The sequence below is a fragment of the Brevibacterium sp. MGP-B1 genome, from assembly GCF_057766545.1.
The window spans coordinates 3,889,308-4,350,680 of the sequence record NZ_CM173407.1; the positions used below are offsets into that span (position 1 = coordinate 3,889,308).

386 protein-coding genes, 4 pseudogenes and 3 riboswitches (1 of these 393 cut by a window edge) are annotated in these 461,373 nt (G+C 64.3%); of the genes and pseudogenes, 232 read left to right on the forward strand and 158 right to left on the reverse strand.

All coding sequences use genetic code 11. The features are described 5' to 3' along the window. The 6 genes from AC3CD9_RS17710 to AC3CD9_RS17735 all read right to left on the reverse strand — a co-directional run. Nucleotides 1-619: the beginning of a purine-cytosine permease family protein gene (locus AC3CD9_RS17710; RefSeq protein WP_488365306.1), read on the reverse strand. It extends 860 nt beyond the left edge of the window; only the first 619 of its 1,479 coding nucleotides appear in the window; its start codon is at nt 617-619; its stop codon lies beyond the left edge, outside the window. 111 nt (nt 620-730) lie between these two features. Next, nucleotides 731-2,251 carry an aldehyde dehydrogenase family protein gene (locus tag AC3CD9_RS17715; RefSeq protein WP_488365307.1) on the reverse strand — a complete coding sequence of 507 codons (1,521 nt, stop codon included), beginning with the start codon at nt 2,249-2,251 and terminating at the stop codon, nt 731-733. A 51-nt stretch (nt 2,252-2,302) separates the two neighbouring features. Beyond that, nucleotides 2,303-3,706 carry an MFS transporter gene (locus AC3CD9_RS17720; RefSeq protein WP_488365308.1) on the reverse strand — a complete coding sequence of 468 codons (1,404 nt, stop codon included), beginning with the start codon at nt 3,704-3,706 and terminating at the stop codon, nt 2,303-2,305. A 59-nt stretch (nt 3,707-3,765) separates the two neighbouring features. Next, nucleotides 3,766-4,899 (reverse strand): M20 family metallopeptidase, encoded by a 1,134-nt coding sequence (locus AC3CD9_RS17725; protein ID WP_488365309.1) that lies wholly within the window; start codon nt 4,897-4,899, stop codon nt 3,766-3,768. Further along, nucleotides 4,896-5,579 (reverse strand): DUF1028 domain-containing protein, encoded by a 684-nt coding sequence (locus AC3CD9_RS17730; RefSeq protein WP_488365310.1) that lies wholly within the window; start codon nt 5,577-5,579, stop codon nt 4,896-4,898. The genes AC3CD9_RS17725 and AC3CD9_RS17730 overlap by 4 nt, the downstream gene beginning before the upstream one ends. Then, complete coding sequence (locus tag AC3CD9_RS17735; RefSeq protein ID WP_488365311.1) at nt 5,576-6,046, reverse strand: RidA family protein; 471 nt, start codon at nt 6,044-6,046, stop codon at nt 5,576-5,578. The genes AC3CD9_RS17730 and AC3CD9_RS17735 overlap by 4 nt, the downstream gene beginning before the upstream one ends. A gap of 130 nt (nt 6,047-6,176) precedes the next feature. Here AC3CD9_RS17735 and AC3CD9_RS17740 point away from each other — a divergent pair, with 130 nt between their 5' ends. The 5 genes from AC3CD9_RS17740 to AC3CD9_RS17760 all read left to right on the forward strand — a co-directional run bounded on the left by AC3CD9_RS17740 (nt 6,177) and on the right by AC3CD9_RS17760 (nt 11,457). After that, nucleotides 6,177-7,103, forward strand: coding sequence for a LysR substrate-binding domain-containing protein (locus tag AC3CD9_RS17740; RefSeq protein WP_488365312.1), 927 nt, complete (start codon nt 6,177-6,179; stop codon nt 7,101-7,103). A gap of 199 nt (nt 7,104-7,302) precedes the next feature. After that, nucleotides 7,303-8,595 (forward strand): flavin-containing monooxygenase, encoded by a 1,293-nt coding sequence (locus AC3CD9_RS17745; RefSeq protein WP_488365313.1) that lies wholly within the window; start codon nt 7,303-7,305, stop codon nt 8,593-8,595. An 88-nt stretch (nt 8,596-8,683) separates the two neighbouring features. After that, nucleotides 8,684-10,240: an aspartate ammonia-lyase gene (locus tag AC3CD9_RS17750; RefSeq protein WP_488365314.1), complete on the forward strand. Its 1,557-nt coding sequence runs from the start codon at nt 8,684-8,686 to the stop codon at nt 10,238-10,240. Nucleotides 10,241-10,421: 181 nt separating this feature from the next. Then, complete coding sequence (locus AC3CD9_RS17755) at nt 10,422-10,838, forward strand: VOC family protein (protein WP_488365316.1); 417 nt, start codon at nt 10,422-10,424, stop codon at nt 10,836-10,838. A gap of 16 nt (nt 10,839-10,854) precedes the next feature. Then, nucleotides 10,855-11,457 carry a YdeI/OmpD-associated family protein gene (locus AC3CD9_RS17760; RefSeq protein ID WP_488365317.1) on the forward strand — a complete coding sequence of 201 codons (603 nt, stop codon included), beginning with the start codon at nt 10,855-10,857 and terminating at the stop codon, nt 11,455-11,457. Between the two features lie 6 nt (nt 11,458-11,463). On the opposite strand, the gene AC3CD9_RS17765 is transcribed toward AC3CD9_RS17760, so the two are convergent. The 4 genes from AC3CD9_RS17765 to AC3CD9_RS17780 form a co-directional block, all read right to left on the reverse strand. Further along, nucleotides 11,464-12,228 carry an enoyl-CoA hydratase gene (locus AC3CD9_RS17765; RefSeq protein ID WP_488365318.1) on the reverse strand — a complete coding sequence of 255 codons (765 nt, stop codon included), beginning with the start codon at nt 12,226-12,228 and terminating at the stop codon, nt 11,464-11,466. Continuing rightward, nucleotides 12,225-13,454: a CaiB/BaiF CoA transferase family protein gene (locus AC3CD9_RS17770; protein ID WP_488365319.1), complete on the reverse strand. Its 1,230-nt coding sequence runs from the start codon at nt 13,452-13,454 to the stop codon at nt 12,225-12,227. The genes AC3CD9_RS17765 and AC3CD9_RS17770 overlap by 4 nt, the downstream gene beginning before the upstream one ends. A gap of 132 nt (nt 13,455-13,586) precedes the next feature. Next, complete coding sequence (locus tag AC3CD9_RS17775) at nt 13,587-16,541, reverse strand: FAD-binding and (Fe-S)-binding domain-containing protein (protein ID WP_488365320.1); 2,955 nt, start codon at nt 16,539-16,541, stop codon at nt 13,587-13,589. Between the two features lie 7 nt (nt 16,542-16,548). Continuing rightward, on the reverse strand, nt 16,549-17,712 hold the full coding sequence (locus AC3CD9_RS17780; RefSeq protein ID WP_488365321.1) for a pyridoxal-phosphate-dependent aminotransferase family protein: 1,164 nt from the start codon (nt 17,710-17,712) through the stop codon (nt 16,549-16,551). Between the two features lie 405 nt (nt 17,713-18,117). Between AC3CD9_RS17780 and AC3CD9_RS17785 the strand changes: the two genes are divergently transcribed. Further along, complete coding sequence (locus tag AC3CD9_RS17785; RefSeq protein WP_488365322.1) at nt 18,118-19,596, forward strand: SLC13 family permease; 1,479 nt, start codon at nt 18,118-18,120, stop codon at nt 19,594-19,596. Nucleotides 19,597-19,614: 18 nt separating this feature from the next. Here the strand turns inward: AC3CD9_RS17785 and AC3CD9_RS17790 are convergent, their stop codons facing one another. Beyond that, nucleotides 19,615-20,151 (reverse strand): STAS domain-containing protein, encoded by a 537-nt coding sequence (locus tag AC3CD9_RS17790; RefSeq protein WP_488365323.1) that lies wholly within the window; start codon nt 20,149-20,151, stop codon nt 19,615-19,617. 100 nt (nt 20,152-20,251) lie between these two features. Continuing rightward, nucleotides 20,252-20,671, reverse strand: a pseudogene (locus tag AC3CD9_RS17795) (glutaminase); the annotation flags it as partial. Between AC3CD9_RS17795 and AC3CD9_RS17800 the strand changes: the two are divergent. Beyond that, a complete protein-coding gene (locus AC3CD9_RS17800) occupies nt 20,571-21,242 on the forward strand; it encodes a hypothetical protein (protein ID WP_488367591.1) in 672 nt (223 codons plus the stop codon). The pseudogene AC3CD9_RS17795 and the gene AC3CD9_RS17800 sit on opposite strands and share 101 nt — an antisense overlap. Nucleotides 21,243-21,348: 106 nt before the next feature. On the opposite strand, the gene AC3CD9_RS17805 is transcribed toward AC3CD9_RS17800, so the two are convergent. Both AC3CD9_RS17805 and AC3CD9_RS17810 read right to left on the reverse strand, forming a co-directional pair. Beyond that, entirely contained in the window at nt 21,349-22,743 is a 1,395-nt protein-coding gene (locus AC3CD9_RS17805) for an MBL fold metallo-hydrolase (RefSeq protein ID WP_488365325.1), read from the reverse strand. A gap of 46 nt (nt 22,744-22,789) precedes the next feature. Further along, entirely contained in the window at nt 22,790-22,975 is a 186-nt protein-coding gene (locus AC3CD9_RS17810; protein WP_152345898.1) for a hypothetical protein, read from the reverse strand. A 190-nt stretch (nt 22,976-23,165) separates the two neighbouring features. Here AC3CD9_RS17810 and AC3CD9_RS17815 point away from each other — a divergent pair, with 190 nt between their 5' ends. Continuing rightward, the gene (locus AC3CD9_RS17815; protein WP_488367574.1) at nt 23,166-23,423 is read left to right on the forward strand and encodes a metal-sensitive transcriptional regulator; all 258 of its coding nucleotides are present in this window, start codon (nt 23,166-23,168) and stop codon (nt 23,421-23,423) included. Nucleotides 23,424-23,471: 48 nt separating this feature from the next. On the opposite strand, the gene AC3CD9_RS17820 is transcribed toward AC3CD9_RS17815, so the two are convergent. Then, nucleotides 23,472-26,498: a DEAD/DEAH box helicase gene (locus AC3CD9_RS17820; RefSeq protein ID WP_488365326.1), complete on the reverse strand. Its 3,027-nt coding sequence runs from the start codon at nt 26,496-26,498 to the stop codon at nt 23,472-23,474. A gap of 206 nt (nt 26,499-26,704) precedes the next feature. Between AC3CD9_RS17820 and AC3CD9_RS17825 the strand changes: the two genes are divergently transcribed. From AC3CD9_RS17825 to AC3CD9_RS17840, 4 genes are all read left to right on the forward strand, one after another. Then, on the forward strand, nt 26,705-27,766 hold the full coding sequence (locus AC3CD9_RS17825; protein WP_488367575.1) for an alcohol dehydrogenase catalytic domain-containing protein: 1,062 nt from the start codon (nt 26,705-26,707) through the stop codon (nt 27,764-27,766). A 121-nt stretch (nt 27,767-27,887) separates the two neighbouring features. Then, nucleotides 27,888-28,256, forward strand: coding sequence for a DUF6841 family protein (locus AC3CD9_RS17830; protein ID WP_488365327.1), 369 nt, complete (start codon nt 27,888-27,890; stop codon nt 28,254-28,256). A gap of 29 nt (nt 28,257-28,285) precedes the next feature. After that, nucleotides 28,286-28,591 (forward strand): VOC family protein, encoded by a 306-nt coding sequence (locus AC3CD9_RS17835; RefSeq protein WP_488365329.1) that lies wholly within the window; start codon nt 28,286-28,288, stop codon nt 28,589-28,591. Next, nucleotides 28,588-28,881 carry a biopolymer transporter Tol gene (locus AC3CD9_RS17840; protein ID WP_488365330.1) on the forward strand — a complete coding sequence of 98 codons (294 nt, stop codon included), beginning with the start codon at nt 28,588-28,590 and terminating at the stop codon, nt 28,879-28,881. The genes AC3CD9_RS17835 and AC3CD9_RS17840 overlap by 4 nt, the downstream gene beginning before the upstream one ends. A 67-nt stretch (nt 28,882-28,948) precedes the next feature. On the opposite strand, the gene AC3CD9_RS17845 is transcribed toward AC3CD9_RS17840, so the two are convergent. Further along, entirely contained in the window at nt 28,949-29,413 is a 465-nt protein-coding gene (locus AC3CD9_RS17845) for an SRPBCC family protein (protein ID WP_488365331.1), read from the reverse strand. Between the two features lie 237 nt (nt 29,414-29,650). Between AC3CD9_RS17845 and AC3CD9_RS17850 the strand changes: the two genes are divergently transcribed. Further along, nucleotides 29,651-30,931, forward strand: coding sequence for an ArgE/DapE family deacylase (locus tag AC3CD9_RS17850; protein WP_488365332.1), 1,281 nt, complete (start codon nt 29,651-29,653; stop codon nt 30,929-30,931). A gap of 54 nt (nt 30,932-30,985) precedes the next feature. Here the strand turns inward: AC3CD9_RS17850 and AC3CD9_RS17855 are convergent, their stop codons facing one another. Beyond that, nucleotides 30,986-31,708 carry a haloacid dehalogenase type II gene (locus tag AC3CD9_RS17855; protein WP_488365333.1) on the reverse strand — a complete coding sequence of 241 codons (723 nt, stop codon included), beginning with the start codon at nt 31,706-31,708 and terminating at the stop codon, nt 30,986-30,988. A 148-nt stretch (nt 31,709-31,856) separates the two neighbouring features. On the opposite strand from AC3CD9_RS17855, the gene AC3CD9_RS17860 reads away from it, so the two are divergent. The 4 genes from AC3CD9_RS17860 to AC3CD9_RS17875 all read left to right on the forward strand — a co-directional run bounded on the left by AC3CD9_RS17860 (nt 31,857) and on the right by AC3CD9_RS17875 (nt 34,703). Next, on the forward strand, nt 31,857-32,642 hold the full coding sequence (locus AC3CD9_RS17860) for a helix-turn-helix domain-containing protein (RefSeq protein ID WP_376904959.1): 786 nt from the start codon (nt 31,857-31,859) through the stop codon (nt 32,640-32,642). A gap of 190 nt (nt 32,643-32,832) precedes the next feature. Continuing rightward, nucleotides 32,833-33,495, forward strand: a complete 663-nt coding sequence (locus AC3CD9_RS17865) for a small multidrug efflux protein (protein ID WP_488365334.1) — start codon at nt 32,833-32,835, stop codon at nt 33,493-33,495. A 60-nt stretch (nt 33,496-33,555) separates the two neighbouring features. Beyond that, nucleotides 33,556-33,978 carry a hypothetical protein gene (locus AC3CD9_RS17870; protein ID WP_446656323.1) on the forward strand — a complete coding sequence of 141 codons (423 nt, stop codon included), beginning with the start codon at nt 33,556-33,558 and terminating at the stop codon, nt 33,976-33,978. Nucleotides 33,979-34,052: 74 nt separating this feature from the next. Then, on the forward strand, nt 34,053-34,703 hold the full coding sequence (locus AC3CD9_RS17875) for a homing endonuclease associated repeat-containing protein (protein WP_488365335.1): 651 nt from the start codon (nt 34,053-34,055) through the stop codon (nt 34,701-34,703). Between the two features lie 104 nt (nt 34,704-34,807). Here AC3CD9_RS17875 and AC3CD9_RS17880 read toward each other — a convergent pair whose 3' ends face one another. After that, entirely contained in the window at nt 34,808-35,998 is a 1,191-nt protein-coding gene (locus AC3CD9_RS17880; RefSeq protein ID WP_488365336.1) for a pyridoxal phosphate-dependent aminotransferase, read from the reverse strand. A gap of 170 nt (nt 35,999-36,168) precedes the next feature. Beyond that, nucleotides 36,169-37,623, reverse strand: a complete 1,455-nt coding sequence (locus tag AC3CD9_RS17885) for an NAD(P)/FAD-dependent oxidoreductase (protein ID WP_488365337.1) — start codon at nt 37,621-37,623, stop codon at nt 36,169-36,171. 333 nt (nt 37,624-37,956) lie between these two features. Between AC3CD9_RS17885 and AC3CD9_RS17890 the strand changes: the two genes are divergently transcribed. The 3 genes from AC3CD9_RS17890 (at nt 37,957) to AC3CD9_RS17900 (ending at nt 40,273) form a co-directional block, all read left to right on the forward strand. Beyond that, nucleotides 37,957-38,226 (forward strand): cupin domain-containing protein, encoded by a 270-nt coding sequence (locus AC3CD9_RS17890; protein WP_488365338.1) that lies wholly within the window; start codon nt 37,957-37,959, stop codon nt 38,224-38,226. A gap of 131 nt (nt 38,227-38,357) precedes the next feature. Continuing rightward, nucleotides 38,358-38,918 carry a hypothetical protein gene (locus tag AC3CD9_RS17895; protein ID WP_488365339.1) on the forward strand — a complete coding sequence of 187 codons (561 nt, stop codon included), beginning with the start codon at nt 38,358-38,360 and terminating at the stop codon, nt 38,916-38,918. A gap of 155 nt (nt 38,919-39,073) precedes the next feature. After that, entirely contained in the window at nt 39,074-40,273 is a 1,200-nt protein-coding gene (locus tag AC3CD9_RS17900) for a pyridoxal phosphate-dependent aminotransferase (protein WP_488365340.1), read from the forward strand. A gap of 147 nt (nt 40,274-40,420) precedes the next feature. Here AC3CD9_RS17900 and AC3CD9_RS17905 read toward each other — a convergent pair whose 3' ends face one another. From AC3CD9_RS17905 to AC3CD9_RS17920, 4 genes are all read right to left on the reverse strand, one after another. Beyond that, nucleotides 40,421-40,963, reverse strand: coding sequence for an acyl-CoA thioesterase (locus AC3CD9_RS17905; protein ID WP_488365341.1), 543 nt, complete (start codon nt 40,961-40,963; stop codon nt 40,421-40,423). A gap of 151 nt (nt 40,964-41,114) precedes the next feature. Then, on the reverse strand, nt 41,115-42,041 hold the full coding sequence (gene lgt, locus AC3CD9_RS17910) for a prolipoprotein diacylglyceryl transferase (protein WP_488365342.1): 927 nt from the start codon (nt 42,039-42,041) through the stop codon (nt 41,115-41,117). Between the two features lie 34 nt (nt 42,042-42,075). Further along, nucleotides 42,076-42,411 carry a hypothetical protein gene (locus AC3CD9_RS17915; RefSeq protein ID WP_488365344.1) on the reverse strand — a complete coding sequence of 112 codons (336 nt, stop codon included), beginning with the start codon at nt 42,409-42,411 and terminating at the stop codon, nt 42,076-42,078. After that, a complete protein-coding gene (locus tag AC3CD9_RS17920; protein ID WP_488365345.1) occupies nt 42,408-43,052 on the reverse strand; it encodes a maleylpyruvate isomerase family mycothiol-dependent enzyme in 645 nt (214 codons plus the stop codon). The genes AC3CD9_RS17915 and AC3CD9_RS17920 overlap by 4 nt, the downstream gene beginning before the upstream one ends. Nucleotides 43,053-43,399: 347 nt before the next feature. Between AC3CD9_RS17920 and AC3CD9_RS17925 the strand changes: the two genes are divergently transcribed. After that, nucleotides 43,400-43,807 carry a MarR family winged helix-turn-helix transcriptional regulator gene (locus AC3CD9_RS17925; RefSeq protein ID WP_488365346.1) on the forward strand — a complete coding sequence of 136 codons (408 nt, stop codon included), beginning with the start codon at nt 43,400-43,402 and terminating at the stop codon, nt 43,805-43,807. A 153-nt stretch (nt 43,808-43,960) separates the two neighbouring features. On the opposite strand, the gene AC3CD9_RS17930 is transcribed toward AC3CD9_RS17925, so the two are convergent. Next, on the reverse strand, nt 43,961-46,309 hold the full coding sequence (locus AC3CD9_RS17930; RefSeq protein WP_488365347.1) for a DUF222 domain-containing protein: 2,349 nt from the start codon (nt 46,307-46,309) through the stop codon (nt 43,961-43,963). Between the two features lie 423 nt (nt 46,310-46,732). Between AC3CD9_RS17930 and AC3CD9_RS17935 the strand changes: the two genes are divergently transcribed. The 6 genes from AC3CD9_RS17935 to AC3CD9_RS17960 all read left to right on the forward strand — a co-directional run bounded on the left by AC3CD9_RS17935 (nt 46,733) and on the right by AC3CD9_RS17960 (nt 54,130). Continuing rightward, nucleotides 46,733-47,653, forward strand: a complete 921-nt coding sequence (locus tag AC3CD9_RS17935; RefSeq protein WP_488365348.1) for a LysR family transcriptional regulator — start codon at nt 46,733-46,735, stop codon at nt 47,651-47,653. Nucleotides 47,654-47,953: 300 nt separating this feature from the next. Further along, complete coding sequence (locus AC3CD9_RS17940; RefSeq protein ID WP_488365349.1) at nt 47,954-49,279, forward strand: MFS transporter; 1,326 nt, start codon at nt 47,954-47,956, stop codon at nt 49,277-49,279. Between the two features lie 64 nt (nt 49,280-49,343). Continuing rightward, nucleotides 49,344-50,651, forward strand: coding sequence for a M20 family metallo-hydrolase (locus AC3CD9_RS17945; RefSeq protein ID WP_488365350.1), 1,308 nt, complete (start codon nt 49,344-49,346; stop codon nt 50,649-50,651). Beyond that, the gene (locus AC3CD9_RS17950; RefSeq protein ID WP_488365351.1) at nt 50,648-52,258 is read left to right on the forward strand and encodes an amidase; all 1,611 of its coding nucleotides are present in this window, start codon (nt 50,648-50,650) and stop codon (nt 52,256-52,258) included. Before AC3CD9_RS17945 ends, AC3CD9_RS17950 begins: the two co-directional genes overlap by 4 nt. Continuing rightward, a complete protein-coding gene (locus AC3CD9_RS17955; protein ID WP_488365352.1) occupies nt 52,251-53,468 on the forward strand; it encodes an amidase in 1,218 nt (405 codons plus the stop codon). Before AC3CD9_RS17950 ends, AC3CD9_RS17955 begins: the two co-directional genes overlap by 8 nt. 386 nt (nt 53,469-53,854) lie before the next feature. Continuing rightward, a complete protein-coding gene (locus AC3CD9_RS17960) occupies nt 53,855-54,130 on the forward strand; it encodes a hypothetical protein (protein ID WP_488365353.1) in 276 nt (91 codons plus the stop codon). 155 nt (nt 54,131-54,285) lie between these two features. Here the strand turns inward: AC3CD9_RS17960 and AC3CD9_RS17965 are convergent, their stop codons facing one another. Continuing rightward, on the reverse strand, nt 54,286-55,743 hold the full coding sequence (locus tag AC3CD9_RS17965) for a lipase family protein (RefSeq protein WP_488365354.1): 1,458 nt from the start codon (nt 55,741-55,743) through the stop codon (nt 54,286-54,288). Between the two features lie 318 nt (nt 55,744-56,061). Next, nucleotides 56,062-56,790: a sulfite exporter TauE/SafE family protein gene (locus tag AC3CD9_RS17970; protein ID WP_488365355.1), complete on the reverse strand. Its 729-nt coding sequence runs from the start codon at nt 56,788-56,790 to the stop codon at nt 56,062-56,064. A gap of 291 nt (nt 56,791-57,081) precedes the next feature. On the opposite strand from AC3CD9_RS17970, the gene AC3CD9_RS17975 reads away from it, so the two are divergent. Then, nucleotides 57,082-58,455 (forward strand): Nramp family divalent metal transporter, encoded by a 1,374-nt coding sequence (locus AC3CD9_RS17975; protein WP_488365356.1) that lies wholly within the window; start codon nt 57,082-57,084, stop codon nt 58,453-58,455. A gap of 128 nt (nt 58,456-58,583) precedes the next feature. Further along, nucleotides 58,584-59,753 (forward strand): sialidase family protein, encoded by a 1,170-nt coding sequence (locus tag AC3CD9_RS17980; protein ID WP_488365357.1) that lies wholly within the window; start codon nt 58,584-58,586, stop codon nt 59,751-59,753. Between the two features lie 31 nt (nt 59,754-59,784). Here AC3CD9_RS17980 and AC3CD9_RS17985 read toward each other — a convergent pair whose 3' ends face one another. Both AC3CD9_RS17985 and pdxA read right to left on the reverse strand, forming a co-directional pair. After that, complete coding sequence (locus AC3CD9_RS17985) at nt 59,785-60,570, reverse strand: DeoR/GlpR family DNA-binding transcription regulator (protein ID WP_488365358.1); 786 nt, start codon at nt 60,568-60,570, stop codon at nt 59,785-59,787. Between the two features lie 168 nt (nt 60,571-60,738). Further along, nucleotides 60,739-63,204: a 4-hydroxythreonine-4-phosphate dehydrogenase PdxA gene (pdxA, locus tag AC3CD9_RS17990; RefSeq protein ID WP_488365359.1), complete on the reverse strand. Its 2,466-nt coding sequence runs from the start codon at nt 63,202-63,204 to the stop codon at nt 60,739-60,741. Between the two features lie 140 nt (nt 63,205-63,344). Here pdxA and AC3CD9_RS17995 point away from each other — a divergent pair, with 140 nt between their 5' ends. From AC3CD9_RS17995 to AC3CD9_RS18020, 6 genes are all read left to right on the forward strand, one after another. After that, a complete protein-coding gene (locus AC3CD9_RS17995; protein WP_488365360.1) occupies nt 63,345-64,325 on the forward strand; it encodes an aldo/keto reductase in 981 nt (326 codons plus the stop codon). Between the two features lie 43 nt (nt 64,326-64,368). After that, on the forward strand, nt 64,369-65,262 hold the full coding sequence (locus AC3CD9_RS18000) for a dihydrodipicolinate synthase family protein (protein ID WP_488365361.1): 894 nt from the start codon (nt 64,369-64,371) through the stop codon (nt 65,260-65,262). 396 nt (nt 65,263-65,658) lie between these two features. Then, complete coding sequence (locus AC3CD9_RS18005; RefSeq protein WP_488365362.1) at nt 65,659-66,348, forward strand: GntR family transcriptional regulator; 690 nt, start codon at nt 65,659-65,661, stop codon at nt 66,346-66,348. A 223-nt stretch (nt 66,349-66,571) separates the two neighbouring features. Then, nucleotides 66,572-67,618: a 2-keto-3-deoxygluconate permease gene (locus AC3CD9_RS18010; protein ID WP_488365364.1), complete on the forward strand. Its 1,047-nt coding sequence runs from the start codon at nt 66,572-66,574 to the stop codon at nt 67,616-67,618. A 51-nt stretch (nt 67,619-67,669) separates the two neighbouring features. Next, nucleotides 67,670-70,327 carry a UxaA family hydrolase gene (locus AC3CD9_RS18015; protein WP_488365365.1) on the forward strand — a complete coding sequence of 886 codons (2,658 nt, stop codon included), beginning with the start codon at nt 67,670-67,672 and terminating at the stop codon, nt 70,325-70,327. Between the two features lie 60 nt (nt 70,328-70,387). Further along, nucleotides 70,388-71,239, forward strand: coding sequence for a fumarylacetoacetate hydrolase family protein (locus tag AC3CD9_RS18020; RefSeq protein ID WP_488365366.1), 852 nt, complete (start codon nt 70,388-70,390; stop codon nt 71,237-71,239). A gap of 121 nt (nt 71,240-71,360) precedes the next feature. On the opposite strand, the gene AC3CD9_RS18025 is transcribed toward AC3CD9_RS18020, so the two are convergent. From AC3CD9_RS18025 to AC3CD9_RS18055, 7 genes are all read right to left on the reverse strand, one after another. Beyond that, on the reverse strand, nt 71,361-72,305 hold the full coding sequence (locus tag AC3CD9_RS18025) for a phosphoglycerate dehydrogenase (protein WP_488365367.1): 945 nt from the start codon (nt 72,303-72,305) through the stop codon (nt 71,361-71,363). After that, nucleotides 72,305-73,738, reverse strand: a complete 1,434-nt coding sequence (locus AC3CD9_RS18030; protein WP_488365368.1) for an Nramp family divalent metal transporter — start codon at nt 73,736-73,738, stop codon at nt 72,305-72,307. Before AC3CD9_RS18030 ends, AC3CD9_RS18025 begins: the two co-directional genes overlap by 1 nt. A gap of 339 nt (nt 73,739-74,077) precedes the next feature. Continuing rightward, entirely contained in the window at nt 74,078-75,508 is a 1,431-nt protein-coding gene (locus AC3CD9_RS18035) for a purine-cytosine permease family protein (protein WP_172172557.1), read from the reverse strand. Nucleotides 75,509-75,749: 241 nt separating this feature from the next. Then, a complete protein-coding gene (locus AC3CD9_RS18040) occupies nt 75,750-76,889 on the reverse strand; it encodes an acyl-CoA dehydrogenase family protein (RefSeq protein ID WP_488365369.1) in 1,140 nt (379 codons plus the stop codon). A 141-nt stretch (nt 76,890-77,030) separates the two neighbouring features. After that, a complete protein-coding gene (locus AC3CD9_RS18045; protein ID WP_488365370.1) occupies nt 77,031-78,173 on the reverse strand; it encodes a CaiB/BaiF CoA transferase family protein in 1,143 nt (380 codons plus the stop codon). A gap of 326 nt (nt 78,174-78,499) precedes the next feature. Then, the gene (locus AC3CD9_RS18050) at nt 78,500-79,723 is read right to left on the reverse strand and encodes an acetyl-CoA C-acetyltransferase (protein ID WP_488365371.1); all 1,224 of its coding nucleotides are present in this window, start codon (nt 79,721-79,723) and stop codon (nt 78,500-78,502) included. Nucleotides 79,724-80,005: 282 nt separating this feature from the next. Beyond that, nucleotides 80,006-80,899 carry a LysR family transcriptional regulator gene (locus AC3CD9_RS18055; protein ID WP_181271317.1) on the reverse strand — a complete coding sequence of 298 codons (894 nt, stop codon included), beginning with the start codon at nt 80,897-80,899 and terminating at the stop codon, nt 80,006-80,008. A 110-nt stretch (nt 80,900-81,009) separates the two neighbouring features. Between AC3CD9_RS18055 and AC3CD9_RS18060 the strand changes: the two genes are divergently transcribed. From AC3CD9_RS18060 to AC3CD9_RS18070, 3 genes are all read left to right on the forward strand, one after another. Next, nucleotides 81,010-81,915 carry a CoA transferase subunit A gene (locus AC3CD9_RS18060; protein WP_488365373.1) on the forward strand — a complete coding sequence of 302 codons (906 nt, stop codon included), beginning with the start codon at nt 81,010-81,012 and terminating at the stop codon, nt 81,913-81,915. A 35-nt stretch (nt 81,916-81,950) separates the two neighbouring features. Continuing rightward, nucleotides 81,951-82,733, forward strand: coding sequence for a CoA-transferase subunit beta (locus tag AC3CD9_RS18065; protein ID WP_488365374.1), 783 nt, complete (start codon nt 81,951-81,953; stop codon nt 82,731-82,733). Nucleotides 82,734-83,222: 489 nt separating this feature from the next. Further along, nucleotides 83,223-84,401: a Cmx/CmrA family chloramphenicol efflux MFS transporter gene (locus AC3CD9_RS18070; RefSeq protein ID WP_488365375.1), complete on the forward strand. Its 1,179-nt coding sequence runs from the start codon at nt 83,223-83,225 to the stop codon at nt 84,399-84,401. A gap of 131 nt (nt 84,402-84,532) precedes the next feature. On the opposite strand, the gene AC3CD9_RS18075 is transcribed toward AC3CD9_RS18070, so the two are convergent. Both AC3CD9_RS18075 and AC3CD9_RS18080 read right to left on the reverse strand, forming a co-directional pair. Then, nucleotides 84,533-86,062: an MFS transporter gene (locus tag AC3CD9_RS18075; protein ID WP_488365376.1), complete on the reverse strand. Its 1,530-nt coding sequence runs from the start codon at nt 86,060-86,062 to the stop codon at nt 84,533-84,535. 399 nt (nt 86,063-86,461) lie between these two features. Continuing rightward, nucleotides 86,462-87,364, reverse strand: a complete 903-nt coding sequence (locus AC3CD9_RS18080) for a LysR family transcriptional regulator (protein ID WP_488365377.1) — start codon at nt 87,362-87,364, stop codon at nt 86,462-86,464. Between the two features lie 89 nt (nt 87,365-87,453). Here AC3CD9_RS18080 and AC3CD9_RS18085 point away from each other — a divergent pair, with 89 nt between their 5' ends. The 3 genes from AC3CD9_RS18085 (at nt 87,454) to hutU (ending at nt 92,470) form a co-directional block, all read left to right on the forward strand. Next, complete coding sequence (locus tag AC3CD9_RS18085) at nt 87,454-89,277, forward strand: acyl-CoA dehydrogenase family protein (RefSeq protein ID WP_488365378.1); 1,824 nt, start codon at nt 87,454-87,456, stop codon at nt 89,275-89,277. Continuing rightward, nucleotides 89,274-90,470: a CaiB/BaiF CoA transferase family protein gene (locus tag AC3CD9_RS18090; protein WP_488365379.1), complete on the forward strand. Its 1,197-nt coding sequence runs from the start codon at nt 89,274-89,276 to the stop codon at nt 90,468-90,470. The genes AC3CD9_RS18085 and AC3CD9_RS18090 overlap by 4 nt, the downstream gene beginning before the upstream one ends. A 278-nt stretch (nt 90,471-90,748) precedes the next feature. Beyond that, entirely contained in the window at nt 90,749-92,470 is a 1,722-nt protein-coding gene (hutU, locus tag AC3CD9_RS18095; RefSeq protein WP_488365380.1) for a urocanate hydratase, read from the forward strand. A 271-nt stretch (nt 92,471-92,741) separates the two neighbouring features. Here the strand turns inward: hutU and AC3CD9_RS18100 are convergent, their stop codons facing one another. Then, entirely contained in the window at nt 92,742-93,632 is an 891-nt protein-coding gene (locus tag AC3CD9_RS18100; RefSeq protein WP_488365381.1) for an SDR family oxidoreductase, read from the reverse strand. A gap of 300 nt (nt 93,633-93,932) precedes the next feature. Here AC3CD9_RS18100 and hutI point away from each other — a divergent pair, with 300 nt between their 5' ends. The 5 genes from hutI (at nt 93,933) to AC3CD9_RS18125 (ending at nt 100,614) form a co-directional block, all read left to right on the forward strand. Beyond that, nucleotides 93,933-95,204, forward strand: coding sequence for an imidazolonepropionase (hutI, locus tag AC3CD9_RS18105; RefSeq protein ID WP_488365382.1), 1,272 nt, complete (start codon nt 93,933-93,935; stop codon nt 95,202-95,204). A gap of 167 nt (nt 95,205-95,371) precedes the next feature. Then, on the forward strand, nt 95,372-97,048 hold the full coding sequence (gene hutH / locus AC3CD9_RS18110) for a histidine ammonia-lyase (protein WP_488365384.1): 1,677 nt from the start codon (nt 95,372-95,374) through the stop codon (nt 97,046-97,048). 120 nt (nt 97,049-97,168) lie between these two features. Next, the gene (locus AC3CD9_RS18115) at nt 97,169-98,437 is read left to right on the forward strand and encodes an allantoate amidohydrolase (RefSeq protein WP_488365385.1); all 1,269 of its coding nucleotides are present in this window, start codon (nt 97,169-97,171) and stop codon (nt 98,435-98,437) included. Further along, a complete protein-coding gene (locus AC3CD9_RS18120; protein ID WP_488365386.1) occupies nt 98,434-99,867 on the forward strand; it encodes an amidohydrolase family protein in 1,434 nt (477 codons plus the stop codon). Before AC3CD9_RS18115 ends, AC3CD9_RS18120 begins: the two co-directional genes overlap by 4 nt. A 3-nt stretch (nt 99,868-99,870) precedes the next feature. After that, nucleotides 99,871-100,614 carry an IclR family transcriptional regulator gene (locus AC3CD9_RS18125; RefSeq protein WP_488365387.1) on the forward strand — a complete coding sequence of 248 codons (744 nt, stop codon included), beginning with the start codon at nt 99,871-99,873 and terminating at the stop codon, nt 100,612-100,614. 43 nt (nt 100,615-100,657) lie between these two features. On the opposite strand, the gene AC3CD9_RS18130 is transcribed toward AC3CD9_RS18125, so the two are convergent. The 3 genes from AC3CD9_RS18130 to AC3CD9_RS18140 form a co-directional block, all read right to left on the reverse strand. Then, nucleotides 100,658-102,430: a BCCT family transporter gene (locus AC3CD9_RS18130; RefSeq protein WP_488365388.1), complete on the reverse strand. Its 1,773-nt coding sequence runs from the start codon at nt 102,428-102,430 to the stop codon at nt 100,658-100,660. A 175-nt stretch (nt 102,431-102,605) separates the two neighbouring features. Beyond that, nucleotides 102,606-102,986: a VOC family protein gene (locus AC3CD9_RS18135; RefSeq protein ID WP_488365389.1), complete on the reverse strand. Its 381-nt coding sequence runs from the start codon at nt 102,984-102,986 to the stop codon at nt 102,606-102,608. Between the two features lie 386 nt (nt 102,987-103,372). Then, the gene (locus AC3CD9_RS18140) at nt 103,373-104,545 is read right to left on the reverse strand and encodes a methyltransferase domain-containing protein (protein ID WP_488365390.1); all 1,173 of its coding nucleotides are present in this window, start codon (nt 104,543-104,545) and stop codon (nt 103,373-103,375) included. A 116-nt stretch (nt 104,546-104,661) separates the two neighbouring features. On the opposite strand from AC3CD9_RS18140, the gene AC3CD9_RS18145 reads away from it, so the two are divergent. The 3 genes from AC3CD9_RS18145 to AC3CD9_RS18155 all read left to right on the forward strand — a co-directional run bounded on the left by AC3CD9_RS18145 (nt 104,662) and on the right by AC3CD9_RS18155 (nt 108,302). After that, on the forward strand, nt 104,662-106,278 hold the full coding sequence (locus tag AC3CD9_RS18145; RefSeq protein WP_488365391.1) for an amidohydrolase family protein: 1,617 nt from the start codon (nt 104,662-104,664) through the stop codon (nt 106,276-106,278). Next, entirely contained in the window at nt 106,278-106,988 is a 711-nt protein-coding gene (locus tag AC3CD9_RS18150; RefSeq protein WP_172172529.1) for a sulfite exporter TauE/SafE family protein, read from the forward strand. The genes AC3CD9_RS18145 and AC3CD9_RS18150 overlap by 1 nt, the downstream gene beginning before the upstream one ends. 78 nt (nt 106,989-107,066) lie before the next feature. Continuing rightward, the gene (locus tag AC3CD9_RS18155) at nt 107,067-108,302 is read left to right on the forward strand and encodes a LacI family DNA-binding transcriptional regulator (RefSeq protein ID WP_488365392.1); all 1,236 of its coding nucleotides are present in this window, start codon (nt 107,067-107,069) and stop codon (nt 108,300-108,302) included. 64 nt (nt 108,303-108,366) lie between these two features. Here the strand turns inward: AC3CD9_RS18155 and AC3CD9_RS18160 are convergent, their stop codons facing one another. The 5 genes from AC3CD9_RS18160 to AC3CD9_RS18180 form a co-directional block, all read right to left on the reverse strand. Beyond that, nucleotides 108,367-109,857, reverse strand: coding sequence for a uracil-xanthine permease family protein (locus AC3CD9_RS18160; protein WP_488365393.1), 1,491 nt, complete (start codon nt 109,855-109,857; stop codon nt 108,367-108,369). 205 nt (nt 109,858-110,062) lie between these two features. Further along, on the reverse strand, nt 110,063-110,575 hold the full coding sequence (locus AC3CD9_RS18165; RefSeq protein ID WP_488365394.1) for a hypothetical protein: 513 nt from the start codon (nt 110,573-110,575) through the stop codon (nt 110,063-110,065). 171 nt (nt 110,576-110,746) lie between these two features. Then, the gene (locus AC3CD9_RS18170; RefSeq protein WP_488365395.1) at nt 110,747-111,562 is read right to left on the reverse strand and encodes a class I SAM-dependent methyltransferase; all 816 of its coding nucleotides are present in this window, start codon (nt 111,560-111,562) and stop codon (nt 110,747-110,749) included. A 188-nt stretch (nt 111,563-111,750) separates the two neighbouring features. After that, on the reverse strand, nt 111,751-112,089 hold the full coding sequence (locus tag AC3CD9_RS18175; protein WP_488367577.1) for a DoxX family protein: 339 nt from the start codon (nt 112,087-112,089) through the stop codon (nt 111,751-111,753). A gap of 26 nt (nt 112,090-112,115) precedes the next feature. Next, a complete protein-coding gene (locus AC3CD9_RS18180; protein WP_488365397.1) occupies nt 112,116-112,829 on the reverse strand; it encodes a TetR/AcrR family transcriptional regulator in 714 nt (237 codons plus the stop codon). Nucleotides 112,830-112,914: 85 nt separating this feature from the next. Between AC3CD9_RS18180 and AC3CD9_RS18185 the strand changes: the two genes are divergently transcribed. Next, nucleotides 112,915-114,186: an Nramp family divalent metal transporter gene (locus AC3CD9_RS18185; protein WP_488365399.1), complete on the forward strand. Its 1,272-nt coding sequence runs from the start codon at nt 112,915-112,917 to the stop codon at nt 114,184-114,186. Between the two features lie 3 nt (nt 114,187-114,189). On the opposite strand, the gene AC3CD9_RS18190 is transcribed toward AC3CD9_RS18185, so the two are convergent. The 8 genes from AC3CD9_RS18190 to AC3CD9_RS18225 all read right to left on the reverse strand — a co-directional run bounded on the left by AC3CD9_RS18190 (nt 114,190) and on the right by AC3CD9_RS18225 (nt 124,097). After that, nucleotides 114,190-115,104 carry a metal ABC transporter permease gene (locus AC3CD9_RS18190; RefSeq protein ID WP_488365401.1) on the reverse strand — a complete coding sequence of 305 codons (915 nt, stop codon included), beginning with the start codon at nt 115,102-115,104 and terminating at the stop codon, nt 114,190-114,192. Then, nucleotides 115,101-115,886 (reverse strand): metal ABC transporter ATP-binding protein, encoded by a 786-nt coding sequence (locus AC3CD9_RS18195; RefSeq protein WP_488367578.1) that lies wholly within the window; start codon nt 115,884-115,886, stop codon nt 115,101-115,103. The genes AC3CD9_RS18190 and AC3CD9_RS18195 overlap by 4 nt, the downstream gene beginning before the upstream one ends. Nucleotides 115,887-115,960: 74 nt before the next feature. Further along, the gene (locus AC3CD9_RS18200; RefSeq protein WP_488367579.1) at nt 115,961-116,884 is read right to left on the reverse strand and encodes a metal ABC transporter substrate-binding protein; all 924 of its coding nucleotides are present in this window, start codon (nt 116,882-116,884) and stop codon (nt 115,961-115,963) included. A 305-nt stretch (nt 116,885-117,189) separates the two neighbouring features. Then, nucleotides 117,190-118,248, reverse strand: coding sequence for a hypothetical protein (locus tag AC3CD9_RS18205; RefSeq protein ID WP_488365402.1), 1,059 nt, complete (start codon nt 118,246-118,248; stop codon nt 117,190-117,192). A gap of 33 nt (nt 118,249-118,281) precedes the next feature. Next, nucleotides 118,282-119,817 carry a lipase maturation factor family protein gene (locus AC3CD9_RS18210; RefSeq protein ID WP_488365403.1) on the reverse strand — a complete coding sequence of 512 codons (1,536 nt, stop codon included), beginning with the start codon at nt 119,815-119,817 and terminating at the stop codon, nt 118,282-118,284. A 3-nt stretch (nt 119,818-119,820) separates the two neighbouring features. Then, the gene (locus AC3CD9_RS18215) at nt 119,821-120,936 is read right to left on the reverse strand and encodes a hypothetical protein (RefSeq protein ID WP_488365404.1); all 1,116 of its coding nucleotides are present in this window, start codon (nt 120,934-120,936) and stop codon (nt 119,821-119,823) included. A 176-nt stretch (nt 120,937-121,112) separates the two neighbouring features. Further along, nucleotides 121,113-123,371, reverse strand: coding sequence for a choline BCCT transporter BetT (betT, locus tag AC3CD9_RS18220; RefSeq protein WP_488365405.1), 2,259 nt, complete (start codon nt 123,369-123,371; stop codon nt 121,113-121,115). Between the two features lie 180 nt (nt 123,372-123,551). After that, entirely contained in the window at nt 123,552-124,097 is a 546-nt protein-coding gene (locus tag AC3CD9_RS18225) for a hypothetical protein (RefSeq protein ID WP_488365406.1), read from the reverse strand. Nucleotides 124,098-124,227: 130 nt separating this feature from the next. On the opposite strand from AC3CD9_RS18225, the gene AC3CD9_RS18230 reads away from it, so the two are divergent. Together AC3CD9_RS18230 and AC3CD9_RS18235 are read left to right on the forward strand one after the other, a co-directional pair. Next, nucleotides 124,228-124,896, forward strand: a complete 669-nt coding sequence (locus AC3CD9_RS18230) for a metal-dependent transcriptional regulator (protein WP_488365407.1) — start codon at nt 124,228-124,230, stop codon at nt 124,894-124,896. Nucleotides 124,897-125,054: 158 nt separating this feature from the next. Beyond that, on the forward strand, nt 125,055-127,442 hold the full coding sequence (locus tag AC3CD9_RS18235) for a variant leucine-rich repeat-containing protein (RefSeq protein ID WP_488365408.1): 2,388 nt from the start codon (nt 125,055-125,057) through the stop codon (nt 127,440-127,442). Between the two features lie 21 nt (nt 127,443-127,463). Here AC3CD9_RS18235 and AC3CD9_RS18240 read toward each other — a convergent pair whose 3' ends face one another. The 8 genes and pseudogenes from AC3CD9_RS18240 to AC3CD9_RS18275 form a co-directional block, all read right to left on the reverse strand. Then, the gene (locus AC3CD9_RS18240; RefSeq protein ID WP_488365410.1) at nt 127,464-127,958 is read right to left on the reverse strand and encodes a hypothetical protein; all 495 of its coding nucleotides are present in this window, start codon (nt 127,956-127,958) and stop codon (nt 127,464-127,466) included. Nucleotides 127,959-127,990: 32 nt separating this feature from the next. Further along, a riboswitch (SAM riboswitch) is annotated at nt 127,991-128,101 on the reverse strand. A gap of 73 nt (nt 128,102-128,174) precedes the next feature. Then, nucleotides 128,175-128,384, reverse strand: coding sequence for a hypothetical protein (locus tag AC3CD9_RS18245; RefSeq protein WP_172172495.1), 210 nt, complete (start codon nt 128,382-128,384; stop codon nt 128,175-128,177). 445 nt (nt 128,385-128,829) lie between these two features. Continuing rightward, nucleotides 128,830-129,525 (reverse strand): annotated as a pseudogene (erm, locus tag AC3CD9_RS18250) (23S ribosomal RNA methyltransferase Erm); the annotation flags it as partial. A gap of 586 nt (nt 129,526-130,111) precedes the next feature. Continuing rightward, nucleotides 130,112-131,614: an inorganic phosphate transporter gene (locus AC3CD9_RS18255; RefSeq protein WP_488365411.1), complete on the reverse strand. Its 1,503-nt coding sequence runs from the start codon at nt 131,612-131,614 to the stop codon at nt 130,112-130,114. A 380-nt stretch (nt 131,615-131,994) separates the two neighbouring features. Continuing rightward, nucleotides 131,995-132,591 (reverse strand): HdeD family acid-resistance protein, encoded by a 597-nt coding sequence (locus tag AC3CD9_RS18260; protein WP_488365412.1) that lies wholly within the window; start codon nt 132,589-132,591, stop codon nt 131,995-131,997. Nucleotides 132,592-132,690: 99 nt separating this feature from the next. Beyond that, on the reverse strand, nt 132,691-133,737 hold the full coding sequence (locus tag AC3CD9_RS18265) for a slipin family protein (RefSeq protein WP_488365413.1): 1,047 nt from the start codon (nt 133,735-133,737) through the stop codon (nt 132,691-132,693). 96 nt (nt 133,738-133,833) lie between these two features. After that, on the reverse strand, nt 133,834-134,616 hold the full coding sequence (locus tag AC3CD9_RS18270) for a glutamate racemase (RefSeq protein WP_488365415.1): 783 nt from the start codon (nt 134,614-134,616) through the stop codon (nt 133,834-133,836). After that, nucleotides 134,613-135,290, reverse strand: coding sequence for an HAD domain-containing protein (locus AC3CD9_RS18275; RefSeq protein WP_488365416.1), 678 nt, complete (start codon nt 135,288-135,290; stop codon nt 134,613-134,615). The genes AC3CD9_RS18270 and AC3CD9_RS18275 overlap by 4 nt, the downstream gene beginning before the upstream one ends. Nucleotides 135,291-135,424: 134 nt before the next feature. On the opposite strand from AC3CD9_RS18275, the gene AC3CD9_RS18280 reads away from it, so the two are divergent. Next, complete coding sequence (locus AC3CD9_RS18280; protein ID WP_488365417.1) at nt 135,425-136,180, forward strand: helix-turn-helix domain-containing protein; 756 nt, start codon at nt 135,425-135,427, stop codon at nt 136,178-136,180. A 103-nt stretch (nt 136,181-136,283) separates the two neighbouring features. Here AC3CD9_RS18280 and AC3CD9_RS18285 read toward each other — a convergent pair whose 3' ends face one another. The 6 genes from AC3CD9_RS18285 to AC3CD9_RS18310 form a co-directional block, all read right to left on the reverse strand. Next, entirely contained in the window at nt 136,284-136,691 is a 408-nt protein-coding gene (locus tag AC3CD9_RS18285; RefSeq protein WP_488365418.1) for a VOC family protein, read from the reverse strand. 180 nt (nt 136,692-136,871) lie between these two features. Beyond that, nucleotides 136,872-137,267 (reverse strand): acyl-CoA thioesterase, encoded by a 396-nt coding sequence (locus AC3CD9_RS18290; protein ID WP_167193581.1) that lies wholly within the window; start codon nt 137,265-137,267, stop codon nt 136,872-136,874. Between the two features lie 137 nt (nt 137,268-137,404). Next, nucleotides 137,405-138,250, reverse strand: a complete 846-nt coding sequence (locus AC3CD9_RS18295; protein ID WP_488365420.1) for an electron transfer flavoprotein subunit alpha/FixB family protein — start codon at nt 138,248-138,250, stop codon at nt 137,405-137,407. 173 nt (nt 138,251-138,423) lie between these two features. Next, nucleotides 138,424-139,821 (reverse strand): integrase core domain-containing protein, encoded by a 1,398-nt coding sequence (locus AC3CD9_RS18300; protein WP_488365421.1) that lies wholly within the window; start codon nt 139,819-139,821, stop codon nt 138,424-138,426. A gap of 217 nt (nt 139,822-140,038) precedes the next feature. Then, complete coding sequence (locus AC3CD9_RS18305) at nt 140,039-140,869, reverse strand: electron transfer flavoprotein subunit beta/FixA family protein (protein ID WP_488365423.1); 831 nt, start codon at nt 140,867-140,869, stop codon at nt 140,039-140,041. Between the two features lie 2 nt (nt 140,870-140,871). After that, the gene (locus AC3CD9_RS18310; RefSeq protein ID WP_488365424.1) at nt 140,872-143,385 is read right to left on the reverse strand and encodes a GcvT family protein; all 2,514 of its coding nucleotides are present in this window, start codon (nt 143,383-143,385) and stop codon (nt 140,872-140,874) included. 337 nt (nt 143,386-143,722) lie between these two features. Here AC3CD9_RS18310 and AC3CD9_RS18315 point away from each other — a divergent pair, with 337 nt between their 5' ends. Then, complete coding sequence (locus AC3CD9_RS18315; RefSeq protein ID WP_488365425.1) at nt 143,723-144,316, forward strand: short chain dehydrogenase; 594 nt, start codon at nt 143,723-143,725, stop codon at nt 144,314-144,316. A 109-nt stretch (nt 144,317-144,425) separates the two neighbouring features. On the opposite strand, the gene AC3CD9_RS18320 is transcribed toward AC3CD9_RS18315, so the two are convergent. Next, nucleotides 144,426-145,202, reverse strand: a complete 777-nt coding sequence (locus AC3CD9_RS18320; protein ID WP_488365427.1) for an IclR family transcriptional regulator — start codon at nt 145,200-145,202, stop codon at nt 144,426-144,428. Between the two features lie 118 nt (nt 145,203-145,320). Here AC3CD9_RS18320 and AC3CD9_RS18325 point away from each other — a divergent pair, with 118 nt between their 5' ends. Next, the gene (locus tag AC3CD9_RS18325; RefSeq protein ID WP_139906728.1) at nt 145,321-146,070 is read left to right on the forward strand and encodes an IclR family transcriptional regulator; all 750 of its coding nucleotides are present in this window, start codon (nt 145,321-145,323) and stop codon (nt 146,068-146,070) included. 125 nt (nt 146,071-146,195) lie between these two features. Here AC3CD9_RS18325 and AC3CD9_RS18330 read toward each other — a convergent pair whose 3' ends face one another. Next, the gene (locus AC3CD9_RS18330) at nt 146,196-147,056 is read right to left on the reverse strand and encodes a methylenetetrahydrofolate reductase (RefSeq protein ID WP_488365428.1); all 861 of its coding nucleotides are present in this window, start codon (nt 147,054-147,056) and stop codon (nt 146,196-146,198) included. 164 nt (nt 147,057-147,220) lie between these two features. Here AC3CD9_RS18330 and AC3CD9_RS18335 point away from each other — a divergent pair, with 164 nt between their 5' ends. Continuing rightward, the gene (locus tag AC3CD9_RS18335) at nt 147,221-148,504 is read left to right on the forward strand and encodes a glycine cleavage T C-terminal barrel domain-containing protein (RefSeq protein WP_488365429.1); all 1,284 of its coding nucleotides are present in this window, start codon (nt 147,221-147,223) and stop codon (nt 148,502-148,504) included. 355 nt (nt 148,505-148,859) lie between these two features. On the opposite strand, the gene AC3CD9_RS18340 is transcribed toward AC3CD9_RS18335, so the two are convergent. After that, nucleotides 148,860-150,320: an APC family permease gene (locus tag AC3CD9_RS18340; protein ID WP_488365430.1), complete on the reverse strand. Its 1,461-nt coding sequence runs from the start codon at nt 150,318-150,320 to the stop codon at nt 148,860-148,862. A gap of 170 nt (nt 150,321-150,490) precedes the next feature. Here AC3CD9_RS18340 and AC3CD9_RS18345 point away from each other — a divergent pair, with 170 nt between their 5' ends. Together AC3CD9_RS18345 and AC3CD9_RS18350 are read left to right on the forward strand one after the other, a co-directional pair. Further along, nucleotides 150,491-151,825 (forward strand): TrkH family potassium uptake protein, encoded by a 1,335-nt coding sequence (locus AC3CD9_RS18345; protein WP_488365431.1) that lies wholly within the window; start codon nt 150,491-150,493, stop codon nt 151,823-151,825. Nucleotides 151,826-151,852: 27 nt separating this feature from the next. After that, nucleotides 151,853-152,590: a potassium channel family protein gene (locus tag AC3CD9_RS18350; protein WP_488365432.1), complete on the forward strand. Its 738-nt coding sequence runs from the start codon at nt 151,853-151,855 to the stop codon at nt 152,588-152,590. Between the two features lie 45 nt (nt 152,591-152,635). Here AC3CD9_RS18350 and AC3CD9_RS18355 read toward each other — a convergent pair whose 3' ends face one another. From AC3CD9_RS18355 to AC3CD9_RS18365, 3 genes are all read right to left on the reverse strand, one after another. Continuing rightward, nucleotides 152,636-152,932, reverse strand: a complete 297-nt coding sequence (locus AC3CD9_RS18355) for an antibiotic biosynthesis monooxygenase family protein (RefSeq protein ID WP_181271269.1) — start codon at nt 152,930-152,932, stop codon at nt 152,636-152,638. 131 nt (nt 152,933-153,063) lie between these two features. Then, a complete protein-coding gene (locus tag AC3CD9_RS18360) occupies nt 153,064-153,912 on the reverse strand; it encodes a hypothetical protein (protein WP_488365433.1) in 849 nt (282 codons plus the stop codon). Continuing rightward, nucleotides 153,909-154,871, reverse strand: a complete 963-nt coding sequence (locus AC3CD9_RS18365; protein ID WP_488365434.1) for an ABC transporter ATP-binding protein — start codon at nt 154,869-154,871, stop codon at nt 153,909-153,911. The genes AC3CD9_RS18360 and AC3CD9_RS18365 overlap by 4 nt, the downstream gene beginning before the upstream one ends. 43 nt (nt 154,872-154,914) lie before the next feature. On the opposite strand from AC3CD9_RS18365, the gene AC3CD9_RS18370 reads away from it, so the two are divergent. Then, nucleotides 154,915-155,589 carry a TetR/AcrR family transcriptional regulator gene (locus AC3CD9_RS18370; RefSeq protein WP_488365436.1) on the forward strand — a complete coding sequence of 225 codons (675 nt, stop codon included), beginning with the start codon at nt 154,915-154,917 and terminating at the stop codon, nt 155,587-155,589. A gap of 155 nt (nt 155,590-155,744) precedes the next feature. Here the strand turns inward: AC3CD9_RS18370 and AC3CD9_RS18375 are convergent, their stop codons facing one another. Next, nucleotides 155,745-157,070 (reverse strand): site-specific DNA-methyltransferase, encoded by a 1,326-nt coding sequence (locus tag AC3CD9_RS18375; protein WP_488365437.1) that lies wholly within the window; start codon nt 157,068-157,070, stop codon nt 155,745-155,747. Between the two features lie 37 nt (nt 157,071-157,107). Here AC3CD9_RS18375 and AC3CD9_RS18380 point away from each other — a divergent pair, with 37 nt between their 5' ends. The 3 genes from AC3CD9_RS18380 to AC3CD9_RS18390 all read left to right on the forward strand — a co-directional run bounded on the left by AC3CD9_RS18380 (nt 157,108) and on the right by AC3CD9_RS18390 (nt 161,204). Further along, on the forward strand, nt 157,108-158,763 hold the full coding sequence (locus tag AC3CD9_RS18380) for an FAD-dependent oxidoreductase (RefSeq protein WP_488365438.1): 1,656 nt from the start codon (nt 157,108-157,110) through the stop codon (nt 158,761-158,763). Between the two features lie 123 nt (nt 158,764-158,886). After that, a complete protein-coding gene (locus tag AC3CD9_RS18385) occupies nt 158,887-159,912 on the forward strand; it encodes an ABC transporter substrate-binding protein (protein WP_488367581.1) in 1,026 nt (341 codons plus the stop codon). Next, complete coding sequence (locus AC3CD9_RS18390) at nt 159,909-161,204, forward strand: alpha/beta hydrolase (RefSeq protein WP_488365439.1); 1,296 nt, start codon at nt 159,909-159,911, stop codon at nt 161,202-161,204. Before AC3CD9_RS18385 ends, AC3CD9_RS18390 begins: the two co-directional genes overlap by 4 nt. A 91-nt stretch (nt 161,205-161,295) precedes the next feature. On the opposite strand, the gene AC3CD9_RS18395 is transcribed toward AC3CD9_RS18390, so the two are convergent. Then, a complete protein-coding gene (locus tag AC3CD9_RS18395; RefSeq protein ID WP_488365441.1) occupies nt 161,296-162,747 on the reverse strand; it encodes a helix-turn-helix domain-containing protein in 1,452 nt (483 codons plus the stop codon). A 181-nt stretch (nt 162,748-162,928) separates the two neighbouring features. On the opposite strand from AC3CD9_RS18395, the gene aceA reads away from it, so the two are divergent. After that, the gene (gene aceA, locus AC3CD9_RS18400) at nt 162,929-164,239 is read left to right on the forward strand and encodes an isocitrate lyase (RefSeq protein ID WP_488365442.1); all 1,311 of its coding nucleotides are present in this window, start codon (nt 162,929-162,931) and stop codon (nt 164,237-164,239) included. Nucleotides 164,240-164,481: 242 nt separating this feature from the next. Continuing rightward, the gene (gene aceB, locus AC3CD9_RS18405; protein WP_488365443.1) at nt 164,482-166,089 is read left to right on the forward strand and encodes a malate synthase A; all 1,608 of its coding nucleotides are present in this window, start codon (nt 164,482-164,484) and stop codon (nt 166,087-166,089) included. A gap of 86 nt (nt 166,090-166,175) precedes the next feature. On the opposite strand, the gene AC3CD9_RS18410 is transcribed toward aceB, so the two are convergent. After that, nucleotides 166,176-166,778, reverse strand: coding sequence for a mycothiol transferase (locus tag AC3CD9_RS18410; protein ID WP_488365445.1), 603 nt, complete (start codon nt 166,776-166,778; stop codon nt 166,176-166,178). Nucleotides 166,779-166,843: 65 nt separating this feature from the next. Between AC3CD9_RS18410 and AC3CD9_RS18415 the strand changes: the two genes are divergently transcribed. Together AC3CD9_RS18415 and AC3CD9_RS18420 are read left to right on the forward strand one after the other, a co-directional pair. Further along, nucleotides 166,844-167,959 carry a helix-turn-helix transcriptional regulator gene (locus AC3CD9_RS18415; protein ID WP_488365446.1) on the forward strand — a complete coding sequence of 372 codons (1,116 nt, stop codon included), beginning with the start codon at nt 166,844-166,846 and terminating at the stop codon, nt 167,957-167,959. Nucleotides 167,960-168,094: 135 nt separating this feature from the next. Next, complete coding sequence (locus tag AC3CD9_RS18420; RefSeq protein WP_101546446.1) at nt 168,095-168,484, forward strand: universal stress protein; 390 nt, start codon at nt 168,095-168,097, stop codon at nt 168,482-168,484. 30 nt (nt 168,485-168,514) lie between these two features. Here AC3CD9_RS18420 and AC3CD9_RS18425 read toward each other — a convergent pair whose 3' ends face one another. After that, a complete protein-coding gene (locus AC3CD9_RS18425; RefSeq protein ID WP_488365447.1) occupies nt 168,515-171,598 on the reverse strand; it encodes an FAD-binding and (Fe-S)-binding domain-containing protein in 3,084 nt (1,027 codons plus the stop codon). A 326-nt stretch (nt 171,599-171,924) separates the two neighbouring features. Here AC3CD9_RS18425 and AC3CD9_RS18430 point away from each other — a divergent pair, with 326 nt between their 5' ends. From AC3CD9_RS18430 to AC3CD9_RS18460, 7 genes are all read left to right on the forward strand, one after another. After that, on the forward strand, nt 171,925-172,101 hold the full coding sequence (locus AC3CD9_RS18430) for a hypothetical protein (RefSeq protein WP_172172182.1): 177 nt from the start codon (nt 171,925-171,927) through the stop codon (nt 172,099-172,101). A 503-nt stretch (nt 172,102-172,604) separates the two neighbouring features. Further along, nucleotides 172,605-173,570 carry an inositol monophosphatase family protein gene (locus tag AC3CD9_RS18435; protein ID WP_488365449.1) on the forward strand — a complete coding sequence of 322 codons (966 nt, stop codon included), beginning with the start codon at nt 172,605-172,607 and terminating at the stop codon, nt 173,568-173,570. A 169-nt stretch (nt 173,571-173,739) separates the two neighbouring features. Beyond that, nucleotides 173,740-174,729, forward strand: a complete 990-nt coding sequence (locus AC3CD9_RS18440; protein WP_488365450.1) for a siderophore ABC transporter substrate-binding protein — start codon at nt 173,740-173,742, stop codon at nt 174,727-174,729. Continuing rightward, nucleotides 174,729-175,811: an ABC transporter permease gene (locus tag AC3CD9_RS18445; RefSeq protein WP_488365451.1), complete on the forward strand. Its 1,083-nt coding sequence runs from the start codon at nt 174,729-174,731 to the stop codon at nt 175,809-175,811. The genes AC3CD9_RS18440 and AC3CD9_RS18445 overlap by 1 nt, the downstream gene beginning before the upstream one ends. Nucleotides 175,812-175,817: 6 nt before the next feature. Further along, the gene (locus AC3CD9_RS18450; protein WP_488365452.1) at nt 175,818-176,993 is read left to right on the forward strand and encodes an iron chelate uptake ABC transporter family permease subunit; all 1,176 of its coding nucleotides are present in this window, start codon (nt 175,818-175,820) and stop codon (nt 176,991-176,993) included. Next, complete coding sequence (locus AC3CD9_RS18455) at nt 176,990-177,745, forward strand: iron ABC transporter ATP-binding protein (RefSeq protein ID WP_488365453.1); 756 nt, start codon at nt 176,990-176,992, stop codon at nt 177,743-177,745. The genes AC3CD9_RS18450 and AC3CD9_RS18455 overlap by 4 nt, the downstream gene beginning before the upstream one ends. Nucleotides 177,746-178,262: 517 nt before the next feature. After that, nucleotides 178,263-179,750, forward strand: a complete 1,488-nt coding sequence (locus AC3CD9_RS18460; protein ID WP_488365454.1) for an APC family permease — start codon at nt 178,263-178,265, stop codon at nt 179,748-179,750. 148 nt (nt 179,751-179,898) lie between these two features. Here AC3CD9_RS18460 and AC3CD9_RS18465 read toward each other — a convergent pair whose 3' ends face one another. The 4 genes from AC3CD9_RS18465 to AC3CD9_RS18480 all read right to left on the reverse strand — a co-directional run bounded on the left by AC3CD9_RS18465 (nt 179,899) and on the right by AC3CD9_RS18480 (nt 183,293). Continuing rightward, complete coding sequence (locus AC3CD9_RS18465) at nt 179,899-180,615, reverse strand: cache domain-containing protein (RefSeq protein WP_488365455.1); 717 nt, start codon at nt 180,613-180,615, stop codon at nt 179,899-179,901. An 11-nt stretch (nt 180,616-180,626) separates the two neighbouring features. Next, nucleotides 180,627-181,391, reverse strand: coding sequence for a FadR/GntR family transcriptional regulator (locus tag AC3CD9_RS18470; protein ID WP_488365456.1), 765 nt, complete (start codon nt 181,389-181,391; stop codon nt 180,627-180,629). Nucleotides 181,392-181,497: 106 nt separating this feature from the next. Further along, the gene (locus tag AC3CD9_RS18475; RefSeq protein WP_488365457.1) at nt 181,498-181,950 is read right to left on the reverse strand and encodes a flavodoxin domain-containing protein; all 453 of its coding nucleotides are present in this window, start codon (nt 181,948-181,950) and stop codon (nt 181,498-181,500) included. A gap of 2 nt (nt 181,951-181,952) precedes the next feature. Further along, entirely contained in the window at nt 181,953-183,293 is a 1,341-nt protein-coding gene (locus tag AC3CD9_RS18480) for an FAD-dependent oxidoreductase (RefSeq protein WP_488365458.1), read from the reverse strand. Nucleotides 183,294-183,704: 411 nt separating this feature from the next. Between AC3CD9_RS18480 and AC3CD9_RS18485 the strand changes: the two genes are divergently transcribed. The 16 genes from AC3CD9_RS18485 to AC3CD9_RS18560 all read left to right on the forward strand — a co-directional run bounded on the left by AC3CD9_RS18485 (nt 183,705) and on the right by AC3CD9_RS18560 (nt 199,473). Beyond that, on the forward strand, nt 183,705-184,913 hold the full coding sequence (locus tag AC3CD9_RS18485) for a cytochrome P450 (RefSeq protein WP_488367582.1): 1,209 nt from the start codon (nt 183,705-183,707) through the stop codon (nt 184,911-184,913). 147 nt (nt 184,914-185,060) lie between these two features. Further along, nucleotides 185,061-186,539, forward strand: a complete 1,479-nt coding sequence (locus tag AC3CD9_RS18490) for a glutamine synthetase family protein (RefSeq protein ID WP_488365459.1) — start codon at nt 185,061-185,063, stop codon at nt 186,537-186,539. Further along, on the forward strand, nt 186,536-187,294 hold the full coding sequence (locus tag AC3CD9_RS18495; protein WP_488365460.1) for a substrate-binding periplasmic protein: 759 nt from the start codon (nt 186,536-186,538) through the stop codon (nt 187,292-187,294). Before AC3CD9_RS18490 ends, AC3CD9_RS18495 begins: the two co-directional genes overlap by 4 nt. Next, nucleotides 187,291-188,010: a gamma-glutamyl-gamma-aminobutyrate hydrolase family protein gene (locus AC3CD9_RS18500; RefSeq protein WP_488365461.1), complete on the forward strand. Its 720-nt coding sequence runs from the start codon at nt 187,291-187,293 to the stop codon at nt 188,008-188,010. The genes AC3CD9_RS18495 and AC3CD9_RS18500 overlap by 4 nt, the downstream gene beginning before the upstream one ends. 80 nt (nt 188,011-188,090) lie before the next feature. Continuing rightward, on the forward strand, nt 188,091-188,891 hold the full coding sequence (locus AC3CD9_RS18505; RefSeq protein ID WP_488365462.1) for a gamma-glutamyl-gamma-aminobutyrate hydrolase family protein: 801 nt from the start codon (nt 188,091-188,093) through the stop codon (nt 188,889-188,891). Between the two features lie 305 nt (nt 188,892-189,196). After that, the gene (locus AC3CD9_RS18510; RefSeq protein WP_092009102.1) at nt 189,197-189,499 is read left to right on the forward strand and encodes an urease subunit gamma; all 303 of its coding nucleotides are present in this window, start codon (nt 189,197-189,199) and stop codon (nt 189,497-189,499) included. Beyond that, entirely contained in the window at nt 189,499-190,116 is a 618-nt protein-coding gene (locus tag AC3CD9_RS18515) for an urease subunit beta (protein ID WP_488365463.1), read from the forward strand. The genes AC3CD9_RS18510 and AC3CD9_RS18515 overlap by 1 nt, the downstream gene beginning before the upstream one ends. Continuing rightward, the gene (locus tag AC3CD9_RS18520) at nt 190,109-191,821 is read left to right on the forward strand and encodes an urease subunit alpha (RefSeq protein WP_488365464.1); all 1,713 of its coding nucleotides are present in this window, start codon (nt 190,109-190,111) and stop codon (nt 191,819-191,821) included. The genes AC3CD9_RS18515 and AC3CD9_RS18520 overlap by 8 nt, the downstream gene beginning before the upstream one ends. An 8-nt stretch (nt 191,822-191,829) precedes the next feature. Continuing rightward, nucleotides 191,830-192,603 carry an urease accessory protein UreF gene (locus AC3CD9_RS18525; RefSeq protein ID WP_488365465.1) on the forward strand — a complete coding sequence of 258 codons (774 nt, stop codon included), beginning with the start codon at nt 191,830-191,832 and terminating at the stop codon, nt 192,601-192,603. Continuing rightward, nucleotides 192,581-193,462, forward strand: a complete 882-nt coding sequence (locus AC3CD9_RS18530) for an urease accessory protein UreD (RefSeq protein ID WP_488365466.1) — start codon at nt 192,581-192,583, stop codon at nt 193,460-193,462. The genes AC3CD9_RS18525 and AC3CD9_RS18530 overlap by 23 nt, the downstream gene beginning before the upstream one ends. A 116-nt stretch (nt 193,463-193,578) precedes the next feature. Further along, nucleotides 193,579-194,316, forward strand: a complete 738-nt coding sequence (gene ureG / locus AC3CD9_RS18535; RefSeq protein ID WP_139906761.1) for an urease accessory protein UreG — start codon at nt 193,579-193,581, stop codon at nt 194,314-194,316. Nucleotides 194,317-194,393: 77 nt separating this feature from the next. Next, the gene (locus tag AC3CD9_RS18540) at nt 194,394-196,004 is read left to right on the forward strand and encodes an ABC transporter substrate-binding protein (RefSeq protein ID WP_488365467.1); all 1,611 of its coding nucleotides are present in this window, start codon (nt 194,394-194,396) and stop codon (nt 196,002-196,004) included. Continuing rightward, a complete protein-coding gene (locus tag AC3CD9_RS18545; protein ID WP_488365468.1) occupies nt 195,974-196,999 on the forward strand; it encodes an ABC transporter permease subunit in 1,026 nt (341 codons plus the stop codon). The genes AC3CD9_RS18540 and AC3CD9_RS18545 overlap by 31 nt, the downstream gene beginning before the upstream one ends. After that, the gene (locus tag AC3CD9_RS18550) at nt 196,996-197,778 is read left to right on the forward strand and encodes an ABC transporter permease (RefSeq protein ID WP_488365469.1); all 783 of its coding nucleotides are present in this window, start codon (nt 196,996-196,998) and stop codon (nt 197,776-197,778) included. The genes AC3CD9_RS18545 and AC3CD9_RS18550 overlap by 4 nt, the downstream gene beginning before the upstream one ends. Then, nucleotides 197,775-198,827 carry an ATP-binding cassette domain-containing protein gene (locus AC3CD9_RS18555; RefSeq protein WP_488365470.1) on the forward strand — a complete coding sequence of 351 codons (1,053 nt, stop codon included), beginning with the start codon at nt 197,775-197,777 and terminating at the stop codon, nt 198,825-198,827. The genes AC3CD9_RS18550 and AC3CD9_RS18555 overlap by 4 nt, the downstream gene beginning before the upstream one ends. Then, nucleotides 198,814-199,473 (forward strand): ATP-binding cassette domain-containing protein, encoded by a 660-nt coding sequence (locus AC3CD9_RS18560; RefSeq protein WP_488365471.1) that lies wholly within the window; start codon nt 198,814-198,816, stop codon nt 199,471-199,473. Before AC3CD9_RS18555 ends, AC3CD9_RS18560 begins: the two co-directional genes overlap by 14 nt. A 346-nt stretch (nt 199,474-199,819) precedes the next feature. Here AC3CD9_RS18560 and AC3CD9_RS18565 read toward each other — a convergent pair whose 3' ends face one another. Then, nucleotides 199,820-200,317: a hypothetical protein gene (locus AC3CD9_RS18565; RefSeq protein WP_488365472.1), complete on the reverse strand. Its 498-nt coding sequence runs from the start codon at nt 200,315-200,317 to the stop codon at nt 199,820-199,822. A gap of 181 nt (nt 200,318-200,498) precedes the next feature. On the opposite strand from AC3CD9_RS18565, the gene AC3CD9_RS18570 reads away from it, so the two are divergent. Then, nucleotides 200,499-202,373, forward strand: coding sequence for an amidohydrolase (locus AC3CD9_RS18570; RefSeq protein ID WP_488365473.1), 1,875 nt, complete (start codon nt 200,499-200,501; stop codon nt 202,371-202,373). 131 nt (nt 202,374-202,504) lie between these two features. Further along, nucleotides 202,505-203,818 carry an acyltransferase family protein gene (locus AC3CD9_RS18575; protein WP_488365474.1) on the forward strand — a complete coding sequence of 438 codons (1,314 nt, stop codon included), beginning with the start codon at nt 202,505-202,507 and terminating at the stop codon, nt 203,816-203,818. Between the two features lie 242 nt (nt 203,819-204,060). On the opposite strand, the gene fabG is transcribed toward AC3CD9_RS18575, so the two are convergent. Genes fabG through AC3CD9_RS18590 form a run of 3 tightly spaced genes read right to left on the reverse strand, consistent with a single transcriptional unit; the run spans nt 204,061 to nt 207,349 of the window. After that, a complete protein-coding gene (gene fabG, locus AC3CD9_RS18580; protein ID WP_488365475.1) occupies nt 204,061-204,870 on the reverse strand; it encodes a 3-oxoacyl-ACP reductase FabG in 810 nt (269 codons plus the stop codon). A 30-nt stretch (nt 204,871-204,900) separates the two neighbouring features. After that, nucleotides 204,901-206,064 carry an acyl-CoA dehydrogenase family protein gene (locus AC3CD9_RS18585; RefSeq protein ID WP_488365477.1) on the reverse strand — a complete coding sequence of 388 codons (1,164 nt, stop codon included), beginning with the start codon at nt 206,062-206,064 and terminating at the stop codon, nt 204,901-204,903. Nucleotides 206,065-206,095: 31 nt separating this feature from the next. Next, a complete protein-coding gene (locus tag AC3CD9_RS18590) occupies nt 206,096-207,349 on the reverse strand; it encodes a CaiB/BaiF CoA transferase family protein (protein ID WP_488365478.1) in 1,254 nt (417 codons plus the stop codon). 217 nt (nt 207,350-207,566) lie between these two features. On the opposite strand from AC3CD9_RS18590, the gene AC3CD9_RS18595 reads away from it, so the two are divergent. After that, entirely contained in the window at nt 207,567-208,463 is an 897-nt protein-coding gene (locus AC3CD9_RS18595) for a LysR substrate-binding domain-containing protein (protein ID WP_488365479.1), read from the forward strand. A 119-nt stretch (nt 208,464-208,582) separates the two neighbouring features. Here AC3CD9_RS18595 and AC3CD9_RS18600 read toward each other — a convergent pair whose 3' ends face one another. After that, on the reverse strand, nt 208,583-209,881 hold the full coding sequence (locus AC3CD9_RS18600; RefSeq protein WP_488365480.1) for a DUF1990 family protein: 1,299 nt from the start codon (nt 209,879-209,881) through the stop codon (nt 208,583-208,585). 252 nt (nt 209,882-210,133) lie between these two features. Here AC3CD9_RS18600 and AC3CD9_RS18605 point away from each other — a divergent pair, with 252 nt between their 5' ends. Then, nucleotides 210,134-210,952: an SDR family oxidoreductase gene (locus AC3CD9_RS18605; RefSeq protein WP_488365482.1), complete on the forward strand. Its 819-nt coding sequence runs from the start codon at nt 210,134-210,136 to the stop codon at nt 210,950-210,952. A 418-nt stretch (nt 210,953-211,370) separates the two neighbouring features. On the opposite strand, the gene AC3CD9_RS18610 is transcribed toward AC3CD9_RS18605, so the two are convergent. Next, nucleotides 211,371-211,985: a TetR/AcrR family transcriptional regulator gene (locus AC3CD9_RS18610; RefSeq protein ID WP_488365483.1), complete on the reverse strand. Its 615-nt coding sequence runs from the start codon at nt 211,983-211,985 to the stop codon at nt 211,371-211,373. 280 nt (nt 211,986-212,265) lie between these two features. On the opposite strand from AC3CD9_RS18610, the gene AC3CD9_RS18615 reads away from it, so the two are divergent. From AC3CD9_RS18615 to thpD, 14 genes and pseudogenes are all read left to right on the forward strand, one after another. Beyond that, the gene (locus AC3CD9_RS18615; protein ID WP_488365485.1) at nt 212,266-214,011 is read left to right on the forward strand and encodes a class I adenylate-forming enzyme family protein; all 1,746 of its coding nucleotides are present in this window, start codon (nt 212,266-212,268) and stop codon (nt 214,009-214,011) included. 38 nt (nt 214,012-214,049) lie between these two features. Beyond that, a complete protein-coding gene (locus AC3CD9_RS18620) occupies nt 214,050-214,829 on the forward strand; it encodes an SDR family oxidoreductase (protein ID WP_488365486.1) in 780 nt (259 codons plus the stop codon). Continuing rightward, nucleotides 214,826-216,085 (forward strand): acyl-CoA dehydrogenase family protein, encoded by a 1,260-nt coding sequence (locus AC3CD9_RS18625; protein WP_488365487.1) that lies wholly within the window; start codon nt 214,826-214,828, stop codon nt 216,083-216,085. The genes AC3CD9_RS18620 and AC3CD9_RS18625 overlap by 4 nt, the downstream gene beginning before the upstream one ends. After that, on the forward strand, nt 216,082-217,164 hold the full coding sequence (locus AC3CD9_RS18630) for a phosphotransferase family protein (protein ID WP_488365488.1): 1,083 nt from the start codon (nt 216,082-216,084) through the stop codon (nt 217,162-217,164). The genes AC3CD9_RS18625 and AC3CD9_RS18630 overlap by 4 nt, the downstream gene beginning before the upstream one ends. Before the next feature lie 88 nt (nt 217,165-217,252). Then, nucleotides 217,253-218,542: an MFS transporter gene (locus AC3CD9_RS18635; protein ID WP_488365489.1), complete on the forward strand. Its 1,290-nt coding sequence runs from the start codon at nt 217,253-217,255 to the stop codon at nt 218,540-218,542. A 325-nt stretch (nt 218,543-218,867) separates the two neighbouring features. Further along, nucleotides 218,868-218,983: riboswitch (glycine riboswitch) on the forward strand. Between the two features lie 128 nt (nt 218,984-219,111). After that, nucleotides 219,112-222,045 carry an aminomethyl-transferring glycine dehydrogenase gene (gene gcvP / locus AC3CD9_RS18640; protein WP_488365490.1) on the forward strand — a complete coding sequence of 978 codons (2,934 nt, stop codon included), beginning with the start codon at nt 219,112-219,114 and terminating at the stop codon, nt 222,043-222,045. Further along, nucleotides 222,045-223,307, forward strand: coding sequence for a glycine cleavage system aminomethyltransferase GcvT (locus tag AC3CD9_RS18645; protein WP_488365491.1), 1,263 nt, complete (start codon nt 222,045-222,047; stop codon nt 223,305-223,307). Before gcvP ends, AC3CD9_RS18645 begins: the two co-directional genes overlap by 1 nt. A gap of 112 nt (nt 223,308-223,419) precedes the next feature. Beyond that, a pseudogene (gene gcvH, locus AC3CD9_RS18650) lies at nt 223,420-223,819 on the forward strand (glycine cleavage system protein GcvH). A 150-nt stretch (nt 223,820-223,969) separates the two neighbouring features. Then, entirely contained in the window at nt 223,970-225,535 is a 1,566-nt protein-coding gene (locus AC3CD9_RS18655; protein WP_488365493.1) for an L-serine ammonia-lyase, read from the forward strand. A gap of 703 nt (nt 225,536-226,238) precedes the next feature. Beyond that, the gene (ectA, locus tag AC3CD9_RS18660) at nt 226,239-226,634 is read left to right on the forward strand and encodes a diaminobutyrate acetyltransferase (protein ID WP_488365494.1); all 396 of its coding nucleotides are present in this window, start codon (nt 226,239-226,241) and stop codon (nt 226,632-226,634) included. A gap of 163 nt (nt 226,635-226,797) precedes the next feature. After that, a complete protein-coding gene (gene ectB, locus AC3CD9_RS18665) occupies nt 226,798-228,102 on the forward strand; it encodes a diaminobutyrate--2-oxoglutarate transaminase (RefSeq protein WP_488365495.1) in 1,305 nt (434 codons plus the stop codon). 172 nt (nt 228,103-228,274) lie between these two features. After that, complete coding sequence (locus AC3CD9_RS18670; RefSeq protein WP_488365496.1) at nt 228,275-228,682, forward strand: ectoine synthase; 408 nt, start codon at nt 228,275-228,277, stop codon at nt 228,680-228,682. Between the two features lie 273 nt (nt 228,683-228,955). After that, complete coding sequence (locus AC3CD9_RS18675; protein WP_488365497.1) at nt 228,956-229,669, forward strand: hypothetical protein; 714 nt, start codon at nt 228,956-228,958, stop codon at nt 229,667-229,669. 201 nt (nt 229,670-229,870) lie between these two features. Beyond that, the gene (gene thpD, locus AC3CD9_RS18680; RefSeq protein WP_488365498.1) at nt 229,871-230,779 is read left to right on the forward strand and encodes an ectoine hydroxylase; all 909 of its coding nucleotides are present in this window, start codon (nt 229,871-229,873) and stop codon (nt 230,777-230,779) included. A gap of 563 nt (nt 230,780-231,342) precedes the next feature. On the opposite strand, the gene AC3CD9_RS18685 is transcribed toward thpD, so the two are convergent. Next, nucleotides 231,343-232,836, reverse strand: a complete 1,494-nt coding sequence (locus AC3CD9_RS18685) for an alanine/glycine:cation symporter family protein (protein ID WP_488365500.1) — start codon at nt 232,834-232,836, stop codon at nt 231,343-231,345. Nucleotides 232,837-233,174: 338 nt separating this feature from the next. Here AC3CD9_RS18685 and AC3CD9_RS18690 point away from each other — a divergent pair, with 338 nt between their 5' ends. Then, on the forward strand, nt 233,175-234,035 hold the full coding sequence (locus AC3CD9_RS18690) for a glycerophosphodiester phosphodiesterase (RefSeq protein WP_488365502.1): 861 nt from the start codon (nt 233,175-233,177) through the stop codon (nt 234,033-234,035). 27 nt (nt 234,036-234,062) lie between these two features. Here AC3CD9_RS18690 and AC3CD9_RS18695 read toward each other — a convergent pair whose 3' ends face one another. Together AC3CD9_RS18695 and AC3CD9_RS18700 are read right to left on the reverse strand one after the other, a co-directional pair. After that, on the reverse strand, nt 234,063-234,914 hold the full coding sequence (locus AC3CD9_RS18695; RefSeq protein ID WP_488365504.1) for a hypothetical protein: 852 nt from the start codon (nt 234,912-234,914) through the stop codon (nt 234,063-234,065). 95 nt (nt 234,915-235,009) lie between these two features. Then, nucleotides 235,010-236,032, reverse strand: coding sequence for a hypothetical protein (locus tag AC3CD9_RS18700; protein ID WP_488365505.1), 1,023 nt, complete (start codon nt 236,030-236,032; stop codon nt 235,010-235,012). Nucleotides 236,033-236,144: 112 nt separating this feature from the next. On the opposite strand from AC3CD9_RS18700, the gene AC3CD9_RS18705 reads away from it, so the two are divergent. After that, the gene (locus tag AC3CD9_RS18705; protein ID WP_488365506.1) at nt 236,145-238,586 is read left to right on the forward strand and encodes a thioredoxin domain-containing protein; all 2,442 of its coding nucleotides are present in this window, start codon (nt 236,145-236,147) and stop codon (nt 238,584-238,586) included. 33 nt (nt 238,587-238,619) lie between these two features. Here the strand turns inward: AC3CD9_RS18705 and AC3CD9_RS18710 are convergent, their stop codons facing one another. Both AC3CD9_RS18710 and AC3CD9_RS18715 read right to left on the reverse strand, forming a co-directional pair. Beyond that, a complete protein-coding gene (locus tag AC3CD9_RS18710) occupies nt 238,620-240,386 on the reverse strand; it encodes an ABC-ATPase domain-containing protein (protein WP_488365507.1) in 1,767 nt (588 codons plus the stop codon). Between the two features lie 31 nt (nt 240,387-240,417). Then, nucleotides 240,418-241,209 (reverse strand): amidohydrolase family protein, encoded by a 792-nt coding sequence (locus AC3CD9_RS18715; protein WP_488365508.1) that lies wholly within the window; start codon nt 241,207-241,209, stop codon nt 240,418-240,420. A gap of 305 nt (nt 241,210-241,514) precedes the next feature. Between AC3CD9_RS18715 and AC3CD9_RS18720 the strand changes: the two genes are divergently transcribed. Together AC3CD9_RS18720 and AC3CD9_RS18725 are read left to right on the forward strand one after the other, a co-directional pair. Next, nucleotides 241,515-243,869 carry a TRAP transporter permease gene (locus AC3CD9_RS18720; protein ID WP_488365509.1) on the forward strand — a complete coding sequence of 785 codons (2,355 nt, stop codon included), beginning with the start codon at nt 241,515-241,517 and terminating at the stop codon, nt 243,867-243,869. Nucleotides 243,870-243,885: 16 nt separating this feature from the next. Further along, nucleotides 243,886-244,878 (forward strand): TAXI family TRAP transporter solute-binding subunit, encoded by a 993-nt coding sequence (locus AC3CD9_RS18725; protein ID WP_488365511.1) that lies wholly within the window; start codon nt 243,886-243,888, stop codon nt 244,876-244,878. A gap of 212 nt (nt 244,879-245,090) precedes the next feature. Here AC3CD9_RS18725 and thiC read toward each other — a convergent pair whose 3' ends face one another. Next, nucleotides 245,091-246,899 (reverse strand): phosphomethylpyrimidine synthase ThiC, encoded by a 1,809-nt coding sequence (gene thiC / locus AC3CD9_RS18730; protein WP_488365513.1) that lies wholly within the window; start codon nt 246,897-246,899, stop codon nt 245,091-245,093. Next, nucleotides 246,895-247,003: riboswitch (TPP riboswitch) on the reverse strand. (Overlaps the previous gene by 5 nt.) A 62-nt stretch (nt 247,004-247,065) precedes the next feature. Beyond that, nucleotides 247,066-248,370 (reverse strand): M18 family aminopeptidase, encoded by a 1,305-nt coding sequence (locus tag AC3CD9_RS18735; RefSeq protein WP_488365514.1) that lies wholly within the window; start codon nt 248,368-248,370, stop codon nt 247,066-247,068. A gap of 135 nt (nt 248,371-248,505) precedes the next feature. On the opposite strand from AC3CD9_RS18735, the gene AC3CD9_RS18740 reads away from it, so the two are divergent. Continuing rightward, nucleotides 248,506-250,146 carry a DUF1684 domain-containing protein gene (locus AC3CD9_RS18740; RefSeq protein ID WP_488365516.1) on the forward strand — a complete coding sequence of 547 codons (1,641 nt, stop codon included), beginning with the start codon at nt 248,506-248,508 and terminating at the stop codon, nt 250,144-250,146. 103 nt (nt 250,147-250,249) lie between these two features. Here the strand turns inward: AC3CD9_RS18740 and AC3CD9_RS18745 are convergent, their stop codons facing one another. Further along, nucleotides 250,250-252,220, reverse strand: coding sequence for a M13 family metallopeptidase (locus tag AC3CD9_RS18745; RefSeq protein ID WP_488365518.1), 1,971 nt, complete (start codon nt 252,218-252,220; stop codon nt 250,250-250,252). A gap of 53 nt (nt 252,221-252,273) precedes the next feature. Between AC3CD9_RS18745 and AC3CD9_RS18750 the strand changes: the two genes are divergently transcribed. Together AC3CD9_RS18750 and AC3CD9_RS18755 are read left to right on the forward strand one after the other, a co-directional pair. Further along, nucleotides 252,274-252,789, forward strand: coding sequence for a low molecular weight protein-tyrosine-phosphatase (locus AC3CD9_RS18750; protein ID WP_488365519.1), 516 nt, complete (start codon nt 252,274-252,276; stop codon nt 252,787-252,789). 65 nt (nt 252,790-252,854) lie between these two features. Continuing rightward, nucleotides 252,855-253,502, forward strand: coding sequence for a copper resistance CopC family protein (locus tag AC3CD9_RS18755; RefSeq protein ID WP_244195315.1), 648 nt, complete (start codon nt 252,855-252,857; stop codon nt 253,500-253,502). A 193-nt stretch (nt 253,503-253,695) separates the two neighbouring features. On the opposite strand, the gene AC3CD9_RS18760 is transcribed toward AC3CD9_RS18755, so the two are convergent. Continuing rightward, on the reverse strand, nt 253,696-254,877 hold the full coding sequence (locus tag AC3CD9_RS18760; protein WP_488365520.1) for a PQQ-dependent sugar dehydrogenase: 1,182 nt from the start codon (nt 254,875-254,877) through the stop codon (nt 253,696-253,698). Nucleotides 254,878-255,070: 193 nt separating this feature from the next. Between AC3CD9_RS18760 and AC3CD9_RS18765 the strand changes: the two genes are divergently transcribed. Both AC3CD9_RS18765 and AC3CD9_RS18770 read left to right on the forward strand, forming a co-directional pair. Then, nucleotides 255,071-256,057, forward strand: coding sequence for an LLM class flavin-dependent oxidoreductase (locus tag AC3CD9_RS18765; RefSeq protein WP_488365521.1), 987 nt, complete (start codon nt 255,071-255,073; stop codon nt 256,055-256,057). 119 nt (nt 256,058-256,176) lie between these two features. After that, the gene (locus AC3CD9_RS18770; protein ID WP_488367583.1) at nt 256,177-256,746 is read left to right on the forward strand and encodes a GNAT family N-acetyltransferase; all 570 of its coding nucleotides are present in this window, start codon (nt 256,177-256,179) and stop codon (nt 256,744-256,746) included. Nucleotides 256,747-256,775: 29 nt separating this feature from the next. On the opposite strand, the gene AC3CD9_RS18775 is transcribed toward AC3CD9_RS18770, so the two are convergent. Continuing rightward, nucleotides 256,776-257,729: a LysR family transcriptional regulator gene (locus AC3CD9_RS18775; RefSeq protein WP_488365522.1), complete on the reverse strand. Its 954-nt coding sequence runs from the start codon at nt 257,727-257,729 to the stop codon at nt 256,776-256,778. Between the two features lie 103 nt (nt 257,730-257,832). Between AC3CD9_RS18775 and AC3CD9_RS18780 the strand changes: the two genes are divergently transcribed. Both AC3CD9_RS18780 and hchA read left to right on the forward strand, forming a co-directional pair. Further along, nucleotides 257,833-259,590 (forward strand): FAD-binding protein, encoded by a 1,758-nt coding sequence (locus AC3CD9_RS18780; protein ID WP_488365524.1) that lies wholly within the window; start codon nt 257,833-257,835, stop codon nt 259,588-259,590. 215 nt (nt 259,591-259,805) lie between these two features. Then, complete coding sequence (gene hchA, locus AC3CD9_RS18785; RefSeq protein WP_446656218.1) at nt 259,806-260,672, forward strand: glyoxalase III HchA; 867 nt, start codon at nt 259,806-259,808, stop codon at nt 260,670-260,672. 178 nt (nt 260,673-260,850) lie between these two features. Here the strand turns inward: hchA and AC3CD9_RS18790 are convergent, their stop codons facing one another. Beyond that, a complete protein-coding gene (locus tag AC3CD9_RS18790; protein WP_488365526.1) occupies nt 260,851-262,170 on the reverse strand; it encodes an FAD-binding oxidoreductase in 1,320 nt (439 codons plus the stop codon). A 106-nt stretch (nt 262,171-262,276) separates the two neighbouring features. Here AC3CD9_RS18790 and AC3CD9_RS18795 point away from each other — a divergent pair, with 106 nt between their 5' ends. From AC3CD9_RS18795 to AC3CD9_RS18825, 7 genes are all read left to right on the forward strand, one after another. Further along, a complete protein-coding gene (locus AC3CD9_RS18795) occupies nt 262,277-263,251 on the forward strand; it encodes a sigma-70 family RNA polymerase sigma factor (RefSeq protein WP_488365527.1) in 975 nt (324 codons plus the stop codon). 263 nt (nt 263,252-263,514) lie between these two features. Continuing rightward, nucleotides 263,515-265,275, forward strand: a complete 1,761-nt coding sequence (gene kdpA / locus AC3CD9_RS18800; protein ID WP_488365528.1) for a potassium-transporting ATPase subunit KdpA — start codon at nt 263,515-263,517, stop codon at nt 265,273-265,275. Nucleotide 265,276: 1 nt separating this feature from the next. Then, nucleotides 265,277-267,454: a potassium-transporting ATPase subunit KdpB gene (gene kdpB / locus AC3CD9_RS18805; RefSeq protein ID WP_488365529.1), complete on the forward strand. Its 2,178-nt coding sequence runs from the start codon at nt 265,277-265,279 to the stop codon at nt 267,452-267,454. A gap of 87 nt (nt 267,455-267,541) precedes the next feature. Continuing rightward, the gene (locus AC3CD9_RS18810; RefSeq protein WP_488365530.1) at nt 267,542-268,114 is read left to right on the forward strand and encodes a potassium-transporting ATPase subunit C; all 573 of its coding nucleotides are present in this window, start codon (nt 267,542-267,544) and stop codon (nt 268,112-268,114) included. Next, complete coding sequence (locus AC3CD9_RS18815; protein ID WP_488365531.1) at nt 268,114-270,924, forward strand: DUF4118 domain-containing protein; 2,811 nt, start codon at nt 268,114-268,116, stop codon at nt 270,922-270,924. The genes AC3CD9_RS18810 and AC3CD9_RS18815 overlap by 1 nt, the downstream gene beginning before the upstream one ends. Then, nucleotides 270,921-271,601 carry a response regulator gene (locus AC3CD9_RS18820; RefSeq protein WP_139470444.1) on the forward strand — a complete coding sequence of 227 codons (681 nt, stop codon included), beginning with the start codon at nt 270,921-270,923 and terminating at the stop codon, nt 271,599-271,601. Before AC3CD9_RS18815 ends, AC3CD9_RS18820 begins: the two co-directional genes overlap by 4 nt. Before the next feature lie 10 nt (nt 271,602-271,611). Further along, nucleotides 271,612-272,067 (forward strand): NUDIX hydrolase, encoded by a 456-nt coding sequence (locus AC3CD9_RS18825; RefSeq protein WP_488365532.1) that lies wholly within the window; start codon nt 271,612-271,614, stop codon nt 272,065-272,067. Between the two features lie 265 nt (nt 272,068-272,332). On the opposite strand, the gene AC3CD9_RS18830 is transcribed toward AC3CD9_RS18825, so the two are convergent. Genes AC3CD9_RS18830 through AC3CD9_RS18840 form a run of 3 tightly spaced genes read right to left on the reverse strand, consistent with a single transcriptional unit; the run spans nt 272,333 to nt 275,223 of the window. After that, the gene (locus AC3CD9_RS18830; RefSeq protein ID WP_139470442.1) at nt 272,333-273,001 is read right to left on the reverse strand and encodes a response regulator; all 669 of its coding nucleotides are present in this window, start codon (nt 272,999-273,001) and stop codon (nt 272,333-272,335) included. Continuing rightward, nucleotides 272,998-274,230 carry a sensor histidine kinase gene (locus AC3CD9_RS18835; protein WP_181272298.1) on the reverse strand — a complete coding sequence of 411 codons (1,233 nt, stop codon included), beginning with the start codon at nt 274,228-274,230 and terminating at the stop codon, nt 272,998-273,000. The genes AC3CD9_RS18830 and AC3CD9_RS18835 overlap by 4 nt, the downstream gene beginning before the upstream one ends. Nucleotides 274,231-274,281: 51 nt before the next feature. Next, complete coding sequence (locus AC3CD9_RS18840) at nt 274,282-275,223, reverse strand: CPBP family intramembrane glutamic endopeptidase (RefSeq protein ID WP_139470440.1); 942 nt, start codon at nt 275,221-275,223, stop codon at nt 274,282-274,284. A 128-nt stretch (nt 275,224-275,351) separates the two neighbouring features. Between AC3CD9_RS18840 and AC3CD9_RS18845 the strand changes: the two genes are divergently transcribed. Further along, nucleotides 275,352-275,909, forward strand: a complete 558-nt coding sequence (locus tag AC3CD9_RS18845; protein ID WP_488365533.1) for a hypothetical protein — start codon at nt 275,352-275,354, stop codon at nt 275,907-275,909. Nucleotides 275,910-275,945: 36 nt separating this feature from the next. On the opposite strand, the gene AC3CD9_RS18850 is transcribed toward AC3CD9_RS18845, so the two are convergent. Further along, complete coding sequence (locus tag AC3CD9_RS18850) at nt 275,946-276,683, reverse strand: MerR family transcriptional regulator (protein WP_488365534.1); 738 nt, start codon at nt 276,681-276,683, stop codon at nt 275,946-275,948. A gap of 141 nt (nt 276,684-276,824) precedes the next feature. Here AC3CD9_RS18850 and AC3CD9_RS18855 point away from each other — a divergent pair, with 141 nt between their 5' ends. The 8 genes from AC3CD9_RS18855 (at nt 276,825) to dld (ending at nt 286,098) form a co-directional block, all read left to right on the forward strand. Then, on the forward strand, nt 276,825-277,862 hold the full coding sequence (locus AC3CD9_RS18855) for a hypothetical protein (protein ID WP_139470437.1): 1,038 nt from the start codon (nt 276,825-276,827) through the stop codon (nt 277,860-277,862). A 103-nt stretch (nt 277,863-277,965) separates the two neighbouring features. Continuing rightward, nucleotides 277,966-278,604, forward strand: a complete 639-nt coding sequence (locus tag AC3CD9_RS18860; protein WP_139470436.1) for a TetR/AcrR family transcriptional regulator — start codon at nt 277,966-277,968, stop codon at nt 278,602-278,604. After that, nucleotides 278,601-279,437: an NAD(P)H-dependent oxidoreductase gene (locus AC3CD9_RS18865; protein ID WP_488365535.1), complete on the forward strand. Its 837-nt coding sequence runs from the start codon at nt 278,601-278,603 to the stop codon at nt 279,435-279,437. The genes AC3CD9_RS18860 and AC3CD9_RS18865 overlap by 4 nt, the downstream gene beginning before the upstream one ends. Before the next feature lie 245 nt (nt 279,438-279,682). Then, entirely contained in the window at nt 279,683-281,083 is a 1,401-nt protein-coding gene (locus tag AC3CD9_RS18870) for a hemolysin family protein (RefSeq protein ID WP_488365536.1), read from the forward strand. Further along, the gene (locus tag AC3CD9_RS18875) at nt 281,080-282,102 is read left to right on the forward strand and encodes a CNNM domain-containing protein (protein WP_488365537.1); all 1,023 of its coding nucleotides are present in this window, start codon (nt 281,080-281,082) and stop codon (nt 282,100-282,102) included. Before AC3CD9_RS18870 ends, AC3CD9_RS18875 begins: the two co-directional genes overlap by 4 nt. 114 nt (nt 282,103-282,216) lie before the next feature. Beyond that, nucleotides 282,217-282,888: a GntR family transcriptional regulator gene (locus AC3CD9_RS18880; protein ID WP_167193705.1), complete on the forward strand. Its 672-nt coding sequence runs from the start codon at nt 282,217-282,219 to the stop codon at nt 282,886-282,888. A gap of 8 nt (nt 282,889-282,896) precedes the next feature. Further along, nucleotides 282,897-284,255, forward strand: a complete 1,359-nt coding sequence (locus AC3CD9_RS18885; protein WP_488365538.1) for an MFS transporter — start codon at nt 282,897-282,899, stop codon at nt 284,253-284,255. Between the two features lie 136 nt (nt 284,256-284,391). Further along, nucleotides 284,392-286,098: a D-lactate dehydrogenase gene (gene dld, locus AC3CD9_RS18890; RefSeq protein WP_488365539.1), complete on the forward strand. Its 1,707-nt coding sequence runs from the start codon at nt 284,392-284,394 to the stop codon at nt 286,096-286,098. A 250-nt stretch (nt 286,099-286,348) separates the two neighbouring features. Here dld and AC3CD9_RS18895 read toward each other — a convergent pair whose 3' ends face one another. The 3 genes from AC3CD9_RS18895 to AC3CD9_RS18905 form a co-directional block, all read right to left on the reverse strand. Then, complete coding sequence (locus AC3CD9_RS18895; protein ID WP_488365540.1) at nt 286,349-286,921, reverse strand: hypothetical protein; 573 nt, start codon at nt 286,919-286,921, stop codon at nt 286,349-286,351. Then, on the reverse strand, nt 286,918-287,130 hold the full coding sequence (locus tag AC3CD9_RS18900; protein WP_488365541.1) for a helix-turn-helix transcriptional regulator: 213 nt from the start codon (nt 287,128-287,130) through the stop codon (nt 286,918-286,920). Before AC3CD9_RS18900 ends, AC3CD9_RS18895 begins: the two co-directional genes overlap by 4 nt. A 417-nt stretch (nt 287,131-287,547) precedes the next feature. Beyond that, nucleotides 287,548-288,789: an MFS transporter gene (locus AC3CD9_RS18905; RefSeq protein ID WP_488365542.1), complete on the reverse strand. Its 1,242-nt coding sequence runs from the start codon at nt 288,787-288,789 to the stop codon at nt 287,548-287,550. A 323-nt stretch (nt 288,790-289,112) separates the two neighbouring features. On the opposite strand from AC3CD9_RS18905, the gene AC3CD9_RS18910 reads away from it, so the two are divergent. Further along, a complete protein-coding gene (locus tag AC3CD9_RS18910; protein ID WP_488365543.1) occupies nt 289,113-290,153 on the forward strand; it encodes an LCP family protein in 1,041 nt (346 codons plus the stop codon). A 207-nt stretch (nt 290,154-290,360) separates the two neighbouring features. Here the strand turns inward: AC3CD9_RS18910 and AC3CD9_RS18915 are convergent, their stop codons facing one another. The 3 genes from AC3CD9_RS18915 to AC3CD9_RS18925 all read right to left on the reverse strand — a co-directional run bounded on the left by AC3CD9_RS18915 (nt 290,361) and on the right by AC3CD9_RS18925 (nt 293,351). Beyond that, nucleotides 290,361-290,831 (reverse strand): hypothetical protein, encoded by a 471-nt coding sequence (locus tag AC3CD9_RS18915; protein WP_488365544.1) that lies wholly within the window; start codon nt 290,829-290,831, stop codon nt 290,361-290,363. Between the two features lie 463 nt (nt 290,832-291,294). Continuing rightward, nucleotides 291,295-292,935, reverse strand: coding sequence for a phosphoglucomutase (alpha-D-glucose-1,6-bisphosphate-dependent) (gene pgm / locus AC3CD9_RS18920; protein WP_488365545.1), 1,641 nt, complete (start codon nt 292,933-292,935; stop codon nt 291,295-291,297). Between the two features lie 119 nt (nt 292,936-293,054). Further along, nucleotides 293,055-293,351, reverse strand: a complete 297-nt coding sequence (locus AC3CD9_RS18925) for a hypothetical protein (RefSeq protein WP_488365546.1) — start codon at nt 293,349-293,351, stop codon at nt 293,055-293,057. Nucleotides 293,352-293,598: 247 nt separating this feature from the next. On the opposite strand from AC3CD9_RS18925, the gene glsA reads away from it, so the two are divergent. Together glsA and AC3CD9_RS18935 are read left to right on the forward strand one after the other, a co-directional pair. Next, a complete protein-coding gene (gene glsA, locus AC3CD9_RS18930; protein ID WP_488365547.1) occupies nt 293,599-294,615 on the forward strand; it encodes a glutaminase A in 1,017 nt (338 codons plus the stop codon). Further along, nucleotides 294,615-296,279 (forward strand): MFS transporter, encoded by a 1,665-nt coding sequence (locus AC3CD9_RS18935; protein ID WP_488365548.1) that lies wholly within the window; start codon nt 294,615-294,617, stop codon nt 296,277-296,279. The genes glsA and AC3CD9_RS18935 overlap by 1 nt, the downstream gene beginning before the upstream one ends. A 2-nt stretch (nt 296,280-296,281) precedes the next feature. Here the strand turns inward: AC3CD9_RS18935 and AC3CD9_RS18940 are convergent, their stop codons facing one another. The 3 genes from AC3CD9_RS18940 to AC3CD9_RS18950 form a co-directional block, all read right to left on the reverse strand. Then, a complete protein-coding gene (locus tag AC3CD9_RS18940; protein WP_488365549.1) occupies nt 296,282-297,049 on the reverse strand; it encodes a hypothetical protein in 768 nt (255 codons plus the stop codon). A 91-nt stretch (nt 297,050-297,140) separates the two neighbouring features. Further along, on the reverse strand, nt 297,141-297,524 hold the full coding sequence (locus AC3CD9_RS18945) for a hypothetical protein (protein WP_488365550.1): 384 nt from the start codon (nt 297,522-297,524) through the stop codon (nt 297,141-297,143). Nucleotides 297,525-297,570: 46 nt separating this feature from the next. Beyond that, nucleotides 297,571-297,900: a rhodanese-like domain-containing protein gene (locus AC3CD9_RS18950; RefSeq protein ID WP_488365551.1), complete on the reverse strand. Its 330-nt coding sequence runs from the start codon at nt 297,898-297,900 to the stop codon at nt 297,571-297,573. A 287-nt stretch (nt 297,901-298,187) separates the two neighbouring features. Here AC3CD9_RS18950 and AC3CD9_RS18955 point away from each other — a divergent pair, with 287 nt between their 5' ends. The 7 genes from AC3CD9_RS18955 (at nt 298,188) to AC3CD9_RS18985 (ending at nt 303,644) form a co-directional block, all read left to right on the forward strand. Further along, entirely contained in the window at nt 298,188-299,312 is a 1,125-nt protein-coding gene (locus AC3CD9_RS18955) for a pyridoxamine 5'-phosphate oxidase family protein (RefSeq protein ID WP_488365552.1), read from the forward strand. 189 nt (nt 299,313-299,501) lie between these two features. Continuing rightward, on the forward strand, nt 299,502-299,792 hold the full coding sequence (locus tag AC3CD9_RS18960; RefSeq protein WP_488367585.1) for a DUF4287 domain-containing protein: 291 nt from the start codon (nt 299,502-299,504) through the stop codon (nt 299,790-299,792). After that, a complete protein-coding gene (locus tag AC3CD9_RS18965; protein ID WP_488365553.1) occupies nt 299,789-300,133 on the forward strand; it encodes a cupin domain-containing protein in 345 nt (114 codons plus the stop codon). The genes AC3CD9_RS18960 and AC3CD9_RS18965 overlap by 4 nt, the downstream gene beginning before the upstream one ends. 62 nt (nt 300,134-300,195) lie before the next feature. Continuing rightward, on the forward strand, nt 300,196-301,509 hold the full coding sequence (locus AC3CD9_RS18970; protein WP_488365554.1) for an FAD-dependent oxidoreductase: 1,314 nt from the start codon (nt 300,196-300,198) through the stop codon (nt 301,507-301,509). A 71-nt stretch (nt 301,510-301,580) separates the two neighbouring features. Then, nucleotides 301,581-302,438: an ABC transporter permease gene (locus AC3CD9_RS18975; RefSeq protein ID WP_092009006.1), complete on the forward strand. Its 858-nt coding sequence runs from the start codon at nt 301,581-301,583 to the stop codon at nt 302,436-302,438. Continuing rightward, nucleotides 302,431-303,249 carry an ABC transporter ATP-binding protein gene (locus AC3CD9_RS18980; RefSeq protein ID WP_488365555.1) on the forward strand — a complete coding sequence of 273 codons (819 nt, stop codon included), beginning with the start codon at nt 302,431-302,433 and terminating at the stop codon, nt 303,247-303,249. Before AC3CD9_RS18975 ends, AC3CD9_RS18980 begins: the two co-directional genes overlap by 8 nt. 50 nt (nt 303,250-303,299) lie before the next feature. Then, nucleotides 303,300-303,644, forward strand: a complete 345-nt coding sequence (locus AC3CD9_RS18985) for a hypothetical protein (RefSeq protein WP_488365556.1) — start codon at nt 303,300-303,302, stop codon at nt 303,642-303,644. Nucleotides 303,645-303,695: 51 nt separating this feature from the next. Here the strand turns inward: AC3CD9_RS18985 and AC3CD9_RS18990 are convergent, their stop codons facing one another. After that, nucleotides 303,696-306,224, reverse strand: coding sequence for an excinuclease ABC subunit UvrA (locus AC3CD9_RS18990; protein WP_488365557.1), 2,529 nt, complete (start codon nt 306,222-306,224; stop codon nt 303,696-303,698). A 257-nt stretch (nt 306,225-306,481) separates the two neighbouring features. On the opposite strand from AC3CD9_RS18990, the gene AC3CD9_RS18995 reads away from it, so the two are divergent. After that, complete coding sequence (locus AC3CD9_RS18995; RefSeq protein WP_488365558.1) at nt 306,482-307,753, forward strand: MFS transporter; 1,272 nt, start codon at nt 306,482-306,484, stop codon at nt 307,751-307,753. A 302-nt stretch (nt 307,754-308,055) separates the two neighbouring features. Here the strand turns inward: AC3CD9_RS18995 and AC3CD9_RS19000 are convergent, their stop codons facing one another. After that, nucleotides 308,056-308,964 (reverse strand): sulfite exporter TauE/SafE family protein, encoded by a 909-nt coding sequence (locus AC3CD9_RS19000; protein WP_488365559.1) that lies wholly within the window; start codon nt 308,962-308,964, stop codon nt 308,056-308,058. 396 nt (nt 308,965-309,360) lie between these two features. On the opposite strand from AC3CD9_RS19000, the gene AC3CD9_RS19005 reads away from it, so the two are divergent. From AC3CD9_RS19005 to AC3CD9_RS19050, 10 genes are all read left to right on the forward strand, one after another. Next, nucleotides 309,361-310,236 (forward strand): sirohydrochlorin chelatase, encoded by an 876-nt coding sequence (locus AC3CD9_RS19005; protein ID WP_488365560.1) that lies wholly within the window; start codon nt 309,361-309,363, stop codon nt 310,234-310,236. A 128-nt stretch (nt 310,237-310,364) separates the two neighbouring features. Then, the gene (locus tag AC3CD9_RS19010; RefSeq protein ID WP_488365561.1) at nt 310,365-312,092 is read left to right on the forward strand and encodes a nitrite/sulfite reductase; all 1,728 of its coding nucleotides are present in this window, start codon (nt 310,365-310,367) and stop codon (nt 312,090-312,092) included. Next, nucleotides 312,089-312,898 (forward strand): phosphoadenylyl-sulfate reductase, encoded by an 810-nt coding sequence (locus tag AC3CD9_RS19015; RefSeq protein ID WP_488365563.1) that lies wholly within the window; start codon nt 312,089-312,091, stop codon nt 312,896-312,898. The genes AC3CD9_RS19010 and AC3CD9_RS19015 overlap by 4 nt, the downstream gene beginning before the upstream one ends. Next, the gene (gene cysD / locus AC3CD9_RS19020) at nt 312,895-313,857 is read left to right on the forward strand and encodes a sulfate adenylyltransferase subunit CysD (protein ID WP_488365564.1); all 963 of its coding nucleotides are present in this window, start codon (nt 312,895-312,897) and stop codon (nt 313,855-313,857) included. Before AC3CD9_RS19015 ends, cysD begins: the two co-directional genes overlap by 4 nt. Continuing rightward, nucleotides 313,857-315,236, forward strand: a complete 1,380-nt coding sequence (locus tag AC3CD9_RS19025; protein WP_488365565.1) for a sulfate adenylyltransferase subunit 1 — start codon at nt 313,857-313,859, stop codon at nt 315,234-315,236. Before cysD ends, AC3CD9_RS19025 begins: the two co-directional genes overlap by 1 nt. After that, complete coding sequence (gene cobA, locus AC3CD9_RS19030) at nt 315,233-316,045, forward strand: uroporphyrinogen-III C-methyltransferase (RefSeq protein ID WP_488365566.1); 813 nt, start codon at nt 315,233-315,235, stop codon at nt 316,043-316,045. Before AC3CD9_RS19025 ends, cobA begins: the two co-directional genes overlap by 4 nt. After that, a complete protein-coding gene (gene fdxA, locus AC3CD9_RS19035; protein WP_446656203.1) occupies nt 316,042-316,368 on the forward strand; it encodes a ferredoxin in 327 nt (108 codons plus the stop codon). The genes cobA and fdxA overlap by 4 nt, the downstream gene beginning before the upstream one ends. Nucleotides 316,369-316,380: 12 nt before the next feature. Continuing rightward, the gene (locus AC3CD9_RS19040; RefSeq protein WP_488365567.1) at nt 316,381-317,790 is read left to right on the forward strand and encodes an FAD-dependent oxidoreductase; all 1,410 of its coding nucleotides are present in this window, start codon (nt 316,381-316,383) and stop codon (nt 317,788-317,790) included. 214 nt (nt 317,791-318,004) lie between these two features. Next, on the forward strand, nt 318,005-319,675 hold the full coding sequence (locus AC3CD9_RS19045; RefSeq protein WP_488365568.1) for an APC family permease: 1,671 nt from the start codon (nt 318,005-318,007) through the stop codon (nt 319,673-319,675). 379 nt (nt 319,676-320,054) lie between these two features. After that, entirely contained in the window at nt 320,055-321,368 is a 1,314-nt protein-coding gene (locus tag AC3CD9_RS19050; RefSeq protein ID WP_488365570.1) for an ApeA N-terminal domain 1-containing protein, read from the forward strand. Between the two features lie 121 nt (nt 321,369-321,489). On the opposite strand, the gene AC3CD9_RS19055 is transcribed toward AC3CD9_RS19050, so the two are convergent. Further along, nucleotides 321,490-321,873 (reverse strand): AMP-binding enzyme, encoded by a 384-nt coding sequence (locus AC3CD9_RS19055; protein ID WP_488365572.1) that lies wholly within the window; start codon nt 321,871-321,873, stop codon nt 321,490-321,492. A gap of 543 nt (nt 321,874-322,416) precedes the next feature. Between AC3CD9_RS19055 and AC3CD9_RS19060 the strand changes: the two genes are divergently transcribed. After that, nucleotides 322,417-323,154, forward strand: a complete 738-nt coding sequence (locus AC3CD9_RS19060; RefSeq protein WP_488365573.1) for an OBAP family protein — start codon at nt 322,417-322,419, stop codon at nt 323,152-323,154. A 100-nt stretch (nt 323,155-323,254) separates the two neighbouring features. On the opposite strand, the gene AC3CD9_RS19065 is transcribed toward AC3CD9_RS19060, so the two are convergent. Further along, a complete protein-coding gene (locus AC3CD9_RS19065) occupies nt 323,255-325,243 on the reverse strand; it encodes an acetoacetate--CoA ligase (protein ID WP_488365575.1) in 1,989 nt (662 codons plus the stop codon). Nucleotides 325,244-325,437: 194 nt separating this feature from the next. Further along, nucleotides 325,438-326,697: a UDP-N-acetyl-D-mannosamine dehydrogenase gene (wecC, locus tag AC3CD9_RS19070; protein ID WP_488365577.1), complete on the reverse strand. Its 1,260-nt coding sequence runs from the start codon at nt 326,695-326,697 to the stop codon at nt 325,438-325,440. A gap of 373 nt (nt 326,698-327,070) precedes the next feature. On the opposite strand from wecC, the gene wecB reads away from it, so the two are divergent. Further along, nucleotides 327,071-328,189: a non-hydrolyzing UDP-N-acetylglucosamine 2-epimerase gene (gene wecB / locus AC3CD9_RS19075; RefSeq protein ID WP_488367587.1), complete on the forward strand. Its 1,119-nt coding sequence runs from the start codon at nt 327,071-327,073 to the stop codon at nt 328,187-328,189. Nucleotides 328,190-328,197: 8 nt separating this feature from the next. Here wecB and AC3CD9_RS19080 read toward each other — a convergent pair whose 3' ends face one another. Then, the gene (locus tag AC3CD9_RS19080; protein ID WP_488365578.1) at nt 328,198-330,057 is read right to left on the reverse strand and encodes a glycosyltransferase family protein; all 1,860 of its coding nucleotides are present in this window, start codon (nt 330,055-330,057) and stop codon (nt 328,198-328,200) included. A gap of 370 nt (nt 330,058-330,427) precedes the next feature. Here AC3CD9_RS19080 and AC3CD9_RS19085 point away from each other — a divergent pair, with 370 nt between their 5' ends. From AC3CD9_RS19085 to AC3CD9_RS19140, 12 genes are all read left to right on the forward strand, one after another. Further along, nucleotides 330,428-332,344, forward strand: a complete 1,917-nt coding sequence (locus AC3CD9_RS19085; protein ID WP_488365579.1) for a polysaccharide biosynthesis protein — start codon at nt 330,428-330,430, stop codon at nt 332,342-332,344. Beyond that, nucleotides 332,344-333,381: an MraY family glycosyltransferase gene (locus AC3CD9_RS19090; protein ID WP_488365581.1), complete on the forward strand. Its 1,038-nt coding sequence runs from the start codon at nt 332,344-332,346 to the stop codon at nt 333,379-333,381. The genes AC3CD9_RS19085 and AC3CD9_RS19090 overlap by 1 nt, the downstream gene beginning before the upstream one ends. After that, nucleotides 333,378-334,739, forward strand: a complete 1,362-nt coding sequence (locus tag AC3CD9_RS19095; protein ID WP_488365582.1) for a glycosyltransferase family 4 protein — start codon at nt 333,378-333,380, stop codon at nt 334,737-334,739. The genes AC3CD9_RS19090 and AC3CD9_RS19095 overlap by 4 nt, the downstream gene beginning before the upstream one ends. Then, nucleotides 334,736-336,481: a glycosyltransferase family 4 protein gene (locus AC3CD9_RS19100; protein WP_488365583.1), complete on the forward strand. Its 1,746-nt coding sequence runs from the start codon at nt 334,736-334,738 to the stop codon at nt 336,479-336,481. Before AC3CD9_RS19095 ends, AC3CD9_RS19100 begins: the two co-directional genes overlap by 4 nt. Continuing rightward, the gene (locus AC3CD9_RS19105; protein ID WP_488365585.1) at nt 336,478-337,359 is read left to right on the forward strand and encodes an ABC transporter permease; all 882 of its coding nucleotides are present in this window, start codon (nt 336,478-336,480) and stop codon (nt 337,357-337,359) included. Before AC3CD9_RS19100 ends, AC3CD9_RS19105 begins: the two co-directional genes overlap by 4 nt. Further along, nucleotides 337,346-338,653 carry an ABC transporter ATP-binding protein gene (locus tag AC3CD9_RS19110; RefSeq protein ID WP_488365586.1) on the forward strand — a complete coding sequence of 436 codons (1,308 nt, stop codon included), beginning with the start codon at nt 337,346-337,348 and terminating at the stop codon, nt 338,651-338,653. The genes AC3CD9_RS19105 and AC3CD9_RS19110 overlap by 14 nt, the downstream gene beginning before the upstream one ends. Further along, nucleotides 338,650-339,537 (forward strand): DUF6270 domain-containing protein, encoded by an 888-nt coding sequence (locus AC3CD9_RS19115; RefSeq protein ID WP_488365587.1) that lies wholly within the window; start codon nt 338,650-338,652, stop codon nt 339,535-339,537. The genes AC3CD9_RS19110 and AC3CD9_RS19115 overlap by 4 nt, the downstream gene beginning before the upstream one ends. 54 nt (nt 339,538-339,591) lie before the next feature. Beyond that, complete coding sequence (locus AC3CD9_RS19120) at nt 339,592-341,262, forward strand: glycosyltransferase family 4 protein (protein ID WP_488365588.1); 1,671 nt, start codon at nt 339,592-339,594, stop codon at nt 341,260-341,262. After that, entirely contained in the window at nt 341,255-341,635 is a 381-nt protein-coding gene (locus AC3CD9_RS19125) for a hypothetical protein (protein ID WP_488365589.1), read from the forward strand. Before AC3CD9_RS19120 ends, AC3CD9_RS19125 begins: the two co-directional genes overlap by 8 nt. Nucleotides 341,636-341,639: 4 nt before the next feature. After that, entirely contained in the window at nt 341,640-343,298 is a 1,659-nt protein-coding gene (locus AC3CD9_RS19130) for a hypothetical protein (protein WP_488365590.1), read from the forward strand. Nucleotides 343,299-343,480: 182 nt separating this feature from the next. Continuing rightward, nucleotides 343,481-345,301: a hypothetical protein gene (locus AC3CD9_RS19135; protein ID WP_488365591.1), complete on the forward strand. Its 1,821-nt coding sequence runs from the start codon at nt 343,481-343,483 to the stop codon at nt 345,299-345,301. 1,230 nt (nt 345,302-346,531) lie between these two features. Continuing rightward, nucleotides 346,532-346,894 (forward strand): hypothetical protein, encoded by a 363-nt coding sequence (locus AC3CD9_RS19140; RefSeq protein ID WP_488365592.1) that lies wholly within the window; start codon nt 346,532-346,534, stop codon nt 346,892-346,894. A gap of 107 nt (nt 346,895-347,001) precedes the next feature. Here the strand turns inward: AC3CD9_RS19140 and AC3CD9_RS19145 are convergent, their stop codons facing one another. The 5 genes from AC3CD9_RS19145 to AC3CD9_RS19165 all read right to left on the reverse strand — a co-directional run bounded on the left by AC3CD9_RS19145 (nt 347,002) and on the right by AC3CD9_RS19165 (nt 353,911). Continuing rightward, nucleotides 347,002-347,925, reverse strand: a complete 924-nt coding sequence (locus AC3CD9_RS19145; protein ID WP_488365593.1) for an LCP family protein — start codon at nt 347,923-347,925, stop codon at nt 347,002-347,004. Nucleotides 347,926-348,063: 138 nt separating this feature from the next. Then, the gene (locus tag AC3CD9_RS19150; RefSeq protein WP_488365595.1) at nt 348,064-349,029 is read right to left on the reverse strand and encodes a YceI family protein; all 966 of its coding nucleotides are present in this window, start codon (nt 349,027-349,029) and stop codon (nt 348,064-348,066) included. 193 nt (nt 349,030-349,222) lie between these two features. Beyond that, nucleotides 349,223-351,007 (reverse strand): sodium:solute symporter family protein, encoded by a 1,785-nt coding sequence (locus tag AC3CD9_RS19155; protein ID WP_488365597.1) that lies wholly within the window; start codon nt 351,005-351,007, stop codon nt 349,223-349,225. A gap of 265 nt (nt 351,008-351,272) precedes the next feature. Then, nucleotides 351,273-351,923, reverse strand: coding sequence for a TetR/AcrR family transcriptional regulator (locus AC3CD9_RS19160; protein ID WP_488365599.1), 651 nt, complete (start codon nt 351,921-351,923; stop codon nt 351,273-351,275). Continuing rightward, nucleotides 351,923-353,911, reverse strand: a complete 1,989-nt coding sequence (locus tag AC3CD9_RS19165; RefSeq protein ID WP_488365601.1) for an oxidoreductase — start codon at nt 353,909-353,911, stop codon at nt 351,923-351,925. Before AC3CD9_RS19165 ends, AC3CD9_RS19160 begins: the two co-directional genes overlap by 1 nt. A 220-nt stretch (nt 353,912-354,131) precedes the next feature. Here AC3CD9_RS19165 and AC3CD9_RS19170 point away from each other — a divergent pair, with 220 nt between their 5' ends. After that, nucleotides 354,132-355,382: an AlbA family DNA-binding domain-containing protein gene (locus AC3CD9_RS19170; protein ID WP_488365602.1), complete on the forward strand. Its 1,251-nt coding sequence runs from the start codon at nt 354,132-354,134 to the stop codon at nt 355,380-355,382. A 227-nt stretch (nt 355,383-355,609) separates the two neighbouring features. Here the strand turns inward: AC3CD9_RS19170 and AC3CD9_RS19175 are convergent, their stop codons facing one another. After that, entirely contained in the window at nt 355,610-356,797 is a 1,188-nt protein-coding gene (locus AC3CD9_RS19175; RefSeq protein WP_488365603.1) for a YbfB/YjiJ family MFS transporter, read from the reverse strand. A gap of 272 nt (nt 356,798-357,069) precedes the next feature. Here AC3CD9_RS19175 and AC3CD9_RS19180 point away from each other — a divergent pair, with 272 nt between their 5' ends. Then, complete coding sequence (locus AC3CD9_RS19180; RefSeq protein WP_488365605.1) at nt 357,070-358,512, forward strand: hypothetical protein; 1,443 nt, start codon at nt 357,070-357,072, stop codon at nt 358,510-358,512. 123 nt (nt 358,513-358,635) lie between these two features. Here the strand turns inward: AC3CD9_RS19180 and AC3CD9_RS19185 are convergent, their stop codons facing one another. From AC3CD9_RS19185 to AC3CD9_RS19195, 3 genes are all read right to left on the reverse strand, one after another. Beyond that, complete coding sequence (locus AC3CD9_RS19185) at nt 358,636-359,754, reverse strand: NAD(P)/FAD-dependent oxidoreductase (protein ID WP_488365606.1); 1,119 nt, start codon at nt 359,752-359,754, stop codon at nt 358,636-358,638. Between the two features lie 68 nt (nt 359,755-359,822). Further along, nucleotides 359,823-361,103, reverse strand: a complete 1,281-nt coding sequence (locus AC3CD9_RS19190) for a DUF3500 domain-containing protein (RefSeq protein WP_488365607.1) — start codon at nt 361,101-361,103, stop codon at nt 359,823-359,825. Nucleotides 361,104-361,123: 20 nt separating this feature from the next. Next, the gene (locus AC3CD9_RS19195; protein WP_488365608.1) at nt 361,124-361,855 is read right to left on the reverse strand and encodes a FadR/GntR family transcriptional regulator; all 732 of its coding nucleotides are present in this window, start codon (nt 361,853-361,855) and stop codon (nt 361,124-361,126) included. A gap of 62 nt (nt 361,856-361,917) precedes the next feature. Here AC3CD9_RS19195 and AC3CD9_RS19200 point away from each other — a divergent pair, with 62 nt between their 5' ends. The 9 genes and pseudogenes from AC3CD9_RS19200 (at nt 361,918) to AC3CD9_RS19240 (ending at nt 369,965) form a co-directional block, all read left to right on the forward strand. Then, entirely contained in the window at nt 361,918-362,772 is an 855-nt protein-coding gene (locus AC3CD9_RS19200) for a fumarylacetoacetate hydrolase family protein (protein WP_488365610.1), read from the forward strand. 57 nt (nt 362,773-362,829) lie between these two features. Beyond that, on the forward strand, nt 362,830-364,077 hold the full coding sequence (locus tag AC3CD9_RS19205) for an MFS transporter (protein ID WP_488365611.1): 1,248 nt from the start codon (nt 362,830-362,832) through the stop codon (nt 364,075-364,077). Beyond that, nucleotides 364,074-365,858, forward strand: a complete 1,785-nt coding sequence (locus tag AC3CD9_RS19210; RefSeq protein WP_488365612.1) for an FAD-dependent monooxygenase — start codon at nt 364,074-364,076, stop codon at nt 365,856-365,858. Before AC3CD9_RS19205 ends, AC3CD9_RS19210 begins: the two co-directional genes overlap by 4 nt. Beyond that, on the forward strand, nt 365,855-366,841 hold the full coding sequence (locus AC3CD9_RS19215) for an alpha/beta hydrolase fold domain-containing protein (RefSeq protein ID WP_488365613.1): 987 nt from the start codon (nt 365,855-365,857) through the stop codon (nt 366,839-366,841). The genes AC3CD9_RS19210 and AC3CD9_RS19215 overlap by 4 nt, the downstream gene beginning before the upstream one ends. Nucleotides 366,842-366,889: 48 nt before the next feature. After that, on the forward strand, nt 366,890-367,984 hold the full coding sequence (locus AC3CD9_RS19220; protein ID WP_488365614.1) for a cupin domain-containing protein: 1,095 nt from the start codon (nt 366,890-366,892) through the stop codon (nt 367,982-367,984). Nucleotides 367,985-368,097: 113 nt separating this feature from the next. After that, nucleotides 368,098-368,691, forward strand: a complete 594-nt coding sequence (locus tag AC3CD9_RS19225) for a hypothetical protein (protein ID WP_488365615.1) — start codon at nt 368,098-368,100, stop codon at nt 368,689-368,691. A gap of 212 nt (nt 368,692-368,903) precedes the next feature. Beyond that, nucleotides 368,904-369,332, forward strand: a complete 429-nt coding sequence (locus AC3CD9_RS19230) for an RES domain-containing protein (RefSeq protein WP_488365616.1) — start codon at nt 368,904-368,906, stop codon at nt 369,330-369,332. 169 nt (nt 369,333-369,501) lie between these two features. After that, nucleotides 369,502-369,711, forward strand: a pseudogene (locus AC3CD9_RS19235) (dihydrofolate reductase family protein); the annotation flags it as partial. A gap of 17 nt (nt 369,712-369,728) precedes the next feature. After that, a complete protein-coding gene (locus AC3CD9_RS19240; protein ID WP_488367589.1) occupies nt 369,729-369,965 on the forward strand; it encodes a dihydrofolate reductase family protein in 237 nt (78 codons plus the stop codon). A gap of 83 nt (nt 369,966-370,048) precedes the next feature. Here AC3CD9_RS19240 and AC3CD9_RS19245 read toward each other — a convergent pair whose 3' ends face one another. Next, nucleotides 370,049-370,309 (reverse strand): hypothetical protein, encoded by a 261-nt coding sequence (locus AC3CD9_RS19245; RefSeq protein ID WP_488367593.1) that lies wholly within the window; start codon nt 370,307-370,309, stop codon nt 370,049-370,051. 297 nt (nt 370,310-370,606) lie between these two features. On the opposite strand from AC3CD9_RS19245, the gene AC3CD9_RS19250 reads away from it, so the two are divergent. Both AC3CD9_RS19250 and AC3CD9_RS19255 read left to right on the forward strand, forming a co-directional pair. Continuing rightward, nucleotides 370,607-371,131, forward strand: a complete 525-nt coding sequence (locus AC3CD9_RS19250; RefSeq protein WP_488365617.1) for a hypothetical protein — start codon at nt 370,607-370,609, stop codon at nt 371,129-371,131. A gap of 14 nt (nt 371,132-371,145) precedes the next feature. Then, nucleotides 371,146-371,778 (forward strand): RES family NAD+ phosphorylase, encoded by a 633-nt coding sequence (locus tag AC3CD9_RS19255; protein ID WP_488365618.1) that lies wholly within the window; start codon nt 371,146-371,148, stop codon nt 371,776-371,778. Between the two features lie 168 nt (nt 371,779-371,946). On the opposite strand, the gene AC3CD9_RS19260 is transcribed toward AC3CD9_RS19255, so the two are convergent. From AC3CD9_RS19260 to AC3CD9_RS19275, 4 genes are all read right to left on the reverse strand, one after another. Further along, entirely contained in the window at nt 371,947-373,329 is a 1,383-nt protein-coding gene (locus AC3CD9_RS19260) for a cation:dicarboxylate symporter family transporter (protein ID WP_488365619.1), read from the reverse strand. Between the two features lie 200 nt (nt 373,330-373,529). Then, nucleotides 373,530-373,835 (reverse strand): hypothetical protein, encoded by a 306-nt coding sequence (locus AC3CD9_RS19265; RefSeq protein ID WP_488365620.1) that lies wholly within the window; start codon nt 373,833-373,835, stop codon nt 373,530-373,532. A gap of 38 nt (nt 373,836-373,873) precedes the next feature. Next, complete coding sequence (locus AC3CD9_RS19270; protein ID WP_488365621.1) at nt 373,874-375,265, reverse strand: alpha,alpha-trehalose-phosphate synthase (UDP-forming); 1,392 nt, start codon at nt 375,263-375,265, stop codon at nt 373,874-373,876. Nucleotides 375,266-375,387: 122 nt separating this feature from the next. Further along, nucleotides 375,388-375,603 carry a CsbD family protein gene (locus AC3CD9_RS19275; protein ID WP_488365622.1) on the reverse strand — a complete coding sequence of 72 codons (216 nt, stop codon included), beginning with the start codon at nt 375,601-375,603 and terminating at the stop codon, nt 375,388-375,390. A gap of 338 nt (nt 375,604-375,941) precedes the next feature. Here AC3CD9_RS19275 and AC3CD9_RS19280 point away from each other — a divergent pair, with 338 nt between their 5' ends. The 5 genes from AC3CD9_RS19280 (at nt 375,942) to AC3CD9_RS19300 (ending at nt 382,274) form a co-directional block, all read left to right on the forward strand. Then, nucleotides 375,942-376,598: a TetR/AcrR family transcriptional regulator gene (locus AC3CD9_RS19280; protein WP_488365623.1), complete on the forward strand. Its 657-nt coding sequence runs from the start codon at nt 375,942-375,944 to the stop codon at nt 376,596-376,598. A 102-nt stretch (nt 376,599-376,700) separates the two neighbouring features. Continuing rightward, nucleotides 376,701-377,129, forward strand: coding sequence for a hypothetical protein (locus AC3CD9_RS19285; protein ID WP_488365624.1), 429 nt, complete (start codon nt 376,701-376,703; stop codon nt 377,127-377,129). Beyond that, nucleotides 377,129-378,862, forward strand: coding sequence for a sensor histidine kinase (locus AC3CD9_RS19290; RefSeq protein WP_488365625.1), 1,734 nt, complete (start codon nt 377,129-377,131; stop codon nt 378,860-378,862). The genes AC3CD9_RS19285 and AC3CD9_RS19290 overlap by 1 nt, the downstream gene beginning before the upstream one ends. Beyond that, nucleotides 378,810-379,553, forward strand: a complete 744-nt coding sequence (locus tag AC3CD9_RS19295) for a response regulator (protein ID WP_488365626.1) — start codon at nt 378,810-378,812, stop codon at nt 379,551-379,553. The genes AC3CD9_RS19290 and AC3CD9_RS19295 overlap by 53 nt, the downstream gene beginning before the upstream one ends. 429 nt (nt 379,554-379,982) lie before the next feature. Then, complete coding sequence (locus AC3CD9_RS19300) at nt 379,983-382,274, forward strand: helix-turn-helix transcriptional regulator (RefSeq protein ID WP_488365627.1); 2,292 nt, start codon at nt 379,983-379,985, stop codon at nt 382,272-382,274. Between the two features lie 110 nt (nt 382,275-382,384). On the opposite strand, the gene AC3CD9_RS19305 is transcribed toward AC3CD9_RS19300, so the two are convergent. Beyond that, a complete protein-coding gene (locus AC3CD9_RS19305) occupies nt 382,385-384,169 on the reverse strand; it encodes a sigma-70 family RNA polymerase sigma factor (protein ID WP_488365628.1) in 1,785 nt (594 codons plus the stop codon). A 519-nt stretch (nt 384,170-384,688) separates the two neighbouring features. Here AC3CD9_RS19305 and AC3CD9_RS19310 point away from each other — a divergent pair. Further along, nucleotides 384,689-386,818 carry a SpaA isopeptide-forming pilin-related protein gene (locus AC3CD9_RS19310; RefSeq protein WP_488365629.1) on the forward strand — a complete coding sequence of 710 codons (2,130 nt, stop codon included), beginning with the start codon at nt 384,689-384,691 and terminating at the stop codon, nt 386,816-386,818. Nucleotides 386,819-386,879: 61 nt separating this feature from the next. Here AC3CD9_RS19310 and AC3CD9_RS19315 read toward each other — a convergent pair whose 3' ends face one another. After that, nucleotides 386,880-387,659, reverse strand: a complete 780-nt coding sequence (locus tag AC3CD9_RS19315) for an AraC family transcriptional regulator (protein WP_488365630.1) — start codon at nt 387,657-387,659, stop codon at nt 386,880-386,882. 49 nt (nt 387,660-387,708) lie between these two features. On the opposite strand from AC3CD9_RS19315, the gene AC3CD9_RS19320 reads away from it, so the two are divergent. Further along, nucleotides 387,709-388,242, forward strand: coding sequence for a DUF2000 family protein (locus AC3CD9_RS19320; RefSeq protein ID WP_488365631.1), 534 nt, complete (start codon nt 387,709-387,711; stop codon nt 388,240-388,242). Nucleotides 388,243-388,332: 90 nt separating this feature from the next. Here AC3CD9_RS19320 and AC3CD9_RS19325 read toward each other — a convergent pair whose 3' ends face one another. Beyond that, nucleotides 388,333-388,986, reverse strand: coding sequence for a histidine phosphatase family protein (locus tag AC3CD9_RS19325; RefSeq protein ID WP_488365632.1), 654 nt, complete (start codon nt 388,984-388,986; stop codon nt 388,333-388,335). 64 nt (nt 388,987-389,050) lie between these two features. Next, the gene (locus AC3CD9_RS19330) at nt 389,051-389,950 is read right to left on the reverse strand and encodes a LysR substrate-binding domain-containing protein (protein ID WP_488365633.1); all 900 of its coding nucleotides are present in this window, start codon (nt 389,948-389,950) and stop codon (nt 389,051-389,053) included. 162 nt (nt 389,951-390,112) lie between these two features. Between AC3CD9_RS19330 and AC3CD9_RS19335 the strand changes: the two genes are divergently transcribed. The 3 genes from AC3CD9_RS19335 to AC3CD9_RS19345 all read left to right on the forward strand — a co-directional run bounded on the left by AC3CD9_RS19335 (nt 390,113) and on the right by AC3CD9_RS19345 (nt 393,367). Beyond that, nucleotides 390,113-391,027, forward strand: coding sequence for a CoA transferase subunit A (locus tag AC3CD9_RS19335; protein ID WP_488365634.1), 915 nt, complete (start codon nt 390,113-390,115; stop codon nt 391,025-391,027). Beyond that, complete coding sequence (locus AC3CD9_RS19340) at nt 391,024-391,872, forward strand: CoA-transferase subunit beta (protein WP_488365635.1); 849 nt, start codon at nt 391,024-391,026, stop codon at nt 391,870-391,872. Before AC3CD9_RS19335 ends, AC3CD9_RS19340 begins: the two co-directional genes overlap by 4 nt. Nucleotides 391,873-392,035: 163 nt before the next feature. Further along, entirely contained in the window at nt 392,036-393,367 is a 1,332-nt protein-coding gene (locus AC3CD9_RS19345; protein ID WP_488365636.1) for an MFS transporter, read from the forward strand. A gap of 260 nt (nt 393,368-393,627) precedes the next feature. On the opposite strand, the gene AC3CD9_RS19350 is transcribed toward AC3CD9_RS19345, so the two are convergent. After that, nucleotides 393,628-396,147: an HNH endonuclease signature motif containing protein gene (locus AC3CD9_RS19350; protein ID WP_488365637.1), complete on the reverse strand. Its 2,520-nt coding sequence runs from the start codon at nt 396,145-396,147 to the stop codon at nt 393,628-393,630. Between the two features lie 651 nt (nt 396,148-396,798). On the opposite strand from AC3CD9_RS19350, the gene AC3CD9_RS19355 reads away from it, so the two are divergent. Continuing rightward, nucleotides 396,799-398,004 carry an NAD(P)-dependent malic enzyme gene (locus AC3CD9_RS19355; protein WP_488365638.1) on the forward strand — a complete coding sequence of 402 codons (1,206 nt, stop codon included), beginning with the start codon at nt 396,799-396,801 and terminating at the stop codon, nt 398,002-398,004. Between the two features lie 183 nt (nt 398,005-398,187). On the opposite strand, the gene AC3CD9_RS19360 is transcribed toward AC3CD9_RS19355, so the two are convergent. The 3 genes from AC3CD9_RS19360 to AC3CD9_RS19370 all read right to left on the reverse strand — a co-directional run bounded on the left by AC3CD9_RS19360 (nt 398,188) and on the right by AC3CD9_RS19370 (nt 400,537). Continuing rightward, on the reverse strand, nt 398,188-398,610 hold the full coding sequence (locus AC3CD9_RS19360; RefSeq protein WP_259358799.1) for an organic hydroperoxide resistance protein: 423 nt from the start codon (nt 398,608-398,610) through the stop codon (nt 398,188-398,190). 71 nt (nt 398,611-398,681) lie between these two features. After that, entirely contained in the window at nt 398,682-399,137 is a 456-nt protein-coding gene (locus AC3CD9_RS19365; RefSeq protein WP_488365639.1) for a MarR family winged helix-turn-helix transcriptional regulator, read from the reverse strand. A gap of 233 nt (nt 399,138-399,370) precedes the next feature. Next, entirely contained in the window at nt 399,371-400,537 is a 1,167-nt protein-coding gene (locus AC3CD9_RS19370; protein ID WP_488365640.1) for an SPFH domain-containing protein, read from the reverse strand. A gap of 344 nt (nt 400,538-400,881) precedes the next feature. Between AC3CD9_RS19370 and AC3CD9_RS19375 the strand changes: the two genes are divergently transcribed. Together AC3CD9_RS19375 and nagB are read left to right on the forward strand one after the other, a co-directional pair. Further along, entirely contained in the window at nt 400,882-401,580 is a 699-nt protein-coding gene (locus tag AC3CD9_RS19375) for a FadR/GntR family transcriptional regulator (protein ID WP_488365641.1), read from the forward strand. 76 nt (nt 401,581-401,656) lie between these two features. Next, entirely contained in the window at nt 401,657-402,439 is a 783-nt protein-coding gene (nagB, locus tag AC3CD9_RS19380) for a glucosamine-6-phosphate deaminase (protein WP_488365642.1), read from the forward strand. Between the two features lie 98 nt (nt 402,440-402,537). Here the strand turns inward: nagB and AC3CD9_RS19385 are convergent, their stop codons facing one another. The 4 genes from AC3CD9_RS19385 to AC3CD9_RS19400 form a co-directional block, all read right to left on the reverse strand. Beyond that, nucleotides 402,538-403,224: an N-acetylmannosamine-6-phosphate 2-epimerase gene (locus tag AC3CD9_RS19385; RefSeq protein WP_488365643.1), complete on the reverse strand. Its 687-nt coding sequence runs from the start codon at nt 403,222-403,224 to the stop codon at nt 402,538-402,540. Between the two features lie 100 nt (nt 403,225-403,324). Continuing rightward, nucleotides 403,325-404,413: an ROK family protein gene (locus AC3CD9_RS19390; RefSeq protein ID WP_488365644.1), complete on the reverse strand. Its 1,089-nt coding sequence runs from the start codon at nt 404,411-404,413 to the stop codon at nt 403,325-403,327. Next, a complete protein-coding gene (locus AC3CD9_RS19395; protein ID WP_488365646.1) occupies nt 404,410-405,327 on the reverse strand; it encodes a dihydrodipicolinate synthase family protein in 918 nt (305 codons plus the stop codon). Before AC3CD9_RS19395 ends, AC3CD9_RS19390 begins: the two co-directional genes overlap by 4 nt. Before the next feature lie 10 nt (nt 405,328-405,337). After that, entirely contained in the window at nt 405,338-407,002 is a 1,665-nt protein-coding gene (locus AC3CD9_RS19400; RefSeq protein WP_488365647.1) for a sodium:solute symporter family protein, read from the reverse strand. A gap of 320 nt (nt 407,003-407,322) precedes the next feature. Here AC3CD9_RS19400 and AC3CD9_RS19405 point away from each other — a divergent pair, with 320 nt between their 5' ends. Beyond that, on the forward strand, nt 407,323-408,153 hold the full coding sequence (locus tag AC3CD9_RS19405) for a CoA transferase (protein ID WP_488365648.1): 831 nt from the start codon (nt 407,323-407,325) through the stop codon (nt 408,151-408,153). Between the two features lie 355 nt (nt 408,154-408,508). On the opposite strand, the gene AC3CD9_RS19410 is transcribed toward AC3CD9_RS19405, so the two are convergent. Further along, nucleotides 408,509-409,699: an AAA family ATPase gene (locus tag AC3CD9_RS19410; protein ID WP_488365649.1), complete on the reverse strand. Its 1,191-nt coding sequence runs from the start codon at nt 409,697-409,699 to the stop codon at nt 408,509-408,511. A gap of 308 nt (nt 409,700-410,007) precedes the next feature. On the opposite strand from AC3CD9_RS19410, the gene AC3CD9_RS19415 reads away from it, so the two are divergent. From AC3CD9_RS19415 to AC3CD9_RS19430, 4 genes are all read left to right on the forward strand, one after another. Further along, nucleotides 410,008-411,087: a glycosyltransferase family 2 protein gene (locus tag AC3CD9_RS19415; protein ID WP_488365650.1), complete on the forward strand. Its 1,080-nt coding sequence runs from the start codon at nt 410,008-410,010 to the stop codon at nt 411,085-411,087. Continuing rightward, on the forward strand, nt 411,084-412,001 hold the full coding sequence (locus tag AC3CD9_RS19420; RefSeq protein WP_488365651.1) for a hypothetical protein: 918 nt from the start codon (nt 411,084-411,086) through the stop codon (nt 411,999-412,001). The genes AC3CD9_RS19415 and AC3CD9_RS19420 overlap by 4 nt, the downstream gene beginning before the upstream one ends. A gap of 89 nt (nt 412,002-412,090) precedes the next feature. Continuing rightward, on the forward strand, nt 412,091-412,552 hold the full coding sequence (locus AC3CD9_RS19425) for a DUF3151 domain-containing protein (RefSeq protein ID WP_139469889.1): 462 nt from the start codon (nt 412,091-412,093) through the stop codon (nt 412,550-412,552). Nucleotides 412,553-412,655: 103 nt separating this feature from the next. Continuing rightward, nucleotides 412,656-414,125: an MFS transporter gene (locus AC3CD9_RS19430; RefSeq protein WP_488365652.1), complete on the forward strand. Its 1,470-nt coding sequence runs from the start codon at nt 412,656-412,658 to the stop codon at nt 414,123-414,125. A gap of 225 nt (nt 414,126-414,350) precedes the next feature. Here AC3CD9_RS19430 and AC3CD9_RS19435 read toward each other — a convergent pair whose 3' ends face one another. Further along, entirely contained in the window at nt 414,351-414,662 is a 312-nt protein-coding gene (locus AC3CD9_RS19435; RefSeq protein ID WP_488365653.1) for an ArsR/SmtB family transcription factor, read from the reverse strand. Between the two features lie 191 nt (nt 414,663-414,853). Here AC3CD9_RS19435 and AC3CD9_RS19440 point away from each other — a divergent pair, with 191 nt between their 5' ends. Then, the gene (locus tag AC3CD9_RS19440; protein WP_488365654.1) at nt 414,854-415,930 is read left to right on the forward strand and encodes an NADH:flavin oxidoreductase/NADH oxidase; all 1,077 of its coding nucleotides are present in this window, start codon (nt 414,854-414,856) and stop codon (nt 415,928-415,930) included. Nucleotides 415,931-416,113: 183 nt separating this feature from the next. On the opposite strand, the gene crcB is transcribed toward AC3CD9_RS19440, so the two are convergent. The 3 genes from crcB to AC3CD9_RS19455 are packed head-to-tail and all read right to left on the reverse strand — an operon-like array spanning nt 416,114 to nt 417,767. Then, the gene (gene crcB, locus AC3CD9_RS19445; protein WP_488365655.1) at nt 416,114-416,491 is read right to left on the reverse strand and encodes a fluoride efflux transporter CrcB; all 378 of its coding nucleotides are present in this window, start codon (nt 416,489-416,491) and stop codon (nt 416,114-416,116) included. Continuing rightward, a complete protein-coding gene (locus AC3CD9_RS19450; RefSeq protein WP_488365656.1) occupies nt 416,488-417,030 on the reverse strand; it encodes a fluoride efflux transporter FluC in 543 nt (180 codons plus the stop codon). Before AC3CD9_RS19450 ends, crcB begins: the two co-directional genes overlap by 4 nt. After that, entirely contained in the window at nt 417,027-417,767 is a 741-nt protein-coding gene (locus AC3CD9_RS19455) for a universal stress protein (protein ID WP_488365657.1), read from the reverse strand. Before AC3CD9_RS19455 ends, AC3CD9_RS19450 begins: the two co-directional genes overlap by 4 nt. Before the next feature lie 167 nt (nt 417,768-417,934). Here AC3CD9_RS19455 and AC3CD9_RS19460 point away from each other — a divergent pair, with 167 nt between their 5' ends. The 8 genes from AC3CD9_RS19460 (at nt 417,935) to AC3CD9_RS19495 (ending at nt 426,504) form a co-directional block, all read left to right on the forward strand. Further along, the gene (locus AC3CD9_RS19460; protein WP_488365658.1) at nt 417,935-418,429 is read left to right on the forward strand and encodes a MarR family winged helix-turn-helix transcriptional regulator; all 495 of its coding nucleotides are present in this window, start codon (nt 417,935-417,937) and stop codon (nt 418,427-418,429) included. A 120-nt stretch (nt 418,430-418,549) separates the two neighbouring features. Continuing rightward, complete coding sequence (locus tag AC3CD9_RS19465) at nt 418,550-419,980, forward strand: MFS transporter (protein WP_488365659.1); 1,431 nt, start codon at nt 418,550-418,552, stop codon at nt 419,978-419,980. An 87-nt stretch (nt 419,981-420,067) separates the two neighbouring features. Further along, nucleotides 420,068-421,000: a hydroxymethylglutaryl-CoA lyase gene (locus tag AC3CD9_RS19470; RefSeq protein ID WP_488365660.1), complete on the forward strand. Its 933-nt coding sequence runs from the start codon at nt 420,068-420,070 to the stop codon at nt 420,998-421,000. Beyond that, on the forward strand, nt 420,997-421,728 hold the full coding sequence (locus tag AC3CD9_RS19475) for an enoyl-CoA hydratase/isomerase family protein (RefSeq protein ID WP_488365661.1): 732 nt from the start codon (nt 420,997-420,999) through the stop codon (nt 421,726-421,728). The genes AC3CD9_RS19470 and AC3CD9_RS19475 overlap by 4 nt, the downstream gene beginning before the upstream one ends. Continuing rightward, nucleotides 421,652-422,926: a CaiB/BaiF CoA transferase family protein gene (locus AC3CD9_RS19480; RefSeq protein ID WP_488365662.1), complete on the forward strand. Its 1,275-nt coding sequence runs from the start codon at nt 421,652-421,654 to the stop codon at nt 422,924-422,926. Before AC3CD9_RS19475 ends, AC3CD9_RS19480 begins: the two co-directional genes overlap by 77 nt. Then, nucleotides 422,923-423,747 carry an enoyl-CoA hydratase/isomerase family protein gene (locus AC3CD9_RS19485; RefSeq protein WP_488365663.1) on the forward strand — a complete coding sequence of 275 codons (825 nt, stop codon included), beginning with the start codon at nt 422,923-422,925 and terminating at the stop codon, nt 423,745-423,747. Before AC3CD9_RS19480 ends, AC3CD9_RS19485 begins: the two co-directional genes overlap by 4 nt. After that, nucleotides 423,744-425,489 (forward strand): class I adenylate-forming enzyme family protein, encoded by a 1,746-nt coding sequence (locus AC3CD9_RS19490; RefSeq protein ID WP_488365664.1) that lies wholly within the window; start codon nt 423,744-423,746, stop codon nt 425,487-425,489. Before AC3CD9_RS19485 ends, AC3CD9_RS19490 begins: the two co-directional genes overlap by 4 nt. A gap of 1 nt (nt 425,490) precedes the next feature. Next, entirely contained in the window at nt 425,491-426,504 is a 1,014-nt protein-coding gene (locus AC3CD9_RS19495) for an NAD(P)H-dependent flavin oxidoreductase (protein WP_488365665.1), read from the forward strand. Between the two features lie 181 nt (nt 426,505-426,685). On the opposite strand, the gene AC3CD9_RS19500 is transcribed toward AC3CD9_RS19495, so the two are convergent. Both AC3CD9_RS19500 and AC3CD9_RS19505 read right to left on the reverse strand, forming a co-directional pair. Continuing rightward, entirely contained in the window at nt 426,686-427,015 is a 330-nt protein-coding gene (locus tag AC3CD9_RS19500; protein WP_488365666.1) for a nuclear transport factor 2 family protein, read from the reverse strand. Nucleotides 427,016-427,085: 70 nt separating this feature from the next. Beyond that, entirely contained in the window at nt 427,086-427,841 is a 756-nt protein-coding gene (locus tag AC3CD9_RS19505; RefSeq protein WP_488365667.1) for an SDR family oxidoreductase, read from the reverse strand. Between the two features lie 63 nt (nt 427,842-427,904). Between AC3CD9_RS19505 and AC3CD9_RS19510 the strand changes: the two genes are divergently transcribed. Beyond that, nucleotides 427,905-428,591, forward strand: a complete 687-nt coding sequence (locus AC3CD9_RS19510) for a TetR/AcrR family transcriptional regulator (RefSeq protein ID WP_488365668.1) — start codon at nt 427,905-427,907, stop codon at nt 428,589-428,591. Nucleotides 428,592-428,718: 127 nt separating this feature from the next. On the opposite strand, the gene AC3CD9_RS19515 is transcribed toward AC3CD9_RS19510, so the two are convergent. Then, on the reverse strand, nt 428,719-429,999 hold the full coding sequence (locus AC3CD9_RS19515; RefSeq protein WP_488365670.1) for an aminotransferase-like domain-containing protein: 1,281 nt from the start codon (nt 429,997-429,999) through the stop codon (nt 428,719-428,721). 204 nt (nt 430,000-430,203) lie between these two features. On the opposite strand from AC3CD9_RS19515, the gene AC3CD9_RS19520 reads away from it, so the two are divergent. The 9 genes from AC3CD9_RS19520 (at nt 430,204) to AC3CD9_RS19560 (ending at nt 441,856) form a co-directional block, all read left to right on the forward strand. Continuing rightward, nucleotides 430,204-430,755, forward strand: a complete 552-nt coding sequence (locus tag AC3CD9_RS19520; RefSeq protein ID WP_488365671.1) for a DinB family protein — start codon at nt 430,204-430,206, stop codon at nt 430,753-430,755. 171 nt (nt 430,756-430,926) lie between these two features. Next, a complete protein-coding gene (locus AC3CD9_RS19525) occupies nt 430,927-432,579 on the forward strand; it encodes a sensor histidine kinase (protein ID WP_488365672.1) in 1,653 nt (550 codons plus the stop codon). Beyond that, a complete protein-coding gene (locus AC3CD9_RS19530) occupies nt 432,576-433,499 on the forward strand; it encodes a response regulator transcription factor (RefSeq protein ID WP_488365673.1) in 924 nt (307 codons plus the stop codon). Before AC3CD9_RS19525 ends, AC3CD9_RS19530 begins: the two co-directional genes overlap by 4 nt. A gap of 191 nt (nt 433,500-433,690) precedes the next feature. Next, complete coding sequence (locus AC3CD9_RS19535) at nt 433,691-434,599, forward strand: ABC transporter ATP-binding protein (RefSeq protein WP_488365674.1); 909 nt, start codon at nt 433,691-433,693, stop codon at nt 434,597-434,599. Then, nucleotides 434,596-437,148: an ABC transporter permease gene (locus AC3CD9_RS19540; protein ID WP_488365675.1), complete on the forward strand. Its 2,553-nt coding sequence runs from the start codon at nt 434,596-434,598 to the stop codon at nt 437,146-437,148. Before AC3CD9_RS19535 ends, AC3CD9_RS19540 begins: the two co-directional genes overlap by 4 nt. 161 nt (nt 437,149-437,309) lie before the next feature. Further along, on the forward strand, nt 437,310-438,596 hold the full coding sequence (locus tag AC3CD9_RS19545; RefSeq protein ID WP_488365676.1) for an adenylosuccinate synthase: 1,287 nt from the start codon (nt 437,310-437,312) through the stop codon (nt 438,594-438,596). A gap of 163 nt (nt 438,597-438,759) precedes the next feature. Further along, nucleotides 438,760-439,797, forward strand: a complete 1,038-nt coding sequence (locus AC3CD9_RS19550) for a Bug family tripartite tricarboxylate transporter substrate binding protein (RefSeq protein ID WP_488365677.1) — start codon at nt 438,760-438,762, stop codon at nt 439,795-439,797. Between the two features lie 77 nt (nt 439,798-439,874). Continuing rightward, the gene (locus AC3CD9_RS19555) at nt 439,875-440,348 is read left to right on the forward strand and encodes a tripartite tricarboxylate transporter TctB family protein (protein ID WP_488365678.1); all 474 of its coding nucleotides are present in this window, start codon (nt 439,875-439,877) and stop codon (nt 440,346-440,348) included. Continuing rightward, entirely contained in the window at nt 440,345-441,856 is a 1,512-nt protein-coding gene (locus tag AC3CD9_RS19560; protein WP_488365679.1) for a tripartite tricarboxylate transporter permease, read from the forward strand. The genes AC3CD9_RS19555 and AC3CD9_RS19560 overlap by 4 nt, the downstream gene beginning before the upstream one ends. A 20-nt stretch (nt 441,857-441,876) precedes the next feature. Here AC3CD9_RS19560 and AC3CD9_RS19565 read toward each other — a convergent pair whose 3' ends face one another. Beyond that, complete coding sequence (locus AC3CD9_RS19565) at nt 441,877-442,155, reverse strand: hypothetical protein (RefSeq protein ID WP_488365681.1); 279 nt, start codon at nt 442,153-442,155, stop codon at nt 441,877-441,879. Between the two features lie 169 nt (nt 442,156-442,324). Between AC3CD9_RS19565 and AC3CD9_RS19570 the strand changes: the two genes are divergently transcribed. The 4 genes from AC3CD9_RS19570 (at nt 442,325) to AC3CD9_RS19585 (ending at nt 446,365) form a co-directional block, all read left to right on the forward strand. Then, complete coding sequence (locus AC3CD9_RS19570; RefSeq protein ID WP_488365682.1) at nt 442,325-443,164, forward strand: urea carboxylase-associated family protein; 840 nt, start codon at nt 442,325-442,327, stop codon at nt 443,162-443,164. Nucleotides 443,165-443,192: 28 nt separating this feature from the next. Continuing rightward, on the forward strand, nt 443,193-444,107 hold the full coding sequence (locus AC3CD9_RS19575) for an arylamine N-acetyltransferase family protein (protein ID WP_488365683.1): 915 nt from the start codon (nt 443,193-443,195) through the stop codon (nt 444,105-444,107). 131 nt (nt 444,108-444,238) lie between these two features. Further along, nucleotides 444,239-445,630, forward strand: a complete 1,392-nt coding sequence (locus tag AC3CD9_RS19580; RefSeq protein WP_488365685.1) for a purine-cytosine permease family protein — start codon at nt 444,239-444,241, stop codon at nt 445,628-445,630. Nucleotides 445,631-445,708: 78 nt separating this feature from the next. Continuing rightward, nucleotides 445,709-446,365 (forward strand): flavin reductase family protein, encoded by a 657-nt coding sequence (locus AC3CD9_RS19585; protein WP_488365686.1) that lies wholly within the window; start codon nt 445,709-445,711, stop codon nt 446,363-446,365. A gap of 79 nt (nt 446,366-446,444) precedes the next feature. Here AC3CD9_RS19585 and AC3CD9_RS19590 read toward each other — a convergent pair whose 3' ends face one another. Further along, nucleotides 446,445-447,077 carry a GntR family transcriptional regulator gene (locus AC3CD9_RS19590; RefSeq protein ID WP_488365687.1) on the reverse strand — a complete coding sequence of 211 codons (633 nt, stop codon included), beginning with the start codon at nt 447,075-447,077 and terminating at the stop codon, nt 446,445-446,447. 297 nt (nt 447,078-447,374) lie between these two features. Here AC3CD9_RS19590 and AC3CD9_RS19595 point away from each other — a divergent pair, with 297 nt between their 5' ends. From AC3CD9_RS19595 to AC3CD9_RS19610, 4 genes are all read left to right on the forward strand, one after another. Continuing rightward, entirely contained in the window at nt 447,375-448,817 is a 1,443-nt protein-coding gene (locus tag AC3CD9_RS19595) for a purine-cytosine permease family protein (protein ID WP_488365688.1), read from the forward strand. Continuing rightward, nucleotides 448,807-450,204, forward strand: a complete 1,398-nt coding sequence (locus tag AC3CD9_RS19600) for an amidase (RefSeq protein ID WP_488365689.1) — start codon at nt 448,807-448,809, stop codon at nt 450,202-450,204. Before AC3CD9_RS19595 ends, AC3CD9_RS19600 begins: the two co-directional genes overlap by 11 nt. 16 nt (nt 450,205-450,220) lie before the next feature. Further along, nucleotides 450,221-451,072 (forward strand): helix-turn-helix domain-containing protein, encoded by an 852-nt coding sequence (locus AC3CD9_RS19605; RefSeq protein WP_488365690.1) that lies wholly within the window; start codon nt 450,221-450,223, stop codon nt 451,070-451,072. An 82-nt stretch (nt 451,073-451,154) separates the two neighbouring features. Then, a complete protein-coding gene (locus AC3CD9_RS19610) occupies nt 451,155-451,577 on the forward strand; it encodes a VOC family protein (RefSeq protein ID WP_488365691.1) in 423 nt (140 codons plus the stop codon). A 436-nt stretch (nt 451,578-452,013) separates the two neighbouring features. On the opposite strand, the gene AC3CD9_RS19615 is transcribed toward AC3CD9_RS19610, so the two are convergent. Further along, nucleotides 452,014-452,691: a hypothetical protein gene (locus AC3CD9_RS19615; protein ID WP_488365692.1), complete on the reverse strand. Its 678-nt coding sequence runs from the start codon at nt 452,689-452,691 to the stop codon at nt 452,014-452,016. Beyond that, nucleotides 452,688-453,563, reverse strand: a complete 876-nt coding sequence (locus AC3CD9_RS19620; protein WP_488365693.1) for a CPBP family intramembrane glutamic endopeptidase — start codon at nt 453,561-453,563, stop codon at nt 452,688-452,690. The genes AC3CD9_RS19615 and AC3CD9_RS19620 overlap by 4 nt, the downstream gene beginning before the upstream one ends. A 230-nt stretch (nt 453,564-453,793) precedes the next feature. On the opposite strand from AC3CD9_RS19620, the gene AC3CD9_RS19625 reads away from it, so the two are divergent. Together AC3CD9_RS19625 and AC3CD9_RS19630 are read left to right on the forward strand one after the other, a co-directional pair. Next, nucleotides 453,794-454,414 (forward strand): TetR family transcriptional regulator, encoded by a 621-nt coding sequence (locus AC3CD9_RS19625; RefSeq protein ID WP_488365694.1) that lies wholly within the window; start codon nt 453,794-453,796, stop codon nt 454,412-454,414. A gap of 341 nt (nt 454,415-454,755) precedes the next feature. Continuing rightward, complete coding sequence (locus AC3CD9_RS19630) at nt 454,756-454,956, forward strand: VOC family protein (RefSeq protein ID WP_488365696.1); 201 nt, start codon at nt 454,756-454,758, stop codon at nt 454,954-454,956. A gap of 28 nt (nt 454,957-454,984) precedes the next feature. Here AC3CD9_RS19630 and AC3CD9_RS19635 read toward each other — a convergent pair whose 3' ends face one another. Then, the gene (locus AC3CD9_RS19635; RefSeq protein WP_488365697.1) at nt 454,985-456,145 is read right to left on the reverse strand and encodes a GAF domain-containing protein; all 1,161 of its coding nucleotides are present in this window, start codon (nt 456,143-456,145) and stop codon (nt 454,985-454,987) included. A gap of 156 nt (nt 456,146-456,301) precedes the next feature. Here AC3CD9_RS19635 and AC3CD9_RS19640 point away from each other — a divergent pair, with 156 nt between their 5' ends. Then, nucleotides 456,302-458,122, forward strand: a complete 1,821-nt coding sequence (locus tag AC3CD9_RS19640) for an NAD(P)/FAD-dependent oxidoreductase (RefSeq protein WP_488365698.1) — start codon at nt 456,302-456,304, stop codon at nt 458,120-458,122. Nucleotides 458,123-458,315: 193 nt separating this feature from the next. On the opposite strand, the gene AC3CD9_RS19645 is transcribed toward AC3CD9_RS19640, so the two are convergent. Next, entirely contained in the window at nt 458,316-458,837 is a 522-nt protein-coding gene (locus AC3CD9_RS19645; protein ID WP_259358756.1) for a TetR/AcrR family transcriptional regulator, read from the reverse strand. 189 nt (nt 458,838-459,026) lie between these two features. On the opposite strand from AC3CD9_RS19645, the gene AC3CD9_RS19650 reads away from it, so the two are divergent. Beyond that, nucleotides 459,027-460,586 (forward strand): MFS transporter, encoded by a 1,560-nt coding sequence (locus tag AC3CD9_RS19650; protein WP_488365699.1) that lies wholly within the window; start codon nt 459,027-459,029, stop codon nt 460,584-460,586. Next, on the forward strand, nt 460,583-461,266 hold the full coding sequence (locus AC3CD9_RS19655) for a DUF4166 domain-containing protein (RefSeq protein WP_488365700.1): 684 nt from the start codon (nt 460,583-460,585) through the stop codon (nt 461,264-461,266). Before AC3CD9_RS19650 ends, AC3CD9_RS19655 begins: the two co-directional genes overlap by 4 nt. The last annotated feature ends 107 nt before the right edge of the window (nt 461,267-461,373 follow it).

Genomic DNA, 461,373 nt, shown 5'->3' on the forward strand with positions numbered 1-461,373 from the left:
GCCAGGTTGCTGTGGCAGCAATGAGCAGGAGGAACGCGGTGCCGTTGAAATTGCCGGCATTCCAAGAGCCTGACGGAAGACCGTGCTGTATCACCACTACCGTCACAGCCAGGAACCCTGCTCCGAGAATGATGGCGAACCAGCGTTCGATCTTGTGAATGAGGTCGTGACCGTAGAAGGTGATTACGAGAATCACCAGGCCTGAGATGACGATGCCCCAATTCGTTCCTATTGGTGTTCCCGCGTCGATGGCGTCTCCAGCAATAACTGAATTGCTTGCGAAATAGCCGATGTACATGATGAGTACTGCGAACAAAGGAATGGCTGCGCCGAAGACTCCGAACTGCGCGCGGCTCTGAATCATCTGGGGGATTCCGAGAACCGGGCCCTGTACAGAGTGACCGGCGACAAAGAAGGCACCAAGGAAATTGCCGCAAATGATTGCGACGATGCTCCAGAACATGTTGAGTCCAGAGAGAACCCCAATACCTCCAGTCAGGGTGGTCAACACCATCATGTTGACGCTGAACCAGAGGGGAAACTGGCTGGCGGGATGTCCATGCCGCTCGTTGTGTGGAACAAATTCGACTGATCGGAGTTCCGGGACTTTTGCACTCATGCTCTGCTCACTTCTTTGTGGTCTCTGTTGAGAATGCTTATGGAGCTGTCTGTCCGCGTTTCACCTTTCGCGTATACGGGAAAGATGAGACGCGGAGGGCCAAGTGGGGCATCACCCCCACTGCAGCCAGGTCGTCTTGAAGTCCGAGTAGTTCTCCAGGGCGTGGACGGACAGGTCGCGGCCGAAGCCGGACTGCTTGAACCCGCCGAAGGGCGTGGTGAAGCCCAGTGCGTCGACGGTGTTGACCGAGACAGTGCCGGCCACCAGGCGCGCGGACACGCGATGTGCCCGGGCCATGCTTCCCGTCCACAAGGCCGCGGCCAGTCCGTACGGGGTCTCATTCGCCTTCGCGATCGCCTCTTCCTCGGTGTCGAAGGGAGTGACGAGCGCGACGGGGCCGAAGATCTCATGGCTGTGCAGTCGGTGATCGGCCGGCAGGTCGGTCACGATCGTGGGCTCGACGAAGGTGCGGCGGCCGTTGATCGGCGGACGGTTGCCGCCCTGGACGATGGTGCCGTCCGCGCGGGCCTGCTCGATGCATTCCCACACCTCATCCGCGTGCTTCTCGGACACGACGCAGCCGATCGCGCTCTCGGGATCGAGTGGGTCTCCGGGCTGGAAGTCCTCTGCGGCGTCCTCGAGCAGATGGACGAACTCCTCGTAGACGGGGCGTTCGACGAAGATCCGCGAGGTGGCCGAGCAGACCTCGCCCTGGTTGTAGAAGATGCCGAACGCAGCCTTCTGGGCCGCGGCAGCGAGGTCATCGGTGTCGGCGAAGATGACGTTTGCGCTCTTGCCCCCGGCCTCGAGTGCCAAACGCTTCATATTCGACTCCCCGGCGTAGACCTGGAGCTGCTTGGCGACCTCGGTGGACCCGGTGAAGCCGAGCATGTCCACATCCATGTGCCGGCCCAGTGCCGTACCGACGACCGAGCCGCGACCGGGCACGACATTGAGGATGCCCGCGGGCAGCCCCGCCTCGGCGGCGATCTCGGCCAGCAGCAGGACCGAATGCGAGGCCTCGACCGGCGGTTTGACGACGAGGGCATTGCCGGCCGCCAGCGCGGGAGCGATCTTCCACGTCGCGATCTCCAGCGGATAGTTCCACGGCACGATGACCCCGATGACTCCCAGCGGTTCGCGGGTGACGAGCGCCGTCGACCCGGCCGGGGTCACCGGGATCTCGTCACTGAGTTTCTCGATAGCCTCACCGTAGAAGCGGAACAGGGCTGCGGCCCCCGGGGCGTCGATCGTCGAGGACTCACCGATCGGCTTGCCCATGTCGAGCGTGTCGAGGAGGGCGAATTCGTCCGACCGCGCTTCGATGAGCTCGGCCAGGCGCAGCAGCACCTCGCGCCGATGCGTCGCCGAGGCGCGCGACCACTCGCCGCCATCGAACGCGGCGCGGGCGCTCGCCACCGCCGCATCGACATCGGATCCGTCACCGAGGTGGAGCTGCGAGATCACCTCACCGGTGGCGGGGTTCGTCTTCGGATGAGTCTGCCCCGAGCGTGCATCGACCCGTTGCCCGTTGATGACTGGGCGTCCGTCGATGCTCAGAGCCGCTGCTGCGGCCCGCCACTCGGCCAGGGTCGCCGGTCGGGTCGTGGTGTCGGTCAGAGTCGCGGTCATGGAAGGTCTCCTTCGAATGTGGTGCGGAAAGCGAGTGGGCAGTGACAGCGGTCAGCGGTCGCCGGAGGGTTCGACGGGTGAGGGGCTGGGGCCTTCGGCCTGGGCGGCCGCCTCGGCGACCGGGGTTGTCGATGACTCCTCGAGGTCGTCGGAGCGCAGCAGGTCGATGCCGCGGGTCTCGGGCAGCGAGGCGACGGTGACGATGCCGATGACGCCGACCACGGCGAGGAACCAGCCGGGGCTGAGCGTGCTGCCGGTGGTGTCGATGAGCCAGGTGAGGATGTACGGCGCAGTGCCGGCGAAGAGTGCGGCGGTCAGCGCATAGGCGATGGACAGTCCCGTCTGCCTCGTTCGGGTCGGGAAGAGCTCGACGACGGTGGCGGCGTGGGTGCCGAGGATGATCGCGAGGATGAAAGCCAGGCCGAAGGTCGAGACGAACGACGCCCATGGGTAGTCGGCGCCCATGAGGAGGAACAGCGGAACCGAGAGCACCGTGAGTGCGATCGCCGCGGTCATGAGCACAGGCTTGCGTCCGAACCTGTCCGAGGCGAGGCCCGCCAGCGGGACGATGACGAGGCCGAGTGCCGAGGCCAGGGTCGACAGCAGCGCCGACCGTCCGGGTTCGATGCCGACAGCGGTCTCCTGATAGGTGAGCAGGTAGACGAGGACGACGTAGAAGGTGACGTTCATGAACGTCTCCATCCCGCAGGTCTGGAGGAACTGCTTGGGATTGCGTTTGAACACCTCACGCAGGGGTGCCTCGGCGACGGTCTCCATCTTCTGCAGGGCAGAGAACTCCGGGGTGTCCTCGATCTTCCGACGGATGTAGAGGCCGATGAAGCCCAGGGGCACGGTGATGAGGAACGGGATCCTCCAGCCCCAGGCGCTCACCTGGTCGGGCGTCAGCGCCTGGTTGAGGAGGAAGACGACGAAGGAGGCCAAGAGGAATCCGGCCAGGGAGCCCACCTCCAGCCAGCTGCAGCCGAAGCCTCGGCGCTTCGGCGGTGAGAATTCGCCGAGGAAGGCCGCCGCGCTGCCGAATTCGCCACCGGCGGCCAGCCCCTGCACGATGCGGGTGACGATGAGGAGGATCGGAGCGAGCACACCGATGGCCCCGTAGGTCGGCAGCACTCCGAGCGCGAGCGTCGACAGGGCCATGGCGAGGATGACCAGCGACAGGGTGTGCTTGCGTCCGAGCTTGTCGCCGAGGCGGCCGAAGAGGATCGCGCCGATCGGCCGGACGAGGAAGGAGACGGCGAAGACCGCGAAGGTGGCGAGCAAACCTGCGGTGCTGTCCTCCTCGGGGAAGAAGATCGCTGCGATCGTCGTGGCCATATAGGCATAGACGGCCCAGTCGAACCAGTGGACGAGGACGCCGATGGAGCCGGCGACCACGCTCTTGCGCAGACCTTTCTGATAGGCCAGCCCCTCGGCAGCCTGGGTGTCACCTGACATGTCCGAATCCTCCTTTGGAATCGTGGTCGCCAGCGCTGTGCTGGCGGTGCGGCCGTCGGTCAGCCGCGCTGAACGCTCACGTCGGCGGCCGTCCAGGCCAGCGCGGTGGCGCCGTCGATGAGCGTGCTCTCGGCCCTCTCTCCGACGCAGGACTCGGCGAAGGCGGCCTGATGATTGCTCGCCTCGCCGCCGACCCCGATATAGGGGTGGATGGCGTCGACGATCTGGGAGACGTTGCCCATGTCCGTCGACGCGCGGTTCATCGTCGCTGCGACGGGGTCGACGTCGAAGTCTCGGCCGAGTGCGAGAGCATTGGCCCGGTAGGCTTCGAGCGCGGCCTCATCGGTGCGCATCTCCGAGTAGCGGCGGCTCTCCGGTGTGAGCGACAGCTGCGCACCGGTGGCCAGGGCTCCGGCCTCGAAGCAGTTGATGACCTTCTGCTCGAGGGCGAGCAGCTCCTCCGTCGTCTCGGCACGTACGTACCAGCGGCCCTCAGTCTTCTCGGGAATCGCGTTGGGAGCCTCGCCGCCGTTCGTCGTCACCCCGTGGACTCGTACGGTCTTCGGCAGCTGCTGGCGCAGCAGACCGAGGGCCACCTGGGCGATGAGGAACGCGTCGTTGGCATTGATTCCGCGTTCCGGGTATGCGGCGGCATGGGCGGCGCGACCGGTGTATTCGACGTGCCAGTGGGTGACGGCGAATGGTTCGGCCTCGGCGACGTCGACCGGTGCGGGATGGGCCATGAGCGCGAAGTCGAGTTCGGTGAACGCACCGCGGTCGAGCAGTTCGATCTTGCCGCCTCCGCCCTCTTCGGCCGGTGTGCCGATGACCTCGACGGTGATGCCGAGCTCCCCGGCCGCCTCGGCGAGGCCGATCGCCCCACCGACGCTCATCGCGGCGATGAGGTTGTGGCCGCAGGCATGCCCGAGGCCCGGCAGGGCGTCGTACTCGGCGAGGAAGCCGACGGTGAAGTCACCGGTTCCGAACGTGGCTCGGAAGGCGGTCTCGAGTTCGAGATAGGGCTGCTCGACGGTGAAGCCGTGGTCGGCGAGGACTGCGGCGACTGCGGCCGAGGAGCGGAACTCTTGCCAGCCGAGTTCGGGGTCGTCATGGAGGGCATTCGACAGGTCGACGAGGCGGTCGCGCACCTCGGCGACCCGGGCGGCGATGCGGTCCTTGAGTGCGCTGGTCATCGATCGTCACCGGGCACGCCGTAGGACGGAGAGGCGGCCGGATCGAGACCGCGCGTGATGTAGTCGTCCCGCTGGGGCATCCAGATCTCGAGGAGGCGGCCGAGCTGCCCGATCGGATCCTCATCGGCCCAATCGACGCGCAGGTCAGTGACCCGCCAGCCGGAGCCGTTGACCACGGACAGGCCGGCCGAATGGACGGGACCGGCTTCGCCGCCGGCGGCCATCGCTGCTTCGAAGGCTGCGAAGAGGCGCTCCTCGAGACGTCCGGCGGCCGACAGTGCGGTTTCGACGAAGGCGTCGAGGACTGTCAGGTCCGCGAGCATATTGCCGCCGGCGACCGCGTTGGTCTCGGTGCGGGCACCGAAGATGCCGAGTGCCTGTGCGCCCGAGTGCGCGGCGGTGTTCCCGGCCGCGTCGATGACGAGCAGCTGCCGAAAGTCGATAGCGGTGGGATCGGCAGCGGCGACGACCGCATCGAGTGCCGACTGCGCGTCCTTGCCGGAGCTCATCTCGTCGATGACGGCCGGGCCGAGCCGTGGGTCGGTGATGTTCTGGGAGTTCACCCCGCCGATCCCGTCGGTCAGACTGATGCAGCGTGCGGCGACGGCCGGTGAGGATGAGGAGATCGCGGAGCCGAACTCCCCGGTCTCGGGATCGTGGAGGAGGAGCGAGAAGGTCACTGGGCCACCTCGGTCCGTCCCGCCTCGGTGCCGGTGTTCGCAGCGGAGTTCTCGCTGATGACGGCGGTGGCGTCGATCTCGACGAGCCATTCGGGGCGCGCCAGGGCCTGGACGACGATGCCGGTCGAGACGGGGTAGACGCCCTTGAGCCACTTGCCCACCGTGCGGTAGACGTCCTCGCGGTAGCGGGGGTCGATGATGTAGATGGTGACCTTGACGATGTCGGCGAGGCTGCTGCCGGCCTCCTCGAGGAGCATTGCGATGTTCGACATCGCCTTCTCGGCCTGCGCCGTGACGTCGCCGATGCCCACCGACTCGCGGGTCTCGAGGTCCTGGCCGATCTGCCCGCGGAGGTAGACGACGCCGCCGGCGACCACGGCCTGGCAGAGATCGTTGTCGAGATTCTGCTCCGGATAGGTGTCCTTGGTGTTGAACATTCTCAGTCGTGTGTGCGTCGGCTGGGCCATGATGCGTCTCCTCGTCGAGTGAAGCGGTTGGGTATCTGCCCCTATTCTCGATTCATTCCATTTATCTGTGAAATAGTTATAATTTAGTCAGAGCATCTACAAAACAGATTCTTCATCGCAGGGAGCCGCAATGGTGCAGAGATTCGCGATCACGCTCACCCAGCTGTCCTACTTCGCTGAATGCGCGAAGACGCTCAATATGACCGAGGCCAGCCAGGAGCTGCACATCGCCCAGTCGGCTGTGTCGACGGCGATCAACCAGCTGGAGAAGGCCCTCGGTGCTCCGCTGTTCGTCCGTCAGCACTCGAAGGGCCTCGTCCTCACCTCGGCCGGTGAGAGCCTGCTCCACGAGACCCGGGAAATTTTCGGGCGGATCACCGACGCCGTCGACTCGATCCAGGCCGGTCAGCGTGAGGTACGCGGAACCATCGTCATCGCCTGCTTCCAAACGATCGCACCGTTCCTGCTTCCGCAGCTGCTCCAGCGATTGGGCGAGCGTCACCCCGACCTGACCGTCGAAGTCGTCGAGGGAGACCACGAGGAGAGCATGGATGCCCTGCGCAGCGGTCGGGTCGAACTCGCGCTCAACTACGACCTCACCGAATCCGACGGCATCCGCGCCGAGATCGTCGGTGAGGCTAGGCCGCACGTCATCGTCGGCACCGACCATCGTCTCGCCCGTCGGAAGAAGGTCTCTCTGAGCGAGCTCGCCGAGGATGACTTCGTCGTCCTCGACTTGCCCGACAGCCGCGAGTACTTCCTCAACATGCTGCGCCTGGCCGGCATCACCCCGCATGTGCGCTACCGGAGCTCGAGCTACGAGACCGTGCGCTCGATGGTCGCCATGGGCCTCGGATTCTCCATCCTCAACCAGCGACCGCGCATCCGGCAGACCTACACGGGAGAGCGGACGACGATCCTCGAGATCTCCGATCCCGTCCCCACCCTGCACGTGGCCGTGTCCACCCTGGCTCGATCCGGGCAGACGGCGAAGGCCGCTGCCGTGTCCGACGTCGTCCGCGAGATCCTCGCCGAGGTGGCCCCCGAGTCAGGCTGAGGGCGTTTCCGTTAGATACCCCTAAGTGATCGACGAATGGTCAGTGCATCTATTCATAAGATGCAGTGGACCGTGAAGAACTATTGGCATTGCCGCTTCCACCTGCGGTTTGCTGGAAGGCGTCAGGGCAACATCGAAGTTGTGCCCGCCAGCAACGAAGCAGATGCCGCCGCAGCGCGGCACCGACGGAAGGGTGTCCATGTCGAACACAGCCGCAGAAACCACCGAGGTCGTCGTCATCGGCGGCGGCCAGGCCGGGATCGCGATGAGCGAGCATCTCAGCGAGCGGGGAGTGGCCCATGTCGTCCTCGAGCGCGACCGGGTCGCCGAAGCCTGGCGCTCACGCCGCTGGGACTCCCTCGTCGCCAACGGGCCCGCCTGGCACGATCGCTTCCCCACACGGGAGTTCGCGGACACCGATCCCGACGGTTTCGCCACGAAGGGGCAGGTCGCCGAATACTTCCAGACCCTCGTCGAGGCCAAGGACCTGCCGGTGCGCACCGGGGTCAGCGCCACCTCGGTGACGGAGAACGCGGGATCCCGCGGATTCCGTGTGACCACCGACGCCGGAGTCATCGACGCCGACTACATCGTCGCCGCCACAGGTCCGTTCCAGACCCCGCGGATCCCCGAGATCATCCCCGCCGAGGCAGGACTGACACAGATCCACTCGAACGACTACAAGAACCCCGAACAGCTCGACGACGGGGGAGTCCTCGTCGTCGGCGCCGGGTCGTCCGGTGTGCAGATCGCCGCCGAGATCCAGCGCTCGGGGCGACCGGTCCACCTCGCCGTCGGTCCCCACGACCGTCCGCCGCGCGCCTACCGCAGCCGCGATTTCTGCTGGTGGCTCGGCGTGCTGGGCAAATGGGACATGGCCACACCGCCGGCCGGAGCCGAACATGTCACGATCGCCGTCAGCGGAGCCCAGGGCGGGCACACCGTCGACTTCCGTGATCTCGCGAATTCGGGCATCACCCTGCTCGGCCGAGCGAACTCCTATGCCGACGGCATCCTGCACATCGGTGACGACCTGCAGCGCAATATCGCCCGCGGCGACGAGAACTACCTGTCGCTGCTGCGCGAGGCCGATGAGTACATCGAACGCTACGGCCTCGACCTGCCGCCCGAGCCCGAGGCGCACATCCTCGGACCGGACCCGGACAGCGTCAGCGACCCGATCCGCGAACTCGACCTTGCCGCAGCGGGGATCCGCACCGTAATCTGGGCGACCGGCTTCGGAGTCGACTACTCCTGGCTGAGCGTCGACGGCGTCCTCGACGAAAGCGGATACCCAGTGCAGAAGCGCGGTGTCAGCCCTGTCCCCGGCATGTACTTCCTCGGGCTGCCTTGGCTGTCCCGACGCGGGTCGAGCTTCATCTGGGGAGTGTGGCACGACGCGAAGTACCTCGCCGACCAGATCGGCATCCAGCGGATGTACCGTGACTATGCGCCATCGACCACCGATGCTTTCGCAGAGGCTGCGTCGTGACGGCCCTGATCGCGAGGCACCACTTCGTTCCGCCCTCGTTCTCTCGGCTCTTCGGCCGACAGGCGAAATGTGAGAGTCTGAAGACACTATGACTGAGTCGACTTCATCCTCACCGCAGACCGCTTCGATTCCCCTGACCTCGCAGAACCCGCAGACCGTGCCGACCCGCACCGAGACCGACTCGATCGGCAGCATGGAGATCCCCGACACCGCCTATTGGGGCGTGCACACTGCCCGGGCGAACGAGAACTTCCCGATCACCCGACGCCCGATCAACGTCTACCCCGATTTCATCCGCGCTTTCGCCTGCGTCAAGCAGGCCGCGGCCCGGGCGAATGCGGAGATCGGGGCGCTCGACGAGCAGCGGGCGAACCTCATCGACTCCGCCTGTGAAGAGATCAAGGCCGGTAAGCTCCACGATCAGTTCACCGTCGGCGTCGTCCAGGGCGGAGCCGGCACGTCGACGAATATGAACGCCAACGAGGTCATCACCAACCGCGCCCTCGAGATCGCCGGCCGGCCCAAGGGCGACTACGCCTTCCTCAACCCGAACGACCACACGAACCACAGTCAGTCGACGAACGACACCTACCCGACCGCCATCAAGATCGCACTGGCGTTCTCACTGCAGAACCTCCTCGGCGAGCTCACCCTGCTCGCCGACGCCTTCGCGGCCAAGGGGCGGGAATTCGCTCACATCGTCAAGGTCGGGCGCACTCAGCTGCAGGATGCGGTGCCGATGACGCTCGGCCAGGAGTTCACCGCGTTCGCGGTGACTCTGCGTGAGGACGTTCAGCGGCTCGAAGAGGCAGTCGCCCTCCTCGGCGAGGTGAACATGGGAGCCACGGCGATCGGAACCTCGATCAACGCGCCGGTCGGCTACAAGGAAGCGGTCATCGAACACCTGCGGAAGATCACCGGTCTCGACCTCGTCACGGCCGGCGACCTGGTCGAATCCACCTCCGACACCGGAGTCTTCATCACCTTCTCCGGTGCGCTCAAGCGCAGTGCTCTGAAGTTGTCGAAGATCGCCAACGACCTGCGCCTGCTGTCCTCGGGACCCCAGGCCGGCCTCGGCGAGATCAACCTGCCCGCCCGTCAGGCGGGGTCGTCGATCATGCCCGGCAAGGTCAATCCGGTCATCCCCGAGGCGGTCTCTCAGGTCGCGTACTCCGTGGCCGGGGCCGACGTCACCGTGTCCATGGCCGTCGAAGCTGGACAGCTGCAGCTCAACGCCTTCGAACCGATCGTCGCCCACTCGCTGTTCCAGTCGATCACATGGCTCGAACGGGCCTGCCAGACATTCCGGGTCAACTGCGTCACCGGAATCACTGCCAACGAAGACCGGCTGAACGATATCGTCGACCGCTCCGTCACCGTCATCACCGCGCTCGCCCCGGTCATCGGCTATGCCTCGGCGGCGAAGTTGGCCAAGGAGGCACTGGCGAGGAACGAATCGATCTCGGACCTCGTCGTCGAACACGGTCTGCTCGAGCGAGATCAGCTCGGTGAGATCCTCAGCCCCGAACGGCTGACCGGAATGCCGGCCGACGACAGCGTGGACAATTCGGCCGACAGCGCCGAGGCGGTTCCTCGGGACGAGATGACGGGGGAGCTTCCTGTCATCCCTGATACGGAGGGCTGAGCGGCTCGGTTGTCCGCCACCAAGCGCGCGGGCTGCTGCTTCGTCGCTCGATGGTCGCAGTCCGCCCAAGGCATCGCCGGACTGCACATGTCGTGTGCCCGCGCGCGTAACCTTGCAGGAGCACTGTGCATGTGGAACCACTGATTCTCCGACCGATGGCAGCTCCGAGAGGTGACGCACGATGTCGATTGATGCCTATATCTTCTTCAGCGACGGACAATGCGCTGAAGCGTTCAACCACTACCAGGAGATCTTCGGCGGCGAGCTGACGATCATGCCGATGAAAGACGTTCCCGAAGACCAGCGGATGCCCGGTTCGACCGACGAGACGGTCATGCATGCCGCGCTGAAATTCGGGGATACCCTGCTGATGGGATCGGATGACACCACGGGTGATGGAGGTCCGAGGCGGGGGATCGCTCTGTCGTACACGGCCTCCGACCTCGAGGCTGCCGGCACGGTGTTCGCCGGACTATCTGACGGAGGCGAGGTTCAGATGCCTCTGGGGCCGACGTTCTGGTCCGAAGGGTTCGGCATGTGCCTCGATAAGTACGGAGTGCCGTGGATCGTCGATACCGCCGAGTTGTCTGACGGTTGATGGCGCAGCGCATCCCGTGACAGCTGACGACGACCACCCCCTGGTCGAGAACTCGCCCACATCCCCACTGGTCCTCGCCGACCTAGACGCTTGGCGCGAGTGGCTGATCGCCAACGAGCACACCTCAATGGGTGTGTGGGTACTCATGGCGAAGAAAAACGTCACCACACCGACCTCACTGAACTACCAAGACGCCCTCGAGGAAGCACTTTGCGGAGGCTGGATCGACGGACAGCGCCGCAGCTTCGATGCGACGACGTTCGTCCAGCGCTTCACCCCGAGACGTCCGCGCTCGAACTGGTCGAAGCGCAATGTCGAGATCATCGGCAGTCTCGAGGTCGACGGTCGTCTGCGGGATCGCGGCCGTGCCGAGGTGCGGCTGGCCCAGGACGATGGCCGCTGGGAGAACGCCTACCCCAGGCAGTCGGAGGCCACCGTCCCCGATGACCTGCGTGATGCCCTCGCCGAGGCGCCCGCCGCTCAATCCGCATTCGATGCCCTTAACCGCGCGGAGCGATTCACGGCCATGCTGCCGATCCTCACCGCCCGCACCGAGGCTACCAGAGCCAGGATCATCGCCCGACTCGTCGACCGCCTCGGCGAGGGGAGTAGGGACTGAACCGACTTACTCCCCGGTCCACTCCACTGGGGTCTTGGTGAGGAATCCTTCGACGGCGTTCGCGAAGTCCTGACTGCCGTAGACTTTCGCGATGACATCCGCATCGTCGACAGGTCCGCCGGCAGCCAGCCGGCGGAGGTTCTCCTTGATCGCCCACTGCGTCAGCGGTGCCCCGGACACGACCCGCTCGATGAGAGCTTCGGCTTCGGCGTCGAGATCCTCGGCGACCGCGGTGAGGAACCCCGAGTCCAGCGCTTCCTGCGCGTCGACCTTCCGAGCGGTGATGAGCATCGACGCGGTCCGCGGTTCCCCGAACGCCCGGGCCAGCCGGCGCAGGGTGTTCGCTGAGAGTGTGTTGCCCAAGGTGCGGGCGATGGGGACGGAGAACGCCGAGGCGGTCGATCCGATCCGCACATCCGCGCAGCACGCGATCCCCAGACCTCCACCCACGCAGTGGCCGTCGATGACGGCGATGACCGGTTTGTCGACCGCAGCCAGAGCACCGAGCACCTCGTCGATGCGCTGCTCGTACGCGACCCCGTCCTCACCGGTGAACCCACGGAACTGCGCGATATCCGTGCCGGCGACGAAGGCCCGACCCCCGGCTCCACGGAGGACGAGGGCGCGCAGATCAGGATCCGCGTCGACCTGGGCGGCCGCCTCGGCGAGCTTCTGGTACATCTCGAACGTCATCGCGTTGCGCGCCTCGGGACGGTTGAACGTCACGCGCAGACTGCGCCCGACCACCTCGGTGATCACTTGATCGCTCATGACCGGGCCTCCTCGGTGATGGTGTCGGTTCCGGCAGGGGCGGAGTCCGAGTCGGACCCGGCCGTCCCGGTACTGCCCGCGAACTCCGCGAGCACCCGGTCGGTGTCCGCGCCGAGCGACGGTCCGGCCGGACCATGGGTGAGCGGCGAACGGGAGAAGCGCATCGGATTGCCCAATTGCGTCACCTCGCCGAGGCGGGGGTGCTGGGAGGACCAGAAGAAGTTCCGCTGCTGCAGATGGTCGTCGGTGAAGACCTGTTCGTAGTCGTTGATCGGGGCGGCCGGGACACCGACGCGATTCATCTCTTCGACCACCTCGGCGATGGTGCGGTTGCGCAGCCGATCCTCGATGACGGCGATGAGGGCCTCTCGGTTGGCGAACCGGAGTGCTGGCTCGGCGTACTTCGGGTGGTGCTCGAGGTCGGCGAGGTCGAATGCCGAGCAGAACCGCGTCCACGTGGCCGGGGTGTTCGCGCCGATAGTGACGAATCCGTCGCCGACCTCGATCGCCTGATACGGTGCCTGCGCTTGATGTGCCGAACCGTTCGGCCGACTCACGGTCCCGGCGCCGAAGTACCCGCCGGCCTCCCACACCGCCAGGGATACGGCGGATTCGAAGAGGGAGACATCGAGGTACTGCCCCTGCCCGGAATCGCGCCGTTCATAGAGGGCGGAGACGATGCCGAGCGCGACGTAGAGAGCGGTCGAGAGATCGGAGATCGGCACCCCGACCTTCGCCGGCGGCTGATCGGGGAATCCGGTGATGCTCATCAGTCCCGACCGGGCCTGCGCCATGATGTCGAGGCCGGCCAGGGGAGCCAGCGGCCCGTCCTGACCCCAGCCCGAGGCGGAGGCGTAGATGAGACCAGGATGGTCCTCGCGCAGATCGTCGTATCCGAAGCCCATCTTTGTCAGCGCCCCGGGACGCATGTTCTCGACGAGGACGTCCGCCTCGGCGAGCAGGGAGTGCAGGCCGGCTCTTCCTGCGTCGGATTTGAGGTTGAGGACGATCGATTCCTTGTTGCGGTTGAGCCGGATGAACGGGCTCGATTCGCCGTCGACGAAGGGCCCCGAAGCGCGCATCGGATCTCCGCTGGGCGGTTCGATCTTGATGACGCGCGCGCCCAAATCGGCCAGCTGCATCGTCGCGTATGGCCCGGCGATGAACACGCCGAGCTCGAGCACGGTCACCCCCGACAGCGGTCCTGGTGCTGAGTCGTCACTCATTGCGTCCTCTCTGACTGCATTCTCACTGGTCGGTCGGTTCGGCGGTGTCGGTTCGGCGGTATCTACGTCGGTTCGAAGTGCCGAGCGGTCCATGCATCGGCGGATTCGGGCGGGTCCATCCCCTCGGTGCCATCACGCCTCGACAGCTTCGGGCAGGCGGGAGGCGCGGGCCGAATGCCCGGGCTTCGAGGCCGCGCCGGTGAGCAGCTGCGGCAGTGTCATGCCGTTCACGTTCGCGAGGTCCGCCGCCTGCGTCCGGCAGGAGAACCCGTCGGCCAAGAAGATCGAATCCGCCGGGGCGTCGCGCAGGGCCGGCAACAGAGCGTTCTCGGCCACCGCCACCGAAGTCTCGTAATGGCCGGCCTCCATGCCGAAGTTCCCGGCCAAGCCGCAGCAGCCGGCGAGTTCTCGCACCGTTGCGCCCGTGCGTTTAAGGAGCGCCCGGTCGGCGGCGAAGCCCATGACCGAATGCTGGTGGCAGTGCGGTTGGACGACGACGGTGCGTCCCGTGAGATTGGGAACGTCGAGCTCCGTGTCGACGAGGACCTCGGCCAGCGTCGAGGTGGCCGCCGAGATCCGTCGGGCCCGTTCGTCATCGGGGAAGAGATCGCCGAGGTCGCTGCGCAGCACCGCGGTGCAGCTCGGTTCGATGCCGACGATCGGAATGCCCTTCCGGGCGTAGGGATCGAGGATCTCCATCGTCGATTCGAGCTTCCGCTTCGCCGCGTCGAGCTGTCCGGTGGAAATGAGCGTGAGCCCGCAGCAGGCTTGCTGCTCCGGCAGGAGGATTTCGAACCCGGCTGATTCCAGCAGGTCGACGGCCGTCCTGGCCCCGGCATCGGAGAGGTATTCGGTGAACGAATCCGCCCAAAGCAGGACCTGTCTCTTGCTCGCCGAGGTAGTGCTCACGTATTCGTCGGCGATGAGAGCGTCGCGATCCGCAGCTGAGGCATCGCGCGCCTCGGCGGGGGAGATGCGGGACTTCGCCCAGCGGGAGAACCGGCGATCATTGAACCGGACCATCTTCCGGCGGGGGTCCATCCCGCCGCCGGACAAGACGAGTTTGGCCAGGGGACGGAACCCCAGCGCCGCGTTCGCCACGGCGCTGACCCCGGGCACCGCCGTGAGCAGGCGGCCCCAGGTGGGCAGCCAGCCGAGCGAATAGTGCGCGAGGGGACGGAGCCTGCCGCGATAGGTGCGGTGGAGGACCTCGGATTTGTACTGGGCCATGTCGACCCCGGCGGGACAGTCGGACGAACAGGCCTTGCAGCTCAGGCACAAGTCGAGGGACTCGGCCACCTCGGCGCTGTCGAATGCTTTGATCAGGCCTCCGTTGGTCACCTCTTGGAGGACCCGGGCGCGACCGCGGGTGGAGTCCTTCTCATCTTTCGTCGCGAGGTAGGACGGGCACATGAAGCCGCCGGACCCGGAGGTGTCGGCACGGCATTTGCCGACGCCCACGCAACGGTGGACGGCGTTCGTGAAGCTGCCTTTGTCGTGCGCGAAGGCGAAGCCGCCGGCCGTACCGATCGAGATCGACTGCGGCCGGCGCAGATCGGCGGTGATCGGCAGCGGGTCGACGATGATGCCCGGATTGAGCAGGCTGTTCGGGTCGAAGAGCCGTTTGACCTCGCCGAGGGCGGCGATCGCCTCGTCCGAGTGCTGGAGGCCGAGGAGTTCGGACCTGGCTCGTCCATCGCCGTGTTCGCCGGATGCGGATCCGCCGTATTTCGTGACGAGTCGCCCGGCCTCCATGACGAAGTCGTGGAAGACCTCAATGCCGTCGGGGCGGTCGAAGGGGAAGTCGGTGCGCATGTGTACGCAGCCGTCGCCGAAGTGGCCGTAGGGCAGACCGCGGATTCCGTAGGAGGCCATCAGCTCGTCCTGGTCCCGCAGGTAGTCGCCGAGCACCTCGGGTGGAACCGCGGCGTCCTCCCATCCGGTCCAGGCGGGGTCGCCGTCTTCGGTGCGTCCGGCCAGTCCGCCGGCATCGGCGCGGATGCCCCACAGGGTGCTCGCCTCTTTTCCGGCGGGCAGGATGCGGAAGTGGTCGGTGCCGGCATCGGCGGCGATGACCTGGGCGTTCGCGACAGCTTCGTCCGCGGTGGCGCCGGCGACCTCGATGAGCAGCCAGCCCTTGCCCGCCGGCAGCTCGGGCACGGCGGCCTTGCCCTTGTGATTGCGGACCATGTCCATGAGCCGCGAGTCGATGCCTTCGACGGCGAGCGGGCCGTGGGGCAGGACCCGGGGGACGGCATCGGCGGCCTCGAACATGTCCGGGTAGCCGAGGACGAGCACCGTGGGTGAGTTCGGAAGCTCGCCGAGGCTGACGACCGCCTCGGTGATCGTCGTCAGGGTCCCTTCGCTGCCGACGAGGAACTTCGCGAGGTTCGGTCCGTTCTCCGGGAGCAGATGTTCCATCGCATACGCCGAGGCCTGGCGGCTGAACCGGCCGAACTCGGTGCGGATGGCGCCGAGGTGACGGCCGGCCACCTCGGCGAGTCCGGGAATGGGATCGAGCCCGGCGCCGGCGAGGAACGAGCGGCCGGTGCCGTCGATGGCCGTCATCTCGACGATGTTGTCGACGGTGCGCCCGGCCGAGATCGCGTGCGGTCCGCAGGAGTTGTTGCCGATCATGCCCGCGATCGTGGCCCGATTCTTCGTCGAAGGATCGGGTCCGAAGGTCAGCCCGTGCGGTTTCCCGGCCTTCTGCAGCTCACTCATGAGCACACCTGGTTCGACCCGGGCGGTCTTCGCCACCGGGTCGATGTCGAGGATGCAGTTGAGGTGGCGGGAGAAGTCGATGACGATCCCGGTCCCGATCGAGTTGCCTGCCTGTGAGGTGCCGCCGCCGCGGGAGGTGATGGGCATCCTGTGTGACCTGGCCACGTCGAGAATCGAGACGACGTCGGCCGTCAATTTCGGGAAGGCCACGACCTGTGGGACCACCCTGTAGTTCGAGGCGTCGACGGCGTATTCGGCCAGCCGGCGGGCCGAGGTGTCGACGGCGCCTTCGATGCTGCGGGTGAGATCGGTGACGACGTCGGTCATGGCGGTGGTCGTGTCAGCAGTCGTGTCAGCGCTCATGGTGAGCTCAGCTCTCGCGGAGGATGTCGAGGGCGGCTCCGAGGCCGGCCGGGTCGATCTTCACTCCCGCCAGCTGCAGTCCCATCTGGACGCCCGCGAGCGTTCCGGCGAGGGTGAGATCGTTGAGATCGCCGAGGTGGCCGATCCGGAAGACCGTCCCCTGGAGTTTGGATAGGCCCGCCCCCAGAGACATGTCGAAGCGGTCGAGGATGAGCCTTCTCAACTCGTCGGCGTCGTGCCCTTCGGGCATGACGACGGCGGTGAGGACGGGGGAGTATTCGCTCTCGTTCGTGCACAGCACTTCGAGGCCCCAGGCTTCAACTGCGGCTCGGGTCGCTTCGCCGAAGCGGATGTGTCGGGCGAAGACGTTGTCGAGTCCTTCCTCGTTCAGCAGTCGCAGGGATTCCTTGAGGCCGTAGAGAATGTTCGTGTTCGGGGTGTAGGGAGTCATCCCGTTTCTGCCGGCGGCGAGCATCTCCGTCCAGTTCCACACCGACTTCGGCAGGGTCGAGGACTGGTGGGCTTCCAGAGCCTTGTCGCTCACGGCGTTGAAGGACAGTCCCGGTGGGAGCATGAGGCCCTTCTGCGAACCGGAGACGGTGACATCGACGCGCCACTCGTCGTGACGGTAGTCGACGGAACCGAGTGAAGAGATCGTGTCGACCATGAACAGGGCCGGGTGGTCTGCGGCATCGATGGCAGCGCGGATCTCGGGGATGCGGCTCGTGACGCCGGTCGAGGTTTCGTTGTGGACGACGCATACGGCTTTGAAGCGGTGGTCGGTGTCGGCAGCGAGGGCCTCACCGATCTTCTGCGGATCGGCGCCGGTGCGCCAGTCACCGGCGATGACTGTGGGTTTGAGTCCCCATTTCTCGGCCATCGTCTTCCACAGTGAAGAGAAATGCCCGGTTTCGAAGCAGAGGATCTCATCGCCGGGGTTAAGGGTGTTGACCAGTGCGGCTTCCCACGCTCCGGTTCCCGTGGCCGGGTAGATGACGACCTGATTGGCGGTTCCGAAGATGTCGGCCATGCCTGTGAGCACATGGCTGAAGAGTTCTTTGAATGCCGGTCCACGATGGTCGATGGTGGGCATGGAGATGGCGTGGAGAACGCTGTCCGGAACATTGCTGGGCCCCGGGATCTGAAGGAAATGCCGTCCGCTGATTGTCATTGAAGAATCCTCTCTGATTCCACGATGCGGTACATCACTTTCATTTGACGCTACCACAATGGTTTCGATAGAAAAATGCCCTTTCCATGATTCGGAACGCAGAATTGTGGCATTCTGCTAGTCGGTCGAGTTGAGCCTTTTCTGACCGGTTCTGATTGCGGTATTCCATTTTTTGAGCTGCTGACGTGCAGTTCTGTACTGTTCCTTGCCGAATGGAGTTCTGTGAAAACCACGAGTTGGTATACATGCTCCTGTTATTCGGGAAAGTGAAGTCGAGGTCTTGACGGTTCGGAATTCCTCGGGGCAGACTTTCATAAAGTAGCAGCAAGATTTCCACATCGTGGAATGTCGGTTGCGGCAATGGGGTCGTTTCCGACTGATCAACACATCGCATAGGAGCGAATTGTGTCTTTGGAAATTGCTTCGATACTCGTCCTGGTGGCTTTATTCGTCATCGCCACCTTTGTTTCGGTCCATATGGGTGCGCTCGCGCTCATGGCGACCTTCCTGTTCGGGACATTTGCTCTGGGTGAGGACGTCGACACTCTGCTGTCTGGCTTCCCGGCGGATCTGTTCCTCATCCTTGTCGGCGTCACCTATCTGTTCGCGTTGGCGAAGGACAATGGCACGGTCGACTGGATCGTCCATATTCTCGTCAAAGCTGTCGGCGGCCGAATAGCGCTGATCCCGTGGGTGTTCTTCGTCGTCACGGCGCTCCTCTCCGGCTTCGGCTCGGTGGTGCCGGCGGCCATCGCGATCATCGCGCCGATGGGAATGGGCTTCTCGCGTCGGTACGGCATTCGGCCGCTGCTCATGGGGCTGATGGTCATCAACGGTGCGACAGCCGGCGGTTTCTCGCCGTTGAGCATCTTCGGCACGATCACCAACCAGGTCGTCGAGCGCAATGACCTGCCGGGCAGCCCTCTGCTGCTCTTCCTTGCCTCCTTCGTCTTCAACGTCGTCCTCGGCTTCGTCTGCTTCTTCCTCTTCGGCGGGCGGGAGCTGCTGGGCAAGCGCGACCTCGGGCATGGGCTCGAGGACAAGGACGGGGAACTGGTCAACGTGGGAACCTCCGGCGGGGGCGACGGTGCCGATTCCGGCAGCGGCACCAGTGGCAGCGGTAACTCGGGCACGTCTGGCTCGAACGGTGCCGGGGTGGACGGTTCTGGCCGCGGATCGGGCGGCTCGCCCGCGCCGTATCACGATCCCGAGCGGAGGGCGGCTCGACGGTCGGTCCAGACGACGATGGTCAAAGACACCGACGAGGATGTCGAAGTCACCACCCTCGATCTCAATCGCATCGTCACGCTTGTCGGACTCATCGTTCTCGCGGTCATGGTCGTGCCCCCGCTCAATCAGGACGTCGGCTTCACCGCGATCAGCATCGCCGTGATCATTTCGTTCTTCTCTCCCCGCATCAGCAAGGGCGCGGTGAGCAAGATTGCGTGGCCGACTGTCCTCCTCATCTGCGGCATCGTCACCTATGTCGAGCTCATGGAGCGACTGGGCACGATCGATTGGCTCGGCGGTCAGGTCGCCGGCATGGGAGCTCCGCTGTTCGCGGCACTGATCATCTGCTTCATCGGCGCAGTCGTCTCTGCATTCGCGTCGACGACGGGCATCCTCGGCGCCCTCATTCCCTTGGCTGTGCCGTTCCTGCTCACGGGCAGCGTCGGCGAGATCGGGCTGATCATTGCTCTGGCGATCTCGTCTTCGGTGGTCGACTCCTCACCGTTCTCCACCTCGGGGGCTCTTGTCGTCGCGAACTCGCCAGAGGATCAGCGGGACAGAGTGTTCAAGCAACTCATGGTGTGGGGCTTCTCGATGGTCGTCATTGCACCGATCGTCACCTGGTTGATCTTTGTGGTTCCCGGGTGGGGGTGAGCCGCGTCGGCGTCGGGCTCAGCCATTCGGGGCGAACGGAAAGGTCCCATCGCCGAGGTCGGGCTCGGGTAGGACGCCATCCGGATCCTTGAGTCCGACAGCGAGTCCGTCGAGGCTCAGGCGCCGCATGGCTTCGAGGACCATGCGGCGACCGACGTCGGTGAAGCTGTCGACCCTGGAGAGGTCGATGATGACCTTCGGTGTCGTCGGGGTGGAGCGGTCGAGTCGGTCGAGGACCACTTCGGCGCCGGTGAAGTCGATGACTCCCTGCAGGGCAACGGTCGTCGTATCTCCACTGATCGTGATGCTGCGCGGTTCACGTGAACCGAGCGCCTCGGCGTCCATGAGGTGGAGCCCCATATCCGCGGACAGGCGACGGAAGACTCTCTGACCTCGGACGCTGTTGCCGTGGTCATCGAGACGTGGGGAGAGCGTGCCGATGCCCACCTGCCCCGGAAGAGCGCCGTGAAGGCCGCCTGCCACTCCGCTCTTCGCCGGAATTCCGACATCGGTGAACCAGGAACCCGCGGCATCGTACATGCCTGCAGAGGCCATGATCGACAGGGTCCGACGGGCGATGGGGCGGGCGACGACCGCGGTGCCGGTGACGGGGGTGGATTCCGCCGTTGGCCAGTGTCGCCGTCATCATCGCGATGTCGCGCACCGTCACTGAGATCGAGCATGGTGCGGTGTATCCGGCGACGACTTCGTGCGGGTCGTCCTCGACGATGCCGTAGTTGCGCAGCATGTGGGCGATGGCGAGGTTGCGGTCGGCGGCTTCGAGCTCGGATTCGAAGATCCGCTCATCGATGTGCAGCGTGCGGCCGGCGAGTTCGGAGAAGAATTCGCGGGCGCGGTCGACCCGAGCCTGTCGGCTGGTGCGGGAATCGACGAGGAGGTGGTGAGTCGTGATTGCGCCCGCATTGATCATCGGGTTCTTCGGTCGGTGACTCCCGGTCTCCAGGGAGAGCTCGTTGAAGGCCTCGCCGGAAGGTTCGACTCCGACGCGCGAGCTCACGAACTGCTCGCCTCGGTCGGCCAGTGCGGCAGAAGAACTGAAGTACGTAGGAGCCATCAAGAGAGAAATTGCCGGGCAGTTCAAGGAGCCGGATGAGGCGTTCGTGCGCCTCTTCACCAGCCGTGTCTACGACGGTCGATTTACGCAGGACGCCAAAGCGCAGTTCACTCAGCTCGTATCCAAAGCGGCGAAACAGTTCCTCAACGAAAGAGTGAACGATCGCCTGAAGACAGCGTTGGGGGTTTCCGAGGTAGCAACCCCAGTACATGTTTCGACCGACGAAGCTGTCACCAGCGCGGAAGTCGCCGAATCGGATCTGGACCGAGATACGGAAATTGAGACGACCCTAGAGGAACTTGAGGGGTACCAGATCGTGAAGGCCATCAGTTGCAGCGAGGTGAAGCCCGAGCGCGTTGCGCAGCGTGATGCCAAGTCCTACTTTGCTGTGCTTTTGGACGACAACAATCGGAAGCCGATTGCACGGCTCCACTTCAACGGTAAGAAGCAGAAGTATCTCGGCATCTTTGATGCCGACAAGAACGAGTCCCGGCATCCCATCGACGGTCTTGACGAAATCTATCTGCACGCAGATGCGATCCGAGAAACGGTGAAGGGCTACATAGCATAGGAACAAGACCGCGGGAGTATTTACTTTAGAAGCTCTAAAGTAAATGTTCCCGTGGGATCTGTGAGGTTAGAAGCCGTCGTTCCCCCTCGAGTGGGCCTGTGCCGGTTCAGGAATCGAGCGCCCGCCATGCGTCATATGAGCCGGTGAGCTCCGCGACCCGGTATCCGGCGCGGCGCAGGGCGCTGGCGGTGATGCTGCTGCGGGTTCCGCTCTGGCAATAGGTGACGATGCGGCCCTGGTTCGGCAGGCGGTCGAGTTCCCACAGGGCGCGGCCGCCGCTGAGTTGGGTTGCGCCGGGGATGTGGCCCCCAGCGTGCTCGTTCTTCGAACGGACATCGACGAGGCGGATGTCGGTGGAATCTGCGAGGTTCGCCGGGTCGACCAGGTCGACCGGATGCAGTTCCATCCCGGCAAGTGAGGTCACGTAGCCGGTGACCGTGTCGATGCCGACCCTGATGAGATGGTCCCGGAACTCCGCCGCCTGTTCTGCGTCGTCGGCGAGGACGACGATCGGCGTCGACTCTGCAGCCGGGTCGAAGACCCAGGCACCGAAGCTCGCTGCTTTCCCGGTGCCCGGGATGTGCAGGGCACCGGTCGGGGTTCCGGCGTGGACGTCCTCGGTCGGCCGGGTGTCGATGAGTACCGCCGAACCGTCCTCGATCCTCTCCTGCAGGCGATCGGCGTCGACTTCCTCGAGTCCGGCGAGTTCGCCGAGGAGTGACGGCCCCTCTCGGTTCTCGGTCTTCATCCGGGCGAAGTAGGCGTGAGCGTCGGGCTGCCCGGACAGCAGTTCGTCGACGAAACCCTGCTCATCGCCGCGTTCGAGGTACGGAGACCACCAGGCGAAGGCACGCTCATAGCCGACCGTTGTCGTCGGAACTGCGCCCAGGGCTTTGCCGCAGGCGCTTCCCGCGCCGTGGGCCGGCAGGATCTGCACGTAGTCGGGAAGGGTGAGCAGGCGATCGCGAAGACTGGCGAAGAGGTCCCGGGCGCCGGCGAAGCGAGTGTCGGAACCGCCTGCCGCCTCGTCGAGGAGGTCCGGGCGTCCAATGTCTCCGACGAAGACGAAGTCGCCGGTGAGCATGAACCCCGGTGCATCGGCCTGGGCGCCGTCGGTGACGAGGAAGGACAGGTGCTCAGGCGTGTGGCCGGGAGTGTGCGAGGCGCGGAGGGTGATGTTGCCGAGGGCGATCTCATCACCATCGCGCAGGCGCACGGCCTCGTCGAAACCCTTCCCGTAAGTCCACTCGGGACCTCCCTCGTCGGAGACAAACATCGTCGCGCCGGTGGCTGCGGCGAGCTCGCGGGTGCCGGAGAGGTAGTCCGCGTGGATGTGAGTCTCGGTGACCGCGGTGATCGTCAATCCGTGGTGGTCGGCGAATTCGCGATAGACCGCGATGTCCCTGCGGGGATCGACGACGATCGCCTCCTTGCCGGCCTGGCAGGCGATGACGTAACTGGCGTGGGCGAGATCGGCGTCGAAGATGCGTTCGAGGAGCATGAGAGCCTTCTTTCCGTGGTCGAGGCGTGTCTGGTCTGTCGTGGGATCAGCGGCCGAAGAGTCGGGCGAGGAAGCCGGGCTTGGCCGCTCGGGCTGCGTCCTCTTCGGCTGGGGTGTGTTTGCCGTTGCACCACTGACCGGCCGGAACCGTGCTCTTCACCGACTGGACGTGCTGTCCGCATCCTGCCCACGTGGTCTTTCCGCACACTCGGCACGTCGCTGCTCGACACATTTCTAACTCCTTCTTCGGCCATTGCCGGCCTGGATATTGCTCGTTTTAAATACCCTAGGGGGTATGCAAATCAATATACCCATAGGGGTATAGTCAATGTCAACATCGAGAACGTGAAAGGACGACGATGAGCGAACGCGACACGTCCCCGACCGAGCCGTCGGGTGCTGAAGGCGACCCAGGTGAGCGGATGCTCGCCGACCCCGCCGCACGGAAGAAGGTCCTCAATCGGCTGCGCCGGGCGCAGGGGCAGCTCGGCGCGGTGATCGCCGCGGTCGAGGACGGAAGCCACTGCCGCGATGTCATCCATCAGCTCTCGGCGGTGTCGAAGGCCCTCGACCGGGCCGGATTCCTCATCATCTCGACGGCGCTGCGGGAATGCCTCGAGGATGACGAGGACGATGTGCGCACCGAAGAGCTTGAGAAGCTCTTCCTCTCAATGGCCTGATGGGGAAGGAGGGGTGTGCCGCGGCACGTGCCTATGTCGTGGAGTCTCCTACCCCTCGAACAGCCCCTTGATGTCGGCGGCTGTGACTGTCTGGCTGAAGGCCTGACCGTCCGGACCGCGGCCCTGATACGTGCCGGAATCGGACATGAGCTCGTCGAAGAGTTCGGCCTTGCGCTTCTGCAGGGCGAGCACTTTCTCCTCGATCGTGCCCTCGGCGACATAGCGGTAGACCATGACATTCTTCGTCTGCCCGATCCTGTGCGCCCGGTCGATAGCCTGATTCTCCGAGGCGGGATTCCACCACGGATCCATGAGGAAGACGTAGTCCGCCTCGGTGAGGTTGAGCCCGAACCCACCGGCCTTGAGGCTGATGAGGAACACCGGGGCCTCACCTGACCGGAACGCATCGACGACCTCCCCGCGGTTGCGCGTCGACCCGTCGAGGACGACATAGGGAATCCCACGAGCATCGAGCTCTGCGGCGACATTGGTCAGGAACGACGTGAACTGGCTGAACACGATCGACCGATGCCCCTCGGCGATGACATCGTTGAGGCGTTCCGAGAGCGCAGCCAACTTCGACGACGGCACCTCAGTATGCTCGGCATCGACGATCGACGGATCGAGCGCGAGCATCCGCAGCAGCGTCAGCGACCGGAAGACGATGAACCGCTGCTTGTCGTATTCGCTGTCGATGAAGCCGAGGATCTTCTTCCGTTCCTTCTGCAGAATCCGATCGTAGAGTCTGCGGTGCGCGGCATTGAGCTCGACCGAGATGACCTGTTCCTGCTTCTCCGGCAGGTCTGCGGCCACCAAGTCCTTCGTCCGACGCATCATGAACGGTCGGATCCGCTTCTGCAGACGCTGCATCCGTCCCGGATTCTCGCCCGACTCGATCGGACGCACGTACTCTTCCTCGAACCGGTGAGGACTCGGGAACAGTCCGGGAGCCGTGATCGAAAACAGTGACCACACGTCCTTGAGCGAGTTCTCCAAAGGAGTCCCGGTCAGCGCGAGCCGGAACGGTGCCCGCACCTCCTTCGCCGCCAGGTGGGTTTGTGCGGTGGAGTTCTTCACGAACTGCGCCTCGTCGAGGATGAGCCCCGCCCAGTCCATCCGCGAGATCGGAGTCTCCTCCAACCGGAGCATCGCATACGACATGACGACGACATCGGCACCTCGAGCCACCTCGGCGAGGGAGATGCCACGCGCTCGCGTCGACTCGGCCACGACACGAACATCGAGGTCAGGGGTGAAGGACGTCGCCTCCTTCACCCAATTCGGGACGACCGATGTCGGTGCCACGACGAGGAAGGGAGCATCAGCCTTCGCGTGCTTGATGAGTGCGAGCGTCTGCAGGGTTTTGCCCAGGCCCATGTCGTCGGCGAGGATCCCGCCGAGGCGGCACCGGTAAAGCAGTGCCAACCACCGGAATCCCTGCACCTGATACGGGCGCAGCTTCGCACCGTTCAGGTCGGGGACCTCGGTCGCGGGCAGGTGTTCGAGGTCGGCCAATGCGCGCACGGAATCACGCCAGGTCACGGCCGGTTCGGACTCGTCGGCGAGGTCCTCGAAATCCGACCACAGACCCACATGCATGCGGGAGATCTTCGGCGCTCCGGGCTCCCATTCGGGGATGAGGTCCGCCTCGGCGAGGAGGGCTTTGAGCTTGTCGAAGATCGGCTTGTTCAGCGACAGGAATGAATCGTCGGAGAGCTTGATCTTCTTCGTCCCGGCGGCTAACGCCTTGTACAGCTTGACGAAGGGGACCGGGCGGCCGTCGATGCTGATCTGGAAGCCGAGGTCGAACCAGTCGTTCTTGTCCGACTCGACCGAGGTGATCTTCACGTTCGGCTCCCCGCCGAGCTCACGGTACGGCTGCTTCTTCCCGCGCGTGATGACCTTGACGTGCTCGATCTCCTCGAGCCCGGGCAGGACGTTGACGACGAAATCCGCGGTGTCCGCGTCGTCGAGTTCGACATCCTTGATGCCCGGCAGGGCGGAGCCGGTTTCGTGGGTGTCGGCGAGGAGTTTGTCGACCTCGGTGACGACGGCATCTTCGAAGTCGAGTTCGCGTTGCCCCGCATATTCCTTCGCTGAGGCGGCGCTGAGCTTCGCCCGATCGATGACGGGGAAGGTGCGGCGGGGTCCCTGGTATTCCCAGTACCAGCTTAAGGAGAGTTTGTCGCCGGCGCCGAAAGCGGCGAAGACGACGAGGCGGGGGCGGCCGTACTGCGGGAAGGCGACGGTGGCGTCGCTGCTGATGACCTCGGCGCTGGAGCGCAGCTGCGGGTAGTACTCCTCGAAGAACTCTTCGGCCTCGGCCTCTGGGATCGTGATCGGCCCGGGCGACTGGAGCACGGGCAGCGCGGATTCCTTTGTCGGGGTCTCCGCGGGGGCCAGGGTGACGGTAAAACCGCTGGTGACGTCGACGCCGAAGAAACCGTGCGTCCAGATCGGCTTGATCAGACCGGGAACATATTCGCGTTCGTCGATGGTCGCCCGCGTCTGCACCTGCAGGCGGTTCTGGCTGCGGCGGATGTCGATGGCGGCGCGGGCGGTGTGCCCGATGCGGACGGTCATATCCGGATTGATGCCGACGAATTCGATGCCAAGCTTCTTCCCCTGCGTGAAGTGATCCCACAGCAGGGGAGTGCGGAAATCGCCGAGGTGGTACGGCGCCCCGTCGGGCGTGAAGTCCGTCTTCCCGCGGGTGCGCAGCCCCGCGAGCTGGGTGAACCATTCCTGGTGGACCGGGTCGATGTCGAACTGCCGGGCCATGCGGTCGATGGTGCGCCAGGTCAGGGACTTCTTCACCCAGTTGCCGGACTCGCTGAGCATGAGCGGGCGGATCGCGAGGCTCGGATTCGCGCCCGGGGTGACGTCGTCCTTGTCGAGTAGGACGGAGTGCTGAGCTTCGAACCAAGTGCGGGGGATGACCTGGACGAGCTCGAATCCCAAGGCCACGGGCGTGTGTGAGTGCGGAGCCGCCTCGGCGAGTGGGGCGAAGGCATCACGCCAGTCGGCGGGGATGGCGGCACCGGTCGTGGCGGCGGACGGTCGGGTCTCAGGCACGATGCCATCTTCTCATTGGAGGGTGACATGGGGTGTGGCAGTGGTCCGGGCGGGGTTCATCGGCATCGTCGGGGCGTCGTTGTCTCGTTGCTCACCTTCGCCGGGAATTCATTGCCGACGATACGGGCCGGGGGTACGGTCGGAAATGAACGGTCGATCGGAACATTCCGGCTCCGACCGACCTCGAGTCGAAGGAGTGTGCAGTGATGAAAGCAGTCCGTTATTACGGCAAAGAGGATCTGCGAGTCGAGGAGATCGACGAGCCCCAGACCCGCCCGGGAACCGTGAAGATCGCCCCCGCTTACAACGGAATCTGCGGCAGCGACCTGCATCTGTACCATGATGGTCCGATTCCGCCCGCGCCCACCACCGAGGAAGCCCATCCGCTGTCGGGAGAGACCCTCCCCGTGGTGCTCGGCCACGAATTCTCCGGTGTCGTCGAAGAGTTGGGCGAAGGTGTCGAAGGTCTGTCGGTCGGTGACTCGGTGGTCGTCGAACCGCTGATGGTCGACGGCACGTGCCCGGCGTGCCAGCGCGGTGCGTACAACCTCTGCGAGCAGATGGGCTTCATCGGCATCTCCGGCCTCGGCGGCGGTCTGAGCGAGCACATCGTCGTCGAATCCCGCTGGGTCCACCCGGTGGGTGATATTCCGCTGGACCAGGCGGCGATGATCGAGCCCCTCGCTGTGGCACTCCACGGAGTCAAGCAGACGACGGCCGCCGAGGGACAGGTCGGAGTAGTCGGCGGAGCCGGGCCGATCGGCCTCCTCGTCGCCGCCGTACTCAAGGCCAAGGGACTGAAGACGATCATCAGCGAGGTCTCGCAGATCCGTCGCGAGAAGGCGCAGAGTTCAGGCGTCGCCGATGTCGTCGTCGACCCGACGAGCGAAGACCTCAAGGCGATCGTGTCGGAGCAGACCTCGGGTGCGATGGCCGACGTCGCATTCGACGCCGCTGGTGCCGCTCCCGTCGTCGGTCAGCTGCTCGACGTGCTCGGCGCCACCGGTCGCCTGCAGGTCATCGCCATCCATGGCAAACCGGTCGAGGTCGATCTCACCGGCCAACTGATGATGCAGGATCGGACCCTCGGCGCCAGCGTCGGCTATGCCGATGACCACGCCGAGGCGATCGAACTCGTCCGTTCGGGCAAGGTCGATCTGGCTCCGTTCATCACCTCGAAGATCCTCGCCGACGATATCGTCAGCGACGGATTCGAGCGCCTGACGAAGAGCCTCGACGAGGTGAAGATCCTCGTCTCGATGAGTTGAGTCAGAAACTCTCGATTAGCCGAGACAGTCACATCGGGACGCGCACCGAAACGGTGCGCGTCCCTTGGCTGTACCTCCGAGGCTCGGTCTCTACGTCAGGGGCGAGCGGTACAGTCGCCGCATGAATGAGAACAAAGAGGTTCACAGGCAGTTCTTCGACACCTATACCCGTGCGCTCATCGATCGGGACGCCGCAGCAATCGCCGATCATTACGCGGTTCCGGCGCTCATCGAATTCCCGGGGCAGCGGATCCTCGTCACTGATGCCGTTCAGACGGAGAGCTTCTTCGCGAGTGCTTTCGGGCAGTACTCGGGCGTCACCGAGGTGAACGCCGAGGTCGCGGTGGCGGCATCGACCGACCACAGCATCTGGGCCGACGTCACGTGGAAATATCAGGGAGGTGCCCCCGACGAGCGGAACATGTATCAGCTGGTGCGTACTGATGCGGGTTGGAAGATCGCGGTGCTCACGCCGTTGGAGCTCGAATGACGGGGCAATCGGGTGAGAGGGGGTCGCAAGTGACATGCGAGACGGGCGAGGTCGACGAAAAGGAGTGGCTGGTGCTCACAGACTCGCTGGGCCACCGGAAGCTGGCGTTTCAGAAAGTCGAGCACCTCGAACCGACGACTTGGCCCACGACGCACGTCCCCATGCAGATGCATCTCGACCTCACAGTGCCGAACAGGACCATGCTGGAACGACAGCTGCAGCGTGCCGAAGACCTGGGTGCCGAACTGCGCGTCGATCGTACCGACGATGAGGACGAAGCGCTGTATGTCTTCACCGATCCCTCCGGCCATCCGTTTTGCATATTCGTCGCATGAGCGAGAACAGCGATGGCGATCGGTGGCTGATAGTCAAGGGACGCCGGTGGCGACGAACCGACCCAGCACTGGAACCGAGCGTGATCGAGGAACTCAAGAGCCACCTCGGCGCTGCGAGGAACGCCGTCAAGCAGGCGAAGAGGCGGGGCGCTGAGAATGATCTCGCGGAGGCGAGACGGAGGGTGGATGTCGCGAAGCACGGCCTCGGCGAACGCGGTGAATATTGGTGGGAGATGTCGCTCGAAGACCGCCGTCGGCGCGCGGAGACGGCCCTGAACGAACTTCGCTGAGCTCGGACAGGGCCGTCAGGGTGCTGTCAGGCGTGAGGAACCCGCGCCTGCGCGCTGCTGCGCGGCGTCAGACTCCGGACACCGCTGCTGCCAGATTGCCGAGGGACGATTCGAGGTCCTCTTCGCTGACGGCCGGGAAGTCGACCTGCTTGAGCACCTCCTTGTCGGTGACCGCGCTCCAGTCATAGGTCACGGAGACCTCGGTCGAGTCATGGCTGCGGGACGTGAGCTCCCAGACCCACTCCCAACCCGGTGGCTCCTCACCGGCTGGTGCCGTCTTCCAGGCGAGAAGCTTATTCTCCTGATAGCCGTTGACGTAGTTGTCGGTCTTGTAGTCACCGCCCATCTTGTCCCAGTGCATATTCATCGAGAATTTCTGGCCGGTCTCGGTGATGCGATCGGTCTTGTCATCCGACTGGACCATTCCCGAGCCGTCGATCTCGGCATGACGCTCTGGATTGGAGAGGACGTGGAAGATGTCCTCTACGGGGGCATCGATCGTGCGGGAAGCGCTGATGCTCGTCTCACTCATGCTTGTCACCTTTCGTCAGATGGTGGCTGGAGTACGGGTCGGTCGACCCGTCCCTGTCGGCCACGCTATACGCTCGATCCAAGTGACGGGAGGGGGCGCGCAATCAATCACAGCAAATGCGGTCACTCTTCCGGATCCTCGTTGAGGAATGCAGAATAGCCGACAGAGGTACGTGCCATCCGCGTCTCCGGGGCCCGGACCGTCAACCATCAACACGAGAACACAGAAGAGCACAGCATGAATCGAGAAGTCGCCCAGGCCATTACCGACGCCGTCGACAACGCGTTCGATCGTCAGCTCGAGTTCACCGAAGATCTCATCCGCTGTCCTTCTGTACGCGGAAGTGAGGCGGCGATCCAGGACCGCTTGGAACAGGAATTCTCCGCCAGAGGACTGGAGATCGACCGCTGGCGCATTGACGAAGAGGACATCGAGGATCACGTGGGCTTCGGGCCTATGACCGTGCCCTACGACGAAGACTTCAACATCGTAGGCAGCTATCGGCCGGCCGTCTCGCAAGGCCGATCCCTGATCCTGCAAGGTCATGTGGATGTCGTTCCAACCGGACCCGTGGAGAATTGGACTACACCGCCCTTCGAGCCACGAGTCGAGCACGGCTGGTTGTACGGACGTGGCGCCGGGGACATGAAAGCCGGGCTCGCTGCCAACCTCTTCGCCTTCGACGCGATCACCGCTGCCGGATTCTCTCCTACAGCCCCGATCCATCTCCAATCCGTGGTGGAGGAGGAGAGCACCGGCAACGGAGCGCTTTCGGCACTTCTGCGCGGCTACACCGGCGACGCCGTGCTCATCCCGGAACCAGAAGAGAATGCTCTGGTTCGAACCAACGTCGGAGTCATCTGGTTCACCGTTCGTGTCGAGGGGAAACCGAGTCATGTCCGGGAGATGAGCAAGGGCTTCAACGCCTTCGATGCGACAAATGACGTGATCGCCGACCTGCGCACACTCGAGGCGGATTGGAATGGCCAGAAGGACCGGTACCCGGGCTTCGAGGATGTCGATCATCCCATCAACTTCAACGTCGGAGAGATCTCAGGTGGAGACTGGCCCTCCAGCGTCCCGTCATGGTGTGAGATCTCCGTGCGTGCCGCCATCTATCCGGGGATCGACCCGGAACAGGCGTGGGAAGAGATCCAGGAGCACGTCCGGCACGCGAGCATCGCCCGGCGCGGTCAGGACAGTCGCCTGCCACACCTGGAGCGAACCGGCTTCTTCGCCGCAGGATATCGGCTCGAAGAAGGCGGAGAAGCTGAGGCCGTCCTCGGCTCGGCCCACCGGGATGTGTTCGGCCAGCCCCTGCAGTCGTTCACCACGCCGGGCTACCTCGACGGCCGGGTGTACACGAACTACGGATCGATGCCGACTCTGACCTACGGTCCCCGATCCCTCGACATCCATGCCTTCGACGAGCGCGTCCACATCGAGTCCGTCCGCAACATCACGAAGACCATCGCTCTCTTCATCGCCGAGTGGTGTGGGTTGGAGCCGTTGAAATAGTCACTTTGGCGTTCTGCAGGGACTGCTGGCCCAGCACCCGTTCGAAACGATGCGTCAGCCGATCTGATCGGCCAGGTCCTCGAAGTCCTCGGCAATGATGTCCCATTCGCCCGTGGGTTCGAGATCGATGGTCTGATCGGGTCCATGCTCGGTGGGTCGCCGAACGAAAGCCGTGCGGAGCCCGAGGGACTGCGCCGCGGCCAGATCGCTGTTGTGCGCGGCGACCATGGCGACTTGATGCGGTTCGAGACCGAGGATGTCGGCGGTCCGCAGATACGCGTCGGGGTCCGGCTTATAGGCTGCCGCCACCTCGGCGCCGAGGATCGCATCCCAGGCAAGACCAGCACGTTTGGCGACGTCGAGAGCCAACCGAACGTTCGCATTCGATAACGGGGCGATGATGAAACGCCTCTTGAGCCTGGTCAGTCCGGGAACGGCATCCGGCCACGGATCGAGCCGGTGCCACGCAAGATTGGTCTCGTCGAGGACCGGCGCGGGAATCGAGTCCGGATCGACGCCGAGACCTCTGAGCACGGTCTGGAGATTCTCCCGGTGGAGCACATCCAAACGAACGAACTCCCGGTCACCGTTGCGCACCCGCTCCATCGACGGCTGATATTCGGCGCGCCAGGCATCGGCGAACTCAAGTGGAACGAGATCGGGAACATGATTGCGCAATTGCACGGCCACCTCGGCGGCTACACTGCTGCGCCAGTCGACGACGGTGCCGAACATGTCGAAGACGAGGGCCTCGACCGAATCGAATCCTGCTGTCATGGTTACACGGTAGTCCGCGCACATCAGACCGTCCACGTCGGTTCTCCCGCTCACCATGTCAGTCCGTCCGCTTAGACTGAGCGGTGTTGGGAGTCGACGAGGACCTCATCGACACTGAACTACACGGCATCGGCGGAAGGACCTGACCGTGGGATGGAGCACGAGCGAATTGGCGCGGCTGACCGGCACCACGGTCAACACGATTCGGCATTATCACAAGCTCGGGCTGCTCACCGAGCCCGAACGGATGAGCAACGGATACAAACAGTACGGGGCCTCCCACCTGCTGCGACTCCATCAGATCCGGCGGATGCGCGAACTCGGGATCCCGTTGTCGGATATCGGTTCGGTCGACGACGATCACGAACAGCAGCAGCTCGCCCTCAAACAGCTTGAGGTCGATCTCGGTGAGCAGATCGCGGCTCTGGAGAAAGCACGCACCGAGGTGTCCCAGCTCCTCGAACACGGAGCGCCGATCGATACTGCTTCAGGCTTCATCGACATCGCCGCCCGGATGTCGAATTCCGATCGCGCACTGATGAACATCTATTCGACCCTGTACGAGGAATCGGCGCTCGCGGAGATGCGGTCCATCATGTCCGAGACCACCCCGTACGACCAGGAAGTCGATGAGCTCGCCGAGGATGCCGACGACGCCACCCGCGAACGCTTGGCAGAGCAGATCGCTCCGAGCATGAAGCGACAACTCGAAGCGAAACCCTGGCTCCTCGCGCCGACCGAGCGGATGACCGGGGACGTGAAGATGGGGCAGGCTGCGATCATCGGCTCACTCAGAGAGCTCTACAACGACGCGCAGATCGACGTCATCCAGCGTGCCTTCATCTCTGTCTTCCCGACTCTCGAGATTCCGGACGAAGATCGCGAGCGGTTCATCGCTTTCATCAAGCACGTGGCCGCAGAGGAAGAGGGCTGAGAAAGAGGGCTGAAGAAGGCCGACGAGGAGGAGAGCTGAAGACAGTGACTGGGGAAGATAGCTGAGGATTCGCTGAGTTCGACGATGAGGGCTTGACCCTGTTCTGAGAACACAGTCTGTACTGAACGTATCAACCATCAGATCCGGTTCATCCGAGCCGGGATCTGCCGATCACGTTCAGGAGGACACCATGAACCCCATCATCGAATTCTTCCAAGGTCTCGCCGCTCAGGTTCCGGATCTGCTTCAGCCGTTCATTATCGCCGCGGCCGGGGCGATCCCCTTCATCGAGGGTGAGATCTCCTCGATCATCGGCGTGTGGGCCGGGATGAACCCCGTGCTCGCCGGAGTCGCCGGAGCCATCGGCAACTTCACCTGCGTCACCGTCATCGTGCTCCTCGGAGCTCGGGCGCGCCGCGCCGTCGTGAATCGTCAGAGCGAAAAGCGTGAGCTCGCGGCCGTAGGGGTCGGCGCAAGTGTCGGCTCCGGATCGGTTGATGGCGCTGCGCCCGAGGCAAGTGCCTCGCGGAATGGATCCGCCGACGTTCTCTCCCCGGATTCAGCGGCCGACGGCAATGCCGGTGACACGGCGACGGAGGGTCACCTCGGTGAAGGAGGGAAGCCCGAGTCCAAGGGACGGGTCAAGTTCAAGAAGTTCCTCACCCGCTTCGGTGTTCCCGGTGCCAGCCTGCTCGGACCGTTGGCGATTCCCACCCAGATCACCTCGACGATCCTCGTCAGTGCTGGTGTGAAGACCTCGTGGATCCTGCTGTGGCAGGGCATCGCGATCATTGCCTGGACGACCCTGACCACGCTCATCGCCACCGGATCGCTTGCCCTGTTGGCCGGCTGAAGTCGCTGGATCGCGGCTCACAGGGCTCAGACTCAACATCGCAAGAAGAAAGGACGAATCATGCGCTCGCTGTATCGCCACCGGCTGGTCCTCACCCTCACTGGTCCGATCCTCATCGCTTTGGGACTGCCCCTGGTCGTCCCGTTCGCCGCGACCCTGCTGGGCGAGACGATGCACCTGCAGATGCGATTGAGTCTGCCCGAATCGCTGCTCGCGACCTTGGGCATCCTCGTTGCTTGGTTCGTCATCTCACGGACGATCGACGTCGTCCTCAGCGGAAGCGACATCGGCGGCAAGATGACCGGGCGTCTGGTGTCGGCTGGTGCATCGGTACTCGTGCTCGGCGGAGGCTACCTGCTGATCACCGGCTCGATTCCGTTGGCCGCGATCACCGCGGTCGTGATCAGCGGTCTGTTCTTCGCACTGAACACGATGCTCGATGTTCGGGCGATGAAACCGACAGGATTCCGACGATCCAGCTGACCCAGCCCAGGTGCTGATCTCCACGGTGGCGGTGATCCTGAGCAGGGAACCATCTGAAACGTACAATGGACTGGATGTCTGATACCGGGAGAACCCACACCTCGTCGCTGGCCGTGCTCGGTGCGCTGCTGTTCATCACCGCCCGCAGCCTCGATTCCACCGGCGCGCCGGGGACCCCCGCGAGTGCCGACCCTGCCAAGCTCAGCCCCACCGACCGAGAGACCCTCGCCGAGGTGGAGTCCGCACTGACCGTCCAACTCGAGAACTCGGGGACGTCCGTGACGTCCACTCTCGCCGAGGTGGCTGCGGCGGTTGCGTACGTCCGTGGCCGGGCGGAGGTCCCGAGTCTGACCGCCAGCAGGTACGACAAGCTGCGCAAGTCGGTGCTCGACGGCCTCGGAGCGACCTCGGCGCAGGGGGCGACGATCTGGCCGCCGACCAGTCAGACCGCGGTGCAGAGGTTCGGGTCCTGGAACGAAGCGCTCAAGGCGGCGGGTCTGGCGACGAACAAAATCGGCCGAGCCAAGGGGCAGCTGCGCTTCGACTCGAATGCCTATGCGAAGGCGATTGCCGAATTCCTCGCCGACTGCGAATCACGTGGGACCGCCGTGACCTACAAGGCTTACACCGAATATGCCGCCGAGCATAAGGGGGAGGTTCCCTCGGCAGCGGCTGTCCGAAAGTTCTACGGAAGTTGGAATTCAGCGCTCGCCGCGGTGGAGTGAGGTGCGGATCAGCGACCGTGCATCTTCCCGCCGATCGCTCACGCTATGCGGAACTCGCTACAGCGACGGCAACTTGAGCGGTCGGTGGCCCAACACTCTCGGCATCACCGGTTAGCGGCGTACGCCTCCAGCCGGTCGCAAGCGGTGTTGATGGTCTCGTCCGACACTGCAAAAGTCAGGCGCAGGTAGCCCTCACCGGCCGGGCCGAAAGCCGAACCTGGAATCGTCGCGAGGTTGTGCTTCTCAAGCAGCTGGGTCGCCAGCTCCCAGGAGTCCAGCCCCCACTCGGACACGTTCACCCAGGCATAGAACGTTGCCGCCGGGCGCAGCAGGCTCAAGCCCTCGATAGCATTGATGCGCTCGACCATGAGCTCGCGTCGCCTGGCGTACGAGGCGACCATCTCATCGACCGCGGTCTGCGGTCCCTCGATCGCTGCGACCGCTGCCTCCTGGACGAACCCGGGCAGACTCGAGGTCAGGCCCTCCTGCAGCAGTGCCATCGGCGCGATGAAATCCTGCGAACCGATGACGAAACCGCACCGCCAGCCGGTCATGGCATAGGTCTTCGAGAAGCTGCCGATGGCCAGGAACCGATCGAACTCAGCTCCCACCTCGGCGGTGGATGGTTTCACCTCGGCGATAGAGGTGAAGACGGCATCGTCGAAGACCATCTCGTCATAGACCTCATCGGATATGACGGTGAACCCATGCTCATCGGCCAGCGCAGCGATCTGCTCGAGGTCGGCCCGATCCATGACCGAACCCAAAGGGTTCGACGGACTGTTGATGATCACGGCCGCGGTCTTGTCCGTGATCGCAGCGCGGACATCCTCGGCGCGGAGCTTGAAATCATTGTCCTCGGTGACAGGAACGGATACCGCAATCCCGCCGAGGCGGTGCACCTGACCCATGTAATTGGGGAAGCTCGGGTCGGGGATGATGACCTCATCCCCTGGGGTGACAGTGACGTCGAGGGCGAAGGTGAGCGCCTCCATCGCGCCGAAGGAGACCATGACGTTCTCGGGCGCGATGCTGCGATTCCACCGAGCCGAGTACTTCCCGGCGATCGCCTGCCGCAGTTCGGGGATGCCCGCGTTGGCGACGTAGCGGGTGTTGTCGTTCTCGATCGCGCGGATGCCGGCGGCCTTGATGTGTTCCGGAGTGGTGAAGTCCGGTTCGCCGACGGTGAGTTTCACAGCATCGGGGAAGTCGAGGGCGAGGTTGAACATCTTGCGGATGCTCGACGCCGGGTAGGAAGCGGCCATGGGGGAGATGCGACTGTGCGAACTCGTCATGGATTCAGTCTGCCTCTGATCCTGCGGGAGCGGCAGAGGAGGGCCACAGCGTAAGACCGGGACGGTCCCCGGCAGCTGGGCTTCAGCTTGGTGAATCTGAGCTGGCTTGGTCTGTGCGCCGAGCTGGTGCAGGTTCACCAAGCTGGTGGTGCATGCCAGCCCCGACCTGCCTACTCGTGCAACCCGGCCAAGCGGGACCCGAATCGGGCGAGCAGGCTCGTCTTCTTCGCCCCGGTCGCGGTCTCCCACGAGTCGGCGAGGCCGAAGATCTTGTACATCGTCCGGATGCCCAACCATCGAATCGGTTCGGGCTCCCATTGGCCCGAGAAGTGGTCGTTCCACGGCAGCGCGGTCAAGGGCGTCGAGGCCCCGGCGGCCCGATCGAGCAGGGTCTTCGCCGCCAGATGAGTCGCCGTCACCCCGTGCCCGGCATAGCCGCGGGCCACTCCGATGCGTTGCGTCGGGTCGAAGAAGATGCCGGCGCACCAGTCTCTGGTCACCCCGAGTGCACCGCGCCAGGCATGCGCAACCTCGAACTCGAGGTCCGGGAAGAGCGAGGACAGGCGCCCGGCCAACAGGTCGACCACCTCGGCGGGGACCTCACCGTCACCGGGCAGACCCGACCGGAAAGCATAGGGCGCCCCACGGCCGCCGAGCGCGATCCGACCGTCGGCCGTGCGCTGGGCATAGATGAACGTGTGCGCCGTGTCGCCGAGGCATTCGCGCCCCTCCCAGCCGATCGACGCCCACGCCTCGTCGGACAGCGGCTCGGTCGCGATCATCGACGAGAACACCGGGATGACCTGTCGTCCCTGCAACCCCGGCAGGTCGCCGCCGACCGTGTCCGAATATCCCTCGAGACACACGAAGATCGTGTTCGCACGCACCGGCCCGCCGTCCGTGGCGACCGAATCCTTGCGGATATGCCTCGCCGAGGTGGCCTCGCAGATGGTTACACCCTGTTCCCTGAGCACGTGGCCGAGTCCCCGGGTGAGCAGTGCGGGATCGATGGCGGCGGTACCGGGGAAGTAGAGGCTGCCGAGCGCCCCGTCGACGTTGATGCGGCCACACGTCGCGTCGGCGTCGAGGAACTGCATATCTTCAGGCCCGTATCCGAACTGCTCGTTGCCGGCCTCAAGGTCGCGCAGCCGGGACAGGCCGGCCTCCGTTTGAGCGATGTCGATATGCCCGCCGCGCACTTGGTGGGCATCGATGCCCTCGGTCTCGCAGACGTCGAGGACCTCGTCGATGGAGTCGAAGAGCGCGGACTGGAAGGCGCTGACGCTGGCCACGCCGTCGAGTCCTGCCGAACCGATCGGCCCGGTGGGGTCGTTCTTCCGGGCACGGTCGACCGCCTCGGCGAACTTGGTGCGATTGCCCGGCAGCAGGGTCGAGAGCCATCCGCCGTTGCGGCCGGAGGCGCCGTAGCCGATGTGTCGGGCCTCGATGATGGTGATCGCCCAATCGGGGTGGGCCTGCCGGGCGTAATAAGCCGACCACAGGCCGGTCAGTCCGCCGCCGACGATGACGAGATCTTGTTTCTCGCGCGGCAGCGGGACGGGGTCGACGTCGTCGGCGGGGGAGGCCGCCAGCCAGTGTGAGGCTTCACCATTGAAGTAGGACACGGATCATCTCCTGAACTCGAGGCGGACCATGTGGTCCCCTACGAAAACAGTTTTATCTCACGCTCAAGGTGAAGTAAATAGTTGCGGCGATTTGTATTGAGTGCTGAAACAATCGCGACAACCTACTGATTTCTTCGTCACGGCGGTACATGAGCGGGCTGGCTGATTACACTGTTCGCATGAGCGCAATGGAGCCGATCAATACCCACGAATTCCCACTCAGCCACGAACTGATCGAGGACTGGCAGGCAATTCCGGCCACCTCGGCGGGAGGGTCCGACGCGGTTGGATCGGTGGGGCTGGAAGAGGCGGCCGCCTCGGTGAGGGGCGCCTGTGACGACGGGATTCGTCGAACTCGGCACCATCGGCGGCACCGAATTCGGGCTGTGGGAGATGAATGCCGGAGCGATGCGCGATATCGAAGGCGACGAGGTCTTCCTCGTCATCTCCGGGACCGGGCGCATCGAATTCGACGAACCCCGCCGCGAGCCCGTCGAACTGGTGCCGGGATCGCTGGTTCGCCTCGATGATGGGATGAAGACGCGCTGGTACATCGACGGGACGCCGCTGCGGAAGCTGTTCATCGCGCCCAGCGAAGGGTGAGCTCCACGCTCGGGTGGGCAGGGGTCAGCGGGTAACGGACTACGACGCCGAGAGAGTCGGGAAAACGTCATGGGCGCGGATCCTCCTCGTTGAGTAGTGTCGAAGACAGCCCGCTCGGACGAAAGGGATCGATGATGATCGACTTGGCCCACCCGCGCGACCTCGTCATGATCGGCGCGATCTTCGGACTCGCCGCGTTCATCTGGTCAGGCTGGGCGCAGGAAGCGCCGCCCAAAGCACTGGTGTGGCGACTCGTGCTCGCCGGGCTCGGACTCGCGGGACTCGCACTCGCAGTGCCGAGCATTCTCACCGCCATCGGCAACTGGTCGGAACCCAGCGCCTTCACCACCGGGACCTCCGCATTCACGCTCTACCTCATCGTGTTCTGGGCCGAGGTCATCATCGGCGCGGTGGCGAGCTTCTTCCTCATCCGCACCGGCCAGACCGAGAACATCGCTCCGCTCATCCTCGCGATCGTCGGAATCCACTTCTTCGCGCTCGCCGTCGTCTTCGGCCAGCCCGTCCTCCACGTGGCGGGGCTGCTGCTGACCATCGTCGCGGTGGTCGCATTCATCTTGCCGCGCGAGACCGCGGCGCCGAGTTTCTGGTGCGGCATCCTCGGCGCTCCGAGCTTCCTCAGTATCGGTCTGTGGTGTCTGCTCGCCGGGCGCAGCGCGCTCGCCGCCGGATGAAACTCGGACACCGCTGACAATCCCTGGTCAGGTGCTCTATCGTGAGTGAACCGGTGTGCAATGTGCCCGGAGACGGTTTCGACCCACCTGGCGCAGCACCCACGGACACCCCAGCATTGCCCTTGAAGAGATGGACCCCGAAGAAGGAGCCGACGATGAAGACTGCTCGCCGCTTGGACAACCTCGGCACCGAGACCGCTTTCCGCGTGGCCCAGGCCGCCGCCGACTGGAAAGCGAAGGGCAACGAGGTCTTCCCGTTTCACCTCGGCGATCTGAACTTCCCCTTGGCCGGGCATATCGTCGAGGCGATGGAGCAGGCCATCCGCGACGGCAAGACCGGCTACTGCCCGGGGCCGGGGATCCCCGAGCTGCGAGAGGCGCTCGCCGATGACATCGGCTCGCGACGCGGAATGACGATCGACCCCGCCGAGGTGGTCGTGACCACCGGAGGCAAGCCCGTGATCACGAAATTCCTCCAAGCCGTGATGAACCCCGGTGAAGGAGTGCTCTACCCGAATCCGGGATTCCCGATCTATGAATCCCAGATCGAATATCTCGGCGGTACCGCCCTGCCCTACCGATATGTTCCGACCTCCGACGGTTTCGCCATCGACCTCGACCACCTGCGGGCATCGATCGACGAGAACACCACTGCCATCATCTACAACGACCTGCAGAACCCGATCTCCGCGGAGTCCACCCCGGGCGAACGCGAGGCCATCGCCGCGATCGCGCAGGAATTCGACCTGTGGGTGCTCTCCGACGAGGCGTACTTCGAGATGCGCTATCGCGGGAAGTCGCAGTCGATCGCCGCACTGCCGGGAATGCGGGAGCGCACCGTCATCCTCTACACGTTCTCGAAGAAGTACGCGATGACAGGTTCGCGGCTCGGCTGTGCGGTGGCACCGAAGGAGGTCGCCGAGGCGATCTCGCTGATGAACACGAACGACGAATCCTGCACGAACCAGTATGTGCAGTGGGCGGGGATCGCTGCGCTGCGCGGACCGCAGGGGCCGGTCGGGCAGATGCTGGAGGTGCTGCGAAAGCGACGTGATGCCACCTGCCGGCTCATCAACGAGATTCCCGGCATGTCCGTGGCGACCCCGGGCTCGACGTTCTACGTCTTCCCCGATGTCACCGAGGCGATGGAGGTGAAGGGAATCGCGACTCTGGCGGACTTCACCACCGAGGCGCTGCATGCCACTGGCGTCTCATTCTGCACTCGCGAGCACTTCGGGTCACCGCAGCCCGGTGAGGACCGGACGTACATTCGACTGGCCTATTCGGGAATCGACGAAACTGCGATCACGACCGGGCTCGGCCGCCTCAAGGAGTGGATCGAAGTGGGGCGGTAGTCCGTTTGGCGGGGTTGCTTGCAGGGGTGCCGAGCTGCGGCGCTGTCGCGACCACGGCTCTGTCCGGACCGCGGCGCCGTGCCGACCGCAACTCGGCGCGGACTACGGTGCCGTGCCGACCACAGCTCGGTCCGGATGACGGCTCAGTTATGTCCAGCTGCTCCAGGCGGGCCGGCGGGTGCTCGGAAGTGCATTGTCACGGCGCCAACCGTGGATCCACTCCGGCAGTTCAGGTTCGTTCTCCGGCATCCCGAACGCCTCGATGAGGTCGTTCCTGGTGAGCGGCCGGTCCTCGGAGATCAGGCGAGTGGCGACGTAGGCGCGGGCGAAGATCTCGCCGTCGACAACCATGCGCTGTTCGAAGAACACGGTGCGCTCATCGATTCCGCAGACCTTGGTCTCGAGGTTGTAGCGCTGCCAGAGTTTCAGTGACTTGCGGAAGCTGATGGTCTCGGCGCTGACGACGCCGGTCCATCCGCGCTCACGCATCGCCTGCCATGCTCCGCTGCGCACCATCATGTCGAGTCGTCCCAGGTCCATGATCGAGAGGTACTTGCCGTTGTTGAGATGCATGAATATGTCGATCTCGCCCAGGTGGACGCGCATGGGGAGGGAGTAGGTGTCCCAGATTTCGCGCGCGGAACGACGCTTGGATCTGAGCAGGTGCAGGATCATGCGGAAGAAGTGCATAGTCACTATGTTACTTGACAGTAGTTTGCAGGGCGACCATAACCCTGCCAGGTGAACGTGGATCTGACTGATGAACGTGGACTCAAAGGTGAATGTGATCAGGTGAGAGCGCGCATCCGCGGACCCGGGGAGCCGCCTCGGTGAGGGTGTGTCAGTCCTTCGCGGGTTCGGGTTCGCGGCCGGGGATGAACGGTGATTCCTCGGGCTCGGGGTGGCGCTTCCATTGGATGAGCATGATCGCCACACCGAGAGCGACGGCGCCGATCGCGCCCCACACGTTGGTGCGCAGGCCGAGGATGACGAAGCTCGGGTCGAGGCGGATGGACTCCCAGACGATGCGGCCGGCGCCGTACCACATGAGGTAGACGGCGAAGAGTCGTCCCCACTGGAAGAAGACCTTGCGGCCGAGGTAGAGCAGGACGAGAGCGCCGAGGCTGTTCCAGATGACCTCGTAGAGGAACGTCGGGTGGAAGAGGGTGCCAGGGGGAGTGCCCAGCGGGATTGCCGGGTTGCCGGGGTCGATCTCGAGGCCCCAGGGCAGGGTGGTGGGCAGGCCGAAGAGTTCCTGGTTGAACCAGTTGCCGAAGCGCCCGCAGGCCTGGGCGAGGATGAGGCCCGGTGCCAGGGCGTCGAGCAGGGTGGTGAGTTTGAGGCCGAGGCGGCGGCACATGATCCATGCACCCAGCGTGCCGCCGATGAGTGAACCGAAGATCGCAATGCCGCCCTCCCAGATCGCCCACACGGATCCGGGTTCGAACGGATTCCAGGGGTTGCGGCCTGGGCCGAAGTAATCGGTGTAATGCGTGATGACGTGATAGATGCGGGCGAAGACGATGGCCATCGGCACGGCCAGAGTCGCGAAGTCGAGCACCTGCCAGTCCTCGACACCGCGCTTGGTCAGGCGACGGTTCGTCAGCACGATGGCAATGATGATGCCCACGAGGATGCACAGCGCATAGAAGTGGATCGTCAGCGGTCCGAGTTGGAAGCTCGAGACGGACGGGCTGGGAATCGCCGCCGAGATGTCGTGCGGAAGGGTGGTCTCGGCGAGGAGTGCACTCGTGGGAACTGCAGGCATGAGGCCAGTCTATTTGCACCCGTCTGAGAATCCCTTATGCGACGGCCACCCCGCCGCCGGTCGTTCCCTCCGCACGGATGCTCCGGCGGTGGCGCAGCCGGGTCCGCAGCCGGTGACCGGCTTCGACCAGGGCGAAGCCGATGATGAGGATCCCGAGGGTGACCAGCCCGTATTCCAATGGGAACGATCCAGGGTCGAAGGCCGGGTCGTTGACTTCATCGAAACTGGCCAGAAGAAGATACAGGGTCTGGAAGACGAATGCCCACAGGTAGGCGACGGCATAGCTCAGGTGGGCGGCCAGCCTCGAGCGGAGGAGGTAGCCGAGCCAGAAGGCTCCGAGCACGGTGATGATGGCGACCATGATGATCATTTCCTTGGGATAGGCGGTGAACTGAGCAGAGAGATTCCCGGCCCGTACAGGTGGGGCAGCGCAGCCTCGGTGCGACCGGTGATGAGCAGGAGCAGATCGCCGAGGCGGCCCTCGACCGGTTCGCCCGACCCGACGGTGCGGTTCGCATCGGTGGCAGTGAGCCGGATGCCGCGCAGTCGTCGCTGCGCGCGGAAGGGCCAGCCCATCGACCAGGCGCGGTCGAAGGCGGCGAGGCCCGCGTCGGTGGGAATCGTGCGATCGATTCCAAGTGGCCGTGTGATGTCCTGACCATGGACGATGATGTCGAGGAGGGCGTTGTCCGGGTTGGTCAGGGGCGGCAGGTGTCGGGAAGCGGCGGTACGACGGAGTTCGGCAACGATCTCACCGGTCGGTCGTTGGGCGTAGGCGCGGGCGATGTCGCGTCCGAACGCCCAGAGATCGCCGTGTGAGCGCAGGGTGCCGACGATGATCTGACCCAAAGTGGGTGCGGTTGGAGTCATCGCCAAATGCGCCGCCACCTCTTGCACGCTCCATTCGGAGCACAGGGACTGAGTGGCCCATTGTTCGGGTGTGAGTGAGTCGAGCGTATCGGCCAGGCTGAGACGCTCGGCTTCGACAGTGGACCACAGTGCATCGTCCATGATGCCTTCTCCTCTGTGTAGGGCGCTTCTTCTGTTCTTCTGCGCGGGGTGGCCAGTCTGTGTGCGATGGCCAGTCTGTGTGGGGGCGGCCGGTCTGTGTGGGGACGGCGCGGTTGCGTGAGATTGCGCGTCTGCGCGGGAAGGCCCATTTTAGGGTTCGAGTAGTCAGTAGTGATTGGTGAGGGCGGTGGAATGAACAATAATAGTCAGATAGTCTGACTATTATAGGAGTCGCGACGAAGCGGCACAAGAGCTATTTCGAGCGATGGGGAATGCTGATGGGTGGACAGAGTGTGCAAGCGGGTTCAAGTGGGCTGTCGCGTCCGAGCGGACAGCCGAGCCTCGGGATGCTCGCTTTCCTCGCCTACCGGCAGGTGGAGATGCGGTCGATGGCTGCTGTCGAAGCCGCCGGGCACACGATCACCCTGTCGCAGGCGAGGTTGTTCGAGCGAGTGAACCCAGAAGGTTCACGACTGACCGAACTCGCCGAGTCTGGTCAACTGACGAAGCAGAGTGCTGCTTACCTCGTCGATGAGCTCATTGCGGCAGGCTACCTGCGGCGTTCGCGTGACCCCGAGGACGGCCGCGCCAAGCTCATCACCATCACCGATAGAGGATATGAGGTCATCGCTGTCGCCCGCCGGTCGGAGGCCGAGGTTGAGGATGAATGGTCGAACCACCTCGGGGACGAATCATTCGACACCCTGCGTCGGCTGCTCATCGAACTGCGCGAAGTCACGGATCCGTTTCGCTGAGGGTGATCGTGACGCTGCCTTTCGCGCTCGAAGCGGGGTGAAGGCAGTCGTGACAGGGCCATTCGCGCTCGCGGCGGGGTGAAGGCGCGGCGGCGTCCTTCGCGCTCACATCGGGATGAAGGCACAGTGGTGCGCTTGCATGCCTGAGCAGGGCTACGTGCCGAAGAGGCCGTCGATGATGTCGTCGGTGACGAACCTTGAGTGCAAGATCGGGGTGCGAGCGGGGTCGATGCTTTCGGGCGGTCGCCATGCCGGCCGTCCGTCGCCGAGCATGAAGACTTCCCAGTCGGAGCGGTCCATGAGGTGGTGGTGGAAGGAGCACAGCTGGCACATGTTGTTGATGTCGGTCTTGCCGCCCAGGGCGTGCGGCACAACATGGTTCACGTCGCACCATCCAGCTGGCGCGTCGCAGCCCGGGAACACGCATCCGCGATCCCTGGCGGTGACGATTGCGGTCTGCTTCTTGTTGGCGAAGCGCTGTTCCGTACAGACTTCCACCGTGCGGGCAGTTTCGTCCATCAGGTGGAAGAAAACGGTGCCATCGAGGCCGCGTCGAGCGACGTCGCCCATCGGGAAGCGGTCGCCGGAGCCTGTGGTGGCTTCGCCGATGCCGTTGGCGATGTCGGACGCTTTAGCTGTGACGACCAGGGCGTAGGGCGACCCCTTGGCGGCTTCCTTCATGCTGATGCGGGAAATGAGAGTGGCGAAACGTTCGTAGATCCAGGCCTTCGCACTGGGTTGCTCGCTCATGAGATTGACGGTCGAGCCATCGGCGCGGACCCCGTGACCGGCAGGAACGGGACGGTTGCCAGCGGGATCCGCGGATTCGGGCTCGGGATCATCTGAAGCCTCTGGGCCACCGGTGGACTCGATGCCACTGGTGGACTCGGGATCGTTGACGGTGTGGGAGTCCCGGGTGCTATTGGCATCATCGGCGGTTGCGGTGCCTCCGGTGGCCTCGATGACGGCCCATGGAGGTGCATCGAAACGATCTCCGGTAAGGACGGCATCGAGAGGTTCGAACCGTTGCTCATCGAAGGTCTGGCCGAGGCCCCCACGGTCGAGGCCGCCACCGTCGGGAGTCTGGTCTGGCCCGGCGTTCGGGGCGAGTGGGGGAGCGTCTTCGCGCTCGGCTTCGGCCACCTCGGTGTCGGTGGGTTCTGCGGTGGTCGACGTGTTGTCTTTCGCGGATTGGATCCGCGAGGTCAGCAGTCCGTGCAGTTCGGATCCCGCCACGGGATCGAGGACGCCTTCCAGCCTCCAGTCTCCATTGCGCTTGGGCCGGGCGGTGATGAAGTAGGCGGAACGGTCGCTGGGGTCGAGCGGTTCGGCGCCGTCGGGGTCGATGAGGGCGAGCATCTGACGGAAGATGTCGCGGAGCTCGCTGACAGACACCGACTTCGCGTACTTCACGAGGTCGGTTTCCACACGGGACTTCGTCTCGTGGTCCACCCACGCGGGCAGTGCCTTGAGGCAGTCTTCGATGACGGTGAGGTGCTCCGCGGGCAGGGTGCCGAGGTGAAGCTGCTCGGCGACGAGCGGGTGTTCGGGCTCAAGCGGTTGGCCGTCGAGTGCGACTCGTCCGCCGAGATTCTCTGCGAGCTTTGCCCTGCGGTTCGCTTCTCTCCCCGAGAGGTTGAGGCGTTCCTGAATGAGCGCCTTGGTCGACTTAGCGCCACTGTCTTTAGGCGTGCCGACGCGTTCGTAGACGGCCAGCGCCAGGGTGGACAGAGATTCACTGAGTCGACGCAGAGCCTCTGCCCCATCGATGACCTGCAGTGCCTCGTTCGGTCCCATCGGCCGGTCGAATGCACGAAGACCTCCGACCAGTTCGGTCAGGGAGGCGATCGAGTCGGTGATTTCGGGAGCGCTCGCGGCAAGGTCGCTCCACGCTGCGTCGGTGAGGATCGGGTGCATCGAAGTCGGGCGTTGAGTATCGTCTCCGCCTTGTGGCTGTGTCGCGTGGCGATCTGCGGTGTTGTTACTTGCCGCGGCCCGTTCTGCCGACTGGACCGGTGCAGGTTGTGTGGTCGTCCTGTCCTGCTCATCCGTTCCGGGTTGCACAGTCGATTCTGCCGGTGCGGTCGAAGTGAGCTCTGTTGAGTCCGCTGATTCGACGGTTTCGCGTGGTTGGTCGGAATCGGCAATTCCAACTGCATTGCTTGGTTCCTCGATGTCGGCGATCGACGTATCGTCGTTCGGTTCGTCATCGTCGGTCGAAACCGGGTCAAGGGCCTCGAACACCTCGGCGAAGTGGTGGCCGCTGAGGTCGAGCCCGGCCGCCTTGAGCTGTTCGGCCAGTGTTGCGGGGTCCGATGTTTCTTCGGGTTGTGCTTGCGCGGTGTCCTCGGGCGCGTGGGCATTCTGAGAAGTGGTGCCCACGAGGTCTGCTGGTGTGGTGTTCGTTGGCGGTCTTCTGCTCGCCCCGCCGCGCGAGTCAGCGGCAGCGCGGCGGTCGCGCTTTCCTGACTTGCGTCGCTTGCGGTCGGGGGTGAAGGTCATCGCTGTTGAGTTCCGTTCGTCATTGAAGGTCTCTTAGCTCAATTGTAGGCAGTCAGAGAATAGAAGACAATAGAATCTTCGAAAAAAATTCGACTGGAAATGACATTCTAAATGTGAAGGCCGCTTTTGAGTGGTTTATTGGGATGTGAGTCAGTTCGAGGACACTTTACTCATCGACACTGACTCGGGATCGGTCACGATTGAAGTGTCGGGAGGATTCTCGGAACTGGGTCCGACGCGGTAGAGGTGGGTGATCTGTGCGATGCCTGCCGTCCGGGAAGGGTTGGAGCCTGCCGTCCGGGAAGGGACGGACGGCAGTGCTCGGACAGAGCCGCCTCGATGAGGGTTGGGTCTGAACGCAGAGCCGCCTCGGCGAGGATGAATCTGCACGCATCGCCATTGTCGGTGGGATGATGGGGAGCTATGGCCCTTGATTTCACCCTGGTTCAGCTGCGCTACTTCCAGGAGGTCGCCAGGCGGGAGAACATGACCGAGGCGGCGAAGCAGCTCAACGTCACCCAGTCGGCGATCTCGACGGCGATGGCCCAGCTTGAGCGGTCCATCGGCCTCGACCTTTTCATCAGGCAGAAGAACCGATCGGTTGTGCTCTCTCCGGCAGGAAAGCGATTTCTCGCGGAAGTCACTAGCTTCCTCGAAGCCTCCGATGCGCTCGGAGAAACTGCGCAAGGGCTGTCCCGGTCTTTGAATGGGAGTCTGACGGTCGGCGTGTTCTCGCCGATCGCGCCGACCCGACTGCCGCTGATCCACGATGAGTTCGCGAAGCGCTATCCGGACGTGCAGGTGACGTACTTTGAGGCCGACCTGGAGGAGCTGCAGAGGGCCGTCACGGCAGGCGACTGCGATCTGGCGGTGACGTACATGCTCGGTCCGACGGGTCGATTCGACACCTTCCTTCTTGACGTCGTCGAGCCTCACGTTCTGGTCTCTCACGATCATCGCCTTGCCGGGGGTGGGCGGCCGAAACCGGTGCGCCTGAGTGAACTCGCCGACGAAGACTACATTCAGCTCGATCTGCCGTTCACCAGGCAGTACTACGACGAACTGTTCCGCATCGCAGGGATTGTGCCGAAGACTCGGCATTCGTTCTCCGGCTACGAGACTCTGCGTTCGTTCGTGGCGATGGGACACGGATACTCGCTGCTGAGTCAGAGCGTGTCATCGGGTACCTATATCGGGCTGCAGACCATCGATGTTCCCCTGCTCGATGACTTTCCGAGCATCGACCTGGCAGCGATCTGGCCCAGCGGCGTGCGCTTGAGCCGGCGCGGGATGGCATTCTGCGAAGTCAGCAGAGAGGTTTTGGGTGCTGCCGTGAAAAAGTGACGTTCCGGATCTGGCATGTATGCGCCGAAGGGCCGCGGCGGGCGCGGAAGATCGGCGGTGATCGCGACACCGCGACACCGCGACACCGCGAGACAGCGGACGGGCAAAGGCCGCCGACCCGGTCTGTTCTCATTGATTCAATTGATGACAACGTTCAAAAGTATCTGTTGGACTGATTCCGATTCGCTCATCACAATAAATGGCAGGCATCACACGGGCAGACGGTGATGCTTCCGCCCCATCAGGGTGACAGGCCCATCATGGGTCAGGCCCGTCATGGGACAGAGCAAAGGAGCTTTGATGTCCACTCCCACCACCGACCAGGAGCACACGCCCACAGCCGGCGGCCGCGGCCGGTCGACGACAATGCAGCGGAAGGTGCTCCTCGGCGGCAGCATCGGCCAGTTCGTCGAGTTCTACGACTTCACGCTCTACGGACTCTCCGCGGTCATCCTGTCCGAGTACTTCTTCCCCGACGGCGACCGGATCACCGGTCTGCTGGTCATCTTCGCGACCTTCGGAGTCGCGTTCGTCATGCGCCCCCTCGGCGGACTGTTCTTCGGAGCTCTCGGCGACAAGGTCGGCAGGCGGCAGACCCTGACCATCACGATCTTCCTCGTCGGAGCCTGCACAGCCCTCATCGGCATCCTCCCCGGCTTCGACACGATCGGGTGGTTCGCGCCGATCCTGCTCATCCTCGCCCGACTCGGCCAGGGCTTCTCTGCCGGCGGCGAATCCGTCGGCGGCCCCTCGTTCGTCTACGAGCACGCTCCGGTGTCCAAACGCGGACTGTGGATCAACATCACCCTGGCCGCGACGGCTCTGCCCTCGGTGTTCGCCGGCGGCCTCATCCTCCTGCTGTCGACGATGATGAGCGACGCCTCATTCGACTCATGGGGTTGGCGCGTTCCGTTCCTCCTGGCGCTGCCGTTGTCGGCTGTCGGACTGTGGATCCGGTCGAAGACCGACGAATCCGAGCTGTTCAAGAAGACCGCCGCCGAACGGCCCAAAGAGTTCAGCCCGATCCGCGATTCCTTCCGCGAGAACTGGGTCGGAATGCTCCAGGTCTTCTTCGTCCTCGGCGTCACCGCGCTCGGCTTCTACATGCTCTCGGCGTACTTCGTCACCTACATCCAGACAACCGGCGACCTCAGCCGCGAACAGTCGCTGCTGACAAACGCGATCGCCATGGCCAGCTACACGATCTTCCTGCCCATCGCCGGCCACCTCGGTGATCGATTCGGACGTCGGCCCATGCTCATCGCGGGTGCGATCCTGCTCGCGGTCACCTCGGTGCCGGCATTCGGGCTGGTCACCAGCGGACACATGGGGCTGGCATTCCTCGGGCAGACGATCTTCGTCCTCGCGCTCTGCTGCTACGGCGGCGGCTGCTACACCTTCTTCTGCGAGCGCTTCTCGACGAAGACGCGGTTCACCTCGGCGGCCATCAGCTACAACATCTCCTACGCGGCGCTCGGCGGAACCGCTCCGTTCGTGGGCACGTGGCTCGTCGACATCACCGGCGTCAACACCGCACCCGGGTATTACATGGCCGCCGCGGCCGCCGTGTGCCTCGTCCTCATCTTCGTCACGCGCCTCCCCGAGACCCGCGGACGGCTGGGGTAGGTGCGCCAACCCTGCCACAGACCCGCGCAAACCACACCCACCCACAAGAAAGCAGCGATCAGCAATGAACCATCAGGCACCCCCATCCTCCGACGCGGCCTTCCTCGCAGACTTCCACTTCGTCGCCACCATCGGTGCCACCGACAACAACGGCGTCGACCGGCAGGCGCTGACGGCCGAAGATAAGCAGACGCGTGACTGGATGCGCGGCTGGGCGACGGACAAAGGCTTCGACGTGCGCGTCGATGCGATCGGGAACATGTTCGCGTGCCTCGAATTCGTCCCCGATGCCCCGTACGTCCTCATCGGCTCCCACCTCGACTCGCAGCCGCTCGGCGGCCGCTTCGACGGAGCCTACGGAGTCATCGCCGCCCTCTTCGCGGCCCTGCGCGTCAAAGAGGAGCTCGCCGAATCTGGCCTGCAGCCCACCTTCAACCTCGCCGTCGTCAACTGGTTCAACGAAGAAGGCGGTCGCTTCGCCCCATCGATCATGGGCAGCTCCGTCTACGCCGGGCTCTTCGACCTCGATGAGATGCTCGCCGTCGCCGACCTCGAAGGCACCACCGTCGCCGAAGCCCTCAACTCCATCGGCTATGCCGGCACCGATACCCCGCCCGAGGCGATCACCTACGCCGAGATCCACATCGAACAGGGCCGCATCCTCGAACGCGAAGCCACGGACATCGGCGTCGTCGAGTCCAGCTGGTACACGCAGAAACTCGACATCGACGTCCTCGGCGAACAATCCCACACCGGAGCCACAGCCATGGCCGACCGCCACGACGCGCTCGTCGCCGCGGCCAAGGTCGTCCTCGCCGTCGCCGAGGTGGTCGACGAGTTCGAGGAAGAAGCCCTCGTCTCCTCGGTCGGCCAGCACGTCGTCGAACCGAACTCGCCGATCGTCGTTCCCCGCCGCGTCCACATGGTCGCCGACCTCCGCTCCTCCGATCCGGCCATCGTCCAAGCCGCCCGCAACTCACTGAAGACACAGATCGCCGAGATCGCCCGTGCCCACGACATCACCATCAACGCCCGCGACTTCGACATCCGCGACAAGCGCCACTTCCCGACCGAAGGCGTCGAACTCGCCGAGAAGGCTGTCGCCAATGAAGGTCTGAGCATCCGCCGGTTGGAGACGATGGCCGGCCACGATTCCGTGGCGATGAATCACCGCGTGCCCGCCGTGATGATGTTCGTTCCCAGCGTCGACGGCGTCTCCCACTGCGAACGCGAGTTCACCACCGATGAGGACATGCTCCGCGGCGTCCGTGTCCTCACCTCCGTGGCGGGCGAACTCGTGCGCGGTGAGCTCGCCGATGTCCGTGACGGTGCCGTCTGGGTCGGTTCGTCCGTCGCCGAGGCGCGCGCATGAGCAACGCCGATCCGCGCCCCAGCGCCGCCGCCTCGGCCGCAGTCCCGACCAGCTCGACGACCGAACCCTGGACCCTGTCCGCCGCCGAGGCGCTCGCCGCCTTCCGGTCCAAGGATCTGTCCCCAATCGACTACCTGACCTCCTTCATCGGCCGCATCACCGCCGAAGACGAGCGCATCAATGCGGTCACCGAAGTCGTCGAGGAGGCGGTCACCTCGGCGCGGGAAGCGGAGACGTTCTACGTCAATGCGACCGCTGATGACCTCGCCGAGGCGGCCGCCACCCGGCCCTTGCTCGGACTTCCCGTGATCGCCAAGGAGAAGCACACGCTCGCCGGCCGCGGCCTCACTCAAGGGCTGCTGCACGAACGCGACACCGTCGCCGACCATGATGCCGCGATCATCGCCCGCATCCGCGCCGCCGGCGGATTCGTCCACGCCCGAGCGACCTCTCCGGAGTTCAGCTGCGCGACGATCACGCACTCGCCGATGTGGGGCGTGACCCGCAATCCGTGGAACCCGGACCTCTCTCCGGGCGGGTCCTCCGGCGGGTCCGGTGCTGCGCTGGCAGCCGGGTTTGCGCCCCTAGCCACGGCCTCGGACATCGCCGGATCGACGAGGCTGCCCGCCGCCTTCACCGGCACCGTCGGCTACAAGGCTCCGTACGGTCGGATCCCCGGTGCCCAGCCTCTGGCCGCGGACTGGTACCGCGGGGACGGGCCGATGGCGCGCACCGTCGCCGACGCCGCACTGCTCGCCAAGGTCATGGTCGGGGTCGATCCGAGCGATCATGCGACCATCGCCTCGCCCGGGTTCCTCGATGACTTCGACCCCGCCGAGGCGGCCGATCGGCTCCGCGGACGCAGGGTCGCGCTGTGCGTGCGCTTGGGGGACTTCCCCGTCGGGAAGGACATCGAAGCGAATACCCGCGCGGTCGCCTCGGCGCTGGAATCGGCCGGGGCACACGTCGAGGAGATCGAACTGCCGTGGACGGCCGAGCGGATCTTCGAGACCGCGTTCACGCACTTCGGGAATCTCCTCGCCCCCGCCATGCGCGCCGCCACCCGCGGCCACGAGGACACCCTGGCCGAATACACGCTGCGGTTCATGGCCGACGCCGAGGCGGTCGCCTCCCGTCGTTCCTTCTATGACGGTCTCGCCATGGAAGCGCAGATCCAGGCGGAGCTCGCCGCAGCGATGGACGGGTTCGATGTGCTCTTGGCCCCCACCTCGGCGGTGGCGGGATTGGAGGCCGGGGCCAGCTACCTCGACGGGATCACGATCGGTGCCGACGGCGTCGGTCGCGAAGGGGAACACGCTTCCGGGCCGGACGGGACCGGCGGCGCGCGAACCGGGGGCAGCGCCGACGGCGTTCGCCTCGACCACTACTGGCAGGCGCATATGACGATGCCATTCAATATCTGCAACCGCGTGCCGATCGTCAACGTCCCCTCCGGCATGGCTGACTGCGGCATCCCCACCGGCGTCCAAGTCATCGCTCACCCCTATGACGACACCCGCGCCTTCGACGTCGCCGCCGCCATCGAAGCGCTGTGCCCATGGACCGGACTGGTGCCGACGGTTCAGATAGGCTCATCGGATGGATGAGCACACCCTCGCCGAGGTGGAGCGAGCCGGATCGCTGTTCAACGCCGTCACAGCGATGACCGTCGACCGCGCGAATGTCCTCACCGCGGAATCCGTCGGACGTCGCGACTCCGGTCAGCCGCCTCGGCGATTGGAAGGGATTCCCTTCGCGATCAAAGACGTCATCGACCTCGTCGGATACCCGACTACGATGGGATCGAATATGCGCAGCGATGCCCCGGCTGCTACCTCGGCGCCGGTCGTCGACCGACTCGAAGCGGCGGGCGCGATCCCTGTGGCGAAGACGAACTGCCAGGAGTACTCCTACGGAATCCTCGGCGACGAATCCGCCTTCGGCCGCGTCGTCAATCCCGTCGATGCGGCACTGTGCACCGCCGGGTCGAGCTCCGGATCGGCCGCACTCGTTGCCGCCGGGGTGGTGCCGTTGGCTTTGGGTACCGACACGGCCGGATCTGTGCGGGTGCCGGCGGCCTGCCAGGGCGTGCTCGGATTCAAACCGACCTTCGGCGTCGTGCCCGTCGACGGAGTCTTCCCGCTCTCGCAGAGCTTCGACACCGTCGGACTCTTCGCCTCCGACCTCGGCCTGCTGACCACGGCTTTCGACGTGATCGCGGGAGCCGGTGCGGGTGATGACCGGGGGAACAGTGCACACACCATCGATGTCAGTCTCTTCGCCGATGACGATGACCGGGCGAAAGACATGCTCATGTCGGTGCCCGACCTCACGATCACCTCGGCGAATGGGTCGGCCCTGGACGAACTCCTCGACGACCTCGCACCGATCTACGATTACATCCGCCTCTATGAGGCATTCGAGGTCCACAGAGACCTCTTCGCCGAGCGTGCCGCCGACTACCAACCGGGTGTGGCCACGAAGATCGAAGCCGGCCGAGGCCTCTGCGAGGCCGAATACCGAAAGCAGCTGGACGCGCTCGCCGAACTGCGGGAACGGTCGCTCGCGGCCTTCGGTGGCACTGACTTCCTGCTCACTCCGGCCATCGACGGACCCGTGGTCCGCTGGGATGAGATCGACTCCGGCACGGCGGCGAAGTTCATGCGCTATTCGATGCCATTCAACGTGCTCGGCTGGCCGGCCTTGACGATCCCGCTGCCCAGGGCCGGGGCCGGAGATGGACCGCAGGCGGTGCAGCTGGTCGGCCGCCCCGGCGGCGACCGCGACCTGCTCGCCTTCGCCTCTCAGCTGGTCTGACTAGACCCTTGGCCGGTCTGACTTGGGGATCAGTCCGATTACATCGGGGATCGCCTGATCTGACTCGGTGCCACCGGTCCGATTCGGAGATCGGCCGAGTCGAGCCCACCCTCGACCAGGCTGAACTCGAACAGCCGCCGCGTCGAACGAACCGGAGCCGGGCCGACGAGACCGAGCTCATCGTCCATTCCCGGTGGTCAGTGGCGAACCGCCGACGGTGGTGGTCGCGGTGGTTCGGGATGGGCGGAGCAGTGTCCTGGGCGACCATGGCTGCTTTCCTTGCATTCATCTTCAACATCTTCCTCGTCACCTCTGACTCGAGCGCCAGCATCGTCGTCTCTGCAGCGCTCGGCATCGCGAATGTCATCGCCTCGTGAGCGGTGCTCGTGTATTCGTTCGCACTCGAGTTCATGCGTCTCGACCTCAGCCGCGGCGGCAGCCCGGGGGAACGGCAACTCGAATTCGAGATGGAAGGTCCACGCGAGTTCGGCGACTACCTGACCTTCTCCGTGCTGTCATCGACGATGACGGCCGCGCTCCCCGGCCGAGCAATGTCGCGGAAGGCCTGGCGAATGGTGCGCACGAACGTCATCATCACCTTCGCCTTCAACTCCGTCGTCGTCGCGACCCTCGTCTCGATGATCCTCTCCTACGTCATGTGACAGTCACCGGAACAGCCCAACCTGATGCATATCGCCGAGGCGGTCCACCCCGTTCAGGGTGGACCGCCTCGGGCGTATGGGCTCCTCGACTGGGCGGGCCACCTCGGTGAGGACAGAATCCTCAGCTGGGTGGGCCACCTCGGCGAGATGGGAGGTCACAGCCTCCAGCAGCTGTCGAGCGGAGCCTTGCCCGCGAAGGTGCGGGTGGTGAAGGTTTCGATGCGCGGCAGCGCGGCGACGTAGCCGCCGATGTGCGTGGGTCCGAGGTTGTCCTCGAACGCCACCTTGTGGCCGGCTCGGCACCACGTCGAGGCGAGTTCCTTGCCCTGATCGAACGAGATGACGTCGTCGAGGCGGCTGTGGTTGACCAGGAGCGGAACATCCGGCACCTCGGCCTTGCCCAACCGCTGCCGGTCAACGATGTCCGTGAAGTTCTCGTCGATGATGTCGGTGAATGACTCGCCGTTCTTCGTCAGCGACTTCCCATCTGTGAAGGCTGTCGAGAGCAGGGCTTCGACGGTGCACTTGTCGGCTGTTTCGGCCAGTATCTTCTGCCCCTTCTCGTTGAGGAAGTCGCTTGTATCGATGTCGGCCTGCTCGGCGAACCCTACGACACCGTAGAGCGCGAATGCCGTGTAGACGCTCGAGAGCCCGGACACGGTCTTGTGCAGATCGACCGGCACTGCGCCGGCCGAAGCCGAGGCGATGTTGAGCTCGGGTGCCCACTCCTTCTGGAGTTCCAGTGCAGCCGTCGTGGCATGACCGCCCTGCGAGTAGCCGCGCAGCTGGAGCTTGGTGTCCTCGTCGATCTCGCTGCCATCGACCTGCTGGACGGCACGTGCCGCATCGAGGACCGACCGCCCCTCTTCGACGCGATCGACGAAGTGGTGAGTGCCCTCGGTGCCGAGTCCCATGTAGTCGACGACGACGACAGGATGCTTCGCGGCCAGGGCTGAGGCGACGGAGATCCCCTCGTACTCGGTTCCCATGCCCAGCTGACGGCTGGGAGCGCACTTGTCGGCGACGCCCTGAGTGCCCGGCGAGATGACGACGGCATCGTCGGCATGGCCGCTCGCGCCGTTCGGCGTGAGCAGGGTGGCGGTCGCGGCTCGGGCCTGGCCCTTCTCATCAGTGGTCTTGTACATGAAGACCTTCGATTTTGCGTCATGCTTGATGAGTTTCACCGGATCGAGGTAGAACTCCGAGTCGGCCTGCTTGAGCACTGTGCCGTCCTCGCTCGGCAGCGAGTCCGGGGTCTGATAGAAGTCTCCGGGGACTCCTGATGCCGGCAGGTCTTCCTGCGCAGCGGCGTATTCGACGTCGGCGGGCGTGAGTTCGTCGGTCTTCTCGACGGCTTTCTTCGCCTGTTCGACGCTGATGCCCTCGGGGACGGATTCGCGATTGAGTGTGCTCGGATCCTCTGCCGCACGGTCGTCGAGGAACTGTTCGGCCTCGGCATCGGTCTGCGGAACGAGTTCGGTGGCCCGGGCTGGTGCGGTGGCCGTGCACAAAGTGAGTGCGAGGCCGACGACGGCTGCGGCGCTCAGGGCCTGGAGGCGACGACGGGGCCCGTGTGAGGAGGTGGTCGGCAGTGCTGTGGTTGGCGTGCTCATAGGCGGTGGTCCTGTTCTGCCATGTCTCTCGGCATTGAGAAGGTGCGGGACAGTAGTGCCGGTGCAGATCGCGGTGGAGTGCACCGTGACGGTGAAGTCGGTGTGATGACGGGGTGCCGTCGGCCAGAGTGTTCACCGTTGGACGCCCTGATTGTGACGGGCACCACAAACATTACTTGATAGTAGAACTGAGTGGTAGTTAAGTGGCAGATTCGGTCTGTTGTCTGGTCGGGTCGGGTCTGGTCGTGCAGGGTCAGGATTGGTCAGGACTGGTCAGGTCGGGTCAGGTCGTGCCGGGTCAGAGCTGGTCGGGTCTGATCAGGCGAGGTGGGTGCGAACGACTTCGACGATGACGAGGAGCGCGCCGACGATCGAGGCACCGACGGCGAGGCGGTAGAGGAGTCGGCGGTCGGCGCGTCGGATGACGAAGTTCGACAGCCACAGTCCGATGAGCATGAACGGCAGCAGGACCGCCGCTGCGATGAGGTGTCTGGTGCCGACTTCGCCGCCGATGGTCAGTCCCGTCAGAGACAGGATGCTGCCGAGGGTGAAGTAGGCGCTCATCGTCGAGCGCATCGATGACGGATCGAGCGAGCGCATGATGAGGCTGATCGGGGGTCCGCCGATGCTCGTGGCCGTGCCGAAGATCCCCGAGACCGACGACGCGAAGAACATATTGCGGTGCGAGGCCGCCGGTGACCAGCCGACCAGGCTGAATGCGGCACCGGCGAGAACTGTGATCGCGAGCATCAGAGACAGCCCGGAATCCGGCAGCAGCACCACGGCGGCGGTGCCGATAGCGATTCCGGGCAGTCGTCCGAGGGCGCCCCAGCCGACGAGCTTCCAATCGACGTCCTGACGCTCACGGGCGAATGCCGTGAATGAGGTGAGGGTGGCCAGCAGCAGAAGGGCGGACGGCAGCAAGTCGGGGCGCAGGAGGGCGAGCACGGGTGCGGTGATCATGCCGAGGCCGAATCCGATGGAGCCCTGCAGGCAGGCTGAACCCAGCACCACGATCCCGATGATCAGGTACTGGACGATCTCCATCGATTCCTCATTCCTCCGCTGTGGGTGCCGCGGTCAGACATCTGCGGGCCTCCGGTCAGACGGCACTCGCCGCTCACGACAATGGGCCGTGCGGCGCAGATTGCGCGTTCTGAGCACCTATTCTATGCGCAGAACGAACAATTCAGCATCTTCTTTGCGAAATAGCTTGCGCACAATGCGCATGTGTGGGATATTCTTTACGAAGATTGCGCACGGTGATGACGCGGACCAATCCTTGCATCATTCATCGGGCAATCGCTCAGATGTCCATCTACACATGGGAGTGCAGCCATGGCCGCCGACGTCCATAGCGTGAAACGCAGCTCTGTCTCTTCGATGCCCGCGCAGAATCCGCTGCCGCGCGGTCTCGGTCTCGTCACCTCGGTTGGGCCCGGCCTCGTGCTGGCCATGTCCTTCCTGGGCACCGGCGACCTCGTCAGTTCCTCCGTCTCCGGCGCCTCCTACGGGTATGCGCTGCTGTGGACGCTCATCCTCTCGCTCGTCGCCCGCACGTTCATCATCTCGTCCATCGCGAAGTACACGCTGATGAACAAGCACGGGGACACGCAGATCCTCGACGGATTCGCCCGCCTGTCACCGGCGCTGCCGGGGATTATGGCCGCGGTCGTCCTCATCGCCGGCTTCATCACCCAGGCCACCTTCCTCCTCGCCGCGGCCGTCGGGCTCCACGAACTCACCGGCGGTGAGTGGGGAGGCAGCTGGGGACGGTTCTTCTGCGCGATTATCATCGTCGCTCTCACCCTGTCGCTGGTCATGCTGCGCAAGCAGTTCGTCGTCCTCGAATACTTCGCCCGCTTCGCCTCGGTCGCGATGATCATCGCCTTCGTCTACGCGCTCATCAAGATCGGGACCTTCGACATCGCCGGCTTCGTCCAGGGCATGGCCTTCGAGATCCCGAAGGAGCAGAACACCTCGGCATTCGCCCCCATCGTCATCGCCTCGGCGACCATCGGCACGATCGCCGGCAACATGCCCAACCTCCTCTACTCGGGCTTCATGCGCGACAAGGGCTGGGTCGGCCCGAAGTATCGCAAGATCCAGCAGTTCGACCTCATCGCCGGCATGGCCCCGCTGCTCATCATCAACCTCCTGTTCTGGATCGTCGCCGCCGAATTCAGCGCCGCACACCCCGGATTCTCCATCGCCGACGAATTCGACCTCTCCCACATGCTCTCGGTCGCCGTCGGTCCGATCGGCCCGTCCCTGCTGTGGATGTGCATCTTCTTCGCCGCGATGACGAGCTTCCCGCCGCAGTCGCGCGGCTTCTCCCAGCTGGTCATCAACGGCATCAACCACACCGTGCCGTCGATGCGGAAGTTCCTCGGCCGCGACGAGGAGAACCCCGCATTCCGGTGGATCCAGGCGATCGTCTTCATCATCCTGCCTCTGGCCTCGACGATCCCCGGCGCCCCGGACCTCATCTCGCTCAACATCGTCGGCACCGCGATCTCCACCGTGCTCAGCCTCCCGATCATCGTCGTGTGCATCCTGCTGCTGACATCGCGGAAGAAGCACATGCACTCCTACGCGGTCAATCGGAAATGGCAGACCGGACTGCTGCTTCTCCTCGGCATCATCGCCATCGTCGTCGGCGTCCAGATCGCCATGCAGATCCCCGCGATGTTCCAGACCGCGTTCGGATGATGAGTTCGGACCGTCGGTTCGGGGATTCCCTCGCCGAGGCGGCCCGCGGCTGCCGTGCGAACGATACCGCCGAGGCGGCGCACTCTTACGTACCCTGATTCCGTTGCCAAGACATGGAGGAGACACCCATGACACTGCTGTCCCAGCCTGCCCTCGAACGAGTTCCCGCACCGTCGGCTGACGGCCGGCTCCGCTTCTTCGAGGACGACGGTTCCGCGGCCGCGGTGATCCCGACCGATCGGCGCTCGAACCACGCGCCGTCGATCCTGCCCCTGCCCGGCGGAGGACTCCTGGCCGCCTGGTTCGGCGGCAGCGATGAGGGAAACAAGGACATCGACATCCTGGTCTCCCGGTTCGACGTCGATACGGGACGGTGGACCGCCTCGGCGGCGGTGACCCACGATGAGATCCGATCTGATCAGAACCCAGGTCTCTTCGCCTCCCCCGACGGGGATATCCGGCTCGTCTATACTTCCCAGCTGTCGCGGCAGTCCGGGGTCCCCGAGACCTTCAACCTCCAGCACACCTCCGTGGTCAAAGTGATCCGTTCGACCGACGATGGAGTGAGCTGGAGCGAACCGGAGACGCTTTTCGACCGGGAGGGGACGTTCTGCCGGCAGCCCATCCAGGTCCTTGAGGACGGGACGTGGGTGCACACTCAGTGGCTGTGCTTCGACGACGATTCGAAGAACGGCTCCGACCAACCGGTCGTCCAGATCTCCACGGATCAGGGATCGACCTGGAGACAGGTCGAGTTCCCCGACGCCGCAGGCCGGGTCCACCCGAACGTCGTCGAGCTCGAACCGGGACGCCTCGTCAGCCTCTTCCGCTCACGCTTCGCCGACTGGGTCTACCTCAGCCGCTCCGAAGACGGAGGAGAGACCTGGTCGGTGCCCGAGGCCACCGAGGTGCCGAACAACAATGCCGGTATCAGCGCCTTCCGTCTGCCCTCGGGCATGCTCGCTCTCGTCTCGAACGAGCACCAGGTCGCCACGGAACCAGGCGAGGTGGTCTGGCCGTACGAACGGATGCGGATCGTCATCGCAGTGTCGAACGATGAGGGCCGCACCTGGCCCGTGCGTCGAGTCATCGAACCCGGTGACGGGTTCTCCGGTGACGGCAACCTACGCAGCAATCGTCGGCAGGAGTACCCGCACGGCATCGTCGACGCCGACGGTCTCATCCACGTTGTCTACGCCTTTAGCTCCCGCCGGGCGATCAGACACGTCGTCTTCGACGAGGAATGGATCTCCGGAGTCGAGGATCAGGTCCACACCGACTGCAAACTCTGGGGCTGAGTCGCCGGGGCTTCTGTATGCTCGCGTGCCGTCAGCTCTGCCCGGCGTTGCCCATCTGGTCGACACGGACGACGCCGATTCCGCGGTCTTCGAACGGTGTGATCTGCGCCGGATCGGCCGAATCGTCGGTGACGAGCGTCCAGCCGCTGCCGAGGTCGGCCCAGGCATGGAAGGGCCGCTGGCCGAGCTTCTCCGCATGGGCGAGAACGAAGACGTGGGTGGCGCGGCGGCTCATCAGCTCTTTGAGGCGGACCTGTTCGGGCAGGGCCTCGCACACGCCGTCCTCGGCGGTGACGGCATCGGCGCCGAGGAAGGCGAAGTCGAAGGTGAATTTCTCCAGCCCCGCCTCGGTGATGGGACCGATGAATCCCTGGCTGACGGGGCGGTAGCGGCCCCCGAGGAGGGTGAATTCGACGTCCTCGAGGTCGGCCATCTGCTGCAGTGATGTCAGGCCGGAGGACACCACGGACAGAGGAGCGGTATCCCGGAGCGCACGGGCGACCTGCGCGGTCGTCGTGCCGGCGTCGAGGAGCACATGCGAGCCGGCAGGGACCTGCCTGGCGCACCAGGAGCCGATGGCCCGTTTCACCTCGGGGGCTTCGTGGGAGCGTTCGGCCAGCGTGGTCTCGGACTCGGTGGGCACAGCGATGACACCGCCGTAGGTGCGGGCCAATTCGCCGGAATCGGTGAGCTTCGCCAGGTCCCGGCGGATCGTCGACGCGGTGACTCCGAGCATCTCCGACAGAGTCTCGACACTCATCTCACCTTGGGTGCGCGCCAGCTGAAGGATCTCCTCGCGACGTTCGCCTGCGTTCATGTCTCTCCTGTCGGATTGCCGTTGATCGCCACTGTATCGCGAATTCTCGCGCGGACTGCGCAGAACTCAGACAGCGGTGACGCGCGGATCGCACCACCGCCTCGGCGCTGGCATGGTGCTCCGTTGTGCGGACCGAACCTCGCCTTTCCGCCGGATGACCTTCCGAACTCAGACGACGGCGAGAGCCGCGGCCTGACGCATCGCCTCGCTCATCGACTCGGTGTCGACCTTGCCGGTGCCGGCGATGTCGAAGGCGGTGCCGTGATCGACCGAGGTGCGGATGACGGGAAGGCCGACGGTGATGTTGACGCCGGCATCGATGCCGAGGACCTTGATGGGGCCGTGCCCCTGGTCGTGGTACATCGCGACGATGAGGTCGTAGTCGCCGCGGCCGGCGAGGAAGAATGCGGTGTCGGCAGACAGCGGTCCGACGGCGTCGATGCCGTCGGCCTGGAGCTTCGTGATCGCCGGAGTGATCTTCTCCTCCTCTTCGCCGTAGCCGAAGAGCCCGTTCTCACCGGCGTGCGGGTTGATCGCGCAGACGCCGATGTGCGGTCGTTCCAGTCCGGCCCGGACGAGTGCATCGTGGCCGCGGCGGACGGTGCGTTCGACGAGGCCGGGCTCGATCTTCGCCACGGCATCGATGAGTCCGATGTGGGTGGTCACGTGGATGACGCGCAGCTTGGGGGAGGAGAGCATCATCGAGACCTCTTCGGTGCCCGTGAGCGAGGCGAGCATCTCGGTGTGCCCGGGGTACTTGTGCCCAGCGGAGTGGAGGGCCTCCTTGTTGAGCGGCGCCGTGCAGATCGCCTGCACCTCACCGGACATCGCCAGCTGCGAGGCGCGTTCGATATATCGGAACGCCGCATCTCCCGCGACGGGGGAGAGTTCGCCCCAGGGCAGATCGCCTGGGAGGAGGGCGAGGTCGATGACGTTGATGACTCCGGGCACGTGTTCGGCCTCGGCGGGGGAATCGACGCGGCGGACCTCGACCGCGGTGCCGAGCACCTGTGCGGCCTGCTCGAGCCGTGCGGCATCCCCGATGACGACGGGGGCGGCGACCGCGAGCACCGAGGGGTCGAGGCAGGCGGCGATGCAGATCTCGGGGCCGACGCCGGCCCCGTCGCCCATGGTCACTGCGACTGTGGGAAGCGCGTTCATTGACTCTCCTTCGTGGTTCGCGACGGTGGCCGCGGTGGTCGTGGTGGGCTCACCGGTGGTCAGAGCCGCGTGGATGAGGGTGAGGGAATCGGGTCCGCCCTGGCCGCCGGGCCGGGTGACGACGGCGGCGAGGTCGACGTCGTCGGCAATGCTCGCCGAGGCGGTCCTGACCGTGGACAGCACTGCCCCGGGGTGGATTTCGCGGATCGTTTCGATCCGGTGCACGCCGAGGCGGTCGAACACGGCTCGTGCCGTCTCGCCGCCGGCGGCGGCGAGGGCGACGGGTCCGAATCCGGACAGTGCGCGGGTGGCGAGTTCGGCGAGGAGTCTCGGCAGCGGCCGAGGGTCGACGGAGGCTCCCGTATCGGTGAGTCGGACGACGAGGTGGGACTCGGTCAGGGCCTCGCGTACGCGTGCGGCGGAATCGTCGAGACGGTGGGGGTCGTCGGCCCATGCGGCCACCTCGGCGGCGGGCAGTTCGAGCACTTGCGTGTCCGAGTGGTCACACAGGTGAGCGATCTGCGCCTCGATCCGCTCCGCTGCGGTGCCGAGGAGAGTGAGGACCCGTGCGGGCGTGCGCGGAAATGATGAGGGGTCGGGTCGTACAGTTGGTGCGTCACCCGCATCTGCCAGGGCAGATGCGTCGCTTGGCGCAGTGAGTTCACGTCGTCGACGCTCGGCCAAGGCGCGCGCGAGCGCGGAAGTGCCGACGAGGATGGCTGAGGTCGCCTCGGCGAGAGCGACGATACGGGTGAGATCCTCCATCGACTCTGCATCGGCGGTGATGAGGCGCTCGCCACCGAAGCCGACATCCGAGGCGTCGACACTGGCATCCGAACTGACAGCGGCGCCGCGGCTGTCAGCGGCGTCGTCGAAGACGTCGGCAGCATCGGTGCCGGGCAGCGACCGCAGTTCGTCGAGGCCCAAATGGCGGGCGGGGACGGGGCACAGATCCGAAAGCGTCTCCGGTGCGCTGCCGTCCTCGAGGCTCCAGGCGCGGGTGCTGCTCAGCCGGATTCCGTTGTCGAAGGGCACTCCGTCGACGACCGTGCGGCTCTGCTGCGGAAGCGCCGGAGCGAAGACCACGGGTCCGCTCGCGTGGTCGATGGCTGCAGTGAGCGCGGCGCGGATGTTGCCGCGCAGCAGGGAATCGATTTTGATGAGTGTGGCGCGGGGCGAGCCGAAGTCACGAAGCGCAACCGAAGTGCGGGCGCCGGCCGATTCGGCCGGCAGATAACGGCAGTCGAGATCGACGACGAGGTCCCGGGGATCTGTATCGGCCGCCTCGGCGATGGGTCGATCGGATTCTGCGCCGGCGTTCGCCTCGGCGATGGTGTCATCTGAGCCGGTCGCGGACTCTGCACTCGACGAGGTGAGAACGATCGGGGTGCCCGGATTGAGCGTGGCGGCGACCTCGGCAGCGCCGCTGAGATCGTCCGCGATGACCAGGACACCGGATTCGCCTGCTGACATGGCACTCCTTTGCGTCCGGTCCGGCTGAACACCTTCTACACTGACATGTGTGCGCGAAATGCGCAAGTTGTTGCACGATCCACGCACAGATGGGAAGATCGGTGTATCGACGATCTGCCCCACTCAACGAGGAGACTCCCTTGACCACAGACCCGACCATCACGCTCGACGGAGTCTCCGTCCCCCTGTCCCGGCTGGTGCTCGGCACGATGACCTTCGGCGATACGGTGACCGAAGCGGCAGCGCACGAGGTCTTCGAAGCGGCCGTTGCGGCCGGGATCACCGGCATCGACACCGCCAACGGATATGCGAAGTCGACGACCGAAAGCCTCATCTCGCCGCTGGTGAAGAAGCATCGGGACCGGATCGTGCTCGCGACGAAGGCAGGAATGCCCCACGCCGACGCCGGCGAGCATTCGCCGCTGTCCGCAGCCGGCCTGCGCGCGAGCGTCGAAGGATCGCTGCGACGCCTCGACGTCGAATCGATCGACCTCTTCTATCTCCACCAGCCCGACCGTGCGGCCTCGCTCGACGAGACGCTCGAGACCATCGCCGCCCTGCGCGCCGAAGGCAAGATCACCGCGCTGGGCATCTCGAACTTCGCCGCCTGGCAGGCAGTCGACGTCATCGCCGCCGCCGAGCGCGCGGGCGCTCCGGGCCCCGTCGTGGCGCAGAACGTCTACAGCGTCCTGGCCCGCCGGATCGAGGACGAATGGCTCGAATGCGGACAGTCCCACGGCATCGCAACGATGGCCTACAACCCGCTGGCCGGGGGCCTGCTCGCCCGCCGCCCGTCGACCGACGGAACGGGGGACCGTTTCTCGGGATCCGTGCTGGCAGCGATGTACTCGCAGCGCTACCTCTCCGACTCCGTCCTCGCCTCGGTCGAGGCCTTCGCCGCCGTCGCTACCGATTCCGGGATCCCGCAGGCCGAACTCGCCCTGCGCTGGGTTGCCGAGGCGCCCGGAATCTCCGCCCTGCTGCTCGGAGCCAGCCGAGTCTCCCAGCTCGAGGGCAATATCGCCGCGATCGCCAAAGGCCCGCTGCCGACCGATGTGCTCACCGCAGTCGACGAGGCGACCGCAGCGATCCGAGGGTCTCAGCCGAAGTACAACCGCTGACCCGTCGCCGATCAACCACTCCACCACCTGAGAGGGAACCACCATGACAGCCATCCGAGGCATCCTCGCCGCCACCGCCACTCCGTTCGACGACGACGAGAACATCGCCGAGGCGGCCCTGCGCGCCCATGTCCGCCGTCAGCTCACCGCCGGTGTCCACGGCATCTTCGCCCTCGGCACGAACGGTGAGTTCTATGCTCAGTCCGCGGCCGAGCGCGCCGAAGCCGCGCGGATCGTCATCGACGAGGTGGCCGGCGCCGTCCCCGTCGTCATCGGTGCCGGTGCCGCAACGACCCAGGAGACCATCGCGATCGCCGCCGATGCCGCTGCGGCCGGTGCCGACGCGCTGTCGATCATCACCCCGTACTTCGCGGCGGCTTCGCAGGTCGAGATCGAGAATCACTTCCGGGCCGTGGCCGACTCCGTCGACGTTCCAATCATCGTCTACAACATTCCTGCGCGGACCGGCAATGCCGTAGCACCGGCGACGCTCGAAAAGCTCGCAGCCGTGGACAACATCACCGCGGTCAAGGACTCGAGCGGGAACTTCGACACGATCCTGCAGTACCTCGAGCGCACCGATCGCGAGACCTTCGACGTCATCTCCGGCAATGACTCCCTCATCCTCTGGACCCTGCTGGCCGGCGGTGCCGGAGGGATCAGCGGCATTGCGAACATCTACCCGGAAACCATGGCCTCGATCTTTGACCTGTTCGTCGCCGGGGACATCGATGCTGCGCGCTCCGCACAGGACAGCATCCGCCCGATCCGCAACTGCCTGGCACTCGGCAACCCGAACACGGTCGTCAAGGCGGCCGCGAACGAACGCGGATTCGGACTCGGCCCGGCCCGGGCACCGTTCAATGCGCTCTCGGACGAGGCGAAGAAGCAGGTCGCCGCGACGGTCGCCGCCGATGTGGAGCGCGGCCTGGCCTGAACGTGGCGATCATAATCGCCTCAATTGGTCAGATCGACCCTTATGGCGATTATGACCGCCAAGAAAATCGGGCCGGCAACCAGCGGTGGTCGGGCGTGGCTCGAATCGAAGCACCACGCCCGCTAGAGGCAAGCACCTAGGAGTTGCACCAATAGATGTGTTCCCCGGGAGCTATTGGGTAGATGGATGATATCCCAGCGCTTTCCAAAAGTGTATGCACTCCAGTCGCTCGGTGACTCGTTACCTGGCCTCAGTTTCACTAAATCAGCAAAAAGTCGCGGTTCATTCTTCCGATCTGCCACGTAACTGTATACAGTTGGAGGGGATAAGCAGTTCTTGAATAGAAGGGACGCGACGATGCCGCGAGATCTGAAAGCACCGGGCGAGAGTCGAAGATTGGTTGAGTACGCCCATGCGCGCCTCAGGGATGAGATCATCACGAACCGTATACCTGCGAATTCCTCGATCAGCCAAGTGAAACTCGCTGACGAGCTTGGTGTGAGTAGGACACCACTTCGGGAGGCGCTCCGGTTGCTTCAGCATGAGGGGCTTGCGAAAGTCGAGGCGAACAAGAGAGTTACGATCTCGCAAGTTGATCCCAGTGATTTGGATGCGCTTTATGCGATGCGTATACAGCAAGAATCGCTTGCAGTATTCCATGCCACCAAACGAGTCTCGGACAAAGACCTGCAGCGCACCCAGCAGGATCTTGAAAGGATGTTCGAGGCAATTCAGTCCGATGATATTGACGCTTGGAGTACAGCCCATCGAAGCTTTCATCTTTCGATGGCTCAAGGCCTTCACGAGCGATACGACACGAGCATTTCTCGGCATTTCGATCACGCAGAGAGATACCGACACATCTATCTGACTGACTCTGACATGAACTGGTCGCAGAGCTCAAAAGATCACAGTGAGATCTTCGAGTCGTACAGAGCTGGGGATGCTGCACGTGCAGCCGAACGAGTTGCGGAACATTATGGGCGAACTGCAAAGTCAGTCATGCACAGTATCGACCCTGACTATGTGCCGGCACTGGTCCCATCGGCGATCACCATGGCTCTCAGCCTCCGTTTCATGTCCTGAATAACCAGTCGCCATTTGATTGAGGCGACGACTGACCCTACCTGTACCGAATAGAGAACGCATCTGCTGACGCACGTTCTCTGCCCGCACACATTGGACCTCTGCGGGCGAATTCGCCAACTCATCTCGATTTCACGGTATGGGCAATGGCATACGTCCTCAGGATTCGAACCTAAGCCAAACCAAGCATTGTTCGACCCCTTCACATGTCAAAGGAGACACGATGAATATCTTGAAGTACGCGAGTAAAGTTCCAGGCGGTTTGATGATCATTCCGTTGCTCCTCGGAGCAACGATCAATACCTTGTTTCCGCACGTTCTTGAAATCGGAGGGTTCACTCAAGCGGCATTCAAAGACGGCGCAAATGCGGTGATCGGCGTCTATCTCTTCATTATGGGATCGCAGTTGACTGTGAAGTCGACAGGTCCGGTCCTGCAGAAGGGATTCGCGATTCTTCTCGGCAAACTTGCGGCGGGTGTGGCAGTGGGATTGTTGGTCGGATTCTTCGCGCCAGATGGCACGCTCTGGACCCTTACTCCGCTTGCAATTATTGCGGCGATGATCAATTCCAATGGTGGGCTCTTTGCTGCTCTGACGACCCAGTTCGGAAACAAGACTGATCGTGGTACATTCCCGATCATTGCGCTCAACGATGGTCCGTTCTTTACCCTCGTCGTATTGGGTGCTGCAGGAATGGCAGACGTACCGCTGGTTGCTTTGGTCTCGGTGATCGTCCCGATACTTCTCGGATTCTTACTGGGGAATCTCGATTTGCGAATCCGAGAGTTTCTTAAGCCCGGTGAAAGCCTGCTCATACCGTTCTTTGCGTTTCCGCTCGGTGCCGGTATCGACTTCAAAGACATCGTGTCCGCGGGTCCACCTGGCGTCCTTTTGGGAGTTCTCACTGTGATTCTCTCCGGAGGCGGAGCGATGTTGTTCCTGCACATCATTCACCGTGTTAAGCGGACCCCGAAAGGGAGAAGGAACCTCATCGCCGGAGCTGCCGAGTCGTCTACCGCCGGTAATGCTGTGGCAACCCCCGCGGTCGTGGCGACGGTCGATCCGAGTTATGCGGATATTGCCGCAATCGCGACTACACAGGTGGCTGGAGCCATGGTGACAACTGCGATCCTCACTCCGATCCTGACGACTCTTGTGTACAAGTGGCAGATGAAGCGTGGAATCGATCCGAGGAACGAATATCCGGAGGACAACCCAATCAGAGAAGGGTCTCCTGACATCGAATCGGTGGACTCGGATCAAACCTAGTTCGCCGAGAACGACCAAAGCAAGAGCAGAACGTACGAGAGGAGAACGCACGTGAAAATCAGGTATCTACTTCCAGATAAGTCCGACAATGTGGCGATCACGACGGAGAAGATTCGCGCAGGAGAAACGATCGATGTCGGTGGACAAGATGTGACGATCTCCACCACGATTCCAAAAGGGCATCGTTTCGCTGTCCAACCTATTGCAGAGGGATCTGCAGTGAACTCTTGGACTTACGCTTTCGGTTTTGCTACTCGTGACATAGCTGTCGGGGACTATCTGTGCAACGCGAAGATGCGGGAAGTGCTGGAGCTTCGTGATCCGCAGGATTACACCGATGGTCTGACGGTCAATTTCACTGACCGCGATACTACGATTGAGCAGTTCATTCCAGAGCCAGATACGTATTTTCCAACGCGGGATGGCGTTTCAAATCCGCCGACGTTCTCCGGGTATTTTCGGAGCAGCAGCAGAGGCTGGGGGACGAGGAACTACGTAGCTCTTATAGGAGTAAGCTCGCTATTCAGAAACCTCGTCCTCTCTGCGACGCAGGTCATCAACGATGATCTTGAAACGACTGACGATTTCCACGGCCTCGTCCCGGTTGTACACACCGAAGGTGGGGCGTCTACTCCCATAAACAATCGTGCCCTTCTTTTGCGTACATTGGCGGGATTTGCAGTCAACTCGAATCTTGCCTCGACAATCTTCGTCAATACAGAGGACTCCGCTATTCGGAGCGAAGAATTGCTGGCGGAGCTCCAAAAAATGGGGCCTCGATACTTGTCAAGCAGCATCCGTTTCTTCAACGCAGGGGTCGATGAAGAGTCTGACATTGCCGCGTTGCAGAGGATTGCGGAGCCACTGGTGGACCGTGCACGTCGGATTAAGCCCGGGAGGGCGCCGATGTCGGCGCTCAAACTGGGGCTACAGTGTGGCGGTTCAGACGCATTTTCTGGAGTCACTGCGAATCCGCTCCTTGGTGGAGCTGTGGAAAGAATTCTGCAGGAAGGAGGAACAGCGAATCTCGCTGAGACTGACGAGCTGATCGGTGCCGAGCAGCACGTCCTTGCAAAAGTGAGTGACGACTCTGTCATTGGATCATTTCTCGGAAAACAGAACGCCTTCAAGTCTTATGCTCGTCGGCACGGGCAGACTGCTGAAGGAAACGTATCTGGAGGCAATATCTATCGCGGTCTTTACAACATCACGTTGAAGTCATTGGGCGCTGGCCGTAAGAAGGACCACGAAACCACACTCGACTACGTTATCGGATACGGCGAACCAATGGATCGAGCAGGCTACTGCTTCATGGATAGTCCCGGGAATGACCTCGAGAGCATTGCCGGACAAGTCGCGTCCGGAGCCAATCTGATTCTGTTCACAACGGGAAACGGGTCGATCACAAACTTCCCATTTGTGCCCACTATCAAGATTGTCACAACCACAGAGCGGTTTGAACTTCTCGAGAGCGATATGGATTTCAACGCTGGTGCATTAATGGATGGAAAGCCGTTCCAAGCAGCCGCAGACGAGCTGTACGAGCTCACTATGAGAGTGGCCTTCGGGGCTCGAAGCAAGGGAGAACAGACCGGCCAGTCTCAGGTGCAGATTTGGCGCGATTGGCATCTATCAGACAAGACTGCCGGGCGTCGACCGGTGCAGGCAGTCAGGACGGGCCCCGCGATTGCGGGTCGGGAAGCAGATTCTGAGGGATTGCCGAACGGGGTACGTGGCCAGCGCAGGATTGCAATCCTGCCAACGAGTCTGTGCTCTGGTCAAGTCGCTGAACAAATCGCTAGCATGGCAAACTCCGGAGATGCATTCAGCACGTGGGAGGTCTTTGCGCTTCCGCATACCGAAGGATGCGGAGTATCGGGTGGTGAAGCCGAGGACCTCTATGCAAGAACGATGGTCGGATATGCCGACCACAGTGACATCGACTACGCGGTATTCCTTGAGCACGGGTGCGAGAAGACCCATAACGATTTTTTCTCCGCACAGTTGCAGAATCGAGGCATAGATTCTTCTCGATTCGGATGGGCTAGTATTCAGCGATCGGGGGGCATCGACGCGGTGACAAACATCGTTCGGTCTCTTATCGACGCACGCATTGGAAACAGTGAACGACCGGCTGTTTGCGATTCACCAGAAGGCACGCAAGGATCCGGACTCACGACTACCGGAGTCGGGAGTTCCAGCGCTGGTTTGACGGACCACGCAGCCCGAACCATTGCGAAAACAGTGGAAATAATGGTTGCCCAAGGGATGACGATAATTGTCGCCGAATCAGATGCATTGCTTACGCACCCAAAGTTCCTCGAACCGCTTGGACTGGTAGACGTTAGACCGACTCTCGAGTACGGGACGCGGCCCGAGTCCTCAGGGCTTCACATTATGCAGACGAGTACCGACGATTGGGCCGAGGCATCAACAGGCATGGGCGCGGCTGGTGCTCAAGTGTTCATCGTTCTGGCCAATTTGCGTCCGCTGCAACCTCATCGTTTTCTGCCGACCCTGCAATTCTCGGACCAGTCAAGCCAAGATTCGCTGTTCGACCACATTTTCACTGGTAACCTCGGCCGCGATTCAGAGGCGATCATCGAACGGAGCGTTGGTGCGTATACCGGTAGCTATTCGTGTGTGACGAAGAGCCGGCCAGGTACAGGCTTCCAACTCTCGCGGGGCTTCAGTGGAGTTTCCCTCTGACCAGCATCATAGCCGAGTTGGAAAGTCGACTTGGCTCATTGCACTATGAAAGGAACACCTTTGAAAATTGCACGAATAGATTGCAAAGCCCATCTCATCGATGACACCGGAGACGAACTGCGCGCTGCTGATATTGCGGCGCTATCACGCGGCGAACTACCCTCCGATGTGAAACTGTTGCTCTCCGAACTCGATGAATTACGAGTGTGGTCGGAGAACTCCGATTGGAGGGCGCAGGCGGAAACGGTCGATCTCTCACAGTTGCAGACCCCATTGCCAGACCCCACGCAGATTCTGGCTATTGGAATGAACTACCAAGATCATGCTGACGAAGTGAACATCTCAGTACCCGAGTCGCCGGCAATCTTTACCAAGTTCAGTTCGTCGCTGACAGGTGCATCAAGCAAAGTTCAATTGCCTTCATCGATGGTCGATTGGGAGGTGGAACTCGTCGCGGTCATTGGGCAAGGCGGTCGCAATATTGAGAAGCAAAACGCGTGGGGGCACATTGCAGGCTACGCCGTAGGACAGGACTTGTCGTGCCGCGAGCTTCAGTTCGCCGCCTCCAACTCGCCTCAGTTTTCACTAGGTAAGTCGTACGAGGGTTTCACCCCAGTGGGTCCTTGGATTACTACGGCAGACGAGATCGACGTCGCCTCCGGTGTCATGATGGACTGTAGACGTGGTGACCAGATACTTCAGCAAGGTTCGACCGAGCACCTCATCTTCGACATTCCCGCCCTCATCGAACACATCTCCTCAGTCATCGAGCTCAGAACTGGAGACCTGATCTTCACCGGTACTCCTGACGGTGTCGGTTTCGGCCGAGACCCGAAAGAGTTCCTATCCCCCGGCGAGACATTGACCAGCTCTATTGCAGGGCTGGGCACTATAGTCCAAATTTTCGCCTGATCCTTTCAAGGGGAAAGCTCGGGCCTCGAAGAACCCAGCTCGGAATAAGGCAGGTGTCGAAGGGGCTGCACCGATCGGTGCAGCCCCACAGCTGTGCGTGGCAATGTTGGTACTTCGCGTATCAGACCACTGAGAAGCGCGGCTCCTCGCCCTGCAGCACCCGGACGACGTCTTCGACGGCCCAGGTTCCCATGTTCGCGTTCGCAATATCCGAGTAGGCGCCGATGTGCGGGGTGGCGATGAGTTTCGGCGCGGATAGCAGCGGATCGTCCGCCGCCGGCGGTTCCGTGGCGAAGGCGTCCAGGGCGGCGAATGACAGCCGCCCGGACTCAAGAGCCGTGGCCAGAGCTGCCTCGTCGACGAGCCCGCCACGGGCCGCGTTGATGAGCCCGGCACCCTTGGGCATCGTGGCGAGAAGCTCGGCATCGAGCAGCGGCTCGTCGCCACCGGGCAGGTGGAGGGTGAGGAAATCGGACCCTGCGACCACCTCGGCGAGGTTCTGGGGCTCGGCCCCCGCCTCGGCGATGGCCTCATCGGGGACGTACGGATCGTATGCGGCGATGCTCAGGCCGAATCCTGCGGCACGCTTCGCGACCTCCCGCCCGATGCGGCCGAAGCCGAGGATGCCGAGGCGTTTGCCGCTCAGCTGCGAACCGAAGAATACGCCCCACTCGCCGGTGCGCAGCGAATCCTCGGCGGCGCGAATCCGGCGGGCGCCCATGATGAGGAGCCCGAGCGTGAGGTCGGCGACGGACTCGGCATTCGCTCCGGGAGTGTTGACGACCCTTACTCCGGCGGCAGCCGCGGCGTCCAAGTCGATGTTGTCGACTCCGGCTCCGTGCTTCGCGACGACCTTGAGGTCGGGACAGGCGGCGAGCACCTCGGCGTTGATCCGATCGAGACCGACGAGGACCGCCTCGGCGCCGGAGATCGCCTCGATGAGGTCTTGCCCGGATTTGGGATGATTCTCGGTCCGGTAGCCAAGGTCGAGGCCGAGTTGCGCGGATCGTGCACTCGGTCGCTGCGAATACTTGCCGAAAGACGGGGTGAGGACGGTGAGGCGCATCAGGCTCCGATCTCGATTCCGAAGGTCTCGAACACGGTGTAGATGCCCAGCAGGCCGATCGCCAGGGAGGCGAAGACGAGCATCACCGTGAAGAAGTGGTTGGACTTGAACTCGGCTGGCACCTCTCGGGAGCGAAGGTACCAGACGGCGATGACGACGGCGACGAGGAAGACGCCGCTGGCCACACCGCCGATCTGGACCATGATCACCGGGGACTGGATGATGAGGTAGCTCAGTGCCCAGATGATCGGGAAGACCACGGTGAGCACACGGATGATGCGGCCACGGGTGAGGGTGTTCTCCCAATCGAAGACGCCGAGGATGGACACCGTGTTCGTCCACAGCCGGGGCACGCTCGCGGTCGAGGCGATGAAGGTCGAGAAGAGGACGGCGAAGGCGCCGATGAGGAAGATCCAGTGTCCGGCTTCACCCATCGTCGAGGAGTACATCGACGACAGCGTGGTGATCATGTCGTTGCCCTCGGGCACGAGGTTCTGCGGGTGGAGGATGGCCGCGCCGATGACGTAGAAGGACATCGTGCACACGGTCGAGACGATCCAGGAGACGAGCACGTCCGTGCGCATCACCGAGATCCAGCCGCGGGCGCGGCGGGCGCGTTCCGCGGTGCCGTCGTTCGGACCGGTGTAGCGGGCGTAGCCCTTTTCGAGGCACCAGTAGGTGTAGGTCGTCATCTCGTCGGCGCCGACGCCGGTGATGCCGAACATCGCGACCGCGAAGCCCAGGGTGCCGGCGGGAATGGCGAAGGTCAGTCCACTCATGACGTCTGCCGATGTGTAGGCGAAGTCGGTGAAGGGCAGCGATACTGCGAGTCCGACGGTGGAGACCGTGAAGATGATGACCGCGCCGACGGAGAACTTCTCGACGATGCTGTACCTGTTCGTCACGAGCAGGGCGATGACGACCGCGAGCGAGACGACCGTCCAGAAGACGAGAGACGGAGTCGAGAGCGGCTCGCCGAAGACGGGCAGCATGATGCTCAGTGCAGCGACGGCACCGCCGATGATGCCGCCGCGCTGGAGGACCTTCGCGAAGTCCATGAGGATCCACAGCAGGTTGATCCATCCGGCACGCCCGATGAGGCGGGGACCGACGTGGCCGTAGCCTTCGAGCGCGGGCTTGCCGGAGAGGATGGTCCACTGCGCGAGCTCGAGCTGGACCCAGACCTTGACCGCGGTGGAGATGATGACGAGCCAGAGGAGGACGAATCCGGCCTTGGCACCGAGTGCCGTGGTGGTGATGAGTTCGCCGGAGCCGATGACTGCGGCCGAGATGACAAGACCGGGACCGAGGTACTTGAGCTTGCCCGCAAAGGTCGTGGGCGGTTCGAGCACGTCCTTGGGGTCGAGGTGGTAGGGGTCGACGGCGGCGTCGGCGCCTGTGCGGTCGTCCCGGTCGATGTTCTGCGCGGTCATACTCGGCTTCCTTGCACGAAGGTGGATCTGTCCATTGATCGAGCCGTTGCCTCGGGCGAATCGGAGCACGATGGCCCCGTCGGCACGGCTCATGCAAGTGTGCCACCGAATGCGTGATTTGCGCAACAAGAATGCATGAACCGCGCATATGAGGTGGTTCGGCGATGATGGAGTGCTCGTTGTGAGCGAGGTGTGGCGATTTGACCGGAGTGAGCTATCGGCGACGGCCGCCGGTCGGCAGCGAAGCACGCTGCCGACCGACGGCCGTTGGAGGAGCGGAACCACCCCGCCGAGGTCAGCTGCCCGGTTGGGTCGGCGCCGCCTCGGTGAGGGTGGGGCTCACTTGCGCTCGAGTTCCTCGAGGCTGGGGTAGATCGTCTCCTTCGGGGCGACTCCGTGGTTGCGGATGAGCACGAAGTAGAGGACGAAGGTGACGACGATGCCCACGAGCCACGAGATGTCCGCGCCGCCGAGCTTCGCGACTAGCGGTCCGGTGTAGAAGGACTGAGCGAGGAACGGAATCTGGATGACGACGCCGATCCCGTATGCGACCAGCGCACGCCAGTTCCAGTTGCCGTAGCGACCGTGCCGGTCGTAGAAGGCGGGGATGTCGAAGCGGTCCTTCGAGATGAGGTAGTAGTCGGTGAGGTTGATGACGCTCCAGGGCGTGAAGACCATGAGCAGCGCGAGCACGAAGTTCTTGAAGTTCGCGAGGAAGTCAGCTGACGCCAGCAGCGCCACGAGCACGGTGAGGGTGACGATGCCGATGACGAAGACCGCGCGGGTCCAGCGGCGGATCGTCGCCTTGTTGCCGAAGGAGGTGAGGATCGTCAGCGTGCACATGAACGCACCGTAGGCGTTGAGTGTGTTGACGGTGAGCTTGCCCAGCAGGATGACGATGAAGATGAGGAGCGCGAAGACGCCGCCGCCGACGATGTCACCGACGTAGGCGACCTGGTTCTCGACGAATTCGTTGCCGGATTCCGTCATGGCGGCGGCCCCGATGAGCGCGCCGAGGGTCATCGACCACTGCGATCCGATGACCGATCCGCCGAAGGTGAACCAGAAGGTCTTCGACGACGGGGTCGACCGCGGCAGGTATCGCGAATAGTCGGCGACGTAGGGGCCGTAGGTCAGCTGCCAGCCCACGGACAGGGCGATCGCGGAGAGGAAGGCGGGGAAGGCGAACGACGAACCCGAGATCAGTCCGGGGACATCGACCTGCGTGAGCACGCAGTAGGTGATGAAGAGGAAGCCGAGCAGGCCCGTCACCGAGGAGATCCGCCCGAGCACGTGGATGTACTTGTATCCCAGCAGGGCCACCAGGGCGGTGAGCGCGCCGAAGATGACGATGCCGATCCACGGAGTCTGCACGCCGATGATGAGGTTTACTGCCTGGCCGGACAGGACCGCGCCGGTCGAGGCGAAGCCGATGTACATGAGCACGACGAGCACGAGCGGGATGATCGCGCCGATGATGCCGAACTGAGCCCGCGAGGAGATCATCTGCGGCAGTCCCAGCTGCGGGCCCTGCGCCGAGTGCAGCGCCATGACGATTCCGCCGATGATGTTGCCGATGAGCAGGCCGATGATGGCCCACAGCGCGTCGGCACCGAAGACGACGGCCAGAGCCCCGTCGACGATCGCGGTGATCTGAGTGTTGGCGCCGAACCACAGAGTGAACTGGGAACGTGGCGTTCCGTGACGCTCGGCGTCAGGCACCATCTCGATGGACCGCTTCTCGATCCCCGAATTGGTCGTACTAGCCATGATTGTCTCCTTTGAACTGATGGACCTGGTTCAGTGTGGCACCACCGGTTCGCGTCGCACGAGATCCGAATCACAGGTTTCGTCCGAAATATCGGAAAATCTCGCCGAGGCGGTCCGGAACGTCCGGGCATCGGAACCGGGATCCGAGGAGCAGTCGACTCGCCCTCAGACACCGTGCCGATCGTAGACTTCGACACGTTTCGGTGCTGTTTCGCGCCCGGTCTCCCGGACGCACCGGCCGCTACTTCGACAGAGAGCGCGCGATGATCGTGCGTTGGATCTCCGAAGATCCTTCGTAGATGCGGTAGATCCGCGCGTCACGAACGTAGCGTTCGAGCGGGAAGTCCCGGGTGAAGCCGTAGCCGCCGTGGATCTGCAGGGCTTCGTCGGCGATGAAGGCGGCCGCCTCGGAGGCGGCGAGTTTCGCAGTTGCCGAGGAGCGAGTGAAGTCGACCCCTGAATCGCGCTGTTCGGCGGCGTCCATCGTCAGCAGCCACGCCGACCGGTACTTCGTGTACATGTCCGCGAGCTTGAATGCGATCCCCTGAAGCCGATTGAGCGGCTTGCCGTTGATCTGGCGCTCGCCCGCCCACTCCACGGCGGCGTCGAGTGCGGCCTTGCCGATTCCCAGGCTCATCGCCGCGACCTCGATGCGACCCCGGTCGAGCACCCGCATGGCTGTGGTGAAGCCTTCGCCTGCGTTCCCGAGGAGGGCATCCTCGGGGACGACCGTGTCGATGACGAATTCGAAGACCGGGCTGCCGCGCAGGCCCATCGTCTTCTCCGGGGGATTGAAATCCAGCCCCGCCGAGGCGGCCGCGGTGTCGACGATGAATGCGCTGATTCCCTTGTGGCCGGCATCGACGTCGGTCTTCGCGTAGACCACGATGAAGTCCGCGAACCCGGCGTTCGTGATGAAGCACTTCGTGCCCTTGAGATGCCAACCGCCGTCGACCCGTGTGGCCTTCGTCGACATCTCCGCCGGGTTCGAGCCGGCACCCGGCTCGGTGAGCCCGAAGGCGCCGATGACCTCGCCGGCAGCGGCACGTGGCAGCCACGCTTCGCGTTGGGCATCGGTGCCGCCGAGGAGGATCGAATCGGTGGCGAGGAACTGCGCGGTGACGATCGACGCCGTCGACGCGCACGCCTCGGTGATGGCGGCGACCATCTGGCTCATTGCCACCGAACCGACTCCGGGCCCGCCGAATTCCTCGGGCAGGTTGAGCCCCATGACCCCCACCTCGGCGAGGGTCTTCAGGGTTTGGTCGGAGACGCGTTCATTCGCGTCGGCGGCCGCGGCCTGTGGGGCGAGGACGTCCTTGCTGATCGTGACGACGGCGTCGACGAGTTCCTGTTCATCGGCGGTGATGTCGAAGGCCATGAGAGTGCTCCTTTGCAGTGGGGATCGGTTCGATGGAATTGGACGGGGTCCCGATCGGGAATATCGGGGAATCCCGACGGAGAGGCCAGGGGATTCGTGCGGAGTGCGCCGCCTCGGCGAGATCGGCGCCAGCCGGTCAGGTCAGGGTGAGTCGGTGGGGGCGGCGAAGTCGGCATTGTGTTCGCCGAGGCGGGGCGCCGGAAGCGTGGACGCGGGGCGGGTGCCGTCGACGAGGAGCGGGTGGCCGAGGAAGGTGTGCCCGGCCCGGGGATCGGTGGCGGTCAGGTCACGGTCCGCGCCGATGGGGCCGGTGACCGCCTCGGCGAAATCGAGGACGGGAGAGTTCGGGATTCCGGCGGCATCGAAGATCCCGCACAGCTCGGTCACGGTGCGCCCGGTGGTGAATTCTTCGATCTCGATGCGCAGAGCCTCGTCGTTGTCCGATCGATGGCCGTCGGTGGCGAAGCGCGGATCGGTGGCCAGCTCCGGCTTGCCGAGGGTCTGGGCGAGAGTGCCGAAGAGTCGGTCGTTGGCCACGGCGATGACGAGGAGTCCGTCGGCGGCGCGATAGGTGTCGAACGGTGCCGAAACGGGGTGGCGGTTGCCGACCCGGGTGGGGGCGGATCCGGCGGAGTGGAGGGAGGCGTTCGTCGGCTGCATGGCGAGCATGACGTCGAGCATCGGAATGTCGATATGGGCTCCCTCGCCGGTCGTCTGGCGATGGAAGAGAGCCGAGGAGATGCCGAAGGCGGCGAAGACTCCGGCGGAGACATCGGCGATGGATTCGCCGACTCGGGTGGGGGAGCCGTCGGGGAAGCCGGTCGAGGCCATGAGGCCGCTCAGGGCCTGGATGACGGTGTCGTAGGCGGGGCGTTTGGCTTGGGCGCCGTGCTGTCCGAAGCCGGAGATCGACGCGTAGACGATATCGGGCTTGACGGCCTTGAGGTCCTCATAGGACAGGCCGAGCTTCGCGGCGACGCCAGGGCGGAAGTTCTCCACGACGACATCGCAGCTCGTGATGAGATCGAGCAGGCGAGCGTGGTCTTTCGGGTCCTTGAGATCGGCCTCGATCGAGCGCTTTCCGCGGTTGAGTCCGGTGAAGTAAGTCGACCCGGATTCGGTGAAGGGTCCGAGATGTCGGGAGTCGTCCCCGTGGCCGGGCATCTCGATCTTGATGACCTCGGCGCCCTGATCGGCGAGCATCGCCGTGGCGTAGGGACCGGCGAGGACTCGGGAGAAATCGGCGACCCGAACCCCGGTCAGCAGCTGCTTCGTTGCGTTCATGATCCTCATCCTCGGCGCTGACCAGGGCGAAGACAACGGGGCCTCCGCGGAATTCGTCCGAGGCGTCGGACGCGGCGAGTGTGCTGACGGGCGGTCTGTCGCAGGGGCGGTTTCAGACGGTCGAGGCTAGTGGGCGGTCTCGTGCTGGGAGGGCGGCACTGGGGCGCCGAAGTGGTCGAAATGGTCCCGCTCCGGGCGCGAGAATGTGACCATTTGAACCACTGAAGAGGGCGGGTTGAGTCGGCATGAAGGGCCGCCCGCGACAGATGCGGACGGCCCTTCACTCGGCCTGGGGTGAGCTGTGGGCCTCGGGCGAGGCCGTCCTGTCAGGCGACGCGTTCGAAGACGGCGGCCATGCCCTGACCGCCGCCGATGCACATGGTCTCGAGGCCGTAGCGCGATTCGCGGCGATCCATCTCGCGCAGCAGGGTGGCGAGGATGCGCCCACCGGTCGCGCCGACCGGGTGGCCGAGTGAGATGCCCGAGCCGTTGACGTTGAGACGCTCGGCGAAGTCGGATTCGGACAGCTTCCATTCGGTCGTACAGGCGAGCACCTGCGCCGCGAATGCCTCGTTGAGTTCGATGAGGTCGATATCGCCGAGTTCGAGACCCGCACGCTGCAGTGCCTTCGCGGTCGCGGGGACCGGGCCGATGCCCATCGTCTTCGGCGGCACTCCGGCCACTGCCCAGCTGCGCATGCGGGCGAAGACCCGCAGACCCAGCTCGGCGGCCTTGGCTGCGGTGGTGACGATGCACAGAGCGGCACCATCGTTCTGGCCCGAAGCATTGCCGGCGGTCACCGTGGCCTCATCGTCGGACTTCCCGAGCATCGGCTTGAGCTTCGCGAGCTTCTCGACCGTCGATCCGGGACGGATGTGCTCGTCGGTCGTGATGACCTGTTCGGGGGTCTTCCTGGTGGCAGGCAGCGTGATCGGCACGATCTCGTCGGCGAACTTCCCTTCTTCCGTCGCCGAGGCGGCCCGGCGATGCGATTCCACGGCGTAGACGTCCTGGTCCTCCCGCGAGATCTTGTACTCCCGACGCAGGTTCTCCGCGGTTTCGATCATTCCTCCGGGCACCGGGTAATCGTTGCCGCCGGCGGTGAGGCGGCCGCGGACGAGACCGTCCTTGAGTTCGATGTTGCCGCCCTTGACGCCCCACCGGATCTCCTCGTTGAAGAACGGTGCGCGGCTCATCGACTCGACGCCGCCGGCAACGACGAGGTCGGCGAAACCGGCTGAGATCATCGCGTGGGCGTCGGCGATCGCCTGCAGGCCGGAGCCGCAGCGACGGTCGACCTGGCGGCCGGGAACGGTGATCGGCAGTCCCGCATTGAGGGCGACGACGCGTCCGATCGCCGGAGTCTCCATGTGCGGATAGCAGTTGCCGAGGACGACATCCTCAATGGCCTCGCCCGGCAGGTTGGTCTTCTCCAGCAGGGCTGTGAGGACCTGTCGGCCGAGCTCCTCATGCGGAACGTCCTTGAACTGTCCGCCGAATCCGCCCACGGGGGAACGGAGAGGTTCGCAGATGACGATGTCTTCGGACACAGAGTCTCCCTTTGGGTTGTGATCGAGCCGTCCTGCCGCGGCGATGGGGCATCGATCCCTTCGGCATCACTACCGAAGCTGATATCAATACATTCTGATTTATGAACATATCCGAATAGATCGCGAGAGACAAGAGGTCGTCTCAATGAATGGGCATCCGACGCGCAACTGCTGGTCGGAGGACGCGCCGTCGGCGGACGCGTGCGCGGTGAATGGTGGTGGGGTCGGTCGCGCGGGCGACGGACGTGGAGGTTTTCCGAACGGCGGTGAGACCGGCCGAGCTCAGCGGACTGTCGGCAGGACCGCCTCGGCGACATCGAGGACCGTGCTCAGGGCTGCGTCCTGTTGGTCGAGGCGGTATGCGAGGTGAAGCTGGGTAGCTTCGTTCGGGAGGTCGAGCGGTACGGCGGTGATCCGCGAGTCGTAGCCGGCGGCGACGGAGTCGAACGTGATCGTCACGCCCATTCCGGCGGCCACGAGCGCAGAGATCGACTGCGAGTCGGGGGCCTCCTGGACCGTGCGCGGGCTGAACCCGGCATCGAGGCACAGGCGCATGGCGGTCTCGCGCAGGTTCGAATTCGGCCGCGCGGGCAGGAGGACGAAAGGCTCATCGGCGAGCTCTGCGACGTCGATCTTCTTCCGATTCGCCAGGCGATGTGAACTCGGCAAGGCGACACATGGGCGCTCGATCGCCACGGGGCGACCCGCGATGAGCGGAGGTCGCCGACGCCAGCGGACCAGCGCGAGGTCGAGAGTGCCGTCCATGATCCTCTCGAGGCCTTCGTCGGCATAGACCGTCGACTCGAGGTGGAAGGCGATGCCCGGATTGCGTTCGTGCGAGGCCGCTACGAGAGTGGCGGCGAGGTCCCGGGAGGATGGGTGCGAGTACCCGAAGCGCACGCGTCCGACCTCGCCGCTGGAGGAGCGGTGGACGGATTCGATGGCGGCCTGCTGGGTGGCGAGCATGTGTTTGGCCGGTTCGAGCAGAGCCTCACCGGCGGGGGAGAGGCTGACCGAGCGGGTCGTGCGTTGGAACAGCGAGGCGCCGAGCTCGGTCTCCAGAGAGCGGATGGTGCGGCTCAGCGGGGGCTGGGCCATGCCGAGGCGTTCGGCGGCGCGGCCGAAGTGAAGTTCCTCGGCGACGGCGACGAAGGCGCGGATCTGCTGCAGCTCCACTGTGTTCTCCTGTGTCAGGCGGTCCGGGCGAATGCCATCATTATTGCATGAATATGCAATAATCTCAGAGATATTTTGCGGAATTCGGTAATTGCTATAGCCTGCGAACCATGCACAGTGACACAGTCGTCAGTCTGCCTGAGGCCATCGAACGCTACGTCGAGGACGGGGCCACGGTGGCGCTCGAGGGGTTCTCCCACCTTATCCCGTTCGCCGCCGGACACGAGATCATCCGACAGGGAATCTCCGGACTCACCTTCTGCCGGCTCACCCCCGATCTGCTCAGCGACATGATGATCGCCGCCGACTGCGTCGATCGCCTCGTCTGCTCATTCTTCGCCTCCGGTTCGGCCGGCAGCCTCTACGAGGTGCGGCGCCGCATCGAATCGGCTGACCCGCGGCCGCTCGCGGTCGAAGAGTACTCACACCACGCGATGACCCTGCGCTATCACGCCGGAGCCGCTCGCCTGCCGTTTGCTCCGATCGGCTCCTTCGTCGGCTCCGACATCCCCGGGATCAACCCGGGCATCCGCTCCGTCGTCGACCCGTATTCGGGCAAGAGGACGTACGTCGTGCCGCCGCTCAACCCCGATGTCACGATCATCCACGCCCAGCGCGCCGACCGTCACGGCAACGTTCAGATCTGGGGCATCACCGGCACCCAACAGGAAGCTGTCTACGCGGCCGATCATGTCATCGTCACCGTCGAGGAGATCGTCGACGACGAGGTCGTCCGCTCCGACCCGAACCGCACTCTCATCCCGGCCCATGCCGTCGACGCGGTGTGCGAAGTGCGAACCGGGGCGCACCCGTCCTATGTGCAGGGCTCCTACGATCGCGACAATGCCTTCTATCGCGAATGGACACCGATCTCGAAGGATCCCGCCCGGCTGCAGGAGTGGATCGACGTCCATGTGCGCGGGGCCCGCGACCATGCCGAATACCTCGAATCGATCGGTCACGATCGTCTCCGCGGTCTGCTCGTGGATCCGCGCCCTTCGGGCGTGGTCGATTAGGGACGCCGTATGCAACCGAGCGAAGGGAGCCTGAAGTGAGCACCGCCTCGGCGAAGGACTTCACCGAAACCGAACTCATCGTCTGCGCGGCTGCGAAGATGCTCGCCCGCAGCCGCACCGTCTTCGCCGGCGTCGGGCTGCCCACGCTGGCCGTCGACCTCGCCCACCGCACGGTGAATCCGAGCATCCAGCTCATCTACGAATCCGGGGTCGCCGGCGCGCACCCCGAATCGATGGCCGAAGGCATCGCGGACTCAGTCGTCGTCTCCGGCGCCGAGGCGGTCGTCAACATGCATGCCCTCTTCGGCTACGTCCTCCAAGGTGGGAACGTCGATGTGGGATTCCTCGGTGCGGCGCAGGTGGACCGGTTCGGTTCGCTCAACACCACCGTCATCGGCGACTGGGATTCTCCGAGAGTGCGCCTGCCCGGTTCGGGCGGCGCCGCCGACATCATGGCCAACGCAGGGGAGGTCTTCGTCGTCCTCCGCCGCCATGACCCGGCCGCTTTCCCCGCCGAACTCGACTTCGTCACCTCGGCCTCGCCTGTGCGCGCGGCCGAACAGCCGGACTTCATCCAACCGCGCGGATTCGGCGTCTCCACAGTCATCACCCCGCTGGGGATACTGCGGCGGCGTGAGCGCTTCGGCGAGCTCGAACTCAGCGAGGTCCACCCGGGAGTGACCGTCGGGCAGGTGCAGGAAGCGACCGGCTGGGATCTCGCCGTCGCCGAGGATGTCACGCAGACCCAGGCGCCGACGGCCGAAGAAGTGCGCCTGCTCCGCGACGAGATCGACACGGTCCGCCTCTACCTGCGGTGAGGCGGGGGCGGGTGCGGGAGTCGGCAGAGGTTGGTCGGCCGGCCCCAGCCCCGCTGCGCCAGCCCGAGGGCACCAGCGCCACGGCACTGTCTACGACGAATAGCACTGGTTGCAACCCGTGCTATTCGTCGTAGACAGTGCCGTCAGCTGTTGGCTGCGGGAGTGGAATGTCGAGACGGCACACCTTTCTCTGAATTGCTCACCGAGGAACGTGAGCAGTTCAGAGAAGACAGTATCTCAACGTTGCTGGCCATGAAGTTGTTGACGTTTCTTGGGAGGTGCGGTGCAGACCGGTACGATGAGCCGTATGTCGAGCCCCGAATCGGACACTCAAGGGCTGTCGGTCACGCCGTCAGCCCCTCACCTTCGCTGAACCCCTATCGCTGCTGCCCAGTGCTGCACGCAGCTCGATTCTCGGATGATTCTTTGGGCGCTGACCGTGGTGACGAGACGTTCTCTTGTTCGTACTCTCGCTTCGGAGCTAACTCGATGCCTTTCGTTCTCTATCTTCTTGCCCTGGTGGTCTTCACCATGGGTACTTCCGAATTCATGCTTGCGGGCCTCGTGCCCGACATCTCGACCAACTTCGGTGTTTCCGTAGGAACCGCCGGTCTCCTGACATCGGCGTTCGCCGTAGGGATGGTGATCGGCGCACCGCTCACCCGTCGCCTCCCAGTGAAAGCGACGCTCGTGGGCTGCGTAGTCGTGTTCGCGCTGTCCCATGCCGTCGGAGCACTCACGCCGGACTTCACCGTTCTGTTCATTACGCGCGTGATCGCCGCGGTCGTCAATGCTGGCTTCTTGGCTGTCGCACTGGTCGCAGCGGCGAAACTCGTAGCGCCCGATGCCAAAGGTCGGGCCGTGGCGATTCTGCTGGCGGGGACCACCGTCGCGACCGTCGCCGGCGTACCTGCGGGGGCTCTGCTCGGTACGGCACTCGGTTGTCAGTCGACGTTCTGGGCGATCGCCTTTCTCTGCGTCCCCGCTGCCGTCGGCATTGCCGCGGGCTTCACTGCTCAAACTGACCACTCGTCAAAGGAGGAGCCGTCCTCGATTTCGCTGCGGGCGGAGCTGTCGCAGCTTGCCTCCCCGCGCTTCGTCTTGACGATGCTGCTTGCTGCCCTGGTGAATGCCGGAACCTTTTCCACGCTGACTTTCCTGGCGCCGATCGTTACTGATACCGCCGACCTGAACCAGTGGTGGGTGTCGGTGGCTCTTGTGCTCTTCGGTGTTGGCTCCTTCATCGGCGTCACAGTTGCAGGACGGTTCTCAGACTCCCGACCCCGAATCGTCATCGTGGGCGGTGGAAGCGTTCTTGTGCTCGGGTGGATCTCGTTCGCAATATTCGCGACGAACCCCGTCGCTCTGCTCGGGCTCATCTTCGCTCAGGGAGTGCTGGGGTTCGCTGTTGGGAGCACGCTGATCACGCGAGTGCTCTATGCGGCGGCGGGTGCGCCCACCATGGCGGGGGCGTATGCGACAGCGGCACTCAACATGGGCGCAGCCGTCGGTCCCGTCCTTGCCGCTGTGGCACTCAGCGTCATGCCAGGTGCTCTCGGACCTGTTTGGGTTGCCGTCATCGCGACCGCAGCGGCATTGCTGGTCGCAGTTCCACTTCTACGGCTGATTGCCCCCGTCGATAGCGTCCTGACCTCTGACACCCAGTAGACCGCGCAAAGCCATGCGGTCCCGAGTCCATCAGGGGACTCGGGACCGCATGGCTATCGAGGCAGGGGCCGCATCGTTGTTGAGGCTATCGTTATCGAGGCCGGGGCCTCAACGTCGTCGAGGCCAAGTCCTCAGGGAGTGACGGGAGCGCGCGCCGGTGCAGGTTCGGAGCCCGCTCCTGTGGCGTCGGCGGCCGGAGCGGAATGGCTCGTGCCGACCGCGTCCGCGTCCGCGTCCGCGGAACCGGCGGCCGGCGCGGAACTGGTCGCGCCAGTTGCGCCCGCCGAGTCAGCGTCGCGCTCGGTCTGCTCGGCGGCGAGAGCTGCGGCGAACTCCTCCTCGTCGGCGGCCTCGGCCTTCGAGTTCTCGCTGGCCGTCCAGCCGGTCTTGTTGAGCAGGATGAGCGTGCAGACGAGGGAGACGAGTGCATAGCCGGCGCTGAGGATCGCCACCGGAATGATGGATCCCGAGCTCGTGTACATCCACTGTGCTGCCGCAGCGGTGCCGCCTCCTACGGTCATCGAACACAGCTGGTAGGCCAGCGAGATGCCCGTGTACCGGACCCGCGTGGGGAACGTCCGGGCGATGATGCCGCCGATGCCGGCGTAGAACAGCGAGTGCGGAACGGTCGCAGCGGCCATGGCTGCCAGCGCGATGCCGGGATGGCCCAGTTCGATCGCGAAGAACATGAGCGGCATGAGGACGAACTCCGGCAGGATGATCCAGAAGATCGCTTTGCGCATGTCCTTGACCCGGTCGAGGATGATCGCGCCGAAGGGCTGGACGATGAACTGCACGACGAGCGCGAGCGTGACGACGGCGAGGAACGTCGACGAGCTGTACGCCCAAGAGTGAGAGGTGTCCGTGGCCCAGGCCGTGGCGAACGTCGTCTTGAGGTAGGTGACCTGGATGAGCGGCAGTGCACCGGCACCGAGGAGGATGAGCACCCAGTGCTTCTTGATCGCCTCGAAGGCGGGAACCTTGGCGACAGCGTCCTTCTTCTTCACGACCTTCATGTTCTCCGGCTCTTCGAGCTTCAGCCGGATGACGAGGCCGATGACGATGAGGAAGATCGAGGCGAGGAACGCGATCCTCCAGCCGTAGAGGAGAAACTGCGGGGTCGGCAGGAGCGCGAGGAGGAAGAACATGCCCGAGGAGATGAGATTTCCTGCCGGTGATCCCTGCTGGGCGAAGGCCGAGTAGAGGACTCCCTTGCCCTTCGGGGCGTTCTCGCTGGCGATGAGCACGGATCCGCCCCATTCGCCGCCGACCGCGATGCCCTGCAGGATGCGCAGACAGGTGAGGATGATCGGAGCGGCGATGCCGATGGTCGCATATCCGGGCAGCAGTCCGACGAGGAACGATGCCGCGCCCATGAGCACGAGCGTGACGACGAGGGTCTTCTTCCGGCCGTACTTGTCACCGAAGTGACCGAAGATGATGCCGCCGAGCGGACGCGCGAGGAAGCCCGCCCACAGAGTGACGAAGGAGAGCAGAGTGCCGACGCCGGCAGGCAGGGTGTCGGGGAAGAAGACATGCCCGAAGACCAGCGCCGAGGCGGTGCCGTAGATGTAGAAGTCGTACCACTCGATGGTGGTTCCGATGAATGATGCGATTCCGGCTTTGCGAGCGCGTTTCGCGGTGTTGACCGAATCAGACATGCGATTCCTCTCAGGTGGAGCGTCATTGCGCCGACCGATGCCAGGCGTCGCTGACGTGGCATGGGTGCTCGTTCACCGTAAGTTGCCCTTGTGGGCCGCGCAAACACTTTCTAGTTATATCGTCATAACTTGAAGTGATGTTATAGCCGGATTCCCTTATGTTCTGCGGCTTACCGGGCCGTAGGAGGCGAGGAGAGAATTTCTGCTGATACTGGCACCGGTAGTCGAGTAAAGGATTGTTGCGCGATGTGTATCAGAGTGCGGCCATGCCCTCGCCGAGGCGGCTGTGCCCATACGTCAAGCGAAGCAGATGCGCTCGCTCGCCGTTGCGGTGCCGGGCGGGGCGAGGCCGCCCGGTTCCAGCCGGGCCGGAGTGTCCGTGCGGCGGGGCTCGGTTCCTCAGTCGGCGACCGGGTCGGCGAGTGACTCCGAGGCGATGACGAGGTCGAGGGCGAGGTCGCCGATGAGCGTCGACTGATCCTCCCGGCGGACGGTGATCCACGCCTGCGGGGCATTCGGGCGAGTGCCGACCCGAGTGAAGATCAGTCGCTCATCGCCGTGGTAGCTGCGGGCCACCGGTGAGGGGACAAGCGAGACGCCGAGTCCGTGTGCGACCATCTCGACGGCGGCCGACCAGCTGGCCGTCCGATGGTGGATCTGCGGTTCGAAGCCGTGCGTGCGGCAGATGCCGACGACGGTGTCGTGATAGATCGGGGACGCGCTCTTGCGGAAGATGACGAACGGGGAATCGACCGCCTCGGCGATGGAGGTGATCGGTGAGCCGGCCGGAGCACACAGCCAGAACGACTCCCGGGCAGCCGGGGTGCAGACGACGCCGGGATGTTGGAGGGGCATGTGTCCGCAGGCGATGTCGATGTCGTGGCCGAGCAGCATGTCCGACTGCGCCGCCGAGGTGGCCTCCTCGGTGGTGACGAGGATGTCCGGGTGCGCTGCGGAGAAGTCCGTGATCGTCTGCGGCAGGCCCCGATGGAGGAAGGTGGCCACTGTGCCGATCGAGATCGACCTCGGCGCCCCCGTGTTCACTGCCGCCGCATATTCGTTGAAACGGTGGGCGGCTCCGACGGCGGACTTCGCATAGGGCAGCAGCGCCTCTCCGGCGGCGGTCAGCTTCGTCACGGGACTGCGGTGGAACAACGGTTTGCCGACGAAGTCCTCGAGTCTCTTGAGTTCGGCGCTCAGCGCCGGCTGTGAGATGTTCACCGCGTCGGCGGCGAGCTGGAACTTGCCGTGCTCTGCCAGGGCGATGAAGTACTGGAGGCGCTTGAGACTCGGTTCAGCCATAACCGAAGGTTATCAGGGATAAGAGAAATGTCTTTGTCAGCCCCAGGTTCTCGGGCATACGGTCGAAGAAACCATCAAAGGAGATTATCTTGCGTGAGACTGCTTCGTCGCCCGATACGACCATGACCCCCGTGCCGGACAGCTACGGCATCGACCGCTTCGCCGACGACCGGTCGCTGAAGGACCTCCTGCCGCTCTACCTCGACGAGAAGCTGCTCGCGCACCTCCGGCCGGTGTTCGAGGACCTCGGGCCCCGCCTCGGCGGAGAGCTCGAGGACCTCGCTCACGATGCCGACGTCAATCCTCCGGTTCTCAAGCACCGCACCCGCAACGGCGCCGATCAGCAGTCGATCGAGATCCACCCGGCCTACCGTCGCCTGCAGGAAGTCGCCTTCGGCGAACTCGGGCTGGCCGCGATGAGCCACCGGCCCGGTGTCCTCGATTGGGACGAACCGATGCCGCCGATCGTCAAATACCTCCTCGTCTACCTGTTCACGCAGGCGGAATTCGGACTGCTGTGCCCGGTGAACATGACCGACTCGCTCACCCGCACCCTGCGCAAGTACGGTTCACCCGAACTCGTCGAGCGCTTCATCGGCGGACTGACGAGCACCGATGTCGACACCCTGACCCAGGGCGCGATGTTCATGACCGAACAGGACGCCGGCTCCGACGTCGGTCGTGCGACCACCACGGCCGTCGACAACGGCGACGGCACCTGGGCGCTGACCGGTGAGAAGTGGTTCTGCTCGAACGCCGACGCCGAGCTCGCCATGGTCCTCGCCCGCCCCGAGGGTGCACAGCCCGGAATCAAGGGCATCGGACTCTTCCTCTTACCGCGTACTCTTGAGGACGGTTCGCCGAACTCCATGCGCATCGTCCGTCTCAAGGACAAGCTCGGCACCCGGTCGATGCCCAGCGGTGAGACGAGCCTGCAGGGAGCGACCGCCTACCTCGTCGGCGATATCGGACGCGGATTCGTGCAGATGGCCGATATGGTCAACTCCTCCCGCCTGTCCAACGCCGTGCGCGCGGCCGGCCTCATGCGTCGGGCCTTCGGCGAGTCGAAGTTCATCTGCCGCAATCGCGAAGCCTTCGGTTCGACGTTGAGCAAGCTGCCCCTGCAGCGTCGCCAGCTCGCGAAGATCATGACGACTACGGAACAGGCGCTGTCGATCTCCCTGCACACGGCGGACGTCTTCGCCCGCGCCGATGCCGGTGACGTCGAAGCCGCCTCGGTGCTGCGCATCCTCACTCCGCTCATCAAGTTCCGCGCCACCCGCGACGCCCGCAAGGTCACCGCGGACGCGATGGAGATCCGCGGCGGAGTCGGCTATATCGAGGAGTATGGTGACGCCCGCGTCTTCCGCGACTCCCAGCTCGGATCGATCTGGGAGGGCACCTCGAACATCGTCGCTCTCGACGTCATCCGCGCCGCCCACAGGGCGGGAACGCTCAAACCGCTGTTCCTGCACCTGGAGACGCTCATCGCCGAGGCGGCCGACCTCCCGACCGCGTTCCGCAACCAGATCCAGTCGCTGAGTTCGACGCTGCTGCACGCGCTCGAATCCACGCCCGAAGGAGTTGAGCAGGCGCGGGTGCGTCAGCTCGCGACCGCGACCTACAACCTCGTGTGCGCGTCCATCATGGCCTCGGAAGGTGCGCGGATCGGAGACAGCCGCGGCGACTGGTCGCGCATCGTCATCGCCGCACTGGTGCTGCGCCACAAGCTGATGCCGCAGAACCCGCTCGTCCCGGTTGTCGAAGACGACGCCGTGCTCGACGCCCTCATCGACGGTGTCGGCATGGGCCGGGACGAAGCGTTCGCGGCTGTCGAGGACATCCTCGGCGAGGGCGGAGCAGCTCAGTCCGCCGAGGATGGAACTGCGCGTTCCGGAGGGAGCGGACAGTGAGCGCGGGAGCACTCGCCGGGATCACGGTCGTCGATCTCTCGCGCATCCTCGGCGGGCCCTACTGTACGCAGATCCTGGCCGATCACGGTGCCGAGGTCATCAAGGTCGAACCGCCGGCCGGCGATGATACGCGCAGCTGGGGGCCGCCGTTCGTGGCGCCCGAGGTGTCGAGCTACTTCGCTGGGATCAACCGGAACAAGCAGATGATGACCCTCGACCTGCGCATCGAGGAGGGACAGGAGGCGCTGCACGGGCTGTTGGCCGGGGCCGATGTGCTCGTCGAGAATTTCAAGACCGGGACCCTGGCGAAGTGGGGGCTCGACCCGGTGTCGGACATTCCGGACCGCTACCCGCATCTCGTACACGCTTCCATCACCGGTTTCGGCGATGACGGACCGCTGGGCGGGCGGCCCGGTTATGACGCGATCATCCAGGCGATGTCGGGCCTGATGTCGGTCAACGGCGACGAGTCGACCGGGCCGATGCGCATCGGCATGCCCGCCGTCGACATGGTCACCGGGCTCAACGCGGCCATCGGCGTGCTCATGGCGCTGCAGGAACGGGTGACCAGCGGACGCGGTCAGCGGGTCGAGACGACGCTCTTCGACTGCGGAATCTCCGTCATGCATCCGCATCTTCCGAACTTCTTCGGCGGTGGGGTCGTGCCGAAGCTGTCCGGCAATGATCATCCGAACATCGCCCCGTATTCGGCGTTTGCGACAGGGGCCGGGCAGGTATTCATCACCGCTGGTAACGACGGACAGTTCGCCAAGCTCGTCGACCACCTCGGTGCTCCTGGGCTCGCCCGGGACCCGCGGTTCGTCGACAATGCCGCGCGACTGGGCAATAGAGATGCGCTGCGGGTCGAACTCGAAGCGTTGATGGTTTCGGCTACGGCAGAGAAGCTGTCCGAGGAGCTGATGAGCATCGGCGTGCCCGCCGGTCCGATCCTCGATGCCGCCGAGGTGGTCGAGCATCCGCATACCGCGCACCGCGAGATGGTCGTGGAGATGGGCGACGGCTACCGCGGAGTGGCCTCGCCGATCAAGCTCGCCCGGACTCCGGCCAGCTACCGGATCTCTCCGGTGCAGCCGGTGGCGGAGGTCTCCGGCGGGGAAGATGCCGAGGGCCGGCAAGGCGCGGAAGTCGACGGTCGGGTGTACGCAGCTGTCGAGGAGTCGGCGAGGATCTGAACGAAACTGCCGGGGCTGCCTCGGTGGGAAATCTGTGTGGGTGGCGCGTGGAATCGACCAGTGCTGCGTAAGTCTCGGGGAACGGCGAACCCGACGTCGATTCATTTATGTCCGAAATGTCGGACGGAACTTGAGCTGGGCCACTTCCGCATTCTGCTCCAGTCGTCAGAATGGATGGTGTAGTCAGAGCCGACAGCGCAGGGGGCCCACACCTCGGCGCGACGGCGAAGCGGCAGCCAAGCATCCGCCTCGTCGGACACAGCGACAAGGAGAATCCCATGACCACCAAGCCGTCGTTCACCCAGCACGACCCGTCCCGCGTCATCCGCGCCGACCGCGGAACTGAGATCACCGCGAAGTCCTGGCAGACCGAAGCGCCCAAGCGAATGCTTATGAACAACCTCGACCCCGAGGTTGCCGAGCGTCCCGAAGACCTCGTCGTCTACGGCGGCACCGGCCGCGCCGCCCGCTCATGGGAAGCATATGACGCAATCGTGCGCACCCTCGACGACCTCGAGGACGACGAGACCCTGCTCATCCAGTCCGGCAAGCCCGTCGGCGTCATGCGCACCCACGAATGGGCCCCGCGCGTTCTCATCGCCAACTCCAACCTCGTCGGAGACTGGGCCAATTGGGAGCACTTCCGCGAACTCGAGGCCGAGGGCCTGATGATGTACGGCCAGATGACCGCCGGGTCCTGGATCTACATCGCCACCCAGGGCATCCTCCAGGGCACCTACGAGACCTTCGGCGCCATCGCCCGCAAGCGCTTCGACGGCACCCTCGCCGGAACCCTGACCATCACCGCCGGCTGCGGCGGAATGGGCGGAGCCCAGCCGCTGTCCGTGACGCTCAACGGCGGCGCCTGCCTCATCATCGACGTCGACAAGACCCGCCTCGATCGCCGCAAGGGCAAGCGCTACCTCGACGAGGTCGAAACCGACCTCGACACCGCACTGGCCAAGGTCATCGAAGCGAAGAAGAACAAGCAGGCCCTGTCCGTCGGACTCGTCGGCAACGCCGCCGAGATCCTCCCGCTCATCCTCGACCGCCCCGAGGCAGCCGAAGTCGACATCGTCACCGACCAGACCTCGGCCCACGACCCGCTGTCCTACCTGCCGGTGGGCGTGAGCGTCGACGACTGGCACGAAGAGGCCGAGCAGGATGCCGAGAAGTTCACCATCCGCGCCGAAGAATCCATGGCCAAGCACGTGAAGGCCATGGTCGAATTCCAGGACCGCGGCGCCGAGGTCTTCGACTACGGCAACTCGATCCGCGACGAAGCCCGCAAGGCCGGCTATGACCGTGCCTTCGAATTCCCCGGCTTCGTCCCCGCCTATATCCGCCCCCTCTTCTGCGAAGGCCTCGGACCCTTCCGGTGGGTCGCGCTGTCCGGCGACCCGAAGGACATCGAGGTCACCGACCAGGCTCTGAAGGAACTCTTCCCGGAGAACGAACACCTCCACACCTGGCTCGACGCCGCCAACGAATACGTCGAGTTCGAAGGCCTGCCGGCACGCATCTGCTGGCTTGGTTACAAAGAACGCCACCAGGCCGGTCTGCTTTTCAACAAGCTCGTCGCGGAAGGCAAGATCTCGGCCCCGATCGTCATCGGCCGTGACCACCTCGACTCCGGTTCAGTCGCCAGCCCCTACCGCGAAACCGAATCCATGCTCGACGGTACGGACGCCGTGGCCGACTGGCCGCTGCTCAATGCCCTGGTCAACACCTCCTCGGGCGCGACCTGGGTGTCGATCCACCACGGCGGCGGCGTCGGCATCGGCCGCTCCATCCACGCCGGACAGGTCTCCGTGGCCGACGGCACCGAGCTGGCCGCTCAGAAACTGGCACGCTTGCTCACGAACGACCCGGGCATGGGCGTCATCCGCCACGTCGATGCCGGTTACGAGCGCGCCTCCGAGGTGGCCGAGGAACGCGGTCAGCGCGTGCCGATGATCCCCGAGCTCGACAAGCGCGACGAGGAATCCGCCGCACAGTGAGCAGCCAGCGGCGCAGCTGCGTACACGGGCGCTGCGTCGACGGGCGCGCTCGCGAATAAAGCGGCCTCTTAGGTACACATTGTTCTGAATTGCTCACGTTCCTCGGTGGGCAATTCAGAGCAAGGTGTACCAAACGTGGAATCCGCCGCACAGTGAGCAGCTGCTGAATAGCTCGTAAAAAGTCGAGCAGCACTGATTTGAAACAGTGCTGCTCGACTTTCTGTGTGCCGCGGGGAGTTGCCGGCAGCGAGCAGTCGGGTGCGCCGCGCCCCTACTCGTCGAGGAAGAGGTCGAGTTCGAGGTCGTCGGGGCCGTGACCGATGGACCCGACTCGCGACGGATCGTGGGCGTAGACGGAGAAGTCCGTGACGCCGGCGTCGCTGAGCACCTCGTCGTCGATGAAGAAGTTACCGGTGACCTCGCGGGGGTCGCTGGTGAGGATCACCCATGCCGCCTCGGCCATGATCTCGGGCTTGCGGCTGCGGGCCATGAGCTGTTCGCCGCCGAGGAGGTTGTTCACAGCGGCCGTCGCGATCGTCGTCCGCGGCCACAGGCTGTTCGCCGCGACTCCGGCCTCGCGCTGCTCCTCGGCCAGCCCGAGCGTGACCAGCGACATCCCGTATTTCGCCATCGTGTAGCCCAAGTGCCTGCCCGCCCACGCAGGGTTGAGGTTGAGCGGCGGAGAGAGGGTGAGCACATGAGCGGCGTCAGAGGCCTGGAGGTGCGGCAGAGCAGTCTTGGCCAGGAGGTAGGAGCCGCGCGAGTTGATCGAGTTCATGAGGTCGAACTTCTTCATCGGCAGGTCCTCGACCGGGGACAGGTTGATGGCGCTGGCGTTGTTGACGACGAAGTCGATCCCGCCGAAGGTGTCCACGGTCTGAGCGACCGCCTCGGCGACGGATTCCTCACTGCGCACATCTCCGATGATCGGCAGGGCCTTGCCGCCGGCCGATTCGATCTGCTCGGCCGCCGTGTAGATCGTGCCCTCGAGCTTCGGATGCGGTTCCGCGGTCTTCGCCAGCAGCGCGACATTCGCCCCGTCCTCGGCCGCGCGCAGAGCGATCGCCAGGCCGATGCCACGGCTGCCGCCGCTCATGAGAATCGTCCGACCGGCTAGTGAACGACCGGATTCTCCCTCGCCGAGGATGCTGTCAGTGCTCATCGTCCGTCTCCTTCGTCCGTGGTTCGATGATCGTGTCCGTGGTTCGATGGTCGAGGTGGGTAGGACGCCAGGCTACCCGTCGGCTGCCCGCGTGCCCAGGGCGTGGAGTCAGTTATCGGAACCGGAGGGCCGGCCCTCCGGGTGACCGGCGAAGCCGCTGCGCAAGCCAGCCGAGTCATGAGCACCACATCACCCTGTGTCCGAAATGTCGGACGAATATCTGCGGGAGAGGTTCTGCCCCGCCATCGTGCGGTCCATACTGAGAGGGAATCATTCTCGATCGGAAAGGCCCGACTCGCCATGCAGCTCATCACCGGCATCAGCGAACTCGTCGTCAACGACCTCGACACCCTCGGCGAGCTGGGCGTCATCGACGATGCCGCGCTGCTCATCGACGACGGTCGGATCATCTGGTCGGGACCGTCCGCTGAGGCGGACACCGCAGTGTCGAACCACCTCGGTGAGAGCGTCGGAAAAGGCCTGAACGACGATGACATCGCAAACGGGGAAGTCACCTCGGCGAATGATCTCGGTGGACTCGAAACGATCGACCTCGGCGGCAAAGCCGTCATCCCCGGCTTCGTCGACAGCCACAACCACCTCATTTTCGCCGGCGATCGGTCAGAGGAATTCGCAGCCCGCATGGCCGGGCAGAAGTACTCGGCCGGGGGCATCGCCACCACCGTGGCCGCCACTCGCGCCGCCACCGAAAGCGAACTCGAGGCCAACCTCGTCCACCTGCTCGAGCAGGCGAAGCGGCAGGGAACGACGACGTTCGAGATCAAGTCCGGCTACGGGCTGACCGTGCCCGACGAGATCCAGGCCCTCGACATCATCAACCGGCACACCGAGGAATCGACCCTCATCGCCGCGCACGTCGTCCCGCCGGAGTTCAAAGACGAGCCGGAACGCTACGTCGACCTCGTCATCGACGAGATCATCCCGGCCGCCGAAGGCAAGGCGAAGTGGATCGACGTGTTCTGCGAAACCGGTGCCTTCACCGAGGTCCAAACCCGGCGGATCATCGAAGCCGGCAAGGCCGTCGGCATGAAACCGCGGCTGCACGCCAATCAGCTCACCGAAGGCGGGGCGCTCAAGCTCGGTGCGGAACTCGGCTGCGTGTCCGTCGACCATGCCACCTTCGCCTCCGATGAGGACCTCGCCATCCTCGCCGAGGCAGGCACCGTCGTCACCCTGCTGCCGAGCATCGAATTCTCCACCCGCCAGCCCTACCCCGACGCCCGCCGCTACGTCGATGCGGGAGTGTCACTGGCGATCGCCAGCGACTGCAACCCCGGCTCTGGGTTCTCCAACAGCATGCCGTTCGTCATCGCCATCGGCGTCCGAGACATGCACTTCACCGTCGAACAGGCGGTGTGGGCAGCGACCGCGGGCGGGGCCAACGCCCTGCTGCGCACCGATGTCGGCCACCTCGGAGCGGGGGCCCGCGCCGACCTGGCCATCCTCGACGCACCCAGCTACCGGCACCTGGCTTACCGGCCCGGTGTGCAGCTGGTCGAGAGGGTCTATTCCGGCGGTGAGCTCATCGTCGACAACCGACGCCGCGACTGAGCGGCCGCGCGGTCGAAACTGACCGCGCGAACGCACCACCCGGCACGACTGAACCACCTACGCACGAGCACTGTGCGTCGACGGCGAGGAACCACCTCGGTGCCGGCGTATGAGAACTTCATCCACGACTCAGACATCACACTGACGCACTCACAGAAAGGCACACGATGACCACATTCATCGATCTCGACCCCGATACGCTGACCTTCGCCGAGGTGGTCGACGTCGCCCGCAACGACGCGAAGGTCTCCCTGTCCGAAGCCACACTGGCTCGGGTGAACAAGTACCGCGAGGCCATTGATGCGCTCGCTCAGGCGGAGAAGCCCGTCTACGGTGTCTCGACCGGATTCGGTGCGCTCGCCCAGCGCCACATCCCCGCCGAACTGCGCACCCAGCTGCAGAAATCCCTCATCCGCTCCCACGCCGCCGGCGTCGGCGAACCCGTCGAACGCGAGGTCGTGCGCGCCCTCATGCTGCTGCGCGCCCGCACCCTGGCCACCGGTCGGGCCGGCGTCCGCGCCGAAGTCCTCCAGACCTACGTCGACCTGCTCAACGCCGGAATCACCCCGGTCGTCCACGAGTACGGATCACTCGGCTGCTCCGGTGACCTCGCACCACTGTCGGCATGCGCCCTCGTCGTCATGGGCGAAGGCGTGGCCGAAGGACCCGACGGAGTGGCAGGGTCTGCCGATGAGATCCTCGCGAAGGCCGGAATCACCCCGGTCACTCTGGCCGAGAAGGAAGGCCTGGCGCTGGTCAACGGCACCGACGGCATGCTGGGCATGCTCATCATGGCCCTGACCGACCTGGAGAACCTGCTCACCGCCGTCGATGTGTCCGCGGCCATGAGCATCGAAGGACTCTTCGGCACCGACGCCGTCTTTGCTCCTGAACTCCATTACGCGCTGCGTCCGCACGACGGCCAGGCCGCCTCGGCCGCGAACATGCTCGCCTCGCTCGCCGACTCCGGCATCACGGCCAGCCACCGCGACTCCACTCACCTCGTCCAGGACGCGTACTCGATGCGCTGCGCCCCGCAGGTCAACGGTGCCGCCCGCGACGCCGTCGCCTTCGCCACCGGGGTGGCCGAACGCGAACTGCGCGCCGCCATCGACAACCCGGTCGTGCTCACCAATGGAATGGTGTCCTCGAACGGCAACTTCCACGGCGCACCGCTGGCCCATGCCCTGGACTTCCTCGCCATCGTCGCCGCCGACGTCGCCTCGATGTCCGAACGCCGCACCGACCGGATGATGGATGTCGCCCGCAACCAGAACCTCACCCCGTTCCTCGCCGATGACGCCGGCGTCGACTCCGGACTGATGATCGCCCACTACACGCAGGCGGCCATGGTCTCCGAGGCCAAACGCGGCGCGACCCCGGCTTCGGTCGACTCGATCCCGTCTTCGGCGATGCAGGAAGACCACGTGTCCATGGGCTGGTCGGCCGCACGCAAGCTGCGCAAGGTCGTCGACAACCTCGCCTCCGTCGTCGGCATCGAACTCTATGCCGCCTCCCGTGCCTGCGATATGCGCGACGCCGCACCGGCACCGGTGACCGGAGCCGTGATCGCGGCGATCCGTGAGACCGTGCCCGGACCCGGACCCGACCGGTTCCTCTCGCCCGAACTCGCCGAGACCATCGCGAAGGTCAAGAACGGTTCGCTCGTCGCCGCCGCCGAGTCGGTCGCACCGCTGACCCACACCGTCACTGCCGCTGCCGGAACCTGGCAGCCGGAAGACGGCGGACCGGCCGTCAGCGATCCCGAATTCACGGCGCTGGGCAACCTCGAAGCCGCCGCCGAGGCCTCGGGCACGGACGCGGCCACCACCCACCAGGACTGACACTGGGCAGGGGCCGGTCGCCGACCGGGCCCGACCGTCGGGCCTCTGATGCCAGGGCCGGCCGACCACGGTACCGACATATCACCGGACCCGACCGATTTCGAACGGAGTGAACTGACAATGAGCGATGTCGTCTCGCTGCTGAGCCAGATCGAGGACACCGGCCGCGACACCCGCGGGCCGGGCTACCAGCGGCCCGGATTCTCGGCCACTGAACGGGACTTGCGCGAGTGGTTCCTCGCGGAGGCGGACCGCCGCGGCCTCGACACGGAGATCGACGCCAACGGAATCACGTGGGCATGGGCCACCGAACCCGGCGAGAACGCCGTCGTCACCGGTTCCCACCTCGACTCCGTGCCCGGCGGCGGCGAGTTCGACGGCCCCCTCGGCGTCGCCTCGGCGCTGGCGGCCTTCGATGTGCTCAAGGCCTCCGGCACACTCGACCAGTCCACCCGGCCTTTCGCGCTAGCAGTGTTTCCCGAAGAGGAAGGCTCACGCTTCGGTGTCGCCTGTCTCGGCTCGCGGCTGCTCACCGGCGCCATCGACGCTGACCGCGCGCTCGGCCTCAAGGACGCCGCCGGTGACACCTTCGCCGACGTCGCCCGTGGCTATGGCCTCGACCCGGATCGGGTCGGGCGTGACCAGTCTCGGCTGGCCGGAATCGGTTCCTTCATCGAACTCCATGTCGAACAGGGCGTCGGTCTGATCAACACCGATCAGGCCGTCGCCATCGGCTCCTCGATCATCGGTCACGGGCGCTGGCACTTCGCCTTCTCCGGTCAGGGCAACCATGCCGGCACGACTCCGATGAGCCATCGCGCCGACCCGGTGGTCGCGGCCTCCCGTGTGATCGGGGATATCCCGACCCTAGCGGCCGCCACTGACGCGAGCGCCGTGGCGACCGTGGGCCGTACCCTCATCCATCCGGGCGGGACGAACGTCATCGCTTCGACCATGAGCTTCTGGCTCGACATCCGCCACCCTGACGATGCCGTCGTCAAGCAGGTGCTCGAGGCGATCAGCCGTCGTGCCCAGGACCACGGCGCCGATTCCGGTGTCGAGGTGACCATCTCGCAGGAGTCCTACTCGCCGACGACCCACTTCACCGCCGACCTCAACTCGCGCCTGACCTCGGTGCTGCCGGACGCTCCGCTGCTGCCCTCGGGCGCCGGACATGATGCCGGAATCCTCGCACCCCATGTGCCGTCGGCGATGCTCTACGTCCGCAACCCGACCGGTGTCTCCCACGCTCCCGAAGAGGCCTGCGAGGTCGATGACCAGAGGGCCGGAGTCGACGCGCTCGTCAAGGTGCTCGCCCGCGAACTCGGCATCGAACACGCGCTTGCCGACAGCAGTACCGGAGGCCCAACGGCAGGAGGTGCACGATGAGCACTCGTTACTGGTGCGAATCCGCTTGGGTTGACGGAGCCGTCGCCCACGGGGTGCTGTTGACCGCCGATGACACCGGAACGCTCACCGCGGTCGAGACCGGAATCGACGCCGCCCCCTTCGATGCCGAGGCGGTGCACGGGTTCATCCTGCCCGGCGGAGTCAACGCGCACTCGCATGCCTTCCACCGGATGCTGCGCGGTCGCACCCACGGCGACGGCGGCACCTTCTGGACCTGGCGCGAAGTCATGTACTCCGTCGCCGCGAAACTCGACCCCCAGTCCTACGAGACCGTGGCCCGCGCTGTCTTCGCAGAGATGCTCGCCGGCGGCTACACCTCGGTGGGGGAGTTCCACTACGTCCACCACGCTCAGGACGGAACGCCTTACGGCGCTGAGCGTCCCCGCGTGGACGCGAATGACGCTGAGCGTCCCGGTGGGGACGCGAACGACGCGAACGACGATGACGAACGGCGCGCCCACGCGATGGAACGGGCGCTGGCAAGGGCGGCCGCCTCGGCGGGGATCCGCATCCGACTGCTCGACACCTGCTATCTCACCGGCGCCATCGACTCCGAACTCTCGGCCGAACAGGCCCGTTTCGGCGACGGCACAATCGACGGGTACATGGACCGGCACGCCGGCCTGATCGACACGTTCGCCGCTGAATTCCCCGTCAACGCTCCAGGTGAGAGCTTCGTCCATGTGGGTGCGGCGATCCATTCGATCCGCGCGGTCCCAGCCGCAAACCTGCCTCGCTTCACCGAACTGTCCGGCCCCGTGCACGTGCACCTGTCCGAACAGCCGGCCGAGAACGACGCCTCGCAGGCGGCGTACGGGGCCAGCCCCACCGAGGTGCTCGCGCGCTCGGGCGTCGTCGATGACCGGCTCTCGGCCGTGCATGCCACCCACCTAAGCGAGAAGGACATCGCGCTCCTCGGCAGATCCCGGTCGACGATCGTCATGTGCCCCTGCACCGAGGCGGACCTCGCTGACGGCATCGGGCCGGCCCGTGAACTCGCCGACGCCGGAGCCGTGATCTCGCTCGGTTCCGACCAGCACGTCGTCCTCGACGCCCTGCGCGAGACCCAGGGGCTCGAAGCGGGCGAGCGGCTGCGCTCGGGGCAGCGCGGACGATTCTCTCCAGCCGAACTCATCACGGCACTCACCGAAGGCGGGGCACGCAGCCTCGACCTTCCGGTCGGCGCACTCGAAGTCGGCAAGGCGTGCGACTTCGTTGCCCTGCGCACCGACAGCATGCGCACCATGGGATCCCTGGACGAACAGATCATCCTCACGGCCACCTCGGCGGACGTGCATCTGACCGTCAGCGGCGGCCAGGTCCGCGTGCGCGACGGAGTGCACACCGAACTCGGCGACATCGCCGAGCTCTACTCTCAGGCCTTCGCGGTCTTGGAGATGGAGGTTTGAGTCGTGGCTGAGGTTCCGGCACTGCGGCGGGCGATCGCGATCCTGCGGCATATGGCCTCGTCGAATCGGTCGATCACGGCCGGTGCCCTGGTCAGGTCGCTGGAGATCCCGCGGTCGAGTGCGTATGACATCCTCGCCGTGCTCGAGGAGCTCGGGCTCGTGGCGCGCACCGAATCCGGGTATGTGCTCGGAGCCGGTGTGCACGAGCTCGGGGCGTCCTACCTGCGGACGAACCCCCTGCAGCGGTTGGCGCAGCCGATCGTCCGTCAGCTCGCCGAGGATACCGCCACGACCGCGCAGCTGGCCGTTATCCGCGGCTGGGAGACGGAGTACGTGCTCAAGGAGCAGTCGCTCAAATCCGTCGCGGTCATCACCGCCACCGGTGTGCGCATGCCGAGCTACCTCACGGCGACCGGGCGGGCGATCCTCGCTCAGCTGCCCAAGTCCGAGGTGCTGGCGATGCTGCAGTCCGAAACCGAGTTCGTCACGCGCACTGGCAAGGGCCCGACCTCGGTGAAGGCGCTCAACGCAGTGCTCGCCCAGGAGCGGCGGACCGGCAGCGCGATCGAACACGGCGAAGTCACGCCGGGGATCTCGACGCTCGCGGCACCGGTGTTCGATGTCTTGGGCCGCCCGATCGCGGCCATCGGCCTCTCATTCGTCACCGAGACCCTGCCCGAGGACACCGGTCCTGTGCTCGACCGGGTCAAGGCTGCCGCCGCCGAGGTGACCGCCAAGCTGCGGTGAGGGTGGACGGTAACGTGAGCGGTCGGTGTGATCGGATGGAGTGTCAGAGGCCGAGCACTCGTCGCTCGCGCGCGACCTCTTCGACGATCTGGTGATCGCTGCGCAGCTCCTTGATCAGGGCGATGCCGAGGACGACGACGATGACGGTGAACGGCACCGCCGAGAGCATCGCCGCCTGCTGCAGGGCCTGCAGCCCGCCGACGAGGAGCAGGACCACCGCGCAGCCTCCGGTGAGGAATCCCCAGGTCGCGATGACCGGACGCCGGGGCGCGAACGACCCCTGCGACGACAGCGAGCTGAGGACGAAGGTGTTCGAGTCTGCCGAGGAGACGAAGAACAGGATGACCATGACGATCGTGAAGACCGAAGCGAGCATGGACAGCGGCAGCTGGTCGAGGAGGCTGAAGAATGCGGTGTCGAGGTTGTTCTGAGTGGCCTCACCGATCCCAGCCCCATCGATGTCGAACTTGATCGCCGAACCGCCCATGACGGTGAACCAGACGAAGAACACGGCGCTGGGCACGAGCAGGACACCGGCGACGAACTCCCGAATGGTCCGGCCCTTCGAGATCTTGGCCAGGAAGATGCCGACGAAGGCGCTCCAGGACAGCCACCACGCCATCATGAAATAGGTCCAGCCGAGCATCCATTCGCTGTCCTCGGCACTGGTCGGGGTCATGAAGCTGAGTTCGACGAAGTCTCCGGCGAAGGCGCCGATGGAGCGGACGAACAGGTTGGAGACGAAGCCGCTGGGTCCGGTGATGAAGACGAAGAGTCCGAGCAGAGACGCCATGGTCAGCGTGATCTGGGAGATGTACTTGATGCCGCGGCTCACTCCGGTCAGTGCCGAACCGGTGAAGAGGAGGGTGAGCACGGTGATGACGATGATCTGGCCGATGATGGTGGAGTCGATGCCGAGGACGGTGTTGAGGCCCTCGCCGATCTGCGAGGCACCGAGTCCCAGGGACGTCGTCGTGCCGAAGAGCGTGGCGATGATGGTGAGGATGTCGATGAAGCTGCCGACCCAGCCGTCGACGAAGCGGCCGAGGACGGGGCGCAGCATCGTGGACACGAGTGCTGGCCGGCCCTTTCGGTGCGTGGAATAGCCGATGGCCAATCCGAAGACCCCGAAGATCGCCCAGGCTTGGAAGCCCCAGTCGAGGTAGGAGAACTGCATCGCGCGAATCGCCGCGTCCATGGTCTCCGGTTCCGCCAGTCCGTGGGGCGGGGTCATGAAGTGCGACATCGGCTCGGCCACTCCGTAGCTGACCAGGCCGATCCCCATCACGGCAGCGAGGATCATCGCCAGCCAGGTGATCGTGCGGTATTCGGGACGGGAATCGGATGAGCCGAGGCGGAGGCGACCGAAGCGGCTGGCTGCGAACCACACCAGCATTGCGATCGCGGCGAATGGGACGACGAGGTAGATCCAGCCGAATCCGGTGGACACCGTCGTCATTGCCCGCGTCATGATGTCCGACAGGGCATCGGGTGCGATCGTCGCCCACACCATGAAGGCGATGACGGCGATGACCGAGCATATGAAGACTGTCCCGACCCGGTTGGAATGTGGGGCCGCAGCGGATGCGGTATGCGTGGTGCCCGGAGCAGGCTCGGACTCTGTCCCTGCCTCGGGTCCGGCTCCGGCGGCAGGGCCGGCCCCGGGGGCAGGGGGAGGGTCGTCCGACCCGCCCGAGGAGGCGGACGCAGTGGAGCGGTCGGAACCGCCTGCAGTGCTGCTGGCTGGTTCGGGGGAGGGTGAGTTCAGCATCGTCATCGTGGTCTCCGCGCTCGTGGCCGCCTCGGCGGCAGGCATGAGCGATCGTCGGGTCGGTCGGGATAGGCAGATTACACAACAGGCCCCGCGAACTGGGTCGTTCGTGGGGCCGTGCGACTGACGAGTCTATGCGCTCGTCGCCGAATCACCGCATGTGTGAGGGCAGAAAAGGCAGAGTGTGAGTCTTCTCGCGGTCGGTGAGCGCCGGGAGCAGTCAGAGGTAGGGGCGAGTGATGAGCTCGAGATACATTCCCGACGGGTCGAGGAAATACACTCCGCGACTCCCGTGCTCGGTGTTCGTCTCCTGCGGGCGAGTGCGCTGCGGATCTGCCCAGAAATCGAGACCGCGCTGTTTGAGCAGGTCAACGGCTCGGTCGAAGTGGTCGTCCGTGCAGAGGAAGGCCATGTGCACGGGCAGAATGTCGTACTCCGGCGGGGGAGTGGCGAATTGGAGCATGACTCCGCCGGAGAGCATGATGTTGGCGAATGGCCCCCATGACTGGGTGTGTTCGGCCTCGAAGATATCGACATAGAACTGCGCTGAGGCGGCCGGATCCGCTGCGGCGACGATGGTGTGGTTGAACAGAGCTGACATGATGAAGTCCTTTTCGGATGAATGATGGTTCGCTGATCGCCCGAAGCGTTTTCGGGCAGGGAGAACTGACAATTGGGAAAATGGCTTCGTCATGGGGAGGGCCGCGAGCAGAGCGCTCGTGACCTCCGCGGCTCAACTGTCGACCGGTTTACCGATCCGTGAGCGGCTGTTCGCCTGTTCGGTCATCGCCACCGAGCATACAATCCTAGGGGTCGAAGCGGAACAGCTTTCGCGAGCGTCCGACGTCGCCGACCGCTCGAATTACGGTCGCTGTATCGAGCTATGCGGCGTGCGCTGGGCGGTATGTCGAGCGGTGGGCGAGTGCAGGCCGAGTCAAGGCGAGCGGTCGGCGGCAACCTGCGCGGTCGGCGCGGACGAGGGGTTGTTCACTGTCGCTGGAGCAGGACCGCGACCTCGAGGTGCTTCGTGTGCGGGAACATGTCGAAGATCCGGGCCTGGGCCACCTCGTAGGCGGGCATCCGCGCGAGATCCTTCGCCAGCGACATGGGATTGCAGCTCGAGTAGACGATGTGCTCGACACCGGAGTTCTCCAACGCTGCCGACAGTCGTGCACCGATCCCCCGCCGAGGCGGATTGACGATCACGCAGTCCGGCCGTTCGTCCGTGCTCAGGTTCTCCTCGGCGAATTCCGTGGCATCGCCGGCGAGGAACCGCGCCTCGACGCCGAGCTCGGAGGCGCTGACTTTCGCTGACTCGATCGCCTGCTCGCTCACCTCGACCCCGGTGACCCGCCGCGCGGGAGAAGCACAGTAGAGCGCGAACCCTCCGACGCCGCAGTACAGATCCCACAGGCTCGAAGCCTCGACAGCGTCCACCCACTCGGCCACTTGGTTGTAGAGTCCGATGGCGACAGCGGTGTTCGTCTGGAAGAAACTCTGCGGCCGCAGATGGAGGTCGACCCGATCGAGGTTCATCCTCAGCGATTCGCCGCGGAACATCTCCTCGCGGCTGCCCTCGAGCACGGCCTTGTGCTCCGGCAGCAGATTCACCGACACCACGGACGCATCGGGGACGAGGCCAAAGAACGCGTCCTTCCGCGACCGCAGTACGTCCAGCCCATGCTGAGTGCGCACGACGAAACGAATCATCAGCTCATCCGACGGCGCCGCCGTGACATGGACGAACTTCACCTCCCCTCGGCGCGCAGCAACATCATAAGGCTCGAGTCCGGTGGCATCGAGGAAGTCCGCAAGCACCGGGACCACCGCCCGGATCGCCGGGGACTGAATCCCACAATCACGCAGATCGACGCCATGGAACTCCTGATCAAGAATGCCCAAGGTGACGTTTCCAGACGATCCTCCGATGGCGAGCTTCGCCCGATTCCTGAAGTCCCGAACCCCGCTGGCGAACGTCGGCAGCCAAACTCGCGGAGCCGCCTCGGCGAGGGCCTCGCGGCACCAAGCTTCCTTGTCCGTGATCTGCTGCCCATAGGGAGTTTCGATGAGCGCACAGGAACGGCACTCCCCACGCTCGAAATACCCGCAGTGCAGGTGCTCATGATCCGCCGGGGCAGGGGTGAGCGGCAAGGTCGTCATCCCCTCATTCTAATCGGCGATGGACCCCGGAAAATCGTTGACCCAGCCCGCCCGACAACCGTAGACTGAACGTAGCCAAATCGATTTGGCCCTGCCCTAGAAGCGCGAAGGACCCCATGACTCAGCTGCGCAGTCTGCACCAAGCCCCGACTCTGCTCGTCCCGGAGAAAGTCCTCCTGCCCGAAGGCGCGCAGACCGGCCACGCGGTGCTCGTCGACGACGGCCGGATCCTCGCTGTCGGCCCCCTCGCCGAGGTGGACGCCCAGGCCCGATCGCTGCTGACCGACGCGAACGCCGCCGACCCGATTCCCGGTGCCACCGCGAATCCCGCGGACCCGAGTCCGAGTGCCGACCGGACGCCCGCCGAACCTGTCCGCATCGATCTGCCCGGACGCCTGCTCATGCCCGGCTTCATCGATGCCCACCACCACCTCACCCAGACCTTCGGCAAGTCCCTCGTCTTCGGCGAACCCTCCGAGATCTTCCAACGCGTCTGGGTGCCCATGGAGTCGAACATGGACGCCGAAGCCATCGACGTCGCCACCCGCCTGGCCGCCTGGGAATCCCTGCGCGGCGGCTTCACCACCGTCACCGACGCCGGCACCCGCTCGAGCGTCGACGTCTCCGCGATCTCCGACGTCACCATCGACGTCGGCCTGCGCTGCGTACTCGGGGTCATCTGCAACGACCTCGGCGGGGGAGTGCGCACCTCGACTGTCGCCGAGGTGGTCGCCGCCGCAGAACGCCATCTGAGCAGGTGGGACGCCGAGTCCCTGGTCCACCCGTCCCTGGCCGTGTCCATCCCTGAGGTGGCCTCCGACGAGGCGCTCGTGGCGATCACACGCCTTGCCCGGGAGGCTGGTGTGCCGTTCCAAACCCACCTCAACGAACACATCGTCGCCGTCGAACGCTCCCTCATCTCCGGCGGTGAGCGTCCGCTCGAACGACTGGCCCGCCTCGGTGCGCTGGGTCCCGAGCTGCTCGCCGCACACGCCACTCTCCTGACCCCGCGGGAGATCCGACTGCTCCGCGACTCCGGTGGCGCAATCGCCTACAACCCGGTCGCCAGCTCCTGGAAAGGCAACGCAGTGGCACCCGCACTGCTCATGCACGAACTCGGGATGCGTATCGGACTCGGCACCGACGGTACCCGCTCGGATGCCTTCCGCCTCCTCGACGCCGCCGAGACTGCGCAACGACTCACCGGCGGAATGGACGTCATCGACTCGTCGACCGGCGGCGGCTGGACCTGGCTCGAACAGGGTCTGCGCGGCGGCGCCGACGCGGTTGGACTCGGCGGTCAGATCGGGGAGATCTCACCCGGTGCCCGTGCCGACCTGATCGTGCTCAATATCGACACTCCGGAGTTCGTGCCCTCCTGGGATGTGCCCTGGGAACTCGTCCGTCTGGCCAACCGCGACCAGATCGAAGCGGTCATCGTCGACGGCAAGCTGCGCCTCGAGGGCGGTTGGCCCGTCGACTGGGACGGCCGCGACTTCCTCGAGCGTGCGAAAGACGTCTCCCGGCGGGTGGTGGAGAACTCCCCGATCACCCGCATCGACCCGAACGCGGCCGACCACCGGGCACGGTGGATGGCCGAGCACGGGAACACCCCGGTCAACACGTCGCGGAACGGTGGGACCGCCTCGGTGAACGCACCGTGGAACGGCGGCGCCGCCTCGGCGAGCACGCCGCGGGTCGGTGGGGCCGCCTCGGCGAGGGATGACTTCTGATGTCGATGCTCGCTTTTGCGATCATCGCCGCGGTCGTCCTCGTCTCTGCGTTCGTGCAGGGGTCGACGGGGATGGGGTTCGCGATGATCCTCGCGCCCGTCGTGACGTTCATCGACCCGAGCCTCATCCCGGTGATGCTGCTCGTGCTGATGATTCCGCTCAATCTCTACATCGCCGCGCGCGAGCGTGAGCATATCGACTGGACCGGCGTGAAATGGATCAGCGTCGGACGGTTCGCGGGCACATTCGCGGGTCTGTGGATCCTCGTCATCGTCAACCTGCACCAGCTCGCGCTGCTCATCGGCTGGTCGACGCTCATCGCCGCGGTCGTCGCGCTGCTGGCGCCGAAGTTCACTCCGAACAAGCCGGTGCTCGCGACGGTCGGGCTCGTCACCGGAGTCACGGAGACCTCGACGGGCATCGGCGGCCCGCCCTATGCGCTGGCCTACCAGCACAGTCCCGGCCCGGAGCTGCGTTCGACGGTGGCGGTGTGCTTCCTCGTCGGGGAGATCATCTCCCTCATCGTGCTCGCCTTCAGCGGGCAGGTCTCGGCGGACACAATGGTCACGACCGCGTGGATGCTGCCGTTCCTCGCGGTCGGTTCGTTCCTCTCTCGCTACGTTCACCACCGCCTCGACGGACCGGTGCTGCGCTATATCGTCCTCGGCTTCGCGATCGTCTCCGGCATCATCGTCATCGTTCAGGCGTGAGGTTCCGGGCAGGGCAGGGCGAATCATGGGCAGGTCTGAAGCCCCACCTCCCATGCCCGTGTGAAGTAGGCTGATTCCATGCCCGACTTCCCGCGCGCGCACCGCGTCACGATCGCCGATGTGGCGCGTGAGGCCGGAGTGTCGCGGACGACTGTGTCCCATGCACTCAGCGGTCAGGGCAAGGTCAACGCCGCCACCCGGGCCAAGGTCAAAGAGGTCGCCGAGCGGCTGAACTACCGGCCCAGCGCCCGTGCCCGCAGCCTGCGCTCGGGCAAGTCGCAGACCCTCGCCCTGCTGTCCTCGATGCCCGCGGCAGTATCCGCCGGGTCGTCTCAGCTGGGCTTCTTCACCGAACTGGCCATGGGATGTGCGCGGACCGCTCTGCTCGAAGGCTACGTCTTCGTCCTCGCCCCACCCACCGAGGCGGCTGACCCCGTCGATCTGCTCGACATCGATGGTGCGATCCTCCTGGAGCCCACCGTCGATGATCCCCTCGCCAAGGCGCTGCGTGACCGTGCCATCCCCTACGTCACGATCGACGGACCTAGTTCGAGAGCTGGCGACGACGCCCTGACCTCTGACGAGGCAGAGCCGGCGCGTTCATCGACAGCTTCGACCGGAGCCGACAGCAAGTGGAGTATCGACCTCCACCACCGTGCGATTGCTCAGCTGCTGCTCAATCATCTCCTCGCCCAGGGAGCCACGCAGCCGGCGCTGCTGGTCAGCCGCAGCTTGCGCGGAGCGCAGATCGCGGCCCGTGAGGTCTATGCCGAGGCCGCAGCCGCCCGCGGTTTCGCACCGCTGATCGCCGAGGCGGACGAAACCTCCGGAGAAGACGGAGCCTTCGCCGCCGCCGAGGAGCTGTTGGCCGAGCACCCGGACATCGACGCGGTGCTCGCGCCCATCGACACCTTCGCCACCGGCGCGGTGCGTGCGGCGCAGGAGGCCGGTCGAACGGTCGGCGAGGACCTGCTCGTCGCCACCCGCTACGACGGCTTGCGCGCACGCACGAGCACACCACCGCTGACCGCGGTCGACCTCGGCCTCGAGGCGATCTCGAGTGCGGCGGTCGAGATGCTCGTGACCGTTCTCGACGGGGATCACTCATCGAATGCGGCTGCTGGCCTGGACGGCGACACGGAACCTGCCGCCCTGAACGGAGGCGACGCGGAATCCGCCGCCCTGGACGGCGGCGACGCGAATCCCGCCGCTGCGGACAATTCTGGGCCGACCGCCTCGGCGGGTTCGATGGGCCCTGTCCTCGTTGTCAGGGAATCGACGGCCGGCCGATCGCCGGACCGGAGCGGATACTGAGCCGGATGCTCAGGCGGGGAATCCGGCCCGCCGGCGAATCTCAGATCCGACTCCGGGTCGAACCTCAGATTCGGTAGTCAGCAGGTCTCTGGTCGAGCTTGCTCGGATCGGCGATCGGAGTCCGGGCCTTCGGGTGACGGTTGCGCTTGCCGGTGTGGTGGAAGAGCAGGTTGAGCAGCACCGAGACGAACGCGGCCATTGCGACACCGCTTCCCAGCAGGGACGATGCCGTCTGCGGCAGCTTCGAGTACATTCCGGGTAGGAGCACCGGCATGAGGCCCGCGGCCAGGCCGACGGTCGCGGTGATGAGGTTGCCCGTCTGGTTGAAATCGATCTTCGCGAGCATCTGGATGCCGAGGACGGCGATGATCGCGAAGACGACCACGGCGGTGCCGCCGACGACGGCCGAAGGCACGCCGTTGAGGATGCGGGCGACGGGGCTGAGTCCGATGAGGATGAGGAGGATTCCGGCGATCGCGGTGACGTAGCGGCTGCGCACACCGGAGGCGCGCACGATTCCGACGTTCTCGCCGCTGGTGACCATCGCCGGGGTGCCGAAAAGGCCGCCGAGGATGGTGATGATGCCGTCGGAGCGGATGAGGCGGGGGACCGCGCGGTGGGGTTCGACCTTCTTGCCGACGATCTCACCGTTGATGATCGTCTGTCCGGTCGCCTCGGCCATCGATGCGAGCGCCCATAGCAACATGGGGATCGCGGCGATGAGATCGAACTTCGGCGAACCGAAGGGAAAGAGGGTCGGCACGGCGAACAGCGGGCCGTCGGTCTGACCGGAGAAGTCGGTGGCGCCCATGAACGCGCCGACGATGGTGCCGCCGACGAGCCCGACCGCCACGGAGAGTTTGCCGAGCATCCCGCGGAAGAACCGGAAGCACACGATGGTGATGAGGATGGTGATGAGGCCGAGCAGCAGGTTCTGCGGGTCGCCGAAGTCCGGTGAGTCCGGTTCGCCGACCATGAGTTTGCCGGTGACCTGAACGAGGTTGATGCCGATGACGATGACCATGATCCCGATGACCAGCGGCGGGAAGAACTTGAGCACCTTGACGAACAGCGTCACCGCGAGGATGTAGAAGACTCCCGTGAGCAGAACTGCGCCGACCGCGGTCTCGACATCGGTGCCCTGCGCGATCGTGATGAACAGGATCGTCGCAGCCCCGCCCGGGAGCATGACGAACGGCAGCCGCACACCGATCTTCCACGCGCCCACCGACTGCAGGATCGACCCGAGACCTGAGAAGACGAAGACCGCCGACAGCACTGCCGAGGTGGTCTGCGCATCCAGTCCCAGTGCGGTGGCGATGAGGAACACCGACGAGATCGGGGTCGCCACCATGACGAGGACGTGCTGAATGGCGAACGGGACGAGATTGCGGATCGGCCGCAGCTGATCGACGGGGTGGACCGCCTTGCCGGATGTGGTGGTGTCCGTGGATGGCATTGTATTGGTGTTGGTGTTGGTGTTGGTGTCGACGGCGGCGTCGGCGTCGTTGCCGACTGTGCTGCCGGTGTGGTCCGGATCGGGTGTTGCGGGCATGGCACTGCTCCTCGATGCACATCGTGATCGGCCTGAAATACAGCGGCCAAATCGATTTGTTCAATCGTGCATCGAGGGAGCGTTGGTGTCAATAAACGATTCGGATTTCGGACAGATCGCCGAAAAACGGGCTGAGCGTCGAGAAACGCATGTACGCACCCGTTTCTCGACACTCAGCCCGTTTTTCGACGGAGGAGGGGGAGGCTCAGGCGGCGATGAAGCTGAGGACGACGAAGGTGCCGAAAGAGACGAACGGGGCGATCGCTGCGACTGCGATGGCGATGACGCCGGGTGTTCGCCCCCGCCCGGTGACCGCGGCCGTGATGCCGAGGATGATGGCTGTGATTCCCGCGCAGGTGCAGAGGCCCTGGACTCCGACGAGCACGGTCGCCAGGGTCTGATACCAGTCCGGTGTGTCGGTGAAGTAATAACCGGATGCCGCCTCGGAGGGGCCGACGGTGGCGCCCAGGATCACCGAGGCGGCCAGGCTGAGGACCATAGCCACGATCGAGAACGCCACGGCCACCTTGCCCAGCGTCGGCGACTTCGCCGAGGCGGCACCGTCCACTCGGGCCGAAGCCGAGTCATGAACATCGGCCAGATCGTCGGGGTTCGGGGAGGCGTAGATGGGTTGAGCGGGAGGAGTCGGGACTCGAGGCTGCTGTGCCGCGAGCTCATCATCGGTGGGCTGAGGGTACGAGAAGTCCGTCGAAGTCATGCTTCGACGCTATCGACGCGGACCGGCAGCGCCCCATCCTGCTATCCCACGAGCGAGGTCGGGAAAACCTCCCTGCGGGTATGGCCCGACCAGCTGCCGCGAATTTAGGTCGCCAACGGATACTTTCCGCGCGGGCGCGAAGAACCTCCGTTTGTGACCTGAGTTTGCGGTTCAGGGCTTGCGAGCGACGATGAGGAACCGCTTCTGTGTGACCGTGATCGGCTCACTCGACTCGGCCAAGCGTCTGAGGACATCGAGGTTGGACCTGACAGTGAACCCGGGGACATCCCACGGAATATAGGCGAGGTACTCGATGACCGCCTCGACGTCGGTGAAGCGCATCGTTCCCTGCCATTTGCGGGCCGCCTCGATCGCCAGTCCATCACTCTCGACGTCGCTGATGCGCGGTTCGAGCTGCTGTCGCAGATCGCCCACCCCGCCGCCGAAGAGGTCGCGGAACTCCTGCGCCTCCGTACCGTCGACCTGTTGGGTGAGGAACAGTCCGCCCGGGGAAAGGACACGGGCAACCTCGGCGAGGTCATAGCTTTCGTGACGGTTCATCACGAGGTCGAACTCACCGTCGTCCCACGGCATCTCCGGGTGGTGATCGCTGTCATACCGGGTGACTTCGACGCCGTAGTCCTCCAGCATCGAGGCGGCCAAGGGGACGTTGGGCTCCCACCCCTCGGTCGCGGAGATCGTCGGCGAAGGTTCGCCGGGAGGCCGGGCGTCATCAAGACGATCGATGAGTTCGCTGAGGCGCTCGCCGCCTCCCGTGCCCATGTCGAGGCAGCTGCTCGACTCGGCCATTGCGTCGAGGCAGATCTGGTCGAAATCCCACGGCGGATCATCGGCGACGAGGCGGCCGGCCAACGGAGAGAAATTCCAACCGGTCATCGAAGCCGTCTCGTGGATCCAGGCCCATCGCTCGTGGCGTTCGTGGGGAGTCTCGTCGCGCGTGCGACTGCTGTCGGCATATTCGGGCATGTCCACACTCCTCTGCCGGGTGGCTCGGCACCATCACCGAGCAGTTCTGCAACTCTGCCGGACGGCTCAGCGCCGCGGTGGCGCCAGTGCCGTACTTCGACTCTAGGCCAAAACAGGATCGAGGTGCGGGAAGTGGCGAAGAATTCTCCGGACTGAGACATGGACTCCGGCGTGAAGTAAGCGGGCGCCTATGCGACGAAGCAGAAGATGAACACGGCGAGGCTGACGACGAGCATGCCCAGGCAATTCAGCCAGAAATCCCGGCCGATATAGCCGGCCCGCAGATGAGCGGCCCCGGCGCAGAGGAAGTAGACGACGAGGCCCGCCGCGGCCGCCGCGCCGAACCCGGGAATCCAGATCCCCGCCACCAGGCCGGCCGCAGCGAGGAACTTCACCACCGCGAGCACCCACCACCACTCCCGTGGGAAGCCGACGCCGTCGAGGCAGGCGGCGATCGCTCGCGGTGGACGGAAGGTGAGCAGGCCGTCGCCGAAGACGATGACCGCGAGGACGACGGTCGGCCAGATCGGGCAGCAGGATCATCGTGAACCTCTCACAGCGAGCCCCGGACGCGAGTGTGGAAGACGATGCTGGCCAGCATCGCTTCGACGGCGTCATCGAGGCTCATCGTCGTCGCCGCCCACCGGAAGAGGATGCCCAGGTACGAGTCGTAGAGTGCTGCGGCGCTGGCCCGCGCATGGTCCTCCTTGATCCCGATCGAGACCAGCGATCCGCTCAGTCGGCTCTGCAGATCCGCAGCGAGGGTGTTGAACACCTCGGGCTCGCCCTTGACCCGCATCATCGCCGCAGCGTAGTCCCGTGACAGGTCCTCGTGTTCGGCGAAGAACTCGAGGAAGGGCAGGAAGAGCTCGAGCAGATGACGCTGCACCGCCGAGGATGGTCGTGACGGACCCGTGTCCCTGGGGCTTGCCCCAGCGCCGGCTCTCACCCCGACCGAACCTTCGGCCGTCGAGCTCCCGCGCTCCGAGAGACTCCCGCGCTCCCACAGGCTCGCTCGCCGAGGTGGTGGTGTGTAGGTCCCGTCCTGCAGCTGCCCGATCCACCGATCGAAGCACCGGACGAGGATCGCGTCCTTGTCGCCGACCGCCATCACTCGGCCCACCGACACCTCCGCGGCCTTGGCGATCGCCCGAATGGTTGTGGCCTTGAAGCCGCGGTCGAGGAACAGCTCGGCTGCGGCACCGATGATCCGATCCTCGGTCTGTCGGCGCTTGCCGGACCTCAGCTGAACGTGTTCACTGGCCATGCTCGAACCTTAAGTCCTTCCGTGTTCACTTTCCAGACCACGTGTCGTGTTGCCCTCAACAGGAAAGTTTATGTACCTTAACTTTATGAACGTCGATCCCTCTGCATCGGTGCGCACCCGTGAGCGTGGGCGGAAGAAGCACGGCCGGAAGAAGATCTCCACCGCAGTGCTCCTCGGCCCGGCCTTCGTCGCCGCCATCGCGTATGTCGATCCGGGCAACGTCGCGGCCAACCTCACCGCCGGTGCGGAGTACGGGTACCTCCTCGTCTGGGTGCTCGTGGCCGCGAACCTCATCGCCGTTCTCGTCCAATACCTGTCCTCGAAGCTCGGACTCGTCTCCGGGCAGTCGCTGTCGAGCCTCCTCGGTGATCGACTTCGGAAGAGGTCCCGCCTCGCATATTGGGGGCAGGCCGAGGTCGTCGCCATCGCCACCGACCTCGCCGAAGTCATCGGCGGTGCGATCGCACTGAAGATCCTCTTCGACTTGCCGCTCCTGCTCGGCGGCGTCATCGTGGGCGTGGTGTCGCTGTTCCTGCTGTCGATCCAATCCACCCGCGGTCAGCGTCCCTTCGAATTCGTCATCATCGGATTCCTGGTCATCATCGCCATCGGTTTTCTAGCAGGCCTGTTCGTCGGGGACGTGAATTGGGGGCAAGCCGCAGGTGGAATCGTGCCGCGGCTCGAAGGCACGAACTCCGTGGTGCTGGCCGCGAGCATGCTCGGCGCCACCGTCATGCCCCACGCGATCTACCTCCATTCGGCACTGTCGGTCGATCGTCATCGTGACAATGCGACCGCCTCGACCGGGCAGCTGCTGCGCGCCAGCCGCTGGGACGTCGTGCTCTCCCTCGTCGTCGCCGGTTCCGTGAACATCGCGATGCTGCTGCTGGCCGCCGCAGCGCTGCGCGGCCAGACCGGCACCGACACCATCGAAGGTGCCCACGCAGTCGTCACGGCCAACCTCGGCGAGGTCGTCGGCCTCTTCTTCGGCATCGGACTCCTCGCCTCGGGGCTGGCCTCGAGCGCCGTCGGATCCTATGCAGGCGCTTCGATCATGCAGGGCCTGCTGCGGGTGAACATCCCGATCGTGTGGCAGCGCGCGTTCACGATGATCCCCGCGCTCATCGTTCTCGCCATCGGCGTCGACCCGACGTGGGCGCTCGTGCTCAGCCAGGTCGTGCTCAGCCTCGGCATCCCGTTCGCGATGATCCCCCTGGTCAGGCTCACGAGCAGCAGCCGCGTGATGGGCGAATTCGCGAACGCGCGCTGGATCACGCTCATCGCCGTGGCCGCCTCGGCGCTCATCATCGCCCTCAACGTCGTGCTCATCGTTCTGCTGGCTCTCGGCGTGGACTGACACTCACCGAGGCGGGGCGGGGCGGCCGGCTTGGGGCGATGCGGATCGGACTCGTGTATTCGCGCGCTTACGGCGCATCGCTGCCAAGCGACGACCGATGAGCCCGTGTCGAGGAGCGAAGAGATAGACGAGCGCGAAGATCGCGCCCTGCGAAAGCACCACCATCCCTCCGGATGCGGTGTCGAGGTAGTAGCTCGAATAGAGACCGATCACTGCGCACAGAATCGAGATCACCGGGGCGATGAGCAACATCCGCTGGAACCTGTCCGTGAGCAGGTATGCGGTCGCACCGGGCACGATGAGCATTGCCACGACGAGCACGACCCCGACCGCCTGCAGTGCGACCACGGAGGTCAGGGCGAGCAGCCCGAGCAGGGCAGCGCCGAGGAGGCGCGGATTGATCCCCAGCGCATGTGCATGAGTCGGGTCGAAGGCGTAGAGCGTGAAATCGCGGTTCTTGGCTGCGAGCACAAGCAGGGTGATCACCCCGAGGATGGCCACCTGGACCAGTTCGGAACGCGAGACGCCGAGGAGGTTGCCGAAGATGATGTGGTTGAGGTCGACGTGCGAAGGGGTGACGGAGATGAGGACGAGGCCCAAGGCGAAGAGAGAGGTGAAGACGATGCCGATCGCCGCATCCTCCTTGATTCGGCTGGTATCGCGGACGGCTCCGATGAGTCCGACTGCGAGGAATCCGAAGATCACCGCACCGAGGGCGAACGGCGCGCCGACGACATAGGCGAGAACGACTCCGGGCAGTACTGCATGCGAAACGGCATCGCCCATGAGCGACCAGCCGATGAGCACCAGCCAACAGGAGAGAACGGCGCACACGACCGAAGCGATCAGAGTCGTCGCCAAGGCGCGGAGCATGAAGTCGAAACCGAAGGGCTCGAGCAGGAAATCGATGAGAGTCATGCCGTCTCTCCTTCGATGCGGTCGGCTCGGTCGGAGTTGGGACGCTCACCGTCCCGGGGTGTCTCGCTCGCACCGGACGGGTCGAGGCCGAAGGCCAGGGCGAGATTCTCCGGTCGGAGCACCTCGGCGGGAGAGCCGTGGAGGAGGACGCGGCGCATCAGGAGGATCGCCTCGTCGGCGAGTGCGGGCAGCGCGTTGAGGTCGTGAGTGGACACGAGCACCGTCGCCCCCGCCTCGGCGAGTTCCTTCAGCAGGCCGGTGATCGTCGCCTCGCTGCGTTTGTCGACGCCGGCGAAAGGCTCATCGAGGAGCAGGATCGTCGCCCCCTGCGCGAGTCCGCGGGCGACGAAGGCCCGTTTCTTCTGCCCGCCCGAGAGCTGACCGATCTGCCGGTCGGCGAACTCGGTGAGTTCGACGCGGGCCAGAGCGCTCTCGACGGCCTCGCGATCGGCTCTCCGGCTCATCCGGAGTGGGCCCATGCGGCCATAGCGACCCATCATCACCACATCGCGGACCGAGAGTGGGAAATCCCAGTCGACGTCCTCGCTCTGAGGGACATAGCCGAGTGCTCCGGACCTGCGGGCCCGCCGTGTCGGGCCGCCGTCGATGCTCACCCGCCCGGAGTCGGGGTCGACGATGCCCATGATCGTTTTGAACAGGGTCGACTTGCCCGAGCCGTTCATCCCGATCAGTCCGCAGATGCGTCCCCGCTCGAGCGTCAGGGAGGCGCGATCGAGAGCGAGCGTGTCCCCGTAGTGGACGGTCACCTCGTCGACGGTGATCGCCGGTGGTGCATCGCCGACCGGCCCGACCGTGGAGCCCGTCTGTTCGGTCACGGACGCGGGAGCTGCAGAACTCACGATTCGCTCCCGGTCAGTGCCTCGGCGATGACCTGCGCGTTGTGGCGGATGAGGTCGAGGTAAGTGGGCACGGGGCCATCGGCCTCCGACAGCGCATCGACGTAGAGCGTGCCGCCGAATTCGGCCTCGGTGGCTTCGACGACCCGATCCATCGGCGCCTGGGAGACCGTGGATTCGCAGAAGACTGCGGGCACATCGTTGTCCTCGACGAAATCGATCGCCGAGGTGATCTGGCCCGGTGTCGCCTGCGATTCGGCATTGACCGGCCAGATGTACTTCTCCCTCAGTCCGGCATCGCGTGCGAGGTAGGAGAACGCTCCTTCGCAGGTGACCAGCGCCCGTTGGGACTTCGGCAGCGTGGAGAGGTCCTCGACGAGGTCGTCCTGCACCGTCTGCAGCTGTTCGCTGTAGTCCTTCGCGTTGGCAGTGAAGTCATCGGCGTGGTCCGGGTCGAGGTCGGCGAAGGCGCGGGCCATGTTCTCGGCGTAGATCTGGACGTTGAGCGGGCTCATCCAGGCGTGCGGGTTGGGTTTGCCTGCGTAGGCGTCCTCGGTGATCGAGAGCTCGTCGACCCCCTCGCTGACGACGGTATGAGGGACGTCGACCTCGTCGACGAACTGGGAGAACCACTGCTCGAGGTTGAGCCCGTTGTCGAGCACGAGATCGGCCTTCGCAGCCTTGCGGATGTCACCTGGGGTGGGTTCGTAGCCGTGGATCTCGGCCCCGACCTTCGTGATCGACTCGACCTCGAGGTGCTCGCCCGCGACATTGTCCGCAATGTCGGCGAGCACCGTGAAGGTCGTGAGCACGACCGGTTTGTCGCCGGCGTCCTCGGCCGTCGCGGCGCTGCCGCAGGCGGCCAGACCGAGGGGGAGGGCCGCGGCCAGGGCGGCAGTGAGTCCGCGACGAGAGCGGGGAATCGGGTGCCCGGTGGGGGCGTTTCCGGGTGCGGATGGGGCATCGGCGGCGGTGGTGGAATTGCTGTGCTCAGACACGAGGGGCTCCTTGTCGTCGGGGGTCCCGAATAAAAGTTAAGGTACGTTAACTTTATGCCCTGAGCTGAGGAAAGCCAAGTCGTAAAGGCCCCGCCGGAACGGCGGTCCATTCCGCTGACGGAGGAGTGTAGCGGGTGGTGTGGCGATGGACCTTCGCCGAGGCGGCTCTCAGTTCCGAGGTCACCGACGTGTCCTTGTGGAATGGGGAATCACGTCGCCGAGGGGGCGCCTCAGTCGGGGAGGATCCCCGACCGGGCGAGGACGGTGAGCCTGCGCGCGAATTCGGCGGCCTCCTCGGGGTCGGTGCCGTGCAGGCGGAAAGCCGGTCGGTCCCGGAACTGCACGACGGCGGTTGCCTGCCCGTGATCGGCTCGAGTGCTCGCCCCGACCAGTTGTTTCGGTGCCGCCTCGTCGATGATCTCCGTGCTTCCTGAGGAAGTCGGGCGGGTGTGGACCAGTCGGGAAGGTGTGACGAGGAGGAACTCGGCACCGCGCGGATTGCGGTTGCCGATCTTCAGCCACACGGACTCATCTCGGTCGAGGGCGTCATAGGGCGGCGGGGTCGGCCCACGGCGACGGGCTCGCGCGGAGAGCTTCTCCTCGCCGGCGCTGGCGACGGCCATCCGGCGGGCTCCGAGCAGAACGACGACGGAGACCACCGCAAGCGGGATGGTGATGGTCGCGGCGATGACCGTGTTCGCGAAGGAGAGCCAGGCGAACAGGGCCCCGGCGCCCATTCCGAGGATGACGTTGCCGGCCACGAGCCAGAGCGCCAGGCCGGTGCGGCTGCGCACCGCCACTGTGACTCCGGCCATTGCCAGACCGAAGTTCGTCGAGGCGACGGCTGCGGCGCACAGAACGAAGAATGGGAGGGGCGAATTCGTGAAGTCACCCCATACGGTTCCGGGAGCACCGGGTGCGGATGCGAACGTGTGCCACAGCAGTGCTGCGAGGCTGAAGCACAGCCCGAACAGCGGCCCGATGCCGGTGACGGCGATGAGCGGATCCCTGGTGAAGAGGGTGAGCGATCCGCGTGGGGCTCCGCTCAGCTCGGATTCGGGTCCTTCGCCGCGGTCGGATCCTGTGAAGAAGATGATAGAGACGAAGGTGATCAGTCCGATGAAAGCGAATGTGAACGGAGCGGCGGCCTCGGCATCCATGAGGTTATCGGAGGTGGGAGATACGCGAGCCAGGCCGGTGTTGACGACGAAGAACACCACAGTCGCCACGGCGCTGAGGGCGAAAGCGCCGGTCAGTCCGTGGGACAGCGCTCGGTTTCGGGTGCTCATGGATGGTCAGCTCTTCAGTGCGCGCATAGTCGGTCAGCCCTTGCGCAGGTCGGTCGGTCGGATGAGGATGCGCGGGTCCGAACGCACCCACCACGGCTTCGGTTCTCCGGCTGCGGCGGCCGCTCGGCGCTCGGCGCGGGTGGCATAGCGGTAGGTGAAGACGCGGACGCGGATGAGGTCCGGGGCAGCACCGTCGAAGGGGTCGCGGCCCATCAGTCTGCGGATCTGCACATCGCCGGAGCCGATCGCGCGCAGCAGTGCGGTGAACCAGGTCTGTCGGTAGTCACCGAGCGCGGCGAACCACATGAGCCAGTCGAGCCTGAGGTGATAGGGCGCGACGACAGGCCCGCGACGAAGAACGTCGCCGGGTTTGCCCTTGAATGGATACTCGCGCCAGCTCTCGCCGTCCCACCCTTCGATGATGATCTCGTTGCGGGTCTCGGTCATCGATCCGAAAGCGCCGTAGGCATTGCCGAGGCCGAGCCGATTGAAGCTCGCGTTCATCAGCTGTTTCGGTGAGAAGAGGTTGCGCAGCGCCGGCACGTTCAGCCAGGCCTGCCACGCGACGAAGACGAGGACGATGATCAGCCACCAGACCGGCAGGGTCGCGACCGGATCGGGGACAGCGACGAAGTCGGCCGCCTCGGTGGTGGTGGTGGGATCGGTGAATATTCCGATGACGGAATTCCACCCCCATTCGGGGAACGGGCCGCCGACGATCCAGCGGAAGAAGGTGTCGCTGATGCCGGAGCAGGCGAGCAGGATCGTCGCCCAGTTCAGCCACGCATAGTTGCCGCTGACGATGAGCGCGAGCTGGGTGAGGATGATGGCGACAGCTGCGAAGGAGGCGATCGGCTGGGGCAGGAACAGCAGCCACGGTGCGGCGAGCTGGACGATATGGCTGCCCAAGGTCTCACTCTTGTGCCACCAGCCGGGCATGAGGTGGGTGCGCCGGGAGAGAGGATTCGGCATCGGCTGGGTCTGGTGGTGGTAGTCCATCGCGGTGAGGTCGCGCCAGGACGAATCCCCACGCATTTTGATCATTCCGGCCCCGAACTCGACGCGGATGACGAACCAGCGCAGCAGCAGGATCATCGGCAGAGTCGGGGCCACCTCGTGAGAGCCGAGGAACCCGATGAGGAACCCGGCTTCGAGCAGCAGCGATTCCCAACCGAAGCCGTAGAAGCGCTGCCCGATCGAGACGATCGAGAAGTACAGCGCCCACATCGCCAGGAATACCGGAATGGGCACCCATGCGGGGCCGGCTTGGGGCAGACCGATGATCGCCGAGGCAGCCAGGACCATTCCGATCACGCAGACGAGGCGCAGTCGCCGGTCCGAATACGCAAACCGCTTCCAGCGGAAGATCGTCGGCGCCTGTCGGGCCGAGGTCAGCGCGATGAAGCGCGGAGCCGGTGTGAGCCCCCGTTCGCCGAGGAGAGCAGGGAACTGGTTGAACGCGGAGGCGAAGGCGATGAGGAAGAGCACACCGAAGCCGCGTTGGATGATCTCGCGGGAGATTGTGTAGTCGCCGGCGGTGAGGAGGGCGACCACCTGGCTGAGGTCCATGGCTTAAGTATCCTCCTCCTGCGGAAGACGGCCGGTCGTGGCCAGAGAGGTCAGTGCCTCGGCGAACGTGTCTGCCTCGCTCGGGTCCCCGCCGATGAGTTCCATGTCCGGGCGGTCCCGGAAGTGCACCGAGGTGGTGTGACCGGCCGGGCGGAATGCTGTGCTGGCTCCGCGCAGCTGTCCCGGATGTGCCTGGTCGAGGATGCGGACCTGCCCCGGTCGTGTGGGTCCGGTTCCGGTGCTGGTGGGTGCGGCCAGGAGGAGCCGCTGGTTCGTGGCGGCGAGGATCTGTCCGGCCGGGTTCTCACGGTCGGCGAAGTGGAGCATCAGGTGCTCGCCCGGGGCGAGGCCCATCAGCAGAGCCTGCAGACGAGCTTCGTGGGCAGCATCGATCCGGGTGGTGACGCGTGCTCGGGCGACGGCGAACAGGCGGGCCGGGATCAGGGCGGCTGTGGTGACGATGAGGCAGATCGCCGTCATCGTCAGCGCCACCGGAGTTGACAGGGTGAGAATGTTCGAGGCCACGACGCCGATGGTGATGGCCAGAATCGCGATGACAACCGAGACGATGAGGAAGATCGCCCAGAGCGTGCGGTGGAAGGCATCGGCGACCGCGCCGAGGGTGAGGCTGAGGTTGACGGTGGCCCACAGTCCGAACAGCAGGGCGAAGGCCGGCAGCGGGGATGATGTCAGGTCGCCCCAGACGGTGCCGGGAATACCGGAGTCCTTGGCGAAGGCATGCCAGATGAAGATGACGATGACTCCGCAGACGGCCCACACCGGTCCGACAGCGAACACCCGATGCCAGGGACTGCGGACAAAGGCGGTGGGCGGCTGTCTGCGTTTCACTCCATGGGGATCCTCGGCCAGTTGCGCACGGGCGCGGCTGCTCCCTGCCGGCGGTTTGTCCTCGTAGAAGGCGAAAGCGGCGAGGGCTGAGAGCAGGAACAGCGCTGCCGCACCGATGCTCGGCGCCCGATCTGGGTCGATTTCCCAAAGCAGAGTGTTGCGCAGCGGGTTGAGACCGGCATTGGCGAGGAAGAACGGAACCGAGGCGAAGACGGCGAACCCGATCCCGAATACGAGCGCACTGCCCTTGGAGCGTCTGTCCCTTGTCATGCCTCTATCCTCGCAGGAACTCTGTGAACCCGGGGCGCTGAGATGTTCCGGATCCGTTGCGTGGCAGCGAATAAGTAAGGAGCGGTGACCGTGTCGGTCACCGCTCCTTCTGGACGCATCCGTCACCGAGGCGGCTGTGCACGGGTGGGCACGGCCGCCTCGGCGAGGGGCTCAGTTCAGTGCTTCGGCTCTTCGAGCTCCTCGACATCATCGGCCGAGGTGGGCACGGCCGGAATCGAATCCGTGGTCGGCGGGCTCGGCGGAGTGACGACCGACTGGAACGAATGCTCGTGCGAGTAGGCGAGGAACGACAGATGGTTCTCATACCGGTCGAGCACGTCATCGATGATCTGCTGCGAGCTCAGACCCATGAGGTCGTAACCTTCCGAACCGGTCTGCGTGAAGACCTCGATGCGGAAGTACTTGTCATCGCCGCGTGGGGCGTTGCGGGCACCGAACGACGGCACATTCGCCTCGATGGCTGCGGCCTCGTAGTGGAAGTCGCGCTGATCGCCCATGTCGACATTGAGCGTGTTCGTCGGGATCTCGGTGTCCTCGTCGAGGGTCTGGATGTGCTCGACGGTGTAGCCGAGCTCCCGGAATTCCTTGGCCACGGCTTCCAGAGACGGTCCGACCACCTCGGCGACGAAACGTTCGACGGACTTCTTCGTCGGGTAGGACCGCAGGGTCGCCAGACGCTGACGCCAGGTCTTCTCCGGAGCGCGTCCGCCGTGGGCGGCCGTGGTGCGCCGGCGACGGATCCGGCCCTCGCGTTCGGCGCGCTCCATGCGCAGCACCTTCGAGAACGAAGCCATGACGAGGTAGGCGATGATCGTCACCGGCAGGGCGAAGATCAGCGTCGCGTACTCCATCGTCGTCACGCCGCCGGCGACGAGCATGGCGATTGTGAGCACTGCCGTGACCAAGGCCCAGAAGATGCGCAGCCACTTGGCTCCGTCCTCTTCCGGATTCGGAATCGAGGAGGAGAAGTTCGACATCACCATGGCGCCGGAGTTCGCACTCGTGAGGTAGAAGAGCAGCCCGGACAGAGTGGCCAGGCCGATGAGGAACGTCGCTCCCGGGAACATCTCGAGCAGGTCGTACCAGCCCTGTTCCGGGGAGGCGATGGCCGTCTTCGCGAACTCGTCATTGCCGTTGAAGACCTCGGACAGGGCCGAGTTGCCGAAGATCGTGACGATGATGAAGTCGCAGATCACAGGGGCGGTGATCGCAGCGATGACGAACTCACGCAGCGTGCGGCCGCGGGAGATGCGGGCGAGGAACAGCCCGACGAAGGGACCCCAGGCGAGCCAGAAGGCCCAGAAGAACAGGGTCCAGCCGCCCATCCATTCGGAGCCGCCGTCGACATAGGCGAACGTCGACAGCGTGCGTTCGGGCAGGGTGAAGATGAAGCGGCCGATGTTCTCGACCATGGCGTTGAGCAGGAAAGCAGTCTTGCCGGTGACGAGGATGTAGAGCATCATCGCCGCACACGACCAGAGGTTGAGCTCGGAGACGAGGCGGATGCCCTTATCCACGCCCGAGGTGCAGGCGGCGACGGTCATGACGACGGCCACGATGACGAGCGCGATCTGCAGGGCCAGCCCGGTTTCGAGACCGAAGAGGGTGGCGAACCCGACGTTGAGCAGAACGACGCCGATGCCCATCGAGGTGGCCACGCCGAAGACGGTGCCGACGAGGGCGAAGATGTCGATGACATCACCGGTGGTTCCGCGCACGCGCTTGCCCAGCAGCGGGTAGAGGACCGCACGGATCGACAGGGGCATGCCCCAGCGGTAGGCGAAGTAGCCCATCGCCATGCCGAGCAGCGAGTACATCGACCAGCCGGCGATGCCGTAGTGGAACATCGTCCACACGACGGCGTCCTGGGCGGCTGCCGCCGATTCGGGGGAGGCGTTGACGGGGTGGAGGTACTGGGTGATCGGTCCAGTCACCGAGTAGAAGAGCATGTCGATGCCGACGCCTGCGGCGAAGAGCATCGCGACCCATGTGAAGAGGTTGTACTGCGGACGAGAGTGGTCCGGGCCGAGCCTGACGCCGCCTTCCTTGGACAGTGCCACCCAGAGGACGAAGCCGATGACGACGGTGACGGTGACGACATAGAACCAGCCGAGGTTCTCTGCGATCCAGTCCACAGCCGTCTTCATCGTGGACTGAGCCGAGTCGGGCATCATCATCGCCCACACGGAGAACGCGAGGATGATGAGGGAGGCGACGATGAAGACTCGCCAATTGACCCGGGAGCCGCGTTCGTCGGAGAGCTCCTCCGGGCCCTTGCTCATCTCCGTGCTGTCGATCGGAGCGCGCTTCTCGGGGTCGACGTCCCTGCTGATTCTCGTTGCTCGGTCGGTACCGCCGAATCGCTCACGCTCGACGACTGGGCGCTTCAACTTCTCTTCGTTCGGATCCTGCACGCATCGACCTCCGGTAGACAAAAGTGGACTGGGCCCGAAAATGGGCCCGATCTATTCTACGGTTGGAGGATTTTCACAAAGACAGCACCCCCTCTTTTCAGGAAGTTGACTAAGCTGCAGGGGCGTCCAGTCGGGCCCGGCACGGGAGCCGGTTCGAACGGGCCCGAAGGGTGGAAGGGATCATGCCCGGGAGCGGGCGGCCACCTCGGTGACGGTGTCGACGAAACGCTGCGCCTCGGTGGGGATGGTCTCCTCCAGCCGCATCGACGATCCGACGTGCAGCTCCACGGTCACGGTCGCGCGTCCGCGGAAATCCTCTGCTCGAACGGCGCCGACCTGCCGAGCGGCCGCCTCGGAGAGTTGGGCGACGGAGCCTTGAGCATCCGTGCGCACCCGCATGATCCGCAGGTTGGTGAGGATGAGCAGATCGGTGTCGAACGGCGGCAGGCTCCGCAGCCGCGCGTACTCGATCTCGCCGGGGCGGAACAGGCCGGTTGCGTTGATCCTCTCTGATCGTGCTCGCGGGTTGTCCGGGGTAGTCGGCCCTCGCTGTGCGGTTGGTCGGGACGCGGGCTTTCGGGCCTTCGCCCAGCGGCGGAGCGCACGGAACGGGGGCCAACCGTCTGTGGGGGAGGGGTCTCCGGGGATGGCGGGCGGAACCGACCCTGTTCGGTCGGCGTTGTCGGTTGGGCGAACCGAGTCGGAGGGGAGGGGATGGGAGGTCATGAATGTGATTCTGGCAGGGCCGCCTCGGCGATGGGGTGGGTCGGTCGTAATCGTTTGGGAACATCTGTGTCCGATCGTCCACTTCGGGTGAAGTGGAGGAGCGGTGACGCGTCCATGGGATACTGGGGGCATGCGTGCAGGTGAAGTCTCCGAGGTCAGTCAGGACTACCTCAAGGCCATCTGGTCGGCTCAGGAATGGGGCGGCGACCCGATGACGGCCACCGAACTTGCGAACCGATTCGGAACGACGAAGGCCAATGTCACCGAGGTGCTCAAGCGTCTTGACGAACTCGGTCTCATCACTCGAGTCCCATATAAGCCGCCGGTGCTCACCGAGCAGGGCAGGGTGATCGCCCTGTCGATGGTGCGCAGGCATCGGCTCATCGAGACCTTTCTTGTGAAGTCGCTCGGTTACGGCTGGGACGAGGTCCACGACGAAGCCGAGATCCTCGAGCATGCCGCCTCAGATCGGCTCATCGACCGCATCGACGCGTTCCTCGGCCACCCGACGTCCGACCCGCACGGCGATCCGATCCCGGGACCGGACGGGCGCGTGGATTCCCATACTCCTACCCTGCTCTCCGGGGCGGCTCCCGGTCGTTATCAGGTGCTGCGGGTCTCCGATGCCGATCCTGTTGTTCTCGGCAAGCTCGCCGAGGCGGGAGTGCTGCCCGATGTCGCGCTCGACGTCGTCGATCGCGCCGATGAAGCCGTGACCGTGGACATCGGAGGGAAGCGGGAGGCGATCGCCTCCGCCCTCGCCGCGGCCGTGTATCTGGACGCGGCCGCGGCAGGCTGAGGTTTCGCGAGTCGGAACTCGGCGAGGGCTGCGGTGTCGGGTCCCTCGGAAGAGTTGAATAGGCCTGACTGAACATCGCGAGCAAAGCATTCTCGCGTTGATGAAGTATTGCGGCAAAGCTGGATTCCCTGATTGTTTCCGTTGATAACATCTGTCGTATGGGAAAGAGTTTCGGTCTCGGGAAAGACCCCGACCTCGCCATCATTCGCTCCGCAGATGCCTCTGGCTCTGAACTCCAGCGGATCGCGGCGACTCGGCCGGACCTGCTCGCTGACATCGCTGCCCATCCGAATGCCTATCCGGACCTGCTCGACTGGCTTGCCGCCAATCCGGATCCGACCGTCCAGGAAGCGCTCGCGCGACGAGGCTGGACCTCAGGCTGGCAGCAGAAACCAGCACATCAGCCCGCCTACCACCATGGATCTGCTGTACCTGCGGGAGCCTCACCCTCGCCGCAGGCGGGGAGTCGCAGCAAACGGAAATGGCTGCTGGGAATCGGTGCAGGACTCGTCCTCGTCCTCGCGGTGACCGGCGGATTCTTCGGAGCGCAGTTCCTTTCCGGCTCCGACTTCGACAAAGCGCCCAGTCAGAAGGCGGCCGTCGATCTCGCCGATGTCGGCCGCAATGCGCAGCTGACCCGATTGCAGGCAGGCGATGACGCAGATGCTGATCAGCAGCTCGTCCGCGTCGTCGGACCTCGACAGTCGGTGATTATGGCTCTCCACGAGGAGACTCTGCAGCCGACGTGGATGGCGCCGGTTCCGCACACCGAGGTGAAGGCACCAGAAGCCGACGACGGCACCAGCAACGGAGAGGGGGCTGAGGACGATTCTGCAGATGATGACGCGAAGAGTTCCGGCCCGAAGCTTGAGGGCACTCCCGTGGACTGCCAGTGGTCGGCAGACTCTGTGACCTGCGGGGACCGCTCAATCAGGTTGAAAGACGGAGAAGTCACTCTCAGCCCGGGCGACGGCGCGAATGGTTCGAAGTCAGACGGTTCTTCAGGCGACTCGGAAGACGGCGACGACTCCGCCGAGGTGAAGGACCCGGCGACGGAGGCCGTGCCGATCACCGTCAACGACGACGGAAGCTTCAGAACACCGTATGGTGGCACGTATTCCGACGTCAGCGTCGATGCAGAGGCGACCGTGCGGATGGTCGGTGCCGGCGACGACGGGCCCTGGGTGGTTTCGGACGGTCAGACGGTCATCGCAGTCGATGCCGACTCGGTGCTGTGGAAGTCCGAGCTGAGCGAGTCAGCGGCGACAGCGTCCGGCCTCGGCGAGCCGCGGCTGCGACCGAACTGGACGGTTGCGGACGATGTGATCGTCATCGCTGACGATGCCGGTGTGCACGGTCTCGCCGTTGACTCGGGTCAGGAACTGTGGCGAGTCGATGTCGAACTCGACAGCTTCACTGTCTCCGGTGACCATCTGCTGGTCATGTCCGACGGCGTTCTCGAGGTCTTCGACTTCACCGATTCCAGCGACGTCGACACCGTCAAGGCCGACCCGGGCTACAACGGCGGTTCCGATGGCGACGCGATTGCGCAGTTCCCGGGTGCGGACGCGTTCAAGAACGCGAAGCTGTCGACGCCTCCGGGTTGCGTGGAATTCGGTCTCGCCTACGACGACTACTATCTTGGTGACGGCCCGCTGGATCCGAAACCCGAGCACGAGGTGGAATTCTCCGACGGTGAGGCCAGCGCCGATGATGGACATTATTCTGGTATCACTATGGAAGGGTTCACGACGTCTCGTATGGGGGACAAGGCCCTGACCGCTGTCGAGTTCAGCTGCAACGGCGGCGGCACGTATATCTACCCGTCGATCGGGATCTACGATGAGGATCTCAACCTGCTCGACTCCATCGAACTCTGGGATGACGTCGACGATCGCGGCAACGCGGCCGATATCTCCGGATATGTGCCCAAGCCGTACTTCAACTCGGTCAGCCCGATGGGGCAGTATCTGGGGATCGACGTCGGCGGCATCGGCGTCTACGGTGACGAGGGATGCACCGCATGCGAGAAGTCGGCGAGTGCCGATATCCTCTACCGCTGGGATGGCAAGTCCTTCGCCCATCAGGACACCGTCTATCACGTGCCATCCGGTGACGTTCGTACGCCGGCTGTGGAACAGGTGCAGACATTCGCCGAGGCGGTCGCCGCCGGAGACGACGCAGAAGCGGGACGTTCGGCGACCACCGAAATGATGTCATCACTCGATGACATCCTCGGTGACGGTCAGACGTCGAACCCGCCGACGGTCCGATCCGAGCACTTCCCCAAAGGAGTGAAGGTCGACACCTGCGAGCTCATTCAGCCGTATGACGATGCTGACTACGGTGGCGGAGAGTATTACTTCGCGAACGGCAAGTCGATGTCGTATCTGTCTTCTCAAGAAGAGATCCGGCCAGGTGACACTGTCTGCGGCGTGACTACGCCGCAGACAGGAAGCGGCGATCAGTATTACTTCTATCTGCTTCTCAGAGGGACCCCGGATGGCAGCGTCACGGTCTACGAGGCGGGTCGGCAATTCGGTTGAGCGACGTCGATGACCCTCTGCTTAGTTGTTGCTTCGCGGCCGCGGGAACTTCGGTTCGGCGCGCAGCAGCGTCAGGGCCGTGGCAGTTCGGGCGTCGAATCCGTCGGTGAGGAAGAGCTTCGGCCAGTCGCTCCACAGTTCTGATTCATACGGGGTGCCGGGTAGGTAAGTCTTGAACGTCGCCTGCCGGTGTCCCGGGTGTGATCGGAAAGCCGACTTCGGAATGGTGCGCAGGCTTTCGAAGAGTGTCTGGTAGAGAACCGGATTGAAGCCGTCGGTGCGTGCGGAATCGGCGGTGCGCACCCAATCGGGCCCGGCGATAGGAATGCCGCGGGCGATCGCCGAACTCATCTGAGCTTTGATGGCGGCGCGTTGCGGGTCTGGGGAGTGGTGCAGGAGGACCTTCGACCAATGCAGTGCCTCCGCTGGGTCGAAGCCCGGCCACTGTTCGGCGGCCCTGCCGCTTTTGTCGGAGTTGTTGTGGAAGTCGGCGGAGTCGTCGAAGTCTGCGGACATGGCAAACCGTCCTTCTCGGGCCCAGCGGCCCGGATCGAAGCTTGCCCGAGCGGTCGGCGCGGGCCCGTTCTTCCCCTGGGGCACCCGGTCGATGACGGGTTGCCGTGTGGCCGGCCAGGTACCGATGGCCACAGCTCGCGAACGTGATTTCAGTGTAGACGGAGGGTCTGACACGACCTTTGCGTTGGTGATCTCCGTGGCCGGCCGAGGAGGAATCTAGACGAGTCCTTCTTCATCGGCGTCGGCGGCCGATGACCAGAATCGAGGATCGTGGTCCTCGACGGTTTCCCCACAGTCGACACAGGTGCGGAATTCGATGGTTCCGTCGGAATTGAGTCGACCCGGTGTCAGGCTGCTGCTCTCTTCGCAGCCAGGACACCACCCATTGATGAAGCGTCTGATGTGAGTGCCGTGTTCATTGTCCATTCCGGCTGACCTCTCGACCGAATGCGCAGTGCGTGGACCTGCTGTTTTCAGTCTACGAGCGCCGGCAGTCGGCGAAGATGAACTTCCGGAGAAGATGATGGCGCCCCGGTCCGACGGGGAAACGTCGGACCGGGGCGCTGGAGACTCACCTGCGCGGCAGGTTCCACCTCGGCTGGGGCTGCTGCGGTTTCTGATGCTGATTCATGAAACCACGCTCGGCCTGCAGATGACCCTTGTCATGGCTCTTCGCTTTGGGATCGGTGGCCGGGATGGAGGCCTGCAGCTTTTCGGTCGCCGGTTTGGCGCCGACGATGGGCATCTCCCCGGTGATCAACGGTGTCTGCGGGGCCGCCTCGGTGATGGGGTTCTGTTTGGGTGCTTTGCTGTTTCGCATGGTCTTTCCCTTCTTCGCATTCTTCTGATCTGTTTCGGTGACCAGTTCGGTGAACAGTCCGGTCCACTGGTCGGGGGTGAGATCTTTGGGCAAGGTGTCTCCTCTGATGTCGTTGCGGTCCATGGTCGATTGCAGAGTGCGATGATCGGTGATGCTCATCTTCGAGAGGATTCCTTTCATTCCTCGCCCGCGACCGGTGAAGACCGAACGGACGAACTGTTGATATTCGGATCGAGCATTGTCTGGGATCGATCCGGTGGGACAGCGATCGATGGTGAGGATGCCGCCATCGACGCTGGGCTTCGGGGTGAACGCGTCGGCGGGGACGCGGGTGACGAGGCGGAAATCGAACCACGGGGTCCATTGCGCGGTCATCATGGTCGATCCGCCGATGCCGGCGCGTTTGCGGGCCACCTCCCATTGGGTGAGCAGGATCGCCCGCTGCCAGCGCCCGGAACGCAGCAGTTTGCGGAGGATGGGAGTGGTGAGGTGGAACGGCAGATTGCCGACGATGACCGGCCGGTCGAGCCGGGTGGTCAGGATGTCGGCGTGCCGGACCTCGGCCCGCGGGTACGTGTCTTCAAGGTGATCCAACCTCGTTTCGTCGAGTTCGACGAGTGTGAGTTTTCGACCGAGCCGGTAGAGCTCGGCAGTGACTGCCCCATCCCCGGGACCGATCTCCATGATCGGTCCGGAGGTGGAACGAGCCAGGCTCGCAATCGTGTCGATGATGGTAGGTGAGCGCAGAAAATTCTGGCCGAGTTCATGCCGCCCGCCGTGCTGTGACCGCGGGGCCGAGCGCGAGGCCGAGCGCGAACGGGACTGACTGCGTGTCGAACGGTGTCGTGACGTGTGGGGTCGCAATGGGATGTGCTCCAAAAGGAAGATGGAGGCACCCGAGGCAGCGCAATGAAGGTGAGTCTGATCGATTCGTATAGACCCGGTCGATCATGATGATCGAAGTGGTCAGTGAATCGGAAAGGGATCAGCCGATTGTCGCATCGCCCGGATGCCGATGGCTCTCCGGGAGGACAACGCGCTTGCAGAGCAGATCAGGGTGACCGTCGTCGGTCAGCCGATCGCAGAAGAATTCGTCAGGCGCGCTGTCAGGCGCTGCGGTGACGAATGTAGAAGCAAGGCGCAGTCATTGCGCTGCTGTTCAATGTTCCCATGCGGAACAAGATAGCACAGGGAGCTTTGCCGAGACCAGGGTCCGGACGAAAATCGCCCTGCCGACTTCGTGTGGAAGTCGGCAGGGCGGAGGTGCGGATCCGTTCGAAGCCATGTGTCGAACGGAGTCCGGCGAACGCGTGTGAGCGTCCGTGTCAGTGTGTCAGCCCATCATGGTGCGCAGGGCGATGACACCGACCGAACCGATGACCGCGGCGGCCGGAAGCGTGATGATCCACGCCAGTGCGATCGGCTTCATGAGCTTCCAGTTCGCCGAACGGTTGACCAGGCCGACGCCGATGATGGCGCCGATGAGGATGTGCGTCGACGACACCGGCAGACCGCTCACCGAGGCGGCCATGACGATTCCTGCGGCAGCGAGCTCGGCGGCGAATCCGGAGGCCGGGTGGATCTCGGTGAGGTTCGTGCCGACCGTTGCGATGACCTTGCGGCCGATGAACCAGAGACCGACGATGAGGGCGATGCCGCAGGTGAGCATGGCTGCGAACGGCACGGTCGCCTCGCCGCTGATGCTGTCGGTGCGGAGCACATCGAGGACGGCGGCGAAGGGGCCGACGGCGTTGGCGATGTCGTTCGAACCATGACTGAAGGCGAAGGCGGAGGCCGTGAAGACCTGCATCCAAGAGAACAGGATGTAGGTCGCCCGGGGAACCGTCTGCTTGCGCAGGGTCTTGGCGAAGACGAACACTGCCAGCCACACAGCCGCGCCGATCATCGCCATGATGAGCAGACCGCCGACTGTGGTCACGCTCATGTCGAGGTTCTTCAAGCCCTTGAACAGCAGCATCGCGGTGATGATGACCGCGCCGGCGGCGGCGATGAGGGGAACCCAGCGCTGCAGGGCCGAGTGCGTGCCGATCGATCCTCCTTCGGCGGGGGCATCCTCGGCGGCGGCGTCGATCTGCGCGTCGACGGATCCCTCGGCTGCGGAGACCGGGGCGAGCATATGCGGCTTCAGAGTGTGCGACAGCGACTTGCCGAGCACGTACTTCTTGATCAGCCCGTAGATGACGAACGCGGCGAGTCCGCCGAGGGCGGGAGACAGCACCCAGGAGATCGCGATCTGACCGACCTCGGACCACTGCACCATGGCGAATCCGCCGGTGCCGGTGACGAAACCGATCGTCAGTGACGCACCGATGATGCCGCCGATGATGGCATGCGTCGTCGACACCGGCCAGCCCATCCGCGTCGCCAGGAGGAGCCACACTGCCGCGCCGAGGAGGGCCGCCATCATGATGAACGCGAAGTCCATCGGGTCGATCGCCACCCCGCTGAGGTCGACGATTCCGCTCTTGATCGTATCGGTGACGTCACCGCCGGCCAGAAGCGCGCCGCTGACCTCGAAGACCGCGGCGATGAGCAGTGCCTGCTTCATCGTCAGGGTGCCGGCGCCGACGGAGGTGCCGAAGGCGTTGGCGACATCGTTGCCGCCGATGTTGAAGGCCATGAAAGCGCCGAAGATGACCGTGGTGATGAGCACCATGCGGGGTGCGTCCCGGCCCACGAAGTCAAGCGACCACAGGGTGAAGGCGATGAGGGTGATCGCCATCAGGCCGCCGAAGGCCAGATGCCAGAGGCGGTCGTTGCTGCGGCCGACGGCAGGTGGCGGAGTGTGGCGCTCCGGTGCCAGGACCTGGGTCATTCGTTCTCCTCGCGAGTTTCAGTCGATGTGGCAGTGGCTTTCTGCCTCCATGATTCGCAGGTCGGATGACCGCCAGGTTACGGAGAAGATGAATGCACGGTTAACTCCGATTCCGAGGCGCACGAAATGCTCATGCACACTCGGTAGTTTTCGCCTTCCGTTCACGCAATGTTCCAGGTCAGATGCTATTTGGGCGGGTCGTTGCGGGAGGCGGGCGCTTGGGTGTGGCGGAGACGGAAAGTCATGTTGTGACAATGACCACTTCGGGCCGACTTTGGTGCGTGCATCGGTGAGCCGTGGGCGCGTGACAGAGCCCGGACCCGCAGATGTGCGGATCCGGGCTCTGTCGAAAGGGGAAAAGCTCGCCGAGGCGGCTGGAATCAGTCGATGATCTCCCCGCGGATGACATCGCCGCCGCCGTCATCGGGGCGATTGCGGTGTGGGTCGGATTTCATCTGCCTGTCGACCTTGCGCAGTCGACGGCCGAGGGCGATGAGGGCGATGCCGACGAGGATGATGAATCCGGCGAGGGTGAAGATCAGCGCGGTCACTCCGGCGCCCGGTGCGAAGAGGAAGAAGCCGCCGAGGATGATGCCGAGGACGCCGATGACGGTGAGCGCCCACCAGGTCCTGACTCCCATCCGACGGATGAAGAAGGACATGGTGAGCGCGAGGAAGCTGAAGAAGATGATGGCGAATCCGGTCAGCACCGTGACCATGGACGCGAACAGCATCGGGGTGAAGAAGATGAGCGCACCGAGGAGGATGAGCAGGACCGCGCGTGTGACCATGCTGCCGGTGCGGCCTCCCTGCGGTGCGAAGACGAGGGAGGAGATGGCGATGACGGCGAGCCAGCAGGCGAAGATCCGCACGACCACCTCGGCGGAGGTGCCTGGCCAGACCATCATCAGCGCACCCATCACGAGGGCGATGACGCCGTTGACGATGACTGTTCTTCCAGTGCGCTTGAGGTCCATGCCCACAGCCTAGTCCTCCGGTTTGGACAGACGCTGAAGACGGCGCCGGGGGCGGTCGGTGGGCGGATCCAGGGCGGTCGCCGGCCGGGGTGCGACGGTTCAGGCGTGCCCGAGGTGCTCCTCCTGATCGTTGGAGTCGGACCGTGCGGTCGAATCCGAGGTGGTCCGCTCCTGCTCCGGCATGTCCGAGGTGACACGCTCCTGCTCGGGCATCAGCCCGGTGAGCTTGAGCGATTCGGACATGGCTTGAACGATGGCGTCGAGGTCAGCCGGGGCACTCGACGTCGTGTCCGATCCGGACCGGTCGGCCGCCTCGGCGGGGGCGTCCGTGGTGGGTGTGACTCCTGCTTCCGTGGTCGACTTCGCGCCCGCCTCGGTGGTGGGAGGAGCAGTCGGGGTGTTGTTCTCGAGGAAGCGCAGGAGCTCGACGGGGAAGGGCAGGACCAGGGTTGAGTTCCGTTCGGCGGCCACCTCGACGATGGTCTGGAGCAGGCGCAGCTGCAGGGCGGACGGGGTGTGGGCCATGGCCTCGGAGGCCTTGGCGAGCTTGTTCGAGGCCTGCAGCTCTCCATCGGCGATGATGACGCGGGATCGGCGTTCGCGTTCGGCTTCGGCCTGGCGCGACATGGATCGTTTCATCGTCTCCGGCAGGGCAACGTCCTTGATCTCGACGCGATCGATGTGGACGCCCCAGTCGACGGCGGGGCTGTCGATCATGATCGCCAGGCCCTGGTTGAGGCGCTCGCGGTTGGTGAGCAGGTCGTCGAGTTCGCTCTGGCCGATGATCGAACGCAGCGAGGTCTGTGCGACCTGACCGACGGCGAGCTGGTAGTCCTCGACGTCGACGACGGCCTTGCGCGGGTCGACGACCTTGAAATAGATGACGGCGTCGACGCGGACGGTGACGTTGTCGCGGGTGATGCCCTCCTGCGCGGGGATCGGCATGGTCACGATCTGGAGGTTGACCTTCTCGAGTTTGTCGACGAAGGGGACGATCGCGGTCATTCCGGGCGGGCGGGGCTCGGCATTGACTCTGCCGAGGCGGTAGACCACCCCGCGCTCATACTGCTTGACGATCTTCAGGCTGTTTCCCAGCGTGATTGCTCCGAGTGCGACAAGTGCGGCGAGGATACTGAGCGCCAACATGTCGAATCGCCTCCTTTGACGATTGACTGTATGGTCTATTCTACGCCTGTGCGGCGCGGAAAGACCCGGCTCGGAGGGAACGCGGAGGGGAGGTGCTCAGGCCTCGCGGGCGAGCAGCCGTTTGCCGGCCGGGTAGGCGTCCAGGGCCCGTGGGAGGCTGACGCGTCGGCCGGACGCGAAGGTTGCGAGCACGCGACCGGTGCCGGGCTGATCCTCGCCGACTCCGGCGGGTTCGAGGCCGATGCGGCGCAGCGTCTGTTTGGCGACCGGCATGGGGGAGTCGAAGACGGTGAGGGCTCCGGCTCGGGCGGCCATGATTCGGTCGGCGACGAGTCCGTAGTGGGTGCAGCCGAGCACCACGGTCTCCATTCCTGGTCCCATCTGGGTGAAGGCATCCTCGATGGTGGTGTCGATCTTGTCCAGATCGGCGGCGTTGATGGCCTCGGCCAGTCCGGGACAGGCGATCTTGGCCACCTGCAGGTCCGCGGCGAAGGAGTCGATGAGGTTCTGCTGATACTCGCTGCCCGTGGTCGCGGGCGTCGCCCAGATCGCGAAATCCTGCCCGGTGCCGGCGGCCATCTTCACGGCGGGCACGGTGCCGATGACGGGGATGGCCGGTTCGTAGCGGGCGCGGACGGCCTCGAGTGCCTGTACCGAGGCGGTGTTGCAGGCGATGACGATGGCGTCGGGCTCCCATTCGGCGAGCACACCGGCCGAATGCAGGGCCCGCTGTTCGAGGGTCTCGGTGCTCAGGCTGCCGTACGGGGTGAAGTCCGGGTCCATGGCGAGGACGAGGTCAGCGTCGGGGGCGAGGTTGAACAGCGCGTCGGCGGTGCCGAGGAGTCCGAGTCCGGAATCGAGCAGGCCGATGCGCGTCATGAAGTTCCCTTCGGTTCGGATGTCGTCGGATCGCTGGTCTTGGCTTCGCTGGTCTTCGGATTGTCGGCGTTCGGGCCGTCGGGCTTGGCTTCGTCGGTCTTTTGACTGCTGGCCTTCGGGTAGGCGAACTCCCGGATCTCCTTGAGATGGGCCTTCGTCAGGCCGTGGGCGAAGTCCGGGGCGATGAGTTTGAGGCGGTTGGGCGAGTAGTGCTTGAGGAAGTATTCGCGGGTGGCCGGCCAGGCCAGATCGTCGTCGATCCAGATCGCACGCCCGTGTTCGTGGGTGGCCAGCCAGTCCTCCATGGCACGGGCCTTCCACCACTGCTGCGGATCGTGAGCGAAGCGGTTGTGCGTCTCATCGGGCATTTCGATGACGTCGAAGGAGTTGCGCAGACCGAATTTCGGTTCGAGCTCGGACTTGCATCGCTGCGACCAGGTCGACAGCCAGACGACGTCGACCTCATGGGTCTCGACGATGCGGTCGAAGAATTCGACGACGGACGGCCGGTAGTGGAGTTCGTAGTGCCACGCGTGCAGCTTCTTTCGCCCCTCGGCCATGCCACGCAGCTTGGGCACCGGGTAGGAGTTGAGGACGCCATCGACATCGAGGAAGACAGTGACATGGCGAGCCTGCCTGCGCGCCGATACCGGCGCCGAGGATGCTGCAGCCATCATTCCTTCCCGTGAGCTCAGTCGTGCGGCCCTCTGTTGGGGCCATTCGCGCGCTATTCTGGGGGCAGATCGCGCCGCCCGCACCAGATGAACACAGATGAGTTTACCGCCGAGAGCGTCAGGAGGCCGAGTCCGTGTATCGCGAAACCCGGATCCCACGCCTGCGGGCGAGCCTGTGGGTCTCCGTTCCCGACAAGGCCGATTCCCTCACCGAGGCGGCCGATCCCGACCGTCGGATTCCCGCCTTCGAACTGTCTGCTGCGCCTGCGCCCGCTCCATCTCCATCGCTCATCGTTCCCGACGGGTGCATGGATCTCATCGTCATCGATTCGCAGATCCTTATCGCCGGCGCCGATTCCACGGCACGGAACTTCCACGGTTCGGCCGCACCGACGGTGGGCCTGCGCTTCGACTCCGGCGTGCTTCCGCAGCTGCTGACCACCTCGGCGGGGGAACTGGCCGATCGGGTGACGCCCCTCGACGCTGTCGTCGGAGGCAGCCATACCAGTGGCCGGAAAGTCGGTGAGGGCGGGGCCACTTCGGTGACGGGAGCTGCCCGGGTGCTGCTCGATACGGCCGGCGGCCTGACGGGCCGAGCTCCGATGGACCCGCGTCCGATGGTCTTGGCTCGGGCCCTGGATGTGCGCTCGAATTCGCCGGCCCAGACCGTCACCGAGGCGGCCGCGGAGTTCGCGTATTCACCGCGGCAGCTGCGCCGGCTGAGTGCGGAATGGTTCGGCTACGGACCCAAGCACCTGGCGAAGATCCTGCGCTGGCAGGCCGCACGAGACCTCATCGATGCGGGGCGGTCGCGGACCGCGGCCGCGGCCGAGGTCGGGTATGCCGACGCAGCTCACCTGCGGCGGGACGAGCGCTCGCTCATCGGGTGAGGGCGCTCTTGACGTTCGTTCCTTAAGTTCGTCCCCACCCAGAACTACCCGACGGCGGCCCAGCAACCTCGCGCCAGGTTGCTGGGCCGCCGTCGGGTAGCAATTAGGAGTTGAGGGCGGCGAAGAGGTCGATCGTGTTGCCGTCGGGGTCGGAGACCACGGCGTAGCGCTGTCCCCAGAACGCGTCCCAGGGTTCGTGGACGATTCCGGCCACGGGATCGCTTCCCCCGTCGCCGCGCCCGGTGAGCTTGGCGAATGTCGCATCGACCGCCTCGGCGGTGGAGCAGTCGAAGGCCAAGGACATCTTGTTTCCGCCGGTCGGGCGGGTCCATTCGGGATCGATGCCGAGGACGACCGCCTCGGTGTCGAGGAGGATCCGCAGGGATCCGGAGGAGAACTCGGTGTGTGGGGCGTCCGGGCCGCCGTCGGCGAGCTCGAGGCCGAGCGCGGAGTAGAAGGTGATGGCGGCGGACATGTCCGAGGTGATGATCGAGATCGCATCGAGTTTCATGACTTCAGACTATGCGGACGGGTGCGGTGCCGGCTTGAACGAATCGGCCATAATCGCGCGTCCCTCGGGAGGTACTCGCTGCTGTTGGGCGGGAGATACGCTCACACTGGGTGGGTAAATGGTGACGCCCGCCTCGGTTTTGCGTGACTGTCTCTCCCACCTAAGTCAGCGGTTCGGTCCTCAACCCTGCAGGTAGGGTTCGAAGACTGCGCGCAGCTCGGGCGTCAGCGGAGTGGGCTTCTGCGAATCCCGATCGATGTGGACGAGCACGCAATCGTGGTCGAAGACCTGACGTCCGTCCTGGTCACCTCGGGTGTTGACCGTGAACGAGGAGTTGCCGAGCTTCTTCACCGTCACCGTCATCTTCAGCTCCGGGCCGTACATGACGGGCACGAGGTAGTCGATGGTCTGGCGTGCGACGAGCAGCCCGCCGCCGGTGATGTGTCCGGCCCGGATCTCGTGCATCCAGCGCACGCGGCATTCTTCGATGAGGGTGATCATCCGTGCGTTGTTGACGTGGCCGAGCAGGTCCTGATCCGACCAGCGCACTTCGGGTGAGAGTTCGAAAGTGGCCATGACTGCCTCCAGGAGCTGATTGGGAACGAGGTCTGAACGATCGTTCCATAGTTAATCAGGTGGTCAGCGCCAACGGAAATTCTCAGTGCATTGGTACTGTCCGGAGTGGCCTTGGCGGAGCCCGGCCCCAATTGCGATCAGCCGCGACGGCGGACGATCTCCTCGTTGACGGCTCCGACCACCTCGTGGAGGTCGCCGATGATCGCATAGTCCGCCCGTTGGACCATCGTCGATTCTTCATCGGTGTTGATGGCCACGAGCGTCTTCGCCCCCTCGATTCCGGCCATGTGCTGGATTGCTCCCGAGATGCCGCAGGCGATGTAGATGTCGGGGGAGATGCGGCTGCCGGTCTGGCCGACCTGTTCGGCGTGCGGGCGCCAGCCGAGGCCCGTGACCACACGAGAGACGCCCAGGGCCCCGCCGAGGTGGTCGACGAGTTCGAGGACTTCGGCGAATCCGTTCTCCGAACCGACTCCGCGACCGGCCCCGACCACGGCCCTGGCCGAGGTCAGTCCGGACGCATCATCGGCGGCCTCGACCTCGGTGCGCTGGACACGGGTGGCAAGGTCCGCCTCGGCGACGGTGAGGTCATAAGCGATGATCTCCGGGGTTACCGGGGTCGTCTCTTCGGGAGTGCAGGCGTGGCCGGCGATCGTGAGCACCTGCAGATCCCCGTCGAGGCGGAGGCGTTCGAAGGCGGTGCCGCCGTGGACCTGACGCAGCAGACCATCCTTGTCGGCGGCGATGACATTGGCAGCCATGCGGGCGCCGGTGCGGACCGCGGCGTGGGCCATGAGCTCCATGCCACGCGGGGTGCCCGAGGCCAGCAGCGTGCCGGACTCCGGAGCGACGTCGACGATCGCCTGCGCCCACGCCGGTGCAGAATACTCCGCGAGATCCGGATGGTCGAGATGATGGATGACGCCGACCCCGAGCCGCCCCAGCGACTCAACCGCAGCATCACTGAGCGGGCCGATCGCCACCCCCTCCGTGCTACCTGACGGCGGCCCAGATACCTCGTGTGGAAACTCGCGACCTTGTTGACAACCTCACTCAATACGTTGCTGACAACCTCGCTCACTAGGTTGTGAACGACCTGACTCCATAGGTTGCTCACACCAAACGAACGAGGTTGTCAGCGGCATTTCGTGACAGTTCAATCAGGCGGGGCCTCGCCGGGGAAGTGCATGAGCATGTAGTCCCGTTGCTTCTTCAACCACACATCCGTGGCTCCACGGATCCTGGCGCCGACGACTCTCCACAGCGGATATCGTCTCTGTGTTTCCGCGGTGCGGATCGGAAGCGGGAAGTACACCACTTCCTCACCAGTGGTGGGATCGAAGAGTGCGTAGAAGTCGTCAGTGACGACTGATTGATAGGTGCCGGCCAATGATCTCGGTACTCCGAGTCCAACTGCTTGAAAATAGATCTGCGCATTGCCAGAAGCGATGACGACACGGTCTGGCACCGAGTCAGCCGCGGTCTGGAGAGGTTCACCGACTGACTTCTCGTCGACGCGTGGCTCGTTCATCGCGGCTTGGGCGCGTCGTCGTTGAGCGTATTCACGTGCGATCGCTTCGACTTCAGTATGCGGGATCGGCGTACCGTCCGAAGGGGTGTGGATTGCTGCCTGCCAGGCCTGATGAGGATTCATATCGCCTGGCAGTGACTGATGCCGGCGATGATAGTTGTAGCGGTCGCGGAACATCGCGACCACTTTCCGCGCTTCAGCGAGGCTGCGGGGTCTGTGGGCCCTGAGGACATTCAGCAGTGTTTGGTGGCCACGTTCGTTCTTCCCCTGGGTTTGTGGGTGTCCGGGCCTGCCAGAGATTCCTCGGCACCCATAGTCAGCGAGGAAGAGCTGAGTGGCCACGACCCAACCCTGACGGTTGCCATTGAAGGCGTTACCGTTATCGGTCAGCATCTCTTGAGGCACCCCATAGTTGGCGATGGCGTCAGAGATCGTCTTGATCGCATGATTGCCGTTTTCCACGCCGTGGAAGGCTTGTGTGCCGACGTCGAAGCGGGTGGAATCGTCGAGGAGCTGATACACCGTGATCTTGGTGTCACTGCCGGTGAGTGGGAATTCGAAAGCGTCGAGTTGCCACAGTTCCATGGCGTTGGCGCGGACGAATCGGATCAATGATGATCGGGGACGTTTCTTCGGGTTCGCCTTCACTCGCCCGGAGTTGGAAAGAATCCGTCCGATCGTGGCCACCGATGGGATGGGTTCGCTGAATTGTCCGGTATCGACGCCGTGATACCAGATCGATTTCGGTCCGGCATCCCACCCGGTGGACTCGAGTTCGGTGCGGATCTTCAACACGAGATCGGTGGTGGCCCGGTCGTAGATTCGCACGGTGTTCTTCGGTGCCGATGAACGAGCGTGGAGTGCCTGTAGTCCCTCGGTTTTGTAGCGTTTGCGGATTGCGTAGAACGACGCTCGAGTAATGCCGTGTTGGCGACAGAACTCGGTGATCGATGGTGAGTCTGGTGCGTTGGGGTCGAAGTCGATGATCGCGCGGCGTTTGGCTAGTGAAAGGGCTTCAGGCATGGCCCGAAGTGTGTCAACAACGTATTGAGACATACTGTCAGCAACGTCATGAGTCAGGTTGTCAGCAACGTCATGAGACAACACAGCCCAGATACCTCGCGCGAGGTTGCTGCGCCCCCGTCAGGTAGTAATTGGGGGTTTTTGCGGGCGAAGGTGATGGCTTCGGCGGAGGTGAGTGTGACCTCACCTGCCGGGTCCGTTTCGACGAAGACCATAGTCATGGCCGGATCACTCCGATCTCCTCGAGCACATCGACCAGGGCGGGAGCCGCTTCGGGGCCCTCGCCGAGGATGGTCACCGAACTCGCCTTCACTTCGGGCAGTTCGAGCCGGAGTCGGGGGCTGCCCGTCCCCGGTTCGGGGGCGTCGTATTCGACGACCTGCGCCTTCTTCGCCTTCATCCGCCCGGTGATCGAGGGGTAGCGCGGATCGACCCCGCCCTCATGGACTGCGACGACCGCGGGCAGATCGAGGGAGAAGGTCTCCGTTCCCGCCGGCCCGATCCCGCGCGCCTCGATCCGCCCGGCGCCGCGCCCGCCGTCTCCGCTGTTCTCGGCACTGGCGCCGCCACCCCCATCCGCCCCGCCGACACTGATCGTCTGGATATTCGTGAGCACCGGGTACTCGAGGTCGTAAGCCAGGCGGATCCCGACCTGGAAATCGCCGGTGTCGGCGGCATCGTCACCGGTGAGGACGAGGTCGAAGGTCTGCCCCGCCTCGGCGCGATCACGGATGACATCACCGATGACCTGCGCAATATCCTCGGGTGCGAACACGGACGGGTCGGCCGCCTCGACGAGGATGCCGTCGTTCGCGCCCACCGCCACGGCCGCACGCAGCTGCTCGACCGCCTCGGCGGGACCGAGAGTGAGCACGGTGACGGTCCCACCGGCCTGGGCCGCGGTCTGAATCGCGAGCTCGACAGCGCACTCCTCGTGCGAGGACATGGTGTGGCCGAGCCCGGATTCGTCGATCCCGGTGCCGGTGGCATCAAGGGTGACGGAACCGGCGATATCGGGGACACGTTTGATGCAGACGAGGATGTTCACGGCTACCTCCGGATGCACTCGTTGTCAGGGTCGAACAGCGGCGTCGAATCGACCGATGCCACCGTCACCGGATAGAACTCCTCCATGTACACGACCTGCAGACGGTTGCCCAGCACCGCCTCGGCGGGTGGGAGGAACGCCATGAGCACGTGTTTGCCCAGGCTGGGGGCCGATCCCGCCGAGGTGACATAGGCGTGGCGACCGTGCCCGTCGACCAGCGGATCGCCGTCCGCGGAGACGATGGGTTCCCCACCGAGCATGTACCGCTTCTCCCCGTCGGCACTCGTGTGATCGTCGACGGTGAGCGAGCACAGCACCGTATTCGGCTCCTCCTCGCGGTGGCGCAGATGCGCGACCCTGCCGACGAAGTCCTGGGACTTCACCTTCGGTCGGGCCATCCCGACCTCGACGACGCTGCGTTCGGAATCGAGCTCAGTCCCGAATGCGCGGTAGCCCTTCTCGATCCGGCCCGTGGTGCCGTAGACGCCGAGTCCGACGGGGAGCAGTCCGTGCGCGTGGCCGGCGTCAATGAGCGCATCCCAGAGCTTCAGCCCCGATTCCATCGGCACGTAGAGCTCCCAACCGAGCTCACCGACATAGGAGATGCGGGAGGCGAGCACCTCGAGCGAACCGATCTCAATCGTCCGGGCGGTGCCGAACTTGAATGCCTCATGGGAGACATCGGCGCTGGTGAGCTCGCCGAGGATGTCGCGGGCTCGCGGTCCCCACAACCCGATCGTCGTCCACGAACTCGTGAGATCGGCGATCTGCGCCCCCGTATCTGGCAGTCGGTCGGCGAACCATTTCAGATCGACCATTCCGTGGGCTGCACCCGTGACGACGCGGAACCGGTCGTGCGCCAGTCGCATGATCGTCAGGTCGGAACGGAACCCGCCGTTCTCATCGAGGATCGGGGTGTAGACGACCCGACCGATGGCGACATCCATCTGAGCCAGGGCGATGTGCTGGACGGCGTCGAGGGCTGCGGGACCGAACACATCGAAGATGACGAAGCTCGAGAGGTCGACGAGCCCGGCACGCTGCCGCATGGCGAGGTGTTCGGCGTTGATGATCGGGGACCACCAGCGGGAGTCCCATTCGGCGCTGCGGTCCATGACTGCGTCACCGAACTCTTCGAGCAGGCCGGCATTCGACTCGTACCACTGCGGCCGCTCCCACCCGCCGGCTTCGAAGAACACGGCCCCGAGATCGGCCTCGCGCTGCCACATCGGGGAGCGGCGGACGTCACGGTCGGAACTCCACTGCTCGCCGGGGTGGACGATTCCATAGGTCTTGTTGAATGCCTCAGACGTTCGGGCTCTGACGTGGGCACGGGTGCGCTGATGGGAATGGAAGCGAGCGATGTCGGCACCCTGCACGTCGATCTCAGGCAGTCCGTTCGTCATCCATTCGGCCACCGCCCGACCGACGCCAGGACCTTCTTTCACCCATACGGCCGCCGCCGACCACAAGCCCTTCACCTGGGGTGATTCGCCGAGGATGGGCGCCCCGTCCGGAGTCAGCGAGAGCAGTCCGTTGATCGCGTAGCGGATCTCGACGTCGGGATTCGATAGCACCTCGGGCATGAGTTCGACGGCCTGTTCGAGCTGCGGGTCGAAGTCATCCTCGGTGAACGGCATCTCCGTGGGGGAGAGCTTCGCCGCCTCGATCGAGGGGATCTCATCGGGGTCGTGGAGGATCGGCCGGTGGGCGTAGGAGCCGATCTCCATGTCCGAGCCGTGCTGACGTTCGTAGCAGAAGGTGTCCATGTCCCGCACGATCGGAAACGAGATCTCGCCGGGACGTTCGGCCAGCTGCGGGACGGGCCCGACGCTGATCATCTGGTGGACCGCCGGAGTCAGCGGGATGGCCGCACCGGCCATGGCGGCGATCCGCGGGGACCAGACACCGCAGGCGATGAGGATGCGGTTCGTCGCGATCTCGCCCTTCGTCGTGTGCACGGCGGCGATCTGGCCGTTCTCGACATCGATGCCGGTCACCTCGGTGTTGGGCGAGACCGTGAGCGCACCTTTCGCTTCCGCGGATTCGCGCATCATCGTGCCCGCTCGGACCGAATCGACGACTCCGACGGTCGGTGTCCAGAACGCGCCGAGGATGACCTCGGGGTCGAGGAACGGCACCTTCTCGGCGACCTCGGCGGGGGTGACGAGGGAGGATTTGATGCCCCACGCGCGTGCCGAGGCCATGCGCCGCCGCAGCTCCTCCATGCGCTCTTCGGTGCGGGCGACCTCGAAGCCGCCGGACTCGGTGAAGACCCCGAGTTCCTTGTACTGGCGCATGCTGTCGAGGGTGAGGTCGGTGATCTCACGCGAGTGATCGACGGGGAAGATGAAGTTCGAGGCGTGCCCGGTCGAGCCGCCCGGGTTCGGCAGCGGGCCCTTGTCGACCTGGACGATATCGGTCCAGCCGAGCTCGGCAAGATGATGAACGAGACTGTTGCCGACGATGCCGGCGCCGACAACGACGACGCTGGCCTGGGCGGGGACGGAAGCCATAAGCAGGCTCCTCTCTGAAGGCATCTTCGCCTTCACCGGCATAGTTGCGAATTATGCAACGATGCGCGCTATGTGGAACTGCGTACGATGATCGTCCTCCGCCGAGGCGGGAGTGTCAAGAGGCCGTCTGCGCGGTCATTGCGCGGTCGGAAGATGTGGTCGAACGACAGCGTCAGGGCTGAGCGGCCAGCTCTCGATTCTCCAGAGCCCTTTGGAAAATCTGAAGACGATTTCATACGTCCCAGGCATGAATATCCGCGCGCAGGTATTTCTCTTCGCCTTCGACTGTGCCTAGGCTCGCAGCAGACCAACACACCAACGAGACGAGGGAGACACCATGAAGGTACTCATCATCGGAGCCACAGGACACGTCGGAACCGCGGCCGCCCGAGCGCTCGAAGGCAGGCACGAACTCATTCAGGTCGGACGGAGCACGAGTCCGGCGGTCGATCTCGACGATCCTGCGACGATTGAGGCGCTGCTGAACGAGGTCGGTGACGTCGATGCCATCGTGTGCACGGCCGGACACGTTCCGTTCAAACCCGTCACCGAACTGACCAGGGAGGACTTCGAATCGGGGTTCTACGGCAAGACGCTCTCCCAGCTGGATCTGGTGCGCATCGGCCTGCCCCATGTCAGGGACGGCGGATCGATCACCCTGACGACCGGAGTGACGGCCCGCGCCGCGATCCCCACCGGATCGGCGGCCGCGATGGCCAGCGGAGCCATCGAATCATTCGTCATGGCCGCCGCCGGTGAGATGCCGCGCGGCATCCGCATCAATGTCGCCAGCCCCACCGTCCTGGAGTCGGCCACGCACTTCCACGACTTCTTCCCCGGATTCCCTCCAGCCTCCGATGAGGCAGTGGGCAATCTCTACCGCCGCGCCGTCGAGAGCATCGACACCGGCACCACGTACGTTCTCGACTGACCACCTCACCGAGGAGGATGATCACACCCACGCCGAGGCGGGACCCCAAGAGCGCGCCCGTGCCGATTTCGTGGGGTACCGAATTCGTGGGGTACCGACGTGGCGTGGTTCAGTGTTCGCGCCACCCGAGGCGGGCGGAGATGTCGGCGGCGGCCTGAGTGAGCAGGTCTCTGGCCGAGGTGACCTTGTCCGCGGTGAAGCGGAAGCTCGGTCCCGATGCCGAGATCGACGCGATGACGTCCCCGTGGGCGTTGCGGACGGGAGCGGACACTGCAGTTAACCCGACCTCGAGCTCATCGATGACGAGCGAGAATCCGGTGGCGGCCACCTCGGCGACCTGGGTGAGCAGCTGCGGAACCGAGGTCACGGTGTGCGGGGTGTAGCGAGTCAGCTTCGCACCCAGGGTCTCCCGGATGCCTGCCTCGCTGAGGCCGGAGAGCAGGACCTTGCCGTTGGAGGTTGCGTGCAGCGGAATGCGCTGCCCGACCCAGTTGTGGCTCTGCACCGAGGACGTCGACGAAGCTTGGTCGAGGTAAAGGGCGGCGCCGTCGGAGAGGACGGCGACGTTGATCGTCTCGCCGGTCGCCTCGGCGAGCATCTTGGTGATCGGGCGGGCTTCCTGGACGATGTCGAGGCGCGCGGTCGTTGCTCCGGCGAGACGGAGGATGGACAAGCCCAGGCGATATCTGCCGCGGTGATGGTCCTGTTCGACGAGTCCGCGGGCTTCGAGAGTGGAGACGATGCGCGAAGCCGTCGACTTGTGCACGCCGAGTTCACCGGCGATCTCGGTGATTCCGGCGAGCCCCGTGCGGGCGATGATCTCGAGGATCGTCACGGCCCGATCCACGGATTGGACGCCGCCCGAGCCCGCATCTTTGTTGCTCATTTCGAAACTGTAACTCACGACGCGCAACCCGGCCAGAGTCTGAGGGCGTGGGGTAGGGTGAGTGCGGTCGGTGGGCCTCGATTCCGCCGACCCCCTTTCCCCGACGGAGCTGAGCACGATGAGCAATGGGACCCAGTCGATCGACCGGGCGGCAGAGATTCTGTCGTTGGTCGTGAGGTCCGACGACCCGATCTCCTACACCGAGGTGGTCGAAGAGACCGCATTGGCTCGGTCGACGGTCTCGCGCCTGCTCTCCGCCCTCGAACGCAACGGACTGGTCGAACGCGACGGTGACGGCCTCTACCGCGGCGGATCGCTGTTCGCGACCTATGCTTCCCGCTTCGACCGGGTGGAGAACCTCGTCGCCGCGGCCGATCCGACCCTGCAGCGACTCAGTGAGGAGACCGGTGAGACCGTCAACCTCGCCATGCCGGGACCCAAAGGAGTCGTCCAGGTTGCTCAGGTCGATTCGACGTTCGTCCTCGGCGCCACGAACTGGGCCGATGTCGAGGTGCCGCCGCACTGCTCGGCTCTCGGCAAGGTCATGTTCGCCTACGACGTCATCCCGCTGCCGACCGGCAGGCTCGAGCGGCGCACCGAGAAGACCTTGGGCTCACGCAAGGAGCTCACAGACGACCTCGACACGGTGCGCAAGCGCGGATTCGCCATCGTCCACGAAGAGTTCGAGATCGGCCTCGACGCTCTGGCCGCACCGGTATTCGGCATCGACGGAGACGTCGTCGCAGCCGTGGGAATCTCCGGGCCGACGATGCGTATCGCCGAACACCACGATCGTCTCGGTGCGCTGCTCGTCGATGAGGCGGGGCTGCTCTCGCGCAGCCTCAGACGCAAGGTCACCCACCGGTAGACGAGCCGAAAATAGGTCGCTATCCGATACTTTTCGGCGCTGAAAGTATCCGATGGTGACCTGGATTCGTGTGGCCGTGTCCGATGGTGACCTGAACTCTGCTGGACGAAGGCGACTCGGTCCGCTCACGTCAGATTCGAGACCTCTTCGGCACCGCCGAGGGCCGCGAGCTGCTTGCGGCGCCAGACCTCGGTGTCCTTGATCTGATTGAACGTATAGATGTGCAGACCGGCTACGCCCATGTCCCGGTCGTCGAGGACCGGGCCGATCTTGTCGAGGAACTTCCGCGGGTTGTATCCGCCGGGCTTGGCCAACCGCGTGAACGTCGCCGTGTTCTTCCGCAGGAACCGCGTGGATTCTCCCACCCCGATCTTCGTCGCGACCCGGGCGAGCTTCGCCAGCTCCACCTTCCCGGCAATGCCGAGGACCAGCGGCAGTTCGACGCCCCGTGCGCGAACCCTGGGCACCCAGGACGCGATGACGGACGGGTCGAAGCACAGGTTCGAGACCAGGTGTGTGGCGTAGTCACGTTTGTCCCACATCGCCTGGATCGTCACATCATCGGGGATGATCGGGTGCGATTCCGGATAGGCGCTGACGCCGATGTGTTGGAACGGTGCGGCCATAGATGAGAGATCGACGAGGAGGTCGTGCGCACCGGCGTACCCGCCGGCCGGGGGAGTGGCGTCCCCCGCGGGGACGAAGATCCGGTCCACAGCCGCCTCGGCGAGGCGATCGACGATCTCTGTGAGCTCGGGTCTGCCATGGATCATCCGCGCCGCGAGGTGGGGCACGGCGCGGAAGCCCAGGGCCTGGAGCTGTGCTGCCGTGGACAGCGTCGCCTCGAGGGTCAGCCCCGTCGACGCAGTCACCGTGATCTCGCGGCCGGGCGCCACGTACTCTTCGATGCGTTCGACGATTCCGGCCGTGGGCAGAACCTCGTAGCGGGCGGTGGTCAGGAGCGTGCGCAGCGTTGACTGTGACATCCTCGTCTCCTTCTCGGAGGTCGATTCATGAAACTCGGAGTTCGAGTCCCTTGCGTCCCGGTGTGTCCGATCCTACACTCATTATACCCATGATATGGGAATCAAGTTCCATAATATAAAACTGTGCAAGCAGGGGGAACACCATGGACAACAATGTCCCGTCAGTGGACCAAAGCGACAGAGAAGTCCCGATCAACCTTCGTCAATCCGGCCCCACCCCGGTGGAAATGCTCATCGACACCCGCGTCCGTAAGTCGCCCTATTGGGAGCTGTCCATGCAGCAGGGCTGTTGGCGGGCGTCGATCTACAACCGGATGTATCACCCGCGCGGCTACATTCCCCGCGACGAGGGCGGGATGATGGCCGAGTACCAGCCCCTCGTCAACGATGTGACCCTGTGGAACGTCGCCGTCGAACGGCAGATCCAGGTCAAGGGCCCCGACGCCGAGGCGTTCGTCAACTTCGTCATCACCCGTGACGCGACGAAGATCCCGGTGATGCGCGCCCGCTACGTCATCCTGTGCAACGAAGCCGGCGGCATCCTCAACGATCCGATCCTGCTGCGGGTCGGCATCGACGAATTCTGGTTCAGCCTCTCCGACACCGACCTCATGCTCTGGCTGCAGGGAGTCAACGTCGGCGGCCGGTTCGACGTCACGATCAGCGAGATCGACGTCGCACCCGTACAGGTCCAGGGCCCGAAGTCCGTCGACGTCATCGCCGACCTCGTCGGGGAGGAGGGACGCACGCTGCCGAGCTACGGACTCATGGAAGCTCGGGTCGGCGGCCGCGACGTCATCATCTCCCAGACCGGATTCACCGGAGAGAAGGGCTACGAGATCTATCTCAAGGATGCGACGAAGTACGCCGAGGATATGTGGAACGCCGTCCTGGAAGCCGGCGAGCCGTACAACATCAAGGTCGTCGCCCCCAGCCACCACCGCAGGATCGCCGCCGGCATCCTCTCGTGGGGGCAGGACATGGACTTCGAAACGCTCCCGTTCCAGGTCAACCTGTCGTACCAGGTGCCTCGGAAGAAGGAGGCCGACTATATCGGCAAGTCCAGACTCGAGGAGGTGCGCGGGCTGATCGAGGCCGGAACTCCGCCGTATCGCACGCAGCTGGTGGGTCTGCTGGTCGGCGGCAAACCGATCACGGACTATGCGCCGGACTTCTGGCTCGTCTCCGCTGCCGCTGACGGTGAGGCGGTCGGGTACGTGACCTCGCCGTGGTACTCGCCGGAGCTCGAAGCGAATATCGCGATGGCCCATGTGCCGGTGTCGGCAACCGAGCTCGGCACCGAATACTGGGTGCATCTGCCGGAGCCGTTCGCAGATGATCCCGGAGTCCCGGTTCGCGCCGAGGTGGTCGAGATGCCGTTCCGTCCGAGCGTGAATCCCAACCAGCGTGAGCGTCTGAAGATGCGCGGCCTCGACGCCGCAGTCTGAGCCGACTCCCGCTCCCCGAGGCCGAGCGCGGTCGCCGTTGCGCAAAGCCGGCGGCCGCGTTCGCATGTCCGGATGCGCCCGGATATTCGGGCACGATAGTCGGCGCAGAGCAGCGGCATCACGCACCGTTGGTGCCGAATCCTCCCGTTGGCAATGCCGGCCTCCCTCACCCGGAGTGGCTTCTCCTACAGGTAGCAATGCACCCCTCACCCGCAGCGACAAACCACCCCGGTGCAGAGGGGTGATATGTCGCTGAAGGTAAGGGGTGCCAGTACCGGTGCGGATTGCGACTAACGGTGCGGTGTGCCACTCACGGTGAGGGGCGCGTGAACCCGCTGCGCGTCCCGCGCCGCGATCACTTTCCGCGGAGGGTCTTGACCTTCGCGAGGAGTTCGTTCTCCGCATTGGGGCCGGCCTTGATGCCGGTGGGCAGCTTGATCATGAACCAGATGCCGACGAGCAGCCACACCGCGAAGCCGACCCACGACTGCCATGCCAGCTGCGCGGAGACCGGGGTGATCGGAATGTAGAGGATGAAGAGGATGAACGTGAGCACCGATGAGATCACGCCGATGACCACTCCGCCGTTGCGATCTCCGCCGATGCGCAGCGGGCGCTCCATGTCCGGTTCGCGCTTGCGCAGGACGAGGAAGCCGACGCTGACGAGGAAGTAGGCGATGACGATGGCGGGCGAACCCGCGTCGACGATCCAGCCGAGCGCCGCAGTGCCGAAGAAGGGAGCGATCGCTGAGAGGATGCCGATGAAGATGATGGCATTCGACGGAGTGCGGTACTTCGGGTGGAGCTTGCCGAACCACTTCGGGATCATTCCGGCCGCGGCCATCGCCCACATGAGACGGGACGAACCCATGAGGAAGGCGTTCCACGACGTGATGATGCCCGCGAGTCCACCAGCGATGACGATCTTGCCCCAGATGTCCGAGTCGAACATGATCGACAGCGCGTCTGCTGTGACGAGGTCATGAGTGCCCAGCTCGTCGGCGGGCATCGCCATCGAGGTGGTGCCGATGATGATGATGTAGAAGACGATGGCCATGATGACGGAGAGGACGACGAGCTTGCCGATCTTCGCCGGTGGCAGCTTGACCTCCTCGGCGGACTGTGGGATGACGTCGAAGCCGACGAAGAGGAACGGCACGACCGCCATGACGCCGATGAATCCGGCACCGCCGCCGGTGAACAGCGGTTCGGTGTTCTCGAGGCTGCCACCGACGAACCCGCCGGTGAGCAGCATGAGACCGACGATGATGAGGAACCACACGACGAAGGTCTGGACCATCGAAGCGACCTTGACTCCGCGGATGTTGACGAAGGCGATGATGATGGCGGTGATCGTGCCGACGAGTGCCCAGGTGAGGTACACGTCGAAGCCGGCGACGTTCCAGAGCTTGATCTGCTCGAGGTTCGGGAACAGGTAGACGGCGGTCTTCGGTACCGATACCGCCTCGAACATGACGACGCTGATGTAGCCGCCGGTGATCGCCCACGATCCGAACAGCGAGACGCGGGGGCCCATTGCCCGGATGAGATAGTTGTGCTCCCCGCCGGCATGCGGCATCGCTGCCACCATCTCCGAGTACACGGTGCCGACGAAGCACATGATGATGCCGCCGACGGCGAAGGCGATGATGGCGCCGAGCGTGCCTGCACCATTGAGCCACTCCCCGGTGAGGACGACCCAGCCGAAGCCGATCATGGCACCAAATCCGATGAAGAGTGCGTCGACCGTGCCGAGAGCTCGGACGAAGCCGTGGCCTCGATCTCCGGTGACGGTCTGGGTTTCAGATTGACTCATGAGATTCCTCGACACTTCTCTGTGGTTGGGCGAACACGTGCTGGGCCGTGCCGCGGGCAGAAGCCGAATCACGGCAGTTCCGATAAGGCAGATTAACAGGATTCTGACCGTTACCGGTGAGTTGTCTGCGCCCCGGTCCACTCGGGGCCAGTGGTGCTACATTTCGTCAGGTGCACAGCTCACATCGCTCAGCGATCGTCCGCGTCATCGCGGGCTACATGGCAGCATTGGTCACCGGAACCACTCTGCTCATGACCCCGGCGGCCACCGTCGCCGACGGCGGCATCTCACTGCTCAAAGCCCTCTTCACGGCCACCTCGGCGCTCAGCGTCACCGGACTGGTCGTCCTCGACACCGGTCAGGACTTCACGCTCTTCGGTCAGATCGTCATCATCTGCCTCATCCAGGCCGGCGGTCTCGGCGTGCTCCTGCTCACCGCACTGCTCGCCCTGCTGCTGGCCGGAAAGGCCGGACTCAGGCTCCGCCAATCCGTGGCCTCGGAGACGAAGAGCGACGCGATCGGCGGCGTCAAGCCGCTCGTCCTGCGCATCACGGCGCTGACCTTCGGCACGGAACTCGTGGTCGCCTCGGCGCTGTTCCTCCGATTCTTCCTCCACTACGACGAACCCGTCACGGCCGCGATCTGGGATGCGATCTTCCATGCGATCTCGGCGTTCAACAATGCCGGATTCGGGCTCCGTCAGGACAACCTCGTCGACTACGCGGCCGACCCCTTCATCTGCGGTCCGATCGGACTGGCGGTCATCCTCGGCGGGCTCGGCTATCCCGTCCTCATCGAACTCGTCCGGCGGTACCGAACCCCGCTGAAGTGGGGTCTGACCACGCGGATCATGGTCGTGCTGACCCCGGTTCTGCTCATCGGCGGCACCGTCTTCATCGCCGTCATCGAGTGGAACAATGCGGCGACGATGGGCCACCTCGACGCGTGGGGGAAGATCCAAGCGGCGACCTTCCAATCGACGATCACGCGCACGGCCGGGTTCAACTCGATCGACATCAGCCAGATGCACACGGTGACCTGGTTCGGGATGGACGTCCTCATGTTCATCGGCGGCGGACCGGCTGGCACGGCAGGCGGGGTGAAGATCACGACGATGGCGGTGCTCGCGGCGACGACGTGGACGGAGATCAGCGGCGGACGATCCGTGACCCTGTTCGGTCGCCGCATCTCCCGTGATGTGCACAGACAGGCGACGACGGTCATCGTCCTCGCGCTCGGCTGGGTGCTGCTGGCGACGATGGTCATCCTGCTCTGTGACCCGAGATTCGGCCTCAGCCGGGTCCTCTTCGAGGTCATCTCCGGATTCGGCACGGTCGGTCTGTCGACCGGGATCACCGCGGACCTGTCCGCGCCCAGCCAGATCGTCCTCATCCTCACCATGGCGCTCGGCAGGCTGGGACCGGTGACCGTGGCATCCGGCCTGGCCCTGCGCGAGCGCCTCATCCGCTACGAACTGCCGAAGGAACGGCCGCTGATCGGCTGAGATCGCCGGCCCAGAAAGGACAAGACCATGAACGAGAAGAAGAACTGGATGGCGCGGTCCGCGTCGTTCTTCACCGGCGATCCCTCGCCGCTGGCGAAGGACGGAGCGGTGGCCGTGATCGGGCTCGGCCGCTTCGGCGGGTCCCTGGCGCGGGAACTCGCCGAACACGGGGTCGAGGTCATCGGCGTCGACCGTGACGAGTCCGTCGTGGCCGAGTTCGCCGACGTCCTCGCCCATGCCTCCCGCGCCGATGCCACCGACGAGGTGGTGCTGCGACAGTTGGGCATCGACGAGGTCTCCCGCGTCGTGATCGCCATCGGCAGCGACCTCGAAGCGAGCATCCTCGTGGCCTCGCGGATCCTCAAGCTCGGCAATCGGCACATCTGGGCAAAGGCGATCAGCGAAACCCACGCCGAGATCCTCCATCAGCTGGGCATCGGCAACGTCATCAGCCCCGAGAACGACATGGGCAGGCGTCTGGCCCACCTGATCAGGGGGCATATCTCGGACTTCCTGCCCATCGACGAGGACTTCGTCCTGGCGCGGACCACTCCGCCGGTGCGCACGACCGACGTGCCCTTGGCCTCGCTGGGGCTGCGCACGAGGTACGACGTCACGATTGTCGCGTTCAAGCGCCGCGGCGGCACCCGCTGGGACATCGCCGATCGGGATGTCACCCTCTACGCCGATGACGAGATCCTCGTGGCCGGCAGCCCGAAGAAGGTCGAAGCGTTCAGTGAATTGGACAAGGACGCCGACGCATAGGTCGACGTCCTTGGGGCCGTGTTGCCGCGGTTGGGCTGGCCACCGTCACTCGCCGAGGTCGACGACCTCGAACTCGAGGAGGTTCGCCTGCTCGGAGACCGGAGCCTTGCCTGTCGATTCGTGGGAGGACGTCCGGTTGGCCTTCCAGTTCTCGAAGTCCTCCTTCGTCGCCCACTGGGTGTAGACGAAGTACTGGTCCCCGCCGGCCACCGGGCGCAGCAGCTGGAAGCCTTCGAAACCGGGCGCCCCATCGACAGAATGCTTGCGCTGCGCGAACCGCTTTTCGAGTTCCGCCCGAGCGGGTTCGGGGACGGTGAGGGCGTTGATGGCGACGACTGACATGATTGCTCCTTTTCGGGTTGGCAGCGGAGTCACCTCGACCCTACGTCGTTGACCCGAGCGCTGTCTGAAGAGTCCGATTGTTCGCCCGCAGAGTCTCAGATCCGATCTCAGGGCTGGTCTCGGAATCTGCTTCAGAAGTCCTGTCTGCGCAGCCGCCACGTCGCCAGAACTGCTCCGCCTACCACCCAGGCAACGAGGACGAGGAGGGCCGGGAGGGCACCGATGTACTCGGTCCCTCCCGCCTCGGCGACCCCGCTGATGTTGTGCACGGCGCCCAAGGGGAGGAGCGGTCGGAGGACGGACGCGAGAGCGTCCGGCAGCCAGCCGGCGAGCATGGACCCGACCAGCAGGGTCAACGGGGTGAGAACTCCGCCGGTGACCGAGCGGAAGACGACCGCACCGAAGACGGCGAGAAGTGAATAGATGACGGGCAGAAGGGTGCTGCCGAAGGCCAGTCGCAGATGCCCTGAGCCGACAGCTACGGCAAGGACCTCCGACCAGTCGGCCCCGGCGAGCGTGGCCGCGAGGAGGGCGCCGCTGATCGTGACGGCTACGGCCGTGGCGATGGCGGCGACCGTGGAGGCCGCGCCGATGACGACGGCCTTCGCTGCGACGATGCCTGATCGTCTGCGGGCGCGCAGCAGGGTCTCGGTGATCGCGCCGGTGCGGAACTCGACCCCGGCGAACCATGCCGCGAGGACGACGAGCACGGCCGCGGCTGCATCGACGCCGAGGACGCTGGCCGAGAGCACATCCTCGGTGCTCGTCTCCGACAGCGGGGCACCGCGGGTGGCGGGAATGGTGAGCACGAGCAGCACGGCCGAGACCGCGCCCGCGATGAGGGTGATGATGAGCAGCTGACGCGACCGTCGCAGGTCACGGAACTTCACCCATTCGGCGCGTATCCAGCTGGGTCGAGCGGTGATCGGTGCGGCCGATGCTCGCGGAGGGACCGGGATGGTCGGTGGTGTCGTGGTCATGCCGTCGCTCCCTGTATCGGATGTCGAAGTGTGTGTCTGCGCCGATCGTCGCCGGAGTCCGTGAGACCGAGGAACGTGTCTTCGAGGCCGCGCTCGTCGGTCGCGAGTCCCGTGAGTTCGACTCCGAGGCGAACACAGAGCCTGAAGATCTCGCCGGGCTCGAGTCCGGCGATCGTGGCGTGAGTGCCCGATCCGTCGGGGTCGACCGAGATGCCCTCGGCCCGCAGGTGATCGAGCAGCGGTGCGAGGTTCGTCCCTTGCACCTGCACCCGGCTTGAGGGTTCCCCCCGCAGCTCGTCGAGGGGACGGTCTGCAATGAGTGCGCCGTCGCGGATGATGATGACGTGATGGGCGATGAGCTCCATCTCCCGCAGCAGATGGCTCGACAGAAGCACCGCTTTGCCTGTGCTCGCGAAATCCGTGAGGAGTGATCGCAGCCACGTGATTCCGGCGGGGTCGAGCCCGTTGAGCGGTTCGTCGAGGATGAGCACCTCGGGGTCGGTGAGGAGGGCGGCGGCGATGCCGAGCCGCTGACGCATGCCCAGTGACAGCTGTGAGACGCGGCGGGAACGAGCGCGGGTGAGGTCGACGAGGTCGAGCATCTCGTCGATCCGGGCGGGTGCGGTTCCCGTCGCCGCGGTGATCCAGTCGAGATGTCCTCCCGCGGTGAGCCCCGGCAGCATGTGTTCTGCGCCGAGGAACGCCCCGGCGATGCGTGCGGGTTCCGTGTGCTCGGGCAGGGGGCGGCCGTGGACGGCTGCGCTGCCGGAGTCCGGTGAGGTGAGGCCGAGGATCATCTGCAGCGTCGTTGATTTGCCCGCGCCGTTGGGACCGAGGAACCCCGTCACCTGGCCAGGTGCGACGTCGAAGCTGAGATCGTCGACGACGCGGTGTCCGCCGTAGCTCTTCGTCAGACCGCGGACCGAGATGCCTTCATCGACCGATGGCAATACATTCATACTGCAATAATGATGCAAGTTGAACGTATTGTAAAGTGGGAGGATGCCGAAGATCGTCGACCATGCCCAGCGCCGCACCGAGATCGTCCATGCCCTGTGGCAGGTCATCTATCTCAAAGGGATCGACGGGGTGTCGTTCCGTTCCGTCGCCGAGGCGGCCGGAATCTCCATCGGTCGCGTGCAGCACTACTTCCCCTCGCGCAGTGAGCTCATCCTCGAGGGGTGCCGACAGATCGTCGACAGCGCCGAGGCGGCAGATCCGGAAGGTGCCGATGCGTCGTCCGGCCCCGGTTTCGCCGAAGCGGTGAGTGCGCTCCGTGAGTTCTGTTTCGCATTCATTCCCGCTGGTGAGGCGATGCGCATCGGCGCATCCGTGTGGTACACCTACGTCGCCCGGGCGGTGATGGACGAGCAGATCGCCGACATCATCCGTGCCAGCGATCGTGCGACTCTCGAGCTCGGAATCCGCCTCTATCGGGCGGTCGTCGGGGGCGATGGGGCTGCTGACGCCGATGACTCCGGCGGCACTGATGGCATCGATGACGCCGATGGCTCCGGCGGCACCGGTGGCGCCGGTGGCGAGGTTGCAGCTGCGTGGGCGATGCGGATGATCGCCTTGGGCAAGGGGCTGGCTCAGGAGGTCATGCTCGATGAGCGCAGCGCCGCCTCGGCGAAGGCGATCCTCGAAGCGGAACTGGCACCACTGGTCGCACGCTGACCTCAAATTCCGGGAATGGTCCAGGGCCGCACCGCCGGAGGGTTTGCCGGGGCGATTGTTGGGTCGATCCACGGTGTTCTGGAGGTCGAAAACACCGTGGATCGACCCAGCAATTCAGTCGGAAGGTACGACGGGGCGGTCTTCGGCGACGGGTGCTATTCGCCGTCGACGACCTCGAGCTGGGTGAAGATCAGTCCGGGGGAGTGGAAGTCGGCGGCGCGACGGATGCGTTCGGCGGTGAGTTCGCTGATCGTCGGGAACTCGGCGTCGCCGGCAGCGGCCGCACCGTCTGTGCCTTCCGCGCCTTCTGCTGCCCGACCGTTTGCTCCGGCCCCGCCGGTCCGCTCGGCTCCGCCACCAGCTGCCGTCACCACGGCCCGGGCCGTCTTCGACCGCAGCGGCTCCGGCGTCTGGACCAGCACGAATGACCGCGACCCCTCATCCCGTTCGTTCGCGGCCATCACGGCCTGCGCAGTGGTCCCGGACCCGGCGAAGAAGTCGAGGACGATGGCATCGGAGTCGAAGAACGTCTGTGAGGCCACGAGCGCCTTGACCAGCTCGACCGGCTTCGGATAGCTGAATACGCCCGCCAGGCCCAGCGGCTCCAGATCGTTCTGCCCACCGAGCGCCTTGATGATCGAGTACAGCTTCGAACTCGCCTTCTCCGCCGGGGTCACCCGCACCACCGCATGCTTGCCCTCTGTGCCCCAGGGTCGCAGGATGTACTCGCCCGATGCCAGCTTCGCATCCACCTCGGCGAGTTTCCCCTCACCCTTGACGGCGACGATGTCCTCGTACATCAGCCGCCGCTCGGACCCGCGCGCATATCGGCCGAAGCCGGCGCGCAGCACATCGGTCTCCACGAGCATCCGCCTGCCGTCGATGACCTCGAGCTTCGCCGGTGACTTCTTCTCTGTGAGGAACGGCCCGACCCGGCTCGCATCGCGGGCCCACACGTGCACATAGTCGTGCCCGCGCACGAAGGAGCGCGCATTGCCTCCGCCCTTCGCGCGCTGATGGATGAGCGTGCCCAGCGAATTGTCCTCACCGAATATCTCGTGCCCGAGCAGCTGAGCCCACGCGCTCTCCTTGTCGTCGAGGTGGAGGAACAGGACCCCGTCCTCACGCATGAGCTCACGTGCGAGCAGCAGTCGAGGAGTCATGAATGACAGCCAGCTGGCGTGATCGTGCCCGTGATCTTTGTAGGTGTGCGCGTTGCCCGTGTTGTACGGCGGATCGATGTAGACGACCTTGACCTGCCGTCGGTGCGTGGCCAGCAGGGCGGTCAGCGCGGGCAGATTGTCCCCGACGACGAGCAGATTCTCGTGTGGATCGAGAACGTGGGCGGTACCGTCGACGTCCCGCAGATGCGGACGACCATCACCGAGGCGGCCCTCCCGTCCGGGTTCGGCATCGGCGATGAGGCGGCGACCGAGGGCGAAGGCGGCGGCCTTGCCGGTCCACTCCAAGACGGTCGTCATCCTTCTCCTTCATCCCGAACGGTGCCAAGATTGCTGTATGAGTATTTCACGAGTGGCCGTGGTCGGTGCCGGTATCCTCGGTGTCGCCGCCGCCCGCGAAGTCACCACGAGGTTCCCCGACGCCGAGATCACCGTCTTCGACAAAGCCGAGACCGTCGCTGCACATCAGAGCGGCCACACCTCCGGAATCGTCGACTCCGGACTCGATCAGACACCCGGCTCGGCGGAGGCAAAGCTCACCCGGCGGGGCCTCGAGCTGCTCATCCCCTATATGGCTGAGGCCGGCGTTCCCTACCGGGAATGCGGGCAGCTGCTCATCGCTCAGAACACCGATGAGGCCGAACGCCTCGAAGAGATCTTCGCCCGCGCCAAAGACAATGAGATCCCCGGCGCGCGACTGCTCGAGCGCCACGAGATCGGTGCCGTCGAACCGGCCGTCAGAGGAGTCCTCGGGCTCTTCTCACCCCATGCGGCCATCGCCGACTTCTCGGCGCTCACCGCAGCGCTCGCCTCCGATGTGCGCGCCGCCGGAGGGACATTCCGCTTCGGCACCGAGGTCACCGGATTCGACACCATGAGCAACGAAGTCCGACTGCGTGGGCGCCCGGTTCCGGCAGAAGACTCGCCGGCGGGGGATGGGACCGCAGCCGCAGAGTCAGACGTAGACGACCGCGGTGCGAACACGGCCGGCGAACAGGGCGGCTCGCGCGAAGGCGCCGTCGACGACCGTGACAGTCGCGACGACCAGGTCCATGACCGTGACAGCCGCAACGACCAGGCCCACGACCGCGACCAACGCGACGATCAGGTCCATGACCGTCCGCGGACATATCGCGGAGAAGAGAGCCGCGAACCCGTCATCGGCATTGCAGACGAGCTGCGCGACCGTTTCGGACAGCAGGACTGGTTCAAGCAGGCCGAATCGACGCTCGGCGAGTGGACGCAGAAGGTCTCCGACGCGTGGGCGAACCGCGACGGCTCACGCATCGGCGACACCGACTCGCGCGCCGGTGACGCTCCCCGCGGCAGGTCGCGCAGCGAGGCACCAGCCGAGGAAGTGCTCGGCACATTCGACATCGTCATCGTCTGCGCCGGTCTCCAAACCGATCGCCTCGCGGTCGCTGCGGGACTCGACGCCGAACCGAGGATCGTGCCCTTCACCAGCGACTTCTACCGGATCCCCGCTACCGACACCGAGGTGGTCCGCGGCATCATCGGGTCCGTTCCCGACCCGCAGGCCCCGTTCGCCGAAACCTCGATTGTCCGGGGACTCGACGACGGACTCATCCTCGGACCGAACACCTTCGTCGCCCTCGGCCGTGAAGCCTACGATCGGCACGGATTCGACCTCGCCGACATCACATCGACCGCCCGGTCCAAGGGGTTCTGGAAGTTCGCCGCACAGACTGCGAAGACAGCGGCCCGCGGAGTCAAACCCCTGGTGAGCAGGACCGCTTTCGTCGACGGAATCCGCCGCTTCGTTCCCGAGCTCGACCAGAACGACGTGGCGCCCGGGGCCCGCGGTGTCCGAGCTCAGGCGATGACGGCCGAAGGCGAACTCATCGACGAACTCACCATGACCAGGCGCGGCAGGCTGACCGTGGTCAGGTCCGTGCCGAAGTGGGCGGCCACCTCGGCGCTGGCGATTGCCGAAACGATCGTCGATCGGGCCTTCGAGAACGCGGCCCGCTGAGATCGCCCCGCCGCGGACCGTGCCGCGCTGACGTTCCCAGCTGACCTGCACCGCCGCTCTGGGACGCAGACAGCTCCTATGGTAATTTAGCTTAGGCTAACCAAACTATGAGCGAAAGTGACGATGCCCGTGCCCGCGATTCGACCCGCCTCCACCCCGACGATGCCGGTCCGCCGGCGCCGATTGCCGGCCCTGACCTTCGCGTTCGCCCTCGCGCTCACCGGGTGCGGGGGAGGCTCCGCTGACGGGACCGATGCAGAACGGGCGCGTGCAGGCAGCGTCGACGACGCCTTCGGCTCCGTTGACATCGGGAAGGCCGAACGCGTGGTCGCTCTCTCCGTCTCCGATGCGGACGCTGCTCTTTCCGTAGGTGTGGTCCCCGTGGCGATGACCGAAGCTCCGGTCGAGCCCGTGATGCCGTGGGCGGAGGAGACGATCGATGAGCTCGGCGGCGACGATCCGGAGTTCTTCCACTGGTCGACCGAAGACACGATCCCCTTCGAGGACATCGCGGCGTGGGAGCCCGATCTGATCCTGGCGACCGGGACCATCATCGGCAAGGAAACACACGACCAGCTCAGCGAGATCGCGCCGACCCTGGGCACGGCCGAGGAGAATACCCCCGACAGCTGGCAGTCACAGGCCGAGCGGGTCTCGACCGTTCTCGATGCGAAAGACGAAGGGGAGGAAGCGATCGAAGCGGCGCAGACAGCGATCGACGATGCGGCAAAGGACCACCCGGACCTCACCGACAGGTCCTTCCTCGTCGCGCTCTTCCACAGCCCCGACGAGGTGGGAGTGCTGACCGATCGGGACTCGGCCACCGTCCAATTCTTCAGCGAACTCGGGCTGACGCTCGACCCCGTGGCTGACAAGATGGCCGACGGGTCGGTCCCCGACAGCCTGTCCCTGGAGAAGCTCGACGTCCTGCAGAGCGATATCCTCGTCGGTTACTTCCCCGATCCGGAGTTGCGGAAGAAGTACGACGGAGTCCCCACGTTCTCGAGCCTGCCAGCCGTTGAAGGCGGCCACTTCTACCAGCCGACCGATGAGGAATGGCGCGGGCTGCGCTCCGTCTCCGCGCTCGCGCTGCCCGAGATCGTCGGCCCCATCGCAGAGAAGCTCGACACGGCGGCGGTCGGATCATGACCGGGACCAGCGCGATCAATTCGTCGGCGGAGCAGACCGGTTCGGCCTCTGCCCTGTGCACCTGGACAGAGATCGGCCCGGACGAGAGCTGGAGGCTGCAGGTGGAACTTCCGGCCACAGCCATCCCCGCCGAGGCGGCTCCCGGAGACGAGCAGGAGATCTTCGTCGACCTCAACGGAGTCACCGGCCGACGGAATGTGCCCGGCGGGATCATGACCCGGCGCCCTGCCCGGGACGAGGGCGGCGACAGTGCCGACGGTGCCGACGGTGCCGACGCGACGAGGTATTCGATCGAGCTGCCGGTTCCGCGAGGGTATCGCGGGGCGCTTCGCTTCCTGCCCGTGCCACGAGGACTCCAAGTTGCCGACCGTCCGACCTGGCTCGATGTCCTCGAACGGGGGTTCGTCCCCGCCGGTGACCATGATCTGCTCACGAACACGGACATGCGCAGGAAACAGGTCCTCGAGCTCGCCGCACCCGATGCCCGGCCCCTGATCTGGACCGGTGGGGACCGGCCGGCGACCGACTCCCGCAGCGGGGCAGGCGAAGGTCGGCCCGACGTCGACGAACAGGTCATCACCCTCGGTTCCGCGCCGAGGCGGATCTGGACCCACCGACCGCAGCGAGGTCCCGCCTCGGCGCCGGTGCTCGTCGTCTTCGACGGGGAGAGGTTCATCCGCGGGGGACTGCTCGCAGCGATCGACGAGCTTGTGTCTCCTCCGTCAGCGGTCATCGCCATCGACCATGCACCCGTCGGGGCCGACGGCCCCGACGAGAACGCGGCCGTCGGCCAGCGCGCCGACGACCTCGTGATGAATTCTCGGTTCTGCGACGACGTGCTCGCACTCGTTCGTCAGACGGCGCCGGAGGTCTCGGCCCGCACGATCGTCGCGGGCGCCTCCTACGGCGGACTGGCCGCGGCGTACTTCTCCCTGCGGCACCCGGAAGCATTCCGCGGGATCTGCCTTTCGCCGTCGTTCTGGGAATCCGACGATCAGGGGCGCAGGATCTGGGATCTCGCGCCGAGCCGAGCGGACGGTGAGGCGGGCGGACGCGCAGGGGCGCCGGAGTCTCGGACGGTGGAAACCCGGCCGGCGACCGCCGCACATCCGACGTTCAGTGTCGACCACGGGATCCTCGAGACTGTCATTGCGGACTCTGTCGCCGAGGCGACCGAGGAGTTCGCTGCTCGCGGCATCGACTTCGTGCCCCGACCGTTCGTGGGCGGGCACGAGTATCTGTGGTGGCGCGAACTCATGCTCATCCGCCTGGCCGAAGTCCTGGCGGAATGACCCGAACGCCAGTCAGCGGCGGTCGGGGAGCACCCGAAGTGGGGGAGCCGCCTCGGCGAGGGTCTTCTGCGCCGTCGATCGGAGCCGTCGATCAGTCGGAATGGCGTTCGAGGAACTCGTAGACCTCGGTGTCGTCGACGCCGGGCACCGCACCGGGCGGGACCGCGGCGAGCAGGGAGGCGTGCATGCGGGCCGACGGCAGCGCCTGATCCTCCCATTTCTCGGCCAGGTCATCCGGGGCTTGTCGGCAGCAGGACGGGTCCGGGCATCCGGACTGCGAGCGGATCGGTGACTCCCGTCCTTCGAACCAGCGGACGTGGGAGAACGGGACGCCGACGCTGATGGCGAAGTCGCCGCCGGGCAGCACGCGTGCGGTGCACCAGAACGATCCGTGCGGGGTATCGGTGTACTGGTAGTAGGGGCTGAAGCGGTCGGCGACGCGGAAGACGGTGCGCGATGTGAAGCGTTTGCACGCGAACTGTCCCTCGATCGCGCCGAGCGGATCGGTGGGGAACGGCAGCCCGTCGTTCGAGTACGCCTTGTGGATCGTGCCGGAATTGTGGACCTTCATGAAGTGCACGGGCAGCCCGAGGTGCTCGGTGGCGAGGTTCGTGAACCGGTGGGCGGCCATCTCGTAGCCGACGCCGAACATATCGCGCAGATGCTCGACGGAGAGCACCCGCTTTTTCTTCTCCTCCTCGAGCATCGGTACGGCCGCCGACTCGGGCAGCAGGATCGCGGCCGCCAGATAGTTCGCCTCGACGCGCTGCTGGAGGAATTCGTGGAAGTCCTTCGGGGAGTCATAGCCGAGCACATGCGGAGCCAGGCTCATGAGCAGGTGGGACCGCGGATCGAACGCAGCGTCGGCGTTGGGCAGATACAGCCGCTTGTTCGCGGTGTCCGAGATCGACCGGGTCGATTCGGGCAGGTCGGAGACGTAGTGGAGGCTGAAGCCGAGCTTCTCGGCGATGAGTGCCGTCTGCCGCTGTGACACCGTTCCGGATTCGTAGCCGACGAGGTCGAGCAGCTCAGCGGCAGTGGCCTCGAGGTCGGCGAAGTAGTTGTTCTTCTCCTTCATCCGATCCCGCAGCTCCCGGTTGGCCCGCCTGGCCTCCTCCGGGGTGGCCGCACGCCGTTCCAGGGCCTCGCCGAGCTGGCGTTGAAGCCCCACGATCGCCTCGAGGGCATCGGCCGGCAGCGACTTGATCCGCACCTGCGGCAGGCCGAGAGCGGAGTACATGGGGGAGGCCTGATTGCGTTCGGCCTCGAGCTCGAGGGCCTGTCGTTCGTCGATCGGAGCGGGGTCGATGAGCTCGGAGACATCCGTCTTCAGCGCCTTCGCAATCGCGGCCAGGAGCATGACAGAAGTTTCTCGCTTGCCGTTCTCGATCGTCGAGATCTGCGAGGCTGCGCGCCCCACTTCCTGCCCCAGCTCGTTGAGGGTCAAACCGCGCTTCTTGCGAAAAAAGCGGATTCTTCTGCCGATGCTGAGCGGGTCGGTCTGCTGCTCTTCGCTCTCAACTTCCGCTCCAACGCTGTTCAAGGCGCCTCCCTCGGTTTCTGTGTGCTGGTTCACATGGGTGAAAAACAGTATGACAGAACCGCGAAATTTCTGAAACCGGAAATATCGAGATTATTCATCCAAAAAATCAGTGCGAGAGCCCTTGCTGCCCCCGCAGACTGGATACATCAACAACCCCGAGAGATCGAGAAAGAGAAGGACAATGACTGAGAACACCACGCAGAACAGCTTGCACGATGCTGAAGCCATCCGCCGCGACTGGGCGACCAACGCCCGCTGGTCGGGAATCGCTCGCGACTACGAGCCCGAGGATGTCGTCAAACTGCGCGGTTCGCTGATCGAGGAGCACACGCTGGCCCGTCACGGAGCCGAGCGCCTCTGGAACCAGATCACCGCCGGCGACATCCACTCCGGTGACTACGTCAACGCCCTCGGTGCGCTGACCGGCAACCAGGCAGTCGAGCAGGTCAAGGCCGGCCTCAACGCCATCTACCTCTCCGGTTGGCAGGTCGCCGCCGACGCGAACGCCGCCGGCCAGACCTACCCCGACCAGTCGATCTACCCGGCCAACTCGGTGCCGCAGGTCGTCCGCCGCATCAACAACGCTCTGATGCGCGCCGACCAGATCGAGACCTCGGAAGGCAACAAGCAGGTCGATGACTGGTTCGCTCCGATCGTCGCTGACGCGGAAGCAGGCTTCGGCGGCACGATCAACGTCTACGAGCTCATGCGCTCGATGATCGCTGCCGGCGCAGCCGGTGTGCACTTCGAGGATCAGCTCGGATCCGAGAAGAAGTGCGGTCACCTCGGCGGCAAGGTCCTCGTTCCGACCTCGCAGCACATCCGCACCCTCAACGCCGCCCGCCTCGCGGCCGACGTCGAGAACGTGCCCAGCCTCGTCATCGCCCGCACCGACGCCGAGGCAGCCACGCTGATGACCTCGGACATCGACGAGCGCGACCAGCAGTTCGTCACCGGTGAGCGCACCGCCGAAGGCTTCTACAAGATCACGAACGGACTCGAAGCCGGCATCGCCCGCGGACTGTCCTACGCTCCGTACGCGGATCTGCTGTGGATGGAGACCTCGACTCCCGACCTCGAAGCTGCGAAGAAGTTCGCCGAGGCGATCCACGCCGAGTACCCGGACCAGATGCTGTCGTACAATTGCTCGCCGTCGTTCAACTGGCGCAAGCACCTCGACGATGCGACCATCGCGAAGTTCCAGCGCGAGCTCGGAGCCATGGGCTACAAGTTCCAGTTCATCACACTGGCCGGCTTCCACGCTCTCAACTACTCGATGTTCGATCTGGCTCACGGCTACGCCCGCGAACAGATGAAGGCATACGTCGACCTGCAGGAACGCGAGTTCGCAGCCGAAGAACGCGGATACACCGCGACCCGCCACCAGCGCGAGGTCGGCACCGGATACTTCGACCTGGTTTCGACTGCGGTCAACCCGGAGTCCTCGACCACCGCACTGGCCGACTCCACCGAAACCGCTCAGTTCCACTGAGCCGCACCGGGTTCACACCCCGCTGATCAGCGGGGATGAACCCTCCGAGAGCCCGGGGCGGATCGGCAGTGTTTTCACGGGGTTTACATTGTCGATCCGCTCCGTCACACCACAGACGAATCGAAACCCCGCCACGATCCCACGGGAACGCTCACGCTCACGGCAGAGCCGCCTCGGCGAGGATCACCCACAGAACCAGCCACACATTCCAGGCACACACTACGACGGGTGAGGAGAAGCCCATGTCTTACATCAAGATCAACGCGCCGCTCGAAACCGGCTTCGGCACCGTCCTTTCGGAGCCTGCTCTGACGTTCATCGCCAAGCTCCACGACGAGTTCGCCGGCACCATCTGCGACGTGCTGCGCACGCGCCGGGCCCGCGCGGCCGAGATGAACGGCGGAACCCTCCCCCGTTTCAAGCCCGAGACCGCACGCATCCGCGCCGACCGCTCCTGGTCGGTCGCCGGATCCGCCGGCGCCCCCGGCCTCGAAGACCGCCGCGTGGAACTCACCGGCCCGGTCACCGAGGATGAGGTCGTGGCGGCGCTGAACTCGCAGGCGAAGGTGTGGCTAGCCGATCTCGAAGACGCCACGAGCCCCACCTGGGCCAATGTCATCGGCGGACAGGTCAACCTCTTCCGTGCCATCCGCGGACAGCTGCCCGGCGTCAACAACGACAACCAGCCGACCATCGGACTGCGCCCCCGCGGTTGGCACCTGCCCGAGAAGCACCTGATCTACGTCGATGACAACGGCCAGGAGTTCTCGACCTCCGGTGCTCTCGTCGACTTCGGTCTGTACTTCTTCCACAACGCCCGCCACCTCATCGACAACGGCTCGGGCCCGTACTTCTACCTGCCGAAGCTCGAGTCCTCGCAGGAAGCACGCCTGTGGAACAAGGTATTCGTCCTGGCGCAGAACATGCTGGGCATCCCGCACGGCACCATCCGGGCCACCGCGCACATCGAGACGATCACTGCGGTGTTCCAGATGGAAGAGATCCTCTTCGAGCTGCGCGAGCACTGCGCAGGTCTCGAGGCCGCCGGTTGGGACTACCTGTTCTCCGTGGTGAAGAACCTGCGCAACACCACCGACTACGTTCTGCCCGACCGCGAACGTCTGACGATGGACCTGCCGCTGATGAAGGCCTTCACCGACCGGCTCGTGGCCACCTGCCACCGTCGCGGCGCACACGCGATCGGCACGATGTCCAACCTCATGGCCGATCACCCGGATCAGGAGTTCGTGGCCGCCGAGTTCGAGCGCATGCGTGAGGACAAGGCCCGCGAGGCCTGGCAGGGCTTCGACGGCACCTGGGTGGCCGACCCGGCTCTGGTTCCGGCGGCTCTGGCCGTGTTCGACGCCGCCCTGGGATCGCAGCCGCACCAGCTGGAGAACAAGCGCCCAGATGTGCAGGTGACCAGCGAGAACATTCTCGACATCGCCGGTCTCGAGCCGGTCGTGACCGAAGAGGGTGTGCGGGTGAACATCCGCGTGGCCATCGGGTACATGAACGAATGGCTCGGCGGCAACGGGCACGTGGCTCTGGAGAACCAGCTCGAAGACGTGTCGACGGCTGAGATCTGCCGCTCGCAGATCTGGCAGTGGATCCGCCACGAGGTGACTCTGGACAACGGGCAGCAGCTGACCTCGCGTCTGGTGGAGCGCTACCTCGGCGAGGAGCTGGCTCTGATGCAGCGCTCCGCCGACGATCACTTCGATGAGGCCGTGGAGATCTTCCGCGAGACGGCAATGGGCGAGGAGTTCGCCGAGTTCCTCACCATGCCGGCCTACACCGACCACCTGGTCGACCGGGTGTCCAAGGCCAGCGAAGCCTTCGTCGCCTAACAATTGCTACCCGACGGCGGCCCAGCAACCTCGCGCGAGGTTGCTGGGCCGCCGTCAGGTAGTTTTAGGCGGGATCGTGTGGGGACTCAGCTCCAGTCCGTACCCTCGGGCGGCCACGGTTCGCCGTCTGCCTGAGCGTTGAGCTGGTAGGCGATCGCGCCGTCGATCGATTCGCGGATGATGTCAGCGTGGCCGGCGTGGCGGGCGATCTCGGTGGCCAGGTGCCACAGGATCCAGCGCACCGTCATAGTGAAATCGTTGGGCATCCACGGGTTGTACGGCATCGGAACTTCGGTGCCGAGGTCGGTCCCCGCGTCGTCGACTGCGGCCCTCGCGTCCTCGATCCCGTCGATGACCTTGTCGAAGATTGCGACCGCCTCGGTGATGTCGAGGTCGGGGAGAGCGGACCCGTCGAATATCGCTGTCAGCCCCAACTTCTCGTTGACCGTCCGGTAGTCATCCTCGCCGGCCTCTCTCGTCGGTTCCTTGACTTGAATGAGCCAGTTATTGACCACCTGGGCTCCGTGGACGATGAGGCCGGCGATACTCAAACCACTGGCCGTCGGCGTGTTGCGGGCCTGCTCATCGGTCAGGCCCTGCGCCGTGAGCTTGAGCTGGGTGCATTGCTGGGTGAGGTAGGTGAACGCGGCGTCGGCTTCGCTCGTGACGGAAGGGGTGAAGAACGGCATGGTCTCTCCTTTGCGATGTCCGCCGCGGCCGGATGGCTGAAGCGGTGATCCTATCGTCAGGTGTGATGCGGACATATACTGTCCGCATCAATCAGCCCGGCGAAACTTTCTCATTCGGAGGCGGAATGCGGTCGGAGACGCGACTCTTGAGTCTGCTCGGTCTGTTCGCATCCGGCAGGAGCTTCACTGCCGTCGAGCTCGCCGCCCGCTTCGGCGTCACTTCACGAACCATCCGTCGAGATATCGCCGAATTGCGCGATCTCGGCTACATCATCTCCTCGGCACCGGGCCTGACCGGGGGCTATCGCGCCGAATCACGGACGGTGCTGCCGCCTCTGCAGCTCGAGGCTGGGGAGGCGTTGGCCACCGCGGTCGGTCTGGCACTCCTGCGCGGAGCGGGCCTGGACACCGAACACGCGGAATCGGCGACGACGAAGCTGCAGACGATGCTCCCGGCGGCGATGCGCGCGACCGTCGCCGATATCTCGACGGCTGTGTCTGTGTCCGAAGGCCACGCACCCGGAGTCGACATCAGCGCGGTCATCACGCTCGCCTCGGCGATCAATGCGTCGACGATCGCGACCTTCGACTACCGGAAGATGCAACGCCCTGAGGTCGACGACCCCACCGTCACGGGCCCGGCCGGCGCCCTGACTGCCGACGCGACCAGCACCCAGACTGCCGAACTGTCCCCCGGCCCGACCGGCGACCACCCCTCGACGCCCCGCCGCGTTGAACCGATCCGTCTCGTCGTCTTCGGCGCGCACTGGTACCTCTTCGCCTTCGACCTCGACCGTGATGACCATCGGGTCTTCCGACTCGACCGGATGAGCTGGGTTCACGCGACGACATTGAGCATCACCCCGCGTGAGCACCCCGACGCCGAGGCGGCTGTGTCCGCAGCCGTGACGACCACCGCGTATCCGCACACCGTCGTTCTGCGCACGGCCGCCTCGGCGCGGGAAGCGAAGGAATGGTTCCCCACCCGGAGCGCCACCGTCACCGAGGCGGCCGATGGCGTGCGCATCACCTGCGGATTCTGGGACCTCAGATGGGTTGCGGCCACCCTGGCGGCCATCCCCGCCGAGATCGAGGTGCTCCACCCACCCGAGCTCATCGATGCGCTGCGCGACCATGCAGAGAGAGCGCAGGCAGTCGTCGACGCGTCCAGAACTACCTGACGGCGGCCCTGCAACCTCGCGCGAGGTTGCAGGGCCGCCGTCAGGTAGTAATTGGGGCAATGGGGGTTGCGGGTTGCTGACCGAAGCGTGATCCCGAAGTGAACGAATCATGGATGAGTCCATATACTGGGGGCCATGACGATTCTCATTGGCTACCTACCCGCTCCCGAGGGTGAGGCTGCTCTGCGCGCGGGATTCGCAGAGGCCAAACTGCGGTCGAGCGCTGCCGTCGTGATCAATTCACAGCGACGAGGTGCCAGTGGAGCTCCGACCGAGATCGGTGAGGACGAGATCAAGCGGATCGTCGACCTCGGCAAGGAATCGGACGTCGACGTCGAGGTGCTCCAGCCCGATCACGAAGACGATCTGCCCGGCACGCTCAACGACCTCGCCGAGGAGTACGAAGCCCAGCTCATCGTCATCGGCCTGCGCAAACGCTCGGCGATCGGGAAGTTCATTCTCGGCTCGCAGGCACAGCGCATCCTCCTCGAGGCCGAGGTCCCGGTGCTGACGGCCAAGGCCTGAAATCTCGCCGAGGCGGCCCCGACCTCGGGATCATCGCCGCGGTTGCAGCCCCCATCCCCAGGCGAGGAGCTCGGCCAACGACACGCCCTCGGCGTCACTGAGATCCGTGATCTGAGTGCGGCACGAATACCCGTCGGCAAGAACGACCTGCAGCCGGGCGCCTGCACCTGAACGCGTCGCGCGATTCGGCGACGCATCTGTGCCGGACCCTGTCGCACCGGTCGGCGAAGCATCGACTCCTGAACCAGTTCCAGACCCCACACCGGCGGCCCGTCCCCGCTTGCGCAGCGCCGGCAGCAGGGCCACCTCGGCGACGGCGACCGAGGTTTCGAAATGGCCGTCTTCGACGCCGAAGTTCCCGGCCAGTCCGCAGCATCCGCCGAGGAACTCGGTATTCGCTCCAGCCCTGGCCAACAGCTCCTTATCTGCCGCGTTGCCGAAGATCGCCGACTGGTGACAATGCGGCTGCACGAGCGCTTCGATCCCGTACAGGTCCGGCAGTTCGGCACCGATGCTCAGCAGATACTGGGCGAGAGTCTGCACCCGGTCGGCCACTCGGCGCGAGGCCTCATCGGCGACGAGTTTGAGCGAATCATCCTTGAGCGTCGCCAGGCACGAAGGCTCGACGCCGATGATCGGCACCACCCCGGTGGCATCGAGAGCCGTGATCGTCTCCGAGAGATTCGCCTTCGCGGCATCGAGCTGACCGGTGGAGATGAGCGGCAGCCCGCAGCACACGGTCTGGTCGATCACCCGCACGCGCACACCGGCCCGTTCGAGCACAGCGACGGCCGCGGCGAGGATGCGCGGAGCGAAATGGTTCGACCAGGAGTCGGCGAACAGCACGACCTCAGCGTTCGGGCGCAACGAGTTCGAGGCCGGCGACGACGCCTTGGTCGGGGACTCAGCCTTCGAGCGGGACTCGGCAATCGTGCGCGACCCCGGTGCCGCCTCGGCGGCGGTGGTGGTCCACCATTTCCTGAACGTCATGGAAGCGAACTGCGGGATCGAGCGACGAACGTCGATGCCGGCCATCTTCCTCGCCAGGGTCGTCAGCCCCGGCAGCCCCGACACCCGGTTGACGACCGGCGCGAGCGGGGTGATCAGGCGGGCGAGCTGCGGAAGGAACCCGAGCGAATAGTGCTTTATCGGCCGCAGCCGTCCCTGATAGGTCTGGTGCAGGACCTCGGCCTTGTACGTGGACATGTCCGTGCCGGTCGGGCACTCGGTCCCGCAGGCCTTGCACGACAGGCACAGGTCGAGGGCTTCGTGCACCTCGGGGGAGTCCCAGCGAGGCTCGAGCAGATCCCCGGACACCATCTCCTGCAGCACGCGTGCCCGACCCCGCGTCGAATGCCGCTCGTCCCGGGTGGCCTGATACGACGGGCACATGATGCCGCCGCCGGCCGCCGAATCCGCGCGGCATTTGCCGACTCCGGTGCATCGGTGGACCGCCGAGGCGAAACCTGCGGATTCGCCTTCGTAGGCCATCGCCAGAGTGCCGGGCAGCTCCTGGCGAAGCGGCAGCTGAGTCAGGCGGATCGATTCGTCGAGAGCGTCGGGGGCGACGATGACACCCGGATTGAGCAGATGCTGGGGATCGAAGAGGCGTTTGACCTGGGCAAACAGATCGAGCGCCGCCGGGGTGTACATGAGTCGCAGCAGCTCGGAGCGCGCCCGACCGTCCCCGTGCTCCCCGGAGACCGACCCGCCGTAGCGGGCGACGAGCTTCGTGGCCGCGACCATGAAATCGCGCATCACCTGCCCGCCGTTCGGATCCTCGAGCGGGAAGTCCACGCGCATGTGCAGGCAGCCGTCACCGAAGTGCCCATAGGGAATGGCCCACAGCCCGTGCTCCTCGAGCAGCTCCATGAGATCGTGCAGATAATCGCCGAGGTGGTCCACCGGAACCGCCGAATCCTCCCATCCCGCGTGGGCGTCGCGACCATCGGGTGTACGTGAGACCAAGCCGGCGCCATCGGCGCGGATCGCCCACACCTCGGCGGCCGCCCGAGCATCGAGGACCGCGGAGTCAAGTGACTTCGACTCGGAGATGAGGCGCTGAGTCTCGGCCTCGAGCTCGGACTCGTCCTCGCCGGTGAGCTCGACGACGAGCCAGCCCCCACCTTCCGGCAGCGGAGGGACCGCCTCGGCGCCCTTGGTGTCGATGACCCGGTCGAGCATGCGCGAGTCGAGACCCTCGCAGGCGGCGACGGGGAAATCCTTCAGCAGCGGCGCCTCGTGGGCGGCGGCGACCATGTCCGCGTAGCCGAGGACGACCGCCGAGGTGAAGCTCGGATCCTTGACCAGGCGCATCTTCGCCGCGAGGATGACACCCCAGGTGCCCTCGGTGCCGGCGAAGGCGCGGCGGACGTCGAAGCCGTTCTCCGGGAGGAGGGATTCGAGCCCGTACCCGGAGACCTGGCGGGAGAATGTGCCGAAGTTCGTGCGGATGGTGCTGAGGTTCTGTGCCACGAGTTCGTGCAGCCGCGGGAACGTCGTCGAGGCGTCCGAGTCATCGAGGGTGACGACGGTGCCGTCGATGAGCATGATCTTCAGTGCCAGGATATTGTCGCCCGTGCGGCCGTAGCCCAAAGCTCGCGGGCCGCAGGCATTGTTGCCGATCATCCCGCCGATCGTGCAGCGGGTGTGGGTGGACGGGTCCGGGCCGAAGCGCAGACCGTGTGGTTTGGCCTGTTTCTGGAGATGAGCGTGGACGCAGCCGGACTGCACCCAGGCCGACTGTTCCTCCGGGTCGAGGTCGAGAACCGCGTTCATATGGAGAGAGAAGTCGAGGACGATGCCGCGGCCGATGGCATTGCCGGCGATCGATGTGCCGGCGCCACGGCTGGTGATCGGCACACCGAGGCGGCGGGCAACGGAGAGGACACGTGCCACCTCTGCCTCATTGTGAGGGAAGACGATTGCGGCAGGGACGAGCCGGAAGAGCGAAGCGTCTGAGGAGTACGCGGCGCGGTCGGTGTCGTCGATGCTGAAATCACGGATGCCCGCGGCGCGGAACTGCTCGGCGAGTGCGGTGGGAAGCGCTGTCTGGGACTCGTCTTCGTCGACGGTCGCCCGATTCGCTCCGGTGGGATGGGCCATAGTCGTCATGTCCGCATTGTGCCACTTGGGTTGCTGGAACATCGATACCTTCCACGGCGGGGAGTGGCGAGCGAGAGTCATCGTTCCGCCCCAGGGAACGTTATGCGTTCGTTATCTCACGTGCTCAGAACGGTGCTACTCAGTAGCCTGAGTTCCTATATCCGGGAATTCTTGGCGTCTTGCCATATTCATGGTATCTAATGGGACTACACCAATTCGTGGCAACGGGCCACTACATGAATGCAAGGGAAGAAACCATGTCTCGTCGAGCTCGTGAATTGACAGTCGACCAAGCCGCATTAGTCGGGGCGGTCCGAAAGGTCGCGCGGCAGCGATTGAAAATCAACACCGACTATGTGATGGCGATTCTGCGCGCCCGCGAAGAAGGCGCGACCTTCGGTGCGATCGCCGAGGCGGCCGGCACCTCCTCGCAAGCAGTTCAGGAGATCGTGCGCAGGCACGGTCCGGTCAAGCGCAGTGAGCCGAAGGCCGGAGTCGCCGACCCCGCCTGATCCCAGACAACACAGGGACAGAACGGCATTCGCCGGTCACTTTTGTGCTCGCACTTCCCTCGCAGAGACCAGGGCGGTGATCCATACTCGATATGGATCACCGCCCTTGTGCGATCCATGGACGTTCTCTGACGATTTCGTGACCGAATCTTCGTCGGCGCCGGAAGCAGGAATTCCTCGAACGGAGACAACTGGGCTGATGAGAGATGAAAGCCTTCAGGAGAATTCTGCTTCACGTGCGGAAATCGCTTCAAGATTCGACTCTTCGGCTGTTTGTGAAATGTCAGATGCTGAAGTGCCCTGCCGACAACCTCAGGTGCGTTTCCAGCTCGGTGGAAAAGCCGTGCAACCGGAGTTCCCGACCTCCTGGGACGGCTTAGATACAAGAAGTACATATTCGTCGGTGTATTGCAGTCTTGTTACACACGGCGCGGATCTGGGCGGCTCCCGGCCGCCTGCGGACACTCGGGCGAGATGCGGAGAGGGTTGTCTAGAGTGGCGGTATGAACTCCGAGCTCGAATCGCTGCCCGCTGAGATCGTCGACTATCCACTGATCCGCATCGCCTCAGACCTCTCTCTCATGGCGTGGGAGCAGATGCTCGCCTGGAGGCCCCTGCTCGGCGCGAGCCTCGACGCCAGTGTCGTCGACACGAAGACCTCACCGAACGACCTTGTCACTCGTGCCGACGCGCAGATCGAGGCGCTTGTGCGCGGCTACCTCAACCGAGTCAGGCCCCACGACCTCATGGTCGGCGAAGAGGGTTCGGAAGCCCTCGACCCCGTCGAATTCTTCCCGGTGGACTTCCTGTTCAAACTCCACGCCTTCGATCCGGAGACCGGTGCACTCAACGAGGCTGCTGACGACGGTCCGCGTCTGGAATGGCATGTCGACCCGATCGACGGCACCGTCAACTATGTCCGCAACATCGAACACCACGCGTTCTCCGTCGGAGTCTGCGCGGCCGCAGATGAGGCAGCTGCCGGCCGCGGACTCGGCGACTGGCAGATCGGACTCGTCGCCTCGCCGGGGTTGGATGCCACATGGCTGGCGGCTGCCGGTCGCGGTGCCTTTCGGGTCGACGGGCGCTTGGCCGACCACCGCGAGGCCGGCTCCGCCATTCCGGCGCGACGACTGCACGGGACTCCGCCCGGGCTGTCCGGCAGGCTCCTGGCCACCGGATTCGCCTATGCTCTGAGGAACCGCGGGGCCCAACTGGCCAAGCTCGACGACCTCATGACCGGCTACGACGATATCCGCCGCTGCGGATCGGCGGCACTCGACCTGTGCATGGTCGCCGAAGGTCGGGTCAACGGCTACGCCGAACGCGGACTGGGCATCTACGACTACGCCGGTGGGGCTGTCATCGTCGAAGAGGCCGGACTCAAGGTCAGTCGCGGAGGATCCGGCGGGCCGACCGCCGCGGCAGATACTGAAGAAGAGGTCGACCGCCTCATCGCCGCTATCTGATCTGAGGCCCACCACGCATCCACCCCACCGCGCGCCCATCTGCTCTCACTTCAGATGTGATGCAGATAACGTCATACTTTTTTGACTTTATTTTCAAAGCATAGGCTAAGCTTACTTTCAGTGTGCGCACACGTTTTTCTCATACGTACATTCCTGAAAGTGGGACCCCATGGTTTCGACTCGCCTTCAATTGAGCGCCCTGGCAGGCGTTGTCGCTCTGACTCTGGCCGGCTGCGGCTCGGCAGACTCCGATTCGGCTCAGGCCGAAGACTCCGGATCCACGATCGAGGTGGAGGACAACAACGGCAAGCAGACCGTCGCCTCCCCGCCGAAGTCCGTTGTCGCCACCGACAACCGCACGTTCCAGACGCTCAGCGACTGGGGCATCGAACTCAGCGGCGGCGCCGTCTCCCTGATGAGCGACGACCTCGGCTACACGCAGGATGATTCCATCCTCGACCTCGGCAGCCACCGCGAACCCGACCTCGAGAAGGTCGTCGAGGCCAAGCCCGATCTCATCGTCAACGGTCAGCGATTCGCCCAGTTCCATGACGACCTGGCCAAGCTGGCCCCCGAAGCAACCGTGCTCGAACTCGATCCCCGCGACGAAGAGGACTTCGATGCCGAGCTGCGCCGCCAGACCGAGGTCCTCGGCGAGGTCTTCGGAAAGCAGGATGAAGCGAAGAAACTCGTCGACGACTTCGACGCCTCCATCGAGCGCGCCCAGAAGGCCTACGACGACAACGACAAGGCCATGGGCCTGATCACCTCGGCCGGCGACATCGGCTATGCTGCACCGTCGGTCGGCCGCACCGTCGGCCCTGTCTTCGACATCCTCGACCTCGACCCGGCCCTCGAGGTCGAAGAGGGCAGCGAAGACCACCAGGGCGACGACGTCTCCGTCGAAGCCATCGCGAAGTCGAGCCCCGACCTCATGATCGTCCTCGATCGCGACGCCTCCTTCGCGCCTGAAGAACGCGACGAAGGCTCGGCCCCGGCCGCCGAAGTCCTCGAAGACTCCGAAGCACTCAAGGACGTTCCTGCGATCAAGGATGACAAGATCGTCTACTTCCCCGAGGACACCTATCTCAACGAAGGCATCCAGACGTACACCGAGTTCTTCAACGACTTCGCCGACAAGCTCGAAGCTCAGAAGTGATGACCCTCGCCGAGGCGGCCCGACGTCGGAACGAAGCCCGACGCAACCGGACGGCTGAGTCCCCGCAGGGAACGGTTGATCCGTCCCCCAGCGGGACGGCAGTTTCGTCCGCACGTGGGGCCGCCTCGGCGAAGGCACCTCTGTTCGGATGGCCCCTGCTGTTGGGCATCGTCGGGGTCGCCATCCTCCTCGCGCTCTCGCTGCTCACCGGCGTCTACGACATCTTCGGCGGTGACGGCGGGGCCGAGATGTTCCAGATCACGCGGATCCCACGCACGATCGCCCTCGTCCTGGCGGGCGCCGCCATGGCGATGTGCGGATTGGTCATGCAGCTGCTGACCCAGAACCGCTTCGTCGAGCCGACGACGACCGGCACCACCGAATGGGCGGGGCTCGGCCTCATGCTCACCGTCATCGTCTATCCCGATGCCTCGATCGTGGCGCGAATGGTCGGCGCGATCATCGCTGCGTTCGTCGGCACCCTCGTCTTCTTCGTCTTCCTGCGCCGTGTGTCCCTGAAATCCTCGCTCATCGTGCCCATCGTCGGCATCATGCTCGGCGCCGTCGTCGGCGCCGTCTCGACATTCATCGCGGTGCAGACGGATATGCTGCAGTCGCTGGGCATCTGGTTCGCCGGCAGCTTCACGTCGATCCTGCGCGGCCAGTACGAGACTCTGTGGCTCGTCGCGGCCGTCGTCGTCGCCATCTTCATCCTCGCCGACCGCTTCACCGTGGCAGGGCTCGGCAAGGAGATCGCCACCAACGTCGGTCTCAACTACAACCAGGTCCTGCTGCTGGGCACCGTGTTCGTGGCGATTGCGACCGGTGTGGTCACCGTCGTCGTCGGCAACCTGCCGTTCCTCGGCCTCATCGTGCCGAACATCGTCTCGCTCATCCGCGGCGACGACCTGCGCTCGAACCTGCCCTGGGTATGCCTGCTCGGCATCGCGATCGTCACCATCTGCGACCTCATCGGCAGGATCATCGTCATGCCCTTCGAAGTCCCCGTCTCCCTCATCCTCGGCGTCGTCGGCGCGGCCGTGTTCGTCGCCCTGCTGCTGCGTCAGCGAAAGGTCGGGTGAGTTCCGATGCGCGCGAAGGACGAATCCCCGGTCGACACCGGCACCGAGGCGGCCGATCCGGCCGCGGCCACCGACGTTCCCGGTGAGGATCGTCTGAGCTCCGCGAACGAAGCCAGCGGGGAGCGGTCCGGTACAGGCGCACGGGACGGTGGGCTGCCTCGGCGAGGGTCTGCCTCTGTCCGCAGGTCGTCGGGCCCGCTTCCGACGGCGAAGTCGGCGCGTCGCTACTGGATGATGATCATCGTTCTCGCGGTCGCCTCGGCGGGGATCGCTCTGGGCATCCTGGCCTGGGACAACCCGATGCCGATCACGGACCCGGGGTTCTGGCTGATCGCGGAGCTGCGGCTGACGAACCTCGTCGTCATCGCCATGGTGGCGCTGTGCCAGTCGTTCGGCACGGTCGCCTTCCAGACGGTGACGAACAACCGGATCATCACGCCCTCGATCATGGGATTCGAATCCCTCTACGTGGCGATCCAGACCTCGGCGATGTACTTCTTCGGGGTCACGGCGATCGTCGAACTCAAGGGACTCGTGCCCTTCGTCGTCCAACTCGTGCTCATGGTCGGGCTGTCGCTGGCGCTCTACGGGTGGCTGCTGTCGGGGCGGCATTCCTCGGTGGCGCTCATGCTGCTCATCGGCGTCGTCATCGGCGGCGGCCTCGGATCGGTGGCGACATTCATGCAGCGGACGCTGACGCCGAGCGAGTTCGACGTCCTCTCGGCCCGCTTGTTCGGGTCGATCTCGAATTCGGATTCGAGCTACCTTCCGGTGTCGATCCCGCTGTGCGTGCTGGCCTGCCTCGGGCTCTACCTCTGTTCCTCACGCCTGAATGTGATGGCGCTGGGCCGCGACATGACGAGCAATCTGGGGCTCGACTACAAGGGCGAGCTGCTCAAGGTCCTCTTCTTCGTCTCCATCCTCATGGCGGTGTCCGTGTCGATGATCGGACCGATGGTCTTCCTCGGGTTCCTCGTCGCGATGCTCGCCTACCAGTTCGCCGACACCTATGACCACAAGCGCCTCTTCCCGATGGCAGCCCTCCTCGGCTTCGTGGTTCTGGGTGGGGCGTACTTCGTCATGAAGAACATCTTCTACGCCGAGGGGGTCGTGTCGATCATCATCGAGATCATCGGCGGCGGCGCCTTCCTGCTCGTCATTCTGAGAAAGGGGCGCCTGTGATCACGCTCGAATCGGTCCGCAAATCCTACGACGACGAAGTCTCGATTGGGCCCGTCGATCTGCAGATCCCTGCCGGGGGAGTCACCGCTCTGGTCGGGCCGAACGGCGCAGGGAAGTCGACTCTGCTGACGATGATCGGGCGGCTGCTCGGGATGGATTCCGGTGCGATCTCGGTCGCCGGTTATGACGTCGGCTCGACGAAGTCGAAGGATCTCGCGAAGATCGTGTCCATCCTGCGGCAGGAGAATCACTTCATCACCCGACTGACGATCAGGCAGCTCGTCGGCTTCGGGCGTTTCCCCCATTCGAAGGGGCGATTGACGACCGCCGATGAGGAGATGATCTCGCAGGCGATCGACTTCCTCGAGCTCGGTGAGCTGGAGAATCGGTTCATCGACGAGCTCTCCGGCGGGCAGCGGCAGCGGGCGTATGTGGCGATGGTGTTGGCGCAGGACACCGACTACGTGCTGCTCGACGAACCGCTCAACAACCTCGACATGAAGCGATCGGTGCAGATGATGCAGCACCTGCGCCGGGCCGCCGCCGAGATGGGGAGGACCATCGTCATCGTCCTCCACGACATCAACTTCGCCGGTCACTACGCCGACCACATCTGCGCGGTCAAAGACGGCGCCGTCATCGAATTCGGTGCGCCCGAGGAGATCATGACCGGCGAGGTGCTGTCTCGGGTGTTCGACACCCCCGTCGACGTCATCGACGGACCCCGCGGTCCCTTGGCGGTGTACTTCTGAGGCTTCTGGCTGTGTGCTTCTGAGTCCGGTCCGGGTGCCGGGGGCGGCCGGTCGTGTGTGAGGTCTGCCCGTGCGGTGGCTGGCTTGGCCCGCGTTCCGATGCCATCGGCGGTCCGTGTCGAATGTGCGGTTGACCGCAGTAGTGGAGACCTGTGTCACAATTGTTGCCGAGAATCCCTTGCTTAAACATCTAGAGTTGATAGTATTCTGATGACCCGCAGGGCAGATCACCGAAGAACTGCCTCTTCATAGAAACCTCGAAGCCGCGACATTTCAAGGGGGAGGCGTTCAACTTCAGGCTTTTCGGGGCGCATATCATCGGCTTGTGGTCCGATCTGTTCGGATTCCGGGCCGTTTAAAGAAACACATTCATAGGTTTTAGTTCAGCGAACCTTGTCGTGCCAGTACTTCGTTCCCGCCGGGAACGTCCACGTCCCATACGTGGTTCGAGGAGACCGTTGTCGGACCGAAGGCACAGTGCAGGGTGAGCTTCGACTCCAAAGAAGGAATCGGGAGCATGGACACTCAATCATCACTCGACCCCGTTGCGGGCAGCACTGCTCACGACGAGGGCGGAGATTTCAAACGGGATATGGGATTCTGGGGCAATCTCGCCCTCGGATTCACCTATCTGTCCCCAGTAGTCGGCGTGTATGCGACCTTCGCCGCTTCGATGGCGCTGGCCGGCCCGCCGGCATTCTGGATGCTCATCCTCGCCGGAGCCGGGCAGCTCCTCGTCGCGACTGTCTTCGGCGAGGTGGTCTCCCAGTATCCGATCGCCGGAGGGATCTATCCCTGGAACAAACATCTGTGGGGGAAGAAATGGGGGTGGATGAGCGGGTGGATCTACATGATCGCCATCAACGTCACCATCGCCTCTGTCGCCTACGGTGCCGGACCTTTCCTCGGCGCGCTCCTGGGCATCGAGATGTCACCGATCGCCAACGTCCTGTTGGCGCTGTTCATCATCTTCCTCGCCACCATCGCCAACCTGTGCGGGACGAAGTTCTTGGCCAATGTCGCGTTCGTCGGCTTCGTCGTCGAGATCTTCGCGACGGCGGCGATCGGCGTCTGGCTGCTGCTCACGGTGCGCAAACATGACCTGTCGGTTCTGTTCCAGGACTTCCGCCCGGCCGACCTGCAGGACCAGACTCCGTTCGCACTCGCCTTCATCGGCGCTGCGATCATGGGCATCTACCTCTACTACGGATTCGAAGCCAATGGCGACGTCGCCGAGGAGGTGCGCAATCCCGGTCGAGTCATCCCCACGGCTATGCGGATGACGATCTACGTCGGCGGTCTCGCCTCGATGTTCATCGCTCTCGGCCTGATCCTGGCCGTCGGCAGCTTCGAAGACATCATCAACGGAACGATTCCGGACCCGATCACCGTCATCTTCATGGAAGCCTTCGGCCCGGTCGGCTTCAAGCTGGTGATGGCTGTCGTCCTCGTGTCGTTCCTGTCCTGCACGATCTCACTGCAGGCTGCCGCATCCCGACTGATGTACTCGATGGGGCGAGACAATCAGCTTCCGTTCTCGCATCTGCTCGCGAAGTTCAGTCGGACTCGTGCGGTTCCTCCGTACGCACTCATCGTGGCCGGTGCGATCCCGTCGGCCGTCATCCTCATCTCACTGCTGAGCGAGAATGCGCTGCTGGCCATCATCTCCTTCGCTTCCTTCGGCATCTACCTGGCCTTCGCCTCGGTGGTGTTCGCCTCCATCAGGGCGCGAGTGAAGGGCTGGAAGCCCAGCGGCGAGTTCACCATGGGCAAGTGGGGATGGCTGATCTCGATTTCAGCGTTGGTCTATCAGATCTTCGCCATGGTCATCGTCGTGTGGCCGGTGCCGGATGTGCCTTGGTACGACGCTTGGATCGTGGGGCTCATGTCGTTGGCCGTCGTCGGAATCGGCGCACTGTATCTGTTCATGTCCCACCCCGAGCGCCGTGGGCGAGAAGGCGGGGATGCTGCCTCGTTCGCGCAGGCCGTGCCCGAACTGACGTAGCTCGACTGATTCCGGGTTCTGCTGGGCGGCTCCACCGCCTCGCAGATGAATGAGAGCGGCTCCTGTCGATATCGACAGGAGCCGCTCTGGTAGGTCGAGGCGCCGGCAGCTGTTCGACTCAGCTTTCGCCGACTGAGCTTCTGCCGACTCAGCTTTCGCCATCGCGGTAGAGCAGGCTGAGGTCCACACCGCTCACATCGAGAGGCACGCGCGAGTATCCCGGCGGCATCACAGCGATGCGCACACCGGTGCTCAGCTCTCCCGAGTTTCCGACGAGCACCTGATTGTGCCGGCTGAGCAGAGCTGCGCCGTGCCCGAGCGGAGCGAGCATCCGAAGCAGTTGCGACTCGACGTCATTCATGAGAATGTCCATTCCGGCGACGCCGACTCTGCGGTCGTTGACATGGCACGGCACGGTGAGAGTGAGAATGTAGTCATCGACGCCGAGGTGGTCGATATAGGGGCCGGCCAAAGTCCGGCTCCCGGCGTTGAAACCGCCTTCGAACCATTCGAGGTATTCGTAGTCGTAGAACCGATCCGAGCTGCGATCGAGGATGAAGTCCCGCCGTGCCACGCCGTCGCCGTCGGTGATCCACCACTCCAAGCGGGCGGTCGACGGTTCGAGGAGGTCGAGCTTGAAGATGAGTCCGGCTCCATCGAATCCGGGATGGGCGCTGAGGAAATCAGAGACAGCCGCTCCCAAACCGGCACGAGCAGTCGGACCGACTTCGAACGGAGGCCCCCCGGCGAAGTCAGTCGTGAGATGAGTGCTGAGCGTCCGTTCGAGCTCTTCCAGATCGGCGAACAGTCCGTCTGCCCACGCAGAGAGTTTCTGCACAACGCCACGCACCGATGGATCGGTCATGTCGCTCCTCCTTACTGCACCGTCGCCTGGTTCGCGTCGTGCGACTCGATGGTCAGCTTGACGTCGATGAGACTGTAGACAGTCTTCCTGATATTCGCTTCGACCGCACGCTCGGCCCGGTCGATGTCCTGAGCGGCGACAGCTTCGACGATCTCGGCATTGTCGGCGAGGACCTCGTGCTTCTGGGCAGCTGCCCCGGCAGGAGACCATTTCAGGGCCAGGATCTCGCTCTGCAGGCGCATGGATGCGCGCAGCAGCCTCGGCGATTGTGAGACGACCCCGAGCTGTGTGTGGAAGCGGGAGTCAGCGGCCGAGCATTCTGCCAGTGTCATCGCGTCCTCGAGCCTCTGTGCGGCATGGCGGAGTTCGCCGACGGCCTGGGAATGAGCGCGCTGACAGGCCAGGCGGACGATGCCGGTGGCGACGGCGGTGTGCTCATCGCCGTAGTCGCGGTAGGCCACGATGGACAGGCTGGCGAGGTAGGTGCTGATCTGTTCGTCGGAGGGGAAGGGGACTTTGACGATGAAGGTTCCGCCGCCTCGACCCCGACGGGTTTCGACGATTCCTTTGTCTCGCAGCAGCGCAAGACTCTTGCGCAGCGTCGCCACGGCGACATTGAATTCCGCGGCCAGCTCGACCTCGGCAGGCAGGCGCTCGCCGACAGAGATCGATCCCAGAGAGATCGCAGACACGATCTGATCGGCAAGGGCGTCGCCATAGCCGAACGGTCCGCTCGATCCGTGAGAAGCAAGCACGTACCTGAATGCCTGGCTCAACAGTCCTGCACCTCCTGAGGTTGCATCGCTTGGCTCGATCCTACCGTCTGGACGGAACCGGCCCGGCGACTTCGGCGAGTGCTCCAGGAGCGGGGCGGCCGAGAGCTCAGACGTGCGCGGCGGAGACGACCGAGGGCAGCCACTCGAGCGCGACATCGCTCGGCAGATCCCAGGAAGACGCGTCGTGGCGGCCGTACTCCCCGACTCGTTCTGCGCCGAGTTCGGTGAAGCGGCGATCGATGTGCTCGCTGCCCTGCGAGTAGGTCTCTTCGTAGAAACTGTCACCGAGACCGAACATCGCATAGCGGACGCCGGTGAGATCGCCCTCGAACTCGGAGAACTTGGCGAAGAAGTCCTGGGCGGTGTTGGGCAGCTCTCCGTCGCCGTGTGTTGAACACACGACGATGTAGAAGTTCTCTGCCGTGATGGACTCCGGTTCGAAGTCCTGCAGATCCGAGACTTCGGCAGAGCCGCCGTCGGCAGTGATCTTGTCGGAGAGGTCCTGAGCGATGAGCTCGGAGTTTCCTGACTCGGTTCCATAGAGGACGACGATGTTCATGACTATCCTTTCACCAGAGGTCGTGAGGGGGCGGTATGAGTGTCGGCGGCAGTGCCGTTCGCTCGGAGTTCCGCGACGGTGTCGAGCATCTCGGCATGAGTGCGGAACTTCGTCCGGACTCGGGAGGGTTGGGCGTTGGCCACTTCCGCGGCATCGATGTTCTGCCAGTCAGCGAAGCTCACTGCCTGGCTGCGGAGCGTCTCGGGAAGCGACTCGAATCCGCCGGGGTCGTCTCCGATCGGGCACCTGCCCGACTCGACGTCGGCGATGATCTCCTTCGCGACCTGATGGGCGTCGGCACGGTTGGCAGGAATGGCTCCGACCGGGCCGCGCTTGAGCCAGCCAGCGCGGTAGAGACCACATTCGAGTCGGCCCGGTCCGTCGGACGGGGCGAAGTCGTATTCTTCGGCATAGTGCCAGTGGCCGGGCGCATTGACGTCGAAGCCGATCGCCGAGATGACAGTGTCGGCCTCGATGACGCCGGCCACTCCGGCAGGCGCCTCTGCGAGGTGGACCGACTCGACACGGTCGCCGCCCCGGATGCGTGATGGGGCGGCGCCGAAGACGAAGCGGACTTCCGCGCGAGTCCGCGTGGGTTCGAGGGCTGCGAGATCCGCGAAGGCCGCTTCTCGTTTGCGGCCGAGAGTGTTGTCCTCGGCGGCTGCGGACGAATTGTCGACCGTGAAGGCGACGCCGGGGATCTTGCCGAGCTCGCGGACCATGGCGACATCGGCTTTGGCCGAAGCGATCGGCGAGCGGCTGAGCACCGTAATTTCGCGTGCAGGCCGCGCCAAATAGGCATCGAGGGCCTCTGGGCTGATATCGCTGTCGACGTAGTCGGACGCGGTCTTGATGAGGAACCGCACCATATCGAGAGCGACGTTGCCTGCTCCCACGACCACGACCCGTTCGCCGATGTCAGGCATCGGCAGGTTCGGTCGGGGGACCGTGTTGAGGGCATTGACGATGTCGCCGGCGACGAGCACTCCGTCCAGATGCGATCCCGGAACCGTGAGCGCACGATCGCGCCAGCGCCCCGTGGCGAGGACGACGATGTCGAAGGCGTCGCGCAGCTCGGCCAGGTCGATGTCGCGGCCGACCTCGACGTTTCCGGCGAAGCGGAAGTCCTCCGAGCCGAAGTTGCGATCGAACTGCCGGGTCACGGCCTTCGTGTGCTGGTGGTCGGCGGCAACACCATAGCGGATGAGTCCGTAGGGTGCGGCGAGACGATCGAAAATCGTGATCTCTGCATCTTTCCAGTGACGTCTCAGCGCCTGCGCCGTGAAGCAGCCGCCCGGCCCGCTGCCGATGACAGCAATGCGGCGAGGTGTCTGGGCATTCATTGTTCGGCCTCCATCGGTCGACGATTTCTCCATTGAACTCCGGTGATCGTCCACCAGTCGTCATGATCGCCGGGCCCGTCTGTGACGGCAGATTCGGGACGTCTGTCAGCGATCGGGGACAGAAATCAATAACATCTGTTTGTCAATCATTGCGGATCGGTGTGGATTCGGCAACCCCTCGCTGCCGGATCTTCTGCGGATGCCGGGCGCCTGCTGTCCCGAAGAGGGCGATTGAATGCTTGGTACTAGGGATTGACTGGTGTCGGTGCATCTGCTCCCGCAGCATGGAAATTGCCGTTGAGGCCTTGCAGGACCGCGGGGACTGTGATTTGATTCATAAAGATCATTCATTCATAAGTGAATGTTTAGTTCAGGCGTAGATCAACGAGGATTCGCGGGAGTGTGAACACGATGACCACCACGGTCGATACAGCAGAGATTCCGTATCTCGACATCTCAGACCCGGCGTTCGCCATGGCCTCAGAGCAGGTCAGGGACGCACGGGAGCAGTCATGGATCGCCAAGACCAACTACGGCTTCGCAGTGCTGCGCTATGACGAGGTCGCCGCCCTCCTCAAGGATCAGAAGCTCTCACAGGGCAGCGCGCGGTGGCCCGATCATCACGGCGTCCACTCGGGCGCCTTCCACGAATGGTGGAGGCGGAATCTGCTCGTCCTCGAAAGCGATGAGCACCACCGCATCCGCCGACTCCTCAACCCTGCATTCTCGCCGTCGATGGCGCGCAAGCTCGAACCGGAATTCGCAGAGATCGCCAAAGAGCTCATCGCCGCCTTCGTCGACAAAGGCGAATGCGACTTCGTGCGCGACTTCGCCGAACCGTTCGCAACGCGTGCGCTGTGCGCGATGATGGGCCTCGACCACAAGCATTGGCCATTCATCGCCTCTCGTGCGAACACCGTGGGCTACGCGCTGTCGGTCGAGGTCAAGGAGAAGATCGACGAAGTCGACGAGGCGGTGAGAGAGCTGTACGCCTTCGTCGAAGACCTCATCGAGGAACGACGGGCCGAACCCGGTCAGGATGTCGTGTCCCGCCTCGTCCACTTCAGCGAATCGGGAGACAAGCTGGACGCCGAGGAACTGCGCAACGCCCTCGTGCTCATGCTCTTCGGCGGGATGGACACCACCCGCAACCAGCTCGGTCTGGCCATCCAGACATTCATCCGGAACCCCGATCAGTGGGAGATCCTCGCACAGCGACCCGAGCTGGCCAAGCAGGCGCTGGAAGAAGTGCTGCGCGTCAATCCGACGACGCGGTGGGTGACCCGGGAAGTCATCGAGGATTTCGACTTCCAAGGCGTGCACTTCGAAGCCGGTACAACGGTCCATCTGTTCACCCATAGTTCCGGTACCGATGAGCGCGCCTACCCCGATCCCGATATCGACATCACGGCCGAGGACAGAAGGCCCCACTTCACTTTCGGCGGCGGAATCCATCACTGCCTGGGCCACTACATCGCGAGAGCCGATATGAGCCAGGCACTGCCGCTGCTGGCCGCCACGATCACCAATCTCGCCTGCCCCGGAGGCGACAGCTGGCTGCCGGACTCGGGGAACACCGGACCGATCAGGCTGCCGCTGACGTTCGACGTCCGGAGCTGAGAAGCGAAAGCCCGGCACGCTGGCAACTCAGAACGATAAGAGTCCACCAGCCCGGCGAAACGCCCGACTCACCACCGACCGCACACAACTTCGGCACCCGCCGAACACAGAAACCGGCATCGTCGCCGGTCCGCGAGAAGAGGAATGATGACCATCACGACCCCGCCCACCACTGAAGATCCGTGCCTGCAGGAGATCCTGCGCCGGAGAGATTCGGCCGACACGAACCTCGCCGAGGCCTTCAAGACCTCGATCCAGGACGATCTCCTCGACAACAGCGCCCTCGAACGCCACCATTCGGCGAATATGGACAATGACACCGTCGAGGAGATCAAAGAGAAGATCGAGCGTTCGGGCGTCGAATACCTCTACTACATGGTGCCGACGCTGCGGTCGCGCACCGTGGCGAAGATGGTGCCGGCCAAGCACATCGTGCGCAACCTCGACAAGGGCGTGAACTTCACTCGAAACGCCCTCATGGACTTCCAGAACGATGTATTCGGCAACCCCATCGGTGCCGACATCCGGTCGAAGGAATTCGTCGCGATGCCCGAACCGGAGTCTTTCAACCAGCTCCCCTGGGACAAATCGATCGGCCGGATCTTCTGCTCGACCTACGAACCGGACCACCTCGGCGAGATTGCCGGCCGACCCAACTTCCATGATTCCCGCGCTCATATGAAGCGCACACACCAGCTTCTCAAAGATCACTTCGGACTGACCATGAAGTCGGGAACCGAACCCGAGATGGTGTGGGTCGGAGAGTCGATCAAGCCGAAGACGATTCCGGGCTACAACCCCGCCTACCAGGTCGAATACCTCGAAGGCATGCGCCCCATCTACAAACGCGTCCACGAATACGCGAATGCTCTGGGCTTCGACATGATCGAAGGCGACTACGAGGACAAGGGGCAGATCGAGCTCAACTGGAATTTCGACGAGATCGAGCGGACCGCGGACCGCCTGGTCACCTATCGCCAGATCTGCTCCCAGGTCGCCCGCGAGTTCGACGTCGAAGCCTCCTTCATGCCCAAGCCGTTCATCGGCGAGATGGGCGCAGGATGCCACCACAACATCTCCCTGTGGGACGAAAGCGGCCGCAACACCTTCGAGGATGAGGGAGTCAAAGACCTGCACCTCTCGCAGATCGGACGCTGGGTGGTCGGGGGCATCATCAAGAACGCCCCCGCGATGATGCTCATCTTCGCCTCTACCGTGAACTCGTACAAGCGCTTCTGGGACCCGGGCCAGTTCGCTCCTGCTACCGCGGACTGGGGTCTTGACGATCGTGCCTCGATGATCCGCATCTCCTCGAACGGCCGCGCAGAAGTCCGGGTCCCCGATGCCTCGGTCAATCCCTACCTCTCCCACGCGCTGCTGGCTGCGGCTGCCGCTGATGGAATCGGAAACCAGGTCGAACCACCGGAAGCGGGAGCGAAGGGCGTCGACTTGCCGCGGACACTCGGTGACGCCGTCGAAGCGTTCCGCGACAACGAGTTCATCCGCACCGCGCTGCCTCCTCAGCTCGCAGACACCTATCTCGAAATGAAGGAGAACGAATGGGCACAGTACTGCGGTGCGCTCACGCAGTGGGAATTCGACCAGTACTGGCAGGCAATCCCGTGAGCGGCGTCCTGCGCCTGGCATGCATCGACTCGGCCGCCGCACCGCTGTTCGACAAATCGACCGACGGCGGAGTGACCCGCACCGGCTACGAACCCGAGGCAGCTGCGCTGGTCGCCGATGCTCTCGGCCTCAGCCTCGAATGGCACGTGGTGGCCTGGGACGACATGATTCCGTCGGTCCAGCGCGGCGAAGCCGACGGCGTGTGGTGCGGGCAGGGAATCATTCCCTCCCGCGTGGCACAGCTCGACTTCACCCGCCCCTATGCCGTGTTCAACGAGTCCGTGCTGGTGCGTGCCGGCGATCCGGCCCGCGGTCCGGAGGACCTCAACGGCTACAGGGTCGCAGCGATCGAGGGCAGCGCGAACATGGCACTGGCCGAAACGTTCGCCGGAGCCGAACTCGTTGCGTTCGGCCCCACCGATGATGTCTTCGGCGACATGATCCAAGCAGTCCGCGACCACACCGTCGACGCGATGGTCGACGACGATGTGGTCACCGTTCCCCTCGGCGATGAACCGGAGTTCGATCTCGCCTTCACGGCCCAGACCCGGAACCCCTGGGGCGTCGGAGTGTCGAAGGAACGACCGGACCTGCTGGCGCGGCTCGATGCAGGGATTCGGCAGGTCATCGACGACGGCTCACTCGAACGCGTGTGGACGGAATGGATGCCGCATCTCCCGTTCCCCGCAGAGACTCTCGAAGCGGGACAGGCGACGACCTCTGCCGCCGTCGATTCCCAAGGAGCCTCGGCGTGAGTGAGAAGCCGCTCATCGGCGTCCCCGCGATGTCCTCGGCGAAGGTGAATGGACTGCGCCATTCCGGCAGCGTCGTGGCGGATGCCGTGCTCCGTGCCATCGCTCAGGCCGGGGGAGAACCGGTCATCATTCCACCGGTCGTGACCAGCGGACTGCTGTCCCATGTCGACGGCATCGTGCTGCCCGGCGGTTCGGACATCGATCCCAGGCGCTATGGGCAGGAACCGGATCAGACGTACGCGGGCACGGACTTCGCCGACCAAGACCAGGCCGATGCGAAAGCCATAGCGGCCGCTGAAGAACAGGGCATTCCCACCCTCCTCATCTGCCGCGGACTCCAGCTGTGGAACGTCGAACGCGGAGGCAGCCTCTACCAGCATTGGCCCGAGGCCGGAGTCGGCCACGTCGGAGCCGTCCATGCGGTCGAGGTGACGGAGGGATCGAGACTGGCCGATGCTCTCGGCCTGGCCGGTGCGGTCGATGTCTCCAGCTATCACCATCAGGCCATCGACCGCCTCGGCGAGGGTCTGCTGGTCACTGCCCGCGCCGCGGACGGCTGCATCGAAGCCGTCGAAGATCCGAACCATGCGATCGTGGCGGTGCAATGGCATCCCGAGGATCGCGCGGAGACCGAGCCCGTCGACAGTGCACTCTTTCACTGGGTGGTCGCTCAGGCGAGAGATCGCAGGCACAGTCGCATCGGGGCCGCCGTCTGAACCGTCATGGCGGCCGGGAGCCTCGGCGCACGGTATCAGCCACACTGTCGATGGATGAATCCACCAGTCCAAGGAGCGAAGTGAATCCGAACGTCCTCACCCACGACGAGGTGCTGAGGTCCGCACCCGCTGAGACAGCGGATGTCGAGATCGCGGTGGTCGTGCAGCTGAATATGCCCGGTCAGACCGAGGATTCGGTCTCCCTGCAGCGGGACCTCACCGTCACGGCCGTCGATGACCTGCACCGCCTCGGTGCTCGGGTCGTCATCCACGACGTCGGGGGTGAGAGCGCACCGGACGCGGATGTCGTCGCTCGAGCCGACGGCATTCTCGTGCTCGGTGGAGGCGATGTCGATTCCCAGCTGTACGGGCACGCCGGGCCGGTGCCGAACGAATACGGCAAGGACCGGCGGGCCGATGATCGGGAGATCGCGATCATCCGGACGGCGATCGCCGAGGATGCCACTCTGCTTGCGCTCTGCCGGGGCTCGCAGCTGCTCAACGTCGCCTGTGGGGGATCGCTCATCCCCGACCTCGACCCCTTCGACCTGCATAAAGGTGCTCCGGGGCAGCCGCTGTTCATCGATGAGACCGTGGCGCTGATTCCCGGGACCATCATCCACGACCTCTACGGGCAGGACGAACTCACGGTGCGCAATGGCCATCACCAGGCCGTCGACCGAGTGGGGGAGGGTCTGTGCGTGGCCGCACGAGCCGCCGACGGCGTCGTCGAAGCCACCGAGCGGATCGAGAACTCCTGGATCCTCGGAGTGCAGTGGCACCCCGAGGAGAACGGCGCCGATGTTCGTGACCGCCAGGTCCTCTTCACCGCTTTCCTCAATCAGGTGAGGGAGCGGAAAGCGGCGGCACTTACGGTCTGAGTTCGGCGCCTCCCGAACCCGATGGACCCGCCCCGCGTCGGCGTCTCCCGGACCCGACGGGCCCGTCCCGGGTCGGCGTTCCGGTGGTGTTCGTCACCGACCGGAACCGGCGCGTACATTGGGCTTGACTGCCCCCGACCGATGGGTAGAGTAGCGAGCATGAGCGCATTCTCGCGGGTGAGAGGCCGAAATCCGGCATAGGAGATGTCGGTTGCGAATCGGGTCCGAACCACCCGGTGCGACGCAGGCATTCCACTTCATCCGAGCGAATCGACGCTGTCCAGCCGACGTCACCGGGAGTAGCAGTGTTTCTCAGTCTGTATGAACAAGAGCGGTTGATGATCTACACCGCCGGAAAGCTTGCGCTCGAGCGCAAAGAGCGCGGCCTCAAACTCAACCTGCCCGAGGCGACCGCGATCATCACCTCGTACTTGCTCGAAGGAGCGCGCGACGGCAAGTCCGTCGCCGACCTCATGGAATCTGGCCGCCATGTGCTGGCCAAGGAAGATGTCATGGAAGGGGTTCCCGAAATGCTCACACAGGTTCAGGTAGAGGCGACGTTCCCCGACGGAACGAAGCTCGTGACGGTGACGGGGCCGCTGCAATGATGAGCAACGAGAACGCTCCCGGCGAGCAGAACGAGGACACGCCGCCCCGCGACGACAACCCCTTCGAGAACGACGAGCTCCAGCCCGAGGAACGCGACGTCGAGCCCGAACACGCCACCGACGACCCCGGCCGAGAATACGACGAGGCCGAGACCACCGTCATCGACGAACCAGGCATCGACGACGACCGCGAACGCCACCCCTCCTCCGGCGAGAGCAGCCCGTCGAGCCCCCGCCGTCCCGGTTCCGGCACACGTCAGGCGCCCCGGCAGGAACACGACGCTCCGGTCACCTCGGCCGATCGCGTCATCCCCGGGGAGATCTTCCTCAAGGACGAACCGGTCGAGATCAACGCCGGATTGGCCGTGACGTCTCTGCGCGTGGCCAACACCTCGGACCGTCCGATCCAGATCGGATCCCACTTCCATTTCGCCGAGGTCAACCCCGGCCTCGAGTTCGACCGTGCCCGCGCCTGGGGCAAACGCCTCAACGTGCTGTCCGGCGGCGCCATGCGCTTCGAACCCGGAGCCGATGAGGAAGTCGAACTGATCCCGATCCAGGGTGCGCGCATCGCACTGGGATTCCGCGGAGAATGCAGAGGAGAGTTGGATGGCTGAGATTTCGCGTTCGGAATACGTCGCGTCGTTCGGACCGACGGTCGGTGACCGGGTGCGCCTGGCCGATACCGACATCGTCATCGAGATCGAGAAGGACTACTGCGCAGGCGGCGACGAGGTCGTCTTCGGCGGCGGCAAGTCCGCCCGCGAATCGATGGCGCAGTCCTCGCGCACCCGCGCCGAGGGCACCCCCGACCTCATCATCACGGGAGCGATCATCCTCGATCACTGGGGCGTCGTGAAGGCCGATGTCGGCATCCGCGACGGCAAATTCGTCGCCATCGGCAAGTCCGGCAACCCGGACACGATGAATGGCGTCCACCCGGACCTCGTCGTCGGTCCCAACACCGAGGTGGCCAGCGGCAATGGTCTGATCATGACCCCTGGCACCATCGACACCCACATCCACTTCGTCGGCCCCGACCAGTTCGAGGTCGGCCTCATGGCCGGAACCACGACGATGGTCGGCGGCGGCACCGGACCCACCGAGGGTTCGAAGGCCACCCTGGCCACGCCCGGCCCCTGGTGGCTGGCCCGGATGTTCGAGTCGATGGACCCGTGGCCGGTCAACGTCCTCTTCCTCGGCCGCGGCAACACGATGAACGAAGAGGCCCTGTACGAGCAGCTGCGCGGCGGAGCCGCCGGCTTCAAGATCCACGAAGACTGGGGCGCGACCCCGGCCGTCATCGACAAGGCCCTGTCCGTGGCCGATGACACCGGAGTCCAGGTCGCCATCCACTCGGACACGCTCAACGAAGCCGGATTCGTCGAAGACATGCTCAAAGCGGTCGCCGGCCGGACGTTCCACTCCTTCCACACCGAGGGAGCCGGCGGCGGTCACGCCCCCGACATCATCAAGATCGCCTCGGAGCTCAACGTGCTCCCGGCCTCGACGAACCCGACCCGCCCGTTCACGGTCAACACCGTCGACGAGCACCTCGACATGGTCATGGTCGCCCACCACCTCAACCCGCAGGTGCCCAACGACCTCGCCTTCGCCGAGTCTCGCGTCCGCGCCGGCACCATCGAGGCCGAGGACGTGCTCCAGGACCTCGGTGCCCTGTCGATCATGTCCTCGGACGCGCAGGCGATGGGCCGCATCGGTGAGGTCGCCATGCGCACCTGGCAGACAGCGCACCAGATGAAGAAGCTCCGCGGCCCCCTGCCCGGCGACGACCGGGCCGACAACAACCGGGCCCGCCGCTATATCGCGAAGTACACGGTCAACCCGGCCATCGCCCACGGCATCGACTCCTATGTCGGTTCGATCGAGCCGGGCAAACTCGCCGATTTCGTGCTCTGGCAGCCCTCGATGTTCGCCGTCCGCCCGCACACCGTGTTCAAGGGCGGAATGGCCGCCGTCGCCGCTCTCGGCGACCCGAACGCCTCGATCCCGACCCCGCAGCCGGTGTCCGAACGTCTCGGATTCAACTATCGGACCGCCTCGGCGGCGGCCACGAGCCTCGCGTTCGTGTCCGAGCAGGCCATCGACGACGACATCGCGGACAAGCTCGATCGCGTCCAGCGCGACTTCGTGCCGATCACCTCGACGCGCAAGGTCACGAAGGACGACATGATCGGCAACTCCGCCCGCCCCGACATCGAGGTCAACACGGACACCTACGCGGTCAAGATCGACGGGGAACTCGTCGAACACCGGCCGGCCGACTTCGTGCCCATGGCCCAGCGCTACTTCCTGTTCTGAGGCAGCGCTTGAGATCTCGTTCCGCACTGCTCGTCCTCGCCGACGGGCGCCTGCCGTCCGGCGGGTACGCCCACTCGGCGGGGCTCGAGCAGGCCATCCGTCAAGGCTGGGTCACCGATATCGCCGGGCTGCGCGACTTCCTGCGCGGTCGCCTGCACACGACGGGGCTGATGAACGCGGCCTTCGCCGTCGCCGCCTGGAATGCCGTGGACGAGTCCATCCTCGCCGAGGCGGCCCCCACCCGATCGTCGGACGCCGAGGCGGCCCCCGCCCGATCATCGAACGTGGAGTCGGCCTCCGGCACGGCATCGACGACTTCCACTGCAGAGGCCCTGCTCGATCTCAACGCCGAACTCATCGCGCGCACCCCGTCCCCGGCCCTGCGCCGGATCGGGGCCTGGCTGGGCACACTCATGCTGCGGTCGTTGCGCAGCATCCACCCGCACCCGCTGCTGGAGACCCTGCCCAAGGACCTGCAGCAGCCGCTCGTCTACGGTGCGGTCGGCCGGGTGCTGGGCCTGTCCGATGCCGATACGGCCGCGACCATCCTCCACGAGGCGGTCACGGGACCGGCGACGGCAGCGGTCAAGCTCATGCACATCGACCCGTTCCAGGCTCATGGCGCGATCATCGACCTCGCCGCCGACCTCGACGACGCAGCCGACCGTGCCACCGACTTCGGCCGCGGCGACCCGGCCGAGATCCCGGCACTGAGCGCACCGCTGTCGGACTTCGCCGCCGAACTGCACGAGGGGGACAATGTTCGACTCTTCGCTTCCTGAGACCTGGGCGCTCAACCCGAAGGGCTCGGCCAGCGGCATGACCTGCCGGGCCTCGGTCGCCACATCCACGGACGGCATCGGCTCGAGTGGTCGCACCCGCTCCCGCATCGACGGACTGCGACGCCAAGCCCCGCTCGTACCGCGCCCCACCGGAGCCAGCGGATTCGAACCCTTTGTCGACGGCGATCCGGACATCGCCAGGGTGGCACTGACGACCGCGGCAGCCGGCCCCCTCGGCGGCGATCATTACATCTTCGACGTCCACGTCGGCGCAGGCTCGACCCTGCTGCTGCGCGAGGTCTCGGCGACCCTGGTCCTGCCCGGAGCTCATGGCGACCCCTCGCTCATGCACTGCCGCGTCACGGTCGAATCCGGCGGCACCCTCATCTGGGTGCCCGAACCCGTCATCGCCGCCCAGGGCTGCCACCACACGCACCGTGTCGACATCGACCTCGCCGAGGATGCCCGCCTGTTCTACCGCGAAGAGCTGCTGCTCGGCCGCCACGGTGAAGAACCGGGAAGCCTGAGTTCCCGACTCAATGTTCGCCGAGGCGGCCGAGCCTTGAGCATCCAACGCTTCGATCTCGGCCCCGCCGGGAAGGGCTTCGACACCCCGTCCGTGGTCGGAGGAGCACTCGGCGTCGGTTCGGTCGTCATCGTCGAACCCGACGGGGGACTGCCGGATGCGACCGTGATCGCCGACCCGAAATCGGCTCTGCTGCCCATCGACGACACCTGCGTGCAGGTCAACTCGCTCGGCGATGACGGGCTGGCCCTGCGCAAACGCCTCGATGCGGCACTCGCCGCTCTCGGCGAACCCTGGGGCAGGGAGACCGGCTGGTCCGCGGTGCCCCGGTGAACGGGCGCCGAAATGAGAGCCCACCGGCCGCCCACCTGGGCGAACACGGAATCGCCGGGGCCGCCTCGGCGAGGCGATGAGATTTTCTGAACGCACACGACAACCAGGAGGAGAACATGAGCAACGGAAAGCGCGCACTGCGCCTGGGAATCGCCGGACCCGTCGGGACCGGCAAATCCTCGTCGATCGCGAACATCTGCACGGCCCTGGCCGACGAGTTCCGCATCGGCGTCATCACCAACGACATCTACACCGACGAGGACGCCCGCTTCCTCAAGGCCGCAGGAGTCCTGCCCGAAGAGCGCATCCGCGCCGTCGAAACCGGCGCCTGCCCGCACACCGCGATCCGCGATGACGTGAGCATGAACCTGCTCGCCGTCGAGGGACTCGAAGAGGACTTCGACCCGCTCGACATCGTCCTCGTCGAATCCGGCGGCGACAACCTCACCGCGACCTTCTCCCCGGCACTCGTCGACGCCCAGCTCTTCGTCCTCGACGTCGCCGGCGGCGGCGACGTGGCCCGTAAGGGCGGACCGGGAATCGGCCGCGCCGACCTGCTCGTGATCAACAAGATCGACCTCGGCGAGCACGTCGACGTCGACGTCGAGCAGATGCTCGCCGATGCCCGTGAGGCGCGCGAAGGCCACCCCGTCCTCGGTGTCTCCCGGAAGATCCCCGAGACCGTCGAAGCCCTGGCCGACTGGGTTCGCGAGGTCCACGCCCGCTTCGTCAAGGGCGACCACACTCCCGTCGATCCGGGCCCGATGGCTCCGCATTTCCACGCCGACGAGGATGCCGAGGGCGGCGGATACATGCATACCCACGACGAGGGCGAAGCCGCGCACAGCCACTGATGACACCAGCGTCGAGGTGGGGGTCGGGTCCCGGCCCCCACCTCGGTGCGTCGATACGAACAGGAAGGACGGCCGCCGTGGTGGCCGGTGAACGGATGAAGATGCGGAAGGCGATGGTCTGGACGGTCGGTGCGGGAGCACTTGCGCTCCTGCTCAGTGGGTGTGAAGCTCCCAGTGGGGGAGACTCCGAACTGGTCATCGGCACGGAGAACCTCGGCGGGTACAACCCCGTCAACGGCTACTCCGTCGACGGCAACTCGCCCTTCTACGACGGCCTGCTGCGCCTGCAGGAGGACTCCGGGTCCGGGGAGATGCCCGAACTCGCACCGGCACTGGCGGCAGAGGATCCGCAGCCGAACGACGATTCGACGAAGTGGACGGTGAAGCTGCGCGACGATGTCACCTTCTCCGACGGATCGGACTTCGACGCGAAGGACGTCGCCGCCACCTATGAGGCCATCGTCGATCCCGAGGTGGCATCCGAATCCGTCGACGCCTTCCGCATGATCAAGACGGTGAAGATCCCTGACGACCACACGGTCGTCTTCGAACTCGACGAACCGACCCCCACCTTCACCTCGCGCCTGGCCGTCGGCATCCTGCCCTCCGAAGCCATCGAAGAGGGCACCCCGGCCGCGGACTGGAAGGTCAACTCAGAACCCGTCGGCACCGGTGCCTACACTCTCGACTCGCTCACCGAGGACACCGCGGTGCTCAAGGCCCGCGACGACTACTGGCGGACGACTCCGGAGTTGAAATCCGTGACCCTGCAGACCTATGCCGATACCTCCGCCCTGGCCGCCGCGGTCAAGGACGGCAAGGTCTCCGGCGCTGCCGTGCCGCCGCGCTCGGTCGACCAGATCAAGGGAGAGGGGCAGGAGATCTATACCGCCCGCACCGCGGACTGGCGCGGACTCACCCTGCCCAGCGACAACCCATTCACGAAGGACGCGACGGTCCGCAAGGCCCTCAATCTCGCGATCGACCGGGAGAAGCTCGTCGACGAGGTGCTTGCCGGTCACGGCACACCCGCCTCGACCCCGATCGGCGAATTCTACGGCGACGCCTATGACCCTGGTGCCGAGTTCGATTTCGACCTCGATGAGGCGAAGAAGCTGCTCGACGAGGCCGGGTGGAAGGCCGGCTCGAATGGAGTGCGAGCCAAGGGCGGGAAGAAAGCCGTCATCGATGTCACTTACCCGGCCGGAGACACGGTGCGCGGTGACATCGCCGCCGAGATCTCCGCCCAGCTGGAGCAGCTGGGCGTGAAGCTCGAGATCAAGGGTCAGGAGTGGGACGAGATCGAAAAGGACCTCGCCGGTCAGGCCATCGTCTACGCCGGTGGCGAGCAGCCCTTCAATATCGACCACCAGATCAGAGCCGCACTGCGCACACATACGAAGACCTCCGGAGTCTTCGACAACCCCGCGAACATGGCCGTCCCAGGCGGGGACGAGCTGCTCGACCACGCCGCCGTCGAAACCGACGAGGCGAAGGCCGATGCCGACTACCGTGAGGTGCAGTCGAAGTACATGGACGCGCCGAGCTACCTCATCGTCGCCTTCCTCGAACACACCTACGTCGCCGACACCGAAGGCTGGAACATTCCCGACACGACGTTCGAACCGCACGTCCACGGCTCCGATTGGGGACCGTGGTGGAACCTGGCCGACTGGAAGAAGAACTGACGTCGCACCCGACCGGATCCGGGTCATCCCGGTTCCGGCACCTCCTTCGCCGAGGCGGCATCGTCCTCGGCGGGATGATCCTTGCCGGATTGGCCGGCGGGGCAGGGGTGTTCGCCCTGTCTGCGGCGTCCCCGTCCAATCCCTTGGCCCACACCGTCGCCGGCTGGGAGTTCGCATCCGCCGAGGCTCGGGAGAATCTTGCCGCCGCTTATGACACCGGCGGTTGGCTGGGTGCGTGGTGGCAGTGGCTGCTGACGTCCGTGACCACGGGAGACCTCGGCTATTCGCGGCTGCTGCACACCTCCGTCGCCGAGGTGGTGCTCGGCAGAGGTCTCAACACCGTGGCCGCCACCCTGTGTGCCGTGGTGATCACCGCGGTCATCGTGGGCATCACCTCTGTGCTTTTGGCGAGGTTCCCCGGCCTCGCTCACAATTCGGCGACTTCCGGGCTCATCGGTGCCTGGCTGGCCGTTCCTTCGTTCCTCATCGCGCTCATCATCGTCGTCCTCTTCGGCCGGCAGCTGCCGAACCCGGCCACGAGCGCCCCGATCACTCTCATTCCCCCTGTGGCGGTGACGATCGCTCTGGCGTGGTCGGCGATGCTCATCGCCGCCGCGCGGTCCGCGGCCGCCGAGGTGTGGTCGACGCCGTGGGCGCGGGCACTCATCGGCCGCGGATTCTCCCCGATGGCCCGGGTGCGCACCGTGCTGCCGTCGATCGTGGCGGCCGTGCGCGCACCGGCGGTCATCTACGTGCCGGTGGTCATCCTCGGTGAAGCCGCCGTTGAAGCGGTCCTGTCCTATCCGGGACTCGGCAATGCCCTCGTCGAGGCGGCTGCCGGCGCCGATCTGCCGCTGCTGGCCACGGTCACGGCGATCGCCGCGGCGGTGACGACCGGGCTGGTGCTCGGTGTGCGGTCGTTCGGGGCCGGCGGTGATGACCGGCTCCTGACCGTCGGGGCCAGTACCGGCGTGCTCGGAAAGGGGTACGCATGAACCGGCGGGTGTGGGGTGCCGTCATCCTCGGAGTCGTGCTCGTCCTGCTCATCTGCGGACGATTCCTGCCCGGCGAGGGCACCGACTTCTCACGTGCGCTTCTGCCTCCTGGCGCCGGCGGTCTGCTCGGGACCGACCATTTCGGTCGCAGCGTGGCCGTGACGGTCTGGGATGCCGCGGGCGGTTCGGCCTTGGCCGCGCTCATCACCGCGGTCGCGACCACCGCGATCGGAGCCGGGATCGGCGTGGTCTCGACTTTGTCGAACGCGCTGTCGAAGGTGTCGACGGGACTGCTCATCGCGACCTTGGTCGTGCCCTCGATGCTGTTCACCTTCATCGTGGTCGGCATCCTCGGTGGTGGTCGCACGGCGATCATGGTGACCGTCGCGCTCACGCATTGGCCGTTGGCGGCTCAGCTCATCGGGCCGAAGGTGCGGGAGGAATGGGACTCCGGGTGGGTGCGGTTCGACCGCCGCCTCGGCGCGGGTCGGTGGCAGATCCTCAAGTGGCATGTGCTGCCGGCGGCCGGGGGGCGCGTAGCGGCGGCGATGGCTGTGATCTTCCCGTCGGCAGTCGTGCATGAGGCGACGACGGCGTTTTTGGGGATCGGCGTCGATCCGGCCGCGGTGTCGTTGGGGCCGCTCATCGCCTGGGGGCAGTCGGATATGACGGTCGGGGCGTGGTGGACGTTGGTCGTGCCGACGTGTGCGCTCATGGTGCTGCTCCTGCCGCCGACGATCCTCGCCCGCCGCCTCGGAGAGAGGCCCAGATCGCTGTGACTGCTCTTCATCTCCGTGACATCACGCTGAGTCTGCCAGGCACCGGCGAGGTGCTGTCCGCCCTCGACCTCGAGATGCGCGTCGGCGGCATCACCTGGCTCGTCGGCGAATCGGGGGCCGGGAAGTCCACGCTGTGCAATCTGCTCGCCGGCCTCAGCCCAGTCGATGCGAAGGTCCGCGGAGTGCTGGATCTCAGTGAGATCGTCGGGGTCCCAGACGGGCGGGGTGCCCATGCGAAGCGCGACGTCGCCGAGGCGGCTGTCCCCGGGGACGGTCGCATCGACCTCGGTACCGGGTCGGGTCGTCGGGCGATGGCGACGATGCGTCGTACCGGTGTGATCGCCTGGGCTCCGCAGAACGCCATGGACACGTTCCCGCCGGCGATGCGTCTGACTGACTGGTTCGCTCGAGCGGGGATAGAGAGTCCCGACCTGGCGGCGTACGGCTTGGAGAACTCGATTCTGCGCAGGCGGCCTCACGAGGTCTCGGGAGGACAGATCTCCCGCATCTCCTTGGCCGCAGCCGTGGCGAAGTCCCCGCGGCTGCTCGTCTGCGATGAGCCGACCGCCGGGCTCGACCCCGAACAGTCCGACGCCGTGGTGGGCGTGCTCAATGAGCAGGCATCGACCGGCGGTCGCGCGGTGCTCGCGGTGACGCATGACCTGTCAGGTCTGCAGCGCAATGCCCGGCCCGACGATCGTGTGGCGGTGATCTTCAACGGGCATATCGTCGAAGACTGTTCGGCTGAGGACTTCTTCGCCGGGCTCGCCGTGAATGCCTATGCGCAGGCGCTGGCAGCGGCCGCACCGGCAGCCGGTGCGCATCCGCTGCCGCTGGCCGTTGGGACTCGACCGACGCCCTGGACGTACCGGGGCGGGGACGAGCTGCGCCGCCTCGGCGAAGGTGCGGTCGGGGCAGGCGGACGGATCCAGCCGGGTGGCCGGACCTTGCCGGGTGGCGGGGCTGAGCCGGGGGCCGGACCCTACCGGAGGCCGGGGCGGGACGGAACCGAATCGTCGACGGGGGAGTGCCGGAATGAAGCTGACTGATGTGGTGATCGACTACGCCTCGTCCCGCATCGGCCCGGTTGACGCGGACGTGCCCGCGGGGACGGTGACGGTGCTGCAAGGTCCGTCGGGCAGCGGGAAGACCAGTCTGTGTCTGGCCATGACGGGTTTCCTGACCCCGAGCAGCGGGCAGGTCGACGGCGACCTCGGGGTGATCGTTCCGCAGAACCCGCGCGAATGGCTCAACCCGCGGCACACTGTCGCCGAGGTCATCGAACACACGTGGGCCGTGCGTGATGCCGGGGGTGCGAGTGGTGGCGGCGCGGGCGGTGCCGGGGGTGCGATTGGTGCCGAGCGCGGGCGTGATGCTGCCGGAACTGCCGGGGACGATCGTCGCCTGGAAGCTCTGCTCGACCGCGCGCTGCTCGGCCCGGAGCTGGCTCGCCGACGGTGCGGCGAACTCTCGGGCGGTCAGGCGGCACGCGTCTGCATCGCCCGTGCGCTGGCCAGCGGCATCGACACCATCGTCTGCGACGAGCCGACGGCCGCCCTCGACTCGTCGAATGCCGCACGCATCGCCTGGCTCATCAACGACCTCGCCGAGGCGGGGAAGACTATCGTCTGGGCGACCCACGACCGCGACCTCGTCGCAGCCACCGACGCCGGCTACTCCTACATCACGCTCTGAGTCCGCAGTTGACGCCGGGAGCGACCACATGTCGTCCAGCGCATCAGGATGCGAACAGAGGTGTCGGACGACATGTGATTCGCACCTGCACCATATGTGATGCGGTGTGCTCCGATTGTGGTTCGTCAGCCTCCAGCCGCAGGTTCGTCATCGAGTTCTGATCAGGGCATCGAGTTAGATTCCGATGACTGGCGCAAATGCCGATGAGTGATGGGACGAAACCCGATGACAGTGTCGTTGCCGCCTGATCAGCTGGCGAATCTGCGCCCACAACCGGGCGAACAGTCACTCAGCCGGTCGGATCGTCACCCAGCCGAGGAACCGGTTCCGATTGCCGGGCGAACAGTCACTCAGTCGAGGAGCCTGCACCGACGGCCGGTCGGAACGTCACCCAACGGCGCACTGCCAGCACGAGTGCACCAACCAGCCCCACGATGAGCAGTCCGTCGGCAGCGATGTAGAGCAGATGCAGGGATGACCCTCCGTCATCGACTCCCGCGAGAACCGCATCCGTGCGCTGATTGAGCAGCGGTCGAATGACGACGACCTTGATGATGAGCACTCCGATGAGCCCGCAGGCCACGCTGCGGTAGACGCGATCGACACCCGACTTCAGCAGCGCCCACAGCAGGATCACGGCGATGACGAGCTCGACCCAGTTCATCACTCCGAACACCAGCCGACCGATGCCCAGCCCCAGCGGGATCGTGATGCCGGGGGCTGTGAACTTCAGCGGCGCCTCGATGAGCGAGATGCCGATGATGAGCCCGAGCCAGACGGCGGGCAAGATGATCCGAGCGCTCGCCGCCAGCCGCGAGTCATCGGTGCTGAAGAAGTGAGTCATGCCTTCGATTCTACTCCTCGTAGAAAACTGTCTGCCGCGCCCTCGCCTCCGACCCCCAATTACTACCTGACGGCGGCGCAGCAACCTCGCGCGAGGTATCTGGGCCGCCGTCAGGTAGCACGGAAGGGGTGGTGATCGGCCCACTCAGCGACTTCGCCGCACCCGCTCTAGACTGGTGTCCATGCGTCTGTTCTCCAACGCCGTGGTGCGCACTTTCGCACCCCAAGCCGCCTCGAGCACCCCCGCCCCGATCACCCCTGCGTCGATCGCATCCGACCCGAGCGGATCGAACGCAGACACGGCCCTCCACCCGACCCCCACCCCGACCGTCGACCTCACGCAGGCGGCCCCGGATGCGATCCTCGTCGATGGGGAGACCATCGTAGCCATCGGCACCCGGGCCGAACTTCTCGACATCGCCGCCGCAGAATCGTCGACGACGGCGGCGCTCGCCTCCGCGGGCGGGGTCGGTGCCACTACGGTCGTCCCCGGCCTCGAGATCGATGAGATCGACTGCAGCGGGCAGGTCATCCTGCCCGGATTCGTCGACGGACACATCCACTCGATCCTCTACGCCGACTCCCTGACCGACCTCGACCTGTCCCAGACGAAATCGCTGCCCGAGGCGGTCGCCGCCATCCGTGAACGCGCCGATTCCCTCCCGGTGGGCACCTGGGTGGTCGGCTCCGGATGGGACCTCAACAAGTGGGAGGACCCGAGCTACCCTGACCGGGAACTCCTCGACGCCGAGGTCCCCGACCACCCGGTGGCGATGTGGTCACTTGATCTGCACACCTTGTGGGTCAACGCCCACGCCCTCGAGATCGCCGGCATCGACGAGGCGACCCCCGACCCCTCGGGCGGCAGCTTCGTCCGCGACGATGACGGGCAGTTCACCGGTCTGGTGCGCGAAGACGCCACCGATCTCGTCGCCCGCTTCATCCCCGAACCCAGCCGCGAGGACCAGGTCGAACGCCTCGCCACCACCCAGGAGCTCTTCCTATCCCAGGGGCTGACCGGGATCCATGACTTCGACGGCATCGCCTCGACCTTGGGCTGGAATGACCTGCACGCGTCCGGTCGGCAGGACATGCGCGTGACCCTGTTCCTGCGTTCACCCGAAGTGCCGTGGGCGATCGAAACCGCTTGGCACACCGGTGACGGGGATGATTGGCTGCAGTGCGGCGGGCTGAAGCTGTTCTCGGACGGGGCGCTCGGCTCGCATACCTCGCACATGTCCTCAGCATTTCCCGCGATCGACGGTGAGGACGAGAACTTCGGTGTCGTACAGATGACCGAAGACGAACTGTTCGACCAGGCACACATCGCCACCGAGGCGGGAATCTCCGTGGCCATCCACGCCATCGGCGATCAGGCGAACCACCATGTGCTCGCTGTCTACGACCGCCTGCGGGAAACGACGAAGGCCGCGGAAGAGAAGTTCGGCCGACCCCTGCGTCACCGCGTCGAACACGCCCAGTTCATCCAGCCGGCCGACGTCGCCCGGTTCGCCGAGCTCGGGGTGGTCGCGTCGATGCAGCCGCGCCACTGCATCTCCGACCTGCACCTGCTCCACCTCATCGACGAGTCCGCGCAGCTGGCCGCCTATGCCTGGCCCGACCTGCTCGACGCCGGGGCGCACGTGGTCTTCGGCTCCGACGGTCCGGTCGAGCATGCGAACCCCTTCGCCGCGATCTATGCGGCGATGACCAGGGCGAACATCTCCGGTGCAGCGTCGACGACCTTCCAGCCGCACCGTCGCCTGAGTGCCGTCGAGGCCATCCGCCTGCACACTCTGGGACCGGCCTTCGCCGCCGGTCTCGAGGACCGGCGCGGATATCTGGCGCCGGGCATGGACGCCGACTTCATCGTCGTCGACACCGATCCGTGCGCGGCCGAAGGGCTCAACGTTGACCACTCGAGTGTCGGCGCGGCAGAGCGCGACGGCCTCCTCGGCTACGATTCCGAAGAGGCCCTGTTCGCCCACGCCGAGGCGATCCGCGACACCCGAGTCGCGCTCACCGTCGTCGGCGGCGAGGTGAAATACCGGGCCTGAATCGCCGAGGTGCACGACCGCCTCGGCGATGCGCGGGACCCGCACTGCCCGCTCCCTCGACCAATCGTTTCCTCGATCAACTGCTCCCTCGATCAACTGCTCCCTCGACCAACTGACAAGGACGTCCCCGCATGCCCCGCTCGTTTCTGGCCCAGGCCCGTAAGGTCGATGAGGCGACTCCGGACTCTCGCAGCCGCGAGGTCGACTTCCTGCGCGCCGCGGCGATCACCGTCGTCGTGCTCGGCCACTGGACGATCATCGCCGTCAGCGCCACCGGCGGCATCGAACCTCACGGCCTGCTCGACCAGGCCAGATGGACGCACCCTCTGACCTGGGTGTTCCAGGTGATGCCGATCTTCTTCCTCGTCGGCGGCTACTCCAACGCACTGTCCTGGCGTTCGGCCAGGCGGCGTCAGACCGGCTACGCCGAATGGCTGCGGGCGCGCCTGCGCCGCCTCGGCCTTCCGCTCATCCCGCTGCTGCTCGTCTGGCTGGCCACCTGCGTCATCGCCCTGGCCACCGGCGCCGAACCCGCCTCCGTCCAGCTGGCCTCCCAGATGGCGCTCGTGCCGACGTGGTTCCTCGCCGCCTACCTGCTCGTCGTGATCGTTGCTCCGCCGTGTCTGATCCTGTGGGAGAAGTGGGGTTGGTGGTCGATCATCGCAGGCATCGGCTTGGCCGGCGTCGTCGACGCCATCAGCATCGCCGCCGACAGCAAGCTCCTCGGCTACCCGAACTACCTGCTTGTCTGGGCGAGCTTCCATCAGTTCGGCTATGCGTGGCTCGACGGCCGACTATCCAGCATCAGACGCTGCCTGCTGCTCTTCGTCATCGGCGCCGTCGGGCTCGGGCTCCTCGTCGGCTTCGGCCCTTATCCGATGTCGATGATCACCGCAGGCACCGACACGATCTCGAATTCCGCCCCGACCCGTGTGACCATGGCCTTCCTCGGCATGGCCCAGGCCGGAATCGTGCTCCTGCTCCAGCGCCCACTGGCGAAACTGCTGCGCAGCCCCGGACTGTGGTTCCTCACGGTGCTCGTCAACCAGCGCATCATGACCTGGTTCCTCTGGCATCTGACCGCGCTGACGGCCCTGGCCAACGTCCTCATCGGCCTCGACGCCGATGCCCTGCTGCCGACCCCGCTGACCGGGATCTGGTGGGCAACTCGCCCGCTGTGGGCACTCGTTCTGCTGGCGATCACCGGGGTGCTCGTGGCGATCTTCGGCCGGTTCGAAACCCCCGCTCCCGACGATCGTCCCGCCCCTCCCATGTGGATGCCGATCGCCGCCTCAGTGGCCATCTGCGCGGGACTGGCCATCATGGCGGACACCGGAATGGTCAACGACAAGGGTGTGACCTGGATCTGGCCGGTGCTGCCGCTCATCGGCATGGTCGCCTTCGGCGTCGTCCGCCTGCCCGGTCGGCGATCCGCCAAGACCTGATCCTCGCCGAGGAGGTCCGACCGTCACGCTGAAGCGTCCCGGCGGGGAAGCGGAACGCCAGGTGGGACACCCCACAGAAGGTCGAACCCACCGAACGACAACGGCCCGACTTCCCCGCGGGGACGTCGGGCCGTTGCTCACGGTGTTCGGGAGGTCCACCTCGGCGAATGTGCGACGGGAACGTCGGGCCGCCTCGGCAAAGGTGCGACGCAGACGTCGCCCCGCCTCGGCGAGGGGATTGATCAGATGTTGCGGCCGCCGGAGATCTCGGTGACGGTGCCGGTGAGGTAGCTCGACAGTCCAGACGCGAGGAACAGCACGACGGAGGCGACCTCTTCTGGTTCGCCCGGACGACCGAGCGGGATTTCGGCGAGCTTCGAATCGATCGCGTGCTGCGGCATGGCCGCGGTCATGGCGGTGTTGATGAAACCGGGCTGGATCGCGTTGATGCGGATGTTCTTGAACGCGACCTCCTTGGCCACGGCCTTCGTCATGCCGACGATGCCCGCCTTCGCTGCGGAGTAGTTCGACTGTCCGGGGTTGCCGACCTTGCCGCTGATCGAGGACACGTTGATGATCGAGCCGCCGCGGTCCTGCTCGCGCATGAGCGCGGTGGCGACCTTGAGGCCGTTCCATGTGCCGCGCAGGTGCACGGAGATGACGTCGTCGAACTGCTGCTCGGTCATCTTCCGGATCGTCGCATCGCGGGTGATGCCGGCGTTGTTGACCCAGATGTCGACACCGCCGAATGCGGTCGTGGCCGCCTCGGCGAGCTTTTCGACGGCCTCGAGGTCGGACACATTGCACACCGCGCCCGTGGCGACGGCGTCTCCACCGAGTTCGGTCACAGCCGCCTGCAGACTCACCTCATTCATATCGGCGAGAACGACCTTCGCGCCGGAGTCGACGAGGCTGCGCGCCATCGCCAGGCCGAGGCCCTGCCCGCCGCCGGTGACGACGGCGACCTTGCCGCTCAGGAGGCCGGGGACGGCGGTGACTCCGCCGGTTTCGGTGACAGTGATGCCGGAGTTCGCGGTTGTGGATTCAGTCATGGGATGCCTTTCGTGCGTGGTCGGTTGTTCTCAGAGGTTGAACTGCGGTTTGTGCGCGCCACCCAGCAACTGCTTGGCGACGACGACGCGCTGGACCTCGGAGGTGCCTTCGTAGATGCGGAAGAGGCGTGCGTGGCGGTAGAAGCGTTCGACCGCGGACTCGCGCATGTAGCCCATGCCGCCCTGGATCTGCACGCCCTTGTCGGCGATGCGAGCGAGTGCTTCAGAGGCGAAGAGCTTCGCCGAGGAGGGGCCGAGCTTGCGATCGGTCTCGGCGTCCCAGCGCTGTGCGGCCGAGAGGACGAGGGCCTTGGCGGCGGCGACGTCGGTGTAGATATCGGCGAGCATCGCCTGGACGAGCTGGAACCGGGCGATCGGTTCCCCGCCCTGCTTCGCCTCGGCGGCGAAGCGCACGGATTCGTCGAGGATGCGGATCGACTGACCGACGCAGATCGCGGCGATGTGCAGGCGTCCCTTGTTGAGTGAGGCCATGGCCGCGTAGAAGCCCTTCTCCTCCTCGCCGCCGATGAGATTGGCGGCAGGCACGCGCACGTCGTCGAAGAAGATCTCCGAGGTCCAGGCGCCGGCCTGACCCATCTTGTGATCGTGCGGGCCGACGGTCACGCCTTCGGACTGCGTGGGCACGAGGAAGACAGAGATGCCCTTGGACCCCGTGGCGTTCGGGTCGGTGCGGGCGAAGACCATGAGGACGTCGGATGCCTCGGCGTTGGTGATGAACCGCTTGGAGCCGTTGATGACGTAGTCATCGCCGTCGCGGGTGGCCTTGGTCCGCAGGCCCGAGGGGTCGGAGCCGGCCTCGGATTCGGTGAGGGCGAAGGAGGCGACGACCTCTCCGGAGGCCAGGCGGGGCAGCCATTCGGACTTCTGCTCGTCGGTGCCGTAGTTGACGAGCACCTGTCCGGCGATGCCGTTGTTCGTACCGAACAGCGAGCGGAAGGACGGGGTGGTGTAGCCGAGTTCCATGGCCAGGAGTGCGTCCTGTTCGGCGTTGAGGCCGAGGCCGCCGTACTCCTCGGGCAGTGCCCAGCCGAAGAGTCCCATTTCGGCGGATTCCTTGATGATGGCTTCGGGGAAAGCATCCTCGTCCTCGACCTGGGTCTCGAGGGGGACGACCTTCTCGCGGACGAATTCTCGGACGGCAGACAGGATGTCGTCGAGTTCCGTGTTGTCCATTGTTGGATCTCCTTCGTCTGTGGTGAATGGTTCAGAGGCTGTCGAGCCAGGCGCGGACCTGGTCGGAGTCGGCTCCGAGTTCTGGGGGAGCGAGGTCGTAGGAGACCTGCGACCTCGACAGGGTGATCGGGTTGCGGACCGTCGGGATGACGCGTTCGCCGGTGCCGGTGTCCACGACCGGTTCCAAGCCGAGGCTTTTGGCGTGTTCGACGCCTTCGGCGATCGTGTTGATCGGGGCGCAGGGCAGGCCCGCGGCCGAGAGTTTGTCGAACCATTCCTGTGCCGTGTGGGCCTGGAGGGCCTCGAGCAGTTCGGGTTCGAGGGCGTCGCGGTTGGCGTTGCGGTTCTTCGCCTGGGCGAATCGTTCGTCGGCGCACCAATCGGGGCGTCCGACCACCTCGGCGAGGATCCGGAACTGGCCGTCATTGGCCGCGGCGATGATGATCTCGCCGGACTTTGCGGCCATCGGCTGATAGGGGTAGAGGCTCGGGTGGGCGTTGCCCATCCGCGTCGGATTCACGCCTGCGGCCGCGTAGGCACCGGACTGGTTGGCCAGGCCGGACATCGCCGAGGACATGAGGTTGGTTTCGACGAGCTGGCCCTCGCCGGTGAGTGTGCGGTGTTGGATCGCGGCGAGGACGCCGATCGTCGTGTGCAGACCGGTCATGACGTCGAAGACGGCGACGCCGGCGCGGTACGGCGAGCCGTCGGGGCTGCCGGTGACCGACATGAAACCGGACAGCGCCTGCATGAGGAGGTCGTATCCGGGCAGCGGGTTCTGCGGCCCGAAGCCGGTCACCGAAGCATAGATGACCGTCGGGTTGGCAGCGGAGACGCTGTCGTAGTCGAGCCCGTACTTCGCCAGCCCGCCCGGCTTGAAGTTCTCGACGACGATATCGGCTTCGGCCGCGAGCTTCTGCGCGGTGGCGAGGTCGTCGGGGTCGGTGAAGTCGAGGACGATGTCGTATTTGTTGCGATTGATCGAGAGATAGTAGGTGGCATCCTCGTCGCGCACCGGTGGTGCCCAGTGCCGGGTGTCATCGCCTTTGGGTCCTTCGATCTTGATGACGGTGGCGCCGAGGTCGGCGAGCATCATCGTCGAGTACGGTCCGGCCAGCACGCGGGAGAAGTCGACGACGATCTGTCCCGACAGGGGGCCTGAGCCGGCGCGGGGGAGGAACTCCGCGAGGCGATCGTGGGCAGGTGACCGATGGTGGACAGGTGACCGATGGTGATCGCGTCCGGAGCCGCTGTCGTGGTGCTCAGAAGTGGTCGACTGCTTCATCGTCGAATGTCTTCCTCTCGTCGGGCCGGCGGCGGTGCTGTGTGCTGCCGAGTTCGGCATTCTGGGCGCGTGCTTCGGTAGCGGGCGCGTGGTCCGTCCCACTATATAACGGTATCGGCAATAATGTACATGGATTATTATCGGAACAGGTATTGGATGGGGTCTCGGCCGGGGTAACGGCAGGGCCTCCAACAGGGATTCGAAAGAGAAGCAGTCGATGGAGATTCAGCAGGTCAAAGCGTTCCTCGCAGTCGCCGAAGAACTGCACTTCGGCCGTGCGGCCGAACGGCTCGGAATGCTGCAGCCGCCGCTCAGCCGTACGATCCGCGCGCTCGAGGACCACCTCGGCGTCGATCTGTTCCGACGCACGACCCGCAATGTGGCGCTGACCGCGGCGGGGGAGGCGCTGGTGGAGCCGGCGCGGAAGATGATCGAGTACCGAACCGTGGCCGCCGAGGCGGTGCGCCGGGCCGCCGATGGGCAGACCGGGTACATCGAATTCGGATTCGCCCACTCGTCATCGCGCAGACTGGCCGCGGCGCTCGTGACTGCATCGACCGCGCACAGGCCGGGGGTCAGCTTCGGGCTCCACTCCGATGTCTACGCCGAGGAGGGGATCACCCGCCTCGTCGACGGCTCGCTCGACCTCGCGCTCGTGAGGTGGGCGAAGCAGCCGCCCGGAGTCACGGGTCGGCCGGTGATGGTCGAGCGTCTCTCGGCGGCCTTACCGGTGGGTCATCGTCTGGCGGGGCGCGCCTCGGTGCGGCTGGGCGAGCTTGCCGACGAGGATTTCATCGCTCTGCCCGAGCATCCTTCCTCGACGTTGCGGGAGGCGACGCTGCGCCTGTGCCACGAGGCGGGATTCGCACCGCGCGTAGTCCAGAGCGCACCGGATTCGCAGACGATCGGAGCCCTGGTCGCGGCCGGACTCGGCATCTCGATCACCTTCGATTCGGTGTCCGCCGCCGCCCGTGAGGTCGGCACCGTGGCCGTGCCCCTCGACATTCCCGATGAGCCCACGAAGCTCTACCTCGCCCATTGCACCGACCACGGCAAGGCCTCCGTGGAAGCGGTGCTCACCCTCGCCGAGGCGGTCCTGCCGACCGTGGAATGAGGCCCTGGCCAACCCCGTCGTTCGGCGGGGCTGACGGCCGGTTCACAGCCGGATGAATGTGTGGTCAGTTCCTCTCATCGGTGGACGAGTGCGAGGTCAGTTCCGCCGTCTGCTGTGGCTCACAGCTGCGCGTTCCACGTGTCGAGGCGGTGGCGGAGATCCTCGGCGGTCATGTCGACGAGGCCGATCCCGTGGTAGTTCGGCAGCCAGGTCTCGACGCGATCATGGGCACGTGCCGCAGCTTGGACGTCCCATGCGCGGATGTCATGGATGCGGCGGCCGAGGAGTCGTTCGTACTCGTCGAGAAAGTCAGCGGCCGCCTCGGGGGAGCCGAGCAGCACGAGATCCTGACGGCACCAAGCGAGATCGACTCCGCGAGGTCCACGGCTCGCGCCCGACCAGTCGACGACTCCGGTGAGGCGCCCGTCGGCCCACAAGGCATTGCCTGCCCAGAAATCCGTGTGCGTGAGGACCTCTTCGTCGCGGTCGAGGTTCGCCCACTCCCGCTGGGCGCGAATCGCGATGGCAGAGTCTCCTGACGGCGGGGACTGCGGAGTCAGAGGCAGACCGGTGCCATCGAGTTCGTGGATGCGGATCAGGGCTGCCGCCATTTCTCGGGCGATGGTGGTCAGAGGTGTCGCCGGATCCGGTGGTGAGCCCGGGACACGGGTTGTGACGATGGCTGGATCGTTGGTGTCGGCACTGTGGGCGATGAGGCGGGGGACGAGTTCACCGAGCGGGCTCAGCCGGTCCAGCACCTCGGCCTCTTTGATCGCCGCATCATGGCCGGCGGGGAATGCGCGGACGACGAGCTCCGCGTCTCCGTCGTGGACCGCCATGGTCAGCGCGTGCTGACCGCCGGCAAGGGTCTCTTTGCAGCTCAGCTCTCGGCCGATCAGCGCCGAGGCTGTCGTGAGGGCGCGTGCGCGGCGGCTTCGCTCGGCCGTCCTGAGCTGTCTCTTCAGCCCTTCGGCATAGCGCCGGGCCATCAACTCCTGGGCCGCCACGGTCACCGGAGCGCCCAGACGGAGGAGAGGGTGTGCTGGGACGGAATCGGCGCTGATGGTCACGCCGAGGCGGCCGTCAGTGCCGATGGATACGAGGAAGGTCTCCTCACCGTTCTCGAGGTGGCCCGGCAGGGTGCGATAGGTGAAACCGGCGCGATCCTTCTCATCGAACACCCGTGTGACGACGCACGAACCCACGGGCACGAGCAGATCGCGACCGCGCAGCCGCCTCGGCGAGGTCGGCCAAACTGGATTGAGTCCCAGGCTGACGATCTGACCTTCGGCCGCTCGGCGAGCTGGGCGGACGACGACGCCGGCGAGTTCCTGCAGCGTCCAGGAGAAGATCGCGTCCCGCGCGAGCGGGAACTGGTCGGCGGAGCCGAGGTCGAGATGGAATTCGAGATGATTCATGACTCCATTCTCATCCAGCCCGGTCGAGCGTAGGTCGATCGCGACCGGCCCGTGGGTGGAATGCCTCCGGTCTGCGGGGCGATTGTGCCGGCCTCTCGCGGTGATATGTTCCGCCTGATGAAGTAGTCCTTGTCTTCTTCTGACGGCTATGCCTACGATGAGAACTGATCGCTGAACGAACGCTCGCTTCAGGGTGATTCGCCAGGTCAGCGCCGAATGACCATGTCAGAGCACGAACACTGGAGTTCATCTATGTCAGACAGCACCTCAGCCACTCAGTCGGCAGCCACCTCGGCGGCCCCGAAATCCGGTCGCCGTTTCGAAGGGCAGGTTGCCGTCATCACCGGTGCCAGCCGTGGAATCGGACTCGGAATCGCTCGGCGGCTCAACGCGGAGGGCGCCACCGTCGTCCTCACGGCGCGCAAGCCCGAAGCGCTGGGTGAGGCGGTCGCCGAGTTCCCCGAAGGCACGGCGCTTGCCATTGCCGGCAAGGCCGACGACCCGGCTCACAGGGCAGAGGTGTTCGACGCGGTCGCTGAGAAGTTCGGTCGCCTCGATGTGCTCGTGGCCAACGCCGGAATCAACCCGGTCTACGGCCCGCTCGTCGACATGGAACTCGATGCCGCGCGGAAGATCTTCGACGTCAACGTCCTCGGCACGCTGGCCTGGGTACAGGACGCCGTCCACCATGAGGGCCTGAACTTCCGTGAGAACAAGGGCCGCGTCGTCACCTTGTCGTCGGTCGCCGGCCAGATCCCGAGCGAAGGCATCGGCTTCTACGGCATTTCGAAGGCGGCGGTCTCGCATCTGACGAAGACCCTCGCCGTGGAGCTCGGGCCCGATATCCGCGTCAACGCTGTGGCTCCGGCAGTGGTCAAGACGAAGTTCGCCACCGCGCTCTACGAAGGCAGGGAAGAGGAGGTCGCCTCCGCGTACCCGGTCAAGCGCCTCGGCACTCCTGAGGACATTGCCGGTGCCGTCGCCTATCTGGCGTCGGAGGACGCCGACTGGATCACCGCGCAGGTGCTCACCGCCGATGGGGGAGTCGTCACCGCCGGCGGCAGCGCCTGAAACTGAGGCTGAGCCTGCGACTGAACGTCTGTTGCCGGTAGCCGGCAGCCCGAAATCAGGTCGCCATCGGACATCTGCACCTGAATCTAGGTCGCCATCGGATACTTCTCTTGACGGAAAGTATCCGATGGCGACCTAAATTTTTCTGTGGTGCCGTTCTGAGTCGCATTGTTGGGTCGATCCACGGTGTGTCAGGCGCGGAAACCACCGTGGATCGACCCAACAATCCAATGTGGGCAGGGTTCGCGGAACGTTTCGCGAGCACCGGGCCGCTATTTCGCAGGCTGCTTGTGGCCAGGCGGTCGCCACTTCATCGGGAACCAGGCGACCGTTACTTCATCGGGAGGCCAGGCGCCACCCCTGCTTCACCGGGTCGCCAGGCGCCACCCCTACTTCACCGGGTCGCCAGGCGCCACCCCTACTTCACCGGGAGGCCGGCGGCGTGCGCACAGATCTCGCCGTAGCGTTCGGCCACGCCAGCAGGATCAAGCTCACCGCCGGCCCGATACCACTGCGATACGCCCGTGCAGATCGTCGTGATCGCTCGCGAGGCGTCCCGCGGGAACTCCGTGGTGAAGCTGCCGTCGGCAACGCACTCCTCGACCACCGCGTCGAGGAGTTTCTGCTGCCGGTCACGAGCGGCGATATGAGCATCCCGGTGCTGATCCTTCAGCGCTCGGATCTCGCTGAATGCGATGAAGGCGAGATCGGACTGGTGCGCGTGGAAGAGCAGCAGGCATTCGATGAGTCGGTCGAAGCGTGCGGTCGGCTCCTGCCCGCCGTCGGCGAGTGCCGCGATGCTGCGCTGCCACAGGTCCTCCATCGCCAGACGGTCGATCTCGGCGAGGATCGCATGCTTCGACGCGAAGTGGTGATAGAGGCCGGGCACTGACAGTCCGGCCGCGCCAGCCAGCTGGCGGATACTCGTGCCGTGGAATCCGCCCGTGACGAAACTGTCGAGCGCGGACTGAAGGATCGGCGACAGCAGCGGGGCGTCGTAGTCCCGCCAGTTCGTCATGGTTGCATTACTCACGAGTTGTCCCTGCCTGCTCCGTCTCACTGTCTTCTCATCCCTAATCTACGGCCATTCGGACCCCGCGGTTCCATTCGCCCCCGGCGGTTTTATTCGACCCCCGAAACGTCCCTCCATCTCTGAGCCCGATCGCTTTGCTGCTCGAACGGTCGACAGTCATGCCCGGCCGCCCTTGCGCCCGATCATCGTGTGACCTACGATACAGAACTAACCGAGCGAGCGCTCGGTCGGGCCGTGACGGAGATGTTCCGGTCCCGACACGATGAAGGGCGACAGTCAGATGGCAGCCGACAGCACTTCCAGCACCACGCGGCATGTGTGGACGCGGCTCTACCCCGCCGGAGCCGGTGAGACGCCGGAGATCCACGACGCATCCACGGCCCATGCGTGGAACGCCCGTGTCGAGGAGGCCCCCAGTCAGATCGCCGTGACCTACCGTGGACGCAGGTTCACCGCCGCCGACATCGACCGTGAAGCCGAGGCGCTCGCCGCTGGGTTCCTCTCCCGCGGCCTGCAGAAGTCGAACATCGTCGGCATCTACCTCCAGAACGTCCCGCAGTTCGCCGTGGCACTGCTTGCGGCCTGGAAGATCGGCGTCGTCCCCCTCGTCCTCAACCCCATGTACCGCGGCCGCGAACTGCGCGCGCTCATCGACGATTCGGCCGCCTCGGCGCTCATCTGCGACGAAGCAGACCTCGGCCAGGTTCGTGAGACCCTCACCGGCGGCTCCCTGACCTGGGTGCTCATCACCGATGACGACGAATACGATCGGGACCCCTCCGACCTCACCGGCGACGCCCAGACCGCAGCTGTCCGTGAGTCAGAAACCACTCCCGCCGAGGCGACCCCCGCCGAGTCCGGGATCGCCGTTGATTCGTGGGGTCCCTTCCTCGCCTCCCAGCGCACCGACGCGCCCGATCACCGCACCGAACTGCTGCCGGGCCTCGACGACGCCGCCCTGCTCACCTACACATCGGGCACGACCGGGCCGGCCAAAGGCGCCGTCGGCACCCACCGCAATGTTCTCGCCGTGGCCCGGTCGTACGGAGATTGGCTGAACCTCGACGAAGGCGACGTCATGCTCGCCATCGCCCCGCTCTTCCACATCACCGGAGCCGTCGCCTGCGCGGCGACCTCGCTGATCTTCCCGATCACGCTCGACTTCATCGGCCGCGTGAACGCGGACAAGATCGTCGCCGCCATCCGTGATGACAAGGTCACCGTGACCATCGGCTCAATCACCGTCTACAACGCACTGCTCGAACACGAGTCCGCCACAGCCGAGGACCTGCGGAGCATCCGCTACCTCTATTCCGGTGGAGCCCCCGTGCCGCCGGCCACGGTCGAGCGTTTCCGGAACCGGTTCGGCCACTACATCCACAACATATACGGGATGACCGAAACCGCCTCCGCGGTCATCGGAGTCCCGCCGAACACGGAGGCGCCCGTCGACCCGGCCACGGACACCCTGGCCATCGGCGTGCCGTTCCCCGGACTCGAAGCCCGCATCGTCGACATCGCCGACGGGACCGTCGTCACCGATTCCAGCGCCGGCGAACTCGAGTTGCGCGGGCCTCAGATCACGCCCGGCTACCTCGGCAAACCCGAGGCAAACAAGGCAGCCTTCGACGAGGGCTGGTTGCGCACCGGCGACGTCGGCGTCATGGACGATGCCGGGTGGATCTATCTCGTCGATCGGATCAAGGACCAGATCAACGCGTCCGGCTACAAGGTGTGGCCGCGCGAGGTCGAAGACGTCCTCTATGAACACCCGGCCGTGCTCGAAGCGGCCGTCGTCGGCCAGCCCGACGACTACCGCGGCGAGACCGTCGTCGCCTACGTCTCCCTGCGCACCGGCCAAGACGTCAGTGCCGAGGAGCTCATCGCCTTCGCGAAAGAACGCCTCGCAGCGTACAAGTACCCGCGCACCGTCCACGTCATGTCAGACCTGCCGAAGACGCACACCGGAAAGATCCAACGCCGGGTGCTGCGAGACTCCGGAAGAGAAACAGCGTCAGATAGATAGGCACCACTGACCGACAACCATTCAAGACAGGAGAGACATTGAGCGAATCAACGATCGGACGCCGTTTCGAAGGGCAGGTCGCCCTCGTGACGGGATCGAGTCGCGGTATCGGACTCGGCATCGCCAAGCGGCTGCAGGTCGAAGGGGCGACCGTCGTCCTCACCGCCCGCAAGCCCGAACCGCTTGCCGAGACTGTCGCAGAATTCCCTGAAGGCACCGTGATCGGCATCGCGGGCAAGGCCGATGACCCGGCCCACCGGACTGAGGTCTTCGACACTATCGCGAAGAAGTACGGCCGCCTCGACGTCCTCGTCACGAACGTCGGCATCAACCCGGTCTACGGTGACACTGTCGACATCGAGCTCGATGCCGCCCGCAAGATCCTCGAAGTAAACGTCCTCGGCACTCTGGCCTGGATCCAGGGGGCCGTCCATCACGAGGGACTGAAGTTCCGGGAGAACAAGGGTCGGATCCTATCCATCTCCTCGGTCGCCGGCCAGAATCCGAGCAAGGGCATCGGCCTCTACGGCGTCTCGAAGGCCGCCGTGGCCCACCTCGTGAAGACCCTTGCCGTCGAACTCGGACCCGATATCCGCGTCAACGGAATCGCCCCTGCCGTCGTCAAGACCCGCTTCGCCACCGCGCTCTACGAAGGCAGAGAAGCCGAAGTCACCGCCGCCTATCCGGCCGGCCGGCTCGGCACTCCCGAGGACATCGGCGCAGCTGCGGCCTACCTCACGTCGTCCGACTCCGACTGGATCACCGCCCAGATCCTCACCGCCGACGGCGGACTCATCACAGCAGGAGGCACAGCATGAGCCACATTCCAGCAGACGTCGAAGAGCTGCGCCAGCGCACCCGCACCTTCATCCGCGACGTCATTATGCCCGCCGAGCCCCATCCGGGGGACTACCTCGACGAAGCGGTCCTGACCGACCTCAAGGCCAAAGCCAAGGAGGCCGGAGTCTTCGCTCCACACGTGCCCACCGAGTGGGGCGGCCAGGGCGTGCCGATCGAATTCTGGTCCCCGGTGTTCCAGGAGGCAGGATACTCGCCGATCGGGCCCGCCGTTCTCAACTGCATGGCACCCGATGAGGGCAATATGCACATGCTCGCCCAGATCGCCACGCAGGAGCAGAAGGAGCGGTTCCTCGCCCCGCTGGCCGCCGGCGACGTCCGCTCCTCCTTCGCCATGACCGAACCACATCCAGGCACCGGCTCCGACCCGTCGGCGCTGGCGACCCGCGCGGTCAAGGACGGCGACGAGTGGGTCATCACCGGTGACAAGCGCTTCATCTTCGGAGCTGAGCTGTGCAGCTTCTTCATCGTCATGGCCGCCACCGACGCCGAGGACTCGGCTGCGACGACCGAGGGCTCGGGTTCCGCGCAGGCGAAGAAGGGCCAGGCGGCCACGATGTTCCTCGTGCCCAAGGACACCCCGGGTGTCAGCGTCGGACGGCCGATCCACACCGTCGACCGCACGATCGCCGGCGGCCATCCCTACGTCCACTTCGACGATGTTCGCGTCCCCGCCTCGGCCATCCTCGGCGAATCCGGCAAGGGCTTCGCCTACGCCCAGGTACGCCTGGCGCCGGCCCGTCTCACGCACTGCATGCGGTGGCTGGGACTGGCCCGCCGGGCGCTGGACACAGCTCTCGACCGTGCCGACCACCGCGAGGCATTCGGCGACGTCCTCGCACGTCAGGGTCTCGCGCAGGAGCTCATCGCGCAGTCGGTCATCGACATCGAAACCTCTGACGCGATGATCACGAAGACCTCCGAAGTGCTCGCCACCGATGCGAAGGAAGCGAACTCGCGGTCCTCGATCGCGAAGGTCTACTGCTCCGAAGCCGTCTACCGTGTCATCGATCGGGCCATCCAGCTCACCGGCGGCGACGGCGTCTCCGACCAGCTGCCACTCGTCCAGTACCTCAACGACGTCCGTCCGTTCCGCATCTACGACGGCGCCACCGAGACGCACAAGTTCGCGATCTCCCGTCGCGCCTCATCGAAGCGGCGCAAGGAAGTCGCAGCGGGAGCTCCCCGACTCGACATCGTGAGGGGGGCGCGTTGACCGAGAAGCTCATCGACGTCGTCGACACCGCCGCCGAGGCGCAGGCACTGTCCGCACCGCCCCTGCTCATCGTCGACATCCTCAGCGACTACCTCGACACGCACGGCTTCGGGTCCGGCCCCGTCCGCTGGGATCGCATCGGCGAGGGCCAGTCGAACGTCACCTTCCGGATCCGGCGTGATGACCTCGATGTGGTGCTGCGCCGCGGACCGCGCCCGCCGATCCCGAAATCGACCCACGATATGGTTCGCGAAGCAAAGATCCAGAAGGTCCTCGGTGCTCAGGGAATGGCCGTGCCCACGATCCTCCACGTCTGCGAGGACGAATCGGTCCTCGGCGTCCCGTTCTACATCATGGATTTCGTGTCAGGAACCGTGGTCACCGAGACCCTGCCCGATTTCCTCGCCGAGGCGGCCGACCGTCGAGCTCTCAGCGAAGCCCTCGTCGACCGCCTCGTCGACCTCCACTCGGTCGACGTCGCCGTTCCCGAGGTGGCCGCGCTCGGTCGTCCGGACAGGTACCTGGAGCGCCAGGTGAAGTTGTTCGCCTCCCTCTGGGGGAAGAACACTCAGCGGTCGCTGCCCCAGGTCAGCCGCCTCGGTGACTGGTTGGCTGCGAGCATTCCGGCCACTCAGCGGCACGCGGTCGTCCATGGCGACTACCGTGCCGGAAACGCGATGATCGCGTCCTCGACGCCGGTCGAGGTCGCAGCGATCCTCGACTGGGAGATGTCGACCCTCGGCGATCCGCTCGCCGACCTCGGCTACTTCCTCGTCACCTACACCGACCGCGAGAATCCGCGCACGGTCATGGACCTCACCCCGGTCACTGCGGGGGAGGGGTTCCTCACCCGTTCTGAACTCGCCGAGCGCTACCAGCAGAAGACTGGCCTCGACCTGTCCGTATTGCCTTGGTACGAGGCCTTCGCGCTGTGGAAGGCCGCGATCTTCAGCGAAGCCATCTACACCAGATGGCTCAACGGAGAGGCGCCGCCGGCCGGTAACTTCACCGGCAGCCTCGAGACCGGGGTCCCCGAACTCATCGCAGCCGCCGAAGCCATCGCCTCCACCGTCGTGTAACGACGAGCGAGATAGGAGTATCCGCACCACCGAGCACCACCACAGATATATACAGCACCACCTCCAATGAAGCAGTGGAAAGGAAGCCATGACCGATACGATCGCAGGGACAAAGGTGCCTCTGCAGCTGAAACGGCGATCCGTCGTCGCGAGCACCATCGGTAATATCCTCGAATGGTACGAGTGGAGCGCTTACGCGGTGTTCACGCCCTTCATCGCCGCCGCGATGTTCAACAGCGAGGACAAAGTCTCCTCCGTCCTCGCGACCCTCGGTGTCTTCGCCGTCGGGTTCCTCATGAGACCTCTGGGCGGGATCGTGTTCGGCAAGATCGCCGATGTAAAGGGTCGCAAGTTCGTCCTCATCGTCACGATGCTCATCATGGCAGGCGGTTCGTTCCTCATCGCCGTCCTGCCGACCTACGGTCAGATCGGCGTCTTCGCCTCACTGATCCTCCTCCTCATCCGAGTCGCGCAGGGCTTCGCCCACGGCGGCGAGTCGGCAACGGCGAACTCATATATCGCCGAGATTGCTCCGGCCCACAAGCGCGGTTTCTGGGGCTCCATCGTCTTCGTCGCCATCTTCGGCGGTTCGGTCGTTGCCTACACCATCGGGGGCGTAATCACGAACGTCTTCTCCGAAGCGGCGGTTTCCGACTGGGCATGGAGGATTCCGTTCGCGCTCGGCGGTCTGCTCGCGCTCGTTGCGCTGTGGATGCGGCGCGGAATGGTCGAAAGCGATGTCTTCGAAGCCGATGAAGCCGAAGAGACCGTCGCCCCGACTCCTCTCGACCGCGGCCGTGTGGCTCGTGCGATCGTCCTCGTCGTGCTCATGACCTCGGGAATCACTGCGGCTCACTACACCTGGACGTCGTACGCGTCGACCTTGGCGATCACCGAGCGCGGTATGGATGCGCAGACCGCTTACTGGGCGACCGTCGGTGCGCAGATCATCGCACTCGCGTCGCTGCCCTTCTGGGGATTCCTCTCCGACCGGATCGGTCGTCGGCCGGTGCTCATCGGCTTCGGAGTGCTCATGGCGATCCTGCAGTATCCGCTCATGGGCATGATCACGGACACTGGCTGGACGTTGTTCGTTGCGTCGACGCTGGCACTGCTCGTGGTCTCGATGGCAGGAGCCTTGCTGTCGGCAGTCCTGTCCGAGGCCTTCCCGACGAAGGTCCGCACCCAGGGAATCGGCTTCGCCTACTCGGTCTCCGTGGCTGTGTTCGGCGGAACAGCACCGTATCTCAATGGACTGTTCAACTCGCTCGACCTCAGCTGGCTCTCCAGCGGCTGGGTGGTCCTGCTCTGCCTGGCAACGATCGTCGCCGTGGTCAAGCTGCCCGAGACCAAGGGCAAGGACCTCAACGCGATCTGAACATCGCGGCGGGACCGTAGCGCCGCCTCGGCGAATTTGGGTCGCTATCGGATCTCGGCGCCCGAATCTAGGTCGCTATCGGATACTTCTGAGCAGGAAACTATCCGATAGCGACCTATTTCTGCATCGGAGGTAGAGAGGAGCTGTCGCGGGGAGCTGGTCTTCGCGGCGGTTGGAAGAGTGGTCATAGTAAGGGGACCAGCAGGGGGTTTGTCGGGGATGATTTCATTCACTAGAATCGGAGGCGCAGTCTCAGCCGGAGGCTTCAGAAGCCCATCTGCTTCAGAAGCCCATCTGGTTCTGCGCACAACTTCATACGCCGCTAAGACAAGACGTGGGAGAGCTGCCGCAGTCAGGCCGAATCGAGCCGGACTTCCGGGCAGCGCCGTAGGTGCAATTCCCTCCCCGGGAAACTCTCAGGCCCAGTACCACCGATTGCAGGCATATCTGAAGGACGCGAGTTCGCCGCACACCTGCGGTGCGACCACGCATCCGACAGATCGGGGAGGACACTCAGCGATCGCTGCGTCCTCCCATCGGTGGACGCAACACCGACCCTAGGACGGCAATTGACCAGTTCACTCGCCCATACGACGCAGGCAACAGGGGACACCGCACGCCCCTTCTCCGACCGCCACATCGGCCCCCGCGCCGACGACGTAACGGCCATGCTCGCCGAACTCGGCTATGACTCTCTGGAAGCGCTCTCCGCCGCTGCCGTCCCGGAATCCATCCAGAACGACGAGCTCAACCTGCCCGCAGGACGCTCCGAGTTCGACGTTCTGAACGACTTGCGCGACCTCGCCGACCAGAACGTCATGCGCACCCAGCTCATCGGTCAGGGCTACTACGACACGATCACCCCGGCTGTCATCCGCCGCAATCTGGTCGAGAACCCCGCCTGGTACACCGCCTACACCCCGTACCAGCCCGAGATCTCCCAGGGCCGGCTCGAAGCGCTGCTGAACTTCCAGCAGGTCGTCCAGGACCTCACCGGCCTCGACATCGCCAATGCCTCCCTCCTCGATGAGGCCACCGCCGTCGCCGAGGCGGTCCTGCTCATGCGTCGAGCCGTGAAGAAGGGGACAACCGTCGTCCTCGACTCCGAACTCCACCCGCAGACCATCGCCGTCGTCCGCGCCCGGGCGAAGGCCATGGACTTCCGCGTCACCGTCGCCGACCTCGCCGAGGGCCTCGTCGGCGAAGACATCTTCGGCATCGTCTGCGCCCAGCCCGGCACCACCGGCGCCATCCGCGACTTCACCGAAGCCGTCGACGGAGCGCACGACCGCGGAGCACTCGTGACCTTCGACGCCGATCTGCTGGCCCTGACCCTGCTCAAGGACTGCGCCTCCCAGGGCGCGGACATCGCCGTCGGCTCCGCCCAGCGCTTCGGTGTGCCCCTGTTCTTCGGCGGCCCCCACGCTGGTTTCATGGCTGTGAAGTCCGGACTCCAGCGCCAGCTGCCCGGCCGCCTCGTCGGCGTGTCCAAGGACTCCCAGGGCAAGCCCGGCTACCGCCTGGCCCTGCAGACCCGCGAACAGCACATCCGCCGCCAGAAGGCGACGTCGAACATCTGCACCGCGCAGGCACTGCTCGCCAACGTCGCCTCCATGTACGCCGTCTACCACGGTCCCGTCGGCCTGACCCGCATCGCCTCCCGCGTCCACCGCCTCGCTCACGCGTTCGCTGGTGCCGCGGACACCGCCCCGGGAGCCGAGGTGGTCACCAGGGAATTCTTCGACACCGTGGCACTGCGCGTCGCCGATGCCGAAGCGGCCCGCTTCGTCGCCGACCAGGCCGGTTACAACATCCGCGTCATCGACGACTCGACCGTCGGCGTCTCCTTCGGCGAACCCCACACGGTCGCCGACGCAAACGGTCTGCTCGAAGCCCTCGGCATCTATGCCCGGATCGACGCGGACGACTTCGAAGCCGCCTCGGCGGGGACCTTCGGAGCCAACGCCGTGCCGGAGCCCGCCTTCGATGCGAAGTTCCACCGCGACACCGAATTCCTCACCCACCCCGTCTTCAGCGCGCATGGCTCCGAGACCTCGATGATGCGCTACCTGCGCACCCTGGCCGACCGGGACCTCGCGCTGGACCGGACGATGATTCCGCTTGGCTCGTGCACGATGAAGCTCAACGCCGCCGCCGAGATGGAACCCATCACCTGGCCGGAATTCGCCTCCATCCACCCCTTCGCCCCGGCCGAGCAGACCGAGGGCTGGCGTGCACTCATCGGTCGCCTCGAGGACTCGCTCGTCGAGGTCACCGGCTACGACCGCGTGTCCCTGCAGCCCAACGCCGGCTCGCAGGGTGAGCTGGCCGGACTGCTCGCCATCCGCGCTTACCATGTGGCGGGCGGCGACGATGCCCGCACCGTCGTGCTCATCCCGCAGTCCGCGCACGGCACGAACGCCGCCTCCGCGGTGCTCGCCGGACTCGAGGTCCAGGTCGTGGCGACGGCCGATGACGGCTCCGTGGACATGGACGACCTCGATGCGAAGATCGTCAAGCACGAAGGCAAGATCGCCGGCATCATGATCACCTACCCGTCGACCCACGGTGTCTTCGAACCGCAGATCCGCGAGGTCTGCGACAAGGTCCATGCCGCCGGCGGCCAGGTCTACGTCGACGGTGCGAACCTCAACGCCATGGTCGGACTCGCCAAGCCCGGCGAATTCGGCGGTGACGTCTCCCACCTCAACCTGCACAAGACCTTCTGCATCCCCCACGGAGGAGGCGGCCCCGGAGTCGGCCCCGTGGCGGTGCGCGAACACCTCGCTCCGTACCTGCCCGGCGATGCCACGCTGCCGGAGCTCGTCGCCGGTGACCCGGACGCCAAGGAGCTGCCGATCTCCGCATCGATGTTCGGCTCCGCTGGAGTCCTGCCCATCAGCTTCGCCTACCTCGAACTCATGGGCGCCGAGGGACTGCGCGAGGCCTCGCGCGCGGCTCTGCTCGGTGCGAACTACCTGGCGAAGAAGCTCGGCGACGTCTACCCGATCCTCTACTCGGGTGAGAACGGACTCGTCGGCCACGAAACGATCCTCGACCTCCGTGCGATCACCTCGGCGACGGGAGTCACCGCCGAGGATGTCTGCAAGCGCCTCGTCGACTTCGGCTTCCATGCCCCGACCCTGGCCTTCCCGGTGCCCGGCACCCTCATGGTCGAGCCCACCGAATCCGAGGACAAGGACGAGCTCGACCGCTTCATCGAGGCCATGCGCACCATCCGCGCCGAGATCGACGAGATCGGCAAGTCGTATACCTACGAAGAGTCGCCGCTGGCGCTTGCGCCGCATCCGGCGACCGTGGTGATGGACGACTGGGACGGCAAGTACAGCCGCGAGACCGCGGTGTTCCCCGTTCCCGGACTGCGCCACACGAAGTACTTCCCGCCGGTCAGCCGCATCGACGGAGCCTACGGCGACCGCAACCTGGTGTGCTCCTGCCCGCCGCCAGAGGCCTTCGAAGAGTTCGAGGAAGAGGACAAGTGATGACCGATACGACCGCGAACACACCCAGAGAGACCCCGCTGCACAGCATCCACGCCGAGCTCGGTGCGTCGTTCACCGACTTCGGCGGCTGGGACATGCCGCTGAAGTACGGTTCGGAACTCGCCGAACACCGTGCCGTCCGTGAAGCCGCGGGCCTCTTCGACCTCTCCCACATGGGTGAGGTGCGCATCTCCGGAGCCGACGCCGCAGCCTTCCTCGACTACGCGCTCGTCGCGAAGTATTCGAAGATGAAGATCGGCAAGGCCAAGTACGGAGTCATCGTCAACGAGTCAGGCGGCCTTCTCGACGACCTCATCACCTACCGCATCGGCGACGAAGAGTTCCTCATCGTCCCCAACGCCTCGAACACGCCCACCGTGGTCGCCGCGCTCAAGGACCGCGTGCACCAGTTCGTCCAGACCGTCGCACCCGGCTCCGATGTGCACCTGACCGACGAATCCGATGCCACCGCGCTCATCGCCGTGCAGGGCCCGAACTCCGAGGCGATCATCCTGCGCGCCCTCGACGAGTCCGGCCACGGCGAATTCGGACCCCGCACCGGCGCCGGGGACCAGGCGAAGGCCCAGGTCACCGACGATGCCAACGGGGGAGCCACCTCGGCGGGGGATGCGAAGATCACCATCGGTCAGGCGGTGCGCGAACTGGGGTACTACGCGTGGATGCCGCTGACGATCGCCGGGATCGACCTCATGCTCGCCCGCACCGGATACACCGGTGAGGATGGGTTCGAGCTCTACGCGCCGAACATCGGCGCCACCCGCCTGTGGAACACGCTCGTGACTTCGGGCGCGGACTACGGACTCGTTCCCTGCGGACTGGCCGCACGCGATTCGCTGCGCCTCGAAGCCGGCATGCCGCTCTACGGCAACGAGCTCGATCAGAACACCACCCCGTACGACGCAGGGCTGGGCCGGATGATCGGGTTCAAGACGAAGGACGACTTCTTCGCCCGCGAAGCCCTTGCGAAGCTCGGAGAGACCGAACCGCCGCGCGTGCTCGTCGGCCTGAGTTCGGAAGGACGCCGTGCCGCCCGTTCGGGAGCCGCCGTGTCGATCGACGGCGCTGAGGTCGGCACCGTCACCTCCGGTCAGCCCTCGCCGACGCTCGGCCACCCGATCGCCCTGGCGTACATCGATCGGGACCGCGCCGAGGTGGGCACCGCCGTGACCGTGGACATCCGCGGCAAGGCACACGACTTCACCGTCACGCAGCTGCCGTTCTACAAGCGCCAGGCCGACTGAAGCTCTCACCCACAAATCATCCTGGCGGGACCGGTGACTCGTAGACTGGTCCCACCTGGCACAACAACGTCGTGACCGCCCCTTCCGGCGGCAGTCACAGTAAGGAAGACACATGGCACAGCTGCCCCCGCTCCCACAGAACTTCACCTACTCCGCCGAACACGAATGGGTCGACGGCGCTGCTGATGAGCTCGTCGGCAAGACCGTCAAGGTCGGCATCACCGCCGTCGCCGCCGATGCCCTCGGCGAGGTCGTCTACGTCGACCTGCCCGCGGTCGGCGACACCGTCACCGCAGGTGAGACCTGTGGTGAGGTTGAAATCCACGAAGTCCGTGTCCGACCTCTACACCCCGGTGACCGGCGAGGTCGTCACCATCAACGAGGCGGCCGTGGACTCACCCGGACTGCTCAACTCCGACCCCTACGGCGAGGGCTGGCTGTTCGAGGTCGCCGTGACCGAGGTCGGCGAAGTCATGGACGCCGCCGGCTACGCCGAGGCGAACTCCCTCTGAGCCTCATCCTCCGGGCGGAGGATATCAACCCTGAAGCGGGGTCGGTCGAGGTCGGTGCCGACACATCGTCGGCATCGGCTCGCCATGCACGTAAGTGCACGGCTGTTCGGTCGGCCCCGTCGTCATCTCATCAGAAACGAAGTGATTGCCATGCCATTGAGTGTCTTCGACCTCTTCACGGTCGGCATCGGACCGTCGAGCTCCCACACCGTCGGACCGATGCGTGCCGGCGCGAGCTTCATCGACCTCCTCGGCGAAACGCTGAGATCCGTGGCGGATCTGCGCGTCGACGTGTTCGGTTCCCTGGCCGCCACCGGCGCCGGTCACGGGACCTTCGACGCCATCCTCATCGGCCTCGAGGGCTGCCGCCCTGATCTCATCGAAGCCAACGAACTCACCGCCCGGCGGACGCGGATGTCCGAGACCGGGACGATCATCCTCGGCGACTCGACCGGCAACGGCGTCGAACTCAAGTTCACCGAGGATGACATGGTTAAAAGACCGCTGACCGTCCTCCCGCGCCATACGAACGCCATGACTGTGACCGCCTATGATGCTGCCGGGGAGACCCTCGCCGAGGAGACCTACTACTCCGTCGGCGGCGGATTCGTGACCTCGGAGACCGAATTCCTCGAGAAAGAGAAGACCGCCGAGGATGGTGCAGCTGCCGATGACGGCGGCGACGGTGCGGCTGGTGCCGACGGCGGCGACGTTGCGGCCGGCGACGCTCGCGACGTTGCGTCCGGCGACGGCGGCGGTGCAGGCGCGGGCGTCGAGTTCGCGGTCGCGGATTCTGTCGTCGATGCCGAACTCGAGTCCTACGACGAAGAGCTGCCCTACCCCTTCCACTCCGGAGTCGAGCTGCTTCAGCGCTGCCGCGAGAACGATCTGTCCATCGCCGAGATCATGCACGCCAACGAACTGTCGATGCGCGACGAGGACGAGATCCGGCACGGACTGCTCCACATCTACTCGGTGATGGAGGAATGCGCTTCGGCGTCCCTGGACCGCTCCGGTTATCTGCCCGGAGGGCTCAAGGTCCGCCGCCGCGCACACGACTGGTACCTCAAACTCAAGGCCGAAGACCCCGACCGGAATCCCGGCTACTACCTCGAATGGGTCAACCTCATCGCGATGGCCGTGAACGAGGAGAACGCCTCGGGAGGCCGCGTCGTCACCGCGCCGACGAATGGGGCGGCCGGCATCATCCCCGCCGTGCTGCACTATGCGCTCAACTACGTTCCCGCGGTGATGGAAGGCGGCGAGTCCGCGAAGCACCGGGCCACCGTCGACTTCCTGCTCACTGCGGCGGCCATCGGAGTCCTCTATAAGGAGCGGGCCTCGATCTCCGGCGCCGAGGTGGGCTGTCAGGGAGAGGTCGGATCCGCCTCGTCGATGGCCGCCGGGGGACTCGCCGCCGTCATGGGCGGGACGCCCGAACAGGTGGAGAACGCCGCCGAGATCGCGATGGAGCACAACCTCGGCCTGACCTGCGACCCGATCTCCGGACTCGTGCAGGTGCCCTGCATCGAACGCAATGCGATCGCCGCCGGCAAAGCCATCAACTCCTCCCGCATGGCGCTGTGGGGTGATGGCCAGCACCGGGTCAGCCTCGACGAGGTGATCGAGACGATGCGCCAGACCGGCGCGGACATGTCCTCGAAGTACAAGGAGACAGCGATGGGTGGCCTCGCCGTCAACGTCGTCGAGTGCTGAGGCAGGACGGGTCGTCGAGTGCTGAGGTCAGTGCGTCTGAGGTTCGGAGCCAGTCAAGCGGCGCTCACCTGAGTCGCGGCCTCTCGAGCCGGCTTTGCGCACTCATCTACTTCCGTACCTCTGCAGCGGCCTGAAGCAGCGGGGAGAAAGAGTTAAGTGTGCGAAGAATGCCGAAAATCGGCCTCTCAGCGACATTCTTCGCACACTTAACTCGTGTCGGCGGCGGCAGGCGCGCAGCATCCGGCTGATGGCGGCGCTGCGCGAACACCTTCGCGCCTGCGCGAACTACCTCGCAGCCGCCGCGAACCCGCTCGCAGAGCCTCAGACGGCAACCTCGGGCAACAGGCCCCCTTGCTATCCAAATTCAAGTGAAGTGACATGGAACACGTGGAACCCTTGTTCCAACTGCGTTCAAATGTAACGAAACGATAACGAACCTCTGGCGCGGTATGAGCGCGAAGGAGCGCCCCGTCACATCCCAGAGATGCCATGGGCAAGGCCGGGTCTGTTACATGTCGGTAGCTCGGGGCGATCATTGCGGAAGTGTCCCGGAATCGGCACTTTCGAGGTTGACGCTCGATCTCAGCCCGTTAGGTTTGTTGGCGTGATTAACGCACTCGCTGAACCGAAGACGCAAATCGACGTCCGGACTCCAGAACTGGAGGACGGACAACATCTATGGCGGCTCGCGAAAGACACAGCCGTGCTCGACCTGAACTCCTCGTACTCGTACCTGCTGTGGTGCCGCGACTTCGCGGACACCTCGGTGATCGCACGAATCGACGGAGAGCCCGCCGGCTTCGTCACCGGGTACACCCGTCCGGAGAATCCGGACACCCTGATGATCTGGCAGGTCGCCGTCAACGAGAACTTCCGTGGGCACGGGCTCGCATCGACCATGCTCCATGAACTGGCCGACCGGACCGGTGCTCTCCGCATGGAGACGACGATCACCGACGACAACGCGGCGTCCAACCGCCTGTTCCAGGCGTTCGCTGAGAAGCGAGGGGCCGGATTCAACCGTCGCCCGCTGTTCACCCCGGACCTCTACCCGGACGGCCACGACACCGAGTACCTCTACGAGATTGCACCCCTGTAACGAGCCTCATCCCGGCGCCGCGCGGCCCCCTGTTCCAAGGGCGTGGTCGCGCCAGGTGCCAGGAGGCGGAAGAGATCGCCCGCAGTGAGCGGCAGCGGCCACCGCCTCGGCGACTGCATCCGATGCAGACGCAGAACTTAAAGAAGTCGAAAGGACTCAAGTCATGACTGAAAGCGCTAAGCCCACACCCACTGACAAGCCCGACATCTTCGAAACTCGCGAGTCTGCCGTGCGCAGCTACTGCCGTTCCTGGCCCGCGACCTTCGCCCGTTCGCAGGGCGCAAAGCAGTGGGACGAGGACGGCAACGAGTACCTCGACTTCTTCTCCGGAGCCGGTGCCCTCAACTACGGCCACAACAACCCGGCCGTGATGGGCCCGCTCATCGAGTACCTGCAGTCGGGCGCCGTGCTGCACTCGATGGATATGAAGACCCCGGCCAAGCGTGAGTTCCTGCAGACCTTCCAGGACCTCATCCTCAAGCCGCGCGGACTCGACTACTCCGTCATGTTCCCTGGACCGACGGGAACCAACACCGTCGAGGCGGCTCTCAAGCTCGCTCGCAAGGTGACCGGCCGCCAGCACATGCTCTCGTTCACCAACGCGTTCCACGGCATGACGCTGGGATCGCTGTCGGTGACCGGCAACTCGATGAAGCGCGAAGGCGCAGGCATCCCGCTGACCAACAGCTCGAAGATCCCGTACGACGACTACTTCGACGGAGAGGTCCCGGACTTCCTGTGGCTGGAGAAGGTCCTCGAGGACTCCGGCTCGGGCGTCGATAAGCCCGCCGCTGTCATCGTCGAGACCGTGCAGGGCGAGGGCGGACTGCGTGCCGCTCGCGCCGAATGGCTGCGCGCACTGTCCGACCTGTGCAAGAAGCATGACATCCTCCTCATCGTCGATGACGTGCAGGCAGGCTGCGGCCGTACCGGTTCATTCTTCAGCTTCGAAGAGGCCGGCATCGAGCCCGACATCGTCTGCCTGTCGAAGTCGATCTCCGGTTCGGGTCTGCCGCTGGCGCTGACACTGTTCCGTCCCGAACTCGACGTCTGGGAGCCCGGTGAGCACAACGGGACTTTCCGGGGCAACAACCCCGCATTCGTCACCGCGACGGCCGCCATCAAGACCTTCTGGGCCGACAACGAGTTCCAGAACCAGCTTGCGGACACCATCGCCGCTCTGCACCAGCGTCTCGACGGAATCGTCGAGAAGGCTGAAGGTGCTTCGGTCCGCGGACGCGGCCTGCTGGCCGGCCTCTGCTTCGAAGACCTCGAGGTGGCGGAGAAGGTTGCCGCCTACGCCTTCGAGAACGGCCTCCTGCTCGAGACCTCGGGCGCCGATGACGAAGTCATCAAGATCATGCCGCCGCTGACGATCGACTCGCGCGATCTGCAGGCGGGCCTGGATATCATCGAGGCCGGAGTGGCCAAGTTCGCTCCCGCCGCTGCCGAGGCCGCACTGGCCTGACCCACCTCTGCCCGGGCCGGCGTCGCAGCAGTGGCGCCGGCCTGAGCTTTGGGCCGAACCGAGCTCACCGGCTCCGCGGTCCATTCGGGTCAGCGGACTCCGTCGGTGCACGACAGGAGTTCGCGGCCCACCCCCTGAATACTTTCACCGACCTTCTGCGAAAGGACCACAGATGTACGTAGTCAACCGAGATGACCTCAACGACACCGACCGCGATATCAAGTCCGAGACCTGGCGCTCGCGCCGCATGGTGCTCGGCAAGGAGCGCGTCGGCTTCTCGTTCCACGACACCGTGATCTACGCCGGAACCACCTCGACGTTCCACTACCAGAACCATGTCGAAGCCGTGTATTGCGTGCAGGGCAAGGGAACGCTGACCGATCTGGAGACCGGTAAGGAATACCCGCTCCACGATGGCGTCATGTACCTCCTCGACGGACACGAGAAGCACACCGTCGTGGCCGAGGAAGAGCTGCGCATGGCCTGCGTGTTCAACCCGCCGGTCACCGGTCGTGAGGTCCACGACGAGAACGGCGTGTACCCGCTCATCCTCGAGGATGATGCGGCACCCGCGAACTGATACGGCTTCTGATTGCTGAGTCGGTGGACACCGGCTGAGCTTCACTCGCCGAGGCGGCCCGAGCATTGCGCTCGGGCCGCCTTTTTCGTGTGGTTGAGTTGAGCGCTTGAGAGGCACGATTGAGCGGTGCAGTTGAGCTGGCGCCGGGTGGACTTCAGGTGTGATAATCTTCGGTCATACAATTTTCAAGTTTCGTGACTTCTCGTTGCCGACTGCGCATTCGTTGACTCCCACTCAGGCATCCCCTTCCATCCATCTTCAGTTGGAGTCTCCATGAAGTTCCTCAAGCGCGCCCTTGTGGCGTCCGTTTCCGCTCTTGCTCTCGCCATCGGTCCTGCCGTATCCGCCGAGGCAGCCAGCACCTCGTTCGACGTTACAAAGCTCTGGGGAGACAGCGTCGTTGTGTCCGACTGGAACTGCAAGTACATGAACATATACATGAAGCACAAGAAGTCTCGGGTTGAGGACTGGGACGTAACGGTTGAGGTAAGAGGGCGTCACGGTTACGACGATTCAGCATGGTTCTCGTCGTACGGCGGTTCTTCGAAAGATAGATACATGGTCTGCCCGTCGTCGTCAGGTTTGGGCAAATATACTTTGGGCCCCTCGGAAGTGAGTGCGTTCTACTACGGCGATTACAACGACTACGAATACGGATCGGTTGAACGCACTGACTACACCAAGGGCTCTTTCTACGTCCGCGGCAAGTCCTACGCGTCGCTTTCTGCAAAGCGCAAAGGCAGCACGGTCACTCTGACCTCGTCGACGAAGGTCTATAACCCCGAGCACTACAGCAAGGTCAACTACAACCCGAAGGTGAAGTTCCAGGTCAAGTCCGGCAGCAAGTGGAAGACTCTGAAGACAGTCACCGCGAAGAAGGGCAAGGCCGTCTACAAGGTGAAGTCGAAGAGCAAGCGGTACTACCGCGTCACCTTCAGCCAGGTCAGTTGGGCGACCGGTGCCACCTCGAAGTCGGTCAAGCGCTGATTGTCGCATGAATGACCGGCACTTTCGGGGTGATCCGTCTCAGATGAATCGCCTCGAACGCGCCGGTCTCTCTCCGACTCTAACCGGGGTACCGAGGACGATGTCCCCCTGTTACGGTGGCCGCACAACCCGATCTGCGGGGGCGATGAGCAGTCACGCCACCGCCCCGGCAGACGGCACATAGCGAAGGAAGGAGAAATGATGACATCAGTGTCAGCTGCGACCGCAACCACAGATCTCTATCCGACTCGCTCCGGTGAGACCACTGAGGTTCTCCCGCGCACGGGTCCGATCGTCTTCGGCTCCTCCGAAGATGGCCCCCTCGCGGCGGCGGAGCTCAAGCACTTCGAGGACACGGGCTATCTGACGATCGATCAGCTCATCACATCCGAAGAGCTGAAACTCTTCACTGACGAGCTCCAGAGGCTTTCGCGCGACCCGGAGGTGAAGGCCGATGAGCGCACCGTCGTCGAAGCCGAGTCCGATGAGGTCCGGTCGATATTCGACATCCATCGCACCAATGAGATCTTCAGAAAGATCGCGAACGATCCGCGCCTCGTCGACCGCGCACGGCAGATACTCGGAACCGATGTCTATATCCATCAGAGCCGGATCAACTACAAGCCGGGATTCGTGGGCAAAGAGTTCTCCTGGCATTCGGACTTCGAGACCTGGCATGCTGAGGACGGGATGCCCGCTCCGCGCGCGGTGAGTCTTTCGCTGTCGCTGACGGACAACTACTCATTCAACGGTCCGCTGATGATCATGCCCGGCTCGCACAAGCGCTGCATCAGCTGTGTGGGAGGCACTCCCGAGGACAACTATCGGAAGTCCCTCATCATGCAGGGTGCAGGCACCCCGGATCGTCAGACTCTCAGTGACTTCGGCGACGAGTATGGCATCGACGTGCTCGAAGGAGCGGCCGGCGGGGCGATCATGTTCGACTCCAACTGCATGCATGCGTCGAACGGCAATGTCACTCCGTTCTCGCGCTCGAATATCTTCATCGTGTACAACTCGGTGGAGAACACCTGTGTGGAACCCTTCGCAGCGCCGAAGCCGCGTCCGGAGTTCGTCGGCAGCACTGACTTCACTCCTGCCGGTCGGTGAGGCCTCATACGCAATGAATTCGGTCGCTGATGCCCTGCACCCGCCTGGCACTCCCTGCGGAGTGAACGCATCAGCACAGAAAGGGTCCGGTGCCGCAGTCGCGTCGCCGGACCCCTTCTGCCTCCCCGCAGACCTCGACAGGTCGCGACTACTCGATGATCCTCAGGTCTGTCCCACGCATCACCCCGCGGGACCCTTCGAACGGGTCCAAGGCTTCCATGAGCGGAAGCCACAAGACGCCTAAATCGGCAGTCCTCTTGCCTCCGTAACCCTTGGGCACGGCGATTCTCGTTGTCGCGGAGGTCCCCGATCTCGGAATCGGTGACAGTCCAGATGACCACCTGTGGTGGATCATCATTCGTGAACGTCACACGGCGGGAATCGGCCGTGACCGACCATCCGGTCGCCTCGGCGAGGGCAGTTGCCAACTCAGCGCGATCGATACTCAACGGGACCTCCTGAGGGTCAGGGGACTGCTTGCGGACCTTGGGGAATGAAAACACATCGGGCGCCCCTGAGAAGGTAGCGCCCGATGTGTCTGCGAAATCAGAATGATCGCAGCATCACTCGTTGTCGGAGCGAACCTTCTTCCCGCGGTCATGCCAGAACTTCGTTGTGGTCACCTCGTCGGTGCCGTCCCAGGCGTCGACCTCGGTGTTGATGCGCTTGAACGTCGGCAGATCGCCGCGGCGGAAGACCGGTTCGAAGCCGGCCTTGCGCTGCTGCTGGTAGTTCTTCAGCAGCGAGAACACCAGTGGAGAGAGCATCAGCAGTGCGAAGAGGTTGATGAGTGCCATGATCGCCATGAAGATATCTGCCGCGGTCCACACCAGGTCGAGGGCCGCGATCGCACCGATGAACACCGAGACCATGACGATGACCTGATACACGCGCAAAGCGACGCGGTTCGTCGTCAGATGCTCGATATTCGCCTCGCCGTAGTAGTAGTTGCCGAGGATCGACGAGAACGCGAAGAGGAAGATCGCCAGCGTGAGGAAGTGGATCGCCCACTGCCCGAGCTGACCGCTCAGCGCCGTCTGCGTGAGCTGGATGCCCTCGGCGGAGCTGCCGTACTCCGGGTTCGACAGCAGAATGATGAACGCGGTGATCGAGCAGACGAGGATCGTATCGAAGTACACACCGAGCGCCTGCACGAAGCCCTGTTTGGCCGGATGCGACGCCGAGGCGGTCGCCGCCGCGTTCGGCACCGAACCGATACCGGCCTCATTGGAGAACAGACCGCGCTGGACACCGATGAGCATGATCGATCCCAACGTACCGCCGGCGATCGAATCCATGCTGAACGCGTCGGTGACGATCGTGGCGATCATCGACGGCACGGCACCGATGTTCATCACCACGACGATGACGCCGACGATGAGGTAGAGACCGGCCATGATCGGCACCAGGTACGCCGAGATGTTCGAGATGCGCTTGGCCCCGCCGGCGAAGATCGCGAAGGCGGCGACGGCGATGATCGCCCCGGCCACGGCAGCGAAGACGCCGTCTGAACTCTCGACTCCGAAGGATGCGCCGACGGCGTCGACGATGGAATTCGACTGCACCGAATTGAACACGATGCCGTAGGTGATGGCGACAATCACGGCGAAGACCAGTCCGAGCCACTTCATGTTCAGCCCGTGCTTGATGTAGTACGCGGGACCGCCGCGGAAGTTCGGGCCGTCCTTGAGCTTGTACAGCTGTCCGAGAGCCGATTCGGCGAAGGCCGTGGCGCCGCCGACGATGGCCGTCAGCCACATCCAGAACATCGCACCAGGGCCACCGAGCGAGATCGCCAAAGCGACACCGGCGATGTTCGCCGTTCCCACCCGCGAGGCCGCGGAGATCGAGAATGCGCGGAACGGCGAGATGTTCCGGTTGCCCTCGGAATCCCGTCCGCCCGGCTCCACCAGGGTGCGGAACATCTCGGGCAGCAGGCGGACCTGAACGATGCCCGTACGGATGGTGAAATACAGACCAGTGGGGATAAGAACAGCCACGAGGATGTACGACGATACGGTGCTGACACTGTCGAAAGCACTCTGGAGCATCTCCATCGAACTGCGCCTCCTTCGGCAATTGTGCTGGAGAGGATCGGAGGTGCGGAACGCGAGGACTCCGTCCGTGGTTACTCCCAGTCTGCCACCTCCGGTTCCGCAGCTGTGGCAGTGGCCCCTGCTTGAAGGTCACCATCAGCCCGCAGCCGAGTCAGCGTCGGCCGAGGCGAAGGCCAGTGTCGACACCGGCAGGATTCATGTTCCGTCCACTCGCGCATCATCCGGAACTTGCTCGGGACCCCTAATCTGGGCGGCCTAGTACTCAACGTTCGGCCACCGCGCAGCAGTTGGATCCGGTGCCCGAACGCCACCCGCAGTCTCCGTGGAGGAGTTCTGAAATGCCCATCACCCTCGCCACCCCCACCTCCGATCACTCGCCCCGCGACCTCAGCACCGGTGCCGCCGACACCGTGATCGATCCCGCCCGCGTTCGGGTCCCGCCCCTGGTCATCGCACACCGAGGTGCGTCCGCCGACTGGCCGGAGAACACGATCCCCGCGTTCATCGCCGGCATCGACCAGGGCGCAGACATGATCGAGACCGACGTCCACATGAGCGCCGACGGTGAGCTCGTGATCATGCACGACACCACCGTCGATCGCACCACCGACGCCCGCACCCTGTACCCGAATCGACAAGACCGCAGCATCGCCGGCATGAACGCCGCCCAGATTGCCACGCTCGATGCCGGAAGCTGGAAGGGCGAGGAATTCGCCGGTGTCCGTGTGCCCCGCCTCGCCGAGGTGCTCACCCTCGCCCACGACACCCGCACCGGCCTGCTGCTCGAGGTCAAGCATCCCGAGCTCTATCCCGGAATCGCCGAGGCGGTCCTGTCCGCCCTGCGCACCGTACCGAACTACCTCGACCGGGCTTTGGCCGCCGGCATGCTCGTCGTCCAGTCCGCGAACTGGGCATTCGTCGAAGAGTTCCACGCGCTCGCCCCGGAGATCCCGGTCGGTGTGCTCGGCCGACCCTGCCCGGACGAGCTCCAGGACTTCGCCGACTGGGTCGACCAGGTCAACCCCGAATTCTGCGCGGCCGACGAGGACTTCCTCACCGCCATCCACGAGCTCGGAATGACCAGTTTGGTGTGGACCGTCGACGATCTCGGTGAGATGGAACGAGCTATCGACGTCGGCGCCGACGGCATCATCACCAACGCTCCCGACCGCCTCGTCGAGGTCGTCGAAGCTCTCTAGAGGAGGCTCTATAGGCCCCGCGTCGGCTCAGGCGTGGGCAGGCCGGTGGATGATGAGGACAGAGAGCAGGACGCTGGACATGATCGTTCCGCCCATCCCGACCGGTCCGGCGATCGGGCCGAAATAGAGGGAGGCTGCGTCGCCGAACATCCTCGCCGCAGAGATCATGAACGCGGCCATACCGCAGACCACGGCGACTGCAGTCAGAACCTGGGCGAACCTCGGCGGGCGACGAGCCTGTTCATCTGCATTCGCATCGTGGAGTCGTGACAGGGTGTTCAGACCGAAAATGCTGGTCGTTGAGGCGGTGAGGGCTGCCATCGCCGCGAGGAATGCGACGGGTGCAGTGGCATCGGCGAAACTGCCCACGGACGGTCCGAAAGCGAAGGCCACCGCGATGATGAGAGCAGAGACGATGAGGACTGTGGCCGAGACCAGGGAAGCGGGGCGACGGCGAGGGAGCTGTGGAATCGGGTCGGCCGCCTCGGTGTGGGGATTTGCAGGGCCGGCGGAGTCTGGGACTCGACCGAGCATCGTCGCCAGCACACCGGCAACGATGAGCGGATAGGCCACGATCGTCAGCGGGCGCAGGAGCCACAGATTCGCTGCGATCACTTGCCCGACATTCGAGTCTCCGGCGGCGGTGGAGATGAGCGAGGCCAACCCAGATGGGACGAACAGCAGCACGGTGACCACAGTGAGCACTGTGCGGGGGCGGGGCGGCAGTGTCCGCATGAGGACAATCCCAGATGCACCGGCGACGAGCAGGATGCCGAGCTGGGCCCACGCGCGGACCGGACTCGTCGTGAAGTACACATCGTCGGCGCTGATGAGAAGCGCGGCGCTCGCCCACGATAGGCAATGGACGAGAAATGCCACGACCGTCAGTGAGAAGTCTCCAGGGCTCAAAGAGGCAGGTCGCTCGACAGAGTCTCGGTCGGCGACGGCCTCAGCGCCACGCTGTGCGGCGGTGGTCATGGCCCGGCGCTGCGTTCGCTGCCGCTGACCTCAGTGCTGTCGTCCGACTGGGCGGTGTCGTCGGGCTGGGCACGGTCACCGGGTCGGGCGGCGTCGTGAGTCGGTGCGCAGTTGAGTGTGCGAACCGCGAGCACGAGGCTGCCGAGGACGAGGCCGAACATGGAGACGACCCAGCCCGTGTATCCCAGGCTGGAGACCGGTGGATATCCGACGGCGAGCAAGGTCGATTCCAGGCACAGAAGCAGTCCGCAGGCGACGATGACGAAGGCCAGAGTGCGAGCAGATCGGGGGGTGGTGCCGGACGAAGACGAGCCTGGGGCCGGCTCATCGGACGGCAGCGACCGAGACTCGGCGACGACCCGCAAGGCGGCGACGGCGGAGACGAACCCGACCGCTGCGCCCAGCGCATTGAAGGCATCACCGTACTCGAACAGGAACATGGCGTCGACGAACATGGTTCGCAGCAGCCAGACAAGGAGCACGATCCCAGTCGCAGCGAACAACCCGATGGCGGCAGTACGCGAACGGCGGCGGAGGACTGCGGGGGCGGCCGCCTCGGCGACTGGGACGAGGCGGGCCGTGACCGCGGCCAGGGCAAGGGCCACGACGATCGGGAAGGCCACTGCGACGATGAGATTCAGGACGCCCAGGGCCGTGGTGAGCGTGGGATTGCTGGCCAGACCTCCGGCGTCGGTGCCGAGCATGTCGATGGTGAAGATCCACTTGAGCGCTTCGACGGCGCAGAGGAACACGATGACGACGATGAACACGTTGCGGGCGATCGGGCGAAGACCGCGGGCGATCGTGATCGCGGCGGCGCCGGAGACCGCGATGAGCGCGAGGCGCAGGAGGCTCGGGCCCGGTGACGTCACATAGGAGTCTTGGGCCTTGACCTCGAGGAGCCCTGCACCGATCCAGGCGACGAGGAAGACGACGGCAGCAACGACGGTGATGGCCATTCTGCGGGCGTCGAGGCCGATTCTCGGGTCATGGGCGTCGGTGTTCGGTGCGGTGGTCATGGCCCTATGCTCCCATAAAAACCAGCCTCCTTGTCGGTTGATGGGTGAAGATCTCGGTCGGCTGACGGGAGATGACCTCGCACGCGATCGCCCGAAGTGAGACGCTGGGGGCATGCCGAACGAACTCGCCGACTCGACCAGCCCCTACCTGCGCGCGCATGCCGACAATCCCGTGGACTGGCGGATGTGGACGAAGGAAACCCTCGCCGAGGCGGCCCGCCGTGACGTCCCCCTCCTCATCTCGATCGGCTACTCCACCTGCCATTGGTGCCATGTCATGGCCCACGAATCCTTCGAGGACGAAGCGGTCGCCGCGATGATGAACGACCGGTTCGTGCCCGTGAAGATCGACCGTGAGGAACTGCCGGACATCGACGCCTACTACATGAACGCCCTGCAGGCGATGACCGGCCAAGGCGGATGGCCGATGACGATCTTCGCCACACCTGCCGGCAGCCCCTTCTACGCCGGCACTTACTTCCCGCCCGCGCCGCGGGGCAATCTGCCCGCGTTCACGCAGGTGCTCTCGGCCGTATCGGCGACGTGGACGGACCGCCGTGACGAGGTCAACCAGATGACGTCCCGGATGGACCGCGGACTGGCCGAGATGGCCGATGCCGTGACCAGTGCGCTCCCCGCCGAGGCGGCCTCGGAGTCACTGACCCCCGACGAGCTCGATTCCGCCGCCGCAGCGCTGCTCGATTCCTACGATCCGGCGTGGGGCGGATTCGGCGGTGCCCCGAAATTCCCGCCGATGATGAACGTCCTCCAGCTCCTCGCGGCGTTCGTGCGCTTGGGCGGAACCGCCTCGGCGGGTGAGGGGGCGGACGACGGTGCTTCGGCGCGCCCGGGAACCGGTGGGACCGCCTCGGCGAACGGGGGAGGGGCCGGGGAGCACCCGCTGGATCGGGTCCGGGCCGAGGGGCGGCTCGGCTGGCTCGGCGCCGACGGACACCTGACCGGTGAACTCGTCCTCGACTGCCTCATCGCCGTGCGTTCGACATTGGCGCGGATCGCTTCCGGTGGCATGCGCGACCAGGTGCGCGGCGGGATCGCTCGCTACAGCGTCGACCGGCAGTGGTTCGTGCCGCACTTCGAGAAGATGCTCTACGACAACTCCCTCTATCTGCGTGCCGTCGTCGCCTGGGCGAAGGTCGAACGCGCCCTGGACCCGGGGTCGAAATGGCTCGCCCTGGCCGAACGCGAGATCGCCGACACCGCGAACTTCCTGATCAGCGACCTGTCGACCGATGACGGATTCATCGCCGCCCTCGATGCGGATTCGCTCAACTCGGCGGGAGTCTCCGAAGAGGGCGCCGCCTACGTGTTCACCCCCGAAGAATTCGCGGAGGCCGGGAAGGCTGGTCTGCTCGGACCCGTCGATTCGCCGGCCGGGGGCGAGCTGTCCGGCCAGGTGGTCGCGGCCGTGCGGATCATCGACTGGCTCGGCATGGAGGATGTGCCTTTCGATGCCGAGCACCCCGCGCCGTGGGACATCGAGGCGACGAGGCATCAGCGCGAGGTGCTCGAGCAGCTGCGCGCTCGCCGTTCCCAGCCGGCCCGCGATACGAAGATCATCACCGAATGGAACTCATTGGCCGTCACCGCCCTCGCCGAGGCGGCCCTGTACTCCGGTGCGGGAGCTGAGGATTCGGGTGGTGCAGATTCGACGGGAAGTGCGGACCCGGCCGGTGGTGCGATCACAGGGAATACCGAGTCCTCGGATCCGGCGCGGTGGGCAGAAACCGCCGTGCGATTCTGGACGGCGATGCACGACCGGTTCGAGCAGGTAGGGGCATCCGAGCCGGTGGACGCAGCCGGACCGGCTGGATTCGACGTGCGGCGCAGCTTCACCGGCGATGTCGCCGGCCCAGGGAGGGGCGGGCTCGCCGATTGGGCGCAACTCATCACCGCTGGAATCACGGTCCGGCAGCTGCCGGGTGGTGCCGCCTCGGTGAGGGTGGACGATCTGGTCGACCTCGGTGCGACCATGCTTGACCTCTTCACCTCCGAACGGGGCGACGGGGTGCTCGAAGCGGTCGATTCGCTCGGTGACGGAATCATCGACGTGAAGTCGGCGGACCCCGTCGACAACACCGTGCCGTCGGGACGATCCGCGGCCGCCGAGGCGGTGCTCCTGCTCGGCGAGCTCGGTGTCGAGGCTGCGACATCTGGTGGTTCGGAGTCATCGGGTGAGGCAGCGTCCCCGGGTAAAGGTGCCGAGCTGGATACGGGGCGGCTGTTGGAGGTTCGGGATCGGCTGCTCGGGATCTATCGGGCGCTGGCCGGACAGGCTCCGCGCGGGTGCGGACACGCGTTGTGGCAGGCCGAGCGGACCCTGTCACCCGTGCGGGTCGCCACCGTCGACGATGCGCTGCGGAACATTGCTGCCAGGCATCCGTCGCTCACTCTGCTCACGGCCTCGACGGGGGTGCCGGGGCCGGATGGTCGGGAGGTCGATGTCCCCGCGGGGACGGCGATCGTGTGCCGCGGAACCTCGTGCTCACTGCCGGTCGGCACGGCCGCCGAGCTTGTCGGGCTGCTGAACAGGTAGGGGCGAAGCTCAGTTCAGCAATTGAGGTTCGGCTCAGCGTTCGAGGCTCAGACCCCGGTAACGGTTGAGTGCGGCGGCGATCTCCTGCCGTCGCGACCGGGTCAGGTGGCCCGGATGGTCGCGGTGCCCCGTGATTCCGTCGAGGCCCTCAGCGTCGAGCATGTCCTCGACCTCGGCCAGCGCCTCGGTCAGGGAGGTGCGTCCGTCGAAGATCTCCGCGAGGTATTCGAGGGCTTCGGCCACGCCCGACGCCTGCTGAGTGTCGACGAGCTGAGCGATGGCGATGAGGTCGATGAAGTCGCGGCCGAACTGGATCCGGTCGGATCCCTTCGCACGAGCAGTCTTCGTCTTCGACGCCGGCCGCAGCGCCTTCGCCGTCGGCACACGCGGTGCAGCGGCGAAAGCAGGGGCGGCGGGGGAGTCCGAAGCGGTGTCCGGGTCGAGGTCAGCTGGAGCCGTTTCGAGGTCGCCGGCGGTGACGCCGACGAGTTCGTGCGCCTGGTCAGTGACTTCCTTGGCCACATAGGCGTCGAGTGCGATGACGTGGTCGGCGACTTCGAAGAACGCACTCGACCCACCGGCGACGAGCACCGTGGACACGCCCTGTTTGGTCAGCAGCGGGCGCACGCGGTCGACGAACGGGGTGATCGGTTCCCGCTCGGCGGGGATGAGCGCGCGCATGCGTTCGTCGCGGATCATGAAGTTCGTCGCCGACGTGTCTTCGTCGATGAGCAGGGTGTTCGCGCCCGCCTCGATCGCTTCGACGAGATTGGCCGCCTGCGAGGTCGACCCGCTGGCGTTCGTCGTGGAGAAGAATCTCGTGTCAGAGCCCGAGGGTAGGTTGTTGATGAACGCCGAGATGTCGTCGCCGGTGACGGCGCGACCGTCCTCGGCTCGAATGGAGGTGGCAGTCGGGTCGCTGATGACCCATTCGCGCCCGTCGCCGGCGATATGCGGGTAGACGCCGCGTTCGAGCGCGCGCAGAATCGTCGACTTCCCGTGATAGCCGCCGCCGACGATGACGGTGACCCCGCGAGGGATGCCCATGCCGGTGACGGTGCGGCCGCTGGAGAGTTCGACAGTGTGCTCGAGTTCGGGAGGGGAGGTGAAGGCAACCGCATCGGAGGACTTCATCGGCAGGTCCGAATCCCCGGACGTCCGCGGGAGAATCGCACCATTTCCGACGAGACCGATGAGTCCTGCTTCGCCGAGGTGGCTGCGCAGTTCCAGCTGATCCCGGTGCAGTTGGACGTGGTCGGCGAGCCCCTCGGCCGATGGGCCGTGAGTGTTCCCTCCTCTGCCTGCTGGGGCGTCCGACCAACGGGCGAAGAGGAAGAGCCGTTCGGCGAATTCCGGCAGATCACGGGTGAGGATGTCCGCTGCCTGATGGCCGAGGATGCGACGGCCGCGCGCAGGCAGATTGACGAGCAGTCGTGCCTCGAACCCGGCGTCATCGATGAGGACGTTCGTCCGCTCGAGGACCTCCTGCCCGGAGTGGCCGAGGATGAGTGCGCGCTGATCGAGCTTTGCGAGCACCTCGTTGCCGGCCCGGAGCAGATAGTCGGCGGCGGCGATGCGATCAGCCCGATCAGTGGTGAGGTCGAGCGGGAACTTCGCATCGGCACGGTCGACGCGCACCCGGACCTTCGAGGGAGAAGCGAACGGATCGGCCTGGACCCGGTCGATGAACACGGTGATCGGTCCGAAGCTGTAGCGGCCGCGGATCTGCTTGAGATTGCCGTAGCTGCGACCGTCGAGGTTATGCAGAGTGGAGGCGAGATTCGACTGACGTGAACTCATTTCACTCATGCTAGTGGCCGGAGATGAATGCCTACTCAGCGGATGCGGACTCGACGCCGTAGAACCGGGCCGCGTTCGACCAGAACACCGTGTCCTCCTCGGCGGGGGTGAGCACCTGACGAAGGAGTGCGAAATCGGCATCGGCGAAGGGGCGACGTGCCCGCGTCGACGGCAGGTCCGTCCCCACCATCAGCGCGGTCGGGTCGGTGTCGACGATGCGACGGACCGCCTCGGCGGGATCGAGCTCCACACGGCCGAAGCCGGTGGCCTTGACCTTGACTCCTGCCTCGACGAGGCGCAGCAGGGTGGACAGTCCGTCCTCGTGCATGCCCAGATGATCGATGCTCACCGCCGGCAGTGAGGCGATGCGTGCGGCGAGATCCTCATCGATGGTGCGGGCGTCGATATAGAGCTCGGCGTGCCATCCGACGAGGTCATGGACTCGTCGGGCAAAGCCGTCGAGGGCATCGAGGGTGGCCGAACCGCCGCGGGCGATATTGAATCGCAGAGCCTTGATGCCGGCCTCGTCGAGGCGTCGGATCTGATCATCGGTGGTCTCAGCCGGCAGCTGGGTGACGCCGACATAGTTGTCGCCGAGCTGGCGCAGGGCCTCGATGAGGTACCCCTGGTCGAAGCCCTGGAACGAACCGGACACGACTGCTCCTCCGGCAACCTCGACTCCCACATAGGGGAGGCTCTGCAGTCGCGCGCGATAGTCGGCGACCGTGAACGGATCGGGCAGATAGCCGTTGTTCTCGATCAGCGGATGGTTCGGATCGATGATGTGCAGGTGCGCGTCGAAGGCACGCTGGAGTTCGCTCATACCGTCAACCTACATCGTCGCCGAACGGCTCGTTCAAGGCGTGGCGCGTCTGTCGATCTGTGTACAGCCCGATGGGCGCGCTCCGCCTTGAACGACGCTGAAGAGGAGAGCGGAGGAGCGGCTCGCTGATTCTCATTCTTCGGCACTGCGGATAACGATCCCATCAAGGGTCTCGAACGCGCGGTCGGCAGACCTGGTCATGTCAGTGCCTCGGTATATTGTGAGGGAGTTCACATTAAAGTGGACGGGCGGCGCTGATCGACGGTGATCGCGGCTGCTCTCTCCGAACATTTGGAAGGATGAGGATGTCCGGACGCACTGTCGAGGCCGCTTCGACTGACCCGGCGCGGCAGACCGACGTCGACGAGCTCATCGCTCAGTACGACGAAGAGCTGCCGCAGCGGACTCTGACGCGCAGACTCGACCTCGGCGTCGGCATCGTCTGCTTCGTCGTCTCGCTCTTCGTGCTCAACCAGGTGTTCTTCCCTCTGCGACAGGGCAACCAGTTCTACCTCATGTGGTTCCTCGCGTTCGTGCTGCCGCTGGTGTTCGTCTGCTACCGGCCCGGATTCGGTCGCAAAGCCGAAGCGGCAGACAAAGCCGCGGAGGCGGCTGGGGAGGTTTCGACGGACGGCGCAGGGGTCGTGGGCACGGCCGGCGCCGAGGCGGGAGCCGCCTCGTCGAAAGTGTCCACATCGCCGAAGAGGAAGCGGGCGAAGAACGACAACCCGTCGATCATCGACTGGGTGCTCGTCGTCATCACCTTCCTCACCTGCGCCTATCCCGTGCTGCCGTTCTTCTCCGGCGGATTCAACGAATTCCTCAACCGGCAGGGATCCCTGACGAGCCTCGACGTCATCATGGGCGGAGTCCTGCTTCTGCTCATCCTCGAAGCGACCCGCCGAACCACCGGACTCATCCTGCCGATCTTCTGCATCGTCTTCTTCCTCTACAGCTACTACGGCTCCTATATCCCCGTGAACTGGCCGGGCTCGCATGCCGGGCAGAACTTCGACCAGATCGTCAACGCCCTCTACAACGACGCCTCCGGTTTCTACGGAATCCCACTCGACGTGGCAGCGACCTACATCGTGCTGTTCACCATCTACGGAGCCGTGCTCGACAAGACCGGCGCCGCCAGCTTCTTCATCGACCTCAGCTTCTCCCTGTTCAAGAAATCCAAGGCAGCACCCGGACGCACCGTGGCACTGTCCGGATTCCTCCTCGGCACGGTCTCCGGCTCTGGCACGGCCACGGCCGTCTCGCTCGGTGCTGTCACCTGGCCGGTCCTCAAAAGAGCCGGCTATCCGAAGGAAAACGCCGGCGGCATGCTTGCCGCCTCCGGCATCGGCGCCATCTTATCCCCGCCGACGCTCGGTGCCGCAGCCTTCATCATCGCCGAGCTTCTCAACGTCTCCTACGGACTCGTCCTTCTGTGGGCAGTCGTGCCCACCCTCCTGTACTACCTCGGCATCTTCCTCGCCATCGAAATCGACTCCCGGAAGATCGAAGTCGACTACACGCCGCCGCCGGGGCTGCGGTCATGGCCGATCTTCAAAAAGGGCTTCTACCACTTCATCTCCCTGGGCATCATCGTCGTCTTCCTCGCTCTCGGCATGGCACCGTTCAAGGCCGTCGTCTACGCGACGCTCGTCGGCATCGGATTCGGCATCATCGAGATCATCCTCGCCCGCCGCGGCGAACCCGCCACGATCCTCCGCGCCGTCTGGGACGTGTTCTACGGGGCCCTGTCGACGGGCATCCGCTCGGTTCTACCGGTGACGAGCGTGTGTGCCGCCGCCGGCATCATCGTCTCAACGATCACGAAGACCGGGCTCGGCCAGGTCATCTCCGACATCCTCATCAAGGGAGCCCAGGCATTCTCGAACGATCCGACGGTCATCCTGATCCTCACCTGCATCTTCGCCGCAGTTGCCGTGACGGTGCTCGGACTGGCAGTGCCGGTGACCGCCTCGTTCATCATCAGCTGGGTCATCGTCGGACCAGCCCTCATCACCCTCGGAGTCCCCGAGGCGGCTGCGGCGATGTTCATCTTCTACTACGCAGTCCTCTCCGAGGTCTCCCCGCCGACCGCACTGGCGGCGGTCGCCTCCTCGGCGATCACCGGCGGCCGCGTCATCGCCACCATGTGGCAGGCCTGCAAGTACGCGATCCCCGCATTCCTCGTGCCTTTGGCCTTCACCTTCACTCCCGAAGGTGCCGCATTGGTCGCTCAGGGAGGGTTCCTCGGCGCGGTCTGGACCTTCCTCGTCTCGGCCTGCGCAGTCGCTGCCTTGGCCGCGGGTGCAGGCGGATGGATCATCCGCCGCGCCGGCTGGCCCGAGCGGATCCTGTGCTTCCTCGCCGCCGGCGCGCTCCTCTACCTGCAGCCGCTGTCGATGATTGTCGGCTTCGCTGCCCTCATCCTCGCCGTCGTCATCCACCTCATCCTCCGACGCAAGCCGGCGACCGCCTCGGCGACGGGAACTGCGGCAGGAGCGGCCGCCTCGGTGACGGGAACCGTGACAGGAGCGGCCGCCTCGGCGAAGGACGAGGCACCGGCGAATGCGGTCGACCCGAGTACAGCCGGAGCGGACGGATCCGGTGACGGATCTTCCACCGAACCACCCTCGTCCGGAACACCGGCCGGGACCAACTGAGAAAGGGACGAAGTCCATGAAGCGAACAAGGACGTTCACGATCGCCGCTGCGGCCCTGGCCGCAGTGCTGACGATGAGTTCATGCGGTGGCAAGCGCGAAGCCGAGCCCGCCGCAGAAGGCGGAGACGGCTGCACCGCCGCCTCGGGGCAGATCACCATCGCCACCGGCAACTCGACCGGCGTGTACTACGTGCTCGGCGGCGGTCTGGCGCAGGTGATCTCCGACAACTCCGACCTCAAGGCCACAGCGTCGGAGACCGGCGCCTCCGTGCAGAATCTCCAACAGCTGTCCAGCGGAGACTTCGACATCGCGTTCTCCCTGGCCGATAACGCTGCCGACGCAGTGTCGGGGGATGCGGACTTCAAGGAGGCCGAGGACATCTCCGCGCTCTCGCGCATCTACGACAACTTCACTCACGTCGTCGTGCGCAAGGATGCCGAAATCGACTCGGTCGAGGACTTCAAGGGCAAGACGATCTCGACCGGTTCGCCGAAGTCCGGCACCGAGGTCATCGCCAACCGTCTCATCGAATCGGCCGGACTCAAGGACGGGGACGTGACCAAACAGCGCCTCGACCTGTCGAAGACCGTCGACGGGATGAAGGACGGAACCATCGACGGCATGGTGTGGTCCGGCGGACTGCCCACGGCAGGAGTCACCGACCTCTTCACCTCGAACGGCAAGGACGTCGAGATCCTCGACATCTCCGACCTCGAGGGGAAGATGAAGGAGATCAACCCCGTCTACGAGGTGGCAGAGATCCCCGGTGACACGTACAAGGGCGTCGACACGGTGAAGACGATCGTCACCCCGAACGTGCTCGTGGTCCGCAATGACATGGACGAAGGCACGGCCTGTGCTCTGACGAAGCTCCTCTTCGACAAAAAGGACGACCTGGTCAAGGTGCATGCCGCGGCGAAGGAGATCAACCTCGACACCGCCGAACCGCCGGAGCCGATCAAGCTGCACCCGGGCTCGCAGAAAGCACTGGACGAGCTGAATAAGTGAGGGCTAGGTGCCCAACCGCTCGTTCAAGGCGTGGCGCGTCTATCGATCTGTGTACAGTCCGGTAGGCGCGCTTCGCCTTGATCGACGCTGACGAGGAGCGGAGCTCCACGCTTCGCATGGCGGGCAGCGCGGCCCGCGGCCAGGATTCTCCGGGGCCCTCGATCCTCAGATGCTCTGAGAACAGACAGGCGGGATTCGGCCCGGAGCCGGACTCAGCCTTCCCGCGGGCCGACCGTCGGATCGGGCAGGTAGACCTCTCCGCCTGATGCGAGGAACTCGCGGCTCTTCCGCTGCATTCCGGCCAGGGCCTCCTGCGCCTCGGCGCTGCCGTAGGTGTCGCGGATGTCCTGGGAGATGCGCATCGAGCAGAACTTCGGGCCGCACATCGAACAGAAGTGCGCGGTCTTCGCCGGTTCCGCCGGCAGCGTCTCATCGTGGAACGCCTCGGCGGTCTCCGGATCGAGGCCGAGGGCGAACTGGTCCCGCCACCGGAATTCGAATCGAGCCTTCGACAGCGCATCATCGCGGGCCGTCGCACTCGGGTGGCCCTTCGCGATATCGGCGGCATGCGCGGCGATCTTGTACGTGATCACCCCGGTCTTGACGTCGTCTCGGTCGGGCAGCCCGAGATGCTCCTTCGGGGTGACGTAGCAGAGCATCGCCGTGCCGTAGCGGGCGATCTCCGTCGCCCCGATCGCCGAGGTGATGTGGTCGTATCCGGGCGCGATATCCGTAACCAGCGGACCCAAGGTGTAGAACGGCGCACCGTGACAGAGCTCCTGCTGACGTTCGACGTTCTCCCGCACGAGGTGGAGCGGAATGTGCCCGGGCCCTTCGACCATCACCTGGACGTCGTGGGCCCACGCGCGTTCTGTGAGTTCGGCGAGAGTGTCGAGCTCGGCGAACTGGGCGGCATCGTTGGCATCGGCGATAGAACCCGGCCGCAGTCCGTCGCCGAGCGAGAAGGCGACATCGTAGCGAGCGAAGATCTCACAGAGTTCATCGAAGTGGGTGTAGAGGAAGTTCTCCTCGTGGTGGGCAAGGCACCAGCCGGCCATGATGGACCCACCGCGTGAAACCATCCCGGTGACCCGGTCGGCCGTGAGAGGAACGTAGCGCAGCAGCACACCGGCGTGCACGGTCATGTAGTCGACACCCTGCTCGCACTGCTCGATGACAGTGTCGCGATAGATCTCCCAGGTCAGCGCGTTCGCATCGCCGTCGACCTTCTCCAGCGCCTGATAGATCGGGACGGTGCCGATGGGGATCGGCGAATTGCGGATGATCCACTCCCGGGTGGTGTGGATGTCATTGCCGGTCGACAGATCCATGAGGGTGTCGGCACCCCACTTCGCGGCCCACCGCAGCTTCTGCACCTCCTCGGCGATGGAGCTGGTGACCGCGGAATTGCCGATGTTGGCATTGATCTTGACGAGGAACGCCTTGCCGATGATCATCGGCTCGGATTCGGGGTGATTGATGTTGTTCGGAATGATCGCGCGACCGGCGGCGAGCTCGGCGCGCACGAGTTCGACATCGCACTGCTCGCGAAGCGCCACGAACCGCATCTCCGGGGTGATGATGCCCTGCTTTGCGTAGTGCATCTGGGTCACTGTGCGGCCGGACTTGGCCCGACGGGGGACCGGTTTGCGTCCCTTCCACTGCTGTGACGGGGCACCTCGGCGGACGGCGGCACGACCGTCATCGGCGATGCGGTGGCCGCGGGCGTCATACGTCTCAGTGTCGAGGCGGTTCTCGATCCACGGGAATCGCAGAGCGGGCAGTCCCTCTTCCGGAATGCTGCCCGGTCCGACGGTGCGGTAGACGTCGACGGGATCGTTGGCCCGGCCGTTCGAGTCCTCGAGCTCGATGCGGGTCACGGGAACGCGGATCCCGTGTTCCTCGTCATCGACCCACGCCGTCGAATGCGTCGGATACTGCTCGAGGGTGAACTGGTCGTGCGAATCTGCGTCAGACGAAGTCGTGGCAGAGGCAGGTGTTTCAGGGGTGAATGCAGTCAACTGCAGTCCTCACTTCCTACGCCGGTATCAACCGGATCAGGTTCTACGGTCTCGGACGATCCAGTCCGATCTCAGCCCTTGCAGCGGGCTCCCGTGGGGTCGTGCCATTCGTATCACGACTGACGCAGTGAGGACAACCGTGGCTCCTTGAGCGACGGGAATGGGGTCAGCTGCCCTGGAGGAACGCCTTCGCGGCGGCGCCGAGGGCGACGACGTCGGAGACCGCGACCATTTCGCGGGCCGAGTGCATCGAGTACAGGGCCGGACCCACATCGACGGTCGTCATGCCCAGCCTGGTCGCGGTCAGCGGTCCGATCGTCGACCCGCAGGGCATCGCATTGTTCGACACGAAATCCTGGTACTCGACTCCGGCGACCGCGCACGCCTGTGACCACACGGCGGTGCCCACCGCATCCGTGGCGTAGCGCTGCTGAGCGTTGAGCTTGAGCAGGGGACCGCCGCCGAGGCGGGGGCGGACATGCGGATCGTGCCGTTCCGGATAGTTCGGATGGGCAGCATGCCCGGCATCGGAGGAGACACACACCGAGGTGGCCATCGACGCGAGATAATCGCTGCGCGTCGACTGCGGCAGCAAGGAGGCAACGATGCGCTCGGTGACGTCGGCGAGGAACGGACCGCACGCGCCCGAGCGCGAATTCGACCCGATCTCCTCATGATCGAACGCCGCGAACAGTGGGATGCCGTCGAGCCCGTCGGCATCGAGCTGGGTGAGCGCGGTGACGCCGGCGTGGACGGAAAGAAGGTTGTCCAGCCTCGGCGAGGCGAAGAACTCCTCGGCGGCACCGAAGAGGGCCGGCTCCTGAACGGGAATGGTGTAGACATCGTGGCCGACGACGGACTCGGCATCGACCCCGGCCGACTCTGCGAGCAGTTCGATGATGTCCGCCTCGGCGAGGTCGGCCAGGCCGACGACGGGAGTGGTGTGACGCTGCTTGTCCAGGGCAAGACCCTCATTGACCTGCCGGTCGAGGTGGATCGCGAGCTGCGGGATGCGGGCGATCGGCCCGGTTCGGGCGAGCACGATGCTGCCGTCGGCGAGGCTGAGTCGACCCGCGAAGGCGAGCTCACGATCGAGCCACGAGTTCAGCAGCGGCCCGCCGTAGATCTCCACCCCGACCTGACGGGTGCCTTCGGCGGTGAACTCGCCGCCGGGTTTGAGTTTGAACGCCGGGGAATCGGTGTGGGAACCGAACACACGGAACCGGGGAGCCACCTCGGTGACGGTGGGATTCATCCACGCGATGAGCGCGCCGTCGCGGATGACGTAATGCCCGGTTCCGGGCGTCAGCGCCCAGGGAACGGACTCGTCGAGGCGGGAGAAGCCGGCCTCTTCCAGGCGTTTCGCTGCCGTGTCCACCGCGTGGTACGAGCTGGGAGATGCGCAGACGAAGTCGCCGAGGTCGGCCGCTGTCGTCGCGGCCACCTCCGGTCTCGGGAGTGATTCATTCATTTGCCCAGCCTATCGTTTGCGGTAGTTTGGAGGTGAAGAAGATCAGGTCTCAGACGCCGGGTTGCCACCGGGTCCGAGAATCAGGCGGGGGCAGCGACCCTGCGACCGCACCAGCGACGGCAAGGAGTGTTCGACGTGAACCAGTTCGTGACGGAGTGGAACACCTGGCGCGACTCACGGAACTCAGCCCTTGCGAAACCGTTCGGCTGGCTCAGCGTCGTCGGACTCCACTGGCTCGACGCCGAATCGACCTGGACCGACGCCCCCGGCACGTTCACCGTCGACGACGGCTGGGTGACCGTATCCCTGAAGACCGGAATCAAGGCCGGCCCCGCAGCCGAGACATTCGACCTGCTCAGCAAGGTCGACAACGGTGAGTCAGCTGGTGCCGTTGCTGCTTCTGGCGTGAACGGCGGAGGACCGACCCGTGCGACCAGCCCGGCCGTGCCCAGCGACACCTCGACTCTGCCGAGGGTGATGGACCAGTCCGGTGCGGGCGCGGCTGCGGCAGACTCCGCGGGTAGCGACCCTTCTGCCGGAACGGATGCCGGATCCGATGCGGGGTCCGACGGACACGCAGCCGTGCCCGCCAAGCCACAGGTCCGCGTGGAAGAGAACGGGTTCAGCGCGAAGCTTCCGAACGGCGGCTCGCTCAACTGGTTCACCGTCGGCAACGTCCTCTACGAACTCATCGATCGGGGCGGCCGCCTCGGCGTGCGTGTGCGCAATTCGAAGTCCCCGCTGCTCGGGAAGTTCTTCGAGGTTCCGGTCTTCGACCCGGACCCGGACTTCGTCTTCCTCGCCCGGTTCACCAGGTTCGACCCGTTCAAGACCTACACCATCGAAACCGCCCAAGAGGACCTGCAGCTGCAGACACAGGCGGCGGGAACCGTCACCTTCGAGACCTCGCACGGTGAGGTGAGCCTGCTCGCCACCGGGTGCCCGAAGACCGGACTCCAACTGGACTTCCACGATTCGACGAACGGGAGCACCACCGCCGCGTGGCGGACCATCGACCTCGGAGTGCCGAATCAGGACGGGTCGCTCGTCATCGATTTCAACCGTGCGGTGAACTACCCGTTCGCGTTCACCTCATTCGCCACCTGCCCGGCCCCGATCGAGGGAAACGTCGTTCCCTTCGACGTCACCGCAGGTGAGCGGCGTCCCCCGTTCTTCTACTCGGAGGCCGGGATCAACGTGCCGTTCCTCTTCTACGTGTGGTGGGACGAAGAGAGCGCCGAGGTGACCCGCCCCTGGTATTCGCGTTTCGGCCTCGACATCACCATCCTCAACCCCAACCACGACGACGGGCGGATCTCGCTCGTCGGCTTCGACGGGGTTGCGATGTCCGGCGGGGATCTCTCGCCCCTGGGACGCAGGGCCCGGTCGCGGCTCATCGATGTCGCCACCGAAGCGCTGACTTCACGGATTCCGGTCATCGGCATCGGCGCGTACTCGGCGTTCGTCATCCAGGCCCAGCGGGAGCTGCGTTCGCAGCAGGGCTACGTCGACGGCATCGAAACCGAATACGAGGCGCCGGCGGACCGTCTGCTCATCGTGATGAATAACGAACTCGACCCGAAGCAGGCCGGTTTCGACATCGTCCACACCGACGCCAGCGGGCTGATCTACGTGGAGATGCCCTTCGACATTCCGCTCGAGTCCGACCGCACCGAGGTCGAGGACTTCCAGGCGGCGATGGAATCGGGCGCCTCGATCACGAGCTGGCAGGAATTCGACTACCGCATGGTCGCCCTCATCCGGCACCACCGCTGAACCCCGCTCCCCGCCTCAGCCCCAGCGCCCGTTTCCTCCCCGAACTACCTGACGGCGGCCCAGCAACCTCGCGCGAGGTTGCTGGGCCGCCGTCAGGTAGCAATTACCAGATGGTGACTCGCTGGTCGGGGGCTAAGTACATGCCGTCGCCCTCTGCCACGCCGTAGGTGTCGTGGAAGGCGGTCATGTTCTTCACGACCTGGTTGCAGCGGAACTCCTCCGGCGAATGCGGGTCGATCGAGAGCCTGCGCACACGCTCCTCGGTGCGCATCTTCGACCTCCATGCCTTCGCCCATGCCTCGAAGAACGCCTTCGCCTGCTCGGCCGACGGCGCCACCGGCACGCCCGGAGTGCCCGCCCGTTCGCCGAGCTCGAGCTCGAGAGCCTTCCACCCGATCGACAGACCACCGAGGTCACCGATGTTCTCACCGACCGTCAGCGCCCCGTTGACGTGCTGATTCGGTTCGAGACCTGCCGGGACCAGCTCTTCGTACTGGGCGATGAGCGCATTCGTGCGCTCCTCGAACAGGGTCCGATCCGATTCGGTCCACCAGTCGACGAGGTTGCCGTCACCGTCATAACGCGATCCCTGATCGTCGAAGCCGTGACCGATCTCGTGGCCGATGACCGCGCCGATCGCTCCGAAGTTCGCGGCCACCTCACCGGAGGCGTCGAAGAACGGCGGCTGGAGGATCGCTGCCGGGAAGACGATCTCGTTCATCACCGGGTGGTAGTAGGCGTTGACCGTCTGCGGGGTCATCAGCCATTCCGTGCGGTCGATGGGCCCGCCGATCCGCTTCACCTGCCGCACATGCTCGGCCTGCGAGCAGCGACGCACGTTGCCCACCAGGTCGGAGGAGTCGATCGCGGCCGGGTACTCCCGCCACACCTCCGGATAGCCGACCTTCGGGGTGAACTTCGAGAGCTTGACCAGGGCGCGTTCCTTCGTCTCCTCGCTCATCCAGTCGAGTTCGCGGATCGACTTGTCGTAGGCCTTGATGAGCATGCCCACGAGGTGGTCGATCGCGTCCTTGGACGACGGCGGGAACTCCGCTGAGACGTAGAGTTTGCCCACGGCCTCACCGAGGTAGCCCTCGACGAGACTGACCCCGCGCTTCCAGCGCTCCCGCAGGGCAGGAGTGCCCGAGAGAGTCCGGGAGTTGAAGTCGAAGTTCTCCTCGACGAACTCATCCGACAGCAGCGAGGCGGTGTCGGAGACGACGACGAAGCGCAGCCACGTCTTGATGGTCTCGATGTCGGTCTCCGCCCACACCTTCGCCATGCCCGTGACGAACGAGGGCTGGGAGACCACGAGGTACTTCAGATCAGACGCATCGGCGGTGAGGATCCCCAGGTAGGAGTCGAAGTCGAACTCGGGGCCGAGGTCGCGCAGCTCGGAGATCGAATACTTGTTGTACGTCTTCTCCGCATCACGGCAGGCCACGCGGTCCCAGTGGTGGCGGGCGAGCTCGGTCTCGAACGTCATCACCTTGGCGGCCACCTCGGCGTCGGAGATCCCGGACTTCTCACCGAGGCCGGCCAGGGCCGCGATCTTCTGCACATGCGCGAGGAACTTCGCGCGCACCTCGGCGTGGTCGTCGTTGAAGTAGTAGTCCTCGTCGGGCAGGGAGATGCCGGCCTGGACGAGATAGAGGGCGTAGACGTCGGAGTCCTTCGCATCGGCGGTGACGTACCCACCGAGCAGACCGCCGATACCCTCGGTCTCCAACCGGGCGAGAAGGGCGGCGAGTTCTGACTTGTCCTCGGCGGCGTCGATGGCTGCGAACGTCGAGGTCAGCGGGGCGACACCGAGTTCGTTGATGCGATCGACGTCCATGAACGAGGTGAACAGATCGGCGACCTTCTGCCCCTCGGAGCCGGGCTCCTGCGGGGTGTCGGACACGGAGGTGATGATGTCGCGGACCTTGGTCTCGGCGGTGTCGAAGAGCTCACGCATGGCTCCGTCGCCGGCCCGGTCATCGGGGATCGTGAACGAGTCGATCCACTCGCCGTTGATGTGCTGGTACAGGTCATCCTGAGGCCTGATCGAGGTCAGTGAGGTTTCAGAAGTCATGGCCCCACAGTATCGTGATCAGAGCCCCGCACGCCCTGCCCGAGGAGGAGAGTATGAGTCTGGCATCCGTCGTTTTCGTGTGCACCGGCAACATCTGCCGATCCGTCACCGCCGAACGTGTGCTCTTACATCACCTGGCCGATACCGGCGCCGAGGCGGTCGTCGACTCCGCCGGGATCAGCGACGAGGAGGCCGGCAACCCCATCGACCCACGTCAGGCGCGTGTGCTCGCCGCGGCCGGCTACCGCACCGACGATCACGTCGCCCGACAGATCACCCCCGAATGGTTGGCCGACCGCGACCTGGCGGTGGCGATGACCGCCCGCCACTATCGTTCCCTGGAGCGGATGATCTCAGGTCTTCCCGCCGAGGCGGCTCCGGAGCTGCGGATGCTCCGCGAGTTCGATCCGCGGGTGGCCGGGGTCGAGGGCGACGGTGTTCCGGCGCCGGATGTCGAGGATCCCTGGTACGGCGAATTCAAGGATTTCGAAGAAACTCTTGAGACAATTGAAGTGTCCGTGCCGGGAATCACGGATCATCTGCGCGCGCTGGCCGCGAAAACTCAGTGATACTAGTAGGCACAAGCTTGCTGACACGACCGACATCGCAGGTACGCCTTGAAGGAGAAACTCTCATGACTCGTCTCATGACACGACAGAACTGGTCCGCTCTCAGGCTGGGCTTCGCCGCCCTGCTGGTGGCCGCGATGAGCGTGTTCGCATTCGCCCCCGCCGCCAGTGCCCATGATCAGCTGGTGTCGTCGAATCCCGAGGACGGTGCCGAACTCGATCAGCAGCCCAAATGGCTCGAGATGAACTTCTCCGGCGACATCCAGGAAGTCGGCTCCGAGGTCAAGGTCGTCGTCGACGGCAAGGATGTCTCCGCAGGTGAGCTGACCGTTGAGGGCAAGAAACTCAGCGTCGCTCTGCCCGATGATCTCAAACCCGGCGACTACAAGGTCACCTGGCGCGTGGTGTCGCAGGACGGCCACCCGATCTCCGGCGACTACTCGTTCGCGATCAAGGATGCCGAAGGCGCCGGCGGTGACGTCAAGGAGTCATCCGGAGAGTCGACGAAGGCCGGACTCGGCGGCGGAGTCGTCGATGAACCAGGCAAGGACACAGAGGATCGCGGCGAGATCGGCGAGTCCACCGGCAGCGACTCCGGAATGTCGACGCCGATGATCGTGCTGCTCTCCGTCGGCGGCCTGGCCATCATCGTCATCGTCGTCCTGCTCATGCGTCGCAAGTCCCAGGGCTTGCCCGGCACCAAGGACAACTGAGCGAGGACTCCCTCGCAGCACGTCTGACACGAGGCCCCGAATGCGAAGAGCGTTCGGGGCCTCGGTGTATCCGGTCCGTGGTGGAATCGGCGGCGATCTCGTTCAAGCGTCAGCGCGGTTATGGCGAGGTACACCGGCTGATAAGTGTGCTTCGCCTTGAAGGAGAGGCTAGGGAGGCGGTCGGGCCAGCACCTCAGAGTGTGAAACGCAGGAGACGGTCGTCGTCCGGGCCGGGTTCTCCGCGACCGTCGGTGTTGTTCGTCAGCACGAGCAGCGACCCGTCGGGCGCTTCGACCACATCGCGCAGTCGCCCGTGCTCGCCGGTCCACAGCTCTGACGACGACTTCAAGTCGTCGAGCGGAACTTGGTGTAGGCGCTCACCGCGCAGCCCGGCGATGAGGATGCTGTCATCGGTGACGGCCAGTCCGCTGGGGCTCGCTTGGTCGGGGGACCACTGCTGCACCGGGTCGATGAAATCACCGTCCCCGTCACCGGAGCCGCCGTCACTCGCACCGTTGCCCTCGGGGGTGCCTTCGACCTCGGGCCATCCGTAATTCCCGCCGGCTTCGATGACGTTGAGTTCGTCCCACGTGTCCTGCCCGAATTCCGAGGCGTACATCGTGCCCTCATCGTCCCACCCGATGCCCTGCGGATTCCGGTGCCCCATGCTGAAGACGAGCGAATCGCCGAAAGGATTGTCATCGGGAACGTCGCCGTCGGGCGTCATGCGCAGAATCTTTCCCGACAGCGCATCCTCGTCCTGCGCACTGTCGCGATCACCCGTATCGCCGAGAGTGGCATAGAGCATTCCGTCGGGCCCGAACGCGAGCCGCCCGCCGTTGTGGAAGTTCGCGGTCGGCAGCCCGTCGAGGATCGTCTCCTCCTCACCCAGGGACAGATCCCCGGCCTCACCGAGGAGGTCGAACCGTACGACCCGGTTCTCCGTCCCAGCGGCGAAGAAGGCATAGAGACGGCCATTGTCGACCGCGAGACCGTGGAGGCCCGCCTCACCCGAAGCCGAGGCGTCATCGATCCGGCCGACCTCACGAACGTCGCCACCTGCGGAGACTTCGAGGATGCGACCCGAGTCGCGTTCGCTGACCAGCATGGTCTGCCCGTGGAAGGCGATCGACCACGGGGATTCGAGTCCGGTGGCAACGACCTCGGGGGAGCCCGCGCCCGGTGCTGACGATGTGGACCCGGTGTCAGATGCTCCGGAACCACCGCTCGCCGAGGCGGCTCCCGTCGCTGACTCGTCCCGACCGTCGGTCTCGCCGGAGTCCGAATCGGAGGAACAAGCGCTGAGGACGACGGCCAGTAACATGGCGGCACCGGTGAGGAGCCGTCCGGTGCGGGAGCTTGCTGGGGTGCTCATGATCTCGCCTTCATCGGTGAGTCCGGTGGCACAAGACTATCCGTCGGCCGCTCAAGAACTGAACCGCTTGCCGCTGACTGGGACCGTCTGCACAGGAATAGAACCGTCTGCACGGACTGTTGCCTCAGATGACTGAAATTCTGCGACTGAGTCCCGCAACCGCACTGCACGCCTACCGAAGGAGCCTTCCGCCTTGTCCGTTCCGTTGAACATCCTCGATCTCGTCTCCATTCGGGAAGGAGCCACCGCGCGCGAGGGCATCGCCGAATCGATGACGAACGCGAAGCTCTCCGACGAACTGGGATACAAACGCCTGTGGTTCGCCGAGCACCACAACACGATGGGCCTGGCCGCCAGCGCCACGGCTCTCCTCATCTCTCAGGCCGCCTCGGTGACGGAGAAGATCCGGGTCGGATCCGGCGGTGTCATGCTGCCCAACCACGCCCCGCTCATGGTGGCCGAACAGTACGGAACGCTCGCAAACATCCACGGTGATCGCATCGACTTGGGCCTCGGGCGCGCACCAGGCACGGACGGGATGACCGCGCAGGCGCTCGCCCGATCCTCGGCCGAACCACAGGACTTCGCACAGAACATCTATGACATGCAGGGCTGGTTCTCCGAGACAGGGCAGGCGCACACGATGCCGATCAAGTCCGCGGTCTCGGCGGGGATGAACGTGCCCATCTGGGTGCTCGGGTCGACGATGAACGGCGCCTCGATCGCCGGTCAGCTGGGCCTCCCGTTCTCCCTGGCCTCGCACTTCGCACCCGACCAGATCGACATCGCGATCAAGACCTACCGCGATTCGTTCACCGCCGATGCGCCGACCGCCCAGATCGACGAACCCTACGTCATGGCCGGGATCAACGTCATGGTCGCCGATACCGACGCCGAGGCGGCCCGCCAGTTCACCTCAGTCCAGCAGATGTTCAACGACATGCGCACCGGCCGCCGCCGCAATCTGCAGCCCCCGGTCGACCCGGCCGAGATCTATGCGCAGGGCGGAACCAGCCCGATGCTGTCCATCAGCGCCGTCGGCTCACCGGATACTGCGACCGCGCAGATGGCCGAGTTCGTCGAACGCACCGGCGCCGACGAACTCATCACCGTCACCTACGCCTACGATCCAGAGGTGCAGCGCCAGTCGCTGAAACTGCTCGCCGACGCCTGGTTCTGAGGCGACGACTGAGCGGACCCCAGGCTGGGGCGCGAGCCGCCGTTCGGCCATTGGCTGTGGACATCGACGGTGTCGGCGAACCCGTCGAACCCGTCGAACCGCGGTAGATTGGTATCGTGATGATTGCCGTGCGTGAGGCGACTGCCGCCGATGTCCCCGCCGCCGCAGGAGTGCTCTCCAGAGCCTTTGATGAATACTCCTGGACGCGGTGGTCGGTGCCGGCCGACCGCTATCGCGCGCGGCTGGAGGAGCTGCAGGCGATTTATCTCGCCCACGCGGTCGAGTGCGGGCTGGTGATCGTCGAGGAGAAGTACCGGGGCGTGGCGGCCTTCGTGCCCCCGGAAGCTCCCGGTCTTACCTCCGAGCGACAGAACCGCGTGAGCGAGCTGCTCGGTGATCGCCTCGAGGTGCTGATGGCCACACACCTGCCGTCGCGGCCCCACGCCGCGTGGGATCTCGCCACCATCGGTGTGGAACCCGACAGCTGGGGGTCGGGCATCGCGTCGGCGATCCTCGCCGAAGGTCTGCGCCGGATGGACACGATCGGCTCCCTGGTGTCGCTGGAGACGTCGGATCCGCGCAATGTCGCTCTCTACGTCCGATTCGGTTTCAGTACCATCGCCGAGACGCAGGTGCCGAACGGTCCGAAGGTCTCGACCATGGTCCGCACGCTTTCGACTGAAGCATAGAGGCACTCCGTCCTCACCGAGGCTCGACCTCACCCCACCAGGCGCACATGCGCCGCCAGTCCGGGTTCGGTGTCGGCGAGCGTGCGGGCGGTGGACAGGACCGTCGACTCCATCGCCGAGGCGGCCCTGGTCGCCCGCACGTCCGCGCGCGTCGCGAGGCTGACCGTCCGCGTCAGCTGCGGATCGGCCAGGGGCGCCGAGGTCAGCAGGGGCCGGTCGACGAGGACCATCGCCGGGACGATCGCGACTCCGAGGCCGCGCTCGACGAACCGCAGCGCCGCATCCATCTCCACGCCCTCGACGACGACTCGGGGGCTCAGCCCGGCCGTCTCGAACGCAGCGGTGGTCGCCTCTCTGAGGTCGTAGCCGTGATGGAACAGGACCTGGGGACGGTCGGCCACCTCGGCGAGGGTGATCCGATCGGACGTCGCACGGCCTGAGGTGAGCAGATCGGAGCCGGCGGCAGCGATGACGACGAGATCCTCGGCGAGGATCCCGCGCAGGCTGAGCCTCGGCATCTGCGGGGCGAGGTCGAAGGTGCGGGTGATGAGCGCAAGGTCGAGTTCGCCGCCGGCCAGTGACTCGATGAGCTCACGGGAGCCTTTCTCGACGAGCTCGAGTTCGACGCCGGGATGGGCCGTGTGGAACCGGCTGATCGCCTCGGCTACGAGGCTCACGCACAAGGTCGGAGTCGCACCGAGCCGGACGCGACCGCGCCGCAGACCGGCGAGCTCATCCATGTCACGGCGGACCGCCTCGGCGTCGGCGAGCATGCGTTTCGCCGTTGGCAGCAGGGTCTGGCCGGCGTCCGTGAGCGTGATGTGTCCGTGCGCGCGGTGGAAGAGCTCGGCCCCGAGCTCCTTCTCCAGCGTCGAGATCTGCCTTGACAGCGAGGGCTGGGCCAAGTGGAGCGTCGCCGCGGCTTTCGTGAAATGGCCGGTGGCGGCCACCTCGGCGAAGCTTCTCAGCTGTTCGAGGTTCATCGTGGGTCTCCGTGCAGGTCAGACATGGCAATAGTCTATCGCTATCAACTTGACTCAAACAATGCATTGGACGTATTGACTGTGCGGTTTCATAGTGGAATCCATGAACACCACACAGGGCGGACCCCGCCGAAAAGAACACTCCATCTCCACCTCGGTGCTGGTCATCGGAACCGGCGGATCGGGCCTACGGGCCGCGATCGAGGTCGCCGAAGCCGGCGCCGATGTCCTCGCGGTCGGCAAACGGCCGAAGGAGGACGCGCACACCTCGCTGGCCGCCGGCGGCATCAACGCGGCCCTGGCGACGATGGACCCGGACGACACGTGGCAGCAGCACGCGGCCGACACGATCAAGGAATCCTATGACCTCGCCAACCCCCGGACCGTCGAAATCGTCACCCAGGGAGCAGCCGAAGGCATCGCTGACCTGGAGCGATATGGAATGGACTTCGCGAAGGAGGACGACGGTCGGATCTCTCAGCGCTTCTTCGGCGCCCACACCTGGCGTCGCACCGCTTTCGCCGGCGACTACACGGGGCTGGAAATCCAGCGCACCCTCATTCGTCGCGCCGAAGCCTTAGACATCCCGATCCTCGACCGCGTCTACATCACGAAGCTGCTCGTCGCCGACGGTCGCATCTTCGGCGCCTTCGGCTTCGACGTCATCGACGGCACCGGCTACCGGATCTACGCCGACGCCGTCATCCTCGCCGCCGGCGGACACAACCGGATCTGGAGGCGGACCTCTTCGCGTCGGGATGAGAATACCGGTGACTCCTTCCGTCTGGCCGTCGAGGCCGGTGCCCGGCTGCGCGATGCCGAGCTCGTCCAGTTCCACCCCTCGGGCATCATCGAACCTGAGAACGCCGCCGGCACGCTGGTCTCCGAGGCGGCCCGCGGTGAAGGTGGGATCCTGCGCAACGGACTGGGGGAGCGGTTCATGGAACGCTACGATCCGCAGCGTATGGAACTCTCCACCCGTGACCGGGTGGCGCTCGCCGCCTACACGGAGATCGCCGAGGGGCGCGGCACCGAGAACGGCGGCGTGTGGCTCGACGTGTCCCATCTGCCGCGCGAGACCATCATGAACCGGCTGCCCCGAGTGTTCCAGACGCTCATGGAGACCCAGATGCTCGACATCACGGCCTCGCCGATCGAGATCGCGCCGACCGCGCACTACTCGATGGGCGGAGTGTGGGTCGACCCGGTCGATCACAGCACCGACGTCGAAGGTCTGTGGGCCATCGGTGAGGCCTCGTCCGGTCTGCACGGGGCGAACCGGTTGGGCGGGAACTCGCTCATCGAGCTGCTCGTCTTCGGCCGGATCGTCGGGCGGTCCGCCGTTGCGTACTCCGATTCGTTGGAGGCGCAGGTGCGGTCGCATGCCGCGGTCGACGAGGCCCGGGCAGAGATCTCCGATCTGCTGGCCTCCGAAGGCACGGAGAACGTGCGTGCGCTGCAGCGGGAGGTCCGCAACCTCATGACCGAGCACGCCGGAGTCGTTCGCGACGAGGCCGGACTGCTCGCCGGGCTGGAGAAGCTCGCCGGCATCGAAGCGCGGATGGCCGACGTCGGCATCCACCCGGACATCGCCGGATTCGCCGATCTCTCCCACGCCTTCGACCTGCGGTCCTCGGTGCTCGCGGCCCGCGCGACGCTCGAATGTGCGCTGGAGCGGCGAGAGACCCGCGGCTGCCACAACCGCAGCGACTACCCGGACCAGGACCCGAACCTGCAGGTCAACTTGGTCTGGTCGCCGTCGGCCGGAGTCATCCGCGAGTCGATCCCAGAAGTGTCTGCGGATGTCGCGGCCCTCATGCACACTGGCGAAATCAGCCAAGAAGGCAAACTAGTCGAATAATTGCTACCTGACGGCGGCCCAGCAACCTCGCGCGAGGTTGCTGGGCCGCCGTCAGGTAGTACTGGGAGGGGTGGGGTCCAGCGATCGGCTTATCCTCCTGCGCCCGTTGGGCCGAGTCGTTGGCGGCGTCTCTCCGTGTGTCGTATGCTGACAGGTCAGTCGATGCACCGACGACACCGACATGCAAGTGAGCCACACGAGCGAAAGGTGAAGACATGACTGACAGCGACAACTCTCAGGACCGGAGCCCAATGCCCGATCAGGCGGAGGCCAACGCCTTCTTCCCGAGCTCGTACTCGCTCTCCCAGTACACGTCGAGCAGGACCGACTTCGACGGCCCCGTCACCGAGGAGACATACACGGACGGGAAGTGGAAGATCCTCACGATCGCCACCGACGAGCGGTACATGCTCATGAAGAATGGCACGTTCTTCTCCACCGGCAACCATCCCGTCGAGACGCTGCTGCCACTCCACCACATGGCCGAGGCTGGCTACGAGATCGACGTGGCCACCGTCAGCGGCGGACCCGGAAAATTCGAATGGTGGGCCTACCCCGGGCAGGACGAGGCCATCGCGTCGGCATGGTCGAGCGCCGAGGCGAAATTCAAGGCTCCGCTGAGGCTCTCCGACGTCATCGCGAATGGCCTCGACGACTACGCCGCGATTTTCATCCCGGGCGGTCACGGTGCCATGAACGTCATCCCCTTCGACCGGGACGTGCAGGCTGCCCTGGACTTCTTCCTGGACAACGACAGGCTCATCATCACCCTCTGTCATGGTCCGGCGGCGTTGTTGGCCGCGGGCCTCGGTCGCTCCACGAATCCCTTTGCCGGCTACCGTGTCACCGCGTTTCCGGACGCGCTCGACTTCGGGGCGAACCTCGACATCGGCTATCTGCCTGGCGAGATGCCATGGGCTCTCGGCGAGACGTTGAAGAAGGATGGCATCGAGATCATCAACGATGAGATGACCGGTGCCACCACACGCGACCGCAACCTCCTGACCGGAGACAGTCCGCTCGCGGCGAATCAGCTCGGAAAAGAGTCTGTGCTCGCGCTCTTGGAGAGTTTCGGCGGCTGAGACCTTCGCCGTTCAGCGTTCTGCCAGACGACCGCGACGTCACTGGATACGTACTGCTCTGGGCGCATTCAGCGATGTCACGGTGCTTCAGAGACGCGGCCGACGGCGGCCCAGCTACCTCGCGCGAGGTAGCTGGGCCGCCGACGGGTAGTTCGGGGGCATCGGGTGGGGAGAGCGGTCAGTCGGCGATGCTGAAATTGCCGCGGAAGATTCGGTCCGGGTCCCGTTCCTCTTTGAGTTGGCGCAGGCGTGCCAGGGACTCTGCGGGCAAAGCGTCGGCGAGGCCCTCGTGTGGATTGAGGAACGTGACGGGTTTGCGTCCGCTGGCAGGCAATGCCCGCGCCAGATCGGCCTGCTTCTGCTCGATCGACTCCGCGGCCGCCTCGGTGACGGGAAGACCGAACATATAGACGCTGTACGGCTCGTCCAGGGCGCCGTGCGGGTTGTCGGTCGGCTGCGCCAACGCGCCGCCGAGGTGCCTGACCTGCACCGACAGAAGCGGGTCGATGGGCCTATCGAGGAGTGTGTCCAGGGCGTCATCGTCAAGGGACGTGAGCAGCTCGGCGCGGGAGCTGCCGACTCCGGGGTCGGTCGGTTCGGCCGTAATCGCACCCAATTCGGCGACGCTCATCTGCGCCCGGGTATCCGACAGCGGCGTCGGCAGGGTCTCGAGTGGGCGCATAAGCTCACGTGCTTCCTCCCCTCCGCCGAGGTACGTCAAGTCGATGGCGACCATCGGCTCCGAGCCTGGGAAATGGAGGAGTTCCAACCACAGGGTCAGCCCCTCGGGAGCGGTGTGAGTCATCGTGCGGAACACCTCGGCGACCTGCCTGGCGTGATCGCCGGACCAGAGCACACGCCCGCCGAAGACATCAGGGGCGGCCTGCAGTCCGACCTCAAGACCGGTCACGATGGCGAGCTCGCTTCCACCTCCGCGCAACGCCCAGAACAGGTCCGGATCATCGGTCGCGGAGACGCGGCGAGCCCGACCGTCGGCGTCGACGACGTCGAATGCGCGGATGCTGTCGCCGACCCATCCGAAGGATCGGCCGAACCAGCTCAGGCCGCCGCCCAGGGCGACCCCGGCGACGGTCACCACCGGGGAGCTGCCCGGCAGGCCGGTCAGCCCGTGTTCTGCCGCCGCTCTCTGCAGTTCGCCCGATTTCACACCCGCGCCGATCGTCGCCGTGCGCTGTGCGGGGGTGACGTCGATGCGGTCGAGGCGGGTCGTACGCAACAAGATCGTGTCGTCGGCCCGCCCGGTCGCTCCGTGGCCGGTCGGCTGGGTGGCGATCGACAGGCTTCGTTCGCGGGCCCAGTTCACGAGGGTGACGACGTCGGTGACGTCGGCGGCTTCGACGACGGCGAGGACGTTCTGGTCGACGGCCCGGTTCCACGGGCGGTGGACCTCGTCGAATTCCGAGTCGTCGGGAAACCAGGTGCGCCCCTGGACAGTGGCGCGAAGCTCGTCAAGAATGGTGAACGGCAGAACAGTCATGATGACTCCTTGGCTGGTGTTGGTGATCAGGCCGACGTGTGCCGGACTCAATGATGAGTCGCAGCTCGGCCCGAAAACGTGACAAGCCGTCGTCGTCAGGATCCCAATGCCATCGGAGACATCACCGCAGACCCTCGCCGAGGTGGCCGACCAGTTCTCCTCGCATCGACCGAAGATGTTCGCCATCGCCCACCGCACCCTCGGTTCCCCGTGGGCTGCCGACGATGCCGTGCAGGAGGCGTGGATCCGTTTGCAGCGAGCCGATTTCGCGGCCATCGACAACCTCGAGGCGTGGCTGACGACGGTCATCTCGCGAGTCTGCATCGACGCCATTCGCCGTGATGCCGCAAGACGTGAGGATCTGCACTGGGAAGCACCGGACGACGACGCCGTCCCGGACCATGACTCGACGGGCGAAGCACCCGACACGGCCGGCACTCCCGGAGGTGGTGGGGGAGGAGGCGGCGTCCGCACCGATCGACCGGAGGACAGCGCCCTGCTCCGAGACGATCTCACGGTGGCTCTGCACGTCATCCTCGACACTCTTGGTCCCTTGGAACGATTGGCGTTGGTGCTTCATGACATCTTCGCCCTGTCCTATGACGACATCGCCCCGATCGTCGACCGTAGCCCGGTCGCTGCACGTCAGCTTGCATCCCGGGCCCGCGCACGTCTGCGCAAAGTGGATGCGGAGGAGGTCCGACACCGGCAGGAAACCGCCATCACGTCTTTCCTCGAAGCGGCTCGCGGAGGAGACTTCGGCGGCCTCCTCCAGCTGCTCGACCCGGAGATCGAAGTGCGCAGCGACCCCGCTGCCGTGAGCCTCGCCGAGGCTGGTGCCGAATTCGGTGCCCCACTCATCCGCCCCGAGGTCGTCGGCCGTGATGCTGTGGCCCGGGTGTTCAACGGGCGAGCGAAGGCCACCGAACTGGTCTGCATCGATGGTGTCCCCGCGGCCGCCTATATCTCCGACGGTGTCGCTCGGGCACTCTATCTGTTCCACTTCGCCGACGGCCGAGTCGCGTCCGTCGACGTCATCGCCGACGACGAGACCCTCCGCCACCTCCTCATCACCCAATAGCCACTCCCAGGACTACCTGAAGGCGGCCCAGCAACCTCGCGCGAGGTTGCTGGGCCGCCGTCAGGTAGCAATTGGGGTGTTGGGGTTGTATTGGGAGGTGTCAAGATCGCGTTAAGATCGCCCGCCGTCCGGGTCGCACCGCGGTGAGATGAACGCATGTCACTCACCCCATCGCCGAGGCGGTCGGCCGATCGTTCGAACGCGCGGTCCCGCATTCGCTGCGAACACTCGCGCCCCCACCTCCCCTGCAGGGAGGGCCGCCCATGAGCTGGTTCACCGGCATTACGCAGATCCTGCTCGTCCTCGTCCTCCTCGCCGCCGCTCACGTTCCCCTGGGCACCTACATGGCCCGGGTGTTCCTGTCGACGTCCGACACCCGCGCCGAGGCGCTGCTCTATCGTCTCACCGGCGTCGACTCCACCTCAGAACAGCGGTGGCGGGTCTATTTCCTCTCTGTGCTGACGTTCTCGGCCGTCTCGATCGTGGTCCTCTTCGGGCTGTTCCGACTCCAACACCTCCTCCCGCTGTCCAACGGGCGTCCCGCCGTCCCCGTCGATCAGGCACTCAACACCGCGGTCTCCTTCGTCACGAACACGAACTGGCAGTCCTACGCCGGTGAGACGACGATGGGCTTCCTCGCCCAGATGGCCGGGCTCGCCGTCCAGAACTTCGTCTCCGCGGCCGTCGGCATCGCCGTAGCCGTCGCCCTCATCCGCGGGCTCATGCGCTCGAACTCCCTGTTCATCGGCAACTTCTGGGTCGACCTCACCCGCTCGACACTGCGTATTCTGCTTCCGCTCTCGGTGCTCTTCGCGATCATCTACATGGGACTCGGCGTCATCGACAATCTCACCCCTGACCAGGTCGTCCACACCGTCACCGGCGGCACCCACGCCGCCGACGCAGCCCAAGCCGGCAGCACCATCACCCAGACCATCCCCGGTGGTCCCGATGCCAGCCAGGAGGTCATCAAACACCTCGGCACGAACGGCGGCGGCTTCTTCAACGCGAACTCCGCGCACCCGCTCTCGGCTCCGAGCGCCCTGGTCAACCTCGCGAACATCTTCCTCATCCTCCTCATCCCCTCGGCACTGCCGCGCACCTTCGGCATCATGGTCGGCAGCCGCAATCAGGGCTGGGCGATCCTTGCGGCCATGGCCACCTTCTTCGTCCTCTCACTCGCCGCCGTCATCGCCCTTGAAACGACGACCACCACCCCGGCTTCCCACGCAGCGGGAGCCGCAATGGAAGGCCGCGAAACCCGTTTCGGCGTCATCCCCTCGGCTTTCTTCGCCGTGGCCACGACGCTGACCTCGACGGGAGCGATCGACTCGGCCCACTCGAGCTACTCAGGACTCGGGGGAGCGGTGCTCATGATCAACATGATGATCGGAGAGATCGCCCCCGGCGGCGTCGGCTCCGGCCTCTACGGCATGCTCATCGTCGCAATCGTTGCCGTCTTCGTCTGCGGACTCATGGTCGGTCGCACTCCGGAGTTCCTCGGCAAGCGCATCGGCCGGACCGAGATCACCTTGGCGAGCACCTTCATCCTCGTCTCCCCGGCGCTGACCCTGATCGGCACCGCCGTGGCCACGCTGTGCCCGGGCACGCTCGACTCGGTCCTCAACACCACCTCGGCGATCCAATCCTCCGGCCACGCAACCGCGCAGACCGCACAAACCGCGACCCAACTCAACCCTCACGCCCTGTCCGAGATCCTCTACGCCTTCACCTCGGCGGCAAACAACAACGGATCCGCGTTCGCCGGCCTTGACGCGAACACCCCGTTCTTCAACATCGCCCTGGCGATTGCGATGCTGCTCGGCCGCCTCGTGCCGATCGGCGCCGTGCTCGCGCTCGCCGGAGCGTTGGCCAAACAGACCCCCGCCGAGGCGAGCCCGGGCACCCTGCCCACCCACCGACCCCTGTTCGTCGGGGTCGTCGTCGGCAGCGGCTTCGTCATCAGCGCCCTCACCTTCCTCCCCGTGCTCGCACTGGGACCGATCAACGAAGGACTCATGTGAGATGAGAACCATCACCGCTCCCGCCCTCCTCCAGGCAAGCCTGCTCGGGCTCAAAAAGCTCGACCCCCGCACCGCCTGGCGCAACCCCGTGATGTTCCTCGTCGAGATCGGCGCGGCCATCACCCTCATCCTCGCGATCGCCGATCCCAGCCGTTTCACCTGGGCGATCAGCATCTGGCTGTGGCTGACAGTCGTCTTCGCCAACACCGCCGAGGCGCTCGCCGAGGGCCGCGGCAAGGCCCAGGCCGACTCCCTTCGGGCCAGCCGGGTCAGCGTCGACGCAACCCGCGTGCTGCCGGGCGGGGGCACCGAAACCGTGCCCGCCTCCCAGCTGCAGGCCGGGGACCGGGTGCTCGTGACCGCAGGTGAGACGATCCCCGGCGACGGCGACGTCATCGAGGGTGCGGCCACCGTCGACGAGTCCGCCATCACCGGCGAATCCGCGCCCGTCATCCGTGAGGCCGGCGGCGACCGCTGCGCCGTCACGGGCGGGACGAAGGTGCTCTCCGACTCGATCACCGTGACCGTCACCGCGAGCCCCGGAGAGAGCTTCCTCGACCGGATGATCACGATGGTCGAGGGTGCGAACCGGCAGAAGACCCCCAACGAGGTGGCCCTCGGCGTCTTCCTCTCCGTGCTCACCCTCATCTTCATCCTGGTGGTGCTCAGCCTCGCCCCGATCGCCTCCTTCTCCGGCGCCCCGCAGTCGCTGACCGTGCTCATCGCCCTCCTCGTCTGCCTCATCCCGACGACGATCGGCGCGCTGCTCTCGGCAATCGGCATCGCCGGCATGGACCGGCTGGTCGCGGCGAACGTGCTCGCGAAGTCCGGCCGCGCCGTCGAGGCCGCCGGTGACGTGTCGACGCTGCTGCTCGACAAGACCGGCACGATCACGATGGGCGACCGGCAGGCCACCGACTTCGTGCCCTTGGGATCGACGACACCGGAACGGATCGCCGAGGCGGCCCGGCTGTCCTCGTTGGCCGACGACACCCCCGAGGGCAGGTCCGTCGTCACCCTCGCCGAGACGGAATTCCGCATCGACGCCGCCGGCCTCGAGGCCTATCCCGAGGCCGAATTCATCCCGTTCTCGGCGACGACCCGCCTGTCGGGGATCGTCCTGCCGGTTCGTGAGCAGGTCACTGAGCAGGATGGGGCGACTTCCCCCGCCGAGGTAGGCGCACATCGATCCGCGCGTACGCGGTCGACCGTCGTCGAGGTAGTCGGAAGGACTGGTGCGGGTGCGTCGTCATCCGCCGCGGTGGGGTTGGCCGCGGGAGTGGCACCGTTGCGTCGCACCGTGGTCAAGGGTGCGGCCAAGGAGGTCATCGCGTGGGCCCGCGACCGCGGGGCCGAGGTCCCCGAGGCCGCGACCGCCGAGGTCGAACGCATCAACACGGGGGGCGGCACGGCACTCCTCGTCGCTGAGGCTGTCGGGTCCTCCGCACGGGTGCTCGGGGTCATCGACCTGCGCGACATCGTCAAACCGGGCATGGCCGAGCGCTTCGCGACGCTGCGCGAGATGGGGATCCGGACGGTGATGATCACCGGCGACAACGAGCTCACGGCCCGCGCGATCGCCCGGGAAGCCGGGGTCGATGACTTCCTCTCCGAGGCCACGCCCGAGGACAAACTCGCCCTCATCAAGACCGAACAGGCCGGCGGTCGGATGGTCGCGATGACCGGGGACGGGACGAACGACGCGCCCGCGCTCGCGCAGGCCGACGTCGGGGTCGCAATGAACACGGGCACGACCGCGGCGAAGGAGGCCGGCAACCTCGTCGACCTCGATTCGGATCCGACGAAGCTCATCGACATCGTCGCGATCGGTAAGCAGCTGCTCATCACCCGTGGGGCGCTGACGACGTTCTCGATCGCCAACGATGTCGCGAAGTACTTCGCGATCATTCCGGCGATGTTCCTGCTCGCGTTCCCGGGGCTCGGGGCGCTCAACATCATGGGTCTGCACAGCCCCGCCTCGGCGATCCTGTCCGCGGTGATCTTCAATGCCCTCATCATCGTCGCCCTCATCCCGGTCGCGCTGCGCGGGGTGCGGTTCCGGGCGCGGACGGCCTCGTCGCTGCTGCGGATGAACCTGCTCGTGTTCGGCATCGGCGGACTCATCGTCCCGTTCATCGGCATCAAACTCATCGACCTCGTCATCGCGCCGCTGCTCTGAGCAATTCACCACTGCGGGTGGTGCACCGCTCTGAAGCGCCCGCCTGACCTCGTCGTTCACACTGACTACTCTGAAAGGACCCTCATCATGCTCCCCATCTTCGGCCGACAGCTCCTCACCGGGGCACGGATGCTTCTGGTGCTCACCCTCGTCGTCGGCCTCGCGTACCCGCTGGCGATGGTCGCGATCGGTCGTCTCATGCCCGCCCAAGACGCGTCGATTCGCAACAGTGCCGGCGAGGTCATCGGCAACGCCCGCCTCGCCCAGCCCGTGAGCGGGGACGAATGGTTCTTTCCTCGGCCTTCGGCCGGTGACTATGACGGACTCGCCTCGGGGGCGTCGAACCTCGCGGCGAACAGTCCCGAACTGCTCAAACAGATCGCCGACCGTCGCTTCCAGATCGCTGAGCGAGAGCACGTCGACCCGGCGAGCATTCCTGCGGATGCGCTGAGCGCGTCCGCGTCCGGTCTCGATCCGGACATCAGCCCTGAGTATGCTCGACTCCAGATCCCTCGCGTCGCGCGGGAGACGGGACTGAGCAGGAAGGACGTGACCGCGATGGTTCAGGCGAACACGCAGGATCCGCTGTTCGGCTTCATCGGTGAGCCTCAGGTCAACGTCGTCACTCTCAACAACGACCTCGCGAACGGCGGGCGCTGATGGACTCGCCTCGGCGGGGCACGCTCACGGTCTTCCTCGGCTACGCGCCCGGGGTGGGCAAGACCGTCGCGATGCTCGAGGCTGCGGCGACTGCGGCAGACAACGGCCGCGACGTCGTCATCGGCATCGTCGAGGACCACGGACGTGCCTTCACCCGGTCCCTGGCCGAGGGATTCGAGACCATCGCCCGGCGCCCGGCCGACTACCGCGGTCGGACGTTTCACGAACTCGACACCGAGGCGGTGCTCACCCGGGCGCCCGAACTCGTCATCATCGACGAACTCGCGCATACGAATGTGCCGAGCGATGATTCGGTCGGTGGCGACGGCACGGAGACCTGCCTCGGCGGCGGAACCACGCCCACCCCGACCCGCACCAAACGTTGGGAGGACGTCGAGGCGATCCTCGCCGCCGGCATCGACGTGTTCACGACGGTGAACATCCAGCACCTCGAATCCCTCGGCGACGTCGTCGGTGCGATCATCGGCCGCAACCAGGCCGAACGCGTCCCCGACCCCTTCCTCCGCGCCGCCGACGAAGTCGAACTCATCGACATCAGCCCCGCCGCACTGCGCACCCGACTGGTCGACGGGCGGATCTATGCAGCGGAGAAGGTCGATGCCGCGATGTCGAACTACTTCCGGCTCGGCAACCTCACCGCGCTGCGCGAACTCGCCCTCCTGTGGCTGGCCGACCGGGTCGACGAAGGCCTCGAGAAGTACCGCGACGAAAAGGGCATCCGCGCCACCTGGGCCGCCCGCGACCGGATCCTCGTCGCCGTCACCGGCGGCCCGGAATCGACGACGCTCATCCGCCGCGGACTGCGCATCGCCGGCCGAGTGGCCGGGCGCGAACTCCACGTCGTCCACGTCATCGAACCCGACGGCACCCGCCGCTCCGGTGCCCCGCACCTGCTGTCGGCCCGCGAACTCGCCGAGGCGAACCACGCCGTATGGCACACCGTGGTCGGTGACGATGTCGCCAAGGCCCTCATCGAGTTCGCCCGCACCCTCAATGCCTCACAGATCGTCCTCGGGGTCTCGCGCACCCCGTGGTACCGGCGCATGTTCGGCCCCGGCGTGGCCAACCGCGTCATCAGCGCCGCCGCTGACATCGACGTGCACATGGTCACCCACGCCCAGGCCGCCCGATTCTGGCGGCCGGATCGAGAACGCACCCGAGACAATCCCCTCTCGCGTCTTCGTCGCATCCTCGGCTGGATCATCGGTGCGCTCGCCCCGCTCGTGCTCACCGGCCTGTTCGTCGCGCTCGGCCCCGGGTCGACCTCGCTGGGCATGAACTTCCTCGCCTACATCACCGTCGTCGTGCTCGTCGCCCTCATCGGCGGGTTGTGGCCGGCGGTGATGACGGCCGTGTTCGGAGCCGGACTCATCAACTTCTTCTTCACCCATCCGGTGAATTCGTTGTCGGTGAGGCAGATTGAGAACATCCTCGCGCTCGTCATCTTCGTCGCGGTCGCCGTGGCCGTGGCCACCGTCGTCGACCAAGCCGCCCGCCGCTCGAGGCAGGCTCAGGCGGCCGAACACGAGGCGGGAGTGCTCAGTGAGCTCGCCGGATCGATGATCGCCGAGGGTGACAGCCCCGAGGCGATGGTCGCGGGCATCCGCACGAGCTTCGCCCTCGACGGGGTCACCCTCTTCGTCCGCGGGAACGGGGCGGGCGGCGAAGACCGCACCGACGCTGTCGGTCGTGCCGACGCTGTCGGTCGTGCCGGTGACGGCGACCGGGCGGGCAATACGAACCGCGCGGGCGGCGGGGACGTGGCGGCCGCCTCGGCGGGGGAACCGATCAGGTCACGGGCCGAGGCGAGCGAGGTCATCGACCTCGACGAGGACACCTCACTGGCGCTGCAAGGGCGGCCGCTCAGTGCCGGAGAACAGCGGATCCTCGACGCTTATGCCGGCAGGCTGCTGCGGGTGCTCACGGAATCGGCCCTGCAGCGCAGCCGCACCGAGGCCAGGGAACTCTCGGCCGGCAACGCCGTGCGCACCGCCCTGCTCACCGCGGTCTCCCACGACCTGCGCACGCCGCTGGGCGCGATCACCACGGCGACCTCGACGCTGCTGCTCGACGAGATCGAGCTCTCGGATGCCGACCAGCGGCTCATGCTCGAGACCATCGAGCACGGAGCCCAGCGCCTCGAGAAGCTCATCGACAACCTCCTCGACATGAGCCGGATCCAGTCCGGGGCGGTGACGATCGCGACGGCACCGGTGCTCGTGGCCGATGTCGTCGCCTCGGCGCTGGATGAACTCGACGGGGATTCGGCGGGGATCGCGGCCGGCGATGACGGGGGCCCGGCGGGGACCGCGGCCGGCGATGACGGGGACTCGGCGGGGATCGCGGCCGGCGATGACGGTCGCTCTTCACAGCCGAAGATCACCGTCGATGTCGACCCCGAGACGTGGATCGACGTCGATGCGGGGCTCGTCGAACGCGTGCTCGTCAACATCATCGAGAACTCCGTGAAGTACGGCGAGGGCGCACCGATCACGATCGATGCCTCCACCGGCGCCGAGGCGGTCCACCTCCGCGTCGCAGACTCCGGTCCCGGAGTGGCCGAGGAGGCACTCGAGTCCGTCTTCACCCCGTTCACCAGGCTCGATGAGTCCAACACGAAGGGTCTCGGGCTGGGGATGGCGGTCGCGTTGGGTCTGTGCCGGGCGATGGACATCGAGCTGAGCGCCGAGCCGACCCCGGGCGGCGGATTCACCGCGGTGCTGACGATTCCGCGCCGAGGTGGGGCGCCGGCAGCACCCGAGGAGACGAGGAAGGGCGACGCGTTGTGAAGCACGTGCTCATCGTCGAAGACGACACCGACATCGCCCGCGCCGTGAGCGTGGGGCTGCGGGGCAAGGGCCATGAGGTGACGATCACCGGCAGCGGGCGGCAGATGAATGAGGCGCTCGCCGAGGCGACCGTCGATGTCATCCTCCTCGACCTCGGACTGCCCGACGTCGACGGCATCGAACTCATCTCGCAGGTGCGCAAGTGGAGCCAGGTGCCCATCGTCGTCATCTCGGCCCGCCATGACGCGCGTGGCAAGATCGCCGCCCTCGACGCCGGGGCCGATGACTATGTGACGAAGCCGTTCTCCCTCGGCGAGGTCCTCGCCCGCCTGCGCGCGATCGAGCGGCGCTCGGGTACGGCGGCCGATTCGAGTGTTGTGCGCACCGGTGATGGGCGGGTCGTCATCGACCTTGCCGCTCATGTCCTTCAGGTCGAAGGTGCCGAGGTGCATCTCACGCCGATCGAATGGAACATGCTCGGCGTCTTCGCCAAGCATCGGGGTGCGCTCGTCGATGCGACGACCCTGCTCACCGAGGTGTGGGGCCCTGAGTATGCCGGGGAGCGCGGCTACCTGCGGGTCTATATGTCCCAGCTGCGGCAGAAACTCGAGGCCGACCCTGCCCGACCGCAGTACCTGCACACGCAGATGGGCATGGGCTACCGCTTCACCCCGTAGTGTGGGCGACATGCCCAACCCCACACGAGTCGCCGTCCGCATCGTCCTGCTCGATTCCGATTCTCGCGTCCTGCACTTCGAAGGGCGCGACCTCGCCGATGCTCAGGACAGCATCCGCTTCTGGTTCACCGCCGGCGGTGGCAGCGAAGCCAGCGAAACCCTGCAGGAGACCGCGGAACGCGAGCTGGAAGAGGAGACAGGTCTGTCCGGCATCGATCTGGTCGGCCCGTTCCATCGTCGTGAATTCGACTTCCTCAACCACGGCGAACCTCAGCACCAGGTCGAGCATTTCTTCGCCGCACGGACGGATGTGACGGATCTGAGCGACTCGAACTGGACCGCGCTCGAGCGAACGGCCATGACCACATGGCGCTGGTGGAGCGCCGACGATCTCGAGGACGCACCGATCCGGTACTTCCCGGAGAACCTGTCGGAGCTGATCAGGGAAGCGGCCGACTTGGTCTAGACTGAATCGCCCCGGGAACAATGGAGACAGTGAAGCCACGGAAAGGACTTCCCTGTCATGCTCCAAAAGAAATACCCGCTCGAGCTTCGTGAACGAGCCGCTTCCTGTGTTGCGTGAGTGGTTTCTAGACAGCTCCACTCTCGCAACCGGAGGCCTTCACCCATACACAGATCAACTGCGATTCACGCAACAACTTCATGGCCAGCAACACCTAGTCCCATCTCGGACCCACTTTCCTCTGCGGTCTCAGTCTGCGTCCGAGACGCTAGGCGTCCTGCACGGTGACGAGGTGATTCTGGTACGCCCAGACGACGGCCTGGAGGCGGGAACGAACTCCCAGCTTCGGCAGCATCCGAGCGAGATGAGATTTGACCGTTGCCACCTCGATCACCAGTTGGTCCGCGATCTCACTGTTAGTCATTCCCTGCGCCAATAACATGAGAATCTCACGTTCACGGGTCGTGACGGCCGAAAGGGCGCGAGAGGCAACGACAGGCTGCAGTTGGCGGCGCTGGGTGTATTCGCTGACGATCCTCCGCGTCAGTTTCCGATCGATTGTCCCGTAGCCCTCCGCTACACTGCGCAGAGCGCTGAGGATCTCCTCGGGTTCGGAGTCCTTGAGAAGAAATCCGGAGACGCCGACCTCGAGAGCACGGAAGACATAGTCGTCGATGTCGAATGTCGTGAGTATGAGGACGGGGATCGGGTCATCGAGCTGCGGTGCCGATATTCGAGCCGCGACCTCGATGCCGTCCAGACCCGGCATTCGGATATCGAGGCAGGCGACATCTGGACGCAGTTCGAGGGCAAGGTCGAGTGCTTGGTCGCCGTCGGCAGCCGTTCCCACGACCTCGATGTCATCTTCGGCCCCGAGTAGTGCGGCCAGCCCGCCGCGGGCGAGCGGTTGGTCATCGGCGATCAGTGTGCGGATCATCGGTTTCCTCTGTCAGGATCGAAGGGGATTCTCATGTGTGTGACCCACCCATTGTCGTCGGTGGGGCCGAAATCGAGTGAACCCCCGACCAGCGCCGCGCGTTCGCTCATGCCGAGGATCCCGAGGCCGCTGCCCCCGGCGCCGGAATCGTGCCTCTGCGTCGGTGATGTGTTGCGGACGGTGAGATGAAGGGCATCGGAATCGCCGGCATCGACGATGACTGTGGAGTCGGCACCCGGCGCATGTCGCCCGACGTTGGTCAGGGATTCCTGAACCATGCGATATCCGGCCAGCTGCGCGAGCGGACTCAAGAGTCGTCCGGGATCGCGTTCGCCGTCGGGAAGGACGGTGAGGTCGACACGCCTCCCATTCCGGTTGGCGGTGTCGACGAGGCGTTCGATGCTGGCCAAGGTCTTGATCTGCTGATCGTCATCCTCACGCAGCAGTCCAACGAGTTGGCGCAGATCGTGGAGGACCGCGCGGCTCTGCTGTCGGATTTCGAGCGCACCGTCCTTTGCCGCCTCGGGATGACTCTCGCACTGCCGGGCAATGCTCGCGGCCATCAGTGAGATCCCCGAGAGATGATGTGCCGCAATGTCGTGGAGTTCACGTGCCATTGTCGATCGCTCGTGGGCGATGGCCTCGCTGATCTGTGCCTCTCGCTCTCGGGCGAGCGCGTTCAGCATCTCACGCTGGGCCGAGGTGGCCGCTCGATGGGAGGAGAGGACACAGGCGGGGAGGAGGGGGCCGATCACGACCACCAGTGCCTGAGCAAGAGCGGCGACCACCGTCTGAAGGACCTCGTCGTCACCGAGTCCAAGACGGTTGATCAGCTGTCCCAGAGCGACGCACGTGACGACGGCGATCGACCAGCGGATCGTTCGAGTGAGTGTGAAGTGCAGACCGGCGAGGAATACGGAGGCCGTGACCGGAATGATCGTGACAGTGAACGCAGAATTCGGTGCGAGCGCTGCCAGTGCCAGGGGGAGTGCAGAGACGATGAGCATGGAGCGAAACGGCCAGCGGTCCCTCCCCGCGAGCGCGCCGGCTTGGAGGAGGAGCGTTGCTGCGGTGAGGAGCCATGATGACGTTGTCATCGGTTCATCGAGCATTGTCGGGTCATGGGCGAAGAGTCCGGCGGTGATCGCCAGAAACGCCAGAGCCGCGCAACCAGTCGCCAACGGCACGGTCGGGTTCGCTCGCACTGTGGAGATGCTGTCTCTGGGCATGGCAGCCTCAATCGCGATCGTGCTGTCGGGCGCCGCCGTGCTCAGCGAACATCATCTGAGGTCCTGACCAGGGGCGTTTTCTACAGGATGGTATCCCAGTCGGCCTTTTGTTGTCACGACGATGAGTATGGCGGCGACAGTGGAGCCCATCGCCATGGCGGTCCACATCAGATCGCCGTCGCCTTCGAGAGTGGGGAAGATCTCCGACCACATGACAGAAGCGAAGTTGTTGGCGCTTACGTGCATGAGCATGGACAGCGGGAGGCTCTCTCCGGTGCGATTGAATACCCACGACATGACGATGTTGAAGGAGCAGCAGAAGACGGAGAAGGCCGCAAGGCGGACCCACGAGGCATCAGGGTAGCCGCCCCATTCGGTGAGGAAGAGGGGCAGGTGCCACACGGTCCAGAGGGGACCGAGGATGAAGGCGGACTTAAGTGGGGAGTGGACCTTTTGAAGTCGGTGAAGGGCGAAATCGCGCCAACCCGGTTCTTCGGCGAGGCCGGTGGTGATGAACTGGAAGGCGAGCATGGGCAGGTAGGCAGCCAGGACGGCGACCGACGGTGCGATGATGTTTCCGGCTGAGAATGCCAAGCCTGTCAGCACCATGCCTGCCGGAACTGCCAGCACGGCGATGAGGTACCAGATAGGAGCGGCCCTCCATCGAAGCAGGCGCCCCATCCAGGCCTTCAGCCCCTGACGTCCGTCAATGACGGCAGTGAGCAGGAAAGCGGATCCGATCGGGCCGATGTAGGCTCCGGGCAGCACGCCCAGCAGTTGGCTGGTTCCCAAGATCTCCGGGAACCGGAAGCCCCATGCTCCCACACCGTTGAGCGACAGGATGTACGGGGTCCAGGTCACCCAACTGAGCAGATTGGCGAGAACGAAGAAACTCGTCAAGGGACGTTGCCGAAACAGGTTGACGAGTTTTCGGCGAGAGGGTGTCGTGTGGAGTTGTTGGGCGCCGGTGTGTGCGCTGTGCTGTGTTGTCATGATCCCAAATTAGTGACCGCGACGTGTCAGCCTCTAGGCCAGGAAGGGTGGACTCGTGCTCTGCATACTTTAGGTGCAAACCAACGGTGTCACGATTGATTCGTGGCCGGTCGGGCGAAGTGGCGGGCGTGACCAAATCCGTCGCCTATGACCACTTCGGGGACAGGTCTGGAGTCTTCTTCGAGTTGTATCGGGCTTTCGAACACCGGCGGCACGAGACCCTCGACGCGGCACTCGACGATGTGGCGCCCGTGCGCGCGGACGTCGCGGCCGTCGCTGCTGCGGCATATATCGACTGCCACGTGGTTGAGGGGCGAGAACTCTCCGACGTCATTCACGCCCTGTCCGCTTCGTCAGAGCTCGACAGCATCCGCCGCCGAACGGTGGACGAATACCTCGCCAGGTGCCGTGAGGTGCTGGCACCTTTCGGAGGCGATCTGGGTGTGGGCGGCCTGACTGCGATCGTCGGCGCCGGCGACATCATCGCCATCGGCATCCCGAATAGGTCGATCAGTCTCGAGGTCTCGGACGAGGAGCTCACGCGGCGGCGGGACCGTCTCGAGGCGGACGGCACCTATCGTCCCCGGCAACGCGAGCGCAGCGTCTCGACCGCGCTGCGCGCCTACGCCGCGTTCGAACAGTCCGTGGACAGGGGCGCGGTGCGGAAGGTGCCCGAGGTGGTGTGAGGGGGCGGGCGAGGAGACCCAAGGCTTCGACCTTGCCTACCCGTGGTCTGCAGGATGCTCGCGCAGGATTGACCCTGTGCGCGCGAGGACTTCGAGCTGGGTCGAGTTGTAGAGCTCAGCGAGCGCGACATGAAACGCCTGCCGGCCGAAGCTCCGGCCCCGCTTGGAGGCGAATCGGGGCGCGCTGAGCTCAGGGATATCGGCTTGCAGATGGCGAACCGCAGCGGCGAGTCGCTCGGGCAGATGGCGGACGTCCGCGAGATCCATCTCCTCTGTCAGCTGGCCGAACTCCTGGAGAGCTGCATGATCCGCTGTCTTCGTGCGCACCTGATTCCAGGCTGCCATTGATTCTTCTGAGACGAGTCGTGACGCCACTGTCAGGAAGTCTTCGTCGGCTGATGACAGCGGCTCGGAGGAGTCGCTGTCCTTGTTCGTGAGCGCCGAGAGTTCTTGGGCGATCTGGGCGTTGATGGTCTGCAGGCGTCTGATCGCGGATGAGGTCTCGTCGGCCAATTCGCGCAGCTTGTCAGCATAGGCGTCGGCGTCGCCGAGTCCGCCTCCGGCGAGGTCCATCTCGCGGATCTCCGAAAGTGGAGCGCCGAGATCGACGAGGCGTCTGATCCGCAGCAGCAGCGTCAGATGCGCGACCCCGTAGGACTTGTAGCCGTTCGCTCCTCGGGGCGGCACAGGCAACAAGCCGATGTCGTGGTAATGCCGAACTGTTCTCAGCGTCGTCCCTGCCAGATCAGCGAGTTCCTGCGTGCTCCAACTCATCTGCCCACTCTTTTCGAAGAACGGCCTTGACTATGCCGTTACGGCCGACTTTAGCATCTCAATGATCGCTGCCGGCAGGATTCGAGCGCAAGACCACAGCTGCTCGTGACTGCCCGGAGAATGAGGAAGAGGAGACGGTCAATGTTTAAGGGAATTGCCTCGGCACCCCGCCGTGAGGACAGAAAGGCAGACTCGCCAGCGCGTAGACGCCTGCTGCTGTGGTGGCTGCATGGCGCCGTGAGGTTCGTGCTTGCCGCGCTGCTGATCTACAACGGCGTGATCAAACTCGGGCTCGGACAGTTCGGGGCACCGGACATCGGAGAATCTCTCATCACCTTGGGCGAGATGAGCCCGATGGGACTGCTGTCGCGCATGGTCGGATTCTCTCCGCTGTTTCAGGTGCTTGCCGGAGTCGCCGAGGTAGGTGCGGCCGCGGCGCTGATCTGGCGGCGCACCGCTCTGTTCGGGGGACTGGTGACCTTTGCATCGATGTCGTTCATCTTCGTGCTCAACCTCGGCTACGACATGCCGGGCAAACAGCTCTCCATTTTCATGCTGGTGCTGGCCCTCATCGTCATCGCCCCTTGGGGGCTGAGGACGGTGTCTGCGATCGTCGGCTCCGGTGGTCTCCAGGCGCCGCGTCGCCCTCGTCTCTTCCGCGGGGAGAGAGCGAACAAGATGGCAGGAATCGTCGCACCGATCGCCGGTTGGCTCGTCCTGCTTCTGTTCAGCGCGGCGATTGTCGCAACGCAACCGACGCATTCGACCGATTCTTCCGCACCGGCGGGAGTCTGGACGATCGAGACATCGGACTCGCAAGAGGAAGGCGCCGACGACCAGAGGTGGCAGACGATCGCGCTGGGTGATCGACTCACCGATGGGCGTGCCAAGGTCCAGGTCCGACAGGCGGACGGCACTCTGCTCACGGGAACCTATGCACGCCACTACGACACGCTCGACCTCGAGCTCAAACCCTTGCGGCAGCCGGGACAGACAGCGGTGGCGTATGCGAACGAACCGGCTCTGAGGCAGTCGGTGACCTATACCCTGAGCGGGTCGAGTCGGATGGCGATCGCCGGTGACCAGACCGCCTCGGCGCGCTTGGACCATGATGCCGCGGTGCTCTACGAGCGCGGCTTCAGCTGGGGGATGCGCTCGGACGACCCGTTCGAACGGTGATGAGCGCGGTGACGACCTCGGACTCTCGGTGCCGCCAAGAAGCGAACTGACAAACCTAAGCTACTTGGAGTAACCTACTAATAGTAGATTAGAGGTGGAGGGCATGGCAGCAGAGCGAGCCGCGCCAGAACGGAAGCGGCTGAACAGGGAAAACCGTCATGAGCAGCTGCTTGATGTCGCACGGGAGATGATCCGGTCCCAGGGGACTGAGAGCTTCACTCTGGCGCGTCTGGCTGAGGCGGCCGGAGTCACCAAGCCCGTGGCCTATGACCACTTCGGTGACAGATCGAGGGTCTTCGTCGAGCTGTACCTGGCCTTCGAGAAGCGTCGCCTGGAAACTCTCGATGAGGCTCTGGACGATGTATCGCCGACGCTCTCGGACGTCGCGGAGGTCGTTGCCGCTGCCTATATCGACTGCTACGTCATCGAAGGGCGGGAGCTGTCAGACGTGATCGCGGCACTGTCCGGTTCGCCCGAGCTGGACGCCATCCGACGGCGGACGGTGGAGGAGTACCTCATCAGGTGCCGTGAGGCGCTGACCCCCTTTGCGGGCACCCTCGGCGAGGCTTCGCTGTGGGCGATCGTCGGTGCTGGCGATGGTCTTGGCCGAGCAGTGACCGAACGACAGATCCGAGCCGCCGACGCCTGCCGGGTTCTCACGCGAGTCGTGACGGCTGTGGCGGCGCCGACCGCAGGTATTGAACAAGAGACCGCAGACATCGACAAGGAGAAGGACACATGACGATCAACCATCCACCGGTGCCGGGCAGCGCACTGTGGGTCCACGCGCACCCGAGACCAGATTCATTGAACGGTCAGCTCTTCACCGAGGGCGTGCGTGCCCTCGGCGAACAGTACCGAGTCGCGACCTCGGACCTGTATTCCCAGGACTTCGACCCGCGACTCTCACACCGAGACCTCGGCGGGAGCAGCCTGTCGGGGAGTGACGGGTCAGGAAACAGTCGATCAGGAAGCACCGTCGAGCTCAACGCCGAGGCCTTCAGCGCCGGTTCGCTGCCGCCCGATGTCACCGCTGAGCAAGAGAAGCTGGCCGCGGCGGAATTGCTGGTCGTCCAGTTTCCGCTGTGGTGGTACGGGCCACCGGCGATCCTCAAGGGATGGTTGGACCGAGTTCTGACAGCAGGTTTCGCGTTCGGCGATCTCGACGCCCGCCTCGGTGTTCCGCGTCGGTACGGCGACGGCGGACTCTCAGGGCGTCGTGCCCTGGTAGTCGTGACTGCCGGCGAAGACGAGCGGTCGATCGGGCATCGCGGCATCAGCGGAGACGTCGAATCCCTGCTGTTTCCTCTCACCCACGGGGCACTGTGGTACGTCGGAATCGACACGTTCGACCTGCACGTCATCCACGACGCCGACGTCCTCAGCCCGGAGCGGGTTCAGGAGGAGAAGGACCGGCTGACCGGTCGACTTCGCGCGCTCGATTCGGAGCAGACAAAGCCGTACCGACGGCTCAGTGACGGCGAGTACGCGGGCACGCGTGCCCTGAAGGACACCATCCTCCCCGGTCGGACCGATCTGGCCATCCATCGTCGAGATGAGGCCGCGACTGCGTGAGCTGAAATGGAGGGCGCGCGGCAGGTCCGGGCCCTGCCGCCGCCGTCCACAGCCTCTTGCCAGCTGATGCCTGGATAATTGATTCCAGCCGCCCACTTGATCACTTTCGGAAGGACCATGGACGACTATCGAAGTCCCGGCTGGGACATCACTTTCAGCACCTCTGACCAACTTCATATTGCGCGCACAGACGCTTCGCACGCCCATATCGATCGGGCACAGCGCACGCGAACAGGTGGTCGCCGTTGACCTGGCTGCTCTCGCTCCTCATCGGGCTCCTCGTCGTCCTCCTCATCACCGTGGCCACCGGCTACTTCGTGGCGCAGGAATTCGCGTACATGGCCGTCGACCGATCTCGTCTGGCCGCACGTTCGGCCTCCGGTGATCGAGCCGCGGACCGGGCCCTGTCCATCACCCGCCGCACCTCCTTCATGCTCTCCGGCGCGCAGCTGGGCATCACCGTCACAGGACTGCTCGTCGGCTACGTCGCCGAACCGCTCATCGGCACCGCCGTCGGTGAGGCACTGGGAGGCACCCCGATCCCTGCCGGCACAGGCGTGCTCATCGGCACCGTCCTCGCCCTGCTCGTCTCGACGCTCATCCAGATGCTCTTCGGCGAACTGTTCCCGAAGAACCTGGCCATCGCCCGCCCCGAGGCGCTCGCCACATGGCTCGCCCGGTCGACCTCGATCTACCTCGCCGTCTTCGGCTGGCTCATCACGATCTTCGACAAAGCCTCGAACGCCCTGCTGCGCGTCCTCGGCATCGAACCGGTCCACGACGTCGACCACTCCGCCACCCGGCGCGACCTCAAGCACATCGTCGCCGAATCCCGGGAGGGCGGCGAGATCGTCGACGACGATTCGCTCATCCTCGACCGCATCCTCGACTTCCCGCAGCAGAGCGTCGCCCACGCCACAGTGCCGCGCTCCCGCGTCGACGTCATCGACATCGACACGCCCCTGGACGAGGTGCGCGAACTGATGAGCCGCGGCCACTCCCGCTACCCCGTGCTCGACGCCGATGATCAGGTGATCGGTACGATCGACCTCCTCGACGTCCTCGCCGAGGCGGGGTCGGGCACCACCGAAAACGTCGCCGCGGCGGCACCGGGCACCACCGACACCGTCACCGCGACCGGGGTCCGTTCCCTCCTGCGCGACCCGGTCTTCGTTCCGGAATCCCTCCCGTTGCCGGACGCGGTGGCCACGCTCCTCGAACGGCGGGAGCAGATGGCCTGCGTCGTCGACGAATACGGCGGCTTCGCCGGAATCCTGACGATGGAGGACCTCGGTGAGGAACTCGTCGGTGACATCGCCGACGAGCACGACCACATCGTCGAAGAACTCATCGAGACCGGCGACGGCACCTGGACGGCGCCCGGGATCATCCCCCTCGACGAGGTGGCCCGCGTCCTCCAACGAGAACTGCCGACCACCTCGGCTCAGACCTTGTCGGGACTCGTCATCGAACACCTCCGCGGTTTCCCCGAGGTGGGCGACCGGGTCTCGATCGAACTGCCGATCGACCCCGCCGACCTCGGCGGAAACGACACCCCGGAGACCGAGCGCCTCGTCATCGACGTCATCGAGGTGGCCACGCATGTGCCCGCGCGACTGCGGATCGGAATCGAGGTGGAACGATGAGCAACCCCTGGGTCATCACCGTGATCACGATCGTCATCATCGGCCTCAGCGCGTTCTTCGTCGCCGTCGAATTCGCGCTCATCGCCGCCAAACGGCACCGTCTCGAAGACGCGGCCGCGGACAGCCGTTCGGCCCGAGCCGCCCTGCGCAGCTCGACCGAACTGTCGGTGCTGCTGGCAGGGTCGCAGCTGGGCATCACGGCCTGCACCCTGGCGCTCGGGGCGATCACGAAACCGGCCGTCCATCACTGGATCACCCCGGTCGCCGAGGCGCTGGGCCTGCCGCTGTGGATCGCCGACATCGTCGGCTTCGTCCTCGCCCTCATCATCGTCACCTTCCTTCACCTCGTCGTCGGTGAGATGGCACCGAAGTCGTGGGCGGTGGCGCATCCGGAACGCTCGGCGATCATGCTGGCGCTGCCGATGCGAGCGTTCATGTTCCTCACCCGTCCGCTGCTGCATGTGCTCAACAACGCTGCGAACGCGTGCCTGCGCCTGGTCAAGGTCGAACCCGTCGACGAGGTCGATCAGGCGCACACGCCCGAGGACCTGAGGCAGCTGCTGCAGCATTCGGCGCAGGCGGGAACCTTGGAGAAGGAGTCCTCGGAGGCTCTGCTCGGAGCCCTCGACCTCACCCGGCTCACACTTGACGAGCTCGTGGCCGGTCGCCCGGAGCCGACAGCCGTCGGTCCGGCAGCGACTGCAGGGGAGGTGCGCGAGGCGTCGCGCCACGACCGTCACCGTCGCATCCTCGTGCGCACCGAGGCTGGCGGCCCGCTGAGTCATGTGGTGCATGTCAGGGATGTGCTCGGACTCGCCGAGGATGCTCCCATCACCGAGGCGGCCCGACCCGTCACCGTCGTGGACGGATCGATGACCGTGGTGCGGGCGTTCGAGGCGATGCGGGAGGACAGCGTACAGCTGGCCTTGGTGGAGAGGGCCGACGGCAGCCACGCGGTGGCCACCGTCACCGACGTACTCACCCACCTGCTGACCACCGGCCCAGTGCCCTCCCGATAATTACTACCTGGCGGCGGCCCAGCAACCTCGCGCGAGGTTGCTGGGCCGCCGCCAGGTATGGCTAAGCCAGGACATGATGCATGCATCAATGTATGCATCTGTTATCGTGGGTCCGTGAATGATTTGCTGACACTGCCCTGGCAGCGCATCGACGACTCCGCTCCGATCGCCGTTCGGATGGCCGCGGCGACCGCCCGGGAGATCATCGAAGGCCGACACGAACCCGGCGACCTCCTGATCGAGTCCGACCTCGCCGCCGCGCACAACGCCAGTCGCACCCCCGCCCGGGAAGCGATGCTCCAGCTCGAACGCTGGCGCCTCGTCCGCCTCGTCCCCAAGAAGGGCGCGCTCGTGACCACCGTGACGGGCAAGGAGCGCCGCGACCTGCTCGCCGTGCGCTCGATGTTCGAGATCGACGCCGTCGAGACACTGTCCGACAGCGGCGACCTCACCGCTCTGGCCGCCGATCTGCGCACCCTGCTCGGCGAGCAGAGGAAGGCCCTTGACGCAGGCGATCCGCTCGGCTTCGCCAGCGCCGACTACGCCTTCCACGCCCGCCTGATCCGCAGCGGCGACAACGCCATCGTCACCGAGATGCTCACCACCATGGGCCCGCGCCTGGCCCGCCTGACCTTCCAGGTCGCCATCGACGCGCCGCACACCCTCGACACGCTCCTGACCGAGCACGAAACTCTCACCGACCGCGCCGAGTCGGGCGACGCAGAAGGCTTCGCCCGACTAGTCCGCGCCCACATCGAAGGCTCCCACTTCCCGCAGTCCCGCTGAGGAGGACCATGACCGCTTACCCCTCGACCTCCACGACCGTCACCGCCGCCGAGGCAGTCCCCACCGGGGACAGGAATACCCGCGCCGAGGCGGCCCCCGCCACGGACGTCGAAACGCAGGTTCCGAACCCTGCCCGGTCCCACCTCGGCGAGGTGGATCCCGATCGTGGGCCGGAACGGCCACGGCGGGCGCGGGCGTGGCTGATGGTGGCCCCGGCGATGTTCCTGCTCGCATGGGGCGGCAATCATTTCACGCCCCTCGTCCACATGTATGAAGAGGACGGAGGCTACGCCATCTGGCAGGCGAACCTGCTGCTGGGCATGTACGTGGGCGGACTCATTCCGGGACTGTTGGTCGCCTCGGCGCTGTCGGATCGGCATGGACGCAAACCTGTCCTCATCGCCGGATCGCTCGCCGCGATCGCCGGCAGTCTCGGGCTCGGGATCGGTTTCGATCTGTTCTGGCTGCTCTGCCTGGGTCGGGTGCTCGCGGGGATCGGCGTCGGGGTGGCGATGTCGGTGGGCACGAGCTGGATCAAGGAGCTCTCGGCCCCGCCGTTCGATCACCAGGCCGGAATCACCGCTGGTGCCCGGCGTCCTTCACTGACGCTGACTTTGGGGTTTGCCATGGGCGCGGCGGTCACCGGGTGCCTGGCCCAATGGGGACCGGTGCCCGAAGTCGTGCCCTACGCCGTGCACGGAGTGCTCAATATCGCCGCACTGATCCTGGTGATCTTCGCGCCGGAATCGATGCCTCGCGACCAACGGGCAGCAGGCCATTGGTGGCACGGTCTGCGCGTTCCGCTCGTCGCGCATCGGACGTTCCTGCGACCGATCGTTCCGGCCGCGCCCTGGGTGTTCGGTGCCGCCGGGGTCGCCTATGCCGTGATGCCGGCGATCGTGCAGGGAGAGCTGGGGGAGTGGACGACGATGTATGCCACGGTGCTCACCGTCGTCACGCTCGGAGCCGGTGCGCTGGTGCAGAACATCGTGCCGTGGATCAATCGGCTGACCGGCGGGCGGGCGCTCGTCGTCGGACTGGCGCTGATGACCGTGGGAATGGGGCTCGGGGCGGTGGCCGCACTTCTGGCGGACCCGATCCTCGCGTTCATCGTGGCGATCGTGCTCGGTGTCGCCTACGGAATCTGTGTGGTCTCGGGGCTCATCATCGTCCAGGCCATCGCCTCACCGCAGGAGCTCGCCGGCATCACCGGGGTCTACTATTCGCTGGCGTACTCCGGGTTCCTGCTGCCCACCGTGCTCGCCGCCCTGCTACCCGTACTGTCATACACGGTGTCCTTGGCGGCCGTGGCCGTCATCTGCCTAGTCTGCCTCTCAGCAGTCGCCATATCCACCGAACACCCCTAATTGCTACCTGACGGCGGCCCAGCAACCTGGCGCCAGGTTGCTGGGCCGCCGTCAGGTAGTTCTGAGAGGGGGTGCAGGTGCGAACCGAGACACCTACCATGAGAACAACCGTCGCCTACCGATAGGGATCGACCATATGCCCGGCAAGACAAATCACCAGTCCCCAGCCGTCAACGCGTTCATCGACATCATGGGCCCGCGCCACGTCCTCACCTCCGCGCGAGCGACCGCATCGTACGCCAAGGGCAACCGCTTCGGCGGCGGCAATGTGCTGGCCGTGCTGCGACCGGGCAGCCTCGTCGACATGTGGCGGGCACTGCAGGTCTGCGTCGACAATGACCTCATCGTCATTCCGCAGTCGGCCAACACCGGCCTGACCGGCGGCTCCGGCCCCGGTGCGCAGGACTACGACCGTCCGATCGTCATCATCTCCACCCTGCGGATCAACGAGATCTATCTCATCAACGACGCCCGCGAAGCGATCTGCCTGGCCGGATCCACTCTCTACGAACTCGACGAGGCGCTCGCCCCGTTCCACCGCGAACCGCACTCGGTCATCGGCTCATCCTCGATCGGCGCCTCCGTCATCGGCGGCATCGCCAACAACTCCGGCGGCTCCCAGATCCGCAAGGGTCCGGCGTTCACGAAGCACGCGATCTTCGCCCGCGTCAACGAGGAGGGGCGACTCGAGCTCGTCAACCACCTCGGCGTGGAGCTCGGCGACGACCCCGCCCACATCCTCGACAAACTCCAGCGCGGAGACTGGGACCCTGCCGGGGTCACGCCCGCCCCGGAGGACACGACGGAGACCGAGTATGGGGAACAGGTCCGCAGGATCGTCGACTCCCCGGCCCGGTTCAACGCGAACTCCGACTACCTGTACGAGGCGTCCGGTTCGGCCGGGAAGCTCATGGTCTTCGCCGTGCGCACCCGCACCTTCCCGAAGGAAGAAGGAGCGACCACGTTCTACGTCGGCACGAATTCTCCGGCCGAGCTCGAAGAGCTGCGACGGGCGATCCTCACCTCGGACATGCCGCTGCCGATCTCGGGCGAATACATGGGCCGGCCCTCGTTCGACCTCGCCGAGAAGTACGGCAAAGACACGTTCGTCTCGGTCAAGCACGCCGGCAGCCGCGAGCAGATCAAGCTGTTCGCGCTGAAGAACTGGGCCAACGGCGTGTTCGCGAAGCTGCCGTTCTTCGGCGAGACCGTCGCCGACACGATCGCGCAGAACGCGTTCGGTCTGCTCCCGCAGCAGCTGCCCACGCGGATGCTCGAGTACCGCGACCGCTTCGAGCATCACCTTCTTCTCGTCGTCAGTGCCGAGGAGAAGAACCGGATGGGTGCGTTCCTTGACGACTTCTTCGCCGAGGCGGCCCACCAGGGTGACTATTTCGTGTGCAGCGCCGATGAGGCTCAGTCCGCGATGCTGCATCGTTTCGGTGCCGCGAGTGCGGCGACTCGGTATTTCAACCTCAACCGTGAGGACTCCTCGGACATGATCACCTTCGACGTGGCGTTGCGCCGCGACGATGAGGACTGGCTCGAGGTGCTGCCCGACGAGATCGCCGACCAGCTGCACATCAGCTCCTACTACGGACATTTCTTCTGCCACGTCTTCCACCAGGACCATGTGGCGAAGAAGGGCGTCGATACGGTGGCGCTGAAGCAGCAGATGACCGAACTGCTCGAGGCCCGGGGTGCGGCCGTGCCCGCCGAGCACAACTTTGGCAGACTCTACCCCGTGCCGCCGGAGATGGAAGCGCACTTCAAGGACCTCGACCCGCACAACGTCTTCAACGCCGGAGTCGGCGAGACGTCGGCGAAGAAGGACTGGGCGTGAGCCTGGAACCTCCGGGCGGGGCATTGCAGCACAGTGGAGCGTCGATTACCCATCCCGCAGTCCGCAGCGACCCGGGCCATACGCAACGCCCCACACCGCTAGCGGCACAACACCCCGTTGCAGAGGGGTGACGTGCCGCTAACGGTGATGGATGCGTGACTAACGGTGAGCTGACGCGCCGCCGGTGACTGATGTCGTCGGTCTCAGGCTGGTACCCGCAGCCGACCTGGCGACCTCTGACGCGGCGAAATCAGTCCTCGTCTTCGATCTCTGCGACAGCGGCCGCCTCGGCGCGAGCCTGCTTTATCTTGCGAACACGCGAGATCGTCATCAGGGTAAGCGTCACGATGAATCCGACGGCCGCACCCAGCACAATGCTGTACGCGCTTACTGAGGCCCCGAGCGTTGTTGCTCCCATCCCGGCATCGATGATCGGGTACCCTTCGCTCATGTGGAAGACGACTGCGCCGACCCAGGCGATAGCGAATACGGCACCCACGATGTTGCCGATGATCAGCCGCCTGGGCGAGACGCGGGCCATAGCCATCGAGAAGTCCACATTCTCACGATCGCAGTATGCCGAAATGACGACGCTCGTGACCATGGAGCCGAGGACGATGAGCGCGCTCCACATTTCGGCGCCGAGGATGGCGAAGATGAGCCCGAGAGCGAAGAACACATACGTGGAGACAACAGCTCCCAGAGTGTAGGCGCGCAGGATCACGTCGCGCTCACGTTCGTCGCCCATCGAGGGATCATTGAAACCGGCGATCCGGTCGGCGAGTTCGTTGGTGTGCTTCTTCTTGTCGCTCGTGCTGTTCATGACGATTCCTCCTGGAGTGAGAAGATCTCTTCGACTGTCGTGTCCAAGGCTCGGGCGATGCGCAGTGCCAGATAGACGCTGGGGGCGTAGTCGCCGCGCTCGGTCGCGATGATCGTCTGCCGCGATACGCCGGTGAGCTGGGCCAACTGAGCCTGCGTCAGCCCCGCCTCCTTGCGAACCTGCTTGAGGTCCGAGGTCTGAACTTCCATACCGTTCCTTGATGTCAACTTCTCTTTACATCTAAAAGTAAAGCATGTTTGACATGAGTATGTCAATGATCTTTGACATCGCCGAGGCGGCCCCGTCGTCCCGTGGCCCCGCGGGGTCGCGTTTGGGCCGCTGGTGCTGGGCTGAGCGATCGCGCCGCCATCCCTTCCGCGCATAAACGTCCCACAAACGCGAAAACACCCCGCCGCAACGGGGTGTTTTCGCGCTATGGGTGACGGATGCGCAACCAGCGGTGCGAAGAGAAGCTAGCGCGAGGGCGTGACACCAAGGGTGACGGATGCTTGCCGAGGCGCGCGAGACAGTGCTCTCCGAGATGCTCGCCGAAGCCGACGCTCGAGCGCTCGCGGAGGCGCCTGCGACGGTGCTTGCGCCAGCGCGACTTCCGCCCCGCCGCCGACCTAAGCCTCCACAACTCGCTCGCGCCGCCGGCCCTTCTCCAGCCGGGCTTCGTGACTCGACCGCGAAGGGTTTAGCAGCTTGAGCAGCGACAGCGCGATGATCGCTCCCAGCACTGCGCAGCCGGCGGGCAGCAGCATCGCGGTCTTCGCATCGAAGGCGTCGATGATGTTGCCGGCGACGGCCGATCCGAAGGCGACGCCGAAGCCCAGCGAGGTGCCCAACCAGGCGAATGCCTCGGTGAGCCTGCGCGGGGGAGCGAGCTGCTCGATGACGGAGTTCGCGCCGATGAGGCTCGGTGCGATCGCGGATCCGACGACGATGAGGATGATGCCGTAGGTGATCATCGAGTTGGCCAGCAGCATCAGGCATGCGCCCACGGCCAGAGCGGACACGGCCACGCCGAAGCGGTGATGGACGGCGGCCTGCCAGTTGCGGGCCCCGTACAGCGCGCCGGAGATGAGCGATCCCAGCGCCAGGCACGACAGCAGCACACCGGCAGAGGACTTCACGCCGAGTTCGTCGGCGAAGGCGACGGCGATGACGTCGATGGCACCGAAGTTCACGCCGAGGAAGATGTTGACGATGATGATCGCGAAGATGCCCGGGTTCGAGAACACGTGGCCCTTCGCCTCGGTGGTCCGCTCCACCGGTGGGGGTTCGGTCGACTTCTGGATGTAGAGCAGCAACGAGCCGACGCCGACGGTGATCATCGAGAGGATGATTCCGGCCGGCGGCCACACAGCGGTGGCGAGCACCGTGGCCAGAACCGGCCCGGAGACGAACATCAGCTCATCGGCGACCGATTCCCACGAGAACGCGGTCTGCAGCTTCTTCGGGGTGTCGACGATATGCGCCCAACGTGAGCGCACGAGCGAACCGACGGAGCCGACGGTGGCGCCGCCGATGCCGGCGAAGACGAAGACGAATCCCGTCCACCATTCCTCGTACACGGAGACGATGAGCAGCGCCAACGCGATGAGGTGGGTGATGACGATGGGCACCATGACCTTCGCCTGGCCGAGGCGGTCGACGAGGCGAGCGATTCCGGGGCCCGCAAGCGCCTGGACGATCATGTAGACGGCGGAGACGATGCCCGCCATGCCGTACGACCCGGTCACGCCCTGGATGAAGAGGACGATACCCAGCCCCAGAACTGCGATGGGCATCCGGGCGACGAGACCGGCCAAGGAGAACTTGAGAGCACCGGGAAGCGACAGAATTTCCCGATAGTTATTGAACACCAGGAAAGTCTACCGAGCGCCCTCAGCGACAGCCAGACGAATTCTGCGTTATTACTGGTGAGTCCCCTCACCTCAACGTCGGAGGTCATCGGTGGGTAACGAACCGGTATCAGTCCTAGCCCACCCGCTCGATACCGGGGACCACTGCGTCTGACAAGGCAGAACACCTCGCCGAGGCGGCCCTGCCCTCCCGTCCGTCCCCGCGGTGCGGTAGGGGGTGCGTCGCGTGGCTGAGAAATGGGTCACCTCGGTCGCTATACAATGAGCGGGATTGCCCAATGACCCCGGCGCCCGGCGCCGACCGCTCAAACCCCGGAGTGCCGATGACGGACAACACCACCTTCGACGATCTCTTCGACCACCAGAATGAGGAACAGCAGCGCCCGCGCAAGAAGAAACGCGTCTGGCGCAAGGTCCTTGTCGCACTGCTGATCATCGTCATCCTCGGCGTGCTCGGCATCGGGCTCTACGTCTGGAGCGTCGGCCGGTCGTTCGACAAGAACGCGAATCAGCTCAGCGATGAGCAGGTCTTCGGCAAGTCCGGCGGCGGCAAGGACGGCGACGGCACGAACATCCTGCTGCTGGGCTCGGACGAGTCGATGAAAGATGTCGACGTCAACGATTCGCGCGGCCTGCGCTCGGACACGATCATGGTCATGCACCTGCCCGAGGACGGCGGCAACGTCCAGATCATGTCGATCCCGCGCGACACCTACGTCGACATCGAGGGCCACGGAAAGTCGAAGATCAACGCGGCCCTGTCCTACGGTGGTCTGCCGCTGGCGGTGTCGACGGTCTCGGACTTCATCGGCACCGACCTCGATCACGTGGCGATCATCGATTTCGAGGGATTCAAGGCACTGACCGACAGCCTCGGCGGGGTGACCGTGAATTCCGAGCAGGCGTTCGAGAAGAACGGCTACACGTTCACCAAGGGCGAGAACGTCCTCAACGGTGACGAAGCGCTGACCTTCGTGCGTGAGCGCAAGCAGTTCCAGGACGGCGACTTCCAGCGTGCGCGCAATCAGCAGGCGTTCATCCGCGGGCTGACGAACGAGATGATCTCGGCCGACACCCTGTCGAACCCGAAGAAGATCCAGGACATGGTCAAGAACTTCGCGCCGTACATGTACGTCGATTCGGGCCTGGACGCGAAGTACATCTCTTCGACCGCGTTCAACATGCGCGACGTCCGCCCCGGTGACATCGAGTTCTTCACCGCTCCTGTCGCCGGCATCGGCACCTCCCCGGACGGTCAGTCGATCGTCAACGTCGACGAGGATGAGCTGAAGAAGGTCCGCGACGCGTTCAAGAACGACACCGTGGCCGACTACGTGCAGAACGCCCCGGAGGCCCACTTGTAGAACCTCGCCGAGGCGGCTCGTCCCCGGGCTACCCTCGCCGAGGCGGCTCACCGCAGCCGCAAACGTGGCGGCCCAGCTCCGGTGAGTCACACACCCCGAGCCCCGCTCCAGGAATTTCCTGGAGCGGGGCTCAGCGCATCTGGGGTGATAGCGACTCTCATCGGTCGCTCGTATCGGCACGTGATCTGCCGGGCCGGAGCTTCAGCTTCAGCCGTCGAAGTCGACCCTGTACACAGCGTGGGGTGCTGCACCCCATTCGTCCTGGTCGCCGATGGCTTGGTTGGAGACACCGAGCGTCATCTTCTCGCCTGTCTCTGTATTCCGGTAGGTGATGTACGTTGTTCCTGCGGCGCCTTCTGCCCCGGAGTTCCTCCAATGAGTCCCGTCTTCATTGCCGTGGTCTGCCAGCTTCTTCGTGACTTCGTCGCTGGCAAACGCTTCGACGCGTTCGGTGTTGTCCTGGCCCCAGGCGATGACGAGTTCATCTGCATACTTGCCGGCTTCGATCGGATAGTAGATGGACTGCGTGTCGACGTCTGTGGCGGCCGACTGAGCCGATGAGTTGGCTGCGCCGGAGTCGGCGGCCATGGCTGGTCCTGTTGCGAGTCCGAGGCCGGCGAGTCCGGCGACGGTGGCGATTCCCAGGGCTGCTGCGCGGTTGCGAATGGTGGACTTCATTGTGTCGATCCTTTCGTCGTGTTGTCCGCTGCGACGTGTTTGTCGCTATTAGGCGGCATGTCATTGACGGGGATCAGTATTTCGACCAGGGCTGAAGACGCGACAACGGTCGCTGAGAGTCGACTTAGAACCGGTCACAGCGTGAAGTCAGGAATATTGCAGTCTTGCGACAGGCGTTTTCAAACGGTGGTGAATTCCAGGCAAACGGCAATATTTCCCGCCTGTACGACCTGGCAGAACAGTAAGCTGACGGCACGTCCGCGCGTTCTGTCTGGAAACCGCCGGGGAACGCGTTCTACGACAATTCCGACTGTGCGGCGATATCCGATCGTGACCCGCTGGGGGCTTACAAAATGAACACAAGTCCGCGCGGGATCAAACAGAAGTCCGCGCAGGGGCGTGAAGCTGCGATCAACGGCTGCACCCGCACCGGCCCGCATGTGAACGCGGACTAGCCGTGGGCTTACTCCAGCACTCCGTCGACGAGAGTGCGGGCATCGTGCTGGACCTGGAGCAGATGGTTCTCATCGCGCAGCGATTCGGCGTAGATCTTGTAGACGTCCTCCGTGCCCGACGGTCGCACGGCGAACCATGCGTTGTCCGTGGTGACCTTGAGCCCGCCGATGGGCGCGTTGTTGCCCGACGCCGAGGTGAGCACCTCCTTCACGGGTTCACCGCCGACGGTCTTTGCACTCACCTGGGAGGCGTCCAGGGACCCCAGCCGTTCCTTCTGTGCGCACGTCGCCGGAGCATCCTGACGCGCGTAGGAGCTGGTGCCGTGATTCGCAGCCAGCCCTGCGTAGCGCTGCGAGGGAGACTGCCCGGTCTTCGCTGTCATCTCGGCAGCGAGCAGGGCGAGGATGATGCCGTCCTTGTCCGTCGACCACACCTTGCCGTCCCTCCGCAGGAACGATGCGCCGGCCGATTCCTCGCCGCCGAAGGCCAACGTCGAATCGAGCAGGCCGGGAACGAACCATTTGAAGCCGACGGGCACCTCGAAGAGGGTGCGATTATGCGCGGCGACGATGCGATCGACGATCGACGAGGTGACCAGAGTCTTGCCGATCGCGGCGCCCTTCGGCCAGTCGGTGCGGGAGTCGAGCAGGTAATCGATGGCCGCTGCCAGATAGTGATTCGGATTCATCAGGCCGGCATCGGGAGTGACGATGCCGTGACGATCGGCATCGGCGTCGTTGCCGGTGGCGATGTCGAAGTCGTTGCGTGAGGCGATGAGGCCGGCCATCGCATAGGGGGAGGAGCAGTCCATGCGGATGTTCTCGTCCCAATCCAGTGTCATGAACGACCAGGTGGGGTCGACGTCCGGATGGACGACGTCGAGGTAGAGGTCGTAGTCCTCTGCGATCGCCGCCCAGTAGTCGACGCTGGCTCCGCCGAGCGGATCGGCGCCGATCTTCAGCCCGGAGCTGCGAATGACGTCGAGGTCGATGACCGACTCTAGGTCGTCGACATAGTTAGAGACGTAGTCGAAGTTCTCGGTGTTCTCCAGGTGGAACGCCCGCTGGAATGGGGTGCGCGGGATCTTCTCCCACCCCTCGGCCAGATACTGGTTCGCGCGTTCGGCGATCCATGTCGTCGTCTCGGTTCCGGCGGGCCCGCCGTGCGGCGGGTTGTACTTGATGCCGCCGTCGGCGGGCGGATTGTGGCTGGGAGTGACGATGATGCCGTCTGCCTGCGCATCCTCGCGCGACTTCCCGGCATTGAAGCCGAGGATCGCGTGGGAGACGGCAGGGGTCGGGGTGAAGCCGTCGCGTTCGTCGATGAGCGCCGGGACCTCGGCTGCGGCGAGCACCTCGAGGACGGTGAGGAAGGCGGGCTCACTCAGTGCGTGAGTGTCACGGCCGAGGAAGATCGGCCCACGGATGCCTTTGTCTCGGCGGAAGTCGACGATCGCCGCGGTGATGGCCGCGATGTGCGCCTCGTTGAAGGAGCGGTTGAAGCTCGAACCGCGGTGGCCGGAGGTCCCGAAGCTCACTGCTTGCGAAGGCACCGAGGGGTCGGGAACCAAGTCGTGATAGGAGTCGAGAAGGGCAGGGATGTCAACGAGATCCTTGTCCTGGGCCAACTGGCCGGCGCGTGTTGTCATTCTTCTACCTAACCAAATGACAGCGGTTGCGCACAGTTGTGTCCACGGAGTTCTTGCATCGTGGACTTCGACGGCTCCTCGGCGCGAGTATTAGCGGCCTCGCTCGCCCGGCTGACGTCTCAGTCAGGCGGCTCCACGGAGTCGTCTTCCTCTTCCTTCGTGTCTCCACCGCTGATATCTCGGTCTTTGTCTGGGGAGGAGGACCCCTCGGCTTTGGCCTGGGCGTCTTCGGGATCCCGATCGATCGGAACATCGTGCTCAGCCGCGATTCGCTCAAGCCTCTCTTCGGGAGTCTTGGAACTGCCTTCGGCGTCGGTATCCGCGCCGACTCCGACAGCAGTGCTCGCGATGTTCTGCTCGTCTTCGGTCTGTTCTTCTGCTGAGTTCTCCGGCAGGTTCTTCTTCTCGTCACTCATGACTTCGCTCCTTTCGGAGTTGAACACGCTCTCGCCGTTCGGCGGAGGAATGGAGATCACCAGATGTGCCTCAGTGATCCATGGTGCCGACGGTAGACCCATCGTGGCATGCGGGCAAGGGGGTTCAAACTGACGGTCAGGGACCTGTGCAAGGTGAGCGCCCTGAGATACAGTGAAATCATTCCGCGGACAGGCTCCGAGCGGCCCGTCCCACGGCAACCCCCAAAGATTGGGACGAGGACCAAAGATGATCGGGCCCGACCAGGAAACGGTCAGACAGCGAGCTTTCACCGGGGACCTGCCTGCCGACCGCTTCATCGACGCGACCCTGGCCGACATCCACGCACGCTACGGCGGACTCGACGACGGTGAGATCGCCGACTACATCCCGATCCTCGGCGAGGCGGATCCCCGATGGTTCGGACTCAGCCTCATCGAATCGGCTGGGACCGTGCACGAAGCCGGAGACGTCGATATCGAGTTCTCCATCCAATCCATTTCCAAGGCCTTCGTCTTCGCGCTCGTCTGTCAGGCCCGCAGCTCGGAACTCGTCCACGAACGCGTCGGCGTCAACAACACGGGACTCGCTTTCAACTCGGTGATGGCGATCGAACTCAACGACGGCAAACCGTTGAACTCGATGGTCAACGCCGGCGCCATCGCCACGACCGCACTCATGCCCGGGGCCACCTCGGCGGAGAAATGGGAGAGCATCCGCTCCGGGCTCTCCCGCTTCGCCGGGCGGCCGCTGCGCCTCGACGGTCGGGTGTACGAATCGGAGATGAAGACGAATCAGCGCAACAAGGCCCTGGCTCGTCTGCTCGAGAGCTACGGGCGGATCATCACGGATCCGCTCGACACCGTCGACATCTACACCCGGCAGTGCTCGCTGCTGGTCACTGCGCATGACCTCGCGGTGATGGGTGCGACCCTCGCGGACGGTGGGATCAATCCGCTGACCGGTCGGCAGGTCGTCTCCGCCGAGGTGGCCCGTGACACGCTCGCGCTGCTCGCCTCGTGCGGAATGTATGAGAACAGCGGCGAATGGCTCTTCGAGATCGGACTGCCTGCCAAATCCGGTGTCTCCGGAGGCATCGTCGCCATCGCGCCCGGCAAGGGCGCTCTGGGCACCTTTTCGCCGAGGTTGGACTCCGCGGGCAACAGCGTGCGCGGTCAACGCGCGTGCTTCCATATCTCCCGGGTGCTGGGCATGAATCTCTTCGCATCGAACGCGGCCGTCGAACGCACACGGAAAGGACAATGATGAGCGCTGAGACCACACCGAACGACGTCGCCGAGGAGCGCCGGTCCTGGGCGCCGATGATCGGGCTCTTCCTCGCCCAGGTCCTCATGTCGTTCAACGTCGCCGCACTGCCGATCTCGCTCGGCGGAATGGTCGAGGACTTCGGCGTGCCGCCCACGGTCGCCTCGTCGACGATCGTCGTCTACGGCCTTGCCGTCGCCGCGTTCGTGATGACCGGCGCGAAGCTGGGGCAGCGCATCGGGTGGGTGCTCATCTTCCGCGTCGTCCTCGTCGTCTTCGCGGCATCCTCGCTGCTCATGATCTTCTCTCGCACCGTCGCTTGGGTCATCACCGGTCAGCTCCTCGCCGGGGCCGCCGCAGCGATCATCGTGCCCGCCCTGGTCGCGCTCATCGCGGAGAACTATCGCGGCGCACAGCAGGCAGCAGCGGTCGGATCCCTCGGTTCGGCGCGCGCTTTCTCCGGTATGAGCGCCTTCCTCATCGGCGGCACCCTGGGCACGCTGGTGGGGTGGCGGCCGATCTTCTTCATCACTCTGGGACTGGCCGTCATCGTCTTCGCGTTGACGTTCACCCTGAAGTCGGACAAAGGCGATGCTTCGATTCGGATCGACCTCGTCGCCTCGGCGCTCATCGGTGCTGCGGTCGTGCTGCTGACGTTGGGGTTCAACAACCTCAATGGCTGGGGGATCATCCGCGCCGAGGATGGGGCACCGTTCTCGATCGCCGGGCTGTCACCGGCGCCGGTGTTCATCGTCGTCGGCATCGTCCTCGGGCAGCTGTTCTTCGTCTGGACGAAGCGGCGGAAGGCGGCAGGCAAGGTGCCGCTCGTCGACATCAGCGTGCTCGGGCGTCCCAGCGAACGGGCAGCGGTCTATGCGATGTTCGTCATCGTGGCCATGGAGGCGGCGGTGAACTTCACCGTGCCCACCTACATTCAGGTCGTGCAGGGGCGCACCCCTTTCGACACCTCGTTGGCGATGCTGCCGTTCAACCTCACGGTCTTCGTCACTGCGACTCTCATCGTCCGCTTCTACAAGCGCTACTCTCCTCGCACCATTGCGCTCTTCTCCTTCGGATTGACGACGGCGGCACTCGTCTGGCTGGCGTTCGTCGTGACGAACAACTGGGAGACTCTGCCGACGATTCTCGGCCTCATCGTCTTCGGCATCGGGCAGGGTGCGCTGGTGACGCTGGTGTTCAATGTGTTGGTCACTGCCGCGCCGAAGCATCTGGCCGGTGATGTCGGTTCGATTCGGGGCACCGCGCAGAATCTTGCGTCGGCCGTCGGCACGGCGGTGATGGGAGCGTTGCTGGTCACGGTGCTTTCGGCCGGTCTGGCATCGGCCGCCGATGACCATCCCGACCTGCCTCCGGAACTCGTCGAGCAGGTCGACCTCGACAATGCGAACTTCGTGAGCAACGACGAACTGCGGGACGTCCTCGCGGGGACGACGGCGACACCGGAGCAGGTCGAGCACGCCGTCGAGCTGAATTCTCAGCAGCGACTGCGCACGCTCAAGCTCGGCTTCCTCATCCTCGCCGGCATCAGCCTGATCGCAGCAGTGCCGGCCTCCCGCCTGCCGAAGTACCGACCCGATGAGATCCCCGACCCCGCCGAGGCGGGTGCTGCCTCCGGTTCGGGTACGGAGCCTTCAAAGAACTGAGGTCAGAACTCTTCGAGATCAACCCCGAAAAAAGGTACATCCCCTCTGCTTGGCCGATAATCCAGTTTGACCAACAGTCGCTGGTGAAAGCCTGCATCCGCTGAATTCCGTCGGACGACAGTCAACGCATAGTTGTCGGTTGCCACTGCAGAAAAGACGAAGTTGAGAAGTGGATGCGGAACGTATCCCAGCGGAGTGCCGTTGTGACTGACTCTGAGAGCCAATTCGGACTCCGGGTTGGACGGTTCACGATCCAGTTCCAGGGAGACGTCAGGATACAACCTGTCGAGAGCATTGCGACTCGTCGCGTCAAGGTGCCGGACACCATGTACGAAGAAGGTGACCGAGTGCCAGCCACTTCCAACTGGAGAAGGGAACGGCAGCAGTTCGAGGTGATCGTTGATCCGGCTTCCTCCCGAACGAGCGAGGATCTCAAAGGGGTCGGCAGACTCTTCGAGATTCAAGTACGACAGCGCTCGGAACCGGTCTGGGCGTTCAGACGATATGACTCGCTCAGCAAAGAACGGAAACAGGTGTGCTGAATTGACGCCGCCTTCGCACTTCGGCAATCCGGGCAGTTCGCGGAAGAAAGGTTTCCGGACAAAGGAGCTGAGGTAAGAAAAATGAAAAGAGGAATCGTGAAGCAACGACAGAATGCCGGTTGACTCGTAGAGGTTCCTCGGTGGCAGTTTCTGAGTGACGAGAAGTCTGCGCGCGAACGCACTGCTGTGCGGAGAGTGTGCCTCCGCAATCAGTTCGGTAGGGCGCATTGGAGAATCCTTCGTCTGTTCTCTTCTACTATCGCAGTCATCAATGTAGCGCGAGCATCTGACACGGCATCTATATCGTGACAGATATCAGCTACTTTGTTCGTTCGCCGGCGCACGACACGTAGCCTTCGATGCCGAGCAAGACCAAGTCTCCGGAACGGATAGTGTGGTCAGCGCGAATCACATTGCGCGAGATGATTCCTGGAACGCCATTGCGAGTGGCCAAACGGACAGGTGCTGTCGGGACACGCAGTAGCTGGGCAATTTCGTGGACGACAGCCTCGGCAACATCGTCGTGACGACGGTAAGTCCTGCCGTCGTGAAGCCTTCCTGTCTTCACGCTCTTGAACAGCCATGCCACCTCAGGGGTTCCTGGTGAAGCCGAACCGATGTCTGGCGTGATCCAGACCTTGGGATCCGCACCCATGGCTTCCTCGGCTACTACAGTCCAGTCGGAGACATCGATACGTTCCATTGTGGGCGGCCGTATTCAGGCGGGCTATCTCAGCTAGCCAGAAACCTCACTTCACCCAGGGCTCTTCGCCGGTCTCGGAGACGATGGACTTGCCGTTGTCCAGGTTCCACGAACCCATGCCGCCGTCGACGTTGAAAGCGTCGAAGCCGTTCTGGTTGAGCCAGGCCACGGCTCGGTTCGAGCGTCCGCCGGTGCGGCAGATGACATACATGTCGTCATCGAGAGGGAGGTCGTCCAGGCGTGTGGGCAGTTCGCCCAGCGGTACATGGATCGCTCCTTCGATGTGCCCGGCGTCCCATTCGTCATCCTCACGGACGTCGATGATGGCGGCCCCTTCGGGTATGTCGTTGACGGTGACGGTCGTTTCTTCATCCATGTCTTCAGTGTAGGCACGCACGTCGGGTGCTCGCACCCGGCTGATGGGTCTGTATCTGCACACGCCGGTGATCGTGTGCGCCGGTGACCGCAGCCGCGCGCGTAGTCCGAACGGCTCCGTCATCCGAAGCCGAGTGCGTGGTCCCAAGGGGGCTGTTGCCGACAGGAGAGCCGTGTGAAAATGACCGTGTAGTCGTTGACGCGGCAGCCGACCACGGCCCGCCAGTACGAGTCACGGCCCGCGCCAGGGACTGCAGCGCCAGGAACCGTCTGCGAAGGGAAATGGTCATGAACAACAGAGACAAGAGCGACGAGTCGCCGGCCGAGGAGAAGGCCCGTGACATCGCATCAACACTGGACGAAGCGACGGAGCCGCTGGGCGGCACCTCGGACATGGAATCTCACGCCGAAGTCGGATACACCGAGAAGAACGTTGAGGAACGTGCCCAGAACACCGCAGCGGAAGAAGGTGTGACTCTGCACCGCAATCCCGATGGCTCGCACACGGCGATCGACGAATCGAAGGCCGCCGAGGTGACCCCGAGCTCCGGCTCCAAAGATTCCGGAGTCGCAAGCAGCACAGCTGCCGGCGGTGCTCCCTCCAGCACGGCACCGGGTGCCGGCGCCGCAGTCGGAAGCACGACCGGTGCCGGTGATGACCCGCACAGGAACTCCGGGGCCTCCGTCGCTCCAGGTATGGGTGCTTCGGTCGGCACCACGTCCGAGCCCGGAGACATCTACAGCGCGCCAGGGATGGGCAACGCGGTCGGCAGCACGACGGAAGGTGGCGCCGCGAGCACGGCCGCCGCCGCTTCCGCCACCGGCAGCACCTCCGCCAGGAATTCTTCGGCCAGTGACCATGAGTCCGCCACCGACGACACGGAAGCCGGCCAGGTATCCGCCGCGGGTGATGGGCAGAAGCCCGCAGGAGAGGCGGCGACAGACGAGCTCGACCAGGCCGACGTCGTCAAGATCCTGCGCGGCGGTGATTCTGTCATGCTCGCGACCGCGCTCGCCGACGGCAAGATCCTCGCTCACCCTATGGCACCCCAGGAGGTCACCGAGGATGCCGACGTCTGGTTCTTCCTCGCCCTCGACGGCGACCAGGCGAAGGCGCTGCAGACGAACCCCGAGGTCAATATCAGCCTCGCTGAGGCGGGCAACTGGCTGTCGGTGGCCGGGCGCGTGAAGTTCGTCGACGACAAGGCCAAGGTCGATGAACTGTGGTCGGACTCCGCCAAGGCGTGGTTCGATGACCGCCGGGACCCGAACCTCGGACTCATCAAGGTCGTCACACACTCCGCACAGCACTGGGGCCTGCCCGGTGGCAAGGCATGGGGCCTGTTCCGCATGGTCAAGTCCAAGATCACCGGAGACCGCCCGTCCGGCGGCACGCAGACCACGGAGCTCTGAGCAGGTGAGTCATCTGAACGCATGGGGCGAGCAGCCGGGGTGCCTGTACGGTTTATTGGATCAGCCACTCACGTAACTGTGGAGCGGGCCCGCCGAAGAGACTATGCTCTCTTTCAGGCGGGCCCGGTGCGGGGCCGCGCGATGTCGCGCAAGATCACCCGGCATCATGTTCTGCTGAAGGGACCCACCATGTCGTTCCAGGCCTACCTCGACACCATCGAAGACAAGACCGGACTCACTCCTCGCCAGTTCATCGACCTGGCCAAGGGCAAGGGGTTCGACGACGACTCGGTCAAGGCCGGAGCCATCCTCGAGTGGCTCAAAATCGACTATGGACTTGGTCGCGGGCACGGCATGGCCCTCGTCCACGTCATCAAGAAGGGCCCGCAGATCGACGCCAAACACGTCGGCACCGGCGGCACACACAACGATGAATCAGACATGCTCTGGCTCGACGGCAAAGCGAGCAGACCGGCATGATCACCGTCATGCAGCGCTCCGACCTGCTGCTGCCCGGATCGCCGACGGCCAAGTTCATCGGTGCCGAGCACGGTGCCGACGTCTCGTTCTTCTGGGTCGACACCGGACCGGGAAAGGGCCCCGATCTGCACTGGCATCCCTACACAGAGACATGGATCGTCCTGTCGGGGCAGGTGCGCATCGACGCAGATGGCGAAACCGTCACTGCCGAGGCTGGCGCCGTCGTTACCGTCGGAGCCGAAACGGTCCATCGTTTCCGCAACATCGGTGCCGAGAATCTCAAAATGGTGTGCGTCCATGCCTCACCCGAAATCATCCAGGATTTCGTCACCGAGGGCTGATCAGGTCGGCTTCACACCCGCACCTCCCACCCGGCCGCCTCGGCGAGGCATAGCATGGAGACATGAGCAAGCGGATCGTCATCATCGGCGCGGGACTGGCCGGCACGACCGCGGCGCGGGAGCTGAACGCGCGCGGTCAGGCCGTCACCGTCATCGACCCCCAGGCCGGCGAAACGTGTGAGCGGCCGCCGCTGTCGAAGCATCTCTTCGATGGCTCCCGCCACCACCTGCCGTATCACCTCGAATCGACCGAGCACATCACCTTCGTCCGTGACCGGGCAGAAGAGATCTCCCTCGCCGAGGCGGCCGCGGAGTCCCGCTACACCGCCGAGACCCAGCGACACCCCCATCCGCTGGCGAACCACCACGCCACCGCCGGCACCATCCAACTGGCCTCAGGGGAGTTTATCGACTTCACCCACTGCATCCTCGCCACCGGGATGGAGGCGAACCGCCCCGAAGTCCCCGCCTACCCGGACGCCCTGCCGGTGTATGACCTCGGCGACGCCGAATGGATCCTCGAGCGTGTGAACGACGCGACAGAGGCCCTCAACGTCGGGGTGCTGGGCTCCGGTTATCTCGGAATGGAAGTGGCCACCTCGGCGGTGGCGGCCGGACACCGCGCCACGGTCTACCTGCGCGGGGGCGAACCCCTGCGCAAGCAGCTCTCCGCTCCCGTGCGGCAGGCTCTATTCGACAAGCACAAGGCCGCCGGAGTCGAGTTCGTCACCCACACCGCGAGCCCGGACGACATCCCGGCCGATGTTCACGATCTATTCATCACTAGCGTCGGAGCCCGCCCTCGGCTGATCCCGATCGACGGCCACCGCCCCGCTCATGCGTGGGATGTGGATGAGAGTTTGGCAACATCCCATCCGGGTGTCTTCGCCGCCGGTGACTGTGCCATCGTCACCGCCGGACCCTATGCACTCGACCACCCATGGGCCTGTGAACCGGTGGCCGAAAGCCACGGAAGATTCCTCGCTGAGCTCCTCAGTGAAGGGCAGAAAACGGGTTCGATCGATGGTGTGAGCGACCCCGAATCCGCTTCAGGTGCAGGATCGGAAGACGGTCCCAAAGTCTGGTCCGACGTCCCCTGGCATTGGAGCTTCCAAGGCCCGGAGAAGGTGTTCACAGCGGGCCTGACGAGCCCCGACGCCGACGACACGATCACCCGACACGACCCCAGCGGAGCGAAGTTCCAGGTCTTCCACTTCGACGGATCCGACCCGGAGTCGGCGCTCATCGGCGTCGAGACGTTCAACTGGCCGCCGATGCAGGCGGCCGCCCGACGGGTACTCGGTGGTAACAATATTCCGACGAGAGCCCAGATCGCGGACCCCGACTTCGACTTCAAGGCTCACAGCCGACTGTGAGTCTGCGCTAGTCTCATCCCGTAGACTCTTTCTGTTCTATCCCCAGTCGCCGACGAGAGAATTTTCTGTTCATGGATATGGCCAGGCTTGCTGCCGAGCACGGACTCGAGAGAGTGGGTGGACGGCCGTCTCTGCCCCAGTACGTCAAACAGCTTCTCAACCGAAGCGACTTCACGTACACGCTTGCGAAGTACCGGATGCAGTCCGAGAACGAGCGCAATCGCCTCGGCATGGCCTGGGTGCTGCTGCGTCCATCATTCTCGGCTCTGATCTACGGCACGGTCTTCGGCGTCATCATGCAGGGAGCGACTGCTCGACCGCCGGACTTCGCGCCCTTCGTCGTCATCGGCGTCTTCATCCTCGAGTTCTTCAACACCTCGATGAACGGCGGTGCGAAGTCAATCATCTCGAATGCCTCGCTCGTCCAATCGCTGCCGTTCCCGCGCATCGTTCTGCCCATTGCCAAGGTGTTCCAGAACCTGCTCGACTTCATCCCCACCCTCCTCTTCATGGCGCTCATCGTCATCATCTTCGGCGCGCGTCCTGATTGGGACTGGTTCCTCTTCATCCCATTGGTCTTCCTGTTCTGGGTCTTCAACCAGGGTGTGGCGTTCATCTTCGCCCGCGCAACGGTTCACTTCCGAGACCTGTCGCAGGTCACCCCATTCATCTCCCGAATGATCTTCTACACCTCGGGCGTCTTCTTCGACCTCAAGGTCATGGTCGACAAGATCGACCCGTCCCTGCAGCCCTTCGCCGATTGGCAGCCGATCAACAATGTGCTGTCCATCGCTCGCGGCATCCTCATGAAGGACGGGGTCGTTCCCTACGACTACTTCTGGCACCTGGCCATCTGGGCGTTCGGCATCTTCATCATCGGCTTCGTGTTCTTCTGGCAGGCCGAGGAAAGGTTTGGTCGTGATGAGTGACGAGAATTCGTTCGACACCGGCAGCCTCCCCGAGGTGACCCGGAACAACCCGCCCGTCGTCGTCTGCGACAACGTCCACGTCCGCTACAAGACCCTGGCCACGGGCAAGAAGCTCAAACTGGGCAGCAAAGATGTGATGACGAGAAAGCGGGAACTGAGGGAGGTCCACGCCCTCAAAGGCATCAGCTTCGTCGCCCACAAGAACGAATCCATCGGCATCATCGGCAGCAACGGCTCGGGTAAGTCCACGCTCATGCGGTCGATCACCGGGCTGACTCCGACCTCCGAGGGCGCGATCTATGCGACGTCACGGCCGAACCTCCTCGGCGTCGGTGCCGCTCTGATCCCGGATCTCTCCGGTGCTCGCAACATCATCCTCGGTTCTCTGGCTCTGGGGCTCACCCGCGACGAAATCGATGCGAAGTTCGACGACATCGTCGAGTTCACCGGGCTTGAGGACTTCATCGACCTGCCGATGCGCACGTACTCCTCGGGTATGTCCCAGCGACTGAAGTTCGCAATCGCGACCTCGGTGCAACACGAGATCCTCATCGTCGACGAGGCGCTCAACGTCGGTGACAAGAAGTTCCGTGACCGTTCCGAAGGCCGTATCCGCGCCATCCGTGAGAACGCCGGTACCGTCTTCCTCGTCTCGCACTCGATGCGCACCATCAAGGACACGTGCAACCGTGCACTGTGGATCGAGAAGGGCGAACTGCTCGCCGACGGTCCGGCGCTTGAAGTCATTCGGAAATACCAGGCCTTCACCAAGGCCGAGAAGGCGAAGGAAACCGAGGAAGAGCCGGGCTGAGGCACCGCACCCCCTAGCCGAGTCACGGTTCGCTCGGTAGATTCGACGTCATGGACAACAGTTCACCCGAGCCGATCGAGTCACGTCGCATCAGTGACCAGCCCGCGCTGCGCAGCTCGTCCGGCACCATCTGGATCGTGGCCGGAGGGATCTTCCTCGTCGTCATCGCGGGTGTGCTCACAGCGATCATCGTCTCCGGCACCACGGCGGTGCCCACAGCGATCACCACGATCGTGATAGCGGCAGTGCTCTACCTGATCCTGCTCATCGCCCGCTTCGCCTTTCGACTGGGCCGGGTGCGTCTGTGGGTCATGGCCGCAGCGATGATCGGCATGGCCGTTGCCTCGCTCGTCGGACTCGTCCTCTGCGTGGGCGCTGCCGCAAGCGGAGCCTGAGACCGCTCAGGCGAGGAGCACAGTGTGCTCGAGCGAATGTCGGCTCAATCGCTATCCGGCAGAGTCCGGCTGCAGATGCCCCTTGAGGTACTCACCAGTCACGCTGTTCGAGGCATCCGCGATCTGCTGCGGGGTTCCCGTCGCGATGATCTGCCCGCCGTCCTGACCTCCACCGGGGCCGAGGTCGATGATCCAATCGGCGTTGACGATCATGTCGAGGTCGTGTTCGATGACCAGGACCGTTCCGCCCTGGTCGAGAAGCTGTTGGAAGACGCGCACGAGCACACGCACATCCTCGGGGTGAAGGCCCACCGTCGGTTCGTCGAAGACGAAGAGCGTGTGCTGCTGTGACTTCCCGAGCTCGGTGGCGAGCTTGAGCCGCTGTGCCTCGCCGCCGGACAGTGCAGGGGTTGCCTCGTGGAGGGTGAGGTATCCGAGTCCCACATCGGCCAGTGCCCTCAGTCGGGCGTGGACTTTGCGCATCTCGGCGAGGTGGGGGAGCGCCTCGGCGACGGTCATCGCCAACAGTTCCGGCAGCGACAGCGGCTGGCCATCGGCGTCCGAGACACGGCGATACTCATCCGCATCCGGACTGTACCGGCGTCCTTCGCAGTCGGGGCAGGGGATGTCGACGTCGGGGAGGAACTGCACATCGAGGGTGATCTCGCCGGTGCCTTCGCATTTCGGGCACCGCAGCGAACCCGTGTTGTACGAGAAGTCCCCGGCCGTGAGCCCGGCGTCCTTGGCCGAATCGAGGCGGGCGTACGCACGTCGGAGGTCGTCGAGGACTCGGGAATACGTGGCCACGGTCGAGCGGACGTTGATGCCGATCGGGGTGGCGTCGACGACGTTGACTCGGTCGATCCCGTCGGCGTCGATGTCCCGCACATGAACGGGTCGCGAACGTTCATCGGCGGCTTTGAGCGCGGGGACGAGACTGTCGAGGACGAGGGTGGTCTTGCCTGATCCGGACACTCCCGTGACGACGGTCAGCCGCTGCCGCGGTATCTCCGCGTCGAGGGCGTGGACCGTGTGGATCGGTGCGGTGCGCAACCGGATCCGACCGTGATCGAAGGTCGCCGAGGCGGCCGCGGGGTTGCGTACGAGGGTTTCGGCGCGGACGGTGAGGTAGGGGCCGATGCGGGATTCGGGATGGTTGTCGAGGTCGGCGACAGTGCCGGTGGCGACGACCGTTCCGCCGTCGCGTCCGGACCCGGGACCGATCTCGATGAGATGGTCGGCTTCGCGGAGGACCAGCGGGTCGTGGTCGACCATGACGACGGAGTTGCCTTCGTTGAGGAGGTCGGTGATGACACCCTGAAGGCCCGTGATGTTCGAGGGGTGGAGACCGATCGAGGGTTCGTCGAGGACGTAGAGGACTCCGGTGGTCTCATTGCGCACGGCACGGGAGAGCTGGACGCGTTGGCGTTCACCGGTCGACAGGGACGAACCGGCCCGGTCGAGGGCGAGGTACCCGAGTCCGAGGTCGAGCAGCCGACGGGCCATACCGAGCAGTGCGTCCACCAATGATCGGGCCATGGACTGCATCGATGAGGGAAGGTCGGCCGGAACGTCCGCGGCCCATTCGACGAGTTCGTCGAGGGTCATTGCGGTCGCCTCGGCGAGGCCGAGTTCACCGATGTGCGGTGCACGAGCGGCGGGGGAGAGGCGGGTGCCCTCGCAGTCGGGGCAGACCTGCTCGGAGAGGAACCGGCTGACCCGGGCGAACCGTTTCTCGTTGTCTGCCCGTTTGAGTTCTTCGGTCACCGTCAGGCGGGCGTTGCGGAAGGTGAAGTCGAGGTCGTGGAGCCCCTTCTTCGAGGTGACCGTGATGTGCTTCTTCTCTTCAGGGCCCGCGAAGACGATCTCGCGTTCCCAGTCCTTGAGGTCGCGCCAGGGCACATCGGTGCGGACTCCGAATTCGCGGGCGATCTGCGGTTGGACGTTGAAACCGAACATCTGCCAGGGGATGACGGTGCCGTCGTCGATCGACAGGTCGGGGTCGCGGATGAGGGAGACGTCGTCGACTTCTCTGATGGTGCCGATGCCTTCGCAGCGCGGGCATGCTCCACCGGAATTGAAGGCGAGCTCCTCGGCGCCGGGTGCGTGGACGGTCTCACCGCATTCGGGGCAGTCGAACGGCTCCTCGGCAGCAACGTTGAGAGTCGGTTCCTGCCGGTCTCCGTTCGGGCAGAGGTGGGAGGCCAGCCGAGAGAACATCAGGCGGATGACGTTGAGCAGCTCGGTCGAGGTGCCGAAAGTTGAGCGGACCCCGGGGACTCCGGGTCGTTGCCGCAGAGCAAGGGTGGCGGGGATGTGGCGGACGGTGTCGACGTCGGCGCGGGCGGCTTGAGCCATGCGTCGACGGGTGTACGTCGACAAAGCTTCGATATAGCGGCGGGAGCCTTCGGCGTAGAGGACTCCCATGGCCAGCGAGGATTTGCCCGAACCGGAGACGCCGGCGATGGCGACGAGGGTATTCAGCGGGACGTCGACTTCGATGCCCTGCAGGTTGTGCACGCGGGCGCCGCGCACCTCGACCGCTGTGGCAGGGGCAGTGTTCCGGGCTTCGGTCGACATATCGTGATCGTAACAACAGGCACTGACGTGACTCGTCACCTGCTGAGACTGCCTTTGCGGCCGGATACGACGGGACTACAATCGTCTCGCTGACGAGAACAGGGGCATACTTGTCAGATCAGAGACTCCGACCAGGTCTGTGAATAAGCAACATCCGCCCCGGGTGACGAGCAACGGTGCCTGCATCCTGCAAGCCCACGATCCACCACCGGCTTCGCCAACCACGGCATCCGGGCACCTACAAGAAGAGGCACACGATGACTGAGACACCCGTCGAGTCCCGCGAAGACAAGTCGCGGGCCCGCAAGGCCGTAGTTGCGGCCGGACTGGGCAACGCCCTCGAATGGTATGACATCATCCTGTTCGGGTTCATGGCCACCTCGATCACCGCGGTCTTCTACCCGGGCGAGGGCCTGTCCGCGCAGCTGATGACCTGGGCGACTTTCGCCATCACCTTCGTCGTCCGTCCCCTGGGCGCGATCATCATCGGTCGCTACTCGGACAAGCACGGCCGCAAATCGGCGCTGTCGCTGACGATCGGTCTGATGACCCTCGGTGTGTTCATCATCGTCATCCTGCCCGGCGAAGCGACCATCGGCATCTGGGGCGCGATCGGCCTCATCATCGCCCGCATCATCCAGGGCATCTCCGCCGGCGGCGAATTCGGGTCGGCCACAGCCTTCCTCACCGAGAACGCCAAGCGCGGCAAGGCCTACTACGCCTCTTTCCAGACCGCGACTCAGGGCATCTCGATGTTCCTGGCCGCCGGAATCTCGTGGATCCTCAGCTCGGCACTGAGCGAAGAGGCCCTGCACTCCTGGGGCTGGCGCGTGGCCTTCGCCCTCGGCCTGCTCATCGGACCCGTCGGCTGGTACATCCGCTCGAAGATGGATGACACCCCTGAGTTCAAGGCCGCCGAGAAGACCGACAACCCGCTGCGCGTCCTCCTCAGTGAGAACTTCGGTCGCCTGTTCTCCGCGTTCCTCATCATCGCGATGGCCACGATCTCGGTCTACCTCATCACCTTCCTGCCGCAGTTCGCCGTCACCAACCTCGGCCTCGACGCGTGGGCATCGTTCCCCGGCGCCGTCGTCGCCGGTGTCATCACCCTCATCGGCGCCCCGTTCGCCGGCCGCCTGGCCGACCGAGTAGGCCCGACGACCGTGATGATCCCGACGACCATCGTCGGCATCATCGTCGCCTGGCCGATGTTCATCCTCCTGACCGCGAACCCCTCGATTCCCGTCCTCACCCTGTGCGAGGCGATCGTCGGCCTGTTCATGGTCTTCTACTTCGGCCCGATGCCGGCCCTGCTGTCCGAACTGTTCCCCGTCAAGGTGCGCAGCTCCGGCATGACCATCGCCTACAGCTTCGGCGTCGCGATCTTCGGCGGCTTCGCCCCGCTCATCCTCACCGCCCTGCTCGGCGCGACTGGTCTGCTGACCGTGCCCGGCTTCTACTACGCGGGGCTGTCGCTGCTCTCCCTCATCGGCGTGATCATGGCCCGGAAGCTCTACAGCCAGCGCTGACCGCACCGCAGACCCGAACAGACCCGACCCCACGATTGTGCGGAGTCGGGTCTGTTCGCGTGTTCTCGCCGGCTTATCGGCCTTCACCCGCAGGAATCCATGTGCTCGACGGGGTTTCCTCACCTCGTTCAAGCCGGCCCGCGAATTTGGGTGCGTGTGCCTCGCGATAAGCGAGCTTGGCCTTGAACGACGGTATGCGGAAGGGAAGGAATGCCCTCGCCGAGGCGGCTCAGCCCAACCGGTGAACCGTCCGTCCCATTCGTCGTGCTGACGTCGCAACCGCGGGTTCGAAGTGCGGGCGTTCACCCGCCGACCGGCACCTCGACACCAGCCTCCTCGGCCTTCCGCACCTTCGCTGCCGCACGCTCGATGCGCACGACATGGGCGAGGAGTGCGAACCACACAAGAGCCAGGCCGGCGAGCGTCAGCCACACAGTCGACGAACCGAGGCCGAAGGCGAGCAGGATCGTGCGGACGTTCGTGAGGATGATGATTCCGCCCGCGGCGACCGCAAACACCTTGGCCGGCAGCAGCTTCACCAGCCACGCGGCAAACGGTGCGGCGATGACACCGCCGACGAGAAGTGCAGCCACGATCTGCCATTCGATGCCCTGCGATCCGAGCGCGATGAGGAATCCGAGAGAACCGCCGACCGCGACGATGAACTCGCTCGTGTCGATCGAGCCGACGACTTTGCGCGGCTCCAGGCGTCCCGATGACAGCAGCGTCGTCGTCCCGACCGGCCCCCAGCCGCCCCCGCCGATCGAGTCGAGTGTGCCGCCGATGAGCCCGACCGGGACGAGCATCTTCGCGCTCGGCCGTGACTTGAACGTCGGACGCGCACCGCCGAGTGCGAGGAAACGCCAGATGACGTAGATGCCGAGCGCCAGCAGGATTCCTGAGATCCATGGGGTCGCCGCTTCCCCGTCCAGACTGGCGAGGAACGTCGACCCTGCGATCGCCCCGACGAAGCCCGGGCCGGCCAGAATCGCGACGGTCCGCCAGTCGACATTGCCGAACTTGTGGTGCGAGATCCCCGACACCAACGTCGTCCCCAATTCAGAGAAGTGCACCGCCGCCGAGGCGGCCGCCGGTGCCGTACCCGCCGCGAGCAGCAGCGTGGTTGAGGTGACCCCATAGGCCATGCCCAGGGAACCGTCGATGAGCTGCGCGATGAGCCCGACTATTCCCAGGATGATGAGCTGACGCATGTGCTTTCCTTTCGTGGATGACGCGGAGGATGTGGAGGCGCAGAAGTTTGGTGAGGCGTCGAAGATGCGGACGGTGCCAGCAACGCAAAGACGCGTTGACAACACACACTAGCGAAACTGTTGAGCAGAAAGGAAAATCGGCCGCAATCCTACGAACTCGGTCGCCGTATGTCGAAAGATGACGCCGAATGGCGTTATTTCGCTGATGAACAGCCTGTATGCGGCGCCGAGGCGGATGGGTTACGCTATGCGAATGCATTCAATCCAAACGATCACTGCTCGCCCTGGTTGCTCAGTCGTTGAGCAATCAGCCTGCCCGGTGGCCTTGGCGGCCCCGGGGCAGGTGCGGGAACGGGTGCAGAGGCTCGCGCAGAGAAACGCTGAGGAGTGGGCGCTGTGACGGGGTTGCCGTCGGTGGGCCTGATCTCCCACGGAACCTCATCGCCGACCGGTCAGGTCCTCATCGAGGTGCTCGCCGCCGAGGTCGCCACGGACCTGCGCATTCGCGGGATTGCCGACGAGGTCATGCTCGGTCATGTGGACGTCCAGAACCCCGACGTCGACGAGGTGATCGCCCGACTGCCCGCCGATCGTCCGGTCATCCTCGCACCGCTTCTGCTCTCGCCGGGGTATCACGTCCATGTCGACCTCGCCGAGGCGGCCGACCGTGCCGCTGAATCGGGCCGTGATGTTCGACGAACCCCCACGCTCGGGCCCGACCCGAGACTCGCAGAGATCCTCGCCGATCGACTTCCGCCGCTTAGCGAAAGAGACGACGTCATCCTTGCCGCTGCCGGGTCGAGCGACGAGCGTGCGAACGAGTCCTGCCGCGAGATGGGCAGGCTGCTGTCGGCAGAGCTCGAGCGTCCCGTCGGGGTCGGTTTCCTCGCCGGCGGGGGAGCGGCCCTGAAAGACCTCGTCGGACAGAGCCGCACCCGCGGTGCCCGCCCCGTGTTCGCGAACTACCTGCTGGCCCCTGGCTTCTTCGACGACCTCGCCCGCAAGCACGTTGAGGGCGGCACTGACTGGCCCGGCGTCCTCGCCCCGCCGCTTCTCACCGGAGGCGGCACCACGTCCGCCGTTCCGCCGAAACTCGTTGACATCGTCCGCGACCGGGTCCGCGACGGCATCCGCGGCCAAGTTCGCGACGGTGTTTTCGCGGCCGGCCTCAACAGTGGGCCCGGTGGCGCCCATGTCGAAGGCGGCTGTCCTGGCTACGTCCAACCTCACACCCAAACCCACAAATTCACCCCGCAGATGCTCAACGCCTGACCGCACACACGGCAGGCCGTGACGCCATATGTCACTTCGTGACACAAACCCTTCGGCAATTGGTTGAGCAATTCGGCATTCATGTAGCGTGATTCATCACTGGTTCCCCTCAGCGTTTGGAGACAGCAATGTCCACTCAGGTGGAAGAGAACAAGGAAACGGCAGGTAAACGAGCCGCGAAGCGGCCCGCCCGCCCGAAGAAGTCCAATGGGCAGTGGAAGATCGACGGCCATGAACCGTTGAACAAAAATGAGATCGACAAGGCCGAAGACAACGGCCTCAACGTTCGCGCCCGGATTGAGACCATCTACTCCAAGCGCGGATTCTCGTCGATCGACTCCGACGACCTGCACGGCCGCTTCCGCTGGTGGGGCCTGTACACGCAGCGCAAACCCGGAATCGACGGCGGCCGGACCGCGAAGCTCGAGCCGCATGAGCTCGAGGACGAGTACTTCATGTTGCGTGTCCGCATCGATGGCGGAAAGCTCACCACGGAGCAGCTGCGCACGATCGCCGACATCTCCACCGAATTCGCCCGAGACAGCGCCGACCTCACCGACCGTCAGAACATCCAGCTGCACTGGATCGAGATCGAGAATGTCCCCGAGATTTGGCGCCGCCTCGAAGCCGTCGGCCTGCAGACCACCGAAGCCTGCGGCGACGTCCCCCGCGTCATCCTCGGCTCACCCGTCGCCGGCATCGCCGCCGATGAACTCATCGACCCGACCCCGGCGATCGAAGAGATCTCACGCCGCTACATCGGCGACCAGAGCCTGTCGAACCTGCCGCGCAAATACAAGACCGCGATCACCGGCCACCCCAGCCAGGACGTCGTCCACGAGATCAACGACTGCTCCTTCGTCGCCGTCGAACACCCCGAACACGGCATCGGCTACGACCTGTGGGTCGGCGGCGCCCTGTCCGTCGTCCCCCGCTTCGCCGAACGCCTCGGCGCCTGGGTCGCCCCCGACCAGGTCGTCGAGACCTGGCTGGGCGTGACCTCGATCTTCCGCGACTACGGCTTCCGGCGCTTGCGCAACAAGGCCCGCATGAAGTTCCTGCTCGCCGATTGGGGTCCGGAGAAGTTCCGCGAGATCCTCGAAACCGAATACCTCGGATTTGAACTCGCCGACGGCCCGGCACCGGCCAAGCCGATCACCGCCGGCGACCACGTCGGCGTGCACAAGCAGACCGACGGCCGCTACTACATCGGGGTCAGCCCCGTCGTCGGTCGCGTCTCGGGCACCCTGCTCAGCCAGGTCGCCGACCTCGCCGACAAGTACGGCTCCACCCGCCTGCGCACCACCCCGCACCAGAAGTTCCTGCTGCTCGACATCGAGGAGAAGGACGTCGAAGCCGTCGTCGCCGAGCTCGACGCCTTGGGCCTCTCCAGCCGCAAGGACCTCTTCCGCCGCTCGACGATCGCGTGCACCGGCATCGAATACTGCAAACTCGCCATCGTCGAGACCAAGCAGACCGCAGCCGACACCATCACGAAGCTCGAGGAGCGCCTCGCCGACATCGAGGAGCTGCCCCACCCGATCAGCTTCCATCTCAACGGCTGCCCGAACTCCTGCGCCCGCATCCAAACCGCCGACATCGGCCTCAAAGGCCAGATCGTCACCACCGACGAAGGCGAACAGGTCCCCGGATTCCAGGTCCACGTCGGAGGAGGCCTGGCCTCGAAAGACCGCGACGAAGCCGGCCTCGGCCGCACCGTCCGCGGACTCAAGGTCACCGCCGAGAACCTCAGCGACTACGTCGAGAAACTCGTCCGCCGCTTCCTCGCCGGGCGTGGGGAGACCGAAACATTCTCCGAATGGGCCCACCGCGTTGACGAGGAGGAACTAGTATGACCCGTACGAACACGACCACCACCGAGGCGACGCCCACCTCCGCAACCGCGGCGAAGGGAGGGTCAGCGACGCAGTCCCGCCCCGAACCGCGCCCCGTCGAGGAACTCAAGGCCCTCGCCGAGGCGGGTGCCCGTGAACTCGCCGGTGACCCGGGCAACGGTGTCCCCGAAGCCAACCCCGCCGACGTCATCCGCTGGGTGTCCCGGAACTTCGACACCGCAGCCTGCGCCGTGGCCTGCTCGATGGCCGACGCCGCCCTGCCGCACTACGTCGCCCAGTACCAGCCCGGGGTCGACGTCCTCTTCCTCGACACCGGCTACCACTTCGCCGAGACCTATGACACCCGCAACGAGGTGGCTCGCCGTGTCGACGTCCACATCGTCGACGTCCTCCCGGAGCAGACCGTGGAAGAGCAGAACGCCGAATTCGGCAAGGACCTCTTCGCCCGCGACCCGGGCCTGTGCTGCGCCCGCCGCAAGGTCGCACCGTTAAGCAAGTCGCTGAACGGCTACGAACTCTGGTTCACCGGAGTCCGCCGTGACGAGTCTCCCACCAGGACGAATACGCCGCTGATCACCTTCGATGAGAAGAACGGGCTCGTCAAGGTCAACCCCCTGGCCGCATGGTCCTTCGATGACCTCCTCGACTACTCACGCGCCTTCGACGTCCCGGTCAACCCGCTGCTTGACCAGGGGTACCCGTCGATCGGCTGCCAGCCCTGCACTCGCCCCGTCGCCGAAGGGGAAGACCCCCGCGCCGGCCGTTGGGCCGGATCGACCAAAACAGAATGCGGACTCCACACATGAGCATCGACACCCAGTTCAACCACGACACCCATACCACCGAGGCGGCACCCGCCCACAACCCGGGCGCGAGCCTGTCCACCCTCGACGTCCTCGAATCCGAGGCGATCCACATCATCCGTGAGGTCGCCGCCGAGTTCGAACGTCCTGTGCTGCTGTTCTCCGGCGGCAAGGACTCCGTGACCGTCCTCCACCTCGCGGCGAAGGCGTTCTGGCCGGCGAAGATCCCGTTCGGACTCCTCCACGTCGACACCGGACACAACTTTGACGAGATCATCCGCTTCCGCGACGAGACGGCCGAGAAGTACGGCCTCGACCTCACGGTCGCGAAGGTCCAGGACTACATCGACGACGGTCGCCTGCGCGAACGCCCAGACGGGACCCGCAACACTCTGCAGACCCAGCCGCTGCTCGACGCCATCACCGGCGGGAAGTTCGACGCCGTCTTCGGCGGTGCCCGCCGCGATGAGGACAAGGCCCGCGCGAAGGAGCGGATCCTGTCCCTGCGCGACGAATTCGGCGGCTGGAACCCCAGCAGCCAACGCCCCGAACTGTGGAACCTCTTCAACGGCCGCCACCTGCCCGGCGAACACGTGCGCGTGTTCCCGATCTCGAACTTCACCGAACTCGACGTGTGGAGCTACATCGCCCGCGAAGGCATCGAACTGCCCGAGCTCTACTTCGCCCACGAACGCGAAGTCTTTCAGCGCGACGGCATGTGGTGGGCCACCGGCGAATTCTCCACCCCACGCGAGGACGAGACCGTCACGACCAAGAAGGTCCGCTACCGCACCGTCGGGGATATGAGCTGCACCGGGGCCGTCGAATCGAGCGCTGATGACCTCGAGTCCATCCTCGCCGAGGTGGCCGCCACCACTGTGACCGAGCGCGGTGCCACTCGCGCCGACGACCGGATCTCGGCCGCGGCGATGGAAGACCGCAAGAAGGACGGGTACTTCTGATGACGACCACAACCACCACCGAAACAACTACCACCGAGGCGAAACCGACCTTGGACACGACGACGAAGACGCTGCTGCGCTTCGCCACCGCCGGATCCGTCGACGACGGCAAGTCCACGCTCGTCGGCCGGCTCCTCCACGATGCGAAGGCGATCCTCGCCGACCAGCTCGCCGCCGTGACCGCGACCAGCCGGGAACGCGGATTCCTGGGAGGTGAGTTCGATTTCGCTCTGCTCACCGACGGTCTGCGGGCCGAACGCGAACAGGGCATCACCATCGACGTCGCCTACCGGTACTTCGCCACCGACCGTCGTTCGTTCATCCTCGCCGACTGCCCCGGACACGTGCAGTACACACGGAACATGGTCACGGGAGCCTCGACCGCCGATGCCGTCGTCGTCCTCATCGACGCCCGCACCGGCGCGACCGAACAGACCCGCCGGCACCTCACCGTCGTGTCCCGACTGGGCATCCGCCACGTCATCATCGCCGTCAACAAGATCGACCTCATCGACTACGACCAGGCAGCGATCGAGACGGTCGAAAACGACATCAAGTCACTTGCCGACGAGATCGGCCTCGAGACCCCGCACCTCATTCCGATCTCCGCGCTGGCCGGCGACAACGTCGCCACCACCTCGGACAACACACCCTGGTACACCGGGCCGGCACTGCTCGAACTCCTCGAGACCCTGCCGAGCACGGACGAAGACACCGCCGATCTCGAGGCCTTCCGCCTCGACGTGCAGACCGTGCTGCGTCCGCAAGGGGGACTGGCACCAGGTCTCGACCCCGAGGAATTCCGGGACTACCGGGCGGTGGCCGGACAGATCACGGCCGGGCGGGTCAGCCTCGGCGATGAGATCGAGATCCACCCCGCCGGGCTGAGAACGACGGTGACCGGAATCGATACCGCCAGCGGACCGCTTACGACCGCGAGTGCGCCGCTGTCGGTGGCGCTGCGGTTGGCCGATGACGTCGATACCGCCCGCGGCAGCGTCATCGCCGCGGCCGGCACCCTGCCCACCCCGCGCCGGGAACTGCGCGCCGAGGTCTTCCCGTTCACGGCCGAGGGTCTGCGCACGGGGGACCGGGTTCTCATCAAGACGGGGACGACGACCGTGAAGGGGATCGTCACCATCGAGGCCAAACGCAACCTCGAGACCTCCGAGACCGAACCCGCCGAGGTGCTCGCCGGCAACGACATCGGCCTGGCCCGTGTGAAGCTGTCCGCCGAGCTGCCGGTCCCGGACTTCCGCGACCACGGCACGGCCGGAGCCTTCGTCGTCATCGGCCCGCAGTCGGGCAACACCCTCGCAGCGGGAATCCACACCCCCGAGGCGGCTCACATCCCCGAATCCACCGAGGACCAGTCATGACGCTCTTCCTCCCACAGCAGCCCGGCACCGTGCTGCTCGTCGGTGCCGGACCGGGCGATCTCGGACTGCTCACCGTCACCGGTCTGCGCGCATTGGAACGCGCCGATGTCATCGTGGCTGACCGCCTCGGCGCCCGATCGGTCATCGATCAGCTCGAAACCGAACGCGGTGCACCCCTCGATGCGCAGATCATCGACGTCGGGAAGCTGCCGGGGCACCATCCGGTGCCGCAGAGCGGGATCAACGACATCCTCATCACACAGGCGAAGCTCGGCCGCCGGGTCGTCCGTCTCAAAGGCGGGGATCCCTTCGTCCTCGGACGTGGGGGAGAGGAGGTCATCGCCTGCCGGGCCGCCGGAGTCGACGTCCGCGTCGTCCCCGGGGTGACCAGCGCGAACTCCGTTCCCGCGGTCGCCGGAATCCCGCTCACCCACCGAGGCGTCGCCACCTCGTACACGGTCGTGACCGGTCACGACCAGCTGGGCGAGATCGGCGGGGGACGCGACCACACCGTCGTCGTTCTCATGGGAGTGGGCACACTCATCAACTCGGCGATGGTGCTCGCCCGATCCGGGCGCGGGGACGACTGCCCGGTCGCGATCGTCGAAGACGGTTTCGGTGAGAACCAACGAGTGACCATCGGAACCCTCGGCGACATCGCCTTCCGCGCGGCTCGCCGAGGCGTCCGGTCACCGGCCGTGATCGTCGCCGGTGATGTCGTGACCCTGAGCCCCTACGCCGATGGTGCTTTCACCCAGGCGACCGAACCTGCCGCAGCGCACGCATCCGAACTCGTGAGGAACCCATGACCTACATCATCGCCCAGCCGTGCGTGGATCTGAAGGACCGAGCCTGCATCGAGGAATGCCCGGTCGACTGCATCTACGAAGGCACCCGCTCTCTCTACATCCACCCCGACGAATGCGTCGACTGCGGAGCATGCGAACCCGTGTGCCCCGTCGAGGCGATCTTCTACGAAGACGATGTGCCCGATGAGTGGGAGGCCTACTACAAGGCGAACGTCGAATTCTTCGACGACATCGGCTCCCCGGGCGGAGCAGCCGCCCACGGGGTCGTCGACAAAGACCATCCCTTCATCGCAGCTCTGGCACCGCAGAACACCAACGACTGATCAAGGAAACCCATGCCTACTATTCCCTTCAGAGTGGCCATCATCGGTGCCGGTCCCGCCGGCATCTACGCCGCCGACCTGCTGACCAAGGCCGAACATGACCTGGAACTGAGCATCGACCTCTTCGAACGCCTGCCCTCTCCCTTCGGGCTCGTCCGCTACGGGGTCGCCCCCGACCATCCGCGCATCAAGGGCATCATCAATGCGCTCATCAAGGTCCTCGACCGTGGTGACATCCGCCTGTTCGGCAACGTCGAATACGGGGTCGACATCAACCTCGGCGAGCTCACCGACCGCTACGACGCGGTGATCTTCTCCACCGGCTGCTTCGTCGATGCACCGCTGTCACTGCCCGGCATCGACCTGCCGGGTTCCTATGGGGCCGCGGACTTCGTCAACTGGTACGACGCCCACCCGGATGTGGCCCAGACCTGGCCGCTGGAGGCTGAGAAGGTCGCGGTGCTCGGCAACGGCAATGTCGCGCTCGATGTGGCTCGGGTGCTCGCGAAGCAGGCCGATGACCTGCACACGACGGAGATCCCCGATCACGTCTACGAGGGGCTGAAGTCCTCGAAGGTCACCGATGTCCATGTGTTCGGACGGCGTGGTCCTGCGCAGGCGAAGTTCACTCCGCTCGAGCTGCGTGAGCTCGGTCAGGTCGAAGACGTCGACATCATCGTCTATCCCGAGGACTACGAATTCGATCAGGGGTCGCTCGAGGCCATCGAGTCGAGCAACCAGGTCAAGCAGGTGACGAAGACGCTCACGGACTTTGCGATGCGGGAGGAGACCGGGGCGAAGCGGCGACTGCACTTGCACTTCCTCCACGCACCGGTGGCCATCCTCGGCGAGGATCGGGTGACCGGTCTGCGCACGGAACGTCAGGAACTCGACGGGACCGGTGGCGTCAACGGCACCGGGGACTTCCGCGACTGGGACATCGATGCCGTGTACCGGGCCGTCGGCTATGCGGGTACGCAGCTGCCGCAGCTGCCCTTCGACGAGGCCAAGAAGGTCATCACGAATCACGAAGGACGCGTCGTCGACGCCGAAGATCAGGGCCAGGCCGCCGAGGCGGACGTCATCCCCGGCGTGTACACGACCGGATGGATCAAGCGCGGCCCCGTCGGGCTCATCGGTCATACGAAGGGCGATGCGCTCGAGACGATCGGGCACATCCTCGACGACCAGGCCGCCGGGGCGCTCACCGAACCCCTGTACCCGGAGGAGTCCTCGATCGTCGAGCTGCTCGAATCGAAGGGCGTCGACTTCACCGATTGGGAGGGCTACCACCGGCTGGAGGCCGCGGAAAAGGCCCTCGGCGAGGCCGAGGGACGTGAGCGGGTGAAGATCGCGACCCGTGAGGCCATGCTCGCCGAGGCGCGCGCCCACCTGACCGCGGACGCGAACGCCGGGAGCTGAGGCCCGCGCCCACCGCGTCGGCACCCACCTCGAGGCGTAATCCTCACATAGTGACCCTCAACGTTCCACCATTCGACCCCGAACACCGAAAAGACGTGTTCGGGGTTGTCTGCGTCTGTGACCTGGCCGTATAACACGGCTATGTAATTGACATCACACGACAATCGGAGAAAACTAGCCGCCGAGAATCTGACGTCAACCCAGGGAGGCAAAGGTGCCCTCACAAAGTTCCCTGTCATCGGGCTCGCCCACGAGCGTGACCGTCGTCCATGACCAAGGGCTCAAACGCGATATCGGCAAGACCGGCCTGCTCTTCACCGGAGTCGGATCGATCATCGGCTCCGGTTGGCTCTTCGGAGCCTTCGATGCCGCGAGCATGGCAGGCCCGGCCGCGATCCTGTCGTGGGCCCTGGGCGCGGTCCTCATCATCTTCGTGGCTTTGAACTATTCCGAGCTCGGTGTCATGTTCCCCGTCGCCGGCGGTGTCGTGCGCTACCCGCACTATGCCTTCGGTTCGTTCGCCAGCTACACCAGCGGGTGGATCACGTGGCTGTCGGCGGCGGGAACCGTCGGCATCGAGGTGCTCGCGGCTGTCCAGTACGCCTCGAGCTATATGCCGTGGCTGATGGAGTCGAAAGAGGGCGTCCTGGTTCTCACGGTGCCGGGCATCTTCGTGAGCATCGCGATGGTCGCGGTCTTCTGCGTCATCAACATGTTCGGGGTGAAGTTCTTCGCGCAGTTCAACAACGTGCTCGTGTGGTGGAAGCTGCTCGTCATCGTCCTTGTGTTCATCGGACTGGCGCTGCTGGCCTTCAACCCCGGTCACTTCCACATGCCCGAGTTCGGCGGTTTCGCTCCCAACGGCATCGCCCCGATCTTCGCGGCCCTGCCCGCGGCGGGCATCGTGTTCTCCTACCTCGGATTCCGTCAGGGTGTGGAGTTCGCCGGCGAGACGAAAAACCCGCAGAGGAACGTGCCCTTCGCCGTCATCGGTTCGATCGTGCTCACCGGCATCATCTACATCCTCCTGCAGGTCGCGTTCATCGGCGCCATTCCCACGGACCTGCTCAAGGACGGCTGGGGCGGACTGTCGTTCTCGAATTCTGCAGGGCCGTGGGCGGAGATCGCGATTATGCTCGGTGCCATGTGGCTGGCGATCATCCTCTACATCGACGCCGTTGTCTCACCGGCGGACACCGGTCTGATCTTCACCGCGCTCACCCCGCGGCTGTCGTACTCCCAGGCCCGCGTTGGCAATGCTCCGAGTGCCATGACGAAGCTGAACAAGAAGGGCATCCCGTGGTTCGGGCTGCTCATCACGTTCATCGTCGCGTGCTTCCTGTTCTTTCCGTTCCCGTCGTGGGCGAAGATGGTCGGGTTCATCACCTCCGGCACCGTCATCTCCTTCGGTTCCGGTCCGATCACGGTCGCGGCCCTGCGCCGTCAGCTGCCCGATCAGGAGCGTCCGTTCCGACTGCCCGGCGGAGACGTGCTCCCGTTCCTCGGCTTCCTCGCCGCGAACCTCATCGTGTTCTGGACCGGGTGGGATACGAACTGGAAGCTGTTCCTGGCGATGGCGCTCGGCTACGTGGTCCTCGGCCTGCACTATGCGTTCAGCGACCGCAGCAAGATCCCGCCGCTGCAGTTCAAGTCCGGTTGGTGGATGATCCTGTGGCTCGGCGGGCTGGCCGTCCTCAGCCTGCTGAGCAACTACGGTGAAGGCGCCATGGGCGTGCTCACGTTCGGGTGGGGCGAGCTGGTCTGCACCATCTTCACCGTCATCGTCTTCTACGTCGGCATCAAGACCCGCCTGAAGTCAGAGGAAGTGGTCACCAACGTCGAGAACACCAAGGAGACCAGCGCCGAACACATCGACGGGGAATGATCCCCTGACAGAACGTCGAATCTTTCGACGTCGATCAGCGAGACCCTCGCCGAGGCGGCCCGACCCCGTACATCCACGACCATGGCGTACGGGGTCGGGCTGGTTGTGTGAGGGTTGGGTGCTGCAGACTCGGCGGCTCGGAGACCACTGACTGGTCCGAACGCCGCTATACAACCCGCGCCTCCTGCCCAATTAGCGAATCGCACAAACTTCTCCAGCGTCTTGAACCAGTCGACTGTGGCTTGCAACTCAGAGCGAAGGATTTCAGTTGCGACCAGGTGACTACGCTGACTGACGTGTGGGACTACTGTGCCCTGCCAGACAAACTGACTGCTTACACTGTTGATCAATCAGCTCCAAGCGATGCAAGTATGGATGCATGTCGGACCGTGCAGCTTTGAGTTCTGGAAAGCCCCGCCTCGGAACGGTCTTTTTTAAAAGAGGTGAGGCTGGGTTCCCGGCAATGGTCTTCGACAATGGAGAAGTCATCGAATTGACGGTCAATTTCGACCATGGTGACCCAGTCGCCCGACGTTTCAGTGGACGATCGGTTTCGTACGGCGACGATCCGGAGTACAAGCTTCATGATTATTCAATGCCGACACAAGTGTGGTTTCAGGATCCGCATGGAACGATCTGCTTGGTCGAGCCTAGAGGGCGTTCTCTCAGCTTTACGACCCTTCAGGAAGGGCGTTTGCGATTCGCTTATGCCATCGCAGTCGGCGGGGTCGGGATTCGTTATGATCGTATCAATGCTATGCAGTCTCGCATCGAGGGGCTGGATGAGTGGATACCTATCAGCTCAATCGAGCACGAGTACGTGCAAGAAGATGGCTCACCGAACATGAGTATCTTTAGCGTCCGGCATCAACCGCCGGTCAACATTTCTCGCAAGCTGAACGCGCAGATTCTTCCTACCTATTCATTCATGTCCTCTCCTGTCCCAGGCAAAACCGAGCTCGCAGATGAAATGCGGGTGAAGACGAGCGCTCTGCAGGCGCGCTCATGGCGGGAACATCTGGACGTCCATAGAGGTGTGCGCGATCTATTGGTTGTCGCCGGATGGCGTGACTACGGCACTTGGAATCTGAGCGTATCCCGCGTCGATGACCCAGAGCGCGCCCTGGCGGGGAATTCTATAGGTGATAGATGGGCCCAAGTGTCGACATATGCCATGTCGAAAGGTTCTGGAACTGGTCGCGCCAATCGCTTTCTCTTTGATTTTGAAGACGTCGGTGCTCGTGGGCTTAGCCGTTGGCTTCGACTAAGGCAAAGGCATCGTCGAGGAATCGCTGGGATGATTCATTCAGTAGGAATGCCAGGGGTTGCCCTTGAAACGTCGATTTCGGAGGCGGGCGCGGCACTTGAATATCTCGGCCACGGCATTGCGGTTGAACGAAGCGAGAAACCTGGAAGGCATCTTGCAACTCACCTGCGTCGTGTCGCCGAACAATCCAAATGCGACATGGGCATCGACTTGGATACTTGGCCGAATCGCTTTGCGGATGCATACAACACTGTGAAACATCCCGACCGGCCTAAAGAATGGGACACTCTCGACTTGCACAACATTCTTCGAGAGGCTCGACTGGTCTTTCGAACTTGGGCCGCCCGTCGTATGGGAGCTTCGGTTGAAAGGTTAGAGCGGAACTGTGGAATCTTGCCCATGTCTCGTCCCTACGAACTGGTGTGATCTGAAGGAGGCGAATCGGTCCAGCTGAGGAAGGTAGCCGCGTCGCAGCGATACGCCATAAATTACGGGGTCAGGGTCGTCCGTGCGGCGGGGAGCATAACGAGGTAGTCCGACGGCGCCCCTAACCCAGCCCTCTAGCCCCATTCGCAATCCGCGCGAAGTACGCCAGAGCCTCAAAAGGATCCTCAGCATCTGGATTCGCCACCTTCTCCAACGCGTGCCCCTGAATCAGCCGTTTCACCGGCACTTCGAGCTTCTTGCCCGTGGGGGTATGCGGGATCGCGGGAACAGCGATGATGTCATCGGGCACGTGTCGCGGCGACGCCTTCTCCCTCGGCTCCCGCGCGATCCTCTCTCGCAAAGAAGAATCAAGTGAAGGTCCCGATGCCAACACGACGAACAGCGGCATCCAGTACCCGCCGTCGGGCTGTTCGGCACCGGTGACGAGGGATTCGGCCACCTCGGGGATTCCATCGACGACATCGTAGATGTCGGCACTGCCCAAGCGCACACCCTACTGTCGCTGCGGCCCATGTCCTATGCTCGCCCCGTCATGGCCCCGACACGTTCCGTGCCTGCGAACCGGGCCGATACAGAGATCTCGGACAGGGGATCATTGGTGGTTATCTCCTTGATGCCAAGAGAAGTAAAACGTGTGGTGACGCGAAATTTGTCTGAGTCTTGAGAGGTTATTGACGGTGCTCGGCCGGGAGCCCAAGATGAAATCAATTCGCCGCTCGATGGCTTGTGCCAGTTGAGACCGGAGGGGTTTTACTTCGGGGCATGATTCGAGGAGGTCGATAGTGGGAAAGAAAGAGAAGCAGTTCCGGACACCGTGGAGCATCCTGACGATCGGAATACGCGGGAAGACAAGGAAAAGACGGAAGCCGGGGAAGCTGACACTGACCCGACGGAGGACGAGTAGTTCGAAGAGTGTTCCACGACGGGGTCGTTTGAAGGATTGGCTCACGCGATAGCCCTCAGGTCTTCTGTAGGGGGTTCAATCGTGTCACCTTCCGCCTTACGATGAATTATGGAACTGACACATTTGAAGAGCTTCACCACCGGACTGACTCTCGGCATCGGCGGCGTCGCAGCGGCTCTTGCTGGGCGCAGGGCCATGAGCAATCTCAAGACCAGCAAGGGCCATCCTTGGAAGCACCGCGTGTTGGACCTGGGCTCCGCGTTTCTCCAGCGAAAGTATCCGCTGGAGGCGATGAGCACATACCTCGACGGCCTGCACATGTATGCGGACGAGACCGGACGCCAAATCCATGCCGCTCACTTCTGCATCCACTTAGAACACGACCTGCACCAGTGCGTCATCTTTGACCGCAACGCCCATGACGCCCGTCTGATCGGCATCGAGTACATCATCAGCGAAGACCGGTTCCGCTCCCTGCCCGAAGAGGAGAAGACGCTCTGGCACAGCCACCATTATGAGATCAAGTCCGGTATCCTCACCGCGCCTGGCGTTCCGGAGATCGCCGAACACGCCTACTTCGAGGACTTGGTGAAGACCTACGGCAAGACTTTCCATACCTGGCAGTACGACGTTCACGACTTTCCCTACGGTGCCCCGCAGCTGATGATGGGCTTCACCGAGGATGGGCAAGTCCACGAAGAGTTGGTTCGGGCGCGCGACCGCGAAGTCGGCGTCTCGACGCTACGCAACCGCGAGCGCCGCGAAGACATTCCGACGCCGGCGGTGGCACCGGGCGCGAACTCGTGGGAAGGCGGAAGCGCGATGCAGACGACTCTGCAGGAGACACCCGTCAAACGGTAGAACCTGGACGTGTCGGAGCCGAGAAACGGTCGGTTACTCCGGAGCCGATGCGAAACCGCCTCCCGTTCATACGTCGCCCGCAGTACTCGACAAATGGCGCTCAGTCACCGGCGCCGCCGTCCGGAGCAAACCGCACAAAGTACTCCAGTGCCTCGAACGAATCCACAGCATCCGGGTTCGCCACCTTTTCCAGGTCATGCCCCTGGATGAGCCGCTTAACCGGAACTTCGAGCTTCTTACCGGTCTTGGTGTGCGGAATAGCCGGAACCGCGATGATGTCATCGGGCACGTGCCGCGGCGACGCCTTGGACCGTAGCTCCCCACCAATCCGCTCCCGCAGCCCGGAATCCAACGAAACCCCCGGCGCCAACACAACGAACAACGACATCCAGTACCCGCCGTCGGGCTGTTCGGCGCCGATGACCAGGGATTCGGCAACCTCGGGGATGCCGTCGACGACGTCGTAGATGTCGGCGCTGCCCAGACGCACACCCTGCCGGTTGAGGGTGGCGTCCGAGCGCCCGGAGATGATGACGCTGCCGTGATCGGTGATGGTGATCCAGTCGCCGTGGCGCCAGACTCCGGGGAACATCGAGAAATACGTGTCGCGGTAGCGCTCACCGTCGGGATCGTTCCAGAACTTCGCCGGCATCGACGGCATCGGTGCGGTGATGACCATCTCGCCCACTTCGTCAACCAACGGCTGACCAGTATCGTCCCAAGATTCCAAAGCCACACCGAGGACCGGTCGCGAGAGCTCCCCGGCCCAGATCGGACAGTTCGGAGCGGATCCGGCGAAGCCGCTGACGACGTCGGTGCCGCCGCTCGTCGAGGCCAGCTGCACGCGTTCGCCGACGGCATCGCGCACCCACGGGAAACAGTGGGCAGGAACCGGGGCACCGGTGGCACCGATGGTCCGCAGTGCAGAAAGATCGAACTCCTTGCCGGGTTCGATCCCCGCCTTCATCCCGGCCAGGAAGATCCCGGGACTCACCCCGAGAACATTGGCCTTCGTGTCCGCGGCGATCTCCCACAGCCGGCTCGGCCCCGGATGGAGGGGACTGCCGTCGAAGCACACCGTGGTCGCACCGCCCACCAGCGCCGAGGCGACGAGGTTCCACATCATCCAGTTCGTGTTCGTGTACCAGAAGTACCGGTCACCTGGCCGGATGTCGAGGTGGAGACCCAGCAGGCGCAGGTGATCGATGACGACCCCGCCGTGGCTGTGCACGATCCCCTTGGGAATCCCCGTCGTGCCCGAGGAGTACAGCACCCACAGCGGGGAATCGAAATCGACTCGCGCGAACTCGGGCTCAACATCCCCGGAGGCGATATCGTCCCAGGCGGTGAGGTTCGTGATCTCACCATGTTCATCGGTGAAATCCTCGCCGAGGTTGCCCACCCCGACCACGGCCCGCAGGCTCGGCATCCGGTTGGCCAGGTCCGCGACCTGGTAGCGCCGGTCGAAGGACGTGCCGTTCCACAGGTAGCCGTCGGCGGCGAAGAGAATCTTCGGTTCGAGTTGGCCGAGTTTCGTGGCGGCACCTTCGGCGGCGTAGTCCTGAGCACAGGCAGACCAGATGGCCCCGACCGAGGCAGACGCGAGGAAAGCGATGAGAGTGTGGTGGGTGTTCGGGAGGTAGCCGACAACGCGATCGCCTTCTCCGACTCCTAGGCTGCGCAGCCAGGCAGCGACGGATCCGACTTGGCGGCGCAGTTCGCGCCAGGTGGTCTCAGTGCGCTCGCCGGATTCTTTGATGGTGATGATGGCTGGTTCGTCGGCGAGTTTGTCGTCGAGGCCGGCTCGCAGCGCGTGTTCGGCGTAGTTGAGGTGGGTGCCGGGGAACCAGGTTGCGCCGGGCATGGACCGATCGGCGAGTGCTTCTGTGTAGGGCTCGTTGGCGATGACGTTGAAGAAGTCCCAGACCGCGCCCCAGAATCCGTCGAGGTCGCTCACCGACCATTTCCACAGATCGTCGTAACCAGCCAAAGTATGACCGGTGCGCTGGCTGGCGAAATCGATGAAGTCGGCAATCTGCGGACGCGGGGTCTGGTCAGGGTCGGGAAGCCAGATCGGTTCAGCAGTCAATTCTTCTCCTCAGCACATCGATGGGCGGTAGCGAAAGCGGTCTCTTCCAGCCGAAACGAGGCACACTCATCCCGCAGTGGAGACTTTGAGTCCACTTTACGCCGCCATCCCAGCGGCGTTTGCAGGCCGCCCAAAACGCGACTGCGCCGCTGAGTATTCTCAGCGGCGCAGTTGGCAGGGAGGTGAGGTCAGGCTCAGCCCCAGACACCTCGGGTGTCGTGAACGATCTTCTGCGTGAGGAGTGAAGCGTCCAGGTTGATGAACTCGTTGTGGTCGACTAGCAGGAGGACGATGTCGGCCTGTTCGATCGCGGTCTCGGTCTCGGTCAGGGTCACGTTGTCACGGGATTCCAGTTCCGCCGGGAGCTCCTCGATGTTCGGCTCGACGGCCAGAATCGTCGCTTCGGGGAGCTCTTCAGCAAGACGACCGACGATCTGCCGGGCTGGGCTCTCACGCAGGTCATCGATATTCGGTTTGAACGCCAGTCCGAGCGTCGCGATCTTCACTTCTTTGATGCGCTTCGCTTGAGGGATGAGCTTATCCAGAACGAACCCGGGCTTCGAGTCGTTGACATCGCGGGCGGTCTTGATAAGCGAGGACTGGTCAGGGGCAGTCGCCACGATGAACCACGGGTCGACGGCGATGCAGTGGCCGCCGACGCCAGGTCCGGGCTGCAGGATGTTGACGCGAGGGTGGTGGTTGGCCAGCTCGATGAGTTCCCACACATTGATGTCGAGTCCGTCGGCGATCATTGACAGTTCATTGGCAAAGGCGATGTTCACGTCGCGGTAGGCGTTCTCGGTCAGTTTGGACAGCTCGGCCGTCCGAGCGTCGGTCATGAGGAACTCGCCCTCGCAGAACACCTGGTAGAGGTCGCGAGCGCGTTCGCCGGCATTGCCGTTAAGGGTGCCGACGATGCGATCGTTCGTGCGCAGTTCGATCATGATACGGCCGGGCAACACACGCTCAGGGCAGTGTGCGAAGTAGATCGTCTTCGCCGTGTTTTCTTCGAGAGTCAGATCCGGGCGCTGCGACAGAATCGTCTCGGCCAGGAACTCGGTTGCTCCAGGAGGTGACGTCGACTCGAGGATGACGAGTTCATTGCCTTCGAGCAGCGGAGCGATCTGTTTGCCCGCCGTCTCGATGTACGACAGGTCGGGCTTGTGCCCGTCTTTAAACGGTGTCGGCACCGCGACAATGTAGTTGTCCGCATGCGGGGTGTCGGTCGTAGCGCGCAGATAGCCTTGGGAGACGACCCCGGCCACCGTCGTAGACATGTCCGGCTCGACGAACGGAACTTTGCCCTGGTTGATGAGGTCGACAGCCTTCTGGTTGATGTCGACACCGACAACGTTTGCTCCAGAACTGGCCAACACAGCAGCCGTGGGAAGTCCGATATATCCGAGTCCGATGACGGCAACCGAAGGTCGGTTGCTCTCGGGGGAGGGGGTCATAGCTCTTCTCTCTGGTTCTAGCGTCGGCCAACGGTGACTACGGACATCTACAGTCAGCGACCGCGGTCCTGTGTGGCACACAACAAATGAAATGTTATTGGATAATCACGCGACCGCGAAATGATTTTCGGAAATAACGCAAGTTAGTGATCCGGAACACCCGGTCAGTTAAGGTTCGGTAAATTTTCTGCACGCTTCGATCATTCAAAGATCAGCCTTCTGCCGAAGTGTGGTTGAATCTGGTGGATACTAGAGGATTCCTCACGCATCTGGCGGGTCCGGCCATCAGTCAACGGTCGGCCCGCTTTTGTACATCTGGAGCAAGTCTTCACCTCACGAAGGAGTCGCATTGAGCGCTGACAAGTCAGGCATCATCCCGAAAGTTATGGTTGTCTATGGAACTAGGCCAGAGGCCATCAAAGTGGCTCCAGTGATCAAAGCGCTCGAAGCCGACCCGAATCTTGAACCGGTCGTCGTCGTCACCGCTCAGCACCGCGAAATGCTTGATCAGGTCAACCAGGTCTTCGAGATCGAACCTGATGTCGACCTCAACCTCATGGCCCATGGTCAGACGCTCAACAGCATCGCGGGAAGCGTCATCTCGAAGATCGACGAAGTCCTCGCGGAGCATGAACCAGATGCTGTTATCGTCCAAGGCGACACGACTACGGTGATGGGTGCGGCGATCGCGGCCTTCAACCGGGAGATTCCCGTGGTCCATCTCGAAGCGGGACTGCGCAGCGGAGACATCAACTCTCCTTTCCCTGAAGAAGCCAACAGGAAAATCGTTTCCCAGATCGCTCGGGTGCATCTCGCGCCGACCATGGTCTCCCGCAGCAATCTGCTGGCTGACGGGGTTCCGGACGAGAACATCCACGTCATCGGCAACACGGTCATCGACGCTCTGCAGTGGGCCGTTGAGCGCCCAGTCGAGTTCAGCCTTCCCGAGCTTCAGGCACTGGAATCTGACGACCGCCGAGTCCTGCTGGTAACCACGCATCGCAGGGAGAACCTCGGCGACAACATGGTCAACATCGGCAAGGCCATGCGACACTTGGCAACGCATTATCCCGATCTGCTCATCGTCTGGCCAGCACACAAGAATCCGAAGGTCCGAGCGTCGATCGCTCCTCAGATCGAAGACCTTGACAATGTGGTCTCCATCGAACCCGTTGAATATGGTGAATTCTCGCACCTCATCAACGCTTCGGATATTGTGCTCACCGACTCAGGCGGAATCCAGGAAGAAGCCCCCAGCCTCGGTAAGCCGGTTCTGGTGCTCCGAGAGAACACCGAACGCCCCGAGGCCGTGGACGCCGGAACCGTGAAGCTTATCGGGACCGCGACAGAGAAGATCATCGCTGAAGTCTCACAGCTGCTGGACGACCAGAAGGCCTACCGGGACATGGCTAATGCCGTGAACCCGTATGGTGATGGTCACTCAGCCGGTCGCAGCGTGGACATCCTCAATTCGCTTCTCAGCGACATCTGAGTCTTCAGTCAGAAGCAGTAATGTCCACGGCTGAAACCAAAGCTGTGGACATTGCTGTTGGCCAGCAGCAGATCATCATCGACATTCCATGTGTGACTATGAGAGTCACGAACCTGCACGAAGTTGAATCGGTCTGCTGAGTAGATTCGCGCTCCGTCCGAAACGAGTCGACGTTGCAGGTCGGTGTCTTCGCCAAGTGTGCGATCAGCGAATGGGTTCCGTTGGAACAGCTCTCTGCTGCCCATCAATGTAGGACCCATAACGAGATCGGTGAATCGGTGCTCGCGTTCAGGGAACCGGCACATGACGATGTCACGATTTCGGAGGTGAAGGTAGTGAGCCTGCTTTCCGACGAGATCTGCATTCGTATAGCGCAGAGCCGACAGCTGGTCAGCTAGATAGTGCTCACCGTAGATATCATCGTCATCCATCTTGGCGATGACCTCGCCAGAAGCCGCTTCGATACCGTAGTTGAGGCAGGCACCTAGGGAATCCAAGCCTGAGGCTTCGAGCAGAGTCAGATTTTCGATACCCAGCTCAGACGCGCGACTCCGCAGCTCCGGCGATGAAACGAACCCATGCTGGACAATGATGAGCTCTCGGTTCTCAAGCCTCTGCGCGGCGTATGTCTCAAGAACATTGTAGAGATGCTCGGGACGATTCGTTGAAACCACGACAGAAACGGATTTGGGAATCGGATTCCTATATTCGATGCCCACGGAGTCCATGATTGACATCGCACGATGCGTGTAGGTGTGTTTTTTCCAGATCCGCCGTTGAGCGAGATGAACAGTGCGGTCACGTAGTTCGCTGCTTCGTACGAATGCTCGAAGTACTAGCTCGGCTTCTTCTTGCGACTCGGGCTGCGGGAGTTCGGACTGCGGAAAGAACTCCTTCGTCGCCGCACTTGGAGTCGTGATGACAGGGGTTCCTGCAGCCGTAATTTCAAAGATGCGCCTCGCACACATGCTCGGGGAATCAACCACCGAATTCACATTGAGGAAGACCTTGTAGTTCTTGTACGCAGTCAGCAGATTACGGTAGGGAAGCGACCCGACGACTCTTTCGGCAAGGGCTCCTGGGAATTGATACCGTTCATCGTCGCCGAGAAACCGAGAGTAGATCTCGAGTCCGTGCTTCATCCGGGGGGACACATTGTCGGCGGCCCCCAACAACAGGTCCATCTGGGCGCGACGTTCAGGGAATTTGTGTGTGAAGTACATTCCCGCGAAGGCGATATCGCGTGCGGCGAAGTTGTGCGCTGGTCGGACAGGCGAGTGAATCGCCGGTTGGGCAGCGAATGCCAATGGCGCGACCCGATCATGGCCGAGATGTTTCCTGTATTCGTTGACAAGCCGTGCGTCACTGGTGAATACGACGTCGAACAACTTGGCCAGGGGAAGGAAGTCGTCGAAGTGCGGCGGGTCTTCCTTGTTCCAGAAAATGGAGGGGATACCACGCTGGCGACATTGAGCCAACAGTTCTGTGACTTCCGAACTGGGCCCGGCTGTGCCAGTGAGTTTGAACTTCCATTCTCCGCCGTTGCCATTCCACGCAGACTCGATGAAAACGAAGTCGACCAAGTCCAGCTGCGACGACCATCCGTTACGCTTCAGTGGGACGGTGTCCCACTCGTATGCGAAGCTCTCCGCAGAGAACTCGTCGAGGACGGTGCCTACCCTGAGGCCGTCGAAGACAGGACCTCGGCCGGATCTCGGAGCTGCAGGGAACACCTCGCGCAAATTGTCCGCAGTAAGCTGATCGGCCGCCCCGCCGTCGACAATTCCTTGGCGAAGATTCCGACGTCGCTTCCACTTCAGGAATTGAGCAGGGCCGCCACGGCGCAGATGCCAGAGTCCGGTCCTCACGGTACGAAGTGGAGTTGGAGGCACAGTCTGGTCCTTTCGACCCGATAGGAATCACGCATAGGCTGGTTTAGCGGAGACACAGTTCAATAAGGCGGCGATCAATACGGCGATTTATCCCACTCTACTTGCAGTGTGTCCACTCGAAAATGAAACCAATTCTTAACGCTTTGGACTGCCTTCCTGTGCAAGAGCTGTTAGCCCCAATAGTACAATCAAGAGGTTGCGAGAAGCTCAGTCGGCTGTTGTGAGATGCACGCCATAATCCTAGGCTGAACTGAGTCGGACCATGGACGTCGGAGAAATGAGGACAGTGGGAAGCAGCTCAGGGCCCATTCCCTCACGGACCCCTATAAGGCGGCACGGCAGAGCCATGGCCCTGTCACTCATCGACGGTCTCGTCTTCGCGTTCCTCGTCGTAGCGATGACGCTGGTGCGATACGACTTCCACACTGAGCTCGTCAATGCACTGGGCATGTTCGTCTGTGCGGCGATCGGTCTGATCGTCTTCCTCATCGGCGGGCCCTTGGCAATCTACCGCGGACGCTACCGACGTGGCTCAACCGATCAGTTCGCTGCCATCGTGGGAACAGTTGCTTTGGGCGTCGGCATCATGTGGGTGGTCGAATTCGCCCTTGCCAGTCAACTGCTCATCCCGACCAGCGTCCCCATCACGGCGGGAGCGCTCATGGTGGTGGTCAAGAGCCTCGAGAACTGGACTCGTCGCAACTTGAGGCAGCGCGGCCTCACCACGTCCGGCGCATCTCGGCCCACGATCGTCGTCGGCGCGGGGGACCAGGGAATGCTTGCCCTCGATATGATCGCTCAGGACTCGCACAACGAATTCGTCGCTGTCGGCATCCTCGACGATGACCCGGCCAAGCGGCATCTGCGCTACAACGGAATTCGCGTGCTCGGACCGATCGCCGACATCGCCGCCCATGTCGATCGCACCGGCGCCGGGGCAGTCATCATTGCAATCTCCGACCTGCCACCCGAAGATCTTTCCCGCATCGCGTCGAATCTCGAATCCCGGCCGGTCGAGATCAAGATCATGCCGAAGCTCTCGGACTCCGCGCTGGCTCGTCCCGAACCGGACGCCCATGACGTCGCCGACCTGCGTCACCGAAGCTTCCGCGATGTCAGCCTCGAAGACCTCATCGGACGCAAACCGATCTCGACGAATATCGACGACATCGCCTCGGCTATCACAGGCAAGGTCGTCCTCGTCACCGGTGCGGGCGGCTCAATCGGCTCACAGCTGTGCCGCCAGGTCGCCCGGTTCGACCCGGCCCGACTCATCATGACCGACCGGGACGAATCCGGCCTGCACGCCACCGAGCTCGGCCTCGAAGGTTCAGCCCTTCTGACCAGTGATGACCTCGTCCTTGGAGACCTGCGAGATCCGGCATTCATCGCTGCCCTCGTCGCCGAGGCGAAGCCAGACATCATCTTCCACGCCGCGGCTCTCAAACACCTGACCTTTCTCGAGCGCTTCCCCGAGCAGGCAGTGCGCACGAACGTCGGAGCCAGCCTCGACCTGCTGAACGCAGCGGTGGCTCACAATGTCGACTCCTTCGTTCACATCTCCACCGACAAGGCCGCCGGGGCGACTTCGGTTCTGGGTCGGACGAAGTTCTCCATCGAGCGGGCGATCGCCTCTGTGGCCGCGGCAACCGGACGGCGTTATATGTCGGTGCGATTCGGCAATGTGCTCGGCTCCCGGGGGTCTGTGCTCGAGACCTTTGTGGCTCAGGTGGCGGCCGGCGACCCCGTCACCGTCACCGACCCCGAGGTCACTCGGTACTTCATGACTGCCGATGAGGCATGTGAGCTCGTTCTGCAAGCTGCGGCGATCGGCGGTCCCGGAGAGACCTTGGTCCTCGATATGGGTGAACCGATCCGCATCGCTGACCTCGCCAAGCGCGTGATCGCGCTGTCGGGCCGCAGTGATGCGCAGATCGTCTACACGGGGCTGCGCCCAGGGGAGAAGCTCACTGAAGCACTTCTGTCACCGGGTGAAGTTGACAGCCGACCCAATCATCCGCTGATCACTCAGGTCCCGATCGCTCCGATCGATCTGGAGAAGCTCGGTGCCCTGGTCGTCGAATCTCGTGACCCGCAGGTCTTCACCCACCGGGCGATCCTCGACGAGCACCTGACGAGCCTCCTCGACTCCGACGAAGTCCCGGTCACCGATGACGCAGCGGCGGCCATCGAACCGGCCGTGGGATCATCTCAGGTCTCCGAGCCCGGCGCAGATCCCCATGACACCGGAGTCGGCCTCTGATGGCTCTGCAGTCGCTGGTGATCCTGGTTGTGGCCGCGGTGGTCACGGCTCTCAGCGCCCTCATCGCCTTCCCGCTGCTGCGCCGAGCGGGGGTCGTCGATGTTCCCTCTCATCGCTCCTCGCATTCGCTGTCGACCGTACGCGGCGGGGGAATCGCCATTGGCTGCGGCATCACCGTGGCGACAATTCTCGCCATGGTCTGGAGCGTCAGCGAAGACGGGGTCTTCGGCCTCGGCGGCGTCCTCCTGCCCATCGGTTTCCTGGTCCTCACCTGGTGCTATTCGGCCATCGGGATGAGTGACGATCTCGACTCCCTGCGCCCTGCCGGGCGGCTGATCGGTCAGGTCATCCTGGCTCTGCTGTTCAGCGCGATCATCGCCATGTTCTCCACTCAGGGAATCGCCCACGTGATCGCCTTCGCCGTCATCGGAGTGACCACTGTCAACGCTGTGAACTTCGTCGACGGACTCAACGGCTACGTCACCGGGTGGACCATCGTCACCGCCGGATGGTTCGCCTTCGTCAGTTCCTGGGTGGGCGAGAACGATATCGCATTGCTTGCCTTGGCCCTAGCCGGTGCTGCTGTCGGTTTTCTCCCGTTCAACCTCGGACGGGCCAAAGCGTTCCTCGGCGATACGGGAAGCTACGGCATCGGAGCGGCTGTTTTCGCTCTCGCGGTCTGGCTCTTCGTCCAAGGCGTCCCGATCGTCGTCATCATCGCCCCGATGATCTTCGTCTTCTTCGACGTCGGACTCACTTTGGTCATGCGACTCTTCCGAGGAGAGAACATCCTCTTGCCTCATCGTGAACACATCTACCAGCGGATCCAGCAGGCAGGCTGGTCACACAGTTCCGTATCGCTCTTCCACGCAGCCTTGAGTGTCCTCGCCTGCATGATGGCCGTTCCCACCCTCATCAGCGGAAATACGGCGACGACGTATCCGGCTCATGTGTTCTGGGTCGGACTGCTCGCCCTCTACGCGCTGCTGCCCATGTGGTTGAACCGTCGTCCAAGCAAGGAGGCGGTCACCGCATGAGAATCGTTCTGCTCAGTCACTACTACTACCCCGAGGTCGGCGCACCGCAGCGACGGTGGCGGATCCTCGTCGACCACCTGCGCGCAGTCGGACACGACGTCATCACGGTGGCACCACACCCGCACTACCCGTATTCCGACCGGAACGGATTCTTCGGCTCCAATGTGGGGCGGGGGCGCCGTCGAGTCGACGTGCGCCTCGGCGGTACCTGGGACACCGGGATCGACGGCGAGCGAATCCTCCGCGTGCCGTACCTGCACAGCGGAGCGTCGATGGCTCGTCAGCTGCTCGACCAGACGGTGTCGGCAACGGGCGCGATGTCGGCGGTCATCGATCGGCTGCGGGGCAGAATGCGCCCCGACGTCATCGTCTCCACAACTCCGGCACTGCCGTTTCTGCTGGCCGGCGACACCCTGTCGCGACTGCTGCGGGTGCCGCATATCGCTGAAGTCCGCGATGCGTGGCCCGACCTCATTTCGGAGATGAACTTGGTGACGGGAGCCGTTGGGAAGTATCTTCCCGGGCCGCTGACGCAACGTCTCGAACATCGACTGCTGCCGGACCTGCTCACTCGTGCTCAACGGAGGGCGGCGGTCGTTGTCGTCACCACGGAGGGTTTCAAACGTCGCTTGGAACAGCGCGGGGTGACCGCCGAGGTCGTCCGCAGCGGAGTCTCACCGGCGGAGTTGGAAGGCGCATCAGGGCTGACCGCCACGGGGGCGATTCCCCTTGTTCCTCCCGCGGTGGAGACGAGCCCTACCGGTCGCGATGTCTCGGTCAGGGCTGATGGCGATCGCAGCGGACTGAACCTGTTGTACGTGGGCACGGTCGGGCGTTCTCAAGATCTCAGCACCTCGATTCGTGCTCTGGCTCGCACCGAGGGTGTGCAACTGCGAATCGTGGGCGACGGCGTCGATGCTGCCGAACTCAAGACCGTCGCTTCCGCGTATGGTGTGCCGGTGGAAATCCATCCCCAGATCGCAGGTGCCGAACTCGCGGCACATTGGGAGTGGGCAGACGCCGGACTGGTCAGCCTCAGCTCCCTCGACTCATACGAATGCACAGTGCCGTCGAAGCTCTATTCGCTGATGGCGCGACGAATTCCTGTCCTCGGAGTTGTCGCCGGTGAAGCCGCCGACATCATCACGCAGACCGCAGCAGGAGAAGTTGCGGTTCCCGGTGACGTCGATTCCGTAGCCGCGGCAATGACGAGGATGCGAGAACGAGTCGAAGCCGGTGAGGAATTCGGATCGAATCCGGCCTCAGGTCTGAACCCGCGCGACTGGGTGGTTCGGAATGCTTCGGCAGCCGCAATGGGCCGCACATACGAACGGGTTCTTGAGCAGGTGATGTCGTGAACCTGCGCTTCCTCGCCCGACAGCTGACGAACGTTGTTTTGACCACGGCTGGGCACATCAACGACGACCGCGTGTTCTTCGGCATGCAGTTGGCACGTCGGCTGCCGGGCCCTGCCTCGCGCTTCGTCGGACAAGCACTCGGACGTCTGCCGGGCGACGCCACTCGGGCGGCTTCCGCGTGGCTGCTCGGAGAAGAGACGACGGCGAAGGAATTGGTCGCCGGTTCTCGTTCGCCTTCACGCCTTCTCGGCGAGATCGCGCTCAATCTGGGACTCCTCGACGAGGCCGAATCGATCGCAGCTGCTGTTCCGGGTGCCCACGCACTGAGCTCGCGTATCGAGTGGACCAAGGGACACATCGACGAAGCCATCGCAGTCTTGCCAGACGGCGCACGCCGGGCACGACTGCTCGATGAGCGGCAGTGTCTGCAACCTCAATGGTGGCCGGAGGTGTCGAACTATGTCGCGGCTCGTCGGGCACGCGCCAATGCGGAAGATGACCGAGGTCAGCATCCGACGGCGCTGCATGTGCTGACGAACTCCTTACCGCATACCCGCTCCGGCTATGCGTACCGCTCACATGCCATCCTGACTACCCTGCGGGAAGCAGGCCATCAAACGGCCGCGATCACACGCCCGTCGTATCCCGTGACCATCGGACGACTGAGCCAGGCACCGGTCGAAGTCGTCGACGGAGTCGAATACATCCGTGACGTGCCGCTGAGACCGCGTCCGACACCATCTGAACGGCTGAGTGAACAGGCGAATCACATCGCCTCCGAGGCGCATCGACGTGGAGCACAGATCCTTCACACGACAACGCACTACGTCAACGGCTTGGCCACTGGCGCTGCCGCGAAGGCAGCGGGCCTGCCGTGGGTCTACGAAGTCCGCGGAGTCTTGGAAGAGACATGGGCGGCAGCAGGAAGCAGCCCGGAAGAGCGCTCTGCACGACGGGACAGCCAGCGATTCGCACTCATGCGGGCCAAGGAGATCGAAGTCGCGTCGGCAGCCGACGCAGTCATCACCCTGGGCGCGACGATGCGTGAGCACCTGATCGCCGGGGGAGTGCCGGAAGAAACCATCACTCTCATCCCGAATTCGGTCTCCGAAACAGTCGTCGACGCCGATGTCACCCGCACTCCGGCCGAGGTGAGAAAGAGCCTTGGCCTGCCCGAAGACGGAATCTGGGTAGGCACGGCAGCATCGATCGTTGGATATGAGGGCCTCGACGATCTCGTCGACGCCGTCATCTTCGCCCGGAGCCAGGGCACGGATCTGCGTCTCCTCATTGCCGGCGACGGCGTCGCTCTGCCGGAGCTGCGCGAACGCGCCGCGGCCCTGGGAGAGAACACAGTCTTCACCGGCAGGGTCTCCCAAGCACAGGCAATTGAGTACCAACTCGCGCTCGATGCCATCGTTGTGCCGCGCAAGGACGAACCAGTCTGCCGCTTGGTCACTCCGATCAAACCGATCGAAGCGATGGGCCTTGCACGACCAGTGGTCATCTCTGACCTGCCGGCACTGCGTGAACTGGTTCCGGACAGTGCGGGATTGTCGATACCGCCGGAGAATCCGCGAAAACTCGCGGAACTGTTGTCCGAGCTCGCCTCCGATGACACCGCGAGGGCCAGATTCGGAGACAATGGACGAGCACACGTTCTTGCAACTCGCAGGTGGAAGGAAATCGGACGACGATATGGGCAGGTCTATTCTCAACTCGTGGGGAGTGATGCGCGATGAGTGAGACGACGAACCCCCTCGGACTGAGTTCGATCCCGTCCGTTTCGAGCGAAGGCCTGGTGCCTGTCGGACGACGGACGAGTCTGAGCAGCTACCTCGCCGCGCTATGGAATCGCCGGCACTTCATCATCGCCGAATCACGGGCCAAGATGAGCGGGTCGACGAGGAAGAATCTCCTCGGCTACGGCTGGCTTTTCCTCAATCCGCTGCTTTCAGTGCTCGCGTTCTGGTTCATCTTCGGATTCATTCTCCAGTCCTCCCGCGGTATCGACAACTTCCTCGGATATTTGGTTATCGGAGTGTTCTTCTTCCAGTTCACCGGAAAGTCGATGACAGGTGGAACCGGAGCGATCCGCTCGGGAGCATCGATGATCAAAGGCTTTCAGTTTCCGCGTGCTGCGTTGCCGATCTCGGTTGTCGTCCGGAATTTTCTCGATTTCATTCCGACTCTCGCCGTGATGATCGTTCTCATCCTGGTCCTTCCGGACGCAGAAGTGATCACGTGGAGAGTTTTCCTCGTCATCCCCGTCATCATCCTGCAGACGATCTTCAACGTCGGGCTCGCCTGCTTTTTAGCTCGAATCGGCCACAAGATTCCTGACCTCACGAACTTCATGTCGATTGTCAGCCGGTTCTGGCTCTACGGTTCTGGCGTCTTCTTCTCCATTGAGGATCGGCTGCAAACGCATCCGGCCCTCCTGGAAGCGATGCAGTTCAATCCGATGCACGCCTACCTCACGATCGTGCGGAATTCGTTGCTCTACGGTGTCGACACCGACCCGTGGCTCTGGTTCGTAGGAATCTTCTGGGCGTTCGGATTGCTGATCGTCGGCTTCCTGTACTTTTGGAGGGGGGAGGAGAGCTATGGCCGACTCTGAGGTCCAGGACCCCACAATCATCGCGGAGAACGTCCAAGTCCGGTACACCGTCAACACCAACGATCCGGGCAGCAAGGCAACTGGAGTCCGACGCCTGACGAACAAGATCGTCGGACGGCAAGGTCAGACAACTGTGCGAGCGTTGCGAGGCGTCAACTTCGTCGCCCGCGAAGGAGAAATGGTGGGAATCGTCGGAGCCAACGGTTCCGGAAAATCCACCTTCCTGCGCAATGTCGCTGGAGTCGAGCAGCCGGATCGAGGCCGCATCCTCGTCCGCTATCAGCCTCTTCTGCTCGGTGTCAGCGCTGCCCTGCAACCCGCGCTGTCGGGAAGTGAGAACGTGCGCCTAGGGTGTCTGGCGATGGGCCTGTCTCCCGAGGAGGCGGGCGAGGCCTTCGACTATGTCGTTGAGCTTTCGGCACTGGGGTCGGCGATCCACCGGCCGATGGGAACTTATTCCTCGGGTATGGGCGCCAGACTCCGATTCGCCATCGCCTTGGCTGCGCGCCCGAAGATTCTGCTCATCGACGAGGCCCTGTCGACCGGCGACGCAACCTTCGCCGAGCGCAGCGAACGTGCAATGGACGAGCTTCTCGCTGAAGCAGGAACGGTTCTGCTCGTCAATCACGCTGCCAAGGTGATTCAGGAGCTGTGCACCCGCGCAGTCTGGATGCATCGAGGCGAGATCCTCATGAACGGCCCCGCCGAGGCTGTCGCAGAGAAATACCGCTGGTGGGCGTGGAATGTTGCCAAGGGCAAGGAAGACATCGCGGACAAGCTCCTCGCCGATGTGGTGAGCAACGCGGTCAAAGAGGAGATCAACATCCTCGAGCCCGAACTCATCAAGAATCCCATCCCGCGGCACGCAGCGCGCCCGTCCAAGACGAAGGCCGCTCCTGCACGTCATGTGAAGCGACAGGACACGGTCGACGAAGTCGAAGAGACGCCAACTCCGATGTTGGCCGCTGCCGAAGAGCAGGTCTGGCCCAAATCCTTCGACGCCGAAATGCCGAAAGCCAAATTCCCGACTCTGCCCAAACCGGCCACTCAGGTAGTGAGCGCACCACGAATCACCGATGCCCCGCCGCTGCGACTGAATCCCAGTAAGAAGCGCGTCGTTCTGCGAGCCGCAAACCCGAGCGACCGTGCGTCATCTGTTGCCGCTGCAGATGACTTCACCGGCCGGAGGCTTGCTTCTCGTGCACGTAAGATCGCCGATGAACGGTATGAGGAGCGACAGCGTTTGCGGCAGGAAGACGAGGCCCCCGCCGTCCACCAGGATTCGGGCCGATGAAGATCGCAATCTTCGGTTCCTGCGTGAGCCGTGATACGGCGGAGTTCATGCCCGAAGCTGAGGTCGTGGCCTATGTGGCCAGGCACTCGGTGACGAGTCTGGAGTCTCCCCATGGGACAGCTGGAATCGATCTCAGCGATCTGACGTCCGCTTTCCAGAAGCGAATGGTCACCAGCGACCTCAAAGGGAGCGGCATTGAGAGGATCGTCAAGAATGCAGACGATCTAGACGTCGTCCTCCTCGACTTGGTCGATGAGCGACGAGGATTCTGGAAGTTCGCCGACGGCACGACCATGACGAACTCGCTTGAGGTGGAATCCTGCGGTGCCGCTTGCGCGGCACATCGTGAGGGGGCTCGACTGATCGAGTTCGGCACTGATGAGCACTTCACACTGTGGAGTACAGGATTCGCGATGCTCATCCAGGAGCTCAAAGCCGCAGAGCTATGGGAAAAAACCATCTTCCTCGACATCGAGTGGGCATCTGCGCTTGATGGTTCCCGGTACCCGCGTCACAACCTAGTTACTCAATTTGGCAGAAGATGGCGACGGTTAGTGCGTGCTTCCCACGAAGCTGGACGAGAGTTGTCTCGTGGAAGAAGCGTTGGTCAAGCTCTGACGAGGATGTTGCACACCCAGCCAACTGCAGCGGAGAAGTACGCGGAACGCTCCAAGATTGCTAACATAAACTACATGCGGTATCGAGCAATCGCGTCTGAATGGACGAGGCATACGGTCTTTAGGCAAAGCGAACAGCTTCGAATAGATCAAACCCATAAATGGGGACCACAGCCTTTTCACTACCGGCAGTCAGACTATCGATCGATAGTTTTAGAGATCGACCAAATAATCAATAGCGCCAGTACTCAAGACTTCGAAGATTAGACAGGACGAAAATGACGAAGAGCACCACAGCGTTTGAGCACCACAGGAGATATAATGCAACAATTCGCCGATCAAAAATCTAGTCCGATGGATCGGGACGAGCATTACTTCCAAATTACGACAGACTTCTTGGAGAGCTACGCGGAGCGCACTGGGAATAGTGATGACCATGAGCCAATCGCCCTATCGCAGCTCGAAAAGCTTACGCAAGCACAGCGTGAATACGTTTCTGAAGCGTTCCTCGTAGGAGCGGTTGAACTTCACCTCGAAGGCACGCTCGACGAATACTGGCCCGTGCACCGTTGGCTTCGAAACATGGTGACGCCGAGTCAAGACGACGTGACGATTGACCTGAAACTTCCCAGCGGGGAGTCACTAGTCGTCGCTACAAAAAAGCCTCACAGACAAGATTTGGTTGGACATGTCAACGTGGAATGGGACCGTGCTGAAAATGCACTCCTCGCGTTCACGTACGGGACTGGAAATAGAGAGAGTAGACGATCAGAGCAAGCGCGACATCTCATGTCACCCGCGGCTACGTGTGAATACCAGACGACTGTCAAGACACGATGCCTCGTCGTATGCAACGCTTACCCGTCCGAGCAACAGATCTACCGTAATGGTTTCATCCATACGCGAGTAACCGCATACATAGCCAGTGGTATCGACGTTGAAGTCTATTACCTCCACCCACCTGCGCGGGAATCATACGTTTATACCTACGAGGGGGTACGCGTGACGGTGGGCAACCCCGCTGCATATGCTGAGTTCGTTCGCTCGATTGAGCACGATATGTACCTGATACATTTTTCGAATCCGGACATGTTGACACCGCTAGAAAGCTATCGGTCAAACATTCCCAGAATCACGTGGATACACGGGTTCGAATCAGAGGCATGGCACCGACGATGGTTCAATTTTCTCGGATCTTCGGCAGAAATTGCTGCTGCACTCGAGAAAAAGTCGAGTCATTATGACAAACAACAAATGTTTAATCACGGACAGTATAGAGATCCTGCAGACAACGAGAAGTTCGTGAACGTGTCTAACTGGTTCAAGAAATCCATTGTTGAGCCAGACGCGGGCGTCGCGCTGTCCAATGATGAAGTCATACCGAACCTTATTGATCCCGCCCACTACAGCTTTGTCCCGAAGACCAGCGAATCAAGGTATCGAGTACTAAGTATACGTCCCTATGCCTCATATAAATATGCGAACGATTTAACCGCAGAAGCGATAAGGACGGCTAGCACACGACCCTGGTTTAATAAGTTCCAATTTACCATATGTGGTTCCGGCAGAGATTTTGAAATGATCGCGGGCCCATTGAGAAAATACTCAAACGTGAAGCTGGTTAACCGATTCCTGAATTCGCGTGAAATAAAAGAACTGCATGACCGGCACGGTCTATTGATGACGCCAACCCGATTCGACTCACAAGGTGTATCAGCGGGAGAAGCCATGGCTTCGGGACTCGTGCCGCTATCCACCAACATTGCGGCAATTCCTGAATTTATTGAACATGAACAATCGGGACTTCTCGGGCGGCCAGAGAATCACAACGATCTAGTTCAGTTTTTAGAGCGTATCCACTATGACCCAGAACTCTTCCAACACCTGAGCCTTGGCGCTGCCGATAAAGTCCGGACTGTGGCAGGTCCCGAAAACACCATACACCGAGAGATTAGAATGATCGAAGAAATGATGGTGAGTTCTCTTGATTGATTGGGAGGAACGCTATAGAGAGTTAGAGAATCAAATCGAACAGATGTTGATTAAGGTTGGCTCGACTTTAAAAGCTGCTGAAGAGAGGGCGGAACGCCGGGTCGTGGACAGCTCTGCGAACGAAGTACGAGAAATTATCGTAGACAGTAACTCTAATCCAACTTTAGTAACTGTCGTCGCGGACGGCATAGATATGGAATACGCTTTGTATTTATATGGAGACACGACTGCTCCGGCCAAATATGCCTATCAACGAAACAATACTTTCTCATTGAACGTACACCGTGGGCCCCTGAAAAGGATTAAAGCCTTTGCGCGCTCGCGCTCGAACAAAGAACGACTTGGGGTGAAACACCTTGACCTTACTAAGTGATAAAGTGTCCAGCCTCTACCTGCGAAGTAACGAAGATTCAGCTTCGGTGCTTGTATTTGGGTACATAAATCTCAATGTCATCGACGGGTCTTCGTTCTTCATTGCCGGGCTCGGCGCTATGCTGGCAAGTAGGGTCGGCGTTAATGTCGATATTCTTAGCGCCAATAAGATCTTCAGCTACAATGTTGTTCATGAGTTATCGACTGTTAATAACGTCCGTTTGGTAGATCCATTTAAAAGCCACTCGATGTTTGATACCGGTAATTGGAGTACTGACCACACTCTAAGTCGTGAAGAGGCTGCGTTTGCCCTCGTGCGAATGGATCGGCAAGGTGCATATGATCAAATCATAGTCCGAGACATTGTGACTGCGCTGCGGTTAGTCGAGATTTACCCCGAAGTTGCACCCCGATTGAGTGTTTATGTGACAGGCGTTGCTTTCTCTAATGTAGATATGGATCCTGAACTAATCGGGGATATTTCGGCTTTGATGCGCTCAAGGGTTAACTTCATCCTGCAGACGTCAGAAATGAAAACGACGATCGTTCGAAATTTGCCCGGTTTTGAAACAAGTCGACATATAGTACTCGGCCCGTTCGTGCCAGACGCGAACAGGGAATTCGAAGAAGAGTTCAATTACAATTCGAATCCTAGCCGACTGGTGTATGCGGGAAAGTTCTTCCCGAACTGGTTGCCCGACAGAATTATGTCTGGGTTCAACTATGCTCGAATCGAGAATCCAACTTTGACGCTCGATGTTGCAGGTGACGCGTTTAGAGCAGATTCCGATAATGTGAGTTTTGTGGACGAAGTTAGATATTTATTAGACAATTCGTCTGGTATCCATTGGCATGGTGGTCTTCCCCGGGACCGGGTTCGTGAGTTAGTTCGCGAGAGCGATATCGGGATTTCATGGCGATCTGAATCGATGGACTTTAGTACTGAGTTCTCAACTAAAGTTTTAGAGTATGGATCGCTGGGTAAGCCAAGTCTGCTCAACTCGTCCCCGGTCAATCGTCAAATTCTTGGGGATGATTACCCTTTGTATGTAGACAACATGACTGAATACGTAGAATTTTTGCGAAACTTGGGCGGCTCTTCAGGCGCCATTGAGGAGGCTGCTCATCGATGCTGGGGTGTGGCAGAGTCTCACTCTTACTCACGTGCTTCAGAACGGCTATTAAAGTTCTTCGATATGGTCCCTAATTTTGATTCAGATTCTATCGTACTTGATGATAGAGTCTTTGGGGTCGCCCCTTATCTTGCGGGCAGCACCGATGATGACGTTCCGGTTTTCAGTATTACTGCCCGCAGTGGACGCATCGTTTTGAGGACCGCGCCTTCTTCGGCGGGTGTTGGCCCGCTGGGGACAGTCAACGATTCTTTATCCGAGCTGTATTTCATGCAGGAGCTCCGTAAACGCTCGGCTGATGCGGTGGCCTTCGACGAACACCAGAACGTCATCTCAGGCAGTGCTGGCTCGGATGAGCCCACCAACGGTGATTCCGAAAGAGTTCTTGAACTTGAAACTCAGATTGAGGCGCTTAAGGACGCGCATCGAGAATCGAAGGCGACGGCAGCGAAGGCGGAGGAACGGTTGGCGTCGCTTAGAGCCTCTAAACTCGGAAAGATTCAGACCTGGTGGTGGAGGAAGCATAACTGACTAGATTGATCACCGGTGGAAATTGAACGTGTTTTGAAGCGATCCGCGCGATTCCATTCGAACTACGTAAAGTGGGAAAAATAGATGAGATTCGGTTCTGTAATGGGTTATCTTTGGAGCCAGTAGGACTATTGAATGAGTTTCGAGTCTACGGTCCACCCAGCGAAGCATAGGAGATTGAAGTGTCTGTTTTCCTTGTAAGTATTGGTGAGCAGCGCTCTATTTCGTCGAGCTCTGGAAGCGATAACACGGTAAGTCATCAAGTGATTGCGAAACGGCTGTCGGAAACATGCTCTCGGTGGATTGGTAAGAAGTATTCTCGAATTCCCTCTATTTTCACTGATGGTGGAGGAATAGGGTTTCTCGGCCTCGTATGGGAAAGTAGTGGCACGCGTTCGTCGCTGGTAAGGGAGGGCGGTCGTGTAGTTCTATCCTCCGATCCTGTTTCTGCGTCGGATTTGGCTGCTGATGTGCACCGTGTTGGCGGCAGGCTTGTTTATTCGCGTCCTGTTTGGGGGTCCTATAGCGCAGTCTTATACGAGCGGAATGAGCAACGTCTCACGGCCTGGGGCACTTCGCCGAGTCTCGAGACCATTTATTATGGTGAGAGTGATGGTAAGGCCTATTTCAGTAATCGAGCCATCTTAGTTGCTGAAGCAATGAAGTCCAATCGTCAGGGCTTAGTGGATTTAGACTCGGAGTTTTACTCTGAGTTTCTTTTGTACGGCTACTCGATCACCGGAGCGACGCCGTTCTCCGGGGTCCGTGTGTTGGATAATCAGTATTCTATAGTTGCGAGTCGATCGGGCTTAGTATCAGGAGAGGTACCTCCTGGTTTGGAATTTGGACTGCACCCGTCTCATACAGCCGAAGAAGGTGCGGAAGCCCTCGCGACTTCGCTCCGTGAAAGTACTGCGCGGTGTGTTGATCGGTTGGAATCTTCTTCAATTCAGTTACGTTTGAGCGCTGGTAAGGATAGCCGACTCTTACTTGGTCTGTTAAGGGAACTTGGCGTGTCAGGTTACGCAGTCACGTTCGGCCGACCCGTGGGAGATTCAGAAGTTGAGCTTGCTTCTCAGCTCGCGGAGTTGGCACAGTTTCCTCACATCGTTTCGAGCCCGAAGTTTGCGCCTGGAGGAACTATCAGGGAGCGCTCACTCTGGACTTTGCGGAATTCAGGGGGCCTGCCGTTGTCTGAATCTCATGGGATGATTTATCGCGGCGCGGAGCCAAGGGCGGTAGGTGATGGCTTGATGCTTGGCCAGTGGCCTCTGATGAAGGGAGGATTGGCTAAGCGGATGCGTCTAGGGCCCGGTGAGGCGTTACAGGCCGTTCATAATCAGGGCTCTGGAATTTTAAAGCCTACTGTTCGACAAAGATATGACGCGTTCCTAACACATTGGTTTTCTAATTGTAGTGCGCAGAATGACATTGATCGTCTATATATGTTTTCTCGCCAATTCCGATCTGGCCGGTGGTTGCAACCATCGATTGCTTTATACAGTCAGGAATCCGAAATCGTATACCCGATTAGCGATGCCGCAGTGACATCGGTTGCTGACTCGCTGACCTTAGCTGAAAAGATTTCTGACAGGACCTTGTTTTCGGTCCTTCACGATATCTGGGCGAGTTCGTTCAATGTGCCTTTTGCTTCGTCAGCCTGGCGTTTCCCGATGCATGAGGCGTTAAGTGGCACGACTAAGGATGCTCTAGACGCCTATGTTGGAAGTGTTTCCCCGTCGTCGAACGTGTCATCTACCGTACGTAATGTTGCTCCGGAATATTCGACTGCCACTGTGTCTAACATTGCAAAGGATATTCTTTCGTCGCCCCTAAATGACAGTCTTGGGGACTTGTTGAACGGTAAATTTATCCGGTTTCTAGAAGAAGCTTCCTCAGGTGGCAATCGCGTATTTGAAGATCAGGGTATTAAACGGACTGCGCAGTTAGTTTGGCGGGCGTATGCTTTGATGCTGCTTGATTCACTCGAATGGTATATTTGAAGCATTGTTTTCTTGTTGAGTGGCGCACTGGTTTACGTCTCGCCGTTACTATGGGTGCGTCGTTACAATGGATCAGCGTTTTAGTGTTGTTTTCATGGCGCATGTATACTATTTGCGGTTGCATGCGACCGGTCTTGATGAGAGTTTCTATTGTTTAATTAGTGATAATCGTCGATAGTTTCAATTTTGCGTCGTTGATGCGGCCTTCTAGGGAGCACTCCAGACGGGACGGTTGGGGGCCTCCATCTGAGCTGTGCGCTTTCGGTGGATTCAACCATTGCAGCCCAAGCGCGCAGAGGTCGGATCGAGGTGGTGAGTTCAGATCGAGCGAGTTTCTCCTTGCTCTGACTAACGGGGCGCGTTGTTCCCTGAGTGGCGGTATTACAGTGGCTACCGCGTGTAGCCAATTCTCTCTAGTCCAGAGGAATTTGATGAGCTCGCCGTCGTAGGGCAGGGTATGACCACTCGGTACTCGCGAACTATTGCGTGGTTGTACGATCATAGTAGAAGAGTCGAAGCGTTTCGTTTGGTGGCGTTCTAGTGGGGAGCGGCTAAGTACCTGAAGGGCTTTCGAACGGGAATCGTTGACGCCCATGTTGCCTTCTCTGCGCTCCAATTGGGGTAAGTTTACGAAAGATGTTTGATTCATGATCAATTTCGATTGGGGAGGCGACGTTGACTTCATTCGTTCCATTGCAAAGTGATTATGCGAGATTTTCTACTGTCATCAGGAGTTTTGACTCAATAGGGGCGTTCACTGCCGGTCGAGACACTACTGGGTTGTCATCGATCACGTACGGTGAAGGGACTCTTGACCTTCTAGTGGAAGACCGCGGCAGTGCGACGACCATCATCATTTTTCATGCGGCGCTTCCTAGTCGAGTCACCACGTATCCGGTATTCTCTGGGCTTCGAATGCTTGATGGTGTTCCCGCGAACATAGTTTGCGTTTCGGACCCTTCATTGCGTTTGGGTCTTAGTCTTGCGTGGTTTGCGGGGAATGCTTCCCAGCCACTACAGAGTGACTTGCCAGCTGTGTTAGCACACGTATTGTCGTCGTTTGACAAGGGACGCCACAGCATCTTTTTCGGTGGTTCGGGTGGCGGGTTTGCTTCCCTCTACTATTCCCGATACTTTCCAAGATCGCTCGCTCTTGCGGCTAATCCGCAAACTGCTTTGGAACGGTACGTCCCGTCCGCAGTCACCCGGTACTCCGAAACAGCCTGGGGAGTGTCCGACATCCAGGAAGCACCCATTCGCTCGGATCTATCGGACCACTACAAAGGGGACTTCTCCAACACAGTCGGATATATTCAAAACATTCAAGACACTCACCATCGCAAGTACCACATGCTGCCTTGGCTGCGTTCCTTCCCTGAGCCGTCAGAGAAGATCCATCTTATGCTGGACGGTTGGGGAAAAGGGCATGTTGTGCCGCCAGTAGGCCTTTTGTCTTCTATGCTCGATTCACTGAGTCGTGCAGACGGCGACTGGGGCTTCGCACTTTCTAAAGCAGGCTTTCAGCAAGCGCCTGGACGGCATTATCCCTGGGAGACTTTCGTGAAGTGGACTCAAGGCCAGAAGTCGCGGTGAAGTTTCGCTGTAAATGACTGCTTTGAGGGATCTTTAAGTTGTGCAGTCCAAAAGTTGGTCTTGCAGTCGTTGCGCCGAAAAGTTGGCAAATAGGTTGCGAGGAGCAGCTAATATCCCAAGGAAACGAGGTAGCGGAAGAAGTCTGCGAGGTCGTTGCTTGTCAAAGCGTTCTTAAGCGCCGGCACTGCCTCGGGATCGAAGTCAATGATGACTGTGCCGTCCTCCGCGCGACGCGAGTTCGTTGGCACGGTGACGACTGCGATGTCGTCTGTCTGCAGAGTGCGGAGGCGGTTGGCGATCTTGACGAGTTCGCCCGTAAACAGCTCGGCGTTGTGCTGAATCCCTGACGCGAAATGTCCGAGCACGGCCGCACCCATGTTCGGGTCCTTGACCAACCCGCCTGACTTGAGCCCCTGAACAAGAGCACGCACGACAGCACGCTGGTTACGGGTCCGCGTCTGGCCGGCATCATCGACCGGGTCAGCCGCGGTGAAGATCGACGATGTCGCTCCGTCGAGGTTGTTCGTCCCCTCGACGAAGTCGGTTCCGCCGGAACTGAACGCAGCGCGGCTGTAGACCTGCAGACCGCCGAGTTCGTCGATGACTCGGCCGAGCGCGTCTGACTCCAGCTGTGCGATGTGATCGATGCGGATGCCAAGGAACTCCTCGGCCATGGCCACGACGACCGGCCACCCACCCTCGTCTGCGATAGTACCGAACGTCTGACCCGATTCGACCTGCGTCGACGGATTGAATACGAGCACGGCGGCGAAATCACCGGCGGCGGGAACGTGGATGACCGCGAAAGTGTCACCCTGGCTCGATGACTGCGGGGCCGCCTCGGCGAGGTTGCCGGGATTGGTCACCCGAAGCATCAGGGTGCGGGAATCGTCCGCCGCTGGGCGGATGTCTGCGGGCGGGAAGGCCGCCTCGGCGGGAATGGTCTTCGACGCGTCATCGAACTCGGCACGGGCGGCGTTGAGATCCTTGAGAGAACCGATGGCAGAGACCATCTTCGTCAGCTTGGCCATGGCAGTCCCACTCCCTCTGTCAGGTCACACGGTGATGGTCCCAATAATAGCCGCGGGTGAGATCGGCTCGTGTACCGATCTCACCCGCGGTGAGGACTGCTGTGCTGGGCCGCTGACGTCAGCGGACGCGCGCTGTACTCAGCGGAGGCCGAAGAGCTTTCCGAACGTGCTTCCGGACGACTGAGCATCCGACTGCTTGGCCTCCGGTGCCTTCTCAGCCGGCTTGTCAGCCGGAGTTTCGGCTGGCTTGACCGGTGGCGGGGGAGGGAACTCCGTGCCGGCCGCTTCTGAGTTCGGGGCCACCGATGCTGCGTTCTCCGGTGCCTTCGGGGCGGGAGGGGCAGTCTCGTCGGCTGCCGGGGTCGGAGTCACCGACTCGGGAGCTTCGGGTGCTGGAGCGTCAGCGGAGTTCTCCGGAGCGTCGGTTGCCGGTGCTTCAGCTTTCGGGGCTGCCGCGTCGGCCTCGGGAGCCGGGGTCGCCTCGGTGACGGGTTCCTGTGTTTCGGTGAAGGCCGCGTCCTCATCGGAGGTCTCGGACGAATCGGCGGGGGCCGCCTCGTCGAGGTTCTTGATGAGGGAGAGCTCGAACTCGAGCGTGATCTTGTCGCTGACGAGCACGCCACCGGAATCGAGCTTCGTATTCCAGGTCACGCCCCAGTCCTTGCGGTCGATGCGGCGGGTGCCCTCGAGGCCGGCGCGCAGGTTGCCGAAGGGGTCGGTGTCCACGCCGATGAGCTCGAGCGGAACGGACACGATCTTCGTCATGTCACGGATCGCCAGCTCACCGGTGACGATGTAGGAGCCTTCGTCGACCTCGTCGATGGCGGAGGACACGAAGCGGATCTCCGGGTAGGTCTCCACGTCGAAGAAGTCTGCCGAGCGCAGGTGCTCGTCGCGGCCCTCGGCGCGGGTGTCGACGCTGGCGGTCTGGATGATGACCTCGGCGGTCGAATCGGCGAGATCCTCGGTGATGTCGGCGAAGCCGGATACATCATTGAACGCTCCGCGCACACGCGAGACCATGGCGTGGCGTGTGGAGAAGCCCAGTCGGGAGTGGGCGGGATCGATGTCCCAATGACCGGTGATCCCGGGTGCTGCTGACATGGGGTAGCTCCTTCGGTTCCTCCGCACTCCGTATGGGGAGGCTGTCGTTCTCGTGTGATCGGTGAAACGGCAATCGCCTACGTAGTCTTACACGCGCGGGCGTCTGTGTGCCACCTCACCGAGGGGTGTTTCGGGGTGTGGGATGGTTCGTGGTTTCGGGATTCGGGAGGTCAGGGGTCGATGGTCGCGGTGATCAGCTGATAGCCATGGCGTAGGGAACTGCATAGAGCAACAGCATGGCGAGTCCGCAGAGGATGAGAACGATGACCGTTCCGATGACCCACGTTCGGGTGCGCCGGTACTTGGCAGGATCGCGGTCTTCGGCCGGAATCACCATGAGCCTCTCCCGGAACGCATTGCCGCGCTGTGATGGCCGCGTTCCGATGTTGCCCAGCAGGGTACCGCCGATGGACGCCACGAATCCGAGAATCGTGGGATTGAGCAGGTCCGGAAGTTCGATCCCCGCAAACTCTGACAGCGACTCGAAGATCGCAACGACGACGAAGCCGGCGACCATGCCCACCGCGGCACCGCGTGCAGAGAGCTTTGTCGACCGTACGCTCCAGAACGCGATCGGACCCCACGATGCGGCGAACAGAGTTGCCGCGAAGTAGCCGATCGTCAGGACCGCCGGTGGTGCGACCCAGGTGATCACGAGGACGATCAGACCGGCGATCACCATCGTCCACCGAGCGACCTGGAGCCCGTGGATGTCATTGTCTCCGGACGTGTCGGTCGACTCGTTGTTCGGTCCGTCAGTGGTGGTGGCGATGCCTGTCTCCGGGGTGGGCGGTCCGCCTGAGGTCGCAGCCGGTCCAGTTGAGGCGACCGCTGTGCCGACTGAAGCGGTCGCGGTCGCGGTCGTTGCCTCGATCGTTGCGAGTTCGGGTTCTCTGACGCGCTTGCCGGTCAGGTAGGGCATGACGTCGTTGGCGGCAGAGAATCCGATGAGAGACAGGAAGGACGCCGCCGATGACAGTCCCGCTGCCACGATTCCGGTGACGGCGATGACGCCCAACAACGACGGCAGGACATTCTGCCCGGCCCAGATGAAGGCGATCTCGCTGGGAGCGATGCCGTCGTTGAACAGGTTGATTGAGAATCCGCCGAAGGTGAGGAAGAGGTAGGTCACCGCCAGCGCTGCGGTCGCGAAGAGTGCCGACCGGATGGCGACATGTTCGTTCTTCGCCATGAGGAATCGACTCGACTGCCACGGGCTCACAGCGACCACGGTGCACCACACGATGCCGAAGGTCACGGCGTAGATGACAGCCTGAGCCGGGGTGCCAATGTAGTTGTCCGCACCGGTCAGCCCGTGCCACGAGATGCCATCGGGTTTGCTCGTCAGCTCCGCCATCTTCTGCATCGCGGTCACCGGTCCACCCGAAGCGCCGATGATCCACCCCATGCCCAAGATCGCCGCGACGCTGAAGACGACGAACATGATCGTGTCGTTGACGAGGACTCCCTGGGAGCCCGACATGAACGTGAAGATCGTGTACGAGGCCCAGACGATCACGAGGAGCACCCATTGCGGAATGTCGATGAGCTGTCCGACGACGAGGACCAAGCCCTGGGTCACCGCGACGAGGTACAAACCGATGCCGACGACGACCATGACTCCGGCCAGAGCTTGGAGGCCCGGCGAGTTGAACCGCTTGCCGAAGTACTCCGGCACTGTCAGAGCAGACGAACGCCGCAGATAGCGGCCGAAGAGCATGACTCCCAAGACGTAGCCGGAGATGTTGAATGCTGTCAGCAGCAGCATGACCACGGGGTACCCGTCGTAGGAGAAGCCGAGCTCACCCATGAACGAGACGGTGGACAGGAATGATGCGACGAGTGTGCCGGCGACGAGGAAGGTCGGGGCCGCGCGGCCCGCGACGTAGTAGTCGGACTTGTCTTTCACCTTACGACCGACGACGGCCCCGATGACGAGGTAGAGGACAAAGCTTCCGAAGATGGCAGCTGCGAACATTTCAGTTGCGTCCCTTCTCGTTTGGTCGAGACAGCAGATCATTCGGCTGGTCATTCGTCCCAGTGTGCTCAGAGGGTTTGTAGTCTCGACGGATGAGACCGAACCCGATCAGTACGCAGCAGGTCGGTACGACGGCGTACACGACGGAAACTGCTATAGATCCCCACATCAGATGTTCCTCCCTTGGATCAATCAGTCGATGTTTGAGGTGGTAAGTGGTGGTGCGTTTGAGTGTGCGCGTGCGCGTCTGCTTGTGGCGGGCTGGTCAGGCGTCGCCGAGGTGGTCGATCGGGTTTTGCGGAGCACCTAAGAGGACGCGTGCGGTTCGCTGCAGAACCGACTCGATACGTTCGACGTTCGTGCCGGTCGCCCCCGTTGCGTGTGCGATTTCGAAGCCGTCAAGCTGTGCCAGCAGGGCATCGATGGCGATCTCCGCATCCAGCGGGGGGACGAAGCTTCCATCGGCGATCCCTGCTTCGACGATGCGTCGGATGACCTGTTTCCACGCGAGGAAGACCTCATCGAGCAGGCCCCGCAGCTCGTCGTCTCTGGTTGCCGCCGCCACGAACTCGATCCACAGGCGCGTCCGGTTGGAGAAGTCGGCGACATGGAAGAAGTCGTGGAAGGTCTGAGCCAGGCTGGTCCACGGGTCTGTTCCTTCGCGGAACGATGCTCTGACCAAAGCGATGACGTTCTGCGAATGCTGCTGGTAGGCGCTGAGAATGAGGTCTTCGCGCGAGTCGAAGTAGTACTGGATGGTCCCGACCGAAATGCCCGCGGAGCTTGCGACATCCTTGAGGCGGATCCCCGATGTGCCGCACTCGCTGATCAGCCTCAGCGTCGCCGTGATTACTGTTCCCCTGCGGTCGGCGATCTCCTCCTGTGACAGGGAGGGGCGTCCTGTTCGAGCACTCATCAGGCGCTCGCCCTGGCTCGGTGGCCGGTGCCGAGGATGAAGTCATTGGCAGCGGTCAGGCCCTCATAGACGGCCTCTTCGACGGTGCGCGGGGCTTTGCAGTCGCCGATGCGCACAGAGGGAATCCCGCTGAGGTCGACCTGCGGGGTCTCTGCACGTGGTGCGTGGTTGACGATCGTCGTGGCGATGTCCTCCACTTGGATGACTTCATCGCACAGCGTTGACTGCAGGTAGACCGTGTCCTCATCGACTCCCGCGAGGCGGACGTCATTGATGAAGGTGACCTTTGACCGAATGAGCTCGGGCATGAGCGCAGTCCTCGTGTACTGCTGGATACCGGCACCGGGGAAGTTCGCCGAGGTGGCCAGCGTGACTGGTCGTTTGCGGGCGAGCATGATCGCCACACCTAAGCCTGCCCAATCGCCTCGCCAGTCGGCGATGAGGACTCCGCCTTGAGGCAGTTCCGGTGCGTCGGACAGATACTGCCTCGAGGTGAGGACCAGGGGAGAGTCGACGATCTCAAAGTCCGGGTCACGATCCGCCGAGCCCGTCGCGAAGACCACGCGGTCGGGGCGCAGCTCGTCGAGATGAGCCGAAGAGAACTCAGTTCCCGTGTGGATGTCGACCCCGGCCCTCACCGCTTCCGCAGTCAGGTTCGTTGCCGCGCCCCCGAACTCCGACCGGTGCGGCAGCTTCTCCGCAAGGAGAACCTGCCCGCCGAGGGACTTTTCGCGCTCGAGGAGTGTGACGTTCGCACCGGCCTCCGACGCCACCGCTGCGGCCTTCAAGCCTGCCGGGCCGCCGCCGACGACGAGCAGACGCGACGCTTCGCGGACGGTCGGGCGGGGGAGGAAGGTGAGTTCTCTGCCGGATTCCGGGTACTGAATGCAGCTGATGCCCACGCCCTGTTGGAAATGGCCGATGCAGGCTTGATTGCATCCGATGCAGGCACGGATCTCGTCGACGGCATCGCGCTGGGCTTTGCTCGCGATCTCCGGGTCGCAGATCATGGCCCGGGTCATGATGCACAGATCTGTCTGGCCCTCGGCGATCGCCTTCTCCGCTTCATGCGGCTGATTGATGCGGCCGGCGACCATCACCGGGCGGTCGGTGAACTTCTTCACCTGCTCGGACAGTCGTCCGAGGTAGGCCGGTTCGTACTGCATCGAGGGGACGATGTGCTGGGCTCCCTGCAGTGTCGACGAGTCGCCGCCGGTGACCGAGATGTAGTCGACCATTCCCTGGTCTTCGACCGCCTTGATGATCTCGAGGACTTCGGTGTCATTCATGCCGCTGCTGGTGAGTTCGTCGCCGGAGATGCGCAGACCGACGACCTTGCCGTCTCCCGCACCGCGGCGAGCTGCGGCGATGGACTCGAGGAGGAAGCGCATCCGGTTCTCCGGGGAACCTCCGTACTTGTCGGTTCTCGTGTTCACTGACGGGTTGATGAATTGGATCGGCAGGTAGCCGTGGCTGGCGACGACTTCTACTCCGTCGATGCCGGCTTCGCAGATGAGCTCGGCGGAATGACCGTAGCCGTCGACGATCTCTTCGATGACCTGTGTCGTCAGCGTCTGGGGGACCACGTGGAAGCGTTCCTGGGGCCGGTCGCTGGGGGCTACCGCCTGGGGTGCCATTCCTTGTTCCCCATCCATGACCTCGCGGCCGGGATGGAACAGCTGAGCGACGATTCCGCACCCGTGCCCGTGCACTGCGTCCGCCACGGCTCGGTACCCCTTCGCGGATTCCGGGTCTGTCGCCATAAGCACATGACTGGTGTAGCGAGCGGTTTCGTGCACTCCGGAGACCTGCAGGACGATCAGCCCCGCCCCGCCGGCCGCCCGCCGTTCGTGATAGGCGACGAGTTCGGATCCGATGAAACCGTCATCGGCGAGCATCGTGTCGTGACCGGAGGACACGATGCGGTTGCGCAGGCGCAGCGGGCCCAGATCGATCGGGCTGAAAAGGTTCGGGAACAGCGAGGACATCAACACCACTCCTCATCATTGAGACGGCTTAATATTACGACGATAATAATATTGTCCGAACGCGATTGCAATGGGGGTTCTGGGGTAGGTGCCGGCCGGATTGAGGTGTGTCATTCCGGGGCAAGGGAAAGAGCTGTTGTATGTTCCAATTCGTTCCGCTGGGCTGAGGCATCAGCACAACGACGAGTAGCCAACCGCGCACACGTCATAGTATCTAGGCATGAGATTCACGCCACTACACAAAGCGCTCGGGCTCGAACCGAGCGAGCAATTGACCGCTGCCATTCTTGAAAGCGCGGTCAGAGAAGGCGTGCCCGAGGCTGAGAACTTGGACTGGAAGCAGAAGTTTCCGCAAGTGAAAAATCTGTTGGATAGCGATGTAAAAAAGGACATTGCAGCGATGGCCAACAGTGGTGGTGGTCTAATCGTCTACGGTGTCAAGGAGTCTCAGTCGAAGGCCGTGGGCCTCTGTCACCCAGGAGAATTCGACGAGCGGTACGAGAGTACCTATCGAAGGGTAGCGATCAGCAAGATCAGCCCGCCCATATTTAATCTAAGGATCGATCGGTTGGGGGACAAGTGCTCAGCAATCGCTGTTGAAGTCTTGCCGAGCTCCGACGTCCCGCACCTCGTTCAATACAAGGATCATTTCGGGGCTCCAATCCGTAATGGGGCCGACACAGTGTGGATGAATGAACGACAGATTGAGGCGATGTACAGAGCTCGTTTTGATGAGCGCCGTAGAGCTGCCGAAACGCTTGATGGCTATTATGCCGAAGCTCTGGAGCAGGTTGGGTCTACCGAGCGGCCGTGGCTCGTCGCTATTGCGCGCCCTAGGATTCCCGACGCTATTGCTCGCCCGAGTTGCGAAGACGCGAGTGCATTGTTCAAGAATGCCGGAGAGTATGCGCTTAAGATGGCGCGCCGTCGGGGAACCCACGTTTTTGACGTAACTGATCATGTCAACCCGCGTCCTGGGCTACGGCGATGGACTGCCCTTGGCCACGTCCGTGACGAAGATTCACCTGGTCGTGCGGCTTGGGCAAATGTTCATCATGACGGATCTGTCAGCTTGGTTGCGCCGGTCGGAGGCTTAAGGGCAGGACAGGAGTACGTGTGCGAACCACATGACGTGCTGCAGTGGGAAATAGAAAACGCGGTAGTAGATCTTGCTGCATTGGTTCGTTCGGGGAGCAAAGTTCTGGGCCACGATGAGTACGATGTGCGAATTGGAGTTGAATGGGCCGGTTCAGAGGCGCTGCGCGTTATAGAAGTGGGCTGGGGTGGGCACACCTACTTTGGTCGATCGATACCTCTGCGGAGATACTCGCCAGTAAGAACTACCCTCGCTCCGGCGATGAGTACGGCTGATTTTCAACGAGCAGTACACGCTCTCGCCGAGGACTGCATCAATCAGGGAGGGCTCACTGAGCTGATAGTGGTCAAGGAGCCTGATGATGCCGACATCTGAAAAGTGTGGTGCTTCAACCTGGGTTCTAACCTTCGTGAACTCCCTAAGGTTTCTAAAAGCTCGTAGTCCTCATAGTTGGTTCTTGGGGATGTTTGTGGCTTCGCCGGACCTAGCTAGAGTGGCTCGAGTGCTCACGTTCATGCCTCTGAGTTGAAAAATACATCGCCCGCACTGGGGTGCTCTGTGTCGGCAAGCATTCTCAGGACGACTGTTCGGTCACCGGTTTTTCAGCGGCCGACGTTGCTGGCGAGGACGCCGACGAGGGTCAAAGCCATGGCGATGGCCAAAGCGATCGCCGAGGCAATGAAAGCCGCGGCGATGTGCTCGCTCAGGGCCGCGGCCACGATGGCGGGGCCGACGATCTGACCGATGCTGTACCAGGACGTCAGCTTCGCCGAAGCATTCGCCACTCCCATCTGCGTGCCGACGCCGATCGTCATCATCACTGCCCCGATGAAGGTGAAGCCGAAGAGTGCCGCAGCGATGAACAGCACGATCGGGGTGGAGCCGAAGACGGCGAGCAGGGCGCCCACGACCTGCAGGCAGTAACAGGCGGTGAGTGCCTTGACCGTGCCGAGGCGGGCAGCGACCGCCGACCAGGTCAGGGGAGAGACCGCCGTGGCGATCCCGGCGATGAGCCACGTCGAGGCGGCCGCGGTGGCCCCGAAGACAGGACCGGCCAGCACGACGAGGTAGGTGCCGATGATGATGTAGCCGCCGCCTTGGAAGAAGTAGCCAGTGGAGAGGATCGCCATGGCTCGGCGACGATTGGCCTCGAAGGGGGTGGCCGCCTCGGCGGGGTCATTGGTGTTGGTCTCGGCCGGGTCGGGCGCCTCGGCGATGGTGTGTGGTGGGATTCGGGCGGGGATCGACCAGGTCCAGGCGATGATGGTGAAGATTGCGGACACGGCCGCGCAGATGAGCCACAGCTGGCGCCAGTCGGCGAAGCTGCCGGCGGCGAGCACGATGGCTCCGGAGACGAGGATGCCGAAACCGACTCCGCCGTAGGAGATGCCGCCGTCGCGCGGTTTGCGTGAGTTCGCGGGAATCCGTTGGGTCACGCACACGAAGATCAGCCCCGAGGCGATGCCGGCGATCGTGCGGATGCCGCCCTGCCAGATGAGGTTCGGGGTCAGAGCGACCGCAGCCAGGCCCACGGTGGAGACGATGAGGCTGAGGCGGTAGACGAAGCGGTTGGGTTCGACCCAGCCCTGGGCGATGAAGAGGGTGCCGATGAAGTAGCCGACGTAGTTGAGCGTCGCGATCCACGCGCCGGGGGAGGAACCCCAGTGGAGGGCTGCGACCATGAGCGGCAGGGCCGGGGTGTAGAAGAAGCGGCCCATGCCCATCGCCACCGAGAGGCCGAGCGCTCCGCGGACAGGGGTGAGGGAGGAACTGCCGGTGTTGTCGGGCACAGTGGTTCCTCTCTGCAGGTGGCGTGGTCTCCACCTCTACGATGCCATGACTGTGGAAGTTGTTGATTCCGCGGGGACAGGGCAGAGTTATTGGAGTGAACCTCAGAAGGAGTATCCAGGGCGGCGTGGTGGCGCTCGCCCTCGTTCTGTCGGGGTGTTCGGGGTTCGACTCGGACGGTTCGTCGTCCTCGAGCCAGTCCCCGGAACCGAGCCCTACGCCGACTGAATTCGAGCAGTCGTTTGCCGGCACGATCTCCGGAGATGATGCGGTTGTGACAGCGTCCACCGACCGAACGGGCCCGGGCCTCGTCGCAGACAATGTCGGGATCTCGTTCGAAGCCACCGATCTTGCCGACCCCCGGCTCGATCCGGCGCAGTCCAACCTCGACGAGCAGTTGAAGTCCCTCGGATCGCCGGCGCTGCGGTTCGGGGGCAACGCCCTCGACAGAAGGACGTTCTGGACGTCCAAGGGCGAGAAGCCGAAACACGGTGAGAAGGTCACCGTCACCCCTGATGACCTCAAACGGCTGAAGAAGCTCGTCGATGTCACCGGTTCGTCTGTCACCATCGGCATTCCTCTGGGCACCTACGATCCGGGACGCGGAGCGGACATGGCCGCGCACGCGGTCGACATCCTCGGCGACTCTCTTGTCGGTCTGGCGATCGGCAACGAACCGAACGGGTACACCGTCAAGGATGTGCCCAGCGGTGCCGTGCGGGGCAAGGGGTGGAACAAGGACAAATACGTGGAGCAGCTTGAGGCGTATGCCAAGGCGATCCATGCGAAACGGCCGGATGCGCCGATCATCGGCCCTGATGTCTACGACGGGGCGTGGATGGACGCCTTCGCCGGCTCCGGAGTCAAGCATAAGAAGGCACTCTCGCAGCACTGGTATCAGCTCTACGAATGCGATTCGTCTCAGGTTCCGGGGCGGGGACCGCAGGCGGCGAACCTCATCGATCCCTTGGCGAAGGAAGCGGCGAAGAAGAGCCTCGGCATCGGGAAATCGAAGGCGGACGTTGCGGGCTTGCCTCTGTGGCTCGAAGAGACTGGGCCGACGAGTTGCCCAGGCACGAATTACACGTCGCTGACGAACGCCTCGGCGTTGTGGGCGGCCGATTACACGCTGTATGCGGCGACGCTCGGTGTCGAGCGCATGGCCATGCATTCGATGCTCGGGGCGTGCAATGGGGGAGCGCCGATGTCGCTCATCTGCGATCCGGCCGATCACGGGGACCGGTCGAATGAGTTTCAGGTGAGGCCGAATATGTTGGGGCTGCGACTGTTGGTGCCGAGTTTCGGCGGGCATTTCACGCGGACTTCAGTTTCTGGCGGTGGGAATATGAGCGCCTACACGGTGGTGAAGAACGACGGGCGCACTCTGGTGACGACGGTGATCAATGCGAACGATGCTGCCTCGGTGGGCGGGAATTCTGTAACTCTGTCGATGCCGTCGGGGTTCAGTGTTTCGTCGGCGTCGCAGGTTTACGGGGCGTCTAACGATGTGAAGAGTGCGACTCACGTAGTGCCTGCGAATCCGTTGCCGGCTGATGTGCCGTTCAGTGGGGAGGAGCCGACGGACTCGGCGAGTGCTCCGGCTACGTCGGGTGCTGCCAGCTCGTCGCCTGCTCCGACTGACGGGGTCGGGGACCGAAAGCTGAGGATCGATCTTGCTGGGAGCTCGGTGACGGTCTTTATTATGCGCAAGGGGTGAGTGCCTGGTGCAGGCGAAGGTGAGGCAGCGGCTGCTGTGCCGAAGGCGGTGCGGAAGCCTGGTGGGCCGACTCGAGCGCTCTCTCACGCTCACGTGTCGTTGTCGATCGACCAGAGGGCACTGTCACATCGCCATGGCTGTGGGAAATGCAGTCAGTTCCGGCGCGGGATTTCCGAGGATGCTGCGGGCGACAGCATCGCCCAACAGCGGCCCCAGCGTCAGCCCGCCCGCTCCGTAGCCCGTCATGGTCCATAGGCCCGGCCTGTTCGGCACTTCTCCGACGATCGGCAGGTTGTCTTCGCCCATAGGACGGATGCCGACCCGGGTCTCGAGAACCGTGGCATCGGCCAGTCCGGGCGCCAGACTGAGTGCGTCCTGGAGGACCTGCATCTGTCCTGCGGCGGTGACGCGGGGATCGTAGCCGCTCCCGGTCTCGCGGGTCGCGCCGACTGCGATCCTGCCGTCATCGAACGGAGTCATGTAGTTGGGTGTGAAAGGGTGGACCGTCGGCCAAAGTGAGGTGTTCACTCCACGAAGGTGCAGGTGCGTGATCTGTCCGCGCTGCGGGCTCACTGGGCAATTCACATCGAGGGGAAGCAGCAGTTCTGGAGTTCTCGCCCCTGCTGCCACGACGACAGAGTCAACGTCGAACGGTCCGCGCATCGTCTGCACTCGCCATCGGGTGTCGCCGATAGGATTGATCGCGATCACTGCGTCCTCGCGGTGCTCGGCGCCGAGGGTGACTGCGGCGCTCAACGTCGCATTTCTGAGAACGCGGCCGTCGACCCGTCCGCCGCCGGAGACGTACAAGCCCGTCAGTTCGGGGGACAGGGCCGGAAACAGTTCGGCGACCTGTGTGCTGTCTACGCGCTCCACCGCGCCTGCGACGGGACCGGACTCAGCGACGCGTCGAGCTATCCGGTCTTCGACGGCGTCGAGTTCTGCCTCGTCTCGCGAGACCATCAGAGCGCCCGATCGTCTGTATCCGAGTTCGGGGATCCCCAGGTCATGGAGTCCTGCGAGGAACTCCGGATAGTAGTTGCCGCCGGCTGAGTAGGCTTCGTAGAAGGCGCCGTCCGAGGAGGATACCCAGGGAGCGATGATCCCGGCGCTGGCAGCTGTCGCCTGACCCGATGCGGCATCGTCGATCAGAGTGACCGTCGCGCCCCGTCGCGCCAGTCCGTAGGCAGTGGTGACACCAGCGATTCCTCCGCCGATGACGGCGACCTTCATCGTGTTCATAGTCGGCGATATTCCTTTCGGTCCGAGCTCTGGGGTCAGCTTACGACCCCGACCTCACCCTGTGAGTGTCATCGAGTGTTGCTTTCGACTCGGCCGTCACTTCGACGTCGCCACTGGCGGACCCAGGCACGACCGTAGTCGTTCCCGTTGGGCACCCGCATGAGAGTGTGAACGTGGAAGCGTTGGGGAACGTCGTAGTCGAGGAACACTCCGCAGTGGTGGTCGAGTTCGATGATGAGCACCGGGGACTGGAACCGGTAGTAGAACACGTCTCCCGGCTCGGTTCCGCCGATCCAACTGAAGTATGACCCGTTCAGGTGTTCCCTGACTTCGCGCACCTTCGCCCGTCGCGGCCCCTCGGGCAGAATGTTGAGGAAGGCCGCGACGAGGTCGACGACGGCCTCCTGCGTCCGAGTATCCAGCGTGCCCACCTGCACCCCCTCATAGGGGATGACCCGGTTGTCCTGGAACGCTCCGGCAAGGTGACGCTCATCGCCGGGGTGGATGCGCCCTTCGGGCATCGCGGGATCGATGATCTGCTCGTACACGACCGCCTCGGCGCGTTGTTCCTCGTTCAGCAGCGCCATGACATCGGTGCCGGCATCGACGCGATCATCGAAGGAACGCAGTCCGGCGTGCGGCCCCGCGTCGATCTCGTTCGGCTCTGCCCCGTGGAAGACCGGTGAAATCGTCATCCGGCCCTCGACGACGAGGCAGTTGACGGCACAGTGATGGCCGTAGAGATGCCACCCCCAGGGCGCCCTGGCGTCGGGAGTGCCGTAGACGGCGAAGTTGTAGGAGAACTCGCCGAGGATGTTCTCCAGGCCCACGACCTCGCCGAGGAATCCGTTGATGAGCATCATCGCATGGGTGAGTTCGAATCCCTCGGCGCTCAGGCTCGCCCGGACAAGGCCCAAAGCGGCCTGCCGCACCGCCTCCGAGGTGAGCTCCAGCCGCAGGCCGGTGTCGAACTGCATGAACTCAGGATTGGCCCAGGTCTGCCACTCGACCGCATCGACCGGATAGCGCAGCTTCTCCACCTCGTCTGCAGAGCAGGCGCCGAACAGTGCCTCGACGGCTGTGAGCATGGCCGCGACAGGCGCTTCCTCACCCGGCTCGGCGGGGGACAGCGGGTACAGTCCCTCGATGAGCTGACCATCGGCGGTGATTCCTGCGAAGTCGTTGAGGTAGAGAGGCTCCCAGCCGGCGATGAGGTCGCCGGTGAAAGTGCCCGGCTGCTTGGCGACCTCCCGATACTCGTAGGCGTCGAGCTCCTTGAGGTCGTCGATGCGGGGGTGGCCCGGAGGGTACATGAACTGCCGGAACGGGGTGGGGTTCTCCTCGATCATCTGCATCTCTCCTTCGACACTCAGCTGCGTGATGAAGCGTGGGCGGCGACGGCTCGGCGGACGGTATCGAGGTCGCCTGAGGTGATGGCTGCGACGAGGTCCTCATGTACTCGCACGCGCATATCCCAGTAGCTCGAGTCGACCTCTCCGTCCTGCTCGGCATGGGCGCCGGACAGGAATCCCAAGGTGCTTTCGTAGACGGGACGGGCCATCGAGTTCGGGCAGATCGCCGCAATGGCCGCGTGGAGCCTCCAGTTGCTCTGCATGAATTGATCCCAGGTCTCAGCCTCCCGCATCTCGTCGAGGATGGATTCGAGTTCACGGCAGTCGGCTGCCGAGCGGTGGATTGAGGCTTTGACAGCGATGAGCTCCTCGAGCGATTCGCGCAGTTCGATGGCGTCTGCGGCCGACGCGGGATCGCCATCGACGCGCATGAGTGTGTGGCGCAGTCGGACGATCGGGGTCGTCTTCGCCACGAAGAGCCCACCCCCTCGGCCCGGTTTGACGACGAGGACCCCGCGATCGCGGAGGAGCTTGACCGCCTCGCTCACGGTGGTGCGCGCCAGGCCGGTCTCCTTGCGGATGGTTACGAGGGTGCCGAAGAAATCGCCTGCGTTCAGATTGCGTTCGCGGATCGAGTCTCGAATCCTCTCAGCGAGGTGCTCTCCGCGTGAGAGCGGGCGGGAGCGATTGCCTGCTGTCGGAAGGAGCCCGCTGGAGGAGTTCTGGACATCGTCGGTGATCTGTGCCATATTTCTATTTAACCATACAAAACATACATATGTTTAAGCTCTTTACTCTGCGAGGAGACGCAATGAAGCTCATCGGACTGGAAGCCCCCGACCACACGACCTTCGTAGCCGACCGAGTGTCTGCGACCGAGGCACGTGTGATCGGAGAACTCCGAGAGTTCTGGTCCGATGCCGATGCGCACATCGCGGCGGCGGGCGGAACCGAGCGTTCAGAGGCCGGTGAGGTCGTCGCCATCGCCGAGTACCGTGTCGTGCCCCCGGTGCTACCCGAGGCCCGAGTCATCTGCATCGGGCTGAATTATCGCGCCCACCACGCCGAGGGCAGCTTCAAGGAAGAGGCCTTCCCTGAGCACCCGACGCTCTTCGCACGCTGGACACGCAGCCTCAGCGTCGACGGTGCTGAAATCCCGGTGCCCGCCAATGAACGCGGCCTCGACTGGGAAGGTGAGATCGTCGCGTACGTCGGTGCCACCCTCGCTGACGCCGATGAGGACGAAGCGCAGGCTGCGATCGTCGGCTACTCGACCTTCAACGACGTCACCTCCCGGATCGCACAGAAGCTCACCTCCCAGTGGATCCTCGGGAAGAACGGTGACAATTCGGGACCGCTCGGCCCGATCGTGCCTGCCTCCGAAGTCGGCAGCCTCGCTGATGGACTGCGGGTCCAAACCCGAGTCAACGGCGAGACCGTCCAGGACGGCAGCACCTCCGATATCGTCTACTCGCCCGCCTCGACGCTGTCTCTCATCTCGCGCACCTTCACTCTGCAGCCCGGCGACCTCCTGGCCACGGGGACACCCGAAGGGGTCGGCTACACGCGTCAACCAGAATGGCTCCTCCAGCCCGGCGACACCGTCGAAGTCGAGGTCGACAAGCTCGGCACCCTGCGCAACCGCATCATCGCGCGTTCGAACTGAGCCTGCGGCATTCTTCATCCATCCTGTCCGAGTCCACCACTTCAAAGGCGAAGATCAATGACACAGCTGCGAACCCCCACCTGGGTGATCCTCCTCATCTGCTGGATCGCCCTCCTCTGCGACGGATACGACCTCTACGTCTACGGCGCCACCCTGCCCGGTTTCCTCGGCAACCCCGACTGGGGTGTGACCAAGAGCCTCGCCGGCACCGTCGGCAGCATCGCCCTCATCGGCATGCTGCTCGGCTCGCTTGCTGCCGGAACGCTCACCGACAGGCTCGGTCGGCGACGGCTGCTGATGACCTCGCTCGGCATCTTCAGCGTCGGCATGATCCTGTGCGCCCTGGCCCCGAACTTCACGGTCTTCGCAATCTTCCGGTTCATCACCTGCATCGGAGTCGGCGGAGTCCTGCCCACCGCCGTGGCCATCGCGAACGAGTCCGCACCCAAGGGCAAGGTCTCTCTCGCCGTCGGGGCAGTGCTCACCGGGCCGCCGGTCGGGTCCCTCGTAGGAGCGCTGACGGCCACCGCACTCGTCGTCGACCACGGAGTCCGCCCGGTCTACGCTCTCGGCGGACTCTCACTCATCCTGCTGCTGGCCGTGTGGCGGTGGCTGCCCGAATCCGAGGTCTTCCTCGCGGCCAAGGCTGCTCCCGTCACCGCCGGTCGTGTCCGTGCTTCGGGGGTCTCGCGACTGTTCACCGCCCGTCAGCTCGCCCCGACGCTGCTGTTCTGGATCGTGTGCGCGATCAGTATGCTCACAATGTTCGGGATCACGACCTGGCTTCCCGTCATTATGCAGGGTGCGGGGTTCGCCGCACAGTCCTCGATCGCGTTCCTTTCGATCTACTCGGTGGGATGCATCATCGGAACCGTGGTCATCGCATGGATCGCACAGCAGTCGGCACCGAAGTACATGGTCATCCTCGGTTTCTCGATCGCGGCACTGTCACTGTTGGCAGTGTCGATGACGCAGAACCACCTCCTGCTCTTCGCCGCGATCTTCTTCGCCGGCGTCGGAGGAATGGGGACTCAGAACATGATCAACGATCACATCGCCCAGTACTATCCGCCCGAGGTTCGCGCCACAGGGCTCGGCTGGGCGCTTGCCGCCGGCCGTCTCGGCGCCATCGCCGGACCCACCTATGGTGCGATCGCCGCTACTGTCGGTGGCTCCCCGGGGGCCGCCGCCCTGTGGTTCGCGATCCCCGCCGTGCTCGGCGTGGTCGCGGCCATCGCTATGCCGCTGCGTGACAGAACCGCACCCGCCACCACGTCCAAGCCTGCTGAAGGAGTCTCTGCGTGACCATCGTCCACGGACTCGACCGGGTTCCTACCCGCACGACCGTCGCCATCGCCGGCGGCGGCCCGAGCGGAACCTATCTGGCCTTGCGCCTGGCGGCGGCCGGCATCGACTCGGTCGTCCTCGAACCGCGAGTCGAGATCGACCGGCTCCGACCGCGTGCCAAGACCACGAATGCGCGAACCATGTCGCTGCTGGCCGGCATCGGACTGGCTGAAAGAGTCCGTGAGACGGCCGCTCTGCCTGTCTCCTATTCCCAAGACGTCATCTTCTGCACGAGCCTGAGGGGCCACGAGCTCAGACGCTTCCACCAGGCGTTCCAACTCATCGACGGAGACTACGATCTCTCCCCGGAATGCGGTCAGCAGATTCCCCAACCTCAGGTCGAGCAGGTGCTGCGGGAGGCGGCCGCACGCAGCGACCACATCAATTACATCACCGGAGTGCGAGCGTCGGGTGCGAACCCGTCGGCCGCGACCGTGAGCGTTGCCTCGGCCGACGATGCGGACAACGGCACAGTCGAACTGGAGGCGAAGTGGATCATCGGGGCCGACGGTGGGACATCGCGAGTGCGCAAATCCCTCGGCGTCGCCTTTCAGGGAACGAGCGCCCCGCGCCCGAACTTCAACGTCGTCTTCACCTCGGCGAGGTTGCGCGACCACGTGAGTGTCGACCCGGCCGTGCAGTGGTGGATCGTCAATGAGTCCACCTCGGGGATGATCGGCGAACTCGATCGCGACGGCACATGGTGGGCCATCCTCCAGGGCTGTGAACCGATCGACGACCCCGCCGAGGTGGCCGCAACGATTCGGACGATGGCAGGCGTCGGCCCCGACGTCGACATCGAGGTGCTCGCCACCGATTCGTGGACAGCGCGGATGCTGCTCGCCGATTCCTACGGAGGTCGAGAGAGCAACGGTCGCGTCTTCCTTGTCGGAGATGCGGCGCATCTCAATCCGCCATGGGGCGGTCACGGGTTCAACACCTGCATCTCCGATGCGGAGAACCTCGCATGGAAGCTCATCGCCGTCCACGACGGGTGGGCGGAGGAGAGTCTCCTCGACAGCTATGAGGAAGAAAGGCGTCCTGTGGCGGCTCGGATGATCGCCGACGCCGCGGCGAACGGCAAGGCCCTCGCCTATGACTTCGTCGACCCGCTGCTCGACGAGGTCGGTGCCGAGGGCGATGAGGCGCGAACGAGGGTCCGTGAAGCTTTGGCGGTCAAAGCCAGTGAATTCCACTCTGAAGGGCTCGTGCTCGGATACGAGTACGCCGGGACCTCCCGCGTCGCTCCTGGTCCGATCCCCTTCGTCGATGCCATCGAATACCGGCCACAGGCTCTGCCCGGATGCCTGCTCCCGCATTTTCGCCTCTCCAGCGGAGCGAGCGTGTACCCTGATGCGCGCGGCTTCACCGTGTTCGTCACCGACGACGTTTCGGCTTACCTCGCTACCGAAGCACTCGAGCGCACGGCCAGAGAGCACTCGATCCCACTTCGAGTCATCCGATTGTCGGGAACCGATGCCGAGGCAGCGCGTGAGCACTGGGGTGCCGAACTCATGCTCGTGCGGCCGGACCTCCACATCGCGGCCACTGCGTCGGCAGCTGCCGAGAGCGACGACGTGGCTGCCGACGGTGCTGGCACCGACGACGCTTCACCGGACGCAGTCCTTGCAGCGGCGCTGCTGAGGGCGGTCGGGGCTGCGCCGGCAGGAGACCGATCGAGCGAACGCTCGGACGACTCGGCCCCGCGAGACGCGAACCATCAGAGGGAGGCCTCATGACCCACACCATCGCATTCGACCCGAACCATCCCGAGCTGCTCCTCGACCTCGACGTTCCCACCGGCCTGCCACCGGAGTTCGGATGGCCGGTCATCGTCTGGGTCCACGGAGGCGGGTGGCGCCTGCAGGATCGCACCGCCCGTCCCGCTTTCTCCCGACACTTCTGTGCGGCCGGTTTCGCAATGGCCTCCATCGACTATCGGCTCGCCCCCGAACACCCACATCCGGCCCAAGTCCTCGACCTGAGGCAGGCGCTCCGCTGGCTGCGCAGGCATGCCGGCGAATTCGGCCTCGACAGCGACTCGATCGGCCTGTGGGGCTCTTCGGCAGGGTCGCACATCGCGGCGTTCACGGCCCTGAGCGCGCACACACCGAAGCTGCCCGGCGAGTCGATTCCCGCCGACGATGAGGAACTGAGCACCGAGGTGGCCTGCGTCGTCGACGGCTACGGCCCGGCGGATATCGCGGCTCTGCTGCCAGGGTCCCCCACTCCCGCACCACGACAGGAGGAACCAGGACAGGAGCCGACACCGGGCGAACGACGTGCGGCCACGCCCGAAGAGGACCTCCTCGGCGGTCTTCCTCCCATGGCTTCCGCATACGAGGATCTGCGTGAGCGCGCCCGCGAGGCGAGCCCTGTGCACCTCGACGTCAGCGACCCGCCGCCCTTCTTCATCCTCCACGGGACCGCGGACACCGCGGTTCCCGCTGATCAGTCACGGAGCCTCCACGACTATCTGAGTGCACGCGGCGGAGAGTCCCTGCTCTACCTCCTCGAAGGCTTCGGGCACGGGTTCTTCAATCCGGGAGAAGTGCTCGAACTCGGCCCCGGCATCCGACTCGACAACGGCCGCCTCGAAGCCGAACCCGAAACACCCTTCACCGCCGACAACCGCGGCAGCTTCGACCCGGAAGGACGTCACCCGTCCTTCACGCTCGTCCGTGATTTCTTCACCCACCACCTCGGCGGGCCCGAGCGCTGATCGGGGACCACGCCGAACCCACGTTCCACCACTGATGAAAGGCCGACAATGACCACTGCATTCGACTGGGAGAGCATCCAGAAGACCGCTCTGCTGCGTGACGAACTTCCCGGGGAACTCGCCCCTTTCGCACTGTCCTCGGGCGAAGGCCTGCGCCACCACCTCGGCGACTGGCACGTGACGACGATGGCGAGGAACGCGGACACCGGTGGGGAGTTCTCGCTGTACCGGATCGCCCTTCCCGGCGGGTCGGCCACTCCGGTTCTGTCGGTTCCGGGGCATTCGTTCGTCCACGTCATCGAGGGCGAGGTGACTCTGACCTTCGATGGTCGAGTCCACCGACTCATCGGAGGGGATTCGGCATCGATTCCTGCCGGGACCGGGTTCTCAATCTCCGGTGGGGCGACGCTCAACTCGTTCTTCCTCTATTCCACCGAGGAGTGGCTGCACCGTTTGGCCGCCGAGGCCGGGGAAGCGACGGGATCGCACATCTTCTCCAGGCGTCCCGCCTCGGCGGTCTCCGAACTGCTGCGCAGTGAGCTCAGTGATGGGTTCGGGGTCACGATCCACGACGGAAACGGACCCTCGAACGGCGAATCTCTGGTCGGCGAATCCTCGGTCGGGGGCGCCGAAGCGAAGCGGCCTGGCAATCATCTGCCCGAGGGTGAGGTGCCCTTCGTCAACGCGGCCGGGCACGGCGACAGGTTCGAGACCTTCGAACAGATGAACGCCTACCCGGTGCGCGCCCGCAACACCGGAGGCAGTTTCTTCGCCATGGACACGAGGGGCGCGAAGGCCCCCTATATTCCACTGCACTTCCACCGGGAGCATTCGGAGAACTTCCTCTGCCTCGGCGGTCGAGTCAAGCTCCATGCCAACGGCGAAGAGGTGGTCCTCACCCCCGGCGATTTCCTCCATGCTCCGGCCGGCACGATCCACAGCTTCTCCCTGGCCGCGAACAACACGCACATGCTCGGCCTGCTCACACCCCCGGTGTTCGAACCGTTCTTCGAGTACATGAACGACCCCACCGACGAGTACGTCCACGTCGAGGGCGGAGAGCCGCACTTCCCGGCCGCAGGATTCGAGAAGGCCCAGGCAGAACTCGATCTCGTCGTCGTTGGGCCGCCGCCCAAAATGTGATTATTCGGAAGGGGCTGCCTTGGCAATCGGATGTGAAGCTTCACGAGTGCCGGAAACTGGGCAACATGACTGAGCCCTGGAGTTACTCCGCGTTACGCCGTAACACGGTGTTTATGAGTACTGAGGCATTCGACCACACAGAGCGTCTGGAGACTGCCCTGAGTCGTCGGGGCAATCCGTTGAGTGTTGATGCCTTCATGGACATCCTCCGCGAGATGAGCGATCCGGCCTCGGAGTCGCTGTCTGCAGGTGAACGTGATTTCCTGCTCGAGATGACTGATCTCTCCGAAGAGGATCTGTCCGCAGAGTCGCACGAGGCCGCGCGCGTCCAGGTCGCCGAGGATCGGATACTCGCGGAGAAGGAATCTCGGGACTCTGCTCTGACGACCGGTGAGGTCGCCGAACTGCTGGGACGCCAGGGTGCCAGCATCCGTCGATCGAAGCTGACTGGTGACTTGTATGCCCTGCCGACGAATAGCGGACGCGCCACACTGTTTCCGGACTGGCAGTTCGACGGGAATCAGGTAGTTCCGGGGCTGCGAGCGATCATCCCGGAATTCCCTCGGTACGCCCACCCGCTGACCATCCAGCAGTTCATGACAGAGGAGAACGACGAGCTGGACGGCAGGTCGCCTGTCGAGTGGCTGAGCGCCGGAGGGGCAGTCGAGGCTGTGGCCTCGTTGGTTGCTGAACTGGCGCACGAGTGAGTCCCACTCGGCCGAAGAATCCGCGCAGCCCTCAAGTTCCACTGTCACTTCCTCCGGAGTCCGTGTACAGGCACACCGGAGCGTTATGGAGAATCCATACGAACTCGGGGCAGCATCCGGCCGCGTGGAACGATCTTCGCTGGACGGGACCGGTTCGCAGTCAACGCTGGGACCCGCACCACGGACCGCTGGGGGCTCAGTCGACTGCCGGAGTGTCCTACACAGCGTCGAGCTACATCACCTGCTTCACTGCGGTGTTCCAGGATGCCCGGGCGATCACACTGACGTCAGACAAGGCACTATCGGGGTGGATCCCGAGCCGACCACTTGAATTGCTCAACCTGACCGGCGGTGACGGGTCGGGGGATTGGGCGCTGCGCCATGGTGCATCTGCCTCGCTTCCGCAGGCGTCGAAGACCACTTGTCGTGCATGGGCCGCAGCCATCCATGATCAGCTGGGTGATCGGATCGATGGCCTCTGGGTTCCGTCTGCGGTCGTGGGCGATCCGGCAGTCGTGCTGTTCACGCGAGCTGCTTCGGCGTTTCCAGCAACACCGAGCTTCTCCCGGACGCTCGAACACGATGATGTTCGAGTCATGGCGGTGAAAGTCCGCAACCGGCTGGGCTGGCCCATTCGGTAGTCGTCGGGCTTATGCGGGCCGTTGCAAAGGCCCGACCACGGCGCATTCTGCACCCCAGATGCTCGCGAGAAAGTGCTTGAAGCCTTCAGGCGCGAGGTCTACGCTCAAATGGATTGCAGAGCACAATCACAGCGGACTGATCTCGTCCGATGGGCCGCAGGGGACCACAATGAGCACGGTCATCGTCAACCAGACCATCAGCCTCGACGGGTATGCCGCCGGGACAAGCCAGACCGAGGAGCGCCCGTTCGGCGACGACGGTGACGATGGCTGGGGCAACAGGCAGCACGCCTGGATGTTCGAGCAGGGTGAGGAGAACCGTGCCGAAGTCGACCAGTTGGCTGGCGCGCGCGTACACATCATGGGCCGAAAAATGTTCGGGCCTGTGCGCCGCGCATGGGACCGCGACTGGAACGGGTGGTGGGGAGACAACCCGCCGTTCCACGGCCCATCAACCAGTACCTTGTTGCAGGACTGGTCGACGAGCTGCGCCTTCATATCGTTCCCTTTACGCTCGGAGCCGGCACTCGTCTCTTCGACAGAGTGCCCGCGCTTAACCTGGAGCAGATTTACGCACGTGCTGCGAGCACAGTCACCCATGTCAGTTACCGGGTGCCCCGCGAAAATAGATGAAACGACGCGGGTGCTGGTCAGTCTGGGCGACTGGACCAGCACCCGTCGGCGATGCGTTACGCAGCTGGGAAGAGCAACTTTCATCACCTGTTGTATTCAATCTGGCTGTACCAGAACGCGGGGTTCTTTCCGATCTTGTGATAGACGCAGTGCTCCTTGATCTTCACTTTGTACCCTTTGGCGACGTAATTCCCAAAGGATGCCGCGGTACCGCCCATGCAACGTGCATGACTCGGATAGTTGATCCCATAGCTGTAAGCCTGCGCCGGCGATGCCGCTAGGACCGTCGCTGAGGCGAGTCCGACCGCCAAGGCAGCGGATACTGCTGCTTTCTTGAACTTCATATGGTCCTCCTAATCTGTGATTTGTCATCTGACGACACCACGCTATTGAGGAAGATGCCTTGTTGTGATGCAGGCTTGTGCCAAATTTGTGTCTTGCTGTGATTGCGGATCGGCCCGCGGTGTGCGGTCGAAGCGCCGGTTAGGCGGTTGGGGAGGCGCTCGGCCGAGACTGCCTCGGCCTGGGACAGGCAAGCACTGTGGGCATTTGCCTAAAAGCTAGTTGACATGGTTGACGTGGTTGAAGCGAGGTGAGATGCTGGTTGACACGGTTGACAACATATAAGATGAGGTCTGATCATGAACTCGGCGACCGCTGCGCACCAACGACGTGATGCGAACGAGCGCGCGATACTTGAGGCTGTCAGGCGCGAGCTCGCTGAAGTTCCGACAGCTGACCTGGAGAACGTCAAGGATGCCGAAGCTCTCGGCTCCAAGATGGTCGCCATGGTTCCGCGGAGTGCGGGAGGCCAACTAGGCAGAATCATCGGCCCGGTGTACTCCACTAAAGCATTGATGACGATGTGGGGAATCACCCGTCAAGGTGTGAGTAAGAGAGTCCGTGAAGGTCGCCTTTTCGTGTTGACCGTTCAGGGGCGGACACTATTCCCCGCGTTTCAGTTCAACGGCAAGCGTGTCCGCGAGGACGTCCTGCGTATAGTCGGCATTCTCCGCGTTTCAGCTGATGCGTTCACCATCGCACAATGGATGCGCACACCACTGGTCGAGGCAGGGGACCGAACACCACTCGAGCTGCTCGACGCAGATGAGGCTGACCTGGTGGAGAACCTGGCCAAGCGCAGTGCTTCTCGTTGGTCTGCGTAAGTCGACGCCAAACAATGGACAGAGAGACCGTTGCCCAGCGACAACCGGATCCTGATCGCGATCTGAGCACTTTCCCAAGCCGACCCGTGGATGCCGGCACACGCTGGCGGAGAGGGCACTGGCAAAAGCATGAGCCGTGGTATTTCGCTTCAGACGGAAAGGGGCGGTTCAACCTCGCTGCGCCGTTCGGTACCTGCTACTTGGCGAGCAGTGACGACGTTGCTGCTCGTGAGGCCATTGGCCCCGATATTGCTCGATCCGGTGTGGTTGCCAGCACATTTCTCGAAGGCAGGGTTGTATCGAGTCTGACTTTGGCCGAGTCGATCCAGGCGGCGCATGTCTCGAGTGATGAAGCCTTTCCGTTCGGGGTTACGTCTGAGTTGTGCTCTATGGCGAAGTTTCAAGTTCCGCGTCAGTGGGCTCATAGCTTGCACGAGTTCGGATTCGAAGGGATTTGGTACCACCCGCGATTCTCTCCAGGTGCAGATGCACGCGCCATCGCGGTATTCGGTCCAGCAGGTGTGGAAACGGGTGAAGTCCACGAGCAGAAGTCACTTCGCGCCGTTGTTGAGAGCATGGCAATCGAAATTGTCGATCCTGACAATCTCGAAGAATTCGAGATCCTGGACGAGCCGACCGAAACGTAGATCCACGACGGCCCGAAGGGCCACTGTGGACTCACCAGTGTGTCAGACGATGGCATGACGATACTGCTCCCCGCCTCGGCGACGGAAGACGAAAAACCACGGGTGCCGGCGTCCTCACGATGAGGACATCGGCACCCGTGGTGGTTGTGGAGCGGGAGCGACCGAAGGTCAGCTCACGGCGACCTTTTCGCCGTCAGCGGGGCGAGCCTCCTCGGCGGGCCCCCCATGCACATCCGGCTCGAGCGAGAGCTCGTCGAACGGATTCTGACCGGACAGCGTGGCACGGGCCTGGTCGAGGTCGATCTCGTTCGTCCACTTGCCGATGAGCAGGGTGGCTACGGCGTTGCCGGTGAAGTTCGTCAGTGCACGGCACTCGGACATGAACTTGTCGATGCCGACGATGACGCCCATGCCGTCGAGCAGCTCGGGGCGGTGCGACTGCAGACCGGCGGCCAGGGTGGCCAGGCCCGCACCAGTGACTCCGGCGGCGCCTTTCGAGGCGATGATCATGAACACGAGCAGCGAGATCTGCTCGGGGATCGACATCGGCATGCCCATTGCCGAGGACACGAACAGCGAGGCCATGGTCAGGTAGATGGCAGTGCCGTCGAGGTTGAACGAGTAGCCGGTGGGCACGGTGATGCCGACGACCGGCTTCGACACACCCACGTGCTCCATCTTCGCGATGAGGCGCGGCAGGGCCGACTCGGACGACGAGGTGGAGAAGATGAGCAGGAACTCACGGGCCAGGTACTTCAGCAGCAGGAAGATGTTGAGCCCGGTGACGATCTTGAGCAGACCGCCGAGGACGATGACGATGAACAGCGCACAGGTGAGGTAGAAGGCGCCCATGAGAGTCGCCATTGCACCGATCGCAGCCCAGCCGGTCTTGCCGACGACCGCGGCGATCGCACCGAAGGCACCGACAGGAGCGGCCCACATGATCATCATCATGAGCTTGAAGACGACGGCCTGGATGTGCTTGATTCCGGTGAGCACGGGCTCGCCGGCCTTGCCCATCGACTGCAGGGCGAATCCGACGAGGAGCGCGAGCACGAGGGTCGGCAGCACCGGGATGTCACCGGGGATGAGGCTCATGAGGAAGCCGACCATGCCGCCTTCCTCGCCGCCGGAGGCCTCTTCGTACGGCTGGAGGTGGAGTCCGTCGCCGGGGTGGATGAAGTTGCCGACGACGAGGCCGATGACCAGGGCGAAGGTCGCCATGACAAGGAAGTAGATGAGGGCCAGTCCGCCGACCTTGCCGACGGTGGCGGCCTTCGCCACGGAGCCGACGCCGAGGACGATGGTGCAGAAGATGACCGGGGCGATGATCATCTTGATGAGCGCGACGAAGGCCTTGCCCAGCGGTTCGAGGGCGATTCCCGCTTCGGGGGCGATGAGCCCGATGGCGGCACCGGCGAACACGGCGACGATGACCATGATGTAGAGCCAGTGAGTGCGATCCTTCTTCCGCTGCGGGGCACCCTGACCGGTGGCTGCTGCGGTGGCGGTGCCCGAATTCGCGGGTCCGCCTTCTTGCTGTGGCGACATTGCCATGATTCCTCCAGATGATTTCCGCGAACTCACCCGTCGGTGGGTGCGAACGCGCGCGGCGACTGGCCGCGGTGGTGATGTACCCGACAACTGTGCCAGCCGATGTGACGGGTGTCTCGGTTGCGTTCATAGTGTTCACAGGAGGAGTGAGACGCGCCGAAGCAGGAGTATGGCCAGGGAGGACGGGCCGGCGAGGGTCAGGCCTGCGGCTCCTCCGCGTGCCGGTGACCGGCATCGGCACGCGGTTCCCGCTGCTCGAGGGCCTTGAGGCCGATGGGGCAGGTGATGGTGAGCTTGAGGCGTCGGCTCTTGGCGTCTTCGACGGCCCGCCACATGAGCTCCCGGCGGTGCCGATCTGCCTGTATGGGCTCGATAGCTTCGCAGTAGATGAACATGACCTCATTGGCGTCGGGCTCGAGTTTGTAATGGAGCGCGGCCACGAGCCTGCCGGGAAGGTAGAGGTCGTATTTCGAGGATTCCTGGTTGTTGAGCATCGTGTACACAGTGGTCTCCTGGGGTGGGTCGGTCAGAATGGTCGGTGTCACCAGTCGCTGGGCGACAGAGCCGCCGCAGATGCTGGGTTTCGCAGGTCGTGGAGGAAAGCTTGCGCCCAGCGGCGGACGTCGAAGGCGGCGACGGTGTCGGCCATCGCATCCATGCGTCTCCGAGCCTCGTCTTCGCTGAGCGTTGCGGCGTGATGGATGGCCGCCTTCAGGCCGGCCCGGTCGTGAGGATTGACGACGATGGCTTGGTCGAGTTCTTCGGCGGCTCCTGCGAATTCGGAGAGGACGAGTGCTCCGCCCCTGCCTCGGCGGGCAGTGGCGAATTCCTTGGCCACGAGGTTCATCCCGTCCCGCAGGGAGGTGACGAGCAGGATGTCGGCGGCCAGGTACAGGGCGACGGCTTCCTCTGTCGAATGTGAGTGGTGGGAGTAGTGGATGACATCGCCGCCGAGAGTGGAGAACCTCCCATTGATGCGCCCGACCGTATGTTCGACCTCGTCGCGCAGGTCCTGGTAGGCGCGCACGCCTTCACGCGAGGGGACTGCGATCTGTGCGAGACAGGTTCCCTGCGCATCGAGCATTCCGTCATCGATCAGCTCCTCGACGGCCCACAGCCGGTGCAGGATTCCCTTCGAATAGTCGAGGCGATCCACACCGATCATGAGGGTGGCGGGATCGCCCAGGTCACGGCGGAAGCATCGGGCCATCTCTTGTACCGCCGGAGATTCGGCCGCGGCCCGGATCTCCTCGACGTCGATCGAGATAGGGTACGAGCCGACGCGGCCGCGAAGTTCCTCGGGATCCATGCCCAGCAGCTTCTGCATAGCCTGGCGGGCGTTAGCGGCATCGGCCTCTCGCTGGAGACCGATGACATCGGCCCCGAGCAGGCCGCGGAGGATCTCGTCACGCCAGGGCAACTGGGCCATCTGCTCGACGGGAGGGAACGGAATATGGCAGAAGTATCCGATCCGGATGTCCGGTCGTTGAGCGCGGATCATCGCCGGTACGAGCTGGAGGTGGTAATCGTGTACCCAGACTGTCGCCCCAGTCTCGGCGGCCTCGACCGCGGCTTGTGCGAATCGGGCGTTGACTTCCCGATAGGCCCGCCACCATGAGCGGTGGTACTGCGGCGCGACGATGAGGTCGTGGTGCAGCGGCCATAGAGTGGCGTTGCAGAATCCCTCATAGTACTGCTGATGTTCGTCATGGCTGAGGGAGACGGGGACGAGGCTCATCCCGTCGAAGTCGAAGGGCTCGAGGCTGTCGTCATGTGTGTTCGACCAGCCGACCCAAGCTCCACCGTGTTCACGCACGACAGGAGCTACGGCGGAGACCAGTCCGCCGGGCGAGACCTCCCACGCCCCATCGTTGCGGTCGACGGGGAGGCGATTGGCCACCACGACGAAAGCATGGCGGTCAGTTCCCATCATCTTCTCTTCTTCTCGTGCCGCCGGGACGGATCGTACCGACACGTCGACTTCGGGGGCATGGGATCTGAAAGCATGGCCGAAGGGCGGAGGCGGACAATGCCTCCGCCCTCCAGCCGCGTCCCTCAGTCCTCCGGTGAGTCCTTGAGCGAGTCTCTGACGCCCTTCAGTGAGTCTTTGGCATCGTCGCCGACCTGCTTGATCTTGCCCTTGGCCGCGTCCGTCTTGCCTTCGGCCTCGAGGCTCTTGTCGTCGGTGGCCTTGCCGGCAGCGGCCTTCGCCTTGCCCTTGAGCTCTTCTGCCTTGTCCGAAGCCTTGTCGGCCTTGTCGTGAGAATTCATGATTCGTCCTTTCGTGTGGATCGGTCTGGACGTTCCGCTCTGACGAGCTCTATTCATGTTTACGGTGTAATCAACTTAGCAGATCGGGTTTTCGCTGCGCAATAGATCAGGCGAGCCGGGTGCATCGGAGCTCAGCGATGCGGCTTCGGTGGGGCGGGAAGGTTGGCGAATGGCCCTTGTGCGAGGGATCTGTGGAGAGTGATAACTTAGTCATCCATGAGGTGTTTACAGCGTAATCGCATTATGAGGGGATCTCTCGACGCGGCGGAGCAAGCGAGTAGACTGGCGGTGAAAGCCGCCCGGTCTGCGACATCTCCGACGAGGAAAGGGGAGTGCGCGTGGTTCAGCAGCGACTCGACCGTACCCAGGTCGTCGAGTCGGCGATCGCCTTCGTCGATGCCTGCGGTCTCAGCGAACTCACGATGCGGCGCCTCGGAACGGCCTTGGACGTAGAAGCGATGGCACTGTATCGGCACGTCTCCGGGCGCGCGGACCTTCTCGAGGCCATGGTTGACGAGCTCATCGACGGTCTCTTCGATGACGATCTCATGACCGAGGACTCCCATTCGTGGGAGGAATACCTGCAGCGTGTCGCCAATGCCACGCGCAATCTGGCTATCGAGCATCCGCGGATCTTCCCGCTCATTGCCACGCAGCCGCCTCAGGCCCCCTGGCTGCGTCCACCGTTGCGCAGTGTGCGCTGGGTCGAGGACTTCCTGTCCTCGTTGCAGCGTTTCGGGTTCGCCGACGCCGAGGCGGTGGCCGCATACAAGGCCTTCACGAGTTTCCTCGTCGGCGCGCTTCTGCTCCAGGCGGCCTCCCTGAACCCGGAGGTCATCGGAGACGAGGAGGACTCCTCCGTTGGCAGCGACCTCGGCGAGTATCCCACGGTGCGGCGATTGCAGGGCCTGCTGATGGAAGACCATGCTCAGCGCGAGTTCGACGATGCCCTCGACGATCTCATCGAGCGGATCCGCACCAGCACGCAGATTTGAGAACCACTGCCACCGGAGTTGACAGCATCTGTTCCTGTGGCGTGCCTGCGCCCTCACGGATAGTCTTGGCTCAGTGACGATCCGATTACAAAGGAGCAGGATATGAAACTCAGCACCGCACTTCTGCGCGCAGTTCCCGGCGCATTCATCCTCAATTCGGGCATCGGCAAGCTCGGCATCGACGAGGAATCCGCCGCCGGACTCCAGCAGATGGCCGCCAACGGTGTTCCCATGGTCGAGAACATGACCCCCGCCCAGTTCGGGAAGTTCCTCTCCTATGGTGAGATCGCCGTCGGCTCCGCCCTGCTGCTGCCGTTCGTGCCCACCCGCATTGCCGGTGCCGCACTGACGACCTTCGCCGCCGGCCTCGTCGCGAACTACTTCTCCATCGATTCGATGACCAAGGACGACGGCATCCGCCCGTCCGAGGACGGCACCGCCGTGGCCAAGGACACTTGGCTGGCCGCAATCGGTCTGGCCCTCCTCATCTCGGGCGGCAGCAAGAAGCAAAAGAAGAGCGTTAAGAAGTAATGACGTCCCTCCCGGCCCCACCACGGCGGGGCCGGGAGCGATTCCAGGTTCGCCGAGGCGGAACCCTGGCGAGGCGCCTCTTCCTCGTCCAACTCGTCCTCATCGTCCTCGTCTGCACTGCCCTGTCGGTGACGAGCCACGTGACGACGCTGAACAACATCCGGCACGCCACCGGAGAGCGAGTCCTGTCCATCGCCGAGACGCTGGCCCACGATCCCTTTGTCACCGAGGCTGTGACCGGGGACGACCCCTCCGCCCGCTTGCAGCCATATGCACTGACCGTCATCGATTTCGCCGAGGTGGATTTCGTGACGATCATGGACCGCGACGGCACGCGCTACACCCACCCCGACCCCGACCAACTGGGCAAGACCTACCTCGGCAGCACTGCGAAAGCCCGGGCCGGGCAGACCCAGACCGAAGAGTACGTGGGCACGCTCGGGCCGTCGGTGCGCGCGATCGTGCCGATCACGGACGCCGATGGCGAGGTCACCGCCATGGTCGCCGTCGGCGTGACTCTCGAGACCCTGTCGGTCGCGCAGGCGGCCTCCCTGCCGCAGATCATCCTCGTCGGCCTCGCCGCGCTCGCCCTCGGCGGACTCGGTTCCTGGCTGCTCGCCCGCTACCTGCGCCGAGTCACCCTCGGCTATGGTCCGGAGGAACTGCGCCGGCTGTTCGCGTTCTACGATTCGGCCCTGCATTCCCTGCGCGAGGGCCTCATCCTCGCCGACGAGTCCGGCCGGCTCGTCCTCTACAATGATGAGGCCGCGTCCCTGCTCGGCCTGCCCAAGGTGGAGGAATCGACGCCGATCTCCCTCGCCGAGGTGGCCCTGCCCGAATCTGTCCGCGACCTTCTGACGACCGGTCGGGTCGCCGTCGACGAAATCCACTTCACCGAGGATCGCGTCCTCGTCATCAGTCAGAAACAGGCCCGGCAGCCGCGCGGCGGGCGCGATGAAGGCGGAACGGTCGCGACCCTGCGCGATCGCACGGACATCCAGGAACTCACCGGAGAGCTGGCGACGATGACCACTCTGTCCGAGGCCCTGCGCGCCCAGACCCACGAACATGCCAACCGTTTGCACACGGTCTCCACGCTCCTCGAACTCGGTCGGGTGCAGGAGGCGCTGGACTTCGCGGTCAAGGACGAGCAGGAATCGCAGCGGCTGACGGATTCCTTCGTCGCCTCCCTCGACGAACCATTCATCACCGCGCTCATGATCGGCAAGGCCGCGCAGGCCAATGAGCGCGGCATCGAACTCACCGTCACCGCCACCGGCGAACTCCCTCCCCAACGACTCGACGCCCGCGACCTCGTCACCGTTGCCGGAAACCTTCTCGACAATGCCTTCGACGCGGTCGCTGACTCGGATGAGAAGCACGTGTGGGCGGACTTCGTCGCCGCTGACGGAGAGCTCATCATCACCATCGCCGATTCCGGTGCCGGCGTTGCCGGGGAGGACATCGATGCGCTCTTCCACCTCGGCGCCTCGGCGAAACCCGAGGTCGGGGGAGTGGGACGGCACGGATTCGGGCTCGTCTTGGTTCGGCAGGCGGTGAGCCGCCTCGGCGGACATATCGATGTCGATTCCGATGGCGGTGCGATCTTCACGGTGACGCTTCCACTGGGGGACATCGACGCGGCCGGCGACTACGATTCTTCGGAGGAACCCACCGCGGATGGTGAGGATTCGAGTCAGGATCGGGCGGAAGGAGACTCACGTGAGCGATGATGCCGCGCTGCGGGTGCTCATCGTCGAAGACGATCCGATGACGGCGCAGGCGCATGCGGACTTCGTGGCCCGGGTGCCCGGGTTCGAGGTCGTCGGAACGTGCCTGGGCGGGCACGAGGCGATCGAACGCTTCGACGAACTCGCCGCGGCCGGGACGCCAGTCGATATCGTCCTCCTCGACATGAACCTCACGGATTCGCACGGTCTCGAGGTTGCCGGGCGCCTGAACGCGCGCGGTCAGGACGTCGACATCATCGCGATCACCGCGGTGCGGCACCTGCAGGTGATCCGATCGGCGATCTCGTCGGGCATCACGCAGTACCTCATCAAGCCCTTCACCTTCGCGTCGTTCCGGGAAAAGCTGGAAAACCAGCGGGAGTTCCGGCGCGGGCTCAGCGGATCGGGGTCGTTGGCGACTCAGGCCTCGGTGGACAATGCGCTCTCAGCCCTACGGTCGGTATCGTCGACGACCCTGCCGAAGGGACTCATCGCCGAGACCTTGGAGGCCGTGTCCGCCTTCGTTCGCGATTCCACGGTTCCGGTCTCCGCCACCGAGGTGGGGCGTCGGCTTGATCTGTCCAGGGTCACCGTCCGCCGGTATTTGGAACACCTCGTCTCGACGAAGCAGGCGATCAAACAGCCTCGGCACGGGACTCCGGGGCGACCGGAGTACGAGTATCGGTGGGTGTGAATTGACTGCTGTTTCCCACGAGCCCCACGGACGAAGGCGGGCGAAGGAATCTCTTCCTTCGCCCGCCTGCTTTTGCGCGAGATCAGTGGCTTCGTCTGTCTGAGCAGTCGTTGAAGTGCTCGATCATGCAGTCGGCCCCGGACGGGGGCAGATCAGGGAAAAGGGACCTGACAGAGGACATGCGGTTGAGCGCTCGGAGCTGTCTTCGGTGGAATCTCCAACGTCGCCGCCGTCGAGGCTGGAATCTATGATCAGCTGATGTGCAAATGCTGAGATTTGCCGCTGGTGAGCCGAGAACTGATCTCGGTTCACCAGCGGCACCAGTACGATGCGGTACTCTGACAACTGCCCAACGCCGCATTTCCCCTCCTTGTGGCATTTCCCCACTGTCCGTCGGCATCCGCCGCACTAGCAGAGAAGAACCGTGCCGTGACCAGTACCTGCCCTGTAGACCCCAAAAGCAATGACGAGGCGACTCCCCGAAAGGACTCCGGTTTCGAGTTCCGGTTCGGTCCTCGCGCATCGTCCATCGACTCCTTTGCCGAGTCGGTCGGCCACAGTGATGAGCTGTCCCCAGCCGCTCTCGAACAGCTCTTCAGCTGCAGCGGCGGTCGCTCCCGTATCGCCGACACGCTCGTGCGAGCACGTGTCAACGCCGGCATACCGCTTACCGACGATGACCCCGACCGCATCGATGCGATGCTCTCATCTTCGTTGACGCCGGAAATCGAGGGCACCAATCGCGAATCCGGGGCACTCTACCTGTTGACCCTGTTCGCGTGGGCCCCGCGAATCACCTCGGCGATGGTCGATCTCATCCACGCCGCCTTCGCCGCCGCCGAGGTGGCCCCATCGGCAGGGGCCTCGCCTGAAGGACTCACTTCGCTCCTCGTCGACGAGGGACTCCTGACAGTCCCGACCGACACCGAAAAGGTGTTCACGGTCCCGCCCTTGATCCGCATGCTCATGCGTCGAATCGTCACGTGCGGCTCCGACACCGCCGACAGGAGTCCGCGCGAAGCGCTCGGAGCGGCGGTCTCTGATTCCATCGGCCGACAGCGTTCGGACAGACGCGAAGGTCTGACCGAGGTCGTCGAACTCGTCATGGAGCTCCGTGATTGGCATGTCCTCGAACGGGCATGGGCGCGCCGTTCGGTCAATGTCTTCATCGATGTGCCCAGCGCCATCGAGGCCTACCTCAGCGTCCCCGAGGAGGTGTTGGCGCAGAACCCGATCCTCACCCTGGCTCGCAGCGCCGCCCGTCGCATCGACTCGACCCGCACGCGTCTGGGCACCGACGACATGGCGGCACTGGCTGCGGCCACGGATTTCGCCAGCATCGTGCTGCCCGAGATGCACGGACTCCTGTCCGCCGAGACCGAACGTCGACTCACCGCCGACGAGGTGACTGTGGTGACCATGCTAGAAGCGCGGACGCACCGGCTCAATCGGGAGAACGAAGCCGCGTTGAACGTCATCGATGTGGGACGGGAACGTCTGCGCCACCTCGGCGCGGGAGAGCCCGGGCCCACGCTGATGCTGCAGGCCGAACTCAACCTCGAGCACGGGCGGAATCTGGTGGTGGCCGGTCGCTTCCCCGAAGCGATGCGCGTGCTCCAGCGGGTCGTCCAGTTCGCCGAGATCTATGCCCCGAACTCGCCGCACCCGCTGCTCGCGGGTCTTGTGGAGACCGCCCTGGCCGGAATGGGGCACGGACACGGATCGGATATGGACCGCAACCTGGAACGCGCACGTGAGGACGCTCGCAGATTCGGAATGGCCGCGCTGCCGGACGAATATACGGCCCTGTGCATCGAATCGATGCGCAGCCTGGACCGGCTCGATCTCGATGCGGCCGGGCAGATCCTCACCGCACTCGACCAGTCGAAGCCCACCCAGTTCCTGGGGCCCATTCCGCACGTGCTGAGAAGCCTGTGTTTTGTGTATGAAGGGCGAGCCTCGGCCGCGGCGAAGCTGTTGGTGGAGAGTCCGCAGGTTCAACTTCTGCCGACGACAGGAGTTCCGAGCTCACGGTTCTCGGCCATCGTCAACATCGTCGGCTTCGTGCTGGCCGCCGCGGGGGAGGGGAAGGCCCTGCAGGACCTGGCCGGCCGAATGAGCCCGCAGAGTTCGGGGTACTCGGTCGTCAAGGCTCGTCAGGCCCTCGTCTTCGGGCAGCACGATCCCCTGTGGACCGCCACAGGACAGTTGCTGGCCGGCGATGAGGGGCCCAGGCTCAAGAGCTCCGCCATGGCTCTGCGTGCCGACATGCTGCACCATGAGGGCCGTTCCGCCGAGGCGCTGGAGGCCTTCGTCGACATGCTCGACTACTGTGCGATCACGGCTTCGGTGCTTGCTGTCACTCAGTTGTCGAAGTCTGCTCGAGAGGTGCTCATTCCCGCTTCGGCCGGTTGTTCCGAGTGGGTGGACGTGGCGCGGTCGTTCAATTCTGCGGAGATCACGTCGGCCGTGTTGCAGAAGCGTCTGCTCGAGCTGCCGGAGACTTCTCCGGTGTCCCCGGACTTCCAGACCGATCTCACGCCGACCGAGCAGTCGCTGCTGTTCGCGATCGACTCATCGAAGTCGATCGCGCAGATCGCCCGTGAGTTCGGAGTGGTGCCGGGTACGCTGAAGAACCGACTGTCTGCGCTTTACCGCAAACTCGGCGTGCGCAGCCGCGCCGAGGCTGTGGCCTACGCCCACCGCGTTCAGCAGAGGTGACTGCGTGAGAATCGTCTGCGGCGAGGCGGCCGCCTGCCGGCCAGTTGTCAGAGGCACCGGACCGATCGATCCACCGCGAGCAGTCTGAGCTCTCCGTCTTCGGCGGTGGATCAGTGGCAGAACTCCCACCAGCCGACGACGTGACAGTGGGATCCTTCGTCAGGGTCTTCTCCGTCGGCGTCTGAGGCGTCAGAAGCATCTGCTGCAGTCGAATCGTCTGCGTCTGCTTCTGAGGTCGAGTCGACCCCCGCATCCGGTTCGCTGGGCGCGGTCGAGGAGCCCGCGTCGCCGTTCGCAGCCGCATCGTCAGTGCCTTCCGACGATTCCGATGAGGAGTCGGAACTCGGTTCTGCTGGGGCCGAAGGAGTGCTGCTCGGTTCTGGGCCGGGCTCGCTCGAGACCGTCGGCTCCTCGGCCGGTGTGGGTTCGGCAGTCTCGGGGGTCGTTTCGGATGAGGGCTCATCCGGTTCGGCAGGCGGAGCCTCGGCGGGTTCCTGCTCTTCGTCCTCGTCCCTCGGCTGCTGCCGGTCGGACGAGGAGGGGGTCTGGGTCTTTTCCTGCGGGGCGGGCTTTTGAGTGTTCTCCCTAGAGGCCCGCGACCGCTCCTCCTCGCGTGAAGCGGAGCGCTCAGCGGCGTTCTGCTCGCGTTCGTCCGAACTCTCACCTCTCTCATCGCTTCCGGCCGGCCCAGCAGCGTGCGGTGGAGAGACTGAAGAAGGCGTCGTCTTCGGTGAGCCAGCAGGCGCGGAGGAAGTCTCTGCCGCAGCAGCAGACTGTGGGGCAGGGTCGCTCTGAAGATTCACAAGTGTGGCGGCACCGGCCGCGATGGCGGCACTGGCGGCGATGCTCGCGATGGCGACTTTGACCGCCGACGCCCCGGCCGCGATTCCGGTGGTGCTGCCTCCGGAGCCGCCTGCAGCCGCTGTGCCCGTGCTGCTCTTCGAAACTGCGGCTGCCGGGCTTGAGTGCGGCTCCGCGGCGATCGTACTCGACTGCCCTTCGGGCCCGACGTTCGCCGTTCCTGCTCCCGTCAGCAGCACAGCTGCTTCCGGGAAATGGCCCCATTCGATCAGCGCGGCAGCGAGAGCAGCGGGCGTGATCCATGCCTGGAACGTCGTATTGACGCTGCGGAGCTTGAAGGACTGACGGCGGCAGTGACCGCAGTGGCTGAGATGGGTCTCGATCGCTTCGGAGCGTTTCGGGCTCAGCTGCCGGCGCACGAAACGCGCAAGCTCGGAGGAGTACTCCGCACATTCAGGGGCACTGGGTTCGACGTGTTCCTGCAGATAGGCGGCCCGGAGCCCCTCTCGGGCACGACGCAGAAGCGAGCTGAAGGAATTCGGCGACAGGTCCATCTTCTCGGCTGCATCAGCGGTCGGTGTCCCGTCGATGTCGATGAGAATGAGCGCGTTCTGCCAGGTGTCGGGGAGGGTCTTGAAAGCACGGCCCAGCTGATCGCGCTCAGCCACCTCGGCGGCGTGATCGCCCGGTTCGCTGTCTGCGAGGAACGTCAGCACATCGGGTTCGACGATCGTTGTGGCACGGGCTGTCGCCGTGCGCCGGTACGATTCGGAGCGCACCGCGGCCATGAGGTACGCCTTGAACGACTCATCTGGTCCTTTCCCCTGTCCCCAGGCACGCCAGATCTTGGCGAAAGCCTCGGCGACGGCATCTTCTGCCTGCGCACGATCACGGTTGAGGCGCAGTGCGAAATGCAATGCGGGCAGCCGATGCCGGGCATAGAGCTCACCATAGGCTGCCCGTGCGGCTGCTGATTCGGGCCGATGGTGACGGATCCGGGCACAGAGGTCGGAGTCGCTGAGTTCGCTGCCCGGGCGCGGCAGTCCGAAAGGGGAGCGGGAACTATCGGCCGATGACGACCACGCTTCGGTCATCGGATCATCGCCTCGAAAGTAAGGCGCGGACGTCGATGGGGAGACTGCATGAGGGACCTCAACTGTGAGTTCGGGGACAGTTCGGGGCATTTCAGGGGGAGTGGAAGAACTCTACAGGAGCAGAACCCAGCTTCCCAATCACCCAGGTCTGGGTACACGGCGACGCATTCTCGGCCGTATGAGCAGGAAAGCCCACGTGTGACTGAGCAATTTCAATTCGGCCGGACACACGACCGAAGACCTTGTCCTCGTGCTCCGGAAGAAACTTCTGGAACTCGCGAACGAAAGCCTCCGCGCGCAGGTCTCAGTCTATGGAGAGGTCAAGACCCACGATCGCTCCGAGCCTGAGCCGGCAGTTGGACGACAGCCGATTCGGGTCCCCTCCGAGTCCCGGACTCGCCCGAGGCGGCCCTGCAGAACCACGTGGCTGCAGGGCCGCCTCACCCCCATGGTCAGTGCATCCGCTTACCTGGCATTCGTCGAATGCCAGGTGACGGCTTTTTCTGAAGGAGCCAACCCTTGTCTCTGAAGCGACATCCTCTGACGAAGCACGGAGCCGCGATCCTCGCATCGTCCGTTCTTGCTTCGTTCGCATTCCTCGGTGCCTCCGTCGCGCCGGCACAGGCCGCGGCGGAACCCCTGCCGAACCCCTCATTGGCCGACAAATGCGGCCTCGATATCGGGGTCGTCCTCGACCTGTCGAATTCCCTGTCCGATCGAGACGTCGACGATTCGAAGTCGGCCGCCAAATCTGTCGTCAGCGGCCTCTCGGGGACTCCCAGCAGAGTGTCTGTCAACTCGTTTGCGACGTTCGGGCCTGACGGCACCAATGAGCCGATCAACAGCACCTCTGTCGCAACCTCGGACTCAGTGGACGAACTCAATGAGCAGATCGTCGCGCTTCGGCGGGTTCCGCAGGACTCGGGAGGCACGAACTGGGACCGCGGGCTCGGGCAGCTGGGCGGCACGAACCACGACTTGGTGCTGTTCGTCACCGATGGCAAGCCCACGGCATACGGGGTGCCGGGGTCCGAACAGGGCAATACCGACCGCGGTACGCGAACCGATCAGATCGACATCGACAAAGCCATCGAATCGGCGAATGCGCTGAAATCTCAAGGTACCAAGGTCGTCGGTTTGGGAGTGGGCAGCGAGATCAACGAGGGCAACATCAAGCTGGTCTCGGGCCAGACCGCAGGAGATGACTACTATGTGGTCTCGGACTACTCCGAATTGGCCGAACAGCTCCGTGAGATCGCCACGAAGAGCTGCCGCGGAACTCTCAACGTCACCAAACTCATCGACCCCGGGGCCGGCAAACATGCGAAGAGCACCGCGACACACCCGGGCGAGGGCTGGACGATCTCGTCCCCGGACTCGGTGGACGGAGTCGAGAAGACCACCGATGCGGCCGGGACGGTGAGCTTCAAACTGCAGACCCCGGCCGAAGGGGTGCGGGCCTCGGAGAAGCAGCAGGAAGGCTACCGACTGCAGCAGCAGTCCGGTTCGAACGCGCTCTGCACCGCTGACGGACGCGAAGTCGGCACCAGAAACATCGCCGACGGATTCGAATTGACCGAGACTGTGGACACGGACGCGATCATCACCTGTCGGATCGTCAACGAACAGATTCCCGGCGCACTGAGCTGGAAGAAGGTCGACGAGGACGGCAAAGCGCTCGCCGGTGCGGAATTCACACTGACGGGTCCGGACGGCGAGGACTTCGTCGTGGCCGACAATGGAGAGCTCGACGCCGATGAGGCGGCCGGGCAGTTCGAAGTGACCGACTTGGCTTGGGGCGACTACACCATGACGGAGACCCGCGCTCCCGACGGATATGTGCTCACGGACGAGACGCAGACCGTGACGATCACCGGTGAGAAGCGGGACGTGGCGTTCTCAGACATCGTCAACAAGAAGGATGTCGAAGGCGGTGCCGATCCGGGTGGCGACGCCTCTGCAGACCCGGGTTCAGACGCGGACACTTCCACCGATCCTGATGCGGACGCTGACTTGGACGCGTCGCCTGATGCGGATGCATCGACTGACCCGGATGCTGCCGCCGACCCCGACGCATCATCCGACCCGGACACTTCGTCCGACGTGAATGCCGACCCCGACGCGTCGAAGGAGTCAGATGCCGAAGCTTCGACCGATCCCGATGGTGCTGACGATGCCTCGACTGACCCGGACGGCAAGGACGAGGAGTCAAAGGATGCTGACGTAGACGCCACCGCCGATTCGGACGGCCAGGACTCGGCATCGGCCGATCCTAGCGACCAGGACACAGCTTCGATGGACACCAATGCCAAGGCAACGGCCGAGCCGGATGCCGATGCGGCGACTGATCCGGGCGCCGGCGACTCGGCCGCAGCTGATCCGGACGCTGATGACTCGGCCGCGACGAACTCGAACGCGGGCAGTGCTGCGTCGAGCACGTCTGAAGGCGGAAGCACCTCAGCCGATGGATCCGCCAGCGACAGCGGAGGGAACACCAGCGGAGGAAACGACCGCGGCAGCGACGGTTCTCATCTGCCGAGGACAGGCGCCGCTGGAGCGATGACCTTCGGCCTCCTCGGCGCGCTCCTCGTCGGGGGCGGAATCGCCGCTATCCTCGTGTCGAGGCGACAGAAGCCCGATCCGATGTGATGCGACCTCCTACCTGATCCGTGCGCAGAGGGCGGAGCCGAATCGTCATCGGCTCCGCCCTCTACCGTCTGGAGAATATGGCGGGTGTCGTGCCCAGGGTCGAGCGGAAATGGCGGGTGAGATGGGCCTGATCGTGGAATCCTGACTCCACGGCCGCCTCGGCGGGGGAGCGACCGGCCAGGAGAAGCCTGCGGGCGCGATCGACCCGGCGACCGATGACGTACCGGTGGGGCGCGATCCCGAACGTCGTGGTGAACACCCGCACCAGGTGGCTGCGGTGTGCGCCGAGCTCGGCGGCCGCCTCGGCGATGGTGAAGGACTCGAGCAGACGATCATCGAGCATCTCCCGCAGACGACGGGCGAGCGGCGCATCGGACGCGGCCTCGGTCGACGGCGCGAGGCAGGAATTCACGATCTCGTGCAGGGCCAGGACACCGCATTCGGCGGCTAAGGCATCGGCGGGATCGGCAAGGGCGGAGTGGATATCGGTGACGGTGTTCAGCGCATCGGCGCCGAGCAGGGTGGGCGAATCGGCCGCAGCGTCGACAGCGGTCGGCGGCAGCCAATCGGCATCGAGGTAGAGCACCCGTTTGCGAAAGCCCTGGTCAGCCAGTGCGGAACGGCCATCGTGAGGCACCTGCGGCGGCAGCAGCGTCACGGCCGCGGGAGTGGCGAGGTGATCGTGACGGTCGAGGTCATAGGTCACCGCGCCGTCGTCGATGAGCAGCACCGTCCACGAATCGTGGGTGTGCGCGGGGTAGGCGTGATGATCGAAACGGGCGTGCAGGACTTCCTGCACCTGCGGGACCGCAGGATGCCACGCGCGGATGACGTCGACCATGCAACAAATGTACAAGACCGGCGGTGCCGCGGCCGGCCAGGCTGGATTCATGCACGAGAACACAAACACCACAGATCAGACCGAAAGCCAGCCCACCCCCGCCGAGGTGGCCGCGAGCAGTTCCATCACCGAGGCGGCCGCGCCGTCACTCTCCGCCGATCCGAGCGCGCCGGTGCGGTTCGACACCAAGGTCGTCGTCGTTCTTCGCGACGACCTGCAGCCGTGGCAGGAACTCAACGTCACCGCTTTCCTCATGTCCGGAATCGCCACGAGCGATGAGGGCCTGGTCGGAGAGAACTACCGGGACGCCGACGGCAACAACTACCTGCCGATGCTGCGCCAGCCGGTCATGGTGATGACGGCGGATGCGGATAAGCTGCGGTCGATCCGGACGAAGGCGATGGGCCGCGGAATCCCGACAGCGATCTATACCGAGGAGCTGTTCTCCACCGGCCACGACGCAGCCAACCGGGCTGCCGTCGCCGGAGTCCCGGCCGAGGAGCTCAACCTCGTCGGGGTGGCGCTGCGCGGTGCGAAGAACGGTGTTGACCGTGTGGTGAAAGGCGCGCGGATGCATGCGTGAGGATCATGCTGAGGCACGTGTGAGTGTCATAGAGCGTCGGCTCTCACGCCGCAGCGGAGGATGCCGGTCGGCGAAACGATTCGCTCCGCCTCAGCGATAGGTGGCGTTCTTCGGGTCCTGGTGGCCGTGGTCGTTGAACGAGATGAGGCTGGTGCCGCCTCGGCCGGTGATGACCTTCGTGATGCCGGTGTTGATGGTCACGCGGTTGAACGCCATCCATTGGTCGAAACCTCCGCCGATCAGGCGAGCCGCGGTCCACGCGATGGCACCGGCGCTCGAGACGACGATCGTCGACTGGCCTGAGCCCATCGCGCTGGTTGTCTCGTCGAGGGCCCGATCGACGCGTGACGTGAACTGCTTGTAGGTCTCGGTGTAGTCCTCGTCGTGTTCGCCCGAGGCCCAGCGCGCGGCACCACGTTCGAGTTCGCCCTGGAATATCTTGGAATCGTGCTGGGCGCGAGGGTCGAGATCCGTGAGCACTCCGGTGAGTTCCCATGCGGCGTATTCGTTCCAGCCTGCGTCGACGTGGGCGTCCGTGCTCCGACCCATGCCTTCGATGAGGCTCTCGGCCGTCTGGCGCTGTCGCAACATCTCGCCGTGGACGAGTCGGTGTGGCTCGATGCCCTGGGAAGCGAGGAAGCGACCGGTGATGCGGCTCTGCTCTTTGCCGAGATCGGACAGCCGGTCATAGTCATCGGTGCCGAACGACGCCTGCCCGTGCCGAACCAGATAGAGCACACTCATGAATCACCACATCCTCGTCGTGAAGCCCACGCTGCTTTTCGAGCGATCGTTTACTGATGTGAGTCTACGGGACATCGGTGGGGAACAGCTGCTCGGCCAGTCGAAGCACCTCGGCGAGGGCAGGACTGACGTCATCTCTGCGCCATGCCATGAGCAGCGGGAACGGCCCCTTCGGGTCTTCGAGGGGGACGAAGGCGATATTGGGGAAGGAGGCGTTCTTCAGCACCGACGCCACTGTGACCGAACAGCCGATCTCCGCACCGACGAGCGAGAGTATCGTCCACGTGTCCGGAGCCACCTGGATGACGGTGGGGTTGAAACCTGCGGCCTGCGACAGCTCGTAGAGCCGCTCGATCGTCGTCGACCCCGGATTCGGCGGCACCGTGATGAACTCCTCTCCCTCGAGCTCGCTCATCGACACCGACTCGCGGCCTGCCAGGGCATGCTCTCTGTGCATGGCGACGACAAGCGACTCCTGGGCGACGACGCGAGTATCGACCGACTGTGGCACAAATGGCCAATAGCCGAAGACGAGGTCCACTGAGCCGTCGGCGACGCTGTCGATGGCCGGCATCCCGAAGGAGGCGCTCTGCAGACTGAGGTGGATTCCCGGGTGAGTGCCGCGGACCAGCTTCAGCAGCCGGCCGATGAGTTTATGGGTCGCGATGCCGGTGAATCCCAGGCGCAGATGTCCGACCTCGCCTTTCCCGGCTGCCTGCACTGCTGAGTCGGCGAGGCGATGACTCATGAGGATGTCGCGCGCAGGTTCGACGAGCGCCTGTCCTGCCGCAGTCAGGCGCACGGACCGAGTGCTGCGTTCGAACAGCTGTGCCGACATGTCGGACTCCAGACCTCGGATGAGTCGGCTGAGGGGCGGTTGGGTCATATGCAGTCGTTCGGCGGCTCTGCCGAAGTGAAGTTCCTCAGCGAGGACGAGGAATGCGCGGATGTGCTTTGTGTCCATATCGGTGCCCCAATCGTCGACGCGGCATCCTCATCAGTGAGGGCCAGATCATATTCGTGCAGTGAGTGCATTAATCGTCTCCATTATAAGTATTGGACGGGTATCAATGACTTTGAAAGGATGACTGAGGTCACAGTCATTCGAGGTTCGAGGAGGAACGCGATGGACAAGACGATGAGTCTTCCCCGGGCGATCAGCACCTATCTGCGCAACGGGGACACCGTCGCTCTGGAGGGGTTCGGTCACATCGTGCCGGTGGCCGCCGCGCACGAGATCATCCGGCAAGGCTTCACAGATCTGGTCCTCGCACGCATGTCCTGCGACGTCATCGTCGACCAGCTGCTCGGAGCGAACTGCCTGAAAGGTCTCATCTCCTCGTTCATCGCCAACAGTTCGGCCGGTTCCCTGCACGAGCTGCGGCGGCGCATCGAGAAGTCGGACCCGGAACCGCTGTGGTTCGACGAATACAGTCACGGCGGAATGGTCGCCCGCTATCAGGCCGGTGCCTCGAAGCTGCCGTTCCAGCCCATCGCCTCCTACCGGGGCAGCGACCTGGCGGCGAAGAATCCGCGGATCAAGTCCGTTCCCGACCCCTACGGTGGACCGGACATCCACGTCGTCCCCGCACTCAATCCCGACCTCACGATCATCCACGCCCAACGTGCGGACATGCATGGAAACGTGCAGGCATGGGGGATGCTCGGGATTCAAACCGAGGCCGCATTCGCTGGTCGCCGACTCATCGTCACGGTTGAGGAGATCGTCGACGAGGCTGTCGTCCGCTCCGACCCGAACCGCACAATCGTTCCCGCGCACGTCGTCGATGCTGTCGTCGCCGTGCCACGCGGCTCGCATCCTCATTCGGTCCAGGGCTACTACGACCGCGACGACGAATTCTCGAGACAGTGGTCGGCGCTCGCCCGCGACGCGGCGGCGGTCCAGAACTGGCTCGAGTCCAATATCTGCGGCACGAGCGACCACGATGAGTTCCTTGCCGCCCTCGGATCGGACCACTTCGAGCGGATGGCCATCCACGACGCATATTCGACACCTGTGAACTACGGAGGGCGAGCATGACACTGAGTGCTCACGACACCACTGAGACCCGGTCCCGCGACGAGCTCAGCGAGACCACAAGCAGCGAGGTCGCTAGCGACGTGGTCACCAGCAGCGAACTTCTCACCGTCCATTCGGCGCGGGCGCTGGCCGGACGCAACGTGGTCTTCGCCGGGCACGGCCTGCCCACGCTTGCCGTCTCTCTGGCTCAGCACACCGTCGCACCGGACATCGAGATCGTCTACGAGTCGGGAGTCACCGGAGCCAGGCCGCCGGTGATGCCGCGCAGCATCTCGGATTCGATCTTGGTTCCGGGGGCCGCCTCGGTGATGCCGATGACGCACCTGTTCAACTATGTTCTGCAAGGCCAGCGAATCGATGTCGGCTTCCTCGGTGCCGCGCAGGTCGACAAGTACGGAAACCTCAACTCTACCCTCATCGGCGAGGACTGGGAGCACCCAGACAGCCGACTTCCGGGCTCAGGCGGAGCAATCGAAGCCATGGCGGGCGCGGCCGAGATCTTCCTCGTCATGCGCAGGCACACCCCGCGCACCTTCGTCGAATCCTTGGACTTCGTCACCTCCCCGGGATCGAAGAAGGCCGCCGAAGCGGAGGTCGGGTCAATGCCGGCGGGTGCAGGCGTGACCCATGTGATCACCGACATGGGAGTCATGACGCGCTTTGCCCAGGACGAAGAACTCACACTCACGGCCGTTCACCCCGGTGTCGACCCCGCCGAGGTGGTGCGCCAGACCGGGTGGAGCCTGCAGGTCTCGCCCGACCTGGAGACGACGCTGCCTCCGACTCCGGGGGAGCTGGCGCTGCTGCGAGAGACGCTCGATCCCACCCGCATCTACCTGCGCTGAACCGGAGCCCGCACCCGCCGACCCATGTCCGCGGGCAGCTGCAGGCGCCAGCCGCCCACTGCACTGTGGCTCCCTGCTGAGCAAGCGAGAATTCGAATCGAAGAAAGTTGAAATCATGTCAATGAAGACAAACGCACAGATTACTTCCCCTCCTGATCCGAATGTGACTCGTCCCGAACTGCGCCGTGCCGCGTGGTCGTCGTGGCTCGGCAGTTCGCTCGAGTACATGGACTTCACCCTCTACACACTCGCTTCAGCCTTGGTCTTCGGGCCGCTCTTCTTCCCCAACGAGACTCCTGCGGTAGCGCTGATCTCCAGTCTCGGCGTCTACGGGTCCGGTTTCGTCGTCCGGCCGATCGGCGGATACGTCTTCGGCCGAGTCGGTGACAAGCACGGACGTCGGATCGTACTCATCGTGACCCTCTCGATGATGGGCATCGCGACCATGGGCATCGGGCTTCTGCCGACTTATGCGCAGATAGGCATCTGGGCGCCTATGCTGCTCGTCGTACTCCGGCTCGTGCAGGGGTTCGGAGCCGGAGCCGAATTGGCCGGAGCTTCGGTGCTCTTGGTCGAATCGTCGCCTGTGCGTCGCCGTGGGCTCTTCGGGGCGATCGTGGCGATGGGGACCAACAGCGGAATCTTCCTGGCCACAGTTCTGTGGACGCTGCTCACCCTGCTGCCGGACGAGGCTTTCCTCAGCTGGGGCTGGCGGGTGCCCTTCCTGCTCAGCATCGTCACCACTTTCGTGGCTCTGGCGATTCGTACGAAGGTCAGGGAGTCCCCGGTGTTCGAAGAGGCGAAGGAGCGCCGCGCCGAGGTGGCCGCGGACAAGAGCGATCAGCCGAGCATCCTCGTCGAGGCGCGTCGGTCGACGAAGTCGTTCCTGCTCGCCTTGGGCATTCGCATGGGAGAGAACTCCGCAGTCTACCTCGTCAAAGGCTTCATGGTCGGGTGGGTGGTGACTACGACGGGACTTGATTCCGCGGTGGTCACGACCGGCATCATGATCGGCACCGTCATCGGCTTCGCGACCGTGCCGTACTTCGGCAAGCTCAGTGACAAGCTGGGTCGCCGACCCGTGTTCTTGGGGTTCACTCTATTCCAGATCCTCTTCGCGATTCCGGCCATGATCCTCATCGACACGGGCAACCCGATCATCATCGCGGCCGTCTTTGCGGTCTTCGTCGGCGGGCCTCTGCCGAATCTCTACGGTGTCGAGTCGAGCTGGCTGGTCGAACTGTTCGGATCGAAGCATCGGTATACGTTCATGACCACTATCAAAGAGGTCGGATCGGTCGTCTCCGGCGGTCTGGCGCCAGTGATCGCGGCCTCGCTCGTCGCCGTGATCACCGACTCATGGTGGCCCGTTGCGATCGTTCTCATTCTGTTCGCCGGCTGCGGCCTGCTCGGTGCGCTCTTCGCGCCCGAGACCCGTGGTCGCGACCTCACGACTGAAGTCGACGCAGTGGACGAACGGCAACCGCTGCAATAGGCGCGGGCTGAGTCTGTGCGATAGGTGAGGGCCGGGACCCTGCGATAGGTGAGGGCCAGGACCCTGCGATAGGCGAAGGCCGGGACCCTGCGATAGGCGAAGGCCGGCCCAGTGAGGTGGACTACGACCAGCCCGCTGGGGTAGGCGACGGCTCTACCGCCGAATCGCGGTCAGCAGTTGCGGCACGGGGGTGCTCTGCCACCAGCGCTGTCGCTTCAGCTCTGCGTTGAGAGCGATGCCACAGGCTCCGTGGCGCGTCGTCAGAACGGTGGGGGATCGACCTCGAGGTCGTGGTCCCAGTTCACTGTCTTGGAGACGAAGCGGTGGTCCCAGGGATCGTCGACTCCAGCGCCGTTGCGGCCTGCAGTGTCCGCAGACTGCGAATTGCTTTCGGAACCGGTGAGGCTCGGGCCAGCGGCGGTACGGGCGCTGCGCTTGTCGGGCTCATTCGGGTCGAAGTCGATATCGTCGATGTCGAGATTGGCAAGACGCGCCCATCTGACGACTCGGGCGTACTTCGCGTTCCCCGTCAGCTGCTTCACCGTGAGAGTGTTGGAACCGGTAGGGAGACAGAGCTGGTGGACAGACTTCTCCCAATTGAGGCAACGCTCCAGTCGCAGCCGCCTGATCTCAGCCTGCTGCTCCCGATACGCCTCCGAAAGACGTCGCTGGCGTGCTTCGTGTTCCTCCCGTTGGCGCTTCTCTTCGTCGCGCTGACGAATCGTCGACTCGCCAGGCATGAGCTCGAGCACCCTAGGTGCTGAGGGAACCATCGACCAGGGCAGTTTCCACCGCTTGAGACTCAATCGTCCCAGGGAATCGAATTCGAGCGCTTGGGCAACATTGATCGGCTGACCCGGCGCCGACACGGTGGTCGAGATTCCGTGCTTGAACTCGTAGTCGAGCTCACCGGATTTGGGCATAGTGACCCGAAGACGGCCGGCGGTCTTCAACGCATGATGCTTCTTGCACAGAGGATGAAGGTTGCCGAACCGAGTGAGACCGCCCTTGAGCGGATCCAAATGGAAGAACGGAACGACATGGTCGATCTCCGACTTCTCGGCCCGACGAACACAGCCGGGAACGGTACACACTGTCCATTGCTCGACCAAGGTCTTCCGAAGATCCCTGGGGACCTGGTAAGTGGTCGCTTTGGCGTCGGTGGGAGTGCCGGTGGCGGGATCAGTGAGGATCCGCTGGATGCTCTTCGACCGACCGGCGATGCTGCGAGCCGCCTCGACGGGTACCGGTGAGCCGTCGGCGAAAGTGCCGGGCAGATCCGAATCTCCGGTGAGCGAGAGGAAAGGAACGGTCACCACGGTGGCGGCCTGATGCGACAGCCACCACGCGCTTGTGGGCATGCGCAACTTGACGACATATTCAATGGGACCGTCAGGGTCCTCACCTTCGACGCTGCAGTCGGGCCGGAAAGCCGAACCGTCGGGTCGGTTGGCGACAGAGAATCCGTCGAACGACTCTGCGGTGCTGTCGGCCGAGCACCCGGCGGACGATTCTGCGACATCGTCGTCCGAGTCCGAAGCGACGTGCTTCGCGAAGTCGGCGACAGCGTCGTCGGAGTCCATATCCGGAATGAGCTCGCCGTCGGTGTCGAGCAGCGACTTCTCTTCGGCGGATTGGATACCCGTGATTGGGTCGACCGAAATGACCTTGACCTTGAGCTCCGGCACTGGCCGGGTGAACAGATCGTACTCGAGCTGAGAGATGGAGCGGTCATCGCTGATCTCAACGCCCAGAGGCAGATTGAACGCCGACTTGTTCTTTCCATGCACGGCCAGCGCCATGCCCTGGATTCGGTTGTAGCAGGCGAAGATCTCTGCTGAAGGCCCGCTGACGGTCAGGCAGGCCGAGCCGTCCTTGTAGCCTTCGACATCGACGCGGCGACGCTTGGTGGCGAGTTCGGTGTTGTCGACCGGCGGAACGAGCAGGGCGATCATCTTCGCCAGATCTCGGCGCAGGGTCTCGCAGGTGATATCGGCGCGCCTCGCGGCCAGGAAGATGTCGAGCTTCGGGAGGAAGTCGAACGCGACATCAGCGCACTGGCGGGCGACCACATCGACATGTGCCTGGGTGAACTCTCCGGCGCGGACGCGGTCGGCGAAGCGCGGCAGACCATAGAAGATCGTCATCGCGCCGGAGAGCTGACGGTAGGTCCGGGCAGTGTTGGTCCCCAGCACCGTCGAGATCTCCACGAGATCCTCAGCGTCGACATAGTCATAGACCCATTTCGAGAAGCAGATGCCCTCATCGAGCTCGGGGAACTCGGGCAGCACCTTCGCCTCGGACTCAGTCGCCTTGTGCAACTGTTCGCGGGCGAAGTCGGCGTCATAGAGCACAACTGTCGCGGAAGGGGAGCCGCCGGTGCCGGTCGTGTCGTCGGTGGGCGACGACGCGCCGTTGGGCGAAGACGCGACGTTGGTTGAAGACGCGCCCCTGGGAGAGGTCTTCGACTTCTCCGCAGCGCCGAAGATGGTGTTCTCTTCGGACTCTTTGGCGCGGCGTTCGAAGGATGCGGAGATCGTCTCGCAGCGAAACGGTTCGGAGCCCTCGGGCATGGGTAGTTCGAGGGCGATGAAGACCTGTTCCAACACAACTGAGGAGACTGACTCGAGGAGGGAGAAATGGGCACGGTCGGAAGCGACAGCGTTCTCGGCGAAACGAGACATGCTTGATTCGAAGCGGATGGCGAATCGGGGCGACGGCTGTGTCGCACCCGGCTCGTCTGCCTGGTCGGGGGTCGAACGGTTGGTGGTGCCCTTCATTGCTTTTTCACCTGCCTCGGACTTCGTTGTCGGGGAAGTGGTGCTGATTTGAAAAGCTGTTAATCAGATCTTATCCGGTCAAATTGACATTCGCAATAGAAAAAAGAAAAAAGATTCGAATAAGTTTCGATGTAACATTAAGGATGGATTGACTGTCTACTCATCATTGCACTCGGTGCTGACATGGGAACGTTGGTCTCCGTTCGGGCAGGTCAGGGGCTGTTTTGCGCCGGTCCAAAGGTCTGGAGAACATGCCACCGGAACGGCGGGACAGCCTCGGCGGGGACCCGATTTTCGGGTGAAACGGGTCACAGCATCGGTTATGATGATCGAGTTGTCGGATGCGACCCATGAGGTCGGTACTCGCCTCATGCGAGCCGTATCCGCACTGCGCGCAACCGCGTCGCCCTTCACCTAGGGCCATGTCGCGGGCCGCGTCGACGTCACCGCACCATCCTTCACTGGTGACCAGTTCTTCGCCCAGACCATCGCCTGCGCTCACGGTCGACCGTGTCCGCGCCGGCCGACGTCCAGACGATCACTGCCGGCTGCACCGATGATCCGATCATCGAACGGAGTGCTCGCCCAACCGAGTGCTCACGAGTTCTATAAGCTCGCGAACCGCCGCCGCATCAACCACGAGGATCAACCATGACGACCACCGCTCACAACTCCGCCGCCTCCGACCAGGGCTCGAAGGGCCCGATCACCGACGCCGAGATCTTCGAAGCACACGAAGGCGGCAAGCTCTCCGCCGAGCTCACCTCACCGCTCGAGACCCAGCGCGACCTCTCGATCGCGTACACCCCGGGCGTCGCCAAGGTCTGCACCGCGATCAAGGACGAACCGCAGCTGGCGCGTACGCACACGTGGACCGGCCGACTCGTCGCGGTCATCTCTGACGGGTCGGCTGTGCTCGGCCTCGGTGACATCGGTCCGGCCGCCTCGCTGCCGGTGATGGAGGGCAAGTGCGCCCTGTTCAAGTCCTTCTCCGGGCTGAATGCGATTCCGATCGTACTCGACACCAATGACACGGACGAGATCGTCGAAACCATCGTCCGTATGGCCCCGACCTTCGGCGCGATCAACCTCGAGGACATCTCGGCTCCGCGCTGCTTCGAGATCGAAGACCGGGTCAAGGAAGCTCTCGACATCCCCGTTATGCACGATGATCAGCACGGCACCGCCGTCGTCGTCCTCGCCGCGCTGACGAATGCTCTGCGCGTGGTGAAGAAGTCCTTCGAGTCCGTCCGCGTCGTCGTCTCGGGTGCCGGTGCTGCCGGTGTGGCCGTGGTGAAGATCCTTGCTGACGCCGGCGTGAAGGACATCGTCGTCCTCGATTCCAAGGGAGTCGTCGAATCCGGCCGCTCCGACCTCACCGAGACCAAGCAGTTCCTCGCCGAGTCGACGAACCCGCGCGGAATCGCCGGTGGGATCGGCGAGGCCCTCGACGGTGCCGATGCCTTCATCGGCGTCTCCGGCGGCACCATCGACGAGGCGCATCTGGAGAACATGGCCGACGACGCGATCATCTTCGCCCTGTCGAACCCCAACCCCGAGGTGGCCCCCGACGTCGCCGCCAAGTACGCCACCGTGGTGGCCACCGGGCGCAGCGACTTCCCGAACCAGATCAACAACGTCCTCGCGTTCCCCGGGATCTTCCGTGGTGCGCTCGACGCCGATGCCAACGAGATCACCGACGATATGAAGCTCGTCGCCGCTCGTGCGATCGCCGATCTCGTCGGCGATGACCTCGAGCCCGGCTACATCGTGCCTGGTGCGCTCGATTCCCGTGTCGCTCCGGCCGTCGCCGAGGCGGTCGAGAAGTCCGCTCTCGAGGCCATGGCCAAGCGCTGACGCCTGGGTTCGGCAAGTCCGCACACAGTTGAGGGGCGGGTGAAGAGTGATCTTCACCCGCCCCTCAACTGTATGTCGGTTGCTGATTGCGTTCCGTACCGGGTCGTGTGCCGCAGGTGGTCGGGCGCCTACAGCGGTTGGCCAGCGGAGGACTGCCGCCCATGCCAGGCAGACGCGGTCGGATCAGTCGTCGGTGACGGTGATGGTGACGTCGATGTTGCCGCGGGTGGCGTTCGAGTATGGGCAGACCTTGTGGGCCTTGTCGGCCAGAGCCTGTGCCTCGGCTTTGTCGAGGTGCGGGAGGGTGACCTCGAGTTCGACGGCGAGCTGGAACCCGCCCTCATTGTTCTTGCCGATGCTCACTCGTGAGCCGACCGCTGAGTCGTCGACGTTCGCCTTGGCCTGACCGGCCACGAGGCGCAGCGCCGAGTGATAGCAGGCTGCGTAGCCGACCGCGAAGAGCTGCTCGGGATTCGTGCCGTTGCCGCTGCCGCCCATCTCCGCGGGTGTGGCGAGATCGACGTCGACCTTTCCGTCGTTCGTGCGACCGTGGCCGTCGCGGCCTTCGCCGGTGGCCAGTGCCTCTGCAGTGTAGAGAGCCTTCATGATTCTTCCTTCCGTTGGCGGTGCGTTGTCGAATCAGTGGTGATCAGTGGGATCGGTGGTGAAATGTGGGGTCAGTGGTGCAGTACGGGTTCCGCACGCAGGTTCCTCGTCAGAGTGCGCAGGGTCTCGAGCAGCTCGGGCATCGCGGCGGGGTCGAGCTGCGTGCGCTCACCGATGCGAGCCGGAACGCACTCGGCGCGCTCCTTGGCTGCGGCACCCTCGGTGGTGGGGCGGATGAACACACTGCGCGAGTCCTCGGCGGAGCGGTGACGGGTGACGTAGCCGAGCGATTCCAGCCGCGACAGCAGCGGAGACAGCGTGCCCGAATCGAGCTGCAGACGCTCACCGAGGTGTTTGACGGTCACGCCGTCGGGCGCGGAATCCTCCTCCCACAGCACCAGCATCACCAGATACTGCGGATAGGTGATGCCGAGTTCGGCCAGCAGATCCTTGTATGACGCGGTCATTGCACGCGACGCTGAGTAGAGAGCGAAGCAGAGCTGTCTGTCGAGGTCGAGCGCATCCATGCCTAAATGGTTGCACACAATTCAATTGTGCACAACTGATTAATCGGAAGGCGGACGGACGGGGATCTCGGTGAACACAGCGGAGGGGCGGGCGAGGATCTCTCCTCGCCCGCCCCTCTAAAGCGCGGTGCCTCAGTCGTTCGCCGGCGTCCGGTGACGTGCGTCGGCGTTCGGTCAGCTTCGGCACCCTGGCTCGGCCCTCGGTCACTGCGGTGGCCTGGCTCGACTCTCGGTCACTGTGGCGGCTGCTGGCTGTTCTTCCACTGCTGAGCGGCCTCCCGCGCCGACTGGGCTGCAGAACGAACGGACTGGCCGAGCGACTGGCCGGAACCTCCGGAGCCACCTGACTGACCGTCATGACCCGAACCGTCGGAACCATTGGGGCCGCCCGAGCTCGGCGGGTTGGACGGCTGCGGGGGAACGCTGGCCTGCTCGGAGCGGTGGCTCGAGGTGTACCGGCTCTCGGGCGCCGTGAAGGTCGCTCCATCCTCGGCGGCGTTGGCGGCGAACAGGGCGTTGCGGATCTCCTGGCCCATCTCGCCCAAGCCGCCCGGGTTCGAGGGCATGAACAGCACGTTCGACCGGCCCTCCTGAGCGACGTTCTGCATGGTGTCGAAGTACTGGGTCATCATCAGCAGCTGCTCGGCCGTCTTGTCGATGCCCACCTCCTGCAGCTTCGCGTACTGCTCGGCGATACCCGTCGCGATCGCCTTGCGCTGAGCGGCGACACCCTCACCGTGGAGGCGCATCGCCTCGGATTCCGCCTGCGCCTGAGTGACGCGTTTGATCTTGTCCGCCTCGGCGAGCGACTGAGCGGCGACGCGGTCACGCTGTGCGGCATTGATCGAGTTCATCGAATCGCGGACCTTCGGGTCCGGGGTGATATCCGTGACCAGGCTGCTGACGATCTTGAAGCCGTAGCGCTTCATCGATTCCGAGAGCCGGCCCTCGACGTTCTCCGCGATATCGTCCTTCGACTCGAACGCCGTGTCCAGAGTCAGGCCCGACAGAGCCGAGCGAACGGTGTCGAAGACGTAGGAGCGGATCTGCTCCTCGGAGTTCGCCAGCTTGTAGTACGCGTCAGCGACATTGTTCTCTTCGACGACGTACTGGACGGCGACGGGAACCGTGACGAAGACGTTGTCCTTCGTCTTCGACTCGATGTTGACCTCGAGCTGCTGGACGCGCAGCGAGATCGGCCGGCTCGTCGTTTCGATGAACGGCACCTTCGTGTTCAGTCCCGGCTTCGCGACTTTCTTGAACTTGCCGAATCGCTCGACGATGACGTTCTCCTGCGTCTTCACCGTGAAGAACATGCTGGTGCGCAGCTTGCCGAAAAGCAGAACGGCGATGATGAGGATGACGATGATTATGGCGAATGTGGCCACCAATCCAGTCATGGGTGCTCCAATGCGTCGTAGATTTCGGCCGCCGAGCGACCGCCTGTGACTACCACCCTAGTAGCCAGCACGACATCCGCATATGCCAAGGTCGGTTGGCGGTACTGCGGGATTCGGGAGATCTGGACTGCAAACCACTCTGGACCGCAAGGCCCTGAGACGATGAACCGCAAGGCCCTGAGACGATGGACGACAAGCCCTGGGGTGCTGAGCGACAATCCCCGAGGCAACGAGCGACGCCGCGCGGCGGCCCAAGCGTCTCGACAGCGAAGAACGACTGCCGATACATCTGATGTCAGACGTATACTGGAGGCTCAGCGTGGAACGACCAGCAGAAGGTGATCATGGCGGAGCCGACAGAGACCGGACGGAAAGTGACGACCTCCGACAGAATCAAGGATCTCATCCTCTCCGATGGTCTGCGTCCCGGAGACCTGCTGCCGACCGAAGGCGAACTGTGCACCCGCCTGGGCGTCTCGCGGTCGAACGTCCGGGAAGCCATCCGCAAACTCTCGACCCTCGACATCGTCGACGTCCGGCACGGTCACGGCACCTACGTCGGCGAGATGACGCTCGACGCGCTCGTCGAAGCCCTTGTCTTCCGAGGTGTGCTCAGCCCCGGTGATGACCTCGACGCACTGCGCGATGTCGTCGAAGTGCGCAAGGCCCTCGACCACGGAATGTCCGAGCAGATCGTCGACGCCCTCAAAGGCACCGAGAATGCCGAGCTCAAGGATCTGGTCGACGAGATGACCGCGCTCGCCGCTGACGGCAAGACCTTCCCGCAGCAGGATCGCGCCTTCCACACTGGGCTGCTCGCGAAACTCGGAAACTCGCTCGTCGGCCAACTCGTCGCGGCATTCTGGGATGTGCATACCGCCGTCCTGCCCAAACTCAACGTCGCCGTGGCCGCCGACCTGGAGCAGACCGCCCGTGCCCACGGCCTCATGCTCGAAGCTGCGGAATCCGGCGATGCCGAAGCCTTCCGCGCCGCGATCACCGCCCACTATGAGCCGATCATGCGCGCCCTCGAACAGAAGTGATTGACTGAAGACAGACGCCCACACAACCAACCGGGGCAGCGCCGAACACAGATCGCGGAACGCCGAAGGAGACCACATGGAAGTCGTCATCGCCGACGAATACACGCTGGCGGAGCTCGCCGCCGACGCGATCGAGGCGGTGCTGCGCACCGAAACCGCACCGGTCATCGGGCTGGCGACCGGCTCGAGCCCGCTGCGCATCTACGATGAGCTGACCACCCGCCACAAGAACGAGGGGCTGTCGTTCGCCCACGCGCAGGCGTTCATGCTCGACGAATACGTCGGCATCGCCGACGACCATCCGCAGCGCTATCGCAACGTCATCGACGCCGAGATCGCCACTCGCGTCGATTTCGCCGAGGGGGCCGTCCACGGTCCCGAGGGATCCGCCGATGACCTGGCGGCCGCCTCGGCGGACTATGAACGGAAGATCGCCGAGGCGGGCGGGATCGACCTGCAGATCCTCGGGATCGGCAGCGACGGTCACATCGCGTTCAACGAACCCGGATCATCCCTGGCCTCGCGGACACGGGTGAAATCCCTGACGCACCAGACGCGGCTCGACAATGCGCGGTTCTTCGACGGCGACGTCGAGCAGGTGCCGAAGCTGTGCCTGACCCAGGGGTTGGGCACGATCATGGAGGCGAATCATCTCGTTCTCGTCGCGACCGGCGGCAACAAGGCCGAGGCCGTGCATCAGATGGTCGAGGGACCGATATCGGCGATGTGGCCCGCGACCGTGCTCCAGATGCACCCGCATGTCACAGTCATGCTCGATGATGCGGCGGCGTCGCGGCTGCAGCTCGGCGACTATTACCGCCACGCGTACGAGAACAAACCCGAGTGGCAGAGCCTCTGAAAAGAACGCGGCTTGGTCAGGTAGCCGGCGGGGCCTCGGAGTGAGATCAGCCCGGGCGGGTAGCCGGCTAGTTCATCCCGGGCCGCTGACTCGCGAACTCAGCCCTCGACGGCCTCGGTGAACCACGAGGTGATCGTCGCGGGATGCGTGATCGCGGTGCCCACGACCACGGAGTCGGCACCGGCTGAGCGGGCGGCAGCCGCGTGGGTGGGAGTGTGGATGCGGCCCTCGGCGACGAGCAGCGCAGGCAGTTCCGCCGTCCGTATGGCACTGATCAGCTCGAAGTCGGGGCCTTCGGTCGCCGGTCGTTCCCCCGTGTAGCCGGCCAGGGTAGTTCCGATGATGTCGGCGCCGGCCTCGCCCGCTGCCTTCGCATCGTCAAGGCTGCCGCAATCGGCCATGACCAGGGCGTTCGTCTGTTCGTGGAGACGTGCGACCGTCTCGGCCAGGCTCAACCCGTCGGGTCGCTCCCGCCGCGTCCCATCGAGAGCGACGATGTGGGATCCAGCCAGAGCCACTGCATAAGCGTGTTGGAAGGTCGGCGTGATGACAACCCCGTCCTTGCCGTCCTTCCACAGCCCGATGACCGGGACGTCGACGGCCGAGCGTGTTGCCTGAATGTCGCCGAGACCCTGCACTCGTACGGCCGCTGCTCCTCCGCTGACCGCCGAGGCCGCCACCTGCGCCATCGTTCTGGGGTCACGCATCGGCTCGCCCGGATAGGCCTGAGCAGAGACGATGAGCCGTCCCCGCAGCGCCTCGAGGATCTCGGTCTTCGACAGCATCAGTGAGTCTCCTTCTTCTGGCGGTTCTTCTCGCCGTTCGGCGCGTTCGTCAGTGTGTTGGTGAGGTGGGCAGTTCGTTGGTGTGATGGAGCGGAAGCTCTCAGTCCTTCTGGCTGGGCTCATCATTCCAGAGGCCGGCAGCCCCGACGAGCGCGGCGTCCTGCCCCAATTCTGCCTTCACCAGGCGGGTTCCGGAGGCAGCGGGGATGAGTTCGGCGGCGAAGGCCACGCGGAGCGGTCCCCACCAGGCCTCGTCCATCTCGGCGAGCCCGCCGCCAATGACGACGACCTCGGGGGAGAGGACGTTGACGATCCCGCCGAGTGCCGATCCGAGGGCACGTGCCCCAATGTCGAAAGCGCGAAGCGCCAATGCATCCCCCGCCGAGGCGGCCGCCGCCAATTCTCGGGTGCTGGCTGGCGCTGTCGCAGGTGTGGGAGTCGATGTGGGGGAGGCGGCCACGGCCGCCAAGCGCAGGTAGGTATCGAGAATAGCCGGGCCCGAAGCGATGGCTTCGACGTGACCGGTGCCGCCGCATGGGCAGTCCAGTCCAGCCGCTGCCGCCGAGGGCACATGCCCGATATGACCGGCGGCAGAATTCCGGCCCGTCAGCAGGTGACCATCAGTGATGAAACCGCCGCCGATGCCAGTGCCCGCCGCGACGAGCAGCGAACTCCGAGAGTCGCGCGAAGCCCCGGCGACCGCCTCGCCGAGGGCGTGAGCGTGTACGTCATTGACCGCGCGCACGGGAAGGCCGGTGCGCGCGGTGAGTTCAGCGACCAGGTCCGTTCCGGCCCACCCGGGCAGGGAATCCGTCGCCGAGACCACAGTCCCCGTCACAGGGTCGATGACCCCGGCCGCGCCGATGCCGATCTTCCACGCGAAATCGGAATGCGGTCCGGCCTCGCCGAGATCGGCGGGTTCGCCGCGATCGGCCGACTCAAGGCTGGTGCCAACGGCAACCCCGCCACCGGGTTCGGAACCACCCGAACCGGACTCGGCGCCACGCGAACCCGACGTCTCCGCGCTGACGGCGGCGGCCACCTCGGCGATGGTGTCGAGAACCGCCTGGGCACCCGCGGTCGCGGGAGTCGGCACGCTGCGCACGTGCGCAAGTTCGCCGTCGATGACGGAACCGGCACGGATCTTCGTGCCTCCGACATCGATGGCGACGGTGGCGGGCAGGGTCACAGCAGTCCTGCGGCGGCGGCGATCTCGCGGACGCGCTCGGTCTCATCGGCGTTGAGTGCTTCCATCGGTTCGGCCATCCGGTTCGAGCCGATGACGCCCATGAGCTGCAGGGCGGTCTTGAACCCTCCGAGGCCGGCCGCACCAGCGGACACGCGTCCCGGGGTCGCTGCTCCGGTGATGTCGAACAGCGCCGCCACACGATCCTGCTCGGCGGTCGCGGCCTGCCAGTCGCCGGCCTTAGCCGCATCATAGATGCGCACGTACCCGGCCGGGTCGACGTTGCCGAGCCCGGGGACGATGCCTGCCGCACCGCCGAGCATCGCACCGTCGGTGACCACCTCGTGGCCGGTGAACACGGCGAAATCGGGCAGGTGCTTCGTCGCGAGCAGCAGTCGGCGGAAGCCGACATCGTCACCGGAGGAGTCCTTGACTCCGGCGATGACGCCCTCTTCGGCGAGGCGGACGAGGACGTCGAGCGGCATCTTCATATGCGTGCGCACCGGCACGTCATAGGCGAACAGGGGCACGCTGATATGGGCGGCGACGGTGCGGAGGTGGCGCTCCACCTCGGCGGCATCGGACAGCGCATAGAACGGCGTGGTCACGACGGCTGCGTCACCGCCGATGGCTAGCAGACGGTCGGCCTCTTCGAGGACCCGGGTCGTCGTCTGCTCGCTGATGCCCACGAGGACCGGCACCCGGCCGGCGGCGGCCTCGATCGCGGTGGAGAGGACGAGGTCACGCTCGGCGTTCGTCAGGTACGGGACCTCGCCGGAGGACCCGAGCACGAAGATTCCGTGCACACCGCCGGCGACGAGGTGGTCGACGAGGGCGGCCAGCCCGGCCCGGTCGATCTCACCGTCGGAGGTGCGCGGGGTCAGCAGCGGCGGGATGATTCCGTGGAAGTCAGTCATGGTCGTGTCCTTACTTGTCGTTCTTGTCATTGTTCGCCGAGGCGGCCCCGGGGTCGGTCGGAGCCGATCCGATCGTCGGGGCAGAGTCGGCGGAGACCGCGGGGGAGGAGGCCACGGATGTGGCGGGCTCCCGGGCAGGTTCGGTGGGGACTCGGCGAGTGTAGGCCGAGCGCTTTCCGTAGATCGTCAGCGGCAGCACATCGTGGTCGCCGCGGCCGCGCTGCATCGCTCCGGTGAGCAGGGAGATGAGGTAGCCGAAGGCCATGGCGCCGATGAACGCGACGGTGGAGACGGCGAACGGCGTGAGTCCGGCCTTCTCCTGGACGACCCAGGCCAGTGCGGCACCGAGCAGGAGGCCGGCGAGCACTCCCGAGGTGTTCGCGCGCTTCGTGAAGATGCCGAGTGCGAAGACGCCGGCCAGCGGGACGCCGAAGAGTCCGGTGATCGAGAGGAACAGGTCCCAGGTCTGGGCCTGATCGGTCGCCGAGAGGTAGAGCGCGACGCCGACGGACAGGGCGCCGACGATGACGATGACGGCGCGGGAGAAGCCGACTCCGGTGCGGGGCCGACCGTCCTTGGGCGGGAAGAAGCGGTCGCGGATGTCGACGGTCACGCAGGCCGAGATCGAATTGAGGCTCGAGGAGATCGTCGACTGCGCGGCAGCGAAGATCGCGGCGATGAGCAGACCCGAGACGCCGGCGGGCAGAGCGGTGACCGCGAAGTAGGGCACGAGCGCCGAGGTGTTGAAGCCTTCCGGCAGGGCCTCCGAGTGCTGGTAGAAGCTGTAGAGCACGGTGCCGATGCCATAGAACAGCGGGATCGTCAGCAGGGCGAGGAAGCCGTTGACGATGAGCGAACGGGCCGTCGACTTCGGCGAATCCGTGGTCTGGTAGCGCTGGACGACGTCCTGGCTGGCCGTGTACTGGTGCAGGTTGTTGAAGACCGAGCCGAGGAAGACGATCGGGATGGCCGCTGCGGCTCCGCCGAACTTCCAGTTGTCGGCGGAGATGAACTTGTCATCGGCTGCGGCGTCGGCGGCGACCGTGACGAGACCTCCGTCGATGGCCATGACGCCGAAGACGAGAATGACCGCGGCACCCACGAGGAGGATGATGCCCTGGACGACGTCGGACCAGATGACGCCCTCGATGCCGCCGAGGAAGGTGTAGACGACCGAGAGCACGCCGACGGCTCCGGCGACGAGCGCCGGGTTGATGTCGGTGACCGAACTGATGGCCAGTGTCGGCAGGTAGATGACGATGGCGACGCGGCCGATGTGGAAGAGGACGAAGAGGACCGAGCCGAGCACGCGGATGCTCGGGCCGAAGCGCTCCTCGAGGTACTCATACGCCGTGGTGACGTCGAGCTTGCGGAAGAACGGGATGTAGAAGAGCACGAGCAGCGGGACGATCGCGAAGATCGCAATATTGCCGGCCGCATAGGACCAGTCGGCGAGGAAGGCCTGCTCGGGCGTGGACATGTACGTGATCGCCGACAGCGTCGTCGCGTAGATGGAGAAGCCCGCCGCCCAGGCCGGGATCCGCCCGCTGGCCTTGAAGAACTCCTCTGTTCCTCCGCTTGCTCTCTTGGTGAACCAGACTCCGATGCCGAGGGTGGCCAAGAGGTAGATGATGATCACGGCCCAGTTGAGGCCGCCGAGTCCCGGAGCGTCCATGCTCCCTCCTCACGTGGATGAACGTAGGGGACCGGCGCGGGCGTGAGTGCGAGCGGAAGTCCCATCTGACTTATAGAACCAACACGTAAGACGTATGATGTCCTATGTTGCGAATGTACGGGAATGTGCGGCATGGCACAACCCTGCAGACGGCGGATGTGCTATCCGCGCTGGTGAGGGCGTGTGGGCGGCGAAGGGCTGACGACAATCGGGCGCCGCTTATTGAACACTCTTTCAGTTTCCAATACATTCGGTGAAAGACGATGATGTGCAGCAGTCATGCTGTGAGCCGATTCCACGGCCGAATACGAGGAGACATGGTGCCTGATCAGCAGCCGCTTGACGGAGTCACGGTGATCACTCTCGCCGTGAACCTCCCTGGCCCCTTGGCCGCCGCCCGATTGAGCGCCCTGGGGGCCGAGGTCATCAAGGTCGAACCGCTCGCCGGTGATCCTCTCGATGCCGCTGTGCCCGAGTACTATCGAGAGCTGACCGTCGGCCAGGACATCCGCAGGATCGACCTCAAGGATCCCACCGGCAGGGCAGAGCTCGAGGCCCTCGCCGCCGAGGCTGAGGTGCTGCTGACAGCGATGCGGCCGCGAGCCGCGGCCGTGCTCGGCCTGCCCGAACTCGTCCAACAGCACGGACTCGTCCATGTCGAGATCGTCGGCTTCGCCGGTGACCGCGCCGACGTGCCCGGCCACGACCTCACCTATCAGGCAGCACATTCCACACTCGTGCCCGGCACGATGCCGACCGTGCCCATCGCCGACGTCCTCGGCGGAGAACACGCCGCCCTCGAGGCGCTCGCCGGTCTGCGCCAGAAGGAGCAGCTGGGTGCCGCCGGCGGCATCGTCAAGCGGGTCGTCCTCGATGATGCTGCCGCATGGGCGGCAGGGCCGGCACGGCACGGCCTGAGCTCACCCGGGGGCCACCTCGGCGGGGGATCACCGTTCTATCGGACCTACCCGACGTCCGATGGGCACATCGCCGTCGCCTGCCTCGAGCCCCATTTCGCGAAGGCGCTGGCCGCGCACATCGGCACCGAGGATGCCGTGCTCGAGAGCACGTTCGCAGGGAAGCCGACCGCGCACTGGGTGGAATTCGCCGCAGAGCATGACCTGCCGATCGAGGCGGTCAGGGCGGGCTGACATCACCCCCATCGAGGCGACCGACCTGCCCGGACCCGCCCGCGGTCAATCATCGGCCCAGGATGCGGCCCCGCATCGACGGCGGCATGGTCGTGATTCCAAAGGAGATCATCGCTCATGGCATTTGATGTTGATTTTGGTCCGGTCCTCTTCTCCGGCGTCGGTGTTCTCTGATTCGGCAGCATCCTGGTCTGTCGTGACTGCGACGCAATATTCGACTGGCTTGCAGTCGGGCCCTTCGTTCGAGGAATCGAGCGCGGTGCCATCACCAACACCGCCTTGGTGGCGGCTTTGGACGGTCAGGCCGGACCGGCCACGTGCACTGTGACGAATGATGCGAAGTTCGAGTACGTTTTCATACAGACGGTGGTGGTGGGTATGCACTCCAGTCGTCGGCCCCTCTGGAATTTGAAGGGTGCTGCGGGGCCATCGAGCGAATATAGTCCCCTAGGTAGGGGAGCGAGAATGCAACATACCCCCGACCATCGGGTTGAACGTACCCGCTGTTGATCAATCTGGTTTTGTAGATCTGCGCATATTGTCCGTATGTGCCCATGCGATCGGCAATGTCTGACATCTTGCTTCGTCCCGCTACGTCGACCGCCATTGCGTTGACGAAATCTCTATCGCGCTCGGAGAGGTCTTCATATACTCGGCTGATGACTCGACGTTGCACGGATCTGATCGCTTTGTCGTGAGCAATCTGTGCGTCCGCAACTGAGATCGTCTCCTCGCCGGGGGTGTTTCTCCATGCATAGTCCCCGGCCAGCTGAATCAGATATGGATAGCCTTGGGTCACGCGGATGAGGAGTTCCAATGCCTCGGGATCGATTGCCCTGCCTGCGATGCGAATGGTCTCTTCAAGTACGTGTCGGGTTTCTTGGGGGTTCAGCCGACGAAAATCCAAATCGCGAGAGCGTCGGATGAAGGTTGTGTGGTCATTCTTTGCCAGTTCATCCAGGTCCACTTTGATCCCGGCAAAGGCGATCATGATGTTCGAGCCCTCAGACTTTGCATGCGCGACTTCAAGTGCGAACCGAGACAGCTCGCGCAAGCGGACTTTTCCTGACGAAACTTCGTCAATGGTGATGAGGATCCCGGCTTCACTGTTCAAAGCTGTGGAGAGAGCGATCAGATCGTCGCGCAGCAGTGGTTTTACGCTGCGGCTGCGGTCGACATATTCAAAGCCGGCTGAGAACTTCCAAATTCCGATGCTGCTGAGCCTCGCGCGGGTGGTCTCCGTGAGTCGGTTGATCTCACGTGGGATGGAGGATTCAGTGATCCGTTCCATGAGGCCTTTGCTTGCATCATCTGCAAGGACGATCCATCCGGCCTCACGTGCTGCGTCTTGGAGTCTGGCCAGCATAGATGTCTTGCCGGATCCGCGAAGGCCGGAGATCAGCAGCGAATCGTTCTCCCCGAAGTCGAGCGTGCGAAAGACTTCAGTGATTTCATTCAGCTCTGCCCTGTGTCCGCCGAACACCAGCGGAGGCTTGCTGTAGCCCGGCGTAAATGGGCTGGGGCCGTACATGCGTGTGTCAGACATTCGCCCCTCCAATGCCATATAACTGAATCGTATTTATTCTATTTACTTTAGCACTATCGGCCAGCATGCCCGAGCTTTCGCAGTGGCCTTCGCCGCGCGCTGGATGCATGAGCTCGAGTGGCTAGGCAACACAAGCAAACGATATTTGTTTTATTTATTTGCTCCGCAGATTTCAGGCTACGGGCCACCGTTCGGCAACGGACTCATTCATGGACGCGGAAGCCTCGCCATTGAGTCAGCCGTTGCAGGCGCCCCACCTGTACGCCCCCTCAAGACCGCGTGCGCGCGGGTGTGGGAAGATTGAGGGCGTGTCGAAAGTACTTGAGATCCTGACCCCGGAGGGCCTTCCGCCGCTGGCCGAGAAGCCCGGTGTCTCCTTCATCATGCCGGTCCTCAACGAGGCCGAACACATCGAGCAGGCGATCACCACGATCCTCGCTCAGGAATATGACGGGGACAAAGAAGTCGTCCTCGCTCTCGGTCCCTCGACCGACGATACGAACGCCATCATCGAGTCGATGGCTGCGCGTGATCCGCGGATCCAGACGGTCGACAATCCGCAGGCCGCGACCCCGATCGGGCTCAACCTCGCCATCGCCGCGACCCGACACCCGGTGATCATCCGCGTCGACGCGCACTCCGGACTCGGCGCCGACTACACCAGGCAGGCCATCGACACCCTGCGCGAGACGAAGGCCGCGAACTGCGGCGGGCTCATGCTCGCCCGCGGCAAGACCTCCTTCCAGAAGGCCGTGGCACGGGCCTACATGTCCCCGGTCGGCCTCGGCGGACCCGCCTACCACTCCGGCGACGAGGCACAGGAAGCCGAATCGGCCTACCTCGGCGTCTACCGTCGGGAGGTGTTTGACCACCTCGGCGGATTCGACGAAGGCATCAAACGCGGTCAGGACTGGGAACTCAACCTGCGCATCCGCTCCGCCGGCGGCCGCATCTGGTTCAACCCCGACATGGAAGTCACCTACTGGCCGCGCGGCACATGGTCGAAGATCGCGCAGCAGTTCTGGGCCACCGGAATCTGGCGCGCCGAACTCATCCGCCGCTACGGATCGCAGAACTCCATCCGCTACTTCGCCCCGCCGCTGCTCGTGCTCGGCATGGGCGCGGCCGTGATCGAGACCCTGCTCCAACTGTCCGGATCGACGAAGCGGTGGCCGAAGTTCCTCCGCCGCTTCACCTCCCTCATCCACGTGCCCAGCTTCGGCTACATCGCCGGAATCCTGGCCACCGCCTCGGCGGCGAAGGACTGCGGACGACGCGAGCGATTCTGGTTCGGCATCGTCCTGCCGACCATGCACCTGTGCTGGGGTGCCGGGTTCCTCCGGGGACTCGTCACCGGAGCCGGAACGACGAAGGACAGCAGCCGATGAGCAAGAAGAAGCCGAGCCGGGCCCACCGGGACCGCTACGGTCGCGGCACCAATGATCCGCTGCCCAGCGTCGATCCCGAATCCCGCGAGCGGATTCCCGTGCCCGACCGTCCCGAGCCGAAGAAATTCAACGCACCCCTGTGGGCCGGCGCCATCGTCGTCCTCCTCGTCGCGGGTGTGTTCGCGATGAATATCTTCGGCTCCGACGACCAGCTGACGGTCGATTCGCTCAACCCACCGGCCGTGGGCGCCCTCGACGGCGGATCCTCGGTGTACCCGGCGAACTCGAAGCTCGCCTTCACCGAGAACGTGAAGTTCGGCTACCTGCCCGCGCCCACACTCACGGCTCTGGGCGACGGCACGATCGTGGCCGCGAACCCGGAGACCGCAGCCGAGGACATGGGCCTGAAGAAGAGCCTCGACGAGCTCGACGCGCACGAATTCCTCGACCAGACCATCAAACCGGCCCGCAAGGACACGAGTCCCGGCGAGCCCATCACTTGGGATCAGATCGTCGACGAGTTCGGCGGGGACACCGTTTTCATGCCCGCCATCGACTCCGCCGAGGTGGCCACCCCGGCCCTGAAGACCATCACCGAGGCGGGGCTCGAGGACTCGACGCTCGTGCGCACCGATGACCCCGAGGTAGCCCGTGCCGCCGCCGATGCCGGCGTCGGCGCCATGTTCACCGGGGATTTGACGGCAACACGGAATGAGTCGCTGTCCGGCAGCGGATACACGGCCCTGGCCGCCGAGGCCGATGTCGCCGAGAAATGGACTGGTGTGGACCTCGACGTGTGGGCCACCGAGGTCAAAGACAAGAAGCAGCTGGAGAAGCTCGCCGATGCCGGGGTCACCGGAGCGCTGAGTGAGAACCCGTACACGGTGCTGCCGTCCGAAGTGAAGAAGAACTGACTGCGGCCCCGAACTGAACGTGCTGCTGGGGCGGACAGCCGCCTCGGCGAAATGATGTTGACTATGACCCCGACTACGAAGGAGACGCAATGACCCAGCCCATCGGCAACCCATCGCATATCGGCAATCTGGATGCCAGCCAGCTCGGCCCGCAGCCGACCTACCTGCCGGACGACCACCCGGACGTCGACGCTCGCAAACGCATCGACGCAGGTGAAGAGCCCATTGATGTCGCTGCCGCACTGCCGGCCTCGTCCCTGGCCTGGGCAGAACTCGCCGATGAGGCGCACCAGGAGGGCCGCCTCGTCGATGCCTATGCCTACGCCCGCGTCGGCTACCACCGCGGACTCGATGCCCTGCGTGCGGCCGGATGGCGCGGCGCGGGACCGATTCCGTACTCGCATGAGGTCAATCGCGGATTCCTCCGCGCGCTCTACGCGCTCGGCCGTGCCGCCGGAGCGATCGGCGAAGGCGAAGAGGCCGCGCGCATCGAAGAATTCCTGCACTCCTCCGACCCGAAGGCCGTGGAAGCCATCGGCCGCGGGGAGTAGGCCCGCCGCAGCTTTTTCGGATACCTCGGCCTTCGTGGTGCGTGAGCAAACGCACCACGGAGGCCGATTGTGCTTGTCGGCAGGGCGGCGTAGAACTATATGAATGGGTAATGTTTCCGAGACGGTCATGACGGCAGAGCAGCGCAAGATCCTGGCGGTGATGCTCGTCCCGATGTTCATGTCGCTGCTGAGCGTCTCGATCGTCAATGTCATCCTCCCCGACATGCAGCGCTCGATCGGCGCCTCGAATTCGGCGATCCAGTGGGTGCTCTCGGGGTATACGCTCGCGTTCGGCGTGCTCCTCGTTGCCGCCGGCCGAGCCGGTGACCTCTTCGGCCGTGGTCGGCTCTTCGTCATCGGCGTCAGTGTCTTCGCCCTCGGTTCCCTCATCTCGGGACTGTCCCCGGACCCGCTCGTGCTCAACATCGCCCGTGTCGTCATGGGCCTCGGCTCCGGCCTGCTCAGCCCCCAGGGCGTGGGGATGCTCCAACAGTACTTCCACGGCCAGGTGCGCGGTCGCGCTTTCGGGATGTTCGGCACGATCGTCGGCGTCTCCGTGGGCATCGGCCCCGTCCTCGGCGGCGGGCTCATCGCTGTTCTCGGCGACGAGTGGGGATGGCGTTCGGCGTTCCTCATCAATGTGCCTATCGCCCTGGCTGCGATCATCCTCGGCAGGTTCTGGCTCCCGCAGAGCGCCTGGGTCGGCACCAGCACCGAGTCCGACTCGCACGGCCGACGCCGCGCCGACTTCGACCCCGTCGGGCTCGTTCTGCTCGGCGTGGGCACGTTGTTGGTCATGCTGCCCTTCCTCGAGCGCAGCGCAGGTGCTTGGATCTACGCCCTCGTCCCGGTCGGCGTCGCCGTCGTCTGGCTGTGGGTGCGGTGGGAGAACCGATACTCTCGCCGAGGCGGATCACCGATGGTCGATATGCAGCTGTTCCGGACACGCAGCTTCGCCTACGGGGCGTCGCTGACGTCCATGTATTTCGTCGGTATGCCCGGCATCTGGGTCATCGTGGCGCTCTACCTGCAGAACGGTCTCGGATTCCCCGCCCTCCACGCGGGCCTCGTCGGTCTGCCCTCGGCGCTGCTCTCGGCGATCGCAGCACAGGCGGCCGGCCGTGTCGTGCTCACCTTCGGCCGGAAGATGGTCGTCCTCGGGGTGGCAATCGGTCTGACCGGGGTCGTCGCTTCGGCGCTCCTCGTGTTGGCGCACGAGGCCTGGGGAATCAGCATCTGGTGGCTGCTCCTCACGCTCGGGGTCACCGGCCTCGGGCAGGGCATGGCGATCAGCCCGAATCAGACGCTCACTCTGGCCGAGGTACCCGTCGAGTATGCGGGCAGCTCCGGCGGCGTGATGCAGACCGGGCAGCGGGTGGGCACGGCCATCGGCATCGCGATCGTCACCGCTGTGTTCTTCGTCGTCCAGCCTCTGGCCGGCTACGGCGCCGCCATCGTTGCGGGCTTCGGGTTCATTGCGCTCGTCATCGTCTTCGCCGGAATCATCGGACTGGTCGATCTTGCCCGCGGTCGGGCCAAGGCCCGGCAGGATGGGCAGCCGGTCAGGGGCTGAGCCCCGGTCCGACGGCATCGTCGATTTCCGCGTCGAGGTGCTCAATCAGAACGACGGGGTCGTCCCGATTGCGACTTAAATGGGGCCAGATTGCTCGGTTACTCGTAAGCAGCGGGCAATCTGGCACCACTTAACTTTCGTCAGCGGGGAGGAGGGGTTGCTCGCGCGGGGGAGAGTGTCTCTCGCCCGTTTCGGTCGCGTCTGTGCGGGGGCGACTCGGTCGGGTCAGTCTCGAGATTCGGGGGCGGTCGCCTCGGCGCGTTCGATGTCCTGGGCGGCGAACACGGCGTCGAGGAGGCCGGGGAAACGGGCGTCGAGATCGTCCTTGCGCAGGGTATTCATGATCTTGGTGCCCTCATATTCCTGGCGGATCACCCCCGCTTCGCGCAGTGTGCGGAAGTGGTAGGTCGCCGTCGATTTCGACACCGGCAGTTCGAAGGTCGCGCACGCATGAGCGCCGAATGCGTCGTTGAGTTTGCAGGCGACGGTGCGGCGGACCGGGTCGGCGAGGGCAGCCAGGACGGTGTCAAGTCTCATCTCGTCCCTGCTGGGGTGGTCAAGTGTGCGCATCTGGATCCTCCCTTCTCGCCATCGCGTCGATCTGATGTCGTACTCCTTATTGTACGAAACATTTGGTAGTACGAAATCCATCGTAGTAAAGTGCGAACTCGAAGTACGACGAATCTCATACTTCCAACCGACGACTTTCGACGAGATCACGAGGTGTCATGTCTCATCTGCTGTTCGAACCGCTCACTCTGCGCGGCCTGACCTTCCGCAACCGGATCTGGGTTCCGCCCATGTGCCAGTACTCCGTCGAGACTCTTGACGGGGCCCCCGCTCCTTGGCACACCGTCCACTACGGTGCCATGGCCAGGGGAGGAGCAGGCGCCGTCATCGTCGAAGCCACCGGAGTCACTCCGGAGGCGCGCATCTCGGCCAAGGATCTGGGTCTGTGGAACGACGAACAGCGCGATGCCTTCGTCCCTGTCGTCGACTTCCTCCACTCGCAGGGCACCGCCGCGGGCATCCAGCTCGCCCACGCCGGCCGCAAGGCCTCGACCTATCCGGAGTGGGGAACCGACCGCGGCGGCAGCCTGCCCGTCGACGAAGGCGGTTGGCAGACCGTGGCTCCGTCCGCACTGGCCTTTGAAGGACTCGCCGAACCGCGAGCACTGACCGAGACGGAGATCGCCGAGGTGGTCGCGGCCTTCCGGTCCTCGGCCCGCCGGGCGATCGAGGCCGGGTTCGACTTCGTCGAGATCCACGCCGCACACGGCTACCTCCTCCACGAGTTCCTGTCGCCGCTGAGCAATACGCGCACCGACTCCTACGGCGGAACCTTGGAGAACCGGGCTCGTCTGCTGCTCGAGGTCGTCGATGCCACCCGCGCCGAGGTGGGCGAGGACGTTCCTGTGTTCGTGCGCCTGTCCGCGACGGACTGGACCGACGGTGGGCTCACACTCAACGACACCGTCCACGTCGCTGGATGGCTCAAGGAACACGGCGTCGACCTCATCGACGTCTCCTCCGGTGGCAATGTGATGGCGTCGATTCCCGTCGGTCCCGGCTACCAGACGACTCTGGCCGCCGGCGTGCGTCAGGGATCGGGACTGCCGACCGCGGCCGTCGGTCTCATCAGCGAACCGTTCCAGGGCGAGCACATACTGGCCACCGGCCAGGCCGATGCGATCCTCGTGGGCCGTGAATACCTGCGCGACCCGAACTTCGCGCTGCGCGCCGCTGACGCACTGCGCTTTGACATCGACTACCGCCCGGCTCAGTACCACCGCGCCTATCGGTGAGTTGAGGCTCCGCAGCTCGGCGGCCCGGGGGCCCGCGCGCTCACGGCCCAGTTGAAGTCGCACGGCACATGTTCAAATGTGTGCTCTTCGACTTCAACTGGGCCGTTCGGCGTCTGCGCGGACAGCGCCTCGCTGAGGGTGAGCGTGTGGAGATGTGGCTGAACTCAGAACGGTCGGTTGCAGCTAGGCCAGGCCGCCGAGCCAGAGCCCGATCGTTGCGGCCGTCGTGGCGAAAACCAGCGTGCCGAACGCGTTGACCAGGCCGGCGGCCCAGCGACGTTCCTGGAGAAGTCGGACCGTTTCGAAGCTCGCTGTCGAAAACGTCGTATAGCCGCCGAGGAATCCCGTGCCGAGCACCAGGTGCCAGGCTTCCGGCAGCAGGCTCGCCCCGGCCAGCCCGGTCAGCAGTCCGAGCATGAGCGATCCCGAGACATTGATGATGATCGTTCCCCACGGCAGAGCCGTGCTCATGCGGGACTTGATGAGACCGTCGATCAGCATTCGTGATGAGGCGCCGAGCCCGCCGGCGGCGGCAAGGGCGACGAAGACCAGCGGCGTCATCGGGCACTTCCCGGGTGACGGTCGGCAGAGGCATCGGGACCGGCATCCGCGGTGTCCCCGTCCCAGGCATCGGGTTCGATCGGCAGATCGTCGGCCACCTCGTCGACCTCAGCGCCGCCTCTACGCAGCGTCGTCGCCGTGGCGATGCCGGCGAACGTGGCGAGACCGCCGATGAGTACCGTTCCCACCGCGTAGGCAAGGCCGATGCCGGGGTTGCTCGCACCGCCCGGATCCGCGCCGAGGAGGCCAGCGGTATCCGCGGCCAGCGCGCTGTACGTGGTGAACCCGCCCATGAAACCGGTGCCGACCAGGATCCGTGTTCGGCGACGCCACCCTTCATCGGGACCGCTGCGCGCCAGGGAATCCAGCAGCAGGCCGAGCAGGAACGCCCCGAGGATGTTGACCGTGAGGATTGCCCACGGCACATCGCCGAGGGGCGGCAGGCTCAGACTGATCGCCTCGCGTGCCGCGGTTCCGAGCGCGCCGCCGAGGAATGCGAGCCCCAGATAGGACAGGCGCAGGTGGACCGGCCGGGTCACTGCTCGCCCTTGCCGGTTTGAGGCTCAGCAGTGGGGGACGCGCCCGGGGTCGGCGACGTCGCAGGAGCTTCGGGGTCGTCCATGCCACCGGTGCCTGTCGCCAGCGGAACGACGACGAGGGGGCGATGCTGGCGCCTTGACAGTTGGATCGCGACCGAGCGATTGAAGAACTCATGCAGTGAGCCGCGAACACCTGCGCGACGGACGCCGAGGATGATCATGCGGGCATCGAGCGCCTCGGCGAGCCGGTCGAGTTCCTGTGCCGGTGACCCGGCCAGTGCGCGGGTCGACCAGGCGACATTCGTGCCTTCCAGGGCTACAGCGATGCGGTCCTGGAGTTCGGGGTCGAACTCGGTGGCTGCCTCGTCGGTGGTGTCCGGATCGATGGGCATCGAGAGCACGGAGCCGTCGGGACGAGTCTCAACGGTATAGCGGGAGTCGTCGACGTGGGCGCAGACGAGCTCGGCGTCGAAATGGGCGGCGTAGTCCGCGGCGGCGGCCATCACCTCGGCGGGCTGATCGGGGACGACGCCGAGGATGATGCGGGCGCGTGGCGGCCCGTCGTATATCGGAGCGGGGCTGGCGGTGATGGTCTCTCCTACCTTTCGGGCATGCTGAAGCCGGTCGAGGTAGGGACTGTTGTCGACTGCGGACTCTTGAGCATCATCACGAGTCCTGCGCCGAGGTTGGGTACGGCGAGCCCCACCGCCGTGCCGCGACAGACGCGACGTCTTCATTGTGCCACAGAGTGGGCGTGCAGGCGGGTGCGCCTGATTGGGCTCGGCAAAAGTGGTGGCACTGCACCTGACATGGTTTCGCGGCATCCGGAAGCACGCTAGGTCATGGAACGATAGAGTACTGACGTTTCTATGCCCGCTGGCGCACAAGAAGATTGGATGCCTTTATGGACGACGCCCCGCATGCAGAAGGTGGCGCGAGCACTCAGCCGCTGCAAATAACCGAGCTTCTCTCGTTCCGAGTGCGGCGTCTGGCTAACCTGCTATCAGCCAGCGCGGGGCCTCGATTCCGACGGGAGTTCGACGTTAGTCTTCCCGAGTGGCGGACCTTGGCCCTGCTCGGTCAGACGCAGCCGATGACTGTGAACAAGTTGGCTCGTTTGGCTGCGCTCGACAAAGCGCAGATGAGTCGCGTGATTTCGGGACTTGTGGATCGCGGCCTAGTCTCCAAGTCGCTGGGGCCTCGCCGATCGAGTCAGCTCACTCTTACAGATAGCGGGCAATCGCTATTCGAGCAGATTATTGCAGCCGCAAATGAGCGAGATCAGACGGTGCTTGCGGTCTTGGAGCCTGAGGAACGTGAGGTTCTGGACCGAGCTCTCAACAAGCTTGCCGACGTCGCAATCGTTCTCGAGCACCATGAGCACGAGACCCCAGGGTGAGGTGACCTAGTCAGAGTTTCGGAGACGAGCTTCTTTGTGTTGATTTCAGTGTTGACAAACTCAACACTGAGGGTGAGACTTGAACCACTTAATTGGAATCAAGGCATTGGGGGCTTGTCCATGGCGATTGACGCTGCGACAGAGGTGTCGCTGACAGAGAAAAGGCGCATCTACCGAAAGGTGGCTTTGCGGCTAATGCCGCTTCTGGTCATCTGCTATTTCATCAGCTTTATCGACAGGACGAACATCGGCATCGCCCAGATCGGACTGGAGCGTGACCTGGGGTTCAGTGAGGCGGTCTATGCATTAGGGGTGAGTTGCTTTTTCGTTGGATTCATCATCTTTGAGATTCCGTCGAACGCGCTCATGTCCCGTATCGGTGCACGAAAGACCATTGTGCGCATCATGATGCTTTGGGGTTTGGTCACCATTGCCACGATGTTCATCACTGGACCGGTGACCTTCTATATCGCACGGTTCCTTCTCGGGGTTGCTGAGGCGGGCTTCTTTCCGGGGTGTCTGCTCTTTCTCTCATACTGGTTCCCCTCTAGTCGGCGAACCGGGATGACCGCGATCTTCTTTATGGCTATTCCGATCTCGGGTGCCGTGGGGTCCGCGATGTCCGGATGGATCATGAGCGCTTTCGGTGGTGTTGCGGGTCTGGCTGACTGGCAGTGGCTGTTCGTTATCGAGGGCATCCCTCCGCTCATTCTCGCGGGAATCGCTTGGCTGGTGCTCTGCGATAGGCCGTCGCAAGCTAAGTGGCTGAGTGGCGCGGAAAAGGCTGTTATTGAGCGGGATCTTGCTGATGACTCAGCGACGAAGAGCACGGGGCGCGAATCGCACGGTGGACTGCGCGTAGCGCTGCGCGACCCAAGGGTGTGGATCCTTGGTCTTGGCGCCTGTGCAGCGTATACGTTCGCCAACGCGGTCTCCTTCTGGACGCCGCGCATCATTCATCGCTCCGGTATTGATGATCCGCTTTCGTTGGGCCTGCTCTCGGCCATCCCGCCGATCGGCGGAATCATCGTGATGCTCCTCGTGGGGCGCCATTCGGACAGAACTCGCGAGCGCCGCTGGCATACGGCTGTGCCGTGGTTGACGGGCATTGCAACGATGTTCATCCTCGCGTTCACTCTTGATACGCCGCCGCTTGTGGTTGCCCTGCTCACTGTGATGGCATGCGCGCATTATTCAGGTCTTACGGTCTTCTATTCGATCCCCTCGATCTATCTGTCGCCGAGGACCGCTGCTACCGGCATTGCCTTTGTCACGGCTGCTGGATCGGTCATGGCGGCTGTGGCTCCGGCGATGCTGGCTGCAATCCAGGCAATCACCGGCGACATATCCGTGGGCCTCATGGCCAGTGGGCTCATTATTCTGTGTGGAGTCTTCGTTGTGCTGATCGGTATTCCGGCGAAGTCGCTGCGGGAGGCTGATACCAGGCAGGCGACGGAATTGAATGCTGAGGGCGAGCCGACCGTTGGTCAAAATGGCTATGGTGATGAGGCTGTGTCGGGGAGCGTGGCATCAGGCGATGGGGAACGGTGAGTCCGAATTGCCAACTGTTGATTAAGTCAACAGTTATGCGATAGTCTGCAGCAACGACAAAGGAGAATCACCAGAATGAACGACAGAGTGAGCATCAACGAGTGCTTCGCCCGAGATGGTCTGCAGCACGAAAGTGCTTTCGTGCCGACATCACAGAAGCTTGCCGTGCTCAAATCTTTCACTGCTGCCGGATTCCGGCGCATTGAAGCCACCAGTTACAGCCACCCGAAGCAAGTGCCAGCATTTACCGACGCCAGTGACCTGCTGAAAGCGCTGCCGCGGAGCGAAGGCGTCGCCTTCAAAGCCACGTGCCCAAATAAGAAGGCCGTCCAGCGCGCTGTGGCTGACGCAGCGTCCGGGTACGGAGCCGAGGAAATCAGCCTGCTCACCTCTGCCAGCGACTCGCATTCGCAGGTCAATCTCCGTGCGACTCGAGCAGAACAATGGCAGAAAGTCGAGCAGATGGCTGAACTTGCCGCAGGGAATTTCACACTGGTAGGCGTTGTCTCGGTTGCCTTCGGTTGCCCATTTGAAGGAACGGTCGACCCGCAGAGAGTCATCGATGATGTGGCTCGCTTCCGTGACCTGGGTGCCGCCTATGTGACCATCGGGGATACGACCGGTCTGGCGGACCCGGCAGGTGCCAAGAGTCTCTTCGCGGAGCTGGTCCCAGCTTTCCCTGAACTTACCGTCGTCGCTCACTTCCACGATACGCGTGGCCTCGGCATCGCGAATGTTATGGCTGCCTATGAAGGAGGCTGCCGTAGCTTCGACTCCGCAATGGGCGGTGTCGGGGGGCACCCGAACAAGATCAACTACGGTTCCGGGTCGACGGGCAATGTGGCTACCGAAGACACGGTCAATCTCTTCGACTCGCTCGGGGTGGATACGGGTCTTGACCTCGACGCACTGATGGAGGCCGCTGCCGAATGTGAAAGCGTGCTCGGCCGCACGCTCCTAAGTAAGACGTCCAAAGCTGGGCTGTCGAACTCAATCCTGAGAAAGGCTGACGCAGTATGACCAGTGACACACTCATCGTCACGGACTCCGAGGGAGGGGTCAGGACCATAACTCTCAACCGCCCGGACAAGCGCAACGCGCTCAACACAGAACTGACAACAGCCCTCCGAGATGCCCTGCTCGACTGCGATAGTGACCCTGAGATACGGGCAGTTGTCCTCGCCGGAGCTGGGCGCGGCTTCTGCGCAGGTGCTGACCTGAGTGAGTTCACGGAACTCACCCCTGATCACGCCGAACGCGTGGTTGCCCGAGCGGCGCTCACCGCTGAGCTGCAGTCGCTGCCGACCAGCCTCTCGGTGCCTGTGGTCGCTGCGGTGAAGGGCCATGCGGTGGGCGGAGGCGCTGGACTTGCTCTGGCATGCGACATGATCGTCGTCTCCGATGACGTGTCGTTCGGGTACCCCGAGATCAAGCATGACATTGTTCCTGCGCTCGTGATGACAGGTCTGCAGCGGCACCTGGGGCGCAAGCTCGGGTTCGAGTTGATCTCGACTGGTCGTATGCTCGGCGCGAATGAGATGTCAGAACTCGGGCTGGCAAACGAGGTCGTTGAGACCGGCGCCGAGGTCGCTCGTGCACAGGAGATTGCGACCAGTTGGGCCGGACGTTCGTCTAGGGCGTTAAGCGCCATCAAATCTCTGTACTACCGGGTTGCCGATCTTCCGACGGCAGCGGCGATGGATGCAGGGCAGGACCTCAATGCGCTTATGCGATCGTTCAGGAGCTGAAATGACCAAACCGCTGGATGGAATCCGCATTCTCGACTTCTCACGCGTCCTGGCCGCGCCGATGGCCACTCAGATCCTTTCTGACATGGGCGCCGAAGTGATCAAGGTCGAGCGTCCTGGGAAGGGCGACGAGACTCGATCTTTCGAACCGAGAGTCGGAGACCAGAGCGCCTACTTCTTCGCTTTCAATCGCGGCAAGAAGTCCGTCACGTTAGATCTCAAAAGCGATGACGACCGACGCATCGTCGAACGCCTTGTCACTGAGGTCGACGTCGTCGTCGAGAACTTTGTCCCAGGCACCATGGATCGCTACGAACTTGGCTGGGAACGTCTGCATGAACTCAATGAACGACTCATCTACGTCGCCGCTAGCGGCTTCGGTCAGACGGGTCCTGAACGCAACCGAAAAGGCTACGACACAGTGTTCCAAGCTCTGTCGGGAGTTATGCACCTGACAGGCGAGCCCGAGTCAGGGCCGTCGAAGGCAGGCATTCCAGTGGCCGACATGACAAGTGGACTGTGGGTAGCGATCGCGATCCTCACCGGGCTTGTCGGGCGTGGCACTCACGGAATCGGCACCTTCATCGATGTTGCGATGATGGACGTCCAGACTAGCCTGCTCGCGCTCGCTGCCGCTCGGACGTTCGCTCTCGACGAAGATCCCGCGCGGACCGGTACCGCGCACCTCGGTCGGGTGCCCTCTGCAGCATTCGAATGCCGAGATGGGTGGGTGCAGATCAGCGGCAGCGACCAACACTGGCCGCTTCTTTGCAACGTTCTCGGTCTCGACGAGCTTGAGCGAGACGCGGAACTGGCTGAGAACGCCGGCCGAGTCAACCGTCGTGAGGAAGTGACTCAGGCGCTGTCCGAAGCCATCTCCTCGTGGACCCGAGACGAGCTGGTTGCCGCACTCACCGAGATTGGCATCCCGGCGGGCGAAGTCCGCTCTGTCAAAGAGGCCCTGAACGCACGACAGACACAGGAACGCGGAATGGTCGGTACCTTCGAGCATCCCACAGTCGGCAGGTTCAGTGCGCTGCGCACCCCAGTGAAATTCCACGGATATGAGGACCCGACGATCTCTGCTCCTCCACTCCTGGGAGCCGATAACGAGGAAGTGTTGGGAGCCTTCAAGCCTGTCGGGGCCATGCACGCGGGTGGCGCAGCCGAAACTGCCGGAGCGGAGGGGCAGGCATGAGCCAGTCGCTGACGACGAACACAGCAGCCGTTGCTGGACCGGCGCCGAGCCCGCGGAACACGCTGACGACCGAACGCCTCGGCGACGTCCTCATTGTCATGCTCAACCGTCCTGAGGCCCGGAACGCCGTCAACCTCGAACTCTGCCTTGACCTCATCGATACCTTCGGGGCCATCGACGCCGAACTGCCGGGTGTCGTGGTGATCGGTGCTAACGGGCCCACGTTCTGCGCCGGTGCCGACCTCAAAGAACGACAGGAAAAGGACTCTGCATGGATTCGACAACGGCGGCTTGCCTCGTTTGCGGCATACCGTGCAATCGTGCGCTGCCGTGTTCCGGTCATCGCCTATCTGCAGGGAGCCGTTGTCGGTTCTGGAGGCGAGATCGCACTTTCCTGCGACTTCGCCTACGCGCAGGATGACGTCAGCTTCCGGTACCCCGAAGTTCACTGGGGCACGATCGGCGCCACTCAGCGACTGCAACGCGTGGTCGGGGTCCGAAAGGCCAAGGAACTTCTCTTCACCAATTCGGTCGTGGATGCCGCCGATGCTGTCGACCTGGGGCTTGTGCAAAAGGTGATCAACTGCGAGGACGGGTGGGACTTCGTGCTGCAAACGGCAAAGACGATTGCGGAAGCGCCGACCTCCGCAGTGCAGCTGACGAAGAATGCCATTGATGCGGGAAACGAAGTCAGCCTTGACCAAGGCCTCGATATCGAACTGCGCGCAATCGAGACGAATCTCGCCCGGGGCGAGTGGAAGAAGGGCCTCGCAGACTTTGCAGCCCGTAATGACACACCCACCACGGAGGTGCGTAAGTGACTGCTCTGAATGACGTCACGGATACGTTTGACACCGACCCCTTCGACCGCACCGAGGTGCCGGTAGGCGCCTGTCCTCTGACTACCTCCGCGGTGCTTGCTCGAGCAGCGGCCACTGTCCCGGACCTCGAAGCCGTCGTCTGCGGCGATGACCGTGTCACCTATGCAGAGCTCAAGCGCAGAGCTGATTCCGCCGCTGAGGTATTGCGTCGAATGGGTGTTCGTGCAGGAGACCATGTGGCGCTGTGCGTTGGCAACGGTCCGCGCTGGGTGGAGCTGTTCTACGCGATTACGGGCATCGGTGCGGTGGTCGTTGCGGTCAACACGCGGTACCGTTCAAGCGATCTGGCGTATGTGCTCAATGACTCGCAGGCGTCATTCCTCATCACTGCTCCACGCGTGCTCTCGAACGATTTCCTCTCCACGATTCGCACCATCGGACCAGGACCGGATTCAGAGCTGCCGCACCCCGAATTGCCCTACTTGGCGTCAATTGTCGTCCTCGAAGATGACTCCGCGACAGAGATCGAAGCGGGTTGGACTCGCTGGTCCGAGTTCTCCGATACCTCTGTCGGCAGTCGCCCAGAGGATGTGGTCGTGGAAGGTGACGCAACCGATGGAGCGGACGGAATCGCTGGCGATGATGCCGCTGTCGTCAGCCCGGCGAGTATCTCACTTATCCAGTACACGTCGGGGACTACCTCTCGTCCGAAGGGAGTCCTTCTGACTCACAGGGGAATGTGCGCCGACGCGCACTTCTCGGCCGTGAGAATGGGACTGCGGGCCGGCGACAGGTTCCATTCAGTCCGCCCTTTCTTCCATGTCGCAGGCAGCACGCTTTCCGTGCTCAGCAGTGCACAGTCGATGGCGACGTTGGTGACTATGGAACGGTTCTCTGCAGGTCCCGCGCTCGGTATTCTCGAACGGGAGCGGTGTACTCACTTCTCCGGCAACGACACAATCGCGCTCATGCTCCTCGACCACCCGGATCGACCGCGACGAAATCTTGTCTTGCGGGGCGCTTGGGTCGCGGCTTCTGCCGCGGTGCTCAAACGAGTGGCCGAAGAACTCGGTGCCAGCGAGGTTGTCGCTGGGTACGGTCAGTCGGAGGCCTCACCGAACGTCGCTCAGTCAGCGTGGTGGGAGCCCGAGCACGTGCGGCTTGCCTCGGCGATGCTTCCGCAGCCTGGAGTTGAGGTGCGGATCTGGGACGATGCTGCCACCGAGCAGGCGCCGACCGGGTGTAAGGGAGAGATTCAGGTGCGCGGTTGGAACGTCATGAGCGGGTATCTGAACAATCCTCAAGCCACACGCAACGCCTGCACTTCTGATGGGTGGCTGCGCACGGGGGATCTTGGCATCTTGGACGAGGACGGGCGACTGACTTTCGTCGGTCGGCTCAAGGAGATGTTCCGCGTGGGCGGTGAAAACGTTTCGCCCGTTGAGATCGAAGAGGAACTGCTTCATCATCCTGCAGTACGGCAAGCTGTGGTGGTGGGAGTGCCGGACCCGCGCCTCATCGAAGTGCCGTTCGCATTCATCTCCCTGTCCCAGGGACATTCGTTGGAAGAAGCGGCATTAGTAGCATGGTTGCGCGAACGTGTGGCTGGATTCAAAGTACCCAAGTACGTCCGATTCATGGAGGACTTCGAGGAACTGGGCATGACGGCCAGTTCGAAGGTCCAACGCGGGGGTTTGGGCCGACAAGCACAGAAGTATCTCGATGAGATGGCGGCGATCTGAGATGCGCATCGACACACCCCTGACCCGCCTCGTCGGTATGGACCTGCCCATCGTCCAGGCAGGAATGTCCTGGGTGAGCTCCTGTGCCGAACTCCCCCTGGCAGTGTCCGAAGCCGGTGGTTTGGGAGTTGTCGCTGGCGGTCCGATGCGGCTGCCCGACCTCGATGAGTGCCTCACGCGCATGCGGGCCGGCACGGACCGACCATGGGCTGTCAACATGCCCCTCTACCGCAAAGGAGTCGATGAGGTGATGGCTCACCTCATCGACCAAGCGCCGCCAGTGATTATCGCCTCGCAAGGCGGGCCGAAAAAGTACCTCGGCGCTCTCCACGATGTTGGGACTGTTTGGCTTCACGTCGTCACGAGCCTCACTCACGCGGCCAAGGCCGTCGGGGCCGGAGTCGATGGTTTGGTCGTCGTCGGTGCGGAGGCAGGCGGCCATCCGCCCGAGCACGGAGTGACTAGTCTCGTGCTCACCCGTCTGATCGCGCGAGAATTCCCTGAGATCCCGGTCGTAGCGTCCGGCGGATTCACCGATGGTTACTCGCTCGCGGCTGCGCTGTCGTTGGGAGCCGCCGGAGCACAATTCGGCACTCGGTTCATCGCTACCCCAGAGGCGAACGCGCACCCGGCGTACAAGGACAGGGTTCTCAGCGCGGAAGTCGAGGACGCTGTTCTCGTCGGACGTGGGCTCAATCCGATTCGCACCCTGCGCAATCAATTCACCGAACGGATGCTTGATCTTGAGACTGCAGGTGCGTCGGTGGACGACCGACGGGAAGTGTTCGCGTCCACCGTGCTTCGGCAGTCGGCAAAAGACGGTGAGGTCGAGACTGGGAAGGTCGAAGCGGGTCAGACAGCAGGTTTGGTGACGGAGCTCCATTCCGCCGCTGAGGTTGTTCGCCGAATCGCAGCCGAATACGGTGCCGTTGTGAATGGACTTCCCCGGGCAGCCGGCGGTGACAGTGCTCCCCAACGCGCACAGGCAGACGGGAATGTGGCAACCGCCGTGTAGCCTGGCGGGCCACCTCGGTGATGGTGCCGCGAAAGCGAACAGCGAGCCCCACCGCCGTGCCGCGCAGGCGCGACGCCAATTTTGTGCCATAGGGGCCGCAGCGAAAGGGCCGTCGGATGGCCGACATCCGAAGATGGCCGGCATCCGACGGCCCCGCTGGGGTATCAGCGCTCGCCGAGCCTCAGCCTTCGCGGATCGTCATCCGGCTCAGATTGTCGCCGTCGATGATGAAGGCGAACGATGATCGACCGTTGGCATGCGTCGAACGCCAATCGCCGATGACCGTGACTTCGTTTCCGTCGACTGTGACCTCTTCGGGCGTGAGGATGCCGGTTGCGCCGATGAACTCCTTGTCGCTCCACGCCCTGATGGACTCTCGGCCCTGGAACTCGCGGCCCCAGTCATCCACGACTCCGTCAGGGGTGAATGCGTCGAGGAAGCCCTGGTCATCGTGAGCGTTGACGGTGTCGATGAAGCCGGCGACTGGTTCGGGAATCTGCAGATCTGACATGTGTTCTCCTGTGGTTCCGGGAGGTGGCTGTTGGATGGGTGCTGAGGGGGACGGAAGTGTCGTGTCTGCCTCAGCGAGTGGTGTAACCGCCGTTGGCGAAGATCGTCTGCCCGGTGATCCAGTTGCCCTCCGTGGCGAGGAATCGCACGATCGGTGCGATGTCTTCGATCCGGGTCAGACGGTTGCCCATGCCCTGCGACTTGTGGAACTCCACTCGTTCCGGGGTCTCCTGACCGTAGAAGAAGGGAGTGTCCATGGGCCCGGGGGCGATGGCGGTGACGGAGATGCCGCGGTCGGCATATTCCTTCGCTGCGGCTCGGGTGAAATGCTCGACGGGACTCTTGCCGCCGGCATAGGTCGAATAGCCGTCGGTGAACGCGGCGAGCAGGGCAGTGACGATGGTGACGATCTTCCCATTGTCGGCAAGGTGTCTGCCTGCTTCCTTGATGAAGAAGTACGCGGCCTTCGCGTTGATGTCGAACATCGCGTCGTACTCGTCCTCGGTGGTCTCCGCAATGGGCTTGCGCAGAACCTTGCCAGTGGTGTTCACCGCGATATCGATGGGCCCCAGCGCGGAGACGGCATCGTCGAAGAGCCTCTCGACGTTGGCGGGCTTGGTGAGATCTCCGGTGAGCAGGACGCCCTTCGATCCGCTGGCCTCGACGGCCGCGAGTGTCTTTTCGGCCTCCGGGCGCGTTGATTCCGAGTTGTAGTGGATGGCGATATCGGCTCGGGCTGCGGCGGTCTGTCGAGCGATGAGTCCGCCGAGGTTCTTCCCGCCTCCTGCGATGAGGATGGTCTTGCCTTGCAGAGTCTGTTCGGTCATGGTCTCAACCTCCGTATCGTTGTTACATCGGACTATATCGACGGTACATTATAATATAGCGATATGACAGAAGTTGAGGGAACGGATACACGGACCCGCCTGCTCGAAGCGGCCGCCGACCTCATTGCCGCGGCGCCCGGAGAGGACTTCTCTCTGCGCGCGGTCTGCGACGCGGCGGGGGTCAAGATGCCCACTCTGTACCATTTCTTCGGCAACAAGCAGGGGCTGATCGAGGCCGTCGTGGAGCGTGGCTTCGACATGTATCTGTCGGCCAAATCCTCGACCGAATCCAGTGGCGACCCGATTCAGGATCTGCGTCTGGGCTGGGATGCTCACGTTGCCTTCGGCCTGGAGAACCCGGGTTTCTACACCCTCATGTACGGCAAGGTCAGGCCCGGCTATTCACCTGAGGCACAATCGAAGCCGAGCGAGATTCTGCGCGGTCTGACGCTCAAAGCGGAACAGGACGGACGGCTCGTCGTCGGCCACAAGCAGGCCGCCGCTCATGTGCTCGCCACGAATATCGGCGTCACCCTGCGGCTGATCATTCAAGGCAAGAACGATCCCGAACTTTCAGCGGGCGTGCGCGAAGGAGTGCTCGCCGCCATCACCGGAACCGGACAGAGCGAACAGGGCGACGGTCGTCTGGGTCATGCTGTCATCGAACGTGCAGCGGCGAATCCGGACATCCTGGGCGAAACGGAGACTCAGCTCCTCATCCAATGGATCGGCCGCCTCGGCGAGGTCTGAAAACGGTCGCCGAACAGGCGGCCGCGCCCGCCTCGCTCGGCCGAGGCGGGGTCGTCGATTCGGGAGCGCTCGGATCTCGTGGTCGGGCGAGGTCAGGGCCGCCTCGGCGAATGTGTCGCCATGTTGATCAGCGCTCTGCGCGGTAGCGGTCGACGGCACGGCGGAGGCGCTGCAGGCCATCGTCGATGCGGTCTGGAGCCGCCGAGGCGAAGCACAGGCGCAGCGCATTCGAGAAGTTCCCGGCCGGCGAGAACGCAGGACCGGGAATGTAGGCCACGCCCTCCTCGAGAGCGGTGGTCATGAGGTCTTCGGTGTTGATGGATTCGTCCTCGAAGGTCACCCACAGGAAGAATCCTCCGTCGGGATTGGTGGCTCGGATCTCTCCGGGGAAGAGCCTCTCCAGTCCTTCCGACATTGCGATCTTCCGCTCGCGGTAGGCCTTGCGCAGGACTTCGACATGGGAGTCGGCGCCGCCTTCGGCCAGCCACTGGGCGATGAGGTGCTGGTTGGGGACGGGGGCGCAGGAGTCCATCGTCTGTTTGGCATTGACGGCGAGCTCGCGGACCTCGGGATCGACGTCGATCCAGCCGACCCGCAGACCCGGGGCGACGAATTTCGAGAACGTGCGTACCCCGAAGATGAGGGGATCGTTCGGGCTGAGGTCGCTCAGCGCCGGCAGTGATTCACCTTCGAAGCGCAGCATTCCGTACGGATTGTCCTCGATGATGACCGACCGGTGGCGGTGGGCGAATTCGAGGAGGCGCTCGCGACGCGGCAGCGACATGGTCACGCCTGCCGGGTTCTGAAAGGTCGGGACGGTGTAGATGACCTTCGGGGCGCGCCCGGTGCGCTGCGTGTGCTCCTCGAGGACGTCGATCTGCATGCCCTCTTCGTCGACGGGGATCTCGAGGATCTCCGCCTCATAGCTCATGGCCGTCGCCGAACCGTTCGTATAGGTCGGCGACTCACAGGCGACGAGGTCGCCGGGGGTGACGAAGAGTTTGAACCCGAGATCGAGCCCCTGCATGCCTCCGGAGGTGATGAGGAGACGGTCGCGGTTCCCCTGCTGTTCGGGCGGGATCTGTCCGGTGGCGGCGAGGTAGTCGTGGAGGGCCTCGATGAGGATGGGCTCGCCCTTCGTCTCCCCATAGGTGAAGTTCTCCGGAGAGAAGACTTGCGCAGCGATGCGGGCGAAGTCCGCGGCCGGCAGCATGTCCGGCGCCGGTGCCCCCATGCCGAACTTGACGATGTCATGGTGGTATTGGGCGAGCACCGTGGTGGAGGCATCGATGACGGAGCCGACGAGCTGATCGCGGCGGCGGGCGTAGGGCAGCGCGGGGGACTGCGACTGGTTCTCGGGCTGGTTCTGCGAAGCACTCGTGGCCGGATGCATTGACGTGGTGGACATGAGCGACCTCCTCTGAGCGGTGATGCCCTGAAGTCGACGGCTCCGGCGACAATGCCAAGGCTCCTGCCCGAACGACGGTGTACGTGGGTCACTTCAGCATAGGGGTGGGGGACGTGGCGAACAAGGATGCTGAACGCCTGCGATTTCGGGCGAGTCGTCGAACGGATCGGTCCTCCCTCGCCGAGGCGGCTCTACAGTGGGGACATGACAGGTGCAGACGCCGACGGCGGCAGTAGGGCTATCAGACCCACCGATGTGCGCGAGTCCGACCTCGGCGTGCAGTTCACAGCGTTCATCGACGAACACCGACAGCACCTGCTCGGGACCCTCGACGACCTGAGCGAAGACGAGGCGAGGCGATCCCTGGTACCGAGCAGAACCCGCCTGCTGTCTCTGCTCAAACATGCGGTGTTCGTCGAAACCGTCTGGTTCGGTGAGGCGATCACCGGCCGGAGTCGGGTCGACTACGGACTGCCGCACGACTCCAAGGACTCCTTCCTCCTCGACTCCTCGGACACGATCGCCTCGGTGACCGCTGACTACCGGGCTGCGGTCGAACGCTCGCACGCGGCGATCGCGGAGATGGGTCTCGACACCGTGCTCACCGGCCATCGGGCCGGCCCGATGCCGCTGCGATGGGTGCTCCTCCACGTCCTGCGGGAGCTCGCCCAGCACTGCGGGCACGCGGACATCCTGCGCGAGCAGATCCTCGCCGAACGGGGGAGACGCGGCGGCTGGTCCGGTGTCGCGCGCTAGTGAAGGGCCACCTCGGTGGGTCGGGGCGGTTCGTGACGGCGGGGCCGCCTCGGCGATCTGACGCTCCCGAGCGAGTACGGTCTCGCGGGTGAGCGCCGCGGCGGGCATCGTCTGCTCGGATCAGCCCTGAGTATGATGTGAGTCCGGCGGCGCAGAACTACCATGGCCGACATGAGCAATCGATCGATCCGGACCGAGGGCCACCGCCCGGAGCCGCAGCAGCGCACCCCCGACCGCGTCGACCGCATCCGTCGTACCCTCACCGCTCATCCTTGGATCGTCGACTCGCTGCTCTGGGCTCTGCCGATCACCTATCTGACTGTCGTCTTCACCTCCTCCCAGGCCGAGCGGAGCGAGATCGCCCTGGTGCCCGTGGCAGTGCAGGTCGGCATCGTTCTGCTCCAGACGCTGCCGCTGGGACTGCGGCGCACTGCCCCGCTGCTGAGCTCCTCGCTCATCGCCGTCGGCTGCCTGCTGACCGTGCTCACGATGATGGGACCGACCTTCGGCATCGTCGCCGTGCCGATCACCGTGTATTCGACGACGGCGTGGGGGACACGGAACCACGGTCGCATCGTGCTCGTCCTGGGCCTCCTCGGCGCACTCTTCCTGGGCGGCTGGCTCTACCTCGTGTCCCTGCAGGCGACGATCGGCGCGAACCCGCGCCCCTTGGCTTTCGGCGAATACGTGCTGTTGGTCGTCGTCGTGGCGCTGTGTGCTTCGATCGTGCTCATCGCCTGGCTGTTGGGCGGAGTCGGATTCCGTCGCCGCCGCGAGATCGAGGGCATCCGCGAGCGCAACCGCCTGCTGGAACGCGAACGCGAATCCGAGACCCGGCTGGCCGCTGATGCCGAACGCATGCGCATCGCCCGCGAAATGCATGATGTCATCGCCCATTCCCTGTCCGTCGTCATCGCTCAGGCCGACGGAGGACGCTATGCGGCGAAGACCGATCCGGCCGTCGCGGTCGGAGCCCTCGAGACCATCGCACAGACCGGACGGGAAGCCTTGGCACAGACGCGGTCGCTGCTCGGCTTCCTCCGCGCCGAGGAGGACGACGAGCGCTCTTCGTCGCCGCTGCCCGGCGTCGCCGACATCGGCTCCCTCATCGCCGATGTGCGATCGGCGGGGCTTCCGGTCTCGGTGACCGAACTGGATGACGTCGACCGCGGCCGCTTGGCCGAAGGAGCGTCGCTCGCCGTCTACCGCATCGTTCAGGAAGCGCTGACGAATGTGCTCAAGCATGCCGGGGACGGTGCTCGGGCACATGTCGAGCTGCTGGCTGAGGACGCGGAGCTCGTCGCCCGCATCAGCGACAACGGAACCGGACACACGACAGGGCGAGGGAGCGGAGAGATGGACAGCCACGGAGCCGACGACCCGGCTCGGGCTGCGACCCACGGCCGTGGATACGGAATCGTCGGCATGCAGGAACGCGCTGCGCTCTACGGCGGCACGCTCATGGCCCGGCCGATCCGGTCGACCGGAGTGAAAGACCGGTCCGAAGGGCACACCGATGCGAAGCCCGGGTTCTCCTCCGGCGCGGTCATGGGAAGCGCTTTCGGAACGACGACGGGATTCCTCGTCGAGGCCAGGTTGCCGCTGTCCGCTCCCGTGCCCAGTCCCGAATCCGATTCCGGGCTCACCCCGGGCGCCGGCACTCATGATTCGTCCGATCATGGGGAGAATGGGACTGCCGGAACCGGGCAGATCGCCGTAGCAGGGCAGACCGCCGAGGTGGGAGAGAGTCAGTCCGCCGGAACCGGGCAGACCGCCGAGGCGGGAGAGAAGCAGGTCGCTGAAGTCGAGGAGAGCAGCCGATGAACGCCGAAGAGGCGACCGTGCACGGTCGGACTGATGCTCGGGAGAGCGGACCGCTGCGCGTCGTGCTCGTCGATGATCAGGCCCTCGTGAGGGCGGGCTTCGCCATGGTCATCGACTCCCAACCGGACCTCACCGTCGTCGGACAGGCCGGCGACGGTGCGGCGGGTCTCGACGTCGTCAGGCAGGACGAACCCGATGTCGTGCTCATGGACGTTCGGATGCCGCGTATCGACGGTATCGAAGCGACCCAGCGGATCCTTGCTCTCGCCGACGAAGGGACGATCCGTCCCCCGAAGATCATCGTGCTGACCACCTTCGACGATGACGATTACGCCTTGCGTGCGTTGCGCGCCGGTGCCTCAGGCTTTCTGCTCAAAGACACCCTGCCCGAGGTGCTCCTCGAGTCGATCCGCACCGTCGTCGACGGTGGTGCCGTCATCGCTCCCACCACCACCAGACGACTGCTCGAGACGCGACTCCTGCCCCACCTCGACGCGGGGGATCCTCCCCATTCGGATCCGAGATCGGCGGCCTCGGGAACCGATGCGACATCGGCCGAGGGTGTTGCGCCCGCCCCACCCGGGGACGGTGAGCCAGCATCATCCGAGGTCGGCACTTCTGCGCCGAGCGGTCGGGGGTCGCTGAGCACCGCTGGCGCGGATGTGTCCGGGCGGGCCGGTGCGAGCCGTCTCGAGGCGGCCGATATGCGTCGGTTGGAGTCATTGACTCAGCGCGAGACCGAGGTCCTCGTCCTCATCGCCACCGGTCTGAGCAATACCGAGATCGGCGAGCGGCTCTATCTCGCGCAGCCGACCGTGAAGACCCACGTCGGTCGGATCCTCATGAAGCTCGAGGCTCGTGATCGTGTGCAGGCCGTCGTGTTCGCCTACGAAGCCGGTCTCGTCGGGGCAGGGAACTGAGCCGGAAGCATCCGCACGCGCCCGGGGCCGACCGTTCGAGACCGGTTTATCGTCGGCGAGCAAGGTCGCTCAAGGGAATCCGAGATCATCCTCAGGTATGACGGTCGGGCCACGGCCGCCTCGGCGCCCTGCAGCGAAGACCATCCTCAGGTCCGATGTGGGCGGGTGGGGTCGGCGACGAAGCTGGAGGCATGAACACATCAGCGACATACACCGATGCCCATCCTTCCCCGACCTCATCCCCGACCCCCGCGCAAGGCCCGACCCCCGGTCAGGGTTCGAGCCCCGCGCCGAGGCTGGCCATCCAAGCCATCGGACTGCGCAAGACCTACGGAAAAGGGGACGCACAGGTCAGGCCGCTCGACGACCTCAGCCTCGACATCGAAGCCGAACGCTTCACTGCCATCATGGGACCGTCCGGCTCGGGTAAGTCGACGCTGCTCAACATGCTCGCCGGACTCGACACCCCGGATTCGGGCGAGGTCTTCATCGGACGCACGGCAATCTCACGGCTCAGCGACCGCAAGCTCACGGCGCTGCGCCGCGACCGCATCGGCTTCGTCTTCCAGTCCTTCAACCTCGTGCCCGCGATGAGCGCCGAGGAGAACATCCTGCTGCCCTCGCAGCTGTCGGGGCAGAAGGCCGACCGCCGCATCTTCGATCGCATGGTCGACCTGCTCGGACTGCGCGAGCGCCTGGGTCACCGGCCGCACGAACTCTCCGGCGGACAGCAGCAGAGAGTCGCCGTCGCTCGCGCACTCGTCGCCCAGCCCGATGTGCTCGTCGCCGACGAGCCCACCGGCAACCTCGACTCGAACTCCGGTGAAGAGGTCCTGAACATCCTGCGCGCCTCGGTCGATGAACTCGGCCAGACCGTCGTCATGGTCACCCACGATCCCCGGGCCGCAGCCCGCGCTGACCGCGTCGTTCTGCTCGCCGACGGACGGCTGGCCGGTGAGCTCTCCCAACCGGATCCGGAGTCCGTGGCCGCCGCGCTGATGAATGTCACGGCAGGCTCGGCAGCTTCGGGAGCCGCACCCGCTGGCCAGTCGGCCGGGTCTCCAGTCGGAGCCGCGCCGACAGACGGAGGTGCCCGATGATCCGCATCGCATGGTCCAACCTCCGCAGCGCCTCCGGGCGTCTGAGTGCGGCGATGATCGCGATCGCCGTGTCCGTGGCCTTCATCGTCGCGGCCCTCCTGTTCTCCCAGGCCTTCGGCGACACCCTGCGCAATCAGGTCCGCGCCGAATGGGCCGGTGCCGACGTCGCCGTCACCGCGGCCGCATCCGAGGGCCCGGCCGCTGCAGCCGATGAGGCTTCACCGCTCACCGAGTACATGCGTCAGACGGTGGCCGACGTCGAAGGGGTCGAGTCCGCTCAGCTCACCGAATCCGCCTTCGTCGCTGTCTCGGCAGGATCCACCTCGGTGACCGGGTCGGCCACGAACCTCCCACAGGGACAGGTCGACACCGTCGACGGCTCCGCCCCGGACTCGGATGACGAACTCATGCTCCGCGAAGCAGATGCGAAGACCCTCGGGGTCGGCGTCGGTGACACCATCACCCTCGGCGAATTCGACGGGCCGGGACATTCCGCCGCCGACGGCCCGAGCTACACCGTCTCAGGCATCATGCCCGGCTCCTCGGCCGCGGGAATGAATCTCTACCTCACCGACGACGGGCTGGCCACCGCTCCGGGCGAGCTCGTGCCCGACTCCATCCGCGTCGTCGCGAACGACGGGAGCGATCGCACGGCCCTCGCCGAGGCGGTCGAATCCGCTCTCGCCGACTCCGGCGCCGGAAAGGGCGTCTCGGTCCGGACCGTCGACCAGGTCGTCGAGGAGCAGATCGAGTCGCTGTCGAACACCTCGGACATGCTCTCGACTGTCGGCATCGTCTTCGGACTGCTGGCCGCGGGGGTCGCGGCGCTCGTCATCTCGAATACGTTCAACGTCCTCGTCGCCTCCCGCACCCGCGTGCTCGCGCTCTTCCGCGCCATCGGTGCCTCGCGCAGGCAGGTGCGCGGAGCAGCGGTGGTGGAGAGTCTCAGCCTCGGGGTCGTGGGGTCCGTGCTCGGTGTCGGTCTCGGACTCCTCATCGGATGGGGACTCTCGGCCGTGGTCCGTGCGCTGTGGATGCCGGAATTCGCTCAGATGTCGCCGTCCGTCTCGGCGTTCGCCGTCGGGCCCGTCGTCGGCATCCTCGTCACCCTCGCGGCAGGGCTGATCCCCGCGATCCGCGCCTCTCGGGTCTCCCCGATCGAGGCACTCCGACCGGTCGATGTGCCTGCGGCTGCCCCGCGCATCCGGTGGGTGCGACTGACGCTGTCGCTTGTGCTCGGCATCGGCGGAGTTGCGCTGTGCCTGCTCGGGACCACGAGCCAGTCCGTGCTGTTCGGCATCGTCGGCTGCTTCGCGCTCTTCGTCGCCCTCCTCGTCGGTGCGAAGGTCTTCGTGCCCCCGTTGGTGGCGCTGTTCGCTGCCGCAGTCGGCCTCATCACGCGGCGCTCGCCGACGGTGAAGCTGGCCGGACGGTCGGCGAGCACAGCGGGAGGACGCACCGCCTCGACGACGGGTGCACTGCTCATCGGGATCACCCTCGTCACGGCCGTGGTCGTCGGTTCCTCGAGCCTGCAGCGAACCCTCGAGCTCGCCACCGCCGCGGACACTCCGGTCGACCTCGTGGTCTCCACGGCAGGGCAGGACGGTGCCGATGATGCGAAGATCGCCTCCGTGCTCGATGATTCGCCGATCGTCGAGGAACGCGAGAACGTCCCGGCGCCCACCGCCTCGGTGAGCGTCGACGGGACCGACGGGTCCGGTGATGTGGCGATCACCAGCGCCGAGGCGGCCGCCGACTCCCCGGTCCTGCGCAGCGACGGCTACGACGTCGATGAGGGCACGATCCTCCTCGACCCGACAACGGTGGGACTCGACGAGGAGGATTCTGATGTCGACGGTCAGAGCGCGACCGTCCGCCTCGGCGATGAGAATCTCGATCTGACGATCGAGACCTCCTACGACGTCCCCGCGGGGACGGCCCTGGTCAGCGGTGCCGACGCGAAGACCCTCGAGGGGTCCGGCGACAGTGCGGCCGGCGGCAGTGCGGCCGAACAGACGTGGGCGAAGATCGCCGATGACGCATCGAGCTCGCAGATCGAGGCCCTGGCTTCTGAACTCGACGCCGTCGGTGCCTCAGCCGATGCGACTGCGGCACAGTATCGGGCGGATTTCGCGTCGATATTCCAGGTCGCTCTGAGCGTGGTGCTCGGACTGCTGGCGGCCGCGGTGGTCATCGCCGTGATCGGAGTGAGCAACACTCTCACGCTCTCGGTCATCGAACGACGCCGAGAGGGTGCCCTGCTGCGGGCGCTGGGATTCACCCGAGCTGCGATGTCGCGGATGATCACGATCGAATCGCTGCTCATGACGGTCATCGCACTCATCGTCGGAGCCGGGGTCGGGACGTTCTTCGGCTGGGTCGGAACGGCATCGATGATGCCTGCCTCAGCGAATCCGGTGCTGTCCGTGCCGTGGACGCAGATCGGGCTGATCGGCGTCGCCGCAGTGCTCGCCGCCGTTCTCGCCTCGGCGATACCAGCGAGGTCGATGTCGCGGATCGCCCCGGCCAAGGGGATGAGCATGGAGTGAGACCGGGGTCGGGTCTCGGTGCGGCCGCGGGTGGGAGCTTTGGGTCTCCTGCCCGCGGCCGCCTCGGTGAGGGAATGCTCCCGATGGCGGCCGTGTCGGTGTGACCCAGTAGACTTGGGGAGTAATGACATCCCCTTTTCACTTCGAGGTGAAGCACTCTCATGCCAGCAATCGTTGTCGTCGGCGCTCAGTGGGGCGACGAAGGTAAAGGTAAGACCACCGACATCCTCGGCACCAGCGTCGACTACGTGGTCAAGCCCAATGGTGGGAACAACGCCGGCCACACGGTTGTCGTCGGAGGAGAGAAGTACGAACTCAAGCTTCTGCCGGCGGGCATCCTCTCACCGAACGTCACCCCGGTCATCGGCAACGGCGTCGTCGTCAACCTCGAGGCGCTCTTCGAGGAGATCGACGCCCTCGAATCCCGCGGCGCGGACACGTCGAAGCTGCGGATCTCGGCGAACGCCCACCTCGTGGCTCCGTACCACCAGACGCTGGACAAGGTGACCGAGCGATTCCTCGGCAAGCGGGCCATCGGCACCACCGGCCGCGGCATCGGACCGGCCTACATGGACAAGATCGGGCGTTTGGGCATCCGAGTCCAGGACGTCTTCGACGAGTCCATCCTGCGTCAGAAGATCGAAGGATCGCTGCGGCAGAAGAACGAACTGCTCGTCAAGGTCTACAACCGTCGGGCCGTGTCGGTCGAGGAGATCGTCGAATACTTCGAGCCCTTCATCGAGCGACTGCGCCCCTATGTCGCCGAGACCGAGCTCATGCTCAACGAGGCGCTCGACCGTGGCGAGGTCGTCGTCATGGAGGGGGGTCAGGCGACCATGCTCGACGTCGACCACGGCACGTACCCGTTCGTCACCTCGTCGAACCCGACCGCCGGCGGATCCTGCGTGGGCACCGGCATCGGCCCGACCCGAATCAACCGCGTCGTCGGCATCGTCAAGGCATACACCACGCGTGTGGGCGCCGGACCGTTCCCGACCGAGCTCTTCGATGAGATGGGCGAGTACCTGCAGAAGGCCGGTGGAGAATTCGGTGTCAACACCGGTCGCCCGCGCCGCTGCGGCTGGTACGACGCGGTCATCGCCCGCTACGCCGCGCGCACCAACGGATTCACCGACTATGTGCTGACCAAGCTCGACGTGCTCACCGGCATCGACCGGATCCCCGTGTGCGTGGCCTACGAAGTCGACGGCGAGCGTCATGACGAAATGCCGGTGTCGCAGACCGAGTTCCACCATGCGAAGCCGATCTTCGAGTACTTCGACGGCTGGACCGAGGACATCACGAAGGCTCGGACCTTCGACGATCTGCCGGAGAATGCGCAGAAGTACGTGCTCGCACTCGAGGAACTCTCGGGCTGCCGGATGTCGGTGATCGGCGTCGGCCCCGACCGCGAACAGTCGATCGTGCGTCACGACCTCCTGGACTGAGGTCAGAACTGAATAGTTGAGGGCGGGGCCGACAGAACATGTCGGACCCGCCTTTCAGCATCTGCCCGGCAGGTGGGAACACAAGAGGAGGTGTCCAGGCTTCTTGTCTCATTCTCGCAGGATTCATTGAGGTTTGAGGCCGCCGACGGGTAACGTGCCGGTCATGCTCCACTTCGGATTCCCAATGGCGAGAAAAGCCTCCCTGAGACGCACTCTTCTGCGTATCGCTGCAGTGTCTGCGGGTCTTTCACTCGCCGCGTCCACAACGGCATGTATGCCTGACATTCACAGAAACGATGGCTTCCCGCCGCCGCGGGTCACCGCGATCGCTGCAGGTTCCCCTGGCGGTGGCCTCGATCTGACGACCCGCATCACGAACGACGGTTTCGAAGCCGCTGGCATCGACACCTTCATGTCGATTGAGAACATGGGAGGCGGCGGAGGCAATCCGGCTCGTGCCGCCGTCCTCCAACGAGAGAACGACGGAACCTCTGTCGTCTTTGAGTCCAACCGAATCTTCCTCTCCAACGTGACGGGAACCACCGACATGTCCCTGGACGACTTCACTCCACTGGCTCAGCTGACAACCGACTATGAAGTGTGGATCGTGAAATCCGGGTCGAAGTACGACTCGGCAAAGACGGTGCTCGACGAAATCAAGAAGGATGCGGGTTCGGTCAACTTCGGAATCGGCACTGTTCCCAGCGACGACCAGCTCAACGTGCTTCGTCCTGCCAGCGAATACGGAGTCGACGATCTGTCCGAGCTCAACCTCGTGGCGTTCTCCGATGGCGGCGATCTCAACAACGAACTGTTGGGCGGACGTATCGATGTGGCGTCGACGGGGATGTCGGAAGCGATGGAGCTCGTCGACAGCGGTGACGTCGAAATCATCGCAGTCTCGGCGCCGGAGCCGGTCGATTCGGCACCAGGTGTGCCGACATGGCACGACCTCGGAATGGACATCACGATCAACCACTGGAGAGGAGTATTCGGTCCAAAGGATATGCCTGAGGATTCGGTCGACTGGTGGCGTGAATCATTGAAGAAAGCCGTGGAGACTGACGAATTCGCCAAACAGTCAGAGGCCTTGGGGATCAACCCCGAATACGTCGCCGGTGAGGAATGGCTCGACACCGTGATTCGCCCCGAACAGGAAGAATCGACCGAAGTGCTGGAGAAAGTGGGGTTGGTGAAATGAGCGCGGAGACAGACACTGCTGCAACTCGACCGGCCGGCGAACCACACCAAGAACCTGGAAGTCGGACCACCTCGGCGATGGTGTCGAGCATTGTGCTCGGCTTCCTCGCGATCTTCTACCTCATCAATGCCATTCTCTTGCCGGACGCTGCGGGAGAGGACGGAATCGGTCCGAAGACGTTCCCCCTGGTCGTTGGAATCGTCCTATTCTGCACGACTGCCCTCGGGGTCATCGCGATACTGCGCGGAAGCGTCGACGTCAGGCCGGTCGAGGGGCAGGAGTTTCTGCGCGTCATCTGGTGTGTCGCCCTCTTCGGCCTGTATGCGGCCTCGATCTTCCTCATCGGCTTCGTCGAAGCCTCAGCCATCTTCTCGATGTTGGTCTCGATGACGGTGTTCGGAATTCGTCTCAGCGTGGGACGAGCCGTTGGACTCTTCGTCATCAACATTGTGATTGCGATGGTTCTCTTCCTCTTGTTCGATGTCTGGCTCAACGTGCTTCTGCCTGTCGGCTGGCTGGAGTACCTGGTCTTCGGAGGTCTGCAGCTGTGAGCACGATCAACGATCTCCTCTCCGCTCTGGGCGGTATCGCGGCATCACCGACTCTGCTGTTGGTCATTCTGGGCGGCGTCGTGCTCGGGACCATCGCCGGTCTGCTGCCCGGCATCGGTCCGTCGACCGCTATTGCGCTGCTCCTTCCGGTGGCGATCACAGTTCCGGCCGAGATCTCTCTCCCGCTCATGGTGTCCCTGTATCTCGGTGCAGAATACGGCGGCAGGATCTCCGCGATCCTGCTGAACATCCCAGGCGATCCCGGCGCCATCATGACCACCCTCGACGGTCACCCGATGGCGTTGAAAGGCAAGGCGGCCACCGCACTTTCCATCTCTGCCATCGCATCATTCGTCGGCAGTGTGCTCGCGTTCCTGGGACTCGCCTTCATCGCGGGGCCGATGTCGGAGCTCGGGCTGGCGTTCGGCCCCGGCGCCTATTTCGCAGTCGTCGTCATGGCGCTGGTGCTCAGCGCCACCCTCGTTGGTTCGGCACCGATGCTGGGACTGACAGCAGTCGCCATCGGGGTGGCTGTTTCGACCGTCGGCATTGAACTTCAGTCGGGGCTTCCTCGTTTCACTTTCGGCAGCTTCACCCTGTTGGAGGGGATCGACTCCATCGTCGCCATCATCGGCGTCTTCGGCGTCGGTGAGATTTTGGCAAGCACGACGATGGGCAAGGACTCCCAGGTGATGTCGAAGCTGTCGGGACGCTTTCTTCCGACGAAATCTGACCTCAAACAGGCGACTTTCCCCAGCCTGCGAGGATCGGTCATCGGATTCGTCGCCGGAGTGCTTCCGGGCGCAGGAACAACGATCGCTGCCTTCTTCTCATATGGGTTGGAGAAGCGACTCGCTCCGGCATCTGCAGGTATGGGCAAGGGCGCCGTTCGCGGACTGGTCGCCCCGGAGTCCGCGAACAACGCTGCGGTGTCGGGTTCGATGGTGCCTCTGCTGACCTTGGGCATCCCGGGATCAGGCACGACAGCAGTGCTGCTCGCCTATCTGATGATGTACGGGCTCAACCCCGGCCCCGGTTTCTTCGATGCGAACCCAGAGCTCGGGTGGACGATCATCGGGGCACTGCTATTCAGCGCAATCATCGGCGTCGTCATCAATATCGGCGCGTCCCCGCTGCTCGCGAAGATCCTGGCCATTCCGATGCCGTTCATGGCCCCGGTCATTCTCATCCTCGCGCTCATCTCCTGCTACAGCATCCACAACTCGGTAACTGACGTGTACATCGCTCTGGCATTCGGCGTGCTCGGGTATGTGATGCGGCTGGTCGGGATGGCGCCGGCACTCCTTGTCATCGGTCTCGTGCTGGGCGAGATGCTCGAGCGCAACCTGCAACAGGCTCTGGGGCTGACCGGTGGAGACTTTTGGGCGGTCATCACTGACCCGCTGGCCATGGTCTTCCTCACCATCGCGGTGTTGGCTCTTGTGTCGGTGCTGCCGTGGAAGCGGATGACTGGGAAGAAGAGTGCTGATAAGAAAGTCGATGTCTGAGGAGCTCAGACTAAGTGGTCTCAGCCCCGCAGTCTGCGGATGGACTCGATGGCGCCGTCGTAAGCGGCGGCGATATCGACGAGGTCGATCCGGTCCGGAAGATCCCCGGAGGGCTGATGGCTGAGGAGGAATTCCACGGTCGCGCGGACAGAGGCTTCGTCGTTGCCCAAGACTCCGTCCGAGACCTCTTCGGCGTCGTCCAACATCAGGACGAGCTCGTCGGTTCCCGTCGCTGAGTGGATGCTGGCCAGGAATTCGCCCGTGTCCTGCATCTCGACGTCGATCTTTTCGCCAGCCATTTCGACCTCCCACTGCTCGGTCCACGCGGTTCGGTTCATCCGACGGCGCGGCCCAATCGACTGCGTCCATTCCTACTTTTCAGCATAGACCTGACTTGCGGCCCCTTGGGCAGTCGGGCAGAAGCTGGCATCGTTGCAGGCAACACAGCTACGGAGGAGGATGCGTCTGATGACTCAGAGCCGTCTGCAGGAAGCCGCCTATCAGGGCCCCGCGCTCGAGGTCGACAGAGACTTCTACTCACGGATCGGTGAAGACACCCAATCCCGGGAAATCGTCGACGAGTTCACCATTCCCATCCGTTCCGGGCAGGCGTGGGACGTCCCCGCGGGCCATGTCTGCCGCATCTCCACAGTCGACGGTCCGCAGGTCGGCGACCTCAATCTGTGGAATCGCCACGACCCCAGGGAACGGTTCTGGGCGGCACGGACCAGGCAGCTGCAGGCTGCACACGTCTCCACCTTCGACCGCCTGTGGTCGACTCTGCCGTTTCTGCGGCCGATGGCCACCATCGTCAGCGACACACTGTCCGACTACGGCACCGATGCGGAAGGCGGTCGCGTGCACGACACCTTGGGCACTCGATGCGACCCATACGTGTCGCAGATGCTCAGCGGCGTGGACTTCGACTACCACTGCCATTCCAACCTCGTCCGCGCGATCCTGCCCCACGGCCTCACCGAATTCGACGTCCACGATGTGCTCAACGTCTTCCAATGCACAGGACTGAACGACAACGACGAATACTTCATGAAGACCTGCCCTGCACGACCAGGCGACCACTTCGAGTTCTTCGCTGAGCAGGACCTGCTTGCGGCCCTGTCCACCTGCCCCGGCGGAGATCTCTCCGCACCGATGTTCGGGGATGGTGCCGCAGACCCGGTGGAGAACTGCCATCCTTTGAAGGTCACGGTCTATCGACTCGCCGAGGACCTCCTCGGCGATTGGACCGAACCGATCTCGCCGAACTATCGAGGGGCCCACGGGCTCCGACCTCAACCGTGGGCGTGAGCACGCGCCCAGAACGGAAGGACTCGTCATGGCAGCGTCATCACTCATAGCCCGGTACGCCGACCGACTCGGACTCGACAGCTCGGAGGAGGTGTTGCGGCGTCGGGCGCAGGGTACGGCCGACGAGGTCGTCGACCTCATCGATGGGCTGCTGGTCGCGCACGTCCGATCGATCTGCTTCGAGAACCTCGACGTCATCGCATCACGCGCGGCAGAGGAGTCGCGGGGCATTCCCACCGATCTCGACTCTCTGACGGCGAAGCTCTTGGACGCCGGGCGCGGCGGATACTGCCACGAGCACGCAACACTGATCCGCGCCGTGCTCTGTGAGCTCGGCCTGAGTGCGCATCCGGTCCTCGCTCGCGTCCACCTCGGCGATGGGAGGACCGCGCCGGGCGGGCTGACACACCAAGCGACGATCCTCGATCTCAGCGGTCGACGGTTCCTCGTCGATCCTGGGTTCGGCGGTGGGACGCCGCAGGTTGCGCTCGCCCTCGACGCTGAGTCGACACCGCGCACGACCGAGTACGGAGAGCACAGACTGGTTCCGGCGGACACAGCGTTGGAGCCTCCGAAGCGTGCGGAAGCCGAATGGGCGCTGCAGTCCCGGACCAATGCTGACCAGTCCTTCCGCACTGTCTATGCTTTCGCGGACGTCCCGCGAGAACAGGCCGACCTCGAGGTGTCGAACTGGTTCACCGCGACGAAGCCCGGCACGCGCTTCACCGGCGCACCTGTGGTGGCCAGGAGGCTTGGCAACGGCGGCAAGGTGTCTCTCGAGGGCCGCCAGCTGCGCAGCGTGCGACCCGGTGACGAGCCCGAACGCCTCGAGCGGACGGTGACCGATGCCGCTGACTTCGCCGCCGTTCTCCGCGAAGGGTTCGGTCTCGACCTCGACCGGACTTTCACCGACCCGATCTGGGGTCGGGCTGAGGCTTCTTGACCGTGTTCTGGTGGGCCTGAGAGTTCATCATCAGCGCCACGTCCTCCCCGCCGACGCTCTTGTGCCCCTAGATATATCGGTGATATATTTCAGGACACTGCACCCACCGCAGATGTGCAATGGAGGACATGATGACTGCAACACCCGCGCCCCACCCGAAATTCGTCGAGAAACGGTCGATCGACTACATCCCGCCGTCCGAACGCCATGGGCGCCCGATCTCTCTGCTCTTCGTGTGGTTCGCCGCGAACAGCTCTATCACCGCTCTTGTCACGGGTGCGCTCATGACGATCCTCGGGAACTCGGCACTGTGGTCGATTCCGGCGATCCTGCTCGGCAACATCCTCGGCGGGTACATCACCGCTCTGCATTCGGCGCAGGGACCGCAGCTCGGGGTGCCGCAGATGATCCAGAGCCGGGCGCAGTTCGGCTTCTACGGTGCGATCCTGCCGCTGGTCCTCGCGCTCTTCATCTACATCGGCTTCTACGCCACGGGACTCGTCCTCGGCGGTCAGGCGCTCGGGCTGCTGTTCCACGTCTCGCCGCAGATCGGGGCGATACTCTTCGCGGTCTTCTGTGCGCTCTCGGCCATCGTCGGCTATCGCTGGATCCACCGGTTCTCGCACCTGCCGGCATTCCTCAGTGCCATCGTCTTCGTCTGGCTCATCGTCGTCATGGTCACCGGCGACATGGGCGAGACCATCGCGGCGAGCAACGGATTCGCCATGGCCCCATTCGTCCTCGGCGTCTCGCTCTCGGCCTCGTGGCAGCTGACCTTCGGCCCGTACATCGCCGATTACAGCCGCTACCTGCCCGAGACCACCTCGCAGAACGCCACCGTCGGGTGGACGTTCCTCGGCAGCGTCCTCGGTGCGAGCCTCGCGATGACCGTCGGCGCCTTCGCCGCGTTCCTCGGCGGTGACGCATTCAGCGGCAGCGAGGTCGGCTACATCACCGACCTGGCAGGGAAGATCGGCGTCATCGTTCTCCTCGCGGTCATCCTCGGCAAGCTCGCCGGGAACACGCTCAGCGCCTACGGCGGGTTCATGTCGATCACAACGATCGTCTCGGCCTTCACCAAGCAGAACCATCTGAAGTCGTACACGCGCACGCTGTTCATCCTCGGAGTCACCGTGATCGCCTTGGCTATCGCCCTGGCCGCCAGCGAAGACTTCCTCACCGTCTTCCAGAACTTCCTGCTCTTCCTCCTCTACTTCATGACACCGTGGTCGGCGGTCAACCTCGTCGACTTCTACCTGGTGCGCAACAAGAAGTACGACATCAAGGGCCTGTTCGATCCGAACGGGATCTACGGGAAGTTCAACTGGATCGCCTACGTCGCCTACCTCGCGGGCGTTTTCGTCCAGATCCCGTTCATGAACAGCGCGATCTACGTCGGACCGATCGCCTACCTGCTCAACGGCGCGGAGATCGCCTGGATCCTCGGCGTGGTCGTCTCCGCCGTCCTCTACTACCTCATGACCGGAGAGCTGCGCCGCCGGGTCAAGGCGGTCGCAGTCTGATCTCGGCCTGATCCCTGCTCCGGCCTCCGGCGCCGGCACCACTTCTTCCACTTCGAACCCCAACAAAGGAAAGTCCAGATGAAATACGATCCCTCGTCGAAGAACCGCCCCCTCGAACACTCGCCGTTCAAAGCGCTGACGGTGCCGCGCCCGATCGGCTGGCTCTCGAGCGTGAGCGCCGATGGAGTCGAGAACATCGCTCCCTACAGCCAGTGGCAGAATCTCACGTTCGATCCGCCGATGGTGATGTTCGCGGCCAACCAGTACCCCGACGGGCGCCGCAAGGACACCGTGCTCAACGCCGAGGAGACCGGCTGGTTCGTATGGAACATGGCCACGTGGGATCTGCGCGAGCAGGTGAACATCAGTGCCCAGGTGATGGACGCGCACGAATCCGAGTTCGACCAGATGGACGTCACCCGTCGCTCGGCTGACCTGTCCGCGACCCCGATGATCGCCGAGAGCCCGTTCCAGTACGAGTGCAAGTACATCTCCACCCACCGTTTGCCCGGCAACTCGAAGGTGGGCTCGATCGACATCGTCTACGCCTCTGTCGAGCGCATCCACCTCAACGATGACTATGTCACCGAGGACGGGAAGATCGATATCCTCAAAGCCAAACCGATCGCCAGGATGGGCTACTTCGACTACACGGTCGTGACCGAGACCTTCGAGATGCGCGTGCCGGGTTCGGACAGTGATGCGCAGGCCGGATTGTCGGGAGACCCAACGTAAGTCGATTCGTCTCTCGAATGAGGCCCGAGCCGGGCGTGAAGCCGGGCTCGGGCCCCAACTTATTCAGAGGCGGTCGGTCTTACGAATCTCGGGCAGATCGGGTGGCGAAATCGACGAGGTAGTCGTTGAGTTCGTAAGCGGCGGTTTCGGCCGAATCAGGGTCGCGATCGGCTGCACCTCGCAGCATCCGCGCGTGACAGTCAGCGGTGGTAGCGATCTCTGGGGCGGGGTCGACGACGTTCGAGACCCAGTAGCGCCGCGAGAGATTCTGCAGCGGCAGCATGGACTCAACGAGGTAGGGGTTCTTCGTGGCATCGGCGAGCAGTTGGTGGGTCTCGCGAATGGTCTCGGCGTAGCTTGCGAGATCAGCGTCGAGGCGCTCGAGCCTCTCAGCCATGGCCCGCATCCGAGTCCTCTGCTCCTCGGAGGCGCGCTTGGACGCCAGACGGACGGCGACGACGTCGAGCTCGCGTCGCACCTCGAGGATCCGCAGCTCGGTCTCGAAGTTGAGGACGGGAATATAGATGCCCTTGCGCGGGCGGATCGTCACCATGTGTTCGTGCGAGAGCCGCTGCAGCGCCTCACGGATCGGAGTCCGACCCAGCCCGACCTTCTCAATGATCTGGTTCTCCGTGACATAGGATCCGGCCTCGAGCCTGCCGTGGATGATCATGTCCTCGATCGCACTGTAGGCCTGTTCAGAGAGAGTCAATGCAAGGGAACCGTTCGTCGAAATGCAGGGGCAGTTGAGGCGATATTACTTCACTTCGGCCGCCGAGGCGGGGCGTTCGGGTCAGCCTCGTGCCGTGATAGGTCACCCCGGATGTGTATACATCTGGCCCGTTCCTTCTTCATCCCAGTATTGCGTGCAATTTTGGCGGAACGGTAAATCATGCACAATTGCTGTGTAAAAATGCAGTCTTGAGGGCCGAGATGATTTACGTGAATCTATTGCGCTCCGATTGCAGCGGTGTGAGTCTGGCAGGAACCTTCTAGGAAAGAGGTTCAATTGGCGCTCAAAGATGCGTTCCAAGGCCCAGCAACGTCGCTGGATGACCAGATGGAAAGTTATGCAACGGAAAGAGTTCCCCGATCTCAGAGATGGCCCGCCTTGGCCATACTGCTGATTCTGACCGGAAACGTCACTGCGATGTTCTGGTTTACGCTCGGTGGACAGATCGGGTTCCTGGTCGGCTGGCCGATGATGCTCATTCCGATCGGATATCTCGTCGTCGTTTCAACCGTGCTCGGATCGTTGATCATGCGAATAGCCTCGAAGGAAGGGCTGAGCCTCGTCCTTCTGACGCGCGGCTTGGGCTTCGGCGCCAAGGGATCGGCGGTGGCATCGTTCATCTACGGAATCAATTACATCTTCTATTTCATTTTTGAAGGAAGTATTGTTTCACATGCGCTCAGTCAGTACTTCGGCGTCGGCCAAAGTTCGGCGACCGCCAGCATCATCTTTGCTCTGGTCGGGGCAGCTGCTCTCTTCTTTGCCTGGCGAGGCATGCATTCGATGAATATCCTGCAGAAATTCGGGATGCCCATCTTCTTGGTGCTGTTCGTGGTCGGCATTTTCATGCTTTCTCAGGGGCACGCCATCGTGGGGCCAGGACAGTGGGAATCGCTATCTCCGGACGATCCGACCGTCATGTGGCAAGCCTTCTCTCTCGTGAACGGGCAGATCGTGTTCCAAGCTCTACTCGCAACGGACTATGGGAGGTTCTCGCGTCCGCAAATCGGTTACCGAGGTACCGCGGGAATCATGTTCGGCGAGATGGTCATGATCGCTGTCGTGCTGCTGCTTGGCTCTCTCCTCGCCTTCACCATTTATCCGAGCATCACCCAAGGCGATCCTGTGCTTTACTCAACGGATCCCGGCTTTGTCTTCGCTCTCGTTATGGGCTTTCTCGGAGTGGTCTTCGCGATCATCACCCAGATCCGAATCAATGTGATGAACCTATACTCGGGGTCACTGGCGTTCTCGAACACGTGGGATGCATTTGCAAAGAAACCGATCCGACGAAATTGGTGGATGGTCGGGCTTCTGGTGTTGGGCATCATTCTCTATCCAGTGAATGTTCTTCAATACACCGACACCTTCTTGGCAGTTACAGGGATCATGACGAACACATGGATCTTCATTCTTCTCGCTGACTACTTCGTCTGCCGGAAGGGCTTCAAATTCGCGCCGTCGGAGAAGATCGAATACGACGAAAAGGCCATACGCGATTGGAATCCCTGCGGGATGATCGCGATGGCAGTTGCCGTTGTGATTGGTGGCTGCGGACTCGCGGGACTCTACCCGGTCTATTACGCATCATTTATTGCCATGATCGTCGGCCCTGTCATACATATCGCCTTGACACTGCTGACCCGGGGTCGGTTCTATTCGCTCAAGGAGTCTGCTAAGGAAAACACGATTCTTGAAGGAGAAGTCAATGACCGGTGATCAACTGCACTACGAAACGATCGAAGAGGTCTCTGGGCGTATTGCCAGACGGGAACTCAGCTCTGCCGAAGTCATCGAGCACATGCTCAGTCGGATCGCGGAAGTGGATCCCGTGCTCAAAGCGTATTCGTCGATCGATGAGAACGCGGCCCGAAGTGAGGCGCAGAGCGCGGACGAAGCTTATGCCCAAGGGATATGGCGCGGCCCGCTTCATGGTGTACCGGTTGCCATAAAGGACATCTACGGGGATGCCAATCGCCCGTTCGAAATCGGAATGCCGAGTCGCAGAGGTCTGACCGCATCAGTCACGGCTACCGTTGTCGAGCGTCTTCGAAGTGCAGGAGCCGTCATTCTTGGTCGTGTACACACTACTGAGGGTGTGTATGGGGAACATACTCTCCCCTTTGAACCGCCTCGAAATCCGTGGGGTTTGGACAGATGGGTCGGTGTCTCATCGAGTGGCAGCGGGTCTTCGACTGCAGGAGGTCTAGCAATAGCCACTTTGGGGTCTGACACCGGAGGGTCAATCCGCATGCCGTCGTCGGCAAACGGAGTGACCGGGCTGAAACCTACATGGGGTAAATGCAGCCGCTACGGTGTTTTCGAGCTCGCTGGTACTCTCGACCACGTCGGCCCGATGGCTCGATCGGCGCGCGACGCAGGAATCGTTCTCGGTGCGATCGCCGGATTCGACCCCAAGGATCCCACCTCATTGTCGGCACCGGTCGGCGACTTCGAAACTCGCTCAAGTGCGGATCTAAGTGGCGTTCGCATCGGGATTGACTATCGCTGGGCTCTAAGTGGTGTGTCGGAGACTGTGCATCGCAGTCTGCTCGCCGCCGTTACAACGTTCGAAACGCTTGGGGCGACTATCGTGCCGGTGAATTTCCCTGATCCCGAGCAGATCAATGATGACTGGTTCACGGTCTGTGGAGTCCAGACTGCTCGCGCGCACGGTGATTGGTTCGACGCTCATCGTGGCGAATATGGGGACGCTCTCGCTGAGGTGATCGAAATTGGTAAGAACGTCTCGGCAGTCGATTATCAAGAGGTGCTCCGAAGGCGCGAAGAATTCAAGGGCACGGTCGCACATCTGCTTTCTGAGATCGATGCGATGCTGATCCCCGGGTTGCCGTATGAGGCACCACCCGCTGCCGACATGATGACGATGGGAGCGGACCAGCTCGCTGAAGTGCATCGTTACACTGTGCCATTCACAATGAGTCAAATGCCCACGATCACTTTCCCCACCGGATTCACGGAGAATGAGGGGCTGCCGGTCGCCGGGCAGCTCGTCGGAAGTGCGTTGAGCGAACGGAGGCTGGTGAGGATTGCTAACGCTTTCCAACAGGTCACCGATTTCCACCGGAGGCACCCGGCGCTCTGAGGTCTACACTGCCCATATGTCCGCGGTGCGATCCGATGACCTCGTTCGTGCCCCGCATCCGCGCCTGTGTCCCTTCGTCGGTGACTATGTCGGCTACGACATCGCAGGCGTCCCCGCGGGGACGCACCTCGGCCTGCCATCGGGGATGCTGACCTTCATCGTCGCGCTCGACCGCCCGCTTCTCCAGGTCGACGAGGCGACCGACAGCGCCGACGCCTTTGATGTGCTGCTCGCCGGGCTCCACCTGCGCAGGACGCTCATCAGGCACGACGGTGCCATGTCGGGAATCCAGATCAACTTCAGTCCATCGGCCCCGCGCGCGTTCTTCGGAATCCCCGCCGCAGAGTTCGCCCACCACAGTGTCGACCTCGCCCGGCTCTCCCGGCCGCTGGCCGCGGAACTGCACGAGCGGGTGAATCTCGAGACCGAATGGTCCGCCCGCTTCGCCGCCATCGACGACGTGCTCATGCGCACGATCGATGACACGAATCGTCCCCGCACCAAGGTGGCCGCCGCCTGGCGTCGGATCGCCGACAGCCACGGCGGTCTGCCCGTCTCCCTCGTCGCCGACGACATCGGATGGAGCAGGCGCCATCTGGGCAGCCAGTTCCGGTCAGAATACGGGATCGGTCCGAAGGATGCCGCACGCATCGTCCGCTTCGATCGAGCGCGGCGACTCATTCCGGCGTGCCGGGGCAGCTTGGCGGAGATCGCGGTGGACTGCGGCTATGCCGATCAAGCGCACCTCAACCGGGACTTCCGAGAGTTCGTCGGTCTCAGTCCCAGCCGGTGGTTGGCCGCCGACGACGTGGCCCGAGAGCAGACGGTGGGAACAGAATCGGTGGGGACCGCCTCGGCGAGGGATTGAACTGTTCCCATTTGTCCAAGACCCAGCTGGAAGGGAGCTCCGATGATGGAGGTTCCAGAACACGCACAGAGAAGGAGTCCTCATGTCCGCCGAATCCGCACACGCTCAGTCATACAACGTCTGGCCGACCTTCCGCTACCGCGATGCCAAGTCCGCGATCGCCTTCCTGCAGGAGGCGCTCGGCTTCGAAGTCATCGCCGAATACGTGAACGCCGACGATCCCGACCGTGTCGACCACGCCGAACTGACCTGGCCCGAAGGCGGAGGAGTGATGCTCGGGTCCGTTCGTGACGACGGCGGTGTCATGACCAAGACGGGAGTCGCCTCGGGGTCGGTGTATCTGGCGGCCGGGAACGTCCGCGAACTCCACGCGCGGGCGATCGCCGCCGGTGCCACCGAGGTCATGGGGCTGACCGAACAGGAATACGGATCGCTCGACTTCGCCATCCAGGATCCCGAAGGTGTGCTGTGGTCGATCGGCAGCTACCGCGGGGCGTCCGCGTAGGGCGGCCGGAGCAAGTGCATGTCTCCTTTATCGGCGGACCCTTATCGGGATCGCGCTGATCACGACTGCCGCACGGAAGGTGATGGCGAGCTTGTCGTATCTGGTCGCTGATCCTCGCCATTGATTGTCGTAGGCAAACGAGCAAAGCACCGGCGTCGAATTTCGGCGGTCGTCCACTTTTGCTGTCGCGCTTCTTGCGAGTTGCGATCTGGTCCTTCTTCCCCGCGATCACCGCTCAGATGCCGCGGCACTCGGATATCAGCCCGCACCTGCGGCCGGATCGATCCGTCATGGCTCTGTCCACCAGTGACTTCCACTGCCAGCGGGCCGACCTCTGCCGTCGACGGCGTGATGGATCTTCGTTGTCAGTCCACAACGTGAGCGTCCGATCCAAGCAGGGGTTCCACACGGTGAGGCGGCTGCGAAAGCATTCTCATCATGTTGCAGCTGAGTCGATCAGCCAATGGTGACGCAGTCGTGTGGCTCGTTCGTATCCGGCCAGTAGTCCGGCCAGGATCATTGCGATGTTTGCCCAGGCGGGAAGCCTCACCGGTGAGTTGAACGTTCCGATATGCTCGGCAACCGGTGGTATCGCGGTGATCGACTCGACACCTTGCAGGATGCTCAAGCTCAGAGCGAAGAGCAGAACCACCAGCGAGACGAGCCCCACACCTCTGCTCAGCGCAGGATGCCGGTCGGCGAACTTCGCGCGGCGTCCTTCCTGTGATCGAGGGTCAGGGTGCAGCATGTGCTCAGCGCCGTCGTCGGGGATGTAGTGCATGCGTTTGACGCCGAATCCGCTGGTGGCGACCTGGATGGTCCCGCCGGGCACGGTGAAGATGGTGGGCACATTGGATCGGGCGATCTGCACCCCGTCCCGGTACAGCGCGGCGGGAGCTGTGCCCTTACCCGCTTCATGGTCGGACTTGGATTTCGCGTCGGTCATGTGGTGCACGTCCACCGCATAGAGGTGCGGTGGGCCGGTCTGGTCGATCAATCGGATGTAGAACAGGCACCTGCTGAGCAGTTGCCACCAACGGAAGGGCTTAAGACGGCTTCCGTCGCCTTGCCTGACTTTGCCCATCTGCCACCGGCGCTTGAAGTTCCTGATCATCGGAGGTCCGCTTTCCGGGAGCGTTCGCGCCACCAGACCGCGCCCACGGCGGCCACGTTGACCGCAATGAGGATGAGGTAGGAGGGACTGCCGGCACCGGCGGAGCGCTCGAAGACCGGTGCCTCGCCGGCGGCGAGCGTGGTGTTCAGGACCGAAGTGACGAGGTTGTTGGCCACATGGAAGGCGACAGGCGCCTCTATGCCCCGACTGATCACCGCCATCACGGCGGTGCCGACGCCTACAACCGTGAAGTAGGCGAACAGCCACGGGTCCGCGGAGCCGTGGAGGAGGGCGAACAGGATGCTCGAGATCACGATGCCGATGGCGATGGCCGGGCGCACCGCCCGAACCCACGAAGCGATCGCGGGCATCATGGCGCTGCGGAAGATCAGCTCCTCGCCGGCGGACTGCAACGGCGAAGTGAGCACCGACACAGCCAGCAGCGCCCACGTCGTCCCGCTGAGGCCGAACCCCATCCAGCCGGTTGTCTCGGGCGCTATCATCGCTGTTGCCCCGGCCCCGACCGCGACCAAGACCACGGAGAGGGCGCCGTAGACCCAGAGTCGGCGTACGTCGAAGGTCCGCGGGTAGCTGAGCAGGCTACGCCACGGGACCTTCGCGAGACGCGCGGTCACGATGAGCGCGATCAGTGCCGTCACTGCGACGCTGAGGTTGTTCGCGAGCTGGATCGTCGGAGTCATGTCCGGGGTCAGCACTTGGTCGCGGCCGTCGATCAGTGCGGAGGCTGCGTAGAAGGCGACCTGCATCCCGAGGAACAGGACCAACAGCCCGGGAACGAGCAGCAACGGCTTCCACCAGGCCATGCTCAGATGAGCGCCGAAAGCGCGGGTGGTGTGCGGTGAGGTCGGCATGGTCATCCCCCTGCGGTCTTGTCGCAGCGATGGCGGCGCGGGCGCTGCGCGCGCTCGCGAACTGGCTGAAGGCGCATCTCGGTGTGCCGGCGAGACGATGGCTGGATCACGGTGCCTCCTCGCCACTCAACGACTCACCAACACACTGTGTTGGTTGAACACCGTAACACTAACACAGTGTGTTAATACGGTGTGTTGCTAGAGTGGATTGGTAGGAGGGGTGAGGCCGGATGACCGACCAGGAGGAGATCAGCACTCGCGAGCGGATTCTCGCGGCGGCCGCGGCGATCCTCGGCGAGGAGGGCATGGCGGCGAGGCTCAGTGTTCGCAGGGTCGCCGCACGAGCTGGGGTGAGCGCAGGGTCGCTTCGTCACCATTTCCCCACCCAGCAGGCGCTCCGCGATGAGCTGATGGGGCGCATCTACGACTGGGTAGTCCCCGCAGAGCGCATCCGTGACACCTCGATTCCTGCACGGGAGCGGCTGGTCGAGTGTCTGCGCGAGGTGCTTGGGTCGGCCAACGTCGGTCAGCAGGCACGCGACGCCATGACCGCCCTGACCCGGGAGTTCATCGCCGTCGAGCAGACCGCCCCGGTGCGCGAGGCCTATCTGGCGATGGAGCGCGACGGCCAGCGCCGTGTAGAGGACTGGCTGCGCGTGCTCGCCGACGAGGAGGTTGTCGCCGCAGACGACATCCCCCGCCGGGCCCGCTTTCTCAACACCGTGCTCGAAGGACTGGCCCTGAAACGGGCGCTGCCGAGCGAGGACACGATCGCCCAAGCGGAGACGGAGACCTTGTACGCCGCGGTCGACGCGGTCCTCTGGCCGGAGAGCTGGCCTCCACCCGGGTGAGGGGGTGGCATGTCCGCGGTGCGACCAGATGACCTCGTTCGTGCCCTGCCTCCGCGTCTGCGACCTTATGTCGGCGACTGCGTCGGCTACGACATCGCGGGCGTGCCCGCGGGGACGCATCTCGGTCTGCACTCGGGAGCGCTGACATTCATCGCCGCGATCGGCGAGCCTCTGTGCCTGGTCGATCCAGGGACGGAGGAGAGCGAGAGCTTCGACGTGGTTTCCCGGTCTCTCGCAGTCGAGCTCCATAACAGGGTCGGTGCGGCGCAGGGCCGGCCGAGTCGGTTCGACGCCATCGATGATGTGCTTATCATGTGCCTCGGCGAGTTCTCGTTTCTCCAATGCGCGGCGCACGAAGTTCGGGGTCGGTGTATCCGGCCGCCGACAACGTCCGCGAACTCCACGCGCGGGCGATCGCCGCCGGTGCCACCGAGGTCATGGGGCTGACCGAACAGGCCTACGGATCGCTCGACTTCAGCATCCAGGATCCCGAAGGTGTGCTGTGGTCGATCGGCAGCTACCGCGGGGCGGACTCGGAGTGAGCCGGCGGAATGAACCTGCCGGACCGCATCACTCCACCCGCGCGTCGACGCCGTCGGCCCACCGATAGGGCCGGGTGGCGAGGAGGGCTCCGACCGACCGGCGCAGCCGCGAGACCTCGGCGCGGACGGTGACCACGTGGTCGCCGTCCCCGTAGAGGCGCTGGCTGAGGTCAGCGGCACTGATCCCGGCCAGCCCCGCCGAGGTGACCGCCGCTAGAATCTGCGCCCTCCGTGGCGTGAGCGGAACGACCAGAGGTTCGGTGCCGGAATGGATATCCAGAACGGGCGGATCTTGCTTCGTCCGCAGAGTCACAGAAGCTCGACGATCGCCGCTGGGCCGCAGCAGCCATCCACCGGCGATCTTCTCCGGCAGGCACAGACCGGCACCGGGGATGAGGATCGAACGGTCGGCGGCCGGCACCTCGATGCGGTCGCGGCTGCGTACTCCCTGCTGATAAGCCACCCATCCTGCATCATCGACGACGAGGGCCGGACCGGACGTGCCGGCGAGCATCGCCGACATCCGATCGCGGAGTGTGTTCAGCGCCTCCTGCTGAGCGATCATCAGCCGAGCCTCGGCCAGACGCACCGCCGTCGTCACCAACGACTGCACCGCAGGATGAAGAGTCATCGCCGGGCCGCTGATGTCGACAACTCCTAAGAGGGTCCCGACATGCGGGTCGTGGACGGGCACGGCGCTGCAGTACCAAGGGTGTTGAGACGCCTCAAAATGTTCGGCGGAGAAGAGCTGGACGGGTGCCTCCTCGGTCAGCGCCGTGCCGATGGCGTTCGTGCCGACCTTGGCTTCGGACCAATGCGCTCCCTCGACGAATCCGAGCTCATCGGCTTGCCGTCTGGCGGAAGCCGCACCATCTCGCCACAGAATGACTCCATCGGCATCCGTGACGACGAGGATGAACGGCGCGGCGTCGGGAGCCCGCAACAGTACTGAGCGCATCTCATCGACGACCAGTCGCAACTGCGACTTCCGGCGTCGAGTCTCCAGCTCGGCCTCATCGGCGACGATCCGCGCATTCGCGCCATCCGGGTCCAGCCCCAAGCGCAGCATCCGATCCCACGAGCGCCTGACCAGCGCGCGCGGTTGCACCGGCGGCGAAGCCCCGGTGATCACAGCATCGTGAATGCGTGTCAGATCTCTGGCGAGATGCGCCAGATCCGGCTGAAGCATGCCTTGAGTATAAGACGGGAACGCACCCCTGACCATGGGGTCGAGGCGTCGGTGAGAATCCCGGCACGGCGTGGGCCATGCAATCCGATGCAACTCTTCCGAGCTGGGAGTGCCCGGCCTAGTTTGGAGTCACTGAACTCAATGAGGAGGAGTGACATGACAACGACGCTCGACCGTCCCCAGCTGACCGCCGACGACATCGCGATGAGGTGGCTGCAGGACTTCGAATCGGCGCTCAGCCGCCGGGACATCCCTGCCGCAGCCGGACTGTTCGCCACCGACAGCCATTGGAGGGACCTCGTGTCCTTCACCTGGAATCTCAAAACGGTGGAGAACCCCGACGGAGTCACCGACCTGCTCACACACAATCTCGACCGGGTCTCACCGGAGGAATTCGAACTCAGCGAACCGGCGGCAACCGCTGACGGAGTGACGGAAGCATGGTTCACCTTCACCACCTCGGTGGGGCGTGGCAAGGGACTCGTCCGCCTCGTCGATGAAGACGGCATCAAGGCCTGGACCGTGCTCACCTCGCTGCAGGAGATCACCGGACACGAAGAGCCGCGCGGCACCCGCCGGGTCAAAGGTGCCGAGCACGGCGTCGATCCCGAGCGGAAGAGCTGGTCGGAGAAGCTCGCCGAGGAGGACGCCGCCTGGGGCGCGACTGCCGACCCATACATCCTCGTCGTCGGTGGCGGACAGGGCGGGATCGCCCTCGGCGCTCGCCTCCGCCAACTCGGGGTGCCGTCCCTCGTCATCGACCGGTGGGAGCGGCCGGGTGATCAGTGGCGGTCGAGGTACAAGTCGCTGTGCTTGCATGACCCGGTCTGGTACGACCACCTTCCGTACCTGAAGTTCCCAGACAATTGGCCGGTGTTCGCACCGAAGGACAAGATCGCGGACTGGTTGGAGTTCTACACGAAGGTGATGGAGATTCCGTACTGGTCATCGACCACAGCTGCCTCGGCGAAATACGACGAAGTGGAAGGCCGGTGGACGGTCGAGGTTGACCGGAACGGGGAGAAAGTCACCCTGCGGCCGACCCATCTGGTGATGGCCACGGGCATGTCGGGTAAGCCGAGCATCCCCACGTTCCCGGGCTCGGACATCTTCAAGGGCGAGCAGCAGCACTCCTCGCAGCACCCGGGCCCCGACGCTTATGCGGGCAAGAAAGTCGTCGTCATCGGCAGCAACAACTCCGCCTTCGACATCTGCGGCGCTCTGTACGAGAACGGCGCCGATGTCACGATGGTGCAGCGATCGAGCACGCACATCGTCAAGAGCGATTCGCTCGTGGAGATCGCGATGGGGGACCTGTACTCCGAACGCGCGCTGGAGAACGGCGTGACGACGGAGAAGGCGGATCTCATCTTCGCGTCACTGCCGTACCGGATCATGCACGAGTTCCAGATCCCGCTCTACGACCAGATCAAGGAAGCAGATAAGGACTTCTACCAGCGGATGGAGGCCGCCGGGTTCGACCTCGACTTCGGCGACGACGAGTCTGGTCTGTTCCTCAAGTATCTGCGCCGCGGTTCGGGCTACTACATCGATGTCGGATCCGCCGAGCTCGTCGCCGACGGCAAAGTGAAGCTGGCCAAAGGGCAGGTCGACCACCTCGCCGAGGATGCCGTCGTCCTCTCCGATGGGACTGAGCTGCCGGCTGACCTCGTCGTCTACGCCACCGGCTACGGTTCGATGAACGGCTGGGTCGCGGACCTCGTCGACCAGGAGACTGCAGACAAGGTCGGCAAATGCTGGGGACTGGGGTCGGAGACGACAAAGGACCCGGGCCCGTGGGAAGGCGAGCAGCGCAATATGTGGAAGCCCACCCAGCAGGAGAACCTGTGGTTCATGGGCGGCAATCTGCACCAGGCCAGGCACTACTCGCTGTACCTGGCGCTGCAGCTCAAGGCCCGGCACGAAGGCATCGAGACTCCGGTGTATGGGCTGCAGGAGGTTCATCACCTGAGCTGAGCTCGGGGTGAATCCGGCTCTTGGAGGTCGGGTGGACGCTCATCGGTGGGCGAAATGGTCACGTTCTGTTGCTCGGGACGTGACCATTTCGCCCACCCAAGGCATCTAGTAGGGAAGTGCATCTGCCGGGGAGGTGCGCAGATCGTAGGAGAAGTTGCACTAGGGGCCCAGGAGCCCCAGGCGCGTAGGTGTCTTAGAGCCCCAAACGCGTGAGCACTCGCTTCACATGGTCGAGAGCCTCGTCCTGCGAGAGTCCGAAGTTCTGATTGAAATACATGCCGTCGCCGATGAGCTGAATCGTCATCGCCAGATCAGCATCGCCGAGGTGGTTGTTGAGAGCGTCGAACCACGCTTCGCGTGTGCGACGCAGAGCCGCCTTGGCGTCCTCGTTCTCGAGAGCGAGACAACCGGCGGCGATGAGGCTGCGGTCCAGGGGAGTGCCGACCTCGGCTGAGGTCTCGAGGTAGTAGTAATGGAGGCGCTCGCCGGCGGCCTTCATCTCCTCGACATCTTGGTCGACCAGCTGGTCGAGGCGTTCCAGGCTGCCTTTGATGAGCTCGGCCTTCGACCCGAAATGATAGAGCAGACCGCCTTTGGAGACTCCGGCCTTCGCTGCTACTGCGTCCAGAGTCGCTCCGGCTGTGCCGTGTTCGTCGAGGAGCGTATCGAAAGCGTCGAGCAGCTTCTCCTTGGTTGCGGTCGGATTGCGTGCCATGACCCTGAGCCTAGTCCATGGCTGTACTCACGGGACGGACGTGTGCCTGGTGTTCTGCCCGCTGGGCATGCAGGAGACCTCTCGGATTTCTCGCGCGGCCAGGCCTGTATCTGCGCAGTTCCTGAACATCTCGGTCGCAGCACGCCAACCGCTTTTCAACTGTACCGTCCAGACGGTACAGTTGATAGCATGACGACGACACTGACTCCACAGCTGCGCGCCGGACGGCGCGAATGGGCCGGACTGGCGGTGCTCATGATCCCCGTGCTGCTGATCTCCATCGACAACACCGTCCTCGGCTTCGCGATCCCGGCAATCAGCACCGGCCTGCATCCGACGGGCACGCAGCTGCTGTGGATCGTCGACATCTACGCGCTCATGCTCGCCGGTCTGCTGGTGGCCATGGGCAGCCTCGGTGATCGGGTCGGACGTCGCAAGCTGCTCATCATCGGGTCCGTCGGCTTTGGTGCGGCCTCGCTGCTCGCGGCGTTCTCCACCTCCGCCGAGATGCTTATCCTCGCCCGCGCCCTGCTCGGCATCTTCGGCGCTACCCTCATGCCCTCGACGCTGTCGCTCATCCGCAACATCTTCGACCATGACAAGGACCGTCGCATCGCGATCGCCACCTGGGCCGCGATGTTCTCCGGCGGTGCCGCTCTGGGGCCGATCGTCGGCGGCTTCCTGCTCGAGCACTTCCATTGGAGCTCGGTCTTCTTCATCAATCTGCCGCTCATCGCGCTCTTCATTCCCGCTGCCGCAATTCTGCTGCCCGAATCGCGCGACCCGAACCCGGGCCGCTTCGACCCGTTCTCCATCATCCTGTCGATGCTCGCTCTGGCCCCGCTCGTCTTCGCCATCAAACACAGCATGGCGTCCGGCGCCGACTTCCTCTTCTGGCTCAGCCTGTCCGTGGCGATCGTCGCCGGTGCCAGCTTCGTCCTCCGCCAGCTCGCTACTCCGAACCCGATGCTCGACGTCCGTCTGTTCGCGAACTCCGTGTTCACCTCGGCGGTGGTGTCGAACCTGCTGAGCATCATGGGACTGGCAGGGTTCCTCTACTTCGGCACCCAGCTGCTCCAGCTCGTGCTCGGACTCTCTCCGATCGACGCCGCCCTTGTGCTCATCCCGGGACTCATCACCTCGGTCGCGGCCGGCTACCTGGCAGTGCCGCTCATCGCCCGCTTCGAACCGCGTGTCGTCGTACCCTGTGCGCTCGCGCTCAACGCCATCGGCATGGGCATCATCGCCTTCACCTCCGAGCACTCGGTGATGGGAATGCTGCTCGCCTTCCTCATCCTCGGCATCGGACTCGGCACCGCCGAGGTCATCACGAACGACCTCATCCTCGCCGCGGTTCCCGCTCACAAGGCCGGAGCCGCCTCGGCGATTTCGGAAACCGCCTACGAATTCGGGTCCGTCATGGGCACGACCGTGCTCGGCGGACTCTCGACCTTCATGTACGGATCCGCGCTGCAGTCTGCGATCGGGGACAAAGCGGACAGAGCTCAGTTCGATACGCTCGGCTCCGCCCTCGAATACGCGTCGGGGCTGAGTGATGCAGCCGGTGAGCGAATCACCGAGGCGGCCGTGACGGCCTTCGACTTCGGCGTGCAGTGGGCCGCCGGTGCGGCCGTCGTCCTTGTCCTCATCGCCGCCGTGCTCACGAGCTTCGGTCTCAAGGGGGCCGGGCGACTGCTGCCGGGAGCTGCCGCCGGTGCCAAAGCGGATGCCCTACACTCACAGGCATGAGCGCTGAGACCCGATCCCCGTACGAACGGGCGCTCGGGTCCCGGACCGCCGAACTCCACCCAGTCCTCAGGCGATACTTCGCGGTGATCCCTCCCGGCGCGGTGGGTGTCGGTGAAGGTGTCTTCGAATCGTTCGGCACCCAACGGCGGTGGCTGTGGCCCGTCCTCGCCATTGCGAAACGGTGCGGTGTGATCGTGCCGGGTGTGCACCGCGAGGTTCCTTTTCGCGTAGAGAACCGAACGGAAGACGGTGAGCAGACGGCGACGCGGACGATGAAATTCGACGACGGTGATTGGTCGATGGTCGATGCGGTGTCGTTCGTCCCGCGCGGATCCCGATCCGAGGTAGGTGGAGCAGTTCCGTGCGACTCTCAGGGCGGAGTCGTCGACGTGCTGGGGAAGCCGTCCATCGTCGAGGCGGAGTTTGCTGTTGACGTGGTCAATGGGGGATTGCGACTGCGCAGCCGCCGAATCGCGCTACGGGTAGGTGGGTTGCGGCTGCCCATGCCGTTGGCGCTGCGACCGGTCGTCACATTGAGTGAGCGATTCGACGACACCCTCGACCGGCAGAGAGTCGAGCTCAACGTCGACGTACCGCTGATCGGACGTGTCTACGAGTACTCCGGCACTTTCACCTACCGCATCGTGAGCGAATACCTGCGTTCGACGAGGGGCAATTGAGCGATTCGGGCAGTCGGCGAAGGTCGTAAATGCCCTCGATCAAGCAGAAGCGCGGATATCGGGACTTAGACGTCTCGATATCCGCGCTTGGCCTTGAACGGCGGTTA

What these genes read in the sequence shown, in the direction of transcription:
- AC3CD9_RS17715 (WP_488365307.1), bottom strand. Translation starts at nt 2,251, where the DNA reads ATGACCGCGACTCTGACCGACACCACGACCCGACCGGCGACCCTGGCC.
- AC3CD9_RS17720 (WP_488365308.1), bottom strand. Translation starts at nt 3,706, where the DNA reads ATGTCAGGTGACACCCAGGCTGCCGAGGGGCTGGCCTATCAGAAAGGT.
- AC3CD9_RS17725 (WP_488365309.1), bottom strand. Translation starts at nt 4,899, where the DNA reads ATGACCAGCGCACTCAAGGACCGCATCGCCGCCCGGGTCGCCGAGGTG.
- AC3CD9_RS17735 (WP_488365311.1), bottom strand. Translation starts at nt 6,046, where the DNA reads ATGGCCCAGCCGACGCACACACGACTGAGAATGTTCAACACCAAGGAC.
- AC3CD9_RS17740 (WP_488365312.1), top strand. Translation starts at nt 6,177, where the DNA reads ATGGTGCAGAGATTCGCGATCACGCTCACCCAGCTGTCCTACTTCGCT.
- AC3CD9_RS17745 (WP_488365313.1), top strand. Translation starts at nt 7,303, where the DNA reads ATGTCGAACACAGCCGCAGAAACCACCGAGGTCGTCGTCATCGGCGGC.
- AC3CD9_RS17750 (WP_488365314.1), top strand. Translation starts at nt 8,684, where the DNA reads ATGACTGAGTCGACTTCATCCTCACCGCAGACCGCTTCGATTCCCCTG.
- AC3CD9_RS17755 (WP_488365316.1), top strand. Translation starts at nt 10,422, where the DNA reads ATGTCGATTGATGCCTATATCTTCTTCAGCGACGGACAATGCGCTGAA.
- AC3CD9_RS17765 (WP_488365318.1), bottom strand. Translation starts at nt 12,228, where the DNA reads ATGAGCGATCAAGTGATCACCGAGGTGGTCGGGCGCAGTCTGCGCGTG.
- AC3CD9_RS17770 (WP_488365319.1), bottom strand. Translation starts at nt 13,454, where the DNA reads ATGAGTGACGACTCAGCACCAGGACCGCTGTCGGGGGTGACCGTGCTC.
- AC3CD9_RS17775 (WP_488365320.1), bottom strand. Translation starts at nt 16,541, where the DNA reads ATGAGCGCTGACACGACTGCTGACACGACCACCGCCATGACCGACGTC.
- AC3CD9_RS17780 (WP_488365321.1), bottom strand. Translation starts at nt 17,712, where the DNA reads ATGACAATCAGCGGACGGCATTTCCTTCAGATCCCGGGGCCCAGCAAT.
- AC3CD9_RS17790 (WP_488365323.1), bottom strand. Translation starts at nt 20,151, where the DNA reads ATGGCCTCTGCAGGCATGTACGATGCCGCGGGTTCCTGGTTCACCGAT.
- AC3CD9_RS17805 (WP_488365325.1), bottom strand. Translation starts at nt 22,743, where the DNA reads ATGCTCCTCGAACGCATCTTCGACGCCGATCTCGCCCACGCCAGTTAC.
- AC3CD9_RS17810 (WP_152345898.1), bottom strand. Translation starts at nt 22,975, where the DNA reads ATGTGTCGAGCAGCGACGTGCCGAGTGTGCGGAAAGACCACGTGGGCA.
- AC3CD9_RS17815 (WP_488367574.1), top strand. Translation starts at nt 23,166, where the DNA reads ATGCTCGCCGACCCCGCCGCACGGAAGAAGGTCCTCAATCGGCTGCGC.
- AC3CD9_RS17825 (WP_488367575.1), top strand. Translation starts at nt 26,705, where the DNA reads ATGAAAGCAGTCCGTTATTACGGCAAAGAGGATCTGCGAGTCGAGGAG.
- AC3CD9_RS17830 (WP_488365327.1), top strand. Translation starts at nt 27,888, where the DNA reads ATGAATGAGAACAAAGAGGTTCACAGGCAGTTCTTCGACACCTATACC.
- AC3CD9_RS17840 (WP_488365330.1), top strand. Translation starts at nt 28,588, where the DNA reads ATGAGCGAGAACAGCGATGGCGATCGGTGGCTGATAGTCAAGGGACGC.
- AC3CD9_RS17845 (WP_488365331.1), bottom strand. Translation starts at nt 29,413, where the DNA reads ATGAGTGAGACGAGCATCAGCGCTTCCCGCACGATCGATGCCCCCGTA.
- AC3CD9_RS17850 (WP_488365332.1), top strand. Translation starts at nt 29,651, where the DNA reads ATGAATCGAGAAGTCGCCCAGGCCATTACCGACGCCGTCGACAACGCG.
- AC3CD9_RS17855 (WP_488365333.1), bottom strand. Translation starts at nt 31,708, where the DNA reads ATGACAGCAGGATTCGATTCGGTCGAGGCCCTCGTCTTCGACATGTTC.
- AC3CD9_RS17865 (WP_488365334.1), top strand. Translation starts at nt 32,833, where the DNA reads ATGAACCCCATCATCGAATTCTTCCAAGGTCTCGCCGCTCAGGTTCCG.
- AC3CD9_RS17870 (WP_446656323.1), top strand. Translation starts at nt 33,556, where the DNA reads ATGCGCTCGCTGTATCGCCACCGGCTGGTCCTCACCCTCACTGGTCCG.
- AC3CD9_RS17875 (WP_488365335.1), top strand. Translation starts at nt 34,053, where the DNA reads ATGTCTGATACCGGGAGAACCCACACCTCGTCGCTGGCCGTGCTCGGT.
- AC3CD9_RS17880 (WP_488365336.1), bottom strand. Translation starts at nt 35,998, where the DNA reads ATGACGAGTTCGCACAGTCGCATCTCCCCCATGGCCGCTTCCTACCCG.
- AC3CD9_RS17895 (WP_488365339.1), top strand. Translation starts at nt 38,358, where the DNA reads ATGATGATCGACTTGGCCCACCCGCGCGACCTCGTCATGATCGGCGCG.
- AC3CD9_RS17900 (WP_488365340.1), top strand. Translation starts at nt 39,074, where the DNA reads ATGAAGACTGCTCGCCGCTTGGACAACCTCGGCACCGAGACCGCTTTC.
- AC3CD9_RS17905 (WP_488365341.1), bottom strand. Translation starts at nt 40,963, where the DNA reads ATGCACTTCTTCCGCATGATCCTGCACCTGCTCAGATCCAAGCGTCGT.
- lgt (WP_488365342.1), bottom strand. Translation starts at nt 42,041, where the DNA reads ATGCCTGCAGTTCCCACGAGTGCACTCCTCGCCGAGACCACCCTTCCG.
- AC3CD9_RS17915 (WP_488365344.1), bottom strand. Translation starts at nt 42,411, where the DNA reads ATGATCATCATGGTCGCCATCATCACCGTGCTCGGAGCCTTCTGGCTC.
- AC3CD9_RS17920 (WP_488365345.1), bottom strand. Translation starts at nt 43,052, where the DNA reads ATGGACGATGCACTGTGGTCCACTGTCGAAGCCGAGCGTCTCAGCCTG.
- AC3CD9_RS17925 (WP_488365346.1), top strand. Translation starts at nt 43,400, where the DNA reads ATGCTCGCTTTCCTCGCCTACCGGCAGGTGGAGATGCGGTCGATGGCT.
- AC3CD9_RS17930 (WP_488365347.1), bottom strand. Translation starts at nt 46,309, where the DNA reads ATGACCTTCACCCCCGACCGCAAGCGACGCAAGTCAGGAAAGCGCGAC.
- AC3CD9_RS17935 (WP_488365348.1), top strand. Translation starts at nt 46,733, where the DNA reads ATGGCCCTTGATTTCACCCTGGTTCAGCTGCGCTACTTCCAGGAGGTC.
- AC3CD9_RS17940 (WP_488365349.1), top strand. Translation starts at nt 47,954, where the DNA reads ATGTCCACTCCCACCACCGACCAGGAGCACACGCCCACAGCCGGCGGC.
- AC3CD9_RS17945 (WP_488365350.1), top strand. Translation starts at nt 49,344, where the DNA reads ATGAACCATCAGGCACCCCCATCCTCCGACGCGGCCTTCCTCGCAGAC.
- AC3CD9_RS17950 (WP_488365351.1), top strand. Translation starts at nt 50,648, where the DNA reads ATGAGCAACGCCGATCCGCGCCCCAGCGCCGCCGCCTCGGCCGCAGTC.
- AC3CD9_RS17955 (WP_488365352.1), top strand. Translation starts at nt 52,251, where the DNA reads ATGGATGAGCACACCCTCGCCGAGGTGGAGCGAGCCGGATCGCTGTTC.
- AC3CD9_RS17965 (WP_488365354.1), bottom strand. Translation starts at nt 55,743, where the DNA reads ATGAGCACGCCAACCACAGCACTGCCGACCACCTCCTCACACGGGCCC.
- AC3CD9_RS17970 (WP_488365355.1), bottom strand. Translation starts at nt 56,790, where the DNA reads ATGGAGATCGTCCAGTACCTGATCATCGGGATCGTGGTGCTGGGTTCA.
- AC3CD9_RS17975 (WP_488365356.1), top strand. Translation starts at nt 57,082, where the DNA reads ATGGCCGCCGACGTCCATAGCGTGAAACGCAGCTCTGTCTCTTCGATG.
- AC3CD9_RS17980 (WP_488365357.1), top strand. Translation starts at nt 58,584, where the DNA reads ATGACACTGCTGTCCCAGCCTGCCCTCGAACGAGTTCCCGCACCGTCG.
- AC3CD9_RS17985 (WP_488365358.1), bottom strand. Translation starts at nt 60,570, where the DNA reads ATGAACGCAGGCGAACGTCGCGAGGAGATCCTTCAGCTGGCGCGCACC.
- pdxA (WP_488365359.1), bottom strand. Translation starts at nt 63,204, where the DNA reads ATGTCAGCAGGCGAATCCGGTGTCCTGGTCATCGCGGACGATCTCAGC.
- AC3CD9_RS18000 (WP_488365361.1), top strand. Translation starts at nt 64,369, where the DNA reads ATGACAGCCATCCGAGGCATCCTCGCCGCCACCGCCACTCCGTTCGAC.
- AC3CD9_RS18010 (WP_488365364.1), top strand. Translation starts at nt 66,572, where the DNA reads ATGAATATCTTGAAGTACGCGAGTAAAGTTCCAGGCGGTTTGATGATC.
- AC3CD9_RS18025 (WP_488365367.1), bottom strand. Translation starts at nt 72,305, where the DNA reads ATGCGCCTCACCGTCCTCACCCCGTCTTTCGGCAAGTATTCGCAGCGA.
- AC3CD9_RS18030 (WP_488365368.1), bottom strand. Translation starts at nt 73,738, where the DNA reads ATGACCGCGCAGAACATCGACCGGGACGACCGCACAGGCGCCGACGCC.
- AC3CD9_RS18035 (WP_172172557.1), bottom strand. Translation starts at nt 75,508, where the DNA reads ATGGCTAGTACGACCAATTCGGGGATCGAGAAGCGGTCCATCGAGATG.
- AC3CD9_RS18040 (WP_488365369.1), bottom strand. Translation starts at nt 76,889, where the DNA reads ATGGCCTTCGACATCACCGCCGATGAACAGGAACTCGTCGACGCCGTC.
- AC3CD9_RS18045 (WP_488365370.1), bottom strand. Translation starts at nt 78,173, where the DNA reads ATGAACGCAACGAAGCAGCTGCTGACCGGGGTTCGGGTCGCCGATTTC.
- AC3CD9_RS18060 (WP_488365373.1), top strand. Translation starts at nt 81,010, where the DNA reads ATGCACAGTGACACAGTCGTCAGTCTGCCTGAGGCCATCGAACGCTAC.
- AC3CD9_RS18070 (WP_488365375.1), top strand. Translation starts at nt 83,223, where the DNA reads ATGCCTTTCGTTCTCTATCTTCTTGCCCTGGTGGTCTTCACCATGGGT.
- AC3CD9_RS18075 (WP_488365376.1), bottom strand. Translation starts at nt 86,062, where the DNA reads ATGTCTGATTCGGTCAACACCGCGAAACGCGCTCGCAAAGCCGGAATC.
- AC3CD9_RS18080 (WP_488365377.1), bottom strand. Translation starts at nt 87,364, where the DNA reads ATGGCTGAACCGAGTCTCAAGCGCCTCCAGTACTTCATCGCCCTGGCA.
- hutU (WP_488365380.1), top strand. Translation starts at nt 90,749, where the DNA reads ATGACCACCAAGCCGTCGTTCACCCAGCACGACCCGTCCCGCGTCATC.
- AC3CD9_RS18100 (WP_488365381.1), bottom strand. Translation starts at nt 93,632, where the DNA reads ATGAGCACTGACAGCATCCTCGGCGAGGGAGAATCCGGTCGTTCACTA.
- hutI (WP_488365382.1), top strand. Translation starts at nt 93,933, where the DNA reads ATGCAGCTCATCACCGGCATCAGCGAACTCGTCGTCAACGACCTCGAC.
- hutH (WP_488365384.1), top strand. Translation starts at nt 95,372, where the DNA reads ATGACCACATTCATCGATCTCGACCCCGATACGCTGACCTTCGCCGAG.
- AC3CD9_RS18115 (WP_488365385.1), top strand. Translation starts at nt 97,169, where the DNA reads ATGAGCGATGTCGTCTCGCTGCTGAGCCAGATCGAGGACACCGGCCGC.
- AC3CD9_RS18120 (WP_488365386.1), top strand. Translation starts at nt 98,434, where the DNA reads ATGAGCACTCGTTACTGGTGCGAATCCGCTTGGGTTGACGGAGCCGTC.
- AC3CD9_RS18130 (WP_488365388.1), bottom strand. Translation starts at nt 102,430, where the DNA reads ATGCCTGCCGCCGAGGCGGCCACGAGCGCGGAGACCACGATGACGATG.
- AC3CD9_RS18135 (WP_488365389.1), bottom strand. Translation starts at nt 102,986, where the DNA reads ATGTCAGCTCTGTTCAACCACACCATCGTCGCCGCAGCGGATCCGGCC.
- AC3CD9_RS18140 (WP_488365390.1), bottom strand. Translation starts at nt 104,545, where the DNA reads ATGACGACCTTGCCGCTCACCCCTGCCCCGGCGGATCATGAGCACCTG.
- AC3CD9_RS18145 (WP_488365391.1), top strand. Translation starts at nt 104,662, where the DNA reads ATGACTCAGCTGCGCAGTCTGCACCAAGCCCCGACTCTGCTCGTCCCG.
- AC3CD9_RS18150 (WP_172172529.1), top strand. Translation starts at nt 106,278, where the DNA reads ATGTCGATGCTCGCTTTTGCGATCATCGCCGCGGTCGTCCTCGTCTCT.
- AC3CD9_RS18155 (WP_488365392.1), top strand. Translation starts at nt 107,067, where the DNA reads ATGCCCGACTTCCCGCGCGCGCACCGCGTCACGATCGCCGATGTGGCG.
- AC3CD9_RS18160 (WP_488365393.1), bottom strand. Translation starts at nt 109,857, where the DNA reads ATGCCCGCAACACCCGATCCGGACCACACCGGCAGCACAGTCGGCAAC.
- AC3CD9_RS18165 (WP_488365394.1), bottom strand. Translation starts at nt 110,575, where the DNA reads ATGACTTCGACGGACTTCTCGTACCCTCAGCCCACCGATGATGAGCTC.
- AC3CD9_RS18170 (WP_488365395.1), bottom strand. Translation starts at nt 111,562, where the DNA reads ATGCCCGAATATGCCGACAGCAGTCGCACGCGCGACGAGACTCCCCAC.
- AC3CD9_RS18180 (WP_488365397.1), bottom strand. Translation starts at nt 112,829, where the DNA reads ATGGCCAGTGAACACGTTCAGCTGAGGTCCGGCAAGCGCCGACAGACC.
- AC3CD9_RS18185 (WP_488365399.1), top strand. Translation starts at nt 112,915, where the DNA reads ATGAACGTCGATCCCTCTGCATCGGTGCGCACCCGTGAGCGTGGGCGG.
- AC3CD9_RS18190 (WP_488365401.1), bottom strand. Translation starts at nt 115,104, where the DNA reads ATGACTCTCATCGATTTCCTGCTCGAGCCCTTCGGTTTCGACTTCATG.
- AC3CD9_RS18205 (WP_488365402.1), bottom strand. Translation starts at nt 118,248, where the DNA reads ATGAGCACCCGAAACCGAGCGCTGTCCCACGGACTGACCGGCGCTTTC.
- AC3CD9_RS18210 (WP_488365403.1), bottom strand. Translation starts at nt 119,817, where the DNA reads ATGGACCTCAGCCAGGTGGTCGCCCTCCTCACCGCCGGCGACTACACA.
- AC3CD9_RS18215 (WP_488365404.1), bottom strand. Translation starts at nt 120,936, where the DNA reads ATGACAAGGGACAGACGCTCCAAGGGCAGTGCGCTCGTATTCGGGATC.
- AC3CD9_RS18225 (WP_488365406.1), bottom strand. Translation starts at nt 124,097, where the DNA reads ATGACCTCCCATCCCCTCCCCTCCGACTCGGTTCGCCCAACCGACAAC.
- AC3CD9_RS18230 (WP_488365407.1), top strand. Translation starts at nt 124,228, where the DNA reads ATGCGTGCAGGTGAAGTCTCCGAGGTCAGTCAGGACTACCTCAAGGCC.
- AC3CD9_RS18235 (WP_488365408.1), top strand. Translation starts at nt 125,055, where the DNA reads ATGGGAAAGAGTTTCGGTCTCGGGAAAGACCCCGACCTCGCCATCATT.
- AC3CD9_RS18240 (WP_488365410.1), bottom strand. Translation starts at nt 127,958, where the DNA reads ATGTCCGCAGACTTCGACGACTCCGCCGACTTCCACAACAACTCCGAC.
- AC3CD9_RS18245 (WP_172172495.1), bottom strand. Translation starts at nt 128,384, where the DNA reads ATGGACAATGAACACGGCACTCACATCAGACGCTTCATCAATGGGTGG.
- AC3CD9_RS18255 (WP_488365411.1), bottom strand. Translation starts at nt 131,614, where the DNA reads ATGACCCAGGTCCTGGCACCGGAGCGCCACACTCCGCCACCTGCCGTC.
- AC3CD9_RS18260 (WP_488365412.1), bottom strand. Translation starts at nt 132,591, where the DNA reads ATGGACCTCAAGCGCACTGGAAGAACAGTCATCGTCAACGGCGTCATC.
- AC3CD9_RS18265 (WP_488365413.1), bottom strand. Translation starts at nt 133,737, where the DNA reads ATGTTGGCGCTCAGTATCCTCGCCGCACTTGTCGCACTCGGAGCAATC.
- AC3CD9_RS18270 (WP_488365415.1), bottom strand. Translation starts at nt 134,616, where the DNA reads ATGACGCGCATCGGCCTGCTCGATTCCGGACTCGGACTCCTCGGCACC.
- AC3CD9_RS18275 (WP_488365416.1), bottom strand. Translation starts at nt 135,290, where the DNA reads ATGGCTGCAGCATCCTCGGCGCCGGTATCGGCGCGCAGGCAGGCTCGC.
- AC3CD9_RS18285 (WP_488365418.1), bottom strand. Translation starts at nt 136,691, where the DNA reads ATGAAACTCGATGCGATCTCGATCATCACCTCGGACATGTCCGCCGCC.
- AC3CD9_RS18290 (WP_167193581.1), bottom strand. Translation starts at nt 137,267, where the DNA reads ATGGCCACTTTCGAACTCTCACCCGAAGTGCGCTGGTCGGATCAGGAC.
- AC3CD9_RS18300 (WP_488365421.1), bottom strand. Translation starts at nt 139,821, where the DNA reads ATGCCTGAAGCCCTTTCACTAGCCAAACGCCGCGCGATCATCGACTTC.
- AC3CD9_RS18310 (WP_488365424.1), bottom strand. Translation starts at nt 143,385, where the DNA reads ATGGCTTCCGTCCCCGCCCAGGCCAGCGTCGTCGTTGTCGGCGCCGGC.
- AC3CD9_RS18315 (WP_488365425.1), top strand. Translation starts at nt 143,723, where the DNA reads ATGAAGGTACTCATCATCGGAGCCACAGGACACGTCGGAACCGCGGCC.
- AC3CD9_RS18320 (WP_488365427.1), bottom strand. Translation starts at nt 145,202, where the DNA reads ATGAGCAACAAAGATGCGGGCTCGGGCGGCGTCCAATCCGTGGATCGG.
- AC3CD9_RS18325 (WP_139906728.1), top strand. Translation starts at nt 145,321, where the DNA reads ATGAGCAATGGGACCCAGTCGATCGACCGGGCGGCAGAGATTCTGTCG.
- AC3CD9_RS18330 (WP_488365428.1), bottom strand. Translation starts at nt 147,056, where the DNA reads ATGTCACAGTCAACGCTGCGCACGCTCCTGACCACCGCCCGCTACGAG.
- AC3CD9_RS18340 (WP_488365430.1), bottom strand. Translation starts at nt 150,320, where the DNA reads ATGAGTCAATCTGAAACCCAGACCGTCACCGGAGATCGAGGCCACGGC.
- AC3CD9_RS18350 (WP_488365432.1), top strand. Translation starts at nt 151,853, where the DNA reads ATGAACGAGAAGAAGAACTGGATGGCGCGGTCCGCGTCGTTCTTCACC.
- AC3CD9_RS18355 (WP_181271269.1), bottom strand. Translation starts at nt 152,932, where the DNA reads ATGTCAGTCGTCGCCATCAACGCCCTCACCGTCCCCGAACCCGCTCGG.
- AC3CD9_RS18360 (WP_488365433.1), bottom strand. Translation starts at nt 153,912, where the DNA reads ATGACCACGACACCACCGACCATCCCGGTCCCTCCGCGAGCATCGGCC.
- AC3CD9_RS18365 (WP_488365434.1), bottom strand. Translation starts at nt 154,871, where the DNA reads ATGAATGTATTGCCATCGGTCGATGAAGGCATCTCGGTCCGCGGTCTG.
- AC3CD9_RS18370 (WP_488365436.1), top strand. Translation starts at nt 154,915, where the DNA reads ATGCCGAAGATCGTCGACCATGCCCAGCGCCGCACCGAGATCGTCCAT.
- AC3CD9_RS18375 (WP_488365437.1), bottom strand. Translation starts at nt 157,070, where the DNA reads ATGACGACCGTCTTGGAGTGGACCGGCAAGGCCGCCGCCTTCGCCCTC.
- AC3CD9_RS18380 (WP_488365438.1), top strand. Translation starts at nt 157,108, where the DNA reads ATGAGTATTTCACGAGTGGCCGTGGTCGGTGCCGGTATCCTCGGTGTC.
- AC3CD9_RS18385 (WP_488367581.1), top strand. Translation starts at nt 158,887, where the DNA reads ATGCCCGTGCCCGCGATTCGACCCGCCTCCACCCCGACGATGCCGGTC.
- AC3CD9_RS18390 (WP_488365439.1), top strand. Translation starts at nt 159,909, where the DNA reads ATGACCGGGACCAGCGCGATCAATTCGTCGGCGGAGCAGACCGGTTCG.
- aceA (WP_488365442.1), top strand. Translation starts at nt 162,929, where the DNA reads ATGACTGAGAACACCACGCAGAACAGCTTGCACGATGCTGAAGCCATC.
- aceB (WP_488365443.1), top strand. Translation starts at nt 164,482, where the DNA reads ATGTCTTACATCAAGATCAACGCGCCGCTCGAAACCGGCTTCGGCACC.
- AC3CD9_RS18410 (WP_488365445.1), bottom strand. Translation starts at nt 166,778, where the DNA reads ATGCCGTTCTTCACCCCTTCCGTCACGAGCGAAGCCGACGCCGCGTTC.
- AC3CD9_RS18415 (WP_488365446.1), top strand. Translation starts at nt 166,844, where the DNA reads ATGCGGACATATACTGTCCGCATCAATCAGCCCGGCGAAACTTTCTCA.
- AC3CD9_RS18420 (WP_101546446.1), top strand. Translation starts at nt 168,095, where the DNA reads ATGACGATTCTCATTGGCTACCTACCCGCTCCCGAGGGTGAGGCTGCT.
- AC3CD9_RS18425 (WP_488365447.1), bottom strand. Translation starts at nt 171,598, where the DNA reads ATGACGACTATGGCCCATCCCACCGGAGCGAATCGGGCGACCGTCGAC.
- AC3CD9_RS18435 (WP_488365449.1), top strand. Translation starts at nt 172,605, where the DNA reads ATGAACTCCGAGCTCGAATCGCTGCCCGCTGAGATCGTCGACTATCCA.
- AC3CD9_RS18440 (WP_488365450.1), top strand. Translation starts at nt 173,740, where the DNA reads ATGGTTTCGACTCGCCTTCAATTGAGCGCCCTGGCAGGCGTTGTCGCT.
- AC3CD9_RS18445 (WP_488365451.1), top strand. Translation starts at nt 174,729, where the DNA reads ATGACCCTCGCCGAGGCGGCCCGACGTCGGAACGAAGCCCGACGCAAC.
- AC3CD9_RS18450 (WP_488365452.1), top strand. Translation starts at nt 175,818, where the DNA reads ATGCGCGCGAAGGACGAATCCCCGGTCGACACCGGCACCGAGGCGGCC.
- AC3CD9_RS18460 (WP_488365454.1), top strand. Translation starts at nt 178,263, where the DNA reads ATGGACACTCAATCATCACTCGACCCCGTTGCGGGCAGCACTGCTCAC.
- AC3CD9_RS18465 (WP_488365455.1), bottom strand. Translation starts at nt 180,615, where the DNA reads ATGACCGATCCATCGGTGCGTGGCGTTGTGCAGAAACTCTCTGCGTGG.
- AC3CD9_RS18475 (WP_488365457.1), bottom strand. Translation starts at nt 181,950, where the DNA reads ATGAACATCGTCGTCCTCTATGGAACCGAGTCAGGAAACTCCGAGCTC.
- AC3CD9_RS18480 (WP_488365458.1), bottom strand. Translation starts at nt 183,293, where the DNA reads ATGAATGCCCAGACACCTCGCCGCATTGCTGTCATCGGCAGCGGGCCG.
- AC3CD9_RS18485 (WP_488367582.1), top strand. Translation starts at nt 183,705, where the DNA reads ATGACCACCACGGTCGATACAGCAGAGATTCCGTATCTCGACATCTCA.
- AC3CD9_RS18490 (WP_488365459.1), top strand. Translation starts at nt 185,061, where the DNA reads ATGACCATCACGACCCCGCCCACCACTGAAGATCCGTGCCTGCAGGAG.
- AC3CD9_RS18515 (WP_488365463.1), top strand. Translation starts at nt 189,499, where the DNA reads ATGAGCAACGAGAACGCTCCCGGCGAGCAGAACGAGGACACGCCGCCC.
- AC3CD9_RS18520 (WP_488365464.1), top strand. Translation starts at nt 190,109, where the DNA reads ATGGCTGAGATTTCGCGTTCGGAATACGTCGCGTCGTTCGGACCGACG.
- AC3CD9_RS18530 (WP_488365466.1), top strand. Translation starts at nt 192,581, where the DNA reads ATGTTCGACTCTTCGCTTCCTGAGACCTGGGCGCTCAACCCGAAGGGC.
- ureG (WP_139906761.1), top strand. Translation starts at nt 193,579, where the DNA reads ATGAGCAACGGAAAGCGCGCACTGCGCCTGGGAATCGCCGGACCCGTC.
- AC3CD9_RS18550 (WP_488365469.1), top strand. Translation starts at nt 196,996, where the DNA reads ATGAACCGGCGGGTGTGGGGTGCCGTCATCCTCGGAGTCGTGCTCGTC.
- AC3CD9_RS18560 (WP_488365471.1), top strand. Translation starts at nt 198,814, where the DNA reads ATGAAGCTGACTGATGTGGTGATCGACTACGCCTCGTCCCGCATCGGC.
- AC3CD9_RS18565 (WP_488365472.1), bottom strand. Translation starts at nt 200,317, where the DNA reads ATGACTCACTTCTTCAGCACCGATGACTCGCGGCTGGCGGCGAGCGCT.
- AC3CD9_RS18570 (WP_488365473.1), top strand. Translation starts at nt 200,499, where the DNA reads ATGCGTCTGTTCTCCAACGCCGTGGTGCGCACTTTCGCACCCCAAGCC.
- AC3CD9_RS18575 (WP_488365474.1), top strand. Translation starts at nt 202,505, where the DNA reads ATGCCCCGCTCGTTTCTGGCCCAGGCCCGTAAGGTCGATGAGGCGACT.
- fabG (WP_488365475.1), bottom strand. Translation starts at nt 204,870, where the DNA reads ATGACTGAATCCACAACCGCGAACTCCGGCATCACTGTCACCGAAACC.
- AC3CD9_RS18585 (WP_488365477.1), bottom strand. Translation starts at nt 206,064, where the DNA reads ATGGACAACACGGAACTCGACGACATCCTGTCTGCCGTCCGAGAATTC.
- AC3CD9_RS18590 (WP_488365478.1), bottom strand. Translation starts at nt 207,349, where the DNA reads ATGAAGCAGTCGACCACTTCTGAGCACCACGACAGCGGCTCCGGACGC.
- AC3CD9_RS18595 (WP_488365479.1), top strand. Translation starts at nt 207,567, where the DNA reads ATGGAGATTCAGCAGGTCAAAGCGTTCCTCGCAGTCGCCGAAGAACTG.
- AC3CD9_RS18600 (WP_488365480.1), bottom strand. Translation starts at nt 209,881, where the DNA reads ATGAATCATCTCGAATTCCATCTCGACCTCGGCTCCGCCGACCAGTTC.
- AC3CD9_RS18605 (WP_488365482.1), top strand. Translation starts at nt 210,134, where the DNA reads ATGTCAGACAGCACCTCAGCCACTCAGTCGGCAGCCACCTCGGCGGCC.
- AC3CD9_RS18615 (WP_488365485.1), top strand. Translation starts at nt 212,266, where the DNA reads ATGGCAGCCGACAGCACTTCCAGCACCACGCGGCATGTGTGGACGCGG.
- AC3CD9_RS18625 (WP_488365487.1), top strand. Translation starts at nt 214,826, where the DNA reads ATGAGCCACATTCCAGCAGACGTCGAAGAGCTGCGCCAGCGCACCCGC.
- AC3CD9_RS18635 (WP_488365489.1), top strand. Translation starts at nt 217,253, where the DNA reads ATGACCGATACGATCGCAGGGACAAAGGTGCCTCTGCAGCTGAAACGG.
- AC3CD9_RS18645 (WP_488365491.1), top strand. Translation starts at nt 222,045, where the DNA reads ATGACCGATACGACCGCGAACACACCCAGAGAGACCCCGCTGCACAGC.
- AC3CD9_RS18655 (WP_488365493.1), top strand. Translation starts at nt 223,970, where the DNA reads ATGCCATTGAGTGTCTTCGACCTCTTCACGGTCGGCATCGGACCGTCG.
- ectB (WP_488365495.1), top strand. Translation starts at nt 226,798, where the DNA reads ATGACTGAAAGCGCTAAGCCCACACCCACTGACAAGCCCGACATCTTC.
- AC3CD9_RS18670 (WP_488365496.1), top strand. Translation starts at nt 228,275, where the DNA reads ATGTACGTAGTCAACCGAGATGACCTCAACGACACCGACCGCGATATC.
- AC3CD9_RS18675 (WP_488365497.1), top strand. Translation starts at nt 228,956, where the DNA reads ATGAAGTTCCTCAAGCGCGCCCTTGTGGCGTCCGTTTCCGCTCTTGCT.
- thpD (WP_488365498.1), top strand. Translation starts at nt 229,871, where the DNA reads ATGACATCAGTGTCAGCTGCGACCGCAACCACAGATCTCTATCCGACT.
- AC3CD9_RS18685 (WP_488365500.1), bottom strand. Translation starts at nt 232,836, where the DNA reads ATGGAGATGCTCCAGAGTGCTTTCGACAGTGTCAGCACCGTATCGTCG.
- AC3CD9_RS18690 (WP_488365502.1), top strand. Translation starts at nt 233,175, where the DNA reads ATGCCCATCACCCTCGCCACCCCCACCTCCGATCACTCGCCCCGCGAC.
- AC3CD9_RS18700 (WP_488365505.1), bottom strand. Translation starts at nt 236,032, where the DNA reads ATGACCACCGCACCGAACACCGACGCCCATGACCCGAGAATCGGCCTC.
- AC3CD9_RS18705 (WP_488365506.1), top strand. Translation starts at nt 236,145, where the DNA reads ATGCCGAACGAACTCGCCGACTCGACCAGCCCCTACCTGCGCGCGCAT.
- AC3CD9_RS18710 (WP_488365507.1), bottom strand. Translation starts at nt 240,386, where the DNA reads ATGAGTTCACGTCAGTCGAATCTCGCCTCCACTCTGCATAACCTCGAC.
- AC3CD9_RS18715 (WP_488365508.1), bottom strand. Translation starts at nt 241,209, where the DNA reads ATGAGCGAACTCCAGCGTGCCTTCGACGCGCACCTGCACATCATCGAT.
- AC3CD9_RS18720 (WP_488365509.1), top strand. Translation starts at nt 241,515, where the DNA reads ATGTCCGGACGCACTGTCGAGGCCGCTTCGACTGACCCGGCGCGGCAG.
- AC3CD9_RS18725 (WP_488365511.1), top strand. Translation starts at nt 243,886, where the DNA reads ATGAAGCGAACAAGGACGTTCACGATCGCCGCTGCGGCCCTGGCCGCA.
- AC3CD9_RS18735 (WP_488365514.1), bottom strand. Translation starts at nt 248,370, where the DNA reads ATGAATGAATCACTCCCGAGACCGGAGGTGGCCGCGACGACAGCGGCC.
- AC3CD9_RS18745 (WP_488365518.1), bottom strand. Translation starts at nt 252,220, where the DNA reads ATGACTTCTGAAACCTCACTGACCTCGATCAGGCCTCAGGATGACCTG.
- AC3CD9_RS18750 (WP_488365519.1), top strand. Translation starts at nt 252,274, where the DNA reads ATGAGTCTGGCATCCGTCGTTTTCGTGTGCACCGGCAACATCTGCCGA.
- AC3CD9_RS18755 (WP_244195315.1), top strand. Translation starts at nt 252,855, where the DNA reads ATGACTCGTCTCATGACACGACAGAACTGGTCCGCTCTCAGGCTGGGC.
- AC3CD9_RS18760 (WP_488365520.1), bottom strand. Translation starts at nt 254,877, where the DNA reads ATGAGCACCCCAGCAAGCTCCCGCACCGGACGGCTCCTCACCGGTGCC.
- AC3CD9_RS18770 (WP_488367583.1), top strand. Translation starts at nt 256,177, where the DNA reads ATGATTGCCGTGCGTGAGGCGACTGCCGCCGATGTCCCCGCCGCCGCA.
- AC3CD9_RS18775 (WP_488365522.1), bottom strand. Translation starts at nt 257,729, where the DNA reads ATGAACCTCGAACAGCTGAGAAGCTTCGCCGAGGTGGCCGCCACCGGC.
- AC3CD9_RS18780 (WP_488365524.1), top strand. Translation starts at nt 257,833, where the DNA reads ATGAACACCACACAGGGCGGACCCCGCCGAAAAGAACACTCCATCTCC.
- hchA (WP_446656218.1), top strand. Translation starts at nt 259,806, where the DNA reads ATGACTGACAGCGACAACTCTCAGGACCGGAGCCCAATGCCCGATCAG.
- AC3CD9_RS18790 (WP_488365526.1), bottom strand. Translation starts at nt 262,170, where the DNA reads ATGACTGTTCTGCCGTTCACCATTCTTGACGAGCTTCGCGCCACTGTC.
- AC3CD9_RS18795 (WP_488365527.1), top strand. Translation starts at nt 262,277, where the DNA reads ATGCCATCGGAGACATCACCGCAGACCCTCGCCGAGGTGGCCGACCAG.
- kdpA (WP_488365528.1), top strand. Translation starts at nt 263,515, where the DNA reads ATGAGCTGGTTCACCGGCATTACGCAGATCCTGCTCGTCCTCGTCCTC.
- kdpB (WP_488365529.1), top strand. Translation starts at nt 265,277, where the DNA reads ATGAGAACCATCACCGCTCCCGCCCTCCTCCAGGCAAGCCTGCTCGGG.
- AC3CD9_RS18810 (WP_488365530.1), top strand. Translation starts at nt 267,542, where the DNA reads ATGCTCCCCATCTTCGGCCGACAGCTCCTCACCGGGGCACGGATGCTT.
- AC3CD9_RS18815 (WP_488365531.1), top strand. Translation starts at nt 268,114, where the DNA reads ATGGACTCGCCTCGGCGGGGCACGCTCACGGTCTTCCTCGGCTACGCG.
- AC3CD9_RS18825 (WP_488365532.1), top strand. Translation starts at nt 271,612, where the DNA reads ATGCCCAACCCCACACGAGTCGCCGTCCGCATCGTCCTGCTCGATTCC.
- AC3CD9_RS18830 (WP_139470442.1), bottom strand. Translation starts at nt 273,001, where the DNA reads ATGATCCGCACACTGATCGCCGATGACCAACCGCTCGCCCGCGGCGGG.
- AC3CD9_RS18835 (WP_181272298.1), bottom strand. Translation starts at nt 274,230, where the DNA reads ATGCCCAGAGACAGCATCTCCACAGTGCGAGCGAACCCGACCGTGCCG.
- AC3CD9_RS18840 (WP_139470440.1), bottom strand. Translation starts at nt 275,223, where the DNA reads ATGACAACACAGCACAGCGCACACACCGGCGCCCAACAACTCCACACG.
- AC3CD9_RS18850 (WP_488365534.1), bottom strand. Translation starts at nt 276,683, where the DNA reads ATGAGTTGGAGCACGCAGGAACTCGCTGATCTGGCAGGGACGACGCTG.
- AC3CD9_RS18855 (WP_139470437.1), top strand. Translation starts at nt 276,825, where the DNA reads ATGTTTAAGGGAATTGCCTCGGCACCCCGCCGTGAGGACAGAAAGGCA.
- AC3CD9_RS18860 (WP_139470436.1), top strand. Translation starts at nt 277,966, where the DNA reads ATGGCAGCAGAGCGAGCCGCGCCAGAACGGAAGCGGCTGAACAGGGAA.
- AC3CD9_RS18865 (WP_488365535.1), top strand. Translation starts at nt 278,601, where the DNA reads ATGACGATCAACCATCCACCGGTGCCGGGCAGCGCACTGTGGGTCCAC.
- AC3CD9_RS18875 (WP_488365537.1), top strand. Translation starts at nt 281,080, where the DNA reads ATGAGCAACCCCTGGGTCATCACCGTGATCACGATCGTCATCATCGGC.
- AC3CD9_RS18885 (WP_488365538.1), top strand. Translation starts at nt 282,897, where the DNA reads ATGACCGCTTACCCCTCGACCTCCACGACCGTCACCGCCGCCGAGGCA.
- dld (WP_488365539.1), top strand. Translation starts at nt 284,392, where the DNA reads ATGCCCGGCAAGACAAATCACCAGTCCCCAGCCGTCAACGCGTTCATC.
- AC3CD9_RS18895 (WP_488365540.1), bottom strand. Translation starts at nt 286,921, where the DNA reads ATGAACAGCACGAGCGACAAGAAGAAGCACACCAACGAACTCGCCGAC.
- AC3CD9_RS18900 (WP_488365541.1), bottom strand. Translation starts at nt 287,130, where the DNA reads ATGGAAGTTCAGACCTCGGACCTCAAGCAGGTTCGCAAGGAGGCGGGG.
- AC3CD9_RS18910 (WP_488365543.1), top strand. Translation starts at nt 289,113, where the DNA reads ATGACGGACAACACCACCTTCGACGATCTCTTCGACCACCAGAATGAG.
- AC3CD9_RS18915 (WP_488365544.1), bottom strand. Translation starts at nt 290,831, where the DNA reads ATGAAGTCCACCATTCGCAACCGCGCAGCAGCCCTGGGAATCGCCACC.
- pgm (WP_488365545.1), bottom strand. Translation starts at nt 292,935, where the DNA reads ATGACAACACGCGCCGGCCAGTTGGCCCAGGACAAGGATCTCGTTGAC.
- AC3CD9_RS18925 (WP_488365546.1), bottom strand. Translation starts at nt 293,351, where the DNA reads ATGAGTGACGAGAAGAAGAACCTGCCGGAGAACTCAGCAGAAGAACAG.
- glsA (WP_488365547.1), top strand. Translation starts at nt 293,599, where the DNA reads ATGATCGGGCCCGACCAGGAAACGGTCAGACAGCGAGCTTTCACCGGG.
- AC3CD9_RS18935 (WP_488365548.1), top strand. Translation starts at nt 294,615, where the DNA reads ATGAGCGCTGAGACCACACCGAACGACGTCGCCGAGGAGCGCCGGTCC.
- AC3CD9_RS18940 (WP_488365549.1), bottom strand. Translation starts at nt 297,049, where the DNA reads ATGCGCCCTACCGAACTGATTGCGGAGGCACACTCTCCGCACAGCAGT.
- AC3CD9_RS18945 (WP_488365550.1), bottom strand. Translation starts at nt 297,524, where the DNA reads ATGGAACGTATCGATGTCTCCGACTGGACTGTAGTAGCCGAGGAAGCC.
- AC3CD9_RS18950 (WP_488365551.1), bottom strand. Translation starts at nt 297,900, where the DNA reads ATGGATGAAGAAACGACCGTCACCGTCAACGACATACCCGAAGGGGCC.
- AC3CD9_RS18955 (WP_488365552.1), top strand. Translation starts at nt 298,188, where the DNA reads ATGAACAACAGAGACAAGAGCGACGAGTCGCCGGCCGAGGAGAAGGCC.
- AC3CD9_RS18960 (WP_488367585.1), top strand. Translation starts at nt 299,502, where the DNA reads ATGTCGTTCCAGGCCTACCTCGACACCATCGAAGACAAGACCGGACTC.
- AC3CD9_RS18965 (WP_488365553.1), top strand. Translation starts at nt 299,789, where the DNA reads ATGATCACCGTCATGCAGCGCTCCGACCTGCTGCTGCCCGGATCGCCG.
- AC3CD9_RS18970 (WP_488365554.1), top strand. Translation starts at nt 300,196, where the DNA reads ATGAGCAAGCGGATCGTCATCATCGGCGCGGGACTGGCCGGCACGACC.
- AC3CD9_RS18975 (WP_092009006.1), top strand. Translation starts at nt 301,581, where the DNA reads ATGGATATGGCCAGGCTTGCTGCCGAGCACGGACTCGAGAGAGTGGGT.
- AC3CD9_RS18980 (WP_488365555.1), top strand. Translation starts at nt 302,431, where the DNA reads ATGAGTGACGAGAATTCGTTCGACACCGGCAGCCTCCCCGAGGTGACC.
- AC3CD9_RS18985 (WP_488365556.1), top strand. Translation starts at nt 303,300, where the DNA reads ATGGACAACAGTTCACCCGAGCCGATCGAGTCACGTCGCATCAGTGAC.
- AC3CD9_RS18990 (WP_488365557.1), bottom strand. Translation starts at nt 306,224, where the DNA reads ATGTCGACCGAAGCCCGGAACACTGCCCCTGCCACAGCGGTCGAGGTG.
- AC3CD9_RS18995 (WP_488365558.1), top strand. Translation starts at nt 306,482, where the DNA reads ATGACTGAGACACCCGTCGAGTCCCGCGAAGACAAGTCGCGGGCCCGC.
- AC3CD9_RS19000 (WP_488365559.1), bottom strand. Translation starts at nt 308,964, where the DNA reads ATGCGTCAGCTCATCATCCTGGGAATAGTCGGGCTCATCGCGCAGCTC.
- AC3CD9_RS19010 (WP_488365561.1), top strand. Translation starts at nt 310,365, where the DNA reads ATGTCCACTCAGGTGGAAGAGAACAAGGAAACGGCAGGTAAACGAGCC.
- AC3CD9_RS19015 (WP_488365563.1), top strand. Translation starts at nt 312,089, where the DNA reads ATGACCCGTACGAACACGACCACCACCGAGGCGACGCCCACCTCCGCA.
- cysD (WP_488365564.1), top strand. Translation starts at nt 312,895, where the DNA reads ATGAGCATCGACACCCAGTTCAACCACGACACCCATACCACCGAGGCG.
- AC3CD9_RS19025 (WP_488365565.1), top strand. Translation starts at nt 313,857, where the DNA reads ATGACGACCACAACCACCACCGAAACAACTACCACCGAGGCGAAACCG.
- cobA (WP_488365566.1), top strand. Translation starts at nt 315,233, where the DNA reads ATGACGCTCTTCCTCCCACAGCAGCCCGGCACCGTGCTGCTCGTCGGT.
- fdxA (WP_446656203.1), top strand. Translation starts at nt 316,042, where the DNA reads ATGACCTACATCATCGCCCAGCCGTGCGTGGATCTGAAGGACCGAGCC.
- AC3CD9_RS19040 (WP_488365567.1), top strand. Translation starts at nt 316,381, where the DNA reads ATGCCTACTATTCCCTTCAGAGTGGCCATCATCGGTGCCGGTCCCGCC.
- AC3CD9_RS19050 (WP_488365570.1), top strand. Translation starts at nt 320,055, where the DNA reads ATGTCGGACCGTGCAGCTTTGAGTTCTGGAAAGCCCCGCCTCGGAACG.
- wecC (WP_488365577.1), bottom strand. Translation starts at nt 326,697, where the DNA reads ATGACCCCCTCCCCCGAGAGCAACCGACCTTCGGTTGCCGTCATCGGA.
- AC3CD9_RS19085 (WP_488365579.1), top strand. Translation starts at nt 330,428, where the DNA reads ATGGCCCTGTCACTCATCGACGGTCTCGTCTTCGCGTTCCTCGTCGTA.
- AC3CD9_RS19090 (WP_488365581.1), top strand. Translation starts at nt 332,344, where the DNA reads ATGGCTCTGCAGTCGCTGGTGATCCTGGTTGTGGCCGCGGTGGTCACG.
- AC3CD9_RS19095 (WP_488365582.1), top strand. Translation starts at nt 333,378, where the DNA reads ATGAGAATCGTTCTGCTCAGTCACTACTACTACCCCGAGGTCGGCGCA.
- AC3CD9_RS19105 (WP_488365585.1), top strand. Translation starts at nt 336,478, where the DNA reads ATGAGTGAGACGACGAACCCCCTCGGACTGAGTTCGATCCCGTCCGTT.
- AC3CD9_RS19110 (WP_488365586.1), top strand. Translation starts at nt 337,346, where the DNA reads ATGGCCGACTCTGAGGTCCAGGACCCCACAATCATCGCGGAGAACGTC.
- AC3CD9_RS19115 (WP_488365587.1), top strand. Translation starts at nt 338,650, where the DNA reads ATGAAGATCGCAATCTTCGGTTCCTGCGTGAGCCGTGATACGGCGGAG.
- AC3CD9_RS19120 (WP_488365588.1), top strand. Translation starts at nt 339,592, where the DNA reads ATGCAACAATTCGCCGATCAAAAATCTAGTCCGATGGATCGGGACGAG.
- AC3CD9_RS19145 (WP_488365593.1), bottom strand. Translation starts at nt 347,925, where the DNA reads ATGGCCAAGCTGACGAAGATGGTCTCTGCCATCGGTTCTCTCAAGGAT.
- AC3CD9_RS19150 (WP_488365595.1), bottom strand. Translation starts at nt 349,029, where the DNA reads ATGTCAGCAGCACCCGGGATCACCGGTCATTGGGACATCGATCCCGCC.
- AC3CD9_RS19155 (WP_488365597.1), bottom strand. Translation starts at nt 351,007, where the DNA reads ATGTTCGCAGCTGCCATCTTCGGAAGCTTTGTCCTCTACCTCGTCATC.
- AC3CD9_RS19160 (WP_488365599.1), bottom strand. Translation starts at nt 351,923, where the DNA reads ATGAGTGCTCGAACAGGACGCCCCTCCCTGTCACAGGAGGAGATCGCC.
- AC3CD9_RS19165 (WP_488365601.1), bottom strand. Translation starts at nt 353,911, where the DNA reads ATGTCCTCGCTGTTCCCGAACCTTTTCAGCCCGATCGATCTGGGCCCG.
- AC3CD9_RS19170 (WP_488365602.1), top strand. Translation starts at nt 354,132, where the DNA reads ATGAGATTCACGCCACTACACAAAGCGCTCGGGCTCGAACCGAGCGAG.
- AC3CD9_RS19185 (WP_488365606.1), bottom strand. Translation starts at nt 359,754, where the DNA reads ATGAACACGATGAAGGTCGCCGTCATCGGCGGAGGAATCGCTGGTGTC.
- AC3CD9_RS19190 (WP_488365607.1), bottom strand. Translation starts at nt 361,103, where the DNA reads ATGATCGAGGAGAACCCCACCCCGTTCCGGCAGTTCATGTACCCTCCG.
- AC3CD9_RS19195 (WP_488365608.1), bottom strand. Translation starts at nt 361,855, where the DNA reads ATGGCACAGATCACCGACGATGTCCAGAACTCCTCCAGCGGGCTCCTT.
- AC3CD9_RS19200 (WP_488365610.1), top strand. Translation starts at nt 361,918, where the DNA reads ATGAAGCTCATCGGACTGGAAGCCCCCGACCACACGACCTTCGTAGCC.
- AC3CD9_RS19205 (WP_488365611.1), top strand. Translation starts at nt 362,830, where the DNA reads ATGACACAGCTGCGAACCCCCACCTGGGTGATCCTCCTCATCTGCTGG.
- AC3CD9_RS19215 (WP_488365613.1), top strand. Translation starts at nt 365,855, where the DNA reads ATGACCCACACCATCGCATTCGACCCGAACCATCCCGAGCTGCTCCTC.
- AC3CD9_RS19220 (WP_488365614.1), top strand. Translation starts at nt 366,890, where the DNA reads ATGACCACTGCATTCGACTGGGAGAGCATCCAGAAGACCGCTCTGCTG.
- AC3CD9_RS19225 (WP_488365615.1), top strand. Translation starts at nt 368,098, where the DNA reads ATGAGTACTGAGGCATTCGACCACACAGAGCGTCTGGAGACTGCCCTG.
- AC3CD9_RS19240 (WP_488367589.1), top strand. Translation starts at nt 369,729, where the DNA reads ATGGGACCGCGACTGGAACGGGTGGTGGGGAGACAACCCGCCGTTCCA.
- AC3CD9_RS19245 (WP_488367593.1), bottom strand. Translation starts at nt 370,309, where the DNA reads ATGAAGTTCAAGAAAGCAGCAGTATCCGCTGCCTTGGCGGTCGGACTC.
- AC3CD9_RS19250 (WP_488365617.1), top strand. Translation starts at nt 370,607, where the DNA reads ATGAACTCGGCGACCGCTGCGCACCAACGACGTGATGCGAACGAGCGC.
- AC3CD9_RS19255 (WP_488365618.1), top strand. Translation starts at nt 371,146, where the DNA reads ATGGACAGAGAGACCGTTGCCCAGCGACAACCGGATCCTGATCGCGAT.
- AC3CD9_RS19260 (WP_488365619.1), bottom strand. Translation starts at nt 373,329, where the DNA reads ATGTCGCCACAGCAAGAAGGCGGACCCGCGAATTCGGGCACCGCCACC.
- AC3CD9_RS19270 (WP_488365621.1), bottom strand. Translation starts at nt 375,265, where the DNA reads ATGATGGGAACTGACCGCCATGCTTTCGTCGTGGTGGCCAATCGCCTC.
- AC3CD9_RS19275 (WP_488365622.1), bottom strand. Translation starts at nt 375,603, where the DNA reads ATGAATTCTCACGACAAGGCCGACAAGGCTTCGGACAAGGCAGAAGAG.
- AC3CD9_RS19285 (WP_488365624.1), top strand. Translation starts at nt 376,701, where the DNA reads ATGAAACTCAGCACCGCACTTCTGCGCGCAGTTCCCGGCGCATTCATC.
- AC3CD9_RS19290 (WP_488365625.1), top strand. Translation starts at nt 377,129, where the DNA reads ATGACGTCCCTCCCGGCCCCACCACGGCGGGGCCGGGAGCGATTCCAG.
- AC3CD9_RS19295 (WP_488365626.1), top strand. Translation starts at nt 378,810, where the DNA reads ATGGTGAGGATTCGAGTCAGGATCGGGCGGAAGGAGACTCACGTGAGC.
- AC3CD9_RS19305 (WP_488365628.1), bottom strand. Translation starts at nt 384,169, where the DNA reads ATGACCGAAGCGTGGTCGTCATCGGCCGATAGTTCCCGCTCCCCTTTC.
- AC3CD9_RS19315 (WP_488365630.1), bottom strand. Translation starts at nt 387,659, where the DNA reads ATGGTCGACGTCATCCGCGCGTGGCATCCTGCGGTCCCGCAGGTGCAG.
- AC3CD9_RS19320 (WP_488365631.1), top strand. Translation starts at nt 387,709, where the DNA reads ATGCACGAGAACACAAACACCACAGATCAGACCGAAAGCCAGCCCACC.
- AC3CD9_RS19325 (WP_488365632.1), bottom strand. Translation starts at nt 388,986, where the DNA reads ATGAGTGTGCTCTATCTGGTTCGGCACGGGCAGGCGTCGTTCGGCACC.
- AC3CD9_RS19330 (WP_488365633.1), bottom strand. Translation starts at nt 389,950, where the DNA reads ATGGACACAAAGCACATCCGCGCATTCCTCGTCCTCGCTGAGGAACTT.
- AC3CD9_RS19335 (WP_488365634.1), top strand. Translation starts at nt 390,113, where the DNA reads ATGGACAAGACGATGAGTCTTCCCCGGGCGATCAGCACCTATCTGCGC.
- AC3CD9_RS19340 (WP_488365635.1), top strand. Translation starts at nt 391,024, where the DNA reads ATGACACTGAGTGCTCACGACACCACTGAGACCCGGTCCCGCGACGAG.
- AC3CD9_RS19350 (WP_488365637.1), bottom strand. Translation starts at nt 396,147, where the DNA reads ATGAAGGGCACCACCAACCGTTCGACCCCCGACCAGGCAGACGAGCCG.
- AC3CD9_RS19355 (WP_488365638.1), top strand. Translation starts at nt 396,799, where the DNA reads ATGACGACCACCGCTCACAACTCCGCCGCCTCCGACCAGGGCTCGAAG.
- AC3CD9_RS19360 (WP_259358799.1), bottom strand. Translation starts at nt 398,610, where the DNA reads ATGAAGGCTCTCTACACTGCAGAGGCACTGGCCACCGGCGAAGGCCGC.
- AC3CD9_RS19365 (WP_488365639.1), bottom strand. Translation starts at nt 399,137, where the DNA reads ATGGATGCGCTCGACCTCGACAGACAGCTCTGCTTCGCTCTCTACTCA.
- AC3CD9_RS19370 (WP_488365640.1), bottom strand. Translation starts at nt 400,537, where the DNA reads ATGACTGGATTGGTGGCCACATTCGCCATAATCATCGTCATCCTCATC.
- AC3CD9_RS19375 (WP_488365641.1), top strand. Translation starts at nt 400,882, where the DNA reads ATGGCGGAGCCGACAGAGACCGGACGGAAAGTGACGACCTCCGACAGA.
- nagB (WP_488365642.1), top strand. Translation starts at nt 401,657, where the DNA reads ATGGAAGTCGTCATCGCCGACGAATACACGCTGGCGGAGCTCGCCGCC.
- AC3CD9_RS19385 (WP_488365643.1), bottom strand. Translation starts at nt 403,224, where the DNA reads ATGCTGTCGAAGACCGAGATCCTCGAGGCGCTGCGGGGACGGCTCATC.
- AC3CD9_RS19395 (WP_488365646.1), bottom strand. Translation starts at nt 405,327, where the DNA reads ATGACTGACTTCCACGGAATCATCCCGCCGCTGCTGACCCCGCGCACC.
- AC3CD9_RS19400 (WP_488365647.1), bottom strand. Translation starts at nt 407,002, where the DNA reads ATGGACGCTCCGGGACTCGGCGGCCTCAACTGGGCCGTGATCATCATC.
- AC3CD9_RS19410 (WP_488365649.1), bottom strand. Translation starts at nt 409,699, where the DNA reads ATGTCTGACACACGCATGTACGGCCCCAGCCCATTTACGCCGGGCTAC.
- AC3CD9_RS19420 (WP_488365651.1), top strand. Translation starts at nt 411,084, where the DNA reads ATGAGCAAGAAGAAGCCGAGCCGGGCCCACCGGGACCGCTACGGTCGC.
- AC3CD9_RS19425 (WP_139469889.1), top strand. Translation starts at nt 412,091, where the DNA reads ATGACCCAGCCCATCGGCAACCCATCGCATATCGGCAATCTGGATGCC.
- AC3CD9_RS19430 (WP_488365652.1), top strand. Translation starts at nt 412,656, where the DNA reads ATGGGTAATGTTTCCGAGACGGTCATGACGGCAGAGCAGCGCAAGATC.
- AC3CD9_RS19435 (WP_488365653.1), bottom strand. Translation starts at nt 414,662, where the DNA reads ATGAGACTTGACACCGTCCTGGCTGCCCTCGCCGACCCGGTCCGCCGC.
- AC3CD9_RS19440 (WP_488365654.1), top strand. Translation starts at nt 414,854, where the DNA reads ATGTCTCATCTGCTGTTCGAACCGCTCACTCTGCGCGGCCTGACCTTC.
- crcB (WP_488365655.1), bottom strand. Translation starts at nt 416,491, where the DNA reads ATGACGCCGCTGGTCTTCGTCGCCCTTGCCGCCGCCGGCGGGCTCGGC.
- AC3CD9_RS19455 (WP_488365657.1), bottom strand. Translation starts at nt 417,767, where the DNA reads ATGAAGACGTCGCGTCTGTCGCGGCACGGCGGTGGGGCTCGCCGTACC.
- AC3CD9_RS19460 (WP_488365658.1), top strand. Translation starts at nt 417,935, where the DNA reads ATGGACGACGCCCCGCATGCAGAAGGTGGCGCGAGCACTCAGCCGCTG.
- AC3CD9_RS19465 (WP_488365659.1), top strand. Translation starts at nt 418,550, where the DNA reads ATGGCGATTGACGCTGCGACAGAGGTGTCGCTGACAGAGAAAAGGCGC.
- AC3CD9_RS19475 (WP_488365661.1), top strand. Translation starts at nt 420,997, where the DNA reads ATGACCAGTGACACACTCATCGTCACGGACTCCGAGGGAGGGGTCAGG.
- AC3CD9_RS19485 (WP_488365663.1), top strand. Translation starts at nt 422,923, where the DNA reads ATGAGCCAGTCGCTGACGACGAACACAGCAGCCGTTGCTGGACCGGCG.
- AC3CD9_RS19495 (WP_488365665.1), top strand. Translation starts at nt 425,491, where the DNA reads ATGCGCATCGACACACCCCTGACCCGCCTCGTCGGTATGGACCTGCCC.
- AC3CD9_RS19500 (WP_488365666.1), bottom strand. Translation starts at nt 427,015, where the DNA reads ATGTCAGATCTGCAGATTCCCGAACCAGTCGCCGGCTTCATCGACACC.
- AC3CD9_RS19505 (WP_488365667.1), bottom strand. Translation starts at nt 427,841, where the DNA reads ATGACCGAACAGACTCTGCAAGGCAAGACCATCCTCATCGCAGGAGGC.
- AC3CD9_RS19510 (WP_488365668.1), top strand. Translation starts at nt 427,905, where the DNA reads ATGACAGAAGTTGAGGGAACGGATACACGGACCCGCCTGCTCGAAGCG.
- AC3CD9_RS19515 (WP_488365670.1), bottom strand. Translation starts at nt 429,999, where the DNA reads ATGTCCACCACGTCAATGCATCCGGCCACGAGTGCTTCGCAGAACCAG.
- AC3CD9_RS19520 (WP_488365671.1), top strand. Translation starts at nt 430,204, where the DNA reads ATGACAGGTGCAGACGCCGACGGCGGCAGTAGGGCTATCAGACCCACC.
- AC3CD9_RS19525 (WP_488365672.1), top strand. Translation starts at nt 430,927, where the DNA reads ATGAGCAATCGATCGATCCGGACCGAGGGCCACCGCCCGGAGCCGCAG.
- AC3CD9_RS19530 (WP_488365673.1), top strand. Translation starts at nt 432,576, where the DNA reads ATGAACGCCGAAGAGGCGACCGTGCACGGTCGGACTGATGCTCGGGAG.
- AC3CD9_RS19535 (WP_488365674.1), top strand. Translation starts at nt 433,691, where the DNA reads ATGAACACATCAGCGACATACACCGATGCCCATCCTTCCCCGACCTCA.
- AC3CD9_RS19540 (WP_488365675.1), top strand. Translation starts at nt 434,596, where the DNA reads ATGATCCGCATCGCATGGTCCAACCTCCGCAGCGCCTCCGGGCGTCTG.
- AC3CD9_RS19545 (WP_488365676.1), top strand. Translation starts at nt 437,310, where the DNA reads ATGCCAGCAATCGTTGTCGTCGGCGCTCAGTGGGGCGACGAAGGTAAA.
- AC3CD9_RS19550 (WP_488365677.1), top strand. Translation starts at nt 438,760, where the DNA reads ATGCTCCACTTCGGATTCCCAATGGCGAGAAAAGCCTCCCTGAGACGC.
- AC3CD9_RS19555 (WP_488365678.1), top strand. Translation starts at nt 439,875, where the DNA reads ATGGTGTCGAGCATTGTGCTCGGCTTCCTCGCGATCTTCTACCTCATC.
- AC3CD9_RS19565 (WP_488365681.1), bottom strand. Translation starts at nt 442,155, where the DNA reads ATGGCTGGCGAAAAGATCGACGTCGAGATGCAGGACACGGGCGAATTC.
- AC3CD9_RS19570 (WP_488365682.1), top strand. Translation starts at nt 442,325, where the DNA reads ATGACTCAGAGCCGTCTGCAGGAAGCCGCCTATCAGGGCCCCGCGCTC.
- AC3CD9_RS19575 (WP_488365683.1), top strand. Translation starts at nt 443,193, where the DNA reads ATGGCAGCGTCATCACTCATAGCCCGGTACGCCGACCGACTCGGACTC.
- AC3CD9_RS19580 (WP_488365685.1), top strand. Translation starts at nt 444,239, where the DNA reads ATGACTGCAACACCCGCGCCCCACCCGAAATTCGTCGAGAAACGGTCG.
- AC3CD9_RS19585 (WP_488365686.1), top strand. Translation starts at nt 445,709, where the DNA reads ATGAAATACGATCCCTCGTCGAAGAACCGCCCCCTCGAACACTCGCCG.
- AC3CD9_RS19600 (WP_488365689.1), top strand. Translation starts at nt 448,807, where the DNA reads ATGACCGGTGATCAACTGCACTACGAAACGATCGAAGAGGTCTCTGGG.
- AC3CD9_RS19605 (WP_488365690.1), top strand. Translation starts at nt 450,221, where the DNA reads ATGTCCGCGGTGCGATCCGATGACCTCGTTCGTGCCCCGCATCCGCGC.
- AC3CD9_RS19610 (WP_488365691.1), top strand. Translation starts at nt 451,155, where the DNA reads ATGTCCGCCGAATCCGCACACGCTCAGTCATACAACGTCTGGCCGACC.
- AC3CD9_RS19615 (WP_488365692.1), bottom strand. Translation starts at nt 452,691, where the DNA reads ATGATCAGGAACTTCAAGCGCCGGTGGCAGATGGGCAAAGTCAGGCAA.
- AC3CD9_RS19620 (WP_488365693.1), bottom strand. Translation starts at nt 453,563, where the DNA reads ATGCCGACCTCACCGCACACCACCCGCGCTTTCGGCGCTCATCTGAGC.
- AC3CD9_RS19625 (WP_488365694.1), top strand. Translation starts at nt 453,794, where the DNA reads ATGACCGACCAGGAGGAGATCAGCACTCGCGAGCGGATTCTCGCGGCG.
- AC3CD9_RS19630 (WP_488365696.1), top strand. Translation starts at nt 454,756, where the DNA reads ATGCGCGGCGCACGAAGTTCGGGGTCGGTGTATCCGGCCGCCGACAAC.
- AC3CD9_RS19635 (WP_488365697.1), bottom strand. Translation starts at nt 456,145, where the DNA reads ATGCTTCAGCCGGATCTGGCGCATCTCGCCAGAGATCTGACACGCATT.
- AC3CD9_RS19640 (WP_488365698.1), top strand. Translation starts at nt 456,302, where the DNA reads ATGACAACGACGCTCGACCGTCCCCAGCTGACCGCCGACGACATCGCG.
- AC3CD9_RS19645 (WP_259358756.1), bottom strand. Translation starts at nt 458,837, where the DNA reads ATGGCACGCAATCCGACCGCAACCAAGGAGAAGCTGCTCGACGCTTTC.
- AC3CD9_RS19650 (WP_488365699.1), top strand. Translation starts at nt 459,027, where the DNA reads ATGACGACGACACTGACTCCACAGCTGCGCGCCGGACGGCGCGAATGG.
- AC3CD9_RS19655 (WP_488365700.1), top strand. Translation starts at nt 460,583, where the DNA reads ATGAGCGCTGAGACCCGATCCCCGTACGAACGGGCGCTCGGGTCCCGG.